Source organism: Halogranum rubrum (assembly GCF_900114455.1).
GTDB classification, from domain to species: domain Archaea; phylum Halobacteriota; class Halobacteria; order Halobacteriales; family Haloferacaceae; genus Halogranum; species Halogranum rubrum.
Genome location: NZ_FOTC01000001.1, coordinates 574,094 through 1,025,015 on the forward strand (window position 1 = coordinate 574,094; position 450,922 = coordinate 1,025,015).

A 450,922-nucleotide genomic window follows, 5' to 3' on the forward strand; every position below is an offset into this window, starting at 1 on the left:
CCCGAAGGGACGGTTCGAGCGCCGAGAAGGAGCGATTCGTGCGGCCTACGGCCACTCGGTCGACGTGACACTCGATGCGACCGACTCGATGGTTCCCGACCGACTGTACCACGGAACGGCCCGACGAACCCTTGATTCGATTAGCGAGGAGGGACTCCGTCCGATGGGGCGACAGCAGGTCCATCTCTCGGCGACGGTCGAGGATGCACGCGAGGTCGGACGGAGACACGACGCCGACCCGGTCGTCCTCGTCGTCGACGCGGACGCACTCGTCAGAGACGGACTCGATGTCGACAAACGAGGTCACGACACCTACACTGTCGACTACGTTCCACCGGCGTATCTGACGACGCTCTCTGAGTGAGGAGTGACGTTCTGTCTCCGACCGACTACGAATCGGCGGTCTGCTCGTCGCTGTTCTCGACGTAGGTGTCGATCGCGTCCTGCATCGGCGGCTCCGAGACCTGACTCTCGCTCAACTCGACGAGCGTCTCTATGACCGCGTCGATATCGACGTTCTCCGTCGCGGTTCGGAACGTCTCCGCGGCGATTCGACTCCCGATTTCGCTCCCGAGTGCTCGCTTGACGACATCGAACTTCCCGCCGTCGTCGAAGACATACTGAGCGAGTGCGCGGCCGAGTGGTCGACCGACTGCTTCGGCGAGTCTGTCGACGTCGACGGCGTCGCGTGCCGGGTCGCCTGCGAGAATCGCCTCGAAGTCGACTGCCGCGAGCACTTCTTTCGTCACCTGCGCGGTGAACACGACGTTGAGACCCTGTTCGATGCGCTTCATCCGTGTGCTCTTGGAATTCGTATCAGACATCGTTTATATCACTCCGAGCTGCCGCAGAGACAACTAGTGAAACTGCCTCACCCCACGACGAAAGCACTGTGGCCTTCACCTGCAAGCACGCTCGATGTGACGAGCCGCCTCGAACGAAGAAGCCGAGACGCGGGTCGGAAATCACCGCCTTAGACGGCGAGATACTCGACGATGACTTCCTCGTCGGCGAGTCGTGCTGGACCGAGTTCGTCGACGATTTCTCCGCGTCGACCGCTTGACATCCTCCCGCACCTGAAGACGCGGGAATCCCACGGCACCGCACCGCTTGATTGGGATATTAGGGTTTGCAGTCCACCACCTCTGCCCGAGGTTGGAATCCTCGGGAGAGGTCATGAAGGTAGACCCCGGGCTGTGCCAACCAGCCGGTACTCCTATCCCCGGACAACTGCCCGGAAGACTCGGAGTTACTTTGATTGATGTTGAGACGGATGTTCTCCGCCCCGTTCACATCCGCGTTGAACGCCGCATCACACGACTCACAAACGTACAAGCCACGCTCAACACGCTGACTATCGTCTTCTCTACCGCACACGCAACACGTCTTGCTCGTGTCGCGTTCAGACACTTCTACGACTTCGATACCCTCGACCTTCGCCTTGTAGGTGAGAATCTTGGTGAATCGGTCGAACGCCCACCCGTGCAGGTCGAGGTTTCCGTGCTTACCCCAGTCCTTCGACTCGCCGTTCTCATCCTCACGGACACCAGCGAGTTTCCCGACGTTGATGCGTCCAACCTCCTGCTCAACACACCGTTCAACGATGTGTTTCGCTAAGGAGTGGAAGAAGTGGGTGCGACGCTCCGACCACTTCGCGTGTAGACGGGTGGCTCTTTCCCCACCTGCATCATCGCATTTGGCGATTTCTTTCGGGAAGTAGTATCCGTCTTGTTTCAGGCGGTTTCCGGGGTACAGGTCGGCTTCCTCGGTACTGTACGCGACTGCCGAGAAATTGCAGATACCGAGGTCAACACCCGCTGTCTCGTTGCCGGGAGAGGAGGGCGTTTTGATTTCGTCTTTACAGACGAGGTGCAGTTCCCATCGCCCCTTCGCTTTGTCGTAGACGGCGCGGACTTGTTGCAGGTTTTCGACGGTGACACCGGGGCGGGTTTCGTATTTGACAAGGATGTATTCCCACGCGCGGGGGTGTTCCTTGTGATTCGCACCTTTTGAGAGGCGTACTCGCCCGTTTTTGATGTCGTGACGGATGCCTTTCTGCTTCCACGTCACGGTTGAACGAGGGTGTTCTTCATGGACGCGGTTACCGTTGTTGTCGTAGTAGTTTTTCTTGCGGTAGCCGGGCGGATTCGCTCGATTGTCGGATTCCCTCTTGCCGTACCATGAGTTGAAGGATTCAGCGAGTTCCTCCAGAACGCGCTGACTGGACTGCGAGTGCAGTCCTTTGTATTTTGGATGAGTCTTCAACTCGCCTTTGAGGTCACCGTGGTCGGGAATCTTGCCCGTCTCATCCCAGACTTCTCGGGAATGGTGGTTGGCGACGTTCCAGAGTTTGCTGGCCGACCACCCGTGCCGGTCAAGCGACTCCTCCACCTGTGAATGGTTGAGGATTTTCGCTCGATGGGTGCGGTGGACATCCAACATCTTGAACACCTGTATAACCAGTTATACTCGCGTATATTGTAAAGGTTCGGGCTGAGAATGTAAAATATCCGACCCTGCTATTGACGGTGGGTTGTGGAGGAGTTGTCGGATTCATCCCGCGCCTAAAGGCGCGGGTATTCTCCTTGAGTTTTAGAACCTGATGCAACTCGCCGAACACGGCGGCCACGACGAGGTGGTCGATCTGCCAACAGAACCTCGAAGACGAAGAGAACGCCCTCGACAAACTGCAGACGGCGGCTTCCGACTTCGACTACGACTCGCTGAACCACTGACTCAACGCCGAACGAGAACTTCTCTTTTTAACTAATATCGGCCAAATCCTTTCGGGAATAGATACAGATATGCCGAGTACGTTTACTCCTGTACGTACGATGGCACACTCTCCGCAGACCAACCGACAGGTCGAGTATCACCTTCGACAGGCGCATCTAACTGCGGAGTCGGAGTCGACGAAGTATCACATCCGACAAGCGGCGTCGCTCTTGGGTATCGACTCGACCGGGTGAGAGCGGGCCGTCTCCACGTCGTCGAACGTCACGCTCGCCCAGTCGTCAGTCTACTGCCGCTCACCGCTGTACGTTCGGCCTTGACAGCCGTCCAGCACGCCACTCCCATACGACGACGAAGAGTTCCCACAGCAGGAACCAAGCCATCGTGAGGGCGATGACGAGCACAGACGTCGCGACGAGGCCGAGACCCATCACGGCGCTCACCAACACCGAGTACAGCACGGACGTCACCAGAGCCGTAACGACGAACGCGAGACAGCCACAGATGTACTGTTCTCGCACTGGAACTGGTTGTTGTCCCTGCTCGTCGTCGAGACGTGTGCCACCTCCTGGATAGTACATAGTAATTAATGATGAACTATGCTAATAGTAGTTGCGCTCGCCTCGCACTCGTTCGCCGTCGTCTCTAGCGAGACGTCGGCTTCCTCCGCTCTTCGGTCGTGAAAACCACTGGTGATTGTTACAGTGTGTCACCAGAAAAGATATAGTCGAGAGTGACAGAGACCGGACATGGTTCAGCCACACGTCCGCCGAGAAATCGCCGTCTACGGTGGTGTGCTCGCCGCCGTGGTCGTCGCCGTCGCGCTCGGTGCGAGCTATCTGGCCGACTTCCCGTTTCGCTACGTGTTGATGCCGCTCGTCATCGTGACGCTGTGCATCGGTGGCATCCTCGCCGGTGCGAGCGACGTCGGGCCGGGACTCGCCGCCGAGGGTAACGTCAGCGGCGACGCTGGTGGTGGGAGTGCCGAGAGCGGACGTGGCGACTTCACGCCCGGCAGTACGAAGACGATGGTCCCGTCGATTCGCTCGCGTCCGGTCGTCTTCCTGCTCCTCGGCGTCGCTGCGTGGAGCATCCTCGGCTTGGTGGCGACGGCGATGGTCGCCTGAAGTTCACTCCTCCACCGACTCTCGGACCGTCAACACGGGTACCGGTGACGTTCGGACGAGTTTTTCGGTCACACTACCCAGTAGGTAGCGGTCGAACCCGGTTCGTCCGTGTGTCCCCACCACGACGACGTCGATGTCGTGGTTCTCGACGTACGAGAGAATCGCGCGGTGAATCGACGTCGACGTCTCCACGGCCGTCGTCACCGTCTCGACGCCACCCTCTCGCGCAGTCGTCGCTGCGTCGGCCACCGTCTCCTCGGCGCGCTGTTCGAATCCCTCGATCTGGAGTTCAACCCGTGTGTCCATCCCTAGACTGGCGATATCGACGACCGAGAGCAAGTGGAGTGTCGCGTCGTCGACGGCGCTGAGGTCGATGCCGAGCGCCACTGCCGTCTCCGCGCACGTACTCCCGTCGGTCGGGACGAGGACGTTTCGGTAGGGGTAGGAGTGGTCGGTCTGGGTCGCGTCGGCGTCCGGTCGAATCGTGAGTACGGGCACGTCCGACCGCCTGACGACGCGTTCGGTCGTACTCCCGAGGAGCAGTCTGCCGAGTCCGCTTCGACCGCGAGTCGGCATGATGACGAGATCGAGGTCGGTGGCCGTGGCGTAGCCGACGATTTCGCGGTAGGGTTCGCCCTGCCGAATCTCCGTCACCGTCGTGACGCCGCGGCGCCGTGCGCGCTCCGCAGCATCGTCGAGGACGTCTTCACCCACCGCTTCGAGTGCGTCGACGATTTCGCCGTGAATCTGCGTGACGCTGTCTCGGGTCGTGTCCGCTACGTAGAGGAGATGCAGCGTCGCTCCGTGGGTACTCGCAACGTCGAGTGCGTGCTCTAGTGTTGGTATCGTCCCTTCGCTTCCGTCTGTCGGAAACAGTACGCCGTCGAACATACCACCACTACGACCGACAGCAACAAAAACAAACGCCGTGCGTTCAGCGGGTCAGTTCCGGTGGCGAAGACTCACCGGTTGCCCGTCGCGACGAGCACAAGTCCGACGAGGACGCCGAGCACGACGAGGACGATACCGCTGATACCGTACAACTCGCCGGAACTGAACTGGAGGCGGTCACCGTAGGTCATGATTCCGGCAGAGAGGAGAAGCGTCACTCCCGAACCAGTCAGCACTGTCGCGACGTCGAATCCCGCTGGGCTTCCGATGTCTGGCACACGCACAGTCCGTCGGCAGTGCTCTTCACGATGTGGCCTGCACTTGCAAGCATCTTCGACCGCTCTACGGGTCGTCAGTGGCGACAGCCTCAGTTCGAACTGTTCGAGTCGTTCGTGCTACTGGAGTTGTCGGAACTGCCGGCCTGCGTCGACGACTTCCACCAGACCTTGTACTCCCCGCTCGTCCGGGATTCCTCGTAGAGGACGCTGAACGACTCGGGCGAGACGTCCGACGGAGTGAGAAACATCATGTCGCCGCGCCGCTCTTCACCACCCTCGACTTTTCCGCCGATGTACTTCGCAGAGACGCTCTTGTTTCGACCGGGGTGGAAGACGATGTTGCCGACGACGCCGAGGAAGTTCTGCGTCAACGGCAGTCGGACCGTCCTGTTCGTCGTGTTCTTGGTGTGTACTGGGACGACGACCCACTGTTTCCCCTCGCCCGCTTCCGCCTGTTGTGTCTCTCCGTCTTTACTCCACGTGTAGCGCTTCGTCGTGCGGGGTTCGCCGAGCGAGAGCGTGACCTGCGGTAGTTCGTACGTCTCGCCGAACGCCATCTCCTCTCCGCCGGTCATCTTCGAGGAGACGGTCTTGGTCGGCTGACCGCCGAGTTTCAGGTCGCCGCTGTCACCGCCGTCGTCGCCGCTGGCGGTACATCCGGCGAGTCCAGTCGACGCGACTGCTGCTGTCGTGAGGAAGGTGCGTCTGTTCATTTGAGATAGGCCCTGAGACCGAACGCTGCTTGGACGACGATACCGAGTGCGAGTGTGCCGAGGTTCCACAGTTTCGACTTCACGAACGCCACGTCGAGGATGACTCGGTCAGTCAAGAGCGGATACAACGGCTTTATCGGCGGTGCGATGTCGGGCGTCGTCAGCATGTCCGCGAACATGTGGGCGGTCATCCCGGTGAACAGCCCCAAGGCGGCGAAGCCGAATATCGCCCACTTGGACGTTCGCCCCTCCCCGCGGATTGCGATGTAGGCACCCGAGACGACCCCGCCGAGCAGCAGGGCCGTGGGGATGGTGAACACGAAACTGTGCGTCAGCCCGTGGTGTTCGATGAAGAAGTACTTCATCAACACGAGGTCTGCGTCGGGCAGCATCCCCGTCGACGCTGCCAACGCGGTGAACGCCACGCTCGACTTCCACTCCGAGAAGACGAGCCACGCGGGGGCGGCGAAGAGGAGTGCCATGCCGATGTGGCCAGGAGATTGCACGCCTCTCCGTACGCGGGAACGTTTCAAATACGATGTGGCCGGGGAAACGACCACGGGTCGGGTGACCCGTGGAACTCTCGCTGTTTTCTAGAGAAGGGTGAGCAGTCCGACGGCGGACACCGGACGCTGCTCCCGAGTGCGGTCAGTCCGGTCGTGCCGTCTGACCGACGGCGCCGGCGAAGAGTTCGCGCTCGAAGAGGGCACGTTCGAGCGAGAGCGCACCGGGACCGCTGAGCACGAGCGAGCCTGCAATCAGCGTCAACACGAGCGTCAGTTCGATGCCACCGTAGCCGTCCGGGAGGTGGACGAGCACCGTCGCCACGAGCATGTCGAGTGCGACCAGCGCGCCCGTCACACGGACGAGCAACCCGACGAGGAGAAGTGCTCCGCCGACGAGTTCGAGGAGTCCGACTCCCCACGCGGCGAGCGTCGGCAGCGGAACACCGAGACTCGACAGGAACCCGGCGAATCCGGAGATACCCGACGCCTTCGGTCCGACTCCGAGTACCTTCCCCACGCCGGAGACGAGCATCGGAACCCCCAGTGCGAGTCGAACTAGCACTGGACCCCATCGCGTGGCCATCTCGTTCGATAGCTCACGCGACACGGCCAATCACGCCCTTACTCGTCTGTCCGTTCGACTGTTCGAGCCGGCATATTTGTCCCATAGTGCGTCTACGTTGGATTAACACGCGGATATAACCACAGGTATCGCCGACGCAATCGAGGTGCAAGCGCTCGTCGTCTCAGCACCGCGAGCGGAGAGAGGACGAGCGGAGAAGAGACGGCGAGTCGTTGAGCGGACTACTGCGTCGACGACGTCTGCTCTTTCGCCATCGACAGCGACGTGAAGAAGCCGAAGTACGCGACGACGCCCGCCGCGAGACAGAGTTGGTAGGCCCAACTCGGTCCCTGGACGAGTTCGAACAGGAGCGACACGACTGTCACCCACGTGAGTGCGAACACGAGGTCGACGACCATCCCGTCGCGGTGTTCGTCGACGTGGTTCCGGATGGTGGCGACGACGCCGGCGTCGTCGCTCACTTCTCCTCACCTCTGCGTTCGTCGATGACGAGCACCGGGCGGTGCGTCGAGCGGAGCACCCGTTCCGTGACGCTCCCGAGGAGCGCTCGCTCGACGCCGGAGCGGCCGTGACTGCCCATCACGACGAGGTCGATGTCCTCGTCGTCGGCGTAGTCGGCGATGACTCTGTGCGGTGCACCGACGCGTACCTCCTCGCGGACGTCGACGTCGTGGTCGGCGGCCGCTGCGGCGACGGTGCCTGTCGCCTTGTCCGCTTTCTCTTGGAGGTCGGTCATCTCGCCGAAGTTACCCTGGGTGATACGGTCGACCTGTTCGGTCCCGAGGCCGAAGTTTACCGCGTCGATGTCGACGACGTACAGCGCGTGCAGTTGCGCGCCGTACGTCGCCGCGAGTTCGACGGCGTGGTCGACTGCGACGTTCGCCGTGGCGCTTCCGTCGGTTGGGATGAGGATGTTGTCGTACATGGTCTCGATTAGTCGTCAGCAGGTGTCTCGCCGCCACTACTGGAGACGAAGTCTTCTGCGCTCTGTTGCTGGCCCATCGGTTCGGGGCTGTGACACTGGCGGACCATCTGTTTGGTCTCCAGCGGCGGTTCCGGCGTCACCAGCGAGACGGCGATGGTGACGAGGAAGACCAGCGGCGTCCCGACCAGTGCAGCGCCGATTGGCGGCACGTACTGCGCGTATATCGGGATGATGGCCTGTCCGGAGCCACCGGCGATGTCGGCGAGGAAGCCGACGTACGCCGGGAGCACGCTGTTGATGACGGAGGTTATCCACAGCAGGAGGCCGACGGTCATCCCGGCCAGTGCGCCCTGTCGGTTGGTGTTCTCCCACCACAGACCGAGGAAGAACATCGGGAACAGCACGGTTCCCGCGAGCGAGAACGCGTAGGCGACGAGTTCGCCGATGAGTGCCGGCGGGTTGAACGCGGTGACGGTGACGAGTGCGCCGATAGCGACGATGGTCGCACGACCGATGAGCACCTGTTGGCGCTGCGTCGCGTCGGGGTTGATGAGTTCCGAGTAGATGTCGTGTGCGACTGCGGAGGAGGCGGTGATGAACAGCCCCGCCGTCGTCGCAATCGCAGCAGCCATCCCGCCGGCGGCCACGAGGCCGACGAACCAGCGCGGGAGGTCGGCGAACTGCGCGGCGAGGACGACGATGACGTCACCCTCCGCACCCGACATCGCCTGTTCGCCGGAGTAGACGGCGTCCGGCGAGAGGTTGTTCACCTGCGCGAAGAGGTCGACGCCGAACGCCGCCATCGCGGGTGCACCCCAGTAGAGCAGGAGGATGAAGAACAGGCCCCAGACCGTCGACCAGCGGGCCGTCCGTTCGCTCTTGACCGTGTAGAACCGCACGAGGACGTGCGGGAGTCCGCAGGTTCCGAAGATGAGCGAGAACGCCGTCGCGATCCAGATGTAGTAGGAGCTGTTGATGAAGGGGGCGGAGAACTCGGTACTCAGGTCGTTGATGAGCGCCCCGTACTCTATCTGCGGCAGAATCGTCGAGTAGCCCTGCGTGAAGCCGACGACGTAGATGCCCGCGAGGAACGCGAGGATGAGGATGACGTACTGGACGGCCATGTTCTTCGTCGCGCCCAACATCCCCGAGAGCGTCAGATAGCCGACGGTGAGCGTCATCATCACGACGATCATCGGGATGATGTCGAGTCCGAAGACGTACTGGCCGACCAGTCCCATCCCGCGGGCCTGTCCGACCGAGTAGACGTACGCGATGAGCAGCGTCGTGAACGCCGCCAGCGCGCGGGCCGTCGGCGAGTTGAAGCGGTCGGCGACGAAGTCAGGCGCGGTGTACTTCCCGAACCGCCGCATCTGTGCGGCGAGGAAGATGAGTAGCACGAAGTAGCCGGTGGTCCAGCCGACGATGAACGCGAGACCGTAGAACCCCGAGAGGGCGACCAGTCCCGCCAGTCCGAGGTAGGATGCGGCCGACATCCAGTTGGCCCCGATAGCCATCCCGTTCTCGATGTTTCCGATTCCCCGACCGGCGACCCACATCCCGTCGGCGTCGGCCACCTTGAAGATGTAGCCGATGACGAGGAACGACGCCATCATCAAGAAGACGATGATGGCGGGAATGAGTTTGAACGAGATGTCGAGTGCTTCGGCTTGCAGCGGGAGGAGTGGCGTCATTCGGCGACACCTCCGTCGGTGGCCGCCGCGTCGGCCGATTCACTGCTCTCCGTGGGTGCAGGGGTGCTGGGGTCGATACCGTACTTCTCGTCGAGTTTGTCCCGCTGGCGGGCGTAGATAGCCGCCAAGATGAGCGCACCCGTCGGTGCACAGAAGGCGACGAGGAAGTAGTGCCACGGGAAGCCCAGCACCGGCATCGTCGTCGTCATCACTTCGGGGGCGACGAGCGTCGCCGTCACCGGCCCGAAGACGATGAGCGCCCAGACGATGAACCCGATCCAGACGACTTTGAGGTGGTCTCGCATGAACGCCGTACTCGGATTGAGGAGGTTCACCTCCTCGTCGAGATAGTTCGTGTTCTGATGTGCCTGTGCGGCCTGCGTGAGCGTGCCACCGTCGGGTTCGGCTGGCCTCGCCCCGTCTCTCGTGTGCGTGTCTTTCTCTGCCATGTGTGAATGTGTGTGCTGTCGTGTCGGCGGTGTCGTGTGTCAAAAAGACGGTTCGTCTCGCTCAGTCGCCGCTCACTTTCGTGGCGATGTCCTTGACGACGTCGGGGTTCCGCAGCGTCGAGGTGTTGCCGAGTTCGTCGCCGTTGGCGATGTCTTCGAGCAGGCGACGCATGATCTTCCCAGAGCGCGTCTTCGGCAACTCTGGCGTGAAGACGACCTGTTCGGGTCGAGCGATGGGACCGATGGCATCGTCGACCCCGTCGACGACGCGCTGGCGCATCTCGTCGCTCTCCTCGTAGCCGTCTTCGAGGATGACGTACGCGTAGACCGCTTCACCCTTCACGTCGTGGTTGCCGCCGACGACGGCCGCTTCGGCGACGCCTTCGACGCCGACGATGGCCGACTCGATCTCCATCGTCCCCAGCCGGTGACCGGAGACGTTGATGACGTCGTCGACGCGGCCGAGGACGGTGATGTAGCCGTCTTCGTCTATCTTCGCACCGTCTTCGGGGAAGTAGACCCAGTCGTCGGTGTCGTCGCTGTCGGTGTCGGAGTACTCCGCCCAGTACTCCTCGATGTAGCGTTCGTCGTTGTTGTAGAGCGTTCTGAGCATCCCCGGCCACGGTTTCTGGACGGTGAGATAGCCCGCACGACCCGGCTCTACCGTCTCACCTTTCGTGTCGACGATTTGGACGTCCAGTCCGGGGAGTGCCGGACCGGCCGACCCAGGCTTCATGTCCTTCACGCCGGGGAGCGTCGTCACCATCATGCCGCCCGTCTCGGTCTGCCACCACGTGTCGACGATGGGGCACTCCTCGCCACCGATGTGCTTGTAGTACCACTTCCACGCGCGTGGGTTGATGGGTTCACCGACCGTTCCCAGTAGGCGGAGCGACGAGAGGTCGTGTTTCTCCGGGTAACTCGAACCCCACTTCATGAACGCCCGAATCGCCGTCGGCGCGGTGTACAGTTGGTCGGCCTCGTACTCTTCGATGATGTCCCAGAGACGGTCCTTGTCGGGGTAGTCGGGGGTTCCCTCGTACATCATCGTCGTCGTGCCGAGTGCGAGCGGCCCGTAGACGATGTAGGAGTGACCCGTAATCCAGCCGATGTCGGCCGAACAGAAGTAGGTGTCTTCGGGTTTGATGTCGAGGACTGCCTGCGAGGTCCACGAGACCCACGAGAGGTAGCCGCCGGTGGTGTGTTTGACACCTTTCGGCTCCCCGGTGGTTCCCGAGGTGTACATCAGGAACAGCATGTCCTCGGCATCACGCTGGACGGGTTCGACGTCTGCACCCTCGTTCTCGGCGACGAGGTCGGCGTAGTCGTACTGGTTCTCGCCCATCTCGTGGTCCGAGACGTCGCCGAGACGGTCGACGACGACCGTCTGTACGTCGTGGTCGACGCCCGCCAGTCCTTCGTCGGCCTTCTCCTTGTGCGGAAGCGGGTCACCGCGGCGGTAGTAGCCGTCACAGGTGACGAGATACTCCGAGTCGGCGGCGTTCATCCGCGTCGCGAGCGCGTCTGCGGAGAAGCCGGCGAAGACGACGGAGTGCGGTGCGCCGATGCGGGCACACGCGAGCATGGCGATGGCCAGTTCCGGTACCATCGGCATGTACATCGTGACGACTTCGTCCTCTTCGACACCGAGGTCACGGAGCCCGGCCGCGAACTCGTTGACTTCGCGGTGGAGTTCTTCGTAGGTGTAGCTCCGGTTGTCCTCCTCTACCGGTTCGCCGACCCACTCGATGGCGACTTCGTCGCCGCGCTCGTCGAGATGTCGGTCGAGACAGTTGGTGGAGGCGTTGAGTGAGCCACCAGTGAACCACTCGTAGAACGGCGGGTTCGAGTCGTCGAGGACGGTGTCGTAGTCCTCGTCCCAATCCAGGAGGTCGGCCGCTCCCTCCCAGCACTCCGGCCAGTTCTCTTCGAACTCGTCGTAGATACCCGCATCCGAGACGTTCGCCTGCTCGACGAAGCTCTCGGGGGGTTCGAATCGCTCTTGCTCTGCGAGCCGTGCCTCGAGCTCGACGTCTGGATCACCATCTGTCATGTGGTAGCTTCACAACGACGAGTAAGCCCTATAAATACCCCGTCTAACCTCCGAACAATCATTAAGAACGCCGTGTGCGACTGTCTCACGGCTCGTATCTACACGCTGTGTCTCACGGGGACGGACGATGGAGTGTCGCTGGAGTGAGAGAGTGGCTAAACAGTTAGTGTCGTCGCCGAGCCGACACCACAGTTCACGGCGTAGAGAGTCCGAAGAGAGAGAATGTATAGAAATTAACCATAAATGGCTAGCTGGTCTCAGAGAGCACTGCAGCCAACACCTTCTGTTGGGCTTTCCGCAGATGGTTGTGTAACGTCGGCGAGGAGATGTCCATCGAGGCAGCCAACTCCTCGGCGGTACTCCCGCGCGGCCACTCGAAGTAGCCAGACAAGAACGCTGCACGGAGGACCGCCCGCTGTTTCTCGGTCAACTCTTCGTCGACGACGTGTTCGACGCGTGCCGTCGTCTGGACGGGTTCGTCGACGTCGCGTTTCGCGTGGAGATGGGAGTCTGGAAACGTGGTCGTGAACCGCTCGACGATGCCGCGAACGTCCGCGTGCCCGGAGAAGACACCCGTGATACGTGCGACTCCGTCTTCGACCGTGAGCGCTCTGACTGACCCGCCGGTTTCGACCATCGTCACCGCGAGTGCCGGTCCCGAGACGACGAGTTCGACGAGTGCTTCCTCGCCGTAATCGCGGACGAGTCGAGCGTCCTGTACCTGTTCGGCGTCGCCGACGACGTCGAGGACGTCTCGAACACTGGCCCCACTGATGGTGACGAAATGGAGGAGCGACCCCGAGGCAACCGGCACGACGCCTTCGAGTTCGAAGCGGCAGTCGAGGCGACTCGATGCAGCGACGAGCATCGACTCGTGGGCGGTGCTCTGCATCGTGAGTTCGACACCCGTGTCGGCGAGCAGCAACTGTTTTCGCTCGACGGCGACGAGGGTCCGCCCGACCCGCCGGCCGACGTCGACGAGCGCACGCCGACTCGTGGCGTCGAACGCCCGGTCCGTCACACAGAGGTAGCCGTGGACGGTGTCGGCCGACTGGACCGCGACGACGCACAGCGCGTCTTCTCTGGACTCGTCGACGACGATGTCCGTCGATTCGTCTCCTTCGTCGCGGGTGAGCGTCGCGAGAGCGTCCGTCTCGTCGAGTGCCGCTCGGAGCGTCGCCGCCGAGTGCGTCGCTCGCCCGGCGCGTTCGTGGGGGTTTCCGTTCTCGTCGCAGAACCAGACACCTGCGAAGCACGTCACCAACGCGGTACACGACGTGGTGACGACGTCTGCGTGCGTCGAGGCGTCTTCGAGGTGCTCGCCGAGCGTCTCGAAGCACCGGACGAGGTCGTCTGCGCGGTTCACGAACTGCCGGTCGGCGGGCTGTCTCTCCGTCTTCGTCGTTGTCGGGGCGGCTTCTCGCTCGTCGACGCCCGTGCACGCGTCGAGGATGTCGGTGTCACTCGGCGTCTCGAAGAACGACGCGAGACTGTCGAGGCTGTTCCATCCGCCGATCGCTTGGACGACTCGTGGGTGAACCGCTTCTTCGACGAGAAGCCGATACGCGAAACCCTGCCGGAGATCGCGTGAGGAGACGGATTGGAGGCGTTCGGTTGTCGTCCGGTCGCTGACCGCCGACACGAGCATCTGTATCCGCCGTGCACTCACGTCGAAGATGGGGGTGTCGGGGTCGATACCGTCACCGTTCGCGAACTTCTGCAGGTCGTGTGCGACGTCTCGTGGGACGTACGCTGTCCGGTTTTCGCCCGCTTCGTCGTCTTCGCGGACGTAGAGGAGATACCACGGTGTTCCGTCGCGTCGATACTCTCTGAGATCACCGAGTCGGACACGGGTAATCTCTGCCGGTCGGAGTCCGACGAGCCCCGCGAGCGACACCACGAGGTCCTCACGATACGTCTCGGCGGCGTGTCGGACCTGATCGAACTCCACCGACGTGAGGTACGTCCGACTCGTGGTCTCTATCATCTCTTGTTTCGCTTTTCTCCCAAACACCGAAAGCTCTTCGGCTCGGTGGAGAGACGTAGCGCTCTTCGAACTGAATTTTCGGCTGTGCGCTCGACTTCCGTTATCCGCAAAATCGGTTCGGCGTTCGCTCGGTTCGCGAACTCAGTTGTCGACGAGGGTTTCGAGTTCACCGACGACTTCCGGGTTCCGCAGCGCACTCGTATCGCCCGGGTCTTCGCCGTTGGCGATGGCTTCGAGGTAGCGCCGGAGAATCTTCCCGGAGCGCGTCTTCGGCAACGCGGTGGTGAACGTCACCGTCGTCGGGACGGCGACGGGACCGATTGCCGCCTCGACGTTGTCACAGACGTGCTGTCGTAACTCGTCGTCGCCCACGACGTTGGCTTCGGGACTCACGTAGGCGTGGACCGCCGTCCCTTGCACCCCGTCGTCGCCGCCGACGACGGCCGCCTCGGCGACGCCCGTTGTCGCGACAATGGCCGACTCGATTTCGGTCGTTCCCAACCGCTGGCCGGCGACGGTGACCACGTCGTCCAGTCGGCCGAGGATACTGACGTAGCCGTCGTCGTGTTGCACCGCACTGTCGCCTGTCAGGTAGCGCCAGTGCTCGCTGTCGTCCGTCGTGTGGGCTCTGTCCCACGCCGTACCGTCGCAGAGCGACTTCGGTTGTCCCGGCCACGGCTTCGTCACGACCAACTGGCCCGTCTCTCCTCTCGGGACTTCGTCGCCGAGACTGTCGTGGACGCCCACCTCGATACCCGGTAGTGGGCGGCCGACGATACTCGGACGCATCGCGTCGATGGCGGGCAGCGTCGACAGCATCATGCCGCCCGTCTCGGTCTGCCACCACGTGTCGACAATGGGGCACTCGCCGCCGCCGACGTGGTCGTAGAACCACCACCACGCCGTCTCGTCGATCGGTTCGCCGACCGTGCCGAGCAACCGAAGCGACGAGAGGTCGTAGGCGTCGGGGTACTCCGCGCCCCACTTCATGAACGCGCGGACGGCCGTCGGTGCGGTGTAAAACACGTCGACGGCGTTTCGCTCGATGATCTTCCAGAAGCGGGTCTTCTCGGGTTCGTCCGGCGTCCCCTCGTAGAGGACCGTCGTCGTGCCGAGTGCGAGTGGCCCGTAGACGACGTAGGAGTGGCCGGTGATCCACCCGATGTCGGCGGTACACCAGTGTGTGTCGCGCGCTTCGAGGTCGAGGACGGCGTGACTCGTCCACGCGACGTGCGACAGATAGCCGCCGGTCGTGTGTCGGACCTGCGTCGGTTCGCCCGTCGTCCCCGACGTGTAGATGTAGAACAGAACGTCGTCGCTCGCTCGCTCGACGGGGTCGACCGTCTCACCGTCGTGAGCAGTCAGTATCTCACGGTACCGGTGTCTGTCTCCGAAGAACTGGTCACCGTCCAGGTGGTCGACGACGATCTCTGTCGTCGAGTACGGGACCGAGAGACAGGCGTTGTCTGCTTTCCGGAGGAGGTCGACGGCGTTCCCGCGACGGTAGTAGCCGTCGCAGGTGACGAGCACGTCCGACTCCGCGCGTTCCATCCGCGTCGCCAGCGCGTCCGCGGAGAATCCGGCGAAGACGACAGAGTGTGGTGCGCCGATGCGGGCGCACGCGAGCATCGCGACGACCAACTCGGGAATCACCGGCATGAACAGCGTGACGACGTCGTCCGCTTCGACGCCGAGGTCACGGAGTCCGGCCGCGAAGGCGTTTACGTCCTGGTAGAGTTCCTGGTACGTCTTGGCTCGCGTCTCGCCGAGTTTGCCCTCCCACTGTATCGCCGTCTGGTTCTTCCGCCCGGCTTCGATGTGGCGGTCCAGACAGTTCTCGCTGGCGTTGAGACGGCCGCCGGGGAACCAGCGGACGCCGTCACTATCGTCGTCGTCGAGCACGGTCTCTGGCTCGTGGGTCCACGTCAGCAAGTCGGCGGCACGACGCCAACACGTCGGCCACTCCGCGTCGAACGCATCGTACACCTTCGGGTCGGTCACGTTCGCCTGGTCAACGAACGCAGGTGGAGGGCTGAGGGCGTCGTCCGCCGGCAACTGACTCACCGCCGTGTCGTTCCTCCCGTCGGACATTCGTTCTGTCCTTTGGGAAGAGTTGTCAAAGATGTTTGCCCTGTCGGCACTCACTGCCGCGTCGGTTCCCGACGAAGAGCGTCGGCCGTCCCTCGCGTCCACGGGCCCATCTGTCGTCTTCGCGCACTGCTCGTGGTTTTACACTCTCGTCGATATCTCAACTGCCCATCAGACTTAATACCACGTTCCTACACATCAATCATAATGGTTGATGAAAGAAGTAATCACTCGTCACCAAGTCTGAGCAGACGAACGTTCGTCAGCGGTCTCACGTCGCTCGCCGCGGCGTCGGCGTTCTCGCTCGACGTCGCCGCTGAGACCGCTTCGCAGGTCACAGGTGGCGACGACACACCCACACAGACACTCTCCTCGCCGGACGGTAGCGTCGAGGTGACCGTCGACGTCGCCGACGGTGTCCCGACCTACCGGGTCGTCTACGAGGGTCGGACCGTCGTCGAGAACTCGACGCTCGGGTTCGAGTTCGCCGACCAAGCACCGTTCGGTGCGGACGTGACGGTCACGGGGACCGAACGGTCGAGTACGGACGAGACGTGGACACCCGTCTGGGACCAGTACGACGAGATACACGAACACTCCGAGGGACTCCGTCTCGGTCTCCGAGAGACCAGTGGACCGCAGCGTGCGCTCACCCTAGAGTTCCGTGCGTTCGACGACGGTGTCGGCTTCCGCTCGGTCGTTCCCGAAGACAGCGGGTTCGGCGACTTCACTATCACCTCGGAGCGTACCGAGTTCGCGTTCGCGGGCGACTACACCTCGTGGTGGATTCAGAACGACTTCAACAGCTACGAGTACGAGTACACCGAGTCGTCGCTGAGCGAGGTCGGCGAACTGAGTCCGTTCGGCGGCGCGCACACTCCCATCACAGCGAAGGCTGCCGAGGACTGTTACGTTAGTCTCCACGAGGCGAACCTCGTCGACTACGCGGCGATGGGCGTCGAACCCGTCTCCGCGGGGTCGACGACGTTCGAGTCGACGCTAGCACCGCTACCGGATGGGACGAAGGTGACCGCATCCGCACCTCACCGGACGCCGTGGCGGACGATTCAACTCGCGTCGTGTCCCGGCGACCTCGTCGAGTCGAGTCTCGTCCTCAACCTCAACGAGCCACACGACCCCGAGGAGTTCCCGAAGGGAACAGATTGGATTACGCCGAAGAAGTTCCTCGGCGTCTGGTGGCTGATGATTACGGGTCGGGCAAACTGGGAGTACACCGGTCCGGAGTCGGGGAATCACGGCGCACAAACTGGTCGAATGAAGCGTTACATGGACTTCGCCAGCGAACACGGCATCCCGAGCGTGCTCGTCGAAGGCTGGAACGAGGGGTGGAGCACTTACCCGGGCGACGGCAGCGCGATGGACTTCGACGACACCTACCCCGACTTCGACATCAGCGAGGTCACGTCCTACGGCGCGCAACTTGACCCGCCCGTCGAGATGACCGCCCACAACGAGACGGCGGGCAACATCTCGAACTACGAGTCGCAGTTGGACGACTCGCCGAACCCCTTCGCCGACTACGAGGACCTCGGGATTCGCTCCATCAAGACGGGCTACGTCGCCGACAGCGGCGTCACCATCGACGGGACGACGTACAACCACCACTGTCAACCGCTGGTGAACCACCACCACCTCGTCTACCGCGAGGCGGCGAAACACCGGCAGATGCTGGAGGTTCACGAACCCATCAAACCGACCGGCGAGCGTCGAACCTATCCGAACGTGATGACGCGCGAGGGCGTGTACGGACAGGAGTACGACTCTTTCGGGACTATCAGCCCCTCGCATCACGTGACGTTCCCGTTCACCCGGATGCTCGGCGGTCCGGTGGAGTTCACGCCGGGCATCTTCGATATGGACTCCGGCTCGGGCGGTATCGAGACGACGCGCGCCAAGCAACTCGCCATGTACCCGACGTACTTCAGCGGTCTCCACATGGTCGCAGACCTCCCGAGTTCGTACCTCACAGAGCAGAAGTCGACCGTCGGCATCGGCGAGGTTGCACAGGCCGAGTTCGGCGAGCGAGATGGTCTCGCTCGGGCAGCGACGTGGGCCGGGGCGCAGGGCGGCCGATACGTCGAGTTCGACCCCAACACCGTCGAGACGGGCGCGAGTCTCTCGTGGATGGTCACGGACGTCGCGGAGGCGGGCGAGTACGACCTACATCTGCGGTACGCGAGCGACAGCGAGAACAACGCCGTCCCCGCCGAGACACCGCGGACGGTGACCGTCTCTGTCGACGGCGAGACGAACACCCGACTCGAACTCTCACCGACCGACTACTGGGACGAGTGGGCGACGGTCGCGACGACGGTGTCGCTCGACGCGGGTGACAACGAAGTAACGCTGACGCTCACCGAAGACGACACGGGCGGATTCAACCTCGACGCCGCCGCGCTGACGCCGCGCGGCGAGTCCATGCCGGCGCCCGAGACAGACCCGATTCGCGGCCCGACTGTCCCCGCCTTCGAGTACATCGAAGATGTCCCGGCCGCAGGATGGGACGACACGCGGGTGCTCGACGCCGCCATCGGCGACTACATGGTCACGGCACGGAAGAAAGACGACACGTGGTACGTCGGCGCGATGACCGACGAGGACGGCCGCGCACTCGACGTTCCGCTCGACTTCTTGGCTCCCGGCTCAGCCGCTTCGAGCAGCGGACGGGGGAAGGAGAAGAACGCGAACGGCCGCGGACCGAACGGACCGGCGTACGTCCTCGAACTCTACTCGGACGGCGTCGACGCCGCCTTCGACGAGAACCTCACGGACGTCCGTATCGACGAGGCGCTCGTCGACCCGAGCACGACGGTGCTGGCGTCGATGGTCGAGTCCGGCGGGACGGCGATGCGACTGCGCCGAGCGACGGGCGAGGACCGCGCCGACCTCCCGACCTACGAGCGACCGACGCAGGACCTCTCAGTCACCGTCGACAGCGAGACGTTCGTTCAAGAGCAGTTCGTCACGGCGACTGGGTCCAACGACGGTGACTACGTCGGCGGGACGACGGTCGAACTGGTCGTCGACGGTGAAGTCGCGTCGACGACGAACGTTCGTCTCCCCCCGAACAGCACCAATCAATCTGTCGCGCTGTCGTCGACGCTCGACGACCCGGGGACGTACGACGTGATCGTCCGAACCGCCGACGGGACGACGCTGGCGACGGAGATGGTGACGGTCGAACCGCCGGTGACCGTCGCCTCCATCACCGACCCGCAGGGAGACGACGACGGTCCAGGAGCGTACACCTATCCGACGAACGAGGCGTTCCGAGCGGGCGCGTTCGACCTCCGGTCGTTCACCGTCGCACAGACCCCGAGTCTCTCGGAGTTCACCTTCGAGGTCGGCAGCCTGTACAACGCCTTCGGCAGTAGTCGGGGGTTCTCGCCGCAGTTGTTCGTCCTCTGGCTTCGCGACCCGAACAAAGCGGGCGGCAGCACGGAGAGTCTCGACGACCTCGGCGCGAACGTCTCCTTCGAGCGGCCGTGGCACTACCGCCTCGAACTCAGCGGGTTCACGAAGAGTGCGGTCACGGCGAGCGGCGCGCCGCTTACGACGAGCGATGGGTCGGCAGTCGCCGTCAGAGAGAGCGTCGACATCGAAGCAGGGACCGTCACGATGAGCGTCGACCGAGCGGCGTTCGACGGCGTCGACGTCGCCGAGTTGGAAGTCGTCCCAATGGTCCAATCCGAAGACCGCGGGACGCTCCGACCGGTCGCTGCGGAGAACGCCGGTTACGTCTTCGGCGGCGCGAAGGTCGATGCCGTCGACAACGCCCCGCTGGTGATGGACCTTGTCACGCCCGACGACGTCGCACAGAGCGACGCGCTGGACTACACGAGCGAGCAGCGCGCGACGCTTCCCTTCCGCTCACTGTAGTCACCAAAGGCCGAGGATGGCAGTGCGCTGACGTCGACACCACCGCCAACCCGGCGGTTGGACCTCTTCGAGTCTATAATTCACAATAGTGATTGAATAGATCCGAGTGCTGACTGTTGTCTACTATTCGCATTTTCCTCCAAGTATGGACAGTACTATTCGCAAAATAGCGAACTAACACTCCAAAAATTGTCCTATACGGCATATATGGTGTACAGAAAGTCTTTTAATTGTGGGTTATCCCCTCTCTCCTTCTAACATTCACGAAGGGTGTTCAATACCCACGGAGTACTGCTATTCTCTCTTGATGTGTTCTCGACTATCGGTCACCTGTGTTTTCTCGAGGATCCAACGATATTTGTCAAAGCTGGTCTGCGCTTGTCCGCCGTCGCTCGAACTCGTCGGGAATCATCGACAGCGTGTCACCCGTTCCGAAGGGGAGTCGACCGAGGACCGAAGTGTACCTGAACATAGCCGCACGGAGTCCGACAAGGGAAACAGTAGACTGATTTCGTTCGAATCGACGAGTCTAAAACATTACAATCGTAATATCGTAACACTTCTGCACCAACCCTTGATGACTCGACCCCTCGACCGGTAAAATAGCGTCTCTCACGCGGCCAAGTGTCCAACAATATCTAATCACACGTCGACTCCGACAGTCGTGATACTCGTTGTCGTAGGCTATCCGTGTGAACGCGAGTTGTGTCTCAGTCGTTGGTACTCTCCTGTAAGATGATAGTTGTGAGACGTATCTACGGCTGTCGAATTCGAACGGTCCGTGTCGGTTCTGCACTCTCGATCTGGTTTTCAACGGTGTCTCTCTCGGTCGGAAAGCCCACTCTTCTACTGGAGGCTGGTTTACGGCTGTAGCTCTCTGTACCAATCGACGACTGGGTCTGTACGTGCGTGAGGGCAGCGTACAGAGGTCGATTCGACGCAGTGTCTTCTGCTTTCCAGCTGGCCGAGACGTGAGTCGTGTACGTAAAATTAGTTGTAGTAATCGTCTACAGCACCGGCGTCGTTCTCCTCGACAGTTCACTTCGATTCGACAGGTTGAGGCCCCTCCCTGTCGGAGCTATCGTAACATGTGGCCTTGGGGACACCTCGCCGTCGGATATCTGCTCTATTCGCTGTATAGCCATCGACTGAAGAACCACCGTCCGACGAACGTAACCGCACTCGTCGTCGCGTTCGGGACACAGTTTCCCGACCTCGTCGACAAACCGCTGGCGTGGACGGTGTCACTGCTCCCGACGGGACGCTCGCTCGCACACTCGTTGTTGACAGCATCACTCGTCCTCGGTGTGGTACTCTTCGCGGTTCGTCGGTATCGGCGCGCGGAGGCCGAGACGTACACGTCGTTCGTCGTCGCGTTCGGTATCGGATACCTCTCTCATCTCGCCGCAGATGGACTGTATCCGCTTCTCGGAGGGGAGTTCGCGAACCTCGCGTATCTCGTCTGGCCACTACTCCCCCTCCCCGTGTACGACACCAACAAGAGCATCTTCGCTCACTTCCTCACGTTTCAGTTCGATACGTTCGCACTGTTCGAGTTCGGCCTCGTCGCACTCGCGCTCGTCGTCTGGTGGGCCGACGGCGTCCCTGGCGTTCGACCGCTGATTCGGCCTCTCACGCAACGATAAATATCGTTTTGTTAATAGTGTCGGTTGGCGTGGAATATCCAACTGTGCCATCGAAGTGTGGTTGGTGTAGAGTATTGTCGGATTCATCCTGCGCCTAAAGGCGCAGGTATTCTCCTTGATTCTGTATGACCCCCAACGAGTAGACGAACCACCAACTGTTCTCTCCACATTCGAAGTTATTCCGTTCACAGTCTATCTTCGGATTCTGCACTATTCTGTATTTATTCACAGTATCTTTTGTATGGACGTTCAAAAAACACGTTCTACATCGTAAGACATTTAATTATCTTCCACAATCGCTTTCCCAGAATGCTCGACGAACCTGAGCTCGAAGATGAGCGAGCGACACCGGATACGAACGAAGCAGATGCGGATAATGAATCACTGCTAAACCGACGGACGGTACTCAAGATGGGTGCCGCTGCGGCGGCCGCTGGACTCGGCTCTGCGGGCCTCACTGGTACCGCCGCGGCCGAGACTGAGCGCCACGGAATTCAGTTCGGCACGGTCGTCAACGCCGTCGACGATCTCGGCATGGACCCTAACGGAAATGAGCCAATCGACGACGCACTCCAGCAGACGATGGACGACGAGGACACTCTCGTCGAGTTCCCGCCGGGGACGTACCTCGTCGAAGACGACCACGCCGAAGGAAGCCTCAACAACTGGGGTATCCGTGGACTCGGTGATGTGGCGTCGGACGTTCGGTTCGTCTCCGAGCCAGGGAGTTCGAAACATCTCATCCGCACGGGTGGCGGTGACGGTATCCTCATCGAGAACGTCGCACTCCACTACGGCAACGACGAGCAAGGCAGTCTCGGACTGCTGTTGAAGGCCAACGACAACCTGCGCGTCCGATACGTCGAGTTCATGGGATTCAACCCGACGGCCGGTAACGGTGCCGTCGATAACCTGAGCCCGCAGATCATCGACGAGGACGGAACGGCAATCGTCGAAGGAGTTGTCCGCAAAGGACCGACCGACATCACTTCTCACGGTCACCTCGGCAACGACTCCAACGAGGGATGTATCTGGCTCGGTGAGAAGCACGTCGGCGAACTCATCATCCGGGACTCCCACATCGAGAACACCGGAACGAACGCCATCTACGCACGCCGCTGTACGGGCGACGTGAAGGTCGAGAACTGCCTGTTCAAGAACAACAACCAGGCGTCGCTCCGCATCGGTGGCGACGGCTGTCACGTGAAAGACTGTGACTTCGTCGTCGACACCGACGACGTCCCTGACTCGAACGGTGGCGAACTCATCAACCCCCACAGCATCGTGTGGGAGACTGGCCCGCGCGGCGACAAAGGTGGCGCTATCGAGAACTGTAACTTTGTCTACCGGAACGCGCCGTCGAAGACGGCCGCGGCCGTCTGGGTCGACGGCTCTGCCGGCGAGATGGCCATCCGCAACAGTCGATTCGAGTTGGAAGCAGACGACGTCGCCGCAATCCGCATCGACGACCCGACCGATCCCCGTCTCGGTGAGACGGGTGCGCGACCGTGGGGTGTCGAAATCGACGGTGTTAGCGTCACTGGCTCGTCTTCGGGCTCCGATCCCGCGATTCGAGTCGACAACCGCGACGGCTCTGTCGTCCGTAACTCCTGTCTCCAACTGACAGGCGAGCGAGAGGGTATCGCGCTCCGCAACTCGGATGCGCGCGTCGTCGACACGAACATCAACGTCTCGGAACTGACTGGACTCCTCGACGAATCCGGCGTCTCCACGTCGAATCTCACCAACGAGGCTTCCTGTCCCGCCCCCGACCTGGGGTAATCCGGTTCGAGACTCAGCGTTTGGACAGGACGCCCCCAGTCCAAAGCTTCGTCACCGACCGTAAGCAGCCCCTACTGCGCGTAGTGAGCGCATACCCAAGGATGTGCTCGTCGAAGGGAGCGTAAGGCGGTGGCGACGGTGGCCACCCACAGAGAGGCGAACTATGTCAGACACGCTATCATCGACGACGAACGGCCAAGACTGGGGAACGCAAACGTACGACAACGTCCGCGTCGACATCACACCACAGGCCGACGACCACTACGACGTCGTCGTCACGCATCCCGACGGCGAACGAAGTCGACACGCCGTCGAACGAGTCGTGATCAACTCGGCGGCCGTTTTCTTCGACAGCCACATCTGGTTCGTGGACGCCAATCTCGACGTCGGCGTTCCGATCAGTGAACCCGGTGATACTCTCTGGGTCTGGCCATAGCAGAAGCAAGCGACATGGCAGTAGTGAACGGTTCGTCCCCACGGCTCGTGAGGGGTCTAATTATGCTTGTATATTACGGCGAAAGTACTATCCAGAATCCACCCTGAGCGTCAGGTCCGGGAAAACGCCCCGGTGAGAGGGCGTTCAGGTTCCGGAATGCCAACTACACCCCACTTCCGCGGGTGTGCCGTTCGTGGAAGTCGAGTGCAGTACGGTGTTCGTTCTGAACTGGCCTATAGATAATGGCTACGTAGTGCTTCAGGTTGGTAGCCGAGGTGGAACGATGTCGCCATCAAACAGACGATTCACACGGCTACCGAATCTCTCTGAGTACCTGATTTAGCTGGAAAATAGGGTGCTAAGCCCCCCTTCCTCAAGGAGTGAACGGAACGAAGTGAAGTGAGCGAGTAGGGAGGGGATACAGCACCCGCACGAATTTCAAACACGCCAATCAGCACTATCAATATACCACACTTCGTACCAATTGACACGTCGCATGATGTACAGCCCTCGCTTCCGCTTGTTCCCGAATACGGAGCAACGCGAAGCGATGGACTGGCAACGAAACACCGTGCGACAACTTTACAACCACGCACTCAACGAATTCAACCAGATACCTGGAGACGCAGGAACGCTCCGGCAACGCGTCTGGATGGTTAGAGACACGCTCCCCGCGCTCAAAGACTGGTGGCCAGCACTCAAACGGGTCTACTCAACGGTCTTGCAAAAAGCCGTTGAGCGCATCCGTGATAACATCCAGAACCTCAGGAAGCTCAAGGCCAAGGGCTACAATGTGGGGTCGTTGAACTGGAAGAAACCGCGTGAGTACCGGAGTTTCACGTACCGACAATCAGGCTTCGAACTCGACAAGAAGAGTGGCCCGAACGGACGCGGACTCCTAATCCTCAAGAAACTCAAAGGCGAAACCCGTGAGATACCGATTCGCCTTCACCGAGACCTTCCTGACCACGAACAAATCAAAGAAGTCACGCTCAAGAAAGAACCCACTGGCGCGTGGTACGTCAGCTTCTGCATCGAGACCGACAAACCCGAGAGATCTGCCGTCGAAGATATCGAACCCGGAGACTCCGTAGGTCTTGACCTCGGGGTTCTCAACTTCATCCATGACTCTAAGGGACGGTCGATAGGACGACTTGACTTGCCCAATGAACGAGAGCGGATCGAACGTGAGCAACGCTCGCTCTCCCGCAAAGAGTATCAGTCCAAGAATTGGGGGAAACAGCGTCGGAGGGTCGCGGAAGTCCACGCCCGGATGTCGAATAAGAAGCGTGATTACAAGCACAAGCTCGCGCACTTCTACACGACAGAGTACGACGCCGTGTTTGTTGAGGACCTCAACGTCAAGGGAATGCTCGAATCCTCAGAGAACGCGCGGAACAAGGCCGAGGTGGGATGGCGCAACCTCATCACGATTTTCAAGCACCACGGCAAGAAAAACGGGTGTCACGTGGTTACTGTCAGACCTGAGAAGACGACGTTGGAGTGTGCGTCGTGTGGCACATCGGTGTACAAGCCGTTGTGGGTGCGTGAGCATTCATGTCCATCGTGTGGGTTCGAACTCGATAGAGATTGGAATGCGTCGTTGAACGTTCTCTCACGAGGACTACAACTAGGAGTGGTTCACTCCGAAGAAACGCCTGTGGAGACTGCGACCGCTGTGTCTACTGACGGAGGCTCTCAAGCCGTCGTGGTGGATGCAAGTCGCGTCGTAGAAACAGGAAGCCCCGTCCTCAAGGAAGCAACGCGAAGCGTTGCTGAGTAGGGTGGGGTAGTTCACCGCGGGGAAGACGTTGACACCGAGACAACCGATCTGTTGGGTAGTGATTTCAGACGACTGCTTGAAGCCCCATACGTGTGGTTACTGTGCAAGACTATTTCCCTCTTCGATAACCACCGACGAAGCACAATCTCAATAACTGTATAAGTAACTCAAAACATCCATTATTTTGGATTCTTTCCCAAAATAGTAGAAAATATTGGTCTGGTAGTAATGTAAGTAACAACTAGCCTACCGGTAGAAGAAGTACACAACAACGGTCTTTTTAGATTTGTACAATTCTACCGTTGGCGGTGTGGTTTCGTTGAGTCACTACTTGGCATCGAATCTCGCCTTACCCCGCGTTTGAGAATCCACTGACGTCGTTCATCACCAGAACCGAGAGGTCTAGTCGGCGGTAAGCCGAGAGCCTCTGGTGACATCTGCAAGCACGAGTTGTCAAACGTAGGATTGAGTAGGGCGGTTCACAGATCCGTACCGAATCAGTGTTTCTCGCTCAATAAGACGTCCCTCTCTTGCTACTAGCTGTCACTGTTTCAGTGGGTTCGTGTTAAAGCGATCTTTGTAGAGTTTGGTGACTTTTTCCTGTGCTGCGCCATCCGAATACGCGCTTGGTAACGAGTAGCCGTCGGGCTTGTCCTTCTCCTTCCAAGCGAGCACCTTCTTTAGCTCTGCTTTGTCCATCGGCTGCATGTCGATTTGAGGGTCCCAACTGTCTTTGCCCGACTCCGCAACGGACATCTTCTTCCAGTCGTACGGCGTCTCGCCATCAAAGATTGCTGTGTTGTATTCAGCAGCGTCAACGACTGGTAATCGGTCGACTTTGTCACGCCACTCTTTCGGCTCTTTGACACAAACTGGTGCGTTAAATGACATCATCCGTTCCGCTGGCCGTAACGTATGACCATTTATGAAATCATGGCACTTCGCGACAGACCAGCCACCTTGCCACGGACCCATTCCAGAGACCGTTGCCGTCATTGACCCGTCCTCAATTCTCGCGAGTCCAGGTTCACTAGCATCAATACCGACGACTGGAATATCGATGTTGTTCTCATTGAGAATAGTCAACCCACCGATTGCGACACCGTCGTTTTGACCGAAGAAGCCCTCAATCTTGTCACCGAACTGTGAGACGAGATCTGACATCGCATTTCGAGCGTCTGACCGGATCCAGTTCCCCTGTAAGCGTGGCCCCAGTCGTTCGATATCCGGATACTCCTTCATCGCCAATTGAACACCAACATTTCGCCCGATATTCGGTGCCGTCCCACGGTTTCCTTCAATGTGAACGAACCCGCCTTCACCATCCATGGATTCGAACAATATCTTCGCAGCAGTGTATGCGTGGTTAACGTAATGTGGTGCGAAGAACTGGACGTACTCGTCGCCTGCGTCCTGTGGTGTGTACCAGTTCGCAATCATGGCTGCCAAAACTGTTGGTACACCTGATTGGACGCACGTCTCCGCCAGTGAGATCGAGGCGGCGTTCGTGTACGTCTGTCCCATAATCATGTCCGTTCTACTAGAAATTGCAGTGTCGAACTGCTCTTGTTGGGTTTTGACGTTCCCATCGTTTGTCTGAACCTTCGATTCGTACCCAAATGCTTCTGCTGCTTCGACGTATCCTTTTTTCCACGACAGCCAGTAAGAGTTCTGCAGATTAGAGATTGAGGCTAAGGACGTCTTTTCACTATCGCTGCCACTTGCAAGACTACCAGTACAGCCTGCAAGTCCGGTCAGTGTGCCTATCGACCCAGCTGTGGCCGTTCTCTTGAGAAAGGCCCGTCTTGAGTGGTTGGTGCTATCTGTTGGCATATGAACTCACCGTGACTTTTTCTCGAGAGTATATATAAGTTTTGTCTCCTTCACGATTATTGGTCGTAGTATATGTTGAGTGGATGAACGGTTTAGAGTACGTAACGGACACAGTGCTATCACAGAGACAACGTCGCCGAGGGAAGAGCACAGTTGGTCAGGCAACCTATTCGCCTAACCCAGAACTCGGTTGATAGTCGATCTGTCGAGTGAGAGTTGAGTCATCCTCAGATTGCTGTAAAAACAGCCGGCTAGGAGAGATTCTACTCTCGCGAATTTTAAATATGGGTGAGTCTCGAATGCCGGTCATGTAGGGCAGCGTGAGAGTCGAACAGTACTCTCTAATCTTATCTGCCGACATCGAATTTCACACCGAGGAAGTAACACAGAGAGAAGCATCTGGCGTTACGCTCCTATGCTTGTAACGGGAAACAGAGTACGGGGGTCAGACTTTCCGTTAGAGGTTATACTGGTTGAGTAGTCGCACTGACCCGAACATCTGTTCGGGGTTTTAACAAAATCGAAGAATGTCTACCATTGCAGGTGAAGACGAGAGTCACCGATTCCCAGACCGGTTGTGTTACAATAGTAGTACTGTAATCACGTGGTCACGAAAGCGAATACTCCAACTCGAATTCGTTTGCGACGCCGAGCACGATATTGGGGAGTTCCTCTGAAAACCACTCACCAGTGAGACGGTTCGCCGGACTAGCAACGCTGAACGCACCAATGACTTCGTCGTTCGGACCAGTAACGGGAACACCAACTGCTTTGATACCCTTGAGTTGCTCCTCGCGGTTAAACGAGTATCCACGCTCCCGAATCTGGTCGAGTTCGTCCAACAGAGTGTCGGAGTCGGTAATCGTGTTCTCGGTTTTCGCTGGGAGTTCCCATCGGTCGATAATCTCCTCGACTCTCTCGTCCGATAGCGTGGAAAGCAGTGCTTTTCCCGCCGCTGTCTGATGAAGATAGAACTGCTTGCCGAGAGTCGAGTACTGCCAGACAGCGTGTTTCCCCGAGTACGTGTGAAGATAGACGCCGCGACCATTCTCTTCGACGACGAAGACGGCACGACATTTGCTCTCTTCGGCTAGTTGTTCCGTGTAGCCCTTCGAAATCCGGTAGGCTTTCTTCCGGTTCTGAACGTAGTTTCCGAGTTCCAGCAGGTGGAGTCCGAGGTGGTAGATATCGCCTTCCTTGACGACGTATCCGTTCGCCTTCAGCGTCGTAAGATGGCTATGGATAGTACTTGGTGCTCGTTCTAGGTCTTCTGCGAGTTCTGTGACACGGGCTCCGTCTAAGTCCTTTAGTCGATCGAGAATTTCCAATGTCGTCTCCGATGATTTCAGCGTCCGTCGACCGTCGTTTGTGCTCATGGCATGGTGTAGCAAGCCATGGTATTTAATATTCCGCATTGTTGAATCTGCCCTTGTCCACCTACAGACGGGTGATTTTGATTGGAAGAGAGACTACTGACGGCCTCTATAATTCGTATCGAAGAGTGAGGAACAAACGAGCTGAGTATATAATATCCACTGTTGCCGAATAGATACGCTGAGTCACGATCAGGAAGTAGAGGGTCTCTAAAGGGCATACAATCGGTATTTGCGCATCTCAAGATAAACTGTAGACATGTATTCTAGAATTTGTATGGTTCATTCCTGTATGATAATAAATATTCATCACGATTGCTGGCACCGTGACATCTCTTCTCACCCTTCTGTTTGAGGCGTCTCTATGCCCAAAATCGGTACTTCTCACAACTTGTCACACATACTGTCTCTGTCGTTGCCATTTCCCAACCTCCGTTGGATTCGCGAGCATCGAAAACTGAGTGATGCTCGCGACGGGTTCAGCGACAACGCGTAACCAACGATATCGCGGACTTACAGCCCGAGGATTTCACGAGTCTCGGCTGGCGACGCGATAGGTCGATTAAGCTCGTCAGCAATCCGAGCGGTTCGTTCGACCAACTGGGCGTTGCTCTCAGCGAGTTCACCCTTCCGATAGTAGATGTTGTCTTCCATACCGACCCGAACGTGGCCCCCCATCGCGATCGCCATCGTGGTTAGCGGCAGCTGATGCCGACCCAACGCGAGCGCCTGCCACTCGCTCGATTCAGGGAGGTTATCGGCGAAGTTGATGACGTTTCGTGGAAGTGCTGGTGTCCCGTTCTGCATACCGAAAATCGCCGTACACCAGTACGGCGGTTCGAGTAACTCTTCCTCGATGAGATGCTCCATCTCGGGAATGTGTCCCGGATTGAAAAGCTCCAGTTCTGGTTTCACGCCTGTGTCAAGCATCCGCTGAGCGTATTCCTCGTTTTGTTCCCGAGTATTCACTGCAGTTCGCGTCTGACCGAAGTTGACTGGACCGAGGTCGACAGTCGCGAGGTCGGGTCGTGGTTCCGTCTGCAAGATGGGTGCGATGCGCTCCTCACGAGACCAGATGCCTCCACCACCCGTGGTGAAATTGACGAGGATGTCGTCACAGTGTTCCTCTATGGCATCGCGGATTGCTTGGAACCGAGCGACGTCTTTCGTTCCTTCACCGTTCTCGTCGCGAGCGTGGATGTGAACCATCGATGCCCCTGCAGCTTCGCAAGCCGCGACATCTCGTGCTATCTCTTCAGGCTGTTCGGGAAGATTTGGGTTCGCCTCTTTCCCGTGGTGACCACCAGTCGTTGCGACACTGATTATCAACTTCTTCTCGAAGTAGTCGCTGTAACCTTGGTATGGCATACCTCTGAATGTCCTCTATCGTCTATTAATAGCTTTGGTTGTATAGGTTACAAGCTACACTCCTCGGTGGAAATCCCACGAGTGAACTACTCTCTGGAGCGATTTGCGCTCAAGTTGCTCTGGCTACCCTCACGTATACGCTACAAACGACCGTGAAGGTTACAGCAGATTTTTATACTGGCACATGCGATTCGTGAACATGGTGTTAGATAGCACAGCAATTGTGACCGGAGGCGGCCGTGGTATCGGTCAAGCCATCTGTGTCAGATTAGCGCGGGAGGGTGCAGACATCGTCATCGCAGACCTCGACTCCGCAGAAATGCGTGAGACGAAGCGACTCGTCGAAAACGAAGGACAGCAGGCACTCGCTGTCGAAACTGACGTCACTGAGTTGGAGAGTGTCCAGCACACCGTCGAAACAGCGCTCGACGAGTTTGGCGGAGTCGGTATCCTCGTCAACAACGCAGGAATCGCTGGCCCGACGAGTCCATGTGAGGAGATTGAGCAAGATGCTTGGGACGCGACGACGAATGTCAACCTCCGTGGTCCGTTCTTCATGTGTCGTGAGGTGATACCCGTCATGAAAGAACAGGGCTACGGACGCGTCGTCAACATCGCTTCTGTGACGGGAAAGAAACCGTTGCTGAATCGAACACCGTACGCGGCGACGAAGATGGGTCTCATCGGATTCACTCGAACGCTCGCCGTCGAAGTCGGCGAACACGATATCAACGTGAATGCGATCTGTCCAGGGTCGGTCGACGGCCCCCGAATCAGAGGTGTGTTCGAGCAGCAAGCCGAGGCGACTGGACGGACGTGCGACGAAGTACGAACTGAAGTGGAGAGTCAGAGCCCCCGAAACGAACTGGTAGACCGAGAGGATATCGCGAGTACGGCGGCTTATCTTTGTTCGGACGACGCATCGCGTATCACAGGACAGGATATCAACGTTTCCGCCGGGAAGGTGATGTACTAGATGACTGCACTCTCGATTGGATACAGTCAGTCGAAGTGGACTTCTTCGATTCGTAAGGGAGAGGGGCCAAGCCTCGCCTCTCATTGTACCACGACGAATAACCGTGAGGAATCCCCAAACTTATTTATACCCCTACTCGAAAACAGAAAGACGAACTCACATGGCAATGGATAGCACCAGTCAATCGAGACGGCAGTTTCTAAAAGCGACAACCGCCGCTGGCTCAGCAGGTGCATTGACCGGACTCGCAGGTTGCACCGGTGGTGGCGGGGGCGACGGTGCATCGTCGAATACTAGTTCGAGTGGAACCGGGAGTTCGGGGGAACAGACCTCGATGGGGTCGATAGCCAACCTACAGAACTCTTACTGGTTGTCGTGGAAGAAAGGCTACACTGAGGCTGCGAAAGCACTCGGCTACACTACGAACGTCCAGACGAACGAGGGTAACGTCACCACGCAGCAGCAACAGTTCGATACCGCAATCGCAAGCGAGACCGATACAATCGTCGGACAGACGTACACGAACGCTGCGGCGATTTCGTTGGCAGAGACGTGTGTCCAAGCTGGTGTCCCAACGATTCTCGCCGTGACGATTGCAGATTGGTACACGCCGCAAGACGCAGGCGACGAGTACGTCCAGTTCTTCGCACCGCACTTTGTCAATCACGCGTACACCGCCGCGAAGATCCTATTCGAGTCGATGGGTGGGAGCGGGGGGTTCGTCCACATCGAAGGAAACCGTGGAACGGCACCGAACATTGGCCGAAACAAAGGCGTCGAGTTGGCAATGGAAGAGTACCCGGATGTCGAACGGCTAGGCCCACGCCTACAGGGGAACTGGATTCGATCGGACTCCCGAAAGGCGATGTCGGACAAGGTTTCGCAGTTCGGTGACGACATCGAGGGTTTCTTCGGCCAGAACGACGCGGTCGCACTCGGCGGGCTCACGATTCTCGAGGAGAACGACATCGACGTCCCGGTGGTCGGCATCGACGCTGGCGAACCCGGGCTTGCAGCAATCCAAGAAGAACGAATGGTCGCCTCGGTCTCTGGGATGGGTCCGTGGCAGGCCGGGTGGTCACTCGTGAAGTGTCACGACTACCTCAACGGTCACAGTCTACAGCCTGCAGAACGGATGATGTCGTTCAACGCTCCCGTCTGTGTCAAGAACACCGACGAGTGGACCGATACAATCGAGCGTCTCCCAGTCGTCGCGGCCGAGCAGTACGCCGAAGCTATCTTCGAAGGTGAAACACCATACGACTGGAAGAAGATGTCCGTTGCGGAGTCGGGCAAGGACAGTTGGGACCCTCAAATCGACATGCAGCCAATGAACCGAGCCGATATGGTAGAGGTGCTTGACTGGAGCGACTCCAACAAGCCGAACAACTACTCACTGCCGGAAGCGTACACCGACCAAGAGGCACAGAAGCAGATTACCGACCTCTATAAGAATCGCTTCCAAAGCAACCCGCTCAAGTCCTAATAGGATGAAACTATGTCGAACACAGAGACAGTTCCTTCAGAGACAGAGGAACAGATGAACGATGCTCTCACGGTCGATACGACCACACCCAGCTTTCGTGTCGAGGGCATCTCCAAATCGTTTAGACACGTACAGGCACTCTCGAACGTCTCGCTCGAAATCAACCGTGGTGAAGTCGTCGGACTCGTCGGCGAGAACGGTGCCGGAAAGAGCACGCTGTTGAACATCGTAACCGGTGTTCTCCAGCCAGACGGGGGGACGTTGTACGTCGACGGTGACCCGGTCGAGTTCACGAACCCACGCGATGCAGCAGACTACGGTGTCTCGCTCGTGCATCAAGAACAAGACGTCATCACCAATTTCCGAGGGTACGAGAACCTCTACCTCGGTCGCGAGATCGAACGAGGCGGCGTCCTCGATCGAAACCAGATGAGGGAGGAGGCACAGGCTTTCGTCGAAGACCTCGGGCTCAAACTCGACGTCGACGAGTTCGTCTCGAACTACTCGTTCAACGAGCGGCAGATGCTGGAAATCGCGAAAGCATTCCACGTCTCCCAGAAATCGGATAATCCCGTCATCCTCCTCGACGAACCGACTGCGGGCCTCGAAGAGGCCGGTCGAGAGATTCTCTTTGACCTGGTCAACGACCTCCGCGACCGAGCGACGTTCGTGTTCGTTTCACACGAACTCGACGAAGTGTTAGATATCTCCGACCGAATTTACGTGCTCAAAGACGGCGAACTCGTCGACGAGACCACTGCGAGTGCAGCAACGCAGGATAGTCTCCAACAGAGCATGGTCGGTCGCGAGACGGCAGACGAATACTACCGAGTCTCCGAACAGCGGACCGAGGAAGCACTCGGGACCGAGATGTTTCGTGTCGACGACCTCACCGTCGGTGAGGAGATCGGCCCACTGTCGTTCTCGGTCCGCAAAGGTGAGATATTCGGCATCGTCGGCGTCGAAGGGTCTGGAAAAGAGCGACTCGGACGAGCACTCGCCGGTGACCTCGGTATGACCGACGGGACGATTTCGGTTGACGGAACGCCGGTCACCGAACCGTCCGTCTCCAAGATGGTCGACTCGGGTGTCGGTTACATTCCTAAGGACCGAAAGTCCGAGGGACTGCTGTTGTATCAACCCGTCCGAATCAACGTCTCACTGGCGATGATTCGGAACATGAACGGGAAGTTCCCACTACTCAATCTCGATGCAGAAGACAAAGCGACAGAGCGGGTTATCGAGGAGTTGAACGTCAAGACACCGGGCCCCGAAGCCCTCGTCCACGGCCTGAGTGGTGGGAATCAGCAGAAGGTCGTCATCGGTCGATGGCTCGCCCAGGAGACGCCGATTCTCGTGATGGACAACGTCACACGTGGCATCGACGTCGGTGCGAAAGAAGAGGTGTACCGTCTCTGTCGGGAACTGACTGACAGCGGGGTCTCCATCGTCTTCATCGGTGACGAGCTTCCAGAAGTGATCGGCATGTCGAATCGAATTGCGGTGATGAACAGTGGACAGTTCGTCGATGAGCCGTTCGATGCATCGGCTGGCAACAAACCGACCGAAGAAAAGCTGATACAGGAGATGATCTGACATGAGTGCAGACAACCAACAGGCGATTCGGCAGTGGCTCGATAGACAACGTGAACAGCGGACGATGCAAGATTGGATTACCGATGTCGGTCCGTTTGCGATGCTATTCATCCTCTCTGGGCTGTTCGCGGCGACGACGACGCAGTTTCTCACGTACGGGAACCTCGTCGACAACGTTGCGAAAAACAGCGCAGTCTTACTGCTGGTCGCTCTCGCGGGAACGTTCCCCATCCTCCAGCAGAGTATCGACCTCTCGGTAGAATCGACGGTTACGCTGACTGGCGTCCTAACCGTGGTCCTCATCTCTCAGTTCCAACTCGGGCTGTTAGCAATCCCGCTTGCAGTCGGTGCTGGTATGCTCGCTGGTCTCGTCAACGGCCTCGTCTTCACGAAGCTGAAGGTTCCGTCGTTCCTCGTGACGCTGGGGACACTGTCGATCCTGATGGGTTTCGCGCTCATCATCACCGGTGGGTCAACCATCACGTTCCGTGATCAAGCGCTTCGGGGGATTGCCACCGGTACCTGGATCCCCGGGATTCCGAACCTCGTGATGTGGGGACTGCTCATCTACGGCGGCACCGTCTTTCTCGCCTGGCGGACGAAGTTCGGACGCTACTGCTTCGCGCTCGGTGAGAACGAGCGCGTCGTCGAACTCTCGGGTGCAAAAGTTGACCGCTACAAGATCTACCCGTTCGTCCTCTCGGGACTGCTGTGTGGGACGGCGGGCGTCCTCTTGACGCTCCGCATCTCCTCGGCGTCGCCCAACATCGCTGGCGGACTGATGCTTCCCAGCATCGCTGCTGTCGTTATGGGCGGGACTGCACTCACCGGCGGTGTCGGTGGACCGCACCGAACTATCCTCGGTGTGTTGGTCATCGCCGTCCTTCAGAACGGGATGAACCTACTGTCGATCAACCCGTTCGTCCAAGAGATCATCCTCGGCGTCGTGGTCGTCAGTGCAGTCGCACTGTCGATCGACCGAGAGAAGATCGACGTGGTCAAATAACATGGTCGCCCGAAACACCACAACTGGTGACACGGGTGCCCACATCAGACCACCTCGTTCCATCCGATAGTGTGTCCCAGGCTCAGAGAGCCTTTAAACACGCACTGCTGGTACACCCGGTGACCGGGAGCGTCTCAGAGAAAGTCATTCGCCTCTCACCTCTCCTGACAACTGTCATTCACCGAGTGCTAACGTCGTCACACCGCTGGTGCCGACACATCTTTCCATTTAATCCAGTGGCTCTTCTCCTCCAACGCTGAGCCGTCTCGTTTGACACTCACCGTGGACCCAGATGGCGATTTGCGAAGGCAGATTACGACTGACCGACTCGCAGCGGTCCGAAATCAGAGTACCTCGACTACAGCTTTCCCTCGAAAAGAAAGCTCGAGCGCCGTCACCGTTCGTGAAAATCAGGGCAACCGAGCCACCTGAGAAACGTCGGAATATGGATCAACGTCTTGTACCCCGTAGGCTGTGAGTTAGAGACGGTCGAACGCGTTACTTCGACTGGTTGCTGTAGATTCGCTCGTGGCTATGCGAGTAGATCTCGACCAGGTTCCCGAACGGGTCTCGACAGTAGGTGAGCGTGTACTCGTCGTCCTCTTCGAATATCTGCCAGATCTCCGCGTAGTGGTCACCGCCGTTCTCGTCGATACGTGTGGCAAGCCCTTCGACGTCCGGGTCGATGACGCACAGATGAAAGAGACCTGGCTGTGGAGGGTCCGGATCCGACTGCCCGCTCGTCGACTCGAACTCGAACAGTTCGATGCCGATCTGGTTTCCTGTCGCGAGATGGGCAAAGCGCATCGATTCGAAGTCACCGAGCAAGTTCGCCGCCTGTCGGCCACCGTATCCCTCGTTCGCGGTGATCGTATCGGGGCCTTTGATGTGGGTAAATCCGAGGACGTCTCGGTACCACTCAATCGCTTCTTCGAGGTCCGGAACTGTGAGTCCGACGTGGGCGAGGCCACGTGGATGCGGTTGCTTCGACATTGCGTGAGAGACAATGACTAGCCGTATGAAATAGTTTTCTCCGAGTCTCGTTACCTCTCTCCGCTCTCTCACCGAACTGCGTTGGGGTCGAAGCGACAGTCTACTCCGTCCAGGGCGTCCGATCTACTTTCTCCTCGGTCTCGGGGTTCACCGTCCTGATTTGGTGGTCGATGGCGTCGATACGAGCGATATCCTCGTCGTTGAGATCCAGCGATAGCGCCTCGTAGTTGTCACGGATGTGGTCACCGGACGCTTTGGGAATCGCTGCGACGTTGTCGTGACTGAACAGCCACGCGAGGCTCACCTGTGCGACGCTGACGCCGTACTTGTCGGCGATGTCGCCGAGAACGGGTTCGTCGAAAACTTTCCCTTGTGCGAGTGGGGAGTATGCGACGAGATAGATGTCGGTTCTCTGAACGTACTCGACGAGTTCACGTTGGGGGAGGAGTGGATGCATCTCGACTTGCGTCGCGAGTATCGGTGCGTCCAGAATCTCACGCGCCTCATCCAGCAGGCTTGGTGTGAAATTACTCAACCCGACGTACCGTAGTTTCCCATCGTCGTAGAGGTCGTCGAACGCGCCGAGTGTCTCGACCGGGTCGTACGCGTTCGTCGGCCAGTGGACGTAGAGGAGGTCGACGGTGTCGAGTCCGAGTCGGTCCAGACTCTGCTCAGTCGAGTGTTTGAGGTCTTCCGCACCGAGGTTGTCGGGGAGCACCTTCGTCGCGACCGTCAACTCCTCTCGTGGGACGCTGCTTCGGGCGATGCCACGTCCGACGATGGTCTCGTTCTCGTACCACTGTGCAGTGTCGATGTGGCGGTATCCGATTTCGAGTGCCGTCTCAATCGTCTCTGGATCGGTTACGCCGACGGTTCCAAATCCCAGTCTGGGCAGTGCCGTGTGCGGCATACTCACATATTCTCGAACACTATCCAAAAGTGCGTCGCCGAAGCACAGCCTCCTCGACGTTGCTGATCCCTCGAACTACGGTTCGACGAGTATCTTTACGTGCTCGCTGTCGGGATCAAGCAGGTCCTCGAACCCGTCCTCGACGATGTCGTCGAGTCGAATGCGTCCTGTAATCATCGCCTCTGGGTCGAACTCCCCCGATTCGAGATACTGAACCGCCATTCGGAACTCTCGGTCCGCGAGTGGTCCACTGAGATAGCCGTTCGACCCGTTGATCGTTCGTTCGACGACGACGAGTTCGTTCGGAGTCAACCCAACATCGTCGTCGGAGATACCGACACAGGTGATCTGCCCACCTCGCTTTGTGCTCTCGATGGCTGCTCGAAACGTCGGCTCGATACCGACTGCCTCGAAGGCGACGTCGACGCCGCCGTTCGTCGACGCGTTGATTACGTCGACGGAGTCATCCGCCATAGGGTCGAGCGTCGTCGTCGCACCGACCATCTCGGCGATTTCGCGTCGTTTGCGACGTGGTTCGGAGACGAATACTTCCGTGGCGCCCCCTGCTGCCACCGCCTGCACGATCGAGATTCCGATGGGGCCGGCCCCGAAGACGGCGACGCTGTCGCCCGCCTGCATTCCCGAGCGGCGAACCGCGTGGAGACCGACACTGAGCGGTTCGACGAGTGCACCGTACTCTACCGGAATACCCGCAGGAAGCGGGACTACGTTTGCAGCCGGAACGACGGCCTGTTCGGAGAATCCACCACTCCGTGCCGAGAGTCCGATGTTCGCAACCGACTCACAGAGGTTGTGCCGTCCCTCGCTGCAGTAGCGACACTCGCCGCAGACGAGTGCTGGGTTGACCGTCACAGCATCTCCTTCGGCGACTTCGGATACGTCACTCCCGACTTCTACGACGGTTCCACTGAACTCGTGTCCGAGCGGAACCGGCAAGGAAGCGTTCGTCAGTGGGTGGGTCGTCCCTTCGGCCGGTGTAAGGTCGGGGCCACCGGTGTACTCGTGCAGATCAGTCCCGCAGATTCCAGCCGCTACAACGTCGATGCGCACTTCGTTGCTGCCGAGCACTGCTTCATCGACTGACTCTACCCGCAGGTCTTCCGGACCGTAATAGTTTGCTACCCGCATGTCTATGACACACATAGGAACCCTCATAAACATTTGTTCGAGCAGGGTAGCTGGCTCACTCGCTTCGACGGAAAGAATGGCTGCCCTCGCAGTTCAGTCGGCCGTCGCGGGGTCGTCGCTGACGTGTTCGTTTGGTACTGTTCCATCCTCGTTCCAGTCACGCTGGGCGTAGTAGTCGTCGAGTGCGGCCTCGAAGTCCGGCAGATCGTACGGAAGCGTGTCGTCGGTGCGGTCGAACCCGCGTTGGTTGTTGAAGTGTCGTTCGAGTTCGACTACCGTCGACCCGACCGCAAGTAGTTCATCATAGTCGGCGTCGAACAGTCCCTCGAACCGTTCCGGTGTCATGAAACTCCGTGAGAAGCGACAGACGATACCGCAGTCCTCTAGCGCCCGGGCGTTCTCCTGTTTCACGACGTGCGGTGCCTTCCCTTCGAGTCCCGTTGGATTCAGCGCCTCTTCTTGGGCGACGAGCGGATACTCCCAAGCGTACATAGTGGTGAACATGTGGTCTGCACCGCGGTTTGCGACGGCGTACGAGAGGCCTTGGCCGTTCAGGGTGCGTCCGTCGTGGGCTGCGAAGTCTAATCCCTTGACCGTCCAGTTGTCGACACCGAGATCCTCGTGGAACCGGTCGATTCCTTCCGCGAGCAAGTCACCCTCGTCTTCGCGCTTCGCGATCTTCTCGACCGTTTCGTGGATGAGGGCGGTGTTCCCGAACTCGTCCTCGGAAGCGAGGTAGGCGGCGACCACGTTGCCGCAGGTGATGGTGTCCATCCCGTATCGGTCACAGAGTTCGTTCGACTGCATCACGTCGACAATATCGTCGACGGCGCAGTTCGACCCGAAAGACATCACCGTCTCGTACTCGGGTCCCTCGGTTTCGACGCCGCGTTCCTCGTCTCTCGTCGGAAGCTTGCAGGCGAACGCGCAGGCCGAGCAGGTCCCACGTTTGTACTTCTTCTCACCGACGCGGTCGCCGTTGATACCGTTGACGCCCTCGAACTGGAGCTCCGAGAAGTACCGCGTCGGGAGTGCACCGACTTCGTTCGCGAGGTCGGTGACGCTCGTCGTCCCCTGCTCTTTCATGATGTGGTCGCTGGTCGCGGCGTCGCGGTGGACGTCCATCTGGATGGGTGGAATCTCGACTTGCGGCCGTGAGTCACCCGCGAACGTGACCGCTTTGACGTTCTTCGCACCGAGGACTGCCCCGAGACCTCCCCGGCCGAATGCACGACTCTCGGTCGTCATGATGGATGCGAAGCGAACTCGATTCTCGCCCGCCGGTCCGATACAGGCGACGTGTTCGGCCGAGAGTCCGTGAGTGTCTTCGATGTACGTGGTCGTCTCTGGTACGGTTGCACCGTCGAGGTCCGGAACGGGTTCAAACTCGACCCCTTCGTCGGTGACGTGGACGACGACGAGTTCGTCGCTCGTGCCGGTGAACTCGACGACACTGTAGCCAGTGTCCGCGAAGTTCCGCGACATGAACCCGCCGGCGTTCGACGAGAGTAGTCCCCCGGTGAGCGGCGAAAGACTCGTGCAGTTCATCCGGCCGGTGAAGCTCATGTTCGACGTTTGCATCGGACCCGTCGAGAAGAACACGCTGTTCTCCGCGCCAAACGGGTCGGCGTCGAACGGAATTCGGTCATGTGCGAGTCGAGTGGCGACGCCACGGCCGCCGATGAACGTCTCGAGGACGTCGTCGACACTGGTCTCTACTGTCTCGTGCGCCCCTACGTCGACTGTCAGTAGGGGCCCCTCAACGTGGAGCATACGTATGCACAACACTCACACGGTGTATTAAAAATACCTAGAAACTCGGTTGGTCGACACCCGACCCGCTACGCAGTGAATCCACCGTCCATCACGAGATTGTGACCGGTGACGAACGACGACTCTTCGCTCGCGAGGAACAGTGCGGCATCGGCTACCTCTTCGGGCTGACCCGCACGGCCGAGAGGTGTCTGGTCGAGGATGCCATCGGCCGTCTCGCCGTCTTCCATCGTCATTGCCGTCTCGATAAAGCCAGGGTTGAGCGCGTTGACACGGATGTCGTTCTCACCGTGTTCGACAGCGAGTTCACGCGTCAGATTGGTGACGCCACCCTTCGAGGTGCAGTAGAGCGACGAGTTCTCGAGTCCTCGAATCCCTGCGATAGAAGACATGTTGACGATGGTCCCTCCGTCTGCCTGGTCGAGCATCTGTTCGACGGCAGCCTGACAGCCGAAGTAGACGCCCTTGAGGTTGATATCCATGAGCCACGCGAAGTCTTCCTCCGACGCTTCCTCGATCGGTAACTGGCGTTCCACACCGGCGTTGTTCACCATCACGTCGAGCGACCCGTACGCGTCGACGGTGGTCCGGACGGCCGCTTGGAGCGCGTCGACGTCTGTCACGTCGGTTTCGACGTACTGTGCGTCGCCGCCTGCTTCCTCAATAAGTTCGTGCGTCGGTTCACCACCGAGACGGGGGTCCTCGCGGACGTCCGCGACTGTTACACTCGCACCTTCCTCTGCGAATCGTAGTGCGATAGCACGTCCGTTCCCTGACGACGCGCCCGTCACGAGCGCAGCCGTTCCACTGAGTCGTCCTGTCATAGCTGTGGTTGTCTTGCGTCACCGTGTCACATTAAGTGTTTCTCGCCCAGTGATGTCAACTTGGGCCCATTTTTGACGGCTCGCAGTGTTGTATCCATCCTAAACTTTAATACACAACCTGAGAGAATCACTGGTAGGCATGTTAGCCGACGGCACACTAGTGGTGGATTCCGTCTCCCACTGCTTCAACCACACGCCAGAGAATCACAAGCATGCGAATGCGCAACGCTGGGACGACGAGACCTTCGACCTCGGCAACAAACTCTTGCCGGATAGTCATGTCCCGTCAGAGGAAGTGTTCTACCGTGACCACTCACCGGAGGAACTCGCCCGGTTGCTCTTTCTCGAGAGCCAAATCGACTACACGGTGTACCACTCGCTGCCACTGGACGACTACTTCCACGACGGCTACGTCTCCCGCGAGAAAGGGTTCACGTTCCGCGAACAGAACCCGAACCGTGTGGGGATGTACGTCGACATCAATCCGCTCGAAGACGACGCCGTCGAACAGGTCGAGCACTTCGTCAAGGAGAAAGACGTCGACGGTATCAAACTCTATCCAGCACGCTACCAGAACGGGCGGGACCTTTCGCTCCAACTGAACGAGCGATCCGTCCAACCCATCCTGGATAAGGCCGACGAACTCGACGTCGACACTGTCGCCATCCACAAGTTCATCCCCTTCGCGAAGGCCCCGACCAAGTACTTCCGGATAGACGACGTTGAGGAGGCAGCGAACAAGTATCCGAACCTCAACTTCGAAGTCATCCACGTGGGGTTCTCGTTCCTCGAGGAGACCATCTGGGCGATGGCGAGCAACGACAACGTCTACGCAAACCTGGAGAATTCGGCGTGCTTGGTCAACACCCGTCCGCGGAAGTTCGCCAAGATCATGGGCGAACTGCTCTACTGGGTCGGATCCGACCGCGTTCTCTTCGCCAGCGGTGCGACGGCACTCCATCCACAACCCCCCATCGAAGGGATCTGGAACATGGAGATGCCGGAGGAACTGCAGGCACAGTACGACTACCCCGACATCACGAAAGAGGACAAGAAGAACATTCTCGGACGGAACGGACTCGAACTGCTTGGGAAAGACCCCGACCAGGTCCGGCGCGACATCGAGGGCGACCGCTGGGCCAAGGCGCGTGAGGAACTCGACCAGTACCCGGCCAAACCGTGGTCGACCTACGAGGTGCCTGCTCCCGAGCCATGAGTACGACGAACCACGTCACGCCGGACCAGGAGTTCTCGAACGAACTCAAATCGCAGATCAAGACCGAACTCGGGAAGGTGTACGACCCGTGTAGCTGTATGAGCGACCATCCCATCAGTATCCTCGATCTCGGACTGGTCGAGAGTATCGACGTCGACGACGATGTCGTCAACATCGACCTCCTGTTGACGTCGCAACTCTGCACGTACTTCCTCGATATGAGCGACGAAGTGGTCGAACGGGTTGAAGCGCTGGACGGTGTCGACCGAGTCGAAGTCCATCAAGACACTAGTGGAGAGGTTTGGACGCAGGAACGTATGTCAGACGAGGAACGAACGGCGCGCCGTGAGCGCTTCCTCGGACGCATGGAGGAGGCAGACATCACTCCCTACGCCGAACAGTCGAAGTAACCGTAAGCGAATCGCTTCAGTCACGCGTCACCCATCTCGATGTCACGCCGTCGTGGCGGCCAGTTACCCGCCTCGACACCGCCTTCTGCAGTCGTCAGCAAAAAAGAGCCAAGCGACGCTTATCGTGCTGTCTTCACTTCTTCCAGTGACTCGGGGTTCTCGATACTGCTCATATCGCCGAGGTCTTCGTCCTGATACAGCGAGGAGATAGCACGACGGATAATCTTCCCCGACTGAGTCTTTGGGAACTCGTCGACGAATAGTACCTCGCGGGGGCGGAACGGCTTGCCCAACTCCTCGCCGACGAGCGTGCGCAGTTCGTCGCGCAACTCGTCGGTCTCGTCGACGCCGTCTTCGAGGACGACGTAGGCGACGACGGCGGTTCCCGTCGTCTCGTCGGGGACGCCGACGGCGGCGGCTTGGTTCACCGACTCGTGTTCGATGAGTGCGCCTTCGACTTCGGCGGGGCCGACCTTCCGCCCGGCCACGTTGAGTGCGTCGTCGGCGCGGCCGTGGAGGAACCAGAAGCCGTCTTCGTCTTTCTGTGCCCAGTCGCCGTGGTCCCACATCGGCGGGTTCTCGAACGTCGACCAGTAGGTGTTCAGATACCGCTCGTCGCCTTCCCAGAGCGATTTGGTCATCGAGGGACAGGAGTCGCGGGCGACGAGGAAGCCGCGTTCGTGGGCGTCGGCGACCGATTCACCCTGGGCGTTCACGATGTCGATGTTCATACCCAGCCCCGGCCCACCGAGTGAGCAGGGTTTGAGCGGTTGGGTGGGCATCGGCATGAGGAAACAGCCGCAGATTTCGGTGCCGCCGGAGATGTTGATGATGGGCGCTTCGCTGCCACCGACCTTCTCGTAGAACCACATCCACGACTCGGGGTCCCACGGTTCGCCCGTCGACCCCAGGAGGCGAAGACTGGAGAGGTCGTGTTTCTCGACCCACTCGTCGTCGTACTTGCGGAGCGCGCGAATCGCCGTCGGAGAGATGCCGAAGGTGGTGAGTTTGTGACGCTCTATCATCTCCCAGAAGCGGTCCGGTTCGGGGTGGTCGGGCGCTCCTTCGTACATGAAGATGGTGCCGCCGAAGGTGTGGTTTCCAATCAGCGTCCACGGCCCCATCATCCAGCCAATGTCCGAGACCCAGAAGAAGCGGTCGGAGGGTTTCTGGTCGAAGCCGAAGTGAATCTCCTTGGCCGTCTGCATCTGGACGCCCGCATGAGTGTGGACGATTCCCTTCGGTTTCCCGGTGGTGCCCGAGGAGTACAGCAGCATCGACTCCTGGTCCGAAGGGAGTTCCTTCGTGTCGTAGGCGTCGTCCTGCGACTCGACGGCGTCGGCCCACCATTCGTCTCGTTCGTCGACCCACGGCACTTCCGTCTCGCTCTCCTCGTCACTCTGCTCGCGGGTCGCTTCGCTCCCCGCTCGCGTCTCCGAGGCGCGTTGCGCCTCGCGCGTCCCGAATCTGTCGAAGACGACAGTGTGCTCGACGTGTCCTGCCTCTTCGATAGCGTCGTCAGCAGCGCCTTTCAGGAATATCTCGCCGCCGCGACGCTGGAAGCCGTCGCCGGTGAAGAGCACCGAACACTCCGAGTCTGCGATTCTGGTTGCAGTCGCGTCGACGCCGAACCCCGAGAAGATGGGGACGGCGACGGCGCCGACTTTGAAACACCCGTAGAGGATGGAGATTACTTCGGGAACCATCGGCATGTACAGCCCCACAGTGTCGCCAGTTTCGATACCGACGGACTCCAGATAGTTCGCCACCTTGTTGGCTTGGCGGTGGAGTTCGTGGTAGGTGACCTCCCGAACCTCGCCGTCCTCGCCCTCCCAGATACACGCGACCTTATTGCGCGTCTCGCTGTCGACGGCGGCGTGTCTGTCGAGGGTGTTGTGTGCGATGTTGATTTTTCCACCAGGATACCAGTCGGAGAACTGCGGACCCTCCGTATCGTCACGGACGGTGTCGTAGTCCTCGTAGAACTCGACGTCGAGGTAGTCGACGAGTTCGTCCCAGAACCACTCGACGCCGCTCTCGTCGACGCCCTCGACGTCCGTACACGTGCGTTCGATGAGTTCGTCGTAGTTCTCGATGCTGTGCTCTTGCATGAACTGCCAAACGTTCGTCGACTCGACGAACTCCTGGCTCGGTTCGTGTACTATCTGTCTCTCGTCGTGAGCTTCGGCTGGCATAGTTGCGCGTACCAATCGATGGTGGAGCAACCATCATAAACTATCGGGGAAGAGGCAGCGATTCGCAGTTTCTTAGGACTACTCGAATCGCCCAGTTTCCTTGTACTGCTGGCCGAGCTCAACGTAGTGCTCGTGGACGCGGGCAATCTCGTCGCGCTGGTCGTCCGTGAGGGGTTTGGTCTGTGCCGGGGCACCGTAGGCGAGGTGACCCTCCGGAATCGTCTGGTCCTGCAGGACGACTGCGCCAGCAGCGACGATACAGTTCGACTCTACCGTCGCCCCGCGGAGAACACAACTTTGCATCCCGACGAGCGAGTAATCCTCGACGGTTGCGTAGTCGACGACGACGTTGTGACCGATAGTCACCTCGTCACCGAGAACCGCTCCGTGGAGCATCGTGAACTCTTGGACGTTAGTTTCGGCCCCAACCACTGTGGTCCCATCGTCGCCGCGGAGGCACGTGAATGGCCAGAGACTAGCACCTTCACTGACTACGACATCGCCGACGAGGTAGGACATCTCGGAGACGAAAGCCGAGTTCGCAACTGCTGGCGACTGCTCGCCAAGGGGTTTCTGCATGGTCCAGTTACCGAAGTCTCGGAGCATAGTGTTATCGCCGTGTTGGGTAGTCGAAGGCAAGGTGGCGCTCGCCAGCCTGAGACGTTGTGACTGTCGGTGAGACCCTCACTCCAAGCGCGATGTCGTTGCCCTCTGCTAAGACTCGACCCGTCAACTGAACCGGACCGAAGTCGGCGATGGCGACGACCGGTGTCTCCCCGGCGAATTCGGCTGTCGTAACCTGAATCTCCGTGTACGTACTGACAGTGCCAGTGTCCGGCAGTGGTTTTTCGACCAGATGAGTGCTGCCACATTTGGGACACACCCGTCGAGGTGGGAGTGATCCATGCCCAGACTCACACTCAAGATAGTAGCCTCGATCCGCGTCAACGGCGTCAAGTAAGTCATCGTAGCCAGCATTCTTCGAGTTCGTCATTGAGTTACCTCCAGAACGTGGACAACCGCGCTTGCGACCGTCCCACCAGCGTTGTGAGCGACCGCGACAGAAGCGTCGTCGACGGCGTCGCTATTGACGTGGTCACCGCGGAGAAGCTTCGAAAGCTCGACGACCTGACTCACGCCCGTCGCACCGACGGGATGGCCCTTCGCCTTCAGCCCCCCAGAGAGATTGACCGGAAGTTCCCCATCGGCGGTCGTCTCCCCCTCAGCGGCCGCAGTGAGTGCTGTTCCCGTGTCGTAGAGTCCGAGTCCTTCGAGTGCGAGTACCTCTGCGATGGTGAAGCAGTCGTGGACTTCGAGTAGGTCGACTGCGTCGGGAGTGATGTCGGCATCAGCATAGGCGTCACTTGCTGCCCGTTCTGTAGCGGGTGTCCGAACGAATGAGGACCGGTCCTGTAGCGCAAGCGTATCAGTTCCTTGGCCGGAACCGGCGATGGCGATTGGGGCGTTGACGTTATGTCGCTCAGCGTACCGCTCGCTGACGAGTACGACCGCACTGGCCCCGTCTGTGAGTGGACAAGCGTCGTAGAGTCCGAGTGGGTCTGCTACGGTCGGCGCGTCGATAACGTCTGTGACTGTGATTTCTTGCTGGAACTGCGCGTAGTCATTGTCGAGTGCGTGGTCGTGATTCTTCACAGCGACGGCAGCGAGATCTTCACGGCTACCGCCAAACTCGTCAAGATAGGCCCGAGCCATGAGTGCGTATGCACCCGGGAACGTTACGCCCGCGCGACGCTCGTAGAGATCGTCCGCGGCCATCGCGAGGCCTGCAGTAACCTGGTCGGTCGAGAGGTTGTTCATCCGTTCCATTCCACCGACGAGGACGACGTCAGCCGTACCTGCTCGGACTGCTTCGACACCACCACGGAGTGCAACACCGCCGGATGCACAGGCGCTCTCGTATCGTGTCGCTGGGCCATTCATCCCTGCGGCCTCTGCCATGAGCGGTCCTTGATGCCCTTGTCGTTCGGCGACGGTCCCGACAAAGTTTCCATAACACAGTCGATCAATGTCGGTTCGGGGAACGCCCGAGTCAGCGATGGCTACGCGGACTGCTTCCGCGAAAAGGTCACGGCCGGTACGGCCTGGGTAGACACCGAACGCTGTGGAACCAACGCCCGCTATGCGGACTGATTGCATACGGCAAAGAGAGGTTGACCGTGGATAGTAGGTGTTACGGTCGGACAGCGGCCTGTTCTGTGGCACTCGCCCGATTCGTGCTGATACTCGTCCGATTGGGAGGTCTGAGCGGGACTCGTGTGACGACTAAACAACCCAACGCTAGTAACAGCAGTTGCACTCCTGTCGCGACACCGTATCGCTCTGCGACGAATTTGATAACGACGGATGCAACAGATAGTGACCTTTACCGATGGGAGCTCTCTGTGGATGAGTTAAAATAGGATGTCTTCGTGTACTGCTGTATGTACCAGATAGTGGTACCTGTCGACGACGACGTCGACCGCGCAGTTGCACAGGCACGATATGTAACCGAGTTACCTGGTGACCCGAACGAAGTCAGCGTCATCGTTGCGCACGCGTATCGTGATACAAACAGGACGACCGAGAAACCCGATGAGGAAAGCCAAGCGGTTATCGAGGCGATTAACTGTCTCCGTGATTCGGGCATGGCTGTAGAACAACGTGAACTGTACGTTCCGGTCGCAGAGAGTATACTCGACCTGACAGCCGACGTTGACGCGGATGCGATTGTGATGAGCGGACGGAAACGCAGCCCGACCGGGAAAGCCCTATTTGGGAGCGTTACGCAATCAGTCGTACTTGACGCAACGGTCCCGGTGACCGTCGTTAGTGTCGAGTAAGGTGGAGTAGCTGACTGTCTCAAGCGACTCGAAACAGAGCCGCTTGAGCAGGCTGCTCAGAACACTCACTAATCAGGAAGACTGTGAACTTCACCAGATTAAAACAGAATAATTTGGACGGTTTTTTCTGCAACTACCGACTGAAACTAGAATCGACGTGCCGACGTGGACGCCGGCGCTTCTCGGCAGATTTCTGGAAAAAAGGTCCGGCTTTGACTGCTCAACCCCGAATTGCTGGTGGTTAACGGGAGAATCGGGATTGTGCCATCAAGAGCCTCGTCGAACAGTCGCCGAAACCGATCTTGAAGACCAAGACGAGTCTCACGACGAGCTAAAAAATCGGCTAGACATGGACGCTACGGTAGTTTGTATCGACCAGCCAAGAAATATGTGCGGTTTGAGCCACGTACCGCGTGGTTTTCATGTAGCACGCTTCCTTCGGTTTCGCTCTCTGGACAACGTGACTGGCAGTGTTTGCCCGAGCAGGTTTGAGAGCGGGATAAACAACTAGCTCTTCGACCTGTTAGTTCCTTGTCTAGACAGTGCCGATAATCTCACTTATCAACAGACGAGGAGAGTACCCTCCCCCGCTATAGCTATTCACAGAATTATTTAACTAGTTCTATTCAGAATGCGCTACACCGGCCGAGACAATTGGGATCCTTTCGACAGGTTCGTCGCTGGATGATGCTGGCCACGACTGTTTCGACGACAAGATACTTAGTGCCCCACAAATAGCCGTTCTGTATGACTATCTCCTCGGCCGTCGTTCTCGCAGCGGGTGAGGGAACGCGGCTTCGTCCCCTCACACGACATCGACCGAAGCCGATGCTCCCGGCAGCGAACCGTCCGATTCTGGAGTACGTCCTCGACGCACTGGTGGACGCCGGTATCGACGACCTGCACATCGTCGTCGGGTACAAGCGTGACCGCGTCCAGAATCACTTCGGTGCGAGCTATCGCGGGCAAGCGATCACGTACCATCACCAGACGAAGCAACTCGGGAGCGGCCACGCTCTCTTGCAGGCCGAGGCCGGACTCGACTCGGACTTCCTCGTCGTCAACGGTGATCAGATCGTCCACCAAGAGATGGTTCGCGCCGTCATCGAGGCGCATACGGTCAAAGACGTCGCGACGCTCGCCATCGTCGAGAGCGACCAGGCGTCCAGTTACGGGGCCGTCCGGATGGACGGTGACCGAGTGACCGAAATCGTCGAGAAGCCCATCGACGACACCTACCGCCTGCTGAACGCCGGTGTGTACGCCTTCGCCCCGTCCTTCTTCAGTGAAATCGAACAGACGCCGCGACAGCACGGCGAACTCGCACTGACCGACACACTCGGGACGCTCATCCACGAGGACCAACAGTGCGTCCGTGGCGTGCGCGCGACGGGCGTCTGGTGGGACGCGACGTACCCGTGGGACCTCCTGAGCGTCGCGCGCGCGCTGGTGACACGTGGGCTGGTCTCCGAACCCGAAACTGACGACGGCGTCTACGTCTCGCCGTCTGCCAGCGTCCACGACGATGCGACGCTGGAGGCACCGGTCGTCGTCGGCCCCGACTGCGCAGTCGGCCCGCAGGCCGTCGTCGGTCCATACACGGCTCTCGGTCGAAACGTCACGATCAACGCTGGGGCCGTCGTCGACGGGTCGACGATAGACGCGGACTCGCGCGTCGGCCAGAACGCCACTGTCCGCGACTGCGTGACGGGTGAGTCCGTCCGAATCGGAGCCGGAACTGTCGTGAGTGGCGGCGTCGCCGACGTGCGTGTCGGTACCGACGTCCACGAACATTGCCGTCTCGGTGGCGTCGTCGCCGACCGGAGCGAAATCGGCGGCGGGTCGACGATTGCACCGGGTACGCTCGTCGGGTCGAACGTCACCGTCGAGGCGGGAACGGTACTCTCTCGGAACGTCGACGACGACGTGGAGGTCGTCAACTGATGTGTGGCATTATCGGCTGTGTCGGCCGCGGCGACCGGACGGTCGAAACGCTCCTCTCGGGGCTCTCGACGCTCGAATACCGCGGCTACGACTCTGCGGGCATCGCACTGGCGAACGGCTCGATCGACGTCGTCAAGAAACAGGGCGAACTCGACGCGCTCGAACAGGTCGTCGACACCACGACGCTCTCGGGGAGCGTCGGCATCGGCCACACGCGCTGGAGTACCCACGGCCCGCCCTCGGACCGTAACGCCCACCCTCATACGGACACCGAGGGGAACGTCGCCGTCGTCCACAACGGCATCATCGAGAACTACCAAGAACTCCGCGACGAACTCGAACGCGAGGGTGTCGTCTTCACGAGCGACACCGACTCGGAAGTCGTCCCCCATCTCATGGCGCGGTCGCTGCACGAGGGGGCGTCCCCGCGAGACGCGTTTCGAGATGCAATTAGCCAGTTAGAGGGGAGCTACGCCATCGCCGCCGTCGTCGCCGGCGCGGACACCATCTTCGCCGTCCGACAGGACTCGCCGCTCGTCCTCGGCATCGACGACGACGCGTACTATCTGGCGAGTGACGTCCCCGCGTTCTTGGAGTACACGCGCGACGTCGTCTACCTCGAAGACGGCCAGTTCGCCGAACTGCGAGCGGACGGCTGGACGGTCTTCGACCACGAGGGGACCGAGACGACCCCGACTGTCGACACCGTCGAGTGGAGCGCAGAACAGACGGGGAAGAGTGGCTACGACCACTTCATGCTCAAGGAGATCAACGAGCAGCCGACGGCACTCAGACAGTGTCTCAGCGGGCGCGTCGACGAGGTGAGCGGCGGCGTCACCGTCGACGAACTCGACGACCTCGACACGCCGAGTGCGGTTCAGTTCGTCGCCTGCGGGACCTCGTACCACGCTGCCCTCTACGCGACGACGCTCCTCCACGAAGTGGGCATCCCGGCGAACGCCTACCTCGCCAGCGAGTACGCGACGACGCATCCACCGCTCCCGAACGACACGCTCGTCGTCGGCATCACCCAGAGCGGCGAGACGGCCGATACCCTGAGCGCCCTCCGGAACGCCGAGAGCCGTGGGGCGGAGACGCTCGCGCTGACCAACGTCGTCGGGTCGAGCGCCGCCCGCGAGTGTGACCACGCACTCTATCTCCGCGCCGGTCCCGAGATCGGGGTCGCCGCGACGAAGACGTTCTCCTCGCAACTCGTCGGAGTGAACCTGCTCGTCGAGCGACTTCGCCCGAGTGGCAGTCCGACTGGAGAGCTTCGGTCGCTCATCGCCGGCCTTCGTGACCTCCCCGGACACGTCCAGCAGGTACTCGACGACTCGACGGCACTCGAACTCGTCGACGAACTGTTCGGCGCAGAGGCGTTCTTCTTCATCGGCCGCGGCCTCCACTATCCGGTCGCGCTCGAAGGCGCACTGAAGTTCAAGGAGATCACCTACGAGCACGCCGAAGGGTTCGCCGCCGGTGAGTTGAAACACGGTCCGCTCGCGTTAGTGACCGAGAACACGCCCGTCTTCGCCATCGTGACCGGCGACGACGAGGAGGCGCGAAAGACGCTCGGCAACATCAAAGAGGTCGAAGCGCGCGACGCGCCCGTCGTCGCCGTGACGGACGGGAAAGCCGAAGTCGAACGCTACGCCGACTACGTCCTGGAGATTCCCGAGACACACGAACGCACGAGTCCGGTGCTCGCGAACGTGCAACTGCAGTTGGTGGCTTACCACATGGCCGCCCGGTTGGGGCGGTCTATCGACAAGCCGCGGAATCTGGCGAAGAGTGTGACGGTGGAGTAAGAGTCAGACGTTGTCAACGAGCAGTGGAGTCGTGGCGGCTCGCCAGAACGACGGCAGAACAACAATTGTCTATGTGCAGTCTCGACGTGTGAGCAAGAGGGCCACTGATCTCGGGAAAGACGATTCTCGTTACGGGTAGGACAGGATTCGTCGGGAGTCACGCCGCCGCAACGTGATCGTCGCCATATTCGCCGCTCGGTCCCCGATCAGGCAGTTATCGGTAGGGCCGGTCGCTCTGGCAATCGGGAGGCCCACAGTACCGATCACTCCTCGATTCGCTCGGCGCTAAACACTCGGATGTTCGAATTCGCTTCTCCTATTTCGATGGATGCAGATAGTCACGTCTAACTGAACGTCTCATCGGCCGGTTTAGAAAAATCCAGATCTTCGAGGTGTTGTTTTACTTGTTCGTATTTCACTCTATCAGCGGCGAGTGAATCGATGAACGGCGTTGTCTCCCTTTCGTCGCTGCTATAGCAGCTCACTCGATCACGTCGGGCCGTGTCCAGAAGCAGAACGACAATATTCGGCTTCACTCTCGGTCAGTACCTCACGGTTGAGTTAGTCTTTTGGCCTTGTTCTTCAAGAATCTCTCTCACTATCTCTTCGACTCGTTTCTTAAATCGATCGCGGCTGAACTGCTGTTCCGCATCTGGGAAACCTTGGCGAATCGACTCCTGTTCGTGAGGATCTTCCAGCACGAACGCTATCTTCTCTACTGCTTCTTCCTCGCTCTCATAAAGGAGCCGTGCGTCGTTGTTTACAATCTCCTGCTGTCCTCCGCTTCGTGGAACGAACGGTATCTCACCGGCTAACATCATTTCGGCCACAGCCATCCCAAAGTGCTCGTAATCCTTCCCGTGAAGGCCGAATTTGTGGCCGGATAGGAGTTCAAACAACCGCTCGCGAGGAACCTTCCCTTCGTACAGTATGTACTCTCTCTCTTCAACTAAATCCTTGATGTGAGATGCATATTCATCAGAGTCAGCAGGACCGACGATATGGAGATGCGTCGAATAACCTCTCTCTCGAAGCCTATCGACAATTGTAATCAAGCGCTCGTAGTTCTTCGTCGCCTCTATCCGACCGACCGCGACGAATCCATCCTCGCGGTCGTTCCACGGTTTCGCTGAGCGAAACTGGCTGTCGATCGGAGGATACAGGACTTCTGGTCGTATCCCATAAATGTTCTCTGTGACATCTGCAGTCCAATTCGAGTTTGCTAGCAGTTTAGACTGAGTCACATCTTCTTCCCGATACTGAGCTAGCCACTTACATACCTTATTGTAGAGACTGTAGACTGTGGTGTCCACTTCTTCTCCTGGAACAGACGAGCGGTCGAACTGTGGCACATGAACGTACTGCACTGCAGGTCCCGGTAAACTTAGTTCGTTTACCGTGCTTATGAGGACATCATACTCCTCGCGTACGCTCTTGACGTACCGGTTGATCAGTGCCACCTCCAACAAAACGAACCGCCTTCCTCGGTATTTGTTCACCAGTTGTGGTATCGTCCCTAATTTCTTTACTGGTACGTCTTCGACAGACGTATCGGCATACTCGTTGAGGCTCTCTATATCCACGGAACTCGCGGTTAGAACCTCGACTTCGTGCTCTCTCTGTAGGGATTCGATTACGTTCATGCAGACGACTTGACCCCCTCCAAGTCGACTCAAATCAGCCTGCACGACCCCTACTTTTGCCATATTCCGTTGGATGTCCCATCTATTCTTAGTTGTGACGCTTGATTATCGCTTCCTCCACCCGGGTTGATGCGAATGCTCTTAGTTACCGTCGGGTTATTCTATCTCAATGACGGAGTCCGCCCGAACCGAGGACTGCTCGAAGTCTGTCTTACTCCTCCACAGTGAGGTCTCTCCGTATCGGCTCCCCCTCTTTAATGCTCTTGGTGAACAGTTCGACCTCCACGTCGCGTTCTGTACTCGCTCCGGGGGTAGTCGATATTGGGACGAGTCACTCGATTCGGGATACAATTTCAGCGGTGAGGTTCTCCGGAATCACAGTCTCGCACAGTTACTCTTGAATCCGACCGTCCTACAGGATCTCACACTTACCGACTACGACGTAGTAATTCTCGACGACGACCCAAGAATTACTCTCACCCGGTTGACCGTTGCGCTCGCTGCACGATACCACGGTATCCCAGTTATTGTTTGGTCTGGTAGAACGACCCGCGGCTACTACGACCGTGTTAACCAGATCGGTAGCAGAGTATTATGGCCGCTAGATAAGTTGGTATACTCAAGCGTGGACCAATTTATTGCGTATAGCCAAGATACGGTTGAGTATCTCGAGTCTCACGGTATTCGATCGAACCAGATCTCTGTCGGGACACAAGTGATCGCAGACGACCTCACCGACCGAGTAGACCCATCTCTCTATCGAGAAATCGAACGTAATTTCGATTCAGAGGATTGTGTCTTCTTCTTCTTGGGCTATCTCTCCGAACGGAAGGGTGTCCACGACCTGATCCGAGCGTTCAAACGTATTGAAGACGAACATGCCCGACTAATTATCGGGGGTGCTGGAGAGGCAGAGGACGAACTACTCGAACTCAGTAAGAACGACGACCGAATATCCTTCTCTGGATACCTCTCAGACAAAGACAAAGCCACATATCTCAAGCGCTCAGACGTGTTCGTCTTGCCTTCGTACAACGACCCATGGGGACTGGTCGTGAACGAGGCGATGATGTTTGGACTTCCAGTTATCACTACTACTGATGTGGGGGCCCGTGAACTGGTCAACGACAACGGCTTGATTGTTGAAGCAGGAGATGTCTCTATGCTCCACCAGTCACTCGCAAACTTACTAGAGAACCAGGAGCTCCGTAACCAGATGGGGGAACGCTCTAGAGACACGATCCGGAACTACGACCTAAAAATGGCTGTTGACACGTTTACCACGGCGACAAATGAACTATCCCAGTCTCCCTAGTCTAAGACTTTGCCGAACGCTTATCTCGAAATTTGCCGTAACATCTCAATCTCTTCTTCGCTAGCTTCGCCGAGACTGTAAACCGTTACTAGGTAAAATAGCCCTGTCACTGGAACTATTGCGAGTGTAGCTAGTATACTGTATGATGTCGTGAACCAGAGTGCGATATATCCGATAGCTATTGGTATGCATCCGAGGAGTACATTTCGAACGGTATAGGTCGGTATTTGCCAGCGGATCCCATTCCGTGAGACGAAGTATATGAATACAGGATAAAAACTAAAACTCAGCAGCGTTGCGAGGGCTGCACCCAAGTAGCCGTATCGCTGTATTAGTGGAATATTCAGCACGATGTTCAGTACGACAGCAATCGTTGCTCCAGCTAACATCGTGAACGTCCTCTCTTTCGCTTCTAGACCTTTGTGACCAATATTCGAGAGGCCCCATATGAAGGTTCCACTGGCAACGATCGGAATCACTAGGTAACCATTTGCGTACGATTCAGCAAGCATGAACTCTGCAACCGGCTCACTCAGAACTGACAGATACACTACTGCCGGAACCCCTACGATCAAAAAATACCGCGTGTATGTTCGAACCATCTCGCTCAGTTCTTCGTGGTTCTCACCCGTCCAGGTGTTCATCACTATCGGGTGCACGGCCATAATGAACGGTCCGGAAACGAGACCTAAACTTCGGCTCGCTATCGTGTAGTTCGATGAATATATTCCGACTTGCGTACTCCCACGAAGTATCTCTAAAATAAATCGATCACTAAAGTTCAATAGTTGGTGGGCCATCGCCCAACCGATAAGTGGAACACCGAATACGAACATTCGCCGAACCAAATCCGTATCCGGTCGATACGTAATTCTCACACCCTCCATCTGAAACGCCATATACATCGTGACTGACCCTGTTGCCAGTACCGTTCCCCAGAGCCATCCCGTGATATCATCGAGAATGTAAATCGCGAGGCCAATAATTACGACGAACTGCAATACCGATCTGACTAGTTTCAACTTCGTCAACGACGCCGACTGAAGCTTCGATTGATACACAGCCTGAGAGATTCGAAATGCACTCAGAGTTAGTGCCAGACAAATGACGGGGGCGTAGAATTTCTGGTACCCTGTGGGGAGAAATCCCTGAATGAAGTACACTATGATACCGAGGCCCACAACAAGAACAAACTCCCCTACGAGGACGGTGACAGTGTTTTCTATTAGGTTGTCTGTGTCCGTTTCCGGCTCATAGCGGAGTATCGCTTGTTCTAGCCATCCTGTACTGAATGTGCTGATAATGGTCACGAACACCATCGCGAGAGAGTATTCCCCATATGACGCCGCCGTGAATGCGTGAGAGAAAATCGAGACGAGAGCTAGACCCAGAATGGCCGGGAAAACAGTTGATATTGCATATAAGCCCGCATCGCGAAAGAAACGATCAGCCATTGTTCTCTCTCGTTCTTCCTCCCGTATAACGTCTCACTCTTTGTCTCTACTGGTTAACGAGAAACACGGTGTCTGAGAGACCGGCTTTCTCGCCTCGTTCAATAAAGACGACGAGAGCTGAGACATTGATTCTAGTCGGTTCAAACTTTGTGTGTATCAGTTTGTTGTTTCAGGATTAGCGGTAGCGTACAGCCGTACTGTTCGTCGTCAAGTTGGATCGAGACCTCGCTGACAGCGACGTGACCTAGTAGCTGACCACCTTTGGGTTGTAAATCAGGTCTTCCGAACTCTGTCGTGGACAGTAGATTTGACATGACCAAACTGAATAGTCTGAGAACCGGACAGTATCGGAAAGATCAATCAGGTGCAAGAAAATACTAAGCTTCATCGACAGCCAGGTTAATGTATTATTTTTGATAAAGGTAGTTAATACCATCCGGACAATCGATGAAACGGGTGTTTGTCCCATAAATCATTCATAAAATAGGAATGGCTAACGTTCAATCTATATCTGAACACCGCCTTGCATGGCATCGGCAAATAGCGGTAATACAACTACCTGGGCGGGCCACGCACCATCTTTATTGGTAGGACCGCAGTTCAAACCCGTATCGTCACTCAAGTGTATAAACATCCGAGGGTTAGGTAACAAGCTCTGGGGTTGGTCTCCATCTATAGCACTGTGACGATGACAGTAAGCAGGATTCTCCTTAGCTAATACCCTCTGCGAGTATTCCTACTGCTGGGGGCCTACATCACATATATTCGGAGGAACACAATCATCTTCCGGTATGCTTCGGTGCCTCAAGTCGGTTGGTACTGGGTTCAATTAAATTCCCATAGGATAGCCGGATTTATGAACATCTATATCAAGATACGAATAGATGCAAAAGCTTGCGATTCCTAATTTTGAAGGGATGTCAAAAAAATTTAGTTTCGCACTCTTTATCGCGGCACTAACGATTCTCCCTTTCTGGGGGATTGAGCTACTAGGGCAGCGAGCTGGTCTTGTTTGGAGAGGCGCAAATATTGATTTTGAGGCGTTCTATGTGGCCGCCCATCGCTTTTTGCAAGGGGTATCAATCTATGACGTTGACGGTATTTCGATGTCGTTCATCCGCCAGAATCAAGTCTCACCTTGGCTTTATCCGCCGTCTCATATCATGTTCGTCCTACCATTTGCTCTATTGCCCTTTGAGATTGCAGGCAATGTTTGGAATGCTGCTTGGATACTCGCTCTCTGGTTCGGAATTAACTTAATCCTGAGCGAATTCGGATACAAAACATCAGTAGGCGTTAAGAGCCTACTCTTGTTAGGTATCATCTCATTTAGCCCGGCAATCCATGCACTGAAACTTGGGCAGATTACTGGTTTCTTCGCTGCGGGAGTTGCATTACTCTTTGTTCTCCAAGAGCAAGCTGAACAGAACGGTGGTGTCCACTCAGAAAGTCCAAGTCGACCCGCCATTTTTGCGTTCACCACCGTCGCAATAGTCCTCACGAAGCCGTTCTATGCGCCGCTTGCTGCCGGACTGTTATTATCAAAGCGGCGGTTGGCGGGAAGTGGCCTTACTTTCGTTGTTTTCGTTATCGCCTCAATAGTAATCGCTGCACCAGGCGATTTTCAACTCTACTACGAAGTTCTCCGTGGCGGAAAAGGCTGGGTCGATTTAGCAGATCCGGTCGAAGCCTGGAACGAGGGATACTATGAACCATTTTACATTTTTGGCACGGCAAGTATTTACATCAAGATCGCGCTTACTGTGCTGCTTGCAGGATTTCTAATCTTGGCTAGGGATGTTGAGAACCACCACGGTCACTACGTAATCGCCGCAGGTGTAGCCGCGGTCCCACTTGTTGGACCTGAACTATATAGCACTGCGTTCATTCCACTCATCCCTGCAGTCGTGACACTAACGCTAGTTGAAAATGAGCGGAGCGACGGTGTGCCGTGGTTACCCGTCCTCAGCCTTGTTGGGATGCACTTGAGTACGTTTGCGCTCCGATTGACATGGGGCGTGCTAGATATTTTCGCGACACCAACAATGAAACCCCTTTTGACCCTGATGCAGACTGGCCTGTGGGCGAACGTTGCACTTCTTGCACTTGCCGTATTTCGAATTGCACAAGAAATGAATATGACCGAGAGAACTACGAAAGGAATAGTGAGCAATGATAAAACGAATCTATAGATTCGCACCTGTATCACGCCGCTTTTGACAGATAGCCGGTCTTTCCGAATCCCGTAGATAGGAGAACGGTACCCCGAACTCATCAATCGACCGTTGACGGACCATTAAACAGTACCGGAGAAATCAAACAGGAGAATGGTCTAACGTTGTTCTTCCTCACAAGGCGCTCCTGAATCTTTGATGGGCTGGTTCTATAGGAAGAGAAAACCCTGAGCTGTGACCTGCTAGAATCCCAGCTAAACACCAAATGGGAATGAATGCCGTTGGATAGTACAGTTGCAGGATGTCGAACGCTCCGAATGCGAAAGTACCGAGGAGCCCACATGCGAGTCCAACAGCGAGTAAATCGTCCTTTTTTACCCCGTAGTACAGTCCAGCAAGCACAACTAGTGCTCCCGCCAGACTGTAGAGCGTGAATCCTGGAATCCCGGTCTCTGCGAGGAGTGTGACGTAGATACTGTGCGCGGGATAAGGGTATTCGGCACCTGGTGGGTAGGGGGCGTCGTAGCTCATCGCGACCAGTTGGTAGTTCGCCGCTCCGACGCCGAACAGGGGGTGGTTGAGAGACATCTGTATCCCGATGACGTATTGCTGGAGGCGGACGCCGAGGTTCGAGAGGTCGAAAAATGGAACGCTCACGTTCACGGAATTAGACCCATCCTGCATACCCGTGGGAGTGGAAGTTCCCCCAGTTGGTTCTGACCCACTCTGCGTGCCGGTGGGAGTCGAAGTACCCTCAGGTTGTTCTGACCCCCCGGTCTCGATGGTCGTTCCCTGTCCGGACGTCGTCGAGCGAATGAACGCCGGGAGGAGCGGTACTGCCGCACCGAGGACCGCCCGTTTGTCGGTCTTCATCGCGAGAAGCGAGACGAGGAGTCCGACGAGAGCGAGGATCATCCCGCCTCGTGCAGCGTCCGACATTGTTAGTTGAACGCCGAGACCTGCGAGGACAGCCGCGAATCCTAAGGCGATACTGACGTGTTTCTGCCGACGCATCATCACCGCTAGGGCCACGACTACTGGGAGGAGGAGAACGAGGTAGTTCGCGAACTCAAACGACATCGACATGAACCCGCTGATGTGCGTTCCGATCGGGACTTTGTGGGTGAGCAGAGAGAGGTACACGCCGTCCGAGTTTCCACCTTCTCCGAGCGTGGTCAGCCCAAAGTTAGCCGTATTGAGGAACTGGCAGAAGGCGACCACTCCTTGACCGGCAGCAGCGAAGAGGAAGAGAGAGACGGCTTCGACGCCGGAGACGACCTCTCTCTGCACTGCCCGCCGAAAGAGTGCGTACGAGATGACACCCATGAGGGAGTACGCGGCGAACCAGACGCCGGCTATCTTAGCCGGGCCGACGCCGAAAACGACCGATACCGCCGCCCAGATGGAGTACGCCGTCAGGAGAACCTCGACGTGGTCCCAGTCCCGCCAGTCGTAGAGCAAGTAGACTATCCCCGGGATAGCTACGATTTCGACGAGGACGATCGAGCCGACAGACGGCCCGGCGAACGCTGCGGGCCTCCCCAAGACTGGAACGTTCGCGGAGACCGTCGACGTGACCGCGAAGAGCGCGAGGAATCCGACGCGGTACTCCTTCGTGTAGAGAATGTACGCCCCACACGCGGACAACGTGAGTGCGAGGCTCACTAGTCCGGGAAGCGGGACCGGTGTTTGCTGGAGGAGCACACCGAGGAGGAGCGTCACCGGAAGGAGTAGAGAGGCGGAGACGATTCCGTGCCGGTAGGCCGTTCGCATTATCTCTCTTGTTACCCTTCCTCTACAAAAGTCGTTTGACACCTTGTTCGAGGAAGGCGAAGGGATTATGCACGACGCGAATGCCATGACTCTGTAATGACTGTCGGCACCGACGCTCGCTCGCTCGCCGGGAACACGTCAGGTGTTGGCAACTACCTGCGGGGGGTTCTTACTTCGCGTTCGTTCGACATGGACGCTATCGGCTACCACGCGTCCCACGGAGAGGTTCCATCCCTCGATGGCTCGTTCTCACCTTCCTCTTTGCCAGCACCTGCTCTCGCCGACCGCCTCCTCGGACCGGCGACGCCAGCCTGGTGGATGAACGTCACACTACCGCGAGCGCTGCATGAGGATGACGTTTCGTGCTACTTCGGTCCGAACTTCCTCAAACCGATTACCTGTCCCGCGCCGAGCGTCGTCGTCGTCCACGACCTCGTCCATCGCGTCCACTCTGAGACGCACACACTTGCCTACCGATGGTATCTTCGAGCATTTCTCCCGATATCTGTCCGGACCGCCGACCACGTCGTCACCGTCTCGAAGAGTACTAAACGCGACCTTCAGCGGTTCCACGACGTTCCCGACGACCGAGTAAGTGTCGCGTATCCCGCAGCAGCAGACCGATTCAAACCACGCGGCATCTCCAGCAGCGAGCGCGAGCGGCTTCGCAACAAGTACGGCCTCCCCGACGATTTCATTCTCTTCGTTGGCAATGTTGAACCACGAAAAAACCTCTCGAACCTCGCTCGCGCGGTTCGCGCCCTCCCAGCGGATGTCCGCGTTCCCCTCGTCGTCGTCGGCCAAGATCACGTTCCTGACCCTGAGTTCGACGATCTCCTCACAACGGAGTGGGCAACCGACTTGGTGCATCGCCCGGGCTACGTTCCGGACGACGACCTCCCGCTTCTCTACAATCTCGCGAGCGTGTTCGCGTACCCATCGGTCTACGAAGGATTCGGCATCCCGCCATTGGAGGCCATGCAATCCGGGACGCCCGTCGTGACTTCTGACCGGTCGTCACTTCCAGAGGTAGTCGGTGACGCTGGGATTACCGTCGATCCGACAGACCCCGACGCAATCGCGTCCGGAATTGACCGCGTGCTCCGCGACGAAGCGTTCGCTACACGGAGGCGAGAACGAGGACTCGAGCGGTCGACTCGGTTCTCGTGGGACGAGACGGCGAATACGATTCGTGATCGAATCGCCGAGGTGTCGGAGAACTAATGGCCCGCGTTCTCTCCCTGTGTTCGCGTCTTCCATATCCGTTGACAGGTGGTGCGAAACTACGGATGTTCTACACTGCTCGCGAGATGGCGCGAGAGCACGACGTCGAACTCCTCGTCATCGACGAAACCCCGGTCGACCAGTCGGCCGTCGAAGCGCTCGAGTGCGTCTTCGACGCGGTGCACGTCTTCGCGTATCCCGCTCACCGATTCTACATGAATACAATCCCTGGGGTCGTCTCCCGTCGCCCTCTACAGTCCCACTACTATCGGTTTGAGGCAGTCGACGAGTGGCTCGACGAGCACGAGAACTGCTTCGACCTTCTCTACTGTAACCATGTCCGTACGACCGAGTACGCCCGTGGTCGAGAGACGCCACACATCGTTGACCTCGTCGACGCGATTTCTCGAAACTACCGTGAAGCGTCGCGCGATTCGACCGGAATCTGGCGGTTCATCTACCCGGTTGAGTGGCGTCGCCTCAAGCGGTACGAACGACGTGTTGCGCAGTCTTTCGCCCACTCTTTCATTATCACCGACGAGGATCGCGAGTTCGTCACAGACGGCGAATCGTTCCCGACGCTCTCGGTCCTCCCGAACGGCGTGAAACCCGAGCTACTCGACCACACGCCGAGTGGGTACGAACCCGTCGGGTGCGACCCTACCCTCGTCTTTCTCGGAAAGATGGATTACTTCCCGAACGAGGACGCAGCAGCGTATTTTGCGACCGAGATCCTCCCCAGGATTCGTGTGGAGTACCCCGGGGTCGAGTTCCTCGTCGTCGGTTCGAGTCCGAGCGACCGCGTTCGAGCGCTTAGCGACGAACCGGGGGTGACAGTCACCGGATTCGTCGAAGACCCTCGCGACTACTTGGAGCGCGCCGACGTCGTCGTCACCCCGATGCGCCACGGCGCTGGACTGCAGAACAAAGTTCTCGAGGCAATGGCGCTCGCCCGACCCGTCGTCACCACGTCCCTCGCACGTGAAGGCATCGATGCTGTCGACAATGAACACCTCGTCGTCGCCGATGGTGCCCGTGCATTCGCAGACAAGACGACCGCATTACTCGATAGCTGCGTGGACCGTCGTCGGCTCGGTACAAATGCACGTGACCTCGTCACTTCGAAGTACACGTGGAGTCGGGTCGGTCAGAACCTTCGAGAAGCGGTCGCCGGAGTTCTCGACCAGCCTACGTAGTGCCCGTCTCTCACTTCGTGGTCTAAACGTGGCGTCGGCCGTCGTCGCGTTCAGCGCCGTCTCCACCTGCACGCCGTCGAAAGACCCGTTCAGCGCATACGAGCTCCGTCGAACCCGCCGAAACGTACTCGGCGTCAGTCGACAGTTCCATCGTCTACCTGCTAGCTGGTGACTTTTGTTGAATCTACAATAGAACAGGACAAACCAAAGTAGACGCGATAATCGAGATACACTTTCTGAAACTATCAAAGATCGACTGACAATTGCGCAGGCAACATACGGTGAACAGATTCTCCTGCTTCAATCGGGGTACAGATTGTGGAATGAATCTCCTCCAATACTTAATGGACACAAAAAATAGCCTCATAAGTTAATTTTTATTTTGGAAATGCAGACTGTAGCAGTATCTATACCGAAGGAAAGACAGCATTTATATCGAATCGGTTTCCAGATAGGTCCATGTTCTCCGGAGGTACTTATCGTGCTGTCAGTGCCCTCGGAGCGGTAATGCTAATCGTCCTTTCTGTACTCGTCGGGAACCTCGAGGTCGTACAATCTGCTCCAACGGTGATCGTGCCCATCTTCAATCGGCTCCCAAAGACGGTTCTCTCCGGAAGAGACCTAAGAATCGCAATTCTGGTCTCCGTGGCAATCATGCTCGTCTCTCTGTGGCCGATGTTCAAACCTCGCCCACGACGACTCCTTGACACGATTATGCTCACGCAGCGTCGAGTTCTTAGTGGAGGGCTCGCGCTTGCGACAGTCGGCTACTTTGACTACACGTACCGTCTCCCACGGTCAACGCTCGTCCTGACTGTCGCGACTCTGCTGTTTGTACTCCCGCTCTGGTTTGTCTTGATAAGTCATAAACCGGGGAATCAGGAGAAGCGAGGAGTCATCATCGGCGACGACCCGACGCAGATGGATGCGATTCTTAACGAGGTCCACACTGAAATCATCGGATACGTCTCACCACCAAGTCCTTTTGACGTCCGCTATGACCCAGTGAAGACACGTCCACTAACGACAGACGGGAGTGGCATCCTCTCGGATCAAATTGACAACCTCCCACACCGCGGTGGACTCTCTCGGCTTGAGGACATCCTTGTGGATTACGACGTCGATACTGCATATTTCGCACTCAGAAGCACCGACCGAGGAGAGTTCTTTGGTGCGCTCAAGACGTGCCACGAACACGGCGTCACCGCCAAGGCGCACCGAAATCACATCGATAGCGTCCTCATCGACGCCGACAACGGTCAAGACATCGTCGAAGTCAATCTCGAACCGTGGGATTGGCAAGATTACGCTCTGAAGCGCACCTTTGACGTGACTTTTGCTGCCGTTGGATTGCTTCTCACAGCGCCATTGCTTGCTCTCATCGCAATCGCAATCAAATTAGATAGCCCCGGTCCGGTGTTGTACTCACAAGAGCGGACCGCAGAACTGGGTGGGACTTTCCAGATCTACAAGTTTCGCTCAATGCTCCCTGAGAGTGAATCCGTGAGCCCGGTTGACGACAAATCAAACAACCGTATCACTCGTGTGGGGCGCGTCCTCCGCCGTACTCACTTCGACGAAATTCCGCAGTTGTGGAGTATTTTCACAGGGAAGATGAGCGTCGTTGGACCGCGTGCAGCCTGGATCGACGAAGAGCCATTGTTAGAGAAAGAGGCAGAGATGTGGCGAAAGCGTTGGTTCGTCAAACCAGGACTTACTGGACTGGCGCAGATTAACAAGGTATCGAGTACGAAGCCGACAGAGAAACTCCGGTACGACTTAGCCTATATCCGCCGACAATCTCCGTGGTTAGATCTCAAAATTGTCATTCGACAACTGTGGCTTGTTCTCCTTGACGTCGTGGCCATGCTCAAGAGAAAGCTGATTAACTGACTAACCAATACCTCACTATACCGAAGAGCCTTCTCGAAGCTTCTTTTCGGCCTTCTCTCTATCCTCCGGATACCCGACGTCGACGCGCCAGCCGTCCATCCGAATCGCGTCGATGGTTCGTCCGCTCCGAATCAGCAGATCCACCGCTTCACTGATCTCGTACTCGCCACGGTTCGACGGTTGCACCAAGTGGCACGCGTGGAAGATGGCGGGCGAGAAGGTGTAGAAACCAGTCATCACGAGGTTCGTCGGCGGGTCTTCGGGTTTCTCGATGACGTCGGTAATCTCGCCGTAGTCGTTCGTGTCACAGACGCCGTAGCGACCGGCCTCCTCGTAGGGCACTTGTTCGACGAGGAACGCGGCGTCGGCGCGGTCCTCACGCTGTCGTTTCACCACGTCGGCGAGGTTCGCGTCGAAGATGTTGTCGCCGAGGATGAGCATGAAGTCGTCGTCGATGTGTTCCTCGACGGTCAACAGCGCGTGTGCCAACCCGCTCTGCTCGCGCTGGTGGGCGTAGGTGATGGGGATGCCCTCGTACTCGTCGCCGTAGTAGCTGATGATGTCCTGTTTCCGGTAGCCGACGACGACGACGAACTCGTCGGCACCCAACTCGGCCAACTGGTCGAAACAGTGCGTGAGAATCGGCTTTCCGTCCACCTCGACCATCCCCTTCGGCTTGTTCTCGGTGAGCGGACGAAGCCGAGTGCCTTCACCTGCTGCGAGCACGACAGCTTTCATACCTGCGTCCACTCTCGTGCGGTGATAAATACTCTCGGTCTCGTCGCTATACTGTCACGATAGCCGGCCACGTCACTCACGGCTCACTGCCCACCGGGGCGCAGTTGCGCTCCGTCCGACACCGCTCTCTCGTCGACTGCGTACGTCTTCCCACCGATTTCGTACTCGCCGGTGTAGGGAACCGTCACCGAGAACGTCCCGTCCGAGGCGACTTCGACGGTGTTCTCGTAGGTGAACGTCGTCTCACCGACGTCGACGCCGACCGACGCCGTCACCGTCTCGCTCTCGGCGTCACCGACCAGTGTCGCTCCCGGGACGAGCGTGAACACGCGAATTGGGCCCTCAACGTGTACGAGTCGGTAGTGAGACAGCGCGACGATGTTTTGGCTCTCGCTGCCGTAGTTCGAAAACTGTGCGGCCATCTTCCCCCCAGCCACGCTCCCGTCGACGACGACGAATCCGACGCGGTCTCTGAGTCGTTCGTACTGTGCTGCCGCGTCGTCGGCCCGAAGCAGTCGGTCGTAGTTGTTCTGTGCGAACGCGTAGGATTTCGCCTCACCGTTGACGTGATAGTTGTACATCCGGTTGATGCCCCACGAACTGAGGACGTAGTTCTCGGGATACGACCATCCCTTCTCGTCGGCGTACTCACGCATCCACGCGGCTGTTCGATACGCCGCCTCGTCGACGGTCAACTGGCTGAACTTCACCGGTATCTGGACGAAGCTGAGACTGCCGACGAGGGCGGTGAACCCGAGATACGACATCGCCTCTCGGCGAGAGGGCATCGCCAGCGTCACGTCCCGCTCGGAGTGGTCGCCGCGTCCACGTTGCGACCGGGGGCCACCCGACCCACCAGACCCACCCGACCCATCCTCGAACAACGCAACTGGCTCTGCGAGGTCGACGACAGACGCCAGATGGACGAACCCGAGACCGGCGAAGACGGCGAGAAACACGGAGAACTCGCCGGCGAACCGGAGTTGGACGACCGCCAAGGCGAAGAACCACCACGCGTAGACGGCGAGCGCCAGCCACTGCGCGTCGCGGCGACGACCCGCCTGGAGCGTCGCCCACCCGATGTATGGAAGCCCGAGGGCGAAGATGAACCCCAAGAGCAGAAGCGGACCGACGAGCGTCCCCATCTCCCCGCTCACGAGCGACGTCGTCTCGACGATGTTCCGACTCTCAAAGAGCGTGTTCAGCCCGCGGTCCAGCCCTTGCGTGAGTTCCGGAAGCACCGACGGCAGGCCGACGAGCAGGGCGAGCCCTGCAACGAGTTCGGCACCGAGGAGGGTGCGCGCCGACAGCCCTGCACGCTGTGCCCCCTCGGCGAGGACGAAGACCCCGACCGATCCGACGAGCAAGAGCATCGGAACCGACGCGACCACCGTCGAGTGCCAGTCGAGTGCCGTGTGTGCCCCCCAGACGAGCGCTGACGCGAGCACGAGACCAACGACGACCGGAACCCCTTCTCGGAGCGGCGACCGCTCTCGACTCACGGAGAGCGCCGCAGCGAGTGTGACGACGAACGCGAGCGGAACAACGAGGAGCGCACCGTTGTCCCACGCGAGGAGTTGGCCGGCGACGCCGGCACCGAGGACGCCCGCAAAGAGCCACGACCGTTCGTCGTGTTCGTCTTCTCCGAGGAGGTTCACGAGTGCCAGCGCGGTGAGAGCCAGCCAGAAGTAGTCGAAGGCGTGGTGGTCTGCGAACCCCAGCCCAGTTCGGTAGGCGTTGACGGGGATGAGCGCCAGCATCAGCACCGTCGCGAGACCGACGCGTCGGTCGTCGGAGACCGAGGTGGCGACGCCGTAGAGGAGTACCCCGGTCAGGACAGCGGCGACGACGGGATACAGCGCGACGACGAGTCCAACTGCGTCGGTGCTCCCGCCGAGTAGTGAACTGACGACCCACAGCGTCGCGACGAGCAACGGTTCGCCCTTGGTCACGCCACTCGGGAGGTCTGTGAGCGCACCGAACTCGAACAGTCCCGCCGACGCCGTCGTCTGTTCGACCCAGTAGCGGTAGTAGTACGGGTCGTTGCCGAGAAGGACGATATCGCCACCACGGAAGACAGAGGGTGCGGAGAGAAACCGGACGAGCGCCACGACGAGCAGCGCCCCGAAGAGGAGAACGAGGGCGTCTCGGTCGATACGGTCTCGAACCTGGTCGAGACGCAGAGTGGTGCGTCGGGTCGCCGCTCCTGTCTCGTCTCGGCGCTCGCCGCGCAGCGCCGCCTGGACGGCGTCAGGGTCGGCGAGTCGGTACGCACTGTCTGTCTTCTCGACGATACCGGCCGAGACGACTTCACCGAACGTCCCCGAGTCGAGACTCGTCTCGTGAAACGTCCACGGGCCGCGCTCGTCGAGTTCAAGGAGTTCTCGAAGCGCTGGCTCGATGGCGGGCCGGTCTTCGAGGAGGGCGTTGGTTGCCGCACGGACGTCCGTCATTTCGTAGCACTCACCGTGTGAGTCTCTAAAAGCCACCGGGACGCTCTCGGCCGCCGGTTCGTGCGAAACACAGCGGTAGTCTCCGACCAGCGTCTCTCACTGCGAAGACCGAACCTGTCGCACTCTCTCAGCGAGAACCTCGGTCACGAGAAATCGAGCGGTGGTCACAGTGCTCTGGATCCGGTCGGGGACGTGGACCCACCGTGTGGGGGGAGCAGCCATCTCTCGAGTTCTCGCGAATCGCACGGCCTAACCGTAGTCGGGCCCAACGAACCGTGAATGGTGCTTGGCTACGCGTGTATGAACCACACACTCCGTGAGCGGGAGACGCCGTTGCGTTGTAACCGCGGCATGCAGCGCAAGACGTGGCAGTCGAAGGGGCTTCCCTACGCCTCCGATCTGACGCTCAAGAACTTCCGGGACCTCCGGGAGATTCTCGCGTGGAACCGCGACAACGACATCTCGTTCTATCGGTGTACGTCGGACCTCGTGCCGTGGCACTCCCAGTACGACCTCGAGGAGCTTCCGGACTACGACGAGATTCGCGACGTCGCACGCGAGTGCGGCGAGTTCGTCGTCGACAACGGCATGCGCTTGACTTTCCACCCGGACCACTGGTGTAAACTCGCCAGCGAATCCGAGGAGACGGTCGAGAACTCGCTACGTACCCTCGAGAACCACGGCGAGTGGCTCGACCTGCTGGGACTGGACCGTTCGCCGTACTACGCCATCAACGTCCACATCGGCGCGCACTACGGTGACAAAGCCGCGACGGCGGAACGGTTTCGCGCCGCCGTCGAACGCCTCTCGCCCGCGGCCCGCGAACGCCTCACCGTCGAGAACGACGATACGGAGAGTTGCTGGTCGGTTCCGGAACTCGTCGCGGAGGTGTCCGACCCGCTCGACGTGCCGACGACGTTCGACTACCACCACCACCAGTTCACCGACCGTGGCCTCAGTTACCGCGATGCCTTCGACCGCGCGAAGGTGACGTGGCCCGTCCGACCGATCAGCCACTACTCCGAGCCACAACGACTCCACGACGGCACGGACGCACGACCACAGGCGCACTCGGAGTACGTTGCCGACGTACCCGCGTGGCTCACCGACGAGTCGGACGTGATGCTCGAAGCCGGTGCGAAAGAGCGAGCGTTGCTGGCGCTTCGCTCCGACGCGCGGTCGACGGCCTGAGAAGCAAGGCCCGATTCCGACACCGGGGGCCAGCGAACGTCCACGTAGCATGTCGACGACTCTCGGCGAACACGACGGACGGTTCACCTGTAGCGGTTCGTGCGGTCGCAGACACGGTATCTCTCCCGACGACGCGGCGGTCGAGGCGTTTCGAGAGGCGATAACCGAACAGGAACACAGTAGACGTCGTTACCGTCGTCGGCACCGGTCGACGACCCGCCGGGCGAATGCATCGAGGGGACGACCCGCACAACGCGTTCCGATACGAGAGGGACCTGCACAACGCGTTCCGATACGAGTTCGAACCCGGTGGAGAGAGCGGGCCGCTCTCGGGACTCGACGTTGTAGTCGAAGAGCGAGACCGTTCTCGACGGTCGAGAATTGGCTGAACCGGTTATATCCTCTCAGTGAGTAGGAATATGCATGGGTGCGATCGACGTCTCTCATCTGAGCAAACACTTCGGCGACGTCGTCGCCGTCGACGACCTCTCGTTCTCCGTCGAGGAGGGGGAGATTTTCGGCTATCTCGGACCGAACGGTGCCGGAAAGACGACGACGATTCGTACCCTCCTCGGCTACCAGAAACCCACGGCCGGAACCGCACGCGTACTCGGCGCGGATATCCGAGACAGCGGCGCGTTGACGCGCACGAAAGCCCACATCGGCTACCTCCCGAGCAGCCCGAGTTTCGACGAGCGAGCGACGGGTGCCACGTATCTCGACTTTCACGCCTCGCTCAAGGGCGACGAGAGACGCGCGGAACTCCTCGATATGTTCGACCCGCCGCTCGGTCGAAAGATTGGAACCTACTCGACGGGGAACAAACAGATGCTCGGCATCGTCCAGACGTTCATGCACGACCCCGAGTTGGTCATCATGGACGAACCGACCGCCGGACTCGACCCGATAAAGCAAGAGCGGTTCAACCAGTTCCTCCGCGAGGAGCGCGACCGAGGGACGACCATCGTGTTCTCCTCGCACATCCTCGGCGAGGTCCGGCGCGTCTGTGACCGCGTCGGGTTCATCCGCGACGGCCATCTCGTCACGCTCGAAGACATCGAGACGCTCCTCGAACGCGGCGGTAAACTCGTTCGCGTGAACACGGCGACGCCGCTCGACCCCGAGACGGCCGACCTGGGTGGCGTCGTGAACTTCGAGCAGGCCGACCGAGAGGCGCAGTTCACCTTCACCGGTGACTACAACGAACTGCTCGCGCTGCTCGCGGACTACGACGTCGTCGACCTCGACGTCGGAGAGCCACCGCTGGAGGACGTCTTCATGCACTACTACGGAGAGAGCGATGTTTGAAATAACGCGCTACGAGGCACGTTCACGGGTGAAGGGTTCGCTCGTCCTCACGTTCGGAGTCGGTGTCTTCACTCTCCTCATCGTCGGACTGTTCCCGTCGATTGCGGCGTCGGGCGTCGACTTCGAGGCGTACGTCGAGAGCCTCCCACCAGCCTTCCAGGAGGGGTTCGGCGTCTCGGGCGCGGCACTCACCACCCTCGAGGGGTTCCTGTCGACGGAGGTGTACCAGTTCATCTGGCTGTTGATGTTGGGTCTCTATATTGCCTACACGGCGGGGAACACCGTCGCCGGCGACATCGAGAGCGGTCGACTGGACATCTTGCTCGCCGCACCCGTCTCGCGGACGACCGTCCTCGTCGAGAAGATTCTCTCGCTTTTAGTCCCCATCGTCCTGTTGAACCTCGTCGTCCCGCTGTTCGTCCTCGCTGGCGCGATACTCATCGACGAACCGCTCGACTTCGCCGCAATCGTCGTCGTTCACCTCCTCTCGATTCCGTACCTGCTCGTCTGTGCAGCGATTGGCGTCTTCCTCTCCGTCGCGCTGATGCGCGCCGATCTCGCCCAACGGGGAAGCCTCGCCGCTGTCTTCCTCCTCTTTCTCGTCGACACGGTGTCGGCGGGAACCGACTACGAGTGGCTCGGGACGGCGAGTCCGACGCGCTACTTCGACCCCACCGAGATTCTCGTCGACGGTACCTACGACGTCGGCGGCGCGTTCGTCCTGCTCGTCGCTGCACTCGTCTTGCTGATCGTAAGCTGCAAACGCTTCCAAGAGGCCGAACTATGACCAGATACGCCCCTTTCCCCGTACTACCGACTCACCCGACTCGATTCGACGTCCGCACCACGGCCCACGAGGGAGACGTGCGATGATACGTCGACTCGTCGTCGTCGTCCTCCTCCTCGTGAGTTCACTCGCCTCGGGGTCGACCGTCGCGGCCGTCGAAGGTACGCCGACGCTGGACGTCGCGCTGCCCGACCACATCGTCAGCGTCGGCGAAGAGACGACGCTTCAGTTCACCCTCTCGAACGACGCGGACCTCGATACCGCCTCGACGACAGACCCGACGCTGAACGAACGTGTCACGACGGCCCGCGGCGTGAGTATCACGGTCAAGTCCGGGGAAGCGCCCGTGACGGTCCAGACGGCACGGCAACAGATAGGTAGTCTACCGGATGGGACCGTCAGTACCGTCGCCGTCGACATCGCCGTCGACGACGACGCTCGACCGGGTACGTACGACCTGCCGGTCGTCGTCCGGTACACGTACGAGGCGGAAATCGACGAAGACGGTTCCGTCGACGAGACGACGCGAACGAAGCGCACGACGGTTCCACTCACCATCGAAGACGAGGCCCGGTTCCAGGTCCTCGGTGCGACGACCGACCTTCAGCCAGCCAGTACTGGCGTGGTCACGCTCACGATGGAGAACGTCGGGACGAAGCCCGCTGCGAACGCCCGCGTCGTCCTCACCTCGACGGCCGCGAGTCTCACTTTCGACGGGGCTCCGTCGGGCAGTCGCTACGTTGGGTCGTGGGAACCCGGTGAACAGCGGTCGGTGTCCTACGTCGTCACGGCGGGTGACGCCGTTCGCGCGCAACCCTACACGTTCGAGGTAGTCACGACGTTCAGTGACACCAGTGGCGACACGGTTTCGACCGACCCGGATGCAGTAGGTGTGACACCGCTCGGCCGTATTCCGTTCGGCGTCGACGACGTCCGGTCGACGCTCGCGGTCGGTGACCGTGGGACAGTCAGTGGAACCATCGTCAACGACGGCTCCGAATCCGTGGACGACGCCGTCGTTCACATCACAACTCCCTCACGGGCGATTACGTTCGTCGAAGAGACGTACCCCGTCGGAACGCTGGACGCGGGCGAACGCGTCTCGTTCGAGTTCACCGGCGACGTCTCCAGGGTAGCCACGGCGGGACCGAGACTCTTCGACGTCGCCGTCAGCTACGAGACGGCGGGGAACAACGAGCGCACGAGCGACGCGTATCGGTTCTCGGCCGACGTCGCTCCGGAACGCGAGTATCTCGCGGTCGAACCCGTCAACGCGACGTTCGACGTCGACTCCAGCAACCGGTTCACGGTTCGGGTGACCAACACGGGAGACGAACCGCTCACCGACGTCGACGCGCACCTCCTCGCACAGGCTCCGCTCTCCAGTGACGCACCCGAGTCGTTCGTCCCCCGGCTAGAACCGGGTGAGTCGGCGCTGCTCAACTTCGAGTTGACCGTCTCGGAGGACGCCGTCGTGAACACCTACGCGGTGGCACTCAACGTCACGGCGGACACGGACGACCGGACTGTCGTCTCGGGTCCACACTCGGTCCCGGTCGTCGTCACCGAGTCCGAGTCGGCGAGCAGTGACCTCCTCGTACTCGGCGTGGGGACGCTCACTGTACTGGCCGTCCTCGCCGGTGGGTGGTGGTGGCTCCGACGGTAACTGTCGAAGGCTCCGGAAACGCTCCCTAGAGTTTTGCAGTGTGTCTTCGAGTCACAGACGATGCACGTCGTCGTCCTCGACATCGATTCGTTGCGGCCGGACCACGTGAGTTCCTACGGGTACCAGTTGGAGACCACGCCCAACATCGACCGTCTCGCGGCGGACGGGACCGTCTTCTCGACTGCCTACGCGGCCAACTCTCCCTGTATGCCGTCGCGAGCGGCGTTCCTCTCGGGGCGTTACGGGCTGAGCAACGGCGTGACCACGCACGGTCCGAGGGGCCGCATCCTCCAGTCCCCACACGTCTTGGCGGATACGAAGTACACTCGCGCGTGGTGGACGCTTCCGGAACTGTTCTTCAACAAGCGCGTCCGGACCGTCGGCGTCTCCTCGTTTCCGCGTCATCCCGCACCCTGGTTCTACCACCTCTGGCACGAGTTCCTCCATCCGCAGGAACCGGCCGGCAAGCGCGAGTCGTTCCAGACGCCGCGGGCCGAAACCGTCGCCGACCTCACTATCGACAGACTCCGAGAACACGCAGGCGACGACACGTTCCTGTACGCCCAGTTCTGGGACCCGCACACGCCGTACAACCAACCTGGGTTGGGCGAGAGCAAATCCGCCGCGAATTACCCGCTTCCGCCGTATCCGACCGCGGCGACCATCGACGCCCACCAGGAGTGGGACACGTGGCATTCGGCCTCACGACGGGGAATCGAAAGCCGCGCCGACCTCGCCGACCTGCTCGCGACGTACGACAACGAGATTCGCTACGTCGACGAACAGGTCGGGCGCATCGTCGACGTTCTCGAAGCAGAGGGACTCTACGACGACACCCTGCTCGTCGTCACGGCAGACCACGGTGAGGAGTTCGGCGAACACGGTCTATACAGCGAACACTGGAGCACGTACGAGGGGACCCAACGAATTCCGCTAATCGTTAAACCGCCGGCCGACGCCGCACCCCTTCGGTCAGAAGTCGACACTCCCGTCACGAACGTCGACATCGCACCGACGATTGCGGACTACGCGGGGTTCGACGCTCCCAAGCGGTGGCAGGGACGGTCACTTCGGTCGTCGCTCGAAGGTTGTGAAGAATCCCTTCGAGAGTTCGTCGTCGTCGAACACGGTCTCTACACTGCCCAGCGCGCGATTCGGTCCGCAGAGTGGAAACTCGTTCGCACCTATCACGCCGGGTTGTGGGACGACCGACTCGAGCGCCTCGAGTTGTACAACCTCACAGACGACCCGTGGGAGCAAGAGAACCTCGTGGACGACCGGCCGGCACTCGTCGAGGAGTTACGGACGACGATGTTCCAGTGGGTCGAAGAGAAGAGCGGTGTCTCCCAAGACTACCTCAAGACGACGGCCCGAGAGGGGCCGGCAGGGCTTCGATGGGCGAAGCGGTGACGGTAGTAGAGCGCCCCTGAGCGGCGAGAAAACCCCCTCGAGAGCCGCTCTCCACTGCTCGCCATCGGTACCTCTCGAACTCGACTCGGACTCGGCGTTTGCCCTGGTCGAAGAGCGACTCGACAGAGACAGCGATGCGACGCCGGATGTGGTAACACTGCGAGAAGAACTGCCTGCGAGCCGACACCTGTGTTTTCGAAGAAGAGTTAGGCTCGTTCGCGAACCGGCTGTGCGTGCGTGCCGTGTGGGTAGAGCTGTTTCGTGCGCTGGGCGGGTGCCACGAGTTGCTCGACCGTGTTCAGGAGGCCGCTGAAGTTCGACGGCTTCTGGACGTACGCGTCCGCACCACTCTCGTACGCACCGGAGATGTCGACGACGTTCTCGGCGTTTCCGAAGAGGACGACTGGTGCAGACGTGATGTCGACCTTCTCGTGGATGTCTTTGAGGACCGACGGGCCGCCTGCGCCGCCGAACTCTACGCTGACCAACACGAGGTCGGGCTCCTCGTGTGCCACTGCCTCCACCGCCGCGTCTCGACTGTGGACGGTTCGAACGCGCATGGGCGTTCCACTGGAACGGCACACCTCTTCGAGCAGTCGGCCCGCCAGCGGGTCGTCCTCGACGTAGACGATGTCGGCACAGGTGTCGGATATCATAGTACCACCATATCCCCCAGAACACATATGTGATACAGATTGTCCCACCGTTGAAACAGTCTTGCAACAGTCACAGACTGGTGTTTAGACAGTTCACAACCGTTTCGCGTCGTCACAGCGAGGGACGACGACGGTGGCGACGAGGCCCGTTGGGTCGTTCGCTGCGAACCGGATGTCGCCGTCGGCGATGTCGACTCCCCACTTGACGATCCACAGTCCGAGTCCACTCCCGTGTTTCAGCGGTGTCTCTATCCCGTCGTCGAGCACGTTCAACTCGTACTCCTCGATACCCGGACCGTCGTCTGCAACCTCGATACAGACGTCGTCTCCGGCGTCGACTGCCACCCACACGTGTGGGTTCTCACTCGGGTTGTGTTCGAGAGCGTTCTCGACGAGATTCGAGAGGACGGGTTCGAGCACCGAGTCGACGACGACTGTCTCGTCGGGGACGTCGAGTTGAATCGTCGCAGCAGGATGTGTGTTGCGGGCGGTGGTGACGCACTGTTCGAGAAGAGTGGTGAGTGGCACTGGTGACTCGCCTCCCCGCACCTCGTCGAACAGTTCGATAGCGTCTCGACCCTTCTCGCCGATTTCGTCGATTCGAAGTGCTCGCTTCTTGACGATTTGGGCGTTCTTGTCGTCTGCGAACTGGTCGATGTAGCCGTGGATGATGTTGGTCTCCGTCCGGATGTTGTGTCGAAGGATTCGGTGGAGAACCGTGAGTCGTTGCTGCTGTCGCAGATGCTCGCGGATGTCGTGGAACCGAATGACTCGTCCGATAGGTGTTCCGCGACCGTTACTGATGGCAGTCACCGTCACGTCGTACGGGCGGGAGTCGTTTTCGGTGGTAATCGTCAGTGGGCCAGAGAGAGAACCGTCGTCCGGGAGACGTTCGTACTCTGGGATGACGGTCTCAGCAGGGGCACCCAATAGGTCACGGCGCTCGATGCCGAGAATGGACACACAGCTATCGTTGACGTCGACGACGTTGTCGTGGACGTCGACGACGATAGCGCCCTCCTGCATCCGGTCGAAGAGCAGTTGTCGTGCGCGTCCGTTCGGCGTCGGCACCGTCCCGAGTAGTCCGAAGTGGGTGAGCGCACCTAGGTAGGCGACACCGGAGATAGAGAACGCGACCGGCGTCGGGTCGATACCTAGCGACGGCAAGAGTCCGGCGAGATACAGGAAGTTGGTCGCCCACGGGACGAGCAGTCCCACGAACAGAGTCGCACTCTGTCCGCGGAACGTCGAACTCTCGCTCGTGAGTAATCCGAGAAGCGGAACCATCCCACCGATACCGAGGAGGTACGTGTAGCCTGCGGCGACCCAGTACCACGCTCCCGCTTCTTCGACCATCACGACGCCAGTTTCGTTGGACGAGAGGGAAACGACGTACAGCAACTGGTGATAGTCACTCGTGAGCGCAAAGAGGACGGTCAGGACGGGAACGACGAACAACAGTGCGATGTAGCGGGGACGGATGTACTGGTCACGTCCGGTGTAGTCGAGAGAAAAGAGGAACCACGAGGCGGGAATCGTCATCACGCCGATCCACGAGAGATCAGTCCAGAGTAAGATTCCCTGTTGAGTCGGTGCCCGAAGCTGAAACAGAATACAGGCAGACCACCAGCACTGACCGACTAACAGTCCGACAAGCGGCGTTGCGCCCGGTTCCGGGCGTGCTCGCCAGACCAGAATCGTGGCCGCAGCACCGATGGCGACCGACGCAGAGAGAACGAGCATTAAGACCTCGGAAGTGACCACGGCTAGGACAAGCATCGCTGCCGGCATATATCAAACCCAATGACTATTGGCAATTCCAAACATAGTTACTATAAAATATATCAACAATCGACCAGTTTTGAGTGAACCAGTGGCTAACTCTCTGCCGGACAGTGGTAGCGTGAGAACGACTCGTCGTGACCTACAGGCCGGCCACCGTCGCCAGTGCGAAGAGGGCGACGACGACGAATGCTTTCGCCTCACCGGCGATTGCGAGTCGTGTGTGACGCGTGGTCCGTCCGACAAACGCCGTCACGACGAGGGTGTAGCCGAGACCACCGAGGAGCGCGAGGGACACGGGAGTCGAGAGTACTCCGCGGACGAATGCGCCGGTGACGAGGGCGACGAGTGCGAGGTTGATACCGTAGAGAATCTGTCGCGTCCGGGCGACGCCGAAGACGACGGGGAGCGTCGAGACACCGATTGCCTCGTCGGCGAACCGGTCGTGGACGTTCGGAATCTCCGTGTTGACGAACGAGTCGAGAAAGAAGTACACGAAGACGACGGCAGCAGCGGGGGTGAACAGACTATTCACGAACGCGAGTGGCAGGAAGACGAGTGAGATTGCCCACGCGAGTGAGACGATGGAGGTGTTGAGCACGAGTACTTCTTTCAACCGCTGGAAGTAGGTGCCGACCTCCGGAAGCCACTCCGAGGCGTAGAGCACCCAGAACGCGCCCGGAAGGAGCGTGATAGCGAGCGGCATCGGCCCACCGAACAGCGCGATAGCGAGAGCTAGTCCGTACGCTGCTGCCGACAGAACCGAGAGGAGCGTCTCGTGTCGGCGGACGAACGCTGACTGTGTCGGGTTCGATACCTCGTCGGTGTCGACGTCGGCGAGTCGGTCGCCCATGTACACTGCAAACGTGACCAATCCGACTACGAGCGGTGCGGGGTTCGCGGGGAGCGAGAGCGCAATTAAGACGGTAACAGACTCTGCAAGGGCGATGGCGACGAGATACGCCGAACTGAACAGCAGTGCGTCCTTCGTTCGTCTGGCCGCCGAAAAGAGATGTTCGATGAGCGTACGATACGCTGGAGTGACGTTGTCCGCATGGGTCGACTGTGTGGATTGATCAGGCATGGGATACCGACGGCAGAAGTGCGTGAAACGACCAGGTTAATCTGCCATCTAATTTAACATTATTACATAACAGCATTAAGTAAGTGGTCCCTGACGTCTCGTTTCCCACTCCTCGCTTCGGGTTTCGTCTCAGCCGACACCGCAGTTCGTACTACTCGGTCACCAGCGACGGGCCGAGTCTCGTGAGCGCGTCGAGGCCGTGAGCTTCGCCTTCCAACTGTGGGACGTGGCTGACGGGGAGGTCGAATCGGTCGTCGACCTCCTTTCGACGCCGCGCGTGCCGCGCCGCATCGCGCTGGCAGCGGTCACACGAACAGTCGTCGCGGTTCTCGAAGAGGCGGTTCAACACCATCGCATCGACTGGCACGGAGGCGTTGCGGAGGCGGGCGACGAGTCGCTCGGCTTCCGAAATCGCCATCGATTCAGGGGTGAGGACGACGCGGAAGGCAGTTCGACTGGGGTCGCGAAGCAGGGCACCGACGGTGTCGACGCGGTCACGAAGCGACGCGACTTCGTCCGACTCGTCTGTCGCTCCCCAGTACGCGGCGGGACCGAACACCATGCTCCGGGCCGCTCGGGCGGTTCGGTTGACGCGCCGTTGGACTTCGCCGGCGACGCCGAGCGTCTCGCCGAGCACTGCCGGGAGGTCGAGGAGTCGAAGCGTGTGACCGGTCGGTGCGGTGTCGAAGACGACGTGGTCGTAGTCGGTGTTCGCGTAGCGGGCGATGTACTCCAGTGCGGCCACCTCGTCGCCACCGGGGACCAACCCCGCCTCGAACAGTCGTTCCAAGTCATCGTCGCCCAATCGGAGCCCAGCGTCGCGGAACTCGTCGGCGAGTGCTTCGACCACGCCTCGGTACGCCTCTTGCCCGCGTTCGGGGTCGACTTCGACGGCGTCTACCGAGTCGGTGACCGACTGTGGCTCGCCCGTGAGCTCTCGCTCGAAGGCGTCGCCGAGCGAGTGTGCCGGGTCGGTCGAGACGACCAGCGTCTTCGCCGCCGGGTCTCGTGTCCCGAGTGCGAGCGCGTGGGCCGCCGCACAGGTCGTCTTGCCGACACCGCCCTTTCCACCGTAGAGTACCACGTCGGCCGCTCGCTGTCGACCTCGCGCAGATTGTTCTGATTGCTCGGGTCGCGTCATCACACCACAAGACGGGCGACACCACTACAAAACTGAGGGTCGCGGAGGTCAGTGCTCGGAGTCGTCTAGAATCCGGCCGTGAACGTCGATTTCACCGTTTCGGATGCGTGTGCTACTGATACGGACGCCGTCTTCGGCGACGACGAACGGCGGCGTGTGAATCTCCAGTGGATCCAGGCCGCTCGCGATTCGATGTTGGTTCACCTCGTGGGCGCGACGCTGTGCTTTCGCCTCGGGCGAGGCGATGAGCGCGTCGACGTCGGGGCGGGTCGCAGCGGGGCCGCGCGTGTCTTCCAGCGTGATTATCTCGTAGGACGCTGTGTAGGCCCCGCTCAGACGCTCCAACTCCGTTTCGAGGTCGTCGCGCCGAGCCTCGAACGAGCCGAGTAACTCCGCGTGTGACCGGTTGCTCCGCGTCTGTGTCGCGAGTTGGGTCGACGTGAGGCCGACGACGACGTGGCCGTCGCCGTCGCCGTCGTGGCTCGCGGTCTGAAACGCCTTGTGCAAGAGGGCGCGATGCCCGTTGTGAATCGGCGTGAACGTCCCGCCGAGAATCGCGATACGTTCCTGAAGTTCGTTCTGCGGCACAGTCTCGCCGTCGCAGGCCACTCAGATATAGGTGGAGGAAACGTGACGGCGCGGGACGACGGCGGGACGGCGACGCTTCTAGCCGAGTTCGATGCGCCGCTCGACGTCGGTCTCCACCGAGAAGTGTCGCCCGCCCCGGACGATGTCGGCCCCGTAGAACAGCAACGTGGACCCACCGACCGTCCCGGCGAGGAACAGCATCCACTCCTCACCCGTGGCCGTACCAGCGAGGATGTGAGGCAGAGAGTTGGCGGGGAGAATCAACGCGAACAGTGCGTACGTGAGTGCGACGAAGTACCGCCACGACACCGACACCGGGCCGACCGAGATGCGGGCGACGGTCCCGGCGACGAGTGCCGAGACTCCTGCGAGAATCATCGCCGCAGGGACGACGCTCACCAAGACCGACTGCGGACCGAAGAGACCGACGAACCCGGCGACGAGGGCGAGGTCGAACAGTCCCATGTAGACGAACCACGACTGTTTCATGTGGCTGTGGTGTCGGCGGCCGCTAATAGGTCTTGTCGACGGCTGACACGACGGCCTCGGCACACGACGAAGAGCCACAGACGGCTTCGGGGAACTACCTCGTCGAGTACGAGGAGAGGGTGTACTGGACGTGGTTCGACATCGACGAGTCGACGGCGACGCCCGGTTAGCACGCCGAGTCTCTCGACTGTCTGCGTACACCGACGCTCGTTATCGACATCCTCTTGCTCTCGGCGCACACCTCTCTACCGACATGGTCCTCGTCGACTTTCTCCCGGACACGCCGCTCGTCAACGTTTTCGTCGTCCTCGTCGCGACGGCGTTCATCTGGGTCGGCAGCGGGTGGCTCGAAACCTCCGCCGAGGAACTCTCCGAGCACTACGGCCTGCCGCCGGTCGTCCAGGGGTCTATCGTCGTCGCCGTCGGGTCGAGTTTCCCGGAACTCGCCAGCGTCGTCTTCACTGCCCTCAACGACGTCTTCGACATGGGCGTCGGCGCAATCGTCGGGTCGGCCATCTTCAACATCCTCGTCATCCCCGCACTCGCGGGTCTCGCCGTCTCCGACGACCTCGACACCAATCGCACCATCGTCTACAAAGAGGCGCAGTTCTACATGATCGCCGTCTCGGCACTAGTCGTCACCTTCGCGCTGGCGGTCATCTACAACCCCGTCTCGGGGGCGACAGATGTCGACCTTCTCGGCGAACTCACTCGACCGCTCGCCGCGATTCCGCTCGCGCTGTACGGACTGTATCTCTTCATCCAGTGGCAGGACGTCAACGACCACGAGGCCGCAGAGAGTACCGTCGAGCGGGTTGGCCGGTCGTGGCTCTTGCTCGCCGCCGGGTTGGCACTCATCCTCCTCGCCGTCGAGACGCTCGTCGGGAGCGTCGAATCACTGAGTCAGACGTTCGGCATTCCGGAGTTCCTCGCCGGTGTCACTATCGTCGCGGCGGCGACGAGTCTGCCGGACTTACTCGTGAGCGTCCGGTCTGCCCGCGTCGGAAAAGGTGTCACGAGTCTCGGCAACGTCCTCGGTTCGAACACGTTCGACCTGCTCGTCGCCATCCCGCTCGGTGTGCTCATCGTCGGTACGGTGACCATCAACTTCGCCGTCGCCGTCCCGATGTTCGGCGTCTTGACGCTCGCGACGGTCCTCCTCTTTACGTTCCTCCGGACGGACCTCTCGCTGACGTCACTCGAATCGGCGCTGCTTCTCGTCGCCTACCTCGCGTTCGTCGCGTGGGTCGTCGCCGAGACGCTCGGCTTCTCCGGCCTCATCAAGACGGTGTGAGTGCGCTTCACTCGAAGACGAATCGTCGGTACCGCCGAAGCGCGTACCACGACGAGAGAAGCGGGAGACCCCCCGTCAACAGCAGATAACAGCCGAGTGCGACGGCGACGGTAGCCGACATCCCGACGCCACCGAACAGCAGGAACCACGTCGCCACGAGTCCGAGACTCGACCCGCCGATGACGACGAACGTGAACGCCATCATGACGAGCATCGAGGGAGACACCGACTCCGTCCCCCATATCTCTCGCGCGTCGTAGATGGGGTACAGACAACCGAGACCCGGCGCGAACAGTGCCGCGGCGAGACACGCGACGACACCGGCGAGCGTGAAGGCGACGGCCACCTGCGGGAGTCCACGTAGCGTGAGTGCGACGAGCGGGACGAGCGTCGCGACGGGGAGGCCCACGGTGAGTCCGGCGACGATTCGCCCGTAGACGTAGGTCTTCGGCGACGTCTCCGTGAGGAGCAGCAGTGGAAACTGCGGTCGGTCGTCACCGAGTGGGTTCAGCCCGAACGCGGCCCCCGAGAGATACGCACCGAGGACGACGCCGAGTCCCGCGAGGAGAATCACCGACGTCTCGCTCCCCGGCCCTGCCTGTGTGAACGTCCCGACGAAGGGACCCGCGAAGAAGACGATGGTGATGAGGTGGACCAGTTCCTGTGGCTTGCGGACGGCGCGGACGAGGATGCCCCACGCGACGCCACCCGCCTGCGTCCACGCGAACGGTTTCGGCGGAGCGAAGTGCGTCGTCTCTCGCGGCGTGTCTGGCGACGAGCGACTCCGCTCGCGGGTGACGACGTCGTCTGTGAACCACAGCGTGGTCGCCTGCCGCTCCGCGAGCACCAGTCCGACCGGCGTCAGCGCGACGAGACCGAGGAGGACGACGAACCCGGTGGCGTCGACTGGACGCGCCAGCGGCGTACCGACGAACGCCAGCGAGACGTACTCCACGACGGGACCGAGGGTGAGAACCGACAGCAGCGACTCCAACGAGACGTCCGCCAATGCGAGATACTGGCCGACCAACTGCGACCCGATGAGTACGACGAGAAACAGGAGGATTCCACCCACCTGTGCGACGCGTCTGACTCGTGGTAGTCGGCGAAGCAGACGAAGCACGCCGAGTCCGAGCGCGTACCCCCAGATGGCCGCACAGCACGCGAGTGGGAGCAACACGAGTACGCCCGTGACCAGTAGAGTCGGCGCACCCAGTCCCACCGCGAACACGCCTGCGACGAGCGCAACGGGGAGACCGAACCAGAGAGCGAGGCGAGCGAGTTCGGCACCGAGCAGTCCGACGACCACCGCTCGGGGATGCACCGACGTCAACATCAGCGCTTCCGCTTCGACACCACTGATTCGCTCGACCGTTCGGAGGGCCGCAAACAGCACCAGTACGACGGGGACGAGCGACGCCGCGGGGCCGAAGAACGGAACCGTGCTCGCCGACTGAGCAGTCCGACCGGCGAAGTAGACGGTCGGGAGCATGAACAGGAGGTTCCCGCCGAGAAACAGGAACGCGACCAGAAACCCGATGATACGGCGGTTGTCCTGCAGGTACTCGCGGACGCTACGGACGAACTCCGCTCGGGCGATTCGGGTCCCGTGGCGAACGTCGTGGCGAAGGAGAGAGCGAGACTGGTCGCTCACGCGTCGTCTCCGGTTGTCGACGCCGGGGCGGTCGCTTCTGACGGCTCAGACGACTCGGACGGCTCAGACGACCCGCCCGTCCCGGATTCTTCCAGTCCCCCTGCGACGTCGGGTCCACTCGTCACCGCGAGGAACGCGTCTTCGAGCGACCCGCCGGCGTCCGTCTGCGCACGGGTCTTCAGTTCGTCGGGCGTCCCCTCGGCGACGAGGTGGCCGTCGAAGAGCACGCCGACTTCGTCGGCGACTGCCTCGACGACCGGGAGGATGTGTGTCGAGAGGAAGACCGTGGTGCCGTTGGCGGCGAGGTCGGTGATGGACTCTCGGATACTCCGGGCGGCCCGCGGGTCGAGGCCGCTCGTCGGTTCGTCGAGGAAGACGACGTCGGGGTCGTGGAGCACGCTCTGGATGAACGCCGTCTTCTGGCGCATCCCCTTCGAGTACGTCCGGATGCGCTTGTCGGCGTCGTCGGTGAGGTCGAAATCGGCGAGATACTGCTCGATACGGTCGGTCGCGACGTCGCGCGGGATGTCTCGGAGGTCGGCGCTGTACTCCAGTTGCTCGCGGGCGCTGAACTCGTCGTACACCGGCGGCGTCTCCGGCAGATAACCGATGTGAGGGACGAACGCACGACGGTTTTCGACGGCCGTTCCAGCGACACGGACAGTTCCCGAAGTGGGCTTCGAGAGGCCCGTCAGGATGCGCATCGTCGTCGACTTCCCGGCTCCGTTCGGGCCGAGAAAGCCGTAGACGGTGCCGGTCGGGATACTGAGCGAGACGCCGTCGAGCGCCGTCTCCGACCCGTAGGTCTTGCGGAGGTCGGTCGCTTCGATAGCGAGTGATGTGGTGGAGGGCATCTGTGAACGTCCCCCGGTTCGACGCTCTGGTGCGTATATGTTGGGGTTCGGAGTGTGAGACGACGGTAGTCGTCGACGGCGGTCACATCACCGTACGTCTTCGTGCGGTTCTGGGTTCGAGTACCATCAGTGGAGGGCGAGAACGTGTTCGTGTACAAACTCTGGGACCGATATCGCTCTTCTCCCGTGGCTCCGCTCTCGTCGCACGAACGTTCATGCGCCGCCGCACCGGAGAGAACGCATGACCGGCGTCTACGAACACGCGCTTGGCTCCGAAGCCGACGACCTGCATCCGAAGGTCAGAGACCGTTACGCCGTCGATGCGGACGGCACGACTGCCTCTGTCGGTCGCGGCACGATGGACATCAGTCGCGGCACGCACGTCCTCCCGGCGCTTTACGCGATGACGCCACGAAACCTCCTGTTTCCAGAGGCAGGGAAGGGCGTACCGTTCTCGGTGACGACGTTCGGCTGTCGAACCGACGGCGACCACGAGGCACTGGTCACGCGCCGCGAGTTCGCCTTCCCGCGACGACGACGGCGGTTCGACTCACTCACTGTCTGGGACGACGAGAACGACCGATTGCTCGACTTCCTCGGGACGGGCGGCCTGCTGGTGAGCGAGCTACGACCCCGTGTCGAGGCGGGTGCGCTCGTCGTCGAGAGCGGCCGACAGTGGCTTCGTCGTGACGACAGCTACCACCGCCTGCCGGGACCACTCGCGGCCAGCGTCGAGGTTCGAGACCGGTTCGACGAGGTCGACGAGCGGTATCACGTGGTGGCGACCGTCGAGAACACGCTCGCCGGGCACATCTTGAGCTATCGGGGAACGTTCACACAGGAGGACCGCGAACGCGGCGACGTCGACACGACGCCGCCGACTGAGAGACTCACCACGCTACCGGCGCAGTGAGGTGGGAGCGTCCGAGCGTGTCGGCCGCCCCGACTGGCCCATCAGGTAGCCACCGAGTATCAGTAGCCAGAACATCACCGGGTAGACGATCATCCGCTCGGTGCCGTTGTGACCGATAGGGCCGAATATGGCCGCGTTGCCGCCGTCGCCGATTGCCATGACGACGAGGAACGCGAGGCCGACGACCCCCGCGAGAGCCGACAGCGGCTTCATCACGCCGTCGACGGCCGTCAGGCTAGCGAGCGCCTGCAGGTTGAAGCAGACGAACGCGACGAGCGCGAACAGACTGTGTACCCCACCGGTGTCGAGCGGGAACAGACCCGCCCCGGCCGCACCGACGCCCGCGAGGACGAAGAGTCCGAGGAGCCACCGCTTGCCGTGCGTGCGGTAGAAGAGGTAGCCGCCGACGACGTTCAACAGGCCGGCGGCGACGAGTGAGGCGTTGAACAGCAGTGCCGTCTCGTCGATGACACCGAGGTCGCTAATCGCCGCACCGTTGAAGTCGTAGCCCGGTGCCATCGCCGACGCGAGCATGATGACCGTCATGAACTGCGCGGCGAGGAGGGCGAACAGGCCCCCCGCGAGTCGCTCGTTGTCGTACGCGATTCCGTAGAACGTCGCTGCTTGTCGGTCGTGGGATTCGATGGTAGTCATCACACAATCACCGACTGCTAGTACGCGCCCAGTGACGGTGAGTGACTACGACGGTTCTCACCGAGAGAGAACGTGGAGAGCCGGATTTACGCCACCGTCTCTTTGGGTGGGCGTCGCGCGGGCCGGTCTCGGGGAGCGAGCAGATAGGCGACGGCTACCCCCGTGGGTCCGACCTGCAGCAGAATCTCGTAGCTACTCGCGAACACCAGAAACGGCGGGAGCGTGAACGCCTGAAACAGGAGCGGGACGACGCCTGCGAACACGAACAACAGACCTCCTGCCAGCAGTGCGCCCCGTCGCCGACTCCCTCGGACGGCTCTGACCAACGGTACGACCGAGCACACGATGAGTAGGCCGCGGACGAGTTCGAGAACGACGACTTGTTCCATGGGTGGGGTTGCGAGTCCGACGAAGGACGTCTCGTAGTACGGTCGGGTAACAAGTTGGTAGTTCACACTCCCGACGACGAGGAACAAGACCACGTAGACGGCAGTGGCCGCGAGAACGCGGCCCAACCACGACGGCCACGGTCGGTCTCGGAGGTCGACCGTCGTGGTCGTCTCGGGAGGAACGTACAGCCAGGTGATCAACCCAGCCGTGACGAGTGCCGTCAACAGCTGTGAGAGCAGACCACCGGGGAGATTCGCAATCGGCGCCAACGCTGGCGCGAAGAACGTTCCTTCGAGGAGGAAGCCGACGGCGTTCGAGAACAGCAGCGTGCTCCAGACGAAGAACTGCCACGGCCGTCCGCCCGAGAGCGACCGTGCGACCGGACCGCAGACTGTGCCGACGACGACGCCAGCAACGACGACACCCCCGAGTACGGCCGTCGCGTCGTCGACACCGATTGCCACCGGGTACAGCCCGAGCAAGCCCACGATGGCGGGCGACAGTATCTGTACGAGGACGAATCCGCCCCCGACGACGACACCTCGCCAGACCCACCCGAACCGGGTAATCGTTCTGTTCATCACAACCTCACACTGGGGCCGCCTCGAGAGTCAGCGCGATGTAGGCTAACACCAGCAGTGTCGCGTCGTACGTCCCGTGGATGACGGCGCTGACGGCGCTGACGGCGCTGACGGCGATGTTCCGGGTTCGCTCGTACGCGAAGCCGACGACTGTGGCCGGTCGTTCGATTTTCGTGCCGCCGATGACGAGGCCACCGTACGAGTCGGTCGGTGTTGGTGAGGGAGTGTTCATACTAGAGAGTCGTCGCCGGACGGGATGTGGCCTTCTGTGCTTCCCACCGCTCGGGAACGGAGATACGTGGTGTTACCGTCCCGACGACCGAACCGCTCTCGTTACCGACTCTCACGAGTTGGGAATCGAGACGGTCGATTATCTCCACGAAGCACCTCTCAGCTAGTGAAGGACGATGGCCTCGATACTCGTCGCATACGGAACCGGTGAGGGACAGACCGCGAAGATAGCCGAGCGAATCGTCGCCGCGCTGCAGACCCGCGGCCACGCCACCGACGGCGTCGACGTCGGCGCACGACTCGGTGGTGCGTTCGACGTCGGCGACTACGACGCCGTACTCGTCGGTGCGTCGATTCACGGCGGGAGACACCAGTCGGCCGTTCGCCGGTTCGTCGAGACACACCGTGACGCGCTCTCGACACGGCCGACGGGGTTCTTTCAGGTGTGTCTCACCGCTGCCAGCCCCGACGAGGAGCGACAGGCAGAGGCGGCCGGATACGTCGACGAGTTCGTCGAAACGACCGAGTGGCGACCGGACCGAATCGCAATATTCGGCGGGGCGCTTCGCTACTCGTCGTACGGCTTCCTCAAGCGTGCCCTGCTGAAGCGCGTCGCGAGAGACATCGTCGGCGACACCGACACGACTGAGGACGTCGAATACACCGACTGGGACGAGGTCGACAGGTTCGCCGCCGACTTCGCCGCGTTCGTCGAAGAGCGAGTCCGTATCGACGCAACGAAGACGAAACCACAGGAGGCAGACGGTGACTGAGCGACGGGTTTCGGTACCCCGACCGTACGTCGTCGCGTCCGTTACGTCTCTCGTCCTCGCCGTCGTCGCGTCCGGGGTCGGCCTCCTCGTTCCGGGGGTCTACCGCGACGCCGCGGTTCTGCTTCCCCAACTACGCGGGCAGGACCTGCTCACGCTCGTCGTCGCCTGTCCCGCACTCGCCGTCTCGCTGTACGCGGCCGTTCGCGGGTCGGTTCGGGGTTACATCGCGTGGATCGGTGTGACTGGCTATCTCCTCTACACGTACGCCACGTACGCGTTCATGACCGCGTTCAACGAACTCTATCTCGTCTACGTCGCGCTGTTCGCACTGACGTTCTACACGTTCGTCGGCGGAGTGGTACGCCTCGACGCGACACTCGTGAAGCGAGCACTCGACGGTCACTCCGTCACCGCGTACGTCTGGTTTCAGATAGTCGTCGCCGTCGCAGTCGGTCTGCTGTGGACTGTCGACGTCGTGACGGCGATACTCGCAGGTGCGCGCCCAACCGTGCTCGCTGGGACGGGCCTCCCGACACCCGTCGTCCAGTCGCTGGACTTAGCCGTCCTCGTCCCCGCGTTCGGTCTCTCCGCGTACTGGCTTCGACGCCGTCGGCCGTGGGGATACGTGCTCACCGGCGTACTCTTGGTGAAGAGTGCGACGTTGGGGCTGGCCGTGTTGGCGATGGCGGTGCTGCAGATGTCCGACGGGCAGTCCGTCGCGCTCCCGATGCTCGTCGTCTTCGGCGTCGTGAGCGGACTCGCACTCGTCCTGACTGGTCGGTTCGTGTTGGCACTCGAACCGTCGGTGCAGCGCGTCGAGCGGAGTCACGTCTCGCGGTCAGAAGGCGAGTCGAAAGTACGGTAACTCGTTTCGGCGACGACGCCGTCTCAGGGAGAGATGTCCCGCGCGTTTCTGACCTCGACGTCCGACTCCGCGCGGAGGAGGTCTTCGGCGTCGTAGGCGACCCGCTCGTCTGCGCCGACTTCGAACACTTCGACGGCGCTGTCGTCGTCGGACCACTCCGCCCGGTAGCCGTCGCGTTCGACGGCGTCGAAGTTCGTCTGCGCGAGGTCGTAGGCGAGTTTGTCGGGGGTGTCGTCACCGAGAGACATGGGCTATCTGACGCCTCACTCGCCGACCGTCTATCTCTTTCGCCTCGTCGGCCGATGTACGTACATTGATAGCCGTCGAGGGTCAGCACAGGAACGATGTGGTTGCAGACACTCGCGGACGTGTGGACGACTCGCCTCTCCGGCTTCCTCGAAGGGGCCGGCCTGTTCGTCGCGACGGTCACACTCATCTATCTGCCCGGTCGCTTCGTCGTCCTCCCACTGGCGAGACGACTCCTCGACGCCCTGGGGACGAACGACACGTTCGAACTCCCGTTTCTGAAGGTGTTTCACGCGGCTATCGCCGTCTTCGCGCTGTTCAACGCCGCCGTCGCCTCCGACTTCACGAGTTTCCTGAAAGCGACTGAGGCGCTCGTCGCTGGGGCGACCATCGCTATCGGGTTCGCCTCGAAAGACGTCCTGGGGAACTTCGTGAGCGGCATCTTCATCGTCGTCGACCCGAAGTTCAACATCGGCGACTGGATACAGTGGAAGGGGAACGAGGGCATCATCGAGGACATCAGCTTCCGCGTCACTCGCGTCCACACCTTCAACAACGAACTCATCTCGGTTCCGAACTCGGAGTTGACCGCCAACGCCGTGACGAATCCGGTGGCGAAAGAGCATCTCCGCCTGACGTATTCGTTCGGTGTCGGCTACGACTGTGATATCGCGGAGGCGAAGTCGATTCTCGTCGACGAGGCGACGAACCATCCGGACATCCTCGACCGCCCGCGTGCGAGCGTCTTCGTGCAGGAACTCGGCCCGTCGGCCGTCTCACTGGAGGCGCGGTTCTGGGTTCACCATCCCGCACGGACAGACGTCACGCGGATTCGCTCGGAGTACATCCAGTCGGTCAAAGAGCGCTTCGACGCCGCCGGCATCGAGATGCCGTACCCCTACCAACAGCTCACCGGGAGCCTCGAAGTCACCCACCCGGACGACGGTCACGCGACTCACGCTCACAGCGAGTGACGGTGGCGGCCTTCGTGTACGACACTCTCGGCGTCTCCGTGTGCGTCACTCGTGTGCACGGCGGCCGCGAACTCACAAGCGATTTCTACGGACAGCCCAGTTGTCGGGCACGATGGATCTCACGCTCGTACTTCTCGCGACTGTGACTGGAATGCTGACTGGCGCTGTGTTCAACGCCGCTGGCGTCCCGATACCCGCGCCGCCGAACTTCGCCGGTGTGATGGGTGTCGTCGGCGTCTTCCTCGGCTACCGACTCGTGGAGTGGGCGACGGTCGCACTCCTCTGAACGGAGTCGACGAGACGCCGGAGTTCGTCAGACTGACAGTCGCGGCGTGGCCGGTTCCGGGAGGTGGTCGGCTTCGAGTACGGTCAGTTCGGCGTTCACGCGGCCCAGTTCTGTTCGAATCTGACTGAAGTTCGGCTGGTCGACTCGTCCCATACACCTCGTCTCACTGCCAGCACAGATGAACGAAACTATGAGGGAACGAGAGTGCTCAATAGAGCTCCAAACCGCTCTGAACCGCTCTGCTCACTGACCGCTCTTGGTAGCCGGTAGCATGCACCTATAGACTGTTTCACAGAGATTAATTCGTCGTTGCGAACGGCTATCTTCCGAGAGAGTGCTCGTCGCGAGTCACTGTGGCGTCGCACCACGTAACTGCCTCTCACCCTCGTCGAAGTGAGTCGTGAGCAACTCGACGAGTCGGTCGTCGAGGACGGCCTTCGGTGCCGGATCGAGTCCGGGTAACTCCGCTAGTCGACGGCGCGCCGCGTAGAGCAACTCCCGGTTGAGGTTCGACGCATCGTCGACGACGCGGAGTTCAAGGTCGGCGTCGTCGTCGGGTGGGAAGCCCGAACGCGAGAGGAGGTAGTGTGCAGGGTCTGCTGGACCGGTTGCTCCTCCATCTTCGATTTCCTCTACTCTCACGCCGTTCACGGCGTTCACGTCGCTGTCTGCGGTACCTCTCCACCTCGGTTCGTGCATCTCGTATTGCTCTCCGCGCATTGTACCGAGTTCACGATTGGCTTACACATCGGGCTGTGGGTTGTATATACCACACACGGTCGGGATGCGTCGAAACACACAGGCACCGTGGGGACGAAGAGTCGTGTATGGTCAGCAGACTCACGCGAATCGCCCGTGGTATCGACGACGTGACCAGAGCGGTCTGGGATGATTCGGGGACGGTAGTGAAGGTCCTCATCCTCATCGGTCTCGTGGTGACAGCGCTGGCGATCCCCGTCATTCCGATTGCCGTCGTCGCACGCTACCTCGCGAAGCGGTAACTAACCACTTCTGTGCTGTGTGAACGTTCCTCACGGGTATTGGCCGCTCTCCGTACAGATCGTGGGAGTTCTCAGTGAATCGTTTAGGACTGTTCACGTCTGTTTAGCGGGAAATACCCAGTGCATACCTTAGTGGCATCCAGTCGTACAGTGCGGTTGTTATGCGTCGTACTACCTCGCGGACGGGACCCGCCGACCGCGACTACAGCAATATCCAGCGAGGACTCAGCCGAGTCAACGCCGAGATGACGATTCTCGTCGCTGGATGCCTTCCAGAACCGGCCGAGTGACGGATAGACGCGGCGTCTAACGTCGTACCTCTCTCACTGTTCCACTGGATAGCAGTAGCTTCATACAATTCCAGGGACAACAGAGAACTATCCATGCATTTCGCATGGATACCACCGGAATGCCACACTCAAACCCACCGGGTACATCTCGGAGGGTGCGTTCCGGTGGGTTCTACACGCAGAGTAACTACGACAGCGTACCCCAGTCGTTCAGCGCTCCGCTACTGTGCCGCCCGTCGTCACTCGCACACTGATTCTCCGTAGCCATCGACCGCCGCGCAGAGAGTTCTCACGCGACGAGTCACCCGCCGTCGCCACTCTGTGACTACCACGGCTCCGAATCGACGTGGCAAAACGCTAGGCGGTGGCAGGCTAACTCTTTGTGAGTGACGTTATCTCTACTCTCACGTCGTCGGCTGCTCCTGGGTCACTGTCGGTCGACGACCACGAGTTCCGTCTTTGGCCAACACCTCGGGACGTAGCCGGCCCATTTTTGCCCTCGTGGTCGAAAGCGCCACTACTCAATGGACTCACGAGACAACGACGACGGAAGTGAGTGGCCCGACCACGACGAAGAAGCGCTGGAAGCCGAAGAGAGCGAGTGGCCCGACCACGACGAGGATTCGCTCGAAGACAACGACGACGAGAGTGGCTGGCCCAGCCACGACGGAGAGACACTCGAGGACGACGCGTCGTTCGATGCCTCCGAGTTGGTGTCGAACGCCGAACGAAAGCGGTCTCCCTCGTCGTCAGAGCCGGGGATGACCGACGAGGAGCTCCTCGAAGTACTGGAGACGCTGGAGACGAACATCACCGTCGTCGGCTGTGGTGGTGCTGGCTGTAACACCATCAACCGCCTCGCCGAAGTCGGCGTGGAAGGGACGACGCTCGTCGCCGCGAACACCGACGTCCACGACCTGGTCAACGCGAACGCCGACGAGAAGATTCTCCTCGGTGCAGAGGGGCGGAAAGACCGTGGCCGCGGTGCCGGGTCGATTCCGAAGAACGGCGCGGATGCGGCCCACGAGAGTCGCCACGACATCCGCGACGCCGTCGAGGACGCCGACATGGTGTTCGTCACGGCCGGGATGGGTGGCGGTACCGGCACCGGGTCGGCTCCCGTCGTTGCGGCGACTGCCCGCGAGACCGGCGCACTGACCATCAGCGTCGTGACGATGCCGTTCGCCTCCGAGGGACGCGTCCGGATGGAGAACGCGACGGGTGGTCTCTCGCGACTCCGCGAGGAGAGTGACACGGTCATCGTCATCCAGAACGACCGACTGCTGGACGCCGTCGGCAACCTCCCGGTCGAACAGGCGTTCAAAGTCGCCGACGAAGTGCTGATGCGGTCGGTCAAGGGTCTCGCCGAACTCATCACCACCGAGAGCTTCGTCAACCTCGACTTCGCCGACGTCCAGACCATCATGGGTCGCGGCGGGATGGCGCTCGTCGGCATCGGCGAAGGCCAGGGCGACTACCGCGCGGACAACGCCATCACCTCCGCACTGCAGTCGCCGATGCTCGACGCAGACATCAGCACGGCGACCGGTGTTCTCGTGAACGTCACCGGCGGTCCGGACATGAGCATCGCGGAGGCCGAAGGTGTCGTCGAAGACATCTACGAGCGCGTCGACCCCGGCGCGCGTATCATCTGGGGTGCCTCCGTCGACGACGACATCGACGACGAGATGCGCGTCATGCTCATCGCGACGGGTGTCACGCCGCGCAACCTCACCCCTGAGCGACACGACGCCGAGCAGTAACTCACAGACAGTACGGCGAACGCAGTTGCGTGCGTCGTTCTTCGACGTCACTCGCACTCGATTTCGACCGACTTCGTTGCCACTAGCCGACGAGGTGAGAGGGTTGACGGACGTCGTCGTTCCGAAGAAAGAGCGGAGGGGGAGGGGCGATGAAGCGGGAGTGGCCGAACTGCGAGCGGGGAGTCGAAGTCGGTTGTGCGTCTCGGTCACGTCGGCGTGTCGTCGGCGCTCAGGCCAACTCGACGCGCCACGTCGTCGCACTCGTGTACGACCACTTCTCGACTTGCATGTCCGTAGCGGACTCGGTCAGTTTCAGCATGAGCGCACCGATCTCCTTCGAGGAGAGGCCGACGTCGTCGGCGATGAACTTCCCCTTGAAGTAGAGCTCGCCGCCTTTCTCGGCTGCTTTCTCGCGGAGGTAGTTCGCCAGACGAAGCTCTTTGGAGGGCGATTCGACGGAGGGTTGTGATGCAGTTGTGCTCATGGTGACTTCACTTCCCCCAAGGAACTCCGGGGACATATAGTGTCGATAATGTGAAGTCAAATTTCGGCTGATTCGTCTCAAATCCGAGTAAATCGATATTCAAAAGACGTTTTACGAAGCTTCGAGACGCTTTATAAAGCTCTGCTAAAGCGTTATCTCTGTCTGCACGGCTCGACTACCAACTCCCTGTGTGGGGGCTATCTGGAGAACACAGAGCGCAAGAATCCGAGTGGTGACCGGTCGGTTCCGGCCGCCGCCGCCGTCTCGGGTTCCGCGACATCGACGTTGCCGACACCGGTGGACGTCCCTTGCCGTTCGTCCACGGGGTCGCTCGTCAGACCGTCGTCCGACTCCGCAGTCAGCGACGGTTCGGTCTCGGTTTCGTCGAGTGGTTCGTCTTCTTCGATACGCTCACCGCCGTCCGCGGACACACTCGGCGCGTGTGTCTCGACGTCGGTTCGGGTCCCGGTCTCCGCGACGACGTTCTCGGTCGAGGCGGGTTCGGGTGCGGTTCCACGGCACGATGGACAGGATCGAACGACTCGGTCGTTGTCTCCGAACACACGTACGAAGTCGGGCGAAACGTATCCTCCACAGGTTGCACAGTCTGGCATTTCTCTTCCCTCCGAATTAGTGTCACGAGTCCATACACAATAAGTATCGAGAACGTACGGGCCGGTATGTAGTCCATACTCCGGCAATACAGACGTTCTGGTGTATCAGAATATTTTCCCACCCTGAACTGGCACCGGCTCGAACTCGGCGAAGAGTTCTCAGCGAACTCACACGCACACGCCGCCAAAGAGGAGATCTTCGTTGTCGTCGAAGACGAAGCGATTTCAAACGACTGTCAGCAATGACGTGGCGGATACAGTCCCGACGTCAGAACCGTGTCCCATCCGTCTCTCCGGTTGTCTCGTCGGCTTCGGCGTCTTGGGGGGTCCCTTCTTCAATCGTGCTGTATCCAGCAGTGTCCACCTCGGCTGCCTGTCCCTCAGCGGTCTTGTACGCCTCGTAGATGGAGTAGATCCAGATAGCCGGATACAGTACGAAGCCGATTATCGCGAGCGCCGAGAGAACGGCGAGGAAACCGCCGACGATGAACGCGATTCCCTTCTCCAACTCGCGGTTGTAAATCTGACCCAGCCCCGGAAAGAGTGCAGAGAGGGCGGCGGCGACGAAGGGGTTGCCACCTTTGAGCAGGTCGTCGAGCGCAGAGTCGACGGACGACGTTGGTGGTGGCAGTTGACGGACGCCACACTCCGGACAGATCTCTGCTCGTGCGCTGATCCGCTCGCCACAGTCACGACAGAACACCGTGTCAGCCTCATCGTGACCTGTTTCTTCTGAGGAGGGCGGTGACATATGTCCTCGTTTGGCGGTCTCAATAAAAAATGTCCGTGTTCCACGGCTTCGACTACTGCGGACTCGGACTGCCACCGCGGCCGACGCCGTCGAACACCGTGTCGGTAAACTCGGCGAGACGGCCCACGAGCGAATCCGTCTCGGGTTCGCCGTCGAGTGCGTGCGCGAGCACTTCGCTGATGTGCGAGACGGGGACGATGTCGACCATCTCCCGGTACTCGGCTTCGACCATGACGTCTTGGACGTTCGCCGCCGGGATGATGACCGTCGACATGCCCGCTTTCGCGGCCGCTTCGATCTTGTGCGTGATACCGCCGACTGGAAGGACGTCGCCGCGAACGGACAGCGACCCGGTCATGGCCGTCGACTGGTCGACACCGATACCCTCCAACGCGCTGATAACCGCCGTCGCGATGGTGACCGACGCCGAGTCGCCGTCGACACCGCCCTGGCCGGCCTGGACGAACTGGATGTGGACGTCTCTCCCGTGGAGCGTCGTCCCCGAGTGCTTCTTGATGATAGCCGAGACGTTCTGGACTGCTTCCCGGGCGATGTCTTGGAGTTTTCCCGTCGCGATGACGGACCCCGGCCCTTGTGAGGGCGTCACTTCCGCCATCACCGGAAGGACGATACCGGAGTCTTCGCCCATGACGGCGAGACCGTTGACGCGGCCGACGACCGACCCGTCGGCCATCGCGATGTCGTAGTCCTTCCGGCGTTCGATGTAGCCGTCGGCAATCTGCTGTTCGATACTCCGCGCGCGGCGTTTCGCCTGCAGCACGTGGTCGCGGGTGGTGACCGTCGCGTCCTCGGACCGCGCTACGTCGCCGGCGACGCGAACCAGACCCCCAAGCGTCCGGAACTCTACGGTGAGTTGTCCTTTCCGCCCCGCGCGGCGCTGTGCTTCGAGGACGACTTCGGCAATCGCCTCACGGGTGAACGGGGGGAGACGGTCGTCTTTGGCGACCTCTTGAGCGACGAAACGCGCGTACTTCTGGCGCATCTCGGGCGTGTCTTCGACGGTGTCTTCCATGTACACCTCGTAGCCGTAGCCTTTGATGCGCGAGCGGAGCGCGGGATGTATGTTCACCATCGCGTCAAGGTTGCCCGCGGCGACGAGCACGAAGTCCGTCGGTACCGGTTCGGTCTTGACCATCGCCCCCGAGGAGCGTTCAGACTGTCCCGTGATGGAGAACTCTCGCTCTTGCATCGCGGTCAGGAGATGCTGTTGGGAACGGAGGTCGAGCGTGTTGATCTCATCGACGAACAGCACGCCTTTGTTCGCTCTGTGGATGCCACCGGCTTCGACCCGGTCGTGACTCGGCGTCTCTAGTCCGCCCGACTGATACGGGTCGTGACGAACGTCGCCGAGTAGGGCACCCGCGTGAGAGCCCGTTGCGTCGACGAACGGGGCCGTCGACTCCGAGTCGGTGGAGACGAGGAGGTTCGGAATCAGACCGCTTCTGCGGCGCGACCCGTATCGGAACATGAGAAACAGGATGCCGGCGGCGAGGATGCCGAGTAACAACTCGCCGGCGACGAGAATCGAGTATCCCAGCACGACGAAGATGATTCCCCACATGAGAAACGACCGGAACTGCCCGGCCTTGCGCGCTTCCTCTTTGTGTGCCTCGACGATGCGTTTCCCCTTCCCCGACGGGACGGTCCGGACCTTCGGTTTGTTTCCGTCGTTCGGGTTGTGGTAGACGAGAACGTCTTGTACCGACTCTTTCGGGAGGAGTTCGGCCATCGCCTTCGAGAGCATCGACTTCCCCGTCCCCGGCGACCCAATCATCATGACGTGGCGGCGCTGTTGGGCCGCTTTCGTGACGATATCGCGAGCGCGTTCCTGTCCGATGACTTGGTCGATGAGTCGTGGTGGAACCTCGATATCTTCACTCGTCTCGATGGCGAGGCCGCCGAGGAGGTCCGTCGTCACGTCGGGGTCAACTGGCGATACGGTTAACGCCGTCTCGGAACCGACAGCCTCACTCTCGGTGCGCCAGCTATCTGACTGTCGTGTATATGACACTGATTCGTTGGAGGTGGCGTCACTCAGCGGTTCGGCAGTCATAGAATACTGTCTAGATTGTTTTGAGTGTTGATATACTTTCCTCTGACAACAGTCAAGAGACGTGAAAGAAAAGACGGACGTTCCCCAACGAACCCGTATTCGAGTGACTAGAGCAGTTCGCATACGACCCTGGTACGTCACTTCCGCCGCCACGTTGGCCCGACGCCGATTTGACTTCTCCAGTCGTCCGCGACGATATCTCTACGCAGGTGTGGTCGCATTTCCCCAAGACGCCGATAGACCTCAACAGTCAGTCGTGGTTCGCGGGTTCGCTCACTTTGCGGTGAACCGCCGTTGGCGGAGGACACCGACGGTCACCAGCGCGAACAGTCCAGTGATGAACACGCTGAGATAGCTCGAAAGGACAGCGGGAGCGACACCGAGCCACGAGACGGCCGTGAGGAGGACGCTGACGGCCGTCGCCGTCCCGTAGTAGCGATTCGAGTCGTCGCCAGCAGTGAGAGCGGCCGACGCTCTCGCTGTCGCGGACTCGCGGTCAGCGGCACCCTCTTCGTCTGTATTGTCTGTGGCGTCCGCGGCGCTCGCGACGTCGATGTACCGACGGAACTGCTCGATAGCGGGAGTCGGTTCGACGACGCCGCGACTCTGGTTGTAGTCGATGATGCCTTTGTCGTCGAGTTTTGGGAGGTGACACTGATACAGCGAGATGTACGCACGCTGTCGTTGGTCGGAGGTGAGCTGTTGGAGTGTCGTGTCGCTCTCCCACGCGGCGACGTGCTCGGCGATGGTCCGCATCTCGAACGGTTCCTCACCTTCGTGTGCGAACACGTAGTGGAGGACACGCCGTCTGCGTGCGTTCTGTAGGAGGTGAAACACCTCGTCGGCGGGAAGACCAACTGCTGCGGTATCCTGCTCGTTCGTCGATGTCTCCGCGTCGGCCCCTGCCGAGTTACCCTGTGCACTCATGTTCCTGTTCGACCGACTCTTTCCACGAGAGATAAATCGGGTCGTCCGTTCTGGTCGGTTCGGGCCGTTCACTTCGTTCAAACAGGCTCACGTCTGCCGATTTGTGCCTTTAGAGCGTCGTCCACCCGGTGGACTGTTTCAACGGTCTGCTGTTCGAAACAGTCCGAAACGTGGTGAAATAGTGGTCGGCTCGACGACTGTCTCTCGTGCCCCCGTTCTGTCGCTATTGAGCACTCCTGTGAGGGACGGTGACACGAACAGCACAAGACATTTATTGTGGCCTGACTGTCTGACTAACACGGAAATCGGGCGGTCGCAACAGGTAGACTGGGTAGGGGTACACAGACTGCCTCGCGCTCGTCGCCCGTTTTTGAGTATTTCACCCACCCAGCAGCGGCACGGTTCTGGACGACGAACGTGGCGAAACAGGACCCGTAGGAGGACCCGAGAGACTGTCAGTGCCGACAGCGGAAACACTATCGGCCAGCCTCGTGACCCCTCGCATATGCAGACAGTCGTTCTCGCAGCGGGCCAGGGTACTCGCATGCGACCACTCACCGAACGTCGTCCCAAACCGATGCTTCCAGTCGCCGACCGGCCACTGGTCGGCCACACAGTCACTTCGGCCGTCGACGCCGGCGCGTCCTCCATCGTCCTCGTCGTGGGCTACGAGGCCGAAGACGTTCGCTCGTACTTCGGCGACACCGTCGACGGCGTCGACATCACCTACGCCGTTCAGGAAGAACAGCGAGGGACGGCCGACGCCGTCCGTACGGCCGCGAACCACCTCGACGAGGGGCCGTTCGTCGTCCTCAACGGCGACGCGCTCTACGACGACCCCTCGCTCGCGTCACTCTACGAAACTGACGCCGCCGTCGGGTCCTACCGCGTCGACGACCCGACGAACTACGGGGTGTTGACGACCGACGGCGCTGGGACCGTCACTGGCGTCGTCGAGAAACCCGCAGACCCGCCCTCCGACCTCATCAACACCGGCGCGTACGTCTTCCCGGCCGAGGCACAGACGTGGCTCGACGTCGGCGAGAGCGAACGCGGCGAACTCGAACTCACAGACGTGCTCGAACGCACCTGCGGCGAGTACGCCGTCGAGTCGGTGCCGTTCGACCGTTGGCTGGACGTCGGCCGCCCGTGGGAGTTGCTGGAGGCCAACGAGTGGAAACTCGGTGAGTTGGAACGCGATATTCGAGGCGACGTCGCCGACGGCGCGGACCTGCGAGGGAACGTCGTCGTCGAAGAAGGTGCGACGGTCGAACCCGGCGTCGTCATCGAGGGGCCGACTCTCATCCGAACGGGCGCGACAGTCGGGCCGAACGCCTACATCCGCGGCGCGACGCTCGTTGGCGAAGGCGCGAAAGTCGGTCACGCCGTCGAGATCAAAAACAGCATCCTCATGGAGGGCGCGACGGTCGGTCACCTCTCGTACGTCGGCGACAGCATCCTCGGCCGCGACGTCAACTTCGGAGCCGGAACGAAAGTCGCCAACCTCCGTCACGACGGCGGCGACGTGAAACTGACCGTGAAAGGCGAACGCATCTCGACGGGTCGCCGAAAACTCGGTGTCATCGTCGGCGACGGCACCAAGACCGGTATCAACGTGAGTCTCAACGCCGGTGTCGTCCTCTCGACGGACGCTCGCATCCCGCCGGGTGAAGTGGTCACACGCGACCGATAGGCCTAATACGCCCGCTCAGTCGAGGTCCGTCTCGGAGAACGAACCGCCGTCATGCCGCCCGCGTTGCCGTTCTTGTAGCAGTAGAGGACGACGCCGGCCTCCTCGTCGACGACGCGTTTGATAGTCCCGTTCGGTTGGTCGTCGCGGAGGCGTGCGGCGACGAGTGCCGCTTCCCCAGCCAACCGAGTCGTTCGTGGCGTCTTTGTCGCTCTCGTCGACGTCGAAGAGTCCCATAGCGAGCCGTGCAGTGCATCTTAAATAACCGCCACGACTGTGTGTCTGTCTGCATCCGGGACACTCGACACTGCGTCGTCTGCCGAAATCGGCCGTACTAAGTGACGAGACACGGAGGCTGAGATATGGCAGTTATCGACGTCATCAACGCCCTCATGGGGACCGTTCACCTGCTGTTCGCCGGTCTGTGGACCGGGAGCGTCCTGTTCACCGCCTACGCGGTGGTGCCGACGGCCGCTACCGGCGACATCAACGCCGAACCACTGGCGACGCTCGTCGGGAAACTGACCACCATCTCACGTGCGAGTGCGCTCTTCTTGCTCCTCTCGGGCGGTCATCTCGCCGGAACACGCTACACGAGCGAGTCGCTGTTCGGTAGCACTCGCGGCCATCTCGTGCTCACGATGGTCGCGCTGTGGTTCGTCCTCGCCGTCCTCGTCGAAGTCGGGTCGGGGAAGATGCGAAGTGGACTCAGCGAGAAGAAGGTTCGGTCGCCTGCACGTGATGCGCGCGGCATCTTCACGGCTGCCGCCGTCGTGGCACTCCTCCTCCTCGTCGACGCGGGGTTGCTGCTCGGCGGGACTCCGTTTTAAGCGCCTCTCGCTCACCCGAACCCGAGTATCCACCGCACCACCTCGGACCCAAGCAGGGCCCCACCTTCGACGCGCGAGAGTCGTCGTCCCGTCCAGAGCGTGACGACGAAGACGACGACCAGTACGAGGAGCCACCACAACCCATCGAGCGCCGCGGACGTCACCGAGAGCGGTGCGAGCACCGCGGCGAGTCCGAGCACGCCGAACAGGTTGACGATGTTCGACCCCACGACGTTACCCAGTGAGAGCCCTGCACGTCCTCGGGTCACGGCGAGGACGGAGACGACCAACTCGGGCGTCGACGTGCCGATTGCGACGACTGTCGCGCCGATAGTCCACTCGGAGATACCGAACGCCCGTGCGACTGTCGTCGCGGCGTCGACGAGGAGTGCACCGCTGGCGACGATGACCACGAGTCCGACGGCGAGTTTTCCCGCGGCACGGAGTCCGACTCCCTGCTCTGTCGTCTCCTCTCGCATCCCCGACCCGTGGTTTCGGAACAGCGACCAGAGATACACGACCCAGAGGAAGAGCAGGATTCCACCTTCCATCTGCGAGACCACACCGTCGACGGCGGCACCGGCAACGATGACCGTCGTGGCGACGAGTGCGACGCCGTCGCGTCTGACGAGCGACCGTGAGACGGGAAGCGCACGGATGAGGGCGACGACACCGAGGACGACGGCGATGTTGACGATGTTCGACCCCACGACGTTGCCGACGGCGAGGTCTGTGTGTCCGGTCGCGACGGCGTCAAGTGTCACCACCGCCTCGGGGAGGCCCGTCCCGAACGCGACGACGGTGAGTCCGATGACGAGTTCCGAGACGCCGAACCGTCGGGCGAGTGCGGCCGCACCGCTGATGAGCCACTCGGCACCGAGCCAGAGACCGACGATACTCCCGACGAGGAGAACAGCAGCGAGCAACAGGTCCATCATTCGCTCCGGGACGTGACGTCGTCGGTCGTACTGTGGGGACTCACGGTGAGGTGACACATGACTGTTGACAGAAGAAGTCGCTCCGGGGGTATTTACGCTTTCTCAACCGGGTGACGGTTCCGGGGTCCGTACACGGGTCTTTCAGATGTCGAGGTCTTGGAACGCTTCGAGACCGGGGAGCTCCTTGACGCCCAGGTTGACGCCTTCGTACTCGCCGACTTCCATCGCTTGCCTGAACGTGTCGACGTCGGGGTACTCGCGGAAGGTGAGGACTCGGCCCTCTTCGACGGCGAAGACGACTTCGGTAGTGCCGTCGACGAATCGGTACTGGTCTGCTTTCTCTGGGTTTGGAGTATTTTCTGTCACGGTGTATGTTAGCATGGAAGCCACATGAACGTGTGCCTCGTTCGTCTCAGCGGTACAGGCCGAGGAACGTCTGGAACTGTTCGTCGTCGAGTGTGAACGCGACTTCGACGCTATTCTCTTTCGCGTTGTACCGTACCTCGTCGAGGTCGATGGTCTGTCGGACCGTCTGGACTGCGTCTGCGAACTCGTCGCCGGACCCGGACTCCGTAGTCACTCCCTCTTCGTCGACACGGACGGTGATACTGTCCATCGTCGTCCGGTACGCGCCCTTCGTCACGATTCCTGCCTCGAACTGCGTACACTTCTCGACGAGGCCGAGATCGTGGAGTTGTCGAAGTCGGCGGTAGACTGTCGCCTCGGAGACGTCGCACTGGGCAGCAAACTCTTCGACAGTGACGACACCCTGCTTGCCGAGTTGGAGTATCTCGCGGGCGACGGCGTCGCCGAGGATGTCGAGGACCGCTGCCGGGTCGGCGAACGTGGATTCGTCGGAGTGAGTTTGGTCGGCAGTCATTGACATAGATCCTGATAGTCTGTATAGTGGCTTAGTCAATCACACCCTTCCGCCGATTCAATGCATAGTTAAGACTAGGTTTTCTCTCTGCCTCGACCACCGAACTAATCAACAGCGTGGGAAGTTCCGATAAATTGAGGGTTGAGACTGTCTACCGTAGCGCTCTCTCTCGGTTTTGGATTACTCCACCGTCACACATTTCGCGAGGTTTCGCGGCTTGTCGATGGACCGTCCGAGCTGATTTGCAGCGTGGTAGGCGACCAACTGAAGCTGAACGTTGGCTGCAACACCTGCCAAATCAGGGTGTGTCTCTGGCACGGTCAACACGTGGTCTGCGAGGTCGACGATGTCCCCGTCGGTGTGGCTGGTGATGGCGATGACGGGTGCCCCACGCGCCTGTACCTCTTTGGCGTTGTTGAGCGTCATCTCGTCGTCGCGGCCGGTGAAGATGACGAACACCGGAGTGTGCTCGGTGACGAGTGCGAGTGGACCGTGTTTGAGTTCCGAGGCGGCGAACCCTTCGGCGTGTTCGTAGGAGATTTCCTTGAACTTCAGCGCACCTTCGAGCGCCACCGAGTGGGCGACGCCGCGGCCGATGAAGAAGTACGCCTCGCTACCGGCGTACGCCTGTGCGACTTCCAGCGCCGTCGAGGTGTCGAGCACCGCTTGGATGTCACCGGGGAGTCGCGAGATGGATTCGAGCAGGTCTCGGCTCTCTGCACTCGGGGTTCCGGTTACGTCCGCGACGACCCGTTCGCACAGCAACATCAGGGCCGTCACCTGCGAGGAGAACGTCTTCGTCGCAGCGACGCCGATTTCGGGACCGGCACGGATGAGCAGGCTGTCGTCACATTCGCGGGTGAGCGACGACGCGACGACGTTGGTCACCGCGAGTGTTCGCGCACCGGCACTCCGTGCCCGACGGATGGCGTCGAGTGTGTCTGCGGTCTCACCACTCTGTGAGACGGCGACGACGAGCGTCGAATCCGTGACCGGTGGGCGCATGAGACTGTACTCGCCCGCCATGAACGCGTAGGCAGGAACACCTCGCGCGGCGAGGAGCGACGCCGCGTACATCGCGGCGTGGTACGACGTCCCCATCGCGACGAGATGTACCTGCGTGACGCCTGCGAAGAGGTCTTCGTCGAACTCTTCGAAGTCGACCGCTCCTGTGAGCGTGTTCACGCGTCCCTGCGTCGTGCGTCGGAGCGACTCGGGTTGCTCGTGAATCTCCTTGTGCATGTAGTGGTCGTAGCCCGACTTTCCGGCCGTCTCGGGGTCCCAATCGATGGTCTCGAGCGGTCGGTCCACCGCCGTGCCGTCGGCGTCCGTCAGTTCGAAGCCGTCGGTCGTGATGCGGATGAAGTCACCGTCGTGGAGGTAGCGAACGCGGTTCGTGTACTCGACGAACGCCGGGACGTCGCTGGCGACGTACCACTCGCCGTCACCCTCACCGAACACCAGTGGCGACCCCATGCGCGTCGCGTAGATGGCGTGTTCGTCGTCGAAGATGGCCGCGATGGCGTACGTACCGTCGAGCAGGTCGACCGCTGCACGGAACGCCTCGTCGTTCGAGGCCCCGTTTTCGAGTTCTTCCTCGATGAGATGCGGGATGACCTCCGTGTCCGTGTCGCTGGCGAAGTGGTGGCCGCGACGCTGGAGATGCGACTTCAGTGCGGAGTAGTTGTCGATGATACCGTTGTGGACGACGGCGACGCTGCCGCGTTCGTCCATGTGCGGGTGGGCGTTGGCATCCGTCGGCGGGCCGTGGGTACTCCAACGGGTGTGACCGATACCGACGGTTCCCTGTAGGTTCCCTTTCTCGACCTGTTCACAGAGGCGGTCGACTTCGCCCGCGCGCTTGACTAGGCCGATGCCGTGGCCGTTCTGCAGTGCGATACCGGCCGAGTCGTAGCCACGGTACTCCAGTCGTTTCAGTCCGGTGAGGATGGGTTCGAGACTACCCTCTTCACGGAGACAGGCGGTGATGCCACACATTAGCACATCACCCCCATCCCGTCGGCGACGGTCCCACTGACCACGACACCTGCGCCGACACGGGCGTGCGTGCCGACGCTACTCCCTGGGAGGAGCGTTGCGTTCGGGCCGACGACGGACCGGTCGCCGACGACACTGCCGACGTGACGGTCAGCGAACAGTTTTCCACCGAGCGTCACGTCGGCCCGTCCACCAGGTGAGACGGTTCCAGCCCCGACTTCACAGCCGGTACCAACGATGCTGTCACAGAGGTGTACACTGCCGTCGACGTGGGTGTCGCTGAAGACGATAGAGTGGTCGATGACCGTTCCCGGCCCGACGTGAACGTTCGCCTGTAGACAGCTTCCGCCGCGGATGACGACACCGGCGTCGATTTCACACCCGGGGCCGACGATAGCTGGTCCCTCGATGACGACGGAGTTGTGGACGTGTGCGGACGTGGCGACGACGACGTCGGCCTCACGCGTGAGTATCGTCTCCGTCACCGAGAGCAAGCGCCACGGGGTCGCGGGGTCGAGCCAGCCACCGTTGACGAGCACCGAGGTGACGGGTCCGTCGAGGTGAGCGATGGCGTCGGTCAGATGTAGTTCTCCGTTTCGGGTATCCGTCCTGTCGAGCGACTCGAATATCGACGTCGAGAAGGCGTAGACGCCCGCGTTGACGAGATAGCCCTTCGTTTCGACTGGGTGTTCGTCGATGTCGGCGATGACGCCGTCGTCACAGACGACGACACCGTACTCTTCGGGTGTGTCAGAGTGCGCGACGGCGACTGTCGCCGCCGGCGTGGTCGCCGCGTAGCGTTCGAGCGTGCGCTCGACGATGTCGGCGTCGACGATGGTGTCACCGTTGAGTACGAGGAAGTCGTCGTCGACGTGGCCTTCGGCTTGCTGGAGAGCATGGCCGCTTCCGAGTTGAATCGGCTGGCGGACGTACGTGAGTTCCATCTCGCGGTACGCGTCGCCGAGTCGTGTCTGGATGCGGTCGCTTGCGTGGCCGACGACGACGACGACACGTTCGATTCCGTTCTCGGCGAGAGCATCGAGGACGTACTCGATGATCGGTCGGTTCGCGACGGGGAGCATCGGCTTCGGCTGATACGTCGTCAGCGGACGCAGATTTCGGCCTTCTCCGCCGGCGAGAACGACAGCCGAGGTAATTCCGGTCATTCCTGTCCTCCCACGACAGGTAAACCACGGGTTCCTACAGTCATAGCGAGGAGAGGGGGTGGTACCCGCTTTGTTATAAGGTGGCTGAACACTCTCGTGTCAACGTTAGCTGGTCACTCACCTTTGAGCGTCTCTGTGGCAGGGGCGGCCTGTTCTCCCGTCTGTCCCGCCTACTAACTGTACCCTCGGGTAACGCGACCCTACTGCGGTACGCCTCCGGAACTGCTCTCGTGTCATCCGCCTTCGAAACAATCTCTCGTCGACTCTCCGCTGCCGAGACAGCGGACGAACAGCACCGAAAGTCGGCGTCGAGCGGAGTGCGGTTCCGGAGCGGTGTCGTCGTCACTCTCGGATGTCGACGGCGTTCGTGGTGAGTGCGTGGTCGAGTTGGCTTTGCCGACAGCTCCTGAGTGGGTGACGACGGTTGCACCGGCCGTAACTCTGGAAGTCGGGTGTCTAAAATAGCGGGGGCGTGTGCGACAGGCTGGTCAGATTTCGAGTGCTTCGCTGGCGGCGAACACGAGGAGGCTGATAGTGCTCACGATTGCCCACCCGGCGGCGGGGAGCGCAGAGAGGACGGGGGCACCTGCGAGTCCAGCGGCGACGAAGAGCGCGACGACCGCTGCAGCACCCATGCGGAACTCGCTGTTCGAGTCGTCGACACTGGGTTCGTCGTTGAGATACGAGTCCAGCAGCTTCGCGGCCGGACGGAGTGCGATAGTACCTCGGTCTTTGTCGAAGTCGATGACTCCGAAGCTCGCCATCTTCGGGAGATGGCACTGATAGAGACCGATGTACACCCGCTTCCGCTGACTCGAGGAGAGTGCCTTGATGTCGATTCCGTTCTCCTTGGCTGCGATGTACTCGGACATGTCGCTGAGCTTCACCGTTCCCTCGTTTTCTTTGAGGAAGTGAAGCGCGTCGCGACGCCGCTGATTCTTCAATATCTCGAAGAGTTCGTCCTTCGAGAGTGTCGGTTCGGTCGGTTGCGTCTCGGCGCTCTCGCTATCCGTTTCTGCTTGTATACTTTGAAGTTCCATTTCCCTTCCCCTTGGCTGATGGCCGCAACGCTGCCGCATTCAGGGCGCCCCCGCCGTCGCCGGCGAGAGAGCGAATAAACCTCACATTTTCGTGGAGGTTCTGCGTGTTCGGGCGTGAACCCGGTTGTTCCCCAACAGCTACTACCATTGTTCGGCATACATAATTAAATCGTTGACTATTAACTGCACGTGTTGATTATCCTGAGAGGTTATTCTTCAAATTTTGAGTCATTTCAGTCAGAATTTAAGATTGACTGTTGTTCGTGAACACCCCGGCTACGGCCGTAGATACGGGTCTATCGGCGTTTCTATGGGGACTGCACCACTTGTGCCATTAGAAGAGCGTATGTTCAAAAAGAACCTCTGTGTGAGTCTCCCATTCTGGCAGAATTACGTGGCTAACTCTTAAGAGAATCTAGAAATCATGCGGCTAACTCTTGACAGAGTTGAGAGAGGTAGTCGTCGAGGGCGAGGGCGAACGGTCGGTTCGTCGGGAGGGCAACCCAAAAGTACTGGAACCGTTGTCCTGTCTCTTCGCCGTCACCTGTCACCACGTGCGTCCACTCGTCGCGAGGTTCGGCGACGTCGAAGTGATAGAAATGTCGGACGTACGTCCGTCCTGGTTGGCGTATCCAACGGTCTGTTGCGACTTCTCGAGGTGGGTCGGTGACGACGAGTCCACTCTCCTCGGCGACTTCGCGACGTACTGCTGCCTGTGGCGACTCGCCGGGTTCGATAGTTCCCTTCGGAATCTGTAACCCGTCGTGATCCGGCCCCTGGAACACGAGTAGCTCTGTACCCTCGTTGCGCGTGATGTACGCGCAGGCTTTCTGCACACGAGTAGGCTGTCGTCCGAACATAGTCTTCAGTATCGGTGATTCAGTAAAGTTAGCACGTCGCTACCGCGTTCGACGACGGTACGACAGAAGAAGACCCGAAACGTCGGCAGTGAGTGTCAGTCGACGAACGACAGAAGGCACTGGTTGGCGAGCGTGCGCGTGCGCTGGACGTACTGTGCGACGACGAGTGCCGCGAGCACCAGCGACATGACGAGCAGGAGGCTACTTGCACCACCCGAGAACTGTCCGAACGAGAGTGAGACGCCGGCGATAACACCGACCAGCGCGACGGCTGCGTATCCTACGAGCCAGCTGTCGGTCGTGGCTTCGACACAGTGGTCCTCCAGTGCGTGGCGGTCGAGTGTGAGTTCTCGCTCGTCTTCGTCGTAGTGAACCAGTCCACTATCGGTCAGTGTCGGAAGGTGTGTCTGGTACAACGAGACGTAGACGCGCTGTCGCTCCTCGTTCGTGACCTCGTCGAGCGTGGTCTCTTCTTCGTTGGCAGCGATCAGTGCGGCCAACTCCTTCAGGTCGGTCGAGCGGTTCGTCTGATACAGGTGACGAATGATAAATCGGCGACGAGAGTTGCCGAGTATCTGAAAGAGGGTGTCGGTCGAGAGTCCCTCATCGTCGACCATCATCCGGTGCTGCGCCGTCGACTGGCGCAGGTGCTGTCCGCTTCGTGAGCGGCGAGAGTTTCGGGAAATTCCTCATGTACCATTGACTACTCCAACTCAGCGAGGGACTTGGTTATAGTCGGGCTATCGTTCGGTTTGGCACTGGCAACCGTCGCTAGGGCCGTGCAGTCTTTCATTTTCCAAGAACTGTCTTCCAGTGTAGTTTCTCTGTTTAATCATCCGTTCTCCAGTGTCGGCGTCGACGCAACCGACAACAGAACGGAGTTCGTGGGTGGCTAACAATATCGGATGCGGTACTACTCTGGTATCAGATGAGTCTGTTCGAATTGACCGGCTTCCAGCGGGACCTTCTGTACGTCATCGCGGGAGCAGACAAGCCCTCTGGGCAGATGGTGAAAGAACGCATCGAGCAAGATATCGGCGAGGTCAAACACGGGAGGCTGTATCCCAACCTCGACACACTCGTGGAGCGTGGCTACGTCAACAAAGGCCAACACGACCGACGCACGAACTACTACGCAATCTCGGACTCTGGACTGCAAGCGCTACGCGAGCGGCGCTCGTGGGAAAGTCAGTTTCTCGACGGCGAGTGACGCCATTCCCGCGACCGCCCCTCTCGTAACCAGGTCGCTGAGAGAGTGAGCGCGCCTCACTCGACTCACGATGCATACTGACAGCCGGTCACACCCACAGCCGAACGTCGGACGGGGTGAATGCCGCGATCTTCCTTTTTTCGACAACGTTTCACCGACAGCGACTGCGCCGCCTCGACGCCCGCGCGTGCGAGACTGTCGTTAGAGACGTTCGACGAGCGCTGGACCCGCCACCGAGAGTGAACACACTGACCAGGCCGACCAGGCTGACCAGACTGTACACGTCGGCGACGAATCGAGAACCAGTCCGCACCGGCGAGACATCACATCCTCACACCGGTTCGGTTCCACTGCGTAGGAGTAGTCTCACGTTGTTCCGCTGTCGGTCCCGGAAACCCTTCCCTGTCGTTCGGTTATGCAGCGCCGTCTCTCTGGAAGTCGCCGTATAACAAAGGCTCACACACTGGTGTATTCTCCTACAGACGCACCCCCGTGATTGCGGGTGTAGATGCTAATTTATGATATCGACGATACCCCCCCTCGCACCGACGAGACGAACGGTCGAACGTGTCGACTGGCGACCTCCCCAGTCCGACCACACAGGAGCGGTGTGACCGATGTATAAGGGAAACACCGTCGCTGTGGTCGTCCCCGCGTACAACGAAGCGGGGTTCGTCGGTGGCGTCATCGACACGCTCCCGGAACTCGTCGACCGTGCGTACGTCGTTGACGACCACTCACAGGACGATACCTGGGAGGTCATCTGTCGCCACGCTAGTGTCGCCAACGCGATGCGCCAGCCGATCAGAGCAGACGGCGGTATCGAAGCGACAGAGTTCGTCACACCCATCCGTAACGCGCAGAACCGCGGTGTCGGCTACTCGATTACGACGGGCTATCGACGGGCGCTCGAAGACGGTGCAGACGTCGTCGTCGTCATGAACGGTGACGGCCAGATGGACCCGAACATCCTCCCCCGAATCCTCGACCCGGTCGTCGACGGACTGACCGACTACGCGAAAGGGAACCGCCTCCGCGACAACCCCCACAGCCTGGGGATGAGTTCGTGGCGACTGTTCGGAAACTGGACGCTGACGTTCCTCTCGCGCATCTCCAGTGGATACTGGCACGTCTCGGACTCGCAGAACGGCTACACGGCCATCTCGCGTCACGCGCTCGAAACCATCGACCTCGACAACCTGTACGAACGGTACGGGTTCTTGAACGACCTGCTCGTGAAACTGAACGTCCACGGACTCCGGGTCGCCGACGTCTCTCACCCGGCACTCTACGGCGACGAACAGAGTGGCATCAGTTACCCGTCGTTCATCTCGTCGGTGTCGATGCTCCTGTTGCGAGACTTTGTCTGGCGACTCTCGCGGAAGTACGTCTCCGACCGTCTCCACCCCACCGCACTGTACTACGCACTCAGCGGTGTCAGTGTCCTCGGTGGTCTCTTCGCTCTCCTCTCGTTCGTGGCGAGTGCAGTGGGTCTCGACACCGTCGACGTCGACTCGTGGGTCCTCCCTGGAACGATGCTGACGAGTGGGTTGTTCTTCCTGTTGGCTGTCTTCGCCGACGCCCGAGAGAACGAACACCTACAAGTGTTCATTCCCGAACTGCCCAGCCAGCGCCAGGACCGTTCCGTGGGTCGCGTCGACGTCGGTGTCGCACCACTGTCGTCGACTGCACGTGACGAGTCAGACGCCGACAGAAGCTAACCTCGTCGAGCGTCTGTAACGACTTCTTTATTCTGGCACAACAATCTTTAATCACTCGTTAAGCACCGCTGAGAAGAGCGTTTTCGAGCAGAACGTCGTTTCGAACTGTTCGGTTGAGAGGTTCTGTATCGACTCGATTCGACGGTCTCGTCGGTTCTCGACTGAAGTTAACGAAAGAATATTTGGCAGAGTCTGAAAATGTTGCACGGCTCTAAAAATATTGCAGAAAAACAGATTGTCGCCAAGTTCAGAATATATTTCAAGACTATCCTCCTAATTTGATGGGAGGCTTATGGGAACATTTATGGGTGGCTTTCGGCAAGGCAGAGGCATGGCACACGAACCGGTAACCGAGTCTCTTCATCGAGACGAGTCGACGAAGAAATCGCTACTTAAGAGGCGCGAGTACCTCCGCCTCAGCGCAGCTGCGACCGCTGTCGGCGCTGTCACTGGAACGGCACTGTCCGGGTCTGCAGCCGCACAGCGTTCGGATTCAGAGAGTTTCAACCAGCAATTAAACGCCGTCGACGATCTCGGTATGGACCCTGAAGGGAACGACGCTATCGACACCGCACTGATAGAGGAGACCCCATCCAATACACTCATCGAGTTCCCCGCAGGCGAGTATCTCGTCACGGATGCCGTCGTCGCCGACGTCGCCAAACGATTCGGTATCGCAGAGAGCGACTCTCCGGGTGACGTCACGTTCACGTTCGCGTCGGCCACCCAGGAGTCGACAGACGCGGAATCGAGTCCCGTCGTCTTGAGCGACGAGGAGGAGATCGACCTGCCACTCGAAGCGGGCGGAACGCAGACGGCCACCGTACCCGCGGGCGGGCAACCGACCACCTCGACACTCCTGGTGTATCGAGAGGATTCCTTCGAGATGCACGGCGTCGAACTGGCGGACTCCGAAGCCGAGCGCACGAAGACGCTCAGCATCGTTGGACCCAGCGACGACATCGCCAACTATCGGCTGACGGTGACGGGTCGTATCGATGCGGACGACGAGAACGGAACCCAACAGAGTAGCTCACTCCCGTCTTCCAGCGTCGAAGACGCTCTCGGCGACACGGTACATCACTACGAGTACACCGGTGAAATCGTCTCGTTCGACCTCGACGGTCCCGCCACTGTCACCGTCGACGACGAACGAGTTACTCCCGAGGACGTCGTCGCCGATCCGAGCGACCGTCGGCTTCCCGACCTCCTCGTCGTCGATACACGCAAAGAACAGTCCGGCTACGAACTCCGACTCGACGACTGACCGAGACGCCTCAGACCACTAGTCGAGCACTCGGACGACCACCCAGCAACTCGACACAGGGCGCTCCAGAGACCACGACTGCGGAACGCAACCCCATTGCGGACCCGGTTTGGGTCTCAGGCACCTACGGGTCCACTGCTGTCCACCCACTTGATCGAACCTGTGGTCTCTGGCTGAGAGACGACTCGTGTCGTCCCATCGCAGTCGCCCCCGCTGGCCGCTTTCGACACACCGAGACAGTCCCGTGTTCGTCTGACACCCGTCCACAGCAGAGTCAGTGCGCACCCACCGACTGTGTCTCGTATGGGCATCTTTCAAAATACACCGACCACTGTCTAGCGCTGTCTCAACCGTCTACACGGGCGTGTTCAATCGAGCGCCGTCACGAGGTCGGCGAACGTCCGGTGGAACGCGGCTTGTCTCGACACACGGTCGAACGTCTGTCCTCGTCTCCGAGCGTGCGCCGAGTACGTGCGCCGTTCGTCGTCCGACCGGTCGAAGTATCGTGAGACGCCTGCTGCGAGGGCATCGGGCGTCGGGTCGACGACGAGCGACTCGTCGATTGCACGCGCCTCCGAGGCCGTTCCAGTCGTCGTCGTCACTAGCGGTGGGAGACCGGCGCACATCCCCTCCAAGGTACTGACGGGGAAAGTGTCCATCCGCGACGGTTGAACGTAGAGTGACGCACCTGCGAACGCATCTGTGAGGTCTTCGACGTAGCCGTGGACGGTGACACCGTCGGTGGCTTCGTAGGCTCTCGGCTGGTCGCTGCCGACGACGTGGAGTTCCGCGTCGGGGTGGTGCGCACGAACGTCGGTCCAGGCGTCGACGAGCATGTCGAACCCTTTGTAGCGTTCGTCGCGGCCGACGGCGACGGCGACGTTTCGGTCGAGTACTGGCTCACAGGTCTGCAAATCGTCGTACACGTCGGGTTGGACGTACGGGTGGGCGACGCGAATCGGCGTCTCGTCGCCGACGATGTCGCTCGCGAACGACGCCGCGAACTCGGAGACGGCCATGACACCGTCGATACCCCAGTTCGCCGCGTGTTTGATGGCGGGGACGCCGAAGCGCCCGATGAGCGACTTCAGCGCCGAACTCCCACGGAAGTCGTCCTGGCCGACGTGGTAGAGGCCGTGGTCCGCACAGAGGTAGATAACGTCCGTGTCGGTCATCGCCCGTCCGACGAGTGCGGCGTACAACGGAACCGACCCCTCGACGAGACAGACGTCGTAGTCGGGGAGTTGGAGACCGTTGACCACGTCCTCGACGATGGTTCCCGAGAACGGGCCGGCCGAGTGCTCGCGGTAGTGGACGAGGTCGGCACCGATAGCCGAGGCGAAGCCTCGGTGTGCGGGATGCGGGTCGAAGTAGAGCATGGCGACGTCGAGGTCGGCCAGGACCTCGTCTGCGGCCTCGCTACTCTCGACGGACGTCGACGACGACGGTCCCTCGACGGACGCACCGAACGTCGACTTGTCTCTATTTCGCGGCCGCTGAATAGCCATGAGTGTACTTGTGGATAATCGGGGTACGGGTGTAGTTATGAACCAGATAAGAAGACTGTCAACCGTTTCCAACAACTCTTCGAAGCCAACATAATCGCTCCGTCCGGGCCGCTTCGCCCCCGCGCTGTCGGCGGTTCGCCTGTCGGCGAGAGAGCTTTGTAGTATCAGAATACTATTGTCCCTCGCCCGAGAGAATTCGCTTAATGAGAGAGTTAGAGCGGTTCCGCCGTACTCTTCCGCTCGTCGTCGTTCTCGTTGCCGCCGCTGGACTTCGGCTGTACGGACTCGCTGCCGAGAGCCTGTGGACGGACGAACTGGTCACCGTCGAGTTCGTCGCCGAGATGACGCCGCTCGAACTGCTCGTCCAGATTCCGCAGGTCCAACCGCATCTCCCGCTGTACTATCTCCTCCTCGACGGCTGGATTGGACTCGCTGGAAACACTCCCGCCTCGATGCGTCTCCTCTCGGCACTGTTCGGTATCGCCGCCGTCGTCGCCATGTATCTCCTCGGCCGACGACTCGTCGACCACCACGTCGGCCTCGTCGCTGCGGCGCTCTTGGCGTTCTCGCGGTTCCACATCTACTACGCTCAAGAGGTCCGGATGTACAGCCTCCTCACGCTCCTCTCGATAGTCTCGTTCTACGCCCTCGTCCGCCTCCGTGAGACACCGACGACCCGACACGTCCTCGGCTACGTCGTCTCGGCCGGTCTTCTCATCGCGACGCACTTCTTCGCCGTCCTCGTCGTGCTCGCACAGGTGACCTACCTCGTCGTCCGCCTCGACGCGATTGCGGGCGAGCGATTTCTCGGCCTGCCGACCCGGCGACTCAAACAGGCGTACGCGCTCGGCGTCCTCGTCAGTCCCCTCGTGATTCTCGCCGCCGTCGCTGCTATCGGCGGCGCACCGCGCTACCACTACATTCCGTATCCCTCTGTCTCGCTCGTCGTCGCCACCCTGACCGACTATCTCGGCTACCCACGCGGGACGAACGTCTTCGTCGTCACCGGCGTGTTCGTCGCGTTCGTCGGCACCGCTCTCCTCGCAGTCGTCCGCTTCGGCGACGTACGCCGTCTCTCCGTGACCCGCCTCCGCGACGCTCTCACCAGCGCTCGCTTCGACTCGGACGCGGTGGACCGCGACGCGCTCTCTGTCGCACTTCTCTGGTTCGGTGTCCCGTTCGGCGGACTCGTCGCGCTCTCGTATCTCGTCACGCCGCTGTTCTGGCCCCGATACACCATCGCCGCCTCGTTGGGTTTCTTCCTCCTCGTCGCACTCGGCGTCCGCAGCGTCCCCAATCGCCACCTGCGAACGGCACTCGCCGTCGTCCTCGTCGTCGGCCTCGTCCCCTCCGTCGCGCTCTATCACACGAACACCGACAAAGAGCAGTGGCGGGCCGTCGGCAACACCATCGACGAACGGGCGGAGTCCGGCGACTTCGTCCTCGTCATGGACCAGATGACCGACTACGGCGTCGAGTACTACGTCGACCGGGAGGACGTCACGATGGCGAGCGTCGTCGCCGAGAACTCCGGGACGGGATACGCGCCGACGCCGACGAGCGAGATAGCAAACGTGACAGACGACCACGGCCGGACGTGGCTCGTCTTCTCGCACGCCTCGGACGCCGAACGACAGCGCGTTCTCGACGTAGTGAACGACACCCGAACGCAGGCGTGGCACCATCAGTTCGTCAAAGTCGAGGTGTATCTATTCGTGCCCGACGAGTCGGGAGCAGAGACAGCGGCGACGACGTCGACGTTTAGTCACAGCCCAAGACTGTCAGCTGAGTCGGCAAGTCTAAACGATGGCCGTCGGTCTCTCTCGGTATGACGGGCCTCGTGAGTGCGGTGATTCCGACGTACAACCGAGCGGCGTACATCGACGGTGCCATCGAGTGCGTCCTCTCACAGAGCTACGACGACGTCGAAGTCGTCGTCGTCGACGACGGGTCGACCGACGACACTCGCGAGGTGCTCGCCCAGTACGCCGACGACGACCGGGTTCGGGTCCTCCACAACGACGAGAACCGGGGCATTCCCTATACGGCGAACCGCGCGCTCGACGCCGCCGAGGGCGACTACATCGCGAGTATCGACGACGACGACCGCTGGCACCCCACGAAGCTCGAAAAGCAGGTTGCGGTGTTGGACCGACTGGACGACAGCTACTGCGGCGTCTACACCGGCGGCGTCATCAGAGATACGGACGGCAACGTGGTTCAGCGAGTGATGAGTCACGACTCGGGTGACGTCTACCCGGAAGTCCTCGTCCGCAACACGATTCTGCCGCACTCCGGACATCTCGTCCGCGCTGAGTGTTTCGACGCGGTCGGCGGGTTCGACGAGGCGTTCCCCATCGCCTGCGACTGGGACATCACCATCCGCCTGTCTCGGCAGTTCAAGTGGGCGTTCATCCCCGAGGCGCTCGTCGAACGAACGCACCACGGTAGCAACGTCACCGGCGACCCGGACTACGACGTTCGCTGTCGCCAGCAGGTGTGGGAGAAGTTCCGCGCCGACATCGCCCGACATCCAGACATCGAACGGCGGTTCCACGCCGCGTGGGCGCGCGAACGGGGCGTCCGGGCGCTCGAAGCGGGTGACAGAGTCGAAGCAGTCGTAGCGCTCGCCGAGGCGTTCTCGTCGGAGCCACGCGGCGACCACGCGGCACTGCTCGGTCTCGCACCGTTCGGCCCGCGTGCACTCACGACCGCACGCAAGTTGCGCGACCGAGTCAAGGGTCTCCGACAGCCGTGAGCCTGGACCGGTCAAGTCTCGCGCTGTACGCCTCTCGCATCGTCATCAGCCTCGCCGGGTTCCTCGGCACCATCTACTTCGCCCGCGAACTCGGTGCCTCGGGTCTCGGCGTCTACTTCACCTTCGAGACGGTGGTCATCGTCCTCGCCGTCTTCGTCCGTATCGGTGTCGACAACGCGGTCATCAAGCGACTGAGCGGTGCCGACGGTGCGCGCCAACGCGGTATCTACCTCGGCGGGGCGCTCCTCCTCGTCGTCCCGCCGTTTCTCGTGTTGTCTGCAGGTGTCCTACTCTTCGCCCCGCAGTTGAACGGCCTCGTCGAACTGGCCGTCGCACCGCTCGTGGTACTCACGCTCGCGTTGAGCACCGGTCGCGAACTCCTCATCGCCGTGCTCCGCGGCGAGCGCCGGATTGCGACGAGCGCGTTGCTCGAACTGCTCGGCGAACTGGTCCGAGTCGTCGCGAGCGTCGCTCTCGTCGTCTCCGGCTACGGCGTCGTCGGTCTCGTCTACGGCTACGTCATCGGACAGGTTGCGGCGGTTGCCATCGGGACGCCACTGCTCCGAACCCGCCCGCGTCGACCGAGTCGCGAGACGTTCCGGAGCCTGTTCGACTTCTCGAAGTATACGGCGGGGATGCAGGTGAGCTTCCTCGCGTACAGTTGGATGGACACGCTTCTCTTGGCCATTCTCGTCTCGAAGTCCGCCGTCGGCGTCTACGAGGCGGCGTGGCGGGTGAGCGCGGTGACGATGCTCGCTGGGCAGGCCATCGGCGCGTCGCTCGCGCCCGCCGTGAGCGACTGGATGTCGTCGGGTGACGTCGAGAACGTCGAACACGCCGTCGCCGAGGCAATGACCTACGCGCTCGTCCTCGTCGTTCCGGCCGTCGTCGGCGCGGCGCTCCTCGGCGAGGCGGCGATGGGCGTCCTCTATCAGTTCGAGACGGGCGGACTCGTCCTCACGATACTCGTCACCGGAAAGCTGTTGCAGGCGACGAAAGACATCGTCCAGAGCACGCTCCTCGGCACCGAGAACCAGCGTGTCGCCTTCTGGGTCAACGTCGTCACGCTCGTCGCGAACTTCGCGCTCAACCTCGTGCTCATCCACTACTTCCAACTCGTCGGCGCGGCGGTGGCGACGGTGCTCACGGCCGGGACTGCCGCACTCGCGCAGTTGTGGTATCTCCGCCGCGTCATTCGGGTCCGGTTCGACTGGCGGGCCATCGGCTGGCAGGTCGCGGCCGCACTCGTGATGGGTGTCGTTGTCTACGGTCTCTCTCGGCAGTTCCCGCCGACGACCGTCCCGCGACTGATAGCGACGGTCGGTGTCGGCGCGGCCGTCTACGGGACTGTCGTCCTCGGTCACGACGGTATGCGAGAGCGGTTCCTCGGCGTCCTCCCCGGCGAGAGAGGCGCGAACGCTTAACCGCTCGCCGCGTGTCCGAGCGAACACTTACGACCCTCACGATGACCCGAAACGTCGTTCTCGTCTGTCTCGATACCGTCCGGAAGGATTTCTTCGACGACTACGCTCCCCGACTCCGCGCCCGAGCGGACGCCTCCTTCGAGCAGTGCCGTGCGGCGAGTGCGTGGAGCACGCCGAGTCACGCCAGCATGTTCACGGGGCGACTCCCGCATCAACACGGCATCCACACCCACGCGCTGGACTTCACGGCACTCGACCGTGAGGACACCCTGCTCGGTGACCTTCCCGACCACCGGAGCGTCGGCGTCAGCGCCAACGTCTACGCCGGGTCGGCCTACGGCTTCGACACGCTGTTCGACGACTTCTGCGACGTCTCGCGCTACCACCGTTTTCCCGACGGACTCGACCCGAGCGCGTTCATCCGCGAACACGGCGAGCAGGGAGTCGAGACCTACCTCGAACTACTTCGGCAAATACGGGACAGCGACAGTCCACTGAAGAGTCTCGCCAACGTCGCGCTGTTCCGCGCGAACGACCTCGTTCGACACGGCCCACTGGAGGACTGGCCGGAACTGTTCGACGACGGCGCGAACGTCGTTCTTCGTGAAGCCGAGAAGCGGTTCGACGACGGCGAGCGTCCGTTCATCGGCTTTCTCAACCTCATGGACGGCCACGAACCGCATCGGGTCACTCGCGGCTACGACGACTCGCTCCACGACGTGCCGACGACGTGGACGACCGAGGCGTTCGACAACGGCGACGTCGTCGCCGACCCCGAGGCGTTCGAAGCCGACCTCGATAACTACCGGGCGCTGTACGGAACTGCCGTCGACTACCTCGACCGAAAAGTCACGCGGTTCATCGACCGCGTACAGGCCGAAACCGACCGCGAGACGACGTTCGTGATTACGGCCGACCACGGCGAGAACCTCGGCACCGAGACCGACGAGGGCCTGTTCGGCCACCTCGCCAGCCTCTCGGAGGGCGTGCTCCACGTTCCACTCTGCATCGTCAACGCGCCCGACGGATACCTCGAAACCGTCGACGAGTACGTCTCGCATTTCCGACTCCGCGAACTCGTCGTCGGTCTCGCCGCGGGTGAGACACCGGACGTGACGGCGGACCGCATCCCGGCGGAAGTCGTCGGGCTGACGCCGAACAACGCCGACGTCTTCGAGCGTGACCCGGACCACTGGGACCGGATGATTCGCTGCGTCTACGACGGCGAGACGAAGACGGTATGGGACTCCGAGGGTGGCGTCGACGTGTACGACCTCGACTCCGCTCGACCGTGCTGGCAGTCTCGTCGCGAGCGCTCCGAGAACCACGACGAGACGCCGACGGTTCCCGACTGGGCACACGACCTGTTCGACGTCGACGTGGAGACGTACAAGCGAGCGGCGAAAGCCGACGACCACCAGCGGACCGTCGACGATGACGCCCGCGGCCGACTCGAAGACCTCGGCTATCTCTGAGTGGCCACACTGCGTGCCAACCTATTTCCCGACGGTGGCCGACGACTGGGACGTGTCTCGAACGTCCCCCCACTGGAGTGACCGATGACCGTCGCCGTCGTCGGTCTCGGTTACATCGGTCTCCCGACTGCCCTGCTACTCGCCCGAACCCGTGACGTCGTCGGCGTCGACATCGACGAGGACGTCGTCGCGGCGGTGAACGCCGGAGAACTCCCGTTCGAGGAACCCGGTCTGTCCGACCTCTTTGCAGACGTCGAGGCGAACGTCTCCGCGCAGACGACCGTCCCCAGCGATGCCGACGCCTACCTCGTCGCGACGCCGACGCCACTCGACGAGGTGACGGACGTCGCGAACCTTCAGTACGTCGGCGCGGCCGTCGAGTCCGTCGCGCCGAACCTCGACCCGGGTGACCTCGTCGTGCTCGAATCGACTGTCCCGCCGGGAACCTCGGAGCGACTCGTCCGCCCGATTCTGGAGCGCGAGGGACCCGAAGACGGCGGCGTCCACTACGCGCACTGTCCCGAACGGGCGTCGCCGGGTGCGACACTCGACGAGATGGTCCACAACGACCGACTCGTCGGCGGTGTCGACGACGCGTCCAGAGCACGGACGGTCGACCTCTACGACTTCGCCGAGGGTGAGATTCACCGGACGAACCCGACGACGGCGGAGTTCGTGAAACTCATGGAGAACACCTACCGCGACGTCAACATCGCGCTCGCAAACGAGTTCGCGATGCTCGGCGAGGAGTACGCTATCGACACGCGCCGCGCCATCGAGTTGGCGAACGAACATCCGCGCGTCGACGTCCACTCGCCCGGCCCCGGCGTCGGCGGGCACTGTCTCCCGGTCGACCCGCAGTTCCTCACGCAGTCGACGACAGACTCCCGACTCATCTCTGTCGCTCGCGACATCAACGAGTCGATGGCGGTCCACACGCTCAGACACGTCCGCCGACTCCTCGACGGCACCGCCCACGCCCGCGTGACGGTGCTCGGCGTCGCCTACAAGGGGAACGTCGACGACACGCGGGAGACACCTGCACTCCGCCTCCTGCGTCTCGCCGAAAACGAAGGATTCGACGTGCGTGCCTCGGACCCCCACGTCGACGCCGCAGACTTCGCGTATCCGCTCTCGGACCTCGACACCGCCGTCGCCGGCAGCGACTGTCTCGTCGTCGTCACCGACCACGACGCGTACGCGGACCTCGACCCGGAGCGGTTAGCCAGCCAGATGCGCCGACCGGCCGTCGTCGACACGCGTGGCGTGCTCGACCCCGAACCGTGGCTCGACGCCGGATTCGCCGTCAGTCGTCTCGGCGACGGGCGTCGCCACGGCCGGAGCGAGAGGAGATGACGCTCGGCGTGACCGCGGGCGCGCCGGTAGCACGTTCACACTTAAGAGACAGTCGGCAGAACAAGACGAGTAACTGATGCGTGACGAAGTTCTCAAGCGGTGGGTAAAACAGCCAGAGGCCGCGCCGATGCTCCAGTATCTCCGAGACGCGGAGAAGGAGTCGGCGTGGGAACTACTCGGCGAACGCACGCGAATCCTCGACATCGCCTCAGAGTCGAACGTGACGCGCGGACTCGACGGCGAGCACATCACGCGCCTCGACTTCTCGGAGAGCGCAATCGAGTACGCCCAAGAGATTCTCGGCGACACCGTCGACCGCTACGAGTGGACCGAACCCGAGGACCCGAAACTCCCGTTCCCGGACGACCACTTCGACGGGGCAGTGTCGCTCGGTCCCTACGACTGGCGCTTCCTCGACATCGAGACGCTGACCGACGAGGTTCGGCGGGTGACGACGGGTGACGGCCTCTACGTCTTCTCGGTGCCGACACCGCGTTCGCCGTACCACACCGGCGGCAAGTACCGACAGCGGTACTACACGCCGGACGAAGGCAAGCGCATCTTCTACCCGATGTCCCGGCTAGCGACGTACGACCTCATCTACCAGTACCCGTTCCGACTCCACGCCCACGGGTCGAACGCACCGGAGTTCGTCCAGCGGCCGATGGTCGACTACGCGAAGGACCTCTCGGACCGACTGATGGAACAGGACGACTGGGACAACGCGTCGTACATCGTCTTCGGTGTCCAGAAACTCGACTACGAGCGGTATCTCGACGACGCCCTCGACTGTCTCTTCCGACCAACGGACGAGAACGGTTTCTGGAACGAAGACGAAGGACGGATGATTCGCGCACTGGACTACGACATCGACGAGTCGGGCGGGATTCACTGGCGTCCGAACGACGAGAACCAGTGGCGCTACGCGACGTTCGCGCTCATGGGACTCATGCAGTGGCGCGTCTCCGAGGAGGGCGACGACCGGTACGACGACGAACTCCGCTCGCAACTCGCGTACTTCGCCGACGCAATCGAAGACGAGGCGACGCTCGGCGAGATGCCGAGTTACGGTATCGGCCCGTTGACCCTCGCGTTCAGCCTCGCCGACGACGTGTTCGGCGGCGACGAGAGCGACGTCGACCACCTCGCGGTGGCGACGAACCTGTTCACCCACGCCGAGGGCCGATTCGACTTCACCGACAGCGAAGACAGTCTCCTCCTCTATGGGTGGACCTATCTCTACGAACGCACCGGCGACGAGGCCGTTCACGACGCTATCGACGGCGCGATGTACGAGATTGTCGAGCAACAGAACGCTTGGAAGACGCTGTTCTACTTCGACAACCCGACCACACGACGCCACCAGAACCAGATGTACACGCTCTGGGGACTGTGCCGCGGTATCGAGGTGACTGGCCGGACGGGTTATCTGGAGAACGTCGAGCAGGTACTGGACTACACCATAGAGGAGCGGATGGAAGACGACGGGTCGTTCATCTGGGAGGACCCCTCGAACCGCACGCTCGCCGGGATGGAACTCCGCCAGCGACTCGGCGTCCGCGACGGACGGCCGCCGCACTGGGAGTTCCTCTACGAGTGTCACCAGACGTTCTTCGTCAACGCCGTCGCGCACTACTACGCCGCCGGCGGCGAGAAGAACTACGACAGAGAGGTCGGCGAGGCGATGGAGTGGATTTACGCGACGAACACGCGCGGCGTGAATCTGGCCGACGCGAGCGGACTCGGCGTCCCGATGCGCTTCATGACACGCGACGGGCGGATGAACGTCGCAGACCAGCAGTTCAAAGGTGCCTACGAAGTCGGGTCGTACGTGATGGCGCTGTCGAACCTGTTGACGGGGACGGTCCGGAGTTCGTAGCTCTCTGTCGCTTTTGCTCTCGGTCTCTTCTGTGAGGTTCTGTCGAATTTATCCGTGAGTTGACCGTCGAGTGCAGGTGTTCACCTCGCAGATTCGGAGCGTACCTCACGTCACACTACGAGCGACTCACGAAGCGCGGTGACCCGCGACAGCCACAGCCACGTCCTCCCCAACCGACTTTTGTGCTCCTCGCTCGCTTCGCTCGTTGTGGTGCTCAGTCGTCCCTCACGCGCCGACCGGCGTGACACGGAGGTCACGCCAGCGCGCGCCACGGTGGGTTATTCAGTTCGCCGACCGCTCGCACCGTTCGCGGTAAGCGACTCGTAGACACCGAGCAACGACTTCCCTTCGTTCGCCCAGTTGTACCGCTCTGCGACGGCCTTCCGGGCGTTCCGTCCGATTTCCTTCGTTCGCTCTTCGTCCGTCGCAAGCGAGACGACAGCGTCGGCCATCGCGTCGAAGTCGCCGTCGTCGATGACGTGCCCGGAGTCCGTCTCGCGGACGATACGACCCAGTGGGCCGACGTCGGTCACGATGACCGGTTTCTCGAAGGACATGTACTGGAAGAGTTTGTGCGGCACCGTCGTCGACGTGTGGGGGTTCTCCGTGTGGAGGACGAAACAGACGTCGCTCGCGGCGACGTAGGAGGGGACTTTGGCGAAGTCGACCCAACCGGTGAACGTGATGTGGTCGGCGGCGTCGCTCTCGGCGGCGAGTCGTTCCAGTCGCTCTTGGTAGGTGTCCTCTCCCGCCGAACCGACGATGAGGAGTCGCGCGTTCGGCACCTTCTCGACCACTGCCGGCATCGCGCCGATGGCCGTCTCCAGACCGCGGTGGGGGCCGAAACTCCCCACGTAGGAGATGACGAACTCGTCGTCGTAGCCGAGGTCTTCTAGCTCCGCATCGTCGAAGCGTGACAGTTCGACGGTGTTAGAGACGACAGAGACCGTCGTCGGGTCTGCGCCGCAGTCGCGCAGGTAGTGTGCGCGGGCCTCCTCGACGACGGTGATGACGTGGTCCGCCTGGTGGACACAGTTCTTCTCCAGCCGTTTCAGGCGCGGACGCGGCGTGAACGTCTTCTGGACGAGCATCCGCGGGAGTGCCATCCCCTTGCGCCACTGGTTGGCCGCCTCCGGATAGTTCTCGTGGAGGTCGGCCACGAGCGGCAAGTCGTACTCGTCGGCGACCGAGAGTCCCGTCTTCACGAGCGGCAGGTCGTGGATGTGGAGGGCCTCGATGTCGTTGGCCTCGACGAACGCGCGCATCTCACGCGCCCAGATGGTGTCGTGGAGCGTCGTCACGTAGCGAAAGGTCTTGAGCGTCCGCTGAACGACGTTGTAGACCTCTCGACGGTGGATGCGGGTGACCTCGATGTCCTCGAACCGCTCGCGCTCCGGTTGGCCTGGCTTGCCGAGACAGAGGAGAAATACCTCGTGACCCGCCGCTGTGAGCGTCCGCGCCTCCTTCTCGATGCGGATGTCGTGTGGGAAGAACCCTCGCAGTGCCATTCCGATGCGCATCAGCAGCGCCTCCGCCCGTCGTCCGTCACCAACATCGTCACGCTCGTCGTCGATTTCGTCGCCACAGTCGTCTCCGGGACACGTCTCTCCATTCGATTGCCTTCACTGCCGTCCGGCAGTGGGATAAACACATGCACCTTACGCCTCCAGTTCTTCGACGAGCGTGTCGACGATTCGCCGTGCGGCCTCGCCGTCACCGTACAGCGTCGGCGCGCCGGTCATCTCTCGGCGTTCGTCGTCGTGGGCGCAGAGACGCCGAAGGCGGTCCCCGAGCGCCGTCGGTTCCACGAGTTCGTTCACGCCCGCGTCGACCGTCTCCGGCCGTTCGGTGTTGGGCCGAACGGTCAGACACGGCACTTCGAGGATAGAGGCTTCCTCCTGCACGCCACCCGAGTCGGTGACGACGAGTCGTGCATCCGAGAGGAGCGCGAGAAAGTCGAGATAGTCGAGCGGGTCGACGACGCGGAGCGACCCAGTCGGTTCCACGCCTAGTGTTCCGAGGGCGTTCTGCAGGCGCGGGTGAGCCGGGAGAACCACTGGATACGGGGCCGAGTCGAGCGTCTCGACGATGGTCCGGAGTCGCTCTCGGTCGTCGGTGTTCCGGGGTCGGTGAATCGTCGAGAGGACGTACTCGTCGGCAGCGAGGTCGAATCGGTCGAGTACGTCCGAGGACTCGGCCGCGAGTTCTCGATGCCGGAGACAGGCGTCGACGACGGTGTTTCCCGTCTCGACGACGCCCTCGGTGAGTCCCTCTGCGGCGAGATTGTCGACGGCCGTCGACGTGGGTGCGAACAGCCAGTCGCTCACTCGGTCGGCGACGACGCGGTTGACCTCCTCGGGCATCGAGCGGTCGAAACTCCGAATTCCTGCCTCGACGTGGCCGAACCGAGCGGTGTGCTTACTCGTCGCGAGCGCGGCCGCGAGGACGGTGTTCGTATCTCCCTGTGCCAAGACAACGTCGGGGTCGCGCGACCGAAGTACGTCACCGAGTCCGGCCAGCGCGTCCGCCGTCTGTCGGCTCTGGTCGCTGCTACCGACGTCGAGTGAGACGTCGGGTGCGGGCAGCGAGAGCGTCTCGAAGAACGACCCGCTGAGTTCGTCGTCGTAGTGTTGGCCCGTGTGGACGAGTGCGTCGTCAAGCGCGTCGGTTCGTCGGAGGCTCCGAATCACGGGGGCCAGTTTGACAATCTCCGGGCGGGTTCCGACGACGACGAGAACAGCCGGCACGTCGTCGCCTGTTGGGTCGGTCATTACGTCCACTTCACGGATGAGCGGAATGTACGTTTTGGAGAGTAGTTCTTGGAGCGTAATCGACAGAGAGAGTACAGCTAAGTGACAGGCCTTATATCTGCAGACCGAATAGCACCGACCGGTAATGGTGTCCCCCACCGACTCAGACCCTCCACTCGATGTCCTCTTTCTGCCGTACTACGACGACAACCCGTATCAACAGGAACTCCGAGCAGCCCTGAACGACCAGCACGTGACCGTTCGGACCGGTAACCACGAAGCGCCTCTCCCGCTTCTACAGTCCGTCGTCGGCGACCGGCCGGACGTGCTGCATCTCCACTGGGCACACTCGTTGTTCGTCATGCACAACAAACTCGTCACACTCGTTCTCGGCCTCAGACTCCTCTTCGAGCTCACGGTGTGCAAACTCATGGGCGTGCCGATCGTCTGGACCGTCCACAACACGCTCGACCACGAGCGACGCCACCCGCTCATCGAACTGACCGTTCGGCGGGTCGTCGCGCGACTCTGTGACGGGTTCATCACGCACGGGGAACACGCACGCGAGGAAGTCATCGACGTGTACGACATCTCCCGCACCGACGCCTCACGTGTCGCCGTCGTCCCACACGGGAACTACATCGGGAGCTATCCCGACGACGTCTCCCGTCGAGAGGCGCGCGAAGCGCTCTCGCTCCCCGACGACGCGACGGTCTATCTCCACTTCGGCAACATCCGACCGTACAAGGGCGTCACGCGACTGGTCGAGACGTTCGGAGAGATGGACGACCCAGATAGTCACCTCCTGCTCGCGGGACGGCCGCCGACGAACCCCGAGGACAGAGCACGTCTCTTCGGGTTGTGCGAACGAACCGACCGCGTCCACACCAACTTCGGGTTCGTCCCGGACGACGAGATACAGCACTACTTCGCCGCCAGCGACGCCGTCGTCCTTCCGTTCGAGCGAGTGCTCACGTCGGGGAGCGCCGTCCTCGCGATGTCGTTCGGGCGGCCGGTCGTCGCCCCGCGAATGGGCTGTCTTCCCGACACGCTCTCGGAGAAGAACGACCTGCTCTACGACCCCGACGACCCCGAGGGTCTTCGCCGACAGATGCAGCGAGTCCGCGACGAAGACCTCTCTGCCGTCGGGTCGAGTAACCGCATCCGGGCGATACAGAACGACTGGGGCACCGCCGCCGAACGAACGTACGCCGTCTACTGCGCTGCCGAGCGTGGTGTCGCCGACGTCGCTGTCGCCGCCGACCGCGCCAGTGCAGCGACCGAGGTCGGGACGGTCTCCGGTGAGGTGTGAGTGTGGTGAACCGTGATGCAGCGTGACGAGACACCGGTGGCTCTCGGCCAATCGCTGGCGTTATGGCCACTTGCACACAACGCTGATACCGTGAGTGACCGATGCGCGAGCGACTGAAGCGCCTGCTCGCCACGCTGACCCCCGGCGGTGGCGTCGGCGAGCAGACCGTCAAGAGCGGCATCTGGGCGTCGCTCGCAAACGGCCTCGGTCGCAGCCTCCAGTTCCTCAAACTCGGCGCGCTGACGTGGTTGCTAACCCAAGCGGAGTTCGGACTCGTCGGATTCGCGCTCCTGACGCTCGCGGCACTCCGCCGTATCTCGAAACTCGGCATCGAGGAGGCACTCATCGAACACCGCGACGACGACGTCGACGCCTACCTCGACACGGCGTGGACGTTACGGACGCTGCGCGGGGTGGGTATCGGCGCAGTCGCCTTCCTCGCTGCACCGTTCATCGCCGACTTCTTCGGCAATCCACGGGCCGAACCCCTCATCCAGGCGATGGCGGTGTTGCCGCTCTTGAAAGGACTGGAGAACCCCGGCGTCATCTACTTCCGGAAGAACCTCGCGTTCCACCGCGAGTTCGTCTACCGCGTCGGCAAGGCGGCGACGATAGCCGTCGTCACCGTCGCCGTGGCGTTCGTCTATCGCAGCGCGTGGGCGTTCGTCATCGGTGACATCGTCGGAGCGCTCGTCGCGCTCGCTATCTCCTACGCCATCCACGACTACCGACCACGACCCTCGTTCGACCGCGAACAGTTCGACGAACTGTTCGGCTACGGAAAGTGGATAACGGCGTCGGGACTGCTCGTCTACCTCATCAACGAGGGCGACGACGCGTTCGTCGGGTGGCTACTCGGTGCGAGCGCACTCGGCGTCTACCAGTTCTCGTATCGCTTCTCGAACGCACCGGCGACGGAGATTACCCACGTCGTCTCGAGCGTCGCCTTCCCCGCCTACTCGAAACTCCAAGACGACGTAGAGCGCCTCCGCAGCGCGTTCTATCAGGCGCTCACGTTGACGACGGTGCTGTCGTTCCCGACGGCCGTGGGCATCGTCGTCGTCGCGCCGACGTTCGTCGCGACGTTCCTCCCACCGGCGTGGGAGGAAGCGGCGCAAGTGATGCAGATTCTGGCGCTTTGGGGGCTGTTGCGGTCGCTCGGCGCGACGACGGGACCACTGTTTCAGGCGGTCGGTCGCCCGGACTACGCGACGAAGATTCAGTTCGGCAAACTCCTGCTCATCGCCGTGCTCATCTACCCGGCGACACAGGCGTACGGCATCGCGGGGACGGCGGCGGTCATCGTCCTCAACTCCGCACTGTTCTCCGAACCGGTCGCCTCCTACGTCGCCGTCCGAACCGTCGACGGCAGTTTCAGACGGTTCTTCCGCGTCGTCGGCTTCCCGGCACTCGCGAGTGTCGTGATGGGTCTCGGCGTCTACGCCGTCCGTGAGTCACTCGCCCTCTACGAGGGACTCGTCGCCTCCGCCGCACTCGTCGTCGTCGGCGTCGCTCTCTACGTCGCGGCGGTCGGTCTCCTCGAACTCGTCTTCGACTACGAGGCACCGGCGGTCCTTCGGTCGGTCGTAGCCACGGCCGGGCAGTGAGCGTCGGGATAAAAAGAACGCGAGTGCAGTCGGCCTCGCTTCGGTTCGCGGGTCGGTCAGTCTTCGAGCGACTCCGCCTGCTGCATCGACGACTGTTCGGACTCGGCCATCAGTCGGCGCTCGGCCTCGTCGCGGTTCTCCGGGTAGCCGACGTCGATGCGCCAGCCGTCCAGCGGAATCGCCATGATAGAGCGCCCACTGCGAATCAGGAGGTCGATTGCGTCCGGCAGTTCGTACTCGCCGCGGTCGGAGGGTTGCACGAGGTGACAGGCGTGGAAGATGGCGGGCGAGAACGTGTAGAAGCCGGTCATCACCAGGTTCGACGGCGGGTCTTCCGGTTTCTCGACGACTTCGACGATTTCGTCGGCGTCGTTGGTCACACACACCCCGAAACGGGAGGCGTCCTCGTAGGGAACCTCCTCGACGAGGAACGCCGCGTCGACGTTCTCTTCCTTCTGTGATTGGACGACAGCGTCGAGGTTCGAACGGAAGATGTTGTCGCCGAGCATGAGCATGAAGTCGTCGTCGATGTGCTCTTCGACGGTCAACAGCGCGTGCGCGAGACCGAGTTGTTCGCGCTGATGTGTGTAGGTGATGGGGATACCGCGGAACTCGTCGCCGTAGTACTCGATGATCTGTTCGGCGCGGTAGCCGACGACGACGATGAACTCCTCGGCCCCGAGCGTTCGGAGCTCCTCGAAACAGTGTGTGAGGAGGGGTTCACCGTCGACAGTGACTAACGCCTTCGGTTTCGTGTCTGTGAGCGGGCGGAGACGCGTTCCCTTCCCTGCGGCGAGGACGACTGCTTGCATAACGACCGAAACCACGTACGAGAAGGGTATTGTTACGCGTCGAATAACAGCCACCCAGGAAATCGGTCGCTCGCAACGAAACCCGGTAGTATCAGACTACCCGCGTGATTCCGGGCACCTCGACCGTCGAGAGCGCGTCCGGAACGACGAAGAACGCCGCCATCTCGGTCGATGGCCGTTTGCTTTGAGCGGAAACGCGCACTCACAACTCACGAACGAAGTGTCAATGTCGTCGCCGACGTACTCTCTCTATGCGGAGCTACACGGTCGGTCGTATCTGGGACATCCCGATTCGGGTCAACATCTCGCTACTCCTTTTCCTCCCGATACTGGCGTGGCTCATCGGCAGCGGCCAACAGATTGCCCTCTACACCGGTCTCATCAATCGGTTCGCCCCAGTGCCGTTGGACGTCGCCGTCCTCCGTGCAGGTGTCGTTCCGTGGGTCATCGGCGTCACCGCCGCCCTCGGCCTCTTCGTCGGCGTCCTCCTGCACGAACTCGGTCACTCGTGGGTCGCTCGGCGCTACGACCTCGAAACCGTCTCTATTACCCTGTGGGTGTTCGGCGGTCTCGCTCGCTTCGACGCCATCCCGCGCGCGTGGAACCGCGAGTTCTGGATCGCCATCGCCGGGCCGGTGACGAGCGTCCTCGTCGGTCTCTGCTGTGCGGCGCTCGTTCGAGTCGTCCCCAGCCGATTCCCCGTCGTCGTCTTCGTCTTCGGGTGGTTGGCGGTCGTCAACGTCACGCTCGCCGTGTTCAACCTCCTTCCGGCGTTTCCGATGGACGGTGGGCGAATCCTCCGGGCGCTCCTCGCTCGCTCGCGGCCGTACGGTGTCGCGACCCGTATCGCCGCTCGAATCGGTGTCACCTTCGCGCTCGTCTTCGCCGTCGTCGGTGTCCTCGCGTTCAACCCAGTCCTCATCCTCGTCGCGCTGTTCGTCTACGGGGCGGCCACGGCGGAGACCCGACTGAGCCTCCTCGACGACCTCTTGGAGGGGTCGACCGTCGCCGACGTGATGGACACGTCCGTCGAGACACTCTCTGTCGACGACACCGTCTCGACGTTCGTCGACCTGATGATGAGACGCCACCGAACGGCGTTCCCCGTCGTCGACGAGGGCGCAGTGGTCGGGTTGGTCACGCTCGACGACCTCAGAGCGCAGCCGCGTACAGACGAGTGGACGACGCTCGTCGGCGACGTGATGGGACCCCCGCCGATGCGTGTCGATGCGGCCGCAGACGCCTTCGACACGCTCGCCGAACTCGGCGAACAGAACGCGGACTACGCACTCGTCGAAGCAGACGGACGGATAGTCGGCACCGTCTCCCAGGAGTCGTTTCTCGCCGCTGTCGAGATTCGGCAGGGCATCGGTGTCTCGCGGTGAGTCTCTCGTCCCGACGTGACGTAACCGTTGCAGGGTGCGAAACAGCTTTGTCGAAACCGTCGAGAGTTACGTCCCGTGACGTCGACCCGACGGACGTTCGTGCGCCGTGTCGCTACAGGGGGACTGGCAGTCGCGACACTCGGCACGGCCGGCGTTCAGGGTGTCCGGTTCGTGACCGGCGGTGAGGAACGCTCGACAACGGACGAGGCGAAGGCGCTCGTCGCCGGCAGTCTCCTCGCCCTCGCGAGCGACGTACCGGGGGCAAGTGTCGAAGCCCACGGGAGTCTGACGGTCCGAAACCTCGTCGTCGACGGCGCACGCGACCCGGACGTACTCGCGTTGGCCGACCCGACGCTGTTCGAAGGGCTGGCGACGAACGTGACGCTCTTTGCGACCAACGCGCTGGTACTCGCCTACAACCCGGACTCCGCGTACGCCGACGCACTCGACTCCGACTGGGCGAGGACGCTCGAACGCGACGACGTCCGACTGGGGAGAACCGACCCGAAAGCAGACCCACTCGGATATCGCACAGTTCTCGCCCTCCAGTTGGCGGAGGAGGCCGGTCTGGCCGCGCCCACTCTGCTCGACGACTCGCACGTCTTTCCGGAGACGGCGCTCGTGCGGGCGCTCGAAGCCGGAAAACTCGATGCGGCGTTCGTCTACACGAACATGGCCGTCGAACACGACCTGCCGTTCGTCGACCTCCCGTCCGCTATCGACTTCTCGGACCCGACGGAGGCGGACAGATACGCGACGGCGAGTCTCGCCCTCCCGAACCGGACCGTCCACGGCGCACCGATTCGCTACGGTGTGACCGCGATGACCGACGCCGGGTCGGCGTGGGTCGAGTCGCTGACCACCGACACGACTCGACTTCGTGACCACGGATTCACCGTCCCCGGTGCGTATCCCGTCGACCAGCCTGTCGAGTAATCTCTCGACTGCCGAGAGATTGATGCGACGTCGCCTCGAGGTACGACCCAGAGATGTCTGAGATGTCGTTTGCACCCGAGGCCGTCACGACGGTCACGTTCGACTCTTACAGCACGCTCGTCGACGTCGACGCCGCCGAACAGGCGCTGGCCGAGCGCGTCGACGACCCCGAACCGGTGTCGAAACTGTGGCGGGCGCGCTCGCTGGAGTACACCTTCGTCGGCAACCACATCGACGTGTACAAACCGTTCTACGAGGTGAACCGCGACGCGCTTCAGTACGCGCTCGACGCTCACGAAGTCGTCATCAGTGAGGAAGAGCGAGACGAGATTCTGTCGGTCTACCACGAACTCGACGTCTTCGACGACGTGCGCGACGGTATCGAACGCCTCCGCGATGGCGGCTACGACTGCTACGTCGTCTCGAACGGCAACCCCGAGATGCTCGACTCGATGGTCGAACACGCCGACATCGGCGACTTACTGGAAGACACCATCAGCGCCGACGAGGTGGAGACGTTCAAACCCGACGCAGAACTGTACCGCCACGCGGCGGGCCGAACCGGGACGCCGATTCGGGAGATTGCGCACGTCACGGCCGGATGGTTCGACGTGATGGGGGCCCAACACGCCGGGATGCAGGGTGTCTGGGTCGACCGGAAGGGGACGCCGTACGAACCGTTCGACGGCGACCCGGACCTGACCATCGAGACGTTCTACGAGTTGGCCGACGCACTGGGAGTCTGAGCGGTAAGCGAGGACTCTTTCGACTACCCGGATCGCAGCGGCGTGTCGCCAATCGCGTAGTTTCCTTCGACTTTCGCTTTCGTGTCGAATCCGGCGAAGAAGGCGTCGCCGTAGCTACGGAAGACGTTGTCGCGGACGGCCACCGACTTCGACTCGTGGAGGTTGACCGCTCGCTGGACGTCGTCGTGGTCGTGCCACACCTCGCGCGGGGTGGCTCCGTGGAAGTAGCAGTCGGCGACGGTCAGCCCGTGGGCGCGGCGGCCGTAGAGTTCGACGGGATAGTCTTCTCGACGGCCGTTGCCCTCGATGTAGGCGTCTTTGATGGAGATTGCGGGCGAGCGTACGTCGATACCGTGACCGTGGTTCAGCTGCGAGGACCCGCCGAGCATCGCCGTCTTGTAGCCGTCGAGGCGGAAGCCGACGCCCTTGTTGGCGATGGCCTGACAGCCGAAGAACTGCGTGGCGTGCGGGCCTGCCTCGCTCTCCAACCGAAAGCCGTCGCCGCCGCAGTTCCACGCCTGGACGTTGAACAGACTCGTCCCGTAGCAGTTGTGCTCGTCGGGAGCGACGTGGACGCCGTCGCCCGCCGCGGTGACGTAGACGTTCGAGATGGAGGTGTACGGCGCACACCGGACGCGGATGGCCGGTGCTCCGCCGACGATAGAGAGGTTCTGAATCGTCGGCGCGCGCTTGTAGGTGCGTGCGCCGTGGCCGCAGACGTCGATTATCGGGCGGTCGTCGGCCTCTTCGTGACCCAGTTGACTGACACCGGGGCCACAGCCTTCGATGGCGAAGGGGCGGTCTTCGTCGAAGACGAGCGGGTACGAGTCGACTGTCGGGTCGTAGCCGTTGAGGACGCCGATGTGCGTCGCGCCGCCGTCGTAGGTCGCTTGAATCGAGTCGCCGTCGTCGATGATGGCGTCGTAACCGAAGTAGCGCATTCTTCGAAGCTACGTTATCGAGGGTGATGAACGAGTGGGCCGAGAGCGTTACAGTTCCGTCTCGGCGTCGAAGTCGACAGAGCAGACGAAGTGACGACTGCGGTTGGCGGCGACGTACTCGTAGATACGCTCGCCGACGGCGGCGACCGGTCGGGTGCCCATCGCCCACGCGAGGGGGGCGAAGACGCGGAGTTGCCGGAGCAGTTCGCGGAACGCCCAGTAGCCGCGGTAGGCGTTGCCGTCCTCGTCGAACAGGTACATCGCGGTGGTGTAGTCGATTCCCTTCCGGTTTCGGTACTGTTCCGGGAGGTCCGACTGCGAGTAGAACGTCATCGTGTCGTTCACGTCGAGGAGTTTGAACGGGTAGAGACTGCGCGCACAGAAGTAACAACGCTCGTCGAACACCACGTCTACCCGACGACTACTCACGAGACGACGGTACGCCGTGTCCCACGTGAAGAACAAGAGGAAGAAGACGATGGCGTCGCCGAAGAAGATGCCGAGCAGGACGATAGACGAGAACTTGAACCCGGCGAGACCGAGGATGAAGGGCGTGATGGACCGCTTTGCGAGCATCGCGACGATGAGTCCCGCTTCGAGTGCGAGAACCGTCGTCGCCATCACGAAGACGAGTACGGGGTAGTTCACGACTTCCTGACTGAAGGGGAACAGTTGGTCGCGCGTCGCGTGGAACGTCGTGACGATGCGCGAGAGGTTATACGGCATGACCCACTCGGGTTGGAACTTCTGGAGGTCTGGGAACAGTTTGTCGAAGGCCGACCCGAAGTAGATGATACCGAGAGCGAGGAGACTGTACTTCAGTGCGTCCGCGCGGAACGTCGTCGACGTCGTACTCTTGAGTTGTGTGATGAGCGCGTCCAACGAACGCTGACCCGTCCGGCGGACGCCGTCGGCGGAGAGTTCGTCCTGTGAGGCGAACAGCGCGAAGAAGAACAGGAAGTACACCGAGATGAAGATGGCCGTCGTCCCGCCGGACCCGTTCATCGAGAACCGAAGGAGACCGACGTGACCGAAGATGAGTCCCGAGAGGAACCCCGTGAGGCGAATCCGGTAGCCGACGGCAAAGAGGAGCACCGAGACGAGGAGCAGATACTTCTCGACGACGAGCAGTTGCGGGTAGGTAGTCGGAAAGAGGAACGCGTACTCGTCGAAGGCGACGAAGGGAACCTCCATGAAGATGCCCCAGTCTATCCACGCCGTCTTCCAGACGACGTAGAACGCGATGACGAGGCGTGCCATTGCGAGATTGACCGGTGAGTCACGCACGGGGTCGGCGACGTAGTTCACGAAGACGGACCCGAGCGAGCGGAGTTGCGTGCGCACACTCATGCGACGACACCTCCCGTGGCCGTGACGCGTGAGCGAGAATCGATGGACTCGCTCACGACGGATTCAGTCAGTTCGTCACTGTCGACAGAAAAGTCGAGGACGGTGCCTCGGTCCTCGTGGTATTCGTAGAGCAGTGTCTCGTCGTAGGCGACGACTTCTGTCCCATCTTCCGACGTGGTGATGTCGATTTGGTAGAGTCGAATCGACGTGAACTCGGAGTACCCGGCGAGTTTCTCGGCCGTCCACGCGTTCGACATCCCGTGGCGGGGGAACGAAAGGAATCGAGCGGGTGACGCCGCTTCTACGCTCGTGCGACGCGTGTTCGCCCGGTCGAGCAACCACTGGGCGACTTCCGCGTTCTTCTCCGAAGAGAACTCGTTTTGCATACGGAGTCGGACCAACGAGAGAGCGACACTCCCGGTGTTGAGCGTCGCATCCTCGTCGTACATGAGTTCCGTCCCGTCGGCGTCGACGACGCGGAAGGCGTACTCCGTCTGCTCGGTGTCTCGGACTTCCGAGAACTTGTGCCACTTGATGACCGGCGCTGGTGTCACTGGTGCGAAGAGGTTGACCACTAGGAGCAGCACAAAGAATCCCGCGAGGTACGTCGTACGTACCGTCCTGTTACGTGACAACACGATAGCCACGAGTGCGGCGAGGAAGAATCCGACGACGAACACCGGAACGACGAGGTCAAATATGGGTCTGAGCTGAGAGATTATCTGCAGAGCTACCACGTCGGCCACAGTATTACGCTCCTCCCCACTCGGAAGAATCTGGGTTCGACGCCGCTGTATGGCTGTGTGAGTTAGACACTGGGTCGACGTGTGCAACACGATAGGTTCGACACGAATTCATGTATTGGTCTCGATATATGGATACATAGTTATCAATGGATTTCTCACACCACAATCTGGATTAATGCGACCCTTATTTCAAGAGTGTTGACATCTATCTACTGTCCGATACTCAGAAAGGTCCGCGAGAAGGTGTCACGTCCCGGTTCTGTCTCGATTAGCAGTCTGACCGTCGTCCCGGTAGTTGTTCGAGATGTCGAGGGCACAACCGCGACCGACGACTGTCGTCGTCACTCATTACCGAGGAGCACACACTGCATAACAAAGCCACTCTCTGCCCTTCTCACGATAAGGACGTGTTGCCGGACGATTGTCCGGCGAGACGGATACCACAGGCCATGATACAACTTCCTCCGATTACTGGCCGAGCAGCGTCGAACCTGTTTCGGTCGAAGAACGAGACGAACAGACGCTCTCGCTACGGCGAACCGCCAAACGGCGACGACGAGTTGTCCGTCGGTCTCTTGACCGACACCCTCGCGTACGCACGGAACCGCAACTACACCGGCTACGACTACTTCGACGGGATGAGCAGCCGGCTCCTCCGAGCACTGCCCGTCGAGAACAAGTGGCTCAATCTGGTCGTCCAAGAGGGCATCAAACGTGCGCCAATCAACGTCAGACCACTGTTTCTCGTCGAGAAGCGTCAGAACTTCAAGGGCACCGCTCTGTTCGCGATGGCGAACCTGACCGCCTACGAGTTCACCGGCGACGACCTCTATCTCGACGAGGCGAAGTATCTCGGCGACTGGCTCATCGAGAACCAGTGTGAGGGGTACAGCGGGTTCTGCGGCGGCCACCGCCACGCGATGCAACAGTTAGACGAGCGTCGCCCGGCCGAGACGCCGAACATCATCCCGACGTCGTACGCCGTAAAGGCGTTGCTCCGACTCGCGCCGCACGACGAGCGGTACGCCGAAGTGGCACGGACGGCGGCGGACTTCCTCGTCGAGGACCTTCGGTACACCGAACTCGACGGCGGCGCACGAATCGTCTATCAGCCCCACTACACGGGTGAGTTCTACACCCTGAACGGCGGAGCCATCGGCGCACGGATGCTCGTAGACCTCTACGACTACTTCGGTGACGAAGAGTACCGAGAGAAGGCCGCTGCCCTGCTCGACTATCTGGCGACGAAACAGACCGACCTCGGCGGGTGGATGTACCGCGACCCGGCGTCGGCGTCACATCTCTCGATGGACAACCACCACAACGGGTTCATCATCGAGTCGTACCTCCACTACGACGAGGTCACGGGCGAGAACCGCTACGAAGAGACGCTGTCGAAGGCAGTACCGTTCTACCGCGACGTGCTCTTCGACGCGAACGGTGCGCCGAACTGGGACGAAGACAGTTCGTATCCGAAGGATATCCACGCCGTCGCGCAGGGTATCCTCGTGTTCACGAAGTCGGGTGACACCGCGTTCGCTCGGCGCATCATCGACTGGGCACTAGCAAACCTCTATGCCGGCAGCGGACAGTTCTATTACCAGAAACGCCGCCTCTACACGAAGCAGTTCACGCTGATGCGCTGGTGTCAGGCGTGGATGGCGTACGCGGTTGCGGAGTATCTCGCGGCGACGACGGAGACACACTGATATGGATTTCTCGATACTGAAGACGAATCTGCAACGACACTGGAACGACACGTCGTGGTGGCGTGACATCGGTGTCCCCTACGCCGTGCGGACGGCGCTCGTCCAACCGTACTTCCGCCACGTCGCCGACGACGAGGGTATCGCCGTCGTCGACGAGGACTGGGACAACCTGCTCATCCTCGACGCGTGTCGTTACGACATGTTCCGTGACCACAACACTATCGAGGGCGAGTTGAGCACGCGAATCTCTCGGGGGTCGAACACCGAGGAGTTCCTCACGCGGAACTTCGCCGGCGGAACGTTCAACGACATCGTCTACGTCACCGCGAACCCACAGGTCGACGTCCGTCTCGAAGCGCCGTTCCACGCCGTCGTCTCCGTCTGGAAAGACGCGTGGGACGACGAACTCAACACCGTCATGCCCGAGGCGATGGTCGAGGCGACGCTGCGCGCTCAAGAGGAGTACCCCGACAAGCGCATCATCTCGCACTTCGTCCAACCGCACTACCCGTTCGTCGGTGAGGCCGGACAGGCACTCTTCGAGAATCAAGCCGGTATCGAACTGTCACGACGGATGGCGACGGGCGACGCCGCGGCGAGCGACCACCTCAACGTCTGGGACATGCTCCAGCGCGGTGAAGTCGCCGAACGAGACGTCTGGGACGCCTACTGTGAGAACCTGCAGGTCGTGCTTCCGTACGTCCAAGAACTCGTCGACGAACTGGAGGGCCGAACCGTGGTCACGTCCGACCACGGCAACCTCATCGGCGAGACGCCGTACCCGTGTCCGGTTCCCATCCGGATGTACGGTCACCCGCCGGGCGTCTACGCGGAGAGTCTCGTCAAGGTGCCGTGGCTCGTCGTCGAAGGGAAGACCCGTCGTACCGTCGTCGCAGAGACCAGCACCACACACGAGTCGGACCAATCCGTCGACGAGGCGACGGAGCGACTCCGCGATCTCGGCTACCTCGACTGAGACACCGTCACAAACCCCCGCTATGTACGCGAGAACTGGTACGAACCCTCTACACGTGCGTTACAGACTCAATAACGATAGTCATACAGAGAGTATCGATGACTGAAATGAACCGTCGCCGGTATCTCAAACTGTTTGCTGCTACTGCGACGGTCGGTGTTCTCGCCGGGTGTTCACAGACACCGGAACGCCCGGAGACGGTCACGTCCACTCCCGAAGAAAAGCCAGTCACGCCGACACCCGACGAGGGGCCAACTCCCGACGAGCCGGTCATCCGCTACGGTATCGAGTTCAAAACCGTGCTGAACGCCGTCGAGGACTTAGGCATGGACCCCAACGGGAACGAGCCAATCGACGACGCCTTCCTCTCGTTTCTCGAGAACCGACGGAATACGTTGCTCGAATTTCCGCCGGGGACCTATCGGTTCGACGAGAGCCACGAAGTCGAGACGGTGAGTAGCCTCGGAATTCGTGGACTGGGACGCGACAGAGGCGCCGTCGTGTTCACCACACCCGCCAGAGAGGGACGTCGGTTCGTCAACATCCGGGAAGGTGGTGTCGGATTCCTGCTCGAAAACGTCACGTTCGACCACGGACCGGGGAACGGTTCCATCGGGAACGTTCTCCGTCTCGACGACAAACTCCGCGTTCAGAACGTCGAACACATCGGCTTCAATCCGACCACCCAGAACGGTGCGCTGGACAACTTGAGCCCGCAGATTCTGTCGAAGGGTGGACTCGCTGTCGTCGACAACTACGTTCGCACCGGCCCGACACACATCGTCTCGCACGGCCACCTCGACGGCACCTCCAACGCAGGCTGTATCTGGCTCGGTGAGGACCACGTCGGTACCCTCCGCATCCGAAACAGCCACTTCGCGAACACGGGGACGAACAGCATCTACTGTTCACGAGCGGTTGGACGCGTCGAGATTCGCAACTGCCGATTCGAGAACAACAACCAGGCGTCGTTACGCATCGGTGGTAAGGGGTCGCTCGTGAAGAACTGTACGTTCTTCCTCGACACCGACAACGCGCATCCGGACAACGTCGGCGAGTACATCAACCCGAACGCAATCGTCTGGGAGACGGGGAACAGAGGCTTGAGCGGCGGTGTCATCGACGGCTGTTCGTTCGTCTACAACTCCGCGCCCAACAAGACCATCGCGGCCATCTGGGCTGACGGCTCTGCGGGTGCGTTCACCGTGAAGAACTCGCGGTTCAGTATCAACGTCCCGGGAGTGCAGGCGATTCGCATCGACGACCCGGAGAACCCGCGACTCGGCAAGACCGCAGCGAAACCCTGGGGAGTGACGCTCACCAACTTGGTCATCGAGGGGAGTAACGCGGGCGTCGTCCCGATGATCGAGATCAACGGCCGACCGAACTCCGCGCTCGATGGCTGCTGTATCTCCGTCTCGGACGCGAAGAACGTGGTCAAACTCGTCCAGTCGCCGGGCAGTTCGCTCCAGAACATCAACGTCACCGGCACCGGAGAGTGGTTAGCCGCACAACAGGGCGAGTTCGTCGCGCAAGACATCTCGTACGAACGGCTCTGTCAACTGGACCCCACGTCGATGAGTGAGTAGAGTACGACTTCGCTCCGATAGCAGATTCTCTCTGACACGATTTCGGTTCGGTGAATGACTGATCCGACAGCCTGTACTCGACGTGATGTCACCCCGCCTCCAGCCGTTCACGCGGGATACCGACACCAGCATCGACTTTTCTCTCTCATCTATTCAGCACCCTCTACTCGTTTTCGACCTTGGAGATACCTTCGAATGGATTAATTCTGTTTGTACAGATACTCTATATTTCTAAACATTCTAATTTTATCTGGTAAAATTACAAGACGAACAGACAAAATAGACAGTCGAAATCGCAAGAGTTATAATTATCTTCTTCTTTCGCCTTTCCAGAATGTCTGAGAATGTTGAACGGCACGATGACAGCGGAAACCAGGAGACTGCGGAGGCAGAATCGAACAGCGGCTCACTGCTGAACCGACGAGACGTCCTCGCGATGGGCGCTGCCGCGGCTGCAACGACTGGCCTTGGATCCGCTGGTCTGAGTGGGACCGTGTCCGCTGCATCGGCGGAACGCTACGGGATTCAGTTCGGTACGGTCGTCAACGCCGTCGAGGACTTAGGCATGGACCCCAACGGGAACGAGCCAATCGACGACGCGCTCCAGCAGACGATGGACGACGAGGACACCCTCGTCGAGTTCCCGCCAGGGACCTACTTCTTGAAGAACGACCACGCCGAAGGAAGCCTCAACAACTGGGGTATCCGTGGTCTCGGTGACAAACCGTCGGACGTCCGGTTCGTCTCCGAGTCGGGAGCCTCGCAGTTCCTCATCCGCACGGGCGGCGGAAACGGCATCCTCGTCGAGAACCTCACCATCGACTACGGTGACGACAAGGAGGGAAGCCTCGGACTGTTACTGAAGGCCAACGACAACCTGCGCGTGCAGGACGTCGAGTTCGCGGGCTTCAACCCGACGAGCGGTAACGGTGCCGTCGACAACCTGAGCCCACAGATCATCGACGAGGGCGGAACGGCAATCGTCGACGGACTCGTGCGCACGGGACCGACCGACATCACCTCACACGGTCATCTCGGTAACGACTCCAACGATGGCTGCGTTTGGCTCGGTGAGAAGCACGTCGGCGAACTCATCATCCGGAACTCCCACATCGAGAACACCGGAACGAACGCCATCTACGCTCGCCGCTGTACGGGCGACGTAAAGGTCGAGAACTGCCTGTTCAAGAACAACAACCAGACCTCGCTCCGTATCGGCGGCAGCGGTTGTTACGTGAAAGGGTGTGACTTCGTCGTCGACGCGACGGAGACACCCGACGAGAACGGCGGCGAACTCATCAACCCCCACGGCATCATCTGGGAGACTGGCCCCCGCGGCGACAAGGGCGGATACATCGAGAACTGTAACTTCGTCTACCGGAACGCGCCGTCGAAGACGGCGGCAGCCGTCTGGGTCGACGGCTCTGCCGGTGGAATGGCCATCCGAGACAGCCGGTTCGAGTTGGGAGCGGACGACATCGCCGCCGTCCGTATCGACGACCCGACCGACCCCCGTCTCGGCGACACCGGTGCGAGACCGTGGGGCGTCGAACTCGACGGCGTCAGCGTCACTGGCTCGTCTTCGGGCTCCGACCCCGCGATTCAGGTCTACAACCGCAACGGCTCTGTCGTCCGCAACTCCTGTCTTCAACTGACGGGCAACCGCGACGGCATCGCACTCCGTAACTCCGACAACTCCACGGTCGAAGACACGAACGTCAACGTCTCTGGACAGGCGACCATCTTCGGTGACTCGCAGGTGTCGACGTCGAACCTCACCAACGGTGACTCCTGTCCCGCGCCGAGTTTGAGCGGAGAGCCGACCAGTTCCTCCGGTTCCAGTTCGACGGATTCGACGGATTCGGGGTCGACTGACTCCGCTGACTCTTCGGGTTCGTCGGACAGCACGGACTCCGCTGGTTCGACGGATTCGGCGTCCACTGACTCCGCGTCAACCGATTCGGCGTCCACTGACTCTGCGTCCGCCGACTCTTCGTCCACCGACTCTTCGTCCACCGAATCCGCGTCTACCGACTCTGGGTCGTCCGGCGACGAGAAGACGCCGAACACGGTGACGGTCTACGGGACGGGGACGCAGGCGCACTACAAGTTCTCCGCGACGGGTGCAATCGGCGGACGGAGCGACAACGAACCGTGGGACAACATCGAATCGGGAACGGTCGACGCGAAGATTCGCAGCGACGGCGTGACGGACACCTACGAGTTCGCGGGCGGACTCAGTTCGTTTAGTTTCCCCCAGGGTATAGCAGAGGCCGAAGTCAACGGCACCCCCGTCGACGTCGAGACGCTCGCTGTGAGCGACGACTATCCGAACACGCTGCAGGTCGTCCCGAACGGCGAGTCGGCGAACTATCGCGTGAACGTCTCGGGCGACATCGCCGACCACCCGGCACTCGGCACGTCGCTGAGCAAGTACGACTCGCTCGACGGCGGCGAACTCGAAGGCTGGGTGACGAACAACGTCGACGCCATCCAGTTCTCCGGCGACGTCACCGACTTCGAGTTCCTGGAAGGAAGCGCGACGCTCTACTACAACGGCGAACCGGTCGAACCGGACGCACTCGCCGCCGCCGGCGACGGCCCGAGCACGCGTACGCTCACGGTCCACGGTCCGAGTAAGGACATCGGTCGCGTCGACTACCGTATCACCTTCGACGGTAGTGCGGAAGCCGTCGAAGCCGCCTCGAACGAGGTCGGCGACGGCGTCCTCGAGGGCTCCGTCTGGTCGGGTTACGTCGACAGCTTCGAAATCGAGGGGACGCTCGGTACGGCCGAGAAACTCACCGAAGGCGGCACCATCACCGTCGACGGCGAGGAAGTCGACCCCGAGACGCTCGGGGCCGAGTCCGATGGTTCCGACGAGACCGACGACTCGGAACTGCCGAACACCATCACCGTCGACGGCCGGAACACGAAGGGTGTCACCAACTACACGATTGCCGTCTCGGGCGAACTGAAGAAGGAGACGTCCACCAACGACGTCGACGCTGGCGAGGGCGTGGACGCGCGCGAAGACCGCATTTCCAGCGGGAACCGCGTCGTCGGCATCGTCGATGAGGGTGTCGACATCTACCGGTTCTCCGGCGACATCACTACCTCCGACGTCGACGGCAACGCGTCGGTCAACTTCGACGAGAAGTAACACGAGAAAGAGAGCGTCGGACGGTAGCGACCGGTCCGACTCAGAGATAGCCGAGACTTTCGAGTCGGTCTTTGACCAGGTCCTCGTCGTCGGCGTCGCCATCGTCGGGTTCCGACGCCGGCATCACGTCGACGGGCGACTCTGTCGTCTCGTCGTCTTCGGCCGTGTGGTCTGACTGCACTCCCTTGGACTCGCCGTGTCGAATCTCTTTTCGCTGGCCGTTTTCGAACACCAACCACGGGACCTTGGTCAGTTGTTTCGTGTACGTGCCCGGCGGGTGACCGTACTCTTTGCTCGGGAGGGGCCGAGAGCGCTCACCGATCATCTGTCCGTGGTCGGCGGAGACGACGGTCCGACCGGGGAGGGCGTGCATGAGTTCTTCGACGTGAGGGAGGGCGACGTCGAGGTTCTCACAGAAGGCCTGCCAGAGGAGTTCGTCGGAGAACGCGAAGTCGTCTTCGAACGCACCGTCCCACTCGAAGGCGAGGTCGTCGAGGTCGAAATGTTCGACGCCGGTCGGGCCGACGAACGGGTAGTGTGGCTGGAGGAAGTGGACGATGAGACGTTTGTCGGGGTATCGCTCGGCAGCGGCTTCGGCGAACTCGACCATCGTCTCGGGCATCACAGTCCGATACGACCCGTGCCAGCCACCCTCTTTCCACACCTCGACGACGTCGTGGAACCGTGCGTTCAGGTCGTCTTTGTTGCGGTAGTACATCGGACTGGCCGTCACGTACACGGTGTCACGCAGGTCTCTCCCGGCGAAGTTCGACTTCAGGAACTCACTCGTGTGTGACGCTTGCGAGATGCGTGATTCGAGGCGACCGGGGAGGGTGTGTTGGTCACGGAACATGTCGTAGCGACACGCGTCGAGGATGAGCAGGTTGTCCCAGTCCTCGGCGAAGATGTCGATTCCGTTCCGGTTGTAGCTGCTGTTCGCTCGCGTGTGGTAGAGACGGTTCACTTCTCGAAAGAGGAGGTTCGGCGTCTCTACCGCTCGCTTCAGCTGCGAGAGAGTGTACATATGTGTTGACTCAGGGTTCGTCCGTAGAGGGCATTGTTATAACACAGTTAACGCGATGGAAAGCACTGCGAGCCACCATTGTCCCGATTCGGTTCGTTCGGCCAAACCTTCACGAAACCGAACGGTTACCCGGGCATACAGACAGTCCGTCGGGCGTAGTCGACGTATAACAAATAGCTCTGCAAGCGAAGGATACGATCAACCACACACTCGTGTCGTGAATCTCTATACCGCAATGACAGCTATACCACAATGACAGCTATACCGCAATGACAGGACTTATCGGCGGGACACTTCCCGAATCGACAGTTTCAGAACTTCTCGAACGAACACCATCACGGAGTGAGTCGAACACGCTCACGTTCTCCCGTGGTGACATCGCCCTCGGCATCTCACACCTCGGGGAGAAAGACCCCGGTGGATGGCTGACGTGGGACGAAGACGGCCTGACGGGCGTCCTCTACGGCGCCGTCACGAACCTCGACGACCTCGAATTCGACGTCGGCGAACTGTTCGAACGGGTCTTCGAGAACCCCGTCGACATCCTCCCGAACGTCGACGGCCCGTTCGTCCTCGCGTGCACCGACGGCGACCGAGTCGTCGTCGCCACCGACAAACTGGGGACGCGCTCGTGTTACTACTCGGTCGACGACGGTTTCGTCTTCGGCTCGAACCTCAACGAACTCGCCGACACCGTCGACGACCCCACGGTGAACGAACGGGCCATCGGCGACTTGGTGATGATCGGGCACGTCTGGGGCGATAAGACGCTCTTAGAAGAGGTCACGTACCTCGACTCCGGATCCGTCCTCGAATACGAGGGCGGTGACGTCGAGAAGACGCGCTACTGGAAGTTCAACTTCGACACGCGGGCACGTTCGTCGTTCATGCCGAACCTCGTCGACGCCTACCGGACCTGCATCCGCGACTCGGCGGCGACGATGGACGGCTCCGTCGGTCTGTGGCTCTCCGGTGGACTCGACAGTCGGGCGATGGCGGGCGAACTGAGCCAACACACCGACCTCTTGACCTACACCTACGACGCCAACCCCGCCGGGGGCGGCAACATCGAACTGGCACAGGAAGTCGCGGCCTGTCTCGGCCTCGGAAACGAGGAGGTCGAACTCACGCCCGGTCCGTTCGTCGACAACTTCGCGGACGCCGTGACGCTGACCGACGGGATGCTCGGCTGGAATACGTTCTTGAACCTCACCGCCACGTTCAACATCCCCGAACCGACCGACATCCTACTCGAAGCCTGCGGTCAGGGCGGGATGATGGGCGACGGTCTCAGCCGTGCCGCTATCGAACTGAGCGACTCCCCCGAAGACGCGCTCTACAACGCGAAACATCAGACCTCGAAGGACCTCGTGAACCGTATCCTCGCGGGCGACGTCGACCTCGACCAGACCTACCGCGAGGAGGTCGGAAAGAGCCAGCAGAACGGCTACGTCGAGACGGTGATGGACTGCTACTACCGCAACTACTTCCCACGCGGTGACTTCGCCAGCAACAAACTCGTCCGCAGTCGCGCGGGGACGCGTGTTCCGTTCGCCCACGGCGAGTTCCTCCGTGCGGTGACGAAGATGCCGCTCGACCAGCGCGTCGGCTGGGTTCCGGCGACGAGAGGGAAGATTCCGTTCGGCACCGCCGAGGCGAAACTCGAACTCACGCGCCAACTCGGGTACGGACTGGAGAAGATTCCGTACGAGCGGACCAAAGTGGCTCCCGAACGACCGCTCTGGATGCACGCCGCCGGATTCGTCGTCGGGACGTCGCTGCAGCGCGTCCGCGGGAAGACGGCCTACGGCGGCCGCCGGATGCAGAGTCTGTGGTCTATCAAGGACGAGGGGCTCAAGTCGAAACTGACCGACCTCATGGAGGGCGCTGCCGACCGAGAGTTCTTCGACAGCGACCAGATCACCCAGCTCTCCGAGGAACACTTCAGCGGCGACGTCGACCACATCGGTGCCATCTCGGGTATCACGACGGTCGAACAGTGGCTCCAGTCGAACTACGACTGACCACTCGACGCTGCGTCGGCATCGGTGAACTGCGGTCACGACTCTTTCTCTCTCGACTGCTGTTTCTACGCGTCTCTGGACGAGAGTAGCGACACCGTAGACGAATCACCGTCGACCACGAGACGGTCCCGTACTCGACGAGTCGCACGGTGTGAGAACACACGGACGTCACCACCCCGGTCGACCCACAGCCACGTTCTACGGCGGTGCGTCGACTCGACGTCGACAGGAGAGACACAGACGCCTTGGAGGTCTATCGTCCCGTCGAGCAGCGCGAGCAGCTCCCTCCGAGCACGTCGCGAACGCTCGCCGAGGTGGTGACGACGAGGCTCAACCGAGGAACTACGGACTGTTTCACGCCACATCGTGACATACAAGAAACACGTAATGACTGGTTAGCAACCGAAAGAAGCCGAAAAAGTCGAGAGGAGACGACCGACGACAGTCCGCTACACGGACAGCGACGGTGTTCGCCCCGAGAGCCACTGCTTGATGCGTCGAGCAGGCGGGTAGCTGATGGGACCGGTCACCGCGAGCGCCAGATAGCCGTAGGTCGAGCGTCGCTTCGGGTCGTAGCGGACGGCCCGGAGGAGGTGGACGACGGCATCACGGTAGTAGCCGTTTCTGAGCGCCGAGAAGCCGAGCGTGGTGTTCAGGTGGCCGATGAACTGCTGGTAGCACTCGGGACCGTAGGACGCCGCCAGCGTCGAGTGTTTCTCGACGAGGAGTTCGTAGGAGACGTCGCGCTTCTTCTCGAAGTCGTCGGTGATCTGGCCGTGGCCGGTTATCCGCCGAACGACGAGCGGTTCGGAGACCGAGGCGTACTTGCAGTGTTGTGAGAGACGGATATGCCACTCTTTGTCCTGCCAACTCGGGAAGCGCTCGTCGGGGTAGCCGGCGGCGTCGATGACCGAGCGTCGAACCGCGAACCGCGAGAAGGTGGCTGCCTGCAGTTCGCCGCGGAGGATTCGCTCCGTGATGTTGCCGACGTAGTCCGGAATCATCTCACCGATTTGCTCGCCCGCTCCGTCGACGATACGGACACCGACGGCGACGGCACCGACGTCGGGACCGCCCGAGTCGAACGCGTCGACGAGTCGTTCGACGAGCGTCGACTCCCAGTAGTCGTCGTCGTCGAGGAAGGCGACGATGTCGCTCTCGGTCGCTTCGATACCTGTTCGTCTCGCAGCGTTCGCACCTTTGTTCTCCGCGTGTCGGATGCACTGCCAGTCGAGTGTGCCGAGATCGACGTCTGCGAGGACCGGTTCGACCGGTTCGGGTGAGTGGTCGTCAACGACGACGAGTTGGACGTTCGAGTAGGTCTGTTCGGCGACGCTCTCGACGGCGTCTGGGAGGAATTCGGGTCGTCCGTACGTCGGGATGACGACGCTGACGAGCGGAGCGTTCTGACGTTCCATTAGTAGGCTAGATACGTATAGAGGGGCTTTGTTATGCAGAACGTTCCACCTGCGACGAACTGCGCTCTTCGCTCGTATACACGCCGAACACAGTATTTACCCACTGAATCGAGCAACTCGTCCCGACGCGCGTGGTAAGCACTCGTGTCCACCGTTACCGGAGCTATAACAAAGCGGATTCCGCCCCGACTGTGTTCCAAGTGATATCTACTAGTCCCCCCGGCACCTGCCGCCGGTTCACAGTGTCCACCAGGAGGGTCGACGGTGCGTAACCGTGCTCTCGCCGCCGACGTCGTCCTGACGTTGGTCGCTATCGCCGTCCCCACCGCAGCCGTCGCCAGCGGTATCGTGGGACCGATTCGTGCCGTCCTCGGAGGGTTCCTCCTCCTCTTCTTGCCGGGATACGCGCTGACGACGCTCGTCTTCCCCGCAACGGAGACTGTATCGGCCGAAGAAGCCTCGCAATCGCCGATGGCCGGTACCGACGGCCCACGACGAGCGAGTCTCCCGCTTCTCGAACGCCTCGCGCTCGGCTTCGGGCTGAGTATCGCGCTAGTGCCAGTGTTCGCGTGGGGGCTCAGCAGCGTGAACGCCGACATCGCCTTCGAGACGACGTCTATCCTCGGTGTGTCGGCCGCGACGGCCGTCATCGGGACGCTCTCTGGCGCGGTCCGCCGGTTCCGAGTGCCGTCCGAGAGCCGATACGTCATCCCGTTCGGTGGCCTCCGCTCACTTCGCTCGATGTGGGCGACTTCGAACGTCGACCGAGCGCTGAACGTCGCGCTGACCCTCTCTATCGTCGTCGCCGCAGTCGTCGTGACTGCCGGTATCGTCGTACCGAACGAGGGCGAGTCGTTCACGCAGGTAGCGATTCTCACCGAAAGCGACGACGGTGACCTCGTCGCCGGCAACTACCCGGAGCGAATCGCTCCCGGCGGGTCGGCGGAGATGGTCCTCCAAGTCGAGAACTACGAACAGCAGGCCACGACGTACACCGTCGTCGTCCAACTCCAACGCGTGGACGACGACGGCCGTGTCGTAGAGCAGGCAGAACTCAACCAGTTCTCACAGACACTCGCCGACCGCCAGACGTGGCAGGCGACGCACGTCGTCCAACCGACGTTCGAAGGGAAGAACCTCCGAATCGCGTACCTCGTCTACAAGGGCGATGCCCCTGCACAGGCCAGTCTCGACTCGGCGTACCGGTCGGTGACACTGTGGACCGACGTGACCCCGACGCCGGTTGAGGAGACCGAGGAGACGAACGATGAGTGAGACGACAGAAATGACCGAGATAACGGAGATGACCGACATGAGTGAGATACCAGAGACGACGGACATGGAGCACCGACCCCGCCTGACTGCCGAGGAAGTAGCGCGGATGACCGACGTGTGGGTCGACCTCGCGAGTCCGTGTCATCCGTTCTTTTTCAAGTCCCTCACGGACTCGTTGACGAACGTGCGGACGATGGTCACGGTTCGTGAGAAGACCGAGACGGTGCCGCTCGCTCGCGACGTCGGATTCGACTTCCGAACAATCGGGAAGGACTACGAGCACAAGACGCTCCGGAAGTTCGGCATCCCGCTTCGGACTGCCCAACTCGCACTGCAGATGCCGAAAGCGGACGTCGCGCTGTCCTCGCGGAACGCGATGTGTGTCCTCGCAGCGAAAGCGCGAGGTGTCCCCTCGATTCACTACACGGACAACGACATCTGTGCGTACGTCGACGGACTGCGATCCGAAGAACTGTACCACCGTCTCGAAGCGCAGGCGACCCACAACATCGTTCCGGAGGCGTTCCGCACGGAGGTGCTCACCGACCGCGGTGCAGACCCCGACTCCGTCCACACCTACGACGGCTACAAAGAGGACGTGTACGTCGCTACCTTCGAGGCAGACCCGACGTTCCCCGACCGTCTTCCGTTCGACGGCGAGGAGTTCATCGTCGTCCGCCCCGAAGCGCTGTCTGCGACGTACGTCGACGCCGAGGCGAGTATCGTCCCCGAGATTCTGGCCGACGCGACGGACCGCGGTATCAACGTCGTCTACCTTCCCCGGGACAGCGGCGACCACGCGTTCGCCGACGGTATCGACGAGTCGCGTCTCTACGTTCCCGACGAGGCGCTCTCCGGTCTCGAACTGGCGTGGCACGCACGCTGTATCCTCACGGGGTCGGGGACGATGGCACGCGAAGCGGCACGGATGCAGACGCCTGCAGTGTCGTTCTTCCCGAGTACGCGAATCTCCGTCGACCAAGCACTCATCGACGAGGGCGAGATTTACCACTCGCGTGACCCCGAGGCAATCGTCGACTACGTCGACTCGCTGACTGCGAGCGACGCTCGGTCGGACCTCACGACGGCGAAGCGGGTCCACCGTGAAGTCGCCGAACTCACGGCGGACCTCATCAACGAGGAAGTGAGCGACTGAGATGAGTACCGTCACTTCCTCGACCACCACGCGATCGAATCCCGCTCGACTCGGGGAGACGCGTGCAGCGCGTCTAGAGCGTCCAGAACGCTCGGGTACGCTGTCCCGACAGAACGGTAATGTGTACGGACAGTTCGTTACATCGCGTATAACGATAGTCTCTATCTTCGTACACTCTCGTGTGAAATACGTTCGAAACGAGAGCTGTCGCCGCGTGGCTAACACCACTCGGTGGAGTACACGGCCGGTCCACGGAGGGTGAGCATCGATGGCTACGACTACAAAGACGCGCACACTCACGCACACGAACAAGGAGACGAACACGACGAGCAGTCGCGCCGTTCGACTCGGACTGACCGCCGGCTATCTCTCGCTCGCCGTAGGCGTCCTCGCTGCACGGGCCGTCCCCGCGACGAGTTACGAGCCGTCGCCGTACACGGCGACGCCGATTCTGTTCTGGGTCGGTCTCGTCGTCGCGGTGACGCTCGGCCTCGCCAGCAGCGCAGTCGGGAGTCGACTCGGGCGGTACGGCGGACTCGGTCTCGCCGGACTCGCGACAGTCGCGTTCCTCGCGTTACCGTTCATCCGTAGTTACTACTTCTACGGCTCCGGCGACGCACTGACACATCTCGGGTGGGCGCAGGGGATGCTCGAACCCGGCTTCGGGTTCTTCGACCTCATCTACCCGGGAGGGCACTCGCTGAGCCTCTATCTCTCGCAGATGATGGGCGTGCCCGTCCGCCACGGACTGATGTACGCGATGCTCGCGGTTTCCGTCGTGACGTTGCTGTTCGTCCCGCTGTCGGTGTGGGTCGTCCTCCGCGACAAGCGAGTGTTGGCGTTCGCCGCCGTCACGGCGATGCTGATGCTCCCGATGAACAACATCAGCACGCACCCCGGTTTCCACACCTACACGCTCGGCACGCTGTACTTCCCGCTCGTGCTCTACATGACGTTCAAGCACATCACTCGCGGGGCCGACGACGAGACGCTCCCGTCGTGGCTCTCGGCGGTGAGTCTCCTCTCGCCGATTCCGCTCGCCGCGATGGTGTTCTACCACCCACAGGTGGCTATCGACGTCGTCATCCTCCTCGCGACGGTGCTCACCGTCGGCTACATCTACCGCCGCCGCGCGAGCGGTGACCTCGACAGCGCACAGTTCAGACACCGGTTGCTCGTCGGACAGGTCGTCGTCATCACGGCTATCTTCGTCTACTGGACGCTGCGGTACGAGAAGACCTACTCGTTCGCAGAGAACACGACGAACTCACTGCTCTCGTTCCTCGAGACGGGAGAGGGCGTCGGCAGCATCACACAGGACAGAGCGAATTCGGGCCAGCAGCTCGGAGAGAACGTTCTCTTGGAGCTGTTCCTCAAACTGTTCCTCGTCAAGGTGGCGTACATCGGTGTCGCCACCGCGCTCGTCGCGGCGAAGCTGTTCGGTCGCGTGAACAACAAAAGCGAGAGCGACAGTGGGATGGTCATCACCTACCTCGGGTTCTCGGGACTCACTCTCGGCCCGTTCTTCGCCGTGCAGTACCTCGGCAACGTGTCGAGCTACTTCTTCCGGCATCTCGGGTTCGCGATGGTCCTCGTCGGCGTCCTCGCTGCCGTCGGGTTGTTCTACTTCGCGAGGCACGTCTCGCCACACGTCGGCCAACGGGGTCGAGCGCTGTTCACCGTCTTCGGTGTACTCGTCCTCTGTCTGTCGCTCGTAGCGTACTATCCCTCGCCGTACGTCTACCTCCCGTCGTCGCACACGCCGGAGACACAGTTCGTCGGCTACCAGACGACGTTCGACACGCTTCCCGAGGAGACACCGCTGGCGAAGGTCCGTATCGGCCCCAGTCGGTTCTCCGACGCACTGGGTGCAGAGGTTCCGGGCAGACTGCTGTGGGGGGTGCCCGGGCCACAAATGGATAGCCTCGGGAACATCACCGAGTTCCGTGAGAACAATGGAACCGATGTTCCCGCCTACTACCTCGTCGTCTCCGAACGCGACCGAGGACGTGAGGTCGACGGCTTCCACGGAATTCGCTACCAGAACGACGACTTCGAACGCGTCCAGACCGCAACCGACTCACGCATCTCGCGGGTCCAGACGAACGGGGACTACGAGGTGTACTACATCGACCAACGCGGTCTGCCGCTCGAAGCGACACCCGACGTTACCGGCTAAATAACTCGTTACTTCCCTTCTGTGGCCGTCTGTCGGCCCGCTAATTTCGGCACTTCGACCCCGTAGTCTCTGCATTACTAACCCCATCACAGTCCCAGTGGAGTGTATATGCGGGCGACAGAGATTCTGTTAATCGGTCCGGCTGGAAAGCCGACCGGCGGTATCGCACAGTACATCCACGAACAACGACGGCGACTTGGGGGTGACGTAGCCGCTCGCATCTACGACGTTGCCGTCCCGGACAGCGAGACGCACTGGGAGTTCCTCAGGTCGATGGCCCTCGCACTCCTCCAGATGCTTCGCTTCCCGTTCCAAGCAAAGCCCGACGTCGTCCACGTCCACACCAGCCACTGGTTCTCGTTCTTCCAGTCGAGCGTCTACGTGCTCTACGCGTCGCTCGTCTGGCGAGTCCCCGTCGTCTTGCACATCCACGGCTCCTCGTTCGATAGCTTCGTCGACACCGATTCGAAACTCCTCCGGGCCTTCCAATCGCTCGTCTTCGACCACTGTACGACCGTCGTCGTGCTCTCGGACTACTGGTTCGACGTCGTCGGCGTCTACGTCGACCGGGCGAAACTGTTCGTCCTGCCGAACGCTGTCGACCCGAACGACTACGAACCCCAGTACGACGCCACCCCGCCACACGTCGTCTTCGTCTCGAACCACATCGAGCGAAAGGGTATCGAGGAGTTCGTCACTGCCGTCGACGACGTTCTCGACGAGGGCTCACAGCTTCAGGTGACTATCGCTGGGTCCGGCCCGCTCTCGCATCTCTCGGAGTCGCTGGCGGCCCGAAGAGACGAGGTGACGTACGAGGGCTACGTCTCCGAGGAACGAAAACGCGAGATTCTGAACGAGGGCTCGGTGTTCGTGCTCCCGACGCACGCCGAGAACCTCCCGATTGCACTCCTCGAAGCGATGGCCGGCGGGAACGCACTCGTCTCGACGACGGTCGGTGCGATTCCGAGCCTCATCGACGACGAGAACGGCGTCCTCGTGGAAGCCGGCGACGAAGCAGGGTTACAGGCTGCACTCTCCGCCCTGGTCGCCGACCCCGACCGAGTCGAGTCGATGGCTCGAACGAGTCGCACACGCGCGGAACACGAGTACTCGTGGAGCACCGCCGTCGACTCGCTCGAAGGACTCTACGACGAACTCACCGTCGCGCGCTGACCCAGTTGGGGCCGATGAAGGAACCGTTTTCTACAGTTGTCGCGTCTAACAGTGCATTTCAGCCGGAACATTGTCACGATTGCTCACGGTGGAGTCGGCCGAAAACGGGTGAACGAACGGCAAGCAAGACGTACCGAACCATTATCCGATTCATAACGATAGCCTCCCGGAATACTCATGAGAGTATGAACGTAGCTGTCGCTGGAGAGGTCCAACCGTGAAAAAGCCCAGTTCCCTCCTTGGTCGCCTCGTCCCGACGGGTGGAACCGCCGAACGCGTCGTCAAGGGCGCGTTCTGGGCGATGAGTCAGAACACCTTCGGTCGCGTGCTACAGTTGGCGATGCTCGTCATCCTCGCACGACTCATCGGCCCCGCAGAGATCGGGCTGGTCGGTATCGCGCTGCTCTCGGTGAGTGCGATTCAAAAGTTCACGAACTTCGGTCTCAACGCCGCGCTCGTCCAGCGTGAAGAAGAGAACGTCGACGAACATCTGAATACGATGTGGATTCTCGAAATCCTTCGTGGGAGCCTCATCTTCGTCGTGCTGTTCTTCTTGGCCCCGTTCATCGGCCAGTTGTTCAGCGAACCGCGAGCGACGGACCTCATCCGCGTCATCGGGCTCTCGCCGCTCCTGTTCGGACTGACGAACCCGGGCGTGATGTACTTCCAGAAGAAACTCGAGTTCCACAAGCAGTTCGTCCTCCGCGTCGGCGGAGAGATCGCACAGTTCATTGTCGCGGTGGCGGTTGCGATGGTCGAACCGACCGCGTGGGCCTTCGTCGCCGGCTACGTCGCCGCCGACGTCGTCCGTCTCGTGGCGTCGTATCTGATGCACAGTTACCGTCCGAGCATCCAGTTCGACCGCGAGTCCGCCGGTGAACTCATCGGCTACGGCAAGTGGATCACCGGGTCCTCCATCCTCTACTTCCTCTACAGTGAGGGTGACGACGCCTTCGTCGGCTGGTTCATCAACCCGGCCGCTCTCGCGTTCTACCAGTACGGCTACCGCTTCTCGAACGCACCGGCGACCGAACTGACGAGCGTCATCTCGTCGGTGATGTTCCCGGCGTTCTCGAAGATTCAAGCCGACGCCTCGCTACTGCGTGAGACGTTCCGCAAGACGCTTCGCGTGAACGCGTTCATCTCGGCACCCGTCGCCTTCGGTATCGCCGTCGTCGCACCGGACTTCGTCATGACCTTCTTCGGTTCCGAGTGGGAGAGCATGATCGTCCCGATGCAGATTCTCGCCGCGTACGGCTTCCTCCGCGCACTCGGTCAGACGTTCGGTCCGGTGTGGAAAGCCCTCGACCGCCCGGACATCATCACGAAGCTCTCGGCGATCCGAGTCGTCCTCATGGCGATTCTCATCTGGCCGCTGACCGACGCCTACGGCATCGCCGGCACGGCCGCGACGGTGACGCTCATCTCCATCTTCCCGATGGTCCCGCTCGACATCTACGTGACCGTCAAGATGCTCGGCCTGCGGACGGTCGAGGTGTACCGCGAGATCGCCTTCCCGACCTGTGCGAGCATCCTGATGGCGGCCATCGTCTGGTTCGTCAACCAGAGCCTCACCCTCCCGGCAGTCGCCGAGTTGGTCATCTCCATCGTCGTCGGTGCCGTGTCGTATCTCGCACTCGTCCTCGTCTTCGAGCGACAGTTCCAGTGGGGTATTGGTCGCAACATTCGGAGTATCGTCTCGGCGGCCCGACGCTAACCCGAACCGTTGGCTGAGCGTACCGGCTTAGTAATCATACCCATCGACTGTCTCTTTTGCTGTTAGGTTGTCTATACTAATCGACTATCCCCGAGTGTATTCTCGTATTCAATGCCCGACGTAAGCGTGATAATTGCAACCCTGAAGCCCCGAGACGAGATTGAGTGTATCCCATATCTCGAACGGGGGACGTTCGACGACTACGAAGTCATCGTTCGCAACGACGACCGCGTGACGACCGCGCGAAACGAAGGGATTCGACAGGCGAAGGCGGACAAACTGGTCTTCCTCGACGACGACTCGCACCCGTGCGCTGACTACCTCGAACACGCCGCCGAGGTGCTCGAACGCGAGGCGGCCTACGCCGGCAAAGTCGTCCACCCGCGAGACGACATCTTCGCCAAGCACTTCACCCCGCACTACAGCTTCGGCGAGACACCGCGGTACGTGACTCGCTTCTGGGGCTGCAACATGGGTATCCACAGAGACGTGTTCGACGACGTCGGTCTCTGGGACGAGAACATCACGTGGGGACACGAGGAGAAGGAACTCGCAGAGCGCGTCATCGCGTCGTACGACATCTACTACGACCCGGAGCTCCTCGTCCACCACTGCTACACCGACTCCATCATGAACTACTGGAAGAAGCAGTACCGTCTCGAACGGCAGACACCGTACTACTGGGACACGCAAGGGAAGACCACCCGCTGGCAGTGGCTCCGAATCGCACACGACGTCTTCCACCCGATGCACTATCTCGGCTGGTCGGCGAAGCACGCCATCGTCCGCTCCGGCGGCAACCTCGCACGGACGGCCGGTCGGGTCCGCGGGATGCTCGTCAAGCGTCGCTCCGACGCAACGCACTCCTGACTACAGTAGCCGGCCACCTGCGTGGTGGTAGGCAGCCACTTTTCGACACCGTTTCTCGGTTATTGAACGATTACTCAACTCACCCCCAGTCGTAGGTGAGATACGAGAATGACCTACACAGTCGCAATCGTCGGAACCGGGGCCAACCCGGACAACCCGAACGCAGATGGATTCGCGATGGCGTACCGACACGCCCGCGCCTACGAACGACTCGACAACTGCCGCATCGTCGCCTGCGCGGATATCATCACGGAGAACGCCCGCGAGTTCGCAGACGTCTTCGACATCCCCGCCGGAAACGTCTACGAAGACTACGAACAGATGCTCAAAGACGTCGAACCCGACATCGTGAGCGTCTGCGTGCCGCCCGTCGTCCACGCCGACATCGTCATCGGCTGTGCCCGCAGCGACGTCGTCCAGGCGATTCACTGCGAGAAACCGATGGCCAAGACGTGGGAAGAGTGCCGCGAGATGGTCCGCGTCTGTGACGAACACGGCGTCCAACTGACCTTCAACCACCAGCGTCGCTTCGGCGGCCCGTTCCGAAAGGCCAAGCAACTGCTCGACAGCGGCGAAATCGGCGACCTACAGCGCATCGACGTCGGCGGGCCGAACCTCTACGACTACGGCTCTCACCTGTTCGACATGTGTGGCTACTTCACCGACCAGACGCCCGCCGAGTGGGTGATGGCCCAGATCGACTACTCCGAAGAGAACCTCCAGTTCGGCGTCCACAACGAGAACAACGCTATCGCCCAGTGGCGCTACGAAGACGGCGTCTTCGGCACCGCCTCCACCGGCGACGACAGCACGATGAACTGCGAGATGCGTCTCGTCGGCAGCGAGGGAACGATCGAAATCGGCGTCGGCGACGGCACCGCACTCCGGATGCGCACCGACGGTGGCTGGAAGACGCAAGACACGAACGGCGACAGCATCCACGGACCGAAACCCGGTCTCGTCGGCAGCGCCGTCAAGCTCGCGGGTGAGCGCCTCTCGTTCCTCCCGACAGACCGACTGCTCCCGAGTGCACCCTCGTTCATCGACCGCGCCATCGAGGACGTCGTGGCCGCCCTCGACGAGGACCGCAAACCAGAACTCGCCGCCGAGAACGCCCTCCAAGGCACCGAACTCATCTTCGCGTGCTGGGAGTCCGCACGCCGCCGCGGCCGTGTCGACCTCCCGCTCGACATCGACTCGAACCCGCTCGAAGAGATGGTGAACGCGGGCGAGATTCTCACCGCACCGCCGACGGCCGAGTAGAGACTACGAGTTCCGTCGCCTGTGAGAACAGTCGCCGGGCGAACCGACCACCGTGGCTGATGCGGTTTCGAACCGCTGGCTACGACACGTCAGAACTGTTTTGAGAGGTGAGGCTGGCGAATACGCGCGACAGGTGGTCTGCGTTGCGCATCAGTATCGTCCCGAGAACACTGGTGAGAAGCACGTAGCCGACGGTAAACGCTGGAATCGTCTCGCGAAGCGTCGGCGACGTCCCGGCCGTGACGAGGAACGCGGCGATGACCAGCGAGAACTCCCCGCGCGGCGTCAGCGCACAGCCGACACGGACGGCCCGTTGACGGTCTAACCCGTAGGCACGCCCCGCTAGCGTCCCACTCACGAGTTGTCCTCCCGTGGTGACGACGACTGCGACGACCACGAACCCGAGCGACGCGGTCAGGAGCGCCGGGTTCGTCTGGAGACCGATCACGACGAAGAACATCGCGGCGAAGAGATCACGGCTGGGGGCGACGAGTCGCTCGATGCGGTCGGTGTGACGCGTCCGGCCGAAGGCGGTCCCGACGAGGAACGCAGCGATGGCTTCGCTCACGCCGACGAGGAGACCGGTCCCGGCGACGACGGCGGCGACGCCGAGCACACCGAGCAGAAAGAGTTCCGACGACTCGATGTCGAACGCGCGTTCGAGCAGTCCACTTCCGTAGTACGCCGCCCCGAGGAGCACGACAAGAAAGAGCACCGACCACGCGATAGAGAGCGCGACTGTGGACACGTCGGTGCCACTCACCAGAAACACCGAGAGGACGGCGAATCCGAGCGCTGTGATGACGTCTTCGATGACGATGACGCCGAGAATCGCTTGACTCTCGGTGTCGGCGATCCAGCCGAGGTCGATGAGCGACTTCGCGATGATGACTGTCGAGGAGTTGAACACGATGAGTGCGACGAACGCCGCCTCCAGCAGTGTGAACCCGAACGCCAGACCCAACCCGATGCCCAGGGGGAGACTGACTCCGATGTCGACGGCTCCGGCACGGGCGAACCGGGTTCGGTTCGAGAACAACTGTTCCAAGCTCAGTTCGAGGCCGACGAAGAACAGGAGCAACACCACTCCTAGGTCCGATAGCAGCCTGATCACCTCGGGACTCTCGACGAGCGTCAGCGAGACGCCACCGACCGACGGCGCGTACGGGCCGACGAATATCCCGACGAGGATGTAGGCGGCGATGACAGATTGGTCGAGACGGAGTGCGACCCGTCCAGCCAGGACGAGCAGCAGGAGGAGCATACCGGCGGTGAAGAGGAGGTTGAGCGTTGCCACAGTATCCTATCCTCGCAGTTGAACGTTAGTCGTTTTCGGGGGACGTCGGACGGTCACGCGTCGAGGAGCTCGTCGAGTGCGTCGTAGGCCTCGTCGCTCCCGACGACGACGAGGGTGTCGCCGACTCGGAGTTCGGTATCGGAGTCCGGGTTCGACAGCGTCTCCGAGTCTCGCTGTATCGCGAGAATCGAGACTCCGGTACGGCTCCGAAGTCCAGTCTCGCGTATCCGTTGGTCAGCTATCGGCGACGTCGCGGTCACTTCCACCCATCTGATGCGGGCGTCCTCGAAGGCGTCGTCCAGCCCTTCCTCGGCCGGGTGGAAGTACGTGCCGTCGAATATTTCGGCAATCTTGCGCGCCTGGGACTCCGTCACTTCGAACAGTTCGTCACCGTCGGCGTCGGCGTCCGCCCGCCAGTAGGTCTGTCGCCGCCCGTCGTTGTGCAACAGGACGACGAACTCGCCACCGGTCGGAAACCGCAGCGTGTAGCGCTGTCCGACCCCGGGTATCTGACTCTCGAAGACTTTCATCGGGGGGTATTCGCCGGGGGCCCATATCCGTGTTCGGGTGGGCGAGACGGGAACGCGGTTGCCACCCGTAGAACCACGCACTGTCGGGGGCCAAGTCGGGTAGCAGTTCGAGAAAATCAAAGACCGCGTTTGTGGGGTTCGTCAGGTTCGTCGGCGGTACTCTGCCGGGGGCCGTCGTCGACAACCGACCACGGGCGTGCTGCCCGTCAGCCTTCGTTGTACCAGACGTCGATGTGGTGGTTCGGGCCGTAGGACTTCCCGACGATGTCACGCTTGCCGTTGCCGGTCAAGTCTGCGACTTTGCCCTCGTGGGTCGCGATACCCGACTCGACGAGGTGCTCTTCGAACTGGCCGTCGCCGAGGTTCTCGAAGATGAGGTGTTTCGGCTCCTTGTTGTCTGTGAGCGCCATCTCGCCGACGTAGATGTCGAGGCGGCCGCTACCGGTGAAGTCCGCCAGTTGGAGCGTGTGCGGGCAGAACATCTCCTCGCGAAGAATCGTCGGCGTCCAGTCGGGGCCGTCGACCCACGCCACGCGGCCGGGGCGGCCGCCGTACTCCGGGGAGTCGCCCTCCGAGTAGACGATTTCGAGTTCGCCGTCGTCGTCTAAGTCGCCGACGGCGAGACGCACGTCGTCCCAGTCGGTGACGACGTCTTCGCGGTCCCAGGACCCGTCGTCGTTTCGGTGGTAGATGTGAGTTCCGGCGAGTATCTCGGTCTTCCCATCGCCGTCGATATCGACGATTTCGACCCCTTCGACGCGCACGTCGTCGTCGACGATGTGGCAGTGGGAGTCGGGCCACGGGGCCTGATACGGGTCTTCCGGAATGTCGTAGTAGAAGATGGTACGACTCTCCTGAGAGAGACCGACGACTTCGAGTTCGCCGTCGTCATCGACGTCGCGGACGATGACGTCGTGGTACTTCTCGAAGGCAGTAGTGATGGTGTGGCGCTTCCAGAGCTTCCGCGGGTTCTTGGGTTGCTCGAACCAGTAGACGGCGTTGTGGTTGATACCCTGTCCGGCCACGACGTCGAGGCGGCCGTCACCGTTGATGTCGCCGAGGGCACCGCCGACGTCGAGGTGGGGGGCGATGGCCATCTTGTGGCGTTTCCAGCCCGGGTTCTCGTACCAGAAGAGGTGCATCTCCTCGAGGCCGAGGCGCGTGCGGAGGCGGTCGAACGTCGGGAAGTTGCTCTCTTTCGCTTTCAGGACGAAGTTCTTCCCCGGATACGGCTTGCCCGCGCCGCCGATGATGATGTCGTCACGGCCGTTGCCGGTCAGGTCGGTGGTGAGACAGAATCCGAGTCGAGAACAGGGAGGTTCGGGGTCGATACACTCGTGTCGGAACGTCAGACCCGCATTCTGCTGCTGTCGTGTCGCCATTGATGACTGTGAAGACGGCTCGTTAGGGCATTGTAATAGAGCGGTTAATCGCGACTCACTGTCTCGTTGATAGACACGATCAGACGGGACGGTCACAGTTCGGTGGCCCTCGACAGCGTACGCCGACATGGTCCGATGAGGCGGATTTTTCCCCTCGACTCTGTACTCGTAGCCGATGGTAAGGGGCCCTTACATCGAGCCGAAACTGGCGAGTACGACCCTCTCTGACCCGCTCACTGGGCACTGTGTCTCTCGACAGTCCCTGCACGCGTACCGGAGGAGAACGACGCCGCGACCCGACAGAACCGAGCGGCCGAGAGTGACGTTCGACCGACAGGCGCTCCATAACAAAGCGCATCCCCCTCATCAATACGAGTCAGTGAGCCGGCCATATGATACACCAACGTGAACCGACAGCGAGAGACGACCGTGTGGGGGAGCGATGAGTACCCAATCGACGCCGACGAACGTCGTCATCGTCCTCGGCACGCGCCCCGAGATAATCAAGTTCGCACCGGTGATTCGCGAGTGCATCGACCGAGAGGTCCCCTTCACGCTCGTTCACACGGGCCAGCACTACTCGCCGGACTTGGACGAAGTGTTCTTCGACCAACTAGAGCTGCCCGCACCGGACGTCCATCTCGGCGTCGGGTCGGACTCTCACGGCAAACAGACCGCCGCGATGCTCGAAGGCGTCGAAGAAGTGCTGTTCGACGTCGAACCCGACGTGGTCCTCGTCCAGGGTGACACGAACTCGACGCTCGCCGGTGCGCTGGCGGCCGCGAAACTCAACATCGAAGTCGGCCACATCGAGGCTGGCCTCCGAAGTTTCGACCGCGAGATGCCCGAGGAGACGAACCGTGTCGTCGTCGACCACATCGCCGACTACCTGTTTACACCCACCTCCGAGACGCGCGAGTATCTGGAACGTGAAGGACTCTCCGACCGCATCTTCGTCACCGGGAACACCGTCGTCGACGCCGCCCACCAGTACGCCGACGTCGCCGCCGAGAAGAGCACCGTCCTCGACGAACTCGGCCTCGAACCGGGCGAGTTCTACCTCCTGACGGCACACCGCGCGGAGAACGTCGACCAACTCGACCGATTCAGCTCGCTGCTCGACGGCGTCGCACAGTTCGCCGACGAGACAGGGTGGGACGTCGTCTACCCGATTCACCCGCGCGCGCAGAATCGCATCGACGCCTTCGACCTAGAGGTCCCCGACGCGATTCGACTCGTCGAACCGCTCGACTTCCTCGACTTCCTCCGACTGGAGTCGACGGCGGCGCTCGCGTTCACGGACTCCGGCGGCGTCCAAGAAGAGACCTGTATCCTCGGTACGCCCTGCGTGACGCTGCGGTACACGACCGAACGACCCGAGACAGTGTACGTCGGTGCGAACTGTCTCGCGGGACTCGACCCCGTCGACATCGTCGACGCGGGCAGACAGATGCTCGGCAAACGCCCCGACTGGGACGTTCCGTTCGGCGACGGACGGGCCGCCGAACGCATCCTGGACCTACTGACTGCACCCACCTCACCAACGGCCGGAACGATACCGGCGGAGACACCTCAATGAAAATCTGCGTACACGGAATCGGTTATATCGGACTAGCAACGGCAGCGCTCTTCGCGAACGCTGGACACGACGTCGTCGGCTACGACCCGAACGAACGCCTCGTCTCGGAGCTTCGAGCGGGCAACCCCCGAACGACGGAAGAAGAACTCCGAACGTTCGTCCTCGACGCTCTCGACAACGGCTTCGAGCCGGCGGACGAACCCGTCGAGGCGGACTGCCATCTCGTCTGCGTTCCCACGCCGTACGACGAAGAGTCACAGATGGCAGACCTCGCCTACGTCGAGGCCGCCGGGCGAACGGTCGCAGAGTACCTCCGCCCCGGTGACCTCGTCATCCTCGAATCGACCGTCCCGCCGGGAACGACCGAGGACGCGTTCGCCTCGGTTCTCGAAAACTCCGGACTGACGGCGGGCGAGGACTTCGCGCTCGCACACTGTCCCGAGATGGTTCTCCCGGGGAACATCACGTACGAAATCGTCCACAACGACCGTATCATCGGCGGTATCGACACTGCATCGACCGACCGTGCGGTTGCACTCTACGAACCGCTCGTCGAGGGTGCCATCCACCGCGCGCCGGACGCGACGACCGCAGAGTTCGTCAAGCTCACACAGAACGCCTACCGCGACGTGAACATCGCCTTCGCGAACGAGTTGGCGCGCGTCGCCCACGACTACGGCATCCGGTCGCGTGACGCCATCGCACTGGCGAACGTCCACCCGCGCGTCGACGTGCTCCAACCCGGCCCCGGCGTCGGCGGCCACTGTCTCCCCATCGACCCGTGGTTCCTCGGGCAGTCCTCGGACTCGCTCGACATCATCGAGAGCGCGCGCCGCATCAACGAGGGGATGGTCGACTTCGTCGCCGAACTCCTCGAAGGCGAAGTCGGACCGCTGGCCGGAACGAGCGTCGCCGTCCTCGGCGTCGCCTACAAGGGGAACGTCGACGACAGCCGCCACAGTCCCGGACTGCGCTTCGCCGACCTCCTCCGAGCGGTGCCCGCTGCCTCCGGAACCGAAGCCGAAGCGACGGCGACGGACGGCGGACAGACCGGCCACGACACCGGCGTCGACGTCCGACTCCACGACCCTTACGTCGACGACCACGACGGCTCACTCGGCCTCGTCGACCTCGAAGACGCGCTCCGCGACGCCGACGCTGTCGTTGTCACCGCCGCACACGACGCCTACCGCGACATCGACCCCAAGATGGTTCGAGAACTCGTCTCGCGACCGCTCGTCGTCGACACGCTCTCGTGTCTCGACGCCAACGCGTGGCGGGACGCCGGGTTCGACTACGTCGAAGTGTAGGCTCGATACGGCTGGATTGCGACGCGCTCTTTCTTCCCCCGCTACTGCCTTCCGCTCGCACCGTCGTTACGAGGCGAGACTGTCGCCGTAGCGACTCGCTAGTCAGTTGGATACACCACGTGCCGATTCGACACGCCGTTCGCTCGTCTCGCTCGTCTCACGTCCGATTCGTACGCTGACCAGCATCGCCGCCCAGCCGACGCCGAGGACGAGACACCAGAGTGCGACGGTCAAATCCTCGGTGAGAGGGAGGTTCATGCTGACCCCGTACATCGCACTACCGACGACGAGGAGGACGTGGAGGGTCGACCACCGGGTCCGAGACGCCCGAAGCACCGACATCTCGGTGACGAGGAGCCAGCCGACGAGCGTCCACGAGAGCCAGACGAAGCAGAAATAGAGGGCGTTCAACTCGGCCCCACTGTCCGTACTGAGTGTGACCACCGGAATCAGCCCGGCGACCAGACCGGCGAGGAGGGCTTTGAAGTCAGGCATAGATATTGGTCGAGACCCTCCGAGAAAATTTCTTTCGATTGTCACGTATCCGCGGGCGATTCGAGTGATTCGAGAGACGAAGAGAGAACAAGAGAGACCGGTTCCAGAGAGCGCAGTGTGCGGTGCGCTCAGAGATACCCGAGGTCTTTCAGATGGGCCGTCATCGAGTCGTCGAACTCGGAGTGCTCTTCCTGTTGAGAGCGCGGGAGGCCGAACGCCGTGAGCCACGACTCACACATCGCGGCGAGTTCGTTGCAGAGGAGCGACTCCGCGTCGCTCACGTCGTACGTCTCGTCGGGGATTCTGAACAGTTCTATCTCGCTCTCGCTCTGCACGTAGCGGTACTCGGGCGTCCGGATGCTCGTCAGGTCACCGGAGTGGTACTGCGAGGCGTCGAACGCGTCGTCGTATTCGCTAATCTTCGCTAACTTGCTCGCCGAGCGAGCGCCACCGCGTTGGGTTACGGCGAACTCGCGTTCGCCGTCGCGGAGGTCGATGCCGACGGGGACGTCGGCGTCGACGCCAACCTCGTTGAGGACGGTCCGCATCGCGTCGGCGTGCTGGACGAGTTCGTCGTGCGTGCCGGAGAGACCGGAGACACCCGCGACGACGAGCGGCACGTGCGAGACGGCGTCGTTCACGACGATCATGTGGGCGAGTAACCCGTGTTCACCGAGTAGTTCGCCGTGGTCGGAGGTGACGACGACGATGGGGTCGTCGAGGCGAGACTCGGCGTACTCGACGATTTTCCGAGCGGTGTCGTCGACGTGGCAGATGCCCGCGTCGTACATCGCGTGGATGGCGCTCCACTCGTCGTCGGCGAACGGGACGCCCCGAGCGATGTGTCCGTGGAGGTCCGACGACATGTCCATCGAGACGTCGAGCGCCTCGTCGGTAGACATCTCGTAGCCGTCGGCGAAGCGGTTCTGGTACGGTTTCGGCGGGTGGTAGGGGTGGTGGCTGTCGCCGAGGTGGACGTACAGGAACAACGGTTGGTGCTCGGCGGCGGCGGCGTCGACGTTGTCGCTTCGCGAGTGCGACGTTGAGGTAGCCGATAGAGTGTTTCGGCGTGTCGCGGGTGAACCCCGCCGAGTGGTGGTTGATACCGGCGAGGTAGCGAACCATCGTCGGGAGGCCCGCCTCCTTCAAGAGCGTCTCCTTCCCGAGGTAGTGGAAGTGGTCGAACCCGCGGGCGAGTCCCGTCACCTCGCTCAGTTGGGGGTTCGGCGAGATGCAAGCCGTCCGGTAGCCAGCGTCACGGAGCGCCTCGGGAATCGTCGGGATGTCGCGGGACAACCGGGCGTCTTCGGACCACGTCCGGTGTGCCGACGGCGTCAACCCGGTCAGGATGGACGCACTGGACGAGCGTGTCCAAATGTCGTGCGAGAAACAGTTCGTGAACGCGGCACCATCGGGGCGAGCGGCGAGTTCGCTGAGAAACGGCGTCGTGTCCCGGTCGTATCCACCCAGCGTCGTGTGGTCTTGCCGAACGCTTTCGAGGGTAATCCAAACAATATCTCTGCTCATACGCTATTACCCGTACGCTGGTAAGAGCGATAAGTCGGAACTTGCTAACCACTCTCTCCCACGACTCCGTCACGCAGTAGGCTGTGGCTACTGATGAACGTGGGCGCGAACGGTCGATGGTTCTCACGGAGAACAGGAGGGTGAGACGTCTCAGTACGTTCAGAACAGCGCGAGTCGAGGGTATCGGTGCAGCGTTACCGCGACGGCGTCGCTTCGAGCGGTGGGTTCAGTTCGGAGAGGCTGGACCGCAGGTCGTCTGCAATCCCCGTCTCGACCCAGTCTCGGGTTCGCGGGACGAACGCACGGTACGTCGGGACGGTGCTGAAGAGGTCGGCGAAGATGCGACGCTCGGCTTCGAGCACCGACTCGAACTCGGTGGTCTTGTCGAACTCGGGGAACAGCGTGTCGAAGGCGTAGAAGTACTCACGGAGGAGGCCGTTCCACTCGTAGTCGCTGATGGTCACCGTCTCTGTCAGTGCGTCGTCCGAGGTGATCTCGTCGATAGAGATGGTGTCTTGCGTGGGTGCTGCACGCAGTACGACGACGCCGTCGGCGTCTGCGCTGTCGACGAACTTCGACCCGGGCAGTACCTCGCTCAGACTCGTGAACGTCCGACCGCTTTCGGTGAGGAACCGCTTCGTGAGGAAGATAGCCCCCTCGTCGAGCGTCGAGCGGGTCTGGTCGGCGTGTTTGTCGACGAACCCCGCGACGCGCTGTTTGAACGTCTGTTTCTCGTCCTCGTCGCGTTCGGTGACGTGGCCGAACGATTCGAGGTTGTGTGGCTGCATGTTCACTCCGAGTGGGTAGCCCCGAACCGAACCGTCGGCGTTGACCCAGAGGCGGTCGTCCGCGAGGTAGTCGCCGCCCGACCCGAGCAGCGAGAGGAGCGTGTTCGTCTTGCCGGCGCTTCGCCACGCGGGGAAGATGAACGTGCTTCCGTTCCACTGTACGCCGGAGGCGTGCACCAGCGCGTAGCCGTCGTCGACGAACCGCTTTCTGAGTTCGTACTCGAGCGGGTAGACGACGTTGAACGGCTCCCAGTTGGGCGAGACCCACATGTGGCTCCAGTCGGCGTTGACGCTCATGTAGTTCGAGCCTTTCCGGACGACGAACCGATCTCCCTCACGCCCGTAGTAGGACTTCGGGGTCCCGAGTACCGTGTCGGGGTCGGGTTTTTGCGTCGTCATCTCGATGACGAGGTCGGGTTCGCGGTCGGGAGACGTTTCGAGGAAGTGGTCGTACATCCGGTGATGCTGGTTGACCGACCGACCTTCGTCTCCTCGAACCTCCACCAGATACGTGTCGAAGAAGTTGTAGTAACTCATCAGTTTGTGCTCCACCATCTATCGATGATTCCAGATTGTACCGGCTGTCGAGATAAGCGATAGCGTAGGTATCGCAGTAGTCGTACAGACACTTTCATAGTCATCATCTGACAACGGAGTCTATTGACTTAGTAAGTATCTGGATACCACTTCTCTCTCCTCTCGGTTAGTAAGCTACAAACCGGCGTGTGTCGCGTAGTGTGGAGCTACTGATCGTTGCAGAACGTTCCACCGTCTGGCGTTTTTACCTCAATAATAGTCTTGTTTCGGCGGAATTTTGCACCGCCGTCGAACGCGCTCTCTGCCTCTGGCCACATCGGCAAAATCAGTTACTAACCGAATCGAAAGTGCTGAATTAATCTCCCCGTGACGGCCCCGTCGTTCGTTACTCGAATCATAACTTTTGCACTATCTATCGATAGAAATTAGTGAGAATTGATAATATGACCCACGATTATTCGTTACCAGCAACGCCCACGACGGACGAGCGCACGCACCAAGCGCGAATACGACGCGTTTCACGATATGCGAGATGAAGCGAGTGTCGTTCGTCGACGAACCGTTCTGAAAGCACTCGGTATCGGTGCGACTGCACCGTTCCTGACGAGGGCTGGCACGTCTGTCGCAACCGCCGTGACTGGTTCGGAACCGTGGACGGTTGCCGTCCTCCCCGACACACAGAAGTACGCGGAGTCGTCGTCGCTCATCGAGTACGCCTACGCCCAGACGGAGTGGATTGCCGACAACGCTGGCTCGGAGAACATCGAGTTCGTCACGCACGTGGGCGACCTCGTAGAGACTGCCGAGAACGTAGACGAGTGGGAGCGAATCGACGACGTGATGGGACGGTTGGACGACGTCAACCTCCCGTACTCGACGGTTCCCGGCAACCACGATTGGGTTCGTGAAGGAACGTGGGGAGTGAGAAGCATCGAGAACTACCGGCAGTACTTCGGTCCGGACCGGTACGCAGGACAGAGTTGGTACGGCGGGAGCGGTCCCGACGGGTTGAGTCACTACCAGTTCTTCTCGGCCGGTGGTTACGAGTTCCTCCACCTCGCCCTCGAGTGGGAAGTTCCCGGCAGCATCAACGACGCAGAGACACCGTTTGGCTGGGCGCACGAGATACTTCAGCAGTACCCCGACCATCCAACTATCATCACGACCCACTCGTACCTCAAAGACACCGGCGTCCGGATGGCGGGAATCGATGGTGAGTGGGGTGAAACGACTATCGGCGGCGAACCCGACGACAATCGCCCGAACGGGAATTCCGGCGGCAGGACGTGGAAGGAACTCATCCGGTCGAACAGCCAGGTGTTCATGATCTTCAACGGTCACTTCACCGACATCGACGGTGAAGCTCACCAAATCTCAGAGAACGACGACGGCCTCGATGTTTACGAGATGGTGGCCGATTATCAGGACCGTTCACACGGTGGCGACGGCTGGATGCGACTGCTCACCTTCCAACCCGGCGGCGGGTCCGACGACAACGACCGGATTCTCGTCCAAACGTACTCGCCGTCGCTCGACGAGTTCGAGGACGACAGCGACAGCGAGTTCAGTTTCGACCTCGACTTCGCAGAGCGCTTCGGCGCGAGCGAAGAACCAGAACCGGAGACGCCCATAACCGGCGACGTCGACGATGACGGCGACGTCGACGACGACGACGTCAGAGAGGTCCAACAGTACATCGCGAAGAAGAACGACGACATCGACGTCGAGGCGGCGGACGTCGACGACGACGGTGACGTCGACATCGCGGATGCAGTACGCATTCGGAACCTGATAGGTGACCAATGACGACGCGTTCACCACTGACGCGACTCCTCTCGGTGCTGCTCGTCCTCGCGGTGACGCTCGGGACGATACAAGGTTTCGCCGTCGTGAGTGCAGCGACTCCGACGGTCGGAATCAGCGAGACTGCGGGGTCGACAGATGGCGGTCCAATCGAACGGACAGCCGGTGAGACGGCGACGCTCGTCGTCTGGTCGGACGCCGAGTCCGTCGGCGGCTATCAGACGACTGTCGAGTTCGACCCGGACGTCGTGCAAGTTACCGCTGTCTCGGGGACTGACGATTTCGACGGTCCCGTCCACGAGACAGACAACGACGAGGGGTGGGTCACGCTCAACCAACTCCACGATTCGAGCGCCGATAGCCCGGCGCTCGCGCACATCACCTTCGAGTTCGTGGGGTCCGCAGAGGCGCAGTCGCCCATCTCACTCGTCGAAGACGAGACGAAACTCTCGGACGCCGAGGGGAACGAAATCGGTGTCGAAGACTACCAGGATACCTCGGCTTCTGTCGTCTCACCGACGCCGGACCCGACCGAGACACCGACGCAGACGCCGGACCCAACCGAAACGCCGACACAGACGCCGGACCCAACCGAGACGCCGACGCAGACGCCGGACCCAACCGAGACGCCGACGCAGACACCGACGCAGACGCCCGAACCGACCGAGACACCGACGCAGACACCGGACCCAACCGAGACGCCGACGCAGACGCCCGAACCGACCGAGACACCGACGCAGACACCGACTGAGACGCCGGAGGCGACTCCGTCGCAGCCATCGGGTGGAAGCGGTGGTAGTGGCGGGAGTGGCGGTAGCGGCGGTAGTGGTAGCTCCGGTGGAAGCAGTGGAGACGACGACGACACACCCGAACTACCAGAAGTCACCGTCTCACAGCGACAGACCAGTACGCTCGTCTCCGTGAAACACGGCACGTCGGGCACGTCGCTGTCGGCGCAGTTCACCGACCTGCAGCAGGTCGACGGGTCGAATCGAGTCAGCGTGAGTCAACTCGACTGGCGGACCACCTCCGAGAAGCGCCGATACTCCGTCGAACTGTCCGCGCCGAACTCGTCGGCAGGGAACGTTCCGGAACTGGCCACCGAAGAGGCGCACGCGCTCTCTTACTTCACGGTGACCACCGACGGCATCGAGAACACGACTATCGACACGGCGACGATTCGGTTCACCGTCGCGAACGTGACGGAGTCCGAGGACTCGGCAGCCGTGGCGCTGTGGCACTACAACGGGACGGCGTGGGAACGACTGAACACCACGTCGCTCGGTAACGGTTCGTTCGCCGCAGAGACGCCAGGATTCTCGACGTTCGCGGTGACGGAGCCACCGACGTCGACACCGACTCCGTCGCCGACTCCTGATCCGACGCCCGTAGCGGCGACGACGCCGGCGCAGACGACGTCCGCAGAGACGACGGCGACGGCGACGACAACACCGCCAGTAACTACTGACGTCTCGAGTGACACGGGCCTGTCCGTCGTCCTGTTCGTGGTTCTCGTCTCACTCGTCCTCGTCGGGGTGAGATCCCGAACACTCCGACGCGACTGAGCACGAGGCGAACGACTCCCGCTTTTTTCGACCACGCAACTCGAGCGCACAGACGTAGGGCCACGAACGCGAGTCGTGACGCCGTCGCTCGAACTCAGCTAGAGACCACGACGATAGTTTCTCACCCGCCCGCTGAGAGAGAGAGAACTCTTCGGTCTAAAGGAGTATGAAAATGTTCCGGGTCGCAATGCGGTCGTTTTGGCACGCGAACCGGTGTATTGCGGGGCCCGGAACACTTGAGAGTAGTAGCGCGTGTAGTATAAATTCTGTTATATTAGTTGAAAAAGTGACTGTACGTCGGGCTAAAATCGCGAGCCGTCGGTCGGATGTCATCACGGCCAGATGGGAGACACAGATTGTTCAATAACTCAGGCAGTTTTGTCTTCTCTACGGACATTCTGCTATCCTTTGACTCCTCTTTGGCAACTTTCGTAGTTCTCGAATCTTCGCGCTGCGGGGTGTACACGGGAGGGTTACCGCTACCGGAGTCGTGCTCGCGCGTCGCCACCATTCCGTATCGACCTCTGTTGGACGAAAAATAGGTGGACGGAGAGATGGCCGTGTCTCGTCCGCTTCAGCAGTTCTCGACTCCGTTCGAGTTCTCGTACTCTGGAACGGTGAGCGCTATCGACCCGTCGCCACAGACAGTGACGAGACATCCCGCGTAGTTGAACCGAAGGGACCGGGTCGCCATCGTCCTGACGGGGGTGCCGAACAACGTCTCTAATGCGTCCGTCTCGATGCACTCTCCGAGCGGCGTCAAAACCGCTGGTTCGATACCCGTCACGGCAGCCACTGCCCGGACGACTGCCATCGATACCGGTTCGTCACCGGTGAACTCCGTGTAGTACGTCGACGTCGCTACTGCGCCGTCGGAAACGCTACCACTCCACTCGTCTCTATCTCGTTGCATCTTCGCCTCTGACTCTGTCAAATTTTTGTCCTATCTATGCTTCGGCTGTGATTCGTAGACAATCGTCCATCAGTACGGACATCGGTGATATAATTCTACACCGCCTATCGGACGGAACTGTTGCACACGAAAGTGTTCACTTGACGTATATCCAGACACTCTCTCGTCACAATGTGATGGCGAAAACCGATAGACTGAGGCGCATTCGAGAAGGATATGCACCGAATTACTTCGGGAAACAGTAGACTGTACCGTGGAACAATCGGCAGGGTGTATACGTCTCGAAATCCATCAGATAGAGTGATGAATATTCGTAGTCGTAGCCCGCGGCAGAACCACGCTCTCTCGACGGTCGTTCCCGGCCTCGCACCGGCAGCACCGAAGCGGAACGTCCTCGTCGTCCTCGCGTACTGCTTCGTACTGCTCTTCTTGTTCGCACTCGTCTTCTAGCGCGCTGCGTCGATTTTTGTTTACCAGGTGAGTCCTTCGTAGGTCAACCCCTCACGACGCTCGACGATGCGCCGTCCGTCCACGACTATCGGACGAGCCATCGCGTCGAACTCGTCGTCGAGCGCCGCGAACTCGTCCCAGTCGGTGACGACGACGGCGGCGTGTGCGTCACGAAGCGCGTCTGCCGCGCTGTCGGCGTACTCGACGTCGGGGAACCGTTCGCGCATCCGGTCTGTCGCGACGGGGTCGTAGCCGACGACGTCCGCGCCACGGTCCAGCAGTCCCTCGATGACGGGAATGGCACGTGACTCACGGATGTCGTCGGTGCCGGGCTTGAAGGCGAGTCCGAGCACGGCCACGCGCTTGTCCGAGACGTCCACGTGGTCGTCGAGGAGCGCGAGTAGGCGTTTCGGCTGGCGGTCGTTGACACCGACGGCGGCTTTCAGGAGCTCTGCATCGTAGCCCGCCGTGTCGGCAGCGGCGATGAGTGCGGCGACGTCTTTCGGGAAGCACGACCCACCCCATCCGACACCGGAGGCGAGGAACTGCGACCCGATGCGCTCGTCGAGACCGATAGCGTCTGCGACTTCGTAGGCGTCGACGCCGTACTCCTTGCAGATGTTGCCCAACTCGTTCATCAGGCTGATCTTGGTCGCGAGGAAGGCGTTGTTGGCGTACTTGATCATCTCGGCCTCGCGGAGTCCCGTCTCGACGACGGGGATATCTGTTCCGTCTGTGAGCGGCCGATAGAGTTCGCGGAGCGTCGCCAGTGCCTCGTCGTTCTCCGCGCCCAACACGACCTTGTCGGGGTCAAGGAAATCGAGGACGGCGTGACCCTCGCGTAGGAACTCGGGGTTCATGGCGACGTCGATTCCGTCGCCGAGTGTCTTTCCGGTGGTCTCTTCGAGAATCGGGCCGACGCGCTCTGCTGTCGTGCCGGGGACGACCGTACTCTTGACGACGACGAGGTGGGGGCTCGACTTCTCACGGAGCGCCTCACCGAGCGACTCCGTCCCCTTCTCGACGAGACTGGTGTCGATACTCCCGTCGTCGCGTGAGGGTGTCGGGAGGGCGATGAAGGTGACGTCCGTGTCGCGGACGGCGTCGTAGGAGGTGGTGGCGGTGAGTCGCGTGCCGGCGTGTTCTGCGAGGAGGTCCGCGAGGCCGGGTTCGTGGATGGGCGCTTCGCCCGCGTTGAGTCGTTCGACGATGGACTCGTCGATGTCGATCGCGGTGACCGTGTGGCCGAGGTCCGCCAGACACGCCGCGAGGGTCGTGCCGACGTACCCACTGCCGATGATACTGACGTTCACTGTCGAGAGAGACTCGGTCGAGCAGGTTGAACGTTTCGTCAGTTGACGGGTTCGTATTTACAGGATACCACCAGTAGCGACAGACTAACCATGGGGTTTCTTGTCGTGGGCGTCGACTAACCGAAGTGACTCACGTCGTTCGTTCGGCACGAGAAATCAATGGGATTCGTCGACCGCTATCCGGTGTTCACCCTTACTGTCCTCGCCGGGGCACTGTACGCTCTCGGTCGACTCGCCACCTCCCGTCTCGGCGTCGACCCACTGGTCGTCGGCGTTCTCGTCGCCGGAGTGCTCGTCGTCGCGTGGCGACTGAGTCGTCTCTCGTGAACTCACGGGAGATTCGAAGCTCTCCATCTTCTGGACGCCATCTCCCAGAGTCAGCAGAAAACGAGTCGGGATAAACATATCTTCGATAAGTAACACGTAGAACCCGTGATTTTCGAACTTTTGATAGCCAAAAGTCCTTTTAGGCTCAAGAGTGTAGTAAAATTCCATGCCGGAATGCCAACTTCGAGCAGTACGCAGTGACGGGTCTCGGTTCGCAGCACAGGTTCGACGAACGGGTGAGCGACGGTAGTGAGTCAACCGACAGCTCAGCGCTCGTCCCGACACCGGTCAGAGCGACACGGCCGGTCGACGGACACGAACGAAGAATCACCCGAACAGCGAGCAGAAGACATCGACGAGTCGGAACTCGTTCGCACCGACGACGGCGACCTCATCCACGAAGAGACGGGTCTCGTCGTCGAAGAGGACAACATCGACCACGGTCCCGAGTGGCGGGCGTTCGACCAGTCGGAGCGCGACCAGAAGTCGCGGGTCGGTGCGCCGACGACGCCCGCAATGCACGACAAGGGGTTGACGACCGAAATCGGCTGGCGCGACAAAGACGCCAACGGACACAACCTCTCGAACGAGAAGCGCAAGCAGATGAACCGCCTCCGGACGTGGCAACAGCGCATCCGGACGAACGACGCCGGCGAGCGGAACCTCCAGTTCGCTCTGAGCGAAATCGACCGGATGGTCTCTGCGCTGGGAGCGCCGGACAACGTCCAGGAGATGGCGTCGGTCATCTACCGCCGCGCACTCGACGAAGACCTCATCCGCGGGCGCTCTATCGAGGGTGTCGCGACGGGGGCGCTCCACGCGGCGATGCGCTGTGAGGCCATCCCGCGAACGCTCGAAGAGGTGTCGGACGTCGCCCGAGTCGACCACAACCGCGTCGGCCGAGCGTATCGACATCTCTCGCAGGAACTCGGCTTGGAAGTCAGTCCCGCCGAACCGAGTCAGTACGTCCCGCGCTACTGTTCGGCGCTCGGCGTCTCGTCGCTCGTCGAACAGAAGGCTACAGAAATCGTCGCCGACACGACCGAAGAGGGTCTCCACGCCGGGAAGTCGCCCTCGGGGTTCGCCGCGTCGGCGGTCTATCTCGCCTCGATGCTCTGCGGTGAGAAGGAGACGCAGGCGGACGTCGCCGACGTCGCCGACGTCACCGAAGTTACCATCCGAACGCGGTATCAAGAGCAGATGGAAGCGTTAGGTCTGGTCGGCTAACTCAGCCGGTGACGTCTTTTCTCTCGAACAGTTCGGCGCTCACGACGACGAGGACGATAGCGACGACGACGAGATAAGCCACTCCGGGCCAGTCGACGTCGCCCGCGACGAGGATCGCGCCTGCATCGAAGTACCGCGAGAGTGCGAGGTCACCGACCCACTCGTAGTCGGTGTCCAGTGTCAGGCTGTCGACGAGATAGAGTGCGAAGTGTACCGCGATGGCGATACCCTGTGCGACACGAACTCGGTCGACGAGCACCGACGCGAGGAGTCCGATGGTGGCCGACGACGCGTGGTAGACGACGAACAGCGCGTGGAGGACGAGCAGGTCCAGCGGGTCGATATCTTCACCGACGAACGCGACGGCGGCGAGCACCGCCATCCACGCGACGCCGTTGACGACGACGATAGTCGGCAGCAGTGAGAAGCACTTCGCGACGACGATGCGTGACCGCGAGACGGGGTTGACCAACAGGAGGTCGATGGAGTTGCCCTCTATCTCTCCGGCGATTGCCCCCGCGGCGACGTAACCGAAGTAGATGCCGAGGAGGAGCACCCAGACGAACTGGTAGAGTTCGGTGACGAGAAACCCTTCGACGGTGCCGATGTTCTCGACGCTGCCGAGGAAGGCGTTCTGCACCTCCGGGGGAAACGACTCGACGTAGGCTTCGAAGTCGACACCGGAGGCAGCAATCGACGGATAGAGGCCGACGACGAGTCCGATAGTGGCGACGAGCAGGACGGTCAAGAGGAGCGTCTGTCGCCCACGGCGACGGACTTCGAAGGCGTACAGTTCAAGCATCGGTCGACTCCGCAGGAAGGGCGTCGTCGCCGTCGCGTTCGCGTCTCTCGGTGTCGCCTTCACTCCGTTCGTTCTCTGTCACCCCGTCGTCTCGGTCGGTGTAGAAGTGCATGAACACGTCTTCGAGCGACGCCTCTCGAATCTCGATATCTTCGACTGTGTAACTCGACAGGCGGTCCAACAGTTCGTCGTACCCGCCGTTGACGATGAGTTTGAGAACACCCTTCGACTCGTACTCGCCGCGGACGACACCCGGGAGGTCGAACGTCTCGATAGGTGGGTGTTCGGTGAGCGTCGCACGGACGACTTTCCCGCTCTTTCGAAGGAGTGTGTCGATGTCCTCGACGGCGACGAGTCTCCCGTTTCGGATGACCGCGACGCGGTCACAGACGCGCCGGACCTCGCTGAGGATGTGTGAGGAGAACAGCACCGTCACACCTCGCTCGCGCTCCGCTTCGAGGAACTCGTAGAAGGTACGCTGGACCAACGGGTCGAGGCCGGAGGTGGGTTCGTCCATGACGACGAGCGTCGGGTCGTGCATGAACGCCTGCACGATGGCGAGTTTCTGTCGGTTCCCACGCGAGTACGTCCCGACCTTTCGGTCGAACGGGGCAGGAAACAGGGCCTCCAACTCGGCGCGTCGCTCGCCCCCGCGCAGTGACTCGTAGTAGTCGAGATGCCGACGGCCACTGAGCGAGTCGTAGAACGCGAAGTCACCGGGGATGTGGCCGAGTTCGTGTTTGACCTCGACGAGTTCGTGTCGGTCGGCGACGCGCTTTCCGAGAAGCGTCACTTCGCCCGACGTCGGACGGAGGAAGCCGAGGAGGGCCCGAATCGCCGTCGACTTCCCGGCACCGTTGGGACCGAGAAAGCCGAACACTTCGCCGCGTTCGACGGTCAGCGTCAGGTCTTCGATGCCGCGCACGTCGCCGTAGTACTTCGTGAGGCCCGACAGTTCGATAGCCGGGGACACCATATCGTAGAGAGAGGTGCCGAGACAACATATATCGTCGTAAGTGACCTCTCTAGAGGGTATGCGGACCGCCCTCCGCGTCCTCCTCGTCGGTCTCGTCGTGTGTTCGCTCGCTCTCCCCGCCTTCGGACAGGAAGACCAGAGCGTCGTCGGCGAACCCGTCCTCTCGGTGTTCGCGCCGAACGACCTGCTCGTCCCCGGCGAAGAGACCACGCTCGACGTCTACGTCGCCAACACGGGCACTATCGACCGCGGCGGCCCTGCCTCCTATCTCGAACGCGTGACGACGGCGCGTGCGACGACGCTCGAACTCAGACCCGGGTCGGCACCCATCGAAATCGACACCGGACGCTACCCCGTCGGGACGGTTCCCATCGGCACCCAGGGCCCCTATCAGTTCACCGTCACCGTCGACGACGACGCCGAACCGGGCGTCTACGAACTACCGGTCGTCGTGACCTACACTTACACGCACATCGTCCGCTACGAGACCGACAACCCAGAGCGCGAACCCCGGTTCAGCGACTGGGACGTCTCGAAACGAGTCGAACTCGTCGTCCGCGTCGAAGACCGACCCCGGTTCTCGGTGACAGACGTCGACAGCGACGTGCAGGTCGGCAGTCGCGGGACGGTCACCGTCGCGGTCACGAACGACGGCGTCAACACTGCCCGAGACGCCGTCATCACCCTCACTACGGGTGACCCCGAGATCCGCTTCGCCGAGAATGCGACGGTCGCCGAGACGTTCGTCGGGTCGTGGGAACCCGGTGAGACGCGTCGTGCGTCCTACGTCGTCGACGTCGTCCCCGACGCTGCCCGTCGAGCGTACCCGCTCCGTGCCGTCGTCGACTACCGCGACTCCGAAGGAATTGCCCACACCTCACCTCCCTTGACCGTGAGTCTCCGCCCGGACGCCGAACAGACCTTCGACCTCCAGTCGCCGAACGACACGCTCCGCGTCGGCGCGACGGGCCGTGTCGGTGGCGAGGTGGTCAACACGGGGACCCGACCGGTGACTGACGCCGCCTTGGTAGTCGAGACGCTACCGGAGGCGTTCACCGTCGTCGAACGGACGTATCCACTCGGTGACCTCGAACCCGGCGACCGGGTCCCCTTCGAGTTCACCGTCGCCGTTCCCGACGACGCGGACCCCGGCCCACGGCGGTTCGGGTTCGTCGTGGAGTACGAGACGGCAGCAGGCTACGACGCGGTCAGCGACCGTCTCGACCGCTCGCGTGTGGTGGGTGCGCGTCGAGACGTCTTCGCCATCGACACGGCCGAGTCGACTGTCGAAGTCGACTCGGACAACCGACTCGAACTCGTCGTCACGAACACGGGTTCGGAGACGGTGTCGGACGTTCGGGTGGCTATCGACGCCGTCGACCCGCTATCGAGTGACGTCCCCGCAGCGTACGTCGGCACGCTCGCCCCTGGCGAGTCGGCCCGTGTCGCGGTACAAGTGACCGTCGACGACGACGCCGTCGCGACGAGCTATCCAGTCGCCGTGACGCTCACCTACGAGGACGAGCGTGGCGTCGTTCGAACCGCCACATCCGTCGTCGGACTCGACATCGTCGAACCGGCGTCGAGCGTTCCCGTCGTCGCACTCGTCGCCGTCGTCGCAGCAGTCGTGCTCGGGTCCGGATGGTGGTGGTTCCGGCGATAGCAGGGAGCGAGAAAGAGACAGAGCGTCAGTCGCCGCCGACGGGGTAGTCCTGTGTCGGTTCGAGCATACGACTCCCGCAGTCTGGGCACGTTCCGTGGTGGCCGTCGAGTGTCGTTCCACAGGTCCGACAGAAGTACCGCTGTCTCTGCGTAGTGGGAGTCCCCCCAGCACTGCTTGCTGTGGCTCGTTGTGTGTCTGCGTCCGCGGCGTCACCCGTCTCCGCGACGTCACTCGTGAGCAGGTCGCGGAGCGAACTGATCCAGCGGTCCTGCGAGCGGTCACTCATCGCGTGTGCTCCAGTGCCTCGCTCGCGAGTGCGAGCACGTCCGCCACTCGACACGTGTGATGGGTGATGGTTCGGTGTTTCGCGTCGTACGTGATGACTCCCAAATCGGCCAGTTTCGGGAGGTGGATGTGGTGGAGGTCACTCGCGAGTCGCTCGCGGTCGGTCGGTGCTGTCTGTGCAACGCGATCGGCGAGTGTCTCGAAGTCCACCTGTTCGGTAGGGAGGTCTGCAAGTTCTCGCAAGACGCGGCGGCGGCGCGGGTCGCCGAGAACGTCCTGCACGCGCTGGACTCGGTTCCGGTTCGTACCCGAATGCCCTTGTGCGGCCATTAGCAGTAACGACGGCCCGTGTCACTAAAGGACATACTGAACGTTTCGAGTAGTTTCGTACTGTTTCGGGGGTTTAGGAGGTTCTATTCGGCATCTCACGATTTCTCCGTTCTGCCTCTCGTGGAGTGGTTCGTGGTCGTCGTCGAGGCCACTGGCTCTCACACGACGGGACGATATGCCGCTGAAAATGAAAATCGTCGAGACCCGAATGGGTTCTCGGAGGGGGCGACTGTGCTACGTCGCGCTGTGTCACGCTACGTCGCGCTTCGGTCGTCCGCCTCGGGGCGCATCGCCTTCGCAGGGTTGCTCGGTTCGCATCCCGACAAGTAGACGATGTTCTCGCGGCCGACGCGGCGACGAGTGATCTCTCCCGCAGACTCCATCGACGAGAGAGTCCGGCTCACCGTCGCCTTCGAGAGATTCGTCGCCTCGACGAGCTGTTTCTGGCGGAGCCATCCGCCGTTCGTCTCGATGAGTTCGACGAACCGCTCTTTCGGGGTCACGCCGTCTTCGAGGAGCAAATCTGCTTCGCTCCACGTCGTTTCCGACTGCCGCGTCCCCACAGCGTCGGACGTCTCGGCGACGTCGGCCGCGTCGTCTCCGTGCCCGTTCGTTCGTGTCTCCACGCTTCGCTTCGACTCCGGCGGCCGACCCAAGAAGTGGCCGTACGTCCGACGAAGCTGCTGATGGAGCCGATACAGTACTCTCATCCTACACCGTCCGCTCTCGGCGGCGGCGTTCGATTGTGAAGTGGCATTCCGGCCTATTGATAAAGGTACGTCTCGTGCAAATAGTTCTTCCTTGCAGGTGCAAGTCCTCGCACGTGAGCGGTAAAGTGGGTTGCGCGCGTATCACACGGTATGTACGACCGAATCTTACTCCCGACCGATGGAAGCGAGTGGTCGGTCGCCGCGGCCAGACACGCGTTCGCACTCGCTCGCCTCGACGGAGGAACGATACACGTCCTCTCGGTCGTCGACGTCCGCCACTTCGAGGAGGAACTCGTCGGAACCGACCGTCGAGAAGGGATGTCGATTGCCGAACAGAGCGCCCACGCCGCCGTCGACCACGTCCAGACGCTCGCCGAGGAGGCCGGATGTCGCGTCCGAACGAGCGTCCGACAGGGGATGCCGCACACGACCATCGTCGACTACGCCGCCAGTCACGACGTCGACCTCGTCGTGATGGGGACACACGGGAGGACGGGGCTCCAACGGTTCCTCCTCGGGAGCGTCGCCGAACGCGTCCTCCGGGCGGCGTCTGCCCCGGTCTTGACGGTCCACCTCGACGGGGAGACCGAGACGCCGTCGTACGACGACGTGCTCGTCCCGACTGACGGGAGTGAAGGGTCGACGGCGGCGCTGGAACACGCACTCGTACTCGCTGCTGCGACCGGTGGGCGAGTTCACGTGGTCTCGGTGGTCGACTCGCGAGCACTCTCCGGTGGGTTCGAATCTGGTCCTGCACTGCCGAGTATCCGAACGCATCTCGAAGCGTACGCGAGAGAGAGCGTCGAGACGTTCCGAAACCGGGCCACCGACGTGGGTGTCGACTCGACCGGCACGGTCGCTGTCGGCCTCCCCGCCGACGAGATTCGGGCGTTCGCCGAGGACAACGCCGACATCGTCGTGATGGGTACGCACGGTCGAACCGGTCTCGAACGGGTGATATTCGGAAGCGTCACCGAACGCGTCGTCCGGACTACGGCGGTGCCTGTCCTGACGGTTCGCCCGTCGGCGTCGCTCACGACGCTGGCGGGTTCGGGACGAGGAGAGCACGCGGAGGTTACGACGGAGTAGCGGGGGCGACTCTGTCGATACCGGCCGAAAGCACGACGCTCGATAGAACGAACACGGCGACGGCGACGGCGAGTGACCCCCACGCCGACAGCGACAAGGCGACGACGTGGAACACGGCCGACAGCGGCGAGTAGAGAACGACGAGTTGGAGACCGAACGACGCCAGCACCGCCACGAGGAGCCACGGGTTCGACCCGACGGTGAGACCGTAGTGTCGCCGGACGAGATACGCACGCGTGAGTTCGGCGACGACGAGAAAGGTAAAGAGGAGCGTCTGTGCGAGGGCCAACTCGTCGGTCACGTCCAGAGTCGTGAAGAAGAGCGCCAACCCGACGACAGTCATGAGGACGCCCGTCCCGAGCACCGACCCCACCATCTGTCCGTCGATGACGGGGGTGTCGCGACTCCGGGGCGGCCGAGCCATCACGTCGGCCGTCTTCGGGTCGACGCCGAGTGCGAGCGCCGGCAACCCGTCGGTGACGAGGTTCATCCAGAGAATCATCGCGGGCGTGAGCACGAGCGCTTCCGCTCCGTCGCCGAACACGTCCGGAAAGTAGAACGCACCGAGGAGGACGCCGACGAAGACGACGAGCACCTCGCCTGCATTCGCCGAGAGGAGGAAGTTCACGAACTTGCGGATGTTGTCGAAGATACCTCGGCCCTCGGCGACGGCGTCTCGAATCGTCGCGAAGTTGTCGTCGCGGAGCACCATGTCGGAGGCCTGCTGGGCGACTTGCGTCCCTCGGACGCCCATCGACACGCCGACGTCGGCGTTCCGGAGCGCAGGGGCATCGTTGACGCCGTCGCCCGTCATCGCGACGGTCCGCCCCGTCGATTGGAGCGCCTGCAAGACGGCCACCTTGTGGGAGGGGTCGACACGAGCGAAGATTTCAGCGGACTCCACTAGGTCGGTCAGTTCTTCGTCTGTCGCGTCGTCGATGTCGGCGCCGGTCACGGCCGTCGTCGCGTCGAACCCCAACTGTCGACCGACGGCTTTGGCCGTCTCGACGTTGTCACCGGTCGCCATCAGCACCCGGATACCCGCCCGTCGACAGTCCGCGATGGCTCCTTCGACTTCCGGGCGCGGTGGGTCCATCATCCCCTGTAGACCGAGAAACACCAACTCGCGTTCGACCGAATCGGCCGAGTCGGTCGAGTCGACCGAGGCGTCGGCGGTGACGCCCTCTCGTCGGGCGAACCCGAGTACGCGGAGCGCGTCGCCGGCGAAGGCATCGGTCGTCGCTACCACCGCATCCCGGCGCTCGGGCGTCAGCGGGACGACGTCTCCGTCGAGCAGGATGCGGTCGCAGCGGTCCAACACGACTCGCGGTGCGCCCTTCGTGTACGCCGCCGTCTCCCCGTCCGAGTGGCCGACGACGACGGTCATCCGCTTTCGTTCCGAATCGAAGGGGAACTCGCGGAGGCGTTCGCCATCCGGTTCGACACCGGCGTCTCGGGCCGCACGCAAGAGCGCGACTTCAGTCGGGTCGCCGCGGACGGTCTCCGCACCGTCGAGTTCGGCGTTGTTACACAGCGCTCCACAGACTAGGAGTGCCCGGAGTGCCTCGTGTTCGGGCGCCCCCTCGCCGTCCGTCAGCATCGTCTCGCCGCGTGCGACGATGCGAGGCGTAACCGTCTCTTCGGGAGCCACCTCACCGTCGGAGAGGTCGGCGACGACGCCACCGGCGAGGACGCGACTGACGACCATCCGACTCTCCGTGAGCGTCCCCGTCTTGTCGGTGACGATGGTGTCGACCGACCCGAGACTCTCGACGACGGGGAGGGAACGGACCAGCGCGTCGCGTGCGAGCAGTCGCTGTGACCCGAGTGCGAGGGTGAGCGTCACTACCGCCGGGAGTCCTTCGGGGACGGCGGCGACGGCCAACGTGATGGCGACGAGGACGACGAGCGTCGGCGGCGTCTGTGTGACCACCAGTTGCGTGAGCGCGATGAGGACGATGAGGACGACGACGCCCGCACCGAGTCGCTTGCCGAGGCTATCGACTTCGCGCTGAAACGGCGTCTCGCGGTCCTCGGCTTCCTCCAACTGCGTCGCGATAGCGCCGACTTCGGTGTCCATCCCCGTCTCGACGACGATAGCCTGTCCCCGGCCTCGGACGACGGCCGTGTTCATGAACAGGAGATTTCGCCGCTCTGCAAGCGGCGTCGCCTCGTCGAGGACGCCTATCTCTTTGACGACGCTCGCACTCTCGCCAGTGAGCGCGGATTCGTCGGTTTCGAGCGTCGTCACGTCGACGAGACGAGCGTCGGCGGGGATGGCGTCACCCGCTTCGAGGAGGAGCAGGTCGCCGGGAACGACGTCCGTCGCGGGAACGTCGACGGTCCGTCCGTCGCGCCGGACCGTCGCCGTCGGCGTCGACAGCGACTGGAGTGCCTCTAGTGAGCGCTCGGCGCGGTAATCTTGGACGAAACCGAAGACGCCGTTGGCGAGGAGGATGGCGACGATGAGCGCCGCGTCGACGTAGCCAGGGTCCTCGCCGGGGAGAAAGCCGACCGCCAGCGAGAGCAGCGCCGCGAGAACGAGGAGGTAGACGAGGGCGTCTCGAAACTGCGAGGCGAACAGCACGAGCGGTGAGACGCGGTCACGCTTCCGGAGTTCGTTCGGGCCGTGTTCCTGTAGACGGGTGGCGACAGTCTCGTTGGACAGCCCCGCGAGGTCGGTGTCGAGCGTTTCGACGACCGACTCGACGGACTGACTGTGCCACTCCATGGTAGCGGTGGATACGGCAGGGAGGGTATTATGCTCTCGCCGCGTCTCATCTCCTGAGACTCGTACTCGCAGTTCATGCTGTTTGCCGACGTACTCTCTCTCGTGATGTTCAGAGAGATCCTCGTCCCAACGGACGGAAGTGAGGGCGCACGTCGCGGCGTCGAACACGCACTCGACATCGGCGAGAAGTACGGTGCGCGAATCCACACGCTGTACGTCGTCGACGAAGACGTCTACGCGACGCCAGCGCTGAGTGGTGGCGAACTGTTCCTCGAAGAACTCCAAGACAGTGGAGAAATCGCGTGTGAGGAGATCGTCAGCGCGGCAGTAGACCGCGGTCTCGACGCCGTGTCACACTGTGTCCGCGGGAAGCCCCACCGAGAAATCGTCGACTACGCCGACGAACACGACATCGACCTCATCGTCATCGGAAAACACGGGGTGGCAGGCCACCGTCACCAACACATCGGTAGCTGTACCGACCGGGTCGTTCGCACGGCAGGCGTGCCGGTGCTTCCGGTCTGACCGTCTGCCCCCGACTACTTTACCACTCCATGCCGCCGTTGACGCCGAGGATTTGCCCCGTCATGTAAGAGGACTCCTCGCTGGCGACGAACCGGACGATACCGGAGATGTCTTCGACGGTGGCGAAGCGGTCGAGCGGAATCCGAGCGAGAATCTTCTCTTGGACGCGTTCGGGGACCTTTTCGAGCATGTCCGTCTGGACGAACCCCGGCGAGACACAGTTAGCCGTCGTGTTGTGGCGAGCGAGTTCGAGTGCGACGGTCCGCGTGAAGCCGAAGAGACCACTCTTGGTCGTCGCGTAGTTGGCTTGGCCGTAGTTACCCTGCTGACCGACGACGCTGGAGATGTTGATGAGGCGGCCGTTGTCCGCGTCTTTCAGGTCGTCGAAGAAGGAGTGCGTACAGTTGAACACACCGCCGAGGTTGACGTCCATCACCGCATCCCAGTCGTCTCTCGTCATCTCTTCGAACTTCTTGTCGACGGTGATGCCGGCGTTGTTGACAAGGACGTCTGCGCCGCCGAAGACGTCCCGGACACGGTCGGCCATCGCCTCGACCTCGTCTTTGTTGCAGACGTCGGCTTGGACGGCGATGGCGGTGCCGCCGTCGGCCTCGATAGCGTCGACGACGTCGTGGGCCTCTCCCTCCGACGAACGGTAGTTTACGACGACGTTCGCACCGTGTGCACCGAGGTCCTCGGCGATACCGCGGCCGATTCCTCGTGACGATCCTGTGACGACGCAGGTCCGGTTGTCGAGATTCATAGCTATGAGTGTGGATAGTTAGCAACCATCATAAACCGTACGCCGAGACGGAGTTCGGTCGTGACTATCCAGTTACAACTACAACCCCGCGAGTGTGTAATGAAATTTTCGCCGAAAAGTTGGTATCGGTCTACGACGAACGTCGTCGCTTCGTCCTGGAGTTACCTGTCGAGCAAGTCGCGGGCTTGAGACACCCAGTCTTCGACGCGGTCGGGTGAGACGTCGATCTCTGCTGCGACGTAGTCGACGTCGGCGTCGACGAGGTCTTCGAGCGACTCGATGCCGCTCTCGCGGAGACGTTCGGCCCGCTTCGGGCCGATTCCGTTTATGGTCTCGATGGTGGGTTCAGGGTCTTCTTCGCCCTCTTCGGTCTCTTCGCTGTCTCCGACACCTTCGGAATCGTCGACGTCGACTTCGTCGGCGTCGTCTAGCTGTTCGGCCTCGGCAGCGTCGTCGACCGGGTCGTCGCTCTCAGTCTCGTCCGACGGCAGTTGTGACTGTTCGGGTTCGGCGGCGGCCTCGGTCTCGGCACCGTCGACGTCCGAGCGCTCCACGAACCACTCACAGACCTGCGGCCAGAGTTCGGCGTGTGACTTCGAGGAGACGGAGAGACCGATGTGGCCGGTCGGGAACTCCATCGTCGTCACCTCGGTGTCGAGCACCTCGTTGAAGCCTTTCGAGGCCTCCGGCGGGATGAGGTGGTCGTACTCGCCGATGATCTGCAGGACGGGCATGTCGATTTCGGCGAGGTCGACGTGTTTCCCGTCGAGATGCAGTTCGTTCTTCATCAGGCTGTTCTTCTGGTAGATCTCTTCCAAGAACTGCTGGTAGGTCGTCCCGGCGACGTCGATACCGTCGCCGATCCACTGCTCCATGCGGGCGAAGTTCTCGACGAACTCCTCGCGCTCGATGTTGTCGTACAGTCGGAGATACTTCGTGACGAAGTTGTCGACCGGGTCCATCAGCGCGAAACCGATGTCGAGGAACTCCGCGGGAACGTTCCCGAAGGTGTCGGTGACGGCTCCCGGCGTGTAGTACTCGTCGTCGCCCCAGAGTTCGAGGACGCCGCTGTCGCCGCCGAAGCAGAGCCCCGCTGCCATCAGTCCGAGGTTCCGGACTTTGTCGGGGTGGTGCGCCGCGTACATGACGCTCATCGTCCCACCCATGCAGTAGCCGAGCACGTTGATGGAGTCTTGGCCGGAACGCTCGCGGACCACGTCGACGCAGTTGTCGACGTACCGGTTGACGTAGTCGTCGAGCGTGAGCGAGGAGTCGAGTTTCGACGGCTCGCCCCAGTCGATGAGGTAGACGTCGAACCCGTTGTCCAAGAGAGTCCGAACGACACTGCGGTCGGACTGCAGGTCCAAGATGTACGGTCGGTTGATGAGCGCGTAGACGATGAGGATGGGAACGTCGTGTTGTTCCTCCGTAGTCGCCTCGTAGTGGAGGAGCTTCAGCTTGTTCTCCTCGTAGACGACCTCACTCGGGGTCTGGCCGACTTTGACCTCGGCCATCGTCTCGGCACCGCTCGGCGTCGACGACGCCTTCTCGATGAGTTCGGTCGACCGCTCCCACTGTTTGCGCTGCATGTCCAGCGCTCGGACGAACGGGTTCATTCTTCCTCTTCGACTGCCTCTAAGACGCGGTCGAGTTTCTCTTCGACAGCGTGCTGGCGACGTTCGAGTTCGACGAGACGTTCGCCGACTTCGCTGATGTCTCCCTCAGTGGCGAAGCCGAGTTGGTGGAGCGTGTCCTGTGCCTGTTTGTCGACTTCCTGCTGGAATTCGAGGACGTCCTCGACGGTCTGGCCCGTCATCGCGGCGAACGCGGAGGTACTCATGACCTCTTTGAACGACTCGTTGGCAGCGTTGAGCCAGATGTCGCGGAACTCCTCGGCGGAGACGTCTTCGCCCTCGATGACGTCACTCGCACGCTCGAACTGGGTCTCGGCGGCGTTCATCCACACCTCGTAGGCGCGGGCGTACCCTTCGAGCCCTTCGGTCATGGTGTCGCTGTCAGCCGACTCGTCGACGGCGTCCATCCACGTCTCGACGAACTTCGCCTGGGCCTCGACGTTCTGTTCGAGTTGGTCGAGGAACGTCTCGTTCATGTTCTCCATGAACGCACTCCACTTCTCTGGGTCGTACATCTCTGAGTTCTGTTTTGACATAGCTAAATCCTCGCGCGAGGAGTACAAAAGGTTGTTCGGGGGTTATTCGTCGAAGTCGACCGTAACCGCCTCGGTCTGATCCTCGAACTGACCGAGGGCCTGCACGTAGGCGTCGACGGAGTCGTCGACGTACTCGGCGTACTGGTCGACGAACTCGTCGTAGGCGTCGCCGTTCTCGTCGAGGTTCTCCTGCAGGGCCGCCCAGGTCTCTTCGTTCACGTCGTGGAACGCCTCGAACTGGTCTGCGACGGCCTCGTGGAGGTTGTCGTAGACTTTCTCGTCGCCGGGAACGGAGGCTTCCAGCATGTCGAGGTAGGCCTCGACGGCGGTCTGCGAGACGTCCATGCCTTTCTGCTGGACGGACTTCTGGGACTGCATGCTGTCACGGAACAGCTTTGCAGCCTGTTTCTGGAAGTCGAGGCTCTGGTGGAAGAACTTCTGACTCTGTTCCATCGAACGGCGCTGCATCTCGAACATCTGACTGAAGGGGTTGGTAGTTTCACTCATTGGAATCACCACGGCTGCGTTTGATCGGGACGACGAACGTCTGCACGATGTCTCCCTCGTCGATATCGAGGGCTTCGCGCTCTGCGTCGGGGATGCTGATGCGCCCACCGCTCTGGACGCGCGTCTTGAACACGGCGGCACCCATCGGACCGAAGTTACCGAGGTTGCCGAAGTCACCGAAGTTCGGGAAGGCATCGAAGTTACCGGCCTTCATGAACTGACTGAACGGGTTCGACCCGTTCGACGACTCGTCCGTGTTCGCCCCGCGACTCGCCGACAGCATCTGGCTGAATAGCTGCTTCTGCTTGTCGGAGAACTCTTCGCTCGCCTGCTGCATCTCTTGCATCTGCTCTGCGAAGTACGCAGGCGACCACGGCATCTCGTCGTGCTCGTTCGTCATCTTCACTTAGTCATAAGCGTCGGCACATACAAATATCTTCCCCTCATTACCATCAGATGGTAAGAGATGGTACGAAATGGTTCGGAAGGGATTCGAGTCCGCAAACAGACCGCTCGGCTAACTCATGAGACAAATATGTATCGAAAGCCATATTACCGGATGTTACCGAGGAACACGGGAGAGATAATTTATAACAATGAGTAATCGACAATCGAGCGCTACCGGAGGCGCGGGGTCCAACCTCGCGCACGCCTGGGTACGGGCATCGGGCCACTTCATGAACAGTGTCGTCGAGGCGAATCGCGCGACTCTCGCCGCCTTTGGACTGACAGACAGCGACGACGTCGAGGAGGGAACACAGTCCGTCGCTTACAACCGTGAGGACTGGGAGACGGAGCGAACCGTCGACCACGCAGACCACATCAGCGTCGGTGACCACGTGACGTTCACCAAGACGATCTCCGAGGAGAACGTGTTGACGTTCGCCGACGCGAGCGGCGACACCAACCGTCTGCATCTCGACCCTGGGTTCGCCGCCCAGACACGGTTCGGCCGAAACATCGCACACGGCACCCTCGTCTCGGGACTTATCAGTGCCGCGCTGGCACGGCTACCGGGACTGACTATCTACCTCTCGCAGGACGTCGAGTTCGTCGGTCCCGTCGACATCGGCGACCGACTCACGGCGACCGTCGAAGTGGCCGAGGATCTCGGCAACAACCGCTATCTCCTCTCGACGGACGTCCACGACAGCGACGGGACACAGATAATCGAGGGCGAAGCAGTCGTCCTCATCGACGACGCACCCGACTTCTCCTAACGCCTCAACCCGTCGCCGCCATCACCCGTTTATTCCGACTCGTCGACGAACGACTACAGTCACTCGTGGGACTTCGTCACTAGACCACATTCCGCTTCGGAACCAAATCTATATAGTTCATTCTCTAAATGTTCAGTTCCACTTTCTGCAGAACGAACGGAGACGCCTCTAAATCCGCATTGGCGCAATCATAATATGGCCTTATATCTGTAAGATGATATAATAGGCAATTTCTATATACGTGGCTGTGGACTCTGTGGGTGAAGGGTGAGAACCGCTACGAAGGCCTCCGTCGTGTGGGTCACCGACCCACTCCGCCGTGTTCCCGCTTCGGGTCTCACCAAGGCACAATCATGAGCACAAACAGAACCTGCGTGGTAACCGGAGCCTCCCGAGGAATCGGTCGCGGCATCGCCGAAGAACTCGGTGGGGGCGACACGAACGTCGTGGTGAACTACCGCTCGTCGGAAGGTGAGGCCTACGAGGTCGTCGACACCATCGAGGAGCAGGGAGGAACCGCCATCGCCGTCCAAGGCGACGTGACGAATCTCGACGAGATGCACGCGATGGCCGACCGCGTCCGGGACGTCTTCGGCGGCGCAGACGTCCTCGTCAACAACGCCGGTATCACCGTCGACAAGACGTTCAAGAACATGACGAGAGACGACTGGGATGCGGTGATGGACGTCAACCTCGGCGGCGTCTTCAACGCCTCGAAGGCGTTCTACGACGACATCAAGGCGGCCGACGACGGCCGTCTCATCAATATCTCCAGCGTCGTCGGTCAGCAGGGTAACTACGGCCAAGCCAACTACGCGACGACCAAGAGCGGCCTCTTCGGGTTCACCCGAACGCTCGCGCTCGAACTGTCGAACTCCGGGTCGACCGTCAACTGTGTCGCTCCCGGGTTCACCGAGACCGACATGCTCGCGGAGGTCTCACCCGAAGTTCAAGAGAAGATCCAGAAACGCATTCCGCTCGACCGCTTCGCCACCGTCGAAGACATCTCTGGCGTCGTGGAGTTCCTCGCCAGCGAGGAATCTTCCTACATGACCGGCCAGATTCTCGGTGTCAACGGCGGCATGGAGTGGTAGCAGCTACCGTGGTACCGTCTCTCGCAAACGATTTAAGCCGTTCAAACACGACAATCCAATAACATGACCCAGCAAACGCTCGAACACTCCGACCAGACTCGTACCGACTCGCCGACCACCATCCAGCCGACCAACCACACCGTCCCGGAGACGCTCGACTCGACCGGGTCGAAACTGGTCTACCTCTACCTCGACAGCATCGGCGGCGGCGACATCTCGGTGCTCCGTGAGTCGCTCGACATGAAGACCATCTCCATCTACCCAATCCTCCAGACGCTGTCGAAGAAAGGTCTCGTCGAGCGCGACGGAGACCACTACCACATCGTCGCGTAATCGGATTCCATCTTTATAACACCGCATCTCACCCCGTAGAGCCACCGGTTAGTGGACCGATTCGTGGCGGCCTCGCCCGGATTCGGCTGACCCCACCCGGTGGTCCGTCGCCAGTTTTGGGCGTACGGTAATGTGTCTCGCCGCCTACTGGACGGTATGGACTCACAGTTTCTCTCACCACCGTCGGCGCTCGACACGGACGACTGGACGCAGTACGAGCAGTCGTCGGACGTGGTGTTTCGCCTGCCGACCGCCGAGATTCGAGAACACACGCTCGTCTACGAAGACACACGACTCCGGGATGCCATCCGTGAGCAGACCGGCAACGAACTCGACTACGTGTGGCGGTTCTTCTTCGTCACTCGACTCACTATCTCGCCGCCACCACCGCCGGGCGTCGGCACCGCCAGTTGGTACCCCACGATTGCCGCCGAGGCGCGCGACGGGTTCGCCGACGACCTCCGTGAACGCGGGTTCGAGACCGTCGAGCGTCACCGCGGTCAGCGGATGCGTACGGAGTCGGGAAACCGCGCTCGACTGACGAAGTTCACCGCCGACTATCCGGTCGAACGTGGCGGCGACGGTGACGGCGACGTGTCGAGACTCCCGACGGAGGGATGGCTGGCCGTCTGGGCCGACGGCGGCGAGTTCCGACTGGCGGGTGGGGCGTACCCAACGGCGTTCGGCGGGGTACTGACCGACGACGAGCGGTCGGCGCTCGGCGTGAATCCGGCGGCCTACCGAAACGAGTTGTTAGACTTGATTCGTGCGGTGGAGTGAGTCGCCGTAGCGGTCGAGTCGATGACGACTTTCGTCGAGCACCGCCGCCGACGCTCTCAGCCCCGTTCGGTTCGAGACGTGAGAACCGCTTTTCCCGTCGTACAATCCCCCAATTCAGCGACTTGTTTAGCTAGAGTGTCGGCTTATACGCACTGTCAGTCGAATCGGCCGAAGACGGTTATGTCTCACAGTGCGTATCTCCTGAGTATGGCTTTCAAAGCAATCCGTCGTGCAGGCCAGCGTGTTCTCAATGAGGGAGAGACAGAACAGGCTGACCGACAACGGACGTGGGACGACCCGAACCTCTGTCCGTTCTGCGGGGCAGCCATTCCGGATGGCGATCAGGCGCTTACGTACCACATCCAGGAGAACAGAGCGTGCGTAGACCGGTTCGCCGAGTTGCGGATGACTGTCGTCGAGGACATCGTCCAGAAGTGAGCCGACTGGTTTTTTGCCTGCTCACCGGCGGAGCAACATCGCAATCCCGCCGCCACCGCCGATGCTCATGCCGACGACGCCGTAGGTTGCGCTCCGGTCGACCATTCGGTGGACGAGTGACGTCGTCAGCATCCCGCCGCTGGCTCCGATGGGGTGGCCGAGCGCGATTGCCCCGCCGTTCGGGTTGAGTTTCTCTGCGGGGATACCGCAGCGCTCGCGGACGTACACCATCTGTGCGGCGAACGCCTCGTTCAACTCGAAGGAGTCGACGTCGTCGACCGAGAGGTCGTTCGCTCTGAGTAACCCCTGTACTGCGTCGCCGACGGCCATCCCGAACCACTTCGGGTCGCGATAGCTGACGTGGTAGTCGACGACCCACGCCAGCGGGTCGAACCCGGCGTCGAACGTCGCCGCCTCCGACCCGAGGAGGACGACGCCCGCGCCGTCGCTCAGGTCCGAAGCGTTCCCCGCGGTGATGGTTCCGTCTGACTCGAACGCTGGCGAGAGTTTCGCCAGCCCGTCGAGCGTCGTGTCGGCGCGCGGTCCGTCGTCCTCGTCGAGAACCGTGTCGTCGATATCGACGGGGACGAGTTCGTTCTCGAACGATCCGCGCTCGATGGCGGCGACGGCACGCTGGTGACTCTGGAGAGCATACTCGTCTTGTGCCTCTCGGCTGATGTCGACACGCTCGACCAGTGCCTCGGTCAACTCGCCCATGTGTGCGTCTTCGGTGACGTCCCACAGCGAGTCGTATATCATCGAGTCGACGAGCGTCGTGTCGCCGTAGCGTCTGCCCTGTCGCATCCCGTGGACGAGAAAGGGGGCGTTCGACATCGACTCCATCCCACCGGCGATAGCGAACTCGCGGCGACCGGCGAGCAGGCGGTCGACACCGAGCGTGATAGCGCGGAGGCCGGAGCCAGAGGCCTCGTTGATGGTCGTCGCCGGTGTCGACGGCGGCAGACCCGCGTTGAGTACGACCTGTCGGGCGGGAACCTGCCCGACGCCGGCACCGAGTGCGTGGCCGAGACCGACCCAGTCGACGAGGTCGGGGTCGACGTCGGTTCGCTCGAACAACCCTTCTAATGCGATTGTTCCGAGGTCGACCGACGAGTGGTCGGCCAACGGCCCGAGGAACGTACCGTGGGGCGTCCGAACCGCGTCGATGAGAGCGATTTCACTGGAGTTTCTGGCTGTGGACATAGACACAGTAGGGTCTCTGAGTGCAAGTACTGTTGGTGTGTTGTCTCGTCGTCCGCGGAGTCAGCGAATCGGCTCGCTCGCTTCCACCACCACCGTGCCGTCGGGTGAGTCGGTGCAGACCAACTCACCGCCGAACGCCTCAACGACGTCGATGGTCGTCCGAACGTGTGGCGTCACCCGGGGAATCCGAATCCGTCCACCAGCGAGTGCGAGAAACACCAGCAGTTGGTCCGCGAGGTGGTCGTCGACGACGGCGGACGTGTCCTCGAACGTTCGGAACGACTTGACTGCCTCTTCGGCCACTGCCTCAGAGGACGTCCCGCGTTCGCCGAGCGCGTCGAACCCGGCGAGGCTCTCGCGGTACGTCGCTTCGAGCAAGAGCGCGGACCCCGGGGACGTCGAGGGGACGTACGCCGGTTCGGTGACGACGTGGTCGACGCCGTCGTCTGCCAGTGCTTCACTCGCCGCGTCGGCCTGCCGGGTCGCCACCGAGGCACTCTCCAGCGACGTACTCGCCTTCGAGTGGACGGTCACCCGTTCGAGCGGGCCGCGCTCGGTGCACTCGATGGGTGAGAGCGACGAGGGACCGAGTCGGAGCGTCGCTCGGCCGCCGCCCGCGGGGTAGAAGCCGCTCCGGTGTAGCGTCGTCTCGGCGTCGAGTCCGAACCGGGCGAGAAACGGGAGTTTCACCCGCTCGTAGTACGCTATCGGCGGCGACCACTTCACGTCTGTCCCACCCGTCGCTCGTAGCGACAGCGGTTCGTCGAGCGTCGTCGCGAGGGGAAGCAGCGTCTCGAACAGCAAGGTGACGCTTCCGGCGGTGCCGATGTCGTACTGGTAGTCGCCGCCCGAGACGGTGTCAGGAGCGAACGTGAGTTCCGTCGCGCCGACGTCGACACCCGAGACAGTCGCGTCGCTCACCGACTCCGAGACACGGACGCCAGCGAGATGTTGTGGTCGAAGGCCGGGTGTCGGTCGTGACCCACGAACGTTCGTCAGCCGAATCGGCGTCTCGGTCACCATCGACAACGCGAGTGCTGTACGGACCATCTGACCGCCGCCCGCACTGCCGTCGACGTCAAGCATCGACTGGGTGCACACCCGTCGGCGACATGAGCGTTCCGACGGGCGTCGAAGGGAGATCGAGTGACGGTGAGAGAAACAGTGCGGACCCCGACTACTCTACGCCGACGACGGGGGCCGCCTCGGCGACGTACTCCGTGAGGAAGTTACGGACCACGTCGTGGCCGACGGCAGTGAGGACGCTCTCGGGGTGGAACTGTACGCACTCGATGGGGTACTCGCAGTGGCGAACGCCCATCACGAGTTCTTCGCCGAAGTGGTCTGTCGTCGCCGACACGTCGAAACAGTCGGGCACCTCGGTGGCGACGAGCGAGTGATAGCGCCCCGCCTGAAAGCCCTGTTCGAGGCCGGTGAAGACGCCCTTCTCGTCGTGGTCGACGGGAAACGCCTTGCCGTGAATCGGTTCGGGTGCGTGGCCGATGGAGCCACCGTACTCGTAGACGGCGGCTTCGAGACCGAGACAGACGCCGAGCGTCGGAGTGGTGGGCGATAGCTCGCGGAGTACCTGTGCGGTGACGCCCACGTCGCGGTCGTTCGCCGGATGGCCGGGTCCGGGGCTGATGACCAGTGCGTCGGGGTTCGTGGCGCGCACTTCGTCGAGCGAGGCGGTGTTCTTCAACACCTCGATAGTGAGCGTCTCGCCGCCGAGTCGCTGCTCGGAGAGATACTCCACGAGGTTGTACGTGAACGAGTCGAAGTTGTCGATGACGGTCAGGTTCATTGGTCTCTCTCGACCTCCTCGATGCGGTCGATAGCGGCGAGGACGCCGCCCATCTTCTTCTCTGTTTCCTCGTACTCCTTCGTCGGGTCGCTGTCGGCGACGATGCCCGCGCCCGCCTGGACCGTAATCCGGTCTTCGACACCGCGTGCCGTCTGGACGTCGTGGTCGATAGTCGCCGTGCGGATGACGATAGCGAAGTCGGCGTCGCCGGACCACGAGTAGTAGCCGACGCCGCCGCCGTAGACGCCTCTCGGACTTCGTTCCAACTCGTCGATAATCTCCATCGCTCGGACCTTCGGCGCACCCGAGAGCGTCCCGGCAGGAAACGCCGCCCGGGTCGCGTCGAAGGCGTCGTATGTCTCACCTAGTGTCCCGGTCACAGTGGACTCGATGTGCTGGACGTGTGAGTACTTCAGGACGTTCATGAACTCCTCGACGCGGACACTTCCGGCCTCGGAGACCCGCCGGACGTCGTTTCGCGCGAGGTCGACGAGCATCGTGTGCTCCGAGCGCTCCTTGTCGTCGGCGAGCATCTCGCCCGCGAGTCGGCGGTCCTCGACGGGGCTGTTTCCTCGTGCGCACGTGCCCGCGATGGGGTTCGAGACGATTCGTCGCCCCTGCACGGAGACGAGCGTCTCGGGACTCGCGCCGACGATAGAACGGTCGCCGTGGCTGAGCAGGTACATGTACGGCGAAGGGTTGACCGCGCGCAGGGCTTCGTAGAACCCGAGTGTGTCGATGTCGCCCGTCAACTCGCGCTTTCGGGAGATGACGCCCTGATAGATGTCACCGTCGAGGACGTGCTGTTTCGCCTTTCTGACTGCGTCTTCGTACTCGCCCTGTGGGCCTGCGGTCTCGCCGGTTCGGCGGAAGCCGCCGGTCTCCGGTTCGTCGGCATCGGTCAGGACGTCGGCGACACGAGTCGCTTCGGCAGCGACGTCGTCGTAGACGGCTTCGGCGTCGTCGTCGGGGTGGACGATAGGTGTACAGACGAGCGAGAGCGTCCCCTCCGTCTCGTCGAAGACGAGCGTCTTCGTGGTGAGGACGAACTGGGCGTCGGGGAGCGAAGTGGGAGACGGCGACTCTCTGCTGTCGGTTTCCGGGTCACTCTCCGGACGCTCGACACCGACCTCGTCCAACCAGAGGTCGTAGACGGCGTCGTAGGCGAGAAAGCCGACGAGTCCGCCGTCGAGATGTTGACGGTCGGACTCGGGAAAGCCGAGACGCTCGACGTTCGGGAGCGTCCCGCGGAGTTTCGCGAGCACGTCGCCGTCGCCGGGGGTGAGCAGGTCGGCGATTCGGTCGTCGAGGGCGTCGACCTCGGTGCCGTCGGAGGTGACGGTGACGACGGCCTCGGGGTCGTAGCCGACGAACGAGAAGCGGGCGTGTTTGTCCGCCGAGGCGGCGCTCTGGGTGTTCGGCGTGAACGCACCCGCGGGGTCGCTGGAGGCGACTTTCTCTGCGCTCTCCAAGAGGAAACTGTACTCGCTCTCGTCGGTGAGGGCGGCGTAGGCGGTCAGTGGAACGACGTCGACGTCGAGAGTGGCCGCGACGCGCGCGACGGCCGGCCCGTCGGCCGACTCGACCAGTTCGACGAACTCCTCCTTCGAGCGGTCGAGCGTCACTTCCGCACGCTGGTCTTCGAGGTTCGGCGTCATTGCGGCGGCACCTCCCGGTGCTGGACGGCGTTCTCGACGAACGCTCGGACAGCGCCGTGGTCTTTGACGCCCCCACCGCTTTCGACACCGCTGGCGACGTCGACGGCGAAGGGGTCGACGGTCGAGACGGCCTCGGCGACGTTCTCGGGCGTGAGTCCCCCCGCCAGAATCAGCGGCGACGAGAGTGACCGCGCGAGGTCACGTGTCTGCTCCCAATCGTGCGTCTCGCCGGTTCCACCCGCCCCGGAGTCCGACGTCGAGTCGACGAGGAGGGCGTCGGCCACGTCGTCGTACTCGTGGGCGCGTTCCTCGTCGTCGGCGTCGACGACGGGGACGACCTTACAGCCAGTCTCCGCGCGGACGAACTGCAGTTCCTCGGTGTCGAACTCCGCGTGGAGTTGGACGACGTCCGGTTTGACGACGCGCGCGAGGTCGACGGCGCGAGCGGCCGAGTCCGGCATCAACACGAGCGTCGTCGACACGAACGGCGGTGTCTCGGCGGCGAGGTCGGCCGCGACGCTCGGGTCGACGTCACGTGGGGTGTCGACCGGAACGTCACAGATGAGACCGATGGCGTCCGCACCGACGTCGACGGCTGCTCGGAGGTCGGCACTACGAGTGATGCCGCAGATTTTCACCCGGACCATCAGTCGCTCTGCGGGACTTCGATAGCGTCCCCGCGGAGGTCGTCCAGTTTCTCGGCGGCGTTCCCGCAGTCGATTGCCTCGCGAGCCTGGTCGACACCCGCTTCCAGCGAGTCGGCGAGGCCGGCGACGTAGATGGCCGCCCCCGCGTTGGCGAGGATGATGTCGCGTTTCGCGCCGGCCACGTCGCCCGTGACGATGCCTTCGAGGTCGGCGGCGTTGTCGTGCGGCGTCCCACCGGCGACGGCCTCGACGGGAGCCTGGTCGAGGCCGAGGTCGCTCGGTGTGAGCGTGTACTCGGTGATGTCTTCGCCGTCGACTTCGGCGACGACCGTCTCGTCGTGGATGCAGATTTCGTCCATACCGGAGCCGTGGACGACGAGTGCGTGTTCGACGGGCATGTGCGAGAGCGCCCGTGCGATGACCGGGACGAGATCCGGGTCGTAGACGCCGAGAACCTGTGCTTCTGCACCTGCGGGGTTCGTCAGCGGGCCGAGGATGTTGAACACGGTTCGAATTCCGAGCTCCTTCCGTGGGCCGATGACTGCCTTCATCGCCGGGTGGAACACCGGCGCGAGCATGAAGCCGATACCGTCGCGCTCGATTGCCTTCTCGACGGCCGGGGGTTCGGCTTCGACGTCGACGCCGGCGACCTCCAGCACGTCGGCACTCCCGGAAGAAGAAGAGACGGAGTAGTTACCGTGCTTGGCGACCGCCGCGCCTGCGCCCGCGGCGACGATGGCGCTCGTCGTCGAGACGTTGATCGTGTCGTAGTCGTCGCCGCCGGTGCCGCAGGTGTCGACGAGCGGTTTCCGGTTCGGTTCGATTGTTCGCGCGGCGTTGCGCATCCCCTGTGCGAATCCGGCGATTTCGGTCTCCGTCTCACCTTTGGCGCGCAGTGCGGTCAGCAGTGCGCCAATCTGTGCATCCGTCGCCTCCTCGAAGACGATACGTGCTGCCTCTCGTGCCTCGTCGAGGCAGAGGTCGTCTCCTTCCGTCACCCGCTCAATATACTCCTGCATTGTAGTCACCATTGTACGAGTTCGTCTTACGATGTACAAATTCGTACATCAACTTAAGGTTGTCGTCGGGACAGGTTCCTGCGGGAGAATCCCGAGCGTCCGTCGTGTGTCGACACGAAACACGGAGTCAGCGCTGTTGGCAGTCGACCACGGACGAGTCGGACTCACCCGGACGGTTTCGCCGATATTCGCCGATATTCGCCGAAATCGCGAGGAAGCGACGGATTCCGAAAGCTTCAACTAGCAATCGGCGGTAGAGTGGAGTGCGCTCAGACGGGGCGTGAATGCAAGCACACCGGGTTGGTGGTCTAGTCAGGTTATGACACCTCCTTGACATGGAGGAGGCCGGCAGTTCAAATCTGCCCCAACCCACTGGCTTCTCTCCGAACCGTCGAGCGATGGACGCACATCGGGTTGGTGGTCTAGTCAGGTTATGACACCTCCTTGACATGGAGGAGGCCGGCAGTTCAAATCTGCCCCAACCCACTACATTTTCGCGACGAACTTCCCGGCGAGCACCTCGTGTGCTCGCCACTCGTGAGTCGCGTGAATTCGTCCCGTTGGGAAGGTTTGAGCTCGGGAGTGAAAGGAGCGCAGCAACTGGAACGACCACAGTTCAGATCTGCTCCAGCTCGCTTCTAACGGACGCGACAGTGACGAGCGGTGCGCAAGTCGCTTGCGACCTCGACACTGAAGGAGATGGTCGAGGCTGACTGTAGAATCTACCATACCGGTTGTTCGGAATGTTCGTTCGAGGGGCATACGCGCCACATCTGGTCCGTCAGCAGCGTTAATTGACTGTGACGCCTACTGTTGTAGGTTATGATCAACCACATACGACGTACGAACAGAGTGACACGTGTCGAGTACGGCCTCATGCTCATCTTCGGGACGCTGTGTATCGCTGCCGCATTCGCGCCGCTCGAAGAGTCTATGCGTATCGCAACCGTCGGTACCCTCTTCGGGTTTACTGCTGGGCTGTGGGTGTCACACCTCGTGCAAGTACTCCAGCGCGCTGCTGAGACGGCGAAAGCGGACGTTGTGGGGTGACTGATGAGCCAGCCAGAGCAACTCACAGACCAGCCTGAACGTACCGCCGACGTGGAGGCCAGAGCGACTTTCCTCGACCGTATCGAGTTCCTTACCGGGGAGGACCCCACCGTGGGGTCGTTCCTCCTCGTCGTCGGAATCGTGACCTGCGTGTTCATCGCTCTGTTTCAATTCACGCTTCCGACCCCAGTTGCGTACCTGCTTACCGCCGGTGTACTCTTCGTCACCGTCCTCAGCGCGATCGTGGCATCGCTCCTCGATAGTTTCGGTTACTTCAGTCAGCCAATCACAACCGACACTGCGGAGTCAGACAGTCATAAGCCGAGAGGTAGACCGTGGGTTCCCACAAAGAGAGTCTCAGCACCACTGCCGCCGTTGGTCAACTTCGACGCCGAACTCCGAGCGTACGCCGATATGTACGGGGGGAACCTCCCGAACGAGTTCGATTCGTTCATCACCGACTACCTCCGGTTGAAGACGAATACGACGAACCGTGCCACCATCGCGAGCGACCTCCGAGCCGACCTGAACCCAATTGGGACTCTCTTCGAAGCAGGTTCCGAGGGAGAACGCCTCTACGAAGACATCTCTCAACGACTCTTCCGCTACATCAGTAACAAGAGTGGTCACATCACCGTAGACCGAGTCGCGTTCTACGACGAGGGTGGCATCGAAACCGACGTCAAGACCATCAGAAACGGCCTCGCTCGCGTAGAGCTCGCAGTCACCAACCAAGGTGAACCCGCCGAAGTCGAGATTACTGTCGAACTGTACGATAGAAACGGTGTCGCCATCTCTAGTCGTACCTGTGCTGCGGGTATCGTCAGCGCCGGTGCCACAAAGGTACTCAACACTGAGGTCTTCGTCCCTTCGGATACCGAACGCGAGGGCACGACTATCCGTATCTCGGATCCACGGCAGGCTGCTACGGACGTCAAACTTCGCGGTGAGATGTGAGGATCGAAACGCAGTAACGATGGTCTTGCTCGACGGCGACTCGGAGTGAGCGCCACGTCGAGTACGGACGTTGGTCATCCGCCTTCACTCCGAGGAGCGAGACAGACGACCACATCCGGCACGAAACGCCGACCGGACAGCCACACCCGGAGCGGGTGTGGCCGAATCGATGGTGGCATTCCGGTGCAGCTCACGCAATACACGTGAGCAACGGGAGAGAGACGGTTCTCGTACTTCAATCTTCACGTCGTAATATCCGTCAGGAGAGACTCCTCACGCTATTGAAAGCGCACGAACGACCGTCTCAGGACGGCCGTTCCGCGCCGGAATGCCACCGGTCGCCTGTATTCGCTCCGGGTCAAGAAACGAGCAGTCAACCGGGATTAATGGTAGGGCGGGCAGCGGTATGCCTCTCTTGGTTCGGTGTTGCAGACACTTACATACCCACTACGTTTTGACCGTCGAACCGGGCGTCAGAGCGGGAGAGAGTTCAGTTCGATGCGAGCAAGCCGACGACGGCATCCTGCAGGTCGAACGTGCCGCTTTCAGGGTAGTTGACCCGGTCGAACAGGTAGGTGGCCTGGGTGTCGTCGACGGGCGTGTCGTCGCCGACGGATGCGTACGAGCCGTCGAGCTGTTTCTCCTACGACGTTCGCGAGACGATGTACGGAGGGTGACCACCATTTCGTCACTGGGATGCGAAGACGGCAAGCGAAAATCGACCGCTGTGGCACGAACTTTCAAGAGTCCACGCAGAGTAGGGGAACGTTGTGCTATGAATATTACTGATATCGCGATTCCGGAGTACGTCGAGGTCGAGTCCGACGAACGTCTCGGAAAGATTCGCTCTATCTTCGAGCGGGAGAACCCGAAGGGAATCATCGTCGTCGAGGACGGGGAGTACGCTGGCGTCATCGGTGAGAAACAGCTCATTCAGTCGCACATCGACGACGACACGAAGGCAGCGGCGCTGATGAAGTCCGCACCGAAGGTCGACCGGAACGAGGACGTCCGGGAGGTCGCACGGATGCTCGTCGAGGGCGACACCAAAATTGCCCCGGTCTACGAGGGCGAGAAACTCTGGGGAACCGTCACGGGCGACGCTATCCTCGAAGCCGTCATCGACAACCTCGACGCGCTGACCGTCGACCAGATCTACACCGACGACATCATCACCGTCACCGAAGAGGACCGCATCGGCAAGGCCATCAACCGTCTTCGCGAACACGGTATCTCTCGCCTCCCCGTCGTCAACGAGAACGGAAAACTCACGGGCGTGCTGACGACTCACGACATCGTCGACTTCGTGACTCGGCGGATGAACCGCCAAGGCAAGGGCGACCGCCGCGGCGACATCGACCGGATGCTCGACCTACCGGTCTACGACCTGATGACCAGTCCCGTCTTCACGACGAACCCCGGCGAATCCGTCGACGACGCCGTCGCGAAGATGTTCGAGCGCGACGTCGCCGGTCTCGTCGTCACTCCGACGGACAGCGACGCCGAGGTCATCGGCGTGCTGACCAAGACCGACGTGCTACGCGCGCTGACCTACACCGAAGAAGAGCAGATGGACGTGCAGGTGACGAACATCGGCCTCCTCGATACGATGTCGCGAGAGTCGCTCGTCCAGTCTATCACCGAAGTGGTGGACAAGTACCAGGAGATGCAGGTTCACCACGCGCACGTGCGCTTCCACGAACACAAAGAGAAACTCCGCGGCACTCCGCTCATCCAGTCGCAGGTACGCCTCCGAACCAGTCACGGTCAGGTGGCCGGTTCGGGTGAGGGCTACGGCGCAGAACACGCCTTCCGCGTCGCCCTCGACAAACTCGAACGCAACGTCCTGGAGATGAAAGGGCTCAACGCCGACGAAGAGTACCGCGGGCAACTGCTCCGCAAACTCGGCGAACTGTAGCCGTCGCTCTCGGTTCTCGGCCCTTCGAACCGCCACGACTATCTCACTTTTCAGGTCGACCGACTCGTCAGCGACGCCCTCTTCTCGTCAACGCGTACGCGAGGACGGTCATCAAGAGACCGAACGCGCCGACTCCGGCACCGGCTATCGTCGTCGGTCAGTCGTCCATTACTCGCATGTGTGGTAGTCGACCAAGGCATCTGATCGAATGAACTGTGGTCTACAAGAGAATAGACGAGTAGAGACGTTCGAACACACCGACCGAGAACCGTCTAGCATACAGTGTGGTACAGTGTACTCACTGCCCGAACGGTAGCAAATTTGGAGAACGTAGAAGGTGGCCGTCTCGCCGACGCCGCGAGTCAGAAGCCGTCGGTGCCGGTCATCCCACCGTCCGTAATCTTGAACGTCACCGACTCACCGGCGGCTTTCGCGCGGTGCTTCTCTAACGTCGCTCGGCGGTTTCCGCCGCGAAACCGGTCCAGTCGGAGCACCGCGCCGGTCCAGTGTTCGAGCGTGTGTCCACCGAGTGCGCGGGTCATATCGCTGTCGGGGTCCGAGTAGACCTGGTTCGTGAGGACGACGGCCAAGTCGTGTTTCCGCGCCAGCGACAGCAGGTGTGTCACCTGCCGGGCCACCCGGCGCAGGGACTCGCCGTCGTCACCGCCGCCACCGGTGCGTTCGAGTCGGTAGAACCCCGTCGCGCTGTCGAGGACGATGAGGTCTGCGCGTTCGGCGAACTCGGTGACGTCGCGGACGGCCTCCTCCTGTTCTTCGAAGTCGTACACTTCGGTGATGATGAGTCGCGACGTTATCTCCTCGAATTCGGTTGCGTCGTCGGTGCGCGTCTCGACGAGTTGGCGGAAGCGGTCGAGCGAGAGTCCTTCGCTGTCGATGTAGACGGCAGTTCCACCGGACGCGGCGACGTCGACGGCCGCCGCCAACGCGAGGTTGGTCTTCCCCGCCGCTGGCGGGCCGTACACCTGCGTCACGGTACCGCGCTCGAACCCACCGTCGAGGAGGTCGTCGAGCGGCGCACACCCGGTAGAGACAGACTCGCTCACGGCCGAAGTTGGCGCGTTCTCCGCAAAAAGCCCTCGGTCGTCCGCTCGGTCCCCGACACGCTTTTTCTCCACCCCGGCGAACGTCGCTCGTGATTGTCGTCGCCACCGATGACTTCGAACTCTACCACGAGGCCGTGGGCGAACTACGTGAACGCGGTGTCTCGTTCACGACGGTTCGACCCGACGAGGACCTCCCCGACGGAACTCGTGTCGTCATCACCGCGCCGACGGACGAACTCGAACCGAGCGACGACGACGGGAGACCCGTCCACGTCGTCGTCGACGCCGACGACGCCCGCCACGGTGTCGAAGAGGCACTCGCTGCACTCCGAAGTGACGAGGGACGAACGGTCGTCGGTGTCGACCCGGGTCCGCGTCCCGGTATCGCCGTCCTCGTCGGTGAGGTAGTCGTCGCCGCGTTTCACGTCCCACTGGCCGACGCCGTCGATGTGATTCACCGTGAAGTCGAAGACACGCCGGACGCACTCGTCCGCGTCGGCGACGGCGACCGACTCCAGAGCGCGAAACTCATCAACGACCTCACGGACGTGCGCGTCGAGATGGTCGACGAGACGGGGACGACGCCCTACCTCGGTACCGGCGCACGAGGGATGGGAGACGTACTAGCCGCGGTCAACATCGCTCGACTGGAGGGCGAAGCCGTCGAGAACAGAGAGATCGAACCGACGCCGGGCGAACTTCAGCGCATCAAAAACGAGTCGCGAGCGCAGTCGGTGGACAACCGGACCATCGACGAGACGCTCGCTCGCCGCGTCGCCTCGGGCGAACTCACAATCGACGAGGCGCTGGAAGTCCACCGAAACGGGCAGACTCAGTCCGACGAAACCGAAGAGTAGAGCTACTCCGTCGTCCGAACCGCTTCGACCGCCCGTCGCATCACTTCTCGAACCGAGAGGTCCGTCTCGAGGGCGACGGTGAGAGCGTCGTCGTACTCGGCGCTGTAGTCGTAGACGTCGCCTGCGGCGTCGCTGGCGACTTTGACCGCGACGTCGTACTCTTTGCCTCCAATATCGAGTGTCGCCGTCTCGAACGACCGGGAGGCGACCCACCGGTGGCCTGCACCGTGTTCCCGGACACCGAGCGTCCCCGTCTCCTCGGCCAGCGTGCGAGCGACTCGTTCGGCGTCTTCGGGTTTGACGATGACCTTCACGAGATGGCCGGGGCGGGCCTTCTTCATCGTCGCCGGGAGGATAGAGACGTCGCGAGCGCCGACGGCGGTCAAGGTCTCCTGCAGACTGCCGAGCACCTCCGGCGGCGTGTCGTCGAGATTCGTCTCCAAGACGGTTATCTCGTCGCGAGTCAGTCCGCCACCGCCGTCGCCGACGAGTGCGCGGAGGACGTTCGGGTGGTCGGGGAACGTGTAGCCACCGGCACCGTAGCCCGAACTGTCGAGTTCGAGCGTCGGGAGACTGTCGACACCCTCGGCGAAGTGCGCGAGGATGGCCGCCCCGGTGGGGGTGAGGAGTTCGGCCTCGACGGGGCCCCCTTTCAGCGACCAGTCGGCACGCTTGGCGATTTCGACGACGGCGGGCGTCGGTACGGGGTAGACGCCGTGGGCGATGTCGACGTCGCCGCCGCCCGTCGAGAGCGGCGTCGTCACGACGCGGTCGACGCCGAGGTCCGCGAGGAGGAGACAGACGCCGACGACGTCGGCGATAGCGTCATCCGCACCGACTTCGTGAAAGTGGGTGTCGTCTAATTCGGTGCCGTGAACCGACGCCTCGGCCTCGCCGAGAATCTCGAAGACGGCGAGTGCGTCGCGTTCGACGTCGGCCGGGAGGTCCATCTCGCCGACGAGTTCGACGACTTCGCGGTAGGTGCGGTGCGGGCCGTGGCCTTCGGCGTGTGTGTGGTCGTGCTCGTGTTGGTGGTGTTCGCGGTGTTCGTATTGGTGTTCGTCGGACTCGTGACTGTGGTCGTAGCCCTCGCCGTGAGCGTGTTCGTGACCGTTCTCCTCGGGGTCGCTGTCGCCGTGGTCACCAACTGTCTCAGTCAGCAGAACGTCGACTGTCGTCGCGAGAATCCCGTTCTTCTCGGTCGTCCCGACCTCGTAGCGAACGTTGAGTGCGTTCTCGACTGGAGAGAGCGAAGCGGGGTCGGCACCGGCCGCGACGAGTGCGGCGAGAAGCATGTCGCCGCTGGCACCCATCCGGCCGTCGAAGGCGAGTGTGCGCATACCGAAGCAGTCGGACGCAAGGACAAAAGCGTCTCCGTCCGGCGGCGGGGAGAGGTCGCTTTCGTCTGCCGAACCCGGTAGGGATTTGTACGACCCAAACGTATGTGCTAACAGATGACATACATGCGATCGAAAATGGGAGGCAGCAAAGCACTTAACCGGTGCCGAGGCGGAGGAGAACGTATCCCTGCAAGTGAATCATGAACGAAGTTCAACTCGAAGTGGCGAAGGCGTACCCGAACGACTCGGGTCGTGGCATCGCCCGTCTTGACCCGGATACCCTGCTTCATCTGAAGCTCTCTCCCGGAGATATCATCGAAATCGAAGGTGCAGAGACTACCGCAGCGAAGGTGTGGCGTGCAGACCGGCAAGACTGGAACACCGATACGGTTCGTATCGACGGCTTCACCCGCCAGAACGCCGACGTCGGCATCGGCGAACGAGTGACGATTCGGAAAGCCGAGGCCAAGAAGGCCGAGACGCTCGTCCTCGCCCCGCCGGAAGAGGCGAGCGTCCAGTTCGGTTCCGACGCCGCCGGGATGGTCAAGCGGCAGATTCTCAAACGGCCCGTCGTCGAACGCGACATCGTCCCCGTGATGTCGAGTACCAACCACCCATTCATGCGGTCGCCCGGTCAGGCGATTCCGCTCATTGCCGTCGAAACCGACCCCGAAGGCGTCGTCCTCGTCACCGAGGACACCGAAGTCGAACTCCGCGAGGAGCCGATTTCGGGCTTCGAGAAGGCCAGCGGTGGTATCTCCTACGAGGACATCGGTGGTCTCCAAGGCGAGATTCAGCGCGTCCGCGAGATGGTCGAGTTGCCGATGAAGCATCCACAGATCTTCAAGAAACTCGGCATCGAGCCACCACAGGGTGTGCTCCTCCACGGGCCGCCGGGGACCGGGAAGACCCTCTTGGCGAAGGCTGTCGCCAACGAGACGTCGGCGAGTTTCTTCTCTATCGCCGGCCCGGAGATTATCTCGAAGTACTACGGTGAGTCCGAACAGCAACTGCGCGAAATCTTCGAAGACGCCAAAGAGGAGTCGCCGGCGATTATCTTCATCGACGAACTCGACTCCATCGCACCCAAGCGTGAGGACGTCACGGGTGAGGTCGAACGCCGTGTCGTCGCTCAGTTGTTGACGATGATGGACGGTCTGGAGACCAGAGGCCAAGTCATCGTCATCGCGGCGACCAACCGTGTCGACTCCGTCGACCCGGCGCTTCGCCGCCCGGGTCGATTCGACCGCGAAATCGAAATCGGCGTCCCGGACGAAGTCGGCCGCAAGGAGATTCTGCAGGTCCACACCCGCGGGATGCCCCTCTCGGACGACGTCTCGCTCGACTACCTCGCCGACGAGACTCACGGCTTCGTCGGTGCCGACATCGAGAGCCTCTCGAAGGAAGCGGCGATGAAGGCGCTCCGACGCTACCTGCCCGAAATCGACCTCGACGAGGACGACATCCCGCCGAGTCTCATCGACCGGATGATCGTCAAGCGCGAGGACTTCAACGGGGCACTCGGCGAAGTCGAACCCAGCGCGATGCGCGAGGTGCTCGTCGAACTACCGAAGATGTCGTGGGACGACGTCGGTGGCCTCGAAGACGCCAAACAGCGGGTCAAAGAGAGCATCGAGTGGCCGCTCACCTCCCGTGAGAAGTTCTCGCGGATGGGCATCGAACCACCGGCGGGTGTCCTCCTCTACGGGCCGCCCGGCACGGGGAAGACGCTCATGGCGAAAGCCGTCGCCAACGAGACGAAGGCCAACTTCATCTCCGTTCGTGGGCCGCAGCTACTCTCGAAGTGGGTGGGTGAGTCCGAGAAGGCGATTCGACAGACCTTCCGCAAGGCGCGGCAGGTGTCGCCGTGTATCATCTTCTTCGACGAACTCGACAGCCTCGCGCCCAGTCGGGGTCAGGAGATGGGCAACAACGTCTCCGAGCGCGTCGTCAACCAACTGCTGACGGAACTCGACGGCCTCGAAGAGCGTGGCGAAGTGATGGTCATCGGCGCGACGAATCGACCAGATATGATCGACCCGGCGCTCATCCGCTCGGGACGGTTCGACCGTCTCGTGATGATTGGCTCGCCGGGCGAGGAAGGCCGCGAGCAGATTCTCGACATCCACACCGAAGGGATGCCGCTCGCACCGGATGTCAGCCTCCGCGAAATCGCCGAAATCACCGAGGGCTACGTCGGGTCCGACCTCGAATCCATCGCCCGTGAGGCGGCCATCGAAGCCCTTCGCGAGGACAGCGACGCCCAAGAAGTCGAGATGCGTCACTTCCGCAAGGCGATGGAGTCGGTTCGCCCGACCATCTCCGAAGACCTGCTCAGTTACTACGAGAAGATGGAAGAGCAGTTCAAGGGTGGCGGCCGCGAGCAGTTCACCGAACACCGCGACGGTCGTATCGGGTTCCAGTAGTCACCGTCTCGTCTCTCTCTTTTTATCGTCTCTCGAACGTTGTGAAGTCCGTTACACGAGTCGCTCTCGGAGTGGTGTCGACAGCTAACAGAGACGTGAGAGGAGTGAATCTCACTCGGCCGTCGTACTGTCGGCCGCACTGCTGGCTGCTGTAGCCTCGTCGACCGGAACCATCACGTCGGTGATTTGCGGGAGGGACGTTTTCGTCTTTCCGAGCCAGTGGTACGTCGTCTGATACTGGAAGCCGACGACGTCGAAGAGCGCCTCGACTTTATGGCGGTCGTCTGGGTCGACCTTGACGAGGTGACAGACTGGTTGGCCCGGGAGTACCATCGGGTTGGCGAGGACCCCTGCGAGGAAGCCGGTGAACGGAGCAGTGACGACGTGCTCTTCGGTTCCGAAGTGGTTCGACACGGTACAGATGGTCTCTCCCTCGTCGACGATAGGATAAGGCCCGAACTGCCACTCGACGAGGCCGCCGTCGTCGGCACGAATCCACGTCTTCTCGCTGGATGACGAGATGACCTTCGACCACGTCTGTTCTTTCGGCGTGACGGTCGGTAGCATACCGTAGCTGGCCATGACGTTCTCGATACCGGCCAGTGCGTTCTCTCCGAGGAGGGGTTGGAAGCGGTGTGCTTCGCCCATCTCGACGGTGATGGTGGGGATACCGTCCTCGCTCGCCACCCGTCGAAGCATTCCGGACGCACCCTCACTAGACATGAACAACGCCGACCCGAACGCTCGGGCGAGACGGTCGACGGCTGGGTCGTCCATGTTGGCTCGGACGTGGTACGTCGTCATTCGGTTTCGCGTCGACGTGTGGAAGTCGATTCCCATGTCACACTTACTGAGGAATCTCTCGTAGAGCACGTGAGCCATGCGCTGTGCGTCGTTTCCGTTCGGCTTGCCGGGAAACGCCCGGTTCATGTCGAGGTCGTATCCCGGAATGTATCGCTGTTGGGCGACGTAACCGGGAACGTTCACCACGTGGATGCAGACGAGCGTCCCGTGGATGTCCGTCGGCTCGTACCGCTTTACGACCTGCTGGATGACGTTTACCCCGTTGAGTTCGTCACCGTGGACTGCGGCAGTCACGAAGAGTCGGGGACCGGCGTGGTCGCCGTTGATGACCGTCACCGGAACCTCGACTGGGTGGCCGAGGTAGCTCTCTCCCACCTTGTACATGAAGTGACGCTTCTCACCCGGTTGTACCTCGGCGTCGTACCGGAAGGGTCGAGGTGTGGTGTATTCGTGGTCGGTGTCTGTGGAACTCATAGCACCCTTTCTAGAACGTCGATTCAGCGGATAATCGTTGGTCGTGGCCGACGAGACTGTGCCGAGTGAAAGAGCGTCCAGTTTCGGAGACGTGTCTCTCTGTCTGCCCGACTATCTTCGGAGACCTGCTCAGCAACTCCGAGAAGGGAGCAGGTCGACCCGGAGGGGTCGCTCCAACAGTTCACGACTGCCGTGACGACCGAACCACCTCGGGTTCCAGTGGGCTTGGAGGCCAACCACTCAGACACTCACCTCACGTGGCCGTCGAAGCGTGGATGCGCAGATACACAGACCCACAGATACGCAAACGCCTTCGCCATCCGCTGTCTGTCGAAACGCGACGATTTATCTACGTAATCTTTGATTGGTTCGGTATGCATGCTCGTCGTCCGCTGATCCTCGCGAGCGTCGTCCTCGGCGTGCTCATCGGGTCGCTCTCCGCTATCGGGCAGACACTCCCCGTGCTGGCAGGGCAACCCGGCATGGCCGGTTCCGTCACCGCCGGTGTCTCGATTGTGATGTTCCTACTCTCGCCCGTTTCGGTGTTCGCCATCGGTTACTGGATTGGCAACCGCACTGACGTGCCGAGCAACTATCCCCGAATCAGCCTCCTGATGGGTCTCTTCGGTGGCTGTGGCTCTTTCGTTGGCTACGTCGCAGTGCTGTTCGGCGTCGCCCCAGGCGTAGCTACACAGCTACCAGTCCTGCTGAGCGGCGTCTACAGCGCGGTGGTTCGCGTCGTCGACTTCGGTGTGACGGGACTCGCCGGTGCAGCGGTCGCACACTTCAGGCGAGTCGAGCAACCGTAAGCCGCTTCGGCGACGGAAAACGCAGAGAAGAGACGACTAGTAGAGCAGTTCGTCGTTGTTCTCGATCATGTAGAGCGTCCGCGCGGCGATGTTGACCGTGTGGTCGCCGACGCGTTCGATGTCGCGGATGGTGAGGAGGAGTCGCGAGACCTCACGCATCACCGACTCGGCGTTGGTGTCTTCGTCGAGTGGGTCGCTTTCGAGGAGGTCACGGACGACGAGTTCGCTCGCTGCCTCACACATCGCGTCGAGGTCGTCGTCGCTGTCGGCGATGTCGTGACAGTGTTCGGCGTCTTCACTACTGTAGGCGTTCATGGACTGTTCGAGCATGTCGAGCGTCGTCTCGCCGAGTCGCTGGATGTCGACGTCGGGGAAGACGTCTTTCTCGGCCTCCATCGCGTAGCCACCGAGGTTCGTCGCGAGGTCGGCGATGCGTTCGAGGTCGGTGATGATCTTGAACGACGCCGCGATGAACCGGAGGTCGCCAGCGACGGGTTGCTGGAGCGCCAAGAGGTCGATACAGTCCTGTTCGAGGTCGAGATACATCCGGTTGATCTCACCGTCTCCCTCGATGACCTCTTCGGCGAGTCGTGCGTCTTTCTGTTCGAGTGCGTCGAGGCCTTTCCGAAGGCGCTCACCGACGATTTCGCCCATGTAGAGGACGTCTTCGCGAAGGTTTTCTAACCGCTCTTGATATGCGAGGCGTGCCATGGACGGTAGTTGAGTCGCGTGACTGTTAAATATGCTGTGTCATACATAGACAACAATAGTTCGTGGAGAACGCCACGCATTCGGTCGACTGTGAGGAGACAGCAGTCGCTCTCGACTCTGAAAAGCGAGAGAACGAGCGTGGTTATCCGAACTTGCCGGTGATGTAGTCTTCGACCCGTTGACTCTCGGGGTTCTCGAAGATCTTCTGGGTGTCGTCGAACTCGACGAGTTCCCCACCGGTCAGGAAGACGGCCGTCTTATCGGAGATACGGGCCGCCTGCTGCATGTTGTGCGTGACGATGACGACGGTGTACTCCTCTGCGAGGTCGGCGATGAGGTCTTCGACCTGCGAGGTCGCGACCGGGTCGAGTGCCGACGCCGGTTCGTCCATCAGGAGCACTTCGGGGTCCGGCGCGATGGCGCGAGCGATACAGAGACGCTGCTGTTGGCCACCGGAGAGGTCCGTCCCGGACTCGTCGAGACGGTCTTTGACCTCGTCCCAGAGTGCAGCGCTCTTCAGCGCGTCTTCGACGCGCTGGTCCATGTTGTCGGTCTTCCCCTGCAGGCGCAGACCGTAGGCGACGTTGTCGTAGATGCTCTTCGGGAACGGGTTGGGGTGTTGGAACACCATCCCGATGCGGCGGCGGAGTGCCACTGGGTCGACGTCCGAGTCGTAGACGTTCTTCCCGTTGAAGAGCAGTTCGCCCTCGATTCGGGCGGCGTCGACGAGGTCGTTCATCCGGTTGATACACCGGAGGAACGTCGACTTCCCACAGCCCGACGGACCGATCATGGCCGTCACCTGTTTCTTGGGAATCCGCATGTCGATGTCGTTGAGCGCCTGGTCGTCGTTGTACCAGACGTTGACGTTCCGTGCTTCGATGACGGTGTTTGCACTCGTGACGGACCCGCGGCCACTCGACTCGTCTAACCCGCCGCGACCCGGGTCCGTGTCGATGAGCTGGTCAGATTCGGTGTTGGTTGTCTCCGGGTCGCTCGTGGTCATGTTCTCTTGACTCATGGTTTAACTCTCGTTCTGATATTTGTTGCGCACGAGGATTGCCACGGAGTTCATCGTGAGCAACACGATGAGCAGCGTGACGACACCCGCGGCGACGACACCGTACCGGAAGGCATCACTTGGTTGGGACGACCAGGCGTAAATCTGGAGCGGCATCACGGTGACGCTGTCGAAGTAGCCCGTCGGGGGAGCGAACGTCGTCGTCGCCGCCCCAATCATCAGCAGGGGAGCCGTCTCACCGATTGCACGCCCCAGCGCGAGAATCGTCCCCGTCAGGATACCGGGGAGAGACTGCGGCAAGACGACGTTCCGAATCGTCTGCCAGCGCGTCGCGCCCATCCCGTAGGACGCCTGTCGAAGCTCGTTCGGCACCGACCGAATCGCCTCCTGTGAGGAGATGATGACGATGGGCAGGATGAGCAGCGACAGCGTGATAGACGCCACGAGGACGATACCGAGGCCCAGACCGAGCCCGTTGATGAAGAGCGCCAGTCCGAGCAGTCCGTACACGACGGAGGGAACGCCCGCGAGGTTCGAGATGTTCACCTGGATGAGACGCGTAATCTTTCCGAGGAGACCGGAACTAGCCGCGTACTCTTCGAGGTAGATGGACGTCGCGACGCCCAGTGCGAGCGTCATGATGGCGACGTTCGTGATGACGAACACCGACCCGACGATGGCCGGGAACAGTCCGGCCTCCTCGGCGCTGAGCTGTGACGGCGGGTTCGTGAAGTACGACCACGTCACCCAACTCTCGGGCTGGGCGACGGCCACCTGCTGGACGACGAACGCACCGAGTAACATCCCACCGAAGATGACGACTGGCATCAGGAGACCGGCCACCCCGTCGTGTCCCGTCCGTACCACGCGGGCGACGTACGCGAGGGTCGGCGCACCGACGAAGAGGCCGAGCAACAGCGTGACGTCGCTGTTGAGTCCGGTGAGAGCTGGGCCGGCAAGCGCGGCGGCGACGGCGATGGCGAGCGTACCGACGGCCGTCGCGACGGCCGCATCTCGTCCGTCGCGATTCAGTGCACGCGACCCGAGGAGTGCGGCGACGGGAACGCCGAGCGTCCAGAGGTAGATGATCCACTTCTGGGGGAACGTCGCCAGCGGCCCCTTCAGGAACACGCCGAGCATCGACCCGACCGCGAAGACGATGGGCGTGAGGAGGTTGGCCTGTTGCCACTCTTTCATCCGACCGTAGATGAACACCAGTGCCGCCGGGAGCACGCCGACGGTGTAGACGAGCAGCCACTGCTGTGCGTCGAAGATGATAAAGAGGATGGAGAGAGCGAGCGTCGCTGCCAGTCCACCCAGGAGATACAGGAGACTCGTTCCGCCGACGGTTCCGACTGCGCGGTTCTTCACGCCGTAGCCGACGAAGCCGAGCGTCGGAACCACGAGCGTGACGAAGTAGATGAGGAACCACAGCGGGTCGGCCGCTTCGAGGCCGAACGCGTCGACGGCGACGTAGACGAGTAGCGCGGCCAGCGAGAGGATTCCGAGCAGCGACGCGCCGAGCGACAGATACTCGAAGAGGATTCCTTTGAGTTGGCTTACCTCGCCGAAGTCGGTGTCAGATTGTGTTTCGGCTGCCATCTCAGTACTCCTCCCGGTAGCGGCTTGCGATTCGGTCACTGACGATGTTCATGACGAGCGTGATGACGAACAGTACCAGTCCGACGGCGAAGACGGCGTCGTAGGCGGCCGACCCCCCCGAGAGTTCGCCGTTGATGGTGTTGACCATCTGTGCGGTCATCGAGGAGTACGGACGGAGGAACAACTCACCGGGGTGTAGCGAACTCGGCAATCCCGGTTTGCTCCCCATCGCCAGCGTGACGGCCATCGTCTCACCGATTGCGCGCGAGAGCGCGAGGATGAACGACGAGGCGATACCGGAGATGGCCGCCGGGACGACGATGCGCGTCGAGACGTTGAACTTCGTCGCGCCGAGTCCGTAGCCGGCCTGCCGAAGTGAGTCCGGAACGGCACTCATAGCGTCCTCACTGATCGATGCGACCATCGGGATGATCATGATGCCGACGACGATAGACGCCGACAGCGCGTTGAACGTACTGATCGAGGGGAAGAGCGTCGCTTCGAGGAACGGCGTGATGTAGACGATGGCGAAGTACCCGTAGACGACCGTGGGGACGCCTGCGAGTATCTCCAGCATCGGCTTCAGCACCGACCGCATCTGTTTCGACGCGTACTCGCTGAGGTAGATGGCCGTCAGCAAGCCGAGCGGCATGGCGATGAGTGCCGACCCGAACGTCACGATGAGCGTCCCGTAGACGAGCGGGAGGACGCCGAAGCTGTTCGAGAGTACCGACCACTGGGTACCCGTGAGGAACTCTACGATTGAGTAACTCCCGAAGAACGACAGGGCATCGCCGAGCAGTGCGACGATGATGCCGACCGTCGTCACGACGGAGAGCGCAGCGCACGCGAAGAACACGACGTGGTACAGCGTCTCGCGTGTCTGCTGCATGCCTCTGTTACCCGTCAAATCCGGGGGCTGGGACTGTTCTGTCATGGTGTGGTATGAATGAGAGGTGATTGAGTGCCGCTTCGTGTCACATCCGGAGTTCTATATTGAAGGACAAAAACGACCGGATTTGTCCCGACCGCTCCTTACTGTGCGCTCGAGATGGCTTCTTCGAGCTTCGACATCATCTGCTTCTTCTCTTCTTCGCTGTTCGGGACGTAGCCGATCGTGTCCGCGACGAGCGATCTGTCGGTGGACTTCTCGACGAAGAACTTCGCGAACTCCGCGATATGCTCCTCTGCGAGAGCAGATTTCGCGGGATAGGTGAACAGCGGACGGGCGAGCGGCGTGTACTTCCCGGTCTTGGCGTTCTCCAGCGTCGGCGCGATGCAACCGTCGCCGTTGTCGATTTTGAGCGCCTTGACCCGATCTTTGTTCTTCGAGTAGTAGGCGAAGCCGAAGTAGCCGATGGCGTACTCCGACCCGGAGACACCTTGGATGATGGTGTTGTCGTCCTCGGTCGCTTGGTAGTCGTCGGTGTGTCCGGCTTCTTCGCCCATGACTTCGGTGAGATAGTCGAAGGTTCCGGAGGTTTCGGCCGCACCGTAACGCTCGATCTCCTCGTCCGGGAACTCCTCACGGACGTCGCTCCACTTCTCGACGGAGTCGCCGCCGAAGATCATCGAAATCTCTTCGACGGTCAGACAGTCGACGAAGTCGTTCTCGGGGTTGACGGCGATGGTGAGCGCGTCGGTTGCGACTTTGAGTTCGACCGGTTCGACGTTGTTGTTGCCGCACATCTGCGTCTCCTCTTCTTTGATGGGTCGCGACGCGTTGTTGAACGAGGTTTGACCCTTACAGAAGAAGTTGTTGAAGCCGCCACCGGACCCGGTGGAACGGACGTTGATTTTGACGTCGGGGTGCTCTTCGCGGAACAGCTCTGAGACGGCCGTTGCGAGCGGGTAGACCGTCGAGGAACCGGAGATTTCGATGGTTCCCGAGAGGCTTCCGCTGCTTCCGCCGTCCTCGCTCGTCCCCTCGGACGTTCCGTTGGAGCCGCCACTGGAGCCACCGTCGCCGGAGCCGCCGTTACTCGACTCGCCCGTACAACCAGCGATGCCAATCGTCCCGATGGCACCGGATGTCATGAGGAACTTACGCCGGGATACAGCGTCCTGCAGCGTCTTACGCGTCATCACTTTGTTCGTGCCGAGAAGTGAATAAATACCCTGCTATGACAACTATATAGATATGGGTATGCGAACTTTTCTCTGTTATTGCGTTCTCACAGACATACCAGCAGAGACCCATGGGTATTCTCGAAACCCCCTGTTGTCGGAGTCTCGACCATCGTCGGCAGTGTGTGCGCTTTCACCTCGACGAGAATCTCTACGCAGATGTCTAGCACTGAGCGACGAAGATACAGATTGACGCCACGTCGACGAACTTTCGACGAACCCGTATATAGAGATGGGCAGATTTATTGTGTGGTCTGCACCAACGATTCACATGGTCGAGACACGAAAGGTGCAGGTCACGGGCGGGTCGACGTATACAGTGTCGATTCCCAAAGACTGGGCGACCGAAAACGGCGTCAGCGCAGGAAGTGAAGTCGAGTTCTATCCGGAGGGCGACTCGCTCTTTCTCACGCCCCGAACCGACGAGGAACGGACCGAAGGCACGCTCGATATCTCGAACCTGCAGGGCGATGAACTCACGCGCGCGGTGATGACGATGTACGTCAGTGGGTTCGACATCATCGCCCTGGAGAACTCCCGTATCACCAACGACCAGCGCCGAACTATTCGACAGGCGACGCAGGGACTCGTCGGCCTCGAAGTGCTCGAAGAGACCCGAGACCGAGTCGTCATCCGCGACTTGCTGGACTCCTCGGAACTCTCGATTCACAACGCCGTCACCCGCATGCGTCTCATCGCCCTGTCGATGCTCGAAGACGCCATCGTCGCCCTGGAGGAGAACGACAACGACATGGCCCGCGACGTCATCCAGCGCGACGACGACGTCGACCGCCTCTGGATGGTCGTCTCGCGTATCTTCCGGGCGACCCTCCGCACCCCCAAAGCCGCCGAGGAACTCGGCCTTCCCCGGGAAATCTGCTTCGACTACCACTCCAGCGCCCGCCAGTTGGAGCGTATCGGCGACCACGCGACCAAGATTGCCCACCTCACGCTCGAACTCGAAGAACCCGTCCCCGACACTGTCATCCAGGCACTCGCCGAACTCCACGAGGACGCCGTCTCCGTCATCGACGGCGGGATGGACGCACTGTTCACCGACGACAGCGTCGAAGCGACGAGACTCGCCAACGAGGCCCGCGAAGCAGTCCAAGAGATAGACGAACACGCCCGCGCCATCGACGAACTCCTGCGTGACCTCGACCCCGCCCGCGCCCAGATGCTCGGTCTCATCGTCGACTCCGTCTCCCGAAGCGCCGACTACGGCGGCAACATCGCCGAGACGGCCCTCCAGAAGGCCGCGCCGACACCCTGAGCCGTTTTATCGCTCTCAGTGCTCGTCTGCGACGACGGCGAACCGCTCGACGACCGTCGCCACGTCGGCCGGAAGCGACGTGAACCAACCGACTTCGTCGACGTCGTCGTCCGTCGCTCGGAGTGTGCCGTCGAGATAGTCCGCCTCGAAGAACGCGCCCAACGAGTGAATCGTCTCGTCGCGTTCGGCGGCGACCCATCGTTGGTGGTGAAGCACTCGGAGACCGACCACCGAACACTCGACGCCAGTCTCCTCTCGAGCCTCTCTGACCGCCGTCTCGGCGAACGTCTCACCGTCCTCCCATCCACCGCCGGGAACGCCCCACTCGCCGGTGTCGGCCCGGCGCTGGAGCAAGAGATTCCCCTCGGCGACGACGAACGCCGCTCCACCGTGGAGATAGCCGTCGGATGCCACCCGGGCCATGTCGTCGAACCGTTCGCGAGAAATCTCGAACGTCTCTTCGAAGACGGGAGCGGCGGCGTACTCCTCGTGTAGCGCTCGCCGGTGTGCGTCGACCTGTCGTCTCGTCTCCCGTGTCAGTGACATCGGCGCGAACTGATGTCTCCTACGTAGATGACGCTGGTGGTCGCATCGACAATACTATTAACCTCAGAAAGAGTTTTAATAACATGACGCACAACGACCATACCGACGGCGCTCGGAACTTCCTCGACGGGTCGACCGTCGGTATCGTGAGCCTCGTCGTCTTGCTCGCGCTCTCGGCGGTGGTGATTCGAGCAGGTGTGTGGGACCTGCTCATCATCTCGTGGGCCGCGTTCGTCGCCATGGCCGGTGCGGGTTTTCTCGCGACGTACACGCGACGTGACCACGCCGAGACGCTCGTCTGGGGATACGGACTCGCCAGTGGGGCGATGATTACGAGTGCCGCCGTCTTCCTCGTGCCGCAAGCTATCGGCGTCTCGGGCGGGACGCCTCAGTACGGCGGGTTCGGTATCGCGCTCGGACTCATCGTCGGGTTCGGGTCGCACACCGTCGGCCACCGACTCGCCCACATGGACTTGCCGCTCGACAGGACCGTCGCCGAACTCACCGCCCACGCTCTCTCGGCGGGTGCTATCATCGGCCTCATCTACGGCAACATGGACGTGGGGCTGACGCTCGGACTCGCTATCGTCTCGCACAAGGGTCCCGCAGGCTACGCCGCCGCCGACAGACTGGCCCGAAACGGCCGAGGCTGGAGCGTCCTGCTCCTCCCGGCGGCCGGTGTCGGCATCGCGGCCATCCTCTCCAGTCTCGTCGCCATCCCGGCGTCCGGCGCGATTCGTGGTATCGTCTTTGGGTTCGCGGCGGGCGTGTTCCTCCACGTCGCGATGGATTTCCTCCCGCGGTGTGAAATCGGCAGCGAGATTCACGACGTGTTGAAAGTCGAAGGCGACGCCCACCACCTCCTCGACAGACTCCGGATGCACGCCGTCGCGAGCACCGCTCTCGGTGGGTTCGTCGTCTTCGTCGCGTGGGCCGTCCTCGTCTGACTCTCTACTCTTCGCCGAAGTATCCCCACGCGTGGAGTCTGTCGCCGTCGCCGTCGACCCACCGCTCGCCGATGTCGTCGCGGTAGTACTTGTTCGGGAGGACGACGTTGTCGACTCGTTCGTAGGCCTGTTCTTGCGCTTCTCGCATCGTCAGACCCATCCCGGTGACGACGAGGACGACACCGGAACTCCCGGCGACGCGCCACTGTCCACCCTCGCACTTGACGTCCTCGATGTGGACACCCTCCGGTGCGTTCGCCAACTGATCTCTCTCGGTCCACTCGGTCGGTCGATGGCTCTCGAAGCCGATGGCGGCGTTCTCGGCGAACTCGGAGAACGTCTGTTCGTCGGTGAACGGGAACGGTGGCAGACAGACGCGAACGGCGATTTGGAACCCTTCGTGAACACTGAGTTCGGGAGACTCACCGCGGGCGATGCGGTGGAAGAAGTCGCCGATGGGCGTCTGCATCGACTCTTCCATGAGGAAGATGGTCGGATAGCCGAACCGTGGCGTGAACTCCAACGGGTAGATTCCCTCGCCGTTGACGATGCAGTTCAGGTCCATGTAACCGACGTAGCCCTCCTCGGCCAGTCGGGGTTCGAGTCTCTTTAGCGTCCGCCGGAAGAGTCGGTTTGGACCGGTCCACGTCATGCTCGTCCCCATCTCGCCCGTCGCCGGGCCGACGTTCCCCGGGAACAGACGCTTGTGCTCGAAGTTCACGCAGACCGGGGTGAGAAACTCCGACCCGTTGAAGAACGCGCCGATGGCGATTTCGACGCCGTCGGCGCGCTTCTGGAGTTCGAACCGCTCTATCTTGTCGCCCCACGACTTCTTGTAGGACTGGAGGATGCGGATGGTGTCGGCACCGTCGTCTTCCTCGCCGACGAAGACGAGGCGCTTGACGTTCTGGACCTGTCCACTGGGCTTGATGACGTACGGGTCAGGGTTGTCGCGGATGAACTGGACCGCCTCGTCGAAGTCGCGGAACTCGCGGTGCGGGAGCGTCTCGATACCCATCTCTTGTAACTCTCGCTGGCCGAAGTTCCGGTCGTCTTCCAACCGGTCGGTGTAGGCCGTGCCGCCGACGACGTGGTGCCCCTCCTCACGGAGTCGCTCGGCGTGCGTGCCCATCCCGAAGATGTCGTCGAAGACGATGGTGTCGGCCCACTCGACGTGGGCCTCCCAGTCGTCGACTTTCTCGACGAACCCGTTGGCTATCTCGCGTTCTGCCTCGTTCTCGATGAAGTACCGGACGTCGTGGCCTTCGGCCTTCGTGCGCCACGCGACGTCGCCCACCAGACCGTCGATGGAGACGTAGAGAAATCGTGCCATACTGCATGGGCGGCCAGCGAGCGGATAAACGCTCGGGTGAGTAAGTTCTATTCGCCGTACAGTCGACGGAGTTGAAACGTGATGCCCGCGCCGACGACGAGGAGGACGGCGAGATTGAACACCATCGAGAACAGCGGACGGTACTCTCGGGTCACCCAGACGCTGATGGCCTGCGTCGCGCTGAAGTAGAACTGGAGCGCGGCGATGAACGCCAGCAGACACAGTCCGGCGAGAAGTGCGTAGTTGACGTACGTCCGCATGTCGCGGGTCGACTCGGTCGACCGGTTCGACGACGTGACTGTGCTTCCGCCGTCGGTGCTCGCCGTGTCGGTCGTGTTCGTCGCGTCTGTCGTCGTTGTCGCGTCCGTCGCGCTCGTCGCGTCTATCTCGTTCGTCATGTCTCTGAGGTCTCCCGGGGTCGTCGTGCGTTTCGAGTCTCGTTCGGTCGCTTCGCCTTCGCCTGCGTCGACGTCTCGCCCCGGGTCACTCATCGCGACCACCACCGGGCGAGGAGGACACTCACGAGGAGTGTGACGACGGCGAGGACGGCGGTGACGACACCGAACCCAGGCGACGTACCCTCTGACGTCGTCCGGGTGGATTCACCACGGTCACCCGAGTCGCTGCCGTCGCTTCCCGAACCAGACTCGAAGTCTTCGACGCGGAACTCCACGTCTTCGACGGACTCGTTCACCTGAATCCGTCGCTGTGGGTCGAGGTTCGCCACGCTTCGGGCGGTGTCGACCATCACACCGTCTTTCCACAGGATGGCGTCGACGTAGTAGTTGTAGTTCGAGGGGACGGTCAACTCCGTCTCGGCAGTCGCCGTCCGACCGGGACGGATAGTGCCGACGTCGACAGTCTGTCTGCCGGCGACGATGTTCGACTCGGCCTGTCGCAACAGGAGTGTCACCTGCAAATTCTCGGAGGGGTCGTCGCCACGGTTCGTCAGCGACGCGCCGAGCGAGAGGGCGGTTCGGTCGTTCGACGCGTCGGCAACCGAGACGGAGACTGCTGGCAAGACGTCCGAGTCCGAGAACCCGACGCTCGTCTGTGCGTAAGCAGGGGTGAGCGCATCGAGACCCTGGACCGTCGTCGTGCCGGAGTCGACGCGTTCGGTGTCGCGGAAGACGACCGTCTCGATGCGGTAACCACCCTCGCGGCGGACGGTCAGGTTCGTCTCGACGACCCGTTCGCCGTCTCTCGTGAGATTACCGACGTCGACCGTCTCTGTCGTCTCGACGAGGCCGGACTCGGTGTCGACGGCGCGGAAGCGTACGGTCACGTTGTCTGCGGGGTTGCCGTAGTGTCTGAGGCGCGTCTCGACGTGGAGCGTCGCAGTCTGCCCGTCGACGTCGCTCGGAGCGAGCGCCAAATCGTCAGCCAGTGTGACCCGTCCCGGTGGGAGCGGACCGTCGTCGGTCGGGTCGGCGAGGACGCCGGGGACGACGGCGGCGACGAGGAGGGCGACCACGACGACGCCGACGGCGGTCGCCGTCAGTGCTGTCTCGCGGTTCATGTCATAGATGGGACGAGTCTGTGACAAATACTTTGTGGAGTAGTTTATGTATCTTCGCCACGCGCAAGGACGTATGACAACGTTCGTCCTGGCAACGAACTCCGTCCACACCAGCGCACTGCTCTGTGACTACCTCGACGACCGACTCCAAGCCGGTGATACGGTCTACGCCGTCAACTCACAGCGCGGCGGCGACGACACCTCCGCAGCGGAGATTCGCGACGGTGAAGACGCACTGAACGCCGTCACCGCGCGACTCTCGGGCGTCGCCGACGTCGAGACACACCAGTTCGTCCGCGAGAACAGTCCCGCCGAAGACGTCGTCGGCTACGCAGAAGAGGTCGACGCCGACGAACTCGTCATCGGTGTGCGAAAGCGGAATCCGACGTCGAAAGTCGTCTTCGGCAGCGTCGCACAGGACATCCTCCTGACGGCGAACCGCCCGATGGTGGTCGTCCCGCAGGAAGATGTCTGAGGTGTAGAGAACGCGCTCCGGTAGTTACGCGTCGTCGAGCACCTTGTCCGCGAGCGACGGGACGAACGTCCCGATGTCGGTGACCATCCCGATGGCTTGCGAACTCCCGCGGTCGAGCAGTTGTGTGACCGTCGCGGGGTTGATGTCGACGCAGACCACCTTCGTCGTCGACGAGAGACAGTTGCCGACGGCGACAGAGTGTAAGAGCGTCGAGAGCATCAGCACCATATCCGCCTCGTGAGCCTGTTCGCGAATCGCGTTCTGTGCCTCGACGGCGTCGGTGATGGTGTCCGGTAGCGGGCCGTCGTCGCGGATAGACCCCGCGAGCACGTACGGCACGTCGTTCTGGATACACTCGTACATCACACCCGAGGTGATGAGGCCGTCGTCGACGGCCTCGGCGATACCGCCCGCGCGGATGACCTCGCTGATGGTGTAGATGTGGTGTTTGTGGCCCTTCCGCGGGTGCTCCATCGTCTCCATATCCATCCCGAGCGACGTCCCGTACAGGCCGCGTTCGATGTCGTGCGTGGCGAACCCGTTGCCCGCCGAAATCATGTCGATGTAACCCTCACGAACGAGACGTGCTAAGTCGTCGCCCGCACCAGCGTGGATGAGCGCGGGTCCGGCGACGACGAGCACCTTTCCCCCATCCTCTTTGGTCTTCGTGAGTGCATCTGCGACCTGCCGGATGAGCGATTCGGACGGACGCTCCGAGGAGACACCACCCTGCATGAAGCCGAACGGACCGGAACTGTCGCGGGGGCGTTCCGGCGGGTCGACGCGGATACCGGCCTCGTCGGTGACGACGAGGTCGCCCTCGTCGATGGCGTTGAGTACCTTCGTGTACGCACGCGTCCCCGATTCAGTCTCTTCGATTACGATGGCGCAGTCCATCTCGATGTTCTCGACGTCGAGCCACGCGCCACCATGTCGGACCTGCGTCGGGTGGTTCGTCGTCGAATAGAACCCCGTCGGCACGACTTGGTCTGCCGGCGCAGCCACCAGTTTGGCGTCGACAGGGTCGGTGAGGTTCGCGCCGAGTTGGTGGAGTTCGTGGACGATCTCTTTGAGCGTCCCCTCGTCGTCCGCGAAGACATCCATTCGGCAGTAGGTCTCTTCTTCTTTGTGGACCCCGACGTCGAACTGCTCGACGTTGAAGTTTCCACCGAGGTCCATCACGGTCCCCATCACTTGCTGCAACATCCCGGAGTCGATGATGTGACCCTCAAGTTCGACGGTTCGAGAGTGCGTCATTGCCGAGACGAGGAGGGTACAGCGTATGAGGGTTGTGGACTCGTCGAAGAATGCGACAGCTAGTCGTCGTTCGGAACGGACCGACTCAGAGCAGGAAGCCTTTCACGAGGTTGATGACGGTCCACTTGATCTGCTCGACGACTTCGCCGGGCTCTCCCTTGATGACGATGTCGTTGGACTCGACGGCCGACCGGAACGCCGCCGCCGGGTTGTCGGCACTCGCGATGCGGTCGATGGTCGCCCGACTCATCGTCATCTTGCGTACCGCGTCGGGGTCGGTGCCCTGCTGGACGTCGGTGATACGGTGGTCGCCGTCCATGTAGATGGTGTACGTCGCCCGCTCGTCGCCGTCGGTGACGTAGACGTTCGTCGCTCCGGCGAGGCTGACCGGGCCGAGGTCGACGCTGTCGGCGTTAGCGTTGTAGTCGTCGACCATCGACTCCATAGACTCGAAGAGGTCGACGCCCCACTCGGGGTTCGTCTGTGCGCCGTTCTGTGCGGTGACACTCCCGACGCCACCGACGAGAAGGAGGAGAACGAGTGCAAGCGACGTGAAACCTGACCGGGAAATCGAAGTCATGGAAGTACTGTACGGCCGCAAGAACTATAAATATATACGAAAGTCTGCTCCGCAGAGTTGTCAACTATAGATAGGAAGAGCGAGAAGGAGAACGGGCCGAGTGCTACAGATTCGCGTCGAGGAACGCCAACTGATGGCTCAGACACTCCTCGAACTGGTCGTCGATGTAGCCGAAGTGGTCCGATTGGAGTCGGAGGTACGTCACGTCCGGGACGCTGTCGGCGACGGACTCGATAGTCGACAGCGAGACGACGTCGTCGTCGGTTCCGCCGACGAGAAGCGTCGGACACCGAATGTCCTCGGCCGTCGTCGCCGGTCGATAGCCGGGGAGTGCGAGCAGTGACCGGGCAGGACACTCGTTGTCCCAGTCGCTGCCGGTCGGGACGAGGTCGAAGACGCCCGCCTTCGCTCCGGGTTGGTTGATGACGGCGAACTCGTCCGGATCGCCGACGATGGGGACGGTGTACGGCCCGAGGACGAGCGACTGGATTTTGTCGCGGAGACCGAGCGCTACCGCCTTGAGCGAGTACTTGATGCCGTTGCTCTTGAGCGCCGCTCGCCCGTCGACGAAGGGGGCGATGGCGACGACGGCGCTGATACGCGGGTCTTCGGCGGCGACACTCAACGCGTGGCCGCCGGCGAACGAGTAGCCCCAGAGGACGACGGTCGACCCGTCGACGTCGTCGAAGTCACGGGCGGCAGCGACGGCTTCACGCCAGTCGGCCACCTGCCGACTCGGACTGACGAGGTTCCGTGGTTCACCCTCGCTGTCGCCGAAGTGTCGGTAGTCGAAGAGTAAGACGGCGTAGCCGTGTTCGGCGAGTCGTTCGGCGACGAGTGGGTAGCCGAACGTCCGCTCGGCACCGAAGCCGGGAGCCATGACGACGATCGGTGGGTTCTCCGGTCTGTCCGGCCGGTAGAGCCATCCGACACACTCCTCGCCGTCGCTGTCGAACCGGACGCGAACCTTCGAGAAGGACTCACGAGAGGGGCGTCGCGGCGACACGTCGTCTGTGTCTTCTGCATCGTCGACGAGACTCCGTGTGTGACTCATGCGGACTCCTCCACGGTGTCGGCCGTCTCGGTCGGTTCTGACAGCGTCGACAGGACGTGCTCCGAGAAGTCCTCTTCGCTCAGCCGATAGCCGAGTAGTCCCTCGAACCACTCGGGTTCGGCACGCCACGTCCCCTGTACGTCGTCGTCGGCACGGACGACGGTTGCCTCGATAGGCACCGGGTCCCAGCGACCGTCCTCTGCCAGGTCGATGAACACGTTGAGCGCGCGGCCCATCTCCATGTGGTGGACGCTGTCGCCGGGGAAGGCGGTCATATAGACGAGGTCGACTGTCTCGCCGCGGTCGACTCGCTCGACACTGATTCCGTTGCTCCGGAGTTCGGCTTCCAACCCCGTTATGTCGTCTGTCATACCATCCGGTACACTCGCCGGGGGCTAAACCCTTACCGCGGACGACACCGACATCGCGATGCGAGTGCAGATGGAAGATGGCAACTGAAGGACACGTGTGAAGAACGAATCGAGGTGGTAGTCGACCAGTTACTGAACGGCGTCGAGCGCGACGGTGTGCCGATAGTCCATCGTAAGCCATCGTGTCGTCAGTTCTTCGTCGGCGGTGCCTTCGAATATCGTCACCTCTGTCGGCGTCTCGTCGTCGTCGTAGCGGTAGGTTAACTCGAACTCGGGAAGTTCGTCGAGTACAGCACTGTCAGTCGTCTCTGCACGGTCGGTAACACTCATCGTAGACCAAAGGGAGCGGCAGACGGACGGACACGCCGAGCCGTCGAGCGGACCCCGGTACGAGACTGCATCGTCGCACGGGTCGAGTCCTGCTGTGTCGTCACGTCGAATCCATCCATCGAGTCAATCATCCTATCTGTCTCTTTCTCACGAGTGTATAAAATAGTATGCTACCAGCTATCACGACTGAGAATAGGTGTCACGTAGTGAGACGCGGCAAACGTAGTCGAGCGCCTGCGGCAGACGGACCGACCGCTCAGAAGTCGTGTTCGACTACCGGTTTCGACGCCTTCTGGATGATTATCTTGTTGTCCCGCACTCGCACGAACACCTCTTCGCCGACGTCCATCCCGGCGACGGTGAGTTCGTCGTCGTGGAGATTGATCGTAACGTTACGATATTTGCCGTCGCCATCTTTCGTACCTGTCGGAGAGAGCGTCTTTCGTCTGACCATCGGAGTGTTCCGCACGACAGTTTTACAGCGAGTCCTCGTCGTCGACACGAAACGACCACGGAGACCACAGTCGCTGACTGCGTGGGCTATGAGTCGTCAGACGGTCTACTACCTATACCGTTCCGCTTTATCGAGCAAGGAGACTAAATAGGGGCGGCAACTCTTCCGGCTAGACCGGATGCGGTCCGAGAGATTCTGACATCTGGTAGTTTCGACGGAGCGGTCGTTGGTGAGTGACGCCTCTCGTCGGGAGGTCGTGTGAAAACGGAACGTCTGTGTAAAAAGTTAGTTGCCGCCACCGCCGAACATCTGGCGCATCATCGGATGCATCTCCATGAGTTGCTCTTCTGCGATCTCCTCGTACAGCTTGTACGTGATGGAGACCGTCAGCAGCAACCCGGTTCCGGAGACGGCACCGATGGTACCGAGCATGTTCGCCGCGACAGCGAGGACACCGACGAGCGCGCCGCCGATGACCGTCACCTGCGGGATGTAGCGCTCCATGACCTTCTCTATGACCTGTGGATTCCGACGGAAGCCGGGAATCTGCATCCCGGAGTTCTGAATCTGGCGGGCGGTCGCTTCGGGACCCATCCCCGTCGTCTCGACCCAGAACACGGCGAAGATGGCACCGCCGATGACCATGAACGTCAGGTCGATACCGACGCGGATGAGCACCTGCCACGCTTCGGCCGTCGTCTGTGCGGTCCACCACATCCAGTCACCGGGCGACTGGATGGGCGCGAAGTAGTAGAACAGCCCGCCGGTCGGGTTGCCGTTCTGACCGTACGTGCCGAGCCACGCGGGCATGTTCTCCAGTTGGCTCGCGAGGATGCGTCCGAGGAACTGGATGTTCGCCTGCAGCGCGCGGACGAGGATCATCGGCAGGACGGACGCGTAGATGAGCTTCACGGGGAAGCGACCACGAGCGCCCTTCACGCGAGCGTGGCTGAGCGGAATCTCCACGCGCACCGACTCGGCGTAGACGACGACGGCGAAGATGAGCACCGTCGTGACGAGCGCGAGCAGTTGTCCGGGACCCATGAACAGCGCCTGAATCCCCTCGGCGGTGAGCAGCGAGGGCATCTCGACGCTTCCGGTGAGGATACCGAACCACGTCGGGAAGAACCCGGAGACGTTACCGAGCCCCTGCCACGCGAACAGCCCGGCGACGAGCTGTTGGCTCACACCGGCGATGATGAACAGCCCGATACCGGAGCCGACGCCCCACTTGCTCACGATTTCGTCCATGAAGAGGATGAGAATCGCACCCATCGCAATCTGGGCGAAGATGAGCGACTGGACGCCGAACGTCCCACCGGGGAGTGTGTTCGCGAGCTGCTGGCTCGCGGGCAGGAAGTTGCTGGCGAAGACCATCGGAATCCCCGTCAGACAGATCATGACGAGCACCAGCACCTTCTGGAGGCCTTGGTACAGGATCTGGTCTCGGGGGTCGTTGGTGTCGAGTCCGAGGAGGTCTGCCCCACCGAGCAACTGCAAGACAATGCTCGCCGTGACGATGGGACCGATTCCTAACTGAAGAATCGAACCCTGCGATCCGGCGAGAATCGATCTGAACTGTCCGTAGAAGTCACCAGTCTCGGTTCCGAGTCCGAACAGGGTGACGTTCGTCAGGAAGAAATACAGCACGAGGATTCCCGCTGTCCAGCCGAGTTTCCGTCTGAAGGGAACGTGACCCTCCGGACGGACGACTGACGGCATGCGCGTCAGCACTGGTTCAGCGGCTTCTTTCCATCCCATATACGGATATACTCATCACCATGGTTTGTAGGTGCTTCGCTTTAGCGCCTTTTAGGCGGCCGAACGTGGCGACGACGCGAAAGAAGAACAAACCGCTGACACGTCTCTATGGCGGCTGACGAGCGTGCTCACGGCTTAATCTTCGAAAAAGCAGAAAGTGTGCGAAACGATATCGTTCGGCGTGAGACGAGACGACTTACTCGTCGTCTTCGGCGTCGGCCTCGTCGGCCTCGGCCTCTTCTTCGGCACGCTCCGAGAGGTCGGCACTGCCGCCGGCCTCTTCGATGAGTTCGACCGCACCTGCGGTGAACGCGTCGGCGACGACGTGCAGTTCCTGACGGACCTGCCCGCTGCCGAGCACCTTCACGGCGTCGGCCTCGTAACCGTCCTCGACGAGGTCACGTGCGTCGACGTGGTAGGCGTCGCCGTCCTTCTCGGCGAGGCCGTCTGCGGCGAGCAGTGCGGCGTCTTCGTCGATCTTCTGGACGGTGACTTCGAGGACGGTCGTCTGTGCGTCCTCGGGTCGCTTGAAGCCGTACTTGCCGAGCGGTTCGTAGTTGTGGAACTCGTGTTTGGCGCGGCCGGCGCGGCCACGGCCACCACGGTGACCGGCACCGCGCCGGTTCTTGTGGGTACCGCCGCCGTGCGTGCGGGAGCCACGCTGACGTCGTTTCTTGTTCGTCATTATCGCATCGCCTCCAGGAGTTCGTCGATTCCTTCAGAGGTGTGCTTACCGAGTTGGCCGCCTTCCTTCGTCGGGTGCTTGATGCCGTCGTGGCCGCCACGTGGCGGGTGGAGACGGAGCACCGGCGAGAGACCCTGCTCTTTGAGCGTGGTCTCTTCGTCGACGAGTGCTTCGGCGAGTGCGCCGAAGTCGTCGTAGTCGGCGTTCTCCGAAAGCCACTCCTCGTCGACGTCTTCCTTGCCCTGGAAGGGCTCGGCGCGCTTGACGAGGAGCGTCTCGACGACGTCGACGCTGGGTTCGCCGTAGGCGACCCAGTCGTTGACCTTCGTCACCATACCACGGTACGTGTCCGTCCACGGGACGAGCGTACAGTGGTTGACGCGGTGGAGGTTGAGCATACCGAGCGTGTCGCGCACGTCGGCGCTCTGGTCGACCTCACCACGGATCTGAACGACTGCCTTCATCAGTCGCTCACCTCACGCTGCTTCTCGCGGGCGCGCTGTGGCGTCCGCGACTGCGACGCGTTCTGGAGTGCGTTGTAGGTCGCCTTCGCGAGGTTGACCGTCGTCCGGGTGTTGCCGTCGGACTTCGTCCAGGCGTCCTGCACGCCGGCGAGTTCGAGGATCTTCCGGACGGTCTCTGCGGCGGCGAGACCGAGGCCCATCGGGGCCGGGATGATCTCGACGGTGACCGAACCGGCCTTACCGTTTGCCTTCCGGGTCAGCGAGTGAGTACCGCCGGGGCGGTCCTCCCACGAACCCGAGCCACGGTCGACCTTGATGATGTTCAGCTTCGCCACTTCGATGGCCTTCTGGATAGCGCCACCGACCTGGTCGTCGCGTGCTTCCGCGTAGCCGAGGTAGCCGTCGCGGTTTCCGACTGCACAGACGCAGCGGAACTTGACACGCCGACCGGAGTCGGTCATACGCTGGACCATGTTGATGTCGAGCACTTCGTCGTCCAGTCCACCGAGGAGCTGGTCGATGATCTCCGGTTCCTTGAGGGGAAGACCGGATTCGAGTGCTTGGTCCATCGAGCTGATATCGCCGTTCTGTACCTTGCGGCCGAGTCGTGTGCGCGGTTCCCAGCCGTCGTTGTTGTTTCGTCTGCTCATGCGTCCTCCTGAAGTCGCTCGAGTACTTCGTCGAAGTGCTCGGGCAGGTCAGCGGCGTCGAAGTCCCCACTGTAGAGCGGCTCGTCGAGCTGCTCTGCGTACTCGGCGATGTGCTCGCCGCGGTTACGCGACCAGTCTGCCAGCACGCTCTCGTTGTGCGGGACGTCGAGCCCTGCGTCGATTGCTCCTTCCTGTACTGCGAACACCTTGTTGCCGGGCGTCGCCGTGTTCAGACCGATGTCGAGGACCGCTTCCTCGAGACCAGCGTCCAGCGCGCGCTTGCCGGCGAGGTAGCCTGTCAGGTACGCGCTCGGGAGGTTGCCCGTCGGGGCTTCCCAACCGTGCTCTGCGAGGTCCTCGCTGGAAGCGGCGGCGTGGATTTCGTCACCCTGCGGTCCGGGGGTAGCCAGCTGCGCCCTGATGTGCTTGTTGCTCACGCGAGCAACGAGGCGGGGCTTGCCCGATTTCAACAGGCGCAACCTCTGGTGGTAATCCGTTCGGACCTCACGGCGGCGCCGCATCGGCACCTTGTATCGTGGTCCAGTTGCCATTTAGTTGTCCTCCAGTTCGATGTCGTAGTTGTTCTGGATGAACGCCTCGAGACGGTCGACGCTGTCGAACTCGCCACCGCTCGCCTTGTTGTAGAGCGTGCGGTACTGCGTTCGGTTCAGCGGACCGTCGTCGCGGAGTTCCTTCAGTCGGCGTCGCTGTGCGCGAATCCGACTGACCCATTCGTCCTTCGAGTTGCGCCGACCGCCCTTCTTCCCTTTGCGGGAGCCCGGGCCCTTACGGTGGCCGTACGCGCGCTTGTCTGCTCGCTCTCGAGCGCGGCCGTGGGAGTTGCCCTTGGCCTCTTTGGCACTGATGGTGCCCTGCTCGATGAGTTCGCGGATGTCCTCACGCGTGATGGCGTCGGCGATCTCGCTCTGTGCTTCGGGGTCGAACCAGACGCGGCTCTTGCCGACGTCGAGTTCGTCCGCAGCGAGTCGCTTCTGTGCTCTCAGGTTGCTCATTCGTCAACCTCCACTTCGACGTAGGTCGGGTTGAGGACGCGAATCTCTCGGTCCTCGGCGACCTCTTCGATCTGCTCGCGCTTGCGACCGCCAACCTTGCTGGCGATGCGGACAGCCTGGGTGTCACCGTCGACGCCTTCGAGGTCGTCGACGTTGTTCACGTAGACTTCCTCGAAGCCGCTCGGGTGCAGCCCACGAGCACGCTTGGGCGTGCGGTAGCCGGCCTCGACCATCGGGCCCTTGCCCTTGATACCACGGCGCTGCTTCGAGAGGTTGCCGCGGGGCTTACGCCACGAGGTCGGGGTGCGCTTCTTCTTGTGGTAGTCCTGCCGGTTGAACTGCGGCATGCCCTCGCGGTGCTTCTGTGCGAGCGCACGCGCCGTGTCGTCGTCGAGCTGGGGCTTCTTGTCCGCGTGACCGCGGGGGCGAAGCTCCGTCTCGACGTCGTCTTCCGGCTCTTCCTCGGCTTCGGTCTCGTCTTCGACCTCTGCCTCGGTCTCTTCTTCCTCTTTGACTTCGAGGCCACCGACGTCGGCCTTGATACGAGCGGCGAGGGCGTTACCGATACCTTCGACCTCGGCCAGTTCCGACTGGCTCGCGGCCTTCACGTCCTCGACCGTCTCGTAGCCGGCCGCACGCAGTGCCTCGGCCTTCGAGGGACCGACACCACTGATGTCTTCGAGTTCCTGAATGTCGTCTTCAGCCATTTAGGCACCTCCTGCGGTGGGTTTCTCTACGATGTAGACGCCGTCTTGGAAGACACGAGTGTCTTTGTCCGAGACGCGCGTCAGCTGTTCGATATCGGCGGCGGTCTGGCCGACGTCCTCCTTGTTCGGACCGGAGAGCGTCAGTTCCTCGCCGTCGACCTGTACTTGTGTGTCGCCGCGAACTTGCGCGCGTCGCGGCGCCTTCTCGCCGAGGAAGTTCGAGATGACGACTTCGTCGCCCTCGACTTTGACCTGCATCGGGAAGTGAGCGTAGAAGACTTCCATCTTGTACTCCCACCCGTCGGTGACGCCGTGAATCATATTCGTGATATGACTCTCGAACGTTCCGATGGTGGCGTTCGTCTTCGCCTTCTCGTTGTCGGCGGTGATGACGACGTGGTCGTCTTCGACGGCCACCGAAACCGCGGGGTACCAGAGGCGTCGCGTGACGCTTCCGTTCGGTCCCTCCACGGTCAGGTCGAGGTGGTCGACCTCGGCCGAGACGTCTTCTGGGATTTCGATTTCGACTCGACTCATGTTAGTAGACGTATGCGATGACTTGGCCACCGATGCCCTGTTCGCGGGCGTCGTAGTGGCTCATGACGCCGTGGCTCGTCGTGACGATGAGTGTCCCGTAGTCACGGGCGGGGAGGAACCGCTTCTCCCACTTTTCGAACTCACCTGCACCCGCGGAGTAGCGGGGCTTGACGGCACCACATTCGTTGATAGCGCCTTTCAGTTCAACCTCGAATCGACCGGATTTGCCGTCGTCGACGAACTCGAAGCCGTCGACGTACCCGCGGTCGTAGAAGACCTCGAGGACGGAACCGATCATGTTCGAGGCGGGCTCAACCGTGTGCGACAGATGCCCAACACTCTCGGCGTTGTCCACACCGGAGAGGGCGTTGCTGAGTGGGTCGTTGCCTGCCATTGTTATCGATACTTCTTGAAGCCCATGCTGCGAGCGACCTCGCGGAAGCACTGCCGGCACAGGTTGATGTCGTACTTGCCGACGAGGCCCTGTTTACGGCCACATCGACGGCACTCGTTCTCCTGCCCCGTGCGGCGCGTCGCGTGCTCGCCCGTGGGTGTACTTTCGGTTTCGCTCATTCTGAGACCTCAACGTCGAACGTCTGCTCGAGGAACGCGATTGCGTCCTCGGGCGTCAGGCGGTGGCTCGACGGAATCGAGCGCGTCACCTTGTCACGCTTGTTGATACGGTAGCCGGGACGGACCATGTTGACCGTGACGTCCAGCCCGAAGATACCGATCTGCGGGTCGTACTCCTGACTCGGGAAGTCGGTGTGCTCCTCGACACCGAAGCTGAAGTTGCCGTTCTCGTCGAACTGCTTCGACTTCAGGTCGGTGATCGGCAGTGCCGTCTCGAGGAACTCGTGGGCGGCCTCGTCGCGAAGGGTGACCTTCGCGCCGACAGGCGTCCCACGGCGGACACCGAAGTCCTGGCCAGCGCGACCGGACTGCGTCCGGACGCTCTGTTGACCCGTGATCGCTTCGAGGATGTCCTCGGCTTTCGCGAGGGGGCGACCACCTTCGCCGACGCCCATGTGGACGACGACTTTCTCGATACGCGGCTGGCGCATCGCGTGGAACTCGCCTTCACTCTCGCTCATTCGTCATCACCCGTCGTGGTGACGGCGTCCTCGTCGTCACCGGTGAAGTTCTCGTCGATGACGACGACGTAGTCTTCGACCGTCTCGAACTCGCCGTCGTCCTGCTCGACGCGGACCGTGTTCGGGCCGCTCCCAGCAGTGACGGTGATCTCGGCGAGCGTGCCGATTTCGCCGGCGTGGCTGCCGGCGATGGCGGTCACGAGTGCACCCTCTTCGTAGGCGAAGTGGGCGACGATCTCTTTGGACTCGTTGTCGACGACGACCGAGTCGTTGGTGCCGTACTCGCTGCCCTCTTCGACGCGGACGTTCGTCCCGTCGTGCAGCTGCAGCTGGAAGGCACCGCCAGAGACCTGACGCTTGCCCGCGATCTTACCGAGACGGCTCGCTGCCGAGTCGGCGTCGATGGGGGTGAGCGCGAGGCGGCCACCCTCGTCGGGGAAGACGCGGTAGTACTCGTCACGCTGCGTGAACGCGAGGATGTCGAACATCCCGATGGGTCGGCGGTGGTCGACGGACTTGTGTCCGTTGACGAGCACCGTACCCTCGTTCAGTGCGTAACGCGCTTCTTTCACGGAGTCGACGTAGCCGAGCACGTCGCGCAGGACGATGACGAGCGGAACGCCCGCTTCGCCGTGCGGTCCAGCACCGGCTTTGATGGTAAACGTCGATTCCTTTCGCTCGATCGGCCAAGAGTTCGGAACCGAGAGTCGCTTCTGGTGGTTACTCATTCGTTACCCTCCTCGAGACGCGCCTCTCGGCGGTCGTCTTCCAGGTCGAGTTCGACGACTCGAACGTTCGAGGCGTCGAGCGGCCGCGGCGTATCCTCGCCGTCGGCCTTGGCGACGGTGACGTCCTCGACGTGGATGACCTCGCTCTTGAGGTCGACCTTGAGGACTTCACCTTCCGTCCCTGCGTAGTCACCGCGGAGCACCTCGACGGTGTCTCCGACGTTGACTCGGACGTTTCGCTGGCCGTACTCCTCGCGGAGGTCACCGGACAGCGTCGCACGAACCTGCTTCTGCCGCTCGTGGAGCGGTGCGTCTCGCTTCTGGGTTCGCTGTTTGCGTGGTTGTCGGCTCATACTATACGATCATAGTTGCCGTGCTTGCGATGCTCCCGAAGCGCTCGGCGACTTCACGCGCGATAGGACCCTTGATTTCGGTCCCACGAGGCTCTTCCATCTCGTCGATGATGACGGCGGCGTTGTCCTCGAACTTCAGGCGCGTTCCGTCGGGTCGCCGAATGGGCTTGCGCTGACGGACCACGACGGCCTCCAGCACCTGACGCCGCATCTCCGGCGTCCCCTTGGTGACCGAGACGGTCACCTTGTCGGCGATTCCCGCTTTGGGGTGTCGATTCTTCGTTCCGGAGTAGCCCGAGACGCTGATAACCTTCAGCTGTCGGGCTCCGGTGTTGTCCGCACACGTGATGAGGGAGCCTTTCTCCAGGCCCTGCGTGACGTCAGCCTTCAGTGCTTCCATCAGGCATCACCCTCACCGGTGAGCGTTGCGACGACCACGTGCGACTTCGTCTTCGAGAGTGGTCGTGTTTCTGCGATACGAACCGTGTCGCCTTCCTGAAGATCCATGCACGGGGGTGCGTGGGCAGGAACGCGACTACGCCGCTTCATGTAGCGGTCGTACTTGGGAACGCGAACGTCGTACTCGCGTTCAACAACGACGGTTTTGTCCATGTCTGTGGAGGCAACGGTGCCCTCGAGTGTCTGGCCGCGCACGGAAAGAGTTCCGTGGAACGGGCAGTTCACGTCGGAGCATGCTTCCTCCGGTTCTGGTACGTTCAATCCTAACGCCATTTCGAATCACCTGCGTTCTCGGTGCGGTGGGCGGGTCGTGAGAGCAGTTGTGCGCCATCCACCGTAACGTAGACCACGTCCTCGCAGTCACCGGTACGTGACGGAGTTCGTCCGTCTCCGTCCGGCGAGCCCTTCCGGGTCGAACCAGACTGACCGGGTAATACCCCGGCAGTTTCCGACTCCCGTTTGAACGTGGACCCTGAGGCCTTGCGGCGCCCAGCGGCTTCATCTGTACGCGACCGATTCATCGACGGCGACGGATAGCCGCCGTCGGTGAACTCCGGCTCACCCGCGGTGAGCGCGAATTCGAGAGTCGCCCCTCGCTTCGGCACCTGACGAACCCGGTCCCCGTCATCGATATGCAGCGTCTGCATGGTCTCGATGACGACACGGCCGGCGATCCCGACGAGGTCGGGGTTGCCGGCGTCGACGACCCGCACCGAGAGGCCGTTGAGTTCGTGTCGTGTGAGGGTTTCGGGTGTCAGTGCCATCGTGAATGATTACTCGTCGTCGCTCTCTTCGTGCTGGATCGTCTTGATCCGTGCGATCGTCTTCTTGAGTTCCTTGACGCGACCGGGGTTATCCGGTGCACCACCCGCGGCCTGGACGGCCTTGGTGTTGAGCAGTTCGGTCTCGAGCTCTTCGAGCTCTGCCTCACGCTCTGCGGGCGTCATGTCGCGGATCTCGTCGGGGTAGAGGATAGCCATTAGTTATCCTCCTCCTCGTCTTCGTCGGCTTCCATCTCGGCGACGAGGTCGGCAGCTTCCTGTTCGACCTCTTCGTCGAGTTCGTCGAGCTCTTCTTCGACGTCTTCGTCGTCGTCGTCGACGTCGCCCGTGGCGACCGGCTCTTCGTCGGTCTCCTCGACGACCTCTTCGACGACTTCCTCGTCGATTGCGGCTTCGGGGTCCTCTGCGGCACCCTCGTCGGGCACTTCGTCTGCGTCTTCGTCGACGTCCGGAATCTTCTCGTCTTCCGGCTCTTCGAGGAGGCCTTCGACGCCCTCGTCCGCTTCGATCTGTTCGACGGCTTCGACTTCGGCGTCCTCTGCGATGGCGAAGTCGTCCGGAAGCTGTGCTCCCGGCGGGATGATCTTCACCGTGACACCGATGGTGCCGAGCTTCATGACGGCGACGCCTTGACCCTCGTCGACGACGGTGTCGGCGGGTTCGCCGTTGTGCTTGATGTAGCCGCGGTTGAACTTCTCGATACGCGAACGGGCACCGGTGACCTTCCCCGCGAGGACGATTTCGGCGCCGAGTGCGCCGGCGTCCATGATGCGGTCGATGGTCGTGTGACCCGCTTTACGGAAGTACCAGCCACGCTCGAGTGCGTTGGCCAGTCGGTCCGCGACGATTCGCGCGTTGAGGTCGGGTTCGTCGACTTCCTGCACGTCGATCTGTGGGTCGTCGAGGTTGAACCGTTCCTGCAGTTCGCGCGTGATCTTGCGGATGTTCTTCCCGCCCTTGCCGATGACCATACCGGGCTTCTCGGCTTTCAGGACGATCTGAGTTCCCATCGGGGTCTTGGCGACGTCCATGCCGCCGTAGCCCGCTCGACCGAGTTCGTCTGCGAAGAACTCGTCGATCTGGGACTTCTGCAGTCCGTCTTCGATGAATTGGTGTTCGTCTGCCATTATTCAGACTCCTCGATGATGAGTTCGACGTCACAGATCGGCGTGTTCCACGGGTCGGCACGACCCATGGCGCGGGGCTTGCGACCCATTCGCTCGCCGGTCTTGTGTGCTGCGACGTGCATGATTGTCATGGCCTCGCCGTCGAAGCCCTGCTCGGTCGCGTTGTTGCGAACGTTTTCGAGCAGTTTGAGGAAGTCCTTGCTGGCCTTGTTCGGGTAGCGACCCGCGTCCCATCCGTCGATGTCGGAACGGTGTCCGACACCGGAGTTGTGCTGCTTGAACGGGACGGAGCGCTCGCCGTCGACGACGGCGTGCAGGTACTCCTCGGCATCGGCGACGGTCATGCCCTTGATCTCGCGGGCGATGGCCTTGCTGTGCTTGATACTGATGGGCCGATCTCGGAGCATACCTTTGGCCGTGGTCTCCGGGTCGGCCTCGACGCTGTAGTTGATACCCATGGCTTACTTGAGTGGCACGAACTTCGAGGACCGGGTCGCGCCGATACCGGCCTGGCCGTGGGTGACCGAGTTTCGGGTGAGCTGGAACTCGCCAAGGTAGTGGCCGATCATCTCGGGCTGAATCTTGACGCGTTCGAACTCCTGTCCGGTGTAGACGGCGAAGGTCAGGCCGACGAACGAGGGAAGAATCGGCATGTCACGCAGGTGCGTGCGCACCGGGTTGTTTGCCGTCTCCTCCTCGGACTTGTCGCGGACCTTCTCGAGCAGTTTCTCGTGCTCGACGCCGAGTCCTCGTTTGATAGTTCGCCGCATCCGCGCGGGGAGCAGTTCTGCGACCTCGTCAAGCTCCATATCCTGCAGCTCGTCGAGCGTGTGACCGCGGTAGGTGAACTCACCTTCACGGCCGGTTCGGTATTCCGAGCTCATTATTTGTTCCCTGCCTTACCGCCTCGACCGGTGCGCTTCGATGCGATGTCACCGACCTTGCGGCCTGGGGGTGCGTTTCGCGAGACGGACTTCGGCTTGCCGGGGTGCTGGCGGCCGCCGCCACCGAACGGGTGGTCGACGGCGTTCATCGCCACACCACGGACGCGAGGCCACTTCGTCCCACGGGCCTTCATCTTGTGATGTTTGTTTCCTGCCTTGACGAACGGCTTTTCGGTGCGGCCACCGCCGGCCACGACACCGATGGTCGCGCGGCAGTCGGGGTTGAGCCGCTTGACCTGGCCACTCGGCAGCTTGACGACCGCGACGTGGCGGTCGTGGCTGAGAAGCTGTGCGGAGACGCCCGAGGAACGGGCGAACTTGCCGCCGTCACCGGGCTGACGCTCGACGTTGCAGACGGGAACCCCTTCCGGGATTTCCGAGAGCGGGAGCGTGTTCCCGGGTTTGATCTCTGCTGTGACACCGACCTGGATGGTCTCGCCGACGGTCACACCCTCGGGGATGAGGATGAGCCGCTGGTCACCGTCGTCGAACTCGACGGCGGCGATGGGTGCGCTCCGTGCCGGGTCGTGCTCGATGTCGACGACCGTACCGGAGACGGTGTCTTCTTCTTCGGACTTCTTGTGCGATAGTTCGGCCTTGTAGCGGTGCGACGGTGCCCGGAAGGTGGGCGTACCGCGACCACGACGCTGACCTTGAATGCGACGTCCCATAGATTAGAACACCCCGATTCGCGAGGCGACTTCCTGTGCGTCGTCGTCCTCGCCCAGCGTGACGGTTGCTTTCTTCTTCCCCTTCGGAGTGACCTGTGTGTTGACCTTCTGGACGGCCACTTCGTAGCGGGATTCGATCTCGTCGACGATTTCGCCCTTGTGCGCGTCGATGTGGACGATGAACTGGAGCTTGTTGTCGAAGTCCATCTGGTTCATCGCCTTCTCGGTCACGAGGGGATGCTCGATGACGCTCATCGGTCAGCCACCTCTTCGAGTGCGCTCTCGGTGAAGATCGTCAGGCGACCGGCGTGCGTACCGGGCGCGAGGTCCTCTGCGCTGACGTCCGCCGCCGTGGCGACGTCGGCACCGGCGAGGTTCCGCGCTGCGCGCGACGGTTTCTCGCTGGTGACGAACAGGATCGACTTGGGTCGCTTGTACTTGCGACCACGCGTCTTCCCGCGGCCAGCCTTGACCTTCTTGTTCTCGTCGGATCGCTCGACGTCGGCGTAGACGCCGAGCGTCTGGAGCAGGTCGACGACTTCCTGCGTCTTCAGCAGGTCTTCGAAGTCGTCGGAGACGACGAGCGGCAGTTCGAGGTCGTCGTCGAACTGGTGTCCGCGTTCGCTGACGAGTTCGGGGTTCGCCGTCGCGGCGAGTGCCGAGCGGACAGCGAGTTTGCGCTCCTTGTCGTTGATCTTCTTGCCCAGTTCCTTCTCGACCTTCGGCGGGTGTGCCTTGCGCCCGCTGACTGCGTGCGGGACACGTCGGGCGACACCGTTCTCACGTGGGTCGTGCGACATCCCGCGGCCGCTACCGAGCGACTCGGCGGGGGTTCGCATCCCAGCGAGTTTGTCTGCACCGTAGGCCTGTTTCCGGTTTGCCTGTGCGGCGAGCACGGCGCGCTTGATGAGGTCCGGACGGTAGTGCGTCTCGAAGACCTCGGGCAGCTCAAGCGTGCCAGCGTCGTCGCCGTTCAGGTCACGAATTGTTGCCTGCATGATTTATCCCTGGTTCGATGCGGTTGAAACGTAGCGCACCTCGGGGTCGAGGCGCGGCTGGTCGTTCGGTCGGACTGCCGGGCGGAAGCGGATGAGCCGCTTGTTCGGGCCCGGAAGCGACCCTTTGATCAGCGCGTAGTTGCCGGTGACTTCGCCGTAGTTGACGAAGCCGCCGTCGACGGAGGCGTCGTCGCCTTCGCCGACGTCGATGAGGCGCTTGTTGAGTTCCGTCCGCTGGTGGTAGCCCATCTGACCCTGCTGCGGAACCGTCGAGCGAACGCGGCTCGGGTTCCACGGGCCGAGGTTACCGATGCGACGCCGCCATCCCTGGCGGGCGTGCTTCCCCTTCCGCTTCTGGACGCCCCAGCGTTTGACGGGACCCTGGGTCCCTTTCCCTTTCGTGACACCGCTCACGTCGAGGTACTCGCCGGGACGGAACACGTCGTCCATCGAGTGTTCGCCGCCTGCCTCGACGAGTTCGAGTGCGTAGTCCGCACGCTCGTCGAGAGAACCGCCACCGACGCGAGTCTCCATCACGTCGGGCTTCTTCTTCGGGACGTTCTTGAGTGCACTCGGGACGGTGTGGGTGATCATCCGCAGATCGTCCACTTTGCCGTCGTCGAGGAGTGCACGCAGTTCGTCTGCGTCCTCGTCGAAGGTACTCTCCGCCGGGAGGTCGAGGGTCCGGTCGAGTTCCTCGTGGAACTCGGTGGTCCAAACCTCGGTCACCGGCTTCTTACCGTACGCCGTGTCTTTGTAGGCTCGCAGAGCGACCGCCCGCATCGGGGGCGTCTCGACGACCGTGACGGGAACCGACTCCTCCATTCCCTCTCGCGGGGAGTTGGATTCGTCGTTCACCATCACGACGTGGGTCATGCCGGCCTTGTAACCGGCGAAGCCCTGCAGCGCAGGCGAGCCCTCATCGTCCGGCCAAGACCGGATACGAGGGACTTCACTCGCCGCGCGCTTGCGCGGGCCGAAGCCCATTGAACCTTTTCGTGGTCTGCTTGGTTGTGGCATTGTTTCACTCCGTGAGTGTCAGGCAGGCGAGTGAGGCGAACATCGCTTCTTCCGTTCGCACCACCTCGCTGCCCTGTCGCGGAATCGTATTTAGCCAGAGGTCGAACCCGCTGTCGGGTCCGACGCTCGCCCCACCGGTACTGGTGGGGAGGTCCTCGACGGCGATGTCGAGGATGTCCGGAAGCCCTCGTCCGGGGGATCCGAAGACGACGGTCATCCCGTCGTCGAGACGCCCGACGAGCGACGACAGTCGCGAGACGGAGAGCTTCTCTCCGTGGCGCGACGTCGCGATGCGTACGCCGGCGTCGTCCCGGGTGAGCGCTTCGGCGAGGTCCGTGCGTTCGACGACGTACCCCGACGGGGCTTCGTCGACGATTCGCGCGCGGACCGGTTCTCGCGAAGAGATCCTGACGGTGACGCGCTCTCCCTCGCCCACCGACATTCCGTCGGGGGTGATGAGGGAGATCGGGTGTTGCATTCCGCAATTGACCCGGACGCGGCCTTCAGGTCCGACCTCGGTCACGATTCCCTGTGTTAACGACCCCGAACCGTCTGATTCGGAGCCGGTCTGTGGGGAGACGCGCAGGGGCGGGAGTACACCCACGTACTCGAGTTCGTCGCGAACGTCCCAGGCCTCCTGACGGAGGTAGGGGGGCGTCACGGCGTATTCGAGTACGGTGGTGACGAACTCACCACCCCAGCGGCTCTCGCCTTCCCGGTCGGGGAAGACGACGAGTCTGTCCGCCCGGAACACCGTCGCCGCGCGGGCGACGTAGCCGAGCTTGCGAGTTGCCTCGCGTTTGTCCTCGGCTTCCCGGACGAGTGAAGACGGCACGCATATGGTCTGCGTCATGGCCGTCTTTTGGCGTCTCGCCACTAGACTGTAGCGATTGTACCGGAGCCTCACCTAAAAGAGTAGCGAATGTAATTCGCACTTGTGAGGCCGTCACATGCGCGTTCGTAGGGGTTTCGTGTGACAGACTCTCGTGCGATGAACCCGCACGTCGGCGGTCGATTCTAGGTGATTTCGGAACCCTTAATAAGTAATCTCCAGTTAGGATTAGTTGTAGCACGACGCGGTACGGACGTGCACTGATAGTGTAGTGGTATCACGTGACCTTGCCATGGTCACAACCTGGGTTCAAATCCCAGTCAGTGCACTCCAACACCGCTTGCTCGCACTGATAGTGTAGTGGTATCACGTGACCTTGCCATGGTCACAACCTGGGTTCAAATCCCAGTCAGTGCATTTTCCTGATTCTAACGCACAAGCGGCGCGTCTCGTCGCGCCGAAACTTCGTGAATCAGTGAAAATCTCGACGCTGGGATTTGAATCAGGGAACGTCGCGAGCGCAGCGAGCAGAGTGACCGTGGTTCAAATCCCAGTCAGTGCACTTCTCCGAATTTCACACACCGAGCAGCGCGTCTTGGCGCGCTGCGACGTGCTAATGCGGTGTGTGCGGTACGCTGGGATTTGAATCAGGGAGGTCGCAGTCTCGCGAACGTCAGTGAGCGAGGAAGCGTCCGACCGTGGTTCAAATCCCGTTAGTATCGGTGACTTCTCCGCAGTGACGTCGTTACCAGTTTGTCCCCCGCGCACGCGACGCGCGACGCACGCGCAAAGGTCGTAACGCAACCACTTTCGGCGACGACGACGCAAACTCGCCAATGGACTCACAGGCTGTCGCCGACGATTTGCTGTACTTCGAGGACCTCGATTCCGACGCCGTCTGGACGTTCGGCGAGGAGACACTGACTCGTGAGGCAATCGTCGACTTCGCCGAGCAGTACGACCCACAACCGTTCCACGTCGACGACGAGGCTGCCGAGCGGTCGATGTTCGGCGAACTCGTCGCCAGCGGTCTGCACACGTATTGCGTCTGCAACGGGATGGCGACGCGGGCGTTTTTCCAGGAGGTGGCGTTCCTCTGCGGCCGCGGCCTCGACGACTTCCGGTGGCACCGACCCGTCTACCCCGGAGACACCCTCTCGGGGTGGGTCGAACTCGGCGAGATGCGTGTCTCGGAGTCGACTCCAGAGCGAGGCTACGTCGACGTCCACATCACCGGCGTCAACCAACACGACGAGACGGTAATCTCGTGGACGGCCTTGGCGCTCGTCGCGCGAAGAGAGGACTGAACAGAACCAGTTCCAGTTACTCGTCGCCGACGCCGTCCGCCGCCTCGGGTTCGATGCCGAGCGAGAGCGTCTCGGCCGTCTCGATGCGGACGACCCCGTCGAGTTCACAGAGGTCGTCGACAGCGGGTTGGGGAAGCACTACGAGATGAGCGGAGAACCCGAGGTCACGGTCGACGGAGCCATCGAGGTCGGTGACCGTCGCCGCGAGTTCGTCGAGTCGGTCGTCGTCGTCGAGTTCGACCACGAGCGAGACGGACTCGCCCGCCACTGGGTCTTCACGAATCCGTCGGACGGGATGCGAGAGATACAGGTCGGACATACCGAAGAGTGCCCGCCGAGCGGCAAAAGTGCGCTGTCTTCGACGGAGCGGGTCAGTCCGTGGCGTCGTTCGTCGCCTGTTCGCCGGACTGGTCGATGTCGCGGGGCGACCATCGGAGTTCCAAGCCCACCGTTCCGTCGACGAAGCCCAGTCGTGAGGACTCGGTGTCCGTCTCGTAGCGTTGTGGGGACGGGAGCGTCACCGACCTGCCTCCGACGGAGATGACCACCTCCTCGTCTCGGTCGAGCAGTCGTTTCAACTCCGTGAGCGAGGCGACGACTTCCTGTCGCGTCGGGCGGTCTCGCTTGTCGGATGGCCTGATACCGCCGATGACGGGTTCGATGTTGACGTCGGCACTGCGGTTCGAGAGGACGGCGTTGACGACGGCACCGAGGAGGATGACGAGGCCACTGAAGTAGAGCCACGTCAAGAGGACGAGGATACCGCCGACGACGCTCTTGTCGCCGCTCTGTGAGTAGATGTTGAACAACGTCTCGAAGGTGACGAGTCCGACGGCGGCGAAGGCAGTTCCGGGCAGCACCTCGGCGACACTCACGTCGGTGTCGGGGAAGATGTAGTACATCGGAAAGAACGTGACCGAGAGACCGACGACGAGGAGGAGTCGAGAGAGCACCCACACGAGGATGCCGTCGTTGCCGACGGGGAGGACCGACTGGACGACGATGGCGGTGACGATGGCGATGCCGAAGGTGACGAGGACGATGACGCCGTCGGAGAGTTGGTCGCCGAGGGTGTTGGCCGTCTCCGTCTCGTAGATGTCCGAGAACGCGGTGTCGAGGCCGCGGAAGATACGGAGCGTCCCCCAGACGAGCACGAGTCCACCGACGATGGTCAACCCCGTCGACCCCCCGGCGGTTTGGAGTTCGTCGAGGAGCAACTGCTGAGCGCCCGGTGTCAACACCGCCTCGATGAGGGCGATAAAGCCGTCTTCGAGCGAGCGGTTGCCGACGGCGGAAATCGCCGCCAAGACGAGCAAGAGAAGCGGTAAAAGCGAGATGAACGCGTGGTAGGCGATACTACCGGCGAGGAACGTGACTTTCTCGACACGAATCTCCGTGACGATGGCACGCCCCACGGTCAGCCCACGCTCGATACGAGAATCCATTGAACGAGAGGTAACACGGCTGACGAGAAAAGCGTGCGGGAGCAACCGACCCGGACAGTTAGGTTGTCCGAGAGCGAGAGAAGAGACATGACAGTCATCGCACTCTTGAGTGTCGCACCGGTCGTCGAAGGCAGTATGTCGGGCGAAGTCGCCAAGGCAGTGGCCGCACTCGACGACTTCGACGTCTCCTACGAGACGAACCCGATGGGGACGGTCATCGAAGCAGACGACGTCGACACCTTGCTCTCGGCCGTCGCAGCGGCGCACAAAGCCGTCGACGGCGACCGGGTCAGTACGTTCCTGAAGATAGACGACAAGCGAACGGTCGACCAGACGGCTCGTGACAAAGTCGACGCCGTCGAGTCACATCTTGGCCGGGAAGCGAAGCGGGAACGAGAGTCTCTCAGTGAGTAAATCGTGAGCCGTCTTCGATGACTTGCATGAGGACCTTCGCCGTCCCGCGACGGAGGCGCTCCGACATGGCCTGTTGGGAGATGCCGACGTCGGCGGCGAGTTCGGCGAGCGTCACCTCGCGAGGAATCGAGTAGTACCCGCGCCCGATTGCGAGGCGGAGTGCCTCGTGCTGTTCGTCGGTGAGGTTGAACGCGGACTCCGCGACGCGGTTGGTGAGTTCCGAGATACGACGGACGTCGAACGAGATGTCTTCGTCCACACATCGCTCGCGGAACTTCGTCGCGTGCGCTCGCGTCGGAAACAGCAGTTGAAAGCTCCACGGGTTGCTCCCGTAGCCTTCGAGGACGGTGGCGTCCGACGCCGAGAGTGCCGAGACGAATCCACCCATCGTTTCCCAGTACACGCGGTACAGCCGACGGTCCTCGACGGCGGCGACTAGTTCGAGTCGGTCGACCGTCTCGTGGGCTCTCACCGACGATTCGAACGTGTCGAAGTCTGCTGTCGTCGCCCAAAAGTACGGGATGATTCCGTCACCAATCGGGACGACCTGTTCGAGTTCGATGTGGCTCTCGGGAACCGACTCGGTCGCTTGCCCGATTTCGAGGCTTTTTATCGGGACGTCGAGTTCGACCAGAATCGCCATCGTTAGTGGGAATACAAACCGGTGACTATTCGAAACTCGTCGATGCGAGCAAAGGGGATAGACCAAAGACTAGGACATCTCACGGTTACCTAGTCAATGACGAGCGAGCCATAGAAAGATTCCCTTCGATGTCGAAGGACGTATTTGGGTGCATGCAGGTTCGTTCTTCGATGCCGAACGTGTTTATTAATCGTCGGTTCTGTCGCGCGTCGTCACGATTCGACCATCGTCTCGCGAACGAGCGTGCCGAGTCCCCGTCGCAACCGCTGGGAGAACGCGTTGTCACTGATGTCGAACTGTGCTGCGAGTTCGCTCACGGTCGTTCCACGGGGGACGTCGAAGTAGCCCTGTTCGTAAGCGACGACGATTGCTTCGTGTTGCTCGTCGGTGAGTGCATCGCCACCGTCGGGATACTGCGGGTTGTAGAGCTGACGGAGGATGATAGGGATGTTCTCGGATTCACAGCAGTCACGGAACGTCGACAGCGCATCGTGACTGGGGAACTGAATTCGGAAATCCCACCCTTCGCCGACGTTCTCGGCTTCGAGGACCTTGGCGTTCGTGTCGATGAGGGGGTGGATGAGTCCGTTGACTTCGCGGTTCCAGATGACCTTGAACAGCTTTCGCTGACCGTCTTCGGCGAGGAACTCGACGTGTTCTGTGAGTGGCGACTCTCGGAGGATAGCCTCTATCTCTTCGGGGTCACCCTCCGAGACCCAGAACAGTGGGATGATAGAGTTCTCTATGGGAACCAGCTGTTCGAGTTCGATTCTGACGCCCGGAAGCTGCTCCAGTAGCCGACCGAGTTCGAACGCGCTTGCCGGGACGGTGATGTCGACGATGGGAATCATCAGGAAGCTCTAGGATGAGCTATAGTTTGGTGGGAGAGGACAAAGAGCCGTCTACTCTGTGAACGGTCGTCGTGGCGGCTCGCCGACTGACAAACCCTAAGGGCGAAACCGCCGAATCCGACAGTATGGACAGCATCAACCGGATGGCTATCGAACTCGTCGACGAGGCAATCGACTTCGCCGACGAGCTCAACATCGCGGCGTACGAACTCGACTCGGAGGCGACGGTACTCGACTTCGGTGTCGAAGCCGACGGTGGTATGGAAGCGGGACTGCTCCTCGCAGAGATTCAGACGGCCGGACTGGCGACGGTACAGACCCGGATGGACGAACTCGGCGGCGCACCGCTCCCCTACGTCGAACTGTCGACGGACCACCCCGGAATCGCACTGCTCGGCTCGCAGAAAGCCGGCTGGGAGTTGGAGTTCGAGCACTTCGAGGGACTCGGGAGCGGTCCGGCCCGCGCACTCGTCGGCCAAGAGACCGACTTCGAGCGACTCGGCTACTACGACGAGTTCGACCTGACCGTCCTCGCCGTCGAGAGCGTCACGCTCCCAGACGACGAGGTTGCAGAACACGTCGCCGACCTCGCGGGCGTCAACCCCTCGGCCGTCTTCCTCCCGACGTTCCCCGTCGGCAGTATGGTCGGCAGTGTCACCACGGCGGCCCGCGCCGCGGAACTCGCCGTCTTCCGACTGATGGAACTCGGGTACGACCCCTTGGACGTCGTCTCCGCTTCCGCGAGCGCTCCCGTCGCCCCCGTCAGCTACGACGAGGGCGTCGCCATGGGCCGAACGAACGACGCGCTCGCCTACGCTGGGCAGGTCTATCTGCACGTCCGCGAGGATTTCGACCGCTTCGACGAAGTCGTCTCGACGGCCGCCGACGAGTACGGCACGCGGTTCTACGACATCTTCGAGGACGCCGACTGGGACTTCTACGACGTGCCGGAGACGGTGTTCGCCCCCGCACAGGTCACCATCGACGTCGCCAACGGTCCGACGTACGTCCACGGCGAGACGGACGAGGCCCTCGTCGCCGACTCGTTCGGTCTGTGAGGTTCAAACTCGTCCCCGCCGCGCCGGCCGACCTCTCGTTCGTCGCGGACGCGCAGCGCGCCGTGCCGCTGGTTCCGGGGTCGGAGGACGACTGCTGTGCGCGACTGATGCGCCGACTGGACCTCCCCAGCAGAGACGTCGCCCGGACGTGGCTCACCTTCCTTCGGGCGCTCGAACTCGTCGAGGAGACGCCGTCGGGGTTCAAACGACGACGTGTCGACCCGACCGACTCCCACCTCCGCGAAGCGTTTCGGCGGCGGGTGTTCGGTGCCGAAGAGGTGTTAGCGGCGCTCGGTGAGGCGGACGGACCGCTCACCGCCGAGGAGGCGTTCGAGCAGTTCCGAGAGCGCGTTCCGGTCTGGGAGCACCACAAGAACCCCCAGACGTGGGAGGAGCTGTGGACTGAGCGAGTCGGCGACCTGCTCGAGTGGCTAGTGCTTCTGGACCTCGCGGAGCAGGTCGAAGAAACCGAAGAAGTCCAAGATGTCGACGGAGTCAGCGGCGGCTTTCGTCCGTCTCAGTCCCGGTAGACCTTCGTCACGGTCCCGACACCTTTGCTCTGGCCCTCGCGGAAGACGAAGCGTTGGCCTTCCTCGACACAGTACGGACGGAACTTGAACTCGACGCGAGCGTGGCCCGTATCGCCAGGGAGGAGTTGCCCACCTTCCGGGTAGAAGACGGCCGCCTCGCTGACGGTTTCGAGGTGGATGACGGGTTCGTAGCCCGCCCCGATTCGGGTCGGATGGTTGAGCACCATCACGTCTGCCTCGAACGATTTGGCTGCGATTGGCTCCATCTCGGGGTCGACGAGTACCATCCCGCGGTCTATCTCGTGTTCTTTGACGCCTTTGAGTGCGATGCCGACGATTCGCCCGGCTTTCGCCCTGTCGACGCGGTGGTAGTGCATCTCGATGGAGCGGACTTCCACCTCTCTGAACTGGCCGTCGGCCATCGGTCCGAGCAGGAGGGTGTCGCCCGCTTCGACGCTTCCGGCGGTGACTGTCCCCGACGCGACGGCACCGACACCAGTCACGCTGTAGGTGCGGTCGATGTACATCCGGAACTGGCCGCCCTCGGCGCTGGTCTTCGGTAGACGCTCGAACAACTGGTCGAGTGTGTCGAGTCCCTGCATCGTGACGGCGCTCGTCTGGACGATTGGCACGACCGACGAACTGATCTCCTCGACGGCGGCGTCGACGCCGTGACGTTCGACGAGCAGCGGCGTCTTCCCCACGTCGCGGAGCAGTCGTTCGACCTCGCGTTCGACCTCGGAGATTCGCTCCTCGCTCACGGCGTCGACTTTCGTCAGCGCGACGACGGTCGGCAACTCGGTCGCCAAGAGGATACCGAGATGTTCGCGAGTCGTCCGCGTCGGACCGTCGTCGGCGGCGACGACGAGCAGACCGTAGTCGAGTTTCTGGCCGACGAGTCCCCGGATGGTCGTCCGGAGCCACGGTTCGTGGCCGACGGTGTCGACGAACGAGACGAGACGGTCCGCCGTCTCGACGACTCTCGCTCGGTCGGTACGGCGGTGCGGGTTGTCCATGTGGACCGGACCGTCCTCGTCGAAGCCGTAGACGGCGTAGGAGAGGTCCGCCGAGAGGCCGCGCTCGACTTCGTGCGGTTGTACGTCCAGGAACCCGCGAGTGCCGCCGTTACCGTCGTCGGCCTGTCCGGTGACGAGCGACCCGACGAGCGTGCTCTTGCCGTGGTCGACGTGACCGGCGGTGCCGACGATGATGTGGTTGTCGTCGGATTCGAGGTACGCACCTTCACGGACGGTGGCGATGCCGACGAGTCCGCGTTCGCCAGCGTCGCCGACGCCCCACGTCTCGACGGTGTCGATGTGGGCACCGGCTTCCTCGGCGAGGAGCGAGAGTACGTCCATCGTCTCGGAGAAGGCAGCAGGCGAGATACCGGCGATGCCGCCGTCGTCGGTGACACCGACCACGTAGGTCGCTTCGCCGTCGCCGGACAGTACACGGTGTCGCAGTTGGGCGGCGAGGCTCTCCATTCTGCCGTCGGCGAGGTGGAGGTCACGAGAGAGACGTTCTTTGAACTCGATGTTCCCGCCTTCCTCTTCGCCGCGTTCGAGGGCCTCGTTCAGAACGGCCCGGTCCGCGCTCATGGCCGGGGATAGGCAACCCCTTCATATAGCCCTTTTCGTGTTGTGGGTACCCATACCACAATAGTGCTCCAGAGCGTATTCAACCCTCACCGACTCGTAGACGGTCGATTCGACTGAGACTGGGCCACGTCGAGAAACCGAACACACCGAGAACGGGCGTCAGTCGGTCAGCGTCTCGTACGCCTGATTGACACGCTTGAACGCCTCTTCGCTCCCGTTTTCGGTGTCGGGATGTACCTCCTTGACCTTCGAGCGGTAGGCTCGTTTGACCTCGTCGGCCGTCGCGCTGGCGTCCACTCCGAGTGTTCGGTACGCTTCCGCCCGAGAGGGGCCGCTACGCGCACTCGGTGCACGGTCGGTTCGACCGGTTCCACCCGCTCGTGCTCCGCTCGCCGTCGCGCGCCGGTAGTTCTCGCGGACGTTCTCTCGTCGGGCACCCGCGCCGAACCCGCCGAATCGCTCCCGTTCGCGTGGGTCGCCCCGTTGGACGCGGCGTCGGCTCCGACTCTTGAGGCGACCGCTAGCTTGGAACCACATGAAGTACGCCGTCGCTCCGAACGGCAGGGAGAGTGCGATGAGGAACGGCTGGTAGACGAGTCCGAGCACCGCCACGAGCACGGTTATCCCTGCGAACACCGAGGCGAGCGCCATCACGAGCTGGTCGCGGTCCACATCGTCGCTATGGAGTCAACGATTGTAAGACTCTCGTCGACGGCGCGTCGGCCTCAGCGCTCAAGGGTCTGAGTCTCGAAGCCCCGGTATGAGTCTCAGTGGCCTCTGTCAAGTGTGTGAATCCACGACTGCCGAACACAGCTGCGACCAGTGTGGAACGCAGGTGTGTGACGAGCATTTCGACCAGATGCGAGGCGTCTGTGTCCGCTGTGCCACCGAACTGGAGCAGGACGGCGTCGGTGTCGACCCCGACAGGCCCACCGGAACGGGCCACGACGACACCGGTCCCGGCACAGAAATGCGGTGATTGCTGGTGCGTGATAGCACGCAACACTAACGCTATCTCTCCCGGACACGTACCGTAACTGATGAACACGACGACCAGCGTACACGACTCGACACACACCGGAGAGAACGTTCTCCATCGCTGTGACGCGTGCGGACGGGAGTTCCGAACGCTCGCCGCGCTCGACGACCACGTCAACTCGGTCGGACTGGTCTACTGACCGCTCGCCTCACCGAAACTGGTTCAGTCGACGCTTGAGGCGACGGGCCGCGTCGCCCGCCGCCTTGTCGAACGCCTCGCCCTCGCCAGCGAAGATGATGCCGCGCGAGGAGTTGACGAGACCAACACCCTCGGCGAGACCGAACTCGACGGCCGCCTCGGCGTCGCCACCCTGTGCGCCGACACCGGGGACGAGAAACGGTAGGTGCGGGACCTGTTCGCGAATCGCTTCGAGTTCGTCGGGTGCAGTCGCGCCGACGACGAGTCCGACGTTGCCGTGTTGGTTCCAGAGGTCTGCGAGTGCCGCCACTCGCTCGTAGACTCGCTCGCCCGAGGCGAGTTCGAGGTCTTGCAGGTCCTCTCCACCGGGGTTCGAGGTTCGACAGAGGACAAACACGCCCTTACCGGCCCGGTCGATGAACGGTTGCAACGAGTCGCGGCCCATGTAGGGGTTGACCGTGATGGCGTCGACGTGGTCGAGCAGTTTGGCGTACTGTCGCGTCGTGTTGCCGATGTCGGCGCGCTTGGCGTCGAGGAGGACGGGCACGTCCTTCCCGTGTGCGTAGGCGATGGTCTCCCGGAGCGACCGCCAGCCGTCGGCGTCCTCGTAGAACGCCGCGTTCGGCTTGTAGCAGGCGGCGTGTTCGTGGGTTGCGTCGATGATGCGGCGGTTGAACGCCCACTGCGGGAGGTCTTTGTCTTGCAGATGTTCGGGGATGCGCTTCGGGTCGGCGTCGAGACCGACGGAGACGACGCTGTCGACACGCTCGATGCGCTCGCCGAGACGCTCGAAGAAGTTCACGTTCGCGGCCATTTACCGAGGACTCTCGGTCGGGGAGACTAAGTGTTCTCCTTTCGCGCGTCTGGCGTCCTCCGAACCCCTACTCACCCACGCCACGCGGCCAAATTCACACTGCGGCGAAAACTTAATCAAGATTGTCTGTCTTTTCAGTCAAAGCGGACTGAATGTTCGAATCTACTGCGGGAGTCGTAGTCGTGATAGAGCGTGAGCGTGAGAGCGCCGCAGAGGCCCTCACAGAGCTGGCAGACGACGCCCGTGTCGAGTCGGTGTCGGAGTCGTCGGCGTTCGCCACATTCGTCGAATCGAGCGACGAGGCTGTCGACTGTGTCGTCGTCGGGGACGGGACGACGGCCCTCTCGACAGTCGTCGACGACGTTCGAGACGTCGCTGCCGACGTCCCACTCGTCGCCTTTCGACCAGCCACGACCACACCGCCGGGTGCCGCTCTCGACGCGGGAGTGACGGACGTCGTTCCGTCAGACGGGCCGGACGCGACGCGACTCCTCGTTCGACGTGTCGAGCGCGAAGTCTCCCACCGCCGTCGCGAGCGTGAACACGCGGAGACGGCGAACCTGCTCGATACGCTGTTCGAGCAGATACCCCTCCATCTGTACGTCAAAGACACCGACGGGCGACACCTTCGAGTCAGTCGCGCGTACACCGACGACCCCGAGCAGTACGTCGGCAAGACGGACGTCGAACTGGCCGGGAGCGAGGAGAGTCGACAGACCTACGCCGACGACATGCGCGTCATCGAGGAGAACGAACCGATTCTGTACAAACGTGAGCCCCTCGTCAGAGAAGTCGGTGACCGGTTCTCGGTCGACGACTTACAGCGCCACTACAGTGAGACGCGACCGGACGTGGAGGCGCTGAACGGGGAGACGGTAGACGACGAGCGGTACGAGGGTTGGGTACTCACTTCGAAGGTTCCGTGGCGAGACGTCGACGGCGACGTCGTCGGACTCATCGGCGTCACTATCGACGTGAGCCAACAGGAGGCCTATCGACGACTCCTCGAACGGCAGAACACCCGGTTGGAGGAGTTCGCGAGCGTCGTCGCACACGACATCAGGAACCCGCTGAACGTCGCGGCGGGATACATCGAGTTGACGCGAGAGACCGGCAACCTCGACCATCTCCAGCGTGTCGTCGCCGCGCACGGACGAATCGCCGACCTCGTCGACGACGTCCTGACGCTGGCGCGTGGCGGAAACGACATCAAACAGGTCTCTCTCGTCTCGCTCGACGCACTCGTCACAGAAGCGTGGGAGACGGTCGATTCCGAGACGCAGGCGGCGACGCTCAGTATAGACGGCCCGCTGGGTTCGATACGTGCCGACAAGACACGGATGCTGGCACTCTTGGAGAACCTGTTTTCGAACGCAGTCGAGCACGGTGTGAGAGACACCGCAGCGACGACTGGCGACGCACACGTCAACGTTCGCGTAGGCCGCCTTCCGAACGGTTTCTACGTCGAGGACGACGGACCGGGGATTCCCGACGACGTCCGTGAGCGACTGTTCGAGCAAGGGGTGACCACCACTCCCGACGGGACGGGATTCGGACTCGCAATCGTCCAACGCGTCGCCGAGGCACACGGGTGGGACGTCGACGTCGTCGACGCCACCGACGGAGCGACTACCTCGGGTGCACGGTTCGAGATTCGAGAGTGAGCCGTTCGGTCACTCGGTCGCTTGGTCGTCTCAGGCCGACTGTTCTCTCTGTCGTTGTACGGGGCGTTCCCACACCCAGACAGCGCCCGCGCCGACGAGGAGCACGACACCGAAGACGGCGAGTGCACCCGTCGGGTCGGCCACGTCGGCGGCGACGCCACCGGCCAACTCGAACGGGATGACTGCCAGCGAGTAGACCATCGACGCCGCCGACAGTACTGTCGCCCGACCCACCGACTCGACGCGGTCGTTGACGTACTGATTGCCGAGCGTCACCGACGCGGTGTTGACCGCGCGGGCGACGAAGAACACCGGGACAGCGAGCAGTGGCGCGACCCACAGTGTCGCAAAGAGGACGCCGACGACGACGGGGACGACGGTGAACCATCTGGCGACTCCGATACGCTCCTCGATGACGCCCGTGTTGTAGCTCACGAGTGCAGCGACCAGCGTGAATCCGCTGTAGACGAGACCCACGGCCGTCCGACTGGACGATTCGGGGACGCCGAGGCGGAGCGCCGTCACCTGTGCGACGGGTTGGTCGAAGATGTACGTCATCTGGAGGACGCCGAACAGGAGCGCGAAGTAGAGGACGAACGCTCGAAGCGGTGGCCGGGCGAGTTGCGTACGAATCACGCGAACCGCCGTGGCGACGGTGTAGGTCTCTGCTTCCGCCTCTGGCTCCCGGTTCCCGTGCTCTGAGACGGTCAAGAGGATAGGGATGCCGAGTGCCGTCACCGCCGCCGTCGCGAAGAACGGGAGACGGAAGTCGATATCTGCCAGTGCCCCACCCAGCGGTGCAGTGACTGCACCCATCGCGAGACCGATAGCCGTCGCTCGCCCCCGAATCGTGGCGAAGTCTCCGGTCTGGCTCCGCTCGCCCAAGAGGTCGTAGAGCCACGCGTCGTCGCTTCCCGACCGGAACGTCTGGCCGACGGCCCACGTCCCGTAGACGACGGCGAACTCGGGGAACGTCGTCGACAGCCCCATCCCGACCGTCGAGAGCGCGATAATCGTCGTGCCGAGGAGCATCCCGTTGCGCCGACCCAGTCGGTCACCGACGTAGCCGGTCGGAACCTCGCTGACGACGAGCGCGACCCACCAGATGCTGTTGAGCGCGCCGACTTCGGTGAACGAGAGCCCCTGCGCTCGGACGAAGAGAATCCAGATGGCGGCGGTGAAACTCGCGTAGGTCGTCGCCGTGTAGGCGTAGTACGTCAGCAGTGGGAGACGAGAGGCCGAAGAGAGTGTCGAGAGACGGCGCATCAGTTCGTACCGGAGCGTCACCGTGGGAGCACAAAGCCTCTTCCTGAAGCGAATTTCAGGACCGAGTCACCCCGACGGAACGATTTAGTCACTCGACACAGAACCACCGAGTCATGAGTCATCCGGCCGAGAGCGACCTACAGGACGCCCCGACCGAGCAGTCGAATCTCGCACCGGCGGACGCGTTCGCCCTCCTCGGCAACGACACCCGCATCGAGATTCTGCAGGCGCTCCTCGACGCCGGCGGCGACGACACTCCCGTCGCCTTCTCGGACCTCTATGCCCGCGTCGACATCGACGACAGCGCCCACTTCAACTACCACCTCAAGAAACTCACCGACCACTTCGTCCGCAAGACCGACGACGGCTATCTCTTCCAGTACCCCGGTCGGAAAGTCGTCCGCGCCGTCTTCGCCGGGACGTTCACCGACCACGCCGAGTTAGACCCCTTCGACGCACCGGGGTCGTGTTACGACTGTGGCGGCGACCTCCAGGCGTGGTACGCCGCCGAACATCTCACCGTCGAGTGTGTCGACTGCAGTCGGACGCATCTGAGTTACTCGTTCCCGCCAGGTGGCCTCGACGACCGAACGCCCGACGAACTGCTCGACGCCTTCCACCACCACGTCCGACACCACTACTGTCTCGCCGCCGACGGCGTCTGTCCGGAGTGTATGGGGAAGATGGAGACGACACTCGCTCGCGACTGTGAACTGCCGGGACTGGAGATTCGTGTCGACCACGTCTGTCAGCGCTGTCGGACCCACCTTTACTCCGCGGTGGGCGTGAACCTGCTGGACAACGCCGACGTGTTGACCTTCCACGCCAACCGCGGCGTCGACCTGAGTACGTGTCCGTTCTGGACGTTCGACTGGTGTGTCAGCGACCGGCGGACGACGATTCTGTCCGAGGACCCGCTTCGCGTCCGTCTCGACATCCCCTGTGAGGGGGACATCCTCTCGGTGACGCTCGACGACACGCTCACCGTCCTCGACGTCGAGTCCCCCTAACGGCGGAAACACCTACCTTTCTCCCCCGAGAATCCGGGAACATGAGAAGTCGGGTTACGAAGTCAAACTCCCCGCTGGTGTGCTGTCAGAGGTGGGAGTGACGTGTCGGAAGACGCCAACAGCGAGTCGGGCGTACAGTCGCAGGCCCAGTCGCACGACATCCTCGACACGCAAATCGAGGAGGGGCTGAACGAACTGAACCGCGAGTCTGCCGGGCTCTTTCTCTCGGCACTCTCCGCGGGGTTAGATATCGGATTCGGGCCGCTGCTCATCGCCGTCGTGGTGACGGTCTCGACGGGGGAACTCTCTCCACCGACGATGGAACTGCTGATGGCGAGCGCGTACTCGTTGGGGTTCCTGTTCGTCATCCTCGGACAGACCGAACTGTTCACCGAACACACGACGCTCGCTGTTCTCCCGGTGCTCGACAAACAGGCCTCGGTCGTCGACCTCGGACGACTGTGGGGACTGGTCTACGGCGGCAACATCGTCGGCGGGACCCTCTTTGCGGTCTTCGTGATTCCCATCTCCATCTCGCTCGGTATCGCAGAACCAAGTGCGTTCGGGGAAGTTGCCACGAAACTGACAGACCACGACGCCTTCACCCTCTTCGGCGCGGGCATCCTCGCGGGCTGGCTGATGGGACTGCTTTCGTGGCTCGTCACCGCAGCGAGCGACACCATCAGCACCGTGGCGGTCATCTTCATCGTCACAGGAGCCATCGGCTTCATGCATCTCCCGCACAGCATCGCCGGTAACGTCGAGGTACTCGGTGGCTTCCTCGCCACGAACGAAGTGACGCTGGCCGACTACGGCCGCTTCCTCGTCACTTCGACGGCCGGAAACGTCGTCGGTGGGACAGTGTTCGTCGCCCTGTTGAAGTATGGCCACGTCGTCCGAGGTGGCAGCTAACCTCGCATCTGTCTACTTCTTTCGACCGTCGTAGACGACGTCGCCGTCGACGACGGTCAACGCGACGCCGATGTCAGAAATCGACTCCTCGTGGTCCCACGGTGAGCGGTCGAGTGCGACGAAGTCCGCTCGCTTTCCGACCTCGATAGTACCCAATCGCTCCTCGTCGAACCCGGCGTAGGCCGCGCCGAGCGTGTACGCCCGAAGGGCCTCGGTCACGCCGAGTTGCTGGCTCTCGTCGGGCGCGTTGACGGCGTGGTGAATCCCGAGGAGGGGGTCCAGCGGCATACAGTCGCTGCCGAACGCGAGCGGTGCTCCGGCGTCGAGGAGGGCCGGATACTGATTCGTCTCTGTCCGGCGGTCCCCGAGACGGGAGTCGTAGAGGCCGTCTTCGCCGGCCCACTTCAGGAAGTTCGGTTGGACGGACGCGACGACACCGAGTTCCCCGAAGCGCTCGATAGCCTCGTCGCTGGCGAGTTCGACGTGTTCGACGCGGTGTCGTGATTCGCCGGGGGTGTCACAGTCTTCGTACGCGTCCAGCACGGCGTCGATGGCCTCGTCGCCGATGGCGTGGGCCGTCACCTGAAAGCCTGCCTCGTCGGCACGTGAGACGATGTCACCCAACTCGTCGGGGTCGACGACCCACTGGCCCGTCTCGTCCTCGTCGTCGGCGTAGGGTTCCGAGAGTTTCGCCGTCCGACCGCCGAAACTACCGTCGGTGTAGGACTTGATGGCTCCCGTCTTGACGAACTCGCTCCCGTAGTTCGTCCGCTCGCCCGTCTCGACGAGGGCGTCGAGGTGGTCCGCCCAGTAGTTGATGCGGACCCGAATCGAGAGCTCTCCGGCCATGTCGAGCGTGCGGTAGACCTCTGGTGCGCGGGACTTCCGGACCATGTCGTGGATGCCGGTAACGCCGCGTTCGTTGGCGTACTGTTGGGCCGCCCGAACCAGTTTCTCGGCTTGCTCGGCGTCCGGTTCGATGGCTTCGTACACCGGGTCGACCGCCTCCTCGACGACGACGCCGGTCGGGTCGCCGTCCTGGCGGTGGACGTCCTCGGCGGGCATCTCGTCGACGAGTCGGTCCAGTGCGACGCCGTTGAGGGAGGCGACGTGCATGTCCTCGCGGAAGGCGACGACCGGTCGAGTGTCGCTGACGCTGTCGAGGTCCTCCCGAGTGAGATAGCGTGACTCGTCCCACGTACTCTCGTCGTAGCCGAAGCCGAGCACCCACGCTTCCGCCTCCTCGGTCGCGTTACCTGTCTCGTCGCTCGTGCTGTTCGTCTCGTCGGCACGCGCCCGAAGTCGGTCGAGTGCGTCGTCGGGGCTGTCGGCCTTCGAGAGGTCGGCGTGGACGAGGTAGCGTCCCGTCGCCGTCAGATGCGTGTGAGCGTCGATGAACCCCGGCAGGAGCACTCGCCCGTCGAGGTCGACGGTTCGCGTGCCGACGCCTTCGAGGAACCGAACCTCGTACTCGGGGCCGACGCGGACGATTCGCCCGTCGCGGACGGCGACTGCCTCGTGGGTCTCGTCGGAGTCGGTGAGCGTGTGGACCTCCGCGTTGGTGAGGAGGAGGTCTGCGGCCAGTGTCATACTCTCGCAGGGTACGGGAGAGGCAAAAGCGGTTCGGGAAGGGGCCACAGAACCGACAGTCCTTAGCAAGCGCCGCGACGACGAGTCGGTATGAGCGGCACGAGCGACCCAAAAGACCTCGCGGCGAAGGTCGAGAGCGGCGACCTGCGCTTTCACGAACTCGAAGAGCACGCCGACGCCGACACCGCGGCGGCGGCCAGACGCCTCCTCGTCGAAGAACAGTCCGGTGCCAGCCTCGACACCGTCGGTGACTACGGCTTCCCCGCCGAGCAGGCGGACTCGGCCATCGAGAACATGATCGGCGCGATTCAGGTACCGTTGGGCGTCGTCGGCCCCGTCGAGGTGAACGGCGCGGCCACCTCGGGTGAGACGTACCTGCCGCTGGCGACGACGGAGGGGGCCCTCCTCGCCAGCGTCAACCGTGGCTGTTCGGTCATCGACCGAGCGGGCGGCGCGACGGCGCGCGTCACGAAGTCCGGGATGACTCGCGCGCCGGTCTTCCGCGTCGCCGACGTCGCCGAAGCAGAGGCACTCGTCTCGTGGGTCCGCGACAACGAAGCGATGCTGAAGGAGGCGGCCGAGGAGACGACGAACCACGGCGAACTCCTGGACGTGACGCCGTACGTCGTCGGCGACAACGTCTATCTGCGGTTCCGCTACGACACGAAAGACGCGATGGGGATGAACATGGCCACAATCGCCACCCGCGCGGCCGCCGACGTCGTCGAAGCAGAGACGGCCGCCTCGCTCGTCGCGCTCTCGGGGAACCTCTGTTCGGACAAGAAACCCGCCGCCATCAACGCCGTCGAGGGGCGCGGTCGGAGCGTCACGGCCGACGTGCTGATTCCGCGCGACGTCGTCGAGGAGCGACTCCACACGACGCCGGAGGCCATCGCCGAAATCAACACCCGAAAGAACCTCGTCGGAAGCGCGAAAGCCGGCGGGTTGGGGTTCAACGCCCACGTCGCCAACGTCGTCGCCGCGATGTTCCTCGCGACGGGGCAGGACGCCGCACAGGTCGTCGAAGGGTCGAACGCCATCACGACGGCCGAGGTGAAGGACGGAAATCTCTACTTCTCCGTCTCACTTGCCAGCCTCGAAGTCGGCACCGTCGGCGGCGGCACGAAACTGCCGACGCAGGCCGAAGGACTCGACATCCTCGGCGTCCGCGGCGGCGGCGACCCGGCAGGTGCGAACGCCGACGCACTGGCCGAGTGCATCGCTACCGGCGCACTCGCCGGTGAACTCTCTCTGCTCGCCGCCCTCGGGTCGCGACATCTCTCCAGCGCTCACGAGAGTCTAGGCCGGTAGAGTCGTTCCCCACGCTCACTTCAGACAACACTTTTACCCACGCCGTCGGTAGCCGAAATATGGACTTCGAAACCCTCCGTCCGTACCTCCTCTGGTACACTGGAGTGGGTGGCGTCGTCACCGCAGCGGTGTTGTACGGATTGGCGACGCTCGTCGACGTCGACGTCGGACTCGTCGCAACCGTCCTCTTTCTCGGGTCGCTCGTCGTCGTCTCGATGCTTCTGACCGTCTCCGACCAAGGAATCGAGAGCGCGGCCCACGGCGCGGAGGTCGGGTTCGGGTCGTCGAACCCGATGGACTTTCAACCGGATTCACTTCCGGTACCGAATCGCCTCGGAGTCGTCTGCTACTTCGTCGGTTTGACCGTCGTCGGTGGGGCGACTGTGGCGTTTCTGCTCGCCTGAGTGACGCTCTACTTCCGGCGCACACGCGTGGCTCGATTTTAATTCTCACACACTCGAACTGTAAAATGCGCTCGTCGGTGAGCACCGGCGGGCGTACCCACTCGCTATGTCCTGCAACCAGCCAGATTCGCCCGACGTGACCGAATCGTCCGCGTATCAGTGGCTTCGCCTACTCAAGGTGGCACTCGGCGTGCTCGTGTCGTTGCTGACGGCACTGAAGTTGCTCGGCGTGCTCTGACGGCGGCGTCAGCGCACTCTGAGAGTCAGAGTAGCCGATACCGGCCGCGACTCTCGCTGGCCTCGCCACGCTGTGTCAGTTTTTTCAGGAGGTCTCGCGCCGCCTCGGCCGGAACACCGCGGTCAGTCGCGTAGTCGAGTACCTCTCTCTCCGTCGGTCGCTCCTGCTCCCGGAGGGCGTCAGTGACGACGTCGCGTCTGCTCTTCGAGCCTCGAGAAGAGACGTCGCCTGCGGCCTCGGCGTCGTCGATAGTGGCCGTGTCGAACCCCGAGCGTTCGAGATACTCTCGGTCGCCGACGCCGACATCGGCGTCCTCCAACTGGCGCTCCATCTCGGCGACGGAGTCGACTTTCTGGAAAGCCTCGTTTGCGCCCTGTTTCCCCGCGAGGAGGGCAGCGCGGGCCTGTCGTGCCTCGGCGTGGTCGTCGGACTCGAAGAACCGCCGGAGCTTCCGCGTCTGATGGGTCTTTCCGCATCGAGAGCAGTTCGCCGTCTGTGCCGTGTCTGCGTCCGAGAGGAGCCAGAGGTTGCTGCAGTTGTTGCATCCGACGACCGCGTACATACCTCACTGTTCGTCGTCCGTGCCTTTGAACCTCCGGCCCACGCCGTCGAACCCGTCGGTTTCTCGGCAACAACTGTCTTGAGGCTGATAGCCGAACCGATGGACGAGGAATATAGTTGTGAGTCTGATACAGACCGGTCGGTCGGTCGTCGACGTGGTTCGAAAACGAGACGTGACGCTCATGGCCGCAGGGGTAGCACACTATGCGCTCGCTTCTCTCCTGCCGATTCTCGTCCTCTCCGTGGCGCTGGCGACGTACTTCGGCGGCGAAGCACTCGTCGACACGATTATCCAGCGGTTGGGGGACGTCCTCTCAGAGAGCGGACAGACGGTACTCCGGCGGGCACTGTCGGGGAGCACCGGTCGCGTCGGGGCGAGTGTGATCAGTCTGCTCTTGACGCTCTGGAGCGGACTCAAGGTCTTTCGAGGCCTCTCGGTCGCCTTCTCGGAGGTGTACGGTGAACACACGTCGCCCTCGCTGCTCGAACAGGTCCGCGACGGACTGCTCGTCATGGCGCTCGTCGTCGTCGCCTTCGCACTCATGGTCGCCGTCGGCGTCGTTATTACCTACGTCGACCTCCCGTTCGGCTATCCGCGACTCGCGGGTGCACTCGTCTTGCTCGTGACGCTCGTGGTCGTCTTCATCCCCTTCTACTACGTCCTGCCACCGGTGTCGGTGGACGTCAGAGAGATACTCCCCGGGACGGTGTTCGCCGCCGTCGGAATGATTCTCCTGCAGGTAACGTTCCTAGTCTACACGCAGGGAGCGAGCAAGTACGCGGCGTACGGTTTTCTCGGCGCTATCCTTCTCTTCGTGACGTGGCTCTACTTCGGGTCGATACTCATGCTCGTCGGCGGAGTCATCAACGCGGTGCTCAACCGCCGAACTGTCGTGTGAGTGGTTGGGAGGCGACTAGCCGTCGAGTTCGGCGGCCGTCGTCTCCTCACCGTCGAGGACCAGGACGATGTCGTCTTCGCTGCCCTCGGTTATCTCGAAGTTGTTCATTCGCCCGCTGTAGTGGTAGGTGTCGTCCAGCGTCGACACCTGTCCTTCGACCGAGTGGAGGCGAACGGTGTCGGTGTCTTCGAGGTCCGAGGCCCAGACCGACCCGCTGACCGCGAACTCGAAGCGCGTCACTGGCCCCGTCCCGCGAACTTCGAGGACGTGCGTCTCCTCTTCGGTGACGGCTACCTCTTCGCCGTCGAGGGTGACACGGATGTCGTCGGCGCTCCCCATCGTGACGGTGAACGAGTCGAGTTCACCCGTGAAGGTGTAGACGTCGTCCTGCGTCGAGACCTGTCCCTCGACGGCGTAGCCGTAGATGGTGTCGGTCGACTCGAGGTCGGACCCCCAAACCTCGCTACTCGCTTCGAACTCGAAGCGCGTCACCGGACCGGTTCCTTCGACGACGAGTTCACGCTCGTCTCCATCACTGGCCGCACTGACGGCACCCGTAGTTCCTCCCACTACAGTGGCAGCAGAGAGTCCTTTCAACAGTGCTCGCCGCGAGACATATCGTGAAGACGATGATTCTTCCATACTTGGATGTAACGGGGGATGGTGTTTATTATGAAGAAGATAAGTAGGGAGAGACAGTCACTTTCTTATCTATAACTGATTGGATTTGTCTAAACAACGTTATCGATACAGTATAACAGAACCATGGTTTTCAGGCGGCTCAGAACCGTGAAAAATATGTTCTGCATTCCCATAACTACCTACTAAGGTATGATTTTTGTCTATACGCTTATGTGTCAGAAACTCATTTGAAAGAACAGCGCGATGAGATACCGAAGTCAGGTCGAACTGAACGAAGGGTGCAAGCGTTTGGCCAGAGAGGTGTGTAACACGTACGACCTCGTCGTGGGTATTCCTCGAAGTGGTATCCAACCGGCCAGTCTCCTCTCACTGTATCTCGACCTCCCCCTCTCGGACGTCGAGGGGTTAACGGAACGACGCATAATGCAGACTGGAAAACGCTACGACGGTAACGTCGACTTCGAAGAGATTCGACGCGTGCTCGTCGTCGACGACAGTGTCAACTCGGGTCGCCAGATGCGAGAGACCAAAGCCCGCATCGAGGAGATGAACCTCGCTGACATCAATGTCGACTACGCGGCCGTCTTCGTCACTCCGACTGGAGTGAAGTTCGTCGACTACTGGTGGGAAGTCGTCGACATGCCACGGGTCTTCGAGTGGAACATCCTTCATCACCCGAAACTTCGAAACTTCTGTGTCGACATCGACGGCGTCCTCTGCCGGGACCCATTTCCGGAAGAGAACGACGATGGCGCGAGATATCGGACGTTCCTGGAAACCGTCGACCCGGAGTACGTGCCGACGAAGCGAATCGGCTGGTTGGTGACGTGCCGCTTGGAGAAGTACCGCGAAGAGACCGAAGCGTGGCTTCAGAAACACGGTATCGAGTACGACCATCTGGTGATGATGGACCTCCCCGACAAGGAGACGCGCCACGAGTTGAGTAACCGAAGCGAGTACAAAGCGGCCGTGTACGAGGACACCGGCGCAGAGTTGTTCATCGAGAGTTCGGCGAAGCAGGCGACGGAGATTGCACGTCTGACCGGCCAACTCGTCTACTGCATCGAGACGAACGGGATGGTCGACGCCACCACCGAGTACACCAAAGTGCCTACCGAGACATACTACTCCGTCGGGCAACGAATCGCCCACTATCTCGGACGGTTTTCGCGAAACCCGGTCGGGTTCGCTCACCTCGCGATTCAGTATCTCACGACGACGGTACGGAGCAGATTCGCGCTGTTCGCCGACGAACTCGATTGAGTCGATTGAGTCGACTGAGCCGATTAGTTCGACAGATTTGGCTGCGTTGACCGATCCCCCTGGCCGGGGGATACGTTGATTACGTAGAGTAGGGAACTTCGTCACATGGAGAGAGTTCCACTCGACGCAGTCGAATCGACAGAGGCAGTGCCCGGCGTCCATCTCGCACAGCTTGCTGCCGGTGAACAGATGAGCGTCCAGCACTTCCACATCGAGGCTGGCGAAGACGTCCCAGTCCACAGCCACCACCACGAGCAGACGGGCTACATCGTCGAAGGTGAACTGACGTTCCTCGTCGGCGACGACGGCGAGGAAGTCGTCGTCGGACCCGGTGACTCCTACGCTATCGCCGCCGACGAAGTCCACGGTGCGGAGAATCGCGGCGACGTCGACGTGAAGGGTGTCGACATCTTCAGTCCGCCACGAACGAATCCTGACTGGCAGGAGTAACGTCTCTTCGGACAGTAGGCGGTCGTCGTACGACACATCGGAACGTCTTTGTGCGTTTCGGCCTGCCTAAACCCCATGAACGAGGAACGGACCACGCCGACGCGGCGCGACTATCTGAAAGGAGGGAGCGCGCTCCTCGCGGGCAGTGTACTGGCCGGTTGTCTCGGCGGGAGTCAGGGTGACTCGTCGACAACCGAGGCTGAGTCGACGGCGGACACCACGAACGGAACGTCCGAGACGTCCGAGTCGACCGAGAGCGGTGCGTCGTCGCCGTACTCGGTGACGATGTCGCCGATGGGTGACGTCGAGTTCGACGCCGTCCCCGAGGACGCCTTCGTCGTCTTCCCGCAGTACGCCGACATGGCCGTCGCACTCGGCCACGGAGACGCGGTCAACAGCGTCTACGTCCCCGAGATGTCCGGGAAGACGATGAACACCTACTACGACCGACTCGACGGCGTCTCCTTCGAGTGGGAGGGACTGCCCGACCCGCTCGCCGAGGGGATGAGCAAAGAGCAACTCTACAGTCTCGACAGCGACGTCCACTTCGTCGACCCGGCGTACGTCTCCACGCAGGACAACTGGGACCAGTCGGACCTCGACGACATCTCGTCCAGCGTCGGTCCGTGGTTCGGAAACTTCTACAGCGGGACGAACAACGGCGTCCCCGAGGGGTACAGCGAGAACTACGAGTTCTACTCCCTGTGGGACATGTTCGGGAAAGTCGCCGACGTGTTCCAAGAGCGAGAGCGCTATCAGGCGCTGCAGGAGATTCACGCGAACGCCATCTCCACCATCGAAGAGAACCTCCCGCCGAAAGAGGAGCGCCCGACGGCAGTTCGGGTGACGATGGGTGAAGAGCAGTTCTACACCTACCACCTCAACAAACCCGGCTACTGGCTGGCCGACACTCGGCCGCTCGGCGCGAACGACGCGTTCTCCGAGGAGGAGTGGCCATCGCTGTGGGGAACCGTCGACTACGAGACGATGCTCGAAGCCGACCCCGACGTGATTCTCCATCTCTGGGGTGTCGCACCGGACTACTACATCGACGGCGTCCGCGAGAAACTGCAGAATCACCCAGTCGGCAGCGAACTCTCGGCCGTGAAGAACGACCGGGTCTTCGCCGCCGGGATGCGCTATCAGGGCCCCATCATGAACCTGTTCCAGTTAGAGATGGGCGCGAAACAGCTCTACCCCGACCAGTTCGGCGAGTGGCCGGGCTACGTCCCCGAAGAGCCGTACCCGGAGATTCCGGCCGAAGAACAGCTGTTCGACCGTGAGCGACTGGCGAACGTCGTCAACGGCGAGTTCTGAACGCGCTTCGAGCATCCGCTCACGGGCTTCGAGTCTGTTTTTCGAAAGAAGAAAACGGCAGAGAGCAGTTTGCAGTTTCTGGGCGTTCGAGAAGTTGGGTTTAAGCCAACTTCTCGATGTCTTCGCGGCTCTGCCGCGAAGGGTAGAAAAGCGGTCTACGAGAGCTTCTCGATGTTCTCGACGACGGCGTCGGCGAACTCGCTGGTCGCGAGTTTGTTGCCGCCTTCGATCTGACGGTGCAGGTCGTACGTGACGTCGCCCGAGGAGATGGTCTCCTCGACGGCGTCCTTGACGAGCTGACCGGCGTCCTTCCAGCCCATGTATTCGAGCATGAGGCGACCAGAGAGGATCATCGCGGTCGGGTTGACCTTGTCCTGACCGGCGTACTTGGGTGCGGAGCCGTGAACCGGCTCTGCGAGACAGCGGGCGGTACCGAAGTTGGCACCGGGAGCGATGCCGAGACCACCGATCTGTGCGCCGGCGGCGTCGGACATGTAGTCGCCGTTGAGGTTCATCGTCGCGATGACGTCGTAGTCGTCGGTTCGCGTCAGGAGCTGCTGGAGCATGTTGTCCGCGATGCGGTCCTTGACGACGATCTTGTCCTCGGGACGCTCACCGTCGTACTCCTCCCAGAGTTCGTCCTCGGTGATGGTCTGGTCGTACTCCTCTTCTGCGACCTCGTAGCCCCAGTCACGGAACGCCGCCTCGGTGAACTTCATGATGTTCCCCTTGTGGACGAGGGTGACGGACGGTCGGTCGTTCTCGATGGCGTAGTCGATGGCCTCGCGGACGAGACGTTTCGAACCGAACTCCGTGATCGGCTTGATGCCGATGCCGATGGGACCGTCGTGCATGACGTCGTCTTGACCCATCTCGTCTTCGACGAACTCCTTGACCTGCTGGACTTCGTCGGTACCGGCTTCCCACTCGATGCCGGCGTAGACGTCTTCGGTGTTCTCACGGAAGGTGACCATGTCCATCTTCTCCGGCGACTTGACCGGCGACGGGACGCCGTCGAGGTGGTACGTCGGGCGAACGTTCGCGTACATGTCGAGCTTCTGGCGGAGCGCGACGTTCAGCGAGCGGAACCCTGCGCCGACGGGGGTCGTGAGCGGACCCTTGATGGCGACGTTGAACTCTTTGATGGCCTCGACGGTGTCGTCCGGCAGGTTCTCGTCGTACTTGTCGCGTGCGGACTGCCCGGCGTAGACACGCATCCACGAGATGGAGCGACCCGTCGCGTCTGCTGCTGCTTCGAGGACCTTCTGTGCGGCAGGGCCGACGTCCGTCCCGATACCGTCGCCGTGGATGATCGGAATAATCGGCTTCTCGGGGACGTTGAGTTCGTCGTTGTCGTCGACCGTAATCTGCTCCCCATCCTCGGGGACTTCGACCTTGTCGTACTCGTAGCTCATGAACGTTCAGGGATTTCTGGCGCGGTGTAAAAGGCCTGCCGTTCTCCGCCGCGAGCGGCAAGAATTGACGGGTTAACGGTGTGTTTGCATGGATCATAGATGGTGCTAAGTAGCAGACGAAAAGGTACCGGAAAGAGGGTTTCGACGACGTGGTATGACCGCCACTCTCGTTCTCCAACGAGACTCGTATCGTCGCCGTCAGTATCGCACTGGCTCCTCCAAGTGATAGCGTCCGGCTTCTTTTTCGTCGCGCTCGAACCATACGTGCTTTCGACCGTCGTTGCGTGGACACTCGTCGCCCGTTCACACTCGGTCAGCAACTTCGGACGAGAGTGAATCTTCGTTGAGGTGTGAAACCCCGTGAACCGACACGACCATCACCCACACGCCCGACGGCGGAACCATGCACGTTATCGTCCACGGCGGCGCAGGCGGCGTTCCCGACGAACCCGAACCCCGACAGGCAGTCCTCGACGACGCGGCCGAGGCCGGTACGACAGCGAAGACGCCGCTCGACGCCGTCGAAGCCGCGGTGAAGGTCCTCGAATCGGACGTCCGATTCAACGCCGGTGTCGGCGGTGCGGTCCAGTCGGACGGCGTCGTCCGCACCGACGCGGGCGTGATGACCTCCGACCGCGAGGCTGGTGCCGTCGCCGGGATGGACGGCGTCGAACACGCCGTCTCGGTCGCCCGCGTCGTCGCCGAGGAGACACCGCACGTCTTCGTCGCTGGCGACCACGCCGTCGACCTCGCCGCAGAGTTCGGTGTCGACACCGACGTCGACCTGTTTACAGCGGATACGCGCACTCGGTGGGCCGACGCCGACCCACCACAGGGGAGTCCGAGAGAACACCTCCAGTGGCTCGAATCGCGGTTCGGCGGGTCAACGAGCGACCCGACCGCCGACGCTGGAGGCGACGAGGGTGCAGTCACGAACGGTGCGGACCTCTCGGACCACGATACCGTGGGAGCCGTCGCCTTCGACGGCGAGCAGTTCGCGGCCGCGACGTCCACGGGTGGGCGATGGTTCGCACTGGCCGGCCGCGTCGGCGACGTTCCGCAGATTGGCTCCGGATTCTACGCTGCACCCGCCGGTGCCGCGTCGGCGACAGGGGCGGGTGAGGACATCGCGAAAGTGACGCTCTCGCGACGTGCGGTTCGACATCTCGAAGACGGGATGAGCGCACAGCGAGCGGCCGAGACGGCCATCGACGAGTTCGGCGAGTTGACCGGGTCGTCGGCCGGGGTCATCGTCCTTGACGACGAAGGCGCGGGTAGCGCGTTCAACAGCGACGGGATGCAGACGAGTGTGGCCCGACGGTAAGCGTCCACGTCTTACAGTTGCCGGGCGACTGCCCGGGTCATAATCTCGGCTTCGGCCTTTCTGAGATGTTCCGCTGCCGTCGCCGTCGAACATCCGAGCGTGTCAGCGACGTCGGCGACAGAACCGTCACGCGTTGCACCGTAGTAGCCGACGTCGACGGCGGCAGCGACTGCTTCGCGCTGTCTGGGCGTCACCCGAAGCATCGGGTCGATGGCTCCGGCGTCGTACTCGGTGGCCCGGAGAACGTCGACACGGATGTCTGTGGGTGTTCGGTCGACCGCCGCCTGGACGGCCGCGGCCGTTCCCACGAGAGAGAACACCATCGAGCGGTCGCTCCGGTACTCGACCGGTGGGACGACGACGAGGTCTCCGGCCATGTACGCGGCGATGAGTTGCGCGTCGTCGTCGCTCTGTGTCTCACGAACGTAGACGTAAAACGAGCCTTCGTCCAGAACCGAGAGATGATACGCGTCGACCGTCTCGGCGGCGGCGAGGGCTTCGCCGTACGCGTCGGGGTCGTCACCTTCGACGTGGAATATCATCGAGTTCGACTGACCGACGTCGGGGTTCCAGTGGAGCAGTCGAGTCCGGGTGAAACCGTCGCGTCGACAGACGAACTCGTGCATCGGGTGAATCGCTGCTTCGTCCAGTTCGAGGCGGAGACGAAGTGATTTCATCGAGTGAACATTCACGTGCTGACATAAAAGACGCTCACTTGTGTGGCAAAACGACCACCAGTTTCTCGTGTGAATCACCACGTGGCGCACTCCCGAGCGTCCGACGACATCATGGCCCACCCACAGCTCTCAGCCGACACAGGTTCGACAGTCTCCGACGGCCTTTCGGCCCTCCTCGACGAGTACGTACTCTCTCGCGACGACCACCTTCACGCTCCCGGGTTCGTGATCCGACCGGACGACGTGCAGGACGTCCTCTTCGAACTCCGCGACGAGGCGGGGTTCGACCACCTCTCCTGCGTCACGGCTCAAGAGTACGAGACACACTACGAGACGGTCTATCACCTCAAGCAGTACGACGACCCCACCGAGGAGGTGAGCGTCGTCGTCCCGACGGCCAAAGACGACCCAGTGAGCCAGTCTGCAGAGGCAGTGTTCCGGACCGCAGACTGGCACGAGCGGGAAGCCTACGACCTCGTCGGTATCGAGTACGCCGACCACCCGGACCTCCGGCGCATCCTCCTCCCGGAGACGTGGCAGGGCCATCCTCTCTCGATGGACTACGAGCAGGACCGCCCGCAGGTCGTCCCGTTCCGCGAGAACGCCAATCCGCTGGAAGACGACCACTCGGGCGACGGGGGAGACACGATGTTCCTCAACATCGGGCCGCACCACCCGGCGACTCACGGCGTGCTCCACGTCGAGGTGACGCTGGACGGCGAACAGGTCGTCGACTGCGACCCCGACATCGGCTACATCCACCGCTGTGAAGAGCAGATGTGCCAGCAAGGGACGTACCGCCACCAGATTATGCCGTATCCCGACCGCTGGGACTGGGGAGGCGGGGGCCTGCTGAACGAGTGGGCCTACGCCCGAACCGCCGAGACGCTCGCCGGAATCGACGTGCCCGAGTACGCACGGGTGATTCGAACGATGAGCGCGGAACTCAGTCGAATTCTCTCGCACTTCCTCGCGGTCGGTGCGTACGCCCTCGACGTCATCGGCGACTTCACGGCGACGTTCATGTACGCGATTCGTGACCGCGAACGGGTCCAGAACCTCCTCGAAGACCTCACCGGTCAGCGTCTGATGTTCAACTACTTCCGCCTCGGCGGTGTCGTCTGGGACCTCCCGGTTCCACGGACGGAGTTTCTCGACAAGGTACGCGCGTTCACTGACGACCTGCTGCGGCGACTGGAAGAGTACCACGACCTGCTGTCGAACAACGAGATTCTCCAGATTCGCACCGTCGAAACCGGCGTCTTACCCGAAGACGTCGCGAAGAGTTACGGCTGTACCGGCCCGGTCGCTCGCGGGTCCGGCATCGACTACGACCTGCGCCGTGACGACCCCTACGGCTACTACGGCGAACTCGACTGGAACGTCGCCGTCGCAGACGGCTGTGACAACTTCGCGCGTCTCCTCGTTCGCCTCCGCGAAATCGAGGAGTCGGGGAAAATCGTCAAACAGTGTGCGGACCTGCTCGAAGACTGGCCCGAGGAGGACCGGACGATTCAGGCGAACGTTCCTCGGACGCTCAAGCCCGAGGACGACACCGAAGTCTACCGCGCCGTTGAGGCGGCGAAGGGTGAACTCGGCATCTACATCCGTTCGGACGGCACTGACTCGCCCGCGCGGTTCAAGATTCGCGGCCCCTCCTTCTCGAATCTCCAAGCGCTCCCGGAGATGGCCGAGGGCGGGTACGTCCCGGACTTAATCGCGTCGCTCGGGAGTCTCGACACCATCATGGGCGAAGTCGACCGGTGAAGAGCGAAGAGCGAAGAGAGGAGAGACAGACCGAACCGTTCAGGGCTGGCCGTCGGTGAACGTGTCCCGAAGGTCGACGCCCGACTCGCGTCGGCGGTCACGTGACACCCGAGTTGGCTCCTCTTCGGGCACCGAGTCTTTTGCCCGATGCATCAGTCGCCGGTGCGTGTTGCGGACCGGTTCGTCGTCGTCGGGACGGAGTTGCTCGTAGTTGCCGTCGGCGTCCATCTGCCAGCGTTTGCAGTTGTCCGTGAGCATGATGTCGAGAACCGTCTCTAACTCCTCGCGGATGTCCGAATCCTCGACGGGGGCGACGGCTTCGACCCGCCGGTCGAGGTTCCGAGTCATCCAGTCGGCCGACCCGATGTAGTACTCGGAGTCGCCCTGGTTGTGGAAGTAGAAGATACGCGAGTGTTCGAGGAATCGGCCGACGATGCTGTAGACGTCGATGTTCTCGCTCACACCTTCGATGCCGGGGCGAAGTCGACAGATGCCGCGGACGATCAGGTCGATGTCGACGCCGGCCATCGACGCCTCGTACAACTCGCGAACCATCCGTGGGTCCTCCAGCGAGTTCATCTTGGCGACGATACGAGCGTCTCGTCCCTCGCGAGCGTGCTCGACTTCCCGTTGGATGAGACGGACGAAGTTCTCACGCAGGTTCTCCGGGGCGACGAGCAGTTTTCGGTACTGCTCGTGGAGCGAGTGCCCAGTGAAGAAGTTGAACAGTTTGACGAGGTCCTGTCCGATGTCGCGGTCGGACGTGATGAGACCCAAATCGACGTAGGTCTTCGCCGTCTCCGAGTGGTAGTTCCCGGTGGCGATGTGCGAGTACAACTGGACGCCGTCGTCCTCTTCGCGGACGACGAGCGCCGTCTTCGAGTGCGTCTTCAGTCCGATGGTTCCGTAGGCGACGTGGATGCCCTCTTCCTCTAAGCGTTTGACCCACCGAAGGTTGTTCTCCTCGTCGAAACGTGCCTTCAGTTCGACCATCACGGCGACCTGTTTCCCGTTCTTCGCGGCGTCGATGAGGCTCTCGATAACTTTTGAGTCCGCCGCTGTCCGGTAGATGGAGGCCTTGATGGCGAGGACGTCCGGGTCGTTGGCGGCGGCGTCCAAGAACCGATGAACCGTCTCGTCGAACGACTGGTACGGGTGGTGGACCAGCACGTCGTCGCGTTTGATCTCCGCGAAGAGGTCTTCGGGACTCTCTCGGTCGGCGCGAGCGAATCGCGGATGGACTTGCGGTGTCCACGAGTCGAGTTTCAACTCGGGTCGGTCGAGTGTCATCAGGTCGAAGAAGTCCCGGTAGTCGAGGTGGCCGTCGAGTTCGAACACCTCGCGCTCGTCGACGCCAAGTTGGTCGACGAGGAGTTGTCGCGCCTCGTCGGGCATGTCGGAGGCGACTTCGAGGCGAACGACCGTCGCGAACCGACGCTGTCGGAGGACGTCTTCGATGACCTCGATGAGTCCCTCCGCAATCTCCTCGTTCCGCCTGACCTCCGCGTTCCGCGTGACACGAAAGAGGGAGGTGTCGACGACGTCGACGTTCGGAAAGAGGAGGTCGAGGTTCGCCTCGACGACCTGTTCGAGTGGGACGTACGTCGTCTCGTTGTCGTCGGTACCAGCGTCGTCGAGATAGCGCTGCACGACGTCGTCGATTTTGACGAACCGCGGTCGGTTCTGCGGAATCTTCACCCGCGAGAACTTCAGGTCGTCGTCCGTCTCCTCGTCTCGCGTGACGACGGCCAGCGAGAGACTGAGATTCGAGATGAACGGGAACGGGTGGGCTGGGTCGAACGTCAGCGGCGTCAACGTCGGGAGGACGGAACTCTCGAAGTACTCACGGAGCGCCGTTTGCTCGTCACCGTCGAGTTTCTCGTGGTCGACGATGTGTATTCCCGCCTCGTCGAGTGCGGGTTTCACGTCCTCGTGGTAACACTGGTTCTGCGTCTCGAACATGTCGTGGGCAGTCGAGAGAATCTCGTCCCACTGTTGTTCGGGCGTGCGTCCGTCGGGTGTGAGTTCCGTCACGCCCGCGTCCATCTGTTGTTTGAGCCCCCCGACACGTTTCATGAAGAACTCGTCCATGTTCTGGGTGAAGATGGCGAGGAACTTCACGCGCTCTAAGAGCGGGTTCCGGTCGTCGATAGCCTCGTGGAGGACGCGTCGCTGGAAGGCCAGTTCGCTCAGTTCGCGGTTGAGATAGAACTCGGGTGCGTGGAGGTCGACCGGTTCGGCGTCGTCGTCGACGGTGTCGGCTTCGACGGTCTCAGCGTCGTCGACGGTCGAGTCGTTCTGTTCTTCGCGCTCGACTCCGGTTCCGTCGGTGAGAGCGGTTCGAGACGAGTCGGTCGCCTCTGCGTTCGAGTCGGTCGGCGTCGATGCAGTCTCCTCGTCTGTCGGAATCTCGTCGTCAGTCATTCCTGTCTCGTTCTCTCAGTGCTGGACGAGCATCGAGTTCGGTTCGACGAACTTCGAGTCTTTCCGCTCTTGGACGGTCCGCCCGAGGTCGACGGCGACGAGTTCCTCGGCGTGCCAGTCGTAGGCGGTCAGTTCGCCGCCGTAGACACATCCGGTGTCGAGACCGAGTGCGTAGTCGGCGATGGCGGGTTCGCGCATCACGGTGTGGCCGAAGAAGACGTGGGCGGGCCCCTCGTACTCCTCCCACCAGAACGGGCGGTCGTAGCTCCCGCCGTCGGCGAGCGAGCGGGTGTTCTGCAGGTCGTCGACCGTGTGGTCGTCGAGGTCCATCCGGGGGTCTACACCGCCGTGGACGACCAGTGCGCCCTCCCACGAGATAGCGACCGGGAGGTTGCGAATCCAGTCGACGTCCTCCTCTGTGAGGTCGTCGACTTCTTTGGTGCCCTTGATGATCTTCTCCTCGTTGTTACCGCGAATCGAGATCATGTTCGGCGACGACCGAACGAGGTCGACGACGCCGTGGTTGTCCGGTCCCTTCCGGATGAGGTCGCCGACGAACACGACGAGGTCCTCGTCGCTGGGGTCGAGTTCGTCAAGGAGCGTCTCGAGTTCCGACAGACAGCCGTGGACGTCGCCGACGACGTAGATGTCGTCCCACTCGTTGACGTTCACGCGCTGGTGTTGTGCTTCGATGGACGCGTTGAATCGAGGTAGTCCGGACATAGGGCTGTTCTCACTCCATCAAGTCGCTCAGACGGATAAAACGTTGCTAGGATAACTCCCACGTGCTATATAGACACGACCGGATATCGAAACGGTCGCCACCGACCCGCATCGCCGCCGACAAATACGAGGACACAGCGGCGTCGAGAGGGGTCGATGCCGGAACCTCTTTGCCGCCTTCGACGGTAACAGGAGCCATGAGCATCGGACCCCTCGACGACGAGACGGTCGATAAGCATCGACAGGCCGGCGACGTACTCCGCACCGTGATGGACGAAACCGCCGAGATGGTCGAACCGGGCGTGACGCATCTCGAAGTCGCCGAGTACGCCGAATCGAGAATCGAGGAACTCGCAGACGGCTGTGCGTTCCCCGTCAACATCAGCATCAACGAGGAAGCCTCGCACGCGACGCCCGCGAGAGACGACGATATCGAGTTCACCGAAGACGACATGGTCTGTCTGGATATCGGTGTCCACGTCGACGGCTACATCGCTGACGCGGCGACGACCATCGACTTCACCGGCAACGACGAACTCGTCGAGGCCGCAGAACAAGCATTGGAGGCCGCTCTCGACGCCGTCGCCGCCGGTGTCGACACTGGCACCGTCGGTGCCGAAATCGAGGACGTCATCCGCGGCTACGGCTACACGCCCGTGCTCAACCTCTCGGGACACGGCGTCGAGCAGTACGACGCCCACACCGGGCCGAACATCCCGAACCGCGGCGTCGACCGGGGAACCGAGTTACAGGTCGGCGACGTCGTCGCCATCGAACCGTTCGCGACGGACGGCCGCGGAAAGGTGACCGAGGGTGCCAAAGAGGAGATTTTCGAACTCCAACAGGAGCGGTCTGTGCGGAACCGTGCCGCACGGAAGGTGCTCGACCAGGTTACGAGCGAGTTCGACGGCCTGCCCTTCGCGTCGCGGTGGGTCGACTCCCCGCGTGCGGAGATGGCACTCCGTCGACTGAAGCAGGCAGGTGTCGTCCGCGGGTATCCGGTACTCAAAGAAGAGGACGGCCGACTCATCAGTCAGGCAGAACACACCGTCATCGTCACTGAAGATGGGTGTGAAATCACGACGGAGTAAAATTACTACTGTAACCGTTTATCAGTCACTCCATCGCTGATGACGCGTCGGCCACGTCGAGATCGCGGCCGTCGCTCTCGTGTAGTAGTTCGTCGACGACGACTCAGGCGTTGTTCATCCGCTGCGTCGTCTCCGTCTGACATTCCATGCAGGTCGACACGCGGTACGGTTCGCGTGAGAACTCTGCGTTCTCCGGTTTCGAGCTCTCTGTTCGGAGCTCCACCCTCACTTTGTGGAGCGTATCGCGTGCGCATTCCGAGCAGCCTTCTGTAACTCCGTCAAGGTCGGATGGTTGCGTTGCCATAGCATTCTGTGGGACTCGCGGAGACCGAATAAAGGGAAACCTCCGTCCCGGAAGATTTCAACCGTTCATCGCAAGACGGCGGCGACCTCGATTGCGCAAACTCGCTGAGAATCGCGTAGAGGGTTTACGAACGTCCCTGGTGGCGCAACGACAGTATATCTATCACTTAGCAGGGTAATAATCGGCACAAACACCCCCAGTGGACAGGTTGAAACGGTCACTCGAAGTGACTGAACTATGGACCAGATATTCGCTCCGTGGCGTATCCAGTGGGTCGAACGCGACGACGACGAGGAGACTATCGACGGTTGTCCGTTCTGCGTCCTCCCCGAACGTGACGACGACCACCAGTCACGTCTCGTCGCTCGCAGCGAACACAGCTTCGTCCTGTTGAACAACTACCCCTACAACCCCGGCCACGCGATGGTCATCCCGCGTCGACACACCGGTGACTTCACCGACCTCTCCGACGACGAACTGCTCGACCACGCGCGACTCAAGCAGCGAACACTCGACGCACTGCGCGAGGCGATGGGTCCCGCCGGTTTCAACGTTGGCGAGAACCTCGGTGACGCCGCCGCTGGTGGCTCTATCGGCGACCACCTGCACACCCACATCGTCCCTCGGTGGGACGGTGACACGAACTTCATGCCCGTCCTCGGTGACACGAAGGTCATCGTCGAAGCGCTCGACGACACGTACGAGCGACTGCATGCGGCCTTTGCCGACCAGTCGGAGACGAGCGTCCCCGACGAGACGAGCGCCGTTCACGTCGACTGACTCGTCGTCGTCTCGAAGGAACCTCGACCGAACCCCGAAGCGTCTTTGAGTTCCCCGGTCGAATCACGTGACGATGGACCGAAAGGCGACGGTCAGACGCGTGGGGCTGCTCGTCCTCGTAGCTAACGCGCTCCTCGCCGCCGTCAAGGGCGTGGCGTGGCTCTCAACCGGGAGTCTCGCCGTCCAATCAGAGGCTGTCAACAGCCTCGCCGATACGGTGTACAGTCTCGTCGTCTTCGCCGGTCTCTACCTCACTACCCAACCGCCGGACTTCGAGCATCCGCACGGCCACGAACGCATCGAACCGTTCGTCTCGCTGTTCGTCGCCGTCGGCGTGTTTGCCGCTGGTGGGGCGGTACTCTGGCAGTCGGCGACGACGGTGCTCTCGGGCACGTACACGGGGTCAGACAACCTCCTCGCCGTCGGCGTGCTCGTCTTCGGAGCCGTCGCGAAGTATCTGCTCTACCGGTACTGTCTCGACGTCGGCCAAGAACAGCAGTCTCCGGCCCTCGTCGCCACCGCTCTGGACAACCGCAACGACATCCTGACTGCGACTGCGGCGCTCGTCGGCGTCGTCGGCGCAGGTCTCGGCTACCCGGTACTCGACCCGCTGGCGGCGGGGGTCGTCTCGTTCGGCATCCTCTACACGGGCGTTGAAATCGTCCGCGACAACGTCAACTACCTCGTCGGGGCCGCCCCGCCAGAGGAACTCCGCGCTAAAATCGTCCAGCGAGCGCTGTCGCATCCGCAAGTACAGGGTGCACACGAGGTCATCGCCCACTACGTCGGCCCCGAAATCGACGTCAGCCTCCACATCGAAGTCGAAGGTGACCTGACGCTGCTCGAAGCACACCGTATCGAGACGGACGTCGTTACGTCCATTCGAGAGTTGGACGCCGTCGACGACGTGTTCGTCCACGTCGACCCGAAGGAACTCGGCGAGTGGAAGACGGACAAAGAGACGGACCGACTGGCGAACTTCGGTATCGGCGAGTCACCGGTCGAACGGCCGACGCAGAAGAATCGGTAATTCCGACTCAGTACACGAGACCCAGTGGGTGTCGGAGTCGTTCAGAGAGGCCCCTTTTCAGGCCGCGTCCGCCGCACCCGTCTCCGAGAGGTAGGCGGTGAAGTCCGTCGTGGTGATGATGCCGACGACGCCTTCGGTGTCGTCGACGACGGGGACGTGGTGGAACCCGTGGTCGAGCATCGTCTGTGCCACCTCGTAGACGGAGTCGTTGGCGGTGGTGGTGACGACGTCCGTCGTCATGTACTCGTTGACCTCCGTCTCTTCGGCCGGTTGGCCGTCGGCGGCGAGCGTGACGAAGTCCGTCGCTGTGAGAATACCGTCGAGATGGCCAACGTCGTCGACGACGACGACGGAGCCGATACCGTGTCTGAGCATCAGGTCGGCAGCCTCCTGAATCGGTGTGCTTCGGGTGACTGTCTGAACTGGAGACGACATCAGGCGACCGACGAAAATGTCCATAGGGGCTGCACTCGGGTCAGGAAGATAAGGGTTCTCACCTGTCGTTCGAACGCCGTGATTCGGTCACCGAACGTCGTACAGACGTGGTCTCACCCACGCTCACAAATATGTTAACAGGAAATACTGGAAAAGGGAGATATCTGGCATCTCAGGGTCTGCAACTGTTGTTGTGCTGCTGAAACAGTGTGAACGAAACCTTACGTCGAGCATTACTATCCCCTGAGATATCCTTGTGTCGGACATGGCAATCGACTCAAAGGGCGGACCACCACGACCGGCCTTGGCGACCGACACCGAGCGTGAGGACGTTCGGGAGGTCGCAGAGATTCTCGCACGGAAGTGGTATCTGGACGTCCTCACACAACTCCAGCAGGACGGTCCGTATCGATTCAACGAACTCAAGCGCGAACTCGGCGTCACCCCGAAAGTCCTCACCGACTGCCTCAGCGAACTCACCCAGCGAGGGCTGGTCGACCGGACCGTCTACAGTGAATCGCCCCCGCACGTGGAGTACGGACTCGCCGAACGGGGGTACGAACTCCAACGAATCGCCGCGGAGATGGCCGCGTGGACGGACGACCCCGACACCACGCCGACGATACTCGTCGTCGACGCCGTCGTCTCGACGAACATCCGCTTCTCGGAGTGGCTCTCCGAGGACTACACCGTCGAACGAGTCACCGACACCGCCCATCTCGACGACGACCATCTCCACCGCGCCGACGTGGTTCTCTATCACCACGACCCACTTCTCGCCGACGAGTCACGTCTCGTCGACCGGATTCAAGACGGGTCGCTCGACGTCGGCGTCATCCACGTGACTGCCCACAGACGGTCGAGTACGCGGACCCACGGCCGAGCGGTCGAACTCGTCGAGCCGATACTGAAAGACGAACTCCTGCAAGCGACTCGCACCGCCGTCGAGACTGCCGACGAGGCGTAATCGAGTCGAGAGCGTAGAAACGTCGAAGCGCCACAGAAAGCGAGTGTAGATTTTGCAGCGTCGAGTGTTCGAGACGAATCTTCGAGTCGAGTGTTCGAGGCCAAAAGCTCAAACAGGCTTTCCGAACGCGTAGACGGTCTGATGAGAGGTCACTTCGACGTCGAGGAAGTCGCCGGGTTCGACGCCGTGTTCCGACGCGTTCTGCACGATGATTTGCCGATACGCGCCGTCGCGACACTTCACCGAGTCACCGGTTCCCTCCTCGACGACGAGGACGTTCTGTGTGGTTCCAACCATCGACTCGTAGGCGTCGGCGACGATGTCCATCTTGGCCGAACTCATCTCCTTCGAGCGCTCCTTCTTGAGCGTCCCGCCGAGGCCCTTCATGTCGGCGGCGTCGGTACCGGGTCGCTTCGAGAAGCGCGTGACGTTGATCTTCTCCGGACGAACCTCCTTCATGAGCGCCATCGACATGGCGTGGTCCTCGTCCGTCTCGGTGGGGAACCCGACGATGAAATCAGTGGAGAGCGTCCAGTAGTCGAGTCGGTCGTCGAACACCTCGACGATGTCCAGGAACTTGTCGACGCGGTGCTGGCGACGCATGTCTTCGAGCACGTCGTCGCTGCCAGACTGCACGGGGAGGTGGATGAAGTTGTAGAGCTTCTCGTTCTCGGCGAAGACCTCCACCAACTCCTCTTGAATCCCGTGGATGCCGCCGGGGTTGGCCATCCCGACACGAACGCGGAAGTCGCCCTCGATGTCGCAGATGCGGTCGAGCAGTTCCGGCAACTTCCGGTCGCCCTTGTCCCAGCCGTAGACACCGGTGTCCTGCCCAGTGATACGTAGTTCCTTCGCCCCGGCGTGGACGAGTGCGCGTGCTTTCCGGACGTTCTCCTCGACAGACGGCGAGTCGATGCGACCGGTGGCGAACTTCGTGATGCAGTACGAGCAGTTCGACATACAGCCGCGAGCGATGGGGAGGATTCCGACGGTACCGTCGAGGACGGGTTCGGTGTCGGGCGTGACGGTCGGACACTCGCCGTTCATCGCCGCCTGCGGCACGTCGTCCCAGTGCAGCACGTCGGCGTCGACGCCGGCCTCGCGGAACTCCTCGCCCTGTGCGAGTGCCATACAGCCGGTGATGATGAGGTCCGCCGTCTCTTCTTCCAGTTCCTTCGCTCGGGTGAGCATGTTCCGCTCCGTCTTCTCGACGACGGTGCAGGTGTTGAGGATGGCCACGTCGGCGTCCCCCGGCCCGCTTGCGGGGTGGTGTCCACCGTCCCGCAGGGCCTGCTCGATGTGGCGGCTCTCACCCCGGTTCGACGTACAGCCGTAGGTTTCGATGTGGTATCGGGCCATTCAGTTACCGTGAATTTCGGATGCGTGGCAAAAAGCACGACGGTCTCGGCCGTCTCGTACGGGCCAGTTTCGCACGCGAGAGGGTAACAAGACATTTATTCGGACCGTCGGTAGCGAGAGAGTAGATGCCCTCCAGACGACAGGTACTCGCGAGTCTCGGTGCGGTCGGTGTCGGTTCGGCGGCGGGATGTCTCGCCTCGGTCGACCAGCCTGCACACCACACGGACGAGGACACGACGACCGACTGGCCCCTTCCGGACTTCGACCACTGGGCGACGGGCTACAATCCGAACCCGGACGCAGGTCCTACCGGTCCAGTGACGCGGCGCTGGGACCGCGACGTCCCGGCAGTGAACGGCCGGCCGGTCGTCGCCGACGGCACGGTGTTCGTCCCGACGTGGCAGTCGCTACTTGCACTCGACGCGGGAGATGGAACGGTGCAGTGGAAACTCGGCGGCGAAGAGGGAAACAGACCGTTGTTCTCGGCGGCGGCCGTCGTCGACGGTACTGTTTACGTCAACGCCGGTTCCGACGGCGAAACCGAACCCAGTCTCCGGGCACTCGACGCCGAGACCGGCGACGAGCAGTGGCGCGTCGAACTTCGAGACTCGGTGTGGACACCACCGGCGGTCAGCTATCTCGGGAGCGACCCTCGACTCATTTTCACCGGTGACGCGTGGGGGACCGTCTACGCCGTCGACCGCCAGTCGGGTAAAATCGTCTGGACTCGTGACCTCTTCAGTGCGATTCGAACGCTCGCGGTGAAAGGTGGCCTGTTCGTCGGAACAGCGGGAGGAGAGGTGTACGCCCTCGACGAACAGGACGGACGCGGACGCTGGCGGCGAAAGCTCGGTGCCGCGATAGAGGCGCTCAGTTGCAGTCAGGGCGGCAGCGTGTACGCCGGAACGTTCGGAGGCGCAATCCGAAAACTCGGCGGGGGCCTCCACGCCGGGACGACCCGCTGGGAGTCGGCGTCGGTCTCTGCACAGAGTGCACTGGTCTACACCGGGCAGACGGTCTACGCCAACGACGGCACTAGCCTCGTCGCAGCCAACTACCGAACCGGTGAGACAGAGTGGACCGCGGGCGACGACCTGTTCTGTACTCCCGCCGCGGCCGGTGACACGTTCTACGTCGGCGGTGGCACGACGCTCTACGCCTACAAACTCGGCGGCGGACTCGGCGTCGACGACGTGCGGTTCGCTCCGACGCGATGGACGACGGAGTTAGACGGGGCGATTCACCAGGTGACCGTCGCCGACGGCGCGGTGTTCGCCGCCTCCGACGAGGGCTCGGACGGTCGGACTGCCATCTACGCTGTCGAGTCCGCGTAACCTGAAGACTCATTATTGAGCCGCTGAAACCCGGTATAAATGCCCTCCAGACGACAGGTTCTCGCCGGAATTGGGAGCGCCGCGAGCGCCACATTTGCAGGTTGTACGACCGACAGTAGCGGCGGTGCCAGCGCCGATAAACTGACCGAGAAGTGGCGGACGGCGGTCGGCCCGGCGTCGGCGCAGGCCGTCGTCTCCGGCGAGACGCTGTTCGTTCCTGTCCACTCGGACGTCCTCGCACTGAACCGCCAGACGGGCGAGCGTCTGTGGTCGGTCAATCGACTCACAAACCCCGGCGACCGATTGAATTACGACACCACTCCCGCCGCGGACGCCTACACCCTCTACGTCGCCGGGGGCGACAACGTAGTCCGAGCGCTCGACATCGACGACCGGTCGGTGCGGTGGGCGTTCGAGATGGCGGACCAGAGCTACGCCGCGCCGGTACTCAGTGGAAGCAACCTCTACGTCGCCGGTGGCGAGTACGTCTACGAACTCGACGCCGACACCGGCGAGATGGAGTGGTCACGGCGACTGTTCGGCGAAGTTGCTGGTCTCGCACGCAACTGGAACCAACTAGCCGTGACGACACTCAGCGGCGAAGCGTACTCGCTCGACACCGACGACGGCACCGGTAAGTGGCGTGTGTCGCTTCCAGACACCGTCGAGTGCGCGCCCCTCGTCCACGAACAACTCGTGTTCGTCGGGTGTTGGGACGGCGTACTCTACTGTTTCGACGACCACGGGAGCGAGGTGTGGTCGACGGACGCCGGACTCGCCCACGGCCTCGCCGCGGACGACGAGCGAATTTACGTAAACAGCACGGCCGAGACGCACGGAATCAGGCTCTCCTCCGGCGACGAGCGGTGGTCGGTCGAGCACGGCGACAACTTCGTGACCGGTCTCTCGGCACCTGCTGTCGGCGACGAGGCCGTCTACGTCGGCGGCGACGCCCTCCACGCCGTCGAACCGAACGGGGGCACGGGCGTCGGCGACGTTCGATTCGGCGGGGTGCAGTTCGAGCAGTCGCTCGGCGGGGCGGTCGGGCACGTCTCGCTGGACCGCGATGGCGACACGCTCTACGCTGGAGTCCAACTGGGGGGAGGCACCTACGAGTACGTCGCGTTGGAGGCCGAGGGTCAGTGAACCGACGACGGTTCCTCGCAGCGGCGGGCAAGTCAACGAGTGTCGGCATTGCGAGTTTCGCAGGCTGTCTCGGCGGCACCGACTACGACGCCGCCGCGGACGCGGCCGGCGGCGACACCGACTGGCCGACCTTCGGCCACGACGGGCGCAACACGAACTACAACCCGCAGGGGACGGCCCCGACCGACTCGCCGAGCGAACGCTGGCGCGTCGAGAGCTATCGAACGACCGCACAACCCGTCGTCGCCGACGGAACGGTCTACGCACCGGTCGCTGCAGACGTGCTGGCAATCGACGCCAAGTCTGGCGAGGTGAAGTGGTCGGCCGACCCCGAGAACCGTGGGGCGATTTACTGGGCACCGCCGACGGTTCACGAGGGAGTCGTCTACCTCGGCGACGGGAACGAGCGACTCCGCGCACTCGACGCGGAGACGGGCGAGATACTGTGGGAGCGTACGTTCGACGACGAGGCGTTCGAGGCCATCTACGGCGCACCGACGGTCACGCTCCGAGGAATCACCGTCGGAACCGCGGGTGGGAACGTCTACACCGTCGACCCGGCGACCGGCGAGACGGTGTGGGAGACGTCGGTGTTCGGCCGTATCGAGTCGACACTGGCGTGGGACCCACCACTCCTCTACGCCGTCACGAGCGGTGGCGACGTCTACACGTTCGGCAGTGGTGGCCGTGGCTACTGGCACGTCGCGCTCCCCGGTATCTCCACGGCGACCCCTGCAGTCGTCGAGGGTCGATGCTACGTCGGGTGTCACGACGGCAGACTGTACGCGCTGGACCAGGGCGCAATCCAGTGGTCGACCGACGTCGGTGGGTTCGCACGGGGCGGCGTCGCCGTCGCCGACGGTCGAGTCTTCGCTACCGACGGAGTCGGACTCAGCGTCCTCGACGCCGAGAGCGGCGACAAGCGGTGGTCCGCGATGGTCGGTGAGGACGGCTACGAGACACCCGTCGTCGTCGACGACACAGTCTACGTCGGCGGCAAGAGTCTCTACGGGTTGAAGACGGGCGGCGGTGTCGGCGTCAGTCTGGCGCGCGTCGGCGAACGTCGATTCAGTCGGTCGTTCGGGGGCGGAGTCAGCCACGTCGCTGGCGGTGGTGGTCTACTCGTCGCTGGCGTCAGCGAGAACCAGGACGACCACTACGTCGTCGCCTTCGAGTGAGGAGGTATACTATACCGTTTGTTCTTCGATAGGCTTGCCCGAGGACCACGTTCGACTGACGTAGTAGAGCACGGCACCTAGTTCAATCGGGAAGAGATACCAGTACCAGAACTCCATCGGAGCGAAGGCGGCGATTAGACCAAAGAGTACGGACCAGCACACCAACAGCACAGGTTTCTCACGAGACAGCCCGTACGCGAGAATTACGAACAGGGGGACGAGAACGAATAGTTGGTCGTAGACGTAATCGGCGAAACGAGACTGTCCCGGTAAAAAGTCCCAGAGGTACCACGCGTTTACCGCGTTGGACACGACAGGAGTAGACAGCAGGAGGAACAGATGCGTCGAGATAGTGCCGTAGACGGCGAACTTTAGGTCGGTCGGACGTCCCCGACGTGTATATCGCGCGAAAAAGTACACTGGTACCAGATGGACACCGATTAGCGGTAGTAGACTGCTGGCAATGTTCCACAGAAACTGTCCAGTAGTGGTCACGAATCTGAGACACGCACCGAGCCCAGATAGAGGTGCGTACTGAGCCCAAACGCTGTTGTTGAACTTGGCTACTCCTCGGGGTAGCCTTCGACGATGTCCACACCGCTAGACGCACCGATTCGGACCGCGCCGACGTCGAACATCGCCATCGCCTCCTCGTAGCTTCCGACGCCGCCGCTCGCTTTGACGGGCAGGTACTCGGCCATCAGTTCGACGTCTTCGACCGTCGCGCCGCCGTCGGCGAAGCCAGTCGAGGTCTTGACCATGTCGGCATCCGCTTTTTCGGCGGCCTTGCAGGCGCGATGTTTCTCGTCGTCGGTCAGGAGCGCCGTCTCGATGATGACCTTCACCGGGATAGGGACGGTGGCGACGATTTCGGAGATTTCGGCGGTGACGGTGTCGTCGTCACCGGCTTTCAGGTGGCCGATGTTGATGACGACGTCGAGTTCGTCCGCGCCTTCGTTCCACGCGTCGACAGACTCCTCGCGTTTCGTCTCGGGCGTGTTCTGGCCGTGCGGGAAGCCGACGACGGTGGCGAGCGTGACGTCGGGAGCGTACTCGCTGGCCTCGGCGACGTAACACGGTGGGATACAGGCGTTCATGCCGTACTCGTCGGCTTCGTCGAGGACCTCCTTCACGTCGGAGAACGTCGTCTCCGGCCCGAGGACGGTGTGGTCGATGCTGGCGGCGAACTCGTCTCTGTTCATGCACGGGGGGATGAAGTGGGCCGTGAAAGGTTCCTCGGTCCGTCCGTCTCCGCCGTTCTCGGCCCCTGTCGCCGGTCCGCGCGTCCCGTAAGGCTTTCACTGTGACGCGACGCGCGTTTTCCCATGCAGATTCTTCCGGAGGGGTTCGCACTGCCACCGCTCCCGTATCTCCTCGTCCTCCTCGTCGTCGGCGTCGGCGTCGCCGTCGGCGTTCGTACACGACGGCCGGCCGTGACCGGTGACCACGTCGTCGCACTCGCACCGTGGATGGCCGTCGGGTCGGTACTCCACGTTCTTCACGTCGTCGACGCGCTTCCGTCGATACTCGACCCGCTCGCGGGGACGCCGAGCGTCTACATCACCGTCGCGCTCCTCGTCGGCGTGGTGTGGCTAGCTGCTGACGCGCTTACCGACTCGGAGACCGTTCCCGTCGTCCTCGCCGCGACGGGCCTTCTCGCGCTCGTCCCATCGCTCGTGGCTGCCCTGCTGGTCGGACAAGGCAGAGGGTCGCTGGCAGTGACGTGGCCCGCTATCGCGCTCGTCGTCGCCGTCGTCCTCACCGGCGTCGTGTGGGTCGTCTTACGGCAGGTTCGTCCCGAAGTCGCACTGACCGGTAGTGTCGGCGTCCTCGCACTCTTCGGTCACACACTCGACGGCGTCTCGACGGCCGTCGGTCTCGAAGTGCTGGGGTTCAGCGAGCGGACGCCGCTCTCACGGGTCATCATCGAACTCGGACAGGCGCTCCCGACGGCACCGTATATCGGCGGAGCGTGGCTGTTCGTCCTCGTCAAACTGCTCGTCGCCGCCGGTGTCGTCACGCTCCTCGTCGACTACGTCCGCGAGGAACCCGCCGAGGGTTATCTCCTCCTCGGCCTCGTCGCTGCCGTCGGCTTCGGCCCCGGCGTCCACAACCTCGTCCTGTTCTCTATCGCCTGACTGGGTCGGGTCGAACTCGTCGGTGGGCCAGTGGACCGTCGGGCGGTCGAGCCGTCGCTCGAAATTGGGGGTGGTTTTACGACCACGCCGCTCCTGAGAGGAGGGTATGCCCCGTGTCATCTGCGCCGGTCACGTCAACTGGGATATCACGCTTCGGGTGGACCACCTCCCGGTGGCCGACGGCGAGGCGGCGATTCAACACCAGACCGGCGCGGGTGGCGGGAGTGCAGCCAACGTCGCCGTCGCGCTCGCTGGGCTTGGAATACCTGTCTCACTGCTCGGGAGCGTCGGCGACGACGACCACGGACGAGCGACGCGGCGCGAACTCGCACAGACCGGCGTCGACTGCGACCCGGTCCAGACCGTCACCGACGGCGAGACGGCCGTCAAGTACCTCATCGTCGACGGCGACGGCGAGGTGATGGTGCTGGGACAGACAGGCGTGAACGAAGCGTTCCGGTCGGGACATCTCGCAGACGAGACGCTCGCGGCCGCCGACGTGCTCCATCTCACGAGTCAACATCCCGAGACGGCCGCTCGACTCGCCGAGCGAGCGCGTGAGGCCGGTGTTCTCGTGAGCTTCGACCCCGGCCGTCGTCTCGGTCAGCGTGACTACACCGCGACGCTGGCACTCGCGGACGTCCTCTTTCTCAACGACCGTGAGGCTGCGATGGCGCTCGACGACGTCACCGACCACGGAGCGGAGACGGTCGTGTTGAAACACGGGCCGCGAGGGGCCGAGGTCCGTGCCGGTGACGAGACGCTCACGCACCCCGGGTTTCCCGTCCAGACGGTCGATACGACCGGCGCGGGCGACGCTTTCGCTGCAGGTTTCCTCGCCAGTCGTGTGCAGGGCGACGACGACGACGAGGCGCTGGCCGTCGCCAACGCCTGCGGTGCGCTCGCCGCTCGCTCGCCCGGTGCTCGCGTCGACGTCTCGTGGACGGCCGTCGCCGAGTTACTCGGCCACTGAGTTGCTGTTCGCCGCCGAGCCACCTATGCTACGTCTTGGCGTCTCTGGCCGACCGAGAGTCCCGTACGCTTATACGCGCTGGACGATTGTTCCGGTGTAATGGGTCCGGGCAGCCTCGTGCAGGTGGCACTGCCACAGCTTTCGTTTCTCACACAGATAGCGGCAGGTGCACTCGCTGGACTGGCCGCGGCCGTCGCGATGATTCTCCCGATGAGTCGACAACCAGAGGGGTTCACGCCGGCGTACATCGCCGCGTCGGTCCTCCGACGGACCGAACCGGACGACGTGCGGTTCGTCGACGCCAACGTCACGCACTACACTGTCGGTGTCCTGGCGGGAGCGCTCTACGCGACCGTCCTCGCCTTGTCGAGTGCGCTGTTCCCCACCGTCGTTCGGATGGAGGGTATCGGACTCGTCCCGCATCTCGTCTCGGTGATACTCGTCGTCCTGTTCATCTACGGCTTCTTCGCGCACATCGTCCTCCCACGGGCGGGCGGCCGGATTTACGAGGAACAGGCGACGGCCGTTCGCGGGCAGTGGCTCCGCTCGTCGCTCGTGTTCGGGGCCGTCCTCGTCGTCGTCGGCCCCGGCCTGGTCTCGCTCGCGGTCTGAAGTCTCAGGCTCCGTTTCCGGGACCGACCCACTTTTGAGCAATTGGCGTCTCAGTACGGGCCATGACCGACCCGTCTGTGACCGACCTCGACCTCGACTTCGACCACGTGCCGGAGTCGGACCAGTCGTTCGAGAACGTACTCGAGAAGGCCCGCACGGGCGAGCGATTGACGGTCGCCGACGGCGTCGAACTCATCACGACCGGTACCGACCGCGAGGGAATCGACCAGCGTCGCAAAGAACTCGTCCTCGAAGCCGCCGACCGCCGCCGCGCCGAGGTAGTCGGCGACGAGGTGACGTTCGTCGCTAACCTGAACAACAACGTCACCACCGCCTGCAACGTCGGCTGTCTGTTCTGCAACTTCAAAGACACCGCCCACCAGTTCGAGACCGGCTACGAGGCAGAACACGCCGGGTTCACGAAGACGCCCGACGAGTCTCGACAAATCGTCACCGAAGCGCTCGACTTCGGCATCTACGAGGTCTGTTCGGTCTCGGGGCTGCACCCCGCCTTCGCGCTGAACGAGGAACATCACGAGATTCTCCGAACGGGCGTCGACGACGGCGACAGAGACCTGAACTACAAACCGCCCGAGCAGTACACGACCGACCCCGGCACCTACGTCGAACAGATGGACGCGATGAGCGTCGACGGCGTCCACCTCCACTCGATGACGCCCGAAGAGGCCTACCACGCCAAGCGCGGCACCGACTGGTCCTACGAGTCGGTCTACCGAGAGTTGAGAGAGGCGGGCCTCGCCAGCGCGCCGGGCACGGCGGCGGAGATTCTCGTCGACGAAGTGCGCGACGTCATCTGCCCCGGAAAGATAGACACGAACGATTGGGTCGAGGCGATGGAGGGGGCGATGGCCGCCGGTCTCGACACGACGGCGACCATCATGTACGGCCACGTCGAAAACGAGATGCACCGCGTGATGCATCTGAAGGTCGTCCGCGACCTGCAAGATAGAACGGGCGGAATCACCGAGTTCGTTCCGCTCTCCTTCATCCACCAGAACACGCCGCTCTTCGAACACGGCGTCGTCGACGGCGGGGCCAGCGACGACGAAGACGAGTTGATGATTGCCGTGGCACGGCTCTTCCTCGACAACGTCGACCACGTCCAGTCGTCGTGGGTGAAGTACGGCAACGCGAAGGGACTCAAACTGCTCAACTGCGGAGCCGACGACTTCATGGGCACCATCCTCTCCGAGGAGATTACGAAGCGTGCTGGCGGCCAATACGGCGAGTACCGCACGTTCGACGAGTACGTCGACATGATTTCGGCCATCGGCCGCCCGGCCGTCGAACGGTCGACCGACTACCGACAGCGCCGCCGAATCGACCCGGACGACGGGCCACACGGGCCGACGCTCGGCCCTCGTGCCGACGGGTCGCCGATGCTCCGAACGGGCCACCGCGACGGCGGGAGCGACTCCGCGCACGCAGACGACTGATTTTGGCACCTCCTTCCCGCCAACAGAGCCAAATTCGTCCCGCCCCGAGTGACGACCGATGATGAGTCCGACTCACACGGCGATGGGTGTCGTTCTCGCCGTCCCACTGCTCGCCGTCGCCCCGGAGTTCGCCGTCGTCGGCGCGCTGGCGGGTATCGCGGGTGGCATCTTCCCCGACCTCGACCTCTTCGTCGGCGAACACCGCCGAACCCTCCACTTTCCGGTCTACTACTGGCTCTTCGCGCTCCCTGTGTCCGTCGTCGCCGCCGTCCAACCGACCACCCTCACCGTCGCGCTCGCACTGTTCGCGCTCTCGGCGGCGGTTCACTCCGTCGTCGACTGGTTCGGCGCCGGTCCCGAACCGCGGCCGTGGGCCGACCCGTCGAATCAGGCGGTGTATCTCCATCCGAGTGGCCGATGGCTCGCACCCAAACGGTGGATTCGGTACGACGGCGCGCCCGAAGACCTGCTGCTCGCGGGCGTCCTCTCGGTGCCCGGCCTTCTCGTCTTCGACGGGACGGTTCGGACGCTCACCGTCGTCGGCCTCGTCGTCGGCGTCGTCTACACGGTGGTCCGGAAGCGCGTCCCCGACTACGTCGACATCTGAGTCGCTCCCGTGTCGCTTCCGGCGGTGACCCCAAGCCGTCAGAGCCTTTCGGAGGCCCCTCGAAGTCGAGCCATGTTCCGCGGACGTTTCAGTCTCGAAGACCTCGCCCAGCAGGTCGTCGGCGGCTTTCTGCTCGCTGGGCCGTTCGTCGTCACCGAAGAGGTGTGGAATCTCGCGAAGTCGATGAACTGGCTCCAAGCCGGGGTCACGGTCTGTCTCGTCCTCGCAATCGGCTACGGGACGCTGTACCGCGCGGACGAGGACCGAGACGCCGATGAAGAGGGCCACGTCGCGGGCATCCCCGCACGGTTCGTCTCGCTCGTCGCCGTCTCGTATCTCTCCGTCGTCGTCCTCGCGTTCGCCTTCTCCGCATCGACGGTGTTCACCGATAGTTCGCCCACGACGACGACGTTCAAGGCGGTCAGCATCGGGTCGGTGTTCAGCGTCGTCGGCGCGGCGACGGCCGACAGCGTGTTCTGACTCCTCGTCGCCGTCGCTGGCGAGTGTAAAAAAACGAAAGACGAGAGGCGAGAGTCGAAACGCGAGACTCGCGAGATGTGGTCAGTCGTCGGAAGTGGTCGTCGCCTGGTCGGCTTTGAGACCATCGACTTCGATACCGCCGGTGAGTTGCGTGTGCGGGTACGGCATGTCGATTGCCTCGGCGTCACAGCGTTCCTTGACGGCCTGAACGAGTTCCGAACGCGTCTTGACGAAGTCTGCGCGGTTCGGGTTCGCAATCCAGAATCGCGTCTGCAGGCCGACGTAGGAGTCGGCGAGTTCGGACACCCGGATGGACGTCCCTGGGTCGTCGAGGATGTCGGGGTGTTTGGCCGCTTCGTCGAGGATGACCTCCTTCGCGTGGTCGATGTCGTCGTCGTAGCCGATACCGAAGACGAACTTCTGGCGGAGTTTGTCGAAGGCGACCGGGTTCTTCAGCGCGTTGTTGGCGAGGTCACCGTTGGGGACGGTGATGAGTTCGTTGTCGAACGTCTTGAGTCGCGTCACCCGCAGGTCGATGTCTTGGACGCGACCGGTGATGTCGCCGACCTCGATCCAATCGCCCACCTCGAACGGGCGGTCCTTCAGGATGAAGATGCCGGCGACGAAGTTACCGAGGAGGTCCTGTGCGGCGAACCCGACGGCGAGGGCGACGGCCCCGCCGAAGACGCCGAGTGCAGCGATGAAGCCGCCGAATCCGGCGAGCGTCAGCGCGATGGTCAGCGCCAGCACCCAGACGACGACGCTCATGAGACTGTCGGCCAGACTCTGCACGCTCGGGTCGTGTCCCCGCGTGGCGAGGACGCGCTTTACGACCGGCGTGAGGACGACTTTCCCGACGAGGAACACGGCGATGAACCCGACGAGGAACGTGACCGCCGGGATGACGAACTCCTGAACGAGTACTCCCTGTTCGGGGATGACTTGGAGTGGAACGACACTCTCCGGTGTGAGAGACGACGACATGGCTGTCCCCTTCTTAGGACACCCGTCGCTTGAATGCACCGGCCTGAACACGGGGGCGGCGGCGACCTACACCTCCGGTTTCGGAAGAAGTTGCCGGGTTCCCCGGCTACCAGCCGTCGACCAGCGAACGGTAGCGGCGGCCCGCCTCGTCGTCCGCCGTGAGTGCCGCTCGGATGCGGTCCGACGACCACACCCAGTCGTCGTCGCTCGCGTCGGGCGAGTCGGGGAGGAATCGGTCGTACACAGGGAGACGTTCACCGAGCGGAACGCCCGCCTCGTCGGCGATGTCGTGTAGTTCTTGTAGGGCAGGCCACTCGTAGTCGGGGTTGATGTAGTCGTCCGTCACCGGCGAGACACCGCCTAAGTCGTCGATACCGCAGTCGAGTAGGTCTCGCGCGGGCGCGAGGTTCGGCGGCACCTGCACCGAAATCTCCTCGGGGAGACAGACACGGGCCATGGCGACGACACGGCGCATCGTCTCCAAGGAGGGGCTCTCGTAGTCCGAGCGTTCGTTCGGGACGACGTTCTGGACGATGACTTCTTGAATGTGGCCGTACCGTTCGTGGAGTTCGCGGATGGCGAGGAGGCTCTCGGCGCGGTCACGCCAGTCCTCGCCGATGCCGACGAGGATACCGGTGGTGAACGGTACGCTTGCGCGACCCGCCGCGCGGATGGTGTTCAGTCGCTGGCCGGGCGTCTTTCGGCGGTTCCCGGAGTGGGCGGCCACGTCCGCCGTCGTCTCCAGCATCACGCCCATGCTCGCGTTCACCTCGCGGAGACGCTCGAACTCGGATTCTTCGAGGTCGCCGGGGTTGCTGTGCGGGAGGATTCCCACCTCCAGCGCCATCTCACAGACTTCGCACAGGTAGTCGACGATGGAGTCGTGGCCCCACTCGTCGAGTTGGTCGTGAATCTCGGTGTAGCGCGCGTCGGGCTTGTCGCCGAAGGTGAACAACGCCTCCGTACAGCCAGCGTCCGCACCCAACTGTAGCTGCTGGCGAACCTGCTCGGGCGACATGAGCGACGCCTGTCCGGGGACGTCGTAGTAGGTGCAGTACGTACACGTGTAGCGGCAGGCCGTCGTCAGCGGCAGGAAGATGTTCCGCGAGAAGGTGAGTGCGGGGGCCGCCTCGACGTCGTCCGGCGTAACCGACAGCAGCGGCTCGACGTCGGATTCGGAGAACTGGATGTCGATGTCGTACTCGTCTGCCGCCGGGAACATACCACTGCTCCTCACTGGAGTGGCAAAAGCACTCCCGTCGAGCGACTGTCGGGTGGCAACTGGTTCGTCGACGACTTCAGCGACCGGGCCCGCGGTACGGTTATCACGGGTGCAACCGAAGCCACATCGAACGATGATCAAACTCGTCATCACGCTCGAACGGAAAGCGGGCAGTAGCTTCGAGGAGTTCAAAGAGTACTACCTCGACGAACACGTTCCCATCGCCGAAGACATCACGAACCTCCAGAAGTACACCGTCGCGTTCGCGTTGAGCCCCGACAAGAGCGAGTACGACGCCGTCGCCGAACTCTACTTCGACGACGTCGCCGCGATGCGAGAGGGGATGGACTCGGAGGCGGCCGGAGCAGCACTCGAAGACATCCCGAACTTCGCCGACCCGGACGCCGGGTTCACCATGGCCACCGAAGAGTTGGTGCAGGTCGACGAGACGTAACCAGATTCTTCGTCCCCTCGACACAGTGCGCACACCTCCATCAGCGCCGTCGCTCCGCAGGCATCGGCCAACAGCTATTTGTACAAATTCTGCATTTCCAGACTGTCTTGCAGCAACTTCGGAGGAATTTGGGTCTCAGTTCGGAAAACGCATTTTGATAGTCACGGACTCGATTGAATCGTGTCCCACGGGGCACGGTCGACACCAATGCCTGAGAACGACAACACCGACACGACCGGCAAGACAGCCGACGAGACCGTCCGAACCATCACCGAGACCGCACGCGACCACCTCTCGTCGCGTCGAACGTTCCTCGCGGGAACCGCCGCAGTCGGCGGCGCATCGCTCGTGGGGTCGACGGGAACCGTCCTCGCTGACCACGAAGGAGAGTCCGGAGAGTCCGGAGAGTCCGAGGGGTCCGGCGACGGCGACGGGTCGAGCGGCGGGATGGAAGAGAAAGAGGGTCCCTCGGACCTCGACATCCTGAACTACGCGCTGACGCTCGAACACCTCGAAGCAGAGTTCTACGCGCAGGGGCTGGAAGACTTCAGTGACGAGGAACTGATGAACGCCGACATCCTCTGTGACCGCTTCTGTATGGAGGCTCGCGAGAAGCTTCCCGACTACGTCCGAACGGTCGGCGAACACGAGGCCACACACGTCGAACAGCTGACCGCAGTCGTCGAGCAGTTGGGAGGAACGCCCGTCGAAGCAGCCGAGTACGACTTCGGCTACGAGGACGCCAGCGGCTTCTACGAGACGGCGTCGGCGCTGGAGAACACCGGCGTCGCCGCCTACGCCGGTGCCGCACCAGCAATCGACAATAAGGAGATTCTCAGTGCCGCGCTCTCGATCCACAGCGTCGAAGCACGCCACGCCGGAACGGTGAACCTCTACAGCGGAGCGTCGCCGTTCCCGGACGCCTTCGACCAGCCGAAGGGGATGGAAGAGGTCGTCGAAATCGCGAGCCAGTTCATCGTCTCCGAGTGAGCGAACGACTCCGGGCAAGGGGGACAACCGGTCGTCTGGGAGGGCGGCCATCGCTCGACGACGAACAGCCGAATCGACGCCATACAACTGTGGTTGCGAGCCACTACCTTCATCGGTCGACCCGTCCAGCACTTTTTCGAGCTGTCGAACACTCCGTAGACAGCGACCGCTGTCGGTTTTCGGCACTCAGTTCTCGACTCTCAGCTCTTAACTCTCAGCTCTCGGCTCTCACATCTGGACGCCACGAGCGTCAGTCGCGCCGGACGCCGACACGACCGCCGGTCGAGTCGAGGTCGAAGCCAGCGTCGACGAGCCACTGCGTCGTGTCGCCGTCGCTGTGGAGCAGTACTTCGACGAGGTCTGTGGGTTCGTCGACGTCCGTGGCGAGTCGAAACGAGTCGACCGTCTCGACGGACGCACCGACGTCGCGAGCGACGTGGAGATGGTCACGGTACGAGACGCCGTGGTAGTCCACGCGGAAGTCGGCGTGACGCACGACGAGTGCGTTCGTTCCGCCGCCGCGGCCAGGCGCGATGACGATTTCCGAATCGACGGCTGTCAACCGCTGCAGCGATTCGCGTGTCGCGAGCGGGAGGTCACTCATCACGACGGCGACTGGGACGTCGGTTTCGCTGAGAACGCTGTTGACTGCAAGAGAGAGTGGCCTGTCGTCGACGACGACCGGTGTGTCACGGAGAATCTCGTTGCCGGTTGAGTCACTTTCGAACGGGGCCGTCGCCAGCACGACGGGGTCGTGGCCCGCGTCGTGGACGACGGCGAGGACGTCGTCGAGCATCGCTCGGGCGAACGTTCGGCGCTCGTCGGGAGAGAGAACGGACGAGAGCCGTGTCTTCGGCTGCTCGGCGGCGAAGGGGACGACGACGCGCATACTGGCGCTACGAAGAGTAGAAGATAAGGAGTTGGTATCTCGACTCAGCCGAGTTTGTCGTAGGAGTCCTGCTGAGAGCGGTACCAGAGGACACCGCCGACGAGGACACCGACGACGAGCAGACCGCCCACCGCGTAGAGGGCGAGCTGCATCGTCTCGTCGGACTGTTTAGCCGAGTCGGCCTGCGACTGTGCCTCGTTTCCGAGTTCGGTCGCGAGTTCGAAGTCCTCAGGACCGTTCGCGTTGTTGTACGCGCTGACGGCGTTGTCGAAGGTCTTCTCCGCCTGCTGGCTGTTCGCGCTGTCGACGGCCGTAGCGGCCGAGTCGAGCGTCTCACGGGCCGACGCACTCTCTTCCGTGTAGTGGTGCGCCCGCCACGTCTCCAGTTCTGTACTCGACCCACCGTCACGGGCCTGCGTCAGTGACATCAGCAGGAACTGTTGGGCGGGGTCGTAGCTGTAGTTGTCCACTTTGGGGACCGTCCCCGTGACCTTCACCTTCACCTCGTTCACGTCGTCTTCGGCGGCGACGTCGACGGACATGTTCGTGCCGTCTGCGGACTGTTGGTCGAGTTTCGACCCGGTCTGGTCGTAGCTCGTCACGGTCCACGTGACGTCGGTGAGGTTCGTCTCACCTTGGAGCGTCCACGACTCCAACTGCGGGTTCTTGTACAGTTCGTCCAGCGTCACCGTCGCGCTCACCTGACTGCCGACTTCGGCCTCCTCGGGAACGTCCGAATCCGCGACCGAGACGGCGGCCGCTGGGGCCGCCACCGCGGTGAGGAGGACGAGGCAGGCGACAAGGAGTTTAGAAGAGTGATTCAAGTTCGTCCTCGTCATCGTGGATGAGATTGTCGAGATTCGTCTCGCTCTCTTCGTTGATTTCGTCGATGTTCTCCTGGGCCTCGATGGCTACCTGCTGGAGCTCTTTGATGCGGGGGACGTTCGTCACGCCCGACAGGAGGATGACACCTGCGACGAACCCACTCCCGGTGACGGGGTAGTCGCCACCACGGACTTCCATGCTCCCGGTCTGCTCCTCGAGCCACTTCCGCCCGCGCTCTATCCCTTTTCGATTGAGGTAGGCCGGCGGACCGGCCATGACGAGCAACGCACGCTCTGCACCCTCGATTTCGCACGGGAGGGTGAGACGACCCAGTGCCGCCTTCCGGACGAGACTCGTGATGCGGTTCGTCGTCCGCGCCGTGTCGAGTCCGTCGTCTTCCTTCTTACTCCCAGTCAACCGCGAGAGGAGTCCACCGGAGTTCTGCACCTCCTCGACCTCTTCGCGGGCGTAGCCGACGGTAGAGACACCGCCGCCGGCGAGCGTGTTGATGATCTCACTGGAGTCGACGACGCTCTCTGCGACTTCCCCGCCGGTGACCTCACCGGCCCCGAAGAGGATACCGAAGCGCTTGACAATCTCTTCGTTGATCTCGTCGTAGCCGCCTTGGACCGACTCGCCGGTCTTTCGCCACGAGTCGTTGTCGAACACGAGGAGGTTGTCCACCTCGCGGACGAACGTCTGGAACGACCGCGCCGCGTTCAGGGTGTAGATACCACCCTCGTCGCTACCTGGCAGGACGCCGAGACCGTAGACGGGTTCGGTGTAGATGCGTTTCAGGTGTTTCGCGAGAACGGGTGCGCCGCCGGAGCCAGTGCCGCCACCGAGTCCGGAGACGACGAGGAACGCGTCGACTTCGTGGACGGGGACGGAGTCGATTGCGCCCTGTACCTCGTCGACGTCTTCCTCGGCGACTTCGGCACCGAGTTCGTTGTCGGCACCGACGCCGTGGCCTTTGACTCGCGACTGTCCGATGAGAACTCGCTTCTCCTCGGGGATGTGCGAAAGTCCCATCAGGTCGGCTTTCGCCGTGTTGACCGCGACGGCGGCCTTCACGATACCCGAGTTGTGCCGCTTGTCGTACTCGACGAACTTGTCGACGATCTTCCCACCGGCTTGGCCGAATCCGATCATCGCCAGCTTCATTGTTGTATTCCCCTCGTCATTGGGTGAACCCCAAGTGGATGGGGAAGATAAATTTTGTGATGGGAGAAAGTCTTGATGTCCTGAATATTGGGTTCAAAATCAATAGACGGCGATGAGTTTAGGAGCCTGCAAAACTGGTCGAAATGTGAGACCCGTCACACGCGTTATTTCTCGTTTCTTGTGGGTTAGCGTCGGCGCTAACCAGGCAGTTACTAGGGGTACGGTGTGAGTTGGCAAAATCGCAAGACTGAGGCGCAATTAGCTAGTTAAAACGGCAAACTTGTTTATTAGTTTAGATAGGCCGAGAGCGTTTTGAGGTCGGCTTCCGCGCGGTCGAACGCGCCGACGTCGTTGTCGCTCGTCGTGTTGTCGAACTTCAGCGACCGGTACTGGTCTGAACCCATCGGGAACCCCGGTAGCATCCCCCCGATAGAGAGGCCGACGCCGGCGAGACCCATCGGGACAGGAACGACCGTCACGGACCGTCCGTCGGCACCGTGTGCGAGTTTCGCCACTTCGGCGAGTGTGAGTCTCTCGGGACCACCCACCTCGTAGGTCTTGCCGACGTGCGCGTCGTCGTCGAGTGCATCTGCCAGCATCGGGACGAGGTCACCGACCCAGATGGGTTGGAAGCGCGTCTTCCCGCCGCCCGGTAACGGCGTGACGTATGGCGGTGCGAGTTTCTTCGTGAAGGAGACGAACTCCCCACCCTCGCCGAAGACGACGGAGGGGCGGAAGATGGTCCACTTCAACTCCGACGCCTGCACGACGTTCTCGGCTTGCCCCTTCGCACGGATGTACGCCGTCGGTCCGTCGGGGTCGGCGCCGAGCGCACTCATCTGAATAAACCGCTTCACGTCGTGTGCTTCGGCGGCTTTGACCGCGTTCTCGGTCCCGCCGAGGTGGATTTCGAGATGCTTCTGGTCGCCACCTTTCGGTTTGAAGAGCGGCGACAACGCGACGAGGAAGATGACGGCGTGCTGCCCTTCGAACGCGCCTTCGATGCTGTCGTAGTCGGTCACGTCGCCGGAGACGGTCTTCACACTGTCCGGGAGTTCGTCGTCCTCCGGATTGCGCGCGAGAACCGTCACGTCGTGGCCCCGGTCGACGAGTTCACGGCTCAGGTTCGTCCCGATGAAACCACTGCCACCGATGACCAGAACTTTCATACTAAAGATATCTCGGGGAACGGACGTAAAGCTACCGCGGTGATGCGGCGGAGTCTGCCGGTTTCGGTCGGTATAGGGGTCGTGTCCGGTGACGGGGGCTATCAAGGTTTAAGCCGTCGCCCCCGGGTGTTCACCGTATGCTTGTCACGCTCGAAGGACTCGACGGCAGCGGTAAATCGACTGTCTGGGAGGCGCTTCACGACACCTACCCCGACGCCGTCTTCACCCACGAACCGACGGAGTCGTGGTACGGTGACGCCGTCAACCGGGCTATCGAAGACGACGACGCCGACCCGCTGGCGACACTCTTTCTCTTCACCGCCGACCACGCCGACCATCTCTCCAGCGTGGTTCGACCGGCCCTCGACGACGGCGAACTCGTCATCTCCGATAGGTACTCCGACTCGCGGTTCGCGTATCAGGCGGCGAGTCTCACCGACTCCGACCTTAGACGCCCGCTGGAGTACATCCGAGGGATTCACACTGCCTTCTCTCGCTCCCCCGATGCGACCATCTACCTCGATATCGACCCCGAGACGGCCGCGGCCCGGAGCGGTGCGACCAACAAGTTCGAACAGGCTGGCTATCTCGCACAGGTCCGTTCGAACTACGAGCGACTCATCGAGGCCGAACCCGAACGGTTCGTCCGCATCGACGCCACCCAGTCACCCGAAGAAGTCATCGACGCCGTGGAACTGGCGCTCGAACGGCTACTCGACAGCGACACGTCGGGCGAGTAACGAGTCCTCGGTCGATTCGGCGCTCCTGTATCCCACGATGAGCAGTCGCGTGGAATCGGGGAACGCAACGGTCGATGGACGAGGGACAACGAGTAACGAACGAACTGTGCGAGTGTACGAGTGTGTGAGTGCGGGTTTCCGCTGTAAATCGGGCGAGAGTGAGGTGGCATTTTCGAGCACGCCAACGAGTCGAGACGAGAGTGAAGAGTCCAAGTGCACGTTTCCGCTGTAAGTCGAGAGACGAGTGCAACGAGGTAGGGTGACGTGAGTATACGACATCTTCGGTCCGGTTGAAAAAGAAGAAGAAAAAGAGAGAAACGTAGCCGAGAACCACCGAGAAACCAGTAGACGACGTGCCAACGTCGTCAAAGAGAACCACAGTAATCTGTCGTGGTTAAGGGAGAGTGTGAGTGCGGGTTTCCGCTGTAACTGGCGAGTGGAGGACGACAGCTCGAACGGCCAAGGAAAAGAGTATATAAACAGCCAATTTCGGTGGGCGTTTCCGCTGTAAAACTTTATCGTACGCTGTTCTAGATGGCATTCAGTCTCTAGCGTGAAAAGAAATTCGAAAAGTATATCATACAAATACAGATGGACTAGAACTAGAGTACGACTAGTAGAGAAAGTAGAGAAGAGAAGGTAGAGAGTAAAGAGTAGAAGAATGAGACAGTGATGAAGTGAAGCCAGTAGGGAAACGAGGGTGAAGGTACAATTCGAGAGGAGACTGATAACGAGTGAACAGAGTGGTCTACGGGCCGAGAGTGGCGTGGATGAGTCTCTTTCGGGAACTGTCTCGTTGGTCTCTGTCGAGGATGCTCGACACCCAACTCCCGGCGTGCCATGCCGACCGGTCTGTTCGCTCCGATTAGAGCGGAAACGTGCACGCACGCTCTCGATGTAACCGAGAGACGTACGTCGGTCTTACAACGGAAACGCGCACTCGCTCACTTCTACCGCCGCTTATTCACCGTCACTCGCCCGTCGTCACCGACCTGCCACCACCCGCCGTCGTTCACTATCACCAACTCGACGTCGCTCCTAGCGAGGGACATCTGTCGTGTTCAGAGACGGACCCGACACCCCTCACGCCACCACTCCTTAGAGCGGAAACACGCGCGTCCACACTCGATACCGTAACTTCACAGACGCCGACGATAGAGCGGAAACGTCGACAGGGGTAGTGCGCGTCTTTCCGTTCTAACGTCCCGTACCGGACGCCACTGTACGATTGAACAGACGAGTTACAGCGGAAGGGCGCATATAAACACTCAAGAGTATCGGCTGAGGCTGAGAGAACTGATGGGCGATATCTCCAACTATTTCGAGGGGGTCACGACGGTCTTCCGGAACAAAGACCTCCTCCAAATCGACCACGTCCCCGACAACGAGCGTCTCATCATCGGCCGGGAGAGTCAGTTGAACGCGCTCGCCACTGGTCTGCAACCGGCCGTCGAGGGGCAGAAGCCGAACAACGTCCTCATCTACGGGAAGACGGGGACGGGCAAGTCTCTCTGCTCGAAGTTCATGGCTCGCCAATTGGTCTCCGCCGCCTCCGAGAACGACGTCTCCGTCGGCGTCGCCTACGTCGACTGCTTTCAAGACTCCACGGAGTCGCAGGTCATCCGCTCGCTCGGGTCGACTATCAACGACCAGGAAGTCACGGACGAGACGTTCCCCGCCAGCGGTGTCTCCACGTCGGAGTGCTACAAGCGTGCCTGGCGCGTCATGGACGATCTGTACGACGTCGTCGTCGTCGTCCTCGACGAACTCGACAAGATGGACGACCCAAACTCGGCGCTGATGAACCTCTCGCGGGCCGCCGAAGCCGAGAAGATTCAGTCCTGCAAACTCGGCATCATCGGTATCAGCAACAAACCGCGGTTCAAGGACCGACTGAACGAGCGTGCTCGCTCCAGTCTCTGCCAGCGTGACTTCGTCTTCCCGCCGTACGACGCGAACCAGATCGAGAAGATTCTCGAAGCGCGTGACGGCGCGTTCAAAGACGACGTGCTCGAACCGGGCGTCATCCCCCGCGCCGCCGCCCTCGCCGCCCGGGAACACGGCGACGCGCGGAAGGCAATCGACATCCTGCGCACCGCGGGTGAAATGGCACAGGAGGAGCAAGCAGACACGGTCCGCGAAGGTCACGTTGACGCCGCACAAGTGCAGACCGAACGCGACCACCTCATCGAGGTACTAGCGGAACAGCCACCACACTCTCGCTACGTCCTGAAGTCCGTCGCGCTCCTCGACCAGCAGATGGACGACCGGGCGGTCAAATCGAGCGACGTCAACCAACTGTACCGCCAAATCTGTACCGAACAGTACAGCTCTGACCCCCTCTCGTGGCGTCGCGTGCGTGACCTCCTGCACGAACTGGAGTTCCTCGAAATCATCGAACGCAAGCGGAAAGGCGCGGGCCGCGGCGAGGGTGGCTACATGGAGACGCATCTGCTCGACGCCCCGGAAATCGTTATCGACGCCTGCGACGCCATCGAGTCCGACGGTCGGTAACGCCGTTTTTCCTTCGCTCGATTTGTCCTTTCCTCGACTCTCTCAACTCTCTCGGCTCCAACTCCACGGGCCTTTATTCACCCACCTCTTTCTCTCGCCCATGAACCCGGACGACAACCATCACGGATGGGCGAACCGCTCCGGCGACTTCTCGCCCGCCTACTACGCGGAAATCGGCCCGAACGAGGTGAGCGAGACGCTCGTCACCGTGTTCGAGCATTTCGCTCCTGACGACCCCGCTATTCTCGAAATCGGCTGTAGCTCCGGCCGACACCTCGCCCACCTGCTGGACCACGGATACGAGGACCTCACCGGCATCGACCTCAACGACGAGTCGTTCGAGGTGATGGCCGAGTACCACCCGCAACTGGCCGAGACGGGAACGTTCCTCGCGGGTGCCATCGAAGACTTACTCCCGGAGTTCCCCGACGACAAGTTCGACGTCGTCTACTCGGTGGAGACGCTCCAGCACGTTCACCCCGACGACGAGTGGGTGTTCGAAGAAGTCGCTCGCGTCTCCTCGGACATCGTCATCACCGCAGAGAACGAAGGTAACAGTCCCCAGCGCGGGCGGAAAGGCGCAGAAGTGAGTTACGTCAACGACGACTTCCCGCTCTTTCACCGCAACTGGAAAGACGTGTTCTCGGATATCGGTCTCGCCCAACTGCTCTGTGAACCGGGGAAGCGAGACACGGTTCGCGTATTTCGCGGGCTCTGATACCGCTGTCTCACGCGTTTAGCGTACACTGACGACTACCGCACACCGGAGATATTTGTGTCGGTCGTGAGAACCGAGGACACATGACGTGGTACGTCTCCGTTCCGACCGAGTCCTACGAGGTCGCTCGCGACGAGTTCTCGTGGGCGTTCCCCGACGGCTACAACGCGGCGACCGACTTCCTCCGTAAGCACGACCACGCCGACGACCGGACCGCGCTCTCGCAACTCGCCTCGGACGGCACCCGCGAGGCGTACACGTTTGCCGACCTCGACCGACGGTCGGACCGAGTCGCCAACGCACTCCGTGCTCGTGGCGTCGACCGCGGCGACCGGGTCGCCGTCTTCGTCCCGCAGAAACCCGCGAACGTCCTCACCCACCTCGCCTGCTGGAAGTTAGGTGCCGTCTCGCTTCCGCTCTCGATTCTCTTCGGCGAGGAGGCACTCCGCTACCGACTTCGAGACAGCGAGACCACCGTCGTCGTCGCCGACGAGAGCGTCCTCGACACCGTCGTGGCCGCCGCCCCCGACTGTCCCGACCTGACGCACGTGCTGACGGTCGACGCTGACGCTGACGGCACTCCCGCGCCGTCCGACCGCGACACCGACGACTCGACGACGTGGGACCGATTCGCCGCCGTCGTCGACGACGCCCCATCCGCGTTCGACGTCGCCGACACCGACCACGAGACACCCGCAATCGTGATGTACACGAGCGGAAGCACCGGACCGCCGAAAGCTGTCCTCCACGGTCACGGCCTCTGGGCCGGCCACTGTCCGGCGTTCTCGATGTACTTCGAACACGAGGTCCACGCCGACGACGCGGTGTTCTGGACGCCCGCAGATTGGGCGTGGATCGGCGCACTCGGCGATCTCGTCTTTCCCGCGTGGCACTACGGCCAACCGGTCGTCGGCCACCCGATGGGGAAGTTCGACCCCGAGCGCGCCTTCGAGATTCTCGCCGAGTTCGACGTGACCCACACGTTTCTCCCGCCGACGGCCATCCGGATGATGATGAGCGTCGACGACCCGACCGGCCGGTTCGACCTGTCGCTGCGAGCCATCTGCTCCGGTGGCGAACCGCTGACACCCGAGATTCTCGACTGGGCGGCGGAGTCACTCGGCGGCGTCGCTGTCAACGAACTCTACGGCCAGACGGAGGCGAACCTCCTCGTGACCAACTGCCAACAGTGGTTCGAGGCGCAACCGGGAAGCATGGGAAAGCCCGTCCCTGGCCACGACGTCGCCGTCGTCGACCCGGAGACGGGCGAGCGACGACCGACGAGCGACGTCGGAGAGATTGCGGTCCGACGCGACGGCGACCCGGTCGTGTTTCGGGAGTACCTCGACGACCCGGAGAAGACGGCCGCCACGACGGTCGGCGACTGGCATCTCACCGGTGACCTCGGCGTCGAAGACGACGACGGCTATCTCTGGTTCAAGTCCCGAGACGACGACCTCATCATCACCAGCGGCTACCGGGTCGGTCCGGGCGAGGTCGAACAGGTACTGCTCGAACACGAGGCAGTCGAGCAGGTCGGCGTCGTCGGAGTTCCGGACGAGATGCGCGGAGAGGTTGTCAAGGCGTTCGTTCAACTCGTTCGACCGACCGGCAGTGTGACCGCCGCCGACGCGATACGCGACGAACTGCGTGACCTCGTTCGGTCGCGCCTCGCGAAGTACGAGTACCCGCGCGAAATCGAGTTCGTCGACGAACTCCCGCAGACGACGACCGGAAAGATTCAGCGTCGGAAGCTACGTGAGTGAGAGACGGATGCAGAAGAGAGAGTAGGCCACTGGAGAACCGAGCGAGTTAGCGAGCGACGAGAGCCAAGCAGGTGAGCGAGCGCTGCTGTCACCGCGTCTCCGGCAACTCGTACTCGTCGGGCGACGGAATGTACAGCACGTCGATGGTGAAGCCGAGTGCGAGCGGCATCCCGATAGCCAACCCGAGGAGTGACGGTGTCCCGAGCGTGAGTCCGCCGCTGATGCCGAGTACGCCGAAGAACACCAGCGTCGTCACCCCCAGTACGAGCGGGATGAGGAGCAACGCGTAGATGACCGACCCCCACTGCGTCTTCAGGCGGATGCGAAAGAACCGTGTCATCACGGCGGCGATGAGCGTGTGAATCGCGAGGACAACCCCGAGGAGGACGAGGCTGATGACCGAGACCATAGGCGTGTTAAGCGACCGGTCGACTTTGCCCTGTCGGAAGCCGAACGGATATCTCGTCCGTCCGTGACCTCTCTCCCGTCGTCGCGTTCCCGCCTGATTTATCACTGTCGACCGTGACGCATCGGCCATGTACCGATGTATCGGCGAGCGGTCTCTCGACGAGACGGGCGTCTCCGTCGACGAGGCACGCGCGCTCTTTCGGGATATGGTCCGCGTCCGTCGGTTCGACGAGCGGTCGTTGGCCCTCCAGCGCCGTGGATGGATGAGCGGTTATCCCCCGTTCAAGGGACAGGAAGCCTCGCAGGTCGGTGCCGCCCACGCGATGGCCGACGACGACTGGCTCTTTCCGACGTACCGTTCGAACGCGCTCCAACTGGCGCGCGGTGTCCCGCCCTCCGACATCTTCCTCTTCCGACGTGGCCACGCGGAGTATCACTCCGAGCACGACGTTCCGGTGTTCCCGCAGGCCGTCCCCATCGCGACGCAGATTCCGCACGCCACCGGCGCGGGGATGGCTCGCAACTACACGGACAACGACGAGGCGATGCTCGTCTGCTTCGGCGACGGCGCGACGAGCGAGGGCGACTTCCACGAAGGGCTGAACTTCGCGGGCGTCTTCGACGCCCCAGCCGTCTTCTTCTGTGAGAACAACGGGTGGGCTATCTCGCTTCCACAGAACCGACAGACTGCCAGCGACTCCATCGCGGTCAAAGCCGAAGCCTACGGGATGGAAGGCGTCCAAGTCGACGGCAACGACCCGCTGGCCGTCTACAAGATGGTCGAAGACTGTCTCCGGAGTGCTCGCGAAGGAAATCCGGTGCTCGTCGAGAGTCTGACCTACCGGCAGGGTGCACACACCACCGCCGACGACCCGAGTCGCTATCGCGACGAAGACCCGGACGTCCCCGAGTGGCGCAAGCGTGACCCGCTGGACCGGTACGAGGAGTACCTCCGCGAGCAGGGTGTCGTCGACGACGAGTTCGTGGAGTCCGTGTACGAAGAGGCCGACGAGGAACTCGCCGCCGCAGTGAAGAAAGCGGAGTCCGTCGACGACCCGGACCCCGCGGAACTGTTCGACTCCGTCTTCGCAGACGCGCCACCGAGCCTTCGGAAGCAAGAGGCGGAACTACAGGACTTCCTCACGCGACACGACCCGCAGGAACTCGACTTGAGTTAACGCCGGCGTTCAGGGATACTGTCCCGTGACGACCTGTCCGACCCGAATCGTCGCCATCGCGCCGAGAAATCCGAAGATTCCGGCAATCGTCGGTGTCGGGACGAGAGCGAACAACGCTTGACCGAGTAGACTGGCGACGAAGATAGCTACAAACTGGGCTCTCGACGGCGTCGACCGACCACGGACACGCGTGAGTCCGTCGCTCCACATCCCGACGACGCCGAACAGCGACCCGAGAGCACCGAAGAGTGCCCCCTCGACGCTCAGTAGCACATCCCACGCCGTGACGATGGGAGTGACAACACCGATAAGCACGACGCTGCCCGCGTAGAACAGAAGTTCGCGTCTGACTCGTGGGTGAGAACGGTTGGACTGTGTGGAGGGCATCTACCGTTCGAGAGAGCGGGATGTCGGATAAGTGACGTGGTCGCTCGGACGGGCTTCACTTCCCACCACCTCACTCAGTCGTCGAGCGAGATGTAGGTCTTGGCGTCGTCGACGCCTTTCAGCCCTTGGACGTCGCTCGAAGACGTCTTCAACACGTCGTACACCTCGTCGGTGTCGAGTTCGGCGATGATGTCCCAGTCGCCCGCGACGATGTGGGCTTCCGAAATCTGTGAGAGGCCACGGATGGCGTCGACCAGTCGTTCGGACTCTCCGGCGGCGGTCTTCACCATGATGAACGAGTGAACCATGACAGTGTGGTACACTCCAGCATGGCAAAAACCTTGCTCCAGCGTAGAGATGGTGTCCATAGCTATCGGGGTAAAGTTATTCACCTCCCCTGTCGTACGGTGTGCCATGCGGTTCGTTATCATAGGCGCGGGACGGGTGGGTCTTCGTACGGCACGTGTCTTGCGTGAAGAGGGCCACGAGGTAACGCTCATCGAATCGAACACGGACATCGCAGAACGCGCCCGAACCGCCGGTTTCGAGGTCATCGAAGGCGACGGCGCGCACGAAGCGACGCTCGAACAGGCTGGTGTCGACGAAGCGGACGCCGTCGGCGCACTCACGGCAGACCTGAACGTCAACTTCGCAGCCTGCATGATTGCGAAACACCACGGCTGTCGGACCGTGATGCGCATCGACGAAGACTACCGCGAGGAGATTTACCAGAAGTACGCCGACGAAGTCGACGAAATCGTCTACCCCGAGCGACTCGGTGCCATCGGTGCGAAGAACGCACTACTCGGCGGGTCGATTCGTGCAATCGCCGACATCGCTCAACATCTGCAGGTCATCCTCTTCACCGTCACCGAGGAGTCGCCGATGAACGGCTACACCATCAGTGAAGTCGCACTGCCGGCACAGGCCCGCATCCTCGCGTTCGGTAAGGAGGACGTTCCCATGGGGATTCCGCTCCCCGACGACTCGCTCGAAACGGGCGACAGACTCGCCGTCCTCGCGGACTTCTCGGTCCTCGACGAGGTCCGTCAACTCCTGGTCGGCCAAGAGAGTGCAGCAGTGGCGATGGGAGGTGAGTGAACATGGTCACAGCGTACATCATGGTCAAGGCGAACACCGGCGAAGCAGACCGTCTGAAAGGCGAGATAGAGGCGCTCGACGGCGTCACCTCTGCACACATCGTCGCCGGCGACGTCGACTTCATCGTGAAAGTCTCCGTCGAGACGCCCGCAGAGGTGAAGAACATCGTCGCGGACCACATCCAAGCGATCAGCGGCGTCGAAGACACCCAGACGTACATCTCGATGGACTGAGTCGGTCGCCCGCGTCACCGCTCTTCGTCTCTGTCGTATTATCGTTCGAATCCAGCAACTCAGTCGACGCCGGTAACTCGATTGACACCGGTAACTCAGATCACCCTAAGTCGCTACGGTCGACTCGTGCCGCTGCCGCCTGACTGCCGAGCAGTGTCGATGATGGACGTCACGGGGTCGGTGTACTCGTAGCCAGGGATGATTCCTTGGACGAACGTCCCTTCGACGTAGTCGATGACGGCACCGGCATCGTCGGCACCGCGGCGTTCGTTGATGTCGGCAAAGGAGACGGTGACGACGGCGTGTCGGCCAGTTCGTTCGACGGTCGGGTCGAGATCGTGACCGGCGGCGGTGACGTCACCGATATCTTCGATTCGGAGAGCGAACGTCTCGTACCAGCCGTCTTCGACGACGTCGGCGACGTGGTCCTCGGTCACTTCGTCGAGTAGTGGGACACGGACGGTGACGTGAAACTGGACTCGCCCGTCGTCGACTGCGTCGACGTCGACGACGCCCTCGAACGGCGTCGCGATTGACTCGTAGCGACCTTTTTCGACTTCTTCGAACGCGTTGTGGTCGCGGAAGGCGCGACCCACCCGGTCGGGCAGTTCGGACATACCTCGATGCAGGTGTTCGCCGACCAAAAGCGCGCTGTGTTCGAGTCGGTGGGTAGCCAGCACTCGCTCCCGTGGTCGCGTGAGAGTTCCGACACGGAACGCATTTACCGCCCTCTGCACTTCTCGGGAGTATGGTACAGACCGAACAAAGCAGTGTTAGCCGTCTCGTCGAACTCCTCGATGGCCGCCTGAAGCAGTCTGAGTGGGAAATTCTGACGACGCTGGCCGCTGCGGACGGACCGCTCACCATCGACGAACTGGCCGAAGAAACCGGATACACCGAACGAACAGTCAAGAAGCGTGTCGGTACGCTCGAAGACCAACTCCACGGCGGAACGCTCCTTCGTCGCGACGACGACGACAACCCCGTGCTGCATCCGCAGTTCGCTCGCGCGGTTCGTAGCTACTCCTCCTGAACGGCGAGTCGTACCCACAGGAACTCGAGACGTGACTCGTCTGCCAGCTGAAACTACCCCGAATTGGGCCGCACTCCCAGGTAAGACGGACTGTCGCCCCAACTTTGCGGCATGCTTAAGTATCCTTGGCGACTGGTTGTAAGTGACGCTTCGCTTTGGAGGGCCGAAGCGTCAGCGGGGACCAATTCAGGGCGGCAACGGCTACGCGATTCTCTTTCCCGCGTGGCCTGCCTATCCCTTTCGTACACTACAACTCGACTGACTCGTACGCCCGAGTCTGTGTTTTCGTCGACACCCCTCACTATCGCTCCCACTGCAGAGTGTCTCTCCCGGCCCTCGACTCTCGGTGGGTTTACCCTCGCGTTACTCGGTCGGTGGGTTGCGGACCATCCCGTCGAACAGCGCGACGCTCGCGACGAGCGAACTGACGCCACTCGCGAGATAGAGTGGAATCGTCGAGAGTACACCGGCGACACCGCCAGTCAACAGTGTCGCTCCGACGACGAACAAAATCAAGTCGAACCGCGTGGGTGCTGCCGGCGGAATCAGACTCATCGTTTCTAATGAGATGTAATTACGCCAGGAATGTGTATCTTGTGGCATCGCCACGGTTCGCCGCCGTCGACGACGAGCAGTCGTCGCCGTCGTTATCGGAAAACGACACGTAAGCGTAGCCATCTCTCACTGTCACAGCCGAAACGGTTCGTTAACCCGTTCGTCGATACGAACCACGGCGAACCAGTTATCCGCCTAATCGGCGGCGACACGTTGCATCTGTACCCGACAGCGCAGACACGTCGGTGGTCCTTCGAAGGCATCCGCTCGGGAGACGCTCACGGTACAGGACGTACACTCGTAGGTGGTGAGGTGCATCGGTGAATCTCTGTCGACGACCCTAATCGGCGGGTCACCACGACACTGTTCTTTCGCTGGTTGGCCAGTAAGTTATTGGCTCGATAACAGACGCACTGCCCTTCGTCTTTCTCGGGGACAGTCGTAGGTTCGCAACGTTTTTGCAACGACAGAATGTTTCTTTACCTGCCTACCGTCCGGTGGGCGCCAAGGAGGGATGGATGAGCTCCTATACGGACCCTCCTTAGAGGCGAGGCGTCGCCGTGGCGTTTCTCTGCATATCTCGATGTCCACGAGCCGACTCTTCCGTCTTGTTCCGACGTCGGGTCGGCGCTGTCACCCGTTTTCTGCGGTGTCGGCGGAGTTTCGTTCTTTCACTCTGTCTGCACTTCCGGCTCCTCACGTTGCTCGTCGTCAGAAAGTGCGAGGGAAGGGATTTGAACCCTCGAATCCCTACGGAAGCGGGTCTTAAGCCCGCCGCTTTTGGCCTAGCTCAGCCACCCTCGCGAGCCGCACGTGTCCGTTTTCCACACCGACGCAAGTGGTTTTCGATAGCTCGCCGGGAACTTACCAGTCGACGCTCAGTGTTCCGTCGCCGTGGGGGTTCGGAGCAATCTCCTCGTCGGTCCGCCGGTCGATGACGTGGATGACGCCTCTGTCTTTCTTCGCCGGGCAGACTTCGGCCGCTCGAACGTTCTCTTCCAGTTCGTCCTCACCGAAGAAGTAGCTCTTGGGCTTCGCCAATCCGCTCGCGAGGTCCATCTCCCAGTTGTCGGCCACCTCGGCGCACTTGCCCGCGCCGAAGCATTTGTTGGCCTCGAAGATGATCTTGTAAGGCTTCTCTTCGACCGGTGGGGCGTCCGCGGAGCCGAAGTCGCTCGGTTTCTTGACGCCGTCGTCGCTCATTGTCCGAGCGAAGGGGGTGGTCGAACTTTCCTCTGTCGGTCTGCGCTACTCGTCGCTCGCGACGAGTTCCTCGTACTGCGCGCCGGTCTGTTTCAGCGTCGCCGTCGAGTAGAGACGCTCGTGTTCGAAGGGAAGATAGTCGCTCGCCAACTCGTCTATCTTCTCGTCGACTGCCTCGGCCTCTCGGCCGTGTATCATCGTAAAGAGGTTGTACGGCCAGTCCTGCTCGGGCCGTCGCGGGCGGTGGTAACAAAGTGTCACGTACGGCAGTTCGCCGACCGACACACCGCGTTCGTCGAGTTCGTCGTCTGGGACGTTCCAGACGACCATGCAGTTGTTGTGGAAGCCGGTGACGACGTGGTTGACGACACAGCCGATGCGCTTGATGCTCCCGTCGTCGAGGAGGCGGCGCACCGCCACGAGCACGTCGTCGACGTCGGCGTCGAGCGTCTCGGCGATGTCGTGATAGGGCGTCAGCGACAGCGGAAAGCCGTCTTGAATCTCGACTAGTAATTCGGCTTCCAGCGTCGAGAGACTCCCTTTCGCGTCCTCGCTGATACGCGTCGCACTCACGTCGGTGTGTTCGAGGCTCTCCCGAGCAAATCGGTCGGCGTTGACGACGGGGAACTCCAAGTCGATGTAGTAGTCCGTCAGCATCGGAAGGTTGAGCACCGCACACCCGGTTCGCTCTTCGATCTCGTCGAGGATTCGGTCGCGCGTCTCTCGCGACCCGGCGGTGACGACGAACCACATGTTCCACTCGTGGTCGCGGCGGTAGTTGTGGTTGACCTGTCGGTAGTCGTTGATTACCGCGGCAACCTCCTCGAAGCGGTCTTCGGGCGCTCTCACGGCCGCGAGTGTCGAACTGCCGATGACCGGTGGGTTCAACACCGCGCCGAATCGGCGAAACACGCCGTACTCTCGCAGTCGACGGACGCGTTCGAGCGCCTCCGATTCGTCGACCCCTAACCCCTCTGCGACGACCCGAAACGGTCGCTCGACGACCGGAAACCCGCTCTGGTACTCGTCGATGAGTGTGGCGTCCACGTCGTCCAGCCCCGCTCGCCAGTCGTCGTCCAGCGCACTCATTGTCTGTCCTAAGGAACGGCCGAAGGTACCCTTTTCGGGTCGACACGGCCGAGTTGACGATTCGCCGCCGTACAAATCGGTACTCCCTCGAAATCGACGCTCCCGCGAACTCGGTTCGTGCGCGCGGTGGTCTCGCAAACGGGACGCTTTTGCGTCGTCCTCTCCAACGCGCAGGTATGTCGAAGACGACCGACGAGTTCGGAGAGTGGCCGCTGAAGCGCCTGATGACGGAGGTCTGTGGGACGGGACCGAAGTCGGCCGAGGACCTGACGCGCGAGCAAGCACAGGAGGCGATTCGTCGCATCTTCGCCGGCGAACCCGACCACACGACGCTCGGCGCGTTCTTCCTTGCGAACCGCTGGAAGCACAACAACGCCGAGGAACTCGCCGCCTACACCGACGTGATGTGCGAACACGTCGACTACGCCGAACCCGACTGCGACCCCGTCGACTGCGGGGCCAACTACGACGGGAAGGGCGAGACGGCGATTCTGGGTGCCGCCGCGGGCATCGTCGCCGCCGCGGCCGGGACGCCCGTCGTTGTCCACTCCGGTGACCGCGTCCCGACGCAGAAACAGGACTCGTACAAGCACGTCCTCGACGAACTCGGCGTCGCCACCGAACTGACACCCTCGGACTCTGCCGAGATGGTCGACGAGACCGGGTTCGGCTTCTACTACCAACCGGCGTTCAACCCCGTCGTCGACGACCTGTGGGAACGCCGCGACAACATGGGCGTCCGAACCTTCCTCAACACCATCGAGACGCTGGCGAACCCCGCCAACGCCGACGTCCACCTCGGGTCGTTCTACCACCTCGCGTTCGCGAAGAAGGTGACGGACACGTTCACCGAATCCGAACACCACGACCTACACCGCATCATCATGTTCCAGGGGATGGAGGGCTACGACGACATCCGCCCCGGCTACACCAAAGTGGCTGAATGGACGGACGGCGAGTTCACCGACTACGAGATAGAGACGCCGAACTACGGGATGGACTTCGAGACCGAAGACCTCGAAGTGAACCCCGACGACGTCGCCGGCGACTCGGCGAAGATTACGAGAGAGGTGCTCGCGGGCGACCGTGAGGACCACTTCGCCGACGCCGTCGCACTGAACGCGGCGTTCCGTATCTACGCCCGCGAAGACGTCGACGACCTCGAAACCGGTCTCGAAAAAGCCAGAGAAGTCATCGCCGACGGCAGCGCCGAAGCCGTCCTCGAAGACCTCCAGTCGTTCTAACTCGACTGTTGAGTTCGGATTTCCCGAACTCCGACTACGCGACTACGGTTCCAACACGACGCGGAACCGCGCGTCACCCTCTATCATTCTGTCGTACGCTTCTTGGGTATCGTCCAGCGAGTAGGTCTCGATTTCGGGAGCGATGTCTCGAAGCGCGCTGAACTCCAGTGTGTCCTGCGAGTCACGGGCGTGACCCGAGGGCCATCCACTCACGCCGTTTCGGCCCATCACGAGACTCTGCAGCGAGACGTCGATTGGCTCGCCGGGGATGCCGACGGCGACGAACTCGCCGTCGATACCGAGACCGTCGAGCACCGACTCGACGGCGTCGGCGTTCGGTGCGGTACCGAGGATGACTTTGGCGCCGCCGAGTTCCTGTAACTCCTCGGCGGGGTCCGTCGCCTCCGAGTCGACGTAGTGGTCCGCACCGAGTTCGAGCGCGAGGTCCTTCTTCTCGGTTCCGCGAGAGACGGCGACCGTCTCGAACCCGGCGGCGTGGGCGTACTGGAGACCGAGGTGCCCCAACCCGCCGACACCCAGCACGGCGACGAGGTCGCCCGGTCGAGCGTCGCTGTTCCGGAGTGCGTTGAACGTCGTGATACCCGCACAGAGCAGTGGTGCGGCGTCGACGGCGTCGAGGTCGTCGGGAATCGCCGCCAGCGCCTCCTGCGGGGCGGTCATGTACTCGGCGTAGCCGCCGTCGTAGGAGATGCCCGTTACTTTGGCGTTCTCACAGCTGATGAAGTCGCCGCGGCGACACGGTTCGCAGGTGAAGCAGTGACCGCCGTGCCAGCCGACACCGACGCGGTCGCCTTCCGACCACGCTTCGACGTCCTCGCCGACGGCGTCGACGTGTCCGGCGATTTCGTGGCCCGGAATCCGCGGAAACTCCAGTCCCGGCCACTGGCCCTGTACGACGAAGGCGTCGCTGTGACAGATGCCGCAGGCGTCGACTTCCACGCGAACCTCGTCGGCCGCTGGTTCCGGGACGTCGACGTCGACGACTTCGAACTCGCCACCTGATTCGGTGATGCGTGCTGCTTTCATGACTCGTCAGAGAGACGGTCGCCGGCACAATCAGCGTTGGTGTGGCGGTCATCTGTTCTCACCCGACAGCCGTGTGAGTGACACCCACACCGTCAGAACGTACTTGTGCGGTCCAGCGGAATCTCGGCTGATGCCCGTTCCGAACCTCCGGGAGAAGGTCGACCATCAGTCGGTCACGTCACCTGCGACAGTCCTCGACTACAGAGACCAGACCGACCTCGACCCCGCACCCGAGACGGTCGTCCTCTCGTATCAGCGCGCAGTCGCCGAACACGTCCGAGTGAGTACCGATACGACGACACAACCACACGCTGGTTCGTCGTGGGACCTCCACGCACTCGACGACACCGACGGCCGAGTCGCCGTCGCCGAGGGGTTCGGTATCGGCGCGCCGATGACAGCAATCGTGATGGAGCGACTCCTCGCCCACGGGACAGAGCGGTTCGTCGTCGTCGGCCACGTCGGCAGCCTCCAACCCGACGTCCGTCTCGGCAGTGCCATCGTCGCCGACGGCGCGATTCGCGACGAGGGGACCTCGTATCACTACCTCCCCGACGACGAACCAGCGCGTGCGACGCCCGCCGTCCGAGACCAGTTGGTCGACGCGGCCGAGCGAGCGGGAGAAGAGACACGCGTCGGCCCGACGTGGACGACCGACGCGCTCTATCGAGAGACAGCGGTCGAAATCGAACACTACCGCGACGAGGGGGTGCTCGCCGTCGACATGGAGGCGGCGGCCGTCTTCGCCATCGCACAGTTCCACGGCGTCGAGGCCGGTGCGTTGTTCACCGTCAGCGACCACCTGACGACCGACGGCTGGGAGGCACACTTCGACGACACTGCCGAACATCTCGTTCGACTGCTCGACGTCGTCAGCGAGACGGTCAGTTAGTCAGTCGTCGGTGGTCAATACTCGTCTGTCGGCATCGCCACGCCGACGAGCGACTGCCCTGCCGTCACCGTCGCCTCGCGCGCCACCGAGTAGAGAATCCCGTCGTCGTCGGCTTCGACCTCCTGCAGCACTTCGTACGTCGTCGGGTCGTAGACACGCCCGAGGTGGTCACCCGGTTCGACAGTTCGACCGAGTTTCGCGTCCGAGGAGGAGTGAAACAGCCCCGAACGCTCCGCTTTCACTCGACCGAGATGGTTCCGCGCAGTCGTCTGCTCGGCGGGTACGTCGGGGTCGCCGGGGAGCATATCGAGTTCGCGGAGCACGTCGAGCAGTCCGCGGACGCCGGTTTCGATGGCCGGTTCGACGAGTTGCTTGTTGTGGGCGAGTTCCGGCGTTATCGACGGAATCCCCGCACGCGTCGCGGCGACGCGGAACTTCCCGCCGAAGTTGCGCTCCTCCCACTCCACGTCGGCGTCGTCGCCGGCGCGTTCGGCCAAGAGCAGGTCCGTCCCGAACGCCTGCGCCAACCGTCGAGAGTCCTCGTCGCCCGCGAGATAGACGGTGTGGGTGAGCATCTCCGGACTGCCCGTGTGGAGGTCGACGATTGCGTCAGCGTCGCTGGCGAACTCCCAGAGTTTGGCAGCCATTCGCTCGTGGAGGGTCCCGTCTGCATCGCCCGGCCAGACGCGGTTCATGTTCGAGTTGGCCGAGTCGAGCGACTCCGGAGTCGTGTAGGAGACGCGGTCGAACGTCAGCGGGTCGGCGACGGGGACGGCGACGACGCGCCCAGCGAGTTCGTCGTGGTCGAGTCGGTCGTGAAACCGCCGAAGCGTCTCGGTTCCGTTCACCTCTCGGCCGTGCTGTGCGGCCTGCACGTAGAGCGTCGGTCCGGGGTCGTCCCCCTCGTAGGTGTGAATCGTCGTCTCGATGGAGACGCCAGACGGGAGACCAGCGAGTGCGATTCGTTCGGCAGTGTGCATAGTGCACTCGTTGTGCGCGCCTGTCTTGTACGTGTTCACCGAGGAGACGAAGCGAACGGAATCAGTCGTCTGCAGGCGCCTCCGTCGCCTTCGACGCCGAATCCGACCGAGAGAAGTAACTCGCCAGTGCCGGGCCGGTGACGTTGTGCCAGACGCTGAAGAGTGCCGGTGCGAGCGCCGCCGTCGGACTGAAGAAGGCTGTCGCGAGCGCGACGGCCAGACCGCTGTTCTGGAGGCCGACTTCGAACGTGCAGGTTCGGACGCGGTCCTCGGGCATCCCGGCGAGTCTCCCGACGCCGTAGCCCGCACCGAGGCCGATGGCGTTGTGCGCGACGACGGCCACGAGGACGGCCGCGGCGGCGCTCAGGATGTTGTCGACGTTGAGGCCGACGACGGCGGCGACGATGGCGACGATGGTGGCGACGCTGATGACGGGAAACAGGTCGAGACCGACTTCCGCGAGGGTCGGGGCGTACTGGTCGAGGATATATCGGAGCACGAACCCGAGGACGACCGGGATGAAGACGATTTGGACGATACTGGTGAACAGACTCAGAAACGTCACTTCGAGCGTCTCGCCGGCGAGGAGGACGACCCACGCGGGCATGACGAGCGGTGCGGCGAGCGTCGTCACCGTCGTGATTGCAACGGAGAGCGCGACGTCGCCTTTCCCGAGGTAGGCCATCACGTTGGACGCTGTCCCGCCGGGTGCGGCACCGACGAGGATGACGCCGATGGCGAGTTGCGGCGGGAGCGAGAGCACGACGGTCAGTCCGTAGGCCGCGAGCGGCATCACGACCCACTGCGCCACCGCGCCGATGGCGACGTCACGCGGGTTCGCGGCCAGTCGCTGGAAGTCGACCGGTTGGAGCGTCAGCCCCATACCGAGCATGATGAGACCGAGGCCCGGCGAGATGAGTCCACGGTCGGCAATCCACGTGAACAGACTCGGTCGGACGAGCGCGAAACCGGCGAAGAGTAGCACCCAGACGACGAAGTACCGACTGGCGTACTGGCTCACTCTGCTGACGATGCTGGTTCCACTCATCGTGTCCCTCCGTCGCGGAGTTCCACTGTGTCGAGTCCGATCATCTGTGTCGAATGCACTCGTCGAACGAACTAGTGAGTCTTGCTGATTCAGCAACTCTCTCGTCTCTCACAACCGCTTCTCACCGGCGGCGAGTCGACGACACTCGGCGCACGTCAGCAAGGTTTTCACCCCGGGCCACCAGTGACCGCACATGGCAGACAAAGAGAACCCCGACAACCCGACGGCGGTCGTTCACACCAACAAAGGCGACATCACGCTCGAACTGTTCGAGGAGCGCGCACCGCGCACCGTCGAGAACTTCGTCGGCCTCGCGACGGGCGAGAAGTCGTGGACCGACCCCGAGACGAACGAGAAAGTAGAGGACGAACCGCTCTACGAGGACGTCATCTTCCACCGCATCATCGACGACTTCATGATTCAGGGTGGGGACCCGACCGGCACCGGCCGCGGCGGCCCCGGCTACGAGTTCGACGACGAGTTCCACGCGGACCTCAGCCACGAGGGTGCAGGTACCCTCTCGATGGCGAACGCCGGCCCGAACACAAACGGCTCGCAGTTCTTCATCACGCTCGGCGCGACGCCGCACCTCGACGGGAAGCACTCCGTCTTCGGTCGCGTCATCGACGGGATGGACGTCGTCGAAGAGATCGGCTCGGTCCCGACGGACCGTAACGACAAGCCGATGAAGGACATCGTCATCGAGTCTATCGACATCGAGCGATAACCGCTCGACGACTGCCCGACAACCGTTCGATAGCTCTCCCACAATCACGTTTTCTGTACCGACCGTTCGGTTCGGTGGTGTTGCGGTTCGATATAAACGACCGCGACAACGCTTATCCTCGTGTGTGTCAGATAGTCACACGCATAGATGTTCGAACAGTTCTCAAGCGGCTACTATCTCGGCGAGATGTTCGTCGAACCGCACGACTGCGAGGGTGCGTTCATGCACCGCGCGGACCACGAGTTGGTCAACAAACAGCTGTACGCCTCCGGCGAGGGTGTCGAACGCCTCGACACTCCGCTCGTCATGAAACTCGGCGGGACACACTTCCCCGTCCTCGGCGACGACGGTATCCCCGCGGGCACACTCGTCGTCCCGCGCACCGTCGCCTCCGACGACAGCCTGCCGACCCGCCGAGAGGTGTTCCTCGCGAAAGCCGAACGCGCCTCCGAACTCCTGCGCTATGCAGGATACGAAGTCGGTGACGCCGCCTAGACAGGAGAGTAAAGGTCCCCGGCGGTGAGCGTACGACCATGCTCGACGAGTTGCTCGGCCGTGCGGAGTTGAAAGCCCGCATCGAGGAGTTAGAGGAGGAGAAACACCACCTCGAACGCCGTGCCGAAGCCGAAGAGGAACGCCGCGCCGACGCCGTCAGCGCCCGGCAAGACGCCGAAGAGCGGGTCAACCGACTCGAAGACCGCATCGAGGAGCTACAGGACCGAGTCGACCGTCTCGGAACTGAAGAGGAAGCAGTCGACTTTCGCGGCGTCGAGACGGTTCGTGGAGAACGCCTCGACGACGTGCTCGCTCGTCTCGATAGCGTCGAGACCGGTCCCGAAGGCGCACTGACCGCGATGGTCGACGACGACGCTAACGACGTCCCCGACGCCGTCCGTGCCGCTCTCGGCGACCACGCGCCACTCGTCGGGCGGGCGGCCCCGTGTCTCGTCTACACGGACGACGCTGGCCTCGTGAGCGCCGCACTCGCCCCCCCGCTGGCACCCGACCCGTTCGTCGAGTGGGACCAAGGGTTCAGTATCGAGGAGTCGTGGTTCCGCCCCACCGGGACCTTCGGCTTCGCACTCGTTCGCTCGGACCTGTTCGCACTCGGCGTCTACGACGGGAGCGACCTGCAGAGTTCCGAGACGTTCGAGACGGACGTGATGAACAAACACTCCAAAGGCGGGTTCTCGCAGGCACGCTTCGAGCGCCGCCGCGACCAGCAGGTCGACGACCACCTCGACGAGGCCGAAGAGCGCATCGCCGAACACGACGTGGACACGCTCATCGTCGTCGGTGAGCGCACCGTCCTCTCTCGGTTCCGCGAGACGGCCGACCACCTCGCCACCGTCGACGCCAGCGGCGACCCCGACGAGGCGTTGGCACAAGCGTTTCACGAGTTCTGGACGACTCGGCTGTACAAGCTCTGAGACGTCAGAGCCGGTCTGTGTCGACCACTAGTTGGTGACGGAGTGGCTCGAAGCCGAACTTCTCGTAGAAGGCGAGTGCGCGCTCGTTGTCGACGTCGACGTCGAGCGTCATCTCCGCACAGCCGACGTCGCGCGCTCGCTCGGCGGCGCGGGCCATCAACTCGCGGGCGAGTCCCGTGCCGCGATACGCTTCTCGGACGTAGATGTCGCCGACGACGAGCCGTGTCGGTCGGTCGAAGACCGACGGTGTCTCGTCGACGCCGGTCGCGACGAATCCGGCGAGTTCGCCGTTACCGGCAGCGAGGTCGGAACTCTCCGACGCGCCGTCGACGGCGACCCACAGCCGATAGTGGTCGTCTGCGAGTCGGCCGAGGCGGAACTCGACCTCCGCGTCGACGATCTCCTCGTCGGGGGCGTCGACGAGCGCGTGGCTCTCGACGACCGCTTCGAGAGCACGGTGGAACGGGAGCCACAGTTCTTCGGAAAAGCGACGAACGGCAGCCTCGTCGGCGGGGAGCGGATGTAGGTCCATACGTCACGTATCTGTTGGAGAACGACCACGTTAAATGCGGCTCTCTTCAGTCGGTTATCACGATACGAAAGCACGACACCCGGCCGCATCGGTTCGGTTTTTTATCCCCGCTTTGCGTTGCCCCGAGTATGAGCGAATCCAGCCGACGAATCGCGATTCTCGCCCACGAGAAGTTCCCCGAGCGCGCGAAGACTGCGACGGGCATCATCCGCTACAGCGACGACGATGTCGTCGCCGTCCTCGACCGCGAAAGCGCAGGAGACCACGTCTCGGACCATCTCTCGGGCGTGCAGGACGCGCCCATCGTCGACTCCTTCGAGGACGTCGACGAGGAGGTCGACGCACTCGTCATCGGCATCGCGCCCATCGGTGGCGGCTTCGAGGACTCGTGGCGCGCCGACGTCCGCGCGGCGCTCGAACGCGGCGTCGACGTCGTCGCGGGCCTCCACTACTTCCTGAACGACGACGAGGAGTTCGTCGAGCTAGCGAACGAGAACGGCGCGGAACTCGTCGACGTCCGCAAGCCGAGCGACGACCTCACGGTGAGTCAAGGTATCGCCGACGAAGTCGACGCTGACGTGGTTCTCACGGTCGGCACCGACTGCTCGGTCGGCAAGATGACCGTCTCACTCGAACTGATGCAGGCCGCGAGGGACCGCGGCATCGACGCGGAGTTCATCCCGACCGGCCAGACGGGCATCATGATTGCCGGGTGGGGCAACCCCATCGACCGGGTCGTCTCGGACTTCACGGCCGGTGCCGTCGAAGAGATGATTCTGGAGAAGGGTGACGACCACGACGTGCTGTTCGTCGAGGGACAGGGCAGTATCGTCCACCCGGCGTACTCCGCCGTCACCTGCGGTATCCTCCACGGCGCGATGCCTGACAAACTCGTCCTCTGTCACGTCGCCGGCCGCGAGGCCATCCACGGCTACGAGGACACCGCCATCCCGCCGCTGTCGGACTACATCGACCTCTACGAGCGACTGGCCGCGCCGGTCCACGAGACGGGCATCTTCGCGGGTGCCATCAACACGTCCAGCGTGGACGACGACGTGGAGGCGGCCGCCGCTGTCGACGACTACAGCGACGCCATCGGCGTGCCGGCGACCGACCCCATCCGGTTCGGGGCCGAGGAAATCCTCGACGGGTTGGGCTACTGATGACGCTGACGACCGAGTTCGAGTGCGTCGAACTGCCCTTAGCGGACGCGTTCACCATCTCCCGCGGGACCCAAGAGACGGCCGAGAACGTCGTCGTCCGAATCTCCGACGAGGCCGGAATGACCGGCGTCGGTGCGGCCGCACCCTCCGTCCACTACGGTGAGACGGCAGACACCGTCGAGGCGGTGCTCCCCCGACTGCTCGCCGTCGTCGAAGCCGTCGACGACCCACACGCACTGGCGCACGTCGAGCGTCGCCTGCGCGAGACGGTCAACGACAACCCGGCCGCCCGCGCCGCCGTCAGTATCGCACTGCACGACCTCGCCGCGAAACGACTCGGTGTCCCTCTCTATCGGATGTGGGGTCTCGACGCCGAGCAGTCGCCGAAGACCTCTTTCACCATCGGTCTGGACACCGTCGAACGCGTCCACGAGAAGACGGCCGAAGCCGTCGAAGCGGGCTATCCGATCTTGAAGATCAAACTCGGAACCGACCGCGACGAGGAGTTGTTGGAGGCCGTCCGCGACGCCGCTCCCGACGCGACGCTCCGCGTCGACGCCAACGAGGCGTGGACGCCGCGTGAGGCGGTCCGGAAGTGCGAGATGCTCACCGACTACGACGTCGAGTTCGTCGAACAACCCGTCCCCGCCGAAGACCCGGAGGGGCTGAAGTTCGTCTACGAGCGTTCTCCACTCCCCATCGCGGCCGACGAGTCCTGTGTGACGCTCGAAGACGTCCCGGCCATCGCCGACCGCGTCGACATCGCGAACCTGAAACTGATGAAGTGCGGTGGTCTCCGCGAAGCGACTCGGATGGCGCACACCGCGAAAGCTCACGGGCTCGAAGTGATGCTCGGCTGTATGGTCGAGACGAACGCCGCCATCGCCGGTGCGTGTCACCTCGCACCGCTGCTCGACTACGCCGACCTCGACGGCGCGCTCTTGCTCGACGACGACGAGTACGACGGTATCGACCTCACGGGCGGTGAGATTCGACTGGACGCGCTCGGTCGAAGCGGAACGGGTGCGCAGAAACGGTAGCGACGAGACGGACCGAGACCGAGAAGACGGACTGTAACCGCCGTTACTCGGCGCTCTTCTCTTCTTCGGCCTCGCGGAGTTCTTCGAGTTCGGCCTCTACCTCCTCGTCGTCGACGTCGGCTTCGATGTCTTCGAGGTCGGCGTCGGCGCTTGCGTCGGCACTCTCTGTGTCGGCGTCTGCCGTCTCCTCGGGAGCGGTACCTTTCCCCATCTCGGCTTTCAACGTCTCCAGTTCGGAGTCGACTTCGCTGGCACTCCGGCCCGCATCGAGTTCGCGGTCGATGGAGTCCTTGTCGGAGAGTGCGTCGTCGAACGCCCCGGTGTCTTGGAGTTCGTCCATCGCGGCCGAACGGGCCTCCATCTCGTCGGTGCGTTCTTCGGCACGCTCGATTGCACTGCCGACGTCGGCCATCTCGTCGCCGACGCCGGACATGGCTTCGGAGACACGTGAAGAGGCTTCGGCGGCCTCGTAGCGGGCCTTCATCGTCTCTTTCTTCGTGCGGAACTCCTCGATACGGCCCTGTAGTTGGTTCTTCTTGTCGACCAAATCGTCCTGCGTGGACTGGAGTTGCGCTATCTGTGAGTCCAACTCCTCGATTTGGTTCATCTTCGAGTTCTTCTTCTCTAAGGCCTGTCGGGCGAGGTCTTCTCTATCTTGCCGGACAGCCTCACGTGCCTGTTCGTTGTGTTTTTCGACGTTCTCCTCCAGTCGGCGCTTCTGAATCTCGAGGCGCTTCTTCTGGGTCGTGAGGTCTGCGATACCCTGTTTGACCTGCTGGAGTTCGTCGCGCATCTTCTCGTAGGAGTAGTCCAACGTCTCTGTCGGGTCCTCCGCTCGGTTGAGGATGGCGTTGATTTTGGAGCGGATGACGTAGGACGTACGCGAGAGGATTCCCATACCCCGTACTTGTGCACGCCGACCTTAAAACCTCACGCGAGGAAGCTGTCGATGTGAGTGAAACCATCCTCCTCCCCGGCACGCGCGAGACCAAAGCGACCCTCGACGTCGCCGAGAGCGACGGCCCCGACGCCGTCGTCGTCGCGTGTCCACCGCACCCCCAACATCGCGGCCACCGCGGCGACGAACGACTCGTCGCCGTCAGCGACGCCCTCGGCGAGCACGGTATCGACTGTCTGCGCTTCGACTACGGGGCGTGGGACGAAGGTCGAGGCGAACGAACCGACGCGAGACACGCCGTCGAGTGGGCACACGAACGGTACGAACACGTCGCACTGTTCGGGTTCAGTTTCGGCGGAGCCATCGCGCTGCTCACGGCCGCCGACGTGGGTGACGACGTGGCGGCGGTCAGTGCGCTCGCTCCCGCCGGACAACTCGTCGTCGACGGCGACGACGCGCTCTGGGCGTTAGACCATCTCGACGTGCCAGTCCAAATCGTCTACGCGACCCGCGACGACACGGCCGAGTGGGAAGCACTCGTCGAGCGCGCGCGGAGCCACGGCTACGAGACGGTCGAACTGAGCGCCGACCACTTCTTCGTCGGCCAAGCGCCGAAAGTCGCCACTCACGTCACAGAGTTTCTGTCGCACCACCTCGACTGACCGGCGGACCCGGTCAGCCGAGACGAGCGCTATCGCTTATGAATAGTTGCGTTCGTATGCCGATACCGTTAGAGAACAGCTGAAATCCGAGTTTAAAGTCGGGTCAGGTTCTTCGCGCGCGGACCCTTTGCGGCCTGCTCGATCTCGAATTCGACTTCCTGGCCCTCTTCGAGGTCCGGGCCGCCGATGTCTTCCATGTGGAAGAACACGTCGTCGTCTGCGTCGTCCGTCGAGATGAAACCGTAGCCGCCGGTGTCGTTGAAGAAATCAACTTTACCTTTTGCCATTGCTCTTGAACACAACTGCTCCCACCGGATAACCCTTCCGAAGGGAGTACGCCCGGGAAAGACCTTCCCACTCACGGGCGAATTCGGCGGTGCTCACTGGTGTCGACGACAAACTGTGCACGTGGGGGGAGAACTCAGTTGTATCCGCGCCAGCGCTTCCCACACTCTTGGCACTTGAAGAACCGCGTCGGCGGTTCGTCGGCGGCCCCGGTCTGCTTGATTGTGTACCACGCCTTCCCGTGGCCACAGTCGTCACAGACGACGTCGCTCGCCGTCGGTTTCCCTTCGAAGTCTGCGCCCTCCTCGGTTTCGATGAGTTCGTCGCCTGACTGTTCCTCGGTCGAGACGAACTGCGCGGCCAAGTCGTCGTCGCGGTCGCTGGTGCCGTCACAGTCGTCGTTTGTGCACACCATCGCTCCGTCCTGAGAGACCATCATGGTGCCACACTCGTCGCAAAACTGCATGTCCTCGGGAATTTGCCTTCCAGCCACAAAGGTCACTCGGCGTCGTCGTCTCAGTCGTCGACCATCGGACAGTTCCGCACACGGAACTCACCGACGGAGACGACTTCGACGATGTCCGTTCCGTCGTGAGTGCAGGTGGCGTCCGGCGGCGCGCTGAAGTGTGGACATCGCTGGCAGTACTCGCGCTTCGGGACCACGTGTTCTGTGACGTCGCTCGGTGACTCCACCTCTTCGACCATCGATGGCGTCTCGGCGTCGGCGCTCCGAGTCGTCTCGGCGTCGGCGTTCTGGGCCGTCTCGGCGCGTCCGGTCCGTTCGACCTGCCCGACCGACGCCACAGCATCGTCATCGTCGTCTGCGCTGTCGGTCAGTAGGTCTTCCCACAGTCGCTCTCGGTCGACACTGTCGACGTCGACCTGTTCGAACACGGCCTCTCGCTCGCTGGCCGTGCCGTTCTCCCGATTCGCGTTCCGTTCGCGTACCTCTCGTGCCAACTCGTCTAACGGCGCTGCGTCGTCGGTCGGCGCTGATTCTTTTTCGCTGTCTTCAGTCATCGCCGTTCTCCGAGTGAGTGTGTTCGCTCGGTGGCGACGTGGTCTCTCCGTCGAGGGCGGGCGGGTCGCCGACCGTGAGGGTGGCGGAACCGAAGAACCCACGCGCGGGTTCGACGTCGACGAATCCGCGCTCACAGTGCGGACATTGGGGGACGGAGAGCAAGCCGAGGTGGACCGTCGAGTCACACCCGGCGCACGTCGCGTCGGTGATACTCTGTCGGTTTGCCTCGCGTTTGAGGTCGACAGCAGCGGTGTGTCGTTCCATCGTCGCTTCGAGTGCTGCCGTTCGGTCGCGGAGGTCGACGAGCGTGTAGGCGAGTCGAGTCACGTCGTCGTCGAGGTCGTCTGTCGTGTCGCGGAGGTAGGTCAGCACCTCTTCGTAGTTCTCGAACCCTCGGTCGAGACGGTCCCCGAGACCACCGATGCGGTCGAGTGCCTCCGTCGCCGTCGCACCTGCCGTGTCGACGCGGTCGGCGAGGCCCGGGTGACCGTGTTCCGTCGGTGCTTTGGTGTCGACCTCGCGTTTCACTTGGACGAGACGAGAGCGAACGTCGTCGATCTTCGTGTCGACGTCGTCTTCGACTGCCGCGAGGCGGGTGTCGAGGCGGTCGACCTCTTCGGTCAACTGCTCCCGTGTCCCGTCGGCGTCGTCGAGCGTCTCGCGCTCCCCTTCGAGGATGCGATACGCGGCCACGGCACGGACCAAGAGGTCGTCGCGGTCGACCCCGTCTTCGCTGGCCTGCTGGTCGAGCCACGTGTCGAGGTCCTCGGGTAGCGTCTCGGCCTGCTCTCCTGACATCTGTGAACAGCTATCTCTCTGTAGACTTAAACATTGTCTGCGAAGAGAGACTGTCGGCTCCGTTTAGGGACGGGTCGGTCACTCACCGAATCAGCGAGTTAGCGAATCAACGCATCACCGAATCTTTCGGACGTCGCTCACGTCGAAGCCGCCTTCGTTTATCTCCGTCTCGAAGCGAACGATGTTCTCCGACTCGAGACGCGAGAGCACACCGCGGAACGACCGGACGACCATCGTTCGCGCCCGCTGTGACCCGCCGGACTCCCACTCGAACTGGAGCGTTCCACCCGCGGCGTCCATCAAGTGACCGAGTTCTCTCGCGTCGAGCGTCTCGAGGTTCACCAGCGCGATGATGAGGCCGTCCCACTGGTGGGACGCTTTCATCAGCCCCCGCATCACCGTCGCGACTTCCGTCCACGTCACGTCGTCGCCGATGGTCCCGATGAGTTCGGTGATAGAGTCGATGAGTACGAGGTTCCCCGCGGCGTGTTCGGAGAGATAGTCACCGAGCGCCGAGACGACGCCGTCGCGGTTCTGCTGCGAGCCGAGGTCCTGCAACGACGTCGTCTCGTCCATGTACCAGTCGCGCGGAATCGGACTCAACTGGAAGTACTCGGGCGAGAAGTCGCGGAACTGGATTCGGTCGACGGCGGCGTCGACGATTTCGTCGGTCATCGTGTAGGCCAGTTCCTGCTCGATGTAGTCGCGGTCGGCGGTGAACGAGAGGTAGTGTATCTCCGGTGGAATCCGGGCGTCGTCCGCGAGGTCACCGTAGTGCAAGTCGAAGCGCTCCGGGTCGGCGTGTGCGAGGGCGTTCATCGCGGCGCTCGTGTACATGAACTCGCGTGCCCCCGCGCCCGCTTCGCCGACGAGCAACACGACGTTTCCGGAGGGAACTCCCCCACCGATGATGGAGTCGAGTCGTGGGACGCCGAAGGGGATGGTAGTCATGGAACTGTCTGTTCGGGCAGACCGTATAGTGGTTGCGCCGCTGGTGGCGTCACGGACGCTACAGAGTCACGACCGAGCGACGAGTCGAACTCGGGGGAACCTGGGAATCTGTACACTTACCGGGCGATGAGTAACACTCCGACAGCAGCGAATACGAGACCGAGGATTTTGCTCGCCGTGACGTCGTCCCCGAGGATTGTCATCCCGATGAGCGCCGCCACGACGAAGTACATCGCGCTGACCGTCGACACAGTCGTCGCCGTTCCCACGGAGAGACCCACGTAGGTCGAGATGAGGCCAATCGAGACGAACACCCCGGCAACGGCCGCGAGCAGTCCACCCCGCGGGGTGACGGCGAGCGACGCGTCGGAGAGGAAGACGTAAACCACGGTGAGTGTCGTCGCAACGACGTACGAGATAGCAGCGGCAGTCCTCGGGTCGATCGAATCGGATGCAGCGTCCCCGAGGACCAGCCAGATACCCCACGCGACCATCGTAATCGCCCCGAAGAAGACCCCCGGTCCCGCCTCTGAGAAGTCAATCACGTAGCAGGCGGTCGCCCCCCGTGGAGTAAGTGCTTCTGCTTGTCGAGTGGTCGTTCGGGTAGTTAGGGTTGTTCGTCCGAACGCAACTGTCTCTCGTTGCCACTCGACCACCTAAGCCACTCGAGCAGTTCTCCTCACTCCACACGTGCGCCGACGTTCCGGCCACGGGCGACGAACGCGCGGCCGCCACCGACGGCGTCCAGTGCGTCTTCACCCACCTCCACGGCAGCGTCGGCGTGCGTCTCGTCCGTCACGCCGTAGACCGCCGGGCCCCACGATGACTGCCCCGCTCCGTACACCGCAGGCGACTCGGCGAGTCGTTCGACCAGTTCACCGACTGGTGGGCGGTAGACGCCACCCTGTTCGTCGGCGTACCACGCGCCGTTGAGTCGTCCGACTTCGGCGACGGCCTCGCCGAACCGCTCGGCCGACCCCGTCGCGACGGCGGGGAGGAGTCGCCGCGCGAGGATGCCAGCGATTCGGTCGGCGATAGCGGGGTCGGCGCGTTCGACGACGGAGCGCATGCTGGCGTCCTCGTCGTCGCCGCTCCGGCCGGGGTCGGCGTCCGGCACGCAGACGAGAAACCGCCAGTCGTCGGGGACGGCGTGGCGGACGGCGACGGGCGGAACCGTCCACTCGCCGTCCATCGGCCGGTCCGTGGTGAACCGCGTCGTCGGGTGGCCGGCGTCGAAGACGAACCCACCCTCTTCGAACGTCGCGACGCCGATACCCGAGCGACCGCCGCGACCCAGTTGAGGGGCGCACTCGCGAACGGACACGTCTCGGCCGTATGCGCGAGCGACCGCGTCGAGCGTCGCCAACGCGAGTTGCGTCCCACTCCCGAGTCCGGCGTGTCGAGGCAGTCGCTCGTGGACTGTTACGTCTGCGCCGTCGACGCCGAGGAGGTCCGTCGCGCGGGTCGCGTACTCGCGAACCGTAGGGTCGTCGCAGTCGACGGCGTCGGCCTGTCGTGCCTCGACGACCACCTCCGGCGTGTCGAGTCCGACGCCGAGCGCACCGTAGAGTCGCTCGTGGGAGAGACTGAGGTTTCCGAAGCCGAAGTGGAGGCGTGCTCCGGCGGCGACTCGAACCATACCCCTCGCTACTAGCCCGCCGAGTAAGGTGGTTTCGACGGTGGCAACGACGTCCTGTGTCGACGCCTCGGAGGGACGCTTTTCTCCCCGGGCTGTGTCTTCGGCGACATGACTGCGCTCGATAACGCCCGCGGCGCGCTTCTCGGACTCGCCTGCGGCGACGCCCTCGGCCGACCCGTGGAGTTCCAGTCGGCAGAACAGATTCGGACCACCCACGGCCGCGTCGAGGAGATGCTGTCGAACGGGACGCACGGTCAGCCGGCGGGAACGGTTACGGACGACACCGAGATGGCGCTCTGCATCGCCCGCAGTCTCGCCGAACGCGAGGCGTTCGCCCCGACCGACGTCGCCGCTCGCTTCGTCGAGTGGTACGAGTCGGGACCGTTCGACATCGGTCTCATGACCGCCGACGCCGTCCGCAACCTGCAAGACGGCCTCGCGTGGGACGAGGCCGGCCAGCGCGTCTGGCAAGCCCGCCCTGAAGGGTCGAACGCCGGAAACGGGAGCGTGATGCGCTGTGTCCCCTACGCGCTGGCCTTCGTCGACGACGAGGAGAGCTTAGACCGGGCGAGCAGGCAGTCCTCGGCCATCACCCACGCCGACCCGCGCTGTACCGCGGGCTGTGCCCTCCTGAACCGGACCGTGGCAGGGTTGATTCGCGGCGGTGACGACCCGCTCGCGCGGGCGCTCGACGCGACGGATCTTCCCGACGAGTTGGAGGCTGCGCTCCGACCCGTCTCGGAGAGCCAGCGGCCAAGCCCGCTCCGTTCGTCGGGCTACGTCGTCCACACGCTGCAGGCGGCGCTGTGGCTCGGACTCACGGCCGACTCGGCCGAGGAAGCCGTCGTCGACGCCGTCGCACTCGGCGAGGACACCGACACCGTCGGCGCGGTGACGGGGGCTATCGCCGGTGCACGCTTCGGTGCGTCCGCACTCCCGGAACGGTGGTTGGAGACGATTCCGGAACGCGAGGAACTCTCGTCGCTGGCGACGGTGCTGTACGAGACGGAGTTCCCCGTCGTCGGCTGATTCGGGACGGGTTCGAGACCGATTCAGGACGGAAGCGGACAGAGACTCGCCGTGAAGACGACTACCTCGTCGGTGTCGTTGCGTGCGCCGTGGACGACGCCGCGTTCGTGGAGGACCACGCCGGGTGCCTCTATCTCTTCTTCCTCCTCGTCTTGAATCACGGTCACCGTCCCCTGCAGCACGTGAAAGACGTTCGTACTGTCGTCGTGTTCGTGCGGCGAGAGTTCGGCACCGGGACCGAGCGCGAACGTCTTCACGAGCACGTCGTCGGTGACGACCAGTTCTGCGGTCTCGACGTCGCCCGGGTCGGGCGAGAGGTCTGTCAAGCGATCGAGTGTCACGGGACAGTCGTCGCTCGCGGGGCGGTTAAGCGTACGGTCGATCGAGCGTACGGTCACCGTCGGTGTGACCGGTGCGGCATATACAGGCATCGTGCGTATCCGTGATGCTCGTGTGAACCGTTCTATCGTCTCTCTACCGGCGAACCCACCCGACGGCTGGCAGTCACTCTCCACCGAACGTGGTTCGAGATACAGCGCCGCCCAACGAGTACGATTCGTCAGCCCGAATGCCGGGTTGGCAGTCGCAGTGACGCTCGACGACGACGGCCCGGAATACCGCGTCGACAGACTCTGTGACGGCGATTGGACGCCGGTCGTTCGGAAGGCACCTCGGGACGAGGCGCTCCGCTACGCACACGGGTTCATGCGAACGACGAGAACGACGAACTGAGTCGGAGCGATTCGGAGAGAAAAGCGAGCGTCGACTACGCGACGAGTTCTTCGGCGACGACGTCCGGCCCGAGCAGGTTCGGGTCGACGGCCAAGTCGGCCTGTCCCTTCGCGAACTCCGGGAGGGTGTCGTGTGCGTAGACGACGACGCGGACGTCGGGGTTCAGTTCCTTCGCGAGCGGAATCGCCGTCGCGTCGTCGAGGTTGGTGAGGACGAACAGGTCGGCGCTCGCCAGCCCTGCTTCGTCCATGCTGTCTGCGGACGCGGGTGTGTCGATGTACGTCGTCTCGACGCCTTCGGCTTCGAGGGCACTGCCGAGTCCGTCGGCGTCGTCGCCGGCGACGATGGCTGTCGTCACCGTCATCACTCGTACTCGATGGTCGCCGGGGGTTTGTGCGTCACGTCGTAGACGACGCGAGCGACGTTCTCGTTCTGTCCGGTGATACGGGACTGGATACGTTGGAGCGTCTCCCACGGGAGTTCCTGTGCGCGGGCGGTCATCCCGTCACGCGACTCGACGGAGCGAACTGAGACGATCCAACCGTGGACGCGGTTGTCGCCCTTCACGCCGGTCGCCTTGCCGACGACGGCGGCGAACGCCTGCCACGGTTCGTGTTCCTCCGTCTCTTCTTCGACGACGTGACACGCGTCGCGGGCCACCTCGACCTTCTCCGGCGTGACTTCGCCGATGACGCGCACGGCGAGACCGGGGCCGGGGAACGGCATCCGCTCGGCGACGACCTCTTCGAGGTCCAGCGCACGAGCGACCTCGCGAACTTCGTCTTTGTAGAGGTCGCGGACGGGTTCGACGATGCCCTCGAAGTCGACGACGTCGGGGAGTCCACCGACGTTGTGGTGGGATTTGATGTTCCCCTCCGACTCGATGCGGTCGGGGTAGATGGTCCCCTGTACGAGGTACTCGGCGTCGGTGTCTTTCGCCTCACGCTCGAACTCGCGGATGAACTGCTCGCCGATGACCTTCCGCTTCTCCTCGGGGTCGGTGACGCCGGAGAGGGCGTCGAAGAATCGGTCTTGAGCCTCCACGACTCGGAGGCTCTCCATGAACGCGAACGTCTCTCTGATTCCCTCGGTCTCGCCTTTCCGCATCAGTCCCGTGTCCACGTAGACCGGGGTGAGTTGGTCGCCGATGGCCTCGTAGGCCAGTGCGGCAGCGACGGAGGAGTCCACCCCGCCCGAGAGGGCGATGATGGCGTGTTCGTCGCCGACCTGTTCTCGAATCTCTGCTGTCGCCTCGTCGATGAAGCTGTCTACGTCTACCATTTATGCTTGAATCTCTTTCTTCGCAACTTGTTCGAGGACGGCGTCGACGAGTCCGACGAACGGCGGACTCGCTCGGTCTGGTCGCGAGCGGAACTCGGGGTGGAACTGCGTCCCGAGGAAGAACGGGTGGTCGGTTCGTTCGACGATCTCCATCCGGTTTCCGGCCTTCCCGGAGAACACCATGTCTCCGGCTTCGAGTTCGTCGATGTACTCGGGGTTCACTTCGTAGCGGTGGCGGTGTCGTTCGGTACAGGAGTCCGCGCCGTACACGTCGGCGGCGAGCGAGTCGGCCTGGATGTCCGTGTCGTGTGCGCCGAGTCGCATCGTGCCGCCGAGGTCCTGCAGGTCGTACTGTTCGGGCAGGAGGTCGATGACGGGGTACGGCGTCTCGGGGTCGATTTCCGCGGAGTGTGCGCCCTCCCAGCCGAGGATGTTGCGGGCGTGTTCGACGACGGCCATCTGGAAGCCGAGACAGAGTCCCAAGAACGGAACGTCGTGCTCGCGAGCGTAGCGGATTGCCTCTATCTTGCCCCCGGTTCCCCGAGAGCCGAATCCGCCGGGGACGACGATGCCGTCCGCCTCGCGGAGTCGTTCGGTGTGGGTGTCGCGCATCTCGTCGGAGTCGACCCACAGCACGTTGACGTCGACGCCCTGTTCGAGGCCAGCGTGTTTCAGCGCCTCGTAGATGGACATGTAGGCGTCTTCTAAGGCGTACTTGCCGACGAGCGCGATGTCGACGGACCCGTCACGCTCGCGGGTGACCAGTTCGCGCCAACTGTTGTCGCGTTCGCTCTTCGGGAGCGCCTCGCCAATGAGGCCGAGTCGAGCCATCACGTACTCGTCGAGGCCCTCGTCTTCGACCATCAGGGGGACGTGGTAGATGTCCTCGACGTCGGGGTTCGAGAAGACGGCCTCGGTGGGAACGTCACAGAACTGCGCGATTTTGGCCTTCGTCGCCTGCTCCAGATGCTCCTCGTTGCGGCCGACGAGGATGTCCGGTTGGAGGCCGATAGAACGCAGTTCCTTCACGCTGTGCTGCGTGGGCTTCGTCTTCTGCTCGCCGTTCTTCGAGTTCGGGACGAGCGTGACGTGGGTGAGCAGGAAGTCGTCGTCGTCCTCTTCGTGGGCGAACTGGCGGAGCGATTCGAGGAACGGCATCGACTCGATGTCGCCGACCGTCCCGCCTATTTCGACGATACAGACGTCGGAGCCGTCGGCCGCCTCGCGGATGCGGCGTTTGATGTCGTCGGTGACGTGCGGGATAATCTGGACCGTCTTTCCGAGGTAGTCACCGGCGCGTTCCTTCTCGATGACGTGCTGGTAGGTCTTGCCCGTCGTGATGTTGTGGTCGGAGGTCATGTCGACCCCGAGGAACCGCTCGTAGTTCCCCAAGTCGAGGTCGACTTCGCCGCCGTCTTTGAGCACGTACACCTCGCCGTGCTCGTAGGGGTTCATCGTCCCTGCGTCGACGTTCAGATACGGGTCGACCTTGACGGCCGTGACGTCGAACCCGGCGTTCGCGAGCAGTCGGCCGGTACTGGCGGCCGTGATGCCTTTCCCGAGCCCGGACATCACACCCCCCGTGACGAAAATGAACTTCCTCCCCAAATCGGGGTCGTAACCTGTGTCAGGTTCCGTCGGCATACCGAGTGTGTGCGAGGGGCGCTGAAAACGGTTTCGGAGCGGTCAATCCTGTGGGAAGGAGCCGCAAGTTCATGGACATTAGGGTGTTTTTCACGCCGATTGTCAGAACAGAGGACCACCGCGTTCTGACCCGCCGAACGTGACGTCGATTGCGGGGTTGAACTCGCCACTCGTTACCTCGAACGAGGCGACGCTGTGGAACGACTGGCTGCGTTCTGTGGACCCGCTCCACCTCGCACTGTGGACGTCCTCCCACGACTGTCCATCGTACCCCATCATGCTTGCGCGCTCGATACGTCCAGTTCCGAGCGGATACTGTATCACTTCCCCGCCTAGCGAGACGGACGCCGGACCGGAGTCCACCGGCGGGCGCGGTTGCCACTCGGTCATCGTTCCCCACTCTGGATTGTACGCGATGTTGTGGCCGAGGTGCCGAAGGTTCGGTTCGTCTGCCAGCATCTCTCGGTCGTCGTTCGGCCTCCCGCCACTCCAGAGATAGAGATAGTACCGCGTTGGTGCCTCCGAATCACGGTACACCACCGCGATATGCCGAGTGTAGACGAACTGGTTGCGGACACGCCCTGGCTTGGCAAGCGCCCACTGGAACGTCGCGGTATCAGGAAACGGCGACCGACCGGTTCCGCTCCACGGAGCGTGCTCGCCAAACGACTCTCGCAGATAGTCGGCGAACTCGACGTACCACTCGTGAGAGCGTCGCTCCTCCTCGTCGTAGTTGGCGATGCGAAACCCAGCATGCGTCGACATTCCGGGACCGTTGTAGCCACCAGTACACCCCGATAGCGACGCGAGCGACCCAGCCGAGAGCGTCGCACCGACACGACGCAGAAACCGACGACGAGAGGAGGGACCAGTCATGACGCGACTGTCGCCCACTCGACAGATAACTGTTCGCGTCTTACCCACCGACAACTACTATCTCCTCCACCCTGAACCACCCTTTGTGTCCCACGCCTACGACTATCACGTTCACTCGAACTACTCCGACGGGCGGTTTCTCTTCCAGATGCTTCGGGCGGCCGAAGAAGCAGGCCTCGACGGCGTCGGTTTCGCCGACCACTGTAACGTCTCCTCGCGCGAGGCGATGCAGGAGGCGAAGCGGCATCTCGGATTCAACCTCGACCAGACGTACGAGCGACGACGGGAGGCAATCGACTCCCTGCAGGACCGATTCGACGTCGCCATCTTCGACGCCGTCGAGATGGACTACGACCCACGGGATGAAGCGGAGATAGCCGACTTTCTCGACGAGGCCGACTTCGACTACACCATCGGGAGCGTCCACCACCTCGAAGACGTGAACGTCCACTTCGAGGGCTACTTCGCGAAGAAAGACGAGGACGAACGGCGTGCGCTCGTCGACGAGTACTACGACACGCTCGTCTCGCTCGTCGAGTCCGAACTGTTCGACGTCGCCGCACACATCGACCTGCTCGAACGGAACCCTGTGCTTCGAGGCTACGCGACCGAAGACCACTACGAGCGCGTCGCCGCGGCGTTCACCGAGTCGCGGACGATTCCCGAGATAAACGGCGGGCGTATCCTCCGAGACTACGGCGAGTTCCATCCTGCGCCGTCGTTCCGCGACGTACTCGCCGCCCACGACGTGGCATACACCGTCGGGTCGGACTCACACGACCCGGCGGCGCTGAAGAACTGTACGCCGGTGCTCACAGAGTTCTTCGAGGAGAAGAGAGAGGACCCGGTTCGAGTCGTTTCCTAACTAGTCGTCGATGCGACGGACGCCGTCGATTTCGAGGACGAAGTCGGGACCGAACGCCCCAGCAGGCGTCTGATAGCCGACCGGTGCGTCGCCGTCGAGGACACGCTGGGTAGCGAGTATCGCCGTCTCGACGGTGAGTTTGTAGGTGTGTGGCGTCCGGAGACGGCTGACCGCCGAGTCGTAGCCGTCGGCCGCCTCGCCCCACACCCAGACGAACCCGTCTTCGAGTTCCTCGTCGTCCGGGCCGTCGACAGTGCGGTCGACGAGCCACTTCAGCCCCGACTGGGCGACGTCGCTGTCGAGGACGCCGCCGAACGTCCGCTCGGCTTTGAGGAGCGTCCGAGCGATGCGCGGAAGCGCGGCGTACACCTCGATGTTAGGGATACCGGTCGTGTAGTAGGCGGTGGCGACGTCACCCCACGGGACGGTAGTCGCCTTCTTTCGCCCGCGTCCGAAGTCGACGGTCCGCGTCTTCCACGCCGCGGGCACCTGCTTGAGATGGCCTTCGCGGCGCACGACACAACCCTGGCCGAGTCCTTCGACGGCCGTCTTCAACGTTCCCGGCGAGAACGACCCGACGGCGTCGAAGCCGAGCGAGAGCGTCTTGGCCTCGGGTAGCCGGTCGTGGAGGTGGGCGGCGAGACAGTCGGTCGGGACGACGTCGAAGCCGACGCCGGGCATGAGCGTCACGCCCTTCTCGGCGGCAGCCTCGTCCATCCCGTTGAGGCGGGTGAACACGCCCACTTCGCCGGTGATGTCGAGATAGTGGGTGTCCGTCTGGAGACACGCCTGTGCGAGCGGTGCGGCCGTCTGGGAGAACGGCCCGGCGCAGTTGAGCACGAGGTCGACGTCGTGGAGGCGGTCTGCGGCATCGTCGGCCTCGAAGATGCGCGCTCGGCAGCCGAGTTCGTCGGTCTGTTCGGTCACTTTCGATGCGGTTCGTCCGGCGAGGATGGGGTTCCAGCCCCGTTCGACCGCCGCGCGAGCGATGCGGTCGCCGGTGTAGCCGTACGACCCGTAGATGAGGACCTCCGACATGGTGGTTAATCGATGTGTCCGGCGGCGAGTCGGTAAACCCTGCCGGTCTGGGTCGTGAGTGGGTTCCTTCTTCGAGTCACGAGTGAGCTATGAGGTGGATGTGCGTTTACTTCCGGGAACGATACTGCGTCAAGCTTCTCGAAGGCCCACGCACTCTCGACTCCCGGGTCTCGCTGTGCTCCTCACTCACTTCGTTCGTTCCGGTGCTTACTTCGTCCGGGTTCGTCGAGAGCGCGTCCCCTTTCAGTCCCACTGGAAGAGCAAGCTCTTCCAAGCCCTCGTTCACTCCGCTCACGAGGACACCCGACAGCCTCAGTCCTCCCCAACCTCGCCGTCGGGACAAGACCCGATGGCTCTCTCGCACGAGTGACTCGCCTCGCGAGAGCAAGCTCTCGCTGTCCTCCGTTCGTTTTACTCACGGAGACGCCGAGACACGCCGCGAAGCCACGCGCCGGGGCGGTAGTTTCGTCTCGACGTACTCCGAAACCTCTCTCATCTCCGACTACTCCACGCTCCTGCCGCGGCCACAGCCTTTCAGGTGCTCCCCCGAGAACGAGCAGGTATGGACGACATGCCACGACTCGGTCTGGGAACGTACGACAACACCGACCGAGAGCAGTGTATCGAGAGCGTGAAGACGGCCATCGAGATGGGCTATCGCCACGTCGACACCGCGCAGATGTACGACAACGAGGAGTACGTCGGCGAGGGTATCGAGCAAGGGCTGGAGGCCGCAGGTATCGACCGTGACGAACTCTTCGTCGCGACGAAACTCGACACCGACAACACCGGCCACGACGACGTCGTCGAGACGACGAAAGAGAGTCTCGACCGACTCGGCCTCGACTACGTCGACCTGATGTACGTCCACTGGCCGACGAACGCCTACGACCCCGAGGAGACCCTGCCCGCGCTCGACGAAGTCGTCGACGAGGGACTCGTCGACCACGTCGGTCTCTCGAACTTCCGCCCGGACCAGTTGGACGAGGCCCGCGAGATACTCGACACCGACCTCTTCGCCCACCAGGTCGAGATGCACCCGATGCTCCCGCAGCGCGAACTCGTCTCCTACGCGCAGGAGCACGACCACTACCTCGTCGCCTACTGTCCCATCGCTCGTGGCGACGTCGCCGACAGCGACCGGATTCAGGAGATAGCCGAGCGACACGACGCCTCGCCGTATCAGGTGAGTCTCGCGTGGTTGCTCTCGAAGGACAACGTCGCCGCCATCCCGAAGGCGACGGGCGAAGAGCACATCCGCGACAACTTCGGCGCACTCGACCTCACGCTCTCCGAGGACGACCTGGCGACCATCGACAACATCGGCGAGCGCGAGCGTATCGTCGACCCCGACGACGCGCCGTGGAACCAAGCGTAAGAACCTGAACGCCACGGTTATCGGGCGACGTCTCGTAGGCAGACTATGACTCTCCTCGAAGCGGTTTTCGTCTTCGTCGTCGGCTACGTGAGTGGCACCGTCACCCGCTGGTTCGCGGGACTCGCGGCCGTCGCCGCACTTCTGTTGGCCATCTTGGGGCTTGCCGCCCCGGCATCCTTCTTCGACTTGCTCGAACCAGTGGTCGACATCTACACGGGTAACGAACTGCTGTTCCTCTCGGGGTTCCTGTTCGCCATCAGCAAGGTACGACACAGCAGTCGAGCGCGAGCGAGTGGTTGGCGACGAGAGAGTAACCCCTGAGACGGGGGCGATAGTTTCACACCGAGATGAAGACACAAAATACTTATCAGCAACGGGACACCTGCCCGTATGAACCGCCGTTCGTACGTCGTTCTCGCCGGGTCCCTCCTCACTGCTGGCTGTACAGGGTCGAGTCCGACCGACGCGTCTTCGAATACGTCGACGAGGAACTCGACGACTTCGACGAACTCGACGCAAACCGGCGCGTCGACGTCAGCCCAGTCGCTGAAGACGGCCGCCATCGGGTCGGAGTCCGACCTCCCGGAGAACGTCAACGACCGGACGATACAGCTCTTCGGGTCCAAAGACGCGGTCACCATCGTCGTCTCGAAGGCCGATAGCGACGAATTCGAGGAACGCTACGACGTCCCGGCGAACACGAACTTCAGACTCGACGTCTTTGTCCCGGCCGACTACACGGTGATGGTCCAAGCGACCGAGGGTCGGTCGAAGACGGTCGAGGTCACGGAAGACTCGTTCACCTGCACCTCGTCGATAACCAACGTCTACGTCCCCGAGTCGGAATCGATTCGCGTGGTCGAACACGACCCCGAAGCGTCGTGTGACGACACGGGTACCGACGCCGCAGCGAACGGAACCGCGACGACGACGGTGACCACTACTCCGAAGTAGCCGACGGTCAGAAACCAGCAGACTGCGCCGCGAAAATGAATCGAAGAGAGACCACGTCGAGAGCGTGTTTCCGCTCTAATGCGCCGCCGAGATTAGCCGGTGTTCTTCATCCCGGCCGCGATTCCTTTCACCGTCAGCCGAAGCGTCTTCTCCTCGGCGGGCGTCCGGTGGGTCTGGGCGAGCAGATGCGTCTGTAGCAGGTTCAGCGGGTCGACGTAGGGGTTACGTCGGCGCAGACTGTCACCGAGCCAATCGCGCTTCAAGAGGCGGTTACGGTCCGACACGTCCAACACGAGTTCGACCCCGCTCTCGTACTCTTCGGAGACGCGAGGGAAGAACTGCTCGCGGAGGTCCTCGTCTGCGAGGTCCGCGTACTCCGCGGTGATTTCGAGGTCGGTCCGCGCCAGCGACAGCGCCGCGTTGTCGAGCGTCGTTCGGAAGAACGGCCACTCCTGATACATCTCCTTCAGCAGTTCGCGGTCGCCGCCGTCGTCGAGGTACGCCTCCATCCCCGAGGCCAGCGAGTACCAGCCGGGGAGGATACACCGCGACTGCGTCCACGAGAACACCCACGGGATGGCACGCAGGTCCTCGACGGTTCGCTCGCCGCTTCGGGAGGCGGGCCGCGACCCGAGGTTGAGGTTCTCGATGACCGTGATAGGTGTCGCCTGCTCGAAGTAGGAGACGAAGCCGTCGGTGTTGAGCAGGTCACGATACTCCTCGCGCGCCGCCGCGCACATCGTGTCCATCGCGTCGACCCACTCCTCGGGGACGTGTTCTTCGGGTTCGAGCAGCGCGTTGTGCCGCGAGCGAATCTGCGCGTCGAGCATCTGTTCGAGGTTGCGCTCGGCGATTCGCGTGTTGCCGTACTTCTCGGCGATGGCCTCACCCTGTTCGGTGAACTTGATCTGCCCCGTCACTGTCTCGTTCGGGAGCGCGAGCATCGCCTGATTCATCGGGCCGCCACCGCGTGAGATGGACCCGCCACGCCCGTGGAACAGACGCATCGTCACGTCGTGGTCGTCGGTGATGTCCGCGAGTCGACGCTGGTTCTTGTAGAGGTCCCAGTTGGCGGCGAGCACGCCGTTCTCCTTGTTCGAGTCGGAGTAGCCGAGCATGATCTCCTGGACGCCGTTGCGGACTTCGAGCACCTGCGAGTAGGCCTCGTTCTCGAACAGCGTCCCCATGATGCGGCGCGCGCCGTTGAGCGCCGACTCGGTTTCGAGCAGCGGGACGATGTCCAGTCCACAGTGGTCGGGAAGGGAGACGACGCCCGCCTGGTCGGCGAGGAACAGCACTTCGAGGACGTGACTCGGCTCCTCGGTCATCGAGATGGCGTAGGTGTCGATAGCACCGACACCGTACTCGCGCTGCCAGTCGGCGAGTTTGGCGAACCGCGTGAGGACGCGTTTCGTGTCGTCGGAGACGTCACCGGGCGATTCGAGGTCGAGAACTGGCTCTTCTTGCAGTACGGCGTCGGTCAGGAGGTCGACGCGCTCGTCCTCGTCGAGGCTCTGGTAGTCGAACCCCTCCTGTTCGAGCGCCTCGTGAATCGCCTGCGTGTGCATCTCGCGGTGGTCTCGGAGGTCGAGACTCGCGAGCGAGAAGCCGAAGGTGTCGACCTGTCGAATCAGCGGTTCGACGAACGCGTCTGCGACCTTGCCTGCGCCGTTGCGTTCCAGACTCTCTGCGATGGCTTCGAGGTCGTCGATGAGTCTCTCGTGGTCTTCGTAGCCACCCGGACGCACGTCCTCGATGCGGTCGAGTCGTTCACGCATCAGCTTCAGTTTCTGGCGATACGGCTCGTCGGGGTAGCGCTCCTCGGCCTCGTCGGCGACGACCGGAAGTCGCTCGCGGTCGTCCGCCAACGACTCGGCGAACGCCTTGCCGGTCTCGATTCGGCTACCGTCTTGACTCAGCACACCGGAGAGTCGCTTGAGAGCCGTCCGGTACTTCCCGAGCACCACCGCACGCTGTCGTTCGAGCGTCTCCGTCGTCACCTCGGGTGTGACGAACGGGTTGCCGTCGCGGTCACTGCCGGCCCACGACCGGAACTCGAACAGTTTCGGGACGTCGACGTTCGGATACTCCTCGGAGACGATCTCCTCTAACTCGCTGTAGACTTCGCCGACGACGTCGAACAGCGTGTTCTCGAGGTACCACTGGACGTTTCGAGCCTCGTCGGTCGGTTCCGGTCGGCGATTGCGGACCTGCGGGGTCTGCCAGAGACTCGTGACTTCGGCGTCGACGCGGGTCCAGACGTGTCCCTCCTCGCGGTCGGTCATCCGCCGCTCGTCGAGCGTTTCCAGGTCGTCGGCGATGGAGCGAAGCTTCGCCTTCACCGTCTTCCGACGGGCCTCCGTCGGGTGTGCGGTGAACGTTGGCTCGATGAGCACGTCGTCGAGGACCCCCTGTACGGTCTCGCTGTCGGCGTCGTCCGCTGCCAACTCGGCGATGGTCTCGTCGAGGCTGTCTTCGAGGGTTCCCTCCTGGGAACTCGTGCGGACGGCCCGGACGCGCTCGCGCTCTTCGGCGAGATTGATGAGTTCGAAGTAGGTCGTGAACGCGCGAGCGACGACGCTCTCGCGCTCGGGTTGAATCGATTCGAGAACGTCGTGTAGTGGCTGTCGACTGGGTGCGGACCCGTCGCGGTAGGCGATCGCTGCCGTCCGCAGGTCCTCTACTGTCTCGAAGTCGGCAGTCGACGTCTGCGATTCGAGGACGGTACCCAGAAGCGCCCCTAGTTCGCGGACGTCTTGTCTGACGTTCCGGTTGTGGAGCTTCATACTCGTGACTACTGTTGGCATGTGATAAAAGGACACGACTCGTTTCGAAAAATTGCCTCTGAGGCGAGTAAATCGTTAATGAACGTTCGTCGCGCTCGGCACGACGCGGCGGCCCACTGGGTCGGAGAGACAGAGAAGGGGCCGCGACAGGGGGGTAACTGTCGCGGCCACGGCTGTGACTGCAGACGATGGCTCGTTGGATGACAGGCTGTGTAGCGTAGCGGAACGGTAGTCTCGCGGGTGGTGGCGACTCCCTTCCGACGCCAGTTGGTCGCTCTCGGCGGACTGATAAATAGCTCGCTAAGTGAACTATATAGCACTCCGGTCCGCTCGCTCGGGCGGGCGTTCCACAGACGAAGATACCCCGTAAGCGTACCGCTAGCAGGGAATTTCGACCCGGCGAACGACCGCTCACTTCGTCACTCTTTTTACCAGTCGCTCCAAGCATCAGTCATGAGCAACGACGACAAGTACCCGACCGAATCTGGTCGGCGGCGGTTCGTCAAGGGCGTCGTCGGGGGCGCGGCGCTCGCTGGCGTCGGCACCACTGGCGCGGTCGCCGTCAACAGCGCGACCACCTCCTCCGGTGCCGGTGGTGGGTCGACGCAGGCGATGGCTATCGAGAACACCGGTGGGCCCGCACCGCGTGGCATGCCGCAAATCCCCGTCGAAATCGACTCCGACGGCAACATCAAGGGCGTCTGGCCCGAGGTCCAAGAGGTGACCGAGAGTGGGGTCACGTTCCAAGTCGCCGAGACCGAGAACTACAACGGCAGCGACGTCACCTACTCCTCCGAGTGGTTCCAGTACTGCGGTGTCGAATCGTACGAGGGAATCAAGCCTGACTACGAGAGCGAGAACTTCTTCCACTCTGGCGCGAACCCGGCCTACACGTGGCAACAGGACACCTACAGCGAGGGCGACACGCTCAACATCTCGGACTTCGAGGACTACCGAAGTTGGGGTAACGGTATCGGTGAGTCCGGCCTCGGCAAGCCAGCAACCGGGACGTGGCGCTCGCAGGACTCCGAAGACACCATCCCGATTCAGGTCATCCGAAGTCCGCTCATCGAAGAGGCCGCGCAGAACGACCCGTGGCTCCAAGCGTCGACGTCACAGGGCGTCATCGCGTGGCTCAACAAGTGTACCCACTTCTGCTGTGTTCCCGGCTACAAACAGGCCGCAGACGCCGCGAAGTTCAACGCCGAGAACGACGTCTACTGTCAGTGTCACCAGTCGGTGTACAACCCGTTCAGCGTCGTCGAGACGCTCTTCGTCGCCCGTCCGCGCCCCGAAGAGTAGACGACCGGACCGAAGAGACGACATCGTTTTTCACCGCGTCGCCCGGTAGTAGACGTATGGACGACGCCTTCCAGACCGAACTCGATGCTGCACGTGACCTACTCGACGACGACAGTCTGACCGCCTTCCACGTCGGTGTGGTCCGCGACGGCGTGGAGATAGACACCACGTACTCTTACAGAACCGACGACAGTGACGGCGATGGAGAACACGAAGGGTTGCAGGCGCTCTCGCTTCTCGCCACCCACCTCCGCATTGTCGCCGACGAGGCCGGTGTCGACTACGAAACCGTGGCTACCGACGCGGTGACGCTCGCGACACAGGTCGAAGAAGCACCGACCGACGAGACCGGAGAACGGGAGTAACCACAGTCGAGGACGTTCGCAGAGCCATACAGCCGATACGGCCGTCTTCACGACAGCGGACACTAACTCTTTTCACGACGACGACGGGTGACTCTCCCTCACCCGCCGCTGACCGGCGGGAACAGCGCGAGTTCGTCCCCGCCGTCGAGGACCGTCTCCAGTCCGTCGTCGGCGAACACGTTCTCGCCGTTTCGGAGGACGTTGATGTGGTCTCGGAGGTCTCCGTCGTCGTCGAGGACGCGGTCGGCGAGCGGCGGATGTGCCGACAACAGTTCGTCGAGGGCGTCGCCGACGGTGTCGCCCGCGTCGGCGTCGACAGAGACGTGCCGGTCGCCGGCGAGTTCTGCGAGGTCCGCAAACAGCTTCCACTCCATATCAGTCACTCCCCGGCGGCGGGTGAAGAGGGTTGCGTCTGTGGCTGTGCCTCCGCCTCCAGTCGTCGCACGCCGTCGGGCCGAGCGATGACGTAGAGCGTGTCGCCCGCGGTGAGCGTCCGACTCCGGTGTGGAATCGCCTCGACGGTCCCTCGTTCGGGGCGGACTGCCGCGACGATTTCGCCGACGTCGGAGACGGCTTTGCCGTCGAGTGGACTCTCTGCACGAACCGTCACCACGCCCATCGTCTCCTCGGCGGCCCGCAGGAGCGAGGCGAACTCGTGTTCGGTCTTTGGCTCGGACGGGAGTGTCACCACGCGATACGACCGGGTCGTGTCGAGCGTCGTCGCGTCGGCGGCGTCGACAGCGAGTGTCGTGACGTCGTCGGTCGCTGCACGCAACTCCGCTGTGACGACGCGTTCGGGCGACTCGGTGTCGGTCCACACCTGTACGATGTCGCCGGGACTGGCCGTGGCGGCGGGGTCGGCCTCGATGGCGACGGCCGCCGCACCGGGAGTCAGCGTCGGACCGATTCCGGTCATCCGACTCCCGACGGCGAGATACTCGACGTCGCCGTCCTCGTCGATTTCGACGTCGACGTAGCCGACGCCGTAGTCGTCTTTCAGCCGCGTCGCCAGTCGGCCTCGAAGCTCCTCGACGGTCAACTTCCGCGGGAACAACAGCGTCTTGCCGGCCATCTCGGCCTTTCGCTCGGCCGAGACGGCGTCGTGTTCGTCTATGTCGCCAACCTCTTCGGGAAGCGTGATGGCCGTCACCCGACCGACCGAGCGGACGACTCGACTCACTTCGCCTTCGAGTTCTCGGACGCCCGTGACGGCGAAGACGTTCGTCGCGAAGGCGTCGCCGACGCGCCACCCGACCAGCGAGATGGCGATGCCAATAGAGATTGCGGCGACGTTCTCCAACACCGCCTGTAGCTGGAAAATATCGGTCTCGTTGCCCTCGATGACGAGTCCGAGTTCTACGAACTGCAACGCTGCGACGACGGCGGCGACGCCGACGAGTGCAGCAACTCCCTTCGAGACTTGCTCCTTGAAGTACCACCGAAAGACCAGCGCGGTTACCCCTGCTGCGACGGCCGCGGCAAGCGCGTAGCCGAGGAGGTCGCCGACGAACCCGACAGCGTCTGTTGCGAACTGAGCGAACGGAGCGCCGACCTGCAACACGAGACTCACGCGGCCACCTCCGCGAACGCGTCGAGCGCGCTGCGCGTCCCGACGACGAACAACTCGTCACCAGCGGTCAACTCGGTCGATCCGCGGGGAGCGAACTGCCACGTCTCGTGTCTCACTGCGAGGATGCCTACCTCGTAGGTGTCACGGACGCTCGCGTCGCCGATAGTGACGCCGTCGAGTGCCCCGCCGGTCTTCACCGAGACGCGGCGGAACCGACGTCCCGCACGACGTAACAACGTCGTGAGTTCGAACTCGCGGCGCGTCCCGCGTGCCTGCACGACCAGTCGCGGCGACGGTGACGAGAGGAGTGTCTTGGCTTCGGTTCGCGGAACGGCGACGGTCACTCGCCCGTCTCCACCGGCCGTTATCGGCGGCGGGGGCGTCTCGACCGTCTCGGTCGTCTCGTCTGTGCCGCCGTCGGTAGCGGTCGCTTGCTTGGTCGCGTCACTGCTCGCCGCCTTTTCGGTCGCCTCGGAGCCAGTCGAACGCACTGCAAGAACCGTCCCCGTCACCGTCGTCTCCGACGTGACGAGGTCGACGATGTCGCCTCGGGCCAACCCGGTCGGGACGAGCGCCTCGACGGAGACGGCGCGCTTGCCCGATGGAACGCGTTTCGAGAGCGCACCGACCGGCGGGGCGGCGGCGATGGTCGCTCGCGCTCGCTCGTCGAGGTGGACCGACACCTCCGCGAGGTCGTGGTCGTTCCGCAGGCGGTCGGCGAGTCGTGTCTCCAGTTCGGTGAGTGGCACGTCGGCGGGGAACGTCCACTCGCCGTTCTGGAGCTCTGTACGCAACGCCGCAGGCATCGGCGGGTAGCCTTCGACGTCGGCGATTTCACCGGCGACGGTAATACGGACTTGGCCGCGCCCGCCGACGAGTTCGACCACGTCCGTCGAGAGCGTTCGGTCGGTGATCTTCTTCAGCGTGAGTCGTTTCGGAAGCGCCGCCCCGAGTTTGTCACCCTGGGCGTGCGCATAGAGCGTAATCATCAGCACGACGATGATAGCGACGACGATGGCGACGTTGTGTTCGGCGTTGATGACCGCTTCGTCGCTCAGTGCCAGGAGACCACCGTTGACACCTGCGATGGCGAGTGCGAGGACGACGACACCGAACCCGGGGATGGTGACGTCCGTGAAGTACTTGAACACGAAACCCAACCCGCCCGCGATGAGTGCGGGGATGATACCTGCGAGGACACCGAGATAGATGCCGTAGAGGATTTCGACCGGAAGTGCAGCCATGAGCGGTGCCTCTCGCCGCTCGATTAAACCAGTACCGCTGTACGACATCGTCGTGGAGCCGTGAGGCTTTATACGTAGACGGCGTTTCGAGTCCGGTATGGCACTGGGAGGAGTTCACGTCGACCGCGAGTGGATTGGCGCACGCGCGTCGGTCACGTTTACGTTTCTCGTCGCCGTCCTCTCCGTCGCGACGGGTATCGCCAACATCTCCGCGGCACCGAGCGGCCCACTCGTCCAGTACGTCCCCGAACTCGTTCAGCAGACGGTCGGCTTCACCGGCGCACTCACCGGCTTTCTCATGTTGGGGAGTGCGTTCGGCCTGCGTAGCGGCCTGCGTTCGGCGTGGGTCTCGACGATTGTCCTCCTGCCCGTCACCGCCGCACAGGGGCTCCTCCAGGCGAGCGTCTACTCCTATCCGCTCGTCGCCCTCTCGGCTATCTCGCTTCCCGTCATCCTTCTCAACCACGGGCGGTTCACCCGTGAACTCGACCTCACGGCGACGCAACTCGCCGCTATCGTCTCACTCGTCGGCGCACAGCTTTATGGAACCGCCGGCACCTACGCGCTCCGCGAGGAGTTCAACGGCGTCCAGTCACTGACCGACGCCTACTGGTACACCATCGTCACCGGCAGCACGGTCGGCTACGGCGACATCACGCCCGCGAGCGACCGCGCGTCGCTGTTCGCCATCTCCGTCCTCCTCGTCAACGTCGCCGCCTTCGCCGTCGCACTCGGTGTCCTGCTCACGCCCGCAATCGAAGCCCGCCTCTCGAAAGCACTCGGTAAAATGAACGAATCACAACTCGACCTCTTGGACGACCACATCCTCGTTCTCGGTTACGGGGAACTCACAGAACCGATTCTCGAAGAACTCGACGAGAAGACGCAGTTCCTCATCGTCACGCCCGAGTCCGAACGCGCACGCACGCTTTCGGAACGTGGCTACAGCGTCCTCACGGGCGACCCGAGCGACGAAGAGATGCTGGAGAAGGCGAAGATTTCGCTCGCTCGCGCCGTCGTCGTCGCCACCAACGAGGACGCACAGGACGCACTCGCTATCCTCACGGCCCGACAACTCAACCCCGAGATTCGCATCGTCGCCGCGGCGACGCACCGCGAGAACGTGAACAAGATGAAACGCGCCGGGGCGGACACCGTCATCAGTCCGACCACCATCGGCGGCCATCTCCTCGTCGAGTCGGCACTCGGCGGTGAGGATTCGGAGGCCATCGCCGACCGAATTCTGGGCGAAGACGACGAGCGAAACCGTCAGCGGTAGCGGTAGAACACCAGCGAGTCGCGTCAGAGACTGCCGCGGTCGACGACGGCGACGTCGCAGTCGACGTCTCGGAGTCGCTCGAACGTCGGCGGGGCGATGAACCGCGAGGCGGTACTTCGCTCCCCGCTCGACCCGAGAACGACGAGGTCGTAGGCGCCGGCGTTCGACTGGATGAAGTCGCGAATGTCTGCTCTGGCGACGCGCGTCTCTATCGAACAGTCCACCGTCTCGACGAGGTTCGCCAACCGCGTCTCCGCCGGGCGGCGCTCGACTTCGTCGCTGATACAGGTACAGACGCTCACGTTGCCCGAGCGTCCGGCCAGCCGCGAGGCGAAGTCGATCATCGCGTGAGCGGTGTCGCCCGGCCGGGAGACGGTGACGAGGATGCGTTTCCAGCGTTGCGTGCCGGTCGTCGACCGGAAGGTGATGGCGTCGTAGGGGCCGCGAAAGACCGTCCGGACGAACGGCGACAGCGACCCGTGGTCTGCCTCGTACGGCGTGACGATGAGGTCGCAGTTCGTCGTCCGTGCCGTGTCGATGGTGGCCTGTCCGGGGTCACCGCTGGCGACGACGACTTCACACGGGACGCCGACGCGAGTCCGGATGGTCGCGGCGTGTGCCTCCAGTCGAGATGCGGACTCCGCAGTCGCCCGCCGTGCCGCCTCGTCGGTGAGGCCTTCGCCGTCGTTCTCGACGTCGGCGGCGTCGACGGTGTTCACGTCACCCGCTCCGTTGTCTGCGGCGTCCTCGGAATCGTCGCGTCCGGCGATCTGGTCTTCGATAGACGCCACCGACTCCGGCGGTGTCTCGCCTTCGAGGATGGCCCGTTCGGCCGCCGCGACTCTATCGTCGTCGACGATGTCGAGGAGGACGACCTTTCCTGCGTCGTGGGCGGCCGCGAGTCGCGCGCCGAACATCGCTGTCGCCTCGGCGGTGTCGCCCCGCATCGGGACGAGCACGTGGTCGTCGCCGTAGGTCGTTCCGTAGAGGTAGTGTGCGCGCTCTTCGTAGAACTCGTCGCGCCAGATGGCGAAGGCGGTGGCGACGATGACGCTCCCGAGGACGACGGTGATGACGTACTCCGAGGGTCTGGCTTGGTCGGTGACGAGAATGAGCAGGGCCGTCGAGAACGACGACGGTTCCTCCACGTCGAGCAGCCACGTCACGCCCCCAGTCATGAAGACGGAGAGGGCGGCGCTCTCGGGTCGGAGGCCGAGTTCGGCGATCGTCACGCCGTAGGCGGCAGAGAATATCGACAGCGCCGCCCATCCACAGAGTGCGCCGACGGTGAGGCCGACGACGAACTTCGTCGGCGAGGCGTAGCGCCCTTCGGGGTCCGCGAACAGGGTGTAGGTTCCCGACGCGAGCGGCGGAAAGAGCAGGAACGAGAGCTCAGTCGTCGCGTTCGAGAGGAGCGTCACCAGCGCGAGGAGCGCCGGCACGACGAACAGAATCGTGAGGTGGATGAGGTTGTCCGTGTTCTCGATCCATCGACCGAACTCGGCGAGTTCGCGGCGCTCTAGCCGCCGGAGACGACGGGCAGACCCGACGAGGCGCGCACGAACTCGGTCGCGCATCTACGCGAGCGTCGTCACAGCGTCGAGCGTCAGAGTGATTGCACGCTCGACGTTGTTCTTCGCCTTCTCGGGTAACTCCTCGTCGCTGTCGGCACCTTTCTGCGTCCCCTTCACGAGGTTGCCGTCGACGGTACAGATGGCACCGGCGTGCAGACCCTTGCGTCGAGCGAGCGAGAACACGGTGGCCGCCTCCATCTCGATGGCGAGCAGTCCGGCCTCGTTCCAGTCTTTCACGTAGTCGTCGTCTTCGTTGTAGAACGCGTCGTCGGAGACGATGGGGCCGACGTGGACGTCTTCGCCGTTGTCCTCGGCCGAGTCGACGAGCGCCGTGAGCACGTCGTAGTCCGGGACGGCCGGATACACTTCCGACTCGTAGCGCTTCGAGGTTCCCTCCTCTTTGGCTGCGCCCGTCGCGACGATCATGTCGCCGATTTCGACGTGTTCCTGCAGTGCGCCGATGGTGCCGACGCGGATGAACGTCTCGACGCCGACGCGCGAGAGTTCTTCGACGGCGATGGCGGCGGAGGGACAGCCGATACCGGTCGAACAGATGGTGAGCGGAACGCCTTCGTACTCGGCGTTGACGACCTTGTACTCGCGGTTGGCGGCGACTTCCTCGACGTTCTCACACTGTTTGGCGATTCGGTCGACGCGACCCGGGTCACCGGGGATGAGCGCGATGTCCTCGACGTCACCCTCTTCGACGAGCAGGTGGGGTTGTTTGGCCATACTGGCGGATGATGCGGTAGTGAGAAAAATGGCGCGATTGTGGGATGTGGGGGTCGTCAGTCGTCACAGGTTAACACCGACTTCCCGGGGTCGGGTTCGATTCGAAGGTCGGTGACGGCGTCCGTCGGGGCATCGTGACCGTTCAGGTCCCACCGTTCGAGGAAGACGAGGAGGCGGTCGCCACGAATCTCTTCGGGGTACTCCTCTAGTCGGAACGCGAAGGTGAACTCGTCGCCGTCGACGCTCGTGTCCGGACACCAGCCGATGTTCTCGTTCGGTTCGGTCACCGCTTGTGTTGTCACGAAGACGGCGAGGAACTGCTCGTCGTAATCGATAGTCGCATACTCTTCCACCGCTGACTGGGCAATCGGCATCGAAATCGCGTTCCATTCTATCTGCTCCTCGACGCTGTCGGGGTCCGAGAACACCTGTGCGGCGAACGCCGGACCGTCGTGCGTATCTGAGGGGCCGTCACCGACTGTCGGGCCGCTCGCGATGAACTGTTGCTCGGCGGGTAATGTGAGGTCACTGTAGTGCTCCGGACCGCTCGTGAGGCTCCCGAACCCGGCACATCCAGCAAGCAGTCCGGAGAGACCAGCAGCACTCGTGGTGAGGAACTGTCGTCTGGAGGGCATCAGTCAGTCGATATCTGGGTTGGCGAAAAAGTGTTCTGGAACTGAGAGTTGCTGCTCGCTACAGCGGAAACCCGCACTCATCCCATCTGCTCCGGCGACAACTCTTCGACCGTCCCTTTCGTCAACTCCTCGTCCGCCTGCGCGGGGATGACGACGATGGGTTCGTCGATGGTCTCCAGCGCCGCAACCTCGCGGAACTGCTCGCGGGCGTCCTCTGGGGTTCCGGCCACACCGAGTTCAGAGACCATCTCGTCGGTGACGGCGTCTCGCGCGTCGCCACGGTTGCCGTCGCGCCACGCCTCGGCGACGGCGTCTGCCTCCTCCGGGAACGTCTGTGCGACCGACTTCCGGTAGCCTTCGCCGCTACCGACGTAGTAGGCGATGTGGCCCTTCACGGCTTTCGTCGCCGCCGCGGCGTCGTCGCTGACGGCCGAGGGGACGTACGGGGCGACCGAGATGTCGTCTGGGTCGCGTCCGGCCTCGCGGGCCGCGTCGGCGACGACTTCGAACGCCTCCGAGAGCTGTGAGAACGGAATCATGTGTGGAATCCAGCCGTCGGCGACGTGCCCGGTCGCTCGTCTATTTGCCGGGCCGAGGGCGGCGACGTAGAGCGGGACGTCGGCGTCGAGCGGCGGGAAGTCGGCGACGTCGAACAACTCGCCGTCGTACTCGACGCGCTCGTCTCCCCCCGACGTGTAGGCCTTCACGAGTTCGACCGTCTCGTGGATGCGCCGTGCCGGGCGGTCGAACGACTCGCCGTGGAGGTCCTCGATAGCTTTCGGCGTGCTCGTCCCGACGCCGAGTCGAAGCTCTCGGTCCGTCGTCGACTGCAGCGTCGCGGCGGCCGAGGCGAGCACTGCGGGCGAGCGCGAGAAGACGTTGACGATGGCCGTCCCGAGTCCGATGTCGTCGGTGTGGTGCGCCACGTGCGAGAGGTGGACGAACGCGTCGGTCCCCCAGAGTTCGCCCGTCCAGACGGTGTCGTAGCCGAGCGATTCCAGTCGCTTCGCGAAGTCGGGGGTGACTACGTCGGTGACGCCGGGGAGGAGTACGCCGTGTGTCATGTGTCGTTTCCACACACCCCGACGACAAATAGCCACGGCCATGACTGTTCAGGGTCCACCGACTCTCTCGCTTCAGTCGTCGTGTTCTCTCGTTAGAGGGTAGTTCGGGACCACCGGCGCACACAAGTAGTTGTCTCCCGTATCCGTAGCGAGTTATGCCGTCAAACGGGCACTCGGAGACACGCGAACGTGGATTGCTCTCTCCCGAGGTGGTGTTCGAGAGGCTCCCTGGCGTCGTCTATGTGACCGACACAGCAGACCGGCTACTGGCGTGGAACGACGGCTTTGCCGCCTTCACCGGCTACGACGACGACGCGCTAGCGTCGATGGAACGTTCGGACGTACTCAGGTCGACGACGGCCGACCATGCGGACGGAGACGAGACCACCGTCCACGGCACGGTTCGGACGGCATCGGGTGAGGAGGTTTCCTGTGAGTACACCGAACGTCAGTTGACGGACGAGGCTGGCATCGTCGTCGGTCGGTGTGGAGTCGTTCACCCTCTCGACGTCCCTAGCGAGAGTGCTCCATCGACCCAACACGACGGCACTCGAGGGTTCGAGTCCGCCGTCGCGTCGATTCCCGACGTTGCGCTCGTCCATCTCACGTCGACCGGCGGGATTCTCACGTGGAACGAGGGTGCCCGGAGACTGCACGGCTACCGACCCGACGAGATTCTCGGCCAGCACGTCTCGGTGCTGTACACTCCCGACGACGTCGACGCGGGCGTACCCGACCGCCTGCTTGCGGAGGCCGAGACGGACGGTCACGCCGAGGCCGAAGGGTGGTGCGTCCGCAAAGACGGGTCGTCGTTCTGGGCCACCGTCGGCCTGACTCCCGTGTCAGACGACCAGGGCCGACACGGCGGGTTCACGCTACTGCTTCGCGACTCGACGTTCCAGCACGAACAGGCGATACGACTCCGTCGCCAACAGGACGAACTGGAGGCACTGAACCTGCTCTCTGATCTCGTTCGAACGCTCGTCAGACACGTCGCCGAGGGGTCGACACAGGAGAGTATCGAACAGGTCGTCTGCCAGCGACTCGCCGGCGCCGACCGCTATCTGTCCGCCGTCGTCGTCGAACTCGAACTCGACGGCGAACGACTCACGTCCCGAGTGTCTGCCGGCGACGACGGAGCGCACGACGCGATTACGCAGGCCGCACGCGACAGCGGATTGGCGATGTCTACCGGCGAAGTGTTCCGGACGAACCACTCGCTCGCGCCCGTGGCGTTCTCGACGGACAGCGAAGTTCCAGACTCCGTTCGACGGGTCGCCGCCGACTACGGGGTGTCTGCGGCGCTCGCCGTCCCCCTCTCGTTCGGCGACACCGTCTATGCGGTACTCGTCGTCTACAGTGCAGACTCGATGGCGTTCACCGAACGCGAGCAGAGTGGGTTCGAAGTGCTCGGCCGCACCGTCGGGTTCGCGATGAACGCGAGTCAGAACCTCGCACTGCTGTTCGCCGACTCGCTCGTCGAGTTGGAGTTCCGCTCGACCGACCGCTCGTCGTTCTTCGTCGACCTCTCGATACGCTACGCCTGCACCTGCCGTCTCGACGGACAGGTGCTCGCGGCCGACGACCGCCTCCTCCAGTACGTGACGGTGACCGGCGTCGACCCGACCACGGTACTCGAACTCGCCGAGGCACGCGAGGAGTTTCAGGCAGTCCGTCTCGTCACAGCAGAGGAAGACTCCTGTCTCCTCGAGATCGCCGTCTCGATATCGGGGTTGAAGCGCCTCCTCGATGTGGGCGCGTACGTTCGGTCGGCGGTCATCGAGGACGGCGTCGCCACCATCGTCGCCGACATCGCCAAAGGCCAGAACGTCCGGTCGGTCGTCCGGGCGTTCCAGTCGGTCTATCCCGACTCGACGCTGGTCAGCAAACGCGACTACGACCGGCCGACGCACACGGTCTCCGAGTTCCGCCAACAACTCGCCGGCAACCTGACTGACCGACAACGGGCCGCACTGCGAACGGCGTATCTCGCTGGCTACTTCGACTGGCCGCGTGGGAGCACGGCCGAAGAAGTCGCGACTGCCATGGATATCTCGTCGGCGACGCTCCACTATCACCTCCGGCGCGCTCAGTACGAACTGATCGAGATGTACCTCAACGAGGGAGACGGCTGAGCGAGCAGCAACCGAGATGTGAGAGTGTGTGAAGACGATACACGAACGTGTACACCTCGATGCGGTCTCACGCAGAGATACGCACGAGAGTGAAAGGTTCTTGGTTCCCCGCTACGGCAGTCGAACTATGACCAGCGTCAAGGAGTTCCGAATCGAGGAGGAACCGACCGCGGACTCACTCGGGCGCGGCAGTTTCGTCTTCACCGACGACTACTCCGTGTTCGACTGGGGGCCGATGCCCGACCAGATTCCGGGCAAAGGGGCGTCGCTCTGTACGATGGGCGCGTTCAACTTCGAACTGCTCGACGTCAACCACATCCCGACGCACTATCGGGGTGTGGTGGAGGATAGCGAGGCGGGGACAGTCAAAGACCTCGGCGAGTGTCACAGCGCGCCGCGCGAGATGGCTATCGACCTCGTGCAGGTGCCGAACCTCCGCTACGTCGACGGCGGCTACGACTACGACGCCTTCTACGACGAAATCGGGACCAACTACCTCATTCCGCTCGAAATCGTCTTTCGGAACACGGTCCCCATCGGGTCCAGCCTCCGGAAACGTGGGTCGCCCGCCGACTACGGTCTCGACTACGACGAGTGGCCCGACGAGGTCGTCGACCTCTCCGAGCCAATCGTCGAGTTCTCCACGAAGTACGAAGAGCAGGACCGCTACCTGAGTCGCACGGAAGCCGACGAGATTTCGGGACCGGCCTCTATCGACCAACTCGAAGAACTCGCACTCGCGGTCAACCACATCGTCACCGACCGCGCCGAACGCGCTGGGTTCGTCCACGAAGACGGCAAAATCGAGTGTTGCTACCACGACGGCACCATCAAAGTCGCCGACGTGCTCGGCACGTTCGACGAGAACCGATTCAGCTACGACGGCCAAGAAGTCTCGAAGGAAGTCGTTCGACAGTACTACAAACGCGAACACCCCGAGTGGGTCGAGGCTGTCGGTGAGGCGAAGGTCGACGTCGAAGACCACGACATCGCCGACTGGCGTGAACTCTGCGACGTCGACCCGAATCCGCTCCCCGACGACGTGATTCAGACGGTCGCAGACCTCTACGCCGCCGGTGCGAACGCCTACACGGGTGACGAGTGGTTCGACGCACCCGAGATGGACGACGCCGTCGACGCCGTCCGAAACCTGTAGTCCCCCAGACCCGTTTTTCCGACCGGTTCGTTACACGTCCGTTCGGCCGCGAGACGGCCTTCGAGGCGGTCGAACACTACACGCAGACGAAGACGCTCAACCTCTCGCTGCGGTGAGCGACTGAGGAAGGCGACGACGCCATCTACGTCGGCGCGGCGAGTGTCGACGGCGAGCGCTAGCGCGAACGCTGCTGGGTCGTCGATTCGAAGTCAGGAAGTTAGGAGAGCAGCCACGGCAGTTGGTCGAACCACTCTGTCAGCGCGAGTCCGAACCCGTACGCGAGATAGGCGAAGAGCGCCGCGCCGACGAGGGCGATGACGAGTACCGATATCTCGTTGACGTTCTCTACTTGCCGAATGCGCCTCGCTACCGGGTTCATGAGGCAATCAGAGGCGACGTAGGAACCTGAGTATACTGACCATACCCGTCTCTCGGCCGTCGGCAGGGACGCTCTCTCGGACTGTTCGAACGCCTCGCACCCCGGTCGAACTACGTCAGTACGAACCGCGACGAGTGCGCTCGGTTCCTCCTCGGAGACGAAAAGCCACAATCGGTCTCGAAACTGTCCGAGTCAGGCGACCAGCCACGGCAGTTGGTCGAACCACTCCGAGAGCACGAGACCGAACCCGATTGCGAGATAGGCGAACAGTGCCGCACCGACGAGGAGAACGAGCACTAACGCGACTTCGTTGACCCACTTCACCTGCCGAATACGCCTCTCGGTCGGATGCACGTCTGTACGATAGTCTGCCGAATAATAACGTTACGTCGGACAGACGTCAGTCGTCGGTCGGAACGGTTTCTTCAGCGTCTTCGGCTTCTTCGGCTTCTTCAGTTTCGTCGGCGTTCCCACTCTCTTCGCTGTCGTCGCTCCGAAGCACGTCCGCCTTGCCGTCGATGGGCCGGTCCGGCGTCGCGTCGATTGCCTCGCGGGAGAGCCCGAGTTGATACTGTTCGGGGTCGCTGTCGTCGCGGAGGCTGGTCCGCCCGCGGTGGACCGTGACGTCGTCGTTGAGGTGGAGTTTGACCGCCTCCAACAGTGCCTCGGCTTCGAGCGGTTGTCCGCGCTGTTTCAGTTCGTCGCGCTCGATATCGTCCGGTACGTCGAGCGCCCGCTGAGTGATTATCGGGCCTTGGTCGAGGTCCGTCGTCACGTAGTGGGCGGTGACGCCCGTGACGCGGACGCCTTCCTCCAGCGCTTGCCGGTAGGCCGCGGCACCGGGGAACGACGGCAGGAGCGACGGGTGGACGTTGATGATGCGGTCCTCGTATCGGAAGACGACGCTCGGGCCGAGGATACGGATGTAACGCGCGAGGACGATGAGGTCCACGTCGTACTCTTCGAGGAGTCCGAGCAACTGGTCCTCGTCGGGCGACCCCTTCTCGTCGCCGACGTCGTGGAACGGGACGCCGTAGTGCTCGGCGAGCGGTTCGAGGTGGTCGTGGTTGCCGATGACGACGCCGATATCTGCGCCGAGGTCACCGTTCGCCCACGCCTCGAAGAGGGCTTCGAGACAGTGCGACTCCTTCGTCACGAGGACGGCAATCTGTTTCGTCTCGCGGTCCGCAGGAAACCGCACCTGAATCTCGACGCCGAGTTCGTCGGCGAGGTCAGAGAGCGCGTCCTTCAGCGTACCTTCCGTACAGACCATCTCGGCGGTGTCGACGTGCATCGTCATCCGGAAGAGTCCCTCCCGAACCGCCTGGTCGATGTCCTCGATGTTGATTCCGCGCTCGAACAGGAGACTGGTGACTTCCGCGACGATTCCGGTCTTGTCTCCTCCGATGACCGTAATCTCGGTTAGTTCGCGCGTCATGCCATCACCTCCGGCTGTTCGAGCCTGGACATATCTCGGCTGGAGTCGGGGGAGGGATAAACCGCTGTCGTTCGCTACATGATTCGCGCGGCGAACGCTCCGAAACCAGACAGAAACTGGATTCGGTCCACGAAGTTACAGAAATATCACTCTGCTGATGCTTATTGCTTCGGAGGGTGTTCCTCTGGACGAAGAACGATGAACGCTCACCACGACGCTCACCGCCACGAATCGAACCGCCTCCCGCCCGTCGCCTCCGTCGAATCAGTCCTCGTCGCCGCCGTCCTCGGGGCGTTCCTGGTCGCCATCGCGAACGCAGGACAACTCGCCGTCGCCGCACACGTCCTCGCACTGGTCTGCGTGTGGTTCCTCGCCGTTGCACTCCTCGTCGGCGTGGCGTTCGGCGTCGTCCACGTCGTCGCTGCAGTCGAGATGTGAGAGGACAGAGAATGCATGAGAGTCACCAGCGCACACCGGTTAATACGTCGTCTCTCGTACCACTCGTATGACACTCGACACGACAACCGCCCCGGAGGAGGTGTTCGCGCTTCTCGGCAACGACCTTCGGATGCGTATTCTCCAGGCACTGTTCGAGAACCCCTACGAACCGCTCTCCTTCTCGACGCTCCGCGAACGCGTCGACGAACGCGACAGCGGGAAGTTCAACTACCACCTCGGCAAGTTAGTCGACCGGTTCGTCCGCAAGACCGACGAGGGCTACGAACTCACGCTCGCAGGGTGGCAAATCGTCGGCGCCATTCTCGCGGGGACCTACACGGATTCGGGTGCTATCGACCCCATCGACCTCGACGTCGCGTGTCCGGAGTGTGCTGGAACGACCCGTCTCACGTACGAGGACGAACGGGCGACCGTCGCCTGTGTCGACTGTGACACACAACTCTCGTCGGCAGGCGTCCCACCGGGAGTCATCGAAGGGTACGACCGCGAGGAGATTCCCTACGTCTTCGAGCAGTGGATGCGTGCACTCATCGACCAAGCAGAGCGCGGTTTCTGCATCAGTTGCTCGGGTCGCATCGTCCCCGAAGTGCTCGTCGACTGTGAGGACGAACACTTGGGTCAGATAGACGAACCGCACGTCAAGTACTCCTGTCAGCGCTGTCCGGAGATCGTCTCGCTCGCACTCGGCTCCGCACTCTTGAGCCACCCCGCCGTCGTCGGCTTCCACTACGACCACGGCGTCGACCTTCGGACTGCCCGGACGTGGTCGCTCGATTGGGCACGCCGCGGTGCTGCCGTCACCGAATCACGTGACCCGCTCCGTGCGCGCGTCGACATCACCCTCGACGGTGATACCCTCACGCTCGTCGTCGACGACACACTCGAGGTCGTCGAGGTTCGCGACTCTCGGACTGCGTAACCGCACACAACACGAACGTGTACAACAACAGGCATCCAAAAGCCCTATGATGCATGACCACGCACCGTCGACCGATGACCGCCTACACCGCGACGGTGACTGTCCGCCTGAAGCGTGGCGTCCTCGACCCGGAAGCGGAGACGACGAAGCGCGCGCTCGACCGCCTGGGCTTCGAACTCCAGGGGTTACGAGCGACCGACCGCTACGAGATCGACCTCGACGCCGCCGACGCCGACGCGGCCGAAGAGCGCGCGAGTGAGATGGCCGACCGCCTCCTGGCGAACCCGACCATCCACGACTACGAGGTCGAGGTCGAGGAAGCCGAAGAATGACGATTGCCGTTATACAGTTCGGCGGGTCGAACTGCGACCGCGACGCCGTCCGCGCACTCGCCCACCTCGGCATCGACGCCGAACGCGTCTGGCACGAAGACGGTCTCCCCGAGGAGGTTTCGGGAATCATGCTCCCCGGCGGGTTCTCCTACGGAGACTACCTCCGCGCCGGTGCGATGGCCGCTCGCTCGCCAATCATGAACGAGGTACGCGAGGCGGCCGACGACGGCGTCCCCCTCCTCGGCGTCTGCAACGGTGCACAGGTCGGCTGTGAGTCGGGCCTCACCGACGGCGTCTTCACCACGAACGAGAGCGCCCGCTTCCAGTGTGAACACGTCTTCCTCCGCGTCGAGAACGCCGAGACGCCGTGGACCCGCGCCTACGACGAGGGCGACGTCATCGAGATTCCCATCGCCCACGGCGAGGGTCGCTTCGAGATTACCGACGAGAAGTACGACGCACTCGTCGACGACGACCGAGTGCTCTTTCGCTACTGCGACGCCGAGGGGAACGTCACCGACGACGCGAACCCGAACGGGTCGACCGGCAACGTCGCCGGTATCCTCGGCGCACGCGAGACCGTCGCCGTGTTGATGCCGCACCCCGAACGTGCGACGCTCCCCGACGTCGGCGGCACCGACGGACAGGGTATCCTCCGCGGATTTACGTCCATCGAATAACTGGCCCGCCTGCCTCAGTTTTCAGCCCCCGACTTCGCGCGTCGGTCACTCTTCGTCGGCCTCGCCCGTTACCGCGTCGTCCAGCGACGACCCGTCGACAGCGTCTGCCTCCTCGCTCACTCGGGCGAAGAGGTCGTTTCCCCACTCGAGGGCTTCGGTGCTCTCGTTGGTCAGTATTCCCCGTATCGAACCGGTATCCGTGTGGATGAGTACCTGCACCGTGGTTCCGTCGTCGCGGTCGATGAGGTGTAGCGTGAACGCCGGGACGTCGCCGACGGAGATGTCCATCCCGACGTCGAAGATCTGTTCGAGAGTCTCCGGATGGTGGTCGACGAGCGCCTCCCAGAGAGACGAGGTGAGAACGCCGTCGACGGTCAACGACCCCCGTCGACACCGGTCGACGACAGCCTCGAAGTATCGTGGATGTGGAATCGCCTCCGAGAGCGTCCGCAGGTGAGTCGCGCCGTCGAGGCTCTCGACGAGGTGGTCGACCAACTCGTACGGTGCGACGTCGTCTGACCGGTGGACCGTCGACCCGCGAAACAGTCGCCCGTCCAGTGGTACGTCTGCCGGAATCGTATCGGCGACGTCCTGTGCTGCAATCGTGTCGAGCGCCGTCTCTACGAAGTTTTGGTACTGCTCTGCGCTCACCCGGCCGGACAGCGTGACGACGTATCCACGCTCTTCTTTGTCGATGAGTCCGGCAATCTGGAGGTCACGGATCGCCCGGTCGACGGTCGACCGCGAGTAGGGGAGTTCGTCGATGACTTCCCGTTTACTCAGCGGCGACGTGGTGAGTAGTTCGAGAAAGTCGACCCGTTGTGTCACCACCCGAATGGCTTCGCGGTCCATATCTGTATTTTTATCTGACATCTGTGCCGTTCTGTTGTCGGTTGACCATTGGTTCTAGTTCTCTGAAACTACTCTCGGTCGGGTTACCGCTGGATGCGGAGTCGGAGAGTCGGGAACCGTCCGCTGAGCGGAGGAGGCGGAAGCGGGTCCGTGGGGGGTTGCCACTACAGGACCGCGGAACTGGTTCCTGAGCGGCGTCACACCGCGATATCGTGTGGGGTGTCTGTTGCAATCCACGCTTCCGGGTTCGACTCTTCGCGGATTTCGAGCCAACCGCCCGAACAGTAGACCGCTTTACACCGAATCGTATTTCGCGTCATTGGAGGTTTCTCGGCACACCGTACTACTCCTCGTAGTTGGGTATGTCCACTCAGACGGACGATGGCAACCCTTGTGACTACGCACACCCTGCCGAATCGAAGGGAAGCCGTCGATTACGGGCGTCGAACCATAAGGTCTGCTTACGGCTCTCGACAGCGCTCCCTCTTTCCTCCAATCTCGGGCGAATTTCGCGGTATGCTGTGCCTACCGGGTCAGCGGCGCGCTGAAACTGGCCTCTTCGTCCATCACGAACTCCCACGTCGCCTCGCACTCACAGGAGACCTGTTCGAACACCGACGGGTCCTGTCTGAGGTCGAAGTCCTTGATGGCCTTCTGGACTAAGTCGTCGCACTCGCCGCAGTTGTGCGGACCGCGCTCGGAGCCGTGACCGACGGGGTCCGAGACGACGATGGCGTCGGCGTCGGCGGTGTCTTCGAGGACTTCGGCGACCGACCACAGCCACGGCGGTCGGTAGCCGCCACGGAAGAACAGGTCGTCGACCATCGTGTAGCGCTGGACGTTACACGGGTTCATCGACACCGTGTGGGCGTACTCCGCACAGCGGCGGACCGAGCGCTTCATGTCCTCGACGGCCTCCGGTTCCGAGAGGAACGGCGGCTTCATGAGCAGATACGCCTTGATACCCGCACCGGCGGCGTCGGCCTCCTCGCTCGCCGCGATGAAGTCCTCGAAGGCGAAGTACTTGTTCACGCAGTCCTTCCGAACGCGGTCGGTCGCGGTTTCGAGACCGATGGCGACGTCCGTCTTCAGCCCCTGCGACGTGAAGTCCTCCAGTTTCTCTTCGCTGACGAAGTCCGGTAGCGACTCGACGACGATTCGGTCGCGGTCGCCGAACGTCTCGGCGATGGCCTGCCGCGACTCGGCACCGACTTCTCGCTCGTCGAGGAAGCTTCCGGAGGTGTAGATTTTGATGAGTCCCGACTGCTCGTCGGCGTTCTCGTCTTCGTGGTCCAGACAGACCTGAATCTGGTCCATCAACTGCTCGTGGGTGACGCTGCCGCCCTCGACAGATTCGGAGACGTAGCCGCACATCGTACAGCCACCGGCACGCGCCCAGCGACAGCCACCGGTGTTGAGGATGATGGTCAGCGACTGGTAGACGCCGTCGGGTGTGTTGTCTTCGTCCAACCAGACGCGGGTGGGTTCGTGCGGGTCGTACGTCTTGTCCTTCTTCGCTCGGATGTCGCGCATCACCTTGTTGTGCGCGTCCATCCCGCGCCCCTGTTCGTAGACTTCGGGACTCGGTTTACTCATTGACGAGGATTATCCAGTCGGCGGGTAAAGCGCCTTCGTCTCGTCGGGACGGGGTTATTTGTGTCGACCACTCCGAGTGTCGGTATGCGCCGCCGTGCCCTCCTCGCGAGCCTCCCGCTTCTGTCCGGGTGCTCTGGGCTCTCGCCCAGTTCTGGCCCCGAAACCCGAACCTCGCATTCGACGACCGAACAGCCGTCACCGTCGCCAGCCGAGAACGTCGGCACTCCCGAGGAACCCTACACCGTCGAGGGAGCAGAGCGTATCGAACCTGTGGGGTTCGGGTTCGTGAACACGACAGAGCGCGACCAGTACGTCACTATCGTCGTCGAGCACGGAAGTGAGACGGTTCTCTACCGAAACTTGACGCTCCCCAGCCAGGAGTGGACACCGTTCGAGAACGTCGTCGCCAGTCTCGGTACGTTCCACATCACCGTCGAGACGCCCGACGGCGGCCACCTCGAACACACGTGGCTCGTCCGACGTGGAGCGAGTTCGCTGCGTCTCGAACTCACATCCGACGGCCTCCAGAGTCGACAACACGTCACTTGTGACCCGAACTGCACCGCACTCGATGCGTCCGGTGAGTCGGCCGAGTTACCGTACACGGAGCGCGGCGACGCGACCGAATCGGCGTCGCGCGTCGTCCTCAAGAACGTCGGCACCGAGTCGAGACAGGTCGACCTCTCTGTCGGGTTCGACGACGAGACACTCGTCGACTACGCGTACGACCTCCCCGCGGGAATCGCGGCAGTCGTTCCCGTCTCGACGCTCTCGGGCGCTTACGACCTCACCGTCGCGTCGGCCGAGAGCGAGCGACACTACGAGTGGCACACGCCCGAAGAACGCACTGCACGGTTCGAAATCGACGAAATGGGGGCTATCCGCCCGAACTGTACGACCGTCGCCTCCCGGCGCGAAGCGGACAGCGAAGGGTTGCAACTGGACGAGATACGCAACTTCGGCGACCGCCCCCGTGACGTGACGGTTCGTATCGACGCCGACGGTGAACGCGTCGTCGACGAGACGGTGACTGCCAAGCCACACCGCGAGACGTATCTCGACCTCGACGTCTCCGCCGACGAACGACTCCACCTCGTCGTCGAACTCGACTCCGGCGCGCGCCTCGACGGTACGTGGGGCGTCTGTCCCGACGTCGGGAAACTGAGTCTCGACGTCGAAGCGGGCGAGATACGACTGCTTCGGGGCCGACACACCGTGCTCACGAGTGCGCCCGACCGAATTGGCACCACGACGCCGCAGTGACACTCGGACGCGACGAAGCGGTAACTTGGTGCTCACAAACCCTATACGACGATAGCAACTCCGCTCCCATGTCTCACGCGACAGAGAGAGCAGGAGTTTTGTTGGACTCCTGTACACACTCGTAAGAGCGGAAGCCCGCACAGGCTCCCCTCGGCGCGACGCTTTTGTGACCTGCCGCCGAGGAGACACCAATGCGCCGACGTCGACTGCTGGCGGCGTGCTCTACTGCCGTCGGACTCTCGGGATGTGGTGGGCTGCTACCGGAGTCCGGCGAGCACACAGCGACGTCACGAACGACGGAAGCGTCGGCGACGACACCCGGCACACCGACGAACGAGCAGTTCGTCTCGGTGAAGAACACCCGCCCGACTGCCGTCTATCTCACGCTCGGCGTCGGCGAGGCGTTCACCGAGAGCTTCGAACTCTTCCCGGGCGAGCAAGTTCGCTTCTCCACGACCCTCGCGCCGAACACCGAGCGAGACGTCGTCGTCGAGACGGCGGCGGGTGAGCGGGCGACGTTCCGGTGGACGGTCGACCCGACGCTCGACGGGTTGGCGACGTATCTGACCGTCGACGGGGTCGAGTTCTGGCGGCACGTCCGGTGTCGTGACGACTGTCTCCAGGCGAACGGCGAGATTTCCACCGACCTGCCACTCGTCGGCGACGGTATCGGTCGGTGGTACGCACCTGCAGGTGTCGTCGTCCAGAACCCGGCGTCGACGCCGCAGACGGCCGACCTCACCGTGGCACTCGGCGACGAGACGCTGTTCACGACGCGTGCTCGTCTCCCAGCCGAGACGCAGATATCGGTTCCGGTGAGTTACCGAAGCGGCGACTACACCGTGACCGTCGCTATCGGCGGCCGGGAGGCGACCACCGAGTGGCCCGTCCCCGAGGTGCCGGAACGTCACGTCACTCTGGACGACTCGGTCGAGTTCGGCTGTGGTCCGGCGAACAGTACGCTCACGCTCTCGAACCGCGACTCGGTCGAGCACACGCTCGCCGTGACCGTCGCTCGCGACGGACGCGAGGTGTTCTCTCGTCGGGTGACGCTGCCCGCGAAGACCGACGAGCGACTCACACCGGTCGCCGAGTCGGGTCCGTACGAAGTCACCGTCGAAACGGAGTCAGAACGCACGACTGCGACGTGGTGGTCCTGTCCACCGCGCGGTCCAGCGACGATGCTCGTCGACGCGACGGGGAGCGTCACGCTCCAGCAGGGTGGGCCACGACGAGGCTAGTCGGCGGGGCCTACTCGCTCGGTGTCGTCGAGTCGTCGTGGGAACGAGCGTCGACGAGTGGTGCGACCAGTCGACGACCGAAGTGGGCGGTGACGCCACCGAGGAGAGCACCGAGTGTGTTGGCCAGTGCGTCGGTCGGGTCGGCGGCCCGCGCGGGAAGTGGTGCCTGCACGAGTTCGATGCCGACGCCGTAGAGGGCGGCAAAAACGACGGCGGCGACGAACGCCCGTGTCGGTCGCCGTAGAGGGGCCAATGCGAGAAAGAGCGTACCACCGAGTGCAGCGTAGGCGACGGTGTGGAGCCACTTGTCGAAACCGACGAGTCCGAGCGGACCGAGTTCGGGGACGCCGCCGCTCGGCGGCGTCAGCACCGATGCGACGAAGAGGCCGCTGGCGACGACGACGACGGCACTCCAGCGGAGCCACGTCGGTGGCGTCGGGAGACGAATCACGTCAGAGACGTCGAAACCAGCGTTCATAAACAGTGCGACACTCAGCGAACAGGTTCTCCCGGACGGCTCTCGACCCCCGTCACGACACGCAACCATTTGTGGTTACGCCGACGCGACAACGACTAACAGGATTCGGACCCTACATAACCAACGTACATTACAATGACTTCACTGGGTGGCTTTCAGGACCACGTCGCACGTGTCGACCTGACAGATGGGGACGTGCAGTACGAGGGTATCGACGACGAGGACGCGAAGAAGTATATCGGCGCACGCGGCCTCGGCGTGAAGTACGTGTTCGAGCAGGGGGCGGACGTCGACCCACTCGGACCCGACAACATGTTGGCGTTCATGAACGGCCCGCTGACGGGCACACAGGTGACGATGAGTGGCCGTATCGCACTCGTCACCAAATCGCCGCTGACCAACACTATCACCGACTCCCACCACGGCGGATGGAGCGGTGCACGACTGAAGTGGGCCGGGTTCGACGGTCTGCTGTTCACCGGCAAATCCGAGAAACCCGTCTACGCGCTCGTCGAAGACGGGAAGGTCGAACTCCGCGACGCCTCCGAACTGTGGGGGAAGGGCGTCCACGAGACAATCGACATCCTCGGCGAGGAAGTCGACGGGTCTGTCGGCAAGAACCTCAGCGTGATGGCCATCGGCGAGGGTGGCGAGAACCAGGTCAAGTACGCCTGCGTCATCAACGAGGACGACCGAGCGTCGGGTCGCGGCGGCACTGGCTGTGTCATGGGGTCGAAGAACCTCAAGGCCGTCGTCGTCAAATCCGGCACGAAGATGCCGAAGCCTGCCGACCCCGAGACGTTCAAGGAGGGGTACCAGCAGGCGAGTCAACTCATCCGCGAGTCCGACGTCACCGGCCCGAACGAGGGCGGTCTCTCGCTCTACGGGACGAACGTCCTGATGAACATCGGCGAGGAGATGGACGGTCTTCCGACGAAAAACGGGAAGTACACGAGCACGGAAGCGTACCGTGACGCCGAAGGCGTCGACATCGACTCCGAACGCGTCTCCGGGGAGAACGTCCGCGAGAACATCCTCGTCGACGAACCGACCTGCCACTCCTGTCCGGTCGCCTGTAAGAAGGAAGTCGAGGTCAACTACACCCACAAGGGTGAGGACATGAACGTCCGCACGGAGTCCTACGAGTACGAGTCGGCCTACGCGCTCGGCCCGAACTCTGGACACACCGACCGCGACGCCATCGCCGTGATGATTCAGCGCTGTAACGACCACGGTCTCGACACCATCGAAGTGGGCAACGTGATGGCCATGGCGATGGAGATGACCGAGGAAGGCAAACTCGACGGCCTCGGCGACGGTCTGGAGTGGGGCGACACCGAGACCATGATCGACATGCTCACGAAGATTGCCAACCGCGACGGTGACCTCGCGGACCACCTCGCCGGTGGCGCGAACCACCTCATCGAGGAGTTCGACGGCGAGGAGAACTCACTGGCAGTCAAGGGCCAGACCATCGCGGCCTACGACCCGCGCTGCATGAAGGGGATGGGCATCGGCTACGCCACCTCCAACCGCGGTGCCTGCCACCTGCGTGGCTACACCCCGGCCGCCGAGATTCTCGGCATTCCGGAGAAGGTCGACCCGTACGCGTGGGAGGGGAAGGGCGAACTCACCGCCACCTTCCAGGACCTCCACGCCATCTCGGACTCCTTCGACATCTGCAAGTTCAACGCCTTCGCAGAGGGTATCGAGGAGTACGTGCTCCAGTACAACGGGATGACCGGTCTCGACGTGTCCGAGGACGAACTGATGCAGGCGGGCGAGCGCATCTACAACCTCGAACGCTACTACAACAACCTCGTCGGCTTCGACGGCGACGACGACTCACTGCCGGCGCGCTTCCTCGAAGGCGGCATCCCCGGACAGGGTGCCTCCGAGGGCGAGTACTGTGAACTCCCCGAGATGAAAGAGGAGTACTACACGCACCGTGGCTGGGTCGACGGCGTCGTCCCGGACGAGAAACTCGACGAACTCGGCATCGACATCGGGCCGGGAACGGGCGTCAGTTCGAGCGGCGACTCGCAGGCACCGGCCGACGACTGAGCGCAGAGAGCGCCGACGTTTTTTTTTGGCTTCGCCGGAATCGCTCAATTAGCGACGAGTTTCTGTGGCCGTGCCGAATAGAGAGTGCGTGTGTGTCAGAGCAGTCAGATACGATGACCTTCTCACCAGAAGGTAGGAATGCGAACTGCCGATACCACTGAAGTATCAAACGTGTATCGGAGTCCGACCAGTGAATTGGCACCTAATAATTGAAACAAGCACAATCTACTAAATTCCCACATATTTGGACAATTGTACATTGTGGGGGCGTTTTCTTGGATGATGAGAATAGTTATCCCTTCACAGAATCACATTCATGTATGATACTGTGTGACATTGGCTTCCCTTCGAATCAACTCGTTGAAGATACCAACGTGACAGTTGCGTCGTCATTAGGTAAGAGCGACTACGCAACTTCAGAGAATGGTGACAGAGAAACCTGACTTGCTCGATGGTGACGAGAACGGTAGACCGCCCCATCCACGAGACGAGAATGGGAACTACCTCTGTTATCGGGAATGCGAGGACGGGTCTCCGTGTCAAAGAATCACATTTAGACCACAGAGTGCCTGTTACCAGCACTTCGGCCGACCACAGGTGGATGCGGATGGAGAGAACAAATGACTCAATCGGAAGGCGGGGGGACAGTTTATCGATGCAGCGACGGCCGTTATTACGGTGATGTGGACGTGTGGTACCACCTCGAATCGGAAGCGTGGACCCCCTGTTGCTGGAACTCGGACTCTATGACAGAGTGGGTAGAGACACAGGAAGGGGAACTGCTTGTTCTCGTCCCCATAATCCACAGTTCTCTGCCCGAACAGGTGCAAATCGAGCACACCGCTGCCGGTACTAGCGTGCTTTGAGATAACTCCACGAGTCGTGTGAAGTGACACTTACACCCTCTACGTTCAGCACTTGTCCCATGCCAACGACAGAACATCCCACTGGGCATTCTCGACTCTACCCGACCAGGGGCACGACGAACCGAAGTAGCCACAACGTCCCCATGCCGACGGCGATGGTCGCAAAGACGTTCTCGGTGCGCCACGCGACGGCGGCGGCGACGAGGCCAGCGAGGAGACGGTCCGCTGTGAGCGTGCCGACGAGTGTCGGCTGAATCGACACCAACGCCGGAGCCACGAGTGCGGCGAGCACCGCCGCCGGGACGTACGTCAGCGCCTGTTCGACGCGCGGCGGGATGTCGTCGATGCGGCCGAACAGCGCGATAAAGGAGAGACGAATCGCGTACGTGATGACACCGATAGCGACGATGACCACCCAAATCGAGAGTGGGCCGTACGCCGTCGTCATCGCCACGACTCCGCGAGCATTCCGATTCCAACCCCGACGATGGCGGCGAGAATCAACCCGAGGTTGAACGGTAACCCCGCCCCGGCGACGGCGACGACGCCCGCCGCAACGGCCGCCGCGAGCGACTCGTGGTCTTTCAGCGTCGGTACGAGGAGTGCGAGAAAGACGAGTGGGACGGCGAACTCCAGTCCCCACGCCTGTGGGACGCCCGCGCCCACGACGACGCCGACGACGGTGCCGACCTGCCAGACGGTCCACAGCGCCAGCGACGCGCCGACGTAGTACCACCGCTGTCCGGATTCGTCTGTGTCGTAGCGAGCGACGGTGAGCGCGAACGCTTGGTCGGTGAGAAAGTACGCGAGTACTGCTCGCACTCGTCCGGTGACGCTCCGAAACCGCGGGGCGATGGAGGCCGAGTACATCATCATCCGCAGGTTGATGATTGCGGCGGTGAGGACGACGACGGCGAGCGGCGCGTTCGATCCGAGCAAGTCGAGTGCAGCGAGTTGCGAGGCGCCGGCGAAGACGAAGACGGACATTCCGAGTGCCTGCGCCGTCGACAGTCCCGCCTCGGCCGCGGCGACGCCGGCAACGAGGGCGAACGGGACGATGCCGAGGAGCAGCGGCAACGAGTCTCGTACTCCGGTCGAGAAATCGGAGGCGACGCGTGTCATGTGACAGAGTGGCGATGCCGGGGCCGAAACGTCTATCGATGCAGCAGCGACGGTTGCCCAATCGTCTAGCAGTGAACAGTCGTCGGCAGCGAAAAGAGTGGTTCGTCTACTATTCGTCTACTGTTCGTTCGAGAACTGCGCGTCGTAGGCGTTCTGGACGGCGAGGTACTGCTCGCGCGTCAACTCCGAGGCGAGTTCACTCTCGTCGAGGTCGAGTTTGTAGAGGCGGAACGCCAGTTCCGTCCGGGTCTTGATGTGGACGAGGTCCTCTCGCGCCACGTCGTCGGTGTACGGCTGGCGGTTGTAGATTGCCAGCACGTGCCCCGCCGTCTCGGCGCTCACTTCGTCGAAGGTGTAGTCCCAGTACTTCTCTCCGGTGATGTCGTCGAGCGTGTAGGCCGGGTTGGTCGGCAGTGGGCCGAACTGGGCGTCGTAGCTGTTCTGTACTTCGAGGAGTTGCTCACGGGTCAGTTCGTCCGCCAGTTCCGACTCGTCGTAGTCCGTGCCGTACAGGCGGTTCGCAATCTCTTCGCGCGTCTCGATGTCGCCGGGCGTGACACCCGCAGGGAGGGGTTGACGGTTGGCGATAGCCTGCACCTGTCCAGCCGTCTCGGTGTCGAGTTCGGCGAAGTTCTGTCCGTACTTCATCTGGGCGATGTCGTCGACCGTGTACTCGGTCGAGTCGTCGTTGCTGGACGTTCGGCGGCCGTCTCGCTCGACGGTGAGCGACGACCCGGTCGCGTTGGTCACGGTGTAGGACTGTCCCTGTTCGTTTTCGAGCGACTCGACGGCGAGCGTCAGGTCGGTCTCTCCGTCGTCGTCGCCTTCGACGGTGACGGTGGCGAGGACGACGCTACCATTCTGGTCGGTGTCGACGCCCGTTGCGACGAATCTCACCGACGACTCGTCGTCGGCGATTTCGACGGTGGACGTGGAGTTCTCGGTCGTGCCCGAAAGCTCGACGCCCGTGACGACGGCGACGTCGGAGTCGGTCACCGTGACGGTGACGTTGTACGCGCCGACGCCACCGCTGGCGTTGGTGACGACGACGTCGAACGTGGTCTCGTCACCTTCGTCGATTTCGTCGGTCGCGGGGTTCATCGTCACCGACGTGGCGAGCGTCTCACGCTCGTCGTCGTCGTCGGTGTCTCGGACGTGGACTTCGACCGTGTCGGTGTCCGTCTCGTCGTCGTCGCTGACGGTCACGTCGAAGACGAGCGTCGTCCTCTCGCCGACGTTCGGCGCGACGAACGACGCCGTGCTGTTGTTCGTGCTGTCGAGTGTGACGTTCGGGCCCGCAGTCTGGTTCCACGAGTATCGGAGGTCACCGTCTGCCCCGCTGGAGGCGGAGGCGTCGAGCGTGACGTTCGCGCCCTCGTCGACCGTCAGGTCGTCGCCGGCGGCGGCCGTCAGCGGCTGGTCGACCGGTTCGGCCTCGACGACGCGAATCGACGTTCCGAGCACGTCGGTCACGGTGTAGTTCTGTCCGGCTTCGGTGTCGAGCGTCTCGACGTCGAGCGTCAGGTCGGTCGTGCCGACGCCGTCACCGCGGACGGTCACGGTCGCGACGACGACGTTCCCGCTGTCGTCGGTGTCGGCACCTGCCGCGCTGACAGTCGCCGTGGACCCACCGTTGGACGTCGACATGCTGGCCTGCTTCTGCGAGGGTTCGCCAGCGAGCGAGACGTCGTCGATGGTCGCGACGGCCGAGTCGTTGGCGGTGACGGCGAAGGCGTACGCGCCCACACCACCCGTCGCGTTCTCGACGACGACGTCGTACGTCGTCGTGTCGCCCGCGTGGACGGCGTCGTCTGCGGCGACGAGGCTGACGACGGTGCGTGGCTGTTCTTCCTCGGCGGCGACGGCGCCGAGTGAGTCGTCGCTGCTGTCGAGTGCTCCGAGCGGGAAGCCCCCGACGGCGAACGCGCCGACGACGAGTGCAATCAGCGCGAGCACGCCGATGCGCTTCGTTGTGAGGACGCTCCCGATGGTTTGTGAATTCATACTCTTTGGAAATACTAGAGATACGGCTGTTTCGTTATACGTCCAGTAACAGACGGTTCGGTGCCCGTACCGACCGATTGGGCGTACTTACCGGTCGAAGCGTGCCGCTCCCCTCCCGAGAGAGTCGTCTCCCCTTCGTTCCCTCGCTGGAGGGTACTCAGCGGCGGGGAACGGGACGATTACTCGACTGTTTCGGTGGCCGACGACGGCGGAGCGAGGCTCGACGCTGTCTGACACTCTTCGCGACGGTCGATTCGTCGCGACGCTCGTCGGACTAGCTTGGCAAAAAATCCCGCGTCGACGGGTCCGAGCGGACCGCGTCTATCTCGACGCTGGGTGGTCGTTCGCTAGTGCTCGAACTGTTCGTCGTAGGCGTTCTGGACGGCGAGGTACTGCTCTCGCGTCAGTTCCGAGGAGAGTTCGCACTCTTCGAGACTGAGTTTGTACAGACGGTACGCCAGTTCTTCGCGCGTCTTGACGTGGACGAGTTCGTCTTTCGTCACGTCGTCGGCGAACGGTTGGCGGTTGTATATCGCTACAACCTGTCCCGCGGTTTCGGTGCTCACTTCGTCGAAGGCGTACCCGTACTTCTCGTGCGTGATGTCGTCGAGCGTGTACGTCGGCTCCTCCGGGAGCGGGCCGAACTGCGCGTCGTAGGTGTTCTGCACTTCGATGAGCTGTTCGCGCGTCAGGTCCTTCGTCAGGTCGGACTCGTCGAGGCTCATACCGTACAGTCGCTCGGCAATCTCCTCGCGGGTCTCGACGTCTTCGGGCGTGACGCCGGCCGGGAACGGCTGGCGGTTGTAGATCGCCTGCACCTGTCCGGCCGTCTCGGTGCTCAGTTCGTCGAAGGCACGGTCGTACTTCGCGTGTGCGATCTCGTCGAGCGTGTACGTCGATGATTCGCCGTCGTCGGCGTCGCTGTCGTCTCCGTCGGCGTCGCCGTCATCGGCATCACCGTCGTCAGCGTCGCCATTGTCGGCGTCACTGTCACCGTCGTCAGCGTTGCCGTCGTCAGCGTCGCCATCGTCAGCGTCGCCGTCATCGGCATCACCATCGTCAGCGTCGCCGTCGTCAGCGTCACCATCGTCGGCGTCACCATCGTCAGCGTCGCCGTCATCGGCATCACCGTCGTCAGTGTCGCCATCGTCGGCATCACCGTCGTCAGCATCACCGTCGTCGGCATCACCGTCGTCAGCGTCACCATCGTCAGCGTCACCATCGTCAGCGTCACCATCGTCGGCGTCGCCATCATCGGCATCGCCATCGTCGGTGTCACCATCGTCGGCGTCACCGCCGTCGTCTCCGTCGCTCACTGCCTCGACGGTGAGGGTAGCGGTCTGCGAGTCGTCGTCGGTGTAGACGCCGTGGGTGTACGACCCGGGCGCGAGAGCGCTCGTGTCGACGTCCTCGAAGGAGACCATCTGGCTCGCGCCACCCGCGAGGGTCGCGTCTTGGCTCGCGACGACGGTACTACCGACACGGAACTCGACCGTCTGGGTCGCTTCCTCGTCGCCAGTGTTCTCGACGGTCGCACTGACGTCGATGAGGTCACCTTGGGTGACCGTCACGTCAGTGGGGTTGAGGCCAGAGACCTCGAAGTTCGCCGGTTCCGGCTCTGGTTCCTCGTCGACTGCCTCGACGGTGAGGGTCGCAGTCGCGGACCCGTCTTCGCTGTAGATACCGTGCGTGTACGAACCGGGCGCGAGGGCGCTCGTGTCGACGTCCTCGAACCCGACCTGCGTACTCTGACCGCTTCCGAGGGTCACCTCTTTACTGTCGATGACCGTGCCGTCCACGCGGAACTCGATGCTCTGGGTGTCCGACCTGTCGCCGGTGTTCTCGACAGTCGCGCCGACGTCGACGAGGTCACCCTGCGTGACCGTCACGTCGGACGGCTGGAGGTTCGAGACCTCGAAGTTCGCCGGGCCGGCGCTGCTATCGTCCGTGACAGTCAGCGTAGCGCCGGTCGCCTCGGTCACCGTGTAGCTCGCACCGGCTTCGGTTCCGACCGCCTCGACGTCGAGGCTCAGGTCGGTCTCACCGTCGCGTTCACCTTCGACGGTGATGGTTGCGATGGTGACCGCGCCAGTGTCGTCGGTGTCGGCAAGCGCCGCGACGACGTCCACGGAGGAGCCGTCGTCGGCGATGGTGACGTCAGACGTCTGGCTGGAGGGCGACCCCTGCAACTGGACGTCCGTGATGGTCGCGACGTTCGGGTCGTCGACCGTCACCGTGAAGTCGTAGGCGCCAACGCCGCCGTTGGCGTTCTGGACGACCACGTCGAACGCGGTCTCGTCGTTCTCTTCGATCTCTTCGTTCGCCGGGTTGAGCGTCACCGACGTCGACAGATCGGGCTCTTCCGGTTCTTCGTCGTCGTCGGTGTCGACGTCTTGGACGAGGACCTCGACGGAGTCGGTGTCCGTCTCCTCGCCGTCGCCGACCGTGACCTCGAAGGTGAACGTCGTGTCTTCGGCGACGTCCGGAGCGGTGAACGACGCCGTACTGTCGTCGGCACCGTCGAGTCCGACGGCAGCCCCGCTCGTCTGCGTCCACGAGTAGCTCAGACTGTCTTCGTCGGGGTCACTGGAGCCAGAGGCGTCGAGCGTGACGTCGTCACCCTCGTCGACCGTCTGGTCGGCACCGGCGTCGGCCACCGGTGGCTGGTTGGTCGGTTCCGGTTCGTCGCCGGCGACCGTGAGCGAGGCACCGCTCTCTCCCGTGATGGAGTAGCTCTGTCCCTGGCTCGTCCCGAGTGCCTCGACGTCGAGGCTCAGGTCTGTCGTTCCGGCCGCGTCACCTTGGACCGTGATGGTCGAGATGACGACTTCGCCGTCCTCGTCGGAGTCAGCGAGCGCCGCGACGACGTCCACGGAGGAGCCGTCGGCTGCGATGTCTACGGTCGACGTCGACGCTGGCGGTGAACCGCCGAGTGCGACGTCGGTTATCGAGGCCACACTCGGGTCGTTCACCGTCACGGTGAAGTCGTACGCGGCGGCACCGCCCTGTGCGGTTTCGACGACGACGTCGTAGGTCGTCGTCTCGCCGGGTTCGACTTCGTCGCTCGCTGGTGAGAGGCTAACTGCGGTACTGGGCTGTGCTTGTTGCGCAGCGACAGCACCGAAGGAGCCTCCACCCCCGCCGAGCGCTCCGAGCGGAACCGCCCCTACCGCGAGCGCGCCGACGACGATTGCCGTCAACGCGAGCGCGACGAGGCTCTTCGTTGTGAGTACGTTGCTTGCTGTATTTGTGCTCATCCTGTTTGTTATCCTACTGATTTGGTTGGTTTCGTTATGAGTTCTGTAACGAATGTTTGACTATCGGTATCGAAGATTTAAGGCTTCATTTTCTACCCAGTGATGAGCATATTGTAGAGAGCCTGCACGTCGACGACGTCGATCTTCCCGTCACCGTTGTAGTCGAACTTCTCGACGTTCTCCGTCACGACTGGGTCGTTCAGGTTGGCGAAGGTGGCCTGGATGTCGACGATGTTGAACGTGCCGTCACCGTTGATGTCCTCGTAGATGCCGTCCCCGTCGAGGTCGTTCGGCGGGTTCTGGAAGTTGCCGATGGGTCCGAGGCTGACGACGGTTACCGTCGCTCCGGAGGTTCCGGACACCGTGTAGCTCTGACCGGTCTCGTCACCGAGCGCGGCGACGCCGAGCGAGAGGTTGGCCGAGCCATCGTCTCCGTCTGCGGCCGAGCCTTCGGCCTGCGTGGTCACTTCGATGGTCGCGATGGTGACTGCGCCGGAGTCCGCGGTGTTCATGAGCGCGGCGTTGATGGTCACCGAACTGCCGTCCTCACTGATCTGGACGTCAGACGTCTGAGCGCTCGGGTTGCCGAGTAGCTCGACGTTCGTAATCGTGACCGACGGGTCGTCGGAACTGACGGTCGCAGTGTACGCACCGACGCCGCCGTCGACGTTCTCGACGACCACGTCGAACGTCTCGGTGTTGCCAACGACGACTTCGGACGAAGTCGGCGAGAGGCTCACGTCGCTCGATTTGCCCGTCACCACTTCTTCCTCGACGGTGAGGGTGGCGGTCTGAGAGTCGTCGTCGGTGTAGACGCCGTGGGTGTACGAACCGGGTGCGAGACTGCTCGTGTCGACGTCCTCGAAGGAGACCGTCGTGCTCGCGCCGCCCGCGAGGGTCACGTCTTGACTCGCGACGACGTTCCCGTCGACTTGGAACTCGACACTCTGGGTCGCTTCCTCGTCGCCGGTGTTCTCGACGGTCGCGCCGACGTCGATGAGGTCACCTTGGGTAACCGTCACGTCCGTGGGGTTGAGACCAGAGACCTCGAAGTTCGCCGGAGTCGTCGTGACTGGCTCTTCGACGGTGAGCGTCGCGGTCTGTTCGTCGTCGTCGGTGTAGACACCGTGGGTGTACGAACCGGCGTCGAGACTGCTCGTGTCGATGTCCTCGAAGGAGACCGTCGTGCTCGCGCCGCCCGCGAGGGTCACGTCTTGGCTGGCGACGACGCTCCCGTCGACTTGGAAGGAGACGCTCTGAGTCGCTTCTTCGTCGCCGGTGTTTTCGATAGTCGCGCTGACGTCGACGAGGTCACCCTGGGTGACCGTCACGTCCGTCGGGGTGAGACCCGACACCTCGAAGTTCGGCGGTTCGACGACTTCCTCTTCGACGGTGATGGTCGTCGAAGCGGAGTTGACGAGACGTTCACTGGTCGATGGAACGATGACCGACCCTTCGGAGGTGACAACGTACTCGCCCGGTGCAGCGCTCTCGGGAACCTGCACGGTGTACGTGTGCGTGTAGGTCCCGGTCACACCGTCGCTGTCAGACAGAGAGAGTCCGCCGAGGAAGGCGTTCTGCTGGGCGAAGTAGTTCCAGCCGTCCCCCGCGTTCGCGGACGTTACTGTCCACCCATCGGGCAGGAGTGGCTCCATCCCCGGTGCGTTGGTCTCCGTCTGTACGAACGTCGCCGTAATCTGGACTTCGTCTCCGGGGTTCGCTGTGATGCTATCAGTACCGTGCGTGACGACGACGTCGGGTGCCGCAGCCACGATGCCTACCGGTCCGAGGACCGAGAGGACGAGTGCGAGCGCGACGAGCGCGGCCGTTGTTTTTCTAAGTCGCTTCTGAATTGCGTGTTTCATGTAATTTTGTTGTCGGCTATCGGTGTGTTAGTTAGTGTACTGTACGACTACGGAACCGAGTGGTTCCGAACCGTTCGACCGAAGAGAGATACCTCGGGTGCTCGACGTCGACGCGTGTGGCAGGTCCAGCGTGTGGAAAGTTACCCCCGGAAGCCGCCGCCCGGCGTCGGTAGTCGTCGTCCCAGGCCATCCTGGTCCGTCATCGGTCCCGCTCCACCCCGTGGCGTCACTCACCGGCGCGTCGACCACGCTGGTCGACTGCGGGCGGCCATCGACGACGGGTGTGGAGAGGGGTCTCATCGGTCTGTGTCCAGTCCCGCGATTACGCGCTGGCCTCCACGATTTCGATGGCGTTGATCTGGGGGTTCTCCACGTCGTGGATGAACTCGATGTCGATGTCGCCGTCGGACCCGGCGGTCACCGTAATCGACTCCATACCCGCGTTCTGGTCACCGTACGCGGCGATTGGGCTGAACCCGGAGAGTTCGGTCGTTCCCTCGATGTTCACGTCGAAGACGCGGTCACCGACTGCGCTGGTGCCGCTGTACCCGTCGTAGAAGTACAGACGGACCTCGTATGTCTGTCCGGCCTCGATCTGGTCAGCGAACTCCCACGCCATCTCGTCACCGCTGGGCTGGTCCCACCGCTCGCTGTTCCAGATTGTCGTCGGCGTCGACGACGGGACGGAGTCGTCGATGCTGTTCAGACCGCTTCCGTACGACCCGGTTTGGGTGCCGCCGGCGACGAGGTACTGGCTCGGTGAGCCACCCGTGTCGGCGCTCCAGTCCGGGCCGTCGTCGGTCGCCGTGACCGCAGACCCACCCGCGTTCACACGGTAGAGGACCTGCGGTTCGCTGGTCGCTTCACCGAGTTTCAACACGACGACGTTGGAGGTCGCGCCGGTGTCACCGCTGCCGTCCTCGACGGTGGCGATGAAGTGGTTGAACCCGCCCTCGGCGCCGGTACCCGTCGAGTCGAGGAGCGTCACCGGAACGGTCGCCTCGCCGTTCGAGTCGAGGGTAGCCGTCACGTAGTCGACGTTCTCCGCGGTGTTTGCTTCGAACTCTTCGAGTTCGTATCCGTTCGCCTGATTGGCGAGTTCGAGTTGGCCCTCGACGTGGAGCAACGTCACCGTCGCACCAGCCGGACCGGAGACCGTGATGGTCTGGTCGGTGTCAGTGACGACTGCGCCACTGTGTTGGCTGTGGAGGATGCCGCTGTCGAGCGAGACGCCGTCGACGCCGAGCGTCGGTGCGTCCGCGAGGTCGGCTTTCGCCGTCGCCTGCGAGCCACCGTTGCTTCCGTCAGCGAACAGGTTCGTCGTCTGCGTCGAGCCGTCGGCGTATTCGACCGTCACCGTCGCGCCCGAGAGTTCGAGACCCGAGACGGAGCCGGCTGCGCCGGACCCCTGTGCGTCTTTGATGCTCGTCGGGTCGATGTCCGTCGAGAAGGCGAACGACTCGCCCGCATCGAAGTCAGTGAAGTCGATGGTCAGTTCGTCGTAGCCGTCTGCGCCGTCGTTACCGTTGTGCGGTGCCGCGAACGACCCGGAGGGGCCGACCGCGCTCGTACCGCTGTCAGCGCTGAACCCTTTTCCAGTCGAGTCACCTGCGGTTCCGTCGGGGTCGAAGACCACGTCGGGGAACGCTGCAGTGCTCAGGTCGTAGGTGACCGACGAAATCTGCTTGTCGCCGGTGTTCGTGATCTCTATCGAGCTTCCGCTGAAGGTACTCGCGTCGATGCCGCCGTTCGCGTTGACGGCGAAGTCGGCGGAGCCGATATCGTCGCCGCCACTGCCACCACCGTTACCGTCGGCTTCGGTGACTTTGATGGCGGAAATCTTCGCGTTGTCGACGACGTTCGAGAAGACGATGTTCAGTTCGCCGTCGTCGACGGTGGTCGTGAACGTCTCGGACGTCGCCGCCTGCGGACCGCCCGCAGTCGCGTAGATGTCGTAGTCGTTCAGGACCTGCTGTCCCTCGATGGCGACGTCGAACAGACGGTCGCCTTCGCCACCGTCGTTCGCGACGCCTTGGTAGAGTTCGGCGAACAGCAGTTCGACGTCGTAGTCGCCGTTGTCGACCGGGACGTCGTACGAGAAGGACCCGTACCGCTCGGTGTAGTAGAGCGTGTCGTCGTCCGTGTTCGTAATCTCCGGGGTGGATGGCGTTCCGGCACTGCCGGTCGTGAACGTGGTGCCGCCGTCGAAGTTCGTGTCTGCCGCGTAGACCGTGCCGTCGGTCGCCGTGTACTCCGGACCGCCGGCGTTCACCGCGAAGACGGTCTCAGCGCCGCTTCCGCTACCGGGTTCGTACTTCAGGACGACCACGTTCGAGGCGTCTCCCATATCGCCGGAGGCCTCGCCGTGGGCGGCCACGAAGTAGTTGAAGCCGGCTTCGTCGTCGTCGTCGGCACCGTCGGTCAGCGTGACCGGAACCGTCGCCTCGCCGTTCGAGTCGAGGGTGACCGTGTAGTACTCGACGTTGACCGCGTTGTTCGCTTCGAGCGCTTCGACGTCGTAGCCGCCGTTCGGGACGTTGCTCAACGAGAGTTCGCCCTCGACGCGCACGAGCGTGACCGTCTCACCGGGTTCGCCGGAGACCGTGATGGTCTGGCTGGCCTCGGAGACCGTCGCGCCGCTGTGGTAGCCGTCGAGAACGCCGCTGTCGAGCGAGACGCCCGCTGCTCCGATGGTCGGTGCCGGGGCTTCGTCGCCGTCGAGGACGGCCGTCGACCCGCCGACGCTACCGTCGCCCATCAGGTTCGCCGTCTGGACCGTCCCGTCGGAGTAGGTGACCGTCACCGTCGAGCGGGCGAGTTCCAGACCGGAGACCGGACCGGCCTCCTGCGAAGCAATCGTCGACCCCTTGATGCTGGTCGGGTCGTTGTCCGCCCAGAACGTCGCCGTCTCGCCGTTCTGGAAGTCGCTGAACTCGACGGTCATGACGTCGTAGCCGTCTGCGCCGTCGTTACCGTTGTGCGGCTGTGAGAACGCTTCGTCCGAGCCACCGCCGCTGGTCGTGATGCCCGTGCCACCGTCGCTGACGACGTTGAGGCCCTCACCGGTCGGGTCGCCCGCCGTGCCGTCGGGGTCGAAGACCATATCGGGCATGGTCGCCGTGCTCAGGTCGAACGAGACCGACACGATGTCCGTCTCGCCGGTGTTGGTCACTTGGTAGCTTCCGATTCCGTAGGTCGTCTGGTCGATGTTTCCGCTGTCGGGGGTCACCTCGACCAGCGACGAACTGCTGAGACTGGACGCTTCCACCGTGACGGTGGCCTCGTCGGACGCCTCGGCGTTCGCGTACGCCGTGTGCGTCATGTCTGCGACGGCGACGGAGACAGTGTGTTCGCCCGCAGCGACGTTCTCGAAGGTGTACGAGCCGTCGAGGGGTTGCCCGCCGACGTAGTCGTTCTCGTCGAGTTGGACGTGGACGTGGTCCGTCGACTCCGCGGGAGTCGCCTGCCACGTGACGGTCACGTTGTTGCCGTCGACAGCGGTGTCGGTAATCTGGATTGACGCGTCGTCCGAGCCGGTGTCGACCGTCGCGCCGATGGCCCACGTGTTGATGAGCTGTTGAATCTCTTGGAACGCGATGGTCTGACCGCCGGTGTTGGGCACTTCTGCACCGGTCGCCCACCAGTTGATCGCCTGTTGAATCTCTTGGAACTCGATGAGCGAGTCGTCGCCGTCACTGGCGCTGGCAACCGCCTGTTCGACGGTCAGGTCACCGGTCGACGAGTCGGTGACCGTCACCGTCGCGTCGAGCGTGCCGGCGATGTCGTAGTCTTCTGCATCGTCCGTTCCGATGTCCACCGACTCTCCATCTATCGAGAGCGTGGCGTCGCCAGCGGACTGACCTTCGATGGTCACCGTCGCGAGCACGACTTCACCGGTGCCGGAGGTGTCGGAGAACCCGACTGCAGCGGACGCGGACGACCCGTCGGACGCCACCGAGGTCGAACTGACACTAGTCGACGGGTTACCGGCGAGGTCGATCTCTGTAATCGTCGCGACGTTCGTGTCGTCGACGCTGACGGTGAACTCGTAGGACCCGACGCCCTCCGATGCCGCCGTTGCGACGACGTCGACTGTTGTGGTGCTCCCGGGGCTAACCGACTGACTGGCCGGGGTAATCGCTATCTGTGTGCTCGCCGCGAGTGCGACACCGGACGCTCCCGCCGAGACGACGAGGAGGACCGCCATCACGACGACGGCGAGCTTGTTGAGTCTCTGTCTTGATGCTGAGTTTCGTTTCATTGAGGTTGCTGTGGTTTCACTTTGGCTGTGTTCGTTTGCTGGTTCGCTGGGTGTGCGCTCCCCGGACGGTGGTCTGACGGACCTCTGGAGTGAGTCGCTCCGTCGTTCGTCTCGAAGTCGCACTGCCGAGATTCCGAGAGCGGGGATCAGCCACCCTCGGCGGTCGTGAGCCGTGCTACTCGCTCTGCGTCTCGATGAACAACGCCTGCACGTCGACGATGTTGACCTCGCCGTTGCCGTTGAAGTCGAACGCCTCTGGGTAGTTCTGGACGCCGTCGCTCTCGTAGTTCTGGAAGAGCGCCTGCACGTCGACGATGTTGAACTCACCGTTGCCGTTGACGTCCTCGTAGCGGCCGTCGCCGTCCGGGTCGGTCGGTGCATTCTCGAAGCTCCCGACCGGTCCGGGCGCGGAGTCGTCACTCACGGCGACGATTTCGATGGCGTTGACCTGCGGGTTCTCCACGTCGTGGATGAACTCGATGTCGATGTCGCCGTCGGATCCGGCGGTCACCGTGACCGACTCCATCCCGGCGGTCTGGTCGCCGTACGCCGCGATGGGGTCGAAGCTCTGCAGTTCGGTCGTTCCCTCGATGTTCACGTCGAAGACGCGGTCACCGACTGCGCTGGTGCCGTCGAAGCCGTCGTAGAAGTACAGACGGACCTCGTAGGTCTGTCCGGCCTCGATCTGGTCGGCGAACTCCCACGCCATCTCGGGGGATGCCGATGGGTCGTAGCGTTCCTTCTGGAACACCTCGTTCGGCGTGCTCGAGGGCACCGACGCGTCGACGGCGTCGACGGTGTAGGTGCCGCCGGGGATAGCTCCGCCGGCGACGAGGTACTGGCTCGGTGAGCCATCCGTGTCGGCGCTCCACACGGGACCGTCGTCGGTCGCCGCGACTTCAGGTCCACCCACGTTGACGCGGTGGATGACGTCGCCGTCGACCGGCGGAGCGTCCGTGTCCTGAATCGTCACGTCGACCGTGTCGGTGTCGCTGAACTCGCCGTCGGAGACGCTGACCTGGAAGGTGAGCGTCGTGTCGCCGTCGACGTCCGGGGCGGTGAACGTCACCTGTTCGCTGTCGCTCACGTCGAGCAGTCCGTCGGGCGTGCCCGCCGTCTGCGTCCACGTGTAGCCGAGTTGGTCGCCGTTCGGGTCGCTGGAGCCGGACGCATCGAGCGTCACCGTCTGCCCTTCGTCGACTGTGACGTCGCCACCGGCGTCGGCCACCGGTGGCTCGTTCGTCGGCGCGTCGACGTACTCGACGTTGAGGTCGGTCCAGGTCGCGTCGAACGTCGAACTGGCCTGGTAGGACGTCGCGATGACGCCGACTGCGAGACCGCTACCGTCGGTACTGTCGAGCCAACTGGCCGGGATGGCCGTCGTGCCGACCGTCGTCTTCGCCCCACCGTCGACACCGTACTCGGCGGTGAGTGCGACTTCGTCGATACCGTTGTCGGGGTCGGGGTCGGTCGTCGGGTCGACCGTCAAGTAGAGGTCGGTGTTCGTCGACGGACCCGTCACAGTGCTGTCGTCGGGCTGTGCGACGCCGGTGAAGGTCCCGTCGACCTCTTTGGCCAACTGGACACCACCGGTTCCGCCGTTAGCGGAGACGACGACTTTCGCGTAGTTGTCCTGGTCACCGGTTCCGACGTAGATACCTATCGCTTGGTAGTTCTGCGGACTGTCCGGGAACCCGTTGACCGTCGTCGAGACGGTGAACGGTTCGCCTGGCGCGTCGATGCCGCGCTGGAAGGCGAACTGCTGGCTGTTCTGGTCGTTGACCGCGTCACCGCCCGGGACGCTCTCGACCGACAGCACCTGTGCCGCCCCACCGACCGTCATCTGGTCGGGGTCGTAGAGGTCGAGGTAGTCGTCCTGTCCGTTCGTCATCAGGCCCGTCCACCCCTGTCCGTTGTCGCCGAACAGCGTCGTCTCGGAGAAGTCCATCTCCACCGGGAGCGACGTGTCGACGCCGTTGTTCGCGTCGAGTGCGAACGGGTCCTGCGTGTCGTCGATACCGTCGTTGTCGTCGTCCGGGTCGTTCAGGTTGGACGTGCCGTCGTCGTCGAAGTCGGCCGGCGTCGACGCGGCCGAACATGGGTCGGTCCCGTTGTCGAGTTCGTCGGCGTTGTCGTAGCCGTCGTTGTCTTCGTCGAGGCTCGCGTCGTCGGCACCGGTACACTGCGTCCCGGTGTTTCCGTCGTAGTCGTTCGGCTCGAACACCGTGATGCCGCCACGAGCGGTCCAGACGGTCCCCGGGAAGGGACCCTCGTCACTCTGTGCGGCGATGCCGAGCGCGCTGATGTCGCTGAAGAAGTTTCCTTCCTGGTTCGTCACTCCGTCGCCTGCGGCGTTGAGTTCGACGCGCTCGACGGAGCCGCCGTTCTCGACGACGAGCAGGTCGCCCTGCATCGCGCCGCCGAAGTTCGAAGCGGTGTACTCGTCGATACCGCCGGTCCAACCGAAGGTGTTCCCGAGGGAGTTGTCTTCGGTCGGGTCCTGGTAGTCACACTCGACCGGGTTGACGAGCGAGGCCGGAACGGGGCTGTTGCTCTCGGTGATGTCGAGAATCACGTTCCCGTCCTTGTCGTAGATGTCTGCGCCGGTCGGGTTCCCGCGAATCGGGGCCGCGTGGCCGCCGTAGGAACCCTGCGTGGCGAGGTGTAGCTGGTCGCCGGTGCTGTAACTGCCGTCCTCGTTAGGGGCGTTCGTACAGATGCCGGCGGGACCTTCGTCGACCGGTATCCCACCCCAGCCACCGTTCGGGCCGTTGTCGATGACGTAGAGCTGGTCGTCCTCCGAGAGGACGAGGTCGTAGGGGTTGCGGTAACCCGACGAGTAGACCTGAACCGGGCCGTTCTCGAGCCACTTCGCTTGGTTCAGTCCGTTGTTGCCACCGAACGGCAGGTCGTCGCCGTCCGTGGCGTCGTCGTTCTGGATGGTCGGGATGCCGTAGTAGAACGGCAGGTCCGGGTAGTTGCTGTTGTAGTTCTGGAGATTCTTCGCGCCGAAGCTCTCGACCTGTTGCAGGTCGATGGTCAGGACGGCGGCCGACAGGGCGTACTCGGGCGTGTGACCGAAGTTGTTACTCGGCGCTCCCTTGTTCGCGTGGCCACCCGATGCGACGTACAGCGTGTTGCCGTCGTCGCTCAGGTCCAGCCCGTTCGTCGCGTGGTTCTCCTCAGAGCGCGGAAGCCCGAGGACCAACACTTCGTGCGTGATTTCGCTGTCGGCGAGGACGCCGTCCCCACCCCAGTCGAGGGTGAGCCGCGAAATCGCACCGGAGTTGGTATCGACGCTGTCGTCGTCGTCACCGACCTTGATGGTCGGGTCGCTCGACGAGACGTAGAGCACGGGCGTCGAAGCCGTTCCTCCGACCGTGATGCCGGTGATCTGACGGTCGTTCTCACCCGAGTTGTAGCTCCCGTCGTCGTTGTGGTTCGGGATGTCTTGGACGAGGCCGATCTCCTTCTCGTAGACGACGGAGTAGGAGTTCGCGCCGTTGCGCTCGATTTCGAGCGCGTAGACCATCCCGTTCTGCTTGGTGACGTAGAGTCGGTCGTCGGGACCGAACTCCAACGCGGTCAGCGACCCGTCACCGAAACCTTGGAGACTGCTCTTACCGAAGCCGATCTGCGCCGTGCTCGCCCCCTCACCCGAGAGTGAGACGGAGAGCGGCGAGTTGCTACCGGAGTGGCTGACTTCGAGCGTCCCCGACTTCGCCTGTGCGTCGGACGGCGTGAACGAGACGGGGATGCTGGCGGACTCGCCGGGTGCGAGCGTGTTCGTCGAAGCTGAGCCAGCGGAGAAGTCCCCGTCACCGGAGACGGAGACGTCCGTGATGTCGATACTCGGGTCACCGTCGCCGCCGAGGTTGGTCACCGTGACCGTGTTCGTCTCGGAGTCACCGACGAGAACGCTCCCGAAGTCGAGACTCGACTGCCCGCCGAGTTCGTTTGCTTGTGGCTCCGAGGAGACGACCTCGATAGCAGATATCTTGGCGTTGTCGACGACGGTGGTGAACTCGACGTCGAGCGTCCCGTCGGTGGGCGTGACAGTGTAGGACTTCATCGTCCCGACGTCGTGACCGACGTCTGCGTGGATGTCGTAGTCGTTCAGAACCTGCTGGCCCTCGACGGAGACGTCGAACTCACGTGCGCCGTTAGATGTGGCGAAAATCTCTGCGAAGTACAGTCGCACTTCGTACTGCTGGTTCGCGGTGACGTCGAAGTCCCACTGCGTGTCACCGTAGCGCTCCGTCTCGAACACCGCCGATGGTGTGCTACCGGGAACCGTCCCGTCAGTCGAGACGGCGTCCGACGTCGAGTACGTGCTCGTACTTCCGCTGACGGTTACCCCGCTCGTCGATCCGGGCGACGTCCAGTCGGGACCGCCGTCGGTCGCGGAGACGGTCGACCCACCCGCGTTCACTCGATAGAAGGTCCCCGTCTGTGCGCTCGCCGTCCCCGCAGCGAACGCGACGGTTCCTGCGAAGGTGGACGTGACGAGGAGGAGCGTCAACAGGAGGACGAAGGGTCGCTTCGCCCGACTCATAGTGTCCCTCCACGATGCTGTTCGTGTCCCTGTAAAGCATCTACGCCAGCTGCGAATCTGCGATAAGGTGCAGACGGTGGCCCGCGTAATTTATCAGTTTGTCGTATCATAGTAGACAACTCACCGACGAGTCGGGAGTTCGGCCTGAGTTACATGACAGGGTATGTAGGTACACACCAGCTAACTGCGTCTTAGCCGTATAATATACGAAAATAGTCTTGATAAACGACCAATATAACGCGAATATAGCGAACAACTTCTATCTGACAGTAATAGACAAAACCGAGATAGGGAGACGACTTTCTCCGTGTCAGATAAAATTTCTCGAATTCGATTCTGTTTGTACACTCTGTACAATTTTATAATCTGTCAGAGGAGGGGAAGAGCCACTTCGAGAATATTTCACCATATCGAGAAAGTCACGTAAGCGAAGCGCGCCGGAAAGTCCGGCCACAATTCGTTTATAGACGGTACCGCGGTCGGTCGACGTTTGACATGACTACTCGTTGACACCGACGACGACCGCAGACCGAATCTCCAGTGCGGTCTCGAACTCGTCACGACGGTCGAGACGCGAAGCGACTCGTCGAAGCTGTTCGGTGTGTGCGCGTTCGACGGCGTCGGTCTCGCGGCGGTCGAAGCCGAGTCTGTCGCCGATGGTCCGCCAGTGGTCGCGCGAGACGAGAAACGTCGCTCGCTCGCTGTCTTCGTCGACGAGTTCGAACGCCTGGTAGTAGTCGTCGAGTCGGGGGGCGAGGTCGGCCTGTACCCGACGGAGGAGGTAGGGGAGCGCCTTCGGTGGAACGCTCGCCTTCGCCGCCGTCAAGACGAGAATCTGTCCCTCGATGGGAATCTCGGTGGTCTCCTCCACGTCATCCTCCGGCGCGCATCGCCTTCTGCGAGAACTGTTCGATGAGCGGTTCCAGCGTCGCTTCGTCGCCCTGAAAGACGACGGTGACCTCCGTGAGCGAGACGGTCGGACCGATGCTCACCTTCTCGTTCGACAGCGACGCCTCCCAGTCGTCGCCCGTGACCGTGTCGTCGCCCACCTGCTCGCCGCCGAGGTTTTCGAGGTAGTGGATGGCGAGTCGCTGAGAGATGCCACGGAAGGCCTTCTCGCGGGTGACGGTGTCGGTCATCAGCCACCTGCGACGGGCGGGAAGACACTCAACGTGTCGCCGTCTTCGAGTTCCGTCTCGACACCGGCCATGTGGAGCACCTCGCGGCCGTTCTTCAGGACGTTTATCTGGGGTTTGAGCCCCCCGTTCTGGAGAATCTGTCCCTCAAGCCCGTCGAACTCGTCTTCGAGTGCACCGAGCACGTCGCCGACGAGCGCTCCGTCCTCGTACTCTCGCTCTATGGTCTTCGTGCCGACCGCTTCGCGAAAGGTCGCAAAGAACCGCAGTTCCAGTCGCATACCGTCTGATGCGTCCGCTCGGGTAAAAAGATACGCGGAGGTGTGCGCCGTCAGCGTCTCTCGCGGACCGAGAGCGCGAGCATCGACGCGACGAGTGCGACGGACCCCACGGTGATACCGAACCCGGGAATCGTCGTTTGCGTGCGCGAGCGTATCGTCTCGTCCGTCTGTCTCGTCGCGCTCGCCACCTGTGACATCTCCGAGGCCGAGTCGTCCCCGCCGACGACGGCAGTGGCCGTCGCCAACGTCGTCTCGTTGAGCGACACCGAGACGTTCAGCACCGTCCCACTGCGTACCGCAGAGAGGTCGAGTCGTTCGTCGAACCGACCACCCGCTCCGAGCGTCGTCTGCACCGAGAACAGTACGGGCCGTGGGCCGTCGTTGTGGAGTCGGAGGGTGATTTCGGTTCCCGCCGGGAGGTCCACCTGTCCAGCGAACTGTGCGTCCGTGTGCTGGTCGAGAGCCACCGTTCCGTCGGCGGTTTGGTCGTCGAACTGCGTGGTCACGTCGTCGTCGTCCGTCGTGACGGTCCATCCGGCCGCCGATAGGTTCGCCGTGGAGGCGCTCTCACCGAGCGACCCCCGTCCGTCGTCGACGTGGACGACGCGCTCCTCGTAGACGAGGACGTACCGCCCGTCGAGTGGCGTGGTGTCGATGACGGCCGTTCCGCTCGGGTCGAGTGTCACTGTGTCGACGACCTGTCCGAGCGTGTCGTCTTCGCGGACGGTGTAGAGCGTAAAGCTGCGGTCGCTCTCTGCGACCTGCCTGAGACCGGCGTCGGCCGCCGCTTCGACGGCCGTCGCGCCGTCGAACGAGAGCGTCTGTCCCTGCCAAGCGGTCTGTCGGGAGTCCAATCGTACGTCGGCGTCGGCCACGTCGGCGGTCGGTTCCGCTGTGACGACACCACCGGGGAGGAGGACAGCGAGGACCACGAGGGCGGCGAACATCGTGCGTCGGATATCGAATGCGTGTGCCATTGACCTGAGTTGGCGTCCCGCGGTACGTCGATTACCGCGAGAACGGGCCGTACGAACCGGTTGGACGCCTATCATATAGCTGTTGTTCTCGCCCTCGAACAGTCGAGAATAAAATGAGTCCGACTGCTCGTCTCACTGCCGCCGCACGGAGTACGTCGCTCTCGGCGTACAGCATCGAGAAGCGAGAATCGACGTCGAGAACTGAGTCGAGGATCGACCAGTGAGAACGGACACACGAGAACGGAGTGAGAACAGCAATACGAGAACGGAAAACGAGACGCGAAGCGCGTACTGTACGCGGACTCAGCGCTTGCCGAATCGAATCCCGTCCTCGACGAGACGGGCGTTTCGCTCACGGTCGAGGCGGTCTGCCAGCCAGTCGACTTCGTAGAGTTGTGCGACGAGGTCGGCGTAGAGGTTCCGCCACGCGATGGCGTAGATGGGTGACTGCCCCCACGCGCGGAGTTCGGGGACGAACTCGTCGTACGTCTCGAAGTTCGATTCGAGATGTTCGAGTGCGTCGGCGACGGCACCGACGGCCTCACCCTCGTCGTCAGCCTGCTCGATGGCGCGGTTGAGACTCGCTTCGATACCCTCGACCGCTCGCATCATATCCTGCTCTGTGGCTTCGCTGCCTTCCGGTAGCGAGTCCAGAATCGGTCGGGGAACGCCGAGTGAGATGTCGTCCATGTCCGCGAGATTGGTCCGCCCGAGTAAAAAGCCGTGGGAGGCGACGTCGCGAGAGACGGTGTTCGGACACCGAAGCAGTTCGAGTGTTCGTTCGCCGCAGTTCAGACGCTCGCTTCCGTCAGCGACCACCGTGGCACGACGAGTACCGCGACACCGGCGAGTGCGACGAGGTTCAGGGCGGCGAGGACGAGAAAGCCGCCCGTGTAACTCCCCATCGCGTCTCGGAGTGCACCCGTGAGGGCGGGGACCACCAGCGCGGCGACGTTGCCGGCGGCGACCATCGTCGCGATGGCCGTCCCTTCTCTGTCCGTCTCCCTCGTGGCGAGTGCGTACGTCGCGCCGAAGGGGAGCGAGACGGCGACCATCGCCACGAGCGGCAAGGCGAGCAGCAGCGCCGACCCGGACCCGAGTGCGAGCACACCGAATCCAACAGCACCCACCGCCGTCGACCCGGCGAGGAGTCCCTCGTCGCCGACGGGCCACGACCAGACGATGGTGCCGCCGAACGCTCGTCCCAGCGTCGCCATCAGCAGGACGGCGGCGTTCAGCGGACCGACGACGCCGATGTCGGCGTAGTACGCCGTGATGAACGTCGACAGCGTGATGTAGGAGGCGATGACCGCGACGTAGCACAGCGAGGCGACGACGACGGTCGGATGCGTGAGGACGCGCCGAACGCTGTCCGTCGCGGCCGGGTCCGCAGTCGGACTCGTCGCGTCGGTCGATCGGTGACGCCACAAGAGGGCGAGTCCGGGAAGTGCCAGCACGCCGCCGAGGGCGTTCAATCCGACGGGCACGGTGACGAGCGTCGGTGCCGCGAGGAAGCCGATTGCGCCGCCGAGCGTGAGCATCCCGCCGTAGATGCCCTGTTCGCGGGTCGCCGTCCCGCCCGTCGCGAGTCGCGAAATCTGCGTCGCGCCGACGCTGAGGACGAACCCGCCGGTGAGACCCCAGAGGAACCGAAGCGCGAGGAGCGTCCCGAACGTCGTCGCGAAGTCGAGGGCGACGGCGAGGACGGCGTGGACCAGCGTCCCGTAGAGCAACAACTCCGTCGCACCGCGCCGGTCGAGGAGGCGACTCGTCGGCGCTTGCGCGACGACGAACGCGCCGAGTGCCGCGCTCATCAACAGGCCGAAGGCGGCGAACCCGACGCCCAACTCGTCCATGAGCACGCCGGGGACGGCGGCGTAGGCGAAGAGAACGTAGCCGACGCTCGCGACGACGAGATGTGGGGCGAGGCGGAGGCCGCGCGGTGCGCTCACTGCGTGGCCTCTCGAATTGCGTCCCGACCAACCGCGTCCACGTCACACTCCGAAACCATACTGGCTCACAGACGAGAGGGAGTCAAAACAGTTCGCGAGTCAGCAGTCGCCGCCGGGTTCGACTTCGTCGAAGCGGATGTCAGTTCCAGAGGCGAGTCGTCGCCACCAACGGCGGATGTCGCGTGAGACGTCAGCCACGGGACGAGCACGTCGCCGAGTCGCCGATGCGCTTCGTCGTATGAGAGTGGCGCAGGCGAATCACCGCGTTGGCCGCGATACGAACCGAACTGGGTGTGGTTCATCCCTTGCACTTCGTGGGTCGTCGAATCCGGGGGGAGTCGAGTCGTCGCCTTCTGGTAGCTCTCTCGGTTGAGGACGGTATCTGCACTCCCGGTGACGCTGAGGACGGCGAACGACTCGTCGCTCACGTCGTCGTTGCAGTAGGAGGCGAACAAGACGAGACCCTGCACGTCGTTCGAATCAGCGTACTGACAGGCAGCGACACCACCGAGTGAATGGCCTCCGACGAACCACGTCCGAATACTGGGATGCTGCGACCGAACGCTCCCAGCGGCGTCGGCGTCGAGAAGTGCAAGGTTGAGTGGCATCTCCGGGACGAACACCGTGACGTTCGCCTGTCTCACCACCGGTGCGAACGTGCTGTAGTAGGCGTCCGGAGCGACACGCGCACCAGGATAGAAGACGACTCCGACGGTCGAGTCGGCGTTCGCTGGAGCGAGAACGTGGACTCCGTCTTCGGTTGTCACGGTCACGCTGGGGTCGTCTACGACCTGTTGAATCGACGACGACCCGTGATACGGCATCGAGAAGTAGAGCGCGACACCACTGCTCGCGAGAACCAACACCACGACCACGACGACTACTCCTCGTTTCCACCGGTTCATGTCCGAGCTAATAGCGTTCCCGTACGACTAACAACTGTTCGGTGGCTCTCCTTGGCGTCACGCTTCGACGCACTCGGTTACTGTCAGTGAGGAGCGCCCCGCCGCGAACAAGGGTTCGACGTGCGCTACTCTCGATGCAGTCGCACGTCACGGCCGAGTCGGTTGCGGCTATCGAGAGAGGCGACGCGAGTGTTACGTCACGGAGAACGACCTAACACTCGTCTTCGTCGACGTCGACGCCGCCGTCTCCGTCGCTTCCGTCGCTTCCGTCGCTTCCGTTGCTCTCATCTCCGCCTTCGGTTCCGTCGTCCCCGTCGGTCTGCGACGCCACCGTGACGGTGAACTGGTACTGGTGTTCCTCCGGGTCCGGCGCGATGTCGGCGTCGTCCGGTCGGATGTAGATGTAGTACTGTCCGGGTTCGCCCGCGTACTCTTCGACGTCGCCAGTCGACTCGCCGCTCGGCGTCCGGAGCCTGTAGTCGTAGTTCAGCGTCGCGTCCTCGGGCGAGGTGAGACTCCAGTCGATACTGACCGTCTCTCCCTGTTCGACGGGGAACGTGTACCAGTCTTGGTCGTAGGTTCCGGTGAGCGTGTCGGTCACCTGCTCGCCGGATTCGATTTCGGTCGCGTTCTGTCGCTGGTCGTCGCCGTCTTCACTGCCGCTGTCGACGAGCGTACGCGTCTTCGCCAGTACTGCGTCGGCATCGTCGCCGCCCGTCGTTCCGGCGATGACGACGCTCTCGTCGTACAGGCTGACGAGTGCGTGTGCCTCGCCGTCGTAGTCTTCGAACCGCTGTTTTACCCCCTCACTGTCCGTCTGGAGGAGGCCGAACTCGTCCGTCGAGAGGACGAAGTCGTCGTTCGTGAGTTCGGTGACGGCGCTCGCACTGTCGGCGTCGATAGCGTCGTACTGCGTCGTGAACCGAACCGTTCCGTCCAGCGCGTACCGGGTGAGGTACGGTGAGAACCCGCCGCTGCCGACGACGCTGCCGGTGCTGAGGATGTCGCCGTCTGCGGTGAGATAGACGTCTTCGGCCTCACCTTCTCGGGGCGCGGTGCTCCACTCTTCGTTCCCCTCGCTGTCCGTCTTCACGGTCCAGTTTCCGTTGAGGTCCAGGTACCCGGCGAGTGCGTAGCCAGCGTCGCGCGTCGCGACGACTGCGTTGAAGTAACTCGGGCCAACGTCCGTCCGGTAGTTCTTCGTCCACTCGACGTCCCCGTCCATCGTGAGTTTCGCCAGCATCGGGTAGACGTCCGCATCCGAGTCCATCTGGAGGCCCACGACTGCGTACCCGCCGTTGATACTCTGCGTGATGTCGGCGATCTCGGTGCCGAGGTTCGTTCGCCACTGTTCGGTCCCTTCGTCGTCGGCTTTGATGACCACTCCGCCGCTGTCTCCCTCTCCACAGAGGATGTAGCCGACGCTGGCTTTGAGTAGTCCGTGGATTTTCTGGACACCGTCGCCGTCGAACGTCGTGCGCCACTGCACTTCGCCGGCGTCGTTCACCGCGGCGAGATACGCGTCGCTCCCGCTCGATTCCGTGGCCGTCGACCCGGCGAAGACGTAGCCGCCACTGGTGTGGACGACGTCGGTTGCGACGTCGTTCCCGCCGAAGTCGTACGTGCGTCGCCATTCGGTAATCTGGTCGTCCGAAACGTCCGCGAAGTGTGACCCGTTCGTGCGCGTTCTCGATGCGGCGATACCAGAGAGACTCAGTGTGCCCGCTGCAGCACCGAGAAGCTTCAGTGTACTACGCCGGTTGATGTCGTCAGACATACACGAGGGGCTATTCTGGAGAGCCGGAATATTATAAACGGTGTAAATTCTGTTAGTGTCGTATTAAGTAGTACGAAGGTGGTGCTTCGAGTGGACCGTTTACTTCTCTTCGACGTGGCGCACTTCGGCGGCGACGCCTCGCGTCGACTCGGTCATCTCCGGGCCGGACATCTCCGCGCGACCCACGGCGAACGCCTTCGGCCCCTCGATGACGACTTCGTCGCCGGTGCGGATGTCGGCGTCGGCGTCGACGACACCGGGTGCGAGCACCGACCCGTGCGGGGCGAAGTTGTCTATCTCGACGCGCTTCGTCGGGGCGTCGCTCTCCACCCAGTGTTTTGCGCCTTTCAACGTGAAGGAGAGCACGCCGTACTGCGGCACCATCGCCGCGAGTTGCTCGCCCTCGGTGTCGCGGACTTGGAGTTTCGGGTAGCGCGAGGTGGTCTGAATCTCGCTGTCCTCCCAGAGTGCGTCGCCCGCGCCGTCGCCGAACTGGTAGTCGGCGATGGCTTTGATGGTGTTGTACTCCCGCTCTCGCTTCGTGAACTTCAGTTCCCCTTCGAGGGTTCGCATGAGGTTACCGATGGACTCCGTCGTCGTCGGGTGCTCGTCGACGGTGTACTCGAACTCCATGCCTAACTCGGCTTCGACGCGCTCACAGATGTCGCGGTAGCCGTCTTCGGGAACGTGCGCGATGACGCGTGGGTACTCGTTACGCTGGAGATATCGCTTGAGTACTTCGGCGACGAACCTCTTCTCGTCTTCCGACCACTCACCGGTCACGACCGAGTCGTAGTGCTGGGCGGGGTAGGTGAGTTCCAGTTCCTGCGGCACGACGCCGATGGGCGACGTCATCGAGACGGTGTGGGCGCGGAACTGGATGGCGTCGTGGTACTGCGCGTGGCTCTGTGACTCGCTGTAGGGTTTCTTCGCCGAACACGGGACGAGGACGAGCGGGTTCTTGAATCGGTTCTGGTATCGCGTCGTCACGCGCTCGGCGAAGCGCTGAATCTCGACGCGGCGAATCGAATCCGACGTCGCGGCGGCAAGTTCCGAATCGCGGATGACGGGCGTGCGCTCCTCGACGTAGCCGTACTGCTGGTCGAGTTCGCGGAAGGCGGCGGTCAGCCACTGGTCGTGACGCGCCTGCCCCTCGATGTAGTCGCGCAGTCGGCCGTCGCGGATGCGTCGACGGACCACGGCGAGTTCGGTTCGGAGCGCGTTGGCGTTGTGCTCTGCGCAGTCGCGGCGCGTGAACTCCTCGCGCGGGGTCTGACACGCCGGACACGAGCAGGGGAGTTCGTCTAAGTCTTCGAGGAAGTACTCGTTCTCGCTCGTGAGGTACATCCCTTCGAGACCCTTCACCTTCGCCAACTTGGCGTCGACGAGGTCCACACCGGCGTAGACGAGCGTCGCCACGTTCAACGACGTCGCCACACCCGAGAGGTAGAGCGCGGTGTCGGCGGGAAGGGACTCCTTCGCCTCGATAATCGCGTCTTTGAACGCCGACGCGTGGCCGACGAACCCCTGCGCGTCCGAGAGGATGTAGGCGTCGGTGCCAGCGTCGTGTGCGTCGTCGCTGGCGACGACGGCGACGCTCGGGTAGTCCGTCTCCGGGTAGTCGACGCGGAACGACTCTTTCACTTCGTCTGCGGTTCCGGCCGGGAAGGCGCGGTGCGGCAGGACGGTCAGTACCGAGTCGTCACCCTCCGGAACCTCGCGCTCTTCGCTCCAGAGACTGCCGGCGTCTTCGACGTGGTCGTCGGCGAGCGCCGGCGTCGTCACCGGCGACGAGAGGCGGAGTTCGCCGATGCGGGCCGCCCCGTCCCGCGAGAGAACCTCGAAATAGTCGGTCATGTCGAGGACTGGGCGACGGAGGGTGAATTATCTTCCCTTGTCGGGTCGAGAGTGTGTGGATTCTTGACGGACGAGTCCATCTTCCCGACGATGCCCTCCACGTCTCGACGCCGACTGCTCGCGCTCGCCGCTTCTGGTGGTCTCGGTGCACTCGGTGGCTACGGCTACGCCGTCCGCGACGACCCACAACGAAATCCACTCCGCGACGCCGACTGCGACCCCGCACCGCTCACGTCGGTACCGACGGAGTGGCCCTATCCAGGCTACGACGCCAATCGAACGGGTGCTGCACCCGCCGAGAGCGCGCCGGACGAGTCGCTTACCGAGCGATGGCACGCCGAGACGGAGAAGGGTGCTATCGGCCAACCCGTCGCCGCCAACGGCCTCGTCTTCGTCTGCTTCGCGCCGGACTTCGGCGGCGACGATGCGGTACAGATGCTTCGCGCCTACGACTTGCAGACGGGAGAGGAACGCTGGCGACAGCGACTCGCACCGGACTACTTCGACCGGTTCCCGCCAGTCGTCGCCCTCGGCGACAGTCTCTACACGATTCGAGAGGTAGACGGCACGGACGTGGTTGCTGCACTCGCGATGAGCGACGGGTCGATTCGCTGGCAACGGTCGCCGAGGCTGAACGCGCTCTTGGAGAGTGACGCCCGATACGCCCCCGAACTGACCGTCTTCGACGGCCACGTCTACAGCCTCGTCGAAGGTGTCGGACCGAGCGGTGACCGAACGTTTGTCCAACTTCTCCATCCGCAGACTGGAGACGAGTGTCGTCGGATGTCGTTGCCAACAGATGACCTCTCGTCGCCCGTCTTTGCCGACGGGTTCGCGGCGTTCGCCGAGTGGGGTGACGCAGTGGTCGGTGTCGAGCGAACGACTCGCGAGGTGGCGTGGCGAACGACGTTCGACACTGGCACAGTCCGTCTCTCCGCTGCCGAAGACCGACTCTACGTCTCAGGGTTCGACGGCATCTTCGCGGCGCTGTCCCCGGCAGATGGAGAGAGACTGTGGACACACGAGACGACCCACTATCTCCCCGGCGGAACTGAGGGAGACAAAGAGTACGCCCTCCCGACGCTGGAAGTCGGCGTTGTCATAGGCGAACTACTTGTACTCCGTGAGCGAGTGTACAGCGATTACTCCGACCGGATGAAAGCACTCGACGCCGAAACGGGTGAGGTTCAGTGGACGTACACCCCCGACCACCCGGCCGGCGAGGTACGTCTCTCACGCCCGGTTGCGGCAGGAAGCCGCGTGTACGCTACCGAACTCGACTACCAGAGTGACCGCTGGCGACTCGTCCAACTCGGCTTCGACGATGGCGATAGACTGGAGTCCGTCGAACTGGCCGGAATCCCGACGCTCCGAGCGACCCCCATCGTCACCGACAGTACTGTCGTCGTCCCGACGAACCGTGGCTTGCAGGCGTTCGGCGGGGAGTGACCGATTCAGCTACCCGGTCTGGTGGATTTTTGGGTCCGCCACTCGTAGCAGTAACATGGAACCGCAGGATACGGTCGAGTTCTCGGGCGTCTGGTCCCCCGACGAGGTCGAGCAGTTTCTCACCGAGACGACCGTGCCGATTCGGGTCTCCTGTCGGACGCCCAGCGACGACCTCTGGATGTTGTCGCTGTGGTACGAGTACGCCGACGGCGAGTTCCGGTGTGCGACAGGAGCGGATGCCGACATCGTCGAGTTCCTCCGGTCGACGGCTGACGTGGCCTTCGAGGTATCGACGAACGACCCGCCATACCGCGGCGTCCGTGGCCGCGGGACGGCCTCACTCGGCCCCGACCACGACAAAGCGCAGTTGAAGCGCCTGCTGAACCGCTATCTCGGCGGCACCGACAGTTCGCTCGCCGAGTCGTTGCTCTCCCCCGATAGAGCGGAAGTCCGCATCCGAATCTCCCCCGAGAAGCTCTACAGTTGGGACTTCAGCGAGCGAATGCGCGACTTCGAGAGCGACTGAGAGTCGTCCGCCGCGATGTGGACAGCGCAGCGCGAAAGTGCAGATTCGGCGGAGACGCCGGCCGAGTCACCGACTCGCGACCGACTCCGACGACTCGTTGGTCGGTGGCAACGCCTCGACACCGTCGTCCTCCGTGAAGTCGAGACGACCCCGAGCACCGCCGTTGGGGCTCTCTTCGAGCACGACGTTCCATCCGTGCGCGTTGGCGTTCTCAGCGACGATGGCGAGTCCCAGTCCGGTTCCCCCGTTGCCGGAGACACCGAGGTCGAGAAGTCCTTCGTGGTCCTCCGGAAAGCCGTCTCCGTCGTCGTCGATGGCTACCCCATCGCCGACGTCGCGAACGGTCACCGTCGTACTCGGAGCACCGTGCTCGACCGAGTCGTCGGACTGCGTCCGACTGCCCGTGGAGCCATGCTCCACCGAGTTCCGAAACAGGTTCTCGAACAATCTCCGAATCAGCCCTTCGTCGGCGTGTACGGTTCGGTCGGTTTCGACGACGAGCGCTGCGTCGCCCGTCTCGACTGTCTCCCACGCCCGCCGTACGAGCGAGGCGAGCGAGAGAGGGGTTCGGTCGAGGTTCGTCGACCGTTGGGTGGTCAGCGTCAGGACGTCGTCGACGAGGCCGTCCATCCGGTCGAGTGCGTCGTCGAGTCGGTCGAAGTGTTCGTCTGCGCCGGTCTGCCGTGCGAGTTCGGCGTACCCGGTGGCGACGTTCAGCGGGTTGCGCAGGTCGTGCGAGAAGAACCGTGCGAGGTTGGTGAGTTGCTCGTTACGGGCGGCGAGTTCCTGCTCCGCTGCCACCCGCTCGGTGATGTCCCGTGTCGTCCCGACGACACCAGAGAGTCGGTCCTCGTCGAGTCGCGTCAGTCTCACTTCGACGGTTCGCTCCCCGTCGTTCGGGAGTGCCAACGTCATCTCGACGCGCGCCGTCTCGCGCTCACCGTCGAGAATCTCTCGGGTCATGGTCTGATAGTGGTCCAACTCCGACTGCGACATGATGCCCATCTCGACGAACACGTCGGGTGCGTCCGACTCGAGGCGGTCGGTGTCCATGTCGTGGACGACAGAGCTTCGACTGTTGAAGTAGACGCGCTCGCCCGTCTCGTCGATGATGTGTGCACCGTCGAGCATCGTCTCGACGATTGCCCGGTAGTGTTCGAACCGGTCCGCTCGGGCGGTCTGTCGCGAGCGAGTTTCGACGGCGTCGGATACGCGAGCGCGGAGTCGGTCGTAGTCGTCTTCGGTGCCAGTATTCGGGAGGTAGCCGTCGACGCCGGCGGCGAGTGCGTCCCCGGCCAACTGTTCGTCGCCGTGAGCGGTGAAGAAGACGACTGACGTGGTCTCGTCTTTCCGGACTACGTCCGCGAGGGCGAACGCGTCGACACTCGGTGGTCGGTGCTCGGTGACGATACAATCGATAGATGAGTCTGTGGTCTCGTCGAGTCGGTCGAGTGCGGCGTCGGTGTCGGATGCGGTGAGGACGGAGAACTCGTCGGCCTGCTGGAGGGCTGAGGTGGTTCGGGTGAGGGTGTCTGTGTCGGCGTCGACGACGAGCACCCGGAACTGCCGAGTCATCTCTTACAAACATTCTGGCGAAGCGATATAAATTGTCGCACACCGGAGACAGACGGTCTCTCGTGTGTCGCTAGACGTTTTCGACGCCCGTCTCGCTCATTTCGTCAGACTCCTCGTCGTCAGTATCGGAATCAGCGTCGGCGTGACCTGCACTCGTGAGGTCGTCCAGCGCGACGCTCTCGGGAAGCGCCGACAGCGCCACGTCGGGCCAGTCGTCGTGCGCGAAGGTGAACGTCACGTCGGGGTTCGCGTCGACGAGGCGAGCGACGCCGTCGGCAGCGGCGAGATAGGCGTCCGTGTCGATACGCTCCGGAACCTCCGCGGTGAGCGGGTACGTCTCCGAGAGTGCACGCGGGAACGGCCCGAACGGCGGGACGACCCGCCAGACGGCGTCGTAGTCGTGTTCCTTCGGTGTGCCGCCCTGTGTGAGTAGCACGTCGCCGGAGATGGAGAGTCGATCCAGTCGCTCGTGGTGGCGCAGGACTTCGGGTCGGCGGGCGCTCTCGTTCGAGAGATAGAAGAACGAGCCCTTGGAGACGCGGTCCTCGCGTTCGAGTTGGTCGGCGTGTTCGAGTAGCGCGCGGTAGCCGTCGAGCATCGCCGGATGCCCGCGAGCGCGCGTCTCGACGAGTTCGAGGAGGTTGCCTGCGCGAATCGCCTGCTTGATGCGGCGAATCTCCTCGAAGGTGACGTGGAGGTTGTGCTCGGCGAGCAGGCGTTCCGTCGTCTCTTCGTCGAACCCGCGGACGTCCTCGGGGGTGTGCTCCGCACAGACCGGACACGAGCAGGGGAAGTAGTCGAGTTCTTCCAGATGTTCGGTGCTCTGGACGGTCAGATATCGTCCGTCGCGCGCGTAGAGCGCGTATGCGGCGGAGTCGAACAGGTCACAGCCCATGGCGACGGCGAGTGCGAACATCATCGGGTGGCCCGCGCCGAAGAGATGCACCGGACAGTCCGCCCCGAGTCCGCGTTTCGCACCGGCGACGACGTCGACCATGTCGTCGTAGCGGTAGGCGTTCATCAGCGGGACGACGGCACCGACGGGGAACACGTCGAGGTCCGTCGTCGCGGCGTGGCGGCCTGCCTCCTCTCGGAGGTCCGGATAGGTCGACCCCTGGACGGGCGCGTTGACGAGCATGTCGCCGGTGTCGATGGCTTCGGCGTCGGCGAGCGCCTCCTGTGTGACTTCGAGGTCTCCCTCGGCCTGTTCGCGGGAGACGTCCGGCGGCGTCGGAATGTCGACGGGCGTGCCGATGTCGGAGCCGATGTCCAACTGGAACTGGATAATCTCCTCCGTCGTGACTTCGATTTCGCCGTACTCGGCGAGTTGGAACGACCCGGAGTCGGTCATGATGGCTCCCGAGAAGTCGAGCATCTCGTGGAGGCCGACGTCGAGCGCCCGCTCGTGGAGGCGCTCGGTCTGGCGGATGATGTAGGAGTTCGTGATGAGAATCTCCGCGCCGAACTCGGATTCGAGTCGGGCGGGTGAGATTGTCTGCAGGTTCGGGTTGACGACGGGCAGCAGTGCCGGTGTCTCGACGGTGACGCCGGCACGAGGGACGGTGAGTTGGCCGATACGGCCGCCCACGTCGCCGTCGCGTACCTCGAAGCAATCGCGCATGGGGCTGAGTTTCCAGTCGCCGGCGGTAAGAGTTACGTTCGGCCGGCACTGGAGCGGCCGGGCGAAGCGTTACGTTCGACCGGCACCGAAGCAGTCGCTTCTCAGACTGCTGTCGACGACCCGAGATGCTCTACACCTTCGTCGGCCAGCCACTGGAGGAACCGTTCGACGGTGTCGGGGTCGGGCGTCCGATAGACGGCGGCCGTCTCGTCGTCGTCGCCGACGTGGATACTGACGCCTGCCGGTTCGATGGCCCGGAAGGCGTGTTCGTCCGTGGTGTCGTCGCCGAGGTACATCGTCGTCCACGTCTTCGGAACGTCCGATTTGAAGAACGAGACCGCCTGTCCTTTGTCCCACGGGACGGCGGGAGCGAGTTCGATGACGGCTTTTCCCGTCGACACCTCGATACGGTCCGGTGCGAGTTCGTCGACGACGTCCTCGACGGCCCGCCGAATCTCCGGTGTGTCGTTCAGGTCGGCCTGCCGATGGTGGACCGTCGCGGTGACGCCTTTGTTCTCGACGAAACAGCCGTCGATGTGGCCGACGCGTTGCGTTATCGCCTCGCAGGCGGTTCGAATCTCCGAGGCTTGCTTCTCGGCGACGGGGTGGACGGTCGTCTCGCCCCGGTAGGCGAGTTCGAGACCGTGGTTTCCGGCGTAGGAGACGTTTTCGAGGCCGACGCGCGCTCGAAGGTCGTCGAGTGCGCGACCGCTGACGACGGCGACGGCGACGTTCGGACGAGCGTGGAGTCGGTCGAGCGAGGTCCGGTTCTGCGGGCGCATCTCCGGTGCGTCCGGGTCGGCGACGATACCGGTGAGAGTTCCGTCGAAGTCGGTACAGAGCAGGAGACCCTTCGCGTCCTCCAGTCGCCCGGCGACAGTCTGTTGGAGCTCTCGAAGGTCGGACTCGCGTGTGTCCGCGGAAGTGGAGTCGTCGCTCATCGTGTCTGGGAGTTCTCTGACGCCTCGGCGTCCCGCTGTCGTTTCACATCGCGGGCAGTGGTGAGGCTGTCCTCCAACCACGCGAAGAGGTCGTACTCCTCGACTGTGTCTCGTAGTCGACGCATCCGTTCGCCCCGTTCGTCGTCCTCCATCGTCAGCGCGTACTGAAGTTGCTCCACGAACTCGTCGATATCGCGGGGGTTGATGGTCACCGCGTCGTCACCGAACTCCTCGTGTGCGCCCGCCTGATTCGAGAGAATCAGGACGCCGTCTTCGTCGTGTTGGGCGGCGACGTACTCCTTGGCGACGAGATTCATCCCGTCGCGGAGCGGACTCACGAGCGCCACGTCGCTGTGTCGACACAGACCGTACAGGTCTGTCTCGGAGAGCATCTCTTCGGTGTAGATGACTGGTTGCCAGTCGTCGGTCCCGAAGCGACGGTTGATTCTGGCGACGGCTTCCTCGACTTCCTCCTGTAGTTCTTTGTAGTCGGAGATACGCGAGCGACTCGGACTTCCCTTCTGGAAGAACGTGAGTTCGCCGCGCCACTCGGGGTGTTCCTCCCACAGTCGCGCGAGGGCGTCGAGTCGCTCCGGAATCCCTTTGGTGTAGTCGAGACGGTCGATGCCGACGGCGACTTGGACGCCGTCGCCGATGCCGTACGAGTCTCGGAACTCGCCCCACCACTCGTCGTCGGCCTCGGCGCTCTTCGAGGCGATGTCGTCGAAGTCGACGCTCAGTGGGAACGACTCCACGTAGGTGGTGTGGCCGTCGTAACGAACCTTCTTTCCGTCCAAGTCGACGAACGCCGTCTCGAACGCTTCGTCGACGCAGTGGAGAAAGTTCTCGCAGTACGAGTCGGTGTGGAACCCGAGGAGGTCGTTGCCGAGCAGTCCGTCGAGTACCTCTTCGTGGTTCGGTAGCGACCGGACACTGTCCCACGACGGCCACGGGATGTGCCAGAAGTGCATGAGGAACGCCTCGGGGAGTTCCTCTCGCACCATCCGAGGAGCGAGTCCGAAGTGGTAATCTTGGAACCAGATGAGCGAGTCATCGTCGTACTGTTCGACGACTGCGTCGGCGAACGTCTCGTTGACGTCGCGATACGTGGTCCAAAACTCGTTTGCGAACTTCGTCTTCCACATCCCGCCGTGGCAGACGGGCCAGAGAACTTGGTTGCTGTAGCCGTAGTAGTAATCTTCGACCTCTTCTTCGGTGAGCCACACTCGTTTGAGCGTGTACGCCTCGGATTCGGGGGGAACCCGAACACAGTCGTCCTCGTCCACTATCTCTTCGTCGGCGTCGCCGTCGCCCCACGCGACCCACGTCCCGTCGGTCTTCTGCATGACGGGGTCGATACCGGCCGTCAGTCCACCAGCAGGGCGGTCGACGGTGATCGTTCCGTCGTCGTCGTAGCTGTGTTTGTACGGTTGCCGATTCGAGACGACGAGAAGTGAGTCTCCGCCGAGAGCTGATTCGATATCTGTGGAAATGTCCGTGTTTGTTACCATTTCGGTGAACTCAGTTAGGAGAGGTTACGTGGCAATCACACAAATGGATACGGGCCAACCCGAATGAAAGAAGATGTGTGAATGGTCACTCTGTCTTTCTGATTTATGCTCTCAGACGACGTGTACTGGCTATGGCATTCGAGTGGAATCTGTCCGACGACCACCTTGATACCGGCGACGTCGACGAGCGCTTCGAGTACTACTCGACGACGATAGACGACTGGTTCGAGACGACCGACGACGACGTCCGTGGATTCGGCGGCGACGGCCCCGAGTTCGACGTGGACGGGAAATCTGAGCAGTCTCCCATCTACCTTCCCGACTCGCGACACTCGGACCAGACTGCCCCACGGGTCCGCCGCACGTACGAGGAGGGTGTCGAAATCTATCCCGGTCGGCGGTCCGTCTGGCGTGTCCCACATCCAGAACTATTCGAAGACGCAACGGAACGCGCGTTCTACCTGTTGTACTTCCCGATAGACATCTATCCGTTCAAGAACGACAGACGGTACTCCCGTGTCGAGTTCGGCATCGAACTCGACGAATCGGACGACGTCGACGCGATGGACCTCTGTCCACAGGACGTGTACGGAAGTGAGCAAGTGACGCGAAAGTACACGCTCCAACCGTCGCTGAAGTTCGCCGAGGTGCAAGCGAGCGTCGGCAGTGCGGAGTGGCAGACGACGTACACGCAACTCCACCCGACGGTCACGATGTTCGGACCGGGCAAGTCGAAGTTCGGGTGGGTGTTCTCGACGGGAACGGGTGAGTCGGTACTCCCCGGCGCTCGACACAACTGGATTCTGCTGAACGCGCCCGCCGACTGCGAGACACTCGACGGAACGTACTACTCCGACGTCGTGTACACGGAGAAGAAGTACGGCTACTACTGGAAGAAGACGGCGTCGGCCGACCGGTCGTTCAGCGTCGCCCTGACCGACGCCGAGGCACTGTCCGAACGGTGGTGGACGAACGCAGGGAACTGAACGACACGTTTGCTATCGCAACTATCGGTTTATACAGAACTTCTTCTTCGACCTACTTCGACGTCGTCAGGTGATACAGTAACTCGTACTCAGCGACGTTCTCTCCCGAGACCAGCACGTCGCGCATGACCGCTTTGTGCGCCTCGTCGATAGCGTGGTCGGACTCTTCGAACGCCTCGTAGACGGCGTCGATGTCGTCGGCTTTCATGAAGTAGACGAGATAGTCACCCTCGTCGTCGCTCTCGACGAACGCCGCCTCCTCGCGCATCCCTTCGTCTCTGAGCGTCGCCAGTGCCTCCGTTTCGCGCTCTCGAATCTCGGTACACCACTCGCGGAGTCGGTCGGTCTCACTGGGTTCGATTCGTTGTTTCGTCAAGACGACGTCGACCATAGAGCTGAATCTACACGAGAGAGAGAAAAGGTAGCCGACCAGACAGCTCTACAGTCAGAGTCGGTCGAGGAACGTCTCGACGGTCCGGTTGAACACGTCCGGATTGTCGAGATTCGAGAGATGGCCTGAATCGGGGATGACACTCGTCGTCGAGTCGTCGATGGACCGGACCAGTCGTTTGTTCTGAGCGACGACGGCTTTCGCCTCGTGGTCACCGTAGAGCACGAGTGTCGGCGCGGTGATGTGGTCGGCGTCTTTCGGGTCCGCTTCGTAGAGTGCGTCGAACACCTTGATGAACTCCCGAATCGGGAAGCTGTCGACTTCCGAGAAGGCGTAGTCGCGCACGTCGTCGTCGAGTGCGAGCCAGTAGGAGCCTTCGATGGCTCTGACGCTCTGGAGGAGCAACCGGAAGGACGCGCCGGACCCGAGCATGCGGAAGGTGGGATAGAGCGAGACCTTCGGGAACATGAACTGCTTCTGTAGATTCGTCATCGGAACGGGTGGCAGCGACTCGACGGTGTCTGCGAGAACCAGTCCGGAGAGTTCGTCGGGATAATTCGTGGCGAACGTCTGGGCGACGAGTCCGCCGAGCGAGAGGCCACAGATGATCGGTTGGTCGACGCCGAGTTCGGAGAGACAGCGCCGAAGGTCGTCGGCGAAGAGGTCGATGGTGTAGTCGCGTTTGTCCGTCGCACCAGTCTCGCCGTGGCCGCGTAAGTCGACGACGACGACGCGGTAGTCGTCGGCGAAGTGGTCTATCTGTGGACCCCACATCGACCCCGAGAGCCACCCACCGTGGACGAGGACGAGTGTCTCCTCGTTCCCGTTCGCTTCACCGTACACGTCCGTGTGCAGCGGAACGTCATCGAGTGTCCGCGCGTCGTCGTTGTCCACAGTGTTGGGTGGATACGTTGCAGTCATCGTCAGAGAAGCACCGCCGCAGACGGTTCAATACTTGGGCCGTACGTGATGACGATGTAGAGCAACGAGAACAGCATCGCGTCGTACGCGCCGTGGATGAGCGCCGGGACGACGATGTTGTCCGTGTACTCGTACGTCACACCGAAGACGAGACTCGGGAGGAACAGGATAGCGATGGTGTTCAACCGAGCGGCAGAAGGCCCCGAGAGCGCGAGGAAGTGAATCGCTGCGAAGAGCGCCGCGGCGATGACGATTGCCGGTGCGGGGCTGAACGCCTCGCGGAGTCGTCGCTGGACGATACCGCGGAACAGAATCTCCTCACCGGGGCCGATGATGAGGAACGACGCCGGGATGAGCACGAGGAGGATTTCAGGCGTCTCCTGTGCCATCTGCGCCGTGGAGTTCGGTGCCGTCTGCGTTCCGAGCGCCTGTATCACGATGCTCGCGACGATGACGAGACCGAACGCGGCGAGGAACCCACCGAAGACGACGAGGAGGTCACGCAGCGACGGTATCCGGACGCCGATATAGTCGAGCGACAGTCCGCGAATTCGGAGATAGGCGAATGCGACACCGCCGAAAGAGACGTACTGGTTGAGAAACAGTGCGAGGAGGATGGTCGCCACCGCCGAGAGCTGTATCCCCAGGAACCGAATCCCCAAGACGACAGCGAAGACGAGGACCAGCGAGACGAGAATCCCTGCGAGTCCAGCACCGACGCCGACGCCGAGGGCGCGCAGTTTGGACGACTGCGTGATGTTCGACATACGTGTCTCCAAGGCCGCCGCCGTCAAATCGGTTCCGTCTGGACGAACGACCGTCGGTCGGTGATCAGGGTCAGCAGTCAGCGCTCGGCGAGTTCGTACTGCAACACACCGATGGCCGTCCGGCCGTCGACGACGCCGTCTCTCCCGCCGTCGACGACGTCGCTCAGGAGACGGTCGTAGTCTGTCGTGTCGACGCGAATGCTCTCGTTGAAGTCGAGTTCCTGTTCACCCGTCGGTTCACACCCGCGCGCGACGAAGTAGTGGTGGACGGTGTTGCTGATGCCGTTGGCCGGTTCGGCCGTCGTGAGTGGTTCCACGTCGGCCGCTTCGTACCCCGTCTCCTCGGTGAGTTCGCGATAGGCGGCGGCGGCCAGGTCGTCGTCCTCCGGTTCGCTCGTCCCCGCCGGGAGTCCGCGGTTGACCCGTCCGACCGCCTGCCGCCACTCCTCTATGACGACCACGTCGCCGTCGGGCGTGAACGGCAGCACCACGACTGCGGGCGGTTCGTCGACGTAGTGGTAGTCCGTCTCCGTCCCGTCGGGGAGGCGTACGTCGTCCTTCCGGACGTCGAACCCGGGACAACTGTAGTCGATGTCCGTCGCCGTCGTCTCCCACGTGAGGTCGTCGTCGTTCATGGTCCGACGTCCGCGCGAGCAGGCAAAAACAGCCCGGTTGGTGCCCGCGTGTGCCGGTTCTGCGCACCGCCGTGGAATCTCTCCTCGGAGACCCTCGCCGGTTTTAGGCCCGCCTAAAATTCGATGGAGCTATGTATGTTTAGGCGAGCCTAAAATCGTGGTCAGAGATACTGGAGACGAGACGGTACCGACGCGGCGAGACTATCTGAAGTACGGGAGCGGCGTCGTCGTCGGTGGATTACTCGCCGGATGTACGGAGAGTGCAGAGTCGGAGGGCACACCGACGGGCGCCACCGAGACGACGTCGGCAGCGACGTCGACGACGACCGAACCGGTGCAGACCGAAGACGGGAGCTACACCGTCTCGATGGAACCGGTCGGCGACGTCACCTTCGAGTCGGTTCCCGAGACGTGGGTCGCCTACGACGGTGGCTACGCCGACATGGGCGTCGCACTCGGGAAGGCTGACGCGATGACGGGTATCGGCGGTGCGGGTCGCTACTACACGGGCGTCTACGACGAGTTACCCGGCGTGAGCGTCGACCGAAGTACGCTCGAAGCCAACGACTTGGGCAACGCGGATATGTCCAAGGAGATTTTCTACGAACTCGACAACGACGTCCACCTCATGGACCCACAGATGCTCGTCAACTGGTTCGATTGGAGCGAGGGGGATATAGAGGAGATTGCGACGAACGTCGGGCCGTTCGTCGGGAACCTCATCTTCCGCCGCGAAGACGTGTGGCACGACTACCGTTACTACACGCTCTACGAGGCGTTCGAGACGGTCGCCGAGGTGCTTCAAGAGCGGGCGCGCTACGAGGCGTTCGAGGAACTTCACGACGAGTTCATCGCGGACATTCAGACGAAACTCCCGCCGGCGGACGAGCGTCCGAACGTGTTGCTCGTCTACGAGGGGAGCGACGAACCCGAGGAGTTCTCACCGTACCGCCTCAACGACCAGGGAACCAGCAAGAAACAGTGGCGCGACTTGGGCGTCAGCGACGCACTCGCCGGAACGGGTATCCACGGCATCAGCACCACCGACCGCGGACGCATCGACTACGAGACGATGCTCGAAATCGACCCCGACGTCGTCATGCTCCGCGCCCACGAGCGGAAGTCCGCGACCGAGTTCCGCGACACCGTCCTCGCGTTCATGCAGGACCACCCGGTCGGGAGCGAACTCACCGCCGTCCAGAACGGCCGCGTCTACCGCGGCGGCTACCTGTTTCAGGGACCGATTCACAACCTCTTCCTGACCGAGCGAGCGGCGAAACAGCTCTACCCGGACGTCTTCGGCGAGGTGACGAGCGACGAGCAGTTGTTCGACCGCCAGCGCGTCGCCGACGTCGTGGCTGGGGAGTTCTCGGACTAACTCGACGGGTTTCGTCCACCACCGAGAACCCTTCGACACCCGTCGCGGGTCGCCGGTGACGTCAGGTTTTGACCCGTCGTGGCCGAACAGGGAGGTGAGATGTCATCGGAGATGAGCGCCTACGTCATCGAAGAGCACGGCGACCCGGACGTCTTCACCGAGGAGACGGTCGAGGTTCCCGAACCCGCGGCCGACGAGATTCGCGTCTCCGTGACGGCGACGAGTCTCAACCCGGTCGACTACAAGATTCGACGCGGTGACCTGCCGGACTTCGCACCCGAGTTCCCCGCGACGCTCCACTGTGACGTCTCGGGCGTCGTCGACGCCGTCGGCGACGACGTCGAGCAGTTCGAACCCGGCGACGAGGTGTACGGGATGCCCGGCGGTGCGGGCCGGCAGGGTGCACTGGCCGACTTCGTCGTCGGCCACGCGGGGACGTTCGCGCACGCACCCGAGCGACTCCCGCTCGAAGAGGCCGCCGCACTCCCCGTGGTCGCGCTCACCGCGTGGGAGATGCTCACCGACAAGGGTGCGGTGGATATCGACGACGACGTCCTCGTCTACGGCGCGAGCGGCGGCGTCGGTCACGTCGGCGTCCAACTCGCTCGATGGCTCGGCGGGAACGTCATCGCGACGGGGTCGAACGAGCGAAAGCGTTCGCTGGCGAGCGCACTCGGTGCGGACGCAACCGTCGACTACACCGCCACCGACGTCGAGGAGTACGTCGAGACGTACACCGACGGGACCGGATTCGACACCGTCTTCGACCCGGTCGGCGACGACCACCTCCAGACGTCGTTCGAGGCGGTTCGCCCGTTCGGGAGCGTCGTCACGACCGAGTCGAGTTCGACGCAGGACGTCTCGGCGATGCACGCGAACTCGCTGGACCTCGGTGTCGTCCTCGTCATCCTCCCGGTCATCCTCAGGGAGCGACAGGAGCGAATCGGCGAGGAACTCGCCGACATCGCGGCCCTCGTCGACGACGGAGCGATAGAGCCACACATCGACCAGCAGTTCGGTTTCGACGAGGTGTCGGAGGCCCACCGCGTCGGTGAGGAAGGCGACTTCGTCGGAAAACTGCTGTTGGTCAACGAATAGTCGCGGAGACGGCTTCAGATGTCGACGAGCGCCTGCCACGTGTCGTGGCCGACTTTCCCGTCGACGGCGAGTCCGGCGCTACTCTGGAAACTCTCGACTGCGCTCTTCGTCTCGGACCCGTAGTAGCCGTCGACGCTGATACTGTAGCCTTCGCCGTCCCGGAGGTGGTGTTGCGCGCCGTAGGTCGCCCAGTAGGGGTCCTCGCTCGCGGAGAGGACGGGGACGTACAGCGACTCCCAAGTGTTCGGTCCGACGACGCCGTCGACGGCGAGTCCCCGACTCGCTTGGAACTCCTCGACGGCCGTCTCGACTTCCGACCCGTAGATACCGTCGTGGTAGTCGAGGGCGTAGCCGTGGTCTTCGAGGAGGTACTGGATGGAGTACACCGACTCGCCCGAGTCGCCGTCGGCGTAGGTCGGCCAACTGTACGCGGTGCCGCCGTCACCGCCGCTTCCGCTCAACCCCGGGAAGTCCTTCGGAATCGCGTCCGTGTGGCTGATGGAGTCGTAGTACTCGCCGGGGATGTACTGGTACTCGCCGTCGCGTTTGATGTCGAAGTGGACGTGTGCGGCGTAGTCGCCGCCGCTCGACCCGATGTCGGCGATGTGCTCGTGTTTCTCGACGGTGTCGCCGACGGACACCTTCAGGTCGGACTGGCAGTGAGCGTACCGACTCTGGTACCCCGATTCGTGGTCGATGACGACGCGATAGCCGTAACCGCTCGTGTAACTCGCCGTCGAGACGGTTCCCGCGCGAGCGGCGTAGATTGGGTCGCCGGTGTACCGGTCGGCGTCGATACCGCGGTGCGTCCGCGTCCCGCCGTCTCGGGTGTCGTAGTACGTCGACGTGATGGTACCCGTGATTGGCCACGCGAAGTCGCCACCGTCGCTCGCGGCCGCCCGCTCACTCGTGAGGGTCGGTACCGCGAGAGTCGTCGCCGCTGTTCCTACCGCTGTCAGAAACGTCCGTCGAGAGGGACTCTGTCTCATGAACTGAAACACCGAGTAACGACGGGTGCTTGATGAATTTAAATTTTGTCCTAAAATTAGTGAGATAATGTCGTCAGGCTCGACGGCGACGAACGAACTCGCTCAGATACAGCGTCCCACCGCTCAGAACCATCCCGAACGAGACGAGCGTCAAGAGGACGTGTATCTCAGAGAGCCAGAACGGAAGCGGATAGCTACTCTTGGCCGCGCGCAACAGCAACGAGAGGACGGGAATCTCGTTCAACTCGTCTGCGTTCTCGTCGACGTCGTATCGCTGCCCTCCGACCGTCTCGCCCTCGGGAAGGCGTTCTGCTTCGTAGGGAACACGGGGCGTCCGGTAGCTCCAGACCGTCTCACCGGATTCGTTGACCTCGACGATGCGACTGTTCAGCGAGTCGGTGACGAGCGTGTTGCCGTTGTCGAGGCGGTCGGCATCTCGCGGCCAGCGAAGTGAGACGCCATCGGCCTCCGAGAGCGACCACGCGACTTCCCACTCGCCGGACTCGTTCGAGCGGTGGAGTTCGACGACACGACCGTTCTCGCTGTCGGCGACGAGCACCGCCCCGTCGTCCAACCACTGCGGGTTGTGTTGCTTCTCCAGCACGTCGGGGTCGCCGCGGCGCGGCCCTTCCTCTGGCGTCGGGTCCGCGTTGACGACCTCGACGACCTGCGAGTCGTACTTCCCCTCGCCACGTTCGACGACGAGCAGTTGGTTCGCGTTGCGTACCGAGACAAGATATCGGTTCTCGCCGATTCGGTCGACGTCGTTGATGTGAAGCCAGTCGGTTCGTGTCGGGTCTGGCGGGGCCTCGTAGAAACTGCTGGCGTTCCACTGCCACGTCACCTCGCCGTCTTCGACCGTGAAGATACGCTCGGCGTCCATGTCGGTCATGAGGTACTCGCCGGAGGGGAGTTTCTCCACGTCGTGGACCTCGCTGTTACCGCGCGTACGGACGGGGAAACTGTACTCGGAGAGCACTTCGGGGTCCGGTCCGGGCTGGATGATGCGGAACCCGGTGCGGACACACGGCGAGTCGTAGGGTTCACAGTCGGTGTAGCCGCTGTCCATGAACCCGGCCATCACGCTGCCGTTCTCCAGTTGGGTCACGTCGAAGTAGCTGTCGGCGTCGGCCAGTCGCCACGTCGTCTCGTTGCCCGTGACGAGATAGACGCTCCCGTAGTCGTGGAGTCCCGGCCCACCACCTTGTGACCCGACGAGTGTCTCTCTCGACCCGTCGGTACCAGTCGCCGACCCGAGATTCGGTGCCAGCGCCGCGCTGACGAGGAGCATCACCACGAAGAGGGCGACGCCACCACCAGCCAACGCCGTCCCTACAGTGTCTCTCGAAACCATCGATTTGTCGACTGAATGGTACCGAGTAGCGTGGATAAGCTTTCGGAAAGCGAGCGCAATCTCCGCACAGTGTCTCCCGGCAGTCTCGGCACCGGCCCCTCCAATGATGGTGCTCGCCGTCTTGTTTCGTGTATGCACATCGCGCGCCACGAGTCCGGTGTCGGTGGTGCAGTTCGAGCACTCGCTTCGCAGATTCACCCCGTATTCATGCTCCCACCGGTGGCAGCGTCGGCGTTCGGGGCAGTACTCGCCGGGCTTCCTGACCCCGGACTGGCACTCCTCCACGTCGCGACGGCGTTCGTCGCACTCTACACGGCCCACGTGAAAGACGGGTACGTCGACTTCTACCACCGGGGTGAAGACGACGACCACCCCCTGACGGCCGCCGGCTGTCGACTCGCACTGGTCGGGTCGACGGCACTTTTCGTCGCTGGCACCGTCGCTATCGGCGTCCTCGTCGGTCCTCTCGCGGCGCTTCTCACCCTCCCGGGGTGGCTCTTCGGCTACCTGCACGCGCCCTACCTCGACACGAACCCGGTGACGGCGACGATGGGCTACCCACTCGGCATCGGGTTCGCGCTCCTCGGCGGCTACTACGTGCAGGCGGAGTCGCTCTCGGCGACGGTGCTCGCGTTCGCCGTCGTCTTCGTCGCCATCCTCTCGGGTATCAAGACCATCGACGACTCGAAAGACTACGAGTACGACCGCTCTATCGACAAGCGCACCGTCGCCGTCGTCCTCGGCCGACGACGAGCGCGGACGGCGGCGTTCGCGGTCATGATGCTCGGTCTCGTCGCCGCCGTCGGATTCGTGGTCGTCCGGGCCTTCCCACCGAGTGCAGTGTTCGCACCGCTCTCCTTCGCCGTCGTCGCGGCCTTCGCCGCCCGCGGTGACGACGAACTCGCGACGATGCTCCTCATTCGCGGGTCGTACGTCTTCCTCGCAGTCCTCGTCGTCGCGGTGTGGTTCCACCCGCTCTCCTGATTCGCTGTCCGGCTGACAGCTTTTTACTCGTCGCCTCCGAACCGGGAGTATGTTACCCGACATCGGTGTCTTCGGCCCGTACACCTATCTCGTGACCGAAGTCGTCTGGGGGACCATCGCGCTGGCACTCGTCGTCTACGCCGGAGTCGTCCGAGAGGCGGCCCGGACCGTCGCCGTCCTCTACCCCTTCGCCTACGTCTGGGACTGGTACACGCTAGAAGTAGGTGTCTTCGCGATTCCACTCCGGACAGGTGTCGAGTTCCTCGGTATCCCCATCGAGGAGCATATCTTCATGGTCGTCGTCCCCGCGATGGTCGTCGGCACGCACGAGACGATACGGAAACTCACCGAGGAGGAGTAGCTACGACTCCAGGAGTCACGGTACGAATACCCACGAGAACAGCCACCAGACGGACGACGGAAGGGAAAGACGGTTAATCGTTCGGGCCAAACGCGGGACCAAGCGTGCCCGCTACTCTACCGATGACGCACGAGACAGACGCCGCCGCCGACGCTACCGACGACCCGTACGACCTCAACCGTCCGAACGACTGGAGCTACGCCGTCGACGACGGTCGGGTAGTCTACGAGAACGACGACGCGACCGTTCGCGTCTCTATCACGGAGTTCTCTCGGCATCTCCAAGTCTACTGGTGGGTCGACGTGTTCACCCGCGACGACACAGAGGAGACGTGGACCAAACGGGAAGCAGGACTCGGTGACTCCTTCCGTGACCCCGAAGACGCCGCGCAGGTCGCCGAGGTACTCGTCGAATCCGTCGAAGACGGCGACGACTTCACCGAACTCCCCGTCAGCACCGTCGTCTGAGCGAACGGTCGACGACGCTACTCGCCCTCCACACTCTCGGCGCTGTTTCCACGCGTCTCTGGTCTCTGGTCTCTGAACCTCGCTGACGAGCGAGCGCAGCGTGTGTGCCAGTCAGGCGCTCTCGACGACGACGTAGCCGACGCGCTCCTCGTAGTGACTGGTCTCGGCGTCCTCGCTTTGGTCTTCCTGCAAGAACACCTCGACGCTGTCGCTCGTCAGGTTCCGATAGCGGACGACGACCGAGTTCCAGCCGTTGTACGTCTGGACGTCGGCGAGGAACCGTGGGTCGTCGTAGTCGTTCTCGAACTCGATGGTGTACCAGCCGTCGTCGACGGCTTCGGGCGTCCGGCCCGCCTCGAACTGCTGGTCTTCGAAGGACCCCGTCCCCGGTTCGATGGCGACGTAGCCAACCGTCTCGATGTAGTGATAGCCGCCGTGCTCCTCGCCGTCTTCCTCCTGCAGGCGGACGGTGAACCCGTCCGCGTCGAGATTCTGGAGGCGAGTGGTGATGGGGTCGCTGCCGACGACGGTCTGTGCCTGCGAGAGGACGACCGGCGTGGTGTCGAACGACTGGTCGAAGTCGACGCCGCTGAACTGGTTGTTCGTCTGGACGGTCCCGACTTCGGCGGCGAGGCCGCCAACGGTGGTCACGTCGTCGTCGAGGACGAGATAGTGGGCCGTCTCGGTCCAGTGTTCGCCGCTGTCGAGGTACATCCACTCTTCGAGTTGGAACTCGAAGCGCTCGCTGCCGACGTTTCGCAGGCGAACGTCACAGGGATGCGGTCCCTCGTACGTAATCGGGTTGGCGAACGCGACCGGTCTGCTGTACTGCCCTTGGAGGCTCACCGAGTGCCACTCGCCCGCGTCGGCTTGGTCCGTCCGAACCGTCCCCGTCTCGCCCGAGACGGCGGTTCCGGAGTCGCCGCCACTGCCCGATGGGAGGGGGCAACTGCCGGACGTGCTGATGGCACTCGTCTCGACAGACGATTCGCCGACTTCGCGGATGGCGTCGTCGGTGACGTCGATGGTCGAATCGACAACCGTGTTGTTCGTCGAGTCCACGAAGACGATACCGTCGCGGCCCGTCCCGGACTGTTCGAGACAGCAGTTTCGCACCGTGTTGCCGTCGCGTCTGAGCACTATCGCACTCCGGTAGGTGCCACCGCCAGTAATCGAGACGCCGTCGAACGTCCGTGTCCCCGGGTCTGCTGCCGTCGCCTGGTCGACGAAGATGCCGTACCCGGTTCGCGCCCCGTCGGACCCGATGGTCGTGTAGTCTGCACCGATGTAGATGCGGGTGTCCGTGACGTCGAACGACCCGCCGGAGTACGCCCCGACGATACCGCCCGTCCCGTCACTGTCCTTCATCGTGATGTCACAGTCTTCGATGGTGACCGGTCCGGGTCCGTCGGCGATGCGGATGCCGCGCATGTTCCGTGGTTCGTCTTCGGGGAGTGGCAGTGGTTCGTCGACTTCGACGACGGCACCACTGACGACGCTGTTCGGACTCCCGACACGAATCTGTGCGACGTTGTTGTTCCGATAGACGCCGCCGTCGACGGTAACCGACCCGCCGAGGTTCGACACGTAGAGGCCGTTGTCTGCGAACCGTTCGAGACGTGAGTCACGGACGGTCAGCGAGCCATCACCGCTCGCGTAGAGGCCGACCGATTGGCCGCCGTCGGTGGCGACGTAGCGTTCGACGAGTGCCGACCCGCCGTCGTAGATGTTGAGTCCTACCGCCGGCCCACCACCGTCGTGGCTTCCGATCTTCGTGACGTCGCGGAAGACGAGTCCGTCGTGAACGCCGATGTCGACCTGTGGCGAGACGTCGTCGCCGCGATGGTCGAACGTGAAGTTCTCGATGTGGACGTCCCGCGTCTCTGCACCAGCCAACCACAGGTCGGGGTCGTAGTCGTCGCCGGGAACGAGTCTCACGTCCCCCTCGCCGACCATCGCGAAGTTGGTCAACTGATAGATGATGAGCCTGTTCGCTCGATAGGTCCCTTCCGGGAACCGCACGAGGGTATCGTCGCCTTTGACGTCGTCGAAGACGTCGTCGATGGGTTCGCCACCACTGCTGTCTGCACCCGCCTCCTCGATGTCTACGACCGTATCGTAGTCCGATTCCGCCGCCGCCACGACGGAACCGCCCGCACCGACAGAGAGGCACGCGAGACCGACCGACCCCAGAAGGGTCCGCCGGCTCAGCGCGTAGTGACCCGATTGGTCTCGTACCATTGCATGCGTGCGGTCAGTGAACACGACCATAAAGTCAGTGGCAGCAGATTGGCGAGAAGACTTATATATCGTGTGAGAAGAGTGCGAACAGTTGATATGTATATTCAAATATGAATCACTCCTTTGTCAGTCGTCTCCGGGAGCGATGTTGATATACCGAGTCGCTCTGTGTGTGGAGGTGATGATTGACTCGTCGGTGCGAGTTGGCTGCCTCTATCTCGACGACTGCTCGCCGGAACAGCAGGCGGCGTACGACTGGTGTGCGGAGACCGGTGCGGACTGTGACCGTCTCGCCGTCGCCGACGTCGTACAGGGAGCGGGTGAACTCGCCAGGTACGACGTTCTGTGGTGGCACCGGGATGAACCCACTGACGACGAACGTGTGAATGCACTCGAAGGACCGCTCGGTGCCTACCTGCGAGACGGCGGCGGACTCTTCCTCGGACTCCACGCGCTCACCACCGTCCCAGCGCTGGGCATCGACCCCATCGGCCCCGATGTGAACGGCGTCGAAGACGTCCACGAGTCGACGGGGCTCCTCGTCAAACGCCTCCACGCCGACCACCCCGCGTTCGACGGGTTCGAGGGACTTCGCATCCCCACGCGCGGCCCCGGCGGCACGCAACCGGTCGCCCGCTACGAACGCCGACTGCCGTCGACGGGTGACGTCCTCGCGAGCACCGTCCGCGGCGACACCGACCACCCACGACAGGTCTCGACTGTCTCGTGGACCGTCGGCGAGGGGAGCGTCGTCGGCGTCGGGTCGGGTATCACGTTCGACGCTCCGCCGGGAGAGGAACACGCCGGTCGACGCGCTCGCTTCGTCGGCAACGTGCTCTCGTCGCTTGCCAGTGAGGAGGAGACGACACCGACGACCCGCCCACAGACGCCCGAGGGGTTCCAGCGACTCCGTGACGCGTTCGCAGGCGACAAAAACCGACCGCGCTATCACCTCTCTCCGCCGGCGAACTGGCTCAACGACCCCAACGGGCTCATCCAGTGGAACGACCAGTATCACGTCTTCTATCAGTACAACCCGGGCGGGCCGTACCACGGCACGATTCACTGGGGACACGCCGTGAGCGACGACTTGCTCCACTGGCGAGACGAGCCGGTCGCACTCGCGCCGACGCCCGACAGCCCCGACGCCGACGGCTGTTGGTCCGGCTGTGCCGTCGACGACGACGGGACCGTCACGCTCCTCTACACCGGCGGCCGTGACCGCCACCAACTGCCGTGTCTGGCGACGGCAACGGACCCCGAACTCAGGACGTGGGAGAAACTCGACGACAACCCCGTCATCGACGCCCCGCCGTCCGAACTCCACATCTTGGGCACCGAGCACTGGGAGGCGGAGTTCCGCGACCACTGCATCTGGGTCGACGACGGGTCGTGGTACCAACTCGTCGGGTCGGGTATCCGCGACGTCGGCGGGACGGCACTACTCTATCGCTCCGAAGACCTCCGCGAGTGGACCTACCTCGGCCCGATGCTGACCGGCGACTGGGAAGGAGCAGGCCACATGTGGGAGTGCCCCGAACTCCTCGACTTCGGCGAGAAACAGCTACTGCACGTCTCGAACTACGAGACGGTGCCGTACTACCTCGGCGAACTCCGCGACGGGCGACTCGACCGTGAACAGTCCGGTGTCCTCGACTACGGCGAGTTCTACGCGCCCCAGTCGATGCAGTGCGACGACGGCCGACACCTCACGTGGGGGTGGGTCAAAGAGACGCGCGACGAGGCCGCGCAGTGGGACGCCGGGTGGTCGGGACTACTCTCGATTCCGCGCCAGTTGGACCTCGCAGAGGACGGCACACTCCGGCAGCGACCCGCAGAAGAACTCCAGCAACTCCGTGGCGACCACGTCCAACACGAGAACCTGACGCTCACCCCAACCGACCCGAGCGTCCTCGACGTGCGCGGCGTTGCCCTGGAGTTCGACCTCGAACTCACCCTCAACGGCGCGGACGAGTTCGGTCTCGTCGTCCGCGAGTCGCCCGACGGCGTAGAGCGCACCCCGATTCGGTACACGGGCGACGAACTCGTCGTCGACCGGGCGCACGCCAGTCGGAGTACCCAGGTCGCCACAGACGCCCAGCGGATGCCCGTCGACGGTTCGGGGTCGCTCCGACTCCGCGTCTTCCTCGACGGGTCGACGCTCGAACTGTTCGCCGACGACCACCGCTGTCTCACGACTCGCGTCTACCCGACTCGCGAGGACAGCGACGGCGTGTCGCTCTACGCGAAGGGTGGGAGCGTCACCGTCGACCGACTCGACGTGTGGGAGATGGACGCGACGTGGCCGGAGTTCGACGCCCACGAAGAATGACAGACGAATGGAAATTATTTATATCGAGAACGCGTAGGCAGGATATGGACGAGCTACATCCAGTCGAAATCGTCGTTCCCGCGGTGACGTTCACCGTCGCCGGCTTTCTCATCGGTGGAACCGCCGTGGGAGCGGTCGTCGGTGCAGTCGTCGGTATCGCACTCGGCGCGATGGCGAGTGTCGTCGACCACGGAGACGAGGAGCACTTCGTCGGCGCCGACGCCGAGTGACCCGACTGCGGTTCTTCGTTCGGCGAATCGTTGGGAGATGTACTCTGTCGATGTCGAAACGACACTACACGCTCTACAGCACGTTGTTTCTCCTTACTCAGAAGTCTACATCTATGCGGCCACATGATACTCAGGAAAATTTATATTAAGTTCCCAACAATATGTGGTTCTATGGTCCTCGGTCAAACTCCTCCAACACGTGCAGTCATCGACAATTTTGTTCGGCGCGCGTTCGTCGTCGAGTTGGGTATCGTGGTCGCACTGTTCGTCGGATTCCACGCCTTCACGATCGCTCTGGACAACGTCCTCGACCCGTATTTCCTCGACAGCGACACCACGCTGTTGGTCGTACGAAGCGTGCTCGCTCTGGCCGGGATGGGTGTAATTACCATCTCGTATGCATCCTGGCGGGGTTACTCACTCCCTGTGTCACTCCCCAACCGGACGGATGGATGGTTGATAGCCGCTGTCGTACCCGGTACGGCAGTGCTCGCCACGCTCCCGTTCCTGCTGCTCGCCCTGCGTGTGGATGTCGGAGTCAGTCACGTCGCGTCCACAGTCTTCGAACTGGGCGGCATCTTCTTCAACCGGAGGTTGATACGGGTAGCGTATTTCGTGTCGGGGATGGTCCTCCTGTATCACGTTCTCATTCAGGGAGCGCTCCAGCGTGTGTTCGACCACGACCGTAATCTGACCGTCGTCGTGACGACGCTCCTGGGTGGGTATCTGGTGGCATCGACCGTCGTCACGTATGGATCGTTCACTAATGGACCGTGGGTATCTCTCTGGGGGGCTCGCGCCGCGGTAGCGGTACTGTTCGTGCTCGCACTCGGCATCGTCGTCTATGCGGACGAGCGGAGTGATGCCAGCCGGATGCACGGGCTGGGATTGCTGGCCACGCTAGCGACGCTCGTGCTCGCTGTTTTCGTCCTCATGACCGAGGCTGGCTCCCCAGAGGGAGGTCTCGTAGTGCTGACTCGAGCGGCGGTCGTCGGTCTCGCGGCTTACACGTACGATAGAACAGAGTCGCTGGTCAGCCCGACGCTCGTCTACGCGACCTACGCCATCGTGAGCACTGTGTTCTACTCCGCAGTTGTCGCCGCAGTTCTTGGAACCTGATGGCATCGATTGGGTCGTACTCTGTCTCGAACAATCCGAGTGAGCGGTCCTTCGCCGCTGCTTCTGGCCCACTCGCGCTCTCTATTCAGCACGGCCAAATCGTCAAAATCGTAATAGACGTCGACAGAATGTACAGATAACTCTCAGGCGCTACCCGTTCAGTAGCCGCCGAACCGCCGGCCACGACGCGGCTCGAACGGTTCCTCCAACTCCTCGTCTCTCGTCGGGATGTGCCCGTGAGCGAGCGTCCCGCGGACCCACGTCTCGTCGCCGTCGACGCCGAGTCGGAGCGTCGGCGCGAAGTTGCCGCCGAAGCGACGCTGCTGTTCTTCCGGCGGTAAGTCGGCCACGTCGTCCAGCGACCGACCGCGTAGGTCGTAGTAGTTGAAGAAACTGTGAACCAGAATCTCGTCGCGGTGGTCGAACGCGAGCCACGAGTAGGCTTGGAACGGCGCGTTCCCCGGGTTGGCGACGACGAGACCCGACTCGTTCAGCGGTTCGTATTCGCCGTCGAGCGAGTCGGCGACGAAGCCGTAGAGGCCGTCGAAGCCGTGGAGACCCGGTGCGAACGTGTGTTCGTGACTCGGCGTGAAGAGGTAGTAGCGGTCGTCGCGGACGACGACGTGCGGGCGTTCGAGTTCCTGATTGACGCACGTCCCTTCGACCAGCGGTGGCTGTATCTCCCACTCCGTCGGGTCGCCGCTCTCGGAAGTAGCGACGCCGATACAGCCGTTGAACTCCTGTTGGGCCGCGTCGCCGCCGCAGGCGTCGCTCCCTTCGGGAACGGGCGTGTTGCCCTCGAAGAGGAGATGCGTCTTTCCAGTCTGCGGGTCCTCGAAGAACCACGGGTCGCGGAAAGTGTAGATCATCCCACGGGACTGGGATTCAGTCTCGTAGTGCTCGCCGTCGGCGGTGAGCATAATCTCGTGTTCGAACGGCCCGGAGATGTCGACGCCGTCGTCGTCCGCCTCGACGCTCCCGCCGTGGCCGACGGCGAGACGCTGTTCGTAGGTCAGTTCTTCCTCTCCCTTCCGACCAGAAGCGGTGTAGAAGAAGTACAAGTCGCCGTCGTCGTAGAGCGCGGACCCGGCCCACTGCCGCGACCCGAACGTCGTGCCTTCCTCGAAGACGCGCCCGCCGCGGTGCCACTCCTGTCCGTCTCGGGAGTAGAAGTATCGGAGTGCGGCGACGTCGTGGCGCTTGCCGGGGAGGAGGTCTGCCGGAGCGGTCAGCGAGACGACGACGCGCCAGCCGTCGAAGTCGGCCATCGACCCGTCGCGGGTCCGCAGGAGCCACGTGTCCCAGATGTGGAGTTCGGGAAAGGCGTCGTTCGTCGGGGGATAGATGATTGGCGCGACGTTGTCGTCGGTGCGTTCGATTCGCTCGGCTTGCTCGCGAGTCCACGAACTCGGGCGCCGCCCGCCGTCAGGAGATGGAAGAGTCATACGGCGAGGTTTTCGTGTGTACTCGAAAAGTTCCCGGTCCGCGTCGGGCGAACTTACGACCGCTTGCCGACGAACGCCAGCAGTTCCTCGTTCACGCGTTCCGGCGCGTCCATCTGGACCCAGTGACTCGCGTCGGGGATGCGCTGGACCGTCAGGTCCGACACCCACCGGTCGAGGCCCTCGGTCAGTTCTGGAACGAGTGCCATATCGTCTTCACCCCACAGGAGGAGCGTCGGTACGTCGACGTCACGTGCGGCTACGTCGCCGTCGACGAACGGTACGAGGTTCTTCGCCTCCTCGCGAATCACCGACCGGTAGTAGTTGATGGCAGACGTGGCCGCACCGGGTTTCGAGAAGGCCTCTTTGTACCGCTCGACGTCGGCGTCGCTGAAGGCGTCGGGCGTCGACGCCCCCTCTCTGAGAATCTCGTCGAACGCCGCGCAGTCGCGTCGAGTGAGCCACCACTCGGGGAGCCACGGCAGTTGGAAGAAGGCCATGTACCACGACTTCCGGCGTTGCTCGCCGTTCCGGCGCAGTTCACGCTCGAACGCGCCAGGATGCGGCGCGTTCAGGATGGAGAGCGTATCGACCACGTCGGAGTGGCGAGCGGCGACGTTCCACGCGATACCGCCGCCCCAATCGTGGGCGACGAGGTGGCCACTATCACCGAACTCCCGAATCAACTCGACCACGTCGGCGGTGAGTTCGGACATCCGGTAGGCGTCGACGCCGTGTGGTTTCTCCGAGCGGTTGTAGCCGCGCAAGTCGGGTGCGACGACGTGGTACTCCTTCGCGAGTGCGGGAATCTGTTCGTGCCAGGAGTACCAGCACTCGGGGAAGCCGTGGAGGAGGACGATAGTCTCGTCGTCGTCATCGCCCGCTTCGACGTAGTGGAGGCGAACGTCGTTGACGACTGTCTGTCGGTGGACCATCCGTGTGTAGGTGGCCATGGTCGACTGTTCGGCCGAGCGTCACTAAACGTCGCGGGGTTCGTCGCCGACGCGACGACTACCGGTCGACGGATTTCTCTCGGCAGTCGAACTGACAGAGACGAAACCAAATGTTTGTATCAATCGGCCTCGCAACCGAAGGAGATGAGCCATCACAGGTCGAGATTCACCGGTGATTCGAGGCTCCTCCATCGCCGTGCGATTCGAATCCCGCTCCCGAACGAGGCGGCCGAACTCGGTCTCCATCTGAACATGGCGACGACGGCCGCCGCCCAAGAGCAGAAAGCCGACCTCATCGAAGACCCGGACGTGCCGATGTTGGACGTCTACGAGTCACAACTCGACGGTATCGCACAGAGTTACCGCGACGCCGTCGAACGCGATGCGGGCGACGACTTCGAGGGCGCCGCACTCGCCTACTCGTCTGGTGACCGGGCGGACGGCGTCGCGGCGATGGCGGCGTACCTCTCGGAAGGAATCTGGCGCATCCAGCAGATGTTCACGGTCACGGACATGGTCGTCTTCCCAATCGTCCTCCGATACCCCGACTGTTGTACGGTCAACGTTCGGTTCGCTCGCGGCGGTGTGAACGACAACGTCGTCTGGTACGAGTCACCCGAACACTCGGCCGAAGAACTCGACGAGGAGTACGCCGAGGTGTACCACTGCGAGAGTCAGTACTCGCAGCGACAGGCCGCCGAACGCATCAGAGAGAGCGCACAGGTCGTCCGCGACCAGTTCCCCGACCCGCGCGAGACGTCGTTCGAGGAGCGTCGACTCGGCGGCATCGTGACCGCCTTCGGCCGACAGGGGTCGCAGTTCTGCTCCGGTCTCGAAGCAGTGAATCCGAGTCCGGACCGCTTCGACGACACTATCTCCGAACCGCAAATTATCGAGGAGAGCCCGATTGCTCGACAGACCGAAGACGAGTGGCTCGACGACGACGCCGTCGTACTCTGACACTCACATCTCGTCGTTTCTCCCGGCGGCGCTGCTCAGGAAGTGATTCACGAGAGACGTGGGCCGTCCCGGATTGTGAACCAGCGCAAGACGTGCTCGCTTCGCTTCGCTCGTCTTGCAGGGTTCAAATCCTCAGTAACCACTTCCTCACAACTCGATTGAGACTCGCATACGCCTCGCTATCGCTCGGCGACGCTCGGTAGGTGAGTTGTGAGAGAAGTGGGCCGTCCCGGATTTGAACCGAGGTTCCGAGCACCCGATGCTCGAAGGATACCAAGCTACCCCAACGGCCCGCATGTTATCGGATGCGAGGATAGTGTTTAAGGGTTATGATACGTCGACCGAGCGCGGCCCGTTAGCGCACTGCGACCCCCGTGCTGTCACTCGATTCAGTACGTCTCGTACCCGTCCGTGTCGAGGTAGTTGTGTATCACCGTCATCGAGTGGTCGGCGTGGAGCACCTTCGGGCCGATACGGACCCGTTCGTCGGCCGCCTCGGCCAGCAGTTCGGCCTCCTCGTCGGTGAAGTCGTTGTGGTCCGAGAGGACGAACAGCGGATTCTCCGGCGGTTCGACGTCGACGACTGGGTCGCCGTCCTCGTGCAACTGGACGACCGTCGCGTCTCTCGACGCCGCCTCCAGCGTCGCCTCGAAGTCCATCCGGTAGACCGAGACACCCGGCGACGACTCGGCGGGCATGTGGCCGATAGCCTCGTCTTTCTTCTCCAGTGCCTTGCGAACCAGTGCGGCCGTACTCCGCTCGTCGGGGTTGAGTCGCCGGAGTTCACTCCCCTCGAAGCGAACGGTGAGTTCGTCGCCGAGAACGAGGTGGACGCGGACGTCCTCACGGATGGCGTGCGAGAGGAAGAACGCCGAGTTGACACAGCGACACAGCACGTCGAGGCGGCCCGCGCCGCCCGCGATGTCGTCGAGCGAGAAGTCGGAATGGGTAGGGACGTCGTGACCGAGGACGATGAACTGACGCATATCTGGGGATACGGCGAGTGGGTAATGGCTCTGTTCACTCGCCTCCGTGCTCACCCTGTCGACTCGCCGGTTCGTCGATTCGTCACCTCGGCGCTACCGCTATGCTCTCGTGGCCCCTGACTCGGGTATGCAACGGGTCCTCCTCACGCTCCTCGTCCTCCTGTCGGTGCTGTCGACGACGCCGACGGTAGCCGTGGGTGTCCCCGACGTCCGCCTCACTGTCTCGGCCGTGACTGTCGAACCCGAGACGCCGCTCGTCGGCGAGACTATCACCGTCACCGCGACGGTGCAGAACTCCGTCGGGAGCGCCTCAGCCGTCGACGTCGACCGAATCGTCCTCCGCGGCCCCGACGGCCGACTCGACGAGGCGGAGAACGTCGGGTCGCTCTCGACGGGTGACTCCGTGACCGTCCCGCTGACGGCGCGGTTCGACGAACCGGGCGTACGAACGCTGGAACTCCGTATCTCGGGGACCGACGCGAACCGAGACACCGTCAGCATCTCCCACCCCGTCCCCGTCGCCGTCGAACGCGCCGCCCCGCAGGCGACACTCGACGTGTTCGACCCCGCCGTCGACGCCGAAAGCCGAGTCCAGGTGACGCTCGCGAACCCGGCGGCGACACCTGTCCGAAATCTCGTCGTTGGCTTCGACCGACCGTTCGGCGAGAGTGTCGAAGACCGACGGGTCGTCCCGCTTCTCGACGCTGGTGAGACGGTAACGGTGAACCTCACGACGATTCCGGCCACGAGCGGCGAACAGGAACTCGCCGTCCGAGTCGACTACACGAGTGAGTCGGGGACGGAGGCGACGACACGCCTCACTCGGACGGTGACCGTCGAACCCTACGTCGACGACGTCGGCGTCGAGGTGCGACCAGTCCGGCCGACCGAAGACGACGGCGGAACCGACGTCGGCGACCTCCAAGGACTGCTCACCGGCGGCGGGGCGGTCACCGACGCGGGAGAAGCAGGGGAGACCGTCGAACCAGACCCGACGTTCGTCGAAGTGGTCGTCACCAACTTCGGTACCGTCGCCCTCGACGACGTCGTCGTCGCGCCGTCGACGGCGAACGTCTCGCTCCCCAGACAGGCCGTCTCCGGACCGATTCTCCCCGGCGAGAGCGCGACGGCGCTCGGCGACCACCGAGAGGTCAGACAGACCGAGGCCGTGCGAGTCGTCGTCGACTACGAGGCGGGCGTCCGCGAGAGTCGGACGGAGACGACCTACGCCTACCGACCCCTCGTCGGCGACGTTCGTATCACCGACGTGGAGATGACGCGCACCGACGACGGACGAGTCACCCTCTCGGGCAACGCCGCCAACGTCGGCCGCGCGGAGGCGACGGGTCTCGTCGTCGCCGTCCTCCCGTCTGAACTCGTTGAACCCACCTACCCACAGCGCGACTACTTCGTGGGAACGGTCGGCGGTAGCGACTTCGCCCCGTTCGACCTGACCGCGGAGGTCAACGAGTCGGCGACGACGGTACCCGTTCGGGTCACGTATCAGGTCGACGGTGTCCGGTACGACCACGTCTACGACTTGCCGTACGACGTCTCGGAGCGCGAGCGAACCCGCACCGGACTAAGTATCCCGGCGCTCGGCACCGGCATCGCACTCCTCGTGGGCGTTCCTGCGCTCCTCGTCCTCGCGCATCGGTCGGGGCGATTCGACCGATTCCGCCGATGAGCAACCGCGACCCCTCGTCGTCACTCGCCGACCGCTCGCCGTCGCTCCTCCTCGCCCGGCGCAACCTCAGCCGTAACCGACTCCGGTCTGGACTCGCGGTGCTCGGTATCGTCGTCGGCGTCTTCGCCATCGCCGCGCTGGGAATCCTCGGAACCGTCCTCGAACTCACCGCGGCGGACTCGCTCGGCGGCCTCGGCAACCAGGTCATCGTCAGTCCCAACGCCGACGTGGGCAGCGAGACTGTCAGTCCCCGAGACGTCCAGCAGATAGAGCGTATCGCCGAGGGCGCGGAGGTGGTCCCGCTGGTCACGGGCGGCGCAGTCGCAGAGCGTGGCGAGAGCCGAACGTTCGTCACACTCTACGGGACCGAAGAGCCAGCCTCGCTGTTCGTCGCCGCCGACGGTGAACTCCCCGAGCGACACGCTCGTGGGGCTATCGTCGGGTCGGACGTGGCCGCCGACCTCGGCGTCGGCGTGGGACGGACGCTCACCATCGAAGGCGCCGAATACCGAATCGTCGCCGTCCTCGAACCCCAGGAGGGAATCTCGCCCGTCTCGTCGGACAACGCGGTGATTCTCCCACCCGCCGCGTTCGTCGAAGAGGAGTACACGCAGGTCATCGTGCAGGCCGACTCCGGGGCGGAGGCCGCCCGTATCGCAGACGGTATCCGCGAACAACTGAACGCCCGCGACGAACGTGTCGACGTCTTCGAACTCTCCTCTATCATCGACCAGATCGGCGACTTCTTCGACCTGCTCTCGGCGTTCCTGCTCGCCATCGGCTCTATCTCGCTGTTCGTCGCCGGCGTGAGCATCCTGAACGTGATGCTGATGAGTACGAGCGAGCGTCGCGAGGAGATCGGCGTCTTCCGCGCCGTCGGTATCCAGAAGCGCGACGTGATGCGGATGATTCTCGTCGAGGCCGCGCTCCTCGGTGTGGTCGGTGGCGTCTTCGGCGTCGTCCTCGCCGTCGTCGGCACGGCGGCTCTCTACGTCTTCGTCGCCGAAGTGACGCTCTCGGCCGTCGTCGCGGTACAGAACGGCCTCTACCTCCTCGGTGCGTTCGCGTTCGGCGTCGTCGTCAGCCTCGCCTCCGGACTCTATCCGGCGTGGAAGGCGGCGAACGAGCGACCCGTCGACGCGATTCGGGGTGGCTGACCGAGTGAGGGTTTATCACACAGAACGGTACCACCGACCCTGTGCGCTGAGCGACGCACGAAACGCCCCGCGGGAGTACGGCACAGCGTTTCGTGACCTAACCGAGGGTGCCGTCTGTTCGCCTTCTCACCAGTTTGGTCAACCAGCGGACAGTCTCCGCGCAGTTCAAATCTGTTCGGTCCCTAACTACAGGTAAGTCTCGGGTGCTGTCGCGACGACTCGCCCGGAGGAACACCACTTGGAACCGGAGACACCCAACCCGTTCGACGAGTACCGCGATACCGACAGCGACCCGCTGGTCCGCATCTTCGAGGAGTACGGTCGAACGGACCTCCACTGGTTCGTCATCGGTCTCCTCGCCAGCATCGTCGGTCGACTGCTGAGTCTCACGCCACCGCTGGTGCTGGGCCTCGCTATCGACTCGGTGTTCACACCGGGCGGGCCACCGTTTGGTCTCCCACTCGTCCCCGCCACGATGATGCCGTCGACGACGGCGGGTCTCGTGTGGCTCTCCGTCGGACTCATCCTCGGTGCGTTCGCGTTGGGCGTCGTCTTCTCGTGGGTGCAAGGCGTCGGTCTCTCGCTGTTCTCGAACCGCGTCCAGCACGCGGTTCGGACCGACACGTACGCCGCGATGCAGCGACTCGACATGGCCTTCTTCGACGACAAACAGACCGGACAGGTCATGAGCGTCCTCAACAACGACGTCCGGAACCTCCGGACGTTCCTCGACAGCACGCTCTCGGGGGCGATTCAACTCGTCGTCACCGTCGTCGGTATCGCCGTCATCCTGTTCACATTGAACTGGCAACTCGCGCTCGTCACGCTCGTCGCCGTCCCGCTTCTCACGGTGTTCACGCTCCGGTTCATGACGACGATTCGACCGCTCTACCGAGCGCTTCGCGCCAGCGTCGGTGCGCTCAACACGCGTCTGGAGAACAACCTCAGCGGCATCGAGGTCATCAAGACGTCGAACACGGAGATGTACGAGGAGGCCCGCGTCACGGAAGCCTCGCGAGAGTACTACGACCGAACGTGGGACGTCGTCAAACTCGAGTATCTCTACCAGCCGAGTATGGAACTCCTCGCGGGTGTCGCGTTCGCGGCTACGTTCGTCGTCGGTGGACTGTGGATCGCCTTAGAGGAGCCTCCGCTGTTCTTCACCGGTGACCTCCTCGTCGGCGAGTTCGTCACGTTCCTGTTCATGACCCAGCGGTTCATCGACCCACTTGCGGGGGCGGGACGTATCGTCAACGCCTACGAGAACGCCCGTGCTTCCGGCGAGCGTATCTTCGGTCTCTCGACGCTTCCCGTCACTATTGGCGACGATGCCGACGCAGTCGCGCTCGACGACGTTCGAGGGGCTATCGAGTACGACGGCGTCGACTTCGCCTACGCGAACGGCGTTCCCGTCCTCCACGACGTCGACTTCACTGTCGACCCTGGCCAGACAGTCGCACTCGTCGGCCCGACCGGTGCCGGGAAGTCGACGGCGGCGAAGCTCCTTCTGCGCCTCTACGACGTGACTGATGGGACGATCCGACTCGACGGAACCGACGTTCGAGACGTTCGACTCGACAGTCTCCGCTCGGCCGTGGGGTACGTCAGCCAAGAGGTCTACCTGTTCGACGGGACGGTTCGAGAGAACCTGACCTATGGCGCGTTCGACGCGACGGAAGTCGAGATGGTCGCCGCCGCGGAGGCGGCCGAGGCCCAGGAGTTCATCGAACGTCTGCCCGACGGCTACGACACCCGAATCGGAGAGCGTGGTGTGAAACTCTCCGGCGGTCAGCGTCAGCGCATCAGCCTCGCTCGTGCCATGTTGCAGGACCCGGCCGTCCTCGTCCTCGACGAGGCGACGAGCGCCGTCGACACCGAGACGGAACTCTACATCCAGCGGGCGCTCGCTCGGTTGACCGAGGGTCGGACGACGATGGTCATCGCGCACCGACTCTCGACGGTTCGCCACGCCGACCAGATTCTCGTCCTCGACGGCGGGCGAGTCGTCGAGCGAGGGACACACGACGAGTTGCTCGCACAGAACGGTCTCTACGCGACGTTGTGGAACATCCAAGCCGGCGCACTCGACGAAGCGGATGCCGACATCCTCGACGAGTTAGCTCGCCGCGAACGTTCTGCGGTCGAGACCGACTGATCACCGGTCGAACTCAGTCGAGTTCTTTGACGACTCGTGCTGGGTTACCGCCGACGACGACGTTCTCCGGCACGTCCTTCGTCACGACTGCACCCGACGCGACGATCGCGTCGTCACCGACGGTGATACCGGGGTTGACGACCGCTCGCCCACCGAGCCAAACTCGACTACCGATGTCGACGGGTTCGCCGTACTCCGGCCCGGCCACCCGCGTCTCGGCGTCGAGCGGGTGCGTCGCGGTGTAGATGTGAACACCCGGTGCGAGCATACACTCGTCACCGAACGTCACCTCACACACGTCGAGAATCACGCAGTCGTAGTTCGCGTAGAACGAGTCTCCGACGTGGATGTTGTACCCGTAGTCACACCGGAACGGCGGTTCGACGTGGCAGTTCTCGCCGACGGAGCCGAAGAGTTCAGAGAGGAGTTCCTCGCGTCGGTCGTGTTCTGTCTCCGTCGTCTCGTTGTACTGCCGGGTGAGGCGTTTCGCTCGTTCTCGCTCTTCGACGAGGACGGGGTCCGATGCGTCGTAGAGGTTACCTGCGAGCATCTTCTCTTTCTCCGAGTCCATGAATCCGCCCACACGGGGTGGTGAGATAAACTGTCGCCTACTGTGATTGCCGAGTTAGTTGTCGTCGCCACTACTGTAGTAGTTGGCGAGGCCGGCACCTACGACGCCGCCTGCGGCCGCCGCCGCTGCCAGCTTCTGCCACTCGGGCATCGACCCAGTACCACGCTCCAACGCTCCGTCGCCGTCGGCTGTGTCTGGGACGGTGACGATGTACGCGTGGGTCTGTCCGGCCGCTATCGATGTCGTCACCGCCGAAGAGAAGAGTTCACCGCTCGTGTCGGCGGCCACCGTCTTCAGCGTGTAGTCGGTCGGTCGTTGGCCGGTGATAGCCACGTGATACTCGCCGTCTGGGGCACCGTAGCGGTAGCGCATCGCGTGACACTCGGTCTGACGACGGTCCATGTTGTTCGACGCGATACGTGAAACTGGGTTTCCGTCAGGCCCGGAGACGGCGACGGCGACGGCGTCGCTGTCGACGGTGAACATCGTCAGCGCGAGGAGGCGCTCCCGAAGGGTTGTTTGGCTCACGTCGGATGCGAGGTGAGTGTCCGGGTCGCTCCGTGCGCGGATGATGCGGTCCCAGCGGTTGTAGACGAACTCACTGAAGCCGTCGAACGACTCGTAGCCCGGTCCACGAAAACCGGTCTTGTAGGGTTGGACTGTCGGCGTGTCGCCCGTCGTATCGACGAACAGCCTGGCCGTCCGTCGGTTGGCGCTCCGCTTGTAGAACCGTGCTTGAAAGTTCGGGTCGTAGAGGGAGAGAGAGACTCCAGTCGGCGACCGTTCGTAGTCGTAGACGAGCGCTTGATGTGCGAGTCGCGTCTTCGGGTCGTACAGGGTGATTCCCGCCGTGCCGAGTTCGTCGACGACGGCGGTGAGGTTCGTCAGTTGCTGTTCGTAGTCGATCCACGCGGGGTTGATGAGGTTCCGTCGGCCGAACCACGAGTAGAGGCTCAGTGCCTGTGTGGTCTGATAGAGGTCTACCTCCTCGGCGACCGGCCCCGAGTCGGGGCGCTCCGTGGGTGCCTCCGGGTGACGCACGTCGCTTGCGGTATCCACGTCGAACGGGAGAGTGTCCGGTCGCTCGAAGTACTGCTGTGCCGTGAACACCATCCCGTAACAGTGGCCGTTCGTCGCAGACAGTTGGTTCGCCGTGACGTACACCTGTTCGGCGATGGTGTTGACGAGAGTACTGGGAAGCCCACTCATCTCGACGTCGAAGACGCTCTCCAGTGGGTCTTTCCAGTCGCGTTTGATGGTCCGTCTGACTTCGCGCTCCGACACGTCTCGGTGGTCGTGGCTGGGAACGATGGGGTCCGTCGTCGCCCAGTTCCGGAAGCCGAACCCGTGGACGGCGGGGTCGAACACCCGTGACTGCTGTCGGTTCGACGTGGCCCTCGCCCGCCCGACTGCCGAGAGGCCGGTCGGAACCAGTGACAACGAGGTGACTCGGCGGAGGAACCGGCGCCGAGTCGGACGAGGTGACATCGTTACGTTATCCAAGCGGTTCTCCTATGTAAACGTCACCCAACAATTCAATCAACAAATACGATATGTTCGGTAGCGTTATCGGGGCTGTCCACCGTTTGACTCGTTAGTAGCTTCGAGGTATTTCTGGAGAAGTGACGGGAAATCTCTCCCTTTCAGATACCGCAGGCCGAAGTCCTCGGCCCAGGCGATGATGCCGGTGTCTTCGGTGACGACGCCGGCGTCCAGTTCGCGGGCGAGGATGAGCAGGTCGAAGTCCTCGCGAGAGTCGAGGACGCCACGGCGGAGTGTCGAGCGGTACTCCTGTCTGAGATCGGAGATGACCTTGTCTATCTCCGTCATGTGTTCGTGTTCGTCGAGCGGTTTGCCTTGCGACCCTTCGACTTTTCTGACTGCTTTCTCCGAGACTCTGAGTCCGCGGTTGACTCGGTCGCTCATCTCGTCGATGAAGCGAAAGACGATTTCGGCGGGAATCGTGACTTCGAACCGGTCGGGGTTCTTCTTGATGACCCACGTGTTGAGCTTCGCGAACAGTTCCTCGTCGACGTTGCGGTCGGCGAGCATCTCCGTGAGTTCCTCGTACACCGACGGCGGGATGTAACAGGAGATGTTGAGTTCGAGTTTCGCTCGGGCGACGAGGTCCAAGAGTCGGTCGACGGCGGCCGCCAAATCCTCGTCGTCCTCGCGAATCTCCTCCGTGATGAACACGGAGGTGTCGAGGACGAACCGTTGCTTCAGTGGGTGCTCGACCATTGTGAGGTCTTTGTGCCGCGTTGACAAAGCGTTCTCGCCTACGGAGTGACGACGCTCCGCGAGAATCACGCCGCAGCGACGTTCGAGCGAACGCTTAATTCGATTGCTATGCTCTCTCATATCATGGAGAACCACGAGTTACTTGGCGTGGCTCCCGCCGCGGCCGACGACGTCCTCGAACACTTCGAGCGAGCGACCTACGGGAATCGAACGTACCTCCATCTGACGGACACCAGACACGGTATCGAGCGTGGGACGGTCCTGTTCGGTGAGACGGTGGTCCGCGGCTTCCCGAAGATTTCGCGAACACTCGTGCTCGACCCCGGTATCTCGCAGTTCTTCGACGGGCCGTTCGTCGTCGAGGAGAAACTCAACGGGTACAACGTCCGCATCGCCCGACTCGACGGCGAGGTGTTGGCCTTCACGCGCAGCGGCTACGTCTGTCCCTTCACCACCCACACCGTCTCCGAGCGTCTCGACCTCGACCCCTTCTTCGACGACCATCCCGAGTCGATGCTCTGCGGCGAGATGATCGGTCCGGAGAGTCCCTACACCGACCACGACTACCCGGCAGTCGACTCACTCGACGTCTCCATCTTCGACGTTCGACACCGACGGACGGGAAACCCGCTGCTCGTGGACCGTCGGCGACGGCTCTGTGACGCCTACGGCTTCCCGCAGGCGACGTCCTTCGGTGTCTTCGACCCTGAGACAGCCGTACCAGAACTTCGGCGCATCGTCGAGGAACTCGGGAACGAGGACCGTGAGGGCGTCGTGATGAAGTCTCTCGACGGTCGGAGACAGTTGAAGTACACAACGTCTGCGGCCAATCAGGGGTCGCTCGCCTACGCCTTCGCCGTCCCCTTCGACTACGGGCCCGACTTTCTCTTTCCGCGTATCATGCGCGAGGCGTTTCAGTCGGTCGAGTTCGGCGAGAGCGACGCGGCGGCCCGCGAGCGAGCACGGTCGCTCGGTGAGGCGATTCTCCTCCCCGCAATCGGTGCCGTTCGGGAGGTGAGAGAGGAGGGATCGACCGGCGAGGAACACACCGTTCGTGGGTCACCCGAGGCTATCGACGCGCTGTTCGCGCATCTCGACCGGATGAAGTTGCGGACGACGATTCGGCGCGACGAGACGGTCGACGGAGAACGCGTCGTCACGTTCCTGAAGCACTCGGCGGCGACGACAGATTCGGTCAAGAGCTACCTCGCGGGCCAGACGTTCGACGCGTAGACAACTCACTCGGTCTCGCCGGACTCTTCTCGGTCGTCGACTCGCCGATTGACGTCGAGGTGGTAGTGTGTGAGGATGTCGCGACCGAGGAGTACTGGATGTGTCATGTGTCCGCGGTCGACGACGTTCGCCGCGACGGTGTGTTGCGTTCCGCCGATACCGACGACGACGTCGACGACGGGGCGACTTTGCCCACTCTTGACACTGCCCGAACGGACGCGACGCGCGGTGTGAATCGGCCCGGCGCCGATTTCGGCGGCCAGTCGGATGTCGATACTCGTCCGTTCGGCACCCGTGTCGGCCTTTCCGACGACCGTCTCGGTGCCCGTCGTCCCGCTGACGACGACTCGCTCGGTGAGACCGATGACGACCGGGTCGTCGGAGACGTACGAGAGCGGCGTCGGTGCGCAGGCCGGTTCCGAGTCGTCCAGTGTCGCCGCCAAGTCTCGAACTCGCTCCTCGTCGACAGTGCCACCCGCTCGTTCGATAGCGAGACGAGCGATGTACGGGGCCGGACTCGTCCCCGTCGCTCGATAGAGGCCTCTGAACCCGGCCGTCGGGTTGACTTCGAGGACGTACCACCCGTCGTCGCCCTCGATGAGGTCGACGCCCGCGTAGTCGAGTCCCATCGCCGCCGTCGCGTCGCGGGCGAGTGTGAGCAGGTCGGGTGTCACTTCGTCGCTCGCGTCTTCGACGGTACCGCCGAGAGCGACGTTGGTTCGCCAGTCGCCTTCCGGCGCGTACCGAAACATCGACCCGATAACCTCGTCGCCGACGACGTACACGCGGAGGTCACGTGGCTGCTCCGGCGTCTCGACGAACGCTTGGAGGAAGGCACGGTTGGTTCCGACTTTTCCCGTGAACGACTCCTGTTCGTCGACGCACCACGTTCCACGTCCGTTGGTGCCGACGGCCGTCTTGTAGACGGCGCTCGGACCGAACAACGGGCGGAACTCCGAGAGGAGGTCCCCGCTGAGTGCGAACACCGTCTCGGGGGTTCTGATGCCCGCTCGCGCCAAGACGGCGGCCGCGGCCGTCTTGTGGGCCGCTCGACTCGTCGCGTCTGGGCTGTTGAGCATCGGCCGAACGGCGTGGAGGGTGAGCGCGATACCGTGGTCTTCGAGCGGGTGGTCCGTCTTCGACAGGAGGAGGCGGTTGACGACGACGTCGACGTCCGGACGCAGGTGGACGCCGTCGTCGGCGAAGTGGACGACGGTGTTCTCCTCGCGTAGCCACTCGGGGACGTGACCGAGTGCGTCGACAGCGTTGAGGATGGCCTTCGTCTCCTTGCTGTTGTGCAGACTCAACACCCCCACCCGAACGCGACTCTGTCCCATCCGGAAACGTAGTCGACGAGTGAGCGAAAGGGTGTCGCCCCGCGAACTACCTCACGAACTCTCGTCTGCTCGGTGGCGAGTGTCTTCGACGATGCCGACGAGTTCGTCGGTGCCGTGGTATCCGAACAGTTGCTCGACGACTTCGCCCTCGCGATAGAACACCAGTGTCGGGACGCCCTGCATCTCCAGTTCGTCGACGAGGTCGAGCGTGTGCGAGGCGTTTATCATCGCGACTGTCACGTCGGTCACACGGGCGACGTTGCCGAGAATGGGCTCTTGCATCTTGCACTTACCACAGCCGTCGGTGTAGAACTCGACGAGGAGGTGGTCGTGTTCGTCGATAGCGTCGTCGAGAGCGGTACGGTCGGCGAGGCGGAGGGGCTTGGTCCCGAGTTCGGCGTCGGTCATACTGTCTGCTACTGTCGGCGACGAGTTAGCTGTTGATGGGTTGTGCATCGGAGTACCACAATCGTGCTGTTACTGTCGACGGACCGTCGAGAGGCCCGTGTGTCGGTTCTACGCGTACTGGTCGATGAGACTGGCATACTCGTCGGCCTGGTGGACGCCGACGAGCGACTCTCGTGGTTCGCCGTCTGCATAGAGTACCGTCGTCGGAATCCCTCGGACCCCGTGCTGTGCGGCGAGCTGCTGGAACCGGTCGGAGTCGACCTTCAGTACGGTGGCCGGCGTCTCCTGTGCGACCGTCTCCAGAATCGGTTCGAACATCTGACACGGGCCGCACCAGTCGGCGTAGAAGTCCACGAGGACGACGCCGTGTTCGGTGACGACCGTCGAGAAATCGTCGGCAGTCTCTAGCGTGAGCGGCCGTGTCGTGGTCTGCGTCGCTTGTTCGTCTGTCATCGAGACTAGTAGGTGCGCCGTAGATATAACTGTTGTGTGCAGTTTGCCCACTATTACGCACACGTGGATAGACGAGGCGACTCGCTCAGTCGAGTCGGTCGGCGAACGCGTACGGGAGTGCGGTGTAGACGAAGGCGTTCCCGGTCAGGGCGTCGACAGTGGTGTACTCGTCGACGGCGTGGGCGGTGTCGGTGCCGAGTGCAAACTCGATTGTCGGGATACCGACCTCTCTGAGTCGTTTGGCGTCTCCACCGCCGGTTGCACTCCGTCTGTAGACTCGTTCGCCGGTGACCTCACGTGCGAGAGACGTCGTCGCCGCCACGACGGGACTCTCCGGGTCGACGGCGGTTCCGAGACTCCAGCGGCTCTCGGTGACGACGACGTCGTCGAACGTCGTCAGATGGCTGTAAATCGCTTCGAGAACGGTTCGCGTGTCGACGCCGGGCGAGACGCGGATGTCGATACGTGCTCGCGCCCGTTCGGGGACGCTGTTTATCGCCTCACCGCCTTCGAACGTCCCGAGGTTGAGCGTCGGATACTCGAACACGACTCGGGCCGCCTGCTCACCCATGCGAGGCGCGTAGTAGTCCACCGACTCCTCGATGGTCGCTCGGACCTCGTCGTCGACGTCGAGCGGTCGCTCGCCGAGTCGGTCACGGAGCGCCGTCACGGCCTCGTACAGTCGGTCGATTGCGTTCGTCCCGAGCATCGGTCGCGACCCGTGCGCCGCCGTCCCTCTCGCTTCGAGGGTCAACCAGATACTGCCGCGGTCTGCGACGGTGACGGAGTGCCGACCTGCTTCGCACGTCGTCTCACCGATGACGCAGGCGTCGGCGGTGAGATAGTCGCCGTCGACGAGTGCAGGGAGACCGACACTACCGCCCGTCTCTTCGTCGCTGACGACGGCGAACGCCAGCGACACGGGCGGGGTCGTGTCCGTCTCGGCGTACGCCAGGGCGGCGACGAACATTGCTGCCAGCGGCCCCTTCATGTCCGTCGCGCCGCGCCCGTAGAGTCGGTCTCCGACGCGTTCTCCGAGCGGTTCGTACGTCCAGTTCGTCGCGTCGAACGGGACGGTGTCGACGTGGCCGACGTACAACAGCGTGCGTTCGGACGCCCCGGGGAGCGTCGCGACGAGGTTCGGTTTTGCAGCGTCGACAGCGACCCGCGCTGTCTCGAACCCGGCGGCGTCGAACGACTGCGCGAACCACGAGATCAGGTCGGCGGTCTCGCCGGGGGGGTTCTGTGTGTCGAACCCGAGGAGGTCCAGCGTCGTCTCGACGAGTCTCTCGCGGTTGTCGTCGAGATACCGACCGAGGTGAGACGGAAGCGACGACACGACCGTCCTCACTCGTCCGCCGCCGGGTCCCCGGCGTGGTCGTTCGCGTACGTCTCGCGGAACTCGTAGACGAGGTGCCCCATCTCCGCGTACCAGTCGTTGAGCGCCCGCTGTAGGTCGTCGGCGATTCCCGCTGAGTCGGCCACCTGATAGACGTGGCAGTAGCCACCCGTCTCGTAGGACTGTTGTTCCTTCTCGACGAGTCCACGCTGACAGAGTCGCTGTACTGCACGATACGTCGTCGACCGCTCCCGGTCGACGGCGGCCGCGAGTTCGTCGACAGTCGTCGGACGCGCCGCTTCGACGAGCGTCCGGAAGCACCGACGTTCGAGGTTACCGAGTCCGTGGATGCACTCCAACAACCCCTCGCACTCCATCTCCTGTCGGAGGTAATCGCGCATCGAGTTCGCCATACTCTCTGTTGGACCCCAACCGCCAAAATAGTTGTGTACTACTTGTACACTTTATGCAATACTAATGCCCTACGCAGACGACTGCTGCTGTTCGACGCGTCGGTGGCGGAGTTCGCGGACGCTGTTGTAGACGACAGCGCCGCTGACGAGCACCGCCGACCCGACGATGATGACGAGACTCACCGTGTTCAGCACGTCCAGACCGTAGTTGTTTCCCACCTGCCGGACGGCGACGGCGACTGCCCCGCCCACCAGCATCAGACCGAAGTAAATCTTGATACCGTCCTCGTCGACGAGACTGGTCGCGGCAGTCCCAATACGCGCACCGAGTGCGCTCCCAGCGAGGAGCGGTGCGACGATGCTCAGGTCGACACCACCCGACTGGGCGTACAGGAAACTCCCGACGCCGCCCGAGATGGTAATCTGGAGGATATCGGTACCGACAGCGACGGCTGCTGGAACACCGAACCCGTACATCATCGCGGGCATCAAGAGGAACCCGCCGCCGACGCCCAGGAACCCGGCGAGGACGCCCACGACGAGGCCAACGGTCAGAATCACCCACAGCGACACCGACGGCGCACCCATCAGCGACACCATCGGCGGGAGACGAATCCCGCTGAACAGTCCGGGTGACTCCTCGTCGTCTGCGGCGTCGGCGTCCTCGTCGTCGGACGACCCTCGAGAGTCGTAGACGACGAACGCTCCGACCAATCCCAGCAGTCCAACGTAGGCAACGGAGATGACCGTATCCGCGAGTCCCATCGATTCGAGCGTCAGGACCACTGTCTTTCCCGCCTCGATGCCGGCGGTCACGCTGACGGTCATCAACGCGGCGAGTTTGTAGTCGACCTGTCCGAGTGAGCGGTGCCGAAGGGCACCGATGACGGACGTCCCGAACACGAACGCGAGACCGCTTCCAACGGCCACGCGCGTGGGGTATCCCATCACGATGAGTGCGGGCGTGACGAGGAAACTGCCACCCATTCCGAAGAACCCGAACAGGATGCCGATGAGTACCCCGAACCCGACGAAGAGAACGAGGAGGGCCAGACCGATTCCGAGGACTTCCACGACTACTCACCACCGAGGGCGTTCACGACGGTCGGTCCGACCAGACGGACGAGACCGCCGTAGCCGACGTATAGCGCGATGGCCTCGGAGAGGACCAATCCGACGAGGACCACCGCCTGCATCGACCCAGACAACGCTTCGATTCCGAACATCGACTATCGCACCTCACTCGTGCATGGTTTTGTACGAATCATACTTTTCTGTCTACTACCTCGTATCCGGTAGAGTGACTTAACAGTTATGGGGTTACTGTACAATACTACTTCTGTAGTCGAAGAAGGTCTCTACGGGTGAACGAGGTTGGAACCGACAGTCGTGGACGTTTCGGCAGTGGCGACGCCGCAGAACGGCTTGGTGGCGTCACTGAAAGTTGAACGAGAATCGAGAGCGGTCAGTTTTCGGCGGTCACCGACTGCTCGGCCTGCTCCGACTGCGGATACTTGTCGCGGAACTCGTGGATGAGTTGCCCCATCTTCGCGTACCACTCGTTGAGCATGGTCTGCATGTTGTCTGCGATTTTCTCGGGGTTCGTCGGGCGATAGACGTGGTAGTAGCCTCCCTGATCGTAGTTCACCTGTTCTTTCTGGATGAATCCCGTTTGGAGGAGACGCTGGACGGAGCGATAGGCAGTCGACCGTTCGCGGCCGACTTGCTCTGCGACTTCGTCGACGGTCAGCGGTTCTGCGCTCTCGGTGAGCACGCTGAAACATCGTTTGTCGAGTTCTTTTAGCCCGTGCATACACTCCAGCAGCCCTTCACACTCCATATCCTGCTGAATCAGCTCGCTCATCGAGTTAGCCATATTTCTTGTCTATCACCTAGTCCTACTGCGATAAAAGGCTTGTCTAGTCTGTGCACAATCGCGCACACCCGCCGGTCAGTCGGCACCGACGGCACTCGTCGAATCTCCCGAGACACGCGCTCGGAGATACCCCTGTGCGTACGCACCGAGGAACATTCCGCCGATTGCCCACAGGATGGGGAGGTTACCGATACCGACGCTGGCGTAGGCCGCACCCGGACAGATGCCCGAGATACCCCACCCGACGCCGAAGATACCGCCCCCGACGAGGACGTTCCGGTCCATCGACTTCAGCCGTCGGGTGTACGCGCGGCCGGTCAGCGGTGCGGTCCGGTCCAGACGCGTCGCCACGGCGAACGTCACGGCGGTGACGGCGGCGGCCCCGCCCATCACGAACAGCAAGCCGAGGTCGTCGAACTGGAGGAAGTCCAACACGACTTCCGGCTTGGCCATCTGGCTGAGACCGAGGCCGAACCCGAAGACCAGCCCACCGAGGAGAATCACCGGCATGAACAGCGGGTGCCGTTCGTCGGTCGTCTCGGTGCTCATGGACTCACCCCCAACGCCTGCACCAACTGCGCCGTGCCGATGGCGACGGCCATGAACGTCACGACGTTCACGATAGAGGTCTGCGAGGCCGAACCGATACCGCAGACGCCGTGGCCGGAGGTACACCCCTTCCCGAGGCGCGTGCCGACGCCGACGAGGAAGCCGCCGCCGAGCAGTCGCCACCACTGCACCTCGGTGGTAAACCAGCCGTTGAACAGGAACGCGTAGATGGCCGCCCCACCGACGATGCCGAGGGTGAAGACGACCCGCCAATCACGCGAGCGGAGATACTTCCCTTGGTTGAACCGAGGGAGCTTCGACACGTACGACAGCGTCGACTCGAGGAACGTGCTCGCCCCAGCGATGATACCCGTGGCGAGGTAGATGACGGTGGCTCCGAGACCGATGAGGAGCCCCCCGAGCGCGTAGTGACCGATTCCGTTCGGAAAGAACGTCGCAATATCTAACATCGTGTCTTAGTTCGTCAGCGCGTCCTGACTCGCGGCGCAGTTGTTCGGGCCGAGTTCGAGTTCGAACGCTTCCTCGTCGGAGGCGTCTTGCTGGCCTAAGTTCGTCGCGATGATGTCCTCGTAGTTGCTCGGTCGCGGTGGCATATCCGAGAGGATGAACTCGACGAACTCGTCTCTGTCCATGTGGAGTGCGTCCATCCGACTCTTCAGGTCGCCGAGCGTCGCCCCGTAGGTACCGTCGTCGCGAGGCGTCGCGGCGTCGCTAAAGTGCGCTGGCGCGACGAGCGTCTCGTCGGAGAGCGAGAGGACCGTATTCTGAAGTGTGTCGTAGAGCGTCCGTGCCGCGTCGGTCGCACCGTCGTCGCCGTCTTCGAGGTCCGGACGCGCGACGCTCTCGGTGAAGAGTCCGTCACCGGTCGCGAGCACCGTCCCGTCGACGAGGTAGGAGGTCATCCCCGAGGTGTGCCCCGGCGTGTGGAGCACCTCGATGTCGACGTTCCCGACCGTGAGCACGTCGCCGTCGGCGACCGTCTCGTAGTCGCTGTCGTAGTCGACGCCACGAGCGACGGCGGGTTCGGGGAGAATCGCGGTCGCGTCCGTCTCGGTGGCGAGCGTCCGAACACCCGAGATGTGGTCGGCGTGCACGTGCGTGTCGAGTGCGTACGTCAGGTCGGCCCCGAGCGCCCGGGCGTCCTGTACGTACTCCGACGCGAAGGCTCGAAGCGGGTCGATGACGGCCGCTTCGCCCGCTGAAACGACGAGGTAGGCGAGACACCCGCTGGAGGGACGACGGTACTGGGCGATGGTCGCCTCGGAGTCGACGTCGAGTTCGGCGTACTCGTAGATACGTGCCCACCCCTTCATGCCGCGTTCGAGGTTCGTCGCGTCGACGCCCTCCTCTTTCAGGAGTCCGGCGATAAACTCGCTGGAGCCACCTTTCGCACAGACGACGACGACCGGTTGGTCCTCGGGGAGGCGTGCCAACAGGTCTTCGTCGACGCCGTCGAGGAGTTCGAAGTACGGTACGTTGAGCACGTCGACGTTCTCGCCGTCGATGCGCCACTTCTCGAACTCGTTCTCCGCACGGACGTCGAGGATAGTCAGAGGCTCGTCAGCGTCGACCTTCTCCTTGAGCTCCGTCGGCTGTATCGCCTCGACTGCCACGTCCGGTTCGGGGAACTGTGAATCGCTCATCTTCACTCCACTGTACCGGGTCGTTCGCCTTAAGAGTTTGCATAGTATTTTGAAGATTATACAATACCGCTTGGCTCCCTTTCTCTCCAAACCGCTCATTTACGGCCCAATACTCCATTTAGCGCGCGTTGAGCATCCCTCTCGCCCGCTCTACCGACTCGAATAATGTGCACAAGTCCCATCTATCGACACACTTTTATCGCTCAGACCAATATTGTGTGGTACGTCCAATAACGGACAGACCAACCATGAGCAGCGAACTAGATTCCAGTGAAGTCACCGAGACGCTCGACGTACAGGGAGCCAACTGCCCGATGCCGGTCATCAAGACGAAGCAAGCCATCGACGGCCTGTCGACGGGCGACGTCTTGGAAGTCGTCGCCACCGACTCGGGGAGCATGAGCGACATCAAGGGGTGGGCAGAGACGACAGACGGCGTCGAACTCGTCGACCAGGTCGAAGGCGACGGCGTCTACACCCACTACGTCCGCAAGACGGAGTGATTCGTCGTGAGTACTGACACCTCAACCGCCTCGGACACGTCGGAGACGGTGGACGAACCGGACGCCGCCACCGTCGCCGAGTTAGAGTCCCGTATCGAGGAGTTGGAGGCGAGCCTCGCGGCAGTCGAGGCGGACGACGGCCCCAAGAAGATGTCTATCATCGCGACGAAGGGCACCCTCGACATGGCCTACCCGCCGCTCATCCTCGCCAGCACCGCCGCCGCCTTCGGGTGGGAGGTGCAGGTGTTCCACACCTTCTGGGGGCTCGACATCCTCCACGAGGAGCGTTCGAAGAACCTTAAACTGAGCGCCGTCGGCAACCCGAACATGCCGATGCCGAACGCCATCGCCGCCCTTCCGGGGATGGACTCGATGGCGACGAAGATGATGCGCAAGAAGATCGCCGACAACAACACCGCCTCTATCGAGGAACTCATCCAGACCTCACTCGACATGGGCGTCGAGTTCCAGGCCTGTCAGATGACTATCGACCTGATGGACTACGACGAGGACGACTTCTACGACGGCGTCACCACCGGCGTCGGGGCCGCGACCGCCCTGCAGTTCATGGGCGACGCGGACGTCCAACTGTTCGTCTAGAGCAGCTAGAACACAGACCCCCCGCCGGTTCGCGTCGGCGTGGAGTAGTGTCCGGTTCGTAGTCGACTACACACCAGCTTAACCGACTCACACGCGTACCTACTACCAATGACAGACGCTATCACCGCGACCGAACTCCGCGACCGAATCGACAGCAACACCACCTTCGAACTCGTCGACACGCGCCCCGAAGACAACTACGAGTCGTGGCACATCGACGGAGCCGTGAACTACCCGTACAAACCCGACGACGACTTCGACCCCGAGACGTTCAAATCGGAGACGGGAATCGAGGAAGACGACACCGTCTACACCATCTGCGCGAAGGGCATCTCCTCGAACGACTTCGCGGACGAGTTGAAGAGAAACGGCTTCGAGGACGTCACCGTCGTCGACGACGGGATGGAGGCGTGGAGCGCCGTCTACGACGTCGTCGAGATTCCGACCGACTCCGAGAGCGTCGAAATCTTCCAGATTCAGCGCCGGGCGAAAGGCTGTCTCGGCTACCTCGTCGGGTCGACGGCGACCCGTGAGGCCGCCGTCGTCGACGCCTCCAGACACACCGACGAGTTCGTCGCCGCTGCCGACGAACACGGCTACACCGTCACCGACGTCTTCGACACGCACGTCCACGCCGACCACGTCTCGGGCGGTCGACAGTTGGCGAACGAGGTCGGCGCGACGTACTACCTCGGCGCAGACGCCCGCGAACGCGGCGTCGAGTACGAGTACGACGCCCTCGGCGCGAACGACGTCGTCCGCGTCGGCGACGTGGAGATAAAAGCGCTCTCGACACCCGGACACACCTCGGAGATGGTGAGCTACCTCGTCGACGGCGAGGCCGTACTGACCGGTGACACGCTCTTCGTCGGCTCTGTCGGCCGGACGGAACTTCAGTTCGGTGGCGGCGGTGCTGCCGACGGCGCACACCTGCTCTACGAGTCGCTCCACCGGACGCTGCTCGCCGAACCGGACAGCGTCACCGTCCTCCCCGGCCACTTCGCACTGAGCAACGACGGGGAAGCCACTGACGGCACGCCGGGTGAACCCATCCTCGCGAGTATCGGCGACCTTCGACGCGGACAGGAACTCTTGCAGGCCGACGAGGAGACGTTCGTCGACCGACTCACCGACCGCCTTCCCGAAAAGCCGCCGAACTACGAGACGGTCATCGACGTGAACACCGGCAGAACGAAACTCGACGACGAACAGGAGGCGACGGAGTTGGAACTCGGTCCGAACCGCTGTGCGGCGAGCGAGTAACTCGACGCCTTAGCTTCGGACCGTCGACTCGACGTCTGTCGTCTCTGTTTCCTCGCCACTGAGAGCGACGGTCATCACGGGAACCGGTGCGTCGGAGATGACGCGCTGGGCGACACTGCCGAGCATGTTACGGCGGAAATCCGCACCGCGCGTCCCCATCAACACGAGGTCGATATCGTTCTCGATGGTGTAGTCGAGAATCTCGTCGCTCGGGTTTCCGACTCGAACGACGATTTCGACGTCGACACCGGCCTGTCGGAGCAGCGTCGCCGCCGTATCTGTCACGTCTCGTCCCTCGGCTTCGAGTTCGGCGGTCACGTCGTCGACGAGGTCGTCACGGAGCGTCAGAAACGCCCGGTCGTCGACGACGTAGAGGAGATGAACCGTCGCGTCCTGCCAGTCGGCGAGGGCCGCGGCGTGTTCGACGACAGCGTCGGTCGTCTCGCTTCCATCCGTCGGTAACAGCAGGTTGGAGTACACGCTCACTGATTGTTCGCCGAGACATAATACCGAACTGGTGGTTCCCACGACGTGAGAACCGACTTCGCTCTTCCCGACTCAGGCCGAACCCGAGATGGACGCTCGCACCGTCTCCAGTGTCGGAATCGACGCCTGCGCGCCCGACGCTTCGATGCTCATCGAGGCAGCCATCGTCGCGACGTCGACTGCCTCTCGGAGCGGCGACCCGCGAGCCAACTCGGCGGCGAGATAGCCGTTGAACGTGTCGCCCGCACCCGTCGTGTCGACTGGGTTCGTCGGCGGCGGCGAGACGGTGAACTGCTCGTCGTTCTCGACGAGCACCTCGGCCGGACCGCGGGTCTGGACGATTGTCCCGTCGAAGTCAGCGAGTTCCGATTCGAGTGCGGCGTACTCGTGTTCGTTCGGTCGGACGATGTCGACGGCAGGGTGGCGAACGAGCGGTGCCGAACCGTCGACAGGTGCCGGGTCGACGACGACCGTCGGTCCGTCGTCCGTCATGGCGAGTCGGTCGAGGAGTGCGAGGACGGGCGGGACGGGAATCTCGTTCTGGAGGAGGAGGCAGTCTGCGGCGCACACGCGGTCGGCGTAGGCCTCGACGTAGCGTTCGTCGACCTGTCCGTTCGCGCCTTCGACGACGACGATACGGTTCTCGCCGTCTTCGTCGACGAAGACGTAGGCCTTCCCCGTCTCGGCATCACCGACGTGGACGCAGTCGACGTCGACGCCCGTCGCGTCCAGTCCGTCGAGAACGTCGTAGCTCTGCTCGTCGGAACCGACCTTTCCGAGTAAGGTCGTCTCCGCTCCAGCGCGGGCCGCGGCGACGGCCTGATTCGCCCCTTTTCCACCCAGGAACACCTCGTGTGGGAACGCTTCGACGTCGTCGGGAACGTCAGCGACGCGGACGGTCGACCCGGCGGTGGGGAACCACTCGTACTGTTCGGCGAGTCGAGTCAAGACGGCGGAGTCGAGGCGGCTAACGACGTCGACGTTGACGCTTCCGAGACTGACGACGGTTCCCGTGTGTCGCATTCGGTTTAGCTACTCGTTCGTCGCCCCGTAATCTCATCGATGTCGAGGCGCACGAACACCGGGTCGAGGTCGTCGAGCGACTCGCCGAACACGCGCAGTGGGGTGTAGTCGGGGTTCCGCTCGTCGGGCGCGAACTCGTCGCTGTCGACGCGTGAGAGCGGTCCGCGAACGACGATACTCCACGACGTGTCCGCGTCGGCGTCGTAGTCGTAGACGAGCAGACAGCCTCGCGTCGTCGTGTCGAGAAACGCCATCTTCTCGCTTCCTTCGTGCTCGCCCAGTCGGAAGTAGACGGCACCGTCTTCGACGTGATACGCCACCGGAACCGCGTACGCCTCACCGTCGTCGGCGAGTGAGAGTGACCCCGTTCGGTGGGTTCGAAGGTGTTCGTCCACCTCTGTCTCGTCCATTCCGAGCGTATACGTGTACTCGATATCTCTCATCGTCGTGAGATACGTTCGGGAGAAGGATGACTGTACTGACGGGCGAGTGTCAGCACATCTCGGCGAGCGAGACGAAGGAGTTGCCGGACGCGCTTACCCACATCGCTGCCCGGTGTGTCGAACCGGAACCACTCGAATAAATCGTACACTGCCTGTCTCCGCCCGCACACGCGGTAACCGAGGCGAGAAGCACGGGAGGTGCGTCGAACTCGTCGAGTTCGCCCGACTCGCCGAATGGGTCGTCTCTCTCAGCGATTTCCATTGTCTCTACTAGGCCGTCGGTAGGGCAATCCTCTCACGCTTGTACGTACAAGTAAGTTATATGCAAGTACCAATCCGTGAATCCCGTAATTAAGGACGTACTCCCGCAATACGAACGGCCGTGTGTTTGTACTCGGGTATCTTCGCGACTGGGTCGAGGGCATCCCCCGTAAGCAGATTCGCCAACGGCGTCGCGTAGTGGAACGTCGTGAACACCGTCCCCGGCCGAATCGCCGGCGTCACCTCCACCTCCACAGTGACTTCTCCGCGAGCGTTCGAGACGACGACGGTGTCGCCGTCGTCGATACCCCGAACCGCTGCATCGTCGGGGTGCATCTGGAGTACGTCGGCACCACGCAACCGCATCAACATCCCCGACCGGCGAGTGACCGCGCCGCTGTTGAACTGCTGGAGGACGCGCCCGGTGGTGAGCACGAGTTCGTCGTCGCCGACGTCGTCGGCCGGGTCGACGTGAGCGACCGGCCGCAACTCGGCAGTTTGGGACCCGGAGGCAAAGTGGTCGACGTGGAGGACAGCGGTTCCCGCCGTCGCTCCGGCGGGGAACGGCCACCGTTGGCTCCCCGTGCCGATGCCGTCGTAACTCATCCCGGCGTACTGCGGCGTCACCCGCTTCAGTTCCTCGAAGACGGCTTCGGGGCCGTCGTACTCGAACTGTCCGGGGTGTTCGGTGAGTCGTCGCCCGAGTTCGCAGAGGACGTCGAGGTCCAGTCTCGCGTCGCCGGGCGTGTCGGCGAGAGGTCGCATCCGCATCACCTGCCGGTCCGTGTTCGTCACGGTCCCGGCTTTCTCGGCCCACGAACTGCCCGGGAGGACGACGTCGGCGAGTTCGACGGTTTCGGTCGGAAAGATGTCGAGGACGACGAGACAGTCGAGTCGCTCGAACTGCTCGCGGACTCGGTTGAGGTTCGGTTCGGTGACGAGTGGGTTCTCCCCGAAGACGAGCGCGCCGAAGACCGACTCGCCGAAGGCGTGAGTCGCTTCGACTTCGGTCCGTCCAGGCAGTTCGGGCAGTGTGTCGGCGCCGACGCCCCACACCTCGGCGACGCGCGCCCGAGCCTCCGGGTCGGTCACGTCGGCGTAGCCAGGCAGGAGGTCCGGCAGGGCGCCCACGTCGCCTGCGCCCTGTACGTTGTTCTGTCCACGCAGCGGGTTGATACCCGCACCCGGTTTGCCGAGGTTACCGGTCAGAAGTGCGAGGTTCAGCAGGGCGTGGACGTTGTCGGTGCCGTAGTGGTGCTGGCTCATCCCCATCCCGGTGACGATTGCTGCGTTCTCTGCGCTCGCGTACGCGCGGGCCGCCTCCCGAATCGTCGCCGGGTCGACGCCAGCCAGTTCGGCGTTCGCCTCCACGTCGACGTCGTCGAGAGCGGTGTGGAACGCCTCGAAGTCGGTGACGCGAGTCGACACGAACGCGTCGTCGACGAGTCCCTCGTCGAGGACGACGCGAGCCATCGCGTTCAACAGCGGGATGTCGTAGCCCGGTCGGACGGGGAGATGGAGGGTCGCCGCGTCCGTCGTGGCGTTCGCGCGCGGGTCGACGTGAATCAGCGTGGCCCCACGACGAATCGCGGGCAGGAGATAGGACCGAAAGATAATGGGGTGTTGCTCGGCGGGGTTCGCGCCGACGACGAGGAGACAGTCCGTCTCGTCACGGACGTCGGCCAACGAGTTCGTCATCGCACCCGCGCCGAGTCGCTCGCGCATCGCCGCGACGGTCGAGGAGTGACAGAGTCGAGCGCAGTTGTCGACGGAGTTGGTCCCGAGGAGGCGAGCGAGTTTCTGGAGGACGTAGTTCTCCTCGTTCGTGCAGTTCGAAGAGGCGAAGAAGGCGAGTGCGTCCGGTCCGTGGCGACGAACGACGTCGCCGAAGGCGGTTTCCACCCGCGAAACTGCCTCCCCCCACGTCGCCTCGCGCAGGTCACCGTCGTCGTCGCGGACCAGCGGCGTGGTCAGTCGCTCGGCGTGGTCGACCACGTCGAACGCGGCGACACCCTTCGGACAGACCTCTCCTCGACTGTTGACGGGACCGCGCCAGCCAGTCGCAGAGTCACGCTCGGCGTCGAACTGGAGGCTACAGCCGACGCCGCAGAACGGGCAGATGCTCGGCACAGACGTGCGTGTGTTTCTCAGGGTGTCGCTCATACACCGTTCGTTCGACCTGAGACGGCAAAATCGCACTGGTACATATAAAGAAGGGTACCAAAACCGCAACACGGCGTCGGGTCTCTCTCTCACTCCCAAACTGTTTGGGAACGATGTTGAATAGGAATACCTGCGTTCGAATAAAGTACGCAGAAGGAGTCAGACCATGAGCACGGTGGGAAAACAACAACACAAAGGCAAGGGGAATGCGGCCGTCGACGACGTTGAGGGCGTCGAAGACGGGAGTACAGAGACGAACGAACAACAACGACTGGAGACGGACGACCTGTTTCACATCCTGCAGAATCAGCGTCGCCGTCGCGTCTTAGAGCATCTCCAAGACCACGATGCTGGTGAACAGGTCGACATGCGCGACATCGCCGAGCAGGTGGCCGCGTGGGAACACGACACGACGCTCCAGCAACTCACCTCGAACGAGCGTCAGCGCGTCTACATCGCGCTCTACCAGTCACATCTGCCGAAACTCGACGAGAAGGGCATCATCGAGTACAACCAGAGCCGTGGCTTCGTCGAACGCACCGCCGTCGCCGACCAGTTCGACCCGTATCTGGACGTCGGAGCCGACGCGAGCGACGAGACGGACGGTGCGGTCGAACAGACAGACGGTCCGGAGACGACGTCGACACCCGCCTCGACCAGTTCTCGCTCCACGAGTTACTACAGCGGTGCGACCGCACTCGGTCTCACCCTGACCGCGATGTCGTGGGTCGGCCTCGCACCGACCGCGGTGACGAGCTACCTCGCGACGTTCATCACGGGGATGTTCGCGTTCATCACCATCGGTCTCAACTACCAGCGCTACACGTAGACTGAGACGCGCAGAACGGTTTGGTACCTTGGTTGGGTACGTCGAGGGATTTCGGGCACGGCAGAGAACGTAGACACCGCTTCGGGCAGTTCTCTGGCCACATCTAACGTCTTGTCGAATCGATGCTACGACCTCCGAGAGACGTCTCTCGAGAGCGAGCACGAGCGTTCGGCCGCGCACGAAGAGTCAGGTAGACTGACTCCCTCTCTTCACCTATGGCGACGACAGTCCTCGTGGCAGGTGCCAGTGGTGGAACGGGCCGACGACTTCTCGAACAGCTCGAAACGACCGACTACACCGTCCGGGCGCTGACCCGGTCGTGTCGAAAGGTCGGGACACTCTCCGACCTCGGTGCCGACGAGGTGATGGTCGGTGACTTACTCGACCCCGCGGACGCCGCGAAGGCCGTCCGTGGCTGTGACGCAGTCTTGTGTGCCGTCGGGACGACACCCGGCCTCGCCGACTTCCTCGGCGAGGACGTCGTCGACGGGGCGGGCGTAGTCAACCTCGTCAACGCCGCCGTCGCCGCCGACGTCGAGACGTTCGTGATGGAGAGCGCACTGGGTGTCGGCGACTCGCGTGACCAAGCACCGCTCGGTCTCCGCCTCGTCCTCTGGCGTTATCTGACTGCGAAGAACCACGCAGAGGCGTGGCTCCGCTCCTCCGGTCTCACGTACACCATCTTCCGTCCGGGGCGACTGACTGACGACCCGGCGTCGGGGGACATACTCGTCGGTGAGGGGGGTGCGACGGTACGCGGCGCAATCGCTCGCGACGACGTCGCCCGACTGATGATTGCCGCGTTGTCGACGCCGGAGGCGGCCAACCGGACGTTCGAGGTGGCCGACCACGGGCACGCTCGTGGACCGACTCGTGGACTCGTCGACGTCGACTGGCAGTTCCCACCGGAGCGACCACAGTCGGACGACCCGATACGTATCGACGTCACCGAGGAGTGAGGCGAGCGAAACGCACACGTACCCGTCGACTACTCGAACTCCGGTGCCCACGTGTCGGCGAGTTCGTCGTCCGTCCGGCGCTGTTCGACGTAGTAGACGTTCGCGTCGGGGATTCGGCGGAGCACGTTCATCCCCGCTTCGTCCTGTTCGAGTTTCACCACCCAGTAGCCGGTGTCGGCGTGATACCAGAGGTCTTCTTCTGCGATCTCTTCGAGGCGTTCGACGCCGTCGGGACCGTCGTAGACGATTCGAGCCATTCAGTACTCTAGGCTACGTGAGTGCATCAACGAAGCGGCGTGTCGAGACGCAGTCGAGTAAAGAGAGCCGTTACAACAGACCGGGTACGAACATCGACACGAGCAACAGCACGCCGACGACGAGTGCGGCGATAGTGACGAGTCGCCACGCGATGCTCAAGACGACCCGTCCGACGAGGACGACGACGCCGATACCGACGATGACGACGAGTAACTGTCCGAGTGACGTGTCGAGGAGTCCACCCGCCTGCAGCAGCACTGGGAGGACGTTCGCGATGACGGGGTGTATCATACTAGAAAGAAGTACCACCGAGGAAATAAGTCTGTGGGAGAATGAGAGCGGTAGTTCCGCCTATGGCCTCGCTCGCTGACTGTCGACCGGAGAGACGTCGTTTTCAGTCGGGCAACTTGAAGTCGAAAGTCACTTTCACCCTGGTCTGAATACTATTATACCCGTTGGACGGTTAGTTACGAGCGAAGCGTATCACCGGCGCACTGGACGCAAGAAAACGCCGAGAACCATCCGTATCCAACTTCAGTTGAACTAACACAAGTGAAGTCGCACCGTTTATGAGGGTGGCTTCGTATGAGTCTCCCGTTACAAATGAGCGCAGAGAGAACCACGCCCCACGTCGAACTATCCCGGCAGACGCCCGCTGCCGGCGAGGAGGAACGGTAGATGAGCAACGCGGACATCACTGCGGAGGAGCTGAAACTTCCGATCAAGCGAACCGACGGCGAGACACTCGCCGAGCGGATGACCGGCAACGCCTACAACAACATCCTGCCCGCGCGGTATCTTCGGAAGGACGCCAACGGTGACCCCATCGAGACGCAGGAAGACCTGTTCCCCCGCGTCGCGAAGAACATCGCCCTCGCGGAGGCAGTCTTCGAAGCCGAACAGCAGGGCGTCGAGATTTCGGTCACGCCCTCGCAGTTGAAGCCCGGCCACCCCCGTCGCAGCGAACTCGCCGACGAAGTGTTCGGCAAAGGAACCACCGTCGACGACGATACCGAGACGACGCTCTCCGTCTACAACGTCAACAAGTTCGCCTACGACACCGTCGTCCCTGACCTCCCCGAGGAAATCCGCGCCGTCGTCGAAGAGAAGCGCGAGTCGTTCCAGGACCTGATGGAGAACCTCTCGTTCATGCCAAACTCGCCGACGCTGATGAACGCCGGCGACGAACTCCAGCAGCTTTCGGCGTGTTTCGTCGACTCCCCGGACGACGACATCACCGACATCCACCAGACCGCCAAGGAGGCCGCCGAAGTCTTCCAGTCCGGCGGCGGGATGGGCTACGCCTTCTGGCGACTCCGCCCGTACGGTGACGCCGTCGGCTCGACCGGTGGTATCGCCTCCGGTCCCATCACCTTCATGCGGACGTTCGACCAGATGTGCGAGACCATCGCGCAGGGCGGCGCACGCCGTGGTGCCCAGATGGGCGTCATGCGCGTCAGCCACCCGGACGTCATCCAGTTCATCCACGCGAAGAACAAGGACGTCTCGCTGGCCAACACGCTCCGACTGAACGACCCCGACGACTTCACGCACACCAAGTTCGCCGACGCACTCGACGAGGCACGTGAACTCATCGACGAGGACGGAAAGGTCCCGAAACACCTCCGTAACGCCGTCGAGGGCCACCTCTCGAACTTCAACATCTCCGTCGGCGTCACCGACGACTTCATGGAGGCGCTCTACAACGAAGAGGAGTTCACCTTCACCAACCCGCGGACCGAAGAGCCACACGTCGCTACGCCGCAGACGAAAGAACTCTACGACATGTTCGACCTCGGCGAGTACGTCGAGGTCGGCGAAGTGCTCTCCATCCCGGCCGAAGAGCTCTGGACGCACATCGTCGAGGGTGCCCACGAGAACGGCGAACCGGGCATCATCTACCTCGAGCGTGTCAACAAGCAGCACTCCTTCGACGTCGAGAAACATCCCGACCACCGCATCCTCGCGACGAACCCGTGTGGCGAACAGCCACTTGAGGAGTACGAGGCGTGTAACCTCGGGCACATCAACCTCTCGACGCTCGCGGCGACGGACGCCCCCGACTGGCGCGTCTGGTCCGAAGCACACCGCGACGAGTACGACTCCGAGGCGGCCGCCATCGAGGCGTTCCTCGACGAAGCGCTCGACTGGGACGAGTTCGACCACCGCATCGAGACGGGAACCCGATTCTTGGAGAACGTCGTCACGATGTCGGACTTCCCGGTCCCCGAAATCGAAGAGAAGGTACGGGACATGCGCAAGATCGGTCTCGGCGTCATGGGACTGGCCCAACTCTACATCCAACTCGGCATCCGCTACGGCTCTGATGCCGGAAACGAAGTCGCCGAAGCGGTGATGACCCACATCAACCACCAGTCCAAGTGGGCTTCCCACGAACTCGCCGAACAGCGTGGCCCGTTCAACGACTGGTCGGACTCGAAGTACGCCGACCCGACCGAGTACCGCGAGTGGTTCGAGCACCACACGGGACTCAACGCCGACGACTGGGCAGACGGCTTCTCCGTCCGCAACCACAACACGACCACCATCGCGCCGACGGGAACCACCTCGATGGTCGGCAACACGACGGGTGGCTGTGAACCCATCTACAACGTCGCCTACTACAAGAACGTCTCCGACGACGTGCAGGGCGACGAGATGCTCGTCGAGTTCGACGACTACTTCCTCCGTGTCTTGGAGGCCAACGACATCGACGTCGAGTCCGTCAAGCAGGAGGCCCAAGACCAGATGGCCAACAACGAGTTCGACGGCGTCGACTCGCTAACCTCTGTGCCGGACGCCATCAGTGAACTGTTCGTCGTCACCGCCGACCTGACCGGCAAGCAGCACGCCGCCGTCCAGTGTGCCTGCCAGCAGGGTGTCGACTCTGCCATCTCGAAGACGTGTAACTTCCCGAACTCCGCCTCCATGGAGGACATGGACGAGGTCTACCGCTACATCTACGACCACGGCGGGAAGGGCGTCACCGTCTACCGCGACGGCACGCGCTCGAAGCAGGTGCTGACGACGCGTGCGAAGAACGCCGACTTCGCCGACGACGGCGAGGCCGCAGAGGCGCTCGTCGCCCAGATGGAAGAGGTGTTCGGCGGCATCGAAGGCTTCCTCAGCAACGACGAGGTTCGCGCCGCTCTCGGCGAGGACTTCTCGCTCGAAGACCGCACCGGTAAGGCCTACGCACAGGAACGACCGCGCCCCGACGTGCTCCACGGCGTCACACAGCGCATCGACACCGGCTACGGGAAGATGTACGTGAACATCAACGAGGACGACGAGGGCGAACCGTTCGAACTGTTCGCCACCATCGGCAACTCCGGTGGATTCACGAACTCCTTCACCGAGGCGCTCGCGAAGGTCATCAGTTACTCGCTGCGTTCGGGCGTCGACCCGCGTGAAATCGCCAGCGACCTGCAGGGCATCCGAAGCCCGAAAGTCGCGTGGGACAAGGGTGAACAGATCAACTCCATCCCGGACGCCATCGGCGTCGCCATGCGACGCTACCTCGACGGCGAAATCGACAAGCCGTACCCCAAACAGCAGAGTCTGACCGAAATCGAGAGCGAGTCGGTCGAAACCGACGCGCCCGAACCGGACGGCGGTGCGGCCACGACTTCCGGTCCGTCGGACGACGCGACGCAGGACCTACTCGACGCAGGCGAGAGCCCCGAGTGTCCCGAGTGTGGCAACATGACGCTGTACTTCTCGGAAGGCTGCAAGACCTGCGAGTCCTGTGGCTGGTCCGAGTGCTGAACCGAACTGCACTGCACTGAGCGTCACGGCGACCGAAACCGGCCGCTCGACTGAGAGGTCGTCCGACCTCACCGGTTTCTCACGAGTCGACAGGTCTCGTCACGTACGCCGGCGTAACCGCGTTCTGACGAGTCGAAACCGACGACGGCGCACGCGCGAACGTGCGCGGACTGGCCGCGCACGAAACCGACTTGGTTCTCGCGCCGAGAGAGGTCGGTATGAGCGAGGAGTCCGCCGAACCGAAGGGGCGACCCTGTCCGTTCTGTGGGGCGTCGATGATGCACCGCCACTGCAAGTACGTCTGTCCGCAACACGGCGTCGTCTACGACTGTGCAGACACGTTCTACTGAGTGTCGAAAAATCTGCAGATGCGAGCGAGCGACCCCGTTTCTGACTGGCGATTTCTCGTTCGCCGTGGCGCGAAACGTTATGTCGAACGCATCCTTAGAGAACTCACACGATATGTGCGGAACTGACATGACTCGACAGACGAGGGTGCCGCTCATCTCCTCTCTATGGTAGACGACGACCAAATTGCGCGGAGCAAGGAGATTCAACAGCGGACGGGCAAGACCTTCCACTTCGCGACCCGTGTCCTCCCGAAGCGAGTCAGAGAGGCGACCTATGTCCTCTATGCGTTCTTCCGCGTCGCCGACGAAGTCGTCGACGACGCCGGCGGTGCGACCCCCGACCAGCAGCGAGAGACGCTCGAACGCCTCCGTGCAGAGGCACTCGGACAGCGAGAGACCGACGACGCCGTCCTCGCCGCGTTCTCGGAGATGCGCGAACAGTACGACATCGACGAGACAGACGTCGACATCTTCATCGACGCGATGTTGACCGACATCACGAAGAGTCGCTACGAGACGTACGACGAACTCGAAGCGTACATGGACGGGTCGGCCGCCGCCGTCGGCCGGATGATGACGGCCGTGATGGACCCCGACGAGGCCGACAAGGCGCTCCCGCACGCGACGGCCCTCGGTGAGGCGTTCCAACTCACGAACTTCCTGCGCGACGTCCGAGAGGACGTCGTCGAGCGCGACAGAATCTATCTCCCACAGACCACACTCGACGAACACGGCGTCACGACCGAACAGATTCGTTCGTTCGAGATGGACGACCGGTTCGCCGCCGCCATGCGCTCGGAACTCCACCGGGCGGAACATCTCTACAAGAACGGCGTCGCCGGCATCAAGTTCCTCCCGGAGGATTGTCAGCTCGCTGTCCTCTTAGCCGCCGTGCTCTACGCCGAACACCACCGCCTGATTCGTCGCCGGAACTACGACGTCCTCTCGAAGACACCGCAGTTGAGCACGCCGCACAAAGCGCTCCTCACCGCGAAGACGTGGCTCCACTGGCAGTTCTCGAAGGACCCCGAGACGGTGTTCAGAAAGGTGAGTACCGTCTCCTACCACGACTCGCGACACAGCGGCCCGGAACACGCAGAACGGCTACCGACACGGTAGATTCGACTCTTCGGACTCTCCTCGCCTCAGTCGCTTCGCCACCACGCCGACAACGCAGGCATCCGAAACAGCCCCGAGTCGAATCGCTCGGTTCGGACGAGACCGACACCGAGTGCCACGGCGACGACGACGGCCCCCCAGTTACCGAACCACGCGTTGATGCCGCCCCACAGGATGACGAAACTCACCAAGTCGTCGAGCATGAACTCACACGAGGAGAGTCGCGCGAGTAGGTCGCCGCGGTCGAACGCCCAGTCGAGGACGACGACGGCGACAGTGGCAGAGAGCACCCACCCGAGATAGTTCGACAGGGGGACGCCGTAGAAGACGCCGCCGCCCGGATAGACCCAGAACCCGAGCGCCACTGCGCCGGGGTCGAGCACCACGTCCATGAGGAGGACGGTGGCGATGACGACGGGGAGACGGACGAGCGCTCGGTTCGCTCGCGGGCCGAGCAAGAGCAGACAGAGCAGGTAGGCGTTCATCACCAGCGGGAGGAAGAACACCGGGAGGGCCAACGGGATATCTCCGACTGTCGGCCCGAGTTCGACGTCGTAGTAGAACTGTCCGTAGGGCCACCCGGTGTGGACACCGACGTACTCGATGGCGTAGGCGTAGCCAGCGAGTGCGAGGACGCCCGTGAGCGCCTTTTTGCCCATCGTCGGGACGACGCCCGCGACGAGTGGTGCGCGCATCACGATGGTCCCCACGAGGACGAGAAGCGGGTTGAACGCCAGCGGCTCCGGTAACCACTCCATCGCACTGGCGACGAGCAACACCGCGCCGTTGAGCGGGAAGAACACCGAGATGGTGAAGCGGTTCTCGCGAATAAAGCGGTCGAGTCGAGCCTCGGCCTCCTGTCGCGTCTCGGGGACCGAGTCGAAGACCGTCGCGTCAGCCATAGACCACCTCCCAGAGGCCGCCGAGCGTCAGCACCATGCCGACCACCGTGTTGAGCGCCGGATACCACCAGTAGGCGCGTTCGACGTCGACGCCGGACCGGGTGATAGCGAAGACGGCGATAGGGTAGGCGACCATGAGCGCGCCGAGTCGGAGGTCCAGCGTCCCGAACGCGAGCGCAGCGAGAAGCCACACCAGCGCGCAGTACCAGTAGGTCCGCGTCTCGCCGAGGTAGGTCGCCGTCGTCTCGATACCGGCCGCGCGGTCCGGGTCGATGTCGGGAATTGCCGAGAAGGTGTGCATCCCCATCGTCCAGAGCCACCCGCCGACGACGGTGGCTATGGGTGGGTTCGTCCCCGAGACGGCGGCGTAGGCCGCCGCGCCGGGCAGGATGTAGAGGCCGTTCGAGAGCGAGTCGAGAAACGGCGTCGTCTTGAACCGTAGCGGTGGGGCGCTGTACTCGACGCCGAGGACGAAGAACCCGACCAGCCACGGCCACGCGACTGCGGGAGTCACGGCGAACGTCGCGAGGCCGAGGAGCGCAGAGAGAGCGACGGCGGCGACGACAGTCGAGTCTCCCTGGTACCGGACCTCTTTCGCGTCTTTCTTCGGGTTCGCCGCGTCGACGTCGGCGTCGAAGACGTCGTTGACACCGTAGAGCAGCACGTTCGCCGGCAGGAGGAAGTACGCGAACAGCGCGAGTGCCTCCAGGGTAAACAGGTCTGTCACCGTGTCGGCGGCGAACGCGACGCCGACGACGACCGGCCCTGCCAGATAGAGCCAGAACCGCGGTCGTGAGAGCTTCAGGAGATAGCGGAGGGTAGCCATCGTCACCTCACTTCGCAGGCGTCGTCTTGGCTACCGTCTCTGCGGTCAGTCGACCGCTGATGAGACACATCGGGACGCCGATGCCGGGCGTCGTGTACGACCCGGTGAAGTAGAGACCGTCCATCGCCTTCGAAGCGTGTGGCGGGCGCAGGAGAGCCGTCTGGGTGAGTGTGTGGGCGAGACCGAGTGCGGTCCCCTGTTGGCTGTTGTACCGACTGCTGAAGTCGTCGAGACAGAACGACTCCTCCATGACGATTCGGTCACGGAGGTCGACGCCGGTGTGTTCGGCGATGTCGTCGAGCACTAGGTCACGGTAGCTCTGTCGAATCTCCGGGGTGTCTTCGATTCCGGGCGCGATGGGGACGAGCGCGAATAGGTTGCTGTGGCCCTCCGGGGCGACGGTGTCGTCCGTCTTCGAGGGGACACAGAGGTAGTACGCGGGGTCTTCGGGCCACGCCGGTTCGTCGAAGATGGTCTCGAAGTGGTCGTTCCAGTCGGTCGGGAGCACGAGCGTGTGGTGTTCTAACTCCTCGACGTCGCCCTCGACGCCGAGATAGAGCAGGAACGCCGAGGGTGCGTAGGTCCGAGTGTCCCAGTACTCTGCGCTGTACTGTCGCTTCTCCGGCGGCAAGAGTTCCTGTTCGGTGTGGGCGTAGTCGGCGTCGCTGACGACGATGTCGGAGAGGTACGCCTCGTCGTCGGTGCGGACGACGAACCCGCCGCGACGGCCCCGAATCTCCCTGACTTCGGCGTCGGTGTGGAAGGTGACACCCAGTTCCTCGGCCAACTCGACCATCCCGTCGACGACGGCACCGAGTCCCCCGTCGGGGTAGTAGACGCCGAGTTCGAAGTCGACGTAGCTCATCAGGTTGTAGAGGGCGGGCGTGTTCGTCGGCGCGCCGCCGAGGAAGACGAGGGTGTACTGCATTATCTGCTGGAGTTTCGGGTGGTCGAAGTAGTCCTCGACGTGTCCTTGCATCGATCCGACGAGCGAGAGTCCCCACGAGTACCGTAAGACGTCGGGGTCGACGTAGTCGCGGAGGTTCGGGCGGTCGGTGTAGACGAAGTGGTCCATCCCGATGCGGTAGTTCCGTTCGGACTTTTCGAGATAGCGGTCGAACGCCTCGGCCGCGCCGGGTTCGTACGCCTCGAACGTCCGGCGGTTCTCGTCCATGTCGGGGACCATATCCACCCGGTCGCCGTCTTTGAAGAAGATGCGATAGTGAGGGTCCAGTCGAGTGAGACCGTAGTACTCCGACGGATGTTTGCCGAAGTCGGCGAAGAAGTGCTCGAACACGTCGGGCATGAGGTACCACGACGGACCCATGTCGAACCGGAAGCCGTCGCGTTCCAGGCGACTAGCCCGGCCACCGAGTTGTTCGTTCTTCTCCAGCACCGTGACGTCGGCACCGGCCTGTGCGAGATAGCACGCCGTGGAGAGTCCGCCGAACCCGCTGCCGACGACGACGACGGACTCGCCGTCGACGGCACCGAGGTCGGTCGTGAGGTGGCGCTTCTCCGGGTCGAGTCCGGAGTCGCCGTCGAAGTCGTACGAGCGACTATCGTCGCTAGACGAAGAGAGAGACCCGTCGCCGTAGTCCGAGACCGAATCCATAGACTCGCCTAGGGACGAGGGAAGCATAAAATAACTGACCCACCCGGTGGACTGCCGGCATCGCGCTGTCAGCGGCTGAGACCACCGAATGCCCGGAATTACCCTGCCGATGTACGTACATTTAGGTCGAATTCGTCCCTAGCGCCTCCATGAACGGGAAGACGGTCGTCGTCACCGGCGCGAGTCGTGGTCTCGGAAAGGCAGTCGCAACGGCGTTCGCCGACGCCGGCGCTCGGGTCGTCGTCTGTGCGCGCGAGGCCGACGAACTGGACGCCGCCGTCGCCGACATCGCTGGGGACGACACCGGCGACGTGACCGGCCTCCGCGCGGACGTCCGCGACGAGTTCGACGTTGAGCGACTGATGGAGACGGCAGTGAGAGGCGTCGACAGAATCGACGTCGTCGTCGCCAACGCTGGAACGATTCACGGCGCACCCGGCGAGATGGCCATCGACGAGGAGTCCTACACCGCCTTCGACGACACCTTCCGGACCAACGTCCGCGGCGTCTTCGCGACGGTCAAAGAGGCACTCCCACACATGGCGTCAGACGGTCGAGTGCTCGTCCCCTCGGGGTCCGTCGCCCACGACGCGAAAGCCGGGATGGGCGGCTACGCCGCCTCGAAGGCTGGTGCGGAAGCAGTGGCTCGTGGCTTCGCCGTCGACGTCGACCAGACCGTCGGCGTCGTCGACCCCGGGTTGGCGGCGACGGAGTTGACGGGCGGGCAGGGTCGCGACCCGGCGGGCCTCGCACCGATGTATCTCTGGGCGGCGACCGAACTCGACGCTGAGGAACTGGACGGCCAGCGCGTGACGGTCAAACAGTGGAAGCAGGCGACGCGCTGACGGTGAGGCGGTAAGCGCTGTCACTCTGCGGTCGGAAATCCGAAAGAGAAGTGAGTCGGTTGGTTACTCGTCGTCGACGAGGACGGCGTTGACCTGTCCGTTCTGACCAGGACGGGAGGTGACGCGTGCGTTACCGAGGTCCGTCTCGATGAGTGCGCCCTTCGTGATGATGTTTCGGCGGATGTAGTTGATGTTCGCCGGGTTGTCGACGACGTTCTCGATGGTGGCTTCCTTCGTCTCTTCGCCGTCTGCGACCTGTGCGACGTTCGTCGACAGCGCGCGAATCTTCTTCTCGTTGCCGCGGGAGTCGATGGTCTGGAGTCGGGGTTCGCCGACCGTCGTCTCTGCCGGTTCACGACCGAGCTGGTAGCGCTTCTTGTTTCGGAAGTGCTTCAGTCGTCCGCCGGTACGCTTTCGCTTGGAGCGTCCCTGATCTTTCATACCCGGTAGAACTGCCAGCAACTACTTGAATGAACCGAATCGGAACCGAGTCGGCGCGTCTCTGCGGCGTGCTCGACCGCCACACGCCACTCCGACTCGTGCAGTCCGAGTCGTACAGTCCGACCCGTGTCACTCGACCCGTGCCGACGGCGACCGTGTCGACAGCCGCTGTGCGCCCCGCTCACAACTGTTGAGACGTTGACGGCTAACGTTGCAGTTATGACCCTATACTTCCTCTGGAGTCGTAATGTCGAAGCCGACTATGAGCGAAGAACAGAACGTCGAACGCCGAATCGACCCCGAAGTCCACCTCGGGACGACCGTCGTCGACGCCGTGAGCGAGGCGACGGGCGTTCCCGTGAGCCAGATGGATTCGGAGTTGAACCAGTGTGTCGACCCGGACGCGCTCGACGACCTGTTTTCCGACCGGTTCGACGGGACTCCCCGACAGGGTGGACAACTACTGTTCTCGATACTCGGGTGTAGTGTCCAGGTCCACGGCGACGGTCGTGTCGTCGTCACACCCGAATAACCGACAGTTCGACGCAGATTCGTCGAGTCGGTCGTTACGTAGTCGAGTCGCCTGATCGTGGAGTACGTAGTGAACGGTTCGGCGCGTTCAGCAAGGTTTAGTGCGCTGGTGCGTCGTCTCTCGTACGATGAGCCTCGACGTCGCCGTGGCCGTTCCATTCCGTCAACAGGGCAAGACACGACTCGGAGAGGGAGCGTTCGTCGTCGCACTCTCGCTCGACCGCGATTGGTTCTCTCCCGACCAAGCGAAGCGTCTCATCGACGTCGCTGCCGGACGCGGACTCGTCTCCCGCGAGGACGGCGACGTCGTCGCCCAGTTCGACCCGAACGACGTCGACGTTCCTGAGAACTTCGCCCCCGACGCCTCCATCCTCCGCGAACAGTCGACGTTCGAGATGATTCTGGACGCGCTGGTCGCTGCAGGCCACGAGAAACAGGAGGTCGTCGCCACGGTCAACGAACACCAGCGTGACCTCGGTGTGACACTCGAAACCGCGGCGATTCTCTACGCCCGCCGCAACGACGTCGACGTGGCGGACGCTGCCGAGAAGGCACGGAACGAACTCGTTCAGGGGTGAGTCGACTCGGGTCGGAACGCCCGCAGCGTATCGCGTCTGTTCGTCGTCGACGCCGTCTGGACGAGACCGAGTTCGGTGAAGACGGACTCCCAGTTACGGTAGTAGAGCGGCACGTCGTCGTCGACGTAGTTCACCTCTGCTTCGGACTCGTCTGACTCGGAAGGGACACCTTCTTCGGAGTCGTCGCCTGGTCCTTCGATTTCGACGGTGGCGACGAGGTCACTCGCGACGCGAGCGATGTCTGCGA

The 450,922-nt window shown here is 62.5% G+C and carries 441 protein-coding genes, 6 tRNA genes and 1 pseudogene (2 of these 448 cut by a window edge); 186 read left to right on the forward strand and 262 right to left on the reverse strand.

Going from position 1 to position 450,922, the window contains the following annotated elements; genetic code table 11:
• Positions 1–364, forward strand: the 3' portion of a protein-coding gene (locus BM083_RS02735; protein ID WP_089865440.1) for an RNA 2'-phosphotransferase. The gene continues 263 nt to the left of window position 1, outside the view; the window shows 364 of its 627 coding nt (coding positions 264–627); its start codon lies beyond the left edge, outside the window; the stop codon is at positions 362–364.
• A gap of 25 nt (positions 365–389) precedes the next feature.
• Here BM083_RS02735 and BM083_RS02740 read toward each other — a convergent pair whose 3' ends face one another.
• Positions 390–824, reverse strand: coding sequence for a hypothetical protein (locus BM083_RS02740; RefSeq protein WP_143085664.1), 435 nt, complete (start codon positions 822–824; stop codon positions 390–392).
• 298 nt (positions 825–1,122) lie between these two features.
• Positions 1,123–2,442, reverse strand: coding sequence for an RNA-guided endonuclease InsQ/TnpB family protein (locus tag BM083_RS02745; RefSeq protein WP_089868319.1), 1,320 nt, complete (start codon positions 2,440–2,442; stop codon positions 1,123–1,125).
• Between the two features lie 392 nt (positions 2,443–2,834).
• Here BM083_RS02745 and BM083_RS23910 point away from each other — a divergent pair, with 392 nt between their 5' ends.
• The gene (locus BM083_RS23910; protein ID WP_281244147.1) at positions 2,835–2,969 is read left to right on the forward strand and encodes a hypothetical protein; all 135 of its coding nucleotides are present in this window, start codon (positions 2,835–2,837) and stop codon (positions 2,967–2,969) included.
• Positions 2,970–3,029: 60 nt separating this feature from the next.
• Here the strand turns inward: BM083_RS23910 and BM083_RS02750 are convergent, their stop codons facing one another.
• Positions 3,030–3,314 carry a hypothetical protein gene (locus BM083_RS02750; RefSeq protein WP_089865446.1) on the reverse strand — a complete coding sequence of 95 codons (285 nt, stop codon included), beginning with the start codon at positions 3,312–3,314 and terminating at the stop codon, positions 3,030–3,032.
• Positions 3,315–3,482: 168 nt separating this feature from the next.
• On the opposite strand from BM083_RS02750, the gene BM083_RS02755 reads away from it, so the two are divergent.
• Positions 3,483–3,860: a hypothetical protein gene (locus BM083_RS02755; RefSeq protein ID WP_089865448.1), complete on the forward strand. Its 378-nt coding sequence runs from the start codon at positions 3,483–3,485 to the stop codon at positions 3,858–3,860.
• A gap of 3 nt (positions 3,861–3,863) precedes the next feature.
• Here BM083_RS02755 and BM083_RS02760 read toward each other — a convergent pair whose 3' ends face one another.
• The 12 genes from BM083_RS02760 to BM083_RS02815 form a co-directional block, all read right to left on the reverse strand.
• Positions 3,864–4,751 carry a universal stress protein gene (locus BM083_RS02760; protein WP_089865451.1) on the reverse strand — a complete coding sequence of 296 codons (888 nt, stop codon included), beginning with the start codon at positions 4,749–4,751 and terminating at the stop codon, positions 3,864–3,866.
• A gap of 71 nt (positions 4,752–4,822) precedes the next feature.
• Positions 4,823–5,029 carry a hypothetical protein gene (locus BM083_RS02765; protein ID WP_089865454.1) on the reverse strand — a complete coding sequence of 69 codons (207 nt, stop codon included), beginning with the start codon at positions 5,027–5,029 and terminating at the stop codon, positions 4,823–4,825.
• Positions 5,030–5,118: 89 nt separating this feature from the next.
• On the reverse strand, positions 5,119–5,742 hold the full coding sequence (locus BM083_RS02770) for a hypothetical protein (RefSeq protein ID WP_089865457.1): 624 nt from the start codon (positions 5,740–5,742) through the stop codon (positions 5,119–5,121).
• Positions 5,739–6,248: a metal-dependent hydrolase gene (locus tag BM083_RS02775; RefSeq protein WP_143085665.1), complete on the reverse strand. Its 510-nt coding sequence runs from the start codon at positions 6,246–6,248 to the stop codon at positions 5,739–5,741. Before BM083_RS02775 ends, BM083_RS02770 begins: the two co-directional genes overlap by 4 nt.
• Positions 6,249–6,390: 142 nt before the next feature.
• Positions 6,391–6,831, reverse strand: coding sequence for a DoxX family membrane protein (locus BM083_RS02780; RefSeq protein ID WP_089865464.1), 441 nt, complete (start codon positions 6,829–6,831; stop codon positions 6,391–6,393).
• A gap of 221 nt (positions 6,832–7,052) precedes the next feature.
• Positions 7,053–7,292: a DUF8119 family protein gene (locus BM083_RS02785; protein WP_009376675.1), complete on the reverse strand. Its 240-nt coding sequence runs from the start codon at positions 7,290–7,292 to the stop codon at positions 7,053–7,055.
• Positions 7,289–7,756 carry a universal stress protein gene (locus tag BM083_RS02790; RefSeq protein WP_089865467.1) on the reverse strand — a complete coding sequence of 156 codons (468 nt, stop codon included), beginning with the start codon at positions 7,754–7,756 and terminating at the stop codon, positions 7,289–7,291. Before BM083_RS02790 ends, BM083_RS02785 begins: the two co-directional genes overlap by 4 nt.
• A gap of 8 nt (positions 7,757–7,764) precedes the next feature.
• The gene (locus BM083_RS02795; RefSeq protein ID WP_089865470.1) at positions 7,765–9,450 is read right to left on the reverse strand and encodes a sodium:solute symporter family transporter; all 1,686 of its coding nucleotides are present in this window, start codon (positions 9,448–9,450) and stop codon (positions 7,765–7,767) included.
• Positions 9,447–9,899 (reverse strand): DUF4212 domain-containing protein, encoded by a 453-nt coding sequence (locus BM083_RS02800; RefSeq protein ID WP_089865472.1) that lies wholly within the window; start codon positions 9,897–9,899, stop codon positions 9,447–9,449. The genes BM083_RS02795 and BM083_RS02800 overlap by 4 nt, the downstream gene beginning before the upstream one ends.
• A 61-nt stretch (positions 9,900–9,960) precedes the next feature.
• Positions 9,961–11,952 (reverse strand): acetate--CoA ligase, encoded by a 1,992-nt coding sequence (acs, locus tag BM083_RS02805; RefSeq protein ID WP_089865475.1) that lies wholly within the window; start codon positions 11,950–11,952, stop codon positions 9,961–9,963.
• Positions 11,953–12,199: 247 nt separating this feature from the next.
• A complete protein-coding gene (locus BM083_RS02810; RefSeq protein WP_089865479.1) occupies positions 12,200–13,939 on the reverse strand; it encodes a bacterio-opsin activator domain-containing protein in 1,740 nt (579 codons plus the stop codon).
• A 141-nt stretch (positions 13,940–14,080) separates the two neighbouring features.
• A complete protein-coding gene (locus tag BM083_RS02815; RefSeq protein ID WP_089865482.1) occupies positions 14,081–16,030 on the reverse strand; it encodes an acetate--CoA ligase in 1,950 nt (649 codons plus the stop codon).
• Between the two features lie 204 nt (positions 16,031–16,234).
• Between BM083_RS02815 and BM083_RS02820 the strand changes: the two genes are divergently transcribed.
• The 5 genes from BM083_RS02820 (at position 16,235) to BM083_RS02840 (ending at position 25,574) form a co-directional block, all read left to right on the forward strand.
• Entirely contained in the window at positions 16,235–19,927 is a 3,693-nt protein-coding gene (locus BM083_RS02820; RefSeq protein WP_089865485.1) for a glycoside hydrolase family 97 N-terminal domain-containing protein, read from the forward strand.
• Between the two features lie 1,088 nt (positions 19,928–21,015).
• Positions 21,016–21,573: a metal-dependent hydrolase gene (locus BM083_RS02825; protein WP_089865488.1), complete on the forward strand. Its 558-nt coding sequence runs from the start codon at positions 21,016–21,018 to the stop codon at positions 21,571–21,573.
• Between the two features lie 309 nt (positions 21,574–21,882).
• Complete coding sequence (locus BM083_RS02830) at positions 21,883–23,355, forward strand: hypothetical protein (RefSeq protein WP_089865491.1); 1,473 nt, start codon at positions 21,883–21,885, stop codon at positions 23,353–23,355.
• A gap of 163 nt (positions 23,356–23,518) precedes the next feature.
• Positions 23,519–23,791 carry a hypothetical protein gene (locus BM083_RS02835; protein ID WP_089865494.1) on the forward strand — a complete coding sequence of 91 codons (273 nt, stop codon included), beginning with the start codon at positions 23,519–23,521 and terminating at the stop codon, positions 23,789–23,791.
• Positions 23,792–24,287: 496 nt separating this feature from the next.
• Positions 24,288–25,574 (forward strand): RNA-guided endonuclease InsQ/TnpB family protein, encoded by a 1,287-nt coding sequence (locus BM083_RS02840; RefSeq protein WP_089865497.1) that lies wholly within the window; start codon positions 24,288–24,290, stop codon positions 25,572–25,574.
• A 543-nt stretch (positions 25,575–26,117) separates the two neighbouring features.
• On the opposite strand, the gene BM083_RS02845 is transcribed toward BM083_RS02840, so the two are convergent.
• From BM083_RS02845 to BM083_RS02855, 3 genes are all read right to left on the reverse strand, one after another.
• Complete coding sequence (locus BM083_RS02845; protein ID WP_089865500.1) at positions 26,118–27,407, reverse strand: sugar ABC transporter substrate-binding protein; 1,290 nt, start codon at positions 27,405–27,407, stop codon at positions 26,118–26,120.
• A 608-nt stretch (positions 27,408–28,015) separates the two neighbouring features.
• Positions 28,016–28,783 carry an IclR family transcriptional regulator gene (locus BM083_RS02850; protein ID WP_009376587.1) on the reverse strand — a complete coding sequence of 256 codons (768 nt, stop codon included), beginning with the start codon at positions 28,781–28,783 and terminating at the stop codon, positions 28,016–28,018.
• 510 nt (positions 28,784–29,293) lie between these two features.
• Positions 29,294–30,148: a beta-keto acid cleavage family enzyme gene (locus tag BM083_RS02855; protein ID WP_089865503.1), complete on the reverse strand. Its 855-nt coding sequence runs from the start codon at positions 30,146–30,148 to the stop codon at positions 29,294–29,296.
• 199 nt (positions 30,149–30,347) lie between these two features.
• Here BM083_RS02855 and BM083_RS02860 point away from each other — a divergent pair, with 199 nt between their 5' ends.
• From BM083_RS02860 to BM083_RS02875, 4 genes are all read left to right on the forward strand, one after another.
• Positions 30,348–31,124, forward strand: a complete 777-nt coding sequence (locus tag BM083_RS02860; RefSeq protein WP_009376583.1) for an SDR family NAD(P)-dependent oxidoreductase — start codon at positions 30,348–30,350, stop codon at positions 31,122–31,124.
• A gap of 160 nt (positions 31,125–31,284) precedes the next feature.
• The gene (locus tag BM083_RS02865) at positions 31,285–32,610 is read left to right on the forward strand and encodes a sugar ABC transporter substrate-binding protein (RefSeq protein ID WP_089865506.1); all 1,326 of its coding nucleotides are present in this window, start codon (positions 31,285–31,287) and stop codon (positions 32,608–32,610) included.
• Between the two features lie 54 nt (positions 32,611–32,664).
• Positions 32,665–34,206, forward strand: coding sequence for a sugar ABC transporter ATP-binding protein (locus BM083_RS02870; protein ID WP_049894142.1), 1,542 nt, complete (start codon positions 32,665–32,667; stop codon positions 34,204–34,206).
• 100 nt (positions 34,207–34,306) lie between these two features.
• Complete coding sequence (locus BM083_RS02875) at positions 34,307–35,212, forward strand: ABC transporter permease (RefSeq protein ID WP_049894310.1); 906 nt, start codon at positions 34,307–34,309, stop codon at positions 35,210–35,212.
• Between the two features lie 498 nt (positions 35,213–35,710).
• On the opposite strand, the gene BM083_RS02880 is transcribed toward BM083_RS02875, so the two are convergent.
• The 5 genes from BM083_RS02880 to BM083_RS02900 all read right to left on the reverse strand — a co-directional run bounded on the left by BM083_RS02880 (position 35,711) and on the right by BM083_RS02900 (position 40,861).
• Positions 35,711–36,205: a VOC family protein gene (locus tag BM083_RS02880; protein WP_089865509.1), complete on the reverse strand. Its 495-nt coding sequence runs from the start codon at positions 36,203–36,205 to the stop codon at positions 35,711–35,713.
• A gap of 100 nt (positions 36,206–36,305) precedes the next feature.
• Complete coding sequence (locus BM083_RS02885) at positions 36,306–37,115, reverse strand: aldo/keto reductase (protein ID WP_089865513.1); 810 nt, start codon at positions 37,113–37,115, stop codon at positions 36,306–36,308.
• Between the two features lie 75 nt (positions 37,116–37,190).
• The gene (locus BM083_RS02890; protein ID WP_089865517.1) at positions 37,191–38,264 is read right to left on the reverse strand and encodes a 2,3-butanediol dehydrogenase; all 1,074 of its coding nucleotides are present in this window, start codon (positions 38,262–38,264) and stop codon (positions 37,191–37,193) included.
• Between the two features lie 93 nt (positions 38,265–38,357).
• A complete protein-coding gene (locus BM083_RS02895; protein ID WP_089865520.1) occupies positions 38,358–40,037 on the reverse strand; it encodes an aldehyde ferredoxin oxidoreductase family protein in 1,680 nt (559 codons plus the stop codon).
• A 68-nt stretch (positions 40,038–40,105) separates the two neighbouring features.
• Positions 40,106–40,861, reverse strand: coding sequence for an SDR family NAD(P)-dependent oxidoreductase (locus BM083_RS02900; protein WP_089865523.1), 756 nt, complete (start codon positions 40,859–40,861; stop codon positions 40,106–40,108).
• Between the two features lie 139 nt (positions 40,862–41,000).
• Here BM083_RS02900 and BM083_RS02905 point away from each other — a divergent pair, with 139 nt between their 5' ends.
• Both BM083_RS02905 and BM083_RS02910 read left to right on the forward strand, forming a co-directional pair.
• Positions 41,001–42,077, forward strand: coding sequence for an amidohydrolase family protein (locus tag BM083_RS02905; protein WP_049894141.1), 1,077 nt, complete (start codon positions 41,001–41,003; stop codon positions 42,075–42,077).
• Positions 42,074–42,487, forward strand: a complete 414-nt coding sequence (locus BM083_RS02910) for a metal-sulfur cluster assembly factor (protein WP_009376563.1) — start codon at positions 42,074–42,076, stop codon at positions 42,485–42,487. The genes BM083_RS02905 and BM083_RS02910 overlap by 4 nt, the downstream gene beginning before the upstream one ends.
• 119 nt (positions 42,488–42,606) lie before the next feature.
• On the opposite strand, the gene BM083_RS02915 is transcribed toward BM083_RS02910, so the two are convergent.
• The 4 genes from BM083_RS02915 to BM083_RS02930 form a co-directional block, all read right to left on the reverse strand.
• Positions 42,607–44,682: an AMP-binding protein gene (locus tag BM083_RS02915; protein ID WP_089865526.1), complete on the reverse strand. Its 2,076-nt coding sequence runs from the start codon at positions 44,680–44,682 to the stop codon at positions 42,607–42,609.
• Positions 44,683–44,760: 78 nt separating this feature from the next.
• A complete protein-coding gene (locus tag BM083_RS02920; protein WP_089868321.1) occupies positions 44,761–45,261 on the reverse strand; it encodes a gamma carbonic anhydrase family protein in 501 nt (166 codons plus the stop codon).
• Positions 45,262–45,292: 31 nt separating this feature from the next.
• Entirely contained in the window at positions 45,293–45,676 is a 384-nt protein-coding gene (locus tag BM083_RS02925; RefSeq protein ID WP_083851067.1) for a Zn-ribbon domain-containing OB-fold protein, read from the reverse strand.
• Positions 45,673–46,839 carry a thiolase domain-containing protein gene (locus BM083_RS02930; protein WP_089865529.1) on the reverse strand — a complete coding sequence of 389 codons (1,167 nt, stop codon included), beginning with the start codon at positions 46,837–46,839 and terminating at the stop codon, positions 45,673–45,675. Before BM083_RS02930 ends, BM083_RS02925 begins: the two co-directional genes overlap by 4 nt.
• A gap of 284 nt (positions 46,840–47,123) precedes the next feature.
• Between BM083_RS02930 and BM083_RS02935 the strand changes: the two genes are divergently transcribed.
• The 3 genes from BM083_RS02935 (at position 47,124) to glmS (BM083_RS02945) (ending at position 51,274) form a co-directional block, all read left to right on the forward strand.
• The gene (locus BM083_RS02935) at positions 47,124–47,522 is read left to right on the forward strand and encodes a universal stress protein (RefSeq protein WP_089865532.1); all 399 of its coding nucleotides are present in this window, start codon (positions 47,124–47,126) and stop codon (positions 47,520–47,522) included.
• A gap of 747 nt (positions 47,523–48,269) precedes the next feature.
• Positions 48,270–49,466: a bifunctional sugar-1-phosphate nucleotidylyltransferase/acetyltransferase gene (glmU, locus tag BM083_RS02940; RefSeq protein WP_009376549.1), complete on the forward strand. Its 1,197-nt coding sequence runs from the start codon at positions 48,270–48,272 to the stop codon at positions 49,464–49,466.
• Complete coding sequence (glmS, locus tag BM083_RS02945) at positions 49,466–51,274, forward strand: glutamine--fructose-6-phosphate transaminase (isomerizing) (RefSeq protein WP_089865535.1); 1,809 nt, start codon at positions 49,466–49,468, stop codon at positions 51,272–51,274. The genes glmU (BM083_RS02940) and glmS (BM083_RS02945) overlap by 1 nt, the downstream gene beginning before the upstream one ends.
• Positions 51,275–51,816: 542 nt before the next feature.
• Here the strand turns inward: glmS (BM083_RS02945) and BM083_RS02950 are convergent.
• Positions 51,817–52,980, reverse strand: coding sequence for a glycosyltransferase family 4 protein (locus BM083_RS02950; RefSeq protein ID WP_089865538.1), 1,164 nt, complete (start codon positions 52,978–52,980; stop codon positions 51,817–51,819).
• Positions 52,981–53,086: 106 nt separating this feature from the next.
• Here BM083_RS02950 and BM083_RS02955 point away from each other — a divergent pair, with 106 nt between their 5' ends.
• On the forward strand, positions 53,087–54,232 hold the full coding sequence (locus BM083_RS02955; protein ID WP_089865541.1) for a glycosyltransferase family 4 protein: 1,146 nt from the start codon (positions 53,087–53,089) through the stop codon (positions 54,230–54,232).
• A 20-nt stretch (positions 54,233–54,252) separates the two neighbouring features.
• On the opposite strand, the gene BM083_RS02960 is transcribed toward BM083_RS02955, so the two are convergent.
• Positions 54,253–55,686 carry a lipopolysaccharide biosynthesis protein gene (locus BM083_RS02960; protein WP_089865544.1) on the reverse strand — a complete coding sequence of 478 codons (1,434 nt, stop codon included), beginning with the start codon at positions 55,684–55,686 and terminating at the stop codon, positions 54,253–54,255.
• A gap of 884 nt (positions 55,687–56,570) precedes the next feature.
• Between BM083_RS02960 and BM083_RS02965 the strand changes: the two genes are divergently transcribed.
• Positions 56,571–57,878 (forward strand): glycosyltransferase family 87 protein, encoded by a 1,308-nt coding sequence (locus BM083_RS02965; RefSeq protein WP_089865547.1) that lies wholly within the window; start codon positions 56,571–56,573, stop codon positions 57,876–57,878.
• A gap of 156 nt (positions 57,879–58,034) precedes the next feature.
• Here the strand turns inward: BM083_RS02965 and BM083_RS02970 are convergent, their stop codons facing one another.
• Positions 58,035–59,633: an O-antigen ligase family protein gene (locus BM083_RS02970; protein ID WP_177197516.1), complete on the reverse strand. Its 1,599-nt coding sequence runs from the start codon at positions 59,631–59,633 to the stop codon at positions 58,035–58,037.
• Between the two features lie 96 nt (positions 59,634–59,729).
• On the opposite strand from BM083_RS02970, the gene BM083_RS02975 reads away from it, so the two are divergent.
• The 3 genes from BM083_RS02975 (at position 59,730) to BM083_RS02985 (ending at position 63,946) form a co-directional block, all read left to right on the forward strand.
• Positions 59,730–60,857: a glycosyltransferase family 4 protein gene (locus tag BM083_RS02975; protein WP_089865553.1), complete on the forward strand. Its 1,128-nt coding sequence runs from the start codon at positions 59,730–59,732 to the stop codon at positions 60,855–60,857.
• Positions 60,858–60,922: 65 nt separating this feature from the next.
• Entirely contained in the window at positions 60,923–62,053 is a 1,131-nt protein-coding gene (locus tag BM083_RS02980; RefSeq protein WP_177197517.1) for a glycosyltransferase, read from the forward strand.
• A gap of 459 nt (positions 62,054–62,512) precedes the next feature.
• Positions 62,513–63,946 carry a sugar transferase gene (locus BM083_RS02985; protein ID WP_089865559.1) on the forward strand — a complete coding sequence of 478 codons (1,434 nt, stop codon included), beginning with the start codon at positions 62,513–62,515 and terminating at the stop codon, positions 63,944–63,946.
• Positions 63,947–63,961: 15 nt separating this feature from the next.
• Here BM083_RS02985 and aglF (BM083_RS02990) read toward each other — a convergent pair whose 3' ends face one another.
• Positions 63,962–64,684, reverse strand: coding sequence for a UTP--glucose-1-phosphate uridylyltransferase AglF (aglF, locus tag BM083_RS02990; RefSeq protein WP_089865562.1), 723 nt, complete (start codon positions 64,682–64,684; stop codon positions 63,962–63,964).
• Between the two features lie 83 nt (positions 64,685–64,767).
• Positions 64,768–67,137, reverse strand: coding sequence for an STT3 domain-containing protein (locus tag BM083_RS02995; RefSeq protein ID WP_089865564.1), 2,370 nt, complete (start codon positions 67,135–67,137; stop codon positions 64,768–64,770).
• Positions 67,138–67,419: 282 nt separating this feature from the next.
• Here BM083_RS02995 and uvsE point away from each other — a divergent pair, with 282 nt between their 5' ends.
• From uvsE to BM083_RS03020, 5 genes are all read left to right on the forward strand, one after another.
• A complete protein-coding gene (gene uvsE, locus BM083_RS03000) occupies positions 67,420–68,328 on the forward strand; it encodes a UV DNA damage repair endonuclease UvsE (RefSeq protein ID WP_089868323.1) in 909 nt (302 codons plus the stop codon).
• Between the two features lie 423 nt (positions 68,329–68,751).
• Entirely contained in the window at positions 68,752–69,636 is an 885-nt protein-coding gene (locus BM083_RS03005) for an ABC transporter ATP-binding protein (protein ID WP_089865567.1), read from the forward strand.
• On the forward strand, positions 69,629–70,423 hold the full coding sequence (locus BM083_RS03010) for an ABC transporter permease (protein ID WP_089865571.1): 795 nt from the start codon (positions 69,629–69,631) through the stop codon (positions 70,421–70,423). Before BM083_RS03005 ends, BM083_RS03010 begins: the two co-directional genes overlap by 8 nt.
• Positions 70,424–70,505: 82 nt before the next feature.
• The gene (locus tag BM083_RS03015) at positions 70,506–72,089 is read left to right on the forward strand and encodes a COG1361 S-layer family protein (RefSeq protein WP_089865574.1); all 1,584 of its coding nucleotides are present in this window, start codon (positions 70,506–70,508) and stop codon (positions 72,087–72,089) included.
• Between the two features lie 60 nt (positions 72,090–72,149).
• Positions 72,150–73,499, forward strand: coding sequence for a sulfatase family protein (locus BM083_RS03020; protein WP_089865576.1), 1,350 nt, complete (start codon positions 72,150–72,152; stop codon positions 73,497–73,499).
• Positions 73,500–73,705: 206 nt separating this feature from the next.
• On the opposite strand, the gene BM083_RS03025 is transcribed toward BM083_RS03020, so the two are convergent.
• The 6 genes from BM083_RS03025 to BM083_RS03050 form a co-directional block, all read right to left on the reverse strand.
• A complete protein-coding gene (locus tag BM083_RS03025) occupies positions 73,706–74,155 on the reverse strand; it encodes a response regulator (RefSeq protein ID WP_177197518.1) in 450 nt (149 codons plus the stop codon).
• A gap of 93 nt (positions 74,156–74,248) precedes the next feature.
• Positions 74,249–75,898: a sensor histidine kinase gene (locus BM083_RS03030; protein WP_089865582.1), complete on the reverse strand. Its 1,650-nt coding sequence runs from the start codon at positions 75,896–75,898 to the stop codon at positions 74,249–74,251.
• A 181-nt stretch (positions 75,899–76,079) separates the two neighbouring features.
• On the reverse strand, positions 76,080–77,021 hold the full coding sequence (locus BM083_RS03035) for a UbiA family prenyltransferase (protein ID WP_089865585.1): 942 nt from the start codon (positions 77,019–77,021) through the stop codon (positions 76,080–76,082).
• A gap of 151 nt (positions 77,022–77,172) precedes the next feature.
• Entirely contained in the window at positions 77,173–78,162 is a 990-nt protein-coding gene (locus BM083_RS03040; protein WP_089865588.1) for an ArsA family ATPase, read from the reverse strand.
• A gap of 48 nt (positions 78,163–78,210) precedes the next feature.
• Positions 78,211–78,750, reverse strand: a complete 540-nt coding sequence (locus BM083_RS03045) for a phosphopantetheine adenylyltransferase (protein ID WP_089868326.1) — start codon at positions 78,748–78,750, stop codon at positions 78,211–78,213.
• Positions 78,751–78,828: 78 nt separating this feature from the next.
• Positions 78,829–79,239 (reverse strand): DUF7994 family protein, encoded by a 411-nt coding sequence (locus tag BM083_RS03050; RefSeq protein WP_089865591.1) that lies wholly within the window; start codon positions 79,237–79,239, stop codon positions 78,829–78,831.
• A 32-nt stretch (positions 79,240–79,271) separates the two neighbouring features.
• Between BM083_RS03050 and BM083_RS23090 the strand changes: the two genes are divergently transcribed.
• Both BM083_RS23090 and BM083_RS03055 read left to right on the forward strand, forming a co-directional pair.
• Entirely contained in the window at positions 79,272–79,409 is a 138-nt protein-coding gene (locus BM083_RS23090; RefSeq protein ID WP_177197519.1) for a hypothetical protein, read from the forward strand.
• An 83-nt stretch (positions 79,410–79,492) separates the two neighbouring features.
• Positions 79,493–80,533 carry a sodium:calcium antiporter gene (locus BM083_RS03055; RefSeq protein WP_089865594.1) on the forward strand — a complete coding sequence of 347 codons (1,041 nt, stop codon included), beginning with the start codon at positions 79,493–79,495 and terminating at the stop codon, positions 80,531–80,533.
• 7 nt (positions 80,534–80,540) lie between these two features.
• Here BM083_RS03055 and BM083_RS03060 read toward each other — a convergent pair whose 3' ends face one another.
• Both BM083_RS03060 and BM083_RS03065 read right to left on the reverse strand, forming a co-directional pair.
• The gene (locus BM083_RS03060) at positions 80,541–82,187 is read right to left on the reverse strand and encodes a hypothetical protein (RefSeq protein WP_089865596.1); all 1,647 of its coding nucleotides are present in this window, start codon (positions 82,185–82,187) and stop codon (positions 80,541–80,543) included.
• Positions 82,184–83,041, reverse strand: coding sequence for an ABC transporter ATP-binding protein (locus BM083_RS03065; protein WP_089865599.1), 858 nt, complete (start codon positions 83,039–83,041; stop codon positions 82,184–82,186). Before BM083_RS03065 ends, BM083_RS03060 begins: the two co-directional genes overlap by 4 nt.
• A 241-nt stretch (positions 83,042–83,282) precedes the next feature.
• On the opposite strand from BM083_RS03065, the gene BM083_RS03070 reads away from it, so the two are divergent.
• A complete protein-coding gene (locus tag BM083_RS03070; protein WP_089865601.1) occupies positions 83,283–83,954 on the forward strand; it encodes a DUF4166 domain-containing protein in 672 nt (223 codons plus the stop codon).
• Here the strand turns inward: BM083_RS03070 and BM083_RS03075 are convergent.
• From BM083_RS03075 to BM083_RS03085, 3 genes are all read right to left on the reverse strand, one after another.
• A complete protein-coding gene (locus tag BM083_RS03075; protein ID WP_177197520.1) occupies positions 83,940–84,608 on the reverse strand; it encodes a DUF998 domain-containing protein in 669 nt (222 codons plus the stop codon). The genes BM083_RS03070 and BM083_RS03075 overlap by 15 nt on opposite strands.
• A gap of 86 nt (positions 84,609–84,694) precedes the next feature.
• A complete protein-coding gene (locus BM083_RS03080; RefSeq protein WP_089865603.1) occupies positions 84,695–85,579 on the reverse strand; it encodes a hypothetical protein in 885 nt (294 codons plus the stop codon).
• Positions 85,580–85,586: 7 nt separating this feature from the next.
• On the reverse strand, positions 85,587–85,811 hold the full coding sequence (locus BM083_RS03085) for a hypothetical protein (protein WP_089865606.1): 225 nt from the start codon (positions 85,809–85,811) through the stop codon (positions 85,587–85,589).
• Between the two features lie 175 nt (positions 85,812–85,986).
• On the opposite strand from BM083_RS03085, the gene hemG reads away from it, so the two are divergent.
• The gene (gene hemG / locus BM083_RS03090; protein ID WP_089865608.1) at positions 85,987–86,583 is read left to right on the forward strand and encodes a menaquinone-dependent protoporphyrinogen IX dehydrogenase; all 597 of its coding nucleotides are present in this window, start codon (positions 85,987–85,989) and stop codon (positions 86,581–86,583) included.
• Positions 86,576–87,448, forward strand: a complete 873-nt coding sequence (locus BM083_RS03095; protein ID WP_089865611.1) for a hypothetical protein — start codon at positions 86,576–86,578, stop codon at positions 87,446–87,448. Before hemG ends, BM083_RS03095 begins: the two co-directional genes overlap by 8 nt.
• A gap of 23 nt (positions 87,449–87,471) precedes the next feature.
• On the opposite strand, the gene BM083_RS03100 is transcribed toward BM083_RS03095, so the two are convergent.
• A complete protein-coding gene (locus tag BM083_RS03100; protein WP_089865614.1) occupies positions 87,472–87,696 on the reverse strand; it encodes a hypothetical protein in 225 nt (74 codons plus the stop codon).
• A gap of 96 nt (positions 87,697–87,792) precedes the next feature.
• Here BM083_RS03100 and BM083_RS03105 point away from each other — a divergent pair, with 96 nt between their 5' ends.
• Entirely contained in the window at positions 87,793–88,668 is an 876-nt protein-coding gene (locus tag BM083_RS03105; RefSeq protein WP_089865617.1) for a mechanosensitive ion channel family protein, read from the forward strand.
• Positions 88,669–88,780: 112 nt separating this feature from the next.
• Positions 88,781–88,954, forward strand: a complete 174-nt coding sequence (locus BM083_RS03110) for a XapX domain-containing protein (protein ID WP_049894128.1) — start codon at positions 88,781–88,783, stop codon at positions 88,952–88,954.
• A 27-nt stretch (positions 88,955–88,981) separates the two neighbouring features.
• Here BM083_RS03110 and BM083_RS23915 read toward each other — a convergent pair whose 3' ends face one another.
• Both BM083_RS23915 and BM083_RS03115 read right to left on the reverse strand, forming a co-directional pair.
• On the reverse strand, positions 88,982–89,107 hold the full coding sequence (locus BM083_RS23915; RefSeq protein ID WP_281244150.1) for a hypothetical protein: 126 nt from the start codon (positions 89,105–89,107) through the stop codon (positions 88,982–88,984).
• A 195-nt stretch (positions 89,108–89,302) separates the two neighbouring features.
• Complete coding sequence (locus BM083_RS03115) at positions 89,303–89,653, reverse strand: hypothetical protein (protein ID WP_143085666.1); 351 nt, start codon at positions 89,651–89,653, stop codon at positions 89,303–89,305.
• A gap of 128 nt (positions 89,654–89,781) precedes the next feature.
• Here BM083_RS03115 and BM083_RS23095 point away from each other — a divergent pair, with 128 nt between their 5' ends.
• From BM083_RS23095 to ftsZ, 3 genes are all read left to right on the forward strand, one after another.
• Positions 89,782–89,955 (forward strand): hypothetical protein, encoded by a 174-nt coding sequence (locus BM083_RS23095; protein WP_177197521.1) that lies wholly within the window; start codon positions 89,782–89,784, stop codon positions 89,953–89,955.
• A gap of 161 nt (positions 89,956–90,116) precedes the next feature.
• Positions 90,117–90,245: a hypothetical protein gene (locus BM083_RS23920; RefSeq protein ID WP_009376473.1), complete on the forward strand. Its 129-nt coding sequence runs from the start codon at positions 90,117–90,119 to the stop codon at positions 90,243–90,245.
• A 524-nt stretch (positions 90,246–90,769) separates the two neighbouring features.
• On the forward strand, positions 90,770–92,008 hold the full coding sequence (gene ftsZ, locus BM083_RS03120; RefSeq protein ID WP_089865623.1) for a cell division protein FtsZ: 1,239 nt from the start codon (positions 90,770–90,772) through the stop codon (positions 92,006–92,008).
• Positions 92,009–92,237: 229 nt separating this feature from the next.
• Here ftsZ and BM083_RS03125 read toward each other — a convergent pair whose 3' ends face one another.
• The 5 genes from BM083_RS03125 to BM083_RS03145 all read right to left on the reverse strand — a co-directional run bounded on the left by BM083_RS03125 (position 92,238) and on the right by BM083_RS03145 (position 96,858).
• Positions 92,238–92,492: a DUF7123 family protein gene (locus BM083_RS03125; protein WP_049894305.1), complete on the reverse strand. Its 255-nt coding sequence runs from the start codon at positions 92,490–92,492 to the stop codon at positions 92,238–92,240.
• 197 nt (positions 92,493–92,689) lie between these two features.
• Positions 92,690–93,106 carry a DUF7563 family protein gene (locus BM083_RS03130; protein WP_143085667.1) on the reverse strand — a complete coding sequence of 139 codons (417 nt, stop codon included), beginning with the start codon at positions 93,104–93,106 and terminating at the stop codon, positions 92,690–92,692.
• 268 nt (positions 93,107–93,374) lie between these two features.
• Positions 93,375–93,857: a DUF5683 domain-containing protein gene (locus BM083_RS03135; RefSeq protein ID WP_089865626.1), complete on the reverse strand. Its 483-nt coding sequence runs from the start codon at positions 93,855–93,857 to the stop codon at positions 93,375–93,377.
• Between the two features lie 52 nt (positions 93,858–93,909).
• A complete protein-coding gene (gene lonB, locus BM083_RS03140) occupies positions 93,910–95,931 on the reverse strand; it encodes an ATP-dependent protease LonB (RefSeq protein ID WP_089865629.1) in 2,022 nt (673 codons plus the stop codon).
• 273 nt (positions 95,932–96,204) lie between these two features.
• Complete coding sequence (locus BM083_RS03145; RefSeq protein WP_245756837.1) at positions 96,205–96,858, reverse strand: DUF7344 domain-containing protein; 654 nt, start codon at positions 96,856–96,858, stop codon at positions 96,205–96,207.
• Positions 96,859–97,363: 505 nt separating this feature from the next.
• On the opposite strand from BM083_RS03145, the gene glmU (BM083_RS03150) reads away from it, so the two are divergent.
• Positions 97,364–98,551 (forward strand): bifunctional sugar-1-phosphate nucleotidylyltransferase/acetyltransferase, encoded by a 1,188-nt coding sequence (gene glmU, locus BM083_RS03150; RefSeq protein ID WP_089865635.1) that lies wholly within the window; start codon positions 97,364–97,366, stop codon positions 98,549–98,551.
• Positions 98,552–98,553: 2 nt separating this feature from the next.
• Here the strand turns inward: glmU (BM083_RS03150) and BM083_RS03155 are convergent, their stop codons facing one another.
• Positions 98,554–98,733: a hypothetical protein gene (locus tag BM083_RS03155; RefSeq protein WP_089865638.1), complete on the reverse strand. Its 180-nt coding sequence runs from the start codon at positions 98,731–98,733 to the stop codon at positions 98,554–98,556.
• Between the two features lie 177 nt (positions 98,734–98,910).
• Between BM083_RS03155 and BM083_RS03160 the strand changes: the two genes are divergently transcribed.
• Positions 98,911–99,378, forward strand: a complete 468-nt coding sequence (locus tag BM083_RS03160; protein ID WP_089865641.1) for a transporter — start codon at positions 98,911–98,913, stop codon at positions 99,376–99,378.
• 11 nt (positions 99,379–99,389) lie between these two features.
• Here BM083_RS03160 and BM083_RS03165 read toward each other — a convergent pair whose 3' ends face one another.
• The 8 genes from BM083_RS03165 to BM083_RS03200 all read right to left on the reverse strand — a co-directional run bounded on the left by BM083_RS03165 (position 99,390) and on the right by BM083_RS03200 (position 106,880).
• Entirely contained in the window at positions 99,390–100,313 is a 924-nt protein-coding gene (locus BM083_RS03165; protein WP_342707926.1) for a calcium/sodium antiporter, read from the reverse strand.
• Positions 100,314–100,457: 144 nt separating this feature from the next.
• The gene (locus BM083_RS03170) at positions 100,458–100,682 is read right to left on the reverse strand and encodes a hypothetical protein (protein ID WP_009376367.1); all 225 of its coding nucleotides are present in this window, start codon (positions 100,680–100,682) and stop codon (positions 100,458–100,460) included.
• Between the two features lie 46 nt (positions 100,683–100,728).
• Positions 100,729–101,196 (reverse strand): ArsR/SmtB family transcription factor, encoded by a 468-nt coding sequence (locus tag BM083_RS03175; RefSeq protein WP_245756838.1) that lies wholly within the window; start codon positions 101,194–101,196, stop codon positions 100,729–100,731.
• A gap of 180 nt (positions 101,197–101,376) precedes the next feature.
• A complete protein-coding gene (glmS, locus tag BM083_RS03180) occupies positions 101,377–103,194 on the reverse strand; it encodes a glutamine--fructose-6-phosphate transaminase (isomerizing) (RefSeq protein ID WP_089865652.1) in 1,818 nt (605 codons plus the stop codon).
• A complete protein-coding gene (locus BM083_RS03185) occupies positions 103,194–104,360 on the reverse strand; it encodes a sugar phosphate nucleotidyltransferase (protein ID WP_089865655.1) in 1,167 nt (388 codons plus the stop codon). The genes glmS (BM083_RS03180) and BM083_RS03185 overlap by 1 nt, the downstream gene beginning before the upstream one ends.
• A 488-nt stretch (positions 104,361–104,848) precedes the next feature.
• Complete coding sequence (locus BM083_RS03190) at positions 104,849–105,400, reverse strand: DUF7344 domain-containing protein (protein WP_089865657.1); 552 nt, start codon at positions 105,398–105,400, stop codon at positions 104,849–104,851.
• Positions 105,401–105,822: 422 nt separating this feature from the next.
• Complete coding sequence (locus tag BM083_RS03195) at positions 105,823–106,260, reverse strand: NUDIX hydrolase (RefSeq protein WP_089865660.1); 438 nt, start codon at positions 106,258–106,260, stop codon at positions 105,823–105,825.
• A gap of 95 nt (positions 106,261–106,355) precedes the next feature.
• Positions 106,356–106,880 (reverse strand): DUF7344 domain-containing protein, encoded by a 525-nt coding sequence (locus BM083_RS03200; RefSeq protein WP_143085669.1) that lies wholly within the window; start codon positions 106,878–106,880, stop codon positions 106,356–106,358.
• A 314-nt stretch (positions 106,881–107,194) separates the two neighbouring features.
• Here BM083_RS03200 and BM083_RS03205 point away from each other — a divergent pair, with 314 nt between their 5' ends.
• From BM083_RS03205 to BM083_RS03215, 3 genes are all read left to right on the forward strand, one after another.
• Entirely contained in the window at positions 107,195–107,470 is a 276-nt protein-coding gene (locus tag BM083_RS03205) for a PadR family transcriptional regulator (protein ID WP_049894285.1), read from the forward strand.
• A 617-nt stretch (positions 107,471–108,087) separates the two neighbouring features.
• The gene (locus BM083_RS03210) at positions 108,088–109,191 is read left to right on the forward strand and encodes a glycosyltransferase family 2 protein (RefSeq protein ID WP_089865666.1); all 1,104 of its coding nucleotides are present in this window, start codon (positions 108,088–108,090) and stop codon (positions 109,189–109,191) included.
• Positions 109,192–109,729: 538 nt separating this feature from the next.
• Complete coding sequence (locus BM083_RS03215) at positions 109,730–110,458, forward strand: hypothetical protein (protein WP_143085670.1); 729 nt, start codon at positions 109,730–109,732, stop codon at positions 110,456–110,458.
• 368 nt (positions 110,459–110,826) lie between these two features.
• Here BM083_RS03215 and BM083_RS03220 read toward each other — a convergent pair whose 3' ends face one another.
• Positions 110,827–111,966 carry a glycosyltransferase family 4 protein gene (locus tag BM083_RS03220; protein ID WP_177197522.1) on the reverse strand — a complete coding sequence of 380 codons (1,140 nt, stop codon included), beginning with the start codon at positions 111,964–111,966 and terminating at the stop codon, positions 110,827–110,829.
• Positions 111,967–112,169: 203 nt separating this feature from the next.
• Here BM083_RS03220 and BM083_RS03225 point away from each other — a divergent pair, with 203 nt between their 5' ends.
• The 6 genes from BM083_RS03225 (at position 112,170) to BM083_RS03250 (ending at position 120,858) form a co-directional block, all read left to right on the forward strand.
• Positions 112,170–113,798 (forward strand): glycosyltransferase family 39 protein, encoded by a 1,629-nt coding sequence (locus BM083_RS03225; protein ID WP_089865672.1) that lies wholly within the window; start codon positions 112,170–112,172, stop codon positions 113,796–113,798.
• Complete coding sequence (locus tag BM083_RS03230; RefSeq protein ID WP_089865675.1) at positions 113,795–114,724, forward strand: glycosyltransferase family 2 protein; 930 nt, start codon at positions 113,795–113,797, stop codon at positions 114,722–114,724. Before BM083_RS03225 ends, BM083_RS03230 begins: the two co-directional genes overlap by 4 nt.
• On the forward strand, positions 114,721–116,148 hold the full coding sequence (locus BM083_RS03235; protein WP_089865678.1) for an oligosaccharide flippase family protein: 1,428 nt from the start codon (positions 114,721–114,723) through the stop codon (positions 116,146–116,148). Before BM083_RS03230 ends, BM083_RS03235 begins: the two co-directional genes overlap by 4 nt.
• Before the next feature lie 41 nt (positions 116,149–116,189).
• Positions 116,190–117,623 (forward strand): sulfatase-like hydrolase/transferase, encoded by a 1,434-nt coding sequence (locus BM083_RS03240; RefSeq protein WP_089865680.1) that lies wholly within the window; start codon positions 116,190–116,192, stop codon positions 117,621–117,623.
• An 84-nt stretch (positions 117,624–117,707) separates the two neighbouring features.
• On the forward strand, positions 117,708–118,979 hold the full coding sequence (locus BM083_RS03245) for a nucleotide sugar dehydrogenase (RefSeq protein ID WP_089865683.1): 1,272 nt from the start codon (positions 117,708–117,710) through the stop codon (positions 118,977–118,979).
• A 76-nt stretch (positions 118,980–119,055) separates the two neighbouring features.
• Entirely contained in the window at positions 119,056–120,858 is a 1,803-nt protein-coding gene (locus BM083_RS03250; RefSeq protein WP_089865686.1) for a class I SAM-dependent methyltransferase, read from the forward strand.
• 278 nt (positions 120,859–121,136) lie between these two features.
• Here the strand turns inward: BM083_RS03250 and BM083_RS03255 are convergent, their stop codons facing one another.
• Together BM083_RS03255 and wecB (BM083_RS03260) are read right to left on the reverse strand one after the other, a co-directional pair.
• Positions 121,137–122,378: a glycosyltransferase family 4 protein gene (locus BM083_RS03255; protein ID WP_089865689.1), complete on the reverse strand. Its 1,242-nt coding sequence runs from the start codon at positions 122,376–122,378 to the stop codon at positions 121,137–121,139.
• 138 nt (positions 122,379–122,516) lie between these two features.
• Positions 122,517–123,629, reverse strand: coding sequence for a non-hydrolyzing UDP-N-acetylglucosamine 2-epimerase (wecB, locus tag BM083_RS03260; protein ID WP_089865692.1), 1,113 nt, complete (start codon positions 123,627–123,629; stop codon positions 122,517–122,519).
• A 124-nt stretch (positions 123,630–123,753) separates the two neighbouring features.
• Between wecB (BM083_RS03260) and BM083_RS03265 the strand changes: the two genes are divergently transcribed.
• Positions 123,754–124,920, forward strand: coding sequence for a glycosyltransferase (locus tag BM083_RS03265; RefSeq protein WP_245756839.1), 1,167 nt, complete (start codon positions 123,754–123,756; stop codon positions 124,918–124,920).
• 101 nt (positions 124,921–125,021) lie between these two features.
• Positions 125,022–126,527, forward strand: a complete 1,506-nt coding sequence (locus tag BM083_RS03270; RefSeq protein WP_089865695.1) for a lipopolysaccharide biosynthesis protein — start codon at positions 125,022–125,024, stop codon at positions 126,525–126,527.
• Between the two features lie 56 nt (positions 126,528–126,583).
• On the opposite strand, the gene aglF (BM083_RS03275) is transcribed toward BM083_RS03270, so the two are convergent.
• Positions 126,584–127,339 carry a UTP--glucose-1-phosphate uridylyltransferase AglF gene (gene aglF / locus BM083_RS03275; protein ID WP_089865698.1) on the reverse strand — a complete coding sequence of 252 codons (756 nt, stop codon included), beginning with the start codon at positions 127,337–127,339 and terminating at the stop codon, positions 126,584–126,586.
• Positions 127,340–127,590: 251 nt separating this feature from the next.
• Between aglF (BM083_RS03275) and BM083_RS03280 the strand changes: the two genes are divergently transcribed.
• The 3 genes from BM083_RS03280 (at position 127,591) to BM083_RS03290 (ending at position 130,406) form a co-directional block, all read left to right on the forward strand.
• Entirely contained in the window at positions 127,591–128,724 is a 1,134-nt protein-coding gene (locus BM083_RS03280; RefSeq protein WP_089865700.1) for a site-2 protease family protein, read from the forward strand.
• A gap of 75 nt (positions 128,725–128,799) precedes the next feature.
• On the forward strand, positions 128,800–129,660 hold the full coding sequence (locus tag BM083_RS03285; RefSeq protein WP_177197523.1) for an extracellular solute-binding protein: 861 nt from the start codon (positions 128,800–128,802) through the stop codon (positions 129,658–129,660).
• 62 nt (positions 129,661–129,722) lie between these two features.
• On the forward strand, positions 129,723–130,406 hold the full coding sequence (locus BM083_RS03290; protein ID WP_089868334.1) for a haloacid dehalogenase type II: 684 nt from the start codon (positions 129,723–129,725) through the stop codon (positions 130,404–130,406).
• A 23-nt stretch (positions 130,407–130,429) separates the two neighbouring features.
• On the opposite strand, the gene BM083_RS03295 is transcribed toward BM083_RS03290, so the two are convergent.
• Genes BM083_RS03295 through BM083_RS03305 form a run of 3 tightly spaced genes read right to left on the reverse strand, consistent with a single transcriptional unit; the run spans position 130,430 to position 133,443 of the window.
• Entirely contained in the window at positions 130,430–131,347 is a 918-nt protein-coding gene (locus BM083_RS03295; RefSeq protein WP_089865707.1) for a hypothetical protein, read from the reverse strand.
• Positions 131,348–131,395: 48 nt separating this feature from the next.
• Positions 131,396–132,697, reverse strand: coding sequence for a DCC1-like thiol-disulfide oxidoreductase family protein (locus BM083_RS03300; RefSeq protein ID WP_089865710.1), 1,302 nt, complete (start codon positions 132,695–132,697; stop codon positions 131,396–131,398).
• A complete protein-coding gene (locus tag BM083_RS03305; RefSeq protein WP_089865713.1) occupies positions 132,694–133,443 on the reverse strand; it encodes a hypothetical protein in 750 nt (249 codons plus the stop codon). Before BM083_RS03305 ends, BM083_RS03300 begins: the two co-directional genes overlap by 4 nt.
• Positions 133,444–133,892: 449 nt before the next feature.
• Here BM083_RS03305 and BM083_RS03310 point away from each other — a divergent pair, with 449 nt between their 5' ends.
• The 4 genes from BM083_RS03310 (at position 133,893) to BM083_RS23100 (ending at position 140,880) form a co-directional block, all read left to right on the forward strand.
• A complete protein-coding gene (locus BM083_RS03310; protein ID WP_177197524.1) occupies positions 133,893–135,152 on the forward strand; it encodes a YyaL domain-containing protein in 1,260 nt (419 codons plus the stop codon).
• A gap of 1 nt (position 135,153) precedes the next feature.
• Positions 135,154–136,128 carry a hypothetical protein gene (locus BM083_RS03315; protein ID WP_089865716.1) on the forward strand — a complete coding sequence of 325 codons (975 nt, stop codon included), beginning with the start codon at positions 135,154–135,156 and terminating at the stop codon, positions 136,126–136,128.
• Positions 136,129–136,226: 98 nt separating this feature from the next.
• Complete coding sequence (locus tag BM083_RS03320) at positions 136,227–137,717, forward strand: hypothetical protein (protein WP_143085671.1); 1,491 nt, start codon at positions 136,227–136,229, stop codon at positions 137,715–137,717.
• 334 nt (positions 137,718–138,051) lie between these two features.
• On the forward strand, positions 138,052–140,880 hold the full coding sequence (locus tag BM083_RS23100) for a hypothetical protein (RefSeq protein ID WP_177197525.1): 2,829 nt from the start codon (positions 138,052–138,054) through the stop codon (positions 140,878–140,880).
• A 40-nt stretch (positions 140,881–140,920) separates the two neighbouring features.
• Here BM083_RS23100 and BM083_RS03330 read toward each other — a convergent pair whose 3' ends face one another.
• Positions 140,921–141,904, reverse strand: coding sequence for a hypothetical protein (locus BM083_RS03330; protein ID WP_089865722.1), 984 nt, complete (start codon positions 141,902–141,904; stop codon positions 140,921–140,923).
• A 269-nt stretch (positions 141,905–142,173) separates the two neighbouring features.
• Here BM083_RS03330 and BM083_RS03335 point away from each other — a divergent pair, with 269 nt between their 5' ends.
• Positions 142,174–143,928, forward strand: a complete 1,755-nt coding sequence (locus BM083_RS03335; protein ID WP_089865725.1) for an asparagine synthase-related protein — start codon at positions 142,174–142,176, stop codon at positions 143,926–143,928.
• 449 nt (positions 143,929–144,377) lie between these two features.
• Here the strand turns inward: BM083_RS03335 and BM083_RS03345 are convergent, their stop codons facing one another.
• Positions 144,378–145,346 carry a glycosyltransferase family 2 protein gene (locus BM083_RS03345; RefSeq protein WP_089865731.1) on the reverse strand — a complete coding sequence of 323 codons (969 nt, stop codon included), beginning with the start codon at positions 145,344–145,346 and terminating at the stop codon, positions 144,378–144,380.
• Between the two features lie 264 nt (positions 145,347–145,610).
• On the opposite strand from BM083_RS03345, the gene BM083_RS03350 reads away from it, so the two are divergent.
• The 7 genes from BM083_RS03350 (at position 145,611) to BM083_RS03380 (ending at position 154,979) form a co-directional block, all read left to right on the forward strand.
• Positions 145,611–146,621: a DUF1616 domain-containing protein gene (locus BM083_RS03350; RefSeq protein WP_089865734.1), complete on the forward strand. Its 1,011-nt coding sequence runs from the start codon at positions 145,611–145,613 to the stop codon at positions 146,619–146,621.
• Between the two features lie 64 nt (positions 146,622–146,685).
• Positions 146,686–147,777, forward strand: a complete 1,092-nt coding sequence (locus BM083_RS03355; RefSeq protein ID WP_089868339.1) for a DUF354 domain-containing protein — start codon at positions 146,686–146,688, stop codon at positions 147,775–147,777.
• 268 nt (positions 147,778–148,045) lie between these two features.
• Positions 148,046–149,956: a hypothetical protein gene (locus BM083_RS03360; RefSeq protein ID WP_089865738.1), complete on the forward strand. Its 1,911-nt coding sequence runs from the start codon at positions 148,046–148,048 to the stop codon at positions 149,954–149,956.
• A 108-nt stretch (positions 149,957–150,064) separates the two neighbouring features.
• Positions 150,065–151,129, forward strand: a complete 1,065-nt coding sequence (locus BM083_RS03365) for a glycosyltransferase family 4 protein (RefSeq protein ID WP_089865741.1) — start codon at positions 150,065–150,067, stop codon at positions 151,127–151,129.
• A gap of 217 nt (positions 151,130–151,346) precedes the next feature.
• Positions 151,347–152,846, forward strand: coding sequence for a lipopolysaccharide biosynthesis protein (locus BM083_RS03370; RefSeq protein ID WP_089865745.1), 1,500 nt, complete (start codon positions 151,347–151,349; stop codon positions 152,844–152,846).
• Between the two features lie 111 nt (positions 152,847–152,957).
• The gene (locus BM083_RS03375) at positions 152,958–153,716 is read left to right on the forward strand and encodes a glycosyltransferase family 2 protein (RefSeq protein ID WP_245756840.1); all 759 of its coding nucleotides are present in this window, start codon (positions 152,958–152,960) and stop codon (positions 153,714–153,716) included.
• Between the two features lie 108 nt (positions 153,717–153,824).
• Positions 153,825–154,979, forward strand: coding sequence for a Gfo/Idh/MocA family protein (locus BM083_RS03380; protein ID WP_089865749.1), 1,155 nt, complete (start codon positions 153,825–153,827; stop codon positions 154,977–154,979).
• 79 nt (positions 154,980–155,058) lie between these two features.
• Here BM083_RS03380 and BM083_RS03385 read toward each other — a convergent pair whose 3' ends face one another.
• From BM083_RS03385 to BM083_RS03395, 3 genes are all read right to left on the reverse strand, one after another.
• Positions 155,059–156,276 (reverse strand): cation:proton antiporter, encoded by a 1,218-nt coding sequence (locus tag BM083_RS03385; protein WP_089865752.1) that lies wholly within the window; start codon positions 156,274–156,276, stop codon positions 155,059–155,061.
• Positions 156,277–156,329: 53 nt separating this feature from the next.
• Positions 156,330–156,806 (reverse strand): cation:proton antiporter regulatory subunit, encoded by a 477-nt coding sequence (locus BM083_RS03390; protein WP_089865755.1) that lies wholly within the window; start codon positions 156,804–156,806, stop codon positions 156,330–156,332.
• 206 nt (positions 156,807–157,012) lie between these two features.
• Positions 157,013–158,188 carry an FG-GAP repeat domain-containing protein gene (locus BM083_RS03395; RefSeq protein WP_089865758.1) on the reverse strand — a complete coding sequence of 392 codons (1,176 nt, stop codon included), beginning with the start codon at positions 158,186–158,188 and terminating at the stop codon, positions 157,013–157,015.
• 442 nt (positions 158,189–158,630) lie between these two features.
• Between BM083_RS03395 and wecB (BM083_RS03400) the strand changes: the two genes are divergently transcribed.
• Complete coding sequence (wecB, locus tag BM083_RS03400) at positions 158,631–159,767, forward strand: non-hydrolyzing UDP-N-acetylglucosamine 2-epimerase (protein WP_089865761.1); 1,137 nt, start codon at positions 158,631–158,633, stop codon at positions 159,765–159,767.
• Positions 159,764–161,077 (forward strand): nucleotide sugar dehydrogenase, encoded by a 1,314-nt coding sequence (locus BM083_RS03405; RefSeq protein WP_089865763.1) that lies wholly within the window; start codon positions 159,764–159,766, stop codon positions 161,075–161,077. The genes wecB (BM083_RS03400) and BM083_RS03405 overlap by 4 nt, the downstream gene beginning before the upstream one ends.
• Before the next feature lie 102 nt (positions 161,078–161,179).
• Here the strand turns inward: BM083_RS03405 and BM083_RS03410 are convergent, their stop codons facing one another.
• The 4 genes and pseudogenes from BM083_RS03410 to BM083_RS03420 all read right to left on the reverse strand — a co-directional run bounded on the left by BM083_RS03410 (position 161,180) and on the right by BM083_RS03420 (position 164,424).
• On the reverse strand, positions 161,180–161,572 hold the full coding sequence (locus tag BM083_RS03410; RefSeq protein ID WP_089865766.1) for a hypothetical protein: 393 nt from the start codon (positions 161,570–161,572) through the stop codon (positions 161,180–161,182).
• Positions 161,573–161,700: 128 nt separating this feature from the next.
• On the reverse strand, positions 161,701–162,561 hold the full coding sequence (locus BM083_RS23740) for a sulfatase-like hydrolase/transferase (RefSeq protein WP_245756841.1): 861 nt from the start codon (positions 162,559–162,561) through the stop codon (positions 161,701–161,703).
• Positions 162,562–162,802: 241 nt separating this feature from the next.
• Positions 162,803–163,099 (reverse strand): annotated as a pseudogene (locus BM083_RS23745) (sulfatase-like hydrolase/transferase); the annotation flags it as partial.
• A gap of 194 nt (positions 163,100–163,293) precedes the next feature.
• Positions 163,294–164,424 carry a hypothetical protein gene (locus BM083_RS03420; protein ID WP_143085672.1) on the reverse strand — a complete coding sequence of 377 codons (1,131 nt, stop codon included), beginning with the start codon at positions 164,422–164,424 and terminating at the stop codon, positions 163,294–163,296.
• Positions 164,425–164,949: 525 nt separating this feature from the next.
• Between BM083_RS03420 and BM083_RS03425 the strand changes: the two genes are divergently transcribed.
• Both BM083_RS03425 and BM083_RS23105 read left to right on the forward strand, forming a co-directional pair.
• Entirely contained in the window at positions 164,950–166,230 is a 1,281-nt protein-coding gene (locus BM083_RS03425; RefSeq protein ID WP_089865772.1) for a dockerin type I domain-containing protein, read from the forward strand.
• Positions 166,227–167,792, forward strand: a complete 1,566-nt coding sequence (locus BM083_RS23105; RefSeq protein WP_177197527.1) for a PGF-pre-PGF domain-containing protein — start codon at positions 166,227–166,229, stop codon at positions 167,790–167,792. The genes BM083_RS03425 and BM083_RS23105 overlap by 4 nt, the downstream gene beginning before the upstream one ends.
• Positions 167,793–168,366: 574 nt before the next feature.
• On the opposite strand, the gene BM083_RS03445 is transcribed toward BM083_RS23105, so the two are convergent.
• Positions 168,367–168,705 (reverse strand): HalOD1 output domain-containing protein, encoded by a 339-nt coding sequence (locus BM083_RS03445; protein WP_089865781.1) that lies wholly within the window; start codon positions 168,703–168,705, stop codon positions 168,367–168,369.
• 303 nt (positions 168,706–169,008) lie between these two features.
• Between BM083_RS03445 and BM083_RS23110 the strand changes: the two genes are divergently transcribed.
• Complete coding sequence (locus BM083_RS23110) at positions 169,009–169,155, forward strand: hypothetical protein (RefSeq protein WP_177197528.1); 147 nt, start codon at positions 169,009–169,011, stop codon at positions 169,153–169,155.
• 20 nt (positions 169,156–169,175) lie between these two features.
• Here BM083_RS23110 and aglM read toward each other — a convergent pair whose 3' ends face one another.
• Complete coding sequence (aglM, locus tag BM083_RS03450) at positions 169,176–170,468, reverse strand: UDP-glucose 6-dehydrogenase AglM (RefSeq protein ID WP_089865785.1); 1,293 nt, start codon at positions 170,466–170,468, stop codon at positions 169,176–169,178.
• Positions 170,469–170,627: 159 nt separating this feature from the next.
• Here aglM and BM083_RS23115 point away from each other — a divergent pair, with 159 nt between their 5' ends.
• Together BM083_RS23115 and BM083_RS03455 are read left to right on the forward strand one after the other, a co-directional pair.
• A complete protein-coding gene (locus BM083_RS23115; protein WP_009376236.1) occupies positions 170,628–170,795 on the forward strand; it encodes a hypothetical protein in 168 nt (55 codons plus the stop codon).
• 249 nt (positions 170,796–171,044) lie between these two features.
• Positions 171,045–172,022, forward strand: coding sequence for a transcription initiation factor IIB (locus tag BM083_RS03455; protein WP_089865789.1), 978 nt, complete (start codon positions 171,045–171,047; stop codon positions 172,020–172,022).
• A gap of 1 nt (position 172,023) precedes the next feature.
• On the opposite strand, the gene BM083_RS03460 is transcribed toward BM083_RS03455, so the two are convergent.
• Positions 172,024–172,824, reverse strand: coding sequence for an ABC transporter permease (locus BM083_RS03460; RefSeq protein WP_009376232.1), 801 nt, complete (start codon positions 172,822–172,824; stop codon positions 172,024–172,026).
• Positions 172,817–173,800 carry an ABC transporter ATP-binding protein gene (locus BM083_RS03465; protein ID WP_049894091.1) on the reverse strand — a complete coding sequence of 328 codons (984 nt, stop codon included), beginning with the start codon at positions 173,798–173,800 and terminating at the stop codon, positions 172,817–172,819. Before BM083_RS03465 ends, BM083_RS03460 begins: the two co-directional genes overlap by 8 nt.
• Before the next feature lie 58 nt (positions 173,801–173,858).
• Here BM083_RS03465 and BM083_RS03470 point away from each other — a divergent pair, with 58 nt between their 5' ends.
• Positions 173,859–175,463: a COG1361 S-layer family protein gene (locus BM083_RS03470; protein ID WP_009376226.1), complete on the forward strand. Its 1,605-nt coding sequence runs from the start codon at positions 173,859–173,861 to the stop codon at positions 175,461–175,463.
• A 25-nt stretch (positions 175,464–175,488) separates the two neighbouring features.
• Here BM083_RS03470 and BM083_RS23120 read toward each other — a convergent pair whose 3' ends face one another.
• The 3 genes from BM083_RS23120 to BM083_RS03485 all read right to left on the reverse strand — a co-directional run bounded on the left by BM083_RS23120 (position 175,489) and on the right by BM083_RS03485 (position 176,788).
• Complete coding sequence (locus tag BM083_RS23120) at positions 175,489–175,749, reverse strand: hypothetical protein (protein ID WP_089865792.1); 261 nt, start codon at positions 175,747–175,749, stop codon at positions 175,489–175,491.
• Positions 175,746–176,078, reverse strand: a complete 333-nt coding sequence (locus tag BM083_RS03480) for a DUF7344 domain-containing protein (protein WP_049894089.1) — start codon at positions 176,076–176,078, stop codon at positions 175,746–175,748. The genes BM083_RS23120 and BM083_RS03480 overlap by 4 nt, the downstream gene beginning before the upstream one ends.
• Positions 176,079–176,332: 254 nt before the next feature.
• Positions 176,333–176,788, reverse strand: a complete 456-nt coding sequence (locus tag BM083_RS03485) for a helix-turn-helix transcriptional regulator (protein WP_143085673.1) — start codon at positions 176,786–176,788, stop codon at positions 176,333–176,335.
• Between the two features lie 150 nt (positions 176,789–176,938).
• Between BM083_RS03485 and BM083_RS03490 the strand changes: the two genes are divergently transcribed.
• Entirely contained in the window at positions 176,939–177,877 is a 939-nt protein-coding gene (locus tag BM083_RS03490; RefSeq protein WP_089865797.1) for a universal stress protein, read from the forward strand.
• Here BM083_RS03490 and BM083_RS03495 read toward each other — a convergent pair.
• Complete coding sequence (locus tag BM083_RS03495) at positions 177,864–180,608, reverse strand: cation-translocating P-type ATPase (RefSeq protein ID WP_089865800.1); 2,745 nt, start codon at positions 180,606–180,608, stop codon at positions 177,864–177,866. The genes BM083_RS03490 and BM083_RS03495 overlap by 14 nt on opposite strands.
• Positions 180,609–180,683: 75 nt before the next feature.
• Between BM083_RS03495 and BM083_RS03500 the strand changes: the two genes are divergently transcribed.
• Complete coding sequence (locus tag BM083_RS03500; protein ID WP_177197529.1) at positions 180,684–181,133, forward strand: universal stress protein; 450 nt, start codon at positions 180,684–180,686, stop codon at positions 181,131–181,133.
• Between the two features lie 19 nt (positions 181,134–181,152).
• On the opposite strand, the gene BM083_RS03505 is transcribed toward BM083_RS03500, so the two are convergent.
• The 5 genes from BM083_RS03505 to BM083_RS03525 form a co-directional block, all read right to left on the reverse strand.
• Positions 181,153–181,896, reverse strand: coding sequence for a beta-ketoacyl-ACP reductase (locus BM083_RS03505; RefSeq protein ID WP_089865803.1), 744 nt, complete (start codon positions 181,894–181,896; stop codon positions 181,153–181,155).
• 161 nt (positions 181,897–182,057) lie between these two features.
• Positions 182,058–183,512, reverse strand: coding sequence for a class III poly(R)-hydroxyalkanoic acid synthase subunit PhaC (phaC, locus tag BM083_RS03510; protein ID WP_089865806.1), 1,455 nt, complete (start codon positions 183,510–183,512; stop codon positions 182,058–182,060).
• Complete coding sequence (locus BM083_RS03515) at positions 183,509–184,066, reverse strand: poly(R)-hydroxyalkanoic acid synthase subunit PhaE (RefSeq protein ID WP_009376211.1); 558 nt, start codon at positions 184,064–184,066, stop codon at positions 183,509–183,511. The genes phaC and BM083_RS03515 overlap by 4 nt, the downstream gene beginning before the upstream one ends.
• A 42-nt stretch (positions 184,067–184,108) precedes the next feature.
• Positions 184,109–184,573, reverse strand: coding sequence for a hypothetical protein (locus tag BM083_RS03520; RefSeq protein ID WP_009376210.1), 465 nt, complete (start codon positions 184,571–184,573; stop codon positions 184,109–184,111).
• The gene (locus BM083_RS03525) at positions 184,566–184,973 is read right to left on the reverse strand and encodes an AbrB/MazE/SpoVT family DNA-binding domain-containing protein (RefSeq protein WP_089865813.1); all 408 of its coding nucleotides are present in this window, start codon (positions 184,971–184,973) and stop codon (positions 184,566–184,568) included. Before BM083_RS03525 ends, BM083_RS03520 begins: the two co-directional genes overlap by 8 nt.
• A gap of 196 nt (positions 184,974–185,169) precedes the next feature.
• Between BM083_RS03525 and BM083_RS03530 the strand changes: the two genes are divergently transcribed.
• The 5 genes from BM083_RS03530 (at position 185,170) to BM083_RS03550 (ending at position 188,438) form a co-directional block, all read left to right on the forward strand.
• Entirely contained in the window at positions 185,170–185,793 is a 624-nt protein-coding gene (locus BM083_RS03530) for a MaoC family dehydratase (RefSeq protein ID WP_245756842.1), read from the forward strand.
• Between the two features lie 353 nt (positions 185,794–186,146).
• Positions 186,147–186,887, forward strand: a complete 741-nt coding sequence (locus tag BM083_RS03535; RefSeq protein WP_177197530.1) for a beta-ketoacyl-ACP reductase — start codon at positions 186,147–186,149, stop codon at positions 186,885–186,887.
• A 63-nt stretch (positions 186,888–186,950) separates the two neighbouring features.
• Positions 186,951–187,220 (forward strand): TrmB family transcriptional regulator, encoded by a 270-nt coding sequence (locus BM083_RS03540; RefSeq protein ID WP_089865820.1) that lies wholly within the window; start codon positions 186,951–186,953, stop codon positions 187,218–187,220.
• A 156-nt stretch (positions 187,221–187,376) separates the two neighbouring features.
• Complete coding sequence (locus BM083_RS03545; RefSeq protein ID WP_089865823.1) at positions 187,377–188,000, forward strand: DUF6517 family protein; 624 nt, start codon at positions 187,377–187,379, stop codon at positions 187,998–188,000.
• A 207-nt stretch (positions 188,001–188,207) separates the two neighbouring features.
• On the forward strand, positions 188,208–188,438 hold the full coding sequence (locus tag BM083_RS03550) for a DUF7501 family protein (RefSeq protein WP_143085674.1): 231 nt from the start codon (positions 188,208–188,210) through the stop codon (positions 188,436–188,438).
• A gap of 21 nt (positions 188,439–188,459) precedes the next feature.
• Here BM083_RS03550 and BM083_RS03555 read toward each other — a convergent pair whose 3' ends face one another.
• From BM083_RS03555 to trpD, 6 genes are all read right to left on the reverse strand, one after another.
• Entirely contained in the window at positions 188,460–189,641 is a 1,182-nt protein-coding gene (locus BM083_RS03555) for a thiolase family protein (RefSeq protein WP_089865829.1), read from the reverse strand.
• A 60-nt stretch (positions 189,642–189,701) separates the two neighbouring features.
• Positions 189,702–190,727 (reverse strand): RNA 3'-terminal phosphate cyclase, encoded by a 1,026-nt coding sequence (gene rtcA / locus BM083_RS03560; protein WP_089865832.1) that lies wholly within the window; start codon positions 190,725–190,727, stop codon positions 189,702–189,704.
• Between the two features lie 91 nt (positions 190,728–190,818).
• Positions 190,819–191,445, reverse strand: a complete 627-nt coding sequence (gene trpG / locus BM083_RS03565; protein WP_089865834.1) for an anthranilate synthase component II — start codon at positions 191,443–191,445, stop codon at positions 190,819–190,821.
• Complete coding sequence (gene trpE / locus BM083_RS03570) at positions 191,442–193,103, reverse strand: anthranilate synthase component I (RefSeq protein ID WP_089865836.1); 1,662 nt, start codon at positions 193,101–193,103, stop codon at positions 191,442–191,444. The genes trpG and trpE overlap by 4 nt, the downstream gene beginning before the upstream one ends.
• Positions 193,100–193,750: a phosphoribosylanthranilate isomerase gene (locus BM083_RS03575; RefSeq protein WP_089865839.1), complete on the reverse strand. Its 651-nt coding sequence runs from the start codon at positions 193,748–193,750 to the stop codon at positions 193,100–193,102. Before BM083_RS03575 ends, trpE begins: the two co-directional genes overlap by 4 nt.
• Positions 193,750–194,769, reverse strand: coding sequence for an anthranilate phosphoribosyltransferase (gene trpD, locus BM083_RS03580; protein WP_089865841.1), 1,020 nt, complete (start codon positions 194,767–194,769; stop codon positions 193,750–193,752). The genes BM083_RS03575 and trpD overlap by 1 nt, the downstream gene beginning before the upstream one ends.
• 297 nt (positions 194,770–195,066) lie before the next feature.
• Here trpD and BM083_RS03585 point away from each other — a divergent pair.
• The 5 genes from BM083_RS03585 to BM083_RS03605 all read left to right on the forward strand — a co-directional run bounded on the left by BM083_RS03585 (position 195,067) and on the right by BM083_RS03605 (position 198,694).
• Positions 195,067–195,141 (forward strand) — tRNA-Val (locus tag BM083_RS03585).
• Positions 195,142–195,180: 39 nt separating this feature from the next.
• Positions 195,181–195,255 (forward strand) — tRNA-Val (locus BM083_RS03590).
• A gap of 366 nt (positions 195,256–195,621) precedes the next feature.
• On the forward strand, positions 195,622–195,819 hold the full coding sequence (locus BM083_RS03595) for a hypothetical protein (protein ID WP_245756843.1): 198 nt from the start codon (positions 195,622–195,624) through the stop codon (positions 195,817–195,819).
• A gap of 3 nt (positions 195,820–195,822) precedes the next feature.
• Complete coding sequence (locus BM083_RS23645) at positions 195,823–196,776, forward strand: TOBE domain-containing protein (RefSeq protein ID WP_218148922.1); 954 nt, start codon at positions 195,823–195,825, stop codon at positions 196,774–196,776.
• Between the two features lie 775 nt (positions 196,777–197,551).
• Complete coding sequence (locus tag BM083_RS03605) at positions 197,552–198,694, forward strand: CBS domain-containing protein (RefSeq protein WP_089865848.1); 1,143 nt, start codon at positions 197,552–197,554, stop codon at positions 198,692–198,694.
• A 362-nt stretch (positions 198,695–199,056) separates the two neighbouring features.
• On the opposite strand, the gene radB is transcribed toward BM083_RS03605, so the two are convergent.
• A complete protein-coding gene (radB, locus tag BM083_RS03610; protein WP_049894079.1) occupies positions 199,057–199,758 on the reverse strand; it encodes a DNA repair and recombination protein RadB in 702 nt (233 codons plus the stop codon).
• 89 nt (positions 199,759–199,847) lie between these two features.
• On the opposite strand from radB, the gene BM083_RS03615 reads away from it, so the two are divergent.
• Positions 199,848–200,615, forward strand: coding sequence for a hypothetical protein (locus BM083_RS03615; RefSeq protein WP_089865851.1), 768 nt, complete (start codon positions 199,848–199,850; stop codon positions 200,613–200,615).
• Positions 200,616–200,617: 2 nt separating this feature from the next.
• Here BM083_RS03615 and larC read toward each other — a convergent pair whose 3' ends face one another.
• The gene (gene larC / locus BM083_RS03620) at positions 200,618–201,955 is read right to left on the reverse strand and encodes a nickel pincer cofactor biosynthesis protein LarC (RefSeq protein WP_089865854.1); all 1,338 of its coding nucleotides are present in this window, start codon (positions 201,953–201,955) and stop codon (positions 200,618–200,620) included.
• A 200-nt stretch (positions 201,956–202,155) separates the two neighbouring features.
• Between larC and BM083_RS03625 the strand changes: the two genes are divergently transcribed.
• Positions 202,156–204,381 (forward strand): CDC48 family AAA ATPase, encoded by a 2,226-nt coding sequence (locus tag BM083_RS03625; protein WP_009376173.1) that lies wholly within the window; start codon positions 202,156–202,158, stop codon positions 204,379–204,381.
• A 111-nt stretch (positions 204,382–204,492) separates the two neighbouring features.
• Here BM083_RS03625 and BM083_RS03630 read toward each other — a convergent pair whose 3' ends face one another.
• Positions 204,493–205,659: a succinylglutamate desuccinylase/aspartoacylase family protein gene (locus BM083_RS03630; RefSeq protein ID WP_089865857.1), complete on the reverse strand. Its 1,167-nt coding sequence runs from the start codon at positions 205,657–205,659 to the stop codon at positions 204,493–204,495.
• A gap of 374 nt (positions 205,660–206,033) precedes the next feature.
• Here BM083_RS03630 and BM083_RS03635 point away from each other — a divergent pair, with 374 nt between their 5' ends.
• Positions 206,034–206,468, forward strand: a complete 435-nt coding sequence (locus tag BM083_RS03635) for a hypothetical protein (RefSeq protein ID WP_089865860.1) — start codon at positions 206,034–206,036, stop codon at positions 206,466–206,468.
• Positions 206,469–206,504: 36 nt separating this feature from the next.
• Here BM083_RS03635 and phoU read toward each other — a convergent pair whose 3' ends face one another.
• The 5 genes from phoU to BM083_RS03660 all read right to left on the reverse strand — a co-directional run bounded on the left by phoU (position 206,505) and on the right by BM083_RS03660 (position 211,887).
• The gene (gene phoU, locus BM083_RS03640) at positions 206,505–207,179 is read right to left on the reverse strand and encodes a phosphate signaling complex protein PhoU (protein ID WP_009376165.1); all 675 of its coding nucleotides are present in this window, start codon (positions 207,177–207,179) and stop codon (positions 206,505–206,507) included.
• Positions 207,180–207,321: 142 nt separating this feature from the next.
• Positions 207,322–208,200 (reverse strand): phosphate ABC transporter ATP-binding protein PstB, encoded by an 879-nt coding sequence (gene pstB, locus BM083_RS03645; protein WP_009376163.1) that lies wholly within the window; start codon positions 208,198–208,200, stop codon positions 207,322–207,324.
• 3 nt (positions 208,201–208,203) lie between these two features.
• A complete protein-coding gene (gene pstA, locus BM083_RS03650) occupies positions 208,204–209,802 on the reverse strand; it encodes a phosphate ABC transporter permease PstA (protein ID WP_089865863.1) in 1,599 nt (532 codons plus the stop codon).
• Position 209,803: 1 nt separating this feature from the next.
• Positions 209,804–210,739 (reverse strand): phosphate ABC transporter permease subunit PstC, encoded by a 936-nt coding sequence (gene pstC, locus BM083_RS03655; protein ID WP_049894077.1) that lies wholly within the window; start codon positions 210,737–210,739, stop codon positions 209,804–209,806.
• Between the two features lie 98 nt (positions 210,740–210,837).
• Positions 210,838–211,887 (reverse strand): PstS family phosphate ABC transporter substrate-binding protein, encoded by a 1,050-nt coding sequence (locus BM083_RS03660; protein ID WP_089865866.1) that lies wholly within the window; start codon positions 211,885–211,887, stop codon positions 210,838–210,840.
• A gap of 313 nt (positions 211,888–212,200) precedes the next feature.
• On the opposite strand from BM083_RS03660, the gene BM083_RS03665 reads away from it, so the two are divergent.
• Entirely contained in the window at positions 212,201–213,202 is a 1,002-nt protein-coding gene (locus BM083_RS03665) for a phosphate signaling complex PhoU family protein (protein WP_049894076.1), read from the forward strand.
• Positions 213,203–213,217: 15 nt separating this feature from the next.
• Here the strand turns inward: BM083_RS03665 and BM083_RS03670 are convergent, their stop codons facing one another.
• Positions 213,218–213,748: an NUDIX domain-containing protein gene (locus BM083_RS03670; RefSeq protein ID WP_089865869.1), complete on the reverse strand. Its 531-nt coding sequence runs from the start codon at positions 213,746–213,748 to the stop codon at positions 213,218–213,220.
• Between the two features lie 83 nt (positions 213,749–213,831).
• Here BM083_RS03670 and BM083_RS03675 point away from each other — a divergent pair, with 83 nt between their 5' ends.
• The gene (locus BM083_RS03675; protein ID WP_089865872.1) at positions 213,832–214,695 is read left to right on the forward strand and encodes a ZIP family metal transporter; all 864 of its coding nucleotides are present in this window, start codon (positions 213,832–213,834) and stop codon (positions 214,693–214,695) included.
• Between the two features lie 4 nt (positions 214,696–214,699).
• Here BM083_RS03675 and BM083_RS03680 read toward each other — a convergent pair whose 3' ends face one another.
• Genes BM083_RS03680 through BM083_RS03690 form a run of 3 tightly spaced genes read right to left on the reverse strand, consistent with a single transcriptional unit; the run spans position 214,700 to position 217,547 of the window.
• Entirely contained in the window at positions 214,700–216,028 is a 1,329-nt protein-coding gene (locus BM083_RS03680; RefSeq protein ID WP_089865875.1) for a phosphoribosylglycinamide synthetase C domain-containing protein, read from the reverse strand.
• A gap of 47 nt (positions 216,029–216,075) precedes the next feature.
• Positions 216,076–216,519 (reverse strand): DUF8060 family membrane protein, encoded by a 444-nt coding sequence (locus tag BM083_RS03685; protein WP_143085675.1) that lies wholly within the window; start codon positions 216,517–216,519, stop codon positions 216,076–216,078.
• Positions 216,516–217,547, reverse strand: coding sequence for a DUF7490 domain-containing protein (locus BM083_RS03690; protein ID WP_089865880.1), 1,032 nt, complete (start codon positions 217,545–217,547; stop codon positions 216,516–216,518). The genes BM083_RS03685 and BM083_RS03690 overlap by 4 nt, the downstream gene beginning before the upstream one ends.
• Before the next feature lie 73 nt (positions 217,548–217,620).
• Here BM083_RS03690 and BM083_RS03695 point away from each other — a divergent pair, with 73 nt between their 5' ends.
• Complete coding sequence (locus BM083_RS03695) at positions 217,621–218,022, forward strand: universal stress protein (protein WP_089865883.1); 402 nt, start codon at positions 217,621–217,623, stop codon at positions 218,020–218,022.
• 24 nt (positions 218,023–218,046) lie between these two features.
• Here BM083_RS03695 and BM083_RS03700 read toward each other — a convergent pair whose 3' ends face one another.
• The 31 genes from BM083_RS03700 to BM083_RS03850 all read right to left on the reverse strand — a co-directional run bounded on the left by BM083_RS03700 (position 218,047) and on the right by BM083_RS03850 (position 236,914).
• Positions 218,047–219,279 (reverse strand): ornithine cyclodeaminase, nickel-pincer nucleotide-dependent, encoded by a 1,233-nt coding sequence (locus BM083_RS03700; RefSeq protein WP_089865886.1) that lies wholly within the window; start codon positions 219,277–219,279, stop codon positions 218,047–218,049.
• A gap of 85 nt (positions 219,280–219,364) precedes the next feature.
• The gene (locus tag BM083_RS03705; protein WP_089865889.1) at positions 219,365–219,859 is read right to left on the reverse strand and encodes a hypothetical protein; all 495 of its coding nucleotides are present in this window, start codon (positions 219,857–219,859) and stop codon (positions 219,365–219,367) included.
• 103 nt (positions 219,860–219,962) lie between these two features.
• Entirely contained in the window at positions 219,963–220,913 is a 951-nt protein-coding gene (locus tag BM083_RS03710; protein ID WP_089865892.1) for an alpha/beta hydrolase, read from the reverse strand.
• The gene (locus tag BM083_RS03715) at positions 220,910–221,284 is read right to left on the reverse strand and encodes a DUF8159 domain-containing protein (protein ID WP_009376142.1); all 375 of its coding nucleotides are present in this window, start codon (positions 221,282–221,284) and stop codon (positions 220,910–220,912) included. The genes BM083_RS03710 and BM083_RS03715 overlap by 4 nt, the downstream gene beginning before the upstream one ends.
• 129 nt (positions 221,285–221,413) lie before the next feature.
• Positions 221,414–221,614 (reverse strand): hypothetical protein, encoded by a 201-nt coding sequence (locus tag BM083_RS03720; protein ID WP_089865893.1) that lies wholly within the window; start codon positions 221,612–221,614, stop codon positions 221,414–221,416.
• 256 nt (positions 221,615–221,870) lie between these two features.
• Positions 221,871–222,068: a SymE family type I addiction module toxin gene (locus BM083_RS03725; protein WP_009376136.1), complete on the reverse strand. Its 198-nt coding sequence runs from the start codon at positions 222,066–222,068 to the stop codon at positions 221,871–221,873.
• Between the two features lie 285 nt (positions 222,069–222,353).
• Complete coding sequence (secY, locus tag BM083_RS03730; protein WP_089865896.1) at positions 222,354–223,829, reverse strand: preprotein translocase subunit SecY; 1,476 nt, start codon at positions 223,827–223,829, stop codon at positions 222,354–222,356.
• Positions 223,830–224,025: 196 nt separating this feature from the next.
• The gene (locus BM083_RS03735) at positions 224,026–224,514 is read right to left on the reverse strand and encodes an uL15m family ribosomal protein (protein ID WP_089865899.1); all 489 of its coding nucleotides are present in this window, start codon (positions 224,512–224,514) and stop codon (positions 224,026–224,028) included.
• Entirely contained in the window at positions 224,514–224,978 is a 465-nt protein-coding gene (locus BM083_RS03740) for a 50S ribosomal protein L30 (RefSeq protein ID WP_009376131.1), read from the reverse strand. Before BM083_RS03740 ends, BM083_RS03735 begins: the two co-directional genes overlap by 1 nt.
• Complete coding sequence (locus BM083_RS03745) at positions 224,978–225,628, reverse strand: 30S ribosomal protein S5 (RefSeq protein ID WP_009376129.1); 651 nt, start codon at positions 225,626–225,628, stop codon at positions 224,978–224,980. The genes BM083_RS03740 and BM083_RS03745 overlap by 1 nt, the downstream gene beginning before the upstream one ends.
• The gene (locus tag BM083_RS03750; protein ID WP_049894074.1) at positions 225,625–226,179 is read right to left on the reverse strand and encodes a 50S ribosomal protein L18; all 555 of its coding nucleotides are present in this window, start codon (positions 226,177–226,179) and stop codon (positions 225,625–225,627) included. Before BM083_RS03750 ends, BM083_RS03745 begins: the two co-directional genes overlap by 4 nt.
• Positions 226,180–226,641, reverse strand: a complete 462-nt coding sequence (locus tag BM083_RS03755) for a 50S ribosomal protein L19e (RefSeq protein WP_009376125.1) — start codon at positions 226,639–226,641, stop codon at positions 226,180–226,182.
• Positions 226,638–227,348 (reverse strand): 50S ribosomal protein L32e, encoded by a 711-nt coding sequence (locus tag BM083_RS03760; RefSeq protein ID WP_089865902.1) that lies wholly within the window; start codon positions 227,346–227,348, stop codon positions 226,638–226,640. The genes BM083_RS03755 and BM083_RS03760 overlap by 4 nt, the downstream gene beginning before the upstream one ends.
• Entirely contained in the window at positions 227,349–227,885 is a 537-nt protein-coding gene (locus BM083_RS03765; RefSeq protein WP_009376120.1) for a 50S ribosomal protein L6, read from the reverse strand. It lies immediately after the preceding gene.
• Position 227,886: 1 nt separating this feature from the next.
• Complete coding sequence (locus BM083_RS03770) at positions 227,887–228,279, reverse strand: 30S ribosomal protein S8 (RefSeq protein ID WP_009376117.1); 393 nt, start codon at positions 228,277–228,279, stop codon at positions 227,887–227,889.
• 2 nt (positions 228,280–228,281) lie between these two features.
• The gene (locus BM083_RS03775; RefSeq protein WP_009376115.1) at positions 228,282–228,458 is read right to left on the reverse strand and encodes a 30S ribosomal protein S14; all 177 of its coding nucleotides are present in this window, start codon (positions 228,456–228,458) and stop codon (positions 228,282–228,284) included.
• Positions 228,455–228,979, reverse strand: a complete 525-nt coding sequence (locus BM083_RS03780) for a 50S ribosomal protein L5 (RefSeq protein WP_089865905.1) — start codon at positions 228,977–228,979, stop codon at positions 228,455–228,457. Before BM083_RS03780 ends, BM083_RS03775 begins: the two co-directional genes overlap by 4 nt.
• Positions 228,976–229,707, reverse strand: coding sequence for a 30S ribosomal protein S4e (locus BM083_RS03785; RefSeq protein WP_009376113.1), 732 nt, complete (start codon positions 229,705–229,707; stop codon positions 228,976–228,978). Before BM083_RS03785 ends, BM083_RS03780 begins: the two co-directional genes overlap by 4 nt.
• Positions 229,704–230,060 (reverse strand): 50S ribosomal protein L24, encoded by a 357-nt coding sequence (gene rplX, locus BM083_RS03790; protein ID WP_009376112.1) that lies wholly within the window; start codon positions 230,058–230,060, stop codon positions 229,704–229,706. Before rplX ends, BM083_RS03785 begins: the two co-directional genes overlap by 4 nt.
• Position 230,061: 1 nt before the next feature.
• Complete coding sequence (locus tag BM083_RS03795; protein ID WP_009376111.1) at positions 230,062–230,460, reverse strand: 50S ribosomal protein L14; 399 nt, start codon at positions 230,458–230,460, stop codon at positions 230,062–230,064.
• Positions 230,460–230,792, reverse strand: coding sequence for a 30S ribosomal protein S17 (locus BM083_RS03800; RefSeq protein ID WP_049894071.1), 333 nt, complete (start codon positions 230,790–230,792; stop codon positions 230,460–230,462). The genes BM083_RS03795 and BM083_RS03800 overlap by 1 nt, the downstream gene beginning before the upstream one ends.
• A complete protein-coding gene (locus tag BM083_RS03805) occupies positions 230,783–231,283 on the reverse strand; it encodes a ribonuclease P protein component 1 (RefSeq protein ID WP_089865908.1) in 501 nt (166 codons plus the stop codon). Before BM083_RS03805 ends, BM083_RS03800 begins: the two co-directional genes overlap by 10 nt.
• A 9-nt stretch (positions 231,284–231,292) precedes the next feature.
• Positions 231,293–231,499 carry a 50S ribosomal protein L29 gene (gene rpmC / locus BM083_RS03810; protein WP_009376100.1) on the reverse strand — a complete coding sequence of 69 codons (207 nt, stop codon included), beginning with the start codon at positions 231,497–231,499 and terminating at the stop codon, positions 231,293–231,295.
• A complete protein-coding gene (locus BM083_RS03815) occupies positions 231,499–232,428 on the reverse strand; it encodes a 30S ribosomal protein S3 (RefSeq protein WP_009376099.1) in 930 nt (309 codons plus the stop codon). Before BM083_RS03815 ends, rpmC begins: the two co-directional genes overlap by 1 nt.
• Positions 232,428–232,886 carry a 50S ribosomal protein L22 gene (locus BM083_RS03820; protein WP_009376098.1) on the reverse strand — a complete coding sequence of 153 codons (459 nt, stop codon included), beginning with the start codon at positions 232,884–232,886 and terminating at the stop codon, positions 232,428–232,430. The genes BM083_RS03815 and BM083_RS03820 overlap by 1 nt, the downstream gene beginning before the upstream one ends.
• A gap of 3 nt (positions 232,887–232,889) precedes the next feature.
• Positions 232,890–233,312, reverse strand: a complete 423-nt coding sequence (locus BM083_RS03825) for a 30S ribosomal protein S19 (protein WP_009376097.1) — start codon at positions 233,310–233,312, stop codon at positions 232,890–232,892.
• The gene (locus BM083_RS03830; protein WP_009376096.1) at positions 233,312–234,043 is read right to left on the reverse strand and encodes a 50S ribosomal protein L2; all 732 of its coding nucleotides are present in this window, start codon (positions 234,041–234,043) and stop codon (positions 233,312–233,314) included. Before BM083_RS03830 ends, BM083_RS03825 begins: the two co-directional genes overlap by 1 nt.
• A gap of 3 nt (positions 234,044–234,046) precedes the next feature.
• On the reverse strand, positions 234,047–234,298 hold the full coding sequence (locus BM083_RS03835; protein ID WP_009376095.1) for a 50S ribosomal protein L23: 252 nt from the start codon (positions 234,296–234,298) through the stop codon (positions 234,047–234,049).
• A complete protein-coding gene (rpl4p, locus tag BM083_RS03840) occupies positions 234,295–235,041 on the reverse strand; it encodes a 50S ribosomal protein L4 (RefSeq protein ID WP_089865910.1) in 747 nt (248 codons plus the stop codon). The genes BM083_RS03835 and rpl4p overlap by 4 nt, the downstream gene beginning before the upstream one ends.
• Before the next feature lie 3 nt (positions 235,042–235,044).
• Positions 235,045–236,061 (reverse strand): 50S ribosomal protein L3, encoded by a 1,017-nt coding sequence (locus BM083_RS03845; RefSeq protein WP_089865913.1) that lies wholly within the window; start codon positions 236,059–236,061, stop codon positions 235,045–235,047.
• 4 nt (positions 236,062–236,065) lie between these two features.
• Positions 236,066–236,914, reverse strand: coding sequence for a putative RNA uridine N3 methyltransferase (locus BM083_RS03850; RefSeq protein ID WP_089865916.1), 849 nt, complete (start codon positions 236,912–236,914; stop codon positions 236,066–236,068).
• Between the two features lie 236 nt (positions 236,915–237,150).
• Here BM083_RS03850 and BM083_RS03855 point away from each other — a divergent pair.
• The 3 genes from BM083_RS03855 (at position 237,151) to BM083_RS03865 (ending at position 238,200) form a co-directional block, all read left to right on the forward strand.
• Positions 237,151–237,221, forward strand: a tRNA-Gly gene (locus tag BM083_RS03855).
• A gap of 18 nt (positions 237,222–237,239) precedes the next feature.
• A tRNA-Gly gene (locus tag BM083_RS03860) sits at positions 237,240–237,310 on the forward strand.
• Positions 237,311–237,729: 419 nt separating this feature from the next.
• On the forward strand, positions 237,730–238,200 hold the full coding sequence (locus BM083_RS03865) for a MaoC family dehydratase (protein WP_177197531.1): 471 nt from the start codon (positions 237,730–237,732) through the stop codon (positions 238,198–238,200).
• Positions 238,201–238,216: 16 nt separating this feature from the next.
• Here BM083_RS03865 and BM083_RS03870 read toward each other — a convergent pair whose 3' ends face one another.
• A complete protein-coding gene (locus tag BM083_RS03870) occupies positions 238,217–238,519 on the reverse strand; it encodes a hypothetical protein (RefSeq protein ID WP_089865919.1) in 303 nt (100 codons plus the stop codon).
• Positions 238,520–238,571: 52 nt separating this feature from the next.
• On the reverse strand, positions 238,572–239,645 hold the full coding sequence (locus BM083_RS03875) for a YihY/virulence factor BrkB family protein (RefSeq protein WP_089865922.1): 1,074 nt from the start codon (positions 239,643–239,645) through the stop codon (positions 238,572–238,574).
• A gap of 87 nt (positions 239,646–239,732) precedes the next feature.
• Here BM083_RS03875 and BM083_RS03880 point away from each other — a divergent pair, with 87 nt between their 5' ends.
• Positions 239,733–240,059, forward strand: a complete 327-nt coding sequence (locus tag BM083_RS03880; protein WP_089865925.1) for an MTH1187 family thiamine-binding protein — start codon at positions 239,733–239,735, stop codon at positions 240,057–240,059.
• Here the strand turns inward: BM083_RS03880 and BM083_RS03885 are convergent.
• Positions 240,049–240,702 carry a helix-turn-helix domain-containing protein gene (locus BM083_RS03885; RefSeq protein ID WP_089865928.1) on the reverse strand — a complete coding sequence of 218 codons (654 nt, stop codon included), beginning with the start codon at positions 240,700–240,702 and terminating at the stop codon, positions 240,049–240,051. The two genes, BM083_RS03880 and BM083_RS03885, sit on opposite strands and share 11 nt — an antisense overlap.
• A gap of 212 nt (positions 240,703–240,914) precedes the next feature.
• Positions 240,915–241,553, reverse strand: a complete 639-nt coding sequence (locus BM083_RS03890) for a helix-turn-helix domain-containing protein (protein ID WP_089865930.1) — start codon at positions 241,551–241,553, stop codon at positions 240,915–240,917.
• Between the two features lie 125 nt (positions 241,554–241,678).
• Between BM083_RS03890 and mch the strand changes: the two genes are divergently transcribed.
• Together mch and BM083_RS03900 are read left to right on the forward strand one after the other, a co-directional pair.
• Complete coding sequence (mch, locus tag BM083_RS03895) at positions 241,679–242,611, forward strand: methenyltetrahydromethanopterin cyclohydrolase (RefSeq protein WP_089865933.1); 933 nt, start codon at positions 241,679–241,681, stop codon at positions 242,609–242,611.
• Positions 242,608–243,141, forward strand: a complete 534-nt coding sequence (locus BM083_RS03900) for a double winged helix-containing putative transcriptional regulator (protein WP_089865936.1) — start codon at positions 242,608–242,610, stop codon at positions 243,139–243,141. The genes mch and BM083_RS03900 overlap by 4 nt, the downstream gene beginning before the upstream one ends.
• On the opposite strand, the gene BM083_RS03905 is transcribed toward BM083_RS03900, so the two are convergent.
• Positions 243,129–244,739, reverse strand: a complete 1,611-nt coding sequence (locus tag BM083_RS03905) for a GTPBP1 family GTP-binding protein (RefSeq protein WP_089865939.1) — start codon at positions 244,737–244,739, stop codon at positions 243,129–243,131. The two genes, BM083_RS03900 and BM083_RS03905, sit on opposite strands and share 13 nt — an antisense overlap.
• 159 nt (positions 244,740–244,898) lie before the next feature.
• Positions 244,899–245,411: a J domain-containing protein gene (locus tag BM083_RS03910; protein ID WP_089865942.1), complete on the reverse strand. Its 513-nt coding sequence runs from the start codon at positions 245,409–245,411 to the stop codon at positions 244,899–244,901.
• 88 nt (positions 245,412–245,499) lie between these two features.
• Between BM083_RS03910 and BM083_RS03915 the strand changes: the two genes are divergently transcribed.
• Together BM083_RS03915 and BM083_RS23125 are read left to right on the forward strand one after the other, a co-directional pair.
• Entirely contained in the window at positions 245,500–245,718 is a 219-nt protein-coding gene (locus tag BM083_RS03915; protein ID WP_009376067.1) for a hypothetical protein, read from the forward strand.
• Positions 245,719–245,779: 61 nt separating this feature from the next.
• Positions 245,780–245,917: a hypothetical protein gene (locus tag BM083_RS23125; RefSeq protein ID WP_177197532.1), complete on the forward strand. Its 138-nt coding sequence runs from the start codon at positions 245,780–245,782 to the stop codon at positions 245,915–245,917.
• A gap of 9 nt (positions 245,918–245,926) precedes the next feature.
• Here BM083_RS23125 and pyrF read toward each other — a convergent pair whose 3' ends face one another.
• Positions 245,927–246,718: an orotidine-5'-phosphate decarboxylase gene (pyrF, locus tag BM083_RS03920; protein ID WP_089868349.1), complete on the reverse strand. Its 792-nt coding sequence runs from the start codon at positions 246,716–246,718 to the stop codon at positions 245,927–245,929.
• Positions 246,719–246,912: 194 nt separating this feature from the next.
• Here pyrF and BM083_RS03925 point away from each other — a divergent pair, with 194 nt between their 5' ends.
• The gene (locus BM083_RS03925) at positions 246,913–248,394 is read left to right on the forward strand and encodes a sensor histidine kinase (RefSeq protein WP_177197533.1); all 1,482 of its coding nucleotides are present in this window, start codon (positions 246,913–246,915) and stop codon (positions 248,392–248,394) included.
• A 30-nt stretch (positions 248,395–248,424) separates the two neighbouring features.
• On the opposite strand, the gene BM083_RS03930 is transcribed toward BM083_RS03925, so the two are convergent.
• A complete protein-coding gene (locus tag BM083_RS03930; protein WP_245756844.1) occupies positions 248,425–249,681 on the reverse strand; it encodes an MFS transporter in 1,257 nt (418 codons plus the stop codon).
• 92 nt (positions 249,682–249,773) lie between these two features.
• Here BM083_RS03930 and BM083_RS03935 point away from each other — a divergent pair, with 92 nt between their 5' ends.
• Positions 249,774–250,670, forward strand: a complete 897-nt coding sequence (locus BM083_RS03935; protein WP_089865949.1) for a winged helix-turn-helix domain-containing protein — start codon at positions 249,774–249,776, stop codon at positions 250,668–250,670.
• 102 nt (positions 250,671–250,772) lie between these two features.
• On the forward strand, positions 250,773–251,582 hold the full coding sequence (locus BM083_RS03940) for a formate/nitrite transporter family protein (protein ID WP_089865952.1): 810 nt from the start codon (positions 250,773–250,775) through the stop codon (positions 251,580–251,582).
• Positions 251,583–251,594: 12 nt separating this feature from the next.
• Here the strand turns inward: BM083_RS03940 and BM083_RS03945 are convergent, their stop codons facing one another.
• Positions 251,595–253,172 (reverse strand): amidohydrolase, encoded by a 1,578-nt coding sequence (locus BM083_RS03945; protein ID WP_089865955.1) that lies wholly within the window; start codon positions 253,170–253,172, stop codon positions 251,595–251,597.
• Positions 253,173–253,262: 90 nt separating this feature from the next.
• Between BM083_RS03945 and hmgA the strand changes: the two genes are divergently transcribed.
• Positions 253,263–254,483: a hydroxymethylglutaryl-CoA reductase (NADPH) gene (gene hmgA, locus BM083_RS03950; RefSeq protein ID WP_089865958.1), complete on the forward strand. Its 1,221-nt coding sequence runs from the start codon at positions 253,263–253,265 to the stop codon at positions 254,481–254,483.
• A gap of 59 nt (positions 254,484–254,542) precedes the next feature.
• On the forward strand, positions 254,543–254,887 hold the full coding sequence (locus BM083_RS03955) for a DUF8070 family membrane protein (RefSeq protein WP_009376044.1): 345 nt from the start codon (positions 254,543–254,545) through the stop codon (positions 254,885–254,887).
• A gap of 263 nt (positions 254,888–255,150) precedes the next feature.
• On the opposite strand, the gene BM083_RS03960 is transcribed toward BM083_RS03955, so the two are convergent.
• Positions 255,151–255,687 (reverse strand): DUF5817 domain-containing protein, encoded by a 537-nt coding sequence (locus BM083_RS03960; RefSeq protein ID WP_089865962.1) that lies wholly within the window; start codon positions 255,685–255,687, stop codon positions 255,151–255,153.
• 118 nt (positions 255,688–255,805) lie between these two features.
• Between BM083_RS03960 and BM083_RS03965 the strand changes: the two genes are divergently transcribed.
• Complete coding sequence (locus tag BM083_RS03965; RefSeq protein ID WP_089865965.1) at positions 255,806–256,585, forward strand: YihY/virulence factor BrkB family protein; 780 nt, start codon at positions 255,806–255,808, stop codon at positions 256,583–256,585.
• Between the two features lie 15 nt (positions 256,586–256,600).
• Here BM083_RS03965 and BM083_RS03970 read toward each other — a convergent pair whose 3' ends face one another.
• Positions 256,601–257,155: a hypothetical protein gene (locus BM083_RS03970; protein WP_089865969.1), complete on the reverse strand. Its 555-nt coding sequence runs from the start codon at positions 257,153–257,155 to the stop codon at positions 256,601–256,603.
• Between the two features lie 315 nt (positions 257,156–257,470).
• On the opposite strand from BM083_RS03970, the gene BM083_RS03975 reads away from it, so the two are divergent.
• The 3 genes from BM083_RS03975 (at position 257,471) to BM083_RS03985 (ending at position 260,257) form a co-directional block, all read left to right on the forward strand.
• Positions 257,471–258,490 (forward strand): phosphoribosyltransferase family protein, encoded by a 1,020-nt coding sequence (locus tag BM083_RS03975; RefSeq protein WP_089865973.1) that lies wholly within the window; start codon positions 257,471–257,473, stop codon positions 258,488–258,490.
• 105 nt (positions 258,491–258,595) lie between these two features.
• Complete coding sequence (locus BM083_RS03980; protein ID WP_049894110.1) at positions 258,596–258,940, forward strand: cupin domain-containing protein; 345 nt, start codon at positions 258,596–258,598, stop codon at positions 258,938–258,940.
• A gap of 75 nt (positions 258,941–259,015) precedes the next feature.
• On the forward strand, positions 259,016–260,257 hold the full coding sequence (locus tag BM083_RS03985) for an ABC transporter substrate-binding protein (protein WP_089865976.1): 1,242 nt from the start codon (positions 259,016–259,018) through the stop codon (positions 260,255–260,257).
• Positions 260,258–260,412: 155 nt separating this feature from the next.
• Here the strand turns inward: BM083_RS03985 and icd are convergent, their stop codons facing one another.
• Positions 260,413–261,672: an isocitrate dehydrogenase (NADP(+)) gene (icd, locus tag BM083_RS03990; RefSeq protein ID WP_089865979.1), complete on the reverse strand. Its 1,260-nt coding sequence runs from the start codon at positions 261,670–261,672 to the stop codon at positions 260,413–260,415.
• A 403-nt stretch (positions 261,673–262,075) separates the two neighbouring features.
• On the opposite strand from icd, the gene BM083_RS03995 reads away from it, so the two are divergent.
• Positions 262,076–262,996, forward strand: a complete 921-nt coding sequence (locus BM083_RS03995) for an isoaspartyl peptidase/L-asparaginase (protein WP_089865982.1) — start codon at positions 262,076–262,078, stop codon at positions 262,994–262,996.
• A gap of 11 nt (positions 262,997–263,007) precedes the next feature.
• On the opposite strand, the gene BM083_RS04000 is transcribed toward BM083_RS03995, so the two are convergent.
• Positions 263,008–263,673 carry a helix-turn-helix domain-containing protein gene (locus tag BM083_RS04000; protein ID WP_089865985.1) on the reverse strand — a complete coding sequence of 222 codons (666 nt, stop codon included), beginning with the start codon at positions 263,671–263,673 and terminating at the stop codon, positions 263,008–263,010.
• Positions 263,674–263,784: 111 nt separating this feature from the next.
• Here BM083_RS04000 and BM083_RS04005 point away from each other — a divergent pair, with 111 nt between their 5' ends.
• Complete coding sequence (locus BM083_RS04005) at positions 263,785–265,440, forward strand: NADH-quinone oxidoreductase subunit D (protein WP_089868353.1); 1,656 nt, start codon at positions 263,785–263,787, stop codon at positions 265,438–265,440.
• A gap of 39 nt (positions 265,441–265,479) precedes the next feature.
• Here BM083_RS04005 and ppk1 read toward each other — a convergent pair whose 3' ends face one another.
• Together ppk1 and BM083_RS04015 are read right to left on the reverse strand one after the other, a co-directional pair.
• Positions 265,480–267,864: a polyphosphate kinase 1 gene (gene ppk1, locus BM083_RS04010; protein WP_089865989.1), complete on the reverse strand. Its 2,385-nt coding sequence runs from the start codon at positions 267,862–267,864 to the stop codon at positions 265,480–265,482.
• Positions 267,865–267,879: 15 nt separating this feature from the next.
• Complete coding sequence (locus BM083_RS04015) at positions 267,880–268,587, reverse strand: metallophosphoesterase family protein (protein ID WP_089865992.1); 708 nt, start codon at positions 268,585–268,587, stop codon at positions 267,880–267,882.
• Positions 268,588–268,784: 197 nt separating this feature from the next.
• Between BM083_RS04015 and map the strand changes: the two genes are divergently transcribed.
• On the forward strand, positions 268,785–269,678 hold the full coding sequence (gene map / locus BM083_RS04020; RefSeq protein WP_089865995.1) for a type II methionyl aminopeptidase: 894 nt from the start codon (positions 268,785–268,787) through the stop codon (positions 269,676–269,678).
• Positions 269,679–269,781: 103 nt separating this feature from the next.
• Here the strand turns inward: map and BM083_RS24115 are convergent, their stop codons facing one another.
• Positions 269,782–269,982, reverse strand: coding sequence for a DUF7835 family putative zinc beta-ribbon protein (locus tag BM083_RS24115; protein WP_089865999.1), 201 nt, complete (start codon positions 269,980–269,982; stop codon positions 269,782–269,784).
• Between the two features lie 237 nt (positions 269,983–270,219).
• Here BM083_RS24115 and BM083_RS04030 point away from each other — a divergent pair, with 237 nt between their 5' ends.
• Both BM083_RS04030 and BM083_RS04035 read left to right on the forward strand, forming a co-directional pair.
• On the forward strand, positions 270,220–270,762 hold the full coding sequence (locus tag BM083_RS04030) for an HIT family protein (RefSeq protein ID WP_089866002.1): 543 nt from the start codon (positions 270,220–270,222) through the stop codon (positions 270,760–270,762).
• Positions 270,763–270,835: 73 nt separating this feature from the next.
• Positions 270,836–271,792, forward strand: coding sequence for a cation diffusion facilitator family transporter (locus BM083_RS04035; protein ID WP_089866005.1), 957 nt, complete (start codon positions 270,836–270,838; stop codon positions 271,790–271,792).
• A gap of 57 nt (positions 271,793–271,849) precedes the next feature.
• On the opposite strand, the gene BM083_RS04040 is transcribed toward BM083_RS04035, so the two are convergent.
• Positions 271,850–272,251 carry a CBS domain-containing protein gene (locus BM083_RS04040; protein ID WP_089866008.1) on the reverse strand — a complete coding sequence of 134 codons (402 nt, stop codon included), beginning with the start codon at positions 272,249–272,251 and terminating at the stop codon, positions 271,850–271,852.
• 241 nt (positions 272,252–272,492) lie between these two features.
• Between BM083_RS04040 and BM083_RS04045 the strand changes: the two genes are divergently transcribed.
• Complete coding sequence (locus BM083_RS04045; RefSeq protein WP_089866011.1) at positions 272,493–273,194, forward strand: winged helix-turn-helix transcriptional regulator; 702 nt, start codon at positions 272,493–272,495, stop codon at positions 273,192–273,194.
• Between the two features lie 108 nt (positions 273,195–273,302).
• On the opposite strand, the gene BM083_RS04050 is transcribed toward BM083_RS04045, so the two are convergent.
• Positions 273,303–274,553: a tRNA (N(6)-L-threonylcarbamoyladenosine(37)-C(2))-methylthiotransferase gene (locus BM083_RS04050; protein WP_089866013.1), complete on the reverse strand. Its 1,251-nt coding sequence runs from the start codon at positions 274,551–274,553 to the stop codon at positions 273,303–273,305.
• 125 nt (positions 274,554–274,678) lie between these two features.
• Here BM083_RS04050 and BM083_RS04055 point away from each other — a divergent pair, with 125 nt between their 5' ends.
• The 3 genes from BM083_RS04055 to BM083_RS04065 are packed head-to-tail and all read left to right on the forward strand — an operon-like array spanning position 274,679 to position 278,211.
• Positions 274,679–275,887 (forward strand): outer membrane protein assembly factor BamB family protein, encoded by a 1,209-nt coding sequence (locus BM083_RS04055; RefSeq protein ID WP_089866016.1) that lies wholly within the window; start codon positions 274,679–274,681, stop codon positions 275,885–275,887.
• A gap of 39 nt (positions 275,888–275,926) precedes the next feature.
• A complete protein-coding gene (locus tag BM083_RS04060; protein ID WP_089866019.1) occupies positions 275,927–277,033 on the forward strand; it encodes an outer membrane protein assembly factor BamB family protein in 1,107 nt (368 codons plus the stop codon).
• On the forward strand, positions 277,030–278,211 hold the full coding sequence (locus BM083_RS04065; RefSeq protein ID WP_143085676.1) for an outer membrane protein assembly factor BamB family protein: 1,182 nt from the start codon (positions 277,030–277,032) through the stop codon (positions 278,209–278,211). Before BM083_RS04060 ends, BM083_RS04065 begins: the two co-directional genes overlap by 4 nt.
• 563 nt (positions 278,212–278,774) lie before the next feature.
• On the opposite strand, the gene deoC is transcribed toward BM083_RS04065, so the two are convergent.
• Positions 278,775–279,413: a deoxyribose-phosphate aldolase gene (gene deoC, locus BM083_RS04075; protein ID WP_089866028.1), complete on the reverse strand. Its 639-nt coding sequence runs from the start codon at positions 279,411–279,413 to the stop codon at positions 278,775–278,777.
• Between the two features lie 123 nt (positions 279,414–279,536).
• Between deoC and BM083_RS04080 the strand changes: the two genes are divergently transcribed.
• The 6 genes from BM083_RS04080 to BM083_RS04105 all read left to right on the forward strand — a co-directional run bounded on the left by BM083_RS04080 (position 279,537) and on the right by BM083_RS04105 (position 284,478).
• Positions 279,537–280,349, forward strand: a complete 813-nt coding sequence (locus BM083_RS04080; protein WP_089866031.1) for a DUF63 family protein — start codon at positions 279,537–279,539, stop codon at positions 280,347–280,349.
• A 106-nt stretch (positions 280,350–280,455) separates the two neighbouring features.
• A complete protein-coding gene (locus BM083_RS04085; RefSeq protein ID WP_089866035.1) occupies positions 280,456–281,322 on the forward strand; it encodes an ATP-dependent ribose-1-phosphate kinase in 867 nt (288 codons plus the stop codon).
• 99 nt (positions 281,323–281,421) lie between these two features.
• Entirely contained in the window at positions 281,422–281,934 is a 513-nt protein-coding gene (locus BM083_RS04090; protein WP_089866038.1) for a hypothetical protein, read from the forward strand.
• 62 nt (positions 281,935–281,996) lie between these two features.
• Positions 281,997–283,391, forward strand: coding sequence for a 7,8-didemethyl-8-hydroxy-5-deazariboflavin synthase subunit CofH (gene cofH, locus BM083_RS04095; RefSeq protein ID WP_089866041.1), 1,395 nt, complete (start codon positions 281,997–281,999; stop codon positions 283,389–283,391).
• Positions 283,392–283,449: 58 nt separating this feature from the next.
• A complete protein-coding gene (locus tag BM083_RS04100; RefSeq protein WP_089866045.1) occupies positions 283,450–283,998 on the forward strand; it encodes a hypothetical protein in 549 nt (182 codons plus the stop codon).
• Positions 283,999–284,070: 72 nt separating this feature from the next.
• Positions 284,071–284,478 carry a DUF2391 family protein gene (locus tag BM083_RS04105; RefSeq protein ID WP_089866048.1) on the forward strand — a complete coding sequence of 136 codons (408 nt, stop codon included), beginning with the start codon at positions 284,071–284,073 and terminating at the stop codon, positions 284,476–284,478.
• An 81-nt stretch (positions 284,479–284,559) separates the two neighbouring features.
• On the opposite strand, the gene BM083_RS04110 is transcribed toward BM083_RS04105, so the two are convergent.
• A complete protein-coding gene (locus BM083_RS04110) occupies positions 284,560–285,462 on the reverse strand; it encodes a mechanosensitive ion channel family protein (protein WP_089866052.1) in 903 nt (300 codons plus the stop codon).
• Between the two features lie 106 nt (positions 285,463–285,568).
• Positions 285,569–286,684, reverse strand: coding sequence for a 7,8-didemethyl-8-hydroxy-5-deazariboflavin synthase subunit CofG (cofG, locus tag BM083_RS04115; RefSeq protein WP_089866054.1), 1,116 nt, complete (start codon positions 286,682–286,684; stop codon positions 285,569–285,571).
• A gap of 133 nt (positions 286,685–286,817) precedes the next feature.
• Between cofG and BM083_RS04120 the strand changes: the two genes are divergently transcribed.
• Both BM083_RS04120 and BM083_RS04125 read left to right on the forward strand, forming a co-directional pair.
• Complete coding sequence (locus tag BM083_RS04120; RefSeq protein WP_177197534.1) at positions 286,818–287,138, forward strand: EthD family reductase; 321 nt, start codon at positions 286,818–286,820, stop codon at positions 287,136–287,138.
• 207 nt (positions 287,139–287,345) lie between these two features.
• Positions 287,346–288,128: a ferritin-like domain-containing protein gene (locus BM083_RS04125; protein WP_245756845.1), complete on the forward strand. Its 783-nt coding sequence runs from the start codon at positions 287,346–287,348 to the stop codon at positions 288,126–288,128.
• A 250-nt stretch (positions 288,129–288,378) separates the two neighbouring features.
• Here the strand turns inward: BM083_RS04125 and cofC are convergent, their stop codons facing one another.
• The 4 genes from cofC to BM083_RS04145 form a co-directional block, all read right to left on the reverse strand.
• Positions 288,379–289,017 carry a 2-phospho-L-lactate guanylyltransferase gene (cofC, locus tag BM083_RS04130; RefSeq protein WP_089866059.1) on the reverse strand — a complete coding sequence of 213 codons (639 nt, stop codon included), beginning with the start codon at positions 289,015–289,017 and terminating at the stop codon, positions 288,379–288,381.
• Positions 289,018–289,061: 44 nt separating this feature from the next.
• Positions 289,062–289,856: a hypothetical protein gene (locus tag BM083_RS04135; RefSeq protein ID WP_089866064.1), complete on the reverse strand. Its 795-nt coding sequence runs from the start codon at positions 289,854–289,856 to the stop codon at positions 289,062–289,064.
• Entirely contained in the window at positions 289,825–291,006 is a 1,182-nt protein-coding gene (locus BM083_RS04140) for a tubulin/FtsZ family protein (protein WP_009375991.1), read from the reverse strand. Before BM083_RS04140 ends, BM083_RS04135 begins: the two co-directional genes overlap by 32 nt.
• 287 nt (positions 291,007–291,293) lie before the next feature.
• A complete protein-coding gene (locus BM083_RS04145) occupies positions 291,294–292,175 on the reverse strand; it encodes a complex I NDUFA9 subunit family protein (protein WP_089866067.1) in 882 nt (293 codons plus the stop codon).
• A gap of 137 nt (positions 292,176–292,312) precedes the next feature.
• Between BM083_RS04145 and tmk the strand changes: the two genes are divergently transcribed.
• The 4 genes from tmk to BM083_RS04165 all read left to right on the forward strand — a co-directional run bounded on the left by tmk (position 292,313) and on the right by BM083_RS04165 (position 297,913).
• Positions 292,313–292,915, forward strand: a complete 603-nt coding sequence (gene tmk / locus BM083_RS04150) for a dTMP kinase (protein ID WP_089866071.1) — start codon at positions 292,313–292,315, stop codon at positions 292,913–292,915.
• 1,299 nt (positions 292,916–294,214) lie between these two features.
• Complete coding sequence (locus BM083_RS04155; protein ID WP_009375986.1) at positions 294,215–295,429, forward strand: Cdc6/Cdc18 family protein; 1,215 nt, start codon at positions 294,215–294,217, stop codon at positions 295,427–295,429.
• 100 nt (positions 295,430–295,529) lie between these two features.
• Positions 295,530–296,147 carry a class I SAM-dependent methyltransferase gene (locus BM083_RS04160; RefSeq protein WP_089866074.1) on the forward strand — a complete coding sequence of 206 codons (618 nt, stop codon included), beginning with the start codon at positions 295,530–295,532 and terminating at the stop codon, positions 296,145–296,147.
• Positions 296,148–296,230: 83 nt separating this feature from the next.
• Positions 296,231–297,913, forward strand: coding sequence for an AMP-binding protein (locus BM083_RS04165; protein ID WP_089866077.1), 1,683 nt, complete (start codon positions 296,231–296,233; stop codon positions 297,911–297,913).
• Between the two features lie 88 nt (positions 297,914–298,001).
• On the opposite strand, the gene BM083_RS04170 is transcribed toward BM083_RS04165, so the two are convergent.
• Positions 298,002–298,322, reverse strand: a complete 321-nt coding sequence (locus BM083_RS04170; protein ID WP_089866082.1) for a DUF7991 family protein — start codon at positions 298,320–298,322, stop codon at positions 298,002–298,004.
• A 127-nt stretch (positions 298,323–298,449) separates the two neighbouring features.
• Between BM083_RS04170 and pdhA the strand changes: the two genes are divergently transcribed.
• Positions 298,450–299,499 (forward strand): pyruvate dehydrogenase (acetyl-transferring) E1 component subunit alpha, encoded by a 1,050-nt coding sequence (gene pdhA / locus BM083_RS04175; RefSeq protein ID WP_089866086.1) that lies wholly within the window; start codon positions 298,450–298,452, stop codon positions 299,497–299,499.
• A gap of 9 nt (positions 299,500–299,508) precedes the next feature.
• On the opposite strand, the gene BM083_RS04180 is transcribed toward pdhA, so the two are convergent.
• On the reverse strand, positions 299,509–299,886 hold the full coding sequence (locus tag BM083_RS04180; RefSeq protein ID WP_089866090.1) for a hypothetical protein: 378 nt from the start codon (positions 299,884–299,886) through the stop codon (positions 299,509–299,511).
• Positions 299,887–299,960: 74 nt separating this feature from the next.
• Positions 299,961–300,194: an Lrp/AsnC ligand binding domain-containing protein gene (locus BM083_RS04185; RefSeq protein ID WP_089866094.1), complete on the reverse strand. Its 234-nt coding sequence runs from the start codon at positions 300,192–300,194 to the stop codon at positions 299,961–299,963.
• A 106-nt stretch (positions 300,195–300,300) separates the two neighbouring features.
• On the opposite strand from BM083_RS04185, the gene BM083_RS04190 reads away from it, so the two are divergent.
• The gene (locus BM083_RS04190; protein ID WP_089866097.1) at positions 300,301–300,987 is read left to right on the forward strand and encodes a potassium channel family protein; all 687 of its coding nucleotides are present in this window, start codon (positions 300,301–300,303) and stop codon (positions 300,985–300,987) included.
• A gap of 2 nt (positions 300,988–300,989) precedes the next feature.
• A complete protein-coding gene (locus BM083_RS04195) occupies positions 300,990–301,220 on the forward strand; it encodes an Lrp/AsnC family transcriptional regulator (protein ID WP_009375978.1) in 231 nt (76 codons plus the stop codon).
• Between the two features lie 113 nt (positions 301,221–301,333).
• On the opposite strand, the gene BM083_RS04200 is transcribed toward BM083_RS04195, so the two are convergent.
• Positions 301,334–301,837: a DUF5813 family protein gene (locus BM083_RS04200; protein WP_089866100.1), complete on the reverse strand. Its 504-nt coding sequence runs from the start codon at positions 301,835–301,837 to the stop codon at positions 301,334–301,336.
• Between the two features lie 131 nt (positions 301,838–301,968).
• Between BM083_RS04200 and BM083_RS04205 the strand changes: the two genes are divergently transcribed.
• Positions 301,969–302,253, forward strand: a complete 285-nt coding sequence (locus BM083_RS04205) for a winged helix-turn-helix transcriptional regulator (protein WP_089866104.1) — start codon at positions 301,969–301,971, stop codon at positions 302,251–302,253.
• Positions 302,254–302,616: 363 nt separating this feature from the next.
• On the opposite strand, the gene BM083_RS04210 is transcribed toward BM083_RS04205, so the two are convergent.
• The 5 genes from BM083_RS04210 to ahbB all read right to left on the reverse strand — a co-directional run bounded on the left by BM083_RS04210 (position 302,617) and on the right by ahbB (position 305,100).
• Positions 302,617–302,808 (reverse strand): DUF8015 family protein, encoded by a 192-nt coding sequence (locus BM083_RS04210; RefSeq protein ID WP_245756846.1) that lies wholly within the window; start codon positions 302,806–302,808, stop codon positions 302,617–302,619.
• A 195-nt stretch (positions 302,809–303,003) separates the two neighbouring features.
• Complete coding sequence (locus tag BM083_RS23925) at positions 303,004–303,126, reverse strand: hypothetical protein (protein ID WP_281244159.1); 123 nt, start codon at positions 303,124–303,126, stop codon at positions 303,004–303,006.
• Between the two features lie 401 nt (positions 303,127–303,527).
• Positions 303,528–303,612, reverse strand: a tRNA-Leu gene (locus BM083_RS04215).
• Positions 303,613–303,672: 60 nt separating this feature from the next.
• Complete coding sequence (locus BM083_RS04220) at positions 303,673–304,011, reverse strand: ferredoxin (protein WP_089866108.1); 339 nt, start codon at positions 304,009–304,011, stop codon at positions 303,673–303,675.
• A 45-nt stretch (positions 304,012–304,056) separates the two neighbouring features.
• Positions 304,057–305,100 (reverse strand): siroheme decarboxylase subunit beta, encoded by a 1,044-nt coding sequence (ahbB, locus tag BM083_RS04225; RefSeq protein WP_089866111.1) that lies wholly within the window; start codon positions 305,098–305,100, stop codon positions 304,057–304,059.
• A gap of 176 nt (positions 305,101–305,276) precedes the next feature.
• On the opposite strand from ahbB, the gene BM083_RS04230 reads away from it, so the two are divergent.
• Complete coding sequence (locus BM083_RS04230) at positions 305,277–306,344, forward strand: anthranilate phosphoribosyltransferase (protein WP_089866114.1); 1,068 nt, start codon at positions 305,277–305,279, stop codon at positions 306,342–306,344.
• 42 nt (positions 306,345–306,386) lie between these two features.
• Here BM083_RS04230 and BM083_RS04235 read toward each other — a convergent pair whose 3' ends face one another.
• A complete protein-coding gene (locus BM083_RS04235; RefSeq protein ID WP_089866118.1) occupies positions 306,387–307,391 on the reverse strand; it encodes an alcohol dehydrogenase in 1,005 nt (334 codons plus the stop codon).
• Positions 307,392–307,521: 130 nt separating this feature from the next.
• Here BM083_RS04235 and BM083_RS04240 point away from each other — a divergent pair, with 130 nt between their 5' ends.
• Complete coding sequence (locus BM083_RS04240; RefSeq protein WP_089866121.1) at positions 307,522–308,283, forward strand: nucleoside phosphorylase; 762 nt, start codon at positions 307,522–307,524, stop codon at positions 308,281–308,283.
• 14 nt (positions 308,284–308,297) lie between these two features.
• On the opposite strand, the gene BM083_RS04245 is transcribed toward BM083_RS04240, so the two are convergent.
• Together BM083_RS04245 and BM083_RS04250 are read right to left on the reverse strand one after the other, a co-directional pair.
• On the reverse strand, positions 308,298–309,263 hold the full coding sequence (locus BM083_RS04245) for a succinylglutamate desuccinylase/aspartoacylase family protein (RefSeq protein ID WP_089866125.1): 966 nt from the start codon (positions 309,261–309,263) through the stop codon (positions 308,298–308,300).
• 61 nt (positions 309,264–309,324) lie between these two features.
• On the reverse strand, positions 309,325–310,311 hold the full coding sequence (locus tag BM083_RS04250; protein WP_089866128.1) for a bile acid:sodium symporter family protein: 987 nt from the start codon (positions 310,309–310,311) through the stop codon (positions 309,325–309,327).
• Between the two features lie 193 nt (positions 310,312–310,504).
• Between BM083_RS04250 and BM083_RS04255 the strand changes: the two genes are divergently transcribed.
• The 3 genes from BM083_RS04255 to BM083_RS04265 all read left to right on the forward strand — a co-directional run bounded on the left by BM083_RS04255 (position 310,505) and on the right by BM083_RS04265 (position 312,468).
• A complete protein-coding gene (locus BM083_RS04255) occupies positions 310,505–311,038 on the forward strand; it encodes a peptidylprolyl isomerase (RefSeq protein WP_009375963.1) in 534 nt (177 codons plus the stop codon).
• Positions 311,039–311,185: 147 nt separating this feature from the next.
• The gene (locus BM083_RS04260) at positions 311,186–311,533 is read left to right on the forward strand and encodes a DUF5802 family protein (RefSeq protein ID WP_089866133.1); all 348 of its coding nucleotides are present in this window, start codon (positions 311,186–311,188) and stop codon (positions 311,531–311,533) included.
• 38 nt (positions 311,534–311,571) lie between these two features.
• Positions 311,572–312,468, forward strand: coding sequence for a Vms1/Ankzf1 family peptidyl-tRNA hydrolase (locus tag BM083_RS04265; protein ID WP_089866138.1), 897 nt, complete (start codon positions 311,572–311,574; stop codon positions 312,466–312,468).
• 4 nt (positions 312,469–312,472) lie between these two features.
• Here the strand turns inward: BM083_RS04265 and BM083_RS04270 are convergent, their stop codons facing one another.
• Positions 312,473–313,000 carry a GNAT family N-acetyltransferase gene (locus tag BM083_RS04270; RefSeq protein ID WP_089866140.1) on the reverse strand — a complete coding sequence of 176 codons (528 nt, stop codon included), beginning with the start codon at positions 312,998–313,000 and terminating at the stop codon, positions 312,473–312,475.
• 128 nt (positions 313,001–313,128) lie between these two features.
• On the opposite strand from BM083_RS04270, the gene BM083_RS04275 reads away from it, so the two are divergent.
• Together BM083_RS04275 and BM083_RS04280 are read left to right on the forward strand one after the other, a co-directional pair.
• A complete protein-coding gene (locus tag BM083_RS04275) occupies positions 313,129–314,163 on the forward strand; it encodes an N-acetyltransferase DgcN family protein (RefSeq protein WP_089866144.1) in 1,035 nt (344 codons plus the stop codon).
• A complete protein-coding gene (locus tag BM083_RS04280; protein ID WP_089866150.1) occupies positions 314,163–315,203 on the forward strand; it encodes a dipeptide epimerase in 1,041 nt (346 codons plus the stop codon). Before BM083_RS04275 ends, BM083_RS04280 begins: the two co-directional genes overlap by 1 nt.
• 43 nt (positions 315,204–315,246) lie before the next feature.
• On the opposite strand, the gene BM083_RS04285 is transcribed toward BM083_RS04280, so the two are convergent.
• Positions 315,247–316,101, reverse strand: coding sequence for a PspA/IM30 family protein (locus BM083_RS04285; protein WP_089866154.1), 855 nt, complete (start codon positions 316,099–316,101; stop codon positions 315,247–315,249).
• A gap of 53 nt (positions 316,102–316,154) precedes the next feature.
• Between BM083_RS04285 and BM083_RS04290 the strand changes: the two genes are divergently transcribed.
• The gene (locus BM083_RS04290) at positions 316,155–316,763 is read left to right on the forward strand and encodes an alpha/beta hydrolase (RefSeq protein ID WP_049894051.1); all 609 of its coding nucleotides are present in this window, start codon (positions 316,155–316,157) and stop codon (positions 316,761–316,763) included.
• 92 nt (positions 316,764–316,855) lie between these two features.
• Here the strand turns inward: BM083_RS04290 and BM083_RS04295 are convergent, their stop codons facing one another.
• The 7 genes from BM083_RS04295 to BM083_RS04325 form a co-directional block, all read right to left on the reverse strand.
• Positions 316,856–317,050 carry a cold-shock protein gene (locus BM083_RS04295; RefSeq protein ID WP_009375955.1) on the reverse strand — a complete coding sequence of 65 codons (195 nt, stop codon included), beginning with the start codon at positions 317,048–317,050 and terminating at the stop codon, positions 316,856–316,858.
• A 134-nt stretch (positions 317,051–317,184) separates the two neighbouring features.
• Positions 317,185–317,514: a transcription factor S gene (locus tag BM083_RS04300; protein ID WP_049894049.1), complete on the reverse strand. Its 330-nt coding sequence runs from the start codon at positions 317,512–317,514 to the stop codon at positions 317,185–317,187.
• Positions 317,515–317,564: 50 nt separating this feature from the next.
• Positions 317,565–318,068: a DUF8135 domain-containing protein gene (locus BM083_RS04305; protein ID WP_089866158.1), complete on the reverse strand. Its 504-nt coding sequence runs from the start codon at positions 318,066–318,068 to the stop codon at positions 317,565–317,567.
• The gene (locus BM083_RS04310; RefSeq protein ID WP_089866163.1) at positions 318,061–318,867 is read right to left on the reverse strand and encodes a hypothetical protein; all 807 of its coding nucleotides are present in this window, start codon (positions 318,865–318,867) and stop codon (positions 318,061–318,063) included. Before BM083_RS04310 ends, BM083_RS04305 begins: the two co-directional genes overlap by 8 nt.
• Before the next feature lie 114 nt (positions 318,868–318,981).
• Positions 318,982–319,818: an RAD55 family ATPase gene (locus BM083_RS04315; protein ID WP_089866167.1), complete on the reverse strand. Its 837-nt coding sequence runs from the start codon at positions 319,816–319,818 to the stop codon at positions 318,982–318,984.
• A gap of 116 nt (positions 319,819–319,934) precedes the next feature.
• Complete coding sequence (locus tag BM083_RS04320) at positions 319,935–320,360, reverse strand: EamA family transporter (protein WP_218148950.1); 426 nt, start codon at positions 320,358–320,360, stop codon at positions 319,935–319,937.
• A gap of 137 nt (positions 320,361–320,497) precedes the next feature.
• Complete coding sequence (locus tag BM083_RS04325) at positions 320,498–321,457, reverse strand: beta-ribofuranosylaminobenzene 5'-phosphate synthase family protein (RefSeq protein ID WP_089866171.1); 960 nt, start codon at positions 321,455–321,457, stop codon at positions 320,498–320,500.
• A gap of 108 nt (positions 321,458–321,565) precedes the next feature.
• On the opposite strand from BM083_RS04325, the gene BM083_RS04330 reads away from it, so the two are divergent.
• Positions 321,566–322,486: an ADP-ribosylglycohydrolase family protein gene (locus tag BM083_RS04330; protein WP_089866177.1), complete on the forward strand. Its 921-nt coding sequence runs from the start codon at positions 321,566–321,568 to the stop codon at positions 322,484–322,486.
• A 23-nt stretch (positions 322,487–322,509) separates the two neighbouring features.
• Here the strand turns inward: BM083_RS04330 and BM083_RS04335 are convergent, their stop codons facing one another.
• Positions 322,510–322,827, reverse strand: coding sequence for a cupin domain-containing protein (locus BM083_RS04335; RefSeq protein WP_009375946.1), 318 nt, complete (start codon positions 322,825–322,827; stop codon positions 322,510–322,512).
• 112 nt (positions 322,828–322,939) lie between these two features.
• Here BM083_RS04335 and BM083_RS04340 point away from each other — a divergent pair, with 112 nt between their 5' ends.
• Complete coding sequence (locus BM083_RS04340) at positions 322,940–323,218, forward strand: hypothetical protein (protein WP_089866183.1); 279 nt, start codon at positions 322,940–322,942, stop codon at positions 323,216–323,218.
• Between the two features lie 34 nt (positions 323,219–323,252).
• On the opposite strand, the gene BM083_RS04345 is transcribed toward BM083_RS04340, so the two are convergent.
• The 4 genes from BM083_RS04345 to BM083_RS04360 all read right to left on the reverse strand — a co-directional run bounded on the left by BM083_RS04345 (position 323,253) and on the right by BM083_RS04360 (position 327,019).
• Positions 323,253–323,576, reverse strand: coding sequence for a DUF7126 family protein (locus tag BM083_RS04345; protein ID WP_049894103.1), 324 nt, complete (start codon positions 323,574–323,576; stop codon positions 323,253–323,255).
• A 5-nt stretch (positions 323,577–323,581) separates the two neighbouring features.
• A complete protein-coding gene (gene guaA, locus BM083_RS04350) occupies positions 323,582–324,499 on the reverse strand; it encodes a glutamine-hydrolyzing GMP synthase (RefSeq protein WP_009375943.1) in 918 nt (305 codons plus the stop codon).
• Positions 324,500–326,143, reverse strand: coding sequence for a CTP synthase (locus BM083_RS04355; protein WP_089866187.1), 1,644 nt, complete (start codon positions 326,141–326,143; stop codon positions 324,500–324,502).
• A gap of 102 nt (positions 326,144–326,245) precedes the next feature.
• A complete protein-coding gene (locus tag BM083_RS04360) occupies positions 326,246–327,019 on the reverse strand; it encodes a hypothetical protein (RefSeq protein WP_143085677.1) in 774 nt (257 codons plus the stop codon).
• An 85-nt stretch (positions 327,020–327,104) separates the two neighbouring features.
• Here BM083_RS04360 and BM083_RS04365 point away from each other — a divergent pair, with 85 nt between their 5' ends.
• Positions 327,105–327,884 carry a PHP domain-containing protein gene (locus BM083_RS04365; RefSeq protein WP_177197575.1) on the forward strand — a complete coding sequence of 260 codons (780 nt, stop codon included), beginning with the start codon at positions 327,105–327,107 and terminating at the stop codon, positions 327,882–327,884.
• On the opposite strand, the gene BM083_RS04370 is transcribed toward BM083_RS04365, so the two are convergent.
• Positions 327,885–328,922 carry a saccharopine dehydrogenase family protein gene (locus BM083_RS04370; protein WP_089866197.1) on the reverse strand — a complete coding sequence of 346 codons (1,038 nt, stop codon included), beginning with the start codon at positions 328,920–328,922 and terminating at the stop codon, positions 327,885–327,887.
• A gap of 562 nt (positions 328,923–329,484) precedes the next feature.
• On the opposite strand from BM083_RS04370, the gene BM083_RS04380 reads away from it, so the two are divergent.
• From BM083_RS04380 to BM083_RS04390, 3 genes are all read left to right on the forward strand, one after another.
• Complete coding sequence (locus BM083_RS04380) at positions 329,485–330,300, forward strand: aldo/keto reductase (protein ID WP_089866203.1); 816 nt, start codon at positions 329,485–329,487, stop codon at positions 330,298–330,300.
• Positions 330,301–330,345: 45 nt separating this feature from the next.
• Positions 330,346–330,621, forward strand: coding sequence for a hypothetical protein (locus BM083_RS04385; RefSeq protein WP_089866209.1), 276 nt, complete (start codon positions 330,346–330,348; stop codon positions 330,619–330,621).
• 69 nt (positions 330,622–330,690) lie between these two features.
• Positions 330,691–331,254, forward strand: coding sequence for a hypothetical protein (locus BM083_RS04390; protein ID WP_089866212.1), 564 nt, complete (start codon positions 330,691–330,693; stop codon positions 331,252–331,254).
• A 92-nt stretch (positions 331,255–331,346) separates the two neighbouring features.
• Here BM083_RS04390 and ppc read toward each other — a convergent pair whose 3' ends face one another.
• On the reverse strand, positions 331,347–334,040 hold the full coding sequence (ppc, locus tag BM083_RS04395; protein ID WP_089866216.1) for a phosphoenolpyruvate carboxylase: 2,694 nt from the start codon (positions 334,038–334,040) through the stop codon (positions 331,347–331,349).
• A gap of 453 nt (positions 334,041–334,493) precedes the next feature.
• Between ppc and BM083_RS04400 the strand changes: the two genes are divergently transcribed.
• Together BM083_RS04400 and BM083_RS04405 are read left to right on the forward strand one after the other, a co-directional pair.
• Entirely contained in the window at positions 334,494–335,342 is an 849-nt protein-coding gene (locus tag BM083_RS04400) for a cytochrome b (protein WP_009375932.1), read from the forward strand.
• A gap of 56 nt (positions 335,343–335,398) precedes the next feature.
• The gene (locus tag BM083_RS04405; RefSeq protein WP_089866219.1) at positions 335,399–335,707 is read left to right on the forward strand and encodes a DUF8113 family protein; all 309 of its coding nucleotides are present in this window, start codon (positions 335,399–335,401) and stop codon (positions 335,705–335,707) included.
• 98 nt (positions 335,708–335,805) lie between these two features.
• Here BM083_RS04405 and BM083_RS04410 read toward each other — a convergent pair whose 3' ends face one another.
• The 3 genes from BM083_RS04410 to BM083_RS04420 are packed head-to-tail and all read right to left on the reverse strand — an operon-like array spanning position 335,806 to position 338,521.
• Positions 335,806–336,081 (reverse strand): ubiquitin-like small modifier protein 1, encoded by a 276-nt coding sequence (locus tag BM083_RS04410; RefSeq protein ID WP_009375930.1) that lies wholly within the window; start codon positions 336,079–336,081, stop codon positions 335,806–335,808.
• A 5-nt stretch (positions 336,082–336,086) separates the two neighbouring features.
• On the reverse strand, positions 336,087–337,277 hold the full coding sequence (locus BM083_RS04415) for a TrkA C-terminal domain-containing protein (protein ID WP_089866224.1): 1,191 nt from the start codon (positions 337,275–337,277) through the stop codon (positions 336,087–336,089).
• On the reverse strand, positions 337,274–338,521 hold the full coding sequence (locus BM083_RS04420) for a TrkA C-terminal domain-containing protein (RefSeq protein WP_089866227.1): 1,248 nt from the start codon (positions 338,519–338,521) through the stop codon (positions 337,274–337,276). The genes BM083_RS04415 and BM083_RS04420 overlap by 4 nt, the downstream gene beginning before the upstream one ends.
• A gap of 97 nt (positions 338,522–338,618) precedes the next feature.
• Here BM083_RS04420 and BM083_RS04425 point away from each other — a divergent pair, with 97 nt between their 5' ends.
• A complete protein-coding gene (locus tag BM083_RS04425; RefSeq protein WP_089866232.1) occupies positions 338,619–339,800 on the forward strand; it encodes an NAD-binding protein in 1,182 nt (393 codons plus the stop codon).
• 23 nt (positions 339,801–339,823) lie between these two features.
• Here the strand turns inward: BM083_RS04425 and BM083_RS04430 are convergent, their stop codons facing one another.
• The 4 genes from BM083_RS04430 to BM083_RS04445 form a co-directional block, all read right to left on the reverse strand.
• Entirely contained in the window at positions 339,824–341,377 is a 1,554-nt protein-coding gene (locus tag BM083_RS04430; RefSeq protein WP_089866236.1) for an HPP family protein, read from the reverse strand.
• Complete coding sequence (locus tag BM083_RS04435; protein WP_089866239.1) at positions 341,378–342,106, reverse strand: nucleoside phosphorylase; 729 nt, start codon at positions 342,104–342,106, stop codon at positions 341,378–341,380.
• Between the two features lie 56 nt (positions 342,107–342,162).
• Positions 342,163–342,741 (reverse strand): twin-arginine translocation signal domain-containing protein, encoded by a 579-nt coding sequence (locus tag BM083_RS04440; RefSeq protein WP_089866244.1) that lies wholly within the window; start codon positions 342,739–342,741, stop codon positions 342,163–342,165.
• A 77-nt stretch (positions 342,742–342,818) separates the two neighbouring features.
• Positions 342,819–343,805, reverse strand: a complete 987-nt coding sequence (locus BM083_RS04445) for an LLM class flavin-dependent oxidoreductase (protein ID WP_089866248.1) — start codon at positions 343,803–343,805, stop codon at positions 342,819–342,821.
• A 155-nt stretch (positions 343,806–343,960) separates the two neighbouring features.
• On the opposite strand from BM083_RS04445, the gene BM083_RS04450 reads away from it, so the two are divergent.
• Together BM083_RS04450 and BM083_RS04455 are read left to right on the forward strand one after the other, a co-directional pair.
• The gene (locus BM083_RS04450; protein WP_089866251.1) at positions 343,961–345,940 is read left to right on the forward strand and encodes a bacterio-opsin activator domain-containing protein; all 1,980 of its coding nucleotides are present in this window, start codon (positions 343,961–343,963) and stop codon (positions 345,938–345,940) included.
• A gap of 127 nt (positions 345,941–346,067) precedes the next feature.
• Positions 346,068–347,096, forward strand: a complete 1,029-nt coding sequence (locus tag BM083_RS04455; RefSeq protein WP_089866257.1) for a phosphoribosylaminoimidazolesuccinocarboxamide synthase — start codon at positions 346,068–346,070, stop codon at positions 347,094–347,096.
• A 217-nt stretch (positions 347,097–347,313) separates the two neighbouring features.
• Here the strand turns inward: BM083_RS04455 and BM083_RS23130 are convergent, their stop codons facing one another.
• The 3 genes from BM083_RS23130 to BM083_RS04460 all read right to left on the reverse strand — a co-directional run bounded on the left by BM083_RS23130 (position 347,314) and on the right by BM083_RS04460 (position 348,913).
• Positions 347,314–347,475, reverse strand: coding sequence for a hypothetical protein (locus tag BM083_RS23130; RefSeq protein WP_177197535.1), 162 nt, complete (start codon positions 347,473–347,475; stop codon positions 347,314–347,316).
• Positions 347,476–347,667: 192 nt separating this feature from the next.
• Complete coding sequence (locus BM083_RS23135; protein ID WP_177197536.1) at positions 347,668–347,829, reverse strand: hypothetical protein; 162 nt, start codon at positions 347,827–347,829, stop codon at positions 347,668–347,670.
• Between the two features lie 46 nt (positions 347,830–347,875).
• Entirely contained in the window at positions 347,876–348,913 is a 1,038-nt protein-coding gene (locus tag BM083_RS04460; RefSeq protein ID WP_089866261.1) for a formyltetrahydrofolate deformylase, read from the reverse strand.
• A gap of 198 nt (positions 348,914–349,111) precedes the next feature.
• Between BM083_RS04460 and BM083_RS04465 the strand changes: the two genes are divergently transcribed.
• From BM083_RS04465 to purQ, 4 genes are all read left to right on the forward strand, one after another.
• Complete coding sequence (locus BM083_RS04465) at positions 349,112–349,351, forward strand: hypothetical protein (protein WP_089866264.1); 240 nt, start codon at positions 349,112–349,114, stop codon at positions 349,349–349,351.
• Positions 349,352–349,418: 67 nt separating this feature from the next.
• The gene (locus BM083_RS04470) at positions 349,419–350,291 is read left to right on the forward strand and encodes a winged helix-turn-helix domain-containing protein (protein WP_089866267.1); all 873 of its coding nucleotides are present in this window, start codon (positions 349,419–349,421) and stop codon (positions 350,289–350,291) included.
• A 74-nt stretch (positions 350,292–350,365) separates the two neighbouring features.
• A complete protein-coding gene (gene purS, locus BM083_RS04475) occupies positions 350,366–350,623 on the forward strand; it encodes a phosphoribosylformylglycinamidine synthase subunit PurS (protein WP_009375904.1) in 258 nt (85 codons plus the stop codon).
• Positions 350,620–351,303: a phosphoribosylformylglycinamidine synthase I gene (gene purQ / locus BM083_RS04480; protein ID WP_089866270.1), complete on the forward strand. Its 684-nt coding sequence runs from the start codon at positions 350,620–350,622 to the stop codon at positions 351,301–351,303. Before purS ends, purQ begins: the two co-directional genes overlap by 4 nt.
• A 45-nt stretch (positions 351,304–351,348) precedes the next feature.
• On the opposite strand, the gene BM083_RS04485 is transcribed toward purQ, so the two are convergent.
• From BM083_RS04485 to BM083_RS04490, 3 genes are all read right to left on the reverse strand, one after another.
• Entirely contained in the window at positions 351,349–352,176 is an 828-nt protein-coding gene (locus BM083_RS04485) for a helix-turn-helix transcriptional regulator (RefSeq protein WP_218148923.1), read from the reverse strand.
• 176 nt (positions 352,177–352,352) lie between these two features.
• Positions 352,353–352,475 (reverse strand): hypothetical protein, encoded by a 123-nt coding sequence (locus BM083_RS23930; protein ID WP_281244162.1) that lies wholly within the window; start codon positions 352,473–352,475, stop codon positions 352,353–352,355.
• A gap of 205 nt (positions 352,476–352,680) precedes the next feature.
• Entirely contained in the window at positions 352,681–353,751 is a 1,071-nt protein-coding gene (locus BM083_RS04490; protein ID WP_009375894.1) for an archaeosine biosynthesis radical SAM protein RaSEA, read from the reverse strand.
• Positions 353,752–353,835: 84 nt separating this feature from the next.
• Here BM083_RS04490 and BM083_RS04495 point away from each other — a divergent pair, with 84 nt between their 5' ends.
• Both BM083_RS04495 and BM083_RS04500 read left to right on the forward strand, forming a co-directional pair.
• Complete coding sequence (locus tag BM083_RS04495) at positions 353,836–355,014, forward strand: Ig-like domain-containing protein (protein ID WP_089866276.1); 1,179 nt, start codon at positions 353,836–353,838, stop codon at positions 355,012–355,014.
• A 191-nt stretch (positions 355,015–355,205) separates the two neighbouring features.
• Positions 355,206–356,255: an Ig-like domain-containing protein gene (locus tag BM083_RS04500; RefSeq protein WP_089866279.1), complete on the forward strand. Its 1,050-nt coding sequence runs from the start codon at positions 355,206–355,208 to the stop codon at positions 356,253–356,255.
• A gap of 10 nt (positions 356,256–356,265) precedes the next feature.
• Here BM083_RS04500 and BM083_RS04505 read toward each other — a convergent pair whose 3' ends face one another.
• A complete protein-coding gene (locus BM083_RS04505; protein WP_089866282.1) occupies positions 356,266–356,733 on the reverse strand; it encodes a VanZ family protein in 468 nt (155 codons plus the stop codon).
• Positions 356,734–356,868: 135 nt separating this feature from the next.
• Here BM083_RS04505 and BM083_RS04510 point away from each other — a divergent pair, with 135 nt between their 5' ends.
• The gene (locus BM083_RS04510; RefSeq protein WP_089866285.1) at positions 356,869–358,797 is read left to right on the forward strand and encodes an aldehyde ferredoxin oxidoreductase family protein; all 1,929 of its coding nucleotides are present in this window, start codon (positions 356,869–356,871) and stop codon (positions 358,795–358,797) included.
• A gap of 963 nt (positions 358,798–359,760) precedes the next feature.
• Here the strand turns inward: BM083_RS04510 and BM083_RS04520 are convergent.
• From BM083_RS04520 to arcS, 16 genes are all read right to left on the reverse strand, one after another.
• Positions 359,761–360,111, reverse strand: a complete 351-nt coding sequence (locus tag BM083_RS04520) for an AzlD domain-containing protein (protein ID WP_089866288.1) — start codon at positions 360,109–360,111, stop codon at positions 359,761–359,763.
• Positions 360,108–360,785, reverse strand: coding sequence for an AzlC family ABC transporter permease (locus BM083_RS04525; protein ID WP_089866292.1), 678 nt, complete (start codon positions 360,783–360,785; stop codon positions 360,108–360,110). Before BM083_RS04525 ends, BM083_RS04520 begins: the two co-directional genes overlap by 4 nt.
• Before the next feature lie 117 nt (positions 360,786–360,902).
• The gene (locus tag BM083_RS04530) at positions 360,903–362,789 is read right to left on the reverse strand and encodes a PKD domain-containing protein (RefSeq protein WP_089866294.1); all 1,887 of its coding nucleotides are present in this window, start codon (positions 362,787–362,789) and stop codon (positions 360,903–360,905) included.
• A 347-nt stretch (positions 362,790–363,136) separates the two neighbouring features.
• On the reverse strand, positions 363,137–366,046 hold the full coding sequence (locus BM083_RS04535) for a PKD domain-containing protein (protein WP_089866297.1): 2,910 nt from the start codon (positions 366,044–366,046) through the stop codon (positions 363,137–363,139).
• A gap of 92 nt (positions 366,047–366,138) precedes the next feature.
• The gene (locus BM083_RS04540; protein ID WP_089866300.1) at positions 366,139–367,911 is read right to left on the reverse strand and encodes a dockerin type I domain-containing protein; all 1,773 of its coding nucleotides are present in this window, start codon (positions 367,909–367,911) and stop codon (positions 366,139–366,141) included.
• Positions 367,912–368,233: 322 nt separating this feature from the next.
• On the reverse strand, positions 368,234–372,172 hold the full coding sequence (locus tag BM083_RS04545) for a malectin domain-containing carbohydrate-binding protein (RefSeq protein ID WP_177197537.1): 3,939 nt from the start codon (positions 372,170–372,172) through the stop codon (positions 368,234–368,236).
• Between the two features lie 175 nt (positions 372,173–372,347).
• Positions 372,348–376,727, reverse strand: coding sequence for a malectin domain-containing carbohydrate-binding protein (locus tag BM083_RS04550; RefSeq protein ID WP_089866308.1), 4,380 nt, complete (start codon positions 376,725–376,727; stop codon positions 372,348–372,350).
• Between the two features lie 499 nt (positions 376,728–377,226).
• Positions 377,227–377,598, reverse strand: a complete 372-nt coding sequence (locus BM083_RS04555) for a DUF8048 family protein (protein WP_089866311.1) — start codon at positions 377,596–377,598, stop codon at positions 377,227–377,229.
• Position 377,599: 1 nt separating this feature from the next.
• On the reverse strand, positions 377,600–377,866 hold the full coding sequence (locus BM083_RS04560) for a MoaD-like domain-containing protein (RefSeq protein ID WP_009375857.1): 267 nt from the start codon (positions 377,864–377,866) through the stop codon (positions 377,600–377,602).
• On the reverse strand, positions 377,866–378,144 hold the full coding sequence (locus BM083_RS04565) for a ubiquitin-like small modifier protein 1 (RefSeq protein WP_089866314.1): 279 nt from the start codon (positions 378,142–378,144) through the stop codon (positions 377,866–377,868). Before BM083_RS04565 ends, BM083_RS04560 begins: the two co-directional genes overlap by 1 nt.
• Before the next feature lie 50 nt (positions 378,145–378,194).
• Positions 378,195–379,121, reverse strand: coding sequence for a hypothetical protein (locus BM083_RS04570; protein WP_089866317.1), 927 nt, complete (start codon positions 379,119–379,121; stop codon positions 378,195–378,197).
• 303 nt (positions 379,122–379,424) lie between these two features.
• Positions 379,425–379,811, reverse strand: a complete 387-nt coding sequence (locus BM083_RS04575) for a DUF7971 family protein (RefSeq protein ID WP_089868363.1) — start codon at positions 379,809–379,811, stop codon at positions 379,425–379,427.
• A 101-nt stretch (positions 379,812–379,912) separates the two neighbouring features.
• Positions 379,913–381,073, reverse strand: coding sequence for an MFS transporter (locus BM083_RS04580; protein WP_089866321.1), 1,161 nt, complete (start codon positions 381,071–381,073; stop codon positions 379,913–379,915).
• A gap of 65 nt (positions 381,074–381,138) precedes the next feature.
• Positions 381,139–381,978: an alpha/beta hydrolase gene (locus BM083_RS04585; RefSeq protein ID WP_245756848.1), complete on the reverse strand. Its 840-nt coding sequence runs from the start codon at positions 381,976–381,978 to the stop codon at positions 381,139–381,141.
• 211 nt (positions 381,979–382,189) lie between these two features.
• Positions 382,190–383,755, reverse strand: a complete 1,566-nt coding sequence (locus BM083_RS04590) for a hypothetical protein (protein ID WP_089866324.1) — start codon at positions 383,753–383,755, stop codon at positions 382,190–382,192.
• Positions 383,756–383,854: 99 nt separating this feature from the next.
• Entirely contained in the window at positions 383,855–385,612 is a 1,758-nt protein-coding gene (arcS, locus tag BM083_RS04595; protein WP_089866329.1) for an archaeosine synthase subunit alpha, read from the reverse strand.
• Positions 385,613–385,702: 90 nt separating this feature from the next.
• On the opposite strand from arcS, the gene BM083_RS04600 reads away from it, so the two are divergent.
• Both BM083_RS04600 and BM083_RS04605 read left to right on the forward strand, forming a co-directional pair.
• Positions 385,703–387,061, forward strand: coding sequence for an outer membrane protein assembly factor BamB family protein (locus BM083_RS04600; RefSeq protein ID WP_089866333.1), 1,359 nt, complete (start codon positions 385,703–385,705; stop codon positions 387,059–387,061).
• Positions 387,062–387,116: 55 nt separating this feature from the next.
• Complete coding sequence (locus BM083_RS04605; protein ID WP_089866336.1) at positions 387,117–387,587, forward strand: pyridoxamine 5'-phosphate oxidase family protein; 471 nt, start codon at positions 387,117–387,119, stop codon at positions 387,585–387,587.
• Between the two features lie 66 nt (positions 387,588–387,653).
• Here BM083_RS04605 and BM083_RS04610 read toward each other — a convergent pair whose 3' ends face one another.
• The 4 genes from BM083_RS04610 to BM083_RS04625 all read right to left on the reverse strand — a co-directional run bounded on the left by BM083_RS04610 (position 387,654) and on the right by BM083_RS04625 (position 393,235).
• Positions 387,654–389,162 (reverse strand): ATP-binding response regulator, encoded by a 1,509-nt coding sequence (locus BM083_RS04610; protein WP_089866339.1) that lies wholly within the window; start codon positions 389,160–389,162, stop codon positions 387,654–387,656.
• 70 nt (positions 389,163–389,232) lie between these two features.
• Positions 389,233–390,783, reverse strand: a complete 1,551-nt coding sequence (tgtA, locus tag BM083_RS04615; RefSeq protein ID WP_089866342.1) for a tRNA guanosine(15) transglycosylase TgtA — start codon at positions 390,781–390,783, stop codon at positions 389,233–389,235.
• Between the two features lie 101 nt (positions 390,784–390,884).
• Complete coding sequence (otsB, locus tag BM083_RS04620) at positions 390,885–391,724, reverse strand: trehalose-phosphatase (RefSeq protein WP_089866346.1); 840 nt, start codon at positions 391,722–391,724, stop codon at positions 390,885–390,887.
• A complete protein-coding gene (locus tag BM083_RS04625) occupies positions 391,721–393,235 on the reverse strand; it encodes an alpha,alpha-trehalose-phosphate synthase (UDP-forming) (protein ID WP_089866350.1) in 1,515 nt (504 codons plus the stop codon). Before BM083_RS04625 ends, otsB begins: the two co-directional genes overlap by 4 nt.
• A 131-nt stretch (positions 393,236–393,366) precedes the next feature.
• Between BM083_RS04625 and BM083_RS04630 the strand changes: the two genes are divergently transcribed.
• Complete coding sequence (locus BM083_RS04630; RefSeq protein WP_089866353.1) at positions 393,367–394,221, forward strand: hypothetical protein; 855 nt, start codon at positions 393,367–393,369, stop codon at positions 394,219–394,221.
• A gap of 52 nt (positions 394,222–394,273) precedes the next feature.
• Here the strand turns inward: BM083_RS04630 and BM083_RS04635 are convergent, their stop codons facing one another.
• From BM083_RS04635 to BM083_RS04650, 4 genes are all read right to left on the reverse strand, one after another.
• Positions 394,274–394,612, reverse strand: coding sequence for a DUF6176 family protein (locus tag BM083_RS04635; protein WP_089866358.1), 339 nt, complete (start codon positions 394,610–394,612; stop codon positions 394,274–394,276).
• A gap of 54 nt (positions 394,613–394,666) precedes the next feature.
• Positions 394,667–395,533 carry an alpha/beta fold hydrolase gene (locus tag BM083_RS04640; protein WP_089866361.1) on the reverse strand — a complete coding sequence of 289 codons (867 nt, stop codon included), beginning with the start codon at positions 395,531–395,533 and terminating at the stop codon, positions 394,667–394,669.
• Positions 395,534–395,535: 2 nt separating this feature from the next.
• Positions 395,536–396,300, reverse strand: coding sequence for a CPBP family intramembrane glutamic endopeptidase (locus BM083_RS04645; protein WP_089866365.1), 765 nt, complete (start codon positions 396,298–396,300; stop codon positions 395,536–395,538).
• Positions 396,301–396,377: 77 nt separating this feature from the next.
• Positions 396,378–396,935: an NUDIX hydrolase gene (locus BM083_RS04650; protein WP_089866369.1), complete on the reverse strand. Its 558-nt coding sequence runs from the start codon at positions 396,933–396,935 to the stop codon at positions 396,378–396,380.
• Positions 396,936–397,089: 154 nt separating this feature from the next.
• Between BM083_RS04650 and BM083_RS04655 the strand changes: the two genes are divergently transcribed.
• Both BM083_RS04655 and BM083_RS04660 read left to right on the forward strand, forming a co-directional pair.
• The gene (locus BM083_RS04655) at positions 397,090–398,313 is read left to right on the forward strand and encodes an ABC transporter substrate-binding protein (RefSeq protein WP_177197576.1); all 1,224 of its coding nucleotides are present in this window, start codon (positions 397,090–397,092) and stop codon (positions 398,311–398,313) included.
• A 99-nt stretch (positions 398,314–398,412) separates the two neighbouring features.
• Positions 398,413–399,411, forward strand: a complete 999-nt coding sequence (locus tag BM083_RS04660; RefSeq protein WP_089866378.1) for a zinc-binding dehydrogenase — start codon at positions 398,413–398,415, stop codon at positions 399,409–399,411.
• Positions 399,412–399,425: 14 nt separating this feature from the next.
• Here BM083_RS04660 and BM083_RS04665 read toward each other — a convergent pair whose 3' ends face one another.
• A complete protein-coding gene (locus BM083_RS04665) occupies positions 399,426–400,400 on the reverse strand; it encodes a peptidoglycan hydrolase (RefSeq protein ID WP_089866382.1) in 975 nt (324 codons plus the stop codon).
• Between the two features lie 73 nt (positions 400,401–400,473).
• Positions 400,474–401,754, reverse strand: a complete 1,281-nt coding sequence (locus BM083_RS04670; protein WP_089866386.1) for an aryl-sulfate sulfotransferase — start codon at positions 401,752–401,754, stop codon at positions 400,474–400,476.
• 132 nt (positions 401,755–401,886) lie between these two features.
• On the opposite strand from BM083_RS04670, the gene BM083_RS04675 reads away from it, so the two are divergent.
• The 3 genes from BM083_RS04675 (at position 401,887) to BM083_RS04685 (ending at position 403,566) form a co-directional block, all read left to right on the forward strand.
• Complete coding sequence (locus tag BM083_RS04675) at positions 401,887–402,738, forward strand: UbiA family prenyltransferase (protein ID WP_089866389.1); 852 nt, start codon at positions 401,887–401,889, stop codon at positions 402,736–402,738.
• A 49-nt stretch (positions 402,739–402,787) separates the two neighbouring features.
• Entirely contained in the window at positions 402,788–403,099 is a 312-nt protein-coding gene (locus BM083_RS24055; RefSeq protein WP_089866392.1) for a lycopene cyclase domain-containing protein, read from the forward strand.
• Positions 403,100–403,221: 122 nt separating this feature from the next.
• Complete coding sequence (locus BM083_RS04685; RefSeq protein WP_089866395.1) at positions 403,222–403,566, forward strand: hypothetical protein; 345 nt, start codon at positions 403,222–403,224, stop codon at positions 403,564–403,566.
• Positions 403,567–403,677: 111 nt separating this feature from the next.
• Here BM083_RS04685 and BM083_RS23140 read toward each other — a convergent pair whose 3' ends face one another.
• On the reverse strand, positions 403,678–405,807 hold the full coding sequence (locus BM083_RS23140) for a right-handed parallel beta-helix repeat-containing protein (RefSeq protein ID WP_177197538.1): 2,130 nt from the start codon (positions 405,805–405,807) through the stop codon (positions 403,678–403,680).
• A gap of 181 nt (positions 405,808–405,988) precedes the next feature.
• On the opposite strand from BM083_RS23140, the gene BM083_RS04695 reads away from it, so the two are divergent.
• From BM083_RS04695 to BM083_RS04705, 3 genes are all read left to right on the forward strand, one after another.
• Positions 405,989–408,139, forward strand: a complete 2,151-nt coding sequence (locus BM083_RS04695) for a GH32 C-terminal domain-containing protein (protein ID WP_089866398.1) — start codon at positions 405,989–405,991, stop codon at positions 408,137–408,139.
• Positions 408,140–408,183: 44 nt separating this feature from the next.
• Entirely contained in the window at positions 408,184–408,369 is a 186-nt protein-coding gene (locus BM083_RS04700) for a hypothetical protein (protein WP_089866401.1), read from the forward strand.
• A 171-nt stretch (positions 408,370–408,540) separates the two neighbouring features.
• On the forward strand, positions 408,541–409,488 hold the full coding sequence (locus BM083_RS04705; RefSeq protein ID WP_143085679.1) for a hypothetical protein: 948 nt from the start codon (positions 408,541–408,543) through the stop codon (positions 409,486–409,488).
• A 158-nt stretch (positions 409,489–409,646) separates the two neighbouring features.
• Here BM083_RS04705 and BM083_RS04710 read toward each other — a convergent pair whose 3' ends face one another.
• Together BM083_RS04710 and BM083_RS04715 are read right to left on the reverse strand one after the other, a co-directional pair.
• Positions 409,647–410,933 (reverse strand): glycoside hydrolase family 68 protein, encoded by a 1,287-nt coding sequence (locus BM083_RS04710; RefSeq protein ID WP_089866409.1) that lies wholly within the window; start codon positions 410,931–410,933, stop codon positions 409,647–409,649.
• 53 nt (positions 410,934–410,986) lie between these two features.
• On the reverse strand, positions 410,987–411,883 hold the full coding sequence (locus BM083_RS04715; RefSeq protein WP_089866412.1) for an alpha/beta fold hydrolase: 897 nt from the start codon (positions 411,881–411,883) through the stop codon (positions 410,987–410,989).
• A gap of 144 nt (positions 411,884–412,027) precedes the next feature.
• Between BM083_RS04715 and BM083_RS04720 the strand changes: the two genes are divergently transcribed.
• Positions 412,028–412,843 (forward strand): hypothetical protein, encoded by an 816-nt coding sequence (locus BM083_RS04720; protein WP_089866416.1) that lies wholly within the window; start codon positions 412,028–412,030, stop codon positions 412,841–412,843.
• Between the two features lie 220 nt (positions 412,844–413,063).
• Here the strand turns inward: BM083_RS04720 and BM083_RS04725 are convergent.
• Both BM083_RS04725 and trmY read right to left on the reverse strand, forming a co-directional pair.
• Positions 413,064–413,136, reverse strand: a tRNA-Pro gene (locus tag BM083_RS04725).
• A gap of 96 nt (positions 413,137–413,232) precedes the next feature.
• The gene (gene trmY / locus BM083_RS04730; RefSeq protein ID WP_089866419.1) at positions 413,233–413,829 is read right to left on the reverse strand and encodes a tRNA (pseudouridine(54)-N(1))-methyltransferase TrmY; all 597 of its coding nucleotides are present in this window, start codon (positions 413,827–413,829) and stop codon (positions 413,233–413,235) included.
• A 127-nt stretch (positions 413,830–413,956) separates the two neighbouring features.
• Between trmY and BM083_RS04735 the strand changes: the two genes are divergently transcribed.
• The 3 genes from BM083_RS04735 to BM083_RS04745 all read left to right on the forward strand — a co-directional run bounded on the left by BM083_RS04735 (position 413,957) and on the right by BM083_RS04745 (position 418,828).
• Positions 413,957–415,516, forward strand: a complete 1,560-nt coding sequence (locus BM083_RS04735) for a COG1361 family protein (RefSeq protein ID WP_089866421.1) — start codon at positions 413,957–413,959, stop codon at positions 415,514–415,516.
• The gene (locus BM083_RS04740) at positions 415,513–416,673 is read left to right on the forward strand and encodes an ABC transporter permease (protein ID WP_089866424.1); all 1,161 of its coding nucleotides are present in this window, start codon (positions 415,513–415,515) and stop codon (positions 416,671–416,673) included. The genes BM083_RS04735 and BM083_RS04740 overlap by 4 nt, the downstream gene beginning before the upstream one ends.
• Before the next feature lie 295 nt (positions 416,674–416,968).
• Entirely contained in the window at positions 416,969–418,828 is a 1,860-nt protein-coding gene (locus BM083_RS04745; protein ID WP_177197577.1) for an ABC transporter ATP-binding protein, read from the forward strand.
• Between the two features lie 13 nt (positions 418,829–418,841).
• Here the strand turns inward: BM083_RS04745 and BM083_RS04750 are convergent, their stop codons facing one another.
• From BM083_RS04750 to BM083_RS04760, 3 genes are all read right to left on the reverse strand, one after another.
• Positions 418,842–419,399 (reverse strand): sugar O-acetyltransferase, encoded by a 558-nt coding sequence (locus BM083_RS04750; protein ID WP_089866431.1) that lies wholly within the window; start codon positions 419,397–419,399, stop codon positions 418,842–418,844.
• Between the two features lie 54 nt (positions 419,400–419,453).
• The gene (locus tag BM083_RS04755) at positions 419,454–420,887 is read right to left on the reverse strand and encodes a hypothetical protein (RefSeq protein WP_143085680.1); all 1,434 of its coding nucleotides are present in this window, start codon (positions 420,885–420,887) and stop codon (positions 419,454–419,456) included.
• A 78-nt stretch (positions 420,888–420,965) separates the two neighbouring features.
• Entirely contained in the window at positions 420,966–421,640 is a 675-nt protein-coding gene (locus tag BM083_RS04760) for an RNA ligase partner protein (protein ID WP_089866437.1), read from the reverse strand.
• A gap of 123 nt (positions 421,641–421,763) precedes the next feature.
• On the opposite strand from BM083_RS04760, the gene BM083_RS04765 reads away from it, so the two are divergent.
• The gene (locus BM083_RS04765; RefSeq protein ID WP_245756849.1) at positions 421,764–422,873 is read left to right on the forward strand and encodes an RNA ligase; all 1,110 of its coding nucleotides are present in this window, start codon (positions 421,764–421,766) and stop codon (positions 422,871–422,873) included.
• 5 nt (positions 422,874–422,878) lie between these two features.
• Here the strand turns inward: BM083_RS04765 and BM083_RS04770 are convergent, their stop codons facing one another.
• From BM083_RS04770 to BM083_RS04815, 11 genes are all read right to left on the reverse strand, one after another.
• A complete protein-coding gene (locus BM083_RS04770; RefSeq protein WP_177197539.1) occupies positions 422,879–424,210 on the reverse strand; it encodes a RimK family alpha-L-glutamate ligase in 1,332 nt (443 codons plus the stop codon).
• Positions 424,211–424,261: 51 nt separating this feature from the next.
• Positions 424,262–424,618, reverse strand: coding sequence for a thioredoxin family protein (locus tag BM083_RS04775; RefSeq protein ID WP_089866444.1), 357 nt, complete (start codon positions 424,616–424,618; stop codon positions 424,262–424,264).
• A 108-nt stretch (positions 424,619–424,726) separates the two neighbouring features.
• Positions 424,727–425,071: a thioredoxin family protein gene (locus BM083_RS04780; protein ID WP_089866447.1), complete on the reverse strand. Its 345-nt coding sequence runs from the start codon at positions 425,069–425,071 to the stop codon at positions 424,727–424,729.
• A gap of 85 nt (positions 425,072–425,156) precedes the next feature.
• Positions 425,157–426,422, reverse strand: a complete 1,266-nt coding sequence (locus tag BM083_RS04785) for a M20 family metallopeptidase (protein ID WP_245756850.1) — start codon at positions 426,420–426,422, stop codon at positions 425,157–425,159.
• Positions 426,419–426,823, reverse strand: a complete 405-nt coding sequence (locus BM083_RS04790; RefSeq protein ID WP_089866450.1) for a helix-turn-helix domain-containing protein — start codon at positions 426,821–426,823, stop codon at positions 426,419–426,421. The genes BM083_RS04785 and BM083_RS04790 overlap by 4 nt, the downstream gene beginning before the upstream one ends.
• Before the next feature lie 69 nt (positions 426,824–426,892).
• Positions 426,893–427,897, reverse strand: a complete 1,005-nt coding sequence (locus tag BM083_RS04795) for a sulfite exporter TauE/SafE family protein (protein WP_089866453.1) — start codon at positions 427,895–427,897, stop codon at positions 426,893–426,895.
• Positions 427,898–427,899: 2 nt separating this feature from the next.
• On the reverse strand, positions 427,900–428,049 hold the full coding sequence (locus BM083_RS23145; protein ID WP_009375775.1) for a DUF7512 family protein: 150 nt from the start codon (positions 428,047–428,049) through the stop codon (positions 427,900–427,902).
• A gap of 239 nt (positions 428,050–428,288) precedes the next feature.
• A complete protein-coding gene (locus BM083_RS04800) occupies positions 428,289–428,699 on the reverse strand; it encodes a helix-turn-helix domain-containing protein (RefSeq protein ID WP_009375774.1) in 411 nt (136 codons plus the stop codon).
• Between the two features lie 75 nt (positions 428,700–428,774).
• A complete protein-coding gene (locus tag BM083_RS04805; protein WP_089866456.1) occupies positions 428,775–429,248 on the reverse strand; it encodes a DUF6691 family protein in 474 nt (157 codons plus the stop codon).
• Positions 429,245–429,718: a YeeE/YedE family protein gene (locus BM083_RS04810; RefSeq protein ID WP_009375771.1), complete on the reverse strand. Its 474-nt coding sequence runs from the start codon at positions 429,716–429,718 to the stop codon at positions 429,245–429,247. The genes BM083_RS04805 and BM083_RS04810 overlap by 4 nt, the downstream gene beginning before the upstream one ends.
• Before the next feature lie 6 nt (positions 429,719–429,724).
• Positions 429,725–430,912, reverse strand: coding sequence for an MBL fold metallo-hydrolase (locus BM083_RS04815; RefSeq protein WP_089866460.1), 1,188 nt, complete (start codon positions 430,910–430,912; stop codon positions 429,725–429,727).
• Positions 430,913–431,160: 248 nt separating this feature from the next.
• Between BM083_RS04815 and BM083_RS04820 the strand changes: the two genes are divergently transcribed.
• The 3 genes from BM083_RS04820 (at position 431,161) to BM083_RS04830 (ending at position 433,278) form a co-directional block, all read left to right on the forward strand.
• Entirely contained in the window at positions 431,161–431,415 is a 255-nt protein-coding gene (locus BM083_RS04820) for a sulfurtransferase TusA family protein (RefSeq protein WP_089866463.1), read from the forward strand.
• Between the two features lie 6 nt (positions 431,416–431,421).
• On the forward strand, positions 431,422–432,015 hold the full coding sequence (locus tag BM083_RS04825; RefSeq protein ID WP_009375764.1) for a DsrE/DsrF/DrsH-like family protein: 594 nt from the start codon (positions 431,422–431,424) through the stop codon (positions 432,013–432,015).
• A gap of 108 nt (positions 432,016–432,123) precedes the next feature.
• A complete protein-coding gene (locus BM083_RS04830) occupies positions 432,124–433,278 on the forward strand; it encodes an MBL fold metallo-hydrolase (RefSeq protein WP_089866466.1) in 1,155 nt (384 codons plus the stop codon).
• Positions 433,279–433,287: 9 nt separating this feature from the next.
• Here BM083_RS04830 and BM083_RS04835 read toward each other — a convergent pair whose 3' ends face one another.
• The 5 genes from BM083_RS04835 to fdhF form a co-directional block, all read right to left on the reverse strand.
• On the reverse strand, positions 433,288–433,758 hold the full coding sequence (locus BM083_RS04835; RefSeq protein WP_089866471.1) for a universal stress protein: 471 nt from the start codon (positions 433,756–433,758) through the stop codon (positions 433,288–433,290).
• Between the two features lie 78 nt (positions 433,759–433,836).
• The gene (locus BM083_RS04840; RefSeq protein ID WP_089866474.1) at positions 433,837–434,787 is read right to left on the reverse strand and encodes a PfkB family carbohydrate kinase; all 951 of its coding nucleotides are present in this window, start codon (positions 434,785–434,787) and stop codon (positions 433,837–433,839) included.
• 5 nt (positions 434,788–434,792) lie between these two features.
• A complete protein-coding gene (locus BM083_RS04845) occupies positions 434,793–435,230 on the reverse strand; it encodes a pyridoxamine 5'-phosphate oxidase family protein (protein ID WP_089866478.1) in 438 nt (145 codons plus the stop codon).
• Positions 435,231–435,279: 49 nt separating this feature from the next.
• Positions 435,280–435,492, reverse strand: coding sequence for a DUF7511 domain-containing protein (locus BM083_RS24210; RefSeq protein ID WP_089866481.1), 213 nt, complete (start codon positions 435,490–435,492; stop codon positions 435,280–435,282).
• Between the two features lie 89 nt (positions 435,493–435,581).
• The gene (gene fdhF / locus BM083_RS04855) at positions 435,582–437,654 is read right to left on the reverse strand and encodes a formate dehydrogenase subunit alpha (protein WP_089866484.1); all 2,073 of its coding nucleotides are present in this window, start codon (positions 437,652–437,654) and stop codon (positions 435,582–435,584) included.
• A gap of 166 nt (positions 437,655–437,820) precedes the next feature.
• Between fdhF and BM083_RS04860 the strand changes: the two genes are divergently transcribed.
• Entirely contained in the window at positions 437,821–438,483 is a 663-nt protein-coding gene (locus BM083_RS04860) for a DUF7344 domain-containing protein (RefSeq protein ID WP_089866488.1), read from the forward strand.
• A 215-nt stretch (positions 438,484–438,698) separates the two neighbouring features.
• Complete coding sequence (locus BM083_RS04865) at positions 438,699–439,442, forward strand: SDR family oxidoreductase (protein WP_089866491.1); 744 nt, start codon at positions 438,699–438,701, stop codon at positions 439,440–439,442.
• 29 nt (positions 439,443–439,471) lie between these two features.
• Here BM083_RS04865 and BM083_RS04870 read toward each other — a convergent pair whose 3' ends face one another.
• Positions 439,472–439,699, reverse strand: coding sequence for a hypothetical protein (locus BM083_RS04870; protein WP_089866494.1), 228 nt, complete (start codon positions 439,697–439,699; stop codon positions 439,472–439,474).
• 70 nt (positions 439,700–439,769) lie between these two features.
• A complete protein-coding gene (locus BM083_RS04875; RefSeq protein ID WP_049894018.1) occupies positions 439,770–439,991 on the reverse strand; it encodes a DUF8029 family protein in 222 nt (73 codons plus the stop codon).
• 387 nt (positions 439,992–440,378) lie between these two features.
• On the opposite strand from BM083_RS04875, the gene BM083_RS04880 reads away from it, so the two are divergent.
• The 3 genes from BM083_RS04880 to BM083_RS04890 all read left to right on the forward strand — a co-directional run bounded on the left by BM083_RS04880 (position 440,379) and on the right by BM083_RS04890 (position 444,937).
• Positions 440,379–443,468 (forward strand): adenosylcobalamin-dependent ribonucleoside-diphosphate reductase, encoded by a 3,090-nt coding sequence (locus BM083_RS04880; protein WP_089866499.1) that lies wholly within the window; start codon positions 440,379–440,381, stop codon positions 443,466–443,468.
• Between the two features lie 218 nt (positions 443,469–443,686).
• A complete protein-coding gene (locus tag BM083_RS23935; protein WP_009375737.1) occupies positions 443,687–443,818 on the forward strand; it encodes an HVO_2523 family zinc finger protein in 132 nt (43 codons plus the stop codon).
• A 165-nt stretch (positions 443,819–443,983) separates the two neighbouring features.
• A complete protein-coding gene (locus BM083_RS04890) occupies positions 443,984–444,937 on the forward strand; it encodes a phytoene/squalene synthase family protein (RefSeq protein ID WP_009375730.1) in 954 nt (317 codons plus the stop codon).
• Positions 444,938–444,963: 26 nt separating this feature from the next.
• Here the strand turns inward: BM083_RS04890 and cruF are convergent, their stop codons facing one another.
• The 3 genes from cruF to BM083_RS04905 are packed head-to-tail and all read right to left on the reverse strand — an operon-like array spanning position 444,964 to position 448,280.
• Positions 444,964–445,839 carry a bisanhydrobacterioruberin hydratase gene (gene cruF, locus BM083_RS04895; RefSeq protein WP_089866504.1) on the reverse strand — a complete coding sequence of 292 codons (876 nt, stop codon included), beginning with the start codon at positions 445,837–445,839 and terminating at the stop codon, positions 444,964–444,966.
• Positions 445,832–446,665, reverse strand: a complete 834-nt coding sequence (locus tag BM083_RS04900) for a prenyltransferase (protein ID WP_089868371.1) — start codon at positions 446,663–446,665, stop codon at positions 445,832–445,834. The genes cruF and BM083_RS04900 overlap by 8 nt, the downstream gene beginning before the upstream one ends.
• Positions 446,666–446,672: 7 nt before the next feature.
• Positions 446,673–448,280: a phytoene desaturase family protein gene (locus BM083_RS04905; protein ID WP_089866507.1), complete on the reverse strand. Its 1,608-nt coding sequence runs from the start codon at positions 448,278–448,280 to the stop codon at positions 446,673–446,675.
• 149 nt (positions 448,281–448,429) lie between these two features.
• On the opposite strand from BM083_RS04905, the gene BM083_RS04910 reads away from it, so the two are divergent.
• Positions 448,430–449,125 carry an SDR family oxidoreductase gene (locus tag BM083_RS04910; protein ID WP_089866510.1) on the forward strand — a complete coding sequence of 232 codons (696 nt, stop codon included), beginning with the start codon at positions 448,430–448,432 and terminating at the stop codon, positions 449,123–449,125.
• A gap of 63 nt (positions 449,126–449,188) precedes the next feature.
• Here the strand turns inward: BM083_RS04910 and BM083_RS04915 are convergent, their stop codons facing one another.
• Positions 449,189–449,566: a 30S ribosomal protein S8e gene (locus BM083_RS04915; RefSeq protein WP_089866514.1), complete on the reverse strand. Its 378-nt coding sequence runs from the start codon at positions 449,564–449,566 to the stop codon at positions 449,189–449,191.
• A 247-nt stretch (positions 449,567–449,813) separates the two neighbouring features.
• Here BM083_RS04915 and BM083_RS04920 point away from each other — a divergent pair, with 247 nt between their 5' ends.
• Both BM083_RS04920 and BM083_RS04925 read left to right on the forward strand, forming a co-directional pair.
• Positions 449,814–450,098 carry a HalOD1 output domain-containing protein gene (locus BM083_RS04920; RefSeq protein WP_089866517.1) on the forward strand — a complete coding sequence of 95 codons (285 nt, stop codon included), beginning with the start codon at positions 449,814–449,816 and terminating at the stop codon, positions 450,096–450,098.
• Positions 450,099–450,225: 127 nt separating this feature from the next.
• Complete coding sequence (locus tag BM083_RS04925; protein WP_089866520.1) at positions 450,226–450,675, forward strand: DUF2240 family protein; 450 nt, start codon at positions 450,226–450,228, stop codon at positions 450,673–450,675.
• On the opposite strand, the gene BM083_RS04930 is transcribed toward BM083_RS04925, so the two are convergent.
• On the reverse strand, positions 450,666–450,922 hold the 3' portion of the coding sequence (locus tag BM083_RS04930) for a class I SAM-dependent methyltransferase (protein ID WP_089866525.1). 397 nt of this gene lie beyond the right edge of the window; only the last 257 of its 654 coding nucleotides appear in the window; the start codon falls outside the window, past its right edge; it ends in the stop codon at positions 450,666–450,668. The two genes, BM083_RS04925 and BM083_RS04930, sit on opposite strands and share 10 nt — an antisense overlap.

What these genes read in the sequence shown, in the direction of transcription:
- BM083_RS02740 (WP_143085664.1), bottom strand. Translation starts at nt 824, where the DNA reads ATGTCTGATACGAATTCCAAGAGCACACGGATGAAGCGCATCGAACAG.
- BM083_RS02745 (WP_089868319.1), bottom strand. Translation starts at nt 2,442, where the DNA reads ATGTTGGATGTCCACCGCACCCATCGAGCGAAAATCCTCAACCATTCA.
- BM083_RS23910 (WP_281244147.1), top strand. Translation starts at nt 2,835, where the DNA reads ATGGCACACTCTCCGCAGACCAACCGACAGGTCGAGTATCACCTTCGA.
- BM083_RS02750 (WP_089865446.1), bottom strand. Translation starts at nt 3,314, where the DNA reads ATGTACTATCCAGGAGGTGGCACACGTCTCGACGACGAGCAGGGACAA.
- BM083_RS02755 (WP_089865448.1), top strand. Translation starts at nt 3,483, where the DNA reads ATGGTTCAGCCACACGTCCGCCGAGAAATCGCCGTCTACGGTGGTGTG.
- BM083_RS02760 (WP_089865451.1), bottom strand. Translation starts at nt 4,751, where the DNA reads ATGTTCGACGGCGTACTGTTTCCGACAGACGGAAGCGAAGGGACGATA.
- BM083_RS02770 (WP_089865457.1), bottom strand. Translation starts at nt 5,742, where the DNA reads ATGAACAGACGCACCTTCCTCACGACAGCAGCAGTCGCGTCGACTGGA.
- BM083_RS02780 (WP_089865464.1), bottom strand. Translation starts at nt 6,831, where the DNA reads ATGGCCACGCGATGGGGTCCAGTGCTAGTTCGACTCGCACTGGGGGTT.
- BM083_RS02790 (WP_089865467.1), bottom strand. Translation starts at nt 7,756, where the DNA reads ATGTACGACAACATCCTCATCCCAACCGACGGAAGCGCCACGGCGAAC.
- BM083_RS02795 (WP_089865470.1), bottom strand. Translation starts at nt 9,450, where the DNA reads ATGACGCCACTCCTCCCGCTGCAAGCCGAAGCACTCGACATCTCGTTC.
- BM083_RS02800 (WP_089865472.1), bottom strand. Translation starts at nt 9,899, where the DNA reads ATGGCAGAGAAAGACACGCACACGAGAGACGGGGCGAGGCCAGCCGAA.
- acs (WP_089865475.1), bottom strand. Translation starts at nt 11,952, where the DNA reads ATGACAGATGGTGATCCAGACGTCGAGCTCGAGGCACGGCTCGCAGAG.
- BM083_RS02810 (WP_089865479.1), bottom strand. Translation starts at nt 13,939, where the DNA reads ATGATAGAGACCACGAGTCGGACGTACCTCACGTCGGTGGAGTTCGAT.
- BM083_RS02815 (WP_089865482.1), bottom strand. Translation starts at nt 16,030, where the DNA reads ATGTCCGACGGGAGGAACGACACGGCGGTGAGTCAGTTGCCGGCGGAC.
- BM083_RS02820 (WP_089865485.1), top strand. Translation starts at nt 16,235, where the DNA reads ATGGTTGATGAAAGAAGTAATCACTCGTCACCAAGTCTGAGCAGACGA.
- BM083_RS02825 (WP_089865488.1), top strand. Translation starts at nt 21,016, where the DNA reads ATGTGGCCTTGGGGACACCTCGCCGTCGGATATCTGCTCTATTCGCTG.
- BM083_RS02830 (WP_089865491.1), top strand. Translation starts at nt 21,883, where the DNA reads ATGCTCGACGAACCTGAGCTCGAAGATGAGCGAGCGACACCGGATACG.
- BM083_RS02835 (WP_089865494.1), top strand. Translation starts at nt 23,519, where the DNA reads ATGTCAGACACGCTATCATCGACGACGAACGGCCAAGACTGGGGAACG.
- BM083_RS02840 (WP_089865497.1), top strand. Translation starts at nt 24,288, where the DNA reads ATGATGTACAGCCCTCGCTTCCGCTTGTTCCCGAATACGGAGCAACGC.
- BM083_RS02845 (WP_089865500.1), bottom strand. Translation starts at nt 27,407, where the DNA reads ATGCCAACAGATAGCACCAACCACTCAAGACGGGCCTTTCTCAAGAGA.
- BM083_RS02850 (WP_009376587.1), bottom strand. Translation starts at nt 28,783, where the DNA reads ATGAGCACAAACGACGGTCGACGGACGCTGAAATCATCGGAGACGACA.
- BM083_RS02855 (WP_089865503.1), bottom strand. Translation starts at nt 30,148, where the DNA reads ATGCCATACCAAGGTTACAGCGACTACTTCGAGAAGAAGTTGATAATC.
- BM083_RS02860 (WP_009376583.1), top strand. Translation starts at nt 30,348, where the DNA reads ATGGTGTTAGATAGCACAGCAATTGTGACCGGAGGCGGCCGTGGTATC.
- BM083_RS02865 (WP_089865506.1), top strand. Translation starts at nt 31,285, where the DNA reads ATGGCAATGGATAGCACCAGTCAATCGAGACGGCAGTTTCTAAAAGCG.
- BM083_RS02870 (WP_049894142.1), top strand. Translation starts at nt 32,665, where the DNA reads ATGAACGATGCTCTCACGGTCGATACGACCACACCCAGCTTTCGTGTC.
- BM083_RS02875 (WP_049894310.1), top strand. Translation starts at nt 34,307, where the DNA reads ATGCTATTCATCCTCTCTGGGCTGTTCGCGGCGACGACGACGCAGTTT.
- BM083_RS02880 (WP_089865509.1), bottom strand. Translation starts at nt 36,205, where the DNA reads ATGTCGAAGCAACCGCATCCACGTGGCCTCGCCCACGTCGGACTCACA.
- BM083_RS02885 (WP_089865513.1), bottom strand. Translation starts at nt 37,115, where the DNA reads ATGCCGCACACGGCACTGCCCAGACTGGGATTTGGAACCGTCGGCGTA.
- BM083_RS02890 (WP_089865517.1), bottom strand. Translation starts at nt 38,264, where the DNA reads ATGCGGGTAGCAAACTATTACGGTCCGGAAGACCTGCGGGTAGAGTCA.
- BM083_RS02895 (WP_089865520.1), bottom strand. Translation starts at nt 40,037, where the DNA reads ATGCTCCACGTTGAGGGGCCCCTACTGACAGTCGACGTAGGGGCGCAC.
- BM083_RS02900 (WP_089865523.1), bottom strand. Translation starts at nt 40,861, where the DNA reads ATGACAGGACGACTCAGTGGAACGGCTGCGCTCGTGACGGGCGCGTCG.
- BM083_RS02905 (WP_049894141.1), top strand. Translation starts at nt 41,001, where the DNA reads ATGTTAGCCGACGGCACACTAGTGGTGGATTCCGTCTCCCACTGCTTC.
- BM083_RS02910 (WP_009376563.1), top strand. Translation starts at nt 42,074, where the DNA reads ATGAGTACGACGAACCACGTCACGCCGGACCAGGAGTTCTCGAACGAA.
- BM083_RS02915 (WP_089865526.1), bottom strand. Translation starts at nt 44,682, where the DNA reads ATGCCAGCCGAAGCTCACGACGAGAGACAGATAGTACACGAACCGAGC.
- BM083_RS02920 (WP_089868321.1), bottom strand. Translation starts at nt 45,261, where the DNA reads ATGCAGAAACCCCTTGGCGAGCAGTCGCCAGCAGTTGCGAACTCGGCT.
- BM083_RS02925 (WP_083851067.1), bottom strand. Translation starts at nt 45,676, where the DNA reads ATGACGAACTCGAAGAATGCTGGCTACGATGACTTACTTGACGCCGTT.
- BM083_RS02930 (WP_089865529.1), bottom strand. Translation starts at nt 46,839, where the DNA reads ATGCAATCAGTCCGCATAGCGGGCGTTGGTTCCACAGCGTTCGGTGTC.
- BM083_RS02935 (WP_089865532.1), top strand. Translation starts at nt 47,124, where the DNA reads ATGTACCAGATAGTGGTACCTGTCGACGACGACGTCGACCGCGCAGTT.
- glmU (WP_009376549.1), top strand. Translation starts at nt 48,270, where the DNA reads ATGACTATCTCCTCGGCCGTCGTTCTCGCAGCGGGTGAGGGAACGCGG.
- glmS (WP_089865535.1), top strand. Translation starts at nt 49,466, where the DNA reads ATGTGTGGCATTATCGGCTGTGTCGGCCGCGGCGACCGGACGGTCGAA.
- BM083_RS02950 (WP_089865538.1), bottom strand. Translation starts at nt 52,980, where the DNA reads ATGGCAAAAGTAGGGGTCGTGCAGGCTGATTTGAGTCGACTTGGAGGG.
- BM083_RS02955 (WP_089865541.1), top strand. Translation starts at nt 53,087, where the DNA reads ATGACGGAGTCCGCCCGAACCGAGGACTGCTCGAAGTCTGTCTTACTC.
- BM083_RS02960 (WP_089865544.1), bottom strand. Translation starts at nt 55,686, where the DNA reads ATGGCTGATCGTTTCTTTCGCGATGCGGGCTTATATGCAATATCAACT.
- BM083_RS02965 (WP_089865547.1), top strand. Translation starts at nt 56,571, where the DNA reads ATGCAAAAGCTTGCGATTCCTAATTTTGAAGGGATGTCAAAAAAATTT.
- BM083_RS02970 (WP_177197516.1), bottom strand. Translation starts at nt 59,633, where the DNA reads ATGCGAACGGCCTACCGGCACGGAATCGTCTCCGCCTCTCTACTCCTT.
- BM083_RS02975 (WP_089865553.1), top strand. Translation starts at nt 59,730, where the DNA reads ATGACTGTCGGCACCGACGCTCGCTCGCTCGCCGGGAACACGTCAGGT.
- BM083_RS02980 (WP_177197517.1), top strand. Translation starts at nt 60,923, where the DNA reads ATGTTCTACACTGCTCGCGAGATGGCGCGAGAGCACGACGTCGAACTC.
- BM083_RS02985 (WP_089865559.1), top strand. Translation starts at nt 62,513, where the DNA reads ATGTTCTCCGGAGGTACTTATCGTGCTGTCAGTGCCCTCGGAGCGGTA.
- aglF (WP_089865562.1), bottom strand. Translation starts at nt 64,684, where the DNA reads ATGAAAGCTGTCGTGCTCGCAGCAGGTGAAGGCACTCGGCTTCGTCCG.
- BM083_RS02995 (WP_089865564.1), bottom strand. Translation starts at nt 67,137, where the DNA reads ATGACGGACGTCCGTGCGGCAACCAACGCCCTCCTCGAAGACCGGCCC.
- BM083_RS03005 (WP_089865567.1), top strand. Translation starts at nt 68,752, where the DNA reads ATGGGTGCGATCGACGTCTCTCATCTGAGCAAACACTTCGGCGACGTC.
- BM083_RS03010 (WP_089865571.1), top strand. Translation starts at nt 69,629, where the DNA reads ATGTTTGAAATAACGCGCTACGAGGCACGTTCACGGGTGAAGGGTTCG.
- BM083_RS03015 (WP_089865574.1), top strand. Translation starts at nt 70,506, where the DNA reads ATGATACGTCGACTCGTCGTCGTCGTCCTCCTCCTCGTGAGTTCACTC.
- BM083_RS03020 (WP_089865576.1), top strand. Translation starts at nt 72,150, where the DNA reads ATGCACGTCGTCGTCCTCGACATCGATTCGTTGCGGCCGGACCACGTG.
- BM083_RS03025 (WP_177197518.1), bottom strand. Translation starts at nt 74,155, where the DNA reads ATGATATCCGACACCTGTGCCGACATCGTCTACGTCGAGGACGACCCG.
- BM083_RS03030 (WP_089865582.1), bottom strand. Translation starts at nt 75,898, where the DNA reads ATGCTCGTTCTCTCTGCGTCGGTCGCCATCGGTGCTGCGGCCACGATT.
- BM083_RS03035 (WP_089865585.1), bottom strand. Translation starts at nt 77,021, where the DNA reads ATGCCTGATCAATCCACACAGTCGACCCATGCGGACAACGTCACTCCA.
- BM083_RS03040 (WP_089865588.1), bottom strand. Translation starts at nt 78,162, where the DNA reads ATGACGCGACCCGAGCAATCAGAACAATCTGCGCGAGGTCGACAGCGA.
- BM083_RS03050 (WP_089865591.1), bottom strand. Translation starts at nt 79,239, where the DNA reads ATGAAACAGTCGTGGTTCGTCTACATGGGACTGTTCGACCTCGCCCTC.
- BM083_RS03055 (WP_089865594.1), top strand. Translation starts at nt 79,493, where the DNA reads ATGGTCCTCGTCGACTTTCTCCCGGACACGCCGCTCGTCAACGTTTTC.
- BM083_RS03065 (WP_089865599.1), bottom strand. Translation starts at nt 83,041, where the DNA reads ATGCCCTCCACCACATCACTCGCTATCGAAGCGACCGACCTCCGCAAG.
- BM083_RS03070 (WP_089865601.1), top strand. Translation starts at nt 83,283, where the DNA reads ATGACCGGCGTCTACGAACACGCGCTTGGCTCCGAAGCCGACGACCTG.
- BM083_RS03075 (WP_177197520.1), bottom strand. Translation starts at nt 84,608, where the DNA reads ATGACTACCATCGAATCCCACGACCGACAAGCAGCGACGTTCTACGGA.
- BM083_RS03080 (WP_089865603.1), bottom strand. Translation starts at nt 85,579, where the DNA reads ATGAACAGAACGATTACCCGGTTCGGGTGGGTCTGGCGAGGTGTCGTC.
- BM083_RS03085 (WP_089865606.1), bottom strand. Translation starts at nt 85,811, where the DNA reads ATGAACACTCCCTCACCAACACCGACCGACTCGTACGGTGGCCTCGTC.
- hemG (WP_089865608.1), top strand. Translation starts at nt 85,987, where the DNA reads ATGGCCTCGATACTCGTCGCATACGGAACCGGTGAGGGACAGACCGCG.
- BM083_RS03100 (WP_089865614.1), bottom strand. Translation starts at nt 87,696, where the DNA reads ATGTCTCTCGGTGACGACACCCCCGACAAACTCGCCTACGACCTCGCG.
- BM083_RS03105 (WP_089865617.1), top strand. Translation starts at nt 87,793, where the DNA reads ATGTGGTTGCAGACACTCGCGGACGTGTGGACGACTCGCCTCTCCGGC.
- BM083_RS03110 (WP_049894128.1), top strand. Translation starts at nt 88,781, where the DNA reads ATGGATCTCACGCTCGTACTTCTCGCGACTGTGACTGGAATGCTGACT.
- BM083_RS23915 (WP_281244150.1), bottom strand. Translation starts at nt 89,107, where the DNA reads ATGGGACGAGTCGACCAGCCGAACTTCAGTCAGATTCGAACAGAACTG.
- BM083_RS03115 (WP_143085666.1), bottom strand. Translation starts at nt 89,653, where the DNA reads ATGCACGAACCGAGGTGGAGAGGTACCGCAGACAGCGACGTGAACGCC.
- BM083_RS23095 (WP_177197521.1), top strand. Translation starts at nt 89,782, where the DNA reads ATGGTCAGCAGACTCACGCGAATCGCCCGTGGTATCGACGACGTGACC.
- BM083_RS23920 (WP_009376473.1), top strand. Translation starts at nt 90,117, where the DNA reads ATGCGTCGTACTACCTCGCGGACGGGACCCGCCGACCGCGACTACAGC.
- ftsZ (WP_089865623.1), top strand. Translation starts at nt 90,770, where the DNA reads ATGGACTCACGAGACAACGACGACGGAAGTGAGTGGCCCGACCACGAC.
- BM083_RS03125 (WP_049894305.1), bottom strand. Translation starts at nt 92,492, where the DNA reads ATGAGCACAACTGCATCACAACCCTCCGTCGAATCGCCCTCCAAAGAG.
- BM083_RS03130 (WP_143085667.1), bottom strand. Translation starts at nt 93,106, where the DNA reads ATGCCAGACTGTGCAACCTGTGGAGGATACGTTTCGCCCGACTTCGTA.
- BM083_RS03135 (WP_089865626.1), bottom strand. Translation starts at nt 93,857, where the DNA reads ATGTCACCGCCCTCCTCAGAAGAAACAGGTCACGATGAGGCTGACACG.
- lonB (WP_089865629.1), bottom strand. Translation starts at nt 95,931, where the DNA reads ATGACTGCCGAACCGCTGAGTGACGCCACCTCCAACGAATCAGTGTCA.
- BM083_RS03145 (WP_245756837.1), bottom strand. Translation starts at nt 96,858, where the DNA reads ATGAGTGCACAGGGTAACTCGGCAGGGGCCGACGCGGAGACATCGACG.
- glmU (WP_089865635.1), top strand. Translation starts at nt 97,364, where the DNA reads ATGCAGACAGTCGTTCTCGCAGCGGGCCAGGGTACTCGCATGCGACCA.
- BM083_RS03160 (WP_089865641.1), top strand. Translation starts at nt 98,911, where the DNA reads ATGGCAGTTATCGACGTCATCAACGCCCTCATGGGGACCGTTCACCTG.
- BM083_RS03165 (WP_342707926.1), bottom strand. Translation starts at nt 100,313, where the DNA reads ATGGACCTGTTGCTCGCTGCTGTTCTCCTCGTCGGGAGTATCGTCGGT.
- BM083_RS03175 (WP_245756838.1), bottom strand. Translation starts at nt 101,196, where the DNA reads ATGACTGCCGACCAAACTCACTCCGACGAATCCACGTTCGCCGACCCG.
- glmS (WP_089865652.1), bottom strand. Translation starts at nt 103,194, where the DNA reads ATGTGTGGCATCACCGCCTGTCTCCGTGAAGAGGGTAGTCTCGAACCC.
- BM083_RS03185 (WP_089865655.1), bottom strand. Translation starts at nt 104,360, where the DNA reads ATGACCGGAATTACCTCGGCTGTCGTTCTCGCCGGCGGAGAAGGCCGA.
- BM083_RS03190 (WP_089865657.1), bottom strand. Translation starts at nt 105,400, where the DNA reads ATGGAACTTCAAAGTATACAAGCAGAAACGGATAGCGAGAGCGCCGAG.
- BM083_RS03195 (WP_089865660.1), bottom strand. Translation starts at nt 106,260, where the DNA reads ATGTTCGGACGACAGCCTACTCGTGTGCAGAAAGCCTGCGCGTACATC.
- BM083_RS03200 (WP_143085669.1), bottom strand. Translation starts at nt 106,880, where the DNA reads ATGATGGTCGACGATGAGGGACTCTCGACCGACACCCTCTTTCAGATA.
- BM083_RS03210 (WP_089865666.1), top strand. Translation starts at nt 108,088, where the DNA reads ATGTATAAGGGAAACACCGTCGCTGTGGTCGTCCCCGCGTACAACGAA.
- BM083_RS03215 (WP_143085670.1), top strand. Translation starts at nt 109,730, where the DNA reads ATGGACCCTGAAGGGAACGACGCTATCGACACCGCACTGATAGAGGAG.
- BM083_RS03220 (WP_177197522.1), bottom strand. Translation starts at nt 111,966, where the DNA reads ATGGCTATTCAGCGGCCGCGAAATAGAGACAAGTCGACGTTCGGTGCG.
- BM083_RS03225 (WP_089865672.1), top strand. Translation starts at nt 112,170, where the DNA reads ATGAGAGAGTTAGAGCGGTTCCGCCGTACTCTTCCGCTCGTCGTCGTT.
- BM083_RS03230 (WP_089865675.1), top strand. Translation starts at nt 113,795, where the DNA reads ATGACGGGCCTCGTGAGTGCGGTGATTCCGACGTACAACCGAGCGGCG.
- BM083_RS03240 (WP_089865680.1), top strand. Translation starts at nt 116,190, where the DNA reads ATGACCCGAAACGTCGTTCTCGTCTGTCTCGATACCGTCCGGAAGGAT.
- BM083_RS03245 (WP_089865683.1), top strand. Translation starts at nt 117,708, where the DNA reads ATGACCGTCGCCGTCGTCGGTCTCGGTTACATCGGTCTCCCGACTGCC.
- BM083_RS03250 (WP_089865686.1), top strand. Translation starts at nt 119,056, where the DNA reads ATGCGTGACGAAGTTCTCAAGCGGTGGGTAAAACAGCCAGAGGCCGCG.
- BM083_RS03255 (WP_089865689.1), bottom strand. Translation starts at nt 122,378, where the DNA reads ATGCGCATCGGAATGGCACTGCGAGGGTTCTTCCCACACGACATCCGC.
- wecB (WP_089865692.1), bottom strand. Translation starts at nt 123,629, where the DNA reads ATGACCGACCCAACAGGCGACGACGTGCCGGCTGTTCTCGTCGTCGTC.
- BM083_RS03265 (WP_245756839.1), top strand. Translation starts at nt 123,754, where the DNA reads ATGGTGTCCCCCACCGACTCAGACCCTCCACTCGATGTCCTCTTTCTG.
- BM083_RS03270 (WP_089865695.1), top strand. Translation starts at nt 125,022, where the DNA reads ATGCGCGAGCGACTGAAGCGCCTGCTCGCCACGCTGACCCCCGGCGGT.
- aglF (WP_089865698.1), bottom strand. Translation starts at nt 127,339, where the DNA reads ATGCAAGCAGTCGTCCTCGCCGCAGGGAAGGGAACGCGTCTCCGCCCG.
- BM083_RS03280 (WP_089865700.1), top strand. Translation starts at nt 127,591, where the DNA reads ATGCGGAGCTACACGGTCGGTCGTATCTGGGACATCCCGATTCGGGTC.
- BM083_RS03290 (WP_089868334.1), top strand. Translation starts at nt 129,723, where the DNA reads ATGTCGTTTGCACCCGAGGCCGTCACGACGGTCACGTTCGACTCTTAC.
- BM083_RS03295 (WP_089865707.1), bottom strand. Translation starts at nt 131,347, where the DNA reads ATGCGCTACTTCGGTTACGACGCCATCATCGACGACGGCGACTCGATT.
- BM083_RS03300 (WP_089865710.1), bottom strand. Translation starts at nt 132,697, where the DNA reads ATGAGTGTGCGCACGCAACTCCGCTCGCTCGGGTCCGTCTTCGTGAAC.
- BM083_RS03310 (WP_177197524.1), top strand. Translation starts at nt 133,893, where the DNA reads ATGATACAACTTCCTCCGATTACTGGCCGAGCAGCGTCGAACCTGTTT.
- BM083_RS03315 (WP_089865716.1), top strand. Translation starts at nt 135,154, where the DNA reads ATGGATTTCTCGATACTGAAGACGAATCTGCAACGACACTGGAACGAC.
- BM083_RS03320 (WP_143085671.1), top strand. Translation starts at nt 136,227, where the DNA reads ATGACTGAAATGAACCGTCGCCGGTATCTCAAACTGTTTGCTGCTACT.
- BM083_RS23100 (WP_177197525.1), top strand. Translation starts at nt 138,052, where the DNA reads ATGTCTGAGAATGTTGAACGGCACGATGACAGCGGAAACCAGGAGACT.
- BM083_RS03330 (WP_089865722.1), bottom strand. Translation starts at nt 141,904, where the DNA reads ATGTACACTCTCTCGCAGCTGAAGCGAGCGGTAGAGACGCCGAACCTC.
- BM083_RS03335 (WP_089865725.1), top strand. Translation starts at nt 142,174, where the DNA reads ATGACAGGACTTATCGGCGGGACACTTCCCGAATCGACAGTTTCAGAA.
- BM083_RS03345 (WP_089865731.1), bottom strand. Translation starts at nt 145,346, where the DNA reads ATGGAACGTCAGAACGCTCCGCTCGTCAGCGTCGTCATCCCGACGTAC.
- BM083_RS03355 (WP_089868339.1), top strand. Translation starts at nt 146,686, where the DNA reads ATGGAGCACCGACCCCGCCTGACTGCCGAGGAAGTAGCGCGGATGACC.
- BM083_RS03360 (WP_089865738.1), top strand. Translation starts at nt 148,046, where the DNA reads ATGGCTACGACTACAAAGACGCGCACACTCACGCACACGAACAAGGAG.
- BM083_RS03365 (WP_089865741.1), top strand. Translation starts at nt 150,065, where the DNA reads ATGCGGGCGACAGAGATTCTGTTAATCGGTCCGGCTGGAAAGCCGACC.
- BM083_RS03375 (WP_245756840.1), top strand. Translation starts at nt 152,958, where the DNA reads ATGCCCGACGTAAGCGTGATAATTGCAACCCTGAAGCCCCGAGACGAG.
- BM083_RS03380 (WP_089865749.1), top strand. Translation starts at nt 153,825, where the DNA reads ATGACCTACACAGTCGCAATCGTCGGAACCGGGGCCAACCCGGACAAC.
- BM083_RS03390 (WP_089865755.1), bottom strand. Translation starts at nt 156,806, where the DNA reads ATGAAAGTCTTCGAGAGTCAGATACCCGGGGTCGGACAGCGCTACACG.
- BM083_RS03395 (WP_089865758.1), bottom strand. Translation starts at nt 158,188, where the DNA reads ATGGCGACACGACAGCAGCAGAATGCGGGTCTGACGTTCCGACACGAG.
- wecB (WP_089865761.1), top strand. Translation starts at nt 158,631, where the DNA reads ATGAGTACCCAATCGACGCCGACGAACGTCGTCATCGTCCTCGGCACG.
- BM083_RS03405 (WP_089865763.1), top strand. Translation starts at nt 159,764, where the DNA reads ATGAAAATCTGCGTACACGGAATCGGTTATATCGGACTAGCAACGGCA.
- BM083_RS03410 (WP_089865766.1), bottom strand. Translation starts at nt 161,572, where the DNA reads ATGCCTGACTTCAAAGCCCTCCTCGCCGGTCTGGTCGCCGGGCTGATT.
- BM083_RS03420 (WP_143085672.1), bottom strand. Translation starts at nt 164,424, where the DNA reads ATGAGTTACTACAACTTCTTCGACACGTATCTGGTGGAGGTTCGAGGA.
- BM083_RS03425 (WP_089865772.1), top strand. Translation starts at nt 164,950, where the DNA reads ATGCGAGATGAAGCGAGTGTCGTTCGTCGACGAACCGTTCTGAAAGCA.
- BM083_RS23105 (WP_177197527.1), top strand. Translation starts at nt 166,227, where the DNA reads ATGACGACGCGTTCACCACTGACGCGACTCCTCTCGGTGCTGCTCGTC.
- BM083_RS03445 (WP_089865781.1), bottom strand. Translation starts at nt 168,705, where the DNA reads ATGCAACGAGATAGAGACGAGTGGAGTGGTAGCGTTTCCGACGGCGCA.
- BM083_RS23110 (WP_177197528.1), top strand. Translation starts at nt 169,009, where the DNA reads ATGAATATTCGTAGTCGTAGCCCGCGGCAGAACCACGCTCTCTCGACG.
- BM083_RS23115 (WP_009376236.1), top strand. Translation starts at nt 170,628, where the DNA reads ATGGGATTCGTCGACCGCTATCCGGTGTTCACCCTTACTGTCCTCGCC.
- BM083_RS03460 (WP_009376232.1), bottom strand. Translation starts at nt 172,824, where the DNA reads ATGCTTGAACTGTACGCCTTCGAAGTCCGTCGCCGTGGGCGACAGACG.
- BM083_RS03465 (WP_049894091.1), bottom strand. Translation starts at nt 173,800, where the DNA reads ATGGTGTCCCCGGCTATCGAACTGTCGGGCCTCACGAAGTACTACGGC.
- BM083_RS03470 (WP_009376226.1), top strand. Translation starts at nt 173,859, where the DNA reads ATGCGGACCGCCCTCCGCGTCCTCCTCGTCGGTCTCGTCGTGTGTTCG.
- BM083_RS23120 (WP_089865792.1), bottom strand. Translation starts at nt 175,749, where the DNA reads ATGAGTGACCGCTCGCAGGACCGCTGGATCAGTTCGCTCCGCGACCTG.
- BM083_RS03480 (WP_049894089.1), bottom strand. Translation starts at nt 176,078, where the DNA reads ATGGCCGCACAAGGGCATTCGGGTACGAACCGGAACCGAGTCCAGCGC.
- BM083_RS03485 (WP_143085673.1), bottom strand. Translation starts at nt 176,788, where the DNA reads ATGAGAGTACTGTATCGGCTCCATCAGCAGCTTCGTCGGACGTACGGC.
- BM083_RS03490 (WP_089865797.1), top strand. Translation starts at nt 176,939, where the DNA reads ATGTACGACCGAATCTTACTCCCGACCGATGGAAGCGAGTGGTCGGTC.
- BM083_RS03495 (WP_089865800.1), bottom strand. Translation starts at nt 180,608, where the DNA reads ATGGAGTGGCACAGTCAGTCCGTCGAGTCGGTCGTCGAAACGCTCGAC.
- BM083_RS03500 (WP_177197529.1), top strand. Translation starts at nt 180,684, where the DNA reads ATGCTGTTTGCCGACGTACTCTCTCTCGTGATGTTCAGAGAGATCCTC.
- BM083_RS03505 (WP_089865803.1), bottom strand. Translation starts at nt 181,896, where the DNA reads ATGAATCTCGACAACCGGACCTGCGTCGTCACAGGATCGTCACGAGGA.
- phaC (WP_089865806.1), bottom strand. Translation starts at nt 183,512, where the DNA reads ATGAACCCGTTCGTCCGAGCGCTGGACATGCAGCGCAAACAGTGGGAG.
- BM083_RS03515 (WP_009376211.1), bottom strand. Translation starts at nt 184,066, where the DNA reads ATGTCAAAACAGAACTCAGAGATGTACGACCCAGAGAAGTGGAGTGCG.
- BM083_RS03520 (WP_009376210.1), bottom strand. Translation starts at nt 184,573, where the DNA reads ATGAGTGAAACTACCAACCCCTTCAGTCAGATGTTCGAGATGCAGCGC.
- BM083_RS03525 (WP_089865813.1), bottom strand. Translation starts at nt 184,973, where the DNA reads ATGACGAACGAGCACGACGAGATGCCGTGGTCGCCTGCGTACTTCGCA.
- BM083_RS03530 (WP_245756842.1), top strand. Translation starts at nt 185,170, where the DNA reads ATGAGTAATCGACAATCGAGCGCTACCGGAGGCGCGGGGTCCAACCTC.
- BM083_RS03535 (WP_177197530.1), top strand. Translation starts at nt 186,147, where the DNA reads ATGAGCACAAACAGAACCTGCGTGGTAACCGGAGCCTCCCGAGGAATC.
- BM083_RS03540 (WP_089865820.1), top strand. Translation starts at nt 186,951, where the DNA reads ATGACCCAGCAAACGCTCGAACACTCCGACCAGACTCGTACCGACTCG.
- BM083_RS03545 (WP_089865823.1), top strand. Translation starts at nt 187,377, where the DNA reads ATGGACTCACAGTTTCTCTCACCACCGTCGGCGCTCGACACGGACGAC.
- BM083_RS03550 (WP_143085674.1), top strand. Translation starts at nt 188,208, where the DNA reads ATGGCTTTCAAAGCAATCCGTCGTGCAGGCCAGCGTGTTCTCAATGAG.
- BM083_RS03555 (WP_089865829.1), bottom strand. Translation starts at nt 189,641, where the DNA reads ATGTCCACAGCCAGAAACTCCAGTGAAATCGCTCTCATCGACGCGGTT.
- rtcA (WP_089865832.1), bottom strand. Translation starts at nt 190,727, where the DNA reads ATGCTTGACGTCGACGGCAGTGCGGGCGGCGGTCAGATGGTCCGTACA.
- trpG (WP_089865834.1), bottom strand. Translation starts at nt 191,445, where the DNA reads ATGAACCTGACCGTCATCGACAACTTCGACTCGTTCACGTACAACCTC.
- trpE (WP_089865836.1), bottom strand. Translation starts at nt 193,103, where the DNA reads ATGACGCCGAACCTCGAAGACCAGCGTGCGGAAGTGACGCTCGACCGC.
- BM083_RS03575 (WP_089865839.1), bottom strand. Translation starts at nt 193,750, where the DNA reads ATGGTCCGGGTGAAAATCTGCGGCATCACTCGTAGTGCCGACCTCCGA.
- trpD (WP_089865841.1), bottom strand. Translation starts at nt 194,769, where the DNA reads ATGCAGGAGTATATTGAGCGGGTGACGGAAGGAGACGACCTCTGCCTC.
- BM083_RS23645 (WP_218148922.1), top strand. Translation starts at nt 195,823, where the DNA reads ATGAGCCAGCCAGAGCAACTCACAGACCAGCCTGAACGTACCGCCGAC.
- BM083_RS03605 (WP_089865848.1), top strand. Translation starts at nt 197,552, where the DNA reads ATGAATATTACTGATATCGCGATTCCGGAGTACGTCGAGGTCGAGTCC.
- larC (WP_089865854.1), bottom strand. Translation starts at nt 201,955, where the DNA reads ATGCGCACACTCGCCTTCGACGGCCGGATGGGTGCCAGCGGCGACATG.
- BM083_RS03625 (WP_009376173.1), top strand. Translation starts at nt 202,156, where the DNA reads ATGAACGAAGTTCAACTCGAAGTGGCGAAGGCGTACCCGAACGACTCG.
- BM083_RS03630 (WP_089865857.1), bottom strand. Translation starts at nt 205,659, where the DNA reads ATGAGTTCCACAGACACCGACCACGAATACACCACACCTCGACCCTTC.
- BM083_RS03635 (WP_089865860.1), top strand. Translation starts at nt 206,034, where the DNA reads ATGCATGCTCGTCGTCCGCTGATCCTCGCGAGCGTCGTCCTCGGCGTG.
- phoU (WP_009376165.1), bottom strand. Translation starts at nt 207,179, where the DNA reads ATGGCACGCCTCGCATATCAAGAGCGGTTAGAAAACCTTCGCGAAGAC.
- pstB (WP_009376163.1), bottom strand. Translation starts at nt 208,200, where the DNA reads ATGAGTCAAGAGAACATGACCACGAGCGACCCGGAGACAACCAACACC.
- pstA (WP_089865863.1), bottom strand. Translation starts at nt 209,802, where the DNA reads ATGGCAGCCGAAACACAATCTGACACCGACTTCGGCGAGGTAAGCCAA.
- pstC (WP_049894077.1), bottom strand. Translation starts at nt 210,739, where the DNA reads ATGACAGAACAGTCCCAGCCCCCGGATTTGACGGGTAACAGAGGCATG.
- BM083_RS03660 (WP_089865866.1), bottom strand. Translation starts at nt 211,887, where the DNA reads ATGACGCGTAAGACGCTGCAGGACGCTGTATCCCGGCGTAAGTTCCTC.
- BM083_RS03665 (WP_049894076.1), top strand. Translation starts at nt 212,201, where the DNA reads ATGGTCGAGACACGAAAGGTGCAGGTCACGGGCGGGTCGACGTATACA.
- BM083_RS03670 (WP_089865869.1), bottom strand. Translation starts at nt 213,748, where the DNA reads ATGTCACTGACACGGGAGACGAGACGACAGGTCGACGCACACCGGCGA.
- BM083_RS03675 (WP_089865872.1), top strand. Translation starts at nt 213,832, where the DNA reads ATGACGCACAACGACCATACCGACGGCGCTCGGAACTTCCTCGACGGG.
- BM083_RS03680 (WP_089865875.1), bottom strand. Translation starts at nt 216,028, where the DNA reads ATGGCACGATTTCTCTACGTCTCCATCGACGGTCTGGTGGGCGACGTC.
- BM083_RS03685 (WP_143085675.1), bottom strand. Translation starts at nt 216,519, where the DNA reads ATGAGTGACCCGGGGCGAGACGTCGACGCAGGCGAAGGCGAAGCGACC.
- BM083_RS03690 (WP_089865880.1), bottom strand. Translation starts at nt 217,547, where the DNA reads ATGAACCGCGAGACAGCACTGACGGCGACCGCCGTCGGCGTCGTCGTG.
- BM083_RS03695 (WP_089865883.1), top strand. Translation starts at nt 217,621, where the DNA reads ATGACAACGTTCGTCCTGGCAACGAACTCCGTCCACACCAGCGCACTG.
- BM083_RS03700 (WP_089865886.1), bottom strand. Translation starts at nt 219,279, where the DNA reads ATGACGCACTCTCGAACCGTCGAACTTGAGGGTCACATCATCGACTCC.
- BM083_RS03705 (WP_089865889.1), bottom strand. Translation starts at nt 219,859, where the DNA reads ATGACTTCGATTTCCCGGTCAGGTTTCACGTCGCTTGCACTCGTTCTC.
- BM083_RS03710 (WP_089865892.1), bottom strand. Translation starts at nt 220,913, where the DNA reads ATGAGTCACACACGGAGTCTCGTCGACGATGCAGAAGACACAGACGAC.
- BM083_RS03715 (WP_009376142.1), bottom strand. Translation starts at nt 221,284, where the DNA reads ATGACAGACGACATAACGGGGTTGGAAGCCGAACTCCGGAGCAACGGA.
- BM083_RS03720 (WP_089865893.1), bottom strand. Translation starts at nt 221,614, where the DNA reads ATGAGTGTTACCGACCGTGCAGAGACGACTGACAGTGCTGTACTCGAC.
- BM083_RS03725 (WP_009376136.1), bottom strand. Translation starts at nt 222,068, where the DNA reads ATGGTCAGACGAAAGACGCTCTCTCCGACAGGTACGAAAGATGGCGAC.
- secY (WP_089865896.1), bottom strand. Translation starts at nt 223,829, where the DNA reads ATGGGATGGAAAGAAGCCGCTGAACCAGTGCTGACGCGCATGCCGTCA.
- BM083_RS03735 (WP_089865899.1), bottom strand. Translation starts at nt 224,514, where the DNA reads ATGACGAACAAGAAACGACGTCAGCGTGGCTCCCGCACGCACGGCGGC.
- BM083_RS03740 (WP_009376131.1), bottom strand. Translation starts at nt 224,978, where the DNA reads ATGAAGGCAGTCGTTCAGATCCGTGGTGAGGTCGACCAGAGCGCCGAC.
- BM083_RS03745 (WP_009376129.1), bottom strand. Translation starts at nt 225,628, where the DNA reads ATGAGCAGACGAAACAACAACGACGGCTGGGAACCGCGCACACGACTC.
- BM083_RS03750 (WP_049894074.1), bottom strand. Translation starts at nt 226,179, where the DNA reads ATGGCAACTGGACCACGATACAAGGTGCCGATGCGGCGCCGCCGTGAG.
- BM083_RS03755 (WP_009376125.1), bottom strand. Translation starts at nt 226,641, where the DNA reads ATGAGCAACCTGAGAGCACAGAAGCGACTCGCTGCGGACGAACTCGAC.
- BM083_RS03760 (WP_089865902.1), bottom strand. Translation starts at nt 227,348, where the DNA reads ATGGCTGAAGACGACATTCAGGAACTCGAAGACATCAGTGGTGTCGGT.
- BM083_RS03765 (WP_009376120.1), bottom strand. Translation starts at nt 227,885, where the DNA reads ATGAGTCGAGTCGAAATCGAAATCCCAGAAGACGTCTCGGCCGAGGTC.
- BM083_RS03770 (WP_009376117.1), bottom strand. Translation starts at nt 228,279, where the DNA reads ATGGCAGGCAACGACCCACTCAGCAACGCCCTCTCCGGTGTGGACAAC.
- BM083_RS03775 (WP_009376115.1), bottom strand. Translation starts at nt 228,458, where the DNA reads ATGAGCGAAACCGAAAGTACACCCACGGGCGAGCACGCGACGCGCCGC.
- BM083_RS03780 (WP_089865905.1), bottom strand. Translation starts at nt 228,979, where the DNA reads ATGAGCGAGAGTGAAGGCGAGTTCCACGCGATGCGCCAGCCGCGTATC.
- BM083_RS03785 (WP_009376113.1), bottom strand. Translation starts at nt 229,707, where the DNA reads ATGAGTAACCACCAGAAGCGACTCTCGGTTCCGAACTCTTGGCCGATC.
- rplX (WP_009376112.1), bottom strand. Translation starts at nt 230,060, where the DNA reads ATGAGCCGACAACCACGCAAACAGCGAACCCAGAAGCGAGACGCACCG.
- BM083_RS03795 (WP_009376111.1), bottom strand. Translation starts at nt 230,460, where the DNA reads ATGGAAGCACTGAAGGCTGACGTCACGCAGGGCCTGGAGAAAGGCTCC.
- BM083_RS03800 (WP_049894071.1), bottom strand. Translation starts at nt 230,792, where the DNA reads ATGGCGTTAGGATTGAACGTACCAGAACCGGAGGAAGCATGCTCCGAC.
- BM083_RS03805 (WP_089865908.1), bottom strand. Translation starts at nt 231,283, where the DNA reads ATGGCACTGACACCCGAAACCCTCACACGACACGAACTCAACGGCCTC.
- rpmC (WP_009376100.1), bottom strand. Translation starts at nt 231,499, where the DNA reads ATGGCTATCCTCTACCCCGACGAGATCCGCGACATGACGCCCGCAGAG.
- BM083_RS03815 (WP_009376099.1), bottom strand. Translation starts at nt 232,428, where the DNA reads ATGGCAGACGAACACCAATTCATCGAAGACGGACTGCAGAAGTCCCAG.
- BM083_RS03820 (WP_009376098.1), bottom strand. Translation starts at nt 232,886, where the DNA reads ATGGGTATCAACTACAGCGTCGAGGCCGACCCGGAGACCACGGCCAAA.
- BM083_RS03825 (WP_009376097.1), bottom strand. Translation starts at nt 233,312, where the DNA reads ATGAGCTCGGAATACCGAACCGGCCGTGAAGGTGAGTTCACCTACCGC.
- BM083_RS03830 (WP_009376096.1), bottom strand. Translation starts at nt 234,043, where the DNA reads ATGGGACGTCGCATTCAAGGTCAGCGTCGTGGTCGCGGTACGCCCACC.
- BM083_RS03835 (WP_009376095.1), bottom strand. Translation starts at nt 234,298, where the DNA reads ATGAGCGTCATCGAGCATCCCCTCGTGACCGAGAAGGCGATGAACCAG.
- rpl4p (WP_089865910.1), bottom strand. Translation starts at nt 235,041, where the DNA reads ATGCAGGCAACAATTCGTGACCTGAACGGCGACGACGCTGGCACGCTT.
- BM083_RS03845 (WP_089865913.1), bottom strand. Translation starts at nt 236,061, where the DNA reads ATGCCACAACCAAGCAGACCACGAAAAGGTTCAATGGGCTTCGGCCCG.
- BM083_RS03850 (WP_089865916.1), bottom strand. Translation starts at nt 236,914, where the DNA reads ATGACGCAGACCATATGCGTGCCGTCTTCACTCGTCCGGGAAGCCGAG.
- BM083_RS03865 (WP_177197531.1), top strand. Translation starts at nt 237,730, where the DNA reads ATGGACTCACAGGCTGTCGCCGACGATTTGCTGTACTTCGAGGACCTC.
- BM083_RS03870 (WP_089865919.1), bottom strand. Translation starts at nt 238,519, where the DNA reads ATGTCCGACCTGTATCTCTCGCATCCCGTCCGACGGATTCGTGAAGAC.
- BM083_RS03875 (WP_089865922.1), bottom strand. Translation starts at nt 239,645, where the DNA reads ATGGATTCTCGTATCGAGCGTGGGCTGACCGTGGGGCGTGCCATCGTC.
- BM083_RS03880 (WP_089865925.1), top strand. Translation starts at nt 239,733, where the DNA reads ATGACAGTCATCGCACTCTTGAGTGTCGCACCGGTCGTCGAAGGCAGT.
- BM083_RS03885 (WP_089865928.1), bottom strand. Translation starts at nt 240,702, where the DNA reads ATGGCGATTCTGGTCGAACTCGACGTCCCGATAAAAAGCCTCGAAATC.
- BM083_RS03890 (WP_089865930.1), bottom strand. Translation starts at nt 241,553, where the DNA reads ATGATTCCCATCGTCGACATCACCGTCCCGGCAAGCGCGTTCGAACTC.
- mch (WP_089865933.1), top strand. Translation starts at nt 241,679, where the DNA reads ATGGACAGCATCAACCGGATGGCTATCGAACTCGTCGACGAGGCAATC.
- BM083_RS03905 (WP_089865939.1), bottom strand. Translation starts at nt 244,739, where the DNA reads ATGAGCGCGGACCGGGCCGTTCTGAACGAGGCCCTCGAACGCGGCGAA.
- BM083_RS03915 (WP_009376067.1), top strand. Translation starts at nt 245,500, where the DNA reads ATGAGTCTCAGTGGCCTCTGTCAAGTGTGTGAATCCACGACTGCCGAA.
- BM083_RS23125 (WP_177197532.1), top strand. Translation starts at nt 245,780, where the DNA reads ATGAACACGACGACCAGCGTACACGACTCGACACACACCGGAGAGAAC.
- BM083_RS03935 (WP_089865949.1), top strand. Translation starts at nt 249,774, where the DNA reads ATGAGTCATCCGGCCGAGAGCGACCTACAGGACGCCCCGACCGAGCAG.
- BM083_RS03945 (WP_089865955.1), bottom strand. Translation starts at nt 253,172, where the DNA reads ATGACACTGGCCGCAGACCTCCTCCTCACCAACGCGGAGGTCCACACG.
- hmgA (WP_089865958.1), top strand. Translation starts at nt 253,263, where the DNA reads ATGAGCGGCACGAGCGACCCAAAAGACCTCGCGGCGAAGGTCGAGAGC.
- BM083_RS03955 (WP_009376044.1), top strand. Translation starts at nt 254,543, where the DNA reads ATGGACTTCGAAACCCTCCGTCCGTACCTCCTCTGGTACACTGGAGTG.
- BM083_RS03960 (WP_089865962.1), bottom strand. Translation starts at nt 255,687, where the DNA reads ATGTACGCGGTCGTCGGATGCAACAACTGCAGCAACCTCTGGCTCCTC.
- BM083_RS03975 (WP_089865973.1), top strand. Translation starts at nt 257,471, where the DNA reads ATGAGATACCGAAGTCAGGTCGAACTGAACGAAGGGTGCAAGCGTTTG.
- BM083_RS03980 (WP_049894110.1), top strand. Translation starts at nt 258,596, where the DNA reads ATGGAGAGAGTTCCACTCGACGCAGTCGAATCGACAGAGGCAGTGCCC.
- BM083_RS03985 (WP_089865976.1), top strand. Translation starts at nt 259,016, where the DNA reads ATGAACGAGGAACGGACCACGCCGACGCGGCGCGACTATCTGAAAGGA.
- icd (WP_089865979.1), bottom strand. Translation starts at nt 261,672, where the DNA reads ATGAGCTACGAGTACGACAAGGTCGAAGTCCCCGAGGATGGGGAGCAG.
- BM083_RS03995 (WP_089865982.1), top strand. Translation starts at nt 262,076, where the DNA reads ATGCACGTTATCGTCCACGGCGGCGCAGGCGGCGTTCCCGACGAACCC.
- BM083_RS04000 (WP_089865985.1), bottom strand. Translation starts at nt 263,673, where the DNA reads ATGAAATCACTTCGTCTCCGCCTCGAACTGGACGAAGCAGCGATTCAC.
- BM083_RS04005 (WP_089868353.1), top strand. Translation starts at nt 263,785, where the DNA reads ATGGCCCACCCACAGCTCTCAGCCGACACAGGTTCGACAGTCTCCGAC.
- ppk1 (WP_089865989.1), bottom strand. Translation starts at nt 267,864, where the DNA reads ATGACTGACGACGAGATTCCGACAGACGAGGAGACTGCATCGACGCCG.
- BM083_RS04015 (WP_089865992.1), bottom strand. Translation starts at nt 268,587, where the DNA reads ATGTCCGGACTACCTCGATTCAACGCGTCCATCGAAGCACAACACCAG.
- map (WP_089865995.1), top strand. Translation starts at nt 268,785, where the DNA reads ATGAGCATCGGACCCCTCGACGACGAGACGGTCGATAAGCATCGACAG.
- BM083_RS24115 (WP_089865999.1), bottom strand. Translation starts at nt 269,982, where the DNA reads ATGGCAACGCAACCATCCGACCTTGACGGAGTTACAGAAGGCTGCTCG.
- BM083_RS04030 (WP_089866002.1), top strand. Translation starts at nt 270,220, where the DNA reads ATGGACCAGATATTCGCTCCGTGGCGTATCCAGTGGGTCGAACGCGAC.
- BM083_RS04035 (WP_089866005.1), top strand. Translation starts at nt 270,836, where the DNA reads ATGGACCGAAAGGCGACGGTCAGACGCGTGGGGCTGCTCGTCCTCGTA.
- BM083_RS04040 (WP_089866008.1), bottom strand. Translation starts at nt 272,251, where the DNA reads ATGGACATTTTCGTCGGTCGCCTGATGTCGTCTCCAGTTCAGACAGTC.
- BM083_RS04045 (WP_089866011.1), top strand. Translation starts at nt 272,493, where the DNA reads ATGGCAATCGACTCAAAGGGCGGACCACCACGACCGGCCTTGGCGACC.
- BM083_RS04050 (WP_089866013.1), bottom strand. Translation starts at nt 274,553, where the DNA reads ATGGCCCGATACCACATCGAAACCTACGGCTGTACGTCGAACCGGGGT.
- BM083_RS04055 (WP_089866016.1), top strand. Translation starts at nt 274,679, where the DNA reads ATGCCCTCCAGACGACAGGTACTCGCGAGTCTCGGTGCGGTCGGTGTC.
- BM083_RS04060 (WP_089866019.1), top strand. Translation starts at nt 275,927, where the DNA reads ATGCCCTCCAGACGACAGGTTCTCGCCGGAATTGGGAGCGCCGCGAGC.
- deoC (WP_089866028.1), bottom strand. Translation starts at nt 279,413, where the DNA reads ATGAACAGAGACGAGTTCGCCGCCAGCATCGACCACACCGTCCTCGGG.
- BM083_RS04080 (WP_089866031.1), top strand. Translation starts at nt 279,537, where the DNA reads ATGCAGATTCTTCCGGAGGGGTTCGCACTGCCACCGCTCCCGTATCTC.
- BM083_RS04085 (WP_089866035.1), top strand. Translation starts at nt 280,456, where the DNA reads ATGCCCCGTGTCATCTGCGCCGGTCACGTCAACTGGGATATCACGCTT.
- BM083_RS04090 (WP_089866038.1), top strand. Translation starts at nt 281,422, where the DNA reads ATGGGTCCGGGCAGCCTCGTGCAGGTGGCACTGCCACAGCTTTCGTTT.
- cofH (WP_089866041.1), top strand. Translation starts at nt 281,997, where the DNA reads ATGACCGACCCGTCTGTGACCGACCTCGACCTCGACTTCGACCACGTG.
- BM083_RS04100 (WP_089866045.1), top strand. Translation starts at nt 283,450, where the DNA reads ATGATGAGTCCGACTCACACGGCGATGGGTGTCGTTCTCGCCGTCCCA.
- BM083_RS04105 (WP_089866048.1), top strand. Translation starts at nt 284,071, where the DNA reads ATGTTCCGCGGACGTTTCAGTCTCGAAGACCTCGCCCAGCAGGTCGTC.
- BM083_RS04110 (WP_089866052.1), bottom strand. Translation starts at nt 285,462, where the DNA reads ATGTCGTCGTCTCTCACACCGGAGAGTGTCGTTCCACTCCAAGTCATC.
- cofG (WP_089866054.1), bottom strand. Translation starts at nt 286,684, where the DNA reads ATGTTCCCGGCGGCAGACGAGTACGACATCGACATCCAGTTCTCCGAA.
- BM083_RS04120 (WP_177197534.1), top strand. Translation starts at nt 286,818, where the DNA reads ATGATCAAACTCGTCATCACGCTCGAACGGAAAGCGGGCAGTAGCTTC.
- BM083_RS04125 (WP_245756845.1), top strand. Translation starts at nt 287,346, where the DNA reads ATGCCTGAGAACGACAACACCGACACGACCGGCAAGACAGCCGACGAG.
- cofC (WP_089866059.1), bottom strand. Translation starts at nt 289,017, where the DNA reads ATGCGCGTCGTCGTCCCCTTCGCCGCCGAGCAGCCGAAGACACGGCTC.
- BM083_RS04135 (WP_089866064.1), bottom strand. Translation starts at nt 289,856, where the DNA reads ATGACGAGGACGAACTTGAATCACTCTTCTAAACTCCTTGTCGCCTGC.
- BM083_RS04140 (WP_009375991.1), bottom strand. Translation starts at nt 291,006, where the DNA reads ATGAAGCTGGCGATGATCGGATTCGGCCAAGCCGGTGGGAAGATCGTC.
- BM083_RS04145 (WP_089866067.1), bottom strand. Translation starts at nt 292,175, where the DNA reads ATGAAAGTTCTGGTCATCGGTGGCAGTGGTTTCATCGGGACGAACCTG.
- tmk (WP_089866071.1), top strand. Translation starts at nt 292,313, where the DNA reads ATGCTTGTCACGCTCGAAGGACTCGACGGCAGCGGTAAATCGACTGTC.
- BM083_RS04155 (WP_009375986.1), top strand. Translation starts at nt 294,215, where the DNA reads ATGGGCGATATCTCCAACTATTTCGAGGGGGTCACGACGGTCTTCCGG.
- BM083_RS04160 (WP_089866074.1), top strand. Translation starts at nt 295,530, where the DNA reads ATGAACCCGGACGACAACCATCACGGATGGGCGAACCGCTCCGGCGAC.
- BM083_RS04165 (WP_089866077.1), top strand. Translation starts at nt 296,231, where the DNA reads ATGACGTGGTACGTCTCCGTTCCGACCGAGTCCTACGAGGTCGCTCGC.
- BM083_RS04170 (WP_089866082.1), bottom strand. Translation starts at nt 298,322, where the DNA reads ATGGTCTCGGTCATCAGCCTCGTCCTCCTCGGGGTTGTCCTCGCGATT.
- pdhA (WP_089866086.1), top strand. Translation starts at nt 298,450, where the DNA reads ATGTACCGATGTATCGGCGAGCGGTCTCTCGACGAGACGGGCGTCTCC.
- BM083_RS04180 (WP_089866090.1), bottom strand. Translation starts at nt 299,886, where the DNA reads ATGCCCTCCACACAGTCCAACCGTTCTCACCCACGAGTCAGACGCGAA.
- BM083_RS04185 (WP_089866094.1), bottom strand. Translation starts at nt 300,194, where the DNA reads ATGGTTCACTCGTTCATCATGGTGAAGACCGCCGCCGGAGAGTCCGAA.
- BM083_RS04190 (WP_089866097.1), top strand. Translation starts at nt 300,301, where the DNA reads ATGCGGTTCGTTATCATAGGCGCGGGACGGGTGGGTCTTCGTACGGCA.
- BM083_RS04195 (WP_009375978.1), top strand. Translation starts at nt 300,990, where the DNA reads ATGGTCACAGCGTACATCATGGTCAAGGCGAACACCGGCGAAGCAGAC.
- BM083_RS04200 (WP_089866100.1), bottom strand. Translation starts at nt 301,837, where the DNA reads ATGTCCGAACTGCCCGACCGGGTGGGTCGCGCCTTCCGCGACCACAAC.
- BM083_RS04205 (WP_089866104.1), top strand. Translation starts at nt 301,969, where the DNA reads ATGGTACAGACCGAACAAAGCAGTGTTAGCCGTCTCGTCGAACTCCTC.
- BM083_RS04210 (WP_245756846.1), bottom strand. Translation starts at nt 302,808, where the DNA reads ATGAGTCTGATTCCGCCGGCAGCACCCACGCGGTTCGACTTGATTTTG.
- BM083_RS23925 (WP_281244159.1), bottom strand. Translation starts at nt 303,126, where the DNA reads ATGCACCTCACCACCTACGAGTGTACGTCCTGTACCGTGAGCGTCTCC.
- BM083_RS04220 (WP_089866108.1), bottom strand. Translation starts at nt 304,011, where the DNA reads ATGAGCGACGACGGCGTCAAGAAACCGAGCGACTTCGGCTCCGCGGAC.
- ahbB (WP_089866111.1), bottom strand. Translation starts at nt 305,100, where the DNA reads ATGAGTGCGCTGGACGACGACTGGCGAGCGGGGCTGGACGACGTGGAC.
- BM083_RS04230 (WP_089866114.1), top strand. Translation starts at nt 305,277, where the DNA reads ATGTCGAAGACGACCGACGAGTTCGGAGAGTGGCCGCTGAAGCGCCTG.
- BM083_RS04235 (WP_089866118.1), bottom strand. Translation starts at nt 307,391, where the DNA reads ATGAAAGCAGCACGCATCACCGAATCAGGTGGCGAGTTCGAAGTCGTC.
- BM083_RS04240 (WP_089866121.1), top strand. Translation starts at nt 307,522, where the DNA reads ATGCCCGTTCCGAACCTCCGGGAGAAGGTCGACCATCAGTCGGTCACG.
- BM083_RS04245 (WP_089866125.1), bottom strand. Translation starts at nt 309,263, where the DNA reads ATGCACACTGCCGAACGAATCGCACTCGCTGGTCTCCCGTCTGGCGTC.
- BM083_RS04250 (WP_089866128.1), bottom strand. Translation starts at nt 310,311, where the DNA reads ATGAGTGGAACCAGCATCGTCAGCAGAGTGAGCCAGTACGCCAGTCGG.
- BM083_RS04255 (WP_009375963.1), top strand. Translation starts at nt 310,505, where the DNA reads ATGGCAGACAAAGAGAACCCCGACAACCCGACGGCGGTCGTTCACACC.
- BM083_RS04260 (WP_089866133.1), top strand. Translation starts at nt 311,186, where the DNA reads ATGTTCGAACAGTTCTCAAGCGGCTACTATCTCGGCGAGATGTTCGTC.
- BM083_RS04265 (WP_089866138.1), top strand. Translation starts at nt 311,572, where the DNA reads ATGCTCGACGAGTTGCTCGGCCGTGCGGAGTTGAAAGCCCGCATCGAG.
- BM083_RS04270 (WP_089866140.1), bottom strand. Translation starts at nt 313,000, where the DNA reads ATGGACCTACATCCGCTCCCCGCCGACGAGGCTGCCGTTCGTCGCTTT.
- BM083_RS04275 (WP_089866144.1), top strand. Translation starts at nt 313,129, where the DNA reads ATGAGCGAATCCAGCCGACGAATCGCGATTCTCGCCCACGAGAAGTTC.
- BM083_RS04280 (WP_089866150.1), top strand. Translation starts at nt 314,163, where the DNA reads ATGACGCTGACGACCGAGTTCGAGTGCGTCGAACTGCCCTTAGCGGAC.
- BM083_RS04285 (WP_089866154.1), bottom strand. Translation starts at nt 316,101, where the DNA reads ATGGGAATCCTCTCGCGTACGTCCTACGTCATCCGCTCCAAAATCAAC.
- BM083_RS04295 (WP_009375955.1), bottom strand. Translation starts at nt 317,050, where the DNA reads ATGGCAAAAGGTAAAGTTGATTTCTTCAACGACACCGGCGGCTACGGT.
- BM083_RS04300 (WP_049894049.1), bottom strand. Translation starts at nt 317,514, where the DNA reads ATGCAGTTTTGCGACGAGTGTGGCACCATGATGGTCTCTCAGGACGGA.
- BM083_RS04305 (WP_089866158.1), bottom strand. Translation starts at nt 318,068, where the DNA reads ATGACTGAAGACAGCGAAAAAGAATCAGCGCCGACCGACGACGCAGCG.
- BM083_RS04310 (WP_089866163.1), bottom strand. Translation starts at nt 318,867, where the DNA reads ATGTCAGGAGAGCAGGCCGAGACGCTACCCGAGGACCTCGACACGTGG.
- BM083_RS04315 (WP_089866167.1), bottom strand. Translation starts at nt 319,818, where the DNA reads ATGACTACCATCCCCTTCGGCGTCCCACGACTCGACTCCATCATCGGT.
- BM083_RS04325 (WP_089866171.1), bottom strand. Translation starts at nt 321,457, where the DNA reads ATGGTTCGAGTCGCCGCCGGAGCACGCCTCCACTTCGGCTTCGGAAAC.
- BM083_RS04330 (WP_089866177.1), top strand. Translation starts at nt 321,566, where the DNA reads ATGACTGCGCTCGATAACGCCCGCGGCGCGCTTCTCGGACTCGCCTGC.
- guaA (WP_009375943.1), bottom strand. Translation starts at nt 324,499, where the DNA reads ATGGTAGACGTAGACAGCTTCATCGACGAGGCGACAGCAGAGATTCGA.
- BM083_RS04355 (WP_089866187.1), bottom strand. Translation starts at nt 326,143, where the DNA reads ATGCCGACGGAACCTGACACAGGTTACGACCCCGATTTGGGGAGGAAG.
- BM083_RS04360 (WP_143085677.1), bottom strand. Translation starts at nt 327,019, where the DNA reads ATGACTGGTCCCTCCTCTCGTCGTCGGTTTCTGCGTCGTGTCGGTGCG.
- BM083_RS04370 (WP_089866197.1), bottom strand. Translation starts at nt 328,922, where the DNA reads ATGTCGGAGGTCCTCATCTACGGGTCGTACGGCTACACCGGCGACCGC.
- BM083_RS04380 (WP_089866203.1), top strand. Translation starts at nt 329,485, where the DNA reads ATGGACGACATGCCACGACTCGGTCTGGGAACGTACGACAACACCGAC.
- BM083_RS04385 (WP_089866209.1), top strand. Translation starts at nt 330,346, where the DNA reads ATGACTCTCCTCGAAGCGGTTTTCGTCTTCGTCGTCGGCTACGTGAGT.
- BM083_RS04390 (WP_089866212.1), top strand. Translation starts at nt 330,691, where the DNA reads ATGAACCGCCGTTCGTACGTCGTTCTCGCCGGGTCCCTCCTCACTGCT.
- ppc (WP_089866216.1), bottom strand. Translation starts at nt 334,040, where the DNA reads ATGAAGCTCCACAACCGGAACGTCAGACAAGACGTCCGCGAACTAGGG.
- BM083_RS04400 (WP_009375932.1), top strand. Translation starts at nt 334,494, where the DNA reads ATGAGCAACGACGACAAGTACCCGACCGAATCTGGTCGGCGGCGGTTC.
- BM083_RS04405 (WP_089866219.1), top strand. Translation starts at nt 335,399, where the DNA reads ATGGACGACGCCTTCCAGACCGAACTCGATGCTGCACGTGACCTACTC.
- BM083_RS04410 (WP_009375930.1), bottom strand. Translation starts at nt 336,081, where the DNA reads ATGGAGTGGAAGCTGTTTGCGGACCTCGCAGAACTCGCCGGCGACCGG.
- BM083_RS04420 (WP_089866227.1), bottom strand. Translation starts at nt 338,521, where the DNA reads ATGGCTGCACTTCCGGTCGAAATCCTCTACGGCATCTATCTCGGTGTC.
- BM083_RS04425 (WP_089866232.1), top strand. Translation starts at nt 338,619, where the DNA reads ATGGCACTGGGAGGAGTTCACGTCGACCGCGAGTGGATTGGCGCACGC.
- BM083_RS04430 (WP_089866236.1), bottom strand. Translation starts at nt 341,377, where the DNA reads ATGCGCGACCGAGTTCGTGCGCGCCTCGTCGGGTCTGCCCGTCGTCTC.
- BM083_RS04435 (WP_089866239.1), bottom strand. Translation starts at nt 342,106, where the DNA reads ATGGCCAAACAACCCCACCTGCTCGTCGAAGAGGGTGACGTCGAGGAC.
- BM083_RS04440 (WP_089866244.1), bottom strand. Translation starts at nt 342,741, where the DNA reads ATGCCCTCCAGACGACAGTTCCTCACCACGAGTGCTGCTGGTCTCTCC.
- BM083_RS04445 (WP_089866248.1), bottom strand. Translation starts at nt 343,805, where the DNA reads ATGACACACGGCGTACTCCTCCCCGGCGTCACCGACGTAGTCACCCCC.
- BM083_RS04450 (WP_089866251.1), top strand. Translation starts at nt 343,961, where the DNA reads ATGCCGTCAAACGGGCACTCGGAGACACGCGAACGTGGATTGCTCTCT.
- BM083_RS04455 (WP_089866257.1), top strand. Translation starts at nt 346,068, where the DNA reads ATGACCAGCGTCAAGGAGTTCCGAATCGAGGAGGAACCGACCGCGGAC.
- BM083_RS23130 (WP_177197535.1), bottom strand. Translation starts at nt 347,475, where the DNA reads ATGAACCCGGTAGCGAGGCGCATTCGGCAAGTAGAGAACGTCAACGAG.
- BM083_RS04460 (WP_089866261.1), bottom strand. Translation starts at nt 348,913, where the DNA reads ATGACGCGCGAACTAACCGAGATTACGGTCATCGGAGGAGACAAGACC.
- BM083_RS04465 (WP_089866264.1), top strand. Translation starts at nt 349,112, where the DNA reads ATGAACGCTCACCACGACGCTCACCGCCACGAATCGAACCGCCTCCCG.
- BM083_RS04470 (WP_089866267.1), top strand. Translation starts at nt 349,419, where the DNA reads ATGACACTCGACACGACAACCGCCCCGGAGGAGGTGTTCGCGCTTCTC.
- purS (WP_009375904.1), top strand. Translation starts at nt 350,366, where the DNA reads ATGACCGCCTACACCGCGACGGTGACTGTCCGCCTGAAGCGTGGCGTC.
- purQ (WP_089866270.1), top strand. Translation starts at nt 350,620, where the DNA reads ATGACGATTGCCGTTATACAGTTCGGCGGGTCGAACTGCGACCGCGAC.
- BM083_RS04485 (WP_218148923.1), bottom strand. Translation starts at nt 352,176, where the DNA reads ATGTCAGATAAAAATACAGATATGGACCGCGAAGCCATTCGGGTGGTG.
- BM083_RS23930 (WP_281244162.1), bottom strand. Translation starts at nt 352,475, where the DNA reads ATGACGCGAAATACGATTCGGTGTAAAGCGGTCTACTGTTCGGGCGGT.
- BM083_RS04490 (WP_009375894.1), bottom strand. Translation starts at nt 353,751, where the DNA reads ATGAGTAAACCGAGTCCCGAAGTCTACGAACAGGGGCGCGGGATGGAC.
- BM083_RS04495 (WP_089866276.1), top strand. Translation starts at nt 353,836, where the DNA reads ATGCGCCGCCGTGCCCTCCTCGCGAGCCTCCCGCTTCTGTCCGGGTGC.
- BM083_RS04500 (WP_089866279.1), top strand. Translation starts at nt 355,206, where the DNA reads ATGCGCCGACGTCGACTGCTGGCGGCGTGCTCTACTGCCGTCGGACTC.
- BM083_RS04505 (WP_089866282.1), bottom strand. Translation starts at nt 356,733, where the DNA reads ATGAACGCTGGTTTCGACGTCTCTGACGTGATTCGTCTCCCGACGCCA.
- BM083_RS04510 (WP_089866285.1), top strand. Translation starts at nt 356,869, where the DNA reads ATGACTTCACTGGGTGGCTTTCAGGACCACGTCGCACGTGTCGACCTG.
- BM083_RS04520 (WP_089866288.1), bottom strand. Translation starts at nt 360,111, where the DNA reads ATGACGACGGCGTACGGCCCACTCTCGATTTGGGTGGTCATCGTCGCT.
- BM083_RS04525 (WP_089866292.1), bottom strand. Translation starts at nt 360,785, where the DNA reads ATGACACGCGTCGCCTCCGATTTCTCGACCGGAGTACGAGACTCGTTG.
- BM083_RS04530 (WP_089866294.1), bottom strand. Translation starts at nt 362,789, where the DNA reads ATGAATTCACAAACCATCGGGAGCGTCCTCACAACGAAGCGCATCGGC.
- BM083_RS04535 (WP_089866297.1), bottom strand. Translation starts at nt 366,046, where the DNA reads ATGAGCACAAATACAGCAAGCAACGTACTCACAACGAAGAGCCTCGTC.
- BM083_RS04540 (WP_089866300.1), bottom strand. Translation starts at nt 367,911, where the DNA reads ATGAAACACGCAATTCAGAAGCGACTTAGAAAAACAACGGCCGCGCTC.
- BM083_RS04545 (WP_177197537.1), bottom strand. Translation starts at nt 372,172, where the DNA reads ATGAAACGAAACTCAGCATCAAGACAGAGACTCAACAAGCTCGCCGTC.
- BM083_RS04550 (WP_089866308.1), bottom strand. Translation starts at nt 376,727, where the DNA reads ATGAGTCGGGCGAAGCGACCCTTCGTCCTCCTGTTGACGCTCCTCCTC.
- BM083_RS04560 (WP_009375857.1), bottom strand. Translation starts at nt 377,866, where the DNA reads ATGACCGACACCGTCACCCGCGAGAAGGCCTTCCGTGGCATCTCTCAG.
- BM083_RS04565 (WP_089866314.1), bottom strand. Translation starts at nt 378,144, where the DNA reads ATGCGACTGGAACTGCGGTTCTTTGCGACCTTTCGCGAAGCGGTCGGC.
- BM083_RS04570 (WP_089866317.1), bottom strand. Translation starts at nt 379,121, where the DNA reads ATGGCACACGCATTCGATATCCGACGCACGATGTTCGCCGCCCTCGTG.
- BM083_RS04575 (WP_089868363.1), bottom strand. Translation starts at nt 379,811, where the DNA reads ATGGACGACATCTCACTCGGCGTTCCCCGACCGATTCTGGACTCGCTA.
- BM083_RS04585 (WP_245756848.1), bottom strand. Translation starts at nt 381,978, where the DNA reads ATGAACCGGTGGAAACGAGGAGTAGTCGTCGTGGTCGTGGTGTTGGTT.
- BM083_RS04590 (WP_089866324.1), bottom strand. Translation starts at nt 383,755, where the DNA reads ATGTCTGACGACATCAACCGGCGTAGTACACTGAAGCTTCTCGGTGCT.
- arcS (WP_089866329.1), bottom strand. Translation starts at nt 385,612, where the DNA reads ATGACCGACTATTTCGAGGTTCTCTCGCGGGACGGGGCGGCCCGCATC.
- BM083_RS04600 (WP_089866333.1), top strand. Translation starts at nt 385,703, where the DNA reads ATGCCCTCCACGTCTCGACGCCGACTGCTCGCGCTCGCCGCTTCTGGT.
- BM083_RS04605 (WP_089866336.1), top strand. Translation starts at nt 387,117, where the DNA reads ATGGAACCGCAGGATACGGTCGAGTTCTCGGGCGTCTGGTCCCCCGAC.
- BM083_RS04610 (WP_089866339.1), bottom strand. Translation starts at nt 389,162, where the DNA reads ATGACTCGGCAGTTCCGGGTGCTCGTCGTCGACGCCGACACAGACACC.
- tgtA (WP_089866342.1), bottom strand. Translation starts at nt 390,783, where the DNA reads ATGCGCGATTGCTTCGAGGTACGCGACGGCGACGTGGGCGGCCGTATC.
- otsB (WP_089866346.1), bottom strand. Translation starts at nt 391,724, where the DNA reads ATGAGCGACGACTCCACTTCCGCGGACACACGCGAGTCCGACCTTCGA.
- BM083_RS04625 (WP_089866350.1), bottom strand. Translation starts at nt 393,235, where the DNA reads ATGGTAACAAACACGGACATTTCCACAGATATCGAATCAGCTCTCGGC.
- BM083_RS04630 (WP_089866353.1), top strand. Translation starts at nt 393,367, where the DNA reads ATGGCATTCGAGTGGAATCTGTCCGACGACCACCTTGATACCGGCGAC.
- BM083_RS04635 (WP_089866358.1), bottom strand. Translation starts at nt 394,612, where the DNA reads ATGGTCGACGTCGTCTTGACGAAACAACGAATCGAACCCAGTGAGACC.
- BM083_RS04640 (WP_089866361.1), bottom strand. Translation starts at nt 395,533, where the DNA reads ATGACTGCAACGTATCCACCCAACACTGTGGACAACGACGACGCGCGG.
- BM083_RS04645 (WP_089866365.1), bottom strand. Translation starts at nt 396,300, where the DNA reads ATGTCGAACATCACGCAGTCGTCCAAACTGCGCGCCCTCGGCGTCGGC.
- BM083_RS04650 (WP_089866369.1), bottom strand. Translation starts at nt 396,935, where the DNA reads ATGAACGACGACGACCTCACGTGGGAGACGACGGCGACGGACATCGAC.
- BM083_RS04660 (WP_089866378.1), top strand. Translation starts at nt 398,413, where the DNA reads ATGTCATCGGAGATGAGCGCCTACGTCATCGAAGAGCACGGCGACCCG.
- BM083_RS04665 (WP_089866382.1), bottom strand. Translation starts at nt 400,400, where the DNA reads ATGAGACAGAGTCCCTCTCGACGGACGTTTCTGACAGCGGTAGGAACA.
- BM083_RS04670 (WP_089866386.1), bottom strand. Translation starts at nt 401,754, where the DNA reads ATGGTTTCGAGAGACACTGTAGGGACGGCGTTGGCTGGTGGTGGCGTC.
- BM083_RS04675 (WP_089866389.1), top strand. Translation starts at nt 401,887, where the DNA reads ATGCACATCGCGCGCCACGAGTCCGGTGTCGGTGGTGCAGTTCGAGCA.
- BM083_RS24055 (WP_089866392.1), top strand. Translation starts at nt 402,788, where the DNA reads ATGTTACCCGACATCGGTGTCTTCGGCCCGTACACCTATCTCGTGACC.
- BM083_RS04685 (WP_089866395.1), top strand. Translation starts at nt 403,222, where the DNA reads ATGACGCACGAGACAGACGCCGCCGCCGACGCTACCGACGACCCGTAC.
- BM083_RS23140 (WP_177197538.1), bottom strand. Translation starts at nt 405,807, where the DNA reads ATGGTACGAGACCAATCGGGTCACTACGCGCTGAGCCGGCGGACCCTT.
- BM083_RS04695 (WP_089866398.1), top strand. Translation starts at nt 405,989, where the DNA reads ATGATTGACTCGTCGGTGCGAGTTGGCTGCCTCTATCTCGACGACTGC.
- BM083_RS04700 (WP_089866401.1), top strand. Translation starts at nt 408,184, where the DNA reads ATGGACGAGCTACATCCAGTCGAAATCGTCGTTCCCGCGGTGACGTTC.
- BM083_RS04705 (WP_143085679.1), top strand. Translation starts at nt 408,541, where the DNA reads ATGGTCCTCGGTCAAACTCCTCCAACACGTGCAGTCATCGACAATTTT.
- BM083_RS04710 (WP_089866409.1), bottom strand. Translation starts at nt 410,933, where the DNA reads ATGACTCTTCCATCTCCTGACGGCGGGCGGCGCCCGAGTTCGTGGACT.
- BM083_RS04715 (WP_089866412.1), bottom strand. Translation starts at nt 411,883, where the DNA reads ATGGCCACCTACACACGGATGGTCCACCGACAGACAGTCGTCAACGAC.
- BM083_RS04720 (WP_089866416.1), top strand. Translation starts at nt 412,028, where the DNA reads ATGAGCCATCACAGGTCGAGATTCACCGGTGATTCGAGGCTCCTCCAT.
- trmY (WP_089866419.1), bottom strand. Translation starts at nt 413,829, where the DNA reads ATGCGTCAGTTCATCGTCCTCGGTCACGACGTCCCTACCCATTCCGAC.
- BM083_RS04735 (WP_089866421.1), top strand. Translation starts at nt 413,957, where the DNA reads ATGCAACGGGTCCTCCTCACGCTCCTCGTCCTCCTGTCGGTGCTGTCG.
- BM083_RS04740 (WP_089866424.1), top strand. Translation starts at nt 415,513, where the DNA reads ATGAGCAACCGCGACCCCTCGTCGTCACTCGCCGACCGCTCGCCGTCG.
- BM083_RS04750 (WP_089866431.1), bottom strand. Translation starts at nt 419,399, where the DNA reads ATGGACTCGGAGAAAGAGAAGATGCTCGCAGGTAACCTCTACGACGCA.
- BM083_RS04755 (WP_143085680.1), bottom strand. Translation starts at nt 420,887, where the DNA reads ATGTCACCTCGTCCGACTCGGCGCCGGTTCCTCCGCCGAGTCACCTCG.
- BM083_RS04760 (WP_089866437.1), bottom strand. Translation starts at nt 421,640, where the DNA reads ATGGTCGAGCACCCACTGAAGCAACGGTTCGTCCTCGACACCTCCGTG.
- BM083_RS04765 (WP_245756849.1), top strand. Translation starts at nt 421,764, where the DNA reads ATGGAGAACCACGAGTTACTTGGCGTGGCTCCCGCCGCGGCCGACGAC.
- BM083_RS04770 (WP_177197539.1), bottom strand. Translation starts at nt 424,210, where the DNA reads ATGGGACAGAGTCGCGTTCGGGTGGGGGTGTTGAGTCTGCACAACAGC.
- BM083_RS04775 (WP_089866444.1), bottom strand. Translation starts at nt 424,618, where the DNA reads ATGACCGACGCCGAACTCGGGACCAAGCCCCTCCGCCTCGCCGACCGT.
- BM083_RS04780 (WP_089866447.1), bottom strand. Translation starts at nt 425,071, where the DNA reads ATGACAGACGAACAAGCGACGCAGACCACGACACGGCCGCTCACGCTA.
- BM083_RS04790 (WP_089866450.1), bottom strand. Translation starts at nt 426,823, where the DNA reads ATGGCGAACTCGATGCGCGATTACCTCCGACAGGAGATGGAGTGCGAG.
- BM083_RS23145 (WP_009375775.1), bottom strand. Translation starts at nt 428,049, where the DNA reads ATGTTCGGAATCGAAGCGTTGTCTGGGTCGATGCAGGCGGTGGTCCTC.
- BM083_RS04800 (WP_009375774.1), bottom strand. Translation starts at nt 428,699, where the DNA reads ATGGCTAACTCGATGAGCGAGCTGATTCAGCAGGATATGGAGTGTGAA.
- BM083_RS04805 (WP_089866456.1), bottom strand. Translation starts at nt 429,248, where the DNA reads ATGAGCACCGAGACGACCGACGAACGGCACCCGCTGTTCATGCCGGTG.
- BM083_RS04810 (WP_009375771.1), bottom strand. Translation starts at nt 429,718, where the DNA reads ATGTTAGATATTGCGACGTTCTTTCCGAACGGAATCGGTCACTACGCG.
- BM083_RS04815 (WP_089866460.1), bottom strand. Translation starts at nt 430,912, where the DNA reads ATGAGCGATTCACAGTTCCCCGAACCGGACGTGGCAGTCGAGGCGATA.
- BM083_RS04820 (WP_089866463.1), top strand. Translation starts at nt 431,161, where the DNA reads ATGAGCAGCGAACTAGATTCCAGTGAAGTCACCGAGACGCTCGACGTA.
- BM083_RS04830 (WP_089866466.1), top strand. Translation starts at nt 432,124, where the DNA reads ATGACAGACGCTATCACCGCGACCGAACTCCGCGACCGAATCGACAGC.
- BM083_RS04840 (WP_089866474.1), bottom strand. Translation starts at nt 434,787, where the DNA reads ATGCGACACACGGGAACCGTCGTCAGTCTCGGAAGCGTCAACGTCGAC.
- BM083_RS04845 (WP_089866478.1), bottom strand. Translation starts at nt 435,230, where the DNA reads ATGAGAGATATCGAGTACACGTATACGCTCGGAATGGACGAGACAGAG.
- BM083_RS24210 (WP_089866481.1), bottom strand. Translation starts at nt 435,492, where the DNA reads ATGGAAATCGCTGAGAGAGACGACCCATTCGGCGAGTCGGGCGAACTC.
- fdhF (WP_089866484.1), bottom strand. Translation starts at nt 437,654, where the DNA reads ATGAGCGACACCCTGAGAAACACACGCACGTCTGTGCCGAGCATCTGC.
- BM083_RS04860 (WP_089866488.1), top strand. Translation starts at nt 437,821, where the DNA reads ATGAGCACGGTGGGAAAACAACAACACAAAGGCAAGGGGAATGCGGCC.
- BM083_RS04865 (WP_089866491.1), top strand. Translation starts at nt 438,699, where the DNA reads ATGGCGACGACAGTCCTCGTGGCAGGTGCCAGTGGTGGAACGGGCCGA.
- BM083_RS04870 (WP_089866494.1), bottom strand. Translation starts at nt 439,699, where the DNA reads ATGGCTCGAATCGTCTACGACGGTCCCGACGGCGTCGAACGCCTCGAA.
- BM083_RS04875 (WP_049894018.1), bottom strand. Translation starts at nt 439,991, where the DNA reads ATGATACACCCCGTCATCGCGAACGTCCTCCCAGTGCTGCTGCAGGCG.
- BM083_RS04880 (WP_089866499.1), top strand. Translation starts at nt 440,379, where the DNA reads ATGAGCAACGCGGACATCACTGCGGAGGAGCTGAAACTTCCGATCAAG.
- BM083_RS23935 (WP_009375737.1), top strand. Translation starts at nt 443,687, where the DNA reads ATGAGCGAGGAGTCCGCCGAACCGAAGGGGCGACCCTGTCCGTTCTGT.
- BM083_RS04890 (WP_009375730.1), top strand. Translation starts at nt 443,984, where the DNA reads ATGGTAGACGACGACCAAATTGCGCGGAGCAAGGAGATTCAACAGCGG.
- cruF (WP_089866504.1), bottom strand. Translation starts at nt 445,839, where the DNA reads ATGGCTGACGCGACGGTCTTCGACTCGGTCCCCGAGACGCGACAGGAG.
- BM083_RS04900 (WP_089868371.1), bottom strand. Translation starts at nt 446,665, where the DNA reads ATGGCTACCCTCCGCTATCTCCTGAAGCTCTCACGACCGCGGTTCTGG.
- BM083_RS04905 (WP_089866507.1), bottom strand. Translation starts at nt 448,280, where the DNA reads ATGGATTCGGTCTCGGACTACGGCGACGGGTCTCTCTCTTCGTCTAGC.
- BM083_RS04910 (WP_089866510.1), top strand. Translation starts at nt 448,430, where the DNA reads ATGAACGGGAAGACGGTCGTCGTCACCGGCGCGAGTCGTGGTCTCGGA.
- BM083_RS04915 (WP_089866514.1), bottom strand. Translation starts at nt 449,566, where the DNA reads ATGAAAGATCAGGGACGCTCCAAGCGAAAGCGTACCGGCGGACGACTG.
- BM083_RS04920 (WP_089866517.1), top strand. Translation starts at nt 449,814, where the DNA reads ATGTCGAAGCCGACTATGAGCGAAGAACAGAACGTCGAACGCCGAATC.
- BM083_RS04925 (WP_089866520.1), top strand. Translation starts at nt 450,226, where the DNA reads ATGAGCCTCGACGTCGCCGTGGCCGTTCCATTCCGTCAACAGGGCAAG.